At 68.5% G+C, this 450724-nt stretch carries 422 protein-coding genes, 10 pseudogenes and 2 riboswitches (2 of these 434 running past the window's edge); of the genes and pseudogenes, 227 read left to right on the top strand and 205 right to left on the bottom strand.

Translation table 11 applies throughout. From position 1 onward, the window contains the following. The 7 genes from QFZ27_RS11255 to QFZ27_RS11225 form a co-directional block, all read left to right on the top strand. Positions 1 to 153 carry the 3' end of a YnfA family protein gene (locus tag QFZ27_RS11255; RefSeq protein WP_429226445.1) on the top strand. It extends 177 nt beyond the left edge of the window, so the window shows 153 of its 330 coding nt (coding positions 178–330); its start codon lies off the left edge, out of view; the stop codon is at positions 151 to 153. 109 nt (positions 154 to 262) lie between these two features. Then, entirely contained in the window at positions 263 to 1132 is an 870-nt protein-coding gene (locus QFZ27_RS11250) for a lysozyme inhibitor LprI family protein (protein WP_429226443.1), read from the top strand. Between the two features lie 35 nt (positions 1133 to 1167). Beyond that, positions 1168 to 1776 (top strand): CDP-alcohol phosphatidyltransferase family protein, encoded by a 609-nt coding sequence (locus QFZ27_RS11245; protein WP_429226442.1) that lies wholly within the window; start codon positions 1168 to 1170, stop codon positions 1774 to 1776. Positions 1777 to 2101: 325 nt separating this feature from the next. Further along, positions 2102 to 2986, top strand: a complete 885-nt coding sequence (locus QFZ27_RS11240) for a phosphatidate cytidylyltransferase (RefSeq protein ID WP_429226441.1) — start codon at positions 2102 to 2104, stop codon at positions 2984 to 2986. Positions 2987 to 2996: 10 nt separating this feature from the next. Beyond that, positions 2997 to 3632, top strand: coding sequence for a lysophospholipid acyltransferase family protein (locus tag QFZ27_RS11235; protein WP_429226439.1), 636 nt, complete (start codon positions 2997 to 2999; stop codon positions 3630 to 3632). Beyond that, entirely contained in the window at positions 3623 to 4192 is a 570-nt protein-coding gene (locus tag QFZ27_RS11230; RefSeq protein ID WP_429226438.1) for a hypothetical protein, read from the top strand. Before QFZ27_RS11235 ends, QFZ27_RS11230 begins: the two co-directional genes overlap by 10 nt. A 96-nt stretch (positions 4193 to 4288) precedes the next feature. Beyond that, positions 4289 to 4531: a hypothetical protein gene (locus tag QFZ27_RS11225; RefSeq protein ID WP_429226437.1), complete on the top strand. Its 243-nt coding sequence runs from the start codon at positions 4289 to 4291 to the stop codon at positions 4529 to 4531. Positions 4532 to 4689: 158 nt separating this feature from the next. Here QFZ27_RS11225 and QFZ27_RS11220 read toward each other — a convergent pair whose 3' ends face one another. Continuing rightward, entirely contained in the window at positions 4690 to 5112 is a 423-nt protein-coding gene (locus QFZ27_RS11220; protein WP_429226436.1) for a group III truncated hemoglobin, read from the bottom strand. Between the two features lie 216 nt (positions 5113 to 5328). Here QFZ27_RS11220 and QFZ27_RS11215 point away from each other — a divergent pair, with 216 nt between their 5' ends. Then, on the top strand, positions 5329 to 5781 hold the full coding sequence (locus QFZ27_RS11215) for a hypothetical protein (RefSeq protein WP_429226435.1): 453 nt from the start codon (positions 5329 to 5331) through the stop codon (positions 5779 to 5781). 77 nt (positions 5782 to 5858) lie between these two features. Here the strand turns inward: QFZ27_RS11215 and QFZ27_RS11210 are convergent, their stop codons facing one another. After that, complete coding sequence (locus tag QFZ27_RS11210) at positions 5859 to 6866, bottom strand: aldo/keto reductase (protein WP_429226434.1); 1008 nt, start codon at positions 6864 to 6866, stop codon at positions 5859 to 5861. A gap of 103 nt (positions 6867 to 6969) precedes the next feature. Here QFZ27_RS11210 and QFZ27_RS11205 point away from each other — a divergent pair, with 103 nt between their 5' ends. Beyond that, entirely contained in the window at positions 6970 to 7866 is an 897-nt protein-coding gene (locus tag QFZ27_RS11205; protein WP_429226433.1) for a LysR family transcriptional regulator, read from the top strand. Between the two features lie 5 nt (positions 7867 to 7871). On the opposite strand, the gene QFZ27_RS11200 is transcribed toward QFZ27_RS11205, so the two are convergent. From QFZ27_RS11200 to QFZ27_RS11185, 4 genes are all read right to left on the bottom strand, one after another. Further along, entirely contained in the window at positions 7872 to 8759 is an 888-nt protein-coding gene (locus QFZ27_RS11200) for a fatty acid desaturase (RefSeq protein WP_429226431.1), read from the bottom strand. 158 nt (positions 8760 to 8917) lie between these two features. After that, positions 8918 to 9499 carry a DNA-3-methyladenine glycosylase I gene (locus tag QFZ27_RS11195; RefSeq protein ID WP_429226430.1) on the bottom strand — a complete coding sequence of 194 codons (582 nt, stop codon included), beginning with the start codon at positions 9497 to 9499 and terminating at the stop codon, positions 8918 to 8920. Then, on the bottom strand, positions 9496 to 10509 hold the full coding sequence (locus tag QFZ27_RS11190) for a D-cysteine desulfhydrase family protein (protein WP_429226429.1): 1014 nt from the start codon (positions 10507 to 10509) through the stop codon (positions 9496 to 9498). The genes QFZ27_RS11195 and QFZ27_RS11190 overlap by 4 nt, the downstream gene beginning before the upstream one ends. A gap of 96 nt (positions 10510 to 10605) precedes the next feature. Then, positions 10606 to 12393 carry an ABC transporter ATP-binding protein gene (locus QFZ27_RS11185; RefSeq protein ID WP_429226427.1) on the bottom strand — a complete coding sequence of 596 codons (1788 nt, stop codon included), beginning with the start codon at positions 12391 to 12393 and terminating at the stop codon, positions 10606 to 10608. Positions 12394 to 12693: 300 nt separating this feature from the next. On the opposite strand from QFZ27_RS11185, the gene QFZ27_RS11180 reads away from it, so the two are divergent. Continuing rightward, a complete protein-coding gene (locus tag QFZ27_RS11180) occupies positions 12694 to 13764 on the top strand; it encodes a glycosyltransferase family 4 protein (RefSeq protein WP_429226426.1) in 1071 nt (356 codons plus the stop codon). A 110-nt stretch (positions 13765 to 13874) separates the two neighbouring features. On the opposite strand, the gene QFZ27_RS11175 is transcribed toward QFZ27_RS11180, so the two are convergent. Then, positions 13875 to 14960 carry a LacI family DNA-binding transcriptional regulator gene (locus QFZ27_RS11175; protein ID WP_429226425.1) on the bottom strand — a complete coding sequence of 362 codons (1086 nt, stop codon included), beginning with the start codon at positions 14958 to 14960 and terminating at the stop codon, positions 13875 to 13877. Between the two features lie 130 nt (positions 14961 to 15090). Between QFZ27_RS11175 and QFZ27_RS11170 the strand changes: the two genes are divergently transcribed. From QFZ27_RS11170 to QFZ27_RS11155, 4 genes are all read left to right on the top strand, one after another. Next, on the top strand, positions 15091 to 16731 hold the full coding sequence (locus QFZ27_RS11170) for an alpha-glucosidase family protein (protein ID WP_429226423.1): 1641 nt from the start codon (positions 15091 to 15093) through the stop codon (positions 16729 to 16731). Between the two features lie 131 nt (positions 16732 to 16862). Beyond that, the gene (locus tag QFZ27_RS11165) at positions 16863 to 18230 is read left to right on the top strand and encodes an ABC transporter substrate-binding protein (protein WP_429226421.1); all 1368 of its coding nucleotides are present in this window, start codon (positions 16863 to 16865) and stop codon (positions 18228 to 18230) included. A gap of 150 nt (positions 18231 to 18380) precedes the next feature. Further along, positions 18381 to 19490, top strand: a complete 1110-nt coding sequence (locus tag QFZ27_RS11160) for a carbohydrate ABC transporter permease (RefSeq protein ID WP_429226419.1) — start codon at positions 18381 to 18383, stop codon at positions 19488 to 19490. A gap of 9 nt (positions 19491 to 19499) precedes the next feature. Beyond that, a complete protein-coding gene (locus QFZ27_RS11155) occupies positions 19500 to 20339 on the top strand; it encodes a carbohydrate ABC transporter permease (protein WP_429226417.1) in 840 nt (279 codons plus the stop codon). 42 nt (positions 20340 to 20381) lie between these two features. On the opposite strand, the gene QFZ27_RS11150 is transcribed toward QFZ27_RS11155, so the two are convergent. Beyond that, complete coding sequence (locus QFZ27_RS11150; protein ID WP_429226415.1) at positions 20382 to 21197, bottom strand: SDR family NAD(P)-dependent oxidoreductase; 816 nt, start codon at positions 21195 to 21197, stop codon at positions 20382 to 20384. 138 nt (positions 21198 to 21335) lie between these two features. On the opposite strand from QFZ27_RS11150, the gene QFZ27_RS11145 reads away from it, so the two are divergent. Beyond that, a complete protein-coding gene (locus QFZ27_RS11145; RefSeq protein WP_429226413.1) occupies positions 21336 to 21623 on the top strand; it encodes a winged helix-turn-helix transcriptional regulator in 288 nt (95 codons plus the stop codon). Positions 21624 to 21639: 16 nt separating this feature from the next. Here QFZ27_RS11145 and QFZ27_RS11140 read toward each other — a convergent pair whose 3' ends face one another. Then, positions 21640 to 23127: an MDR family MFS transporter gene (locus QFZ27_RS11140; protein ID WP_429226411.1), complete on the bottom strand. Its 1488-nt coding sequence runs from the start codon at positions 23125 to 23127 to the stop codon at positions 21640 to 21642. Positions 23128 to 23333: 206 nt separating this feature from the next. Between QFZ27_RS11140 and QFZ27_RS11135 the strand changes: the two genes are divergently transcribed. Both QFZ27_RS11135 and QFZ27_RS11130 read left to right on the top strand, forming a co-directional pair. After that, complete coding sequence (locus tag QFZ27_RS11135; RefSeq protein ID WP_429226409.1) at positions 23334 to 23921, top strand: septation protein A; 588 nt, start codon at positions 23334 to 23336, stop codon at positions 23919 to 23921. A gap of 2 nt (positions 23922 to 23923) precedes the next feature. Further along, complete coding sequence (locus QFZ27_RS11130; RefSeq protein WP_429226407.1) at positions 23924 to 24604, top strand: pyrimidine 5'-nucleotidase; 681 nt, start codon at positions 23924 to 23926, stop codon at positions 24602 to 24604. Positions 24605 to 24613: 9 nt separating this feature from the next. On the opposite strand, the gene QFZ27_RS11125 is transcribed toward QFZ27_RS11130, so the two are convergent. Beyond that, positions 24614 to 25060, bottom strand: coding sequence for a DUF2147 domain-containing protein (locus QFZ27_RS11125; RefSeq protein ID WP_429226405.1), 447 nt, complete (start codon positions 25058 to 25060; stop codon positions 24614 to 24616). Positions 25061 to 25262: 202 nt separating this feature from the next. Between QFZ27_RS11125 and leuC the strand changes: the two genes are divergently transcribed. The 3 genes from leuC (at position 25263) to QFZ27_RS11110 (ending at position 28097) form a co-directional block, all read left to right on the top strand. Further along, positions 25263 to 26669 carry a 3-isopropylmalate dehydratase large subunit gene (leuC, locus tag QFZ27_RS11120; RefSeq protein ID WP_429226403.1) on the top strand — a complete coding sequence of 469 codons (1407 nt, stop codon included), beginning with the start codon at positions 25263 to 25265 and terminating at the stop codon, positions 26667 to 26669. Positions 26670 to 26791: 122 nt separating this feature from the next. Beyond that, a complete protein-coding gene (locus QFZ27_RS11115) occupies positions 26792 to 27502 on the top strand; it encodes an SAM-dependent methyltransferase (RefSeq protein ID WP_429226402.1) in 711 nt (236 codons plus the stop codon). 34 nt (positions 27503 to 27536) lie between these two features. After that, positions 27537 to 28097, top strand: a complete 561-nt coding sequence (locus QFZ27_RS11110) for an RNA 2'-phosphotransferase (RefSeq protein ID WP_429226400.1) — start codon at positions 27537 to 27539, stop codon at positions 28095 to 28097. 112 nt (positions 28098 to 28209) lie between these two features. Here QFZ27_RS11110 and QFZ27_RS11105 read toward each other — a convergent pair whose 3' ends face one another. Further along, positions 28210 to 28806 carry a YqgE/AlgH family protein gene (locus QFZ27_RS11105; RefSeq protein ID WP_429226398.1) on the bottom strand — a complete coding sequence of 199 codons (597 nt, stop codon included), beginning with the start codon at positions 28804 to 28806 and terminating at the stop codon, positions 28210 to 28212. A gap of 115 nt (positions 28807 to 28921) precedes the next feature. On the opposite strand from QFZ27_RS11105, the gene QFZ27_RS11100 reads away from it, so the two are divergent. Next, positions 28922 to 31051 carry a protein-disulfide reductase DsbD family protein gene (locus QFZ27_RS11100; protein WP_429226397.1) on the top strand — a complete coding sequence of 710 codons (2130 nt, stop codon included), beginning with the start codon at positions 28922 to 28924 and terminating at the stop codon, positions 31049 to 31051. Between the two features lie 49 nt (positions 31052 to 31100). Next, on the top strand, positions 31101 to 31583 hold the full coding sequence (locus QFZ27_RS11095) for a peroxiredoxin (RefSeq protein ID WP_429226395.1): 483 nt from the start codon (positions 31101 to 31103) through the stop codon (positions 31581 to 31583). 125 nt (positions 31584 to 31708) lie between these two features. On the opposite strand, the gene QFZ27_RS11090 is transcribed toward QFZ27_RS11095, so the two are convergent. The 7 genes and pseudogenes from QFZ27_RS11090 to QFZ27_RS11060 form a co-directional block, all read right to left on the bottom strand. Further along, positions 31709 to 32707: a saccharopine dehydrogenase NADP-binding domain-containing protein gene (locus tag QFZ27_RS11090; RefSeq protein ID WP_429226393.1), complete on the bottom strand. Its 999-nt coding sequence runs from the start codon at positions 32705 to 32707 to the stop codon at positions 31709 to 31711. 438 nt (positions 32708 to 33145) lie between these two features. After that, positions 33146 to 34189, bottom strand: coding sequence for an IS110 family RNA-guided transposase (locus QFZ27_RS11085; protein ID WP_429226392.1), 1044 nt, complete (start codon positions 34187 to 34189; stop codon positions 33146 to 33148). Positions 34190 to 34372: 183 nt separating this feature from the next. Beyond that, a pseudogene (locus QFZ27_RS11080) lies at positions 34373 to 34594 on the bottom strand (RNase H family protein); the annotation flags it as partial. A gap of 113 nt (positions 34595 to 34707) precedes the next feature. After that, positions 34708 to 35172, bottom strand: a complete 465-nt coding sequence (gene rnhA, locus QFZ27_RS11075; RefSeq protein ID WP_429232442.1) for a ribonuclease HI — start codon at positions 35170 to 35172, stop codon at positions 34708 to 34710. A 29-nt stretch (positions 35173 to 35201) separates the two neighbouring features. Beyond that, positions 35202 to 36167 (bottom strand): homoserine kinase, encoded by a 966-nt coding sequence (locus tag QFZ27_RS11070; protein WP_429226391.1) that lies wholly within the window; start codon positions 36165 to 36167, stop codon positions 35202 to 35204. A gap of 182 nt (positions 36168 to 36349) precedes the next feature. Further along, positions 36350 to 36514: a hypothetical protein gene (locus QFZ27_RS11065; RefSeq protein ID WP_429226390.1), complete on the bottom strand. Its 165-nt coding sequence runs from the start codon at positions 36512 to 36514 to the stop codon at positions 36350 to 36352. An 88-nt stretch (positions 36515 to 36602) separates the two neighbouring features. Further along, positions 36603 to 36881, bottom strand: coding sequence for a hypothetical protein (locus tag QFZ27_RS11060; RefSeq protein ID WP_429226389.1), 279 nt, complete (start codon positions 36879 to 36881; stop codon positions 36603 to 36605). A 458-nt stretch (positions 36882 to 37339) separates the two neighbouring features. Between QFZ27_RS11060 and QFZ27_RS11055 the strand changes: the two genes are divergently transcribed. Together QFZ27_RS11055 and QFZ27_RS11050 are read left to right on the top strand one after the other, a co-directional pair. Beyond that, positions 37340 to 38494: an efflux RND transporter periplasmic adaptor subunit gene (locus tag QFZ27_RS11055; protein WP_429226388.1), complete on the top strand. Its 1155-nt coding sequence runs from the start codon at positions 37340 to 37342 to the stop codon at positions 38492 to 38494. A gap of 2 nt (positions 38495 to 38496) precedes the next feature. Further along, positions 38497 to 41631: a multidrug efflux RND transporter permease subunit gene (locus tag QFZ27_RS11050; RefSeq protein ID WP_429226387.1), complete on the top strand. Its 3135-nt coding sequence runs from the start codon at positions 38497 to 38499 to the stop codon at positions 41629 to 41631. Positions 41632 to 41788: 157 nt separating this feature from the next. Here the strand turns inward: QFZ27_RS11050 and QFZ27_RS11045 are convergent, their stop codons facing one another. The 3 genes from QFZ27_RS11045 to ispH all read right to left on the bottom strand — a co-directional run bounded on the left by QFZ27_RS11045 (position 41789) and on the right by ispH (position 47870). Beyond that, positions 41789 to 45559: a hypothetical protein gene (locus tag QFZ27_RS11045; RefSeq protein ID WP_429226385.1), complete on the bottom strand. Its 3771-nt coding sequence runs from the start codon at positions 45557 to 45559 to the stop codon at positions 41789 to 41791. Between the two features lie 257 nt (positions 45560 to 45816). Then, positions 45817 to 46881: a lysine-2,3-aminomutase-like protein gene (locus QFZ27_RS11040; RefSeq protein WP_429226384.1), complete on the bottom strand. Its 1065-nt coding sequence runs from the start codon at positions 46879 to 46881 to the stop codon at positions 45817 to 45819. Between the two features lie 2 nt (positions 46882 to 46883). Then, the gene (ispH, locus tag QFZ27_RS11035; RefSeq protein WP_429226382.1) at positions 46884 to 47870 is read right to left on the bottom strand and encodes a 4-hydroxy-3-methylbut-2-enyl diphosphate reductase; all 987 of its coding nucleotides are present in this window, start codon (positions 47868 to 47870) and stop codon (positions 46884 to 46886) included. A 152-nt stretch (positions 47871 to 48022) separates the two neighbouring features. On the opposite strand from ispH, the gene QFZ27_RS11030 reads away from it, so the two are divergent. From QFZ27_RS11030 to QFZ27_RS11005, 6 genes are all read left to right on the top strand, one after another. Further along, on the top strand, positions 48023 to 48622 hold the full coding sequence (locus QFZ27_RS11030) for a hypothetical protein (RefSeq protein WP_429226380.1): 600 nt from the start codon (positions 48023 to 48025) through the stop codon (positions 48620 to 48622). Positions 48623 to 48701: 79 nt separating this feature from the next. Next, positions 48702 to 48801, top strand: a riboswitch (glycine riboswitch). Positions 48802 to 48957: 156 nt separating this feature from the next. Further along, positions 48958 to 50076, top strand: coding sequence for a glycine cleavage system aminomethyltransferase GcvT (gene gcvT, locus QFZ27_RS11025; RefSeq protein WP_429226379.1), 1119 nt, complete (start codon positions 48958 to 48960; stop codon positions 50074 to 50076). A 20-nt stretch (positions 50077 to 50096) separates the two neighbouring features. Continuing rightward, positions 50097 to 50474, top strand: coding sequence for a glycine cleavage system protein GcvH (gene gcvH, locus QFZ27_RS11020; RefSeq protein ID WP_429226378.1), 378 nt, complete (start codon positions 50097 to 50099; stop codon positions 50472 to 50474). After that, complete coding sequence (gene gcvPA, locus QFZ27_RS11015; RefSeq protein WP_429226376.1) at positions 50474 to 51820, top strand: aminomethyl-transferring glycine dehydrogenase subunit GcvPA; 1347 nt, start codon at positions 50474 to 50476, stop codon at positions 51818 to 51820. Before gcvH ends, gcvPA begins: the two co-directional genes overlap by 1 nt. Then, positions 51820 to 53346 carry an aminomethyl-transferring glycine dehydrogenase subunit GcvPB gene (gene gcvPB, locus QFZ27_RS11010; RefSeq protein ID WP_429226375.1) on the top strand — a complete coding sequence of 509 codons (1527 nt, stop codon included), beginning with the start codon at positions 51820 to 51822 and terminating at the stop codon, positions 53344 to 53346. The genes gcvPA and gcvPB overlap by 1 nt, the downstream gene beginning before the upstream one ends. A gap of 198 nt (positions 53347 to 53544) precedes the next feature. Beyond that, the gene (locus QFZ27_RS11005; protein WP_429226374.1) at positions 53545 to 53934 is read left to right on the top strand and encodes a Rid family detoxifying hydrolase; all 390 of its coding nucleotides are present in this window, start codon (positions 53545 to 53547) and stop codon (positions 53932 to 53934) included. Between the two features lie 122 nt (positions 53935 to 54056). Here QFZ27_RS11005 and QFZ27_RS11000 read toward each other — a convergent pair whose 3' ends face one another. Continuing rightward, positions 54057 to 54530, bottom strand: a complete 474-nt coding sequence (locus QFZ27_RS11000) for a hypothetical protein (RefSeq protein ID WP_429226373.1) — start codon at positions 54528 to 54530, stop codon at positions 54057 to 54059. A gap of 32 nt (positions 54531 to 54562) precedes the next feature. Next, a complete protein-coding gene (locus QFZ27_RS10995; RefSeq protein ID WP_429226372.1) occupies positions 54563 to 55078 on the bottom strand; it encodes a hypothetical protein in 516 nt (171 codons plus the stop codon). A gap of 203 nt (positions 55079 to 55281) precedes the next feature. Between QFZ27_RS10995 and corA the strand changes: the two genes are divergently transcribed. After that, positions 55282 to 56241 (top strand): magnesium/cobalt transporter CorA, encoded by a 960-nt coding sequence (gene corA / locus QFZ27_RS10990; protein ID WP_429232441.1) that lies wholly within the window; start codon positions 55282 to 55284, stop codon positions 56239 to 56241. 59 nt (positions 56242 to 56300) lie between these two features. After that, complete coding sequence (locus tag QFZ27_RS10985; protein WP_429226371.1) at positions 56301 to 57047, top strand: tRNA-uridine aminocarboxypropyltransferase; 747 nt, start codon at positions 56301 to 56303, stop codon at positions 57045 to 57047. Here QFZ27_RS10985 and QFZ27_RS10980 read toward each other — a convergent pair. Continuing rightward, positions 57044 to 58462 (bottom strand): DHA2 family efflux MFS transporter permease subunit, encoded by a 1419-nt coding sequence (locus QFZ27_RS10980; protein ID WP_429226369.1) that lies wholly within the window; start codon positions 58460 to 58462, stop codon positions 57044 to 57046. The two genes, QFZ27_RS10985 and QFZ27_RS10980, sit on opposite strands and share 4 nt — an antisense overlap. Positions 58463 to 58700: 238 nt before the next feature. On the opposite strand from QFZ27_RS10980, the gene QFZ27_RS10975 reads away from it, so the two are divergent. Further along, positions 58701 to 59369, top strand: a complete 669-nt coding sequence (locus QFZ27_RS10975; protein WP_429226368.1) for a TetR/AcrR family transcriptional regulator C-terminal domain-containing protein — start codon at positions 58701 to 58703, stop codon at positions 59367 to 59369. A 20-nt stretch (positions 59370 to 59389) separates the two neighbouring features. On the opposite strand, the gene QFZ27_RS10970 is transcribed toward QFZ27_RS10975, so the two are convergent. From QFZ27_RS10970 to QFZ27_RS10960, 3 genes are all read right to left on the bottom strand, one after another. Next, positions 59390 to 59782: a hypothetical protein gene (locus tag QFZ27_RS10970; RefSeq protein ID WP_429226367.1), complete on the bottom strand. Its 393-nt coding sequence runs from the start codon at positions 59780 to 59782 to the stop codon at positions 59390 to 59392. A gap of 111 nt (positions 59783 to 59893) precedes the next feature. Further along, positions 59894 to 62086, bottom strand: a complete 2193-nt coding sequence (locus tag QFZ27_RS10965; RefSeq protein ID WP_429226366.1) for a hypothetical protein — start codon at positions 62084 to 62086, stop codon at positions 59894 to 59896. 341 nt (positions 62087 to 62427) lie between these two features. Then, a complete protein-coding gene (locus tag QFZ27_RS10960) occupies positions 62428 to 63474 on the bottom strand; it encodes an SDR family oxidoreductase (protein ID WP_429226365.1) in 1047 nt (348 codons plus the stop codon). Positions 63475 to 63583: 109 nt separating this feature from the next. Here QFZ27_RS10960 and QFZ27_RS10955 point away from each other — a divergent pair, with 109 nt between their 5' ends. Further along, positions 63584 to 64489 (top strand): LysR family transcriptional regulator, encoded by a 906-nt coding sequence (locus QFZ27_RS10955; RefSeq protein WP_429226363.1) that lies wholly within the window; start codon positions 63584 to 63586, stop codon positions 64487 to 64489. 81 nt (positions 64490 to 64570) lie between these two features. Next, positions 64571 to 65491: a DUF4436 family protein gene (locus QFZ27_RS10950; RefSeq protein ID WP_429226362.1), complete on the top strand. Its 921-nt coding sequence runs from the start codon at positions 64571 to 64573 to the stop codon at positions 65489 to 65491. Between the two features lie 27 nt (positions 65492 to 65518). Here the strand turns inward: QFZ27_RS10950 and QFZ27_RS10945 are convergent, their stop codons facing one another. After that, positions 65519 to 65866 carry a GFA family protein gene (locus QFZ27_RS10945; RefSeq protein WP_429226361.1) on the bottom strand — a complete coding sequence of 116 codons (348 nt, stop codon included), beginning with the start codon at positions 65864 to 65866 and terminating at the stop codon, positions 65519 to 65521. 188 nt (positions 65867 to 66054) lie between these two features. On the opposite strand from QFZ27_RS10945, the gene QFZ27_RS10940 reads away from it, so the two are divergent. The 4 genes from QFZ27_RS10940 to QFZ27_RS10925 are packed head-to-tail and all read left to right on the top strand — an operon-like array spanning position 66055 to position 69451. Next, positions 66055 to 67572, top strand: coding sequence for an MDR family MFS transporter (locus QFZ27_RS10940; protein WP_429226359.1), 1518 nt, complete (start codon positions 66055 to 66057; stop codon positions 67570 to 67572). Positions 67573 to 67628: 56 nt separating this feature from the next. Further along, positions 67629 to 68171 carry a methylated-DNA--[protein]-cysteine S-methyltransferase gene (locus QFZ27_RS10935; RefSeq protein ID WP_429226358.1) on the top strand — a complete coding sequence of 181 codons (543 nt, stop codon included), beginning with the start codon at positions 67629 to 67631 and terminating at the stop codon, positions 68169 to 68171. A gap of 41 nt (positions 68172 to 68212) precedes the next feature. Continuing rightward, positions 68213 to 69064 (top strand): helix-turn-helix domain-containing protein, encoded by an 852-nt coding sequence (locus QFZ27_RS10930; RefSeq protein ID WP_429226357.1) that lies wholly within the window; start codon positions 68213 to 68215, stop codon positions 69062 to 69064. A gap of 27 nt (positions 69065 to 69091) precedes the next feature. Next, positions 69092 to 69451, top strand: coding sequence for a VOC family protein (locus QFZ27_RS10925; RefSeq protein ID WP_429226356.1), 360 nt, complete (start codon positions 69092 to 69094; stop codon positions 69449 to 69451). A gap of 262 nt (positions 69452 to 69713) precedes the next feature. On the opposite strand, the gene QFZ27_RS10920 is transcribed toward QFZ27_RS10925, so the two are convergent. The 3 genes from QFZ27_RS10920 to QFZ27_RS10910 form a co-directional block, all read right to left on the bottom strand. Beyond that, positions 69714 to 70088, bottom strand: a complete 375-nt coding sequence (locus QFZ27_RS10920) for a c-type cytochrome (RefSeq protein WP_429226355.1) — start codon at positions 70086 to 70088, stop codon at positions 69714 to 69716. A gap of 82 nt (positions 70089 to 70170) precedes the next feature. Further along, entirely contained in the window at positions 70171 to 72342 is a 2172-nt protein-coding gene (locus tag QFZ27_RS10915) for a xanthine dehydrogenase family protein molybdopterin-binding subunit (protein ID WP_429226354.1), read from the bottom strand. Between the two features lie 14 nt (positions 72343 to 72356). Beyond that, positions 72357 to 72809, bottom strand: a complete 453-nt coding sequence (locus tag QFZ27_RS10910; protein WP_429226353.1) for a (2Fe-2S)-binding protein — start codon at positions 72807 to 72809, stop codon at positions 72357 to 72359. Positions 72810 to 73049: 240 nt separating this feature from the next. Between QFZ27_RS10910 and QFZ27_RS10905 the strand changes: the two genes are divergently transcribed. The 4 genes from QFZ27_RS10905 to QFZ27_RS10890 all read left to right on the top strand — a co-directional run bounded on the left by QFZ27_RS10905 (position 73050) and on the right by QFZ27_RS10890 (position 76396). Further along, complete coding sequence (locus QFZ27_RS10905) at positions 73050 to 73469, top strand: hypothetical protein (protein WP_429226352.1); 420 nt, start codon at positions 73050 to 73052, stop codon at positions 73467 to 73469. A 15-nt stretch (positions 73470 to 73484) separates the two neighbouring features. Beyond that, a complete protein-coding gene (locus tag QFZ27_RS10900) occupies positions 73485 to 74426 on the top strand; it encodes a diacylglycerol/lipid kinase family protein (RefSeq protein ID WP_429226351.1) in 942 nt (313 codons plus the stop codon). Beyond that, positions 74423 to 75247 carry a metallophosphoesterase family protein gene (locus tag QFZ27_RS10895; RefSeq protein ID WP_429226350.1) on the top strand — a complete coding sequence of 275 codons (825 nt, stop codon included), beginning with the start codon at positions 74423 to 74425 and terminating at the stop codon, positions 75245 to 75247. Before QFZ27_RS10900 ends, QFZ27_RS10895 begins: the two co-directional genes overlap by 4 nt. A gap of 288 nt (positions 75248 to 75535) precedes the next feature. Continuing rightward, positions 75536 to 76396: a M15 family metallopeptidase gene (locus QFZ27_RS10890; RefSeq protein ID WP_429226349.1), complete on the top strand. Its 861-nt coding sequence runs from the start codon at positions 75536 to 75538 to the stop codon at positions 76394 to 76396. 31 nt (positions 76397 to 76427) lie between these two features. Here the strand turns inward: QFZ27_RS10890 and QFZ27_RS10885 are convergent, their stop codons facing one another. After that, a complete protein-coding gene (locus tag QFZ27_RS10885; RefSeq protein WP_429226347.1) occupies positions 76428 to 77768 on the bottom strand; it encodes an aminotransferase-like domain-containing protein in 1341 nt (446 codons plus the stop codon). 122 nt (positions 77769 to 77890) lie between these two features. Here QFZ27_RS10885 and QFZ27_RS10880 point away from each other — a divergent pair, with 122 nt between their 5' ends. Next, positions 77891 to 78271 carry a DUF983 domain-containing protein gene (locus QFZ27_RS10880; RefSeq protein WP_429226346.1) on the top strand — a complete coding sequence of 127 codons (381 nt, stop codon included), beginning with the start codon at positions 77891 to 77893 and terminating at the stop codon, positions 78269 to 78271. Positions 78272 to 78394: 123 nt separating this feature from the next. Further along, a complete protein-coding gene (locus tag QFZ27_RS10875) occupies positions 78395 to 79108 on the top strand; it encodes a class I SAM-dependent methyltransferase (RefSeq protein WP_429226345.1) in 714 nt (237 codons plus the stop codon). Positions 79109 to 79131: 23 nt separating this feature from the next. Here QFZ27_RS10875 and QFZ27_RS10870 read toward each other — a convergent pair whose 3' ends face one another. The 4 genes from QFZ27_RS10870 to QFZ27_RS10855 all read right to left on the bottom strand — a co-directional run bounded on the left by QFZ27_RS10870 (position 79132) and on the right by QFZ27_RS10855 (position 83447). Continuing rightward, positions 79132 to 81870, bottom strand: a complete 2739-nt coding sequence (locus tag QFZ27_RS10870; protein ID WP_429226344.1) for a hypothetical protein — start codon at positions 81868 to 81870, stop codon at positions 79132 to 79134. Between the two features lie 249 nt (positions 81871 to 82119). After that, a complete protein-coding gene (locus QFZ27_RS10865; protein WP_429226343.1) occupies positions 82120 to 82446 on the bottom strand; it encodes a hypothetical protein in 327 nt (108 codons plus the stop codon). 65 nt (positions 82447 to 82511) lie between these two features. Continuing rightward, positions 82512 to 82961, bottom strand: a complete 450-nt coding sequence (locus tag QFZ27_RS10860; protein ID WP_429226342.1) for an SRPBCC family protein — start codon at positions 82959 to 82961, stop codon at positions 82512 to 82514. A gap of 33 nt (positions 82962 to 82994) precedes the next feature. After that, positions 82995 to 83447 carry an SRPBCC family protein gene (locus tag QFZ27_RS10855; RefSeq protein ID WP_429226341.1) on the bottom strand — a complete coding sequence of 151 codons (453 nt, stop codon included), beginning with the start codon at positions 83445 to 83447 and terminating at the stop codon, positions 82995 to 82997. Positions 83448 to 83558: 111 nt separating this feature from the next. Between QFZ27_RS10855 and QFZ27_RS10850 the strand changes: the two genes are divergently transcribed. Continuing rightward, on the top strand, positions 83559 to 84647 hold the full coding sequence (locus tag QFZ27_RS10850; RefSeq protein WP_429226340.1) for an adenylate/guanylate cyclase domain-containing protein: 1089 nt from the start codon (positions 83559 to 83561) through the stop codon (positions 84645 to 84647). Between the two features lie 48 nt (positions 84648 to 84695). On the opposite strand, the gene QFZ27_RS10845 is transcribed toward QFZ27_RS10850, so the two are convergent. Then, a complete protein-coding gene (locus tag QFZ27_RS10845) occupies positions 84696 to 85724 on the bottom strand; it encodes an aspartate-semialdehyde dehydrogenase (RefSeq protein WP_429226339.1) in 1029 nt (342 codons plus the stop codon). A gap of 146 nt (positions 85725 to 85870) precedes the next feature. Between QFZ27_RS10845 and QFZ27_RS10840 the strand changes: the two genes are divergently transcribed. Continuing rightward, positions 85871 to 86203 (top strand): Mpo1-like protein, encoded by a 333-nt coding sequence (locus QFZ27_RS10840; RefSeq protein WP_429226338.1) that lies wholly within the window; start codon positions 85871 to 85873, stop codon positions 86201 to 86203. Between the two features lie 69 nt (positions 86204 to 86272). Continuing rightward, complete coding sequence (locus QFZ27_RS10835) at positions 86273 to 86770, top strand: hypothetical protein (RefSeq protein ID WP_429226337.1); 498 nt, start codon at positions 86273 to 86275, stop codon at positions 86768 to 86770. Between the two features lie 127 nt (positions 86771 to 86897). Here QFZ27_RS10835 and QFZ27_RS10830 read toward each other — a convergent pair whose 3' ends face one another. From QFZ27_RS10830 to QFZ27_RS10815, 4 genes are all read right to left on the bottom strand, one after another. Further along, the gene (locus QFZ27_RS10830; protein ID WP_429226335.1) at positions 86898 to 88280 is read right to left on the bottom strand and encodes an OmpP1/FadL family transporter; all 1383 of its coding nucleotides are present in this window, start codon (positions 88278 to 88280) and stop codon (positions 86898 to 86900) included. A gap of 327 nt (positions 88281 to 88607) precedes the next feature. Then, complete coding sequence (leuB, locus tag QFZ27_RS10825) at positions 88608 to 89723, bottom strand: 3-isopropylmalate dehydrogenase (protein WP_429226334.1); 1116 nt, start codon at positions 89721 to 89723, stop codon at positions 88608 to 88610. 55 nt (positions 89724 to 89778) lie between these two features. After that, entirely contained in the window at positions 89779 to 90387 is a 609-nt protein-coding gene (leuD, locus tag QFZ27_RS10820) for a 3-isopropylmalate dehydratase small subunit (protein WP_429226333.1), read from the bottom strand. Between the two features lie 84 nt (positions 90388 to 90471). Beyond that, the gene (locus tag QFZ27_RS10815) at positions 90472 to 91932 is read right to left on the bottom strand and encodes an MFS transporter (RefSeq protein WP_429226332.1); all 1461 of its coding nucleotides are present in this window, start codon (positions 91930 to 91932) and stop codon (positions 90472 to 90474) included. 109 nt (positions 91933 to 92041) lie between these two features. Between QFZ27_RS10815 and QFZ27_RS10810 the strand changes: the two genes are divergently transcribed. Further along, positions 92042 to 92848 carry a helix-turn-helix transcriptional regulator gene (locus QFZ27_RS10810; RefSeq protein WP_429226331.1) on the top strand — a complete coding sequence of 269 codons (807 nt, stop codon included), beginning with the start codon at positions 92042 to 92044 and terminating at the stop codon, positions 92846 to 92848. Positions 92849 to 93213: 365 nt separating this feature from the next. Here the strand turns inward: QFZ27_RS10810 and QFZ27_RS10805 are convergent, their stop codons facing one another. Beyond that, positions 93214 to 94257 (bottom strand): IS110 family RNA-guided transposase, encoded by a 1044-nt coding sequence (locus QFZ27_RS10805; RefSeq protein ID WP_429226330.1) that lies wholly within the window; start codon positions 94255 to 94257, stop codon positions 93214 to 93216. Between the two features lie 171 nt (positions 94258 to 94428). Beyond that, positions 94429 to 95550, bottom strand: a complete 1122-nt coding sequence (locus QFZ27_RS10800; protein WP_429226329.1) for a vWA domain-containing protein — start codon at positions 95548 to 95550, stop codon at positions 94429 to 94431. A 223-nt stretch (positions 95551 to 95773) separates the two neighbouring features. Here QFZ27_RS10800 and QFZ27_RS10795 point away from each other — a divergent pair, with 223 nt between their 5' ends. From QFZ27_RS10795 to QFZ27_RS10785, 3 genes are all read left to right on the top strand, one after another. Next, a complete protein-coding gene (locus QFZ27_RS10795) occupies positions 95774 to 96505 on the top strand; it encodes a 2OG-Fe(II) oxygenase (protein WP_429226327.1) in 732 nt (243 codons plus the stop codon). A gap of 11 nt (positions 96506 to 96516) precedes the next feature. Beyond that, complete coding sequence (locus QFZ27_RS10790) at positions 96517 to 96750, top strand: hypothetical protein (protein WP_429226326.1); 234 nt, start codon at positions 96517 to 96519, stop codon at positions 96748 to 96750. Positions 96751 to 96836: 86 nt separating this feature from the next. Further along, entirely contained in the window at positions 96837 to 97430 is a 594-nt protein-coding gene (locus QFZ27_RS10785; RefSeq protein ID WP_429226325.1) for a HutD/Ves family protein, read from the top strand. A gap of 90 nt (positions 97431 to 97520) precedes the next feature. Here QFZ27_RS10785 and QFZ27_RS10780 read toward each other — a convergent pair. From QFZ27_RS10780 to QFZ27_RS10760, 5 genes and pseudogenes are all read right to left on the bottom strand, one after another. Continuing rightward, positions 97521 to 97937: pseudogene (locus QFZ27_RS10780) on the bottom strand (calcium-binding protein); the annotation flags it as partial. Between the two features lie 116 nt (positions 97938 to 98053). Continuing rightward, complete coding sequence (locus QFZ27_RS10775) at positions 98054 to 99091, bottom strand: calcium-binding protein (protein ID WP_429226324.1); 1038 nt, start codon at positions 99089 to 99091, stop codon at positions 98054 to 98056. 143 nt (positions 99092 to 99234) lie between these two features. Further along, positions 99235 to 101625, bottom strand: a complete 2391-nt coding sequence (locus QFZ27_RS10770; protein WP_429226323.1) for a beta strand repeat-containing protein — start codon at positions 101623 to 101625, stop codon at positions 99235 to 99237. Between the two features lie 149 nt (positions 101626 to 101774). Beyond that, a complete protein-coding gene (locus tag QFZ27_RS10765) occupies positions 101775 to 103565 on the bottom strand; it encodes a calcium-binding protein (RefSeq protein ID WP_429226322.1) in 1791 nt (596 codons plus the stop codon). A gap of 61 nt (positions 103566 to 103626) precedes the next feature. Next, positions 103627 to 103686 (bottom strand): annotated as a pseudogene (locus QFZ27_RS10760) (hypothetical protein); the annotation flags it as partial. A 772-nt stretch (positions 103687 to 104458) separates the two neighbouring features. On the opposite strand from QFZ27_RS10760, the gene QFZ27_RS10755 reads away from it, so the two are divergent. Both QFZ27_RS10755 and QFZ27_RS10750 read left to right on the top strand, forming a co-directional pair. Then, entirely contained in the window at positions 104459 to 105406 is a 948-nt protein-coding gene (locus tag QFZ27_RS10755) for an AraC family transcriptional regulator (RefSeq protein WP_429226321.1), read from the top strand. Between the two features lie 497 nt (positions 105407 to 105903). Then, a complete protein-coding gene (locus QFZ27_RS10750; RefSeq protein ID WP_429226320.1) occupies positions 105904 to 107889 on the top strand; it encodes a M10 family metallopeptidase C-terminal domain-containing protein in 1986 nt (661 codons plus the stop codon). A 119-nt stretch (positions 107890 to 108008) separates the two neighbouring features. On the opposite strand, the gene mepA is transcribed toward QFZ27_RS10750, so the two are convergent. Continuing rightward, on the bottom strand, positions 108009 to 108881 hold the full coding sequence (mepA, locus tag QFZ27_RS10745; protein WP_429226319.1) for a penicillin-insensitive murein endopeptidase: 873 nt from the start codon (positions 108879 to 108881) through the stop codon (positions 108009 to 108011). Positions 108882 to 109043: 162 nt separating this feature from the next. On the opposite strand from mepA, the gene QFZ27_RS10740 reads away from it, so the two are divergent. The 11 genes and pseudogenes from QFZ27_RS10740 (at position 109044) to lpxK (ending at position 122332) form a co-directional block, all read left to right on the top strand. After that, a complete protein-coding gene (locus QFZ27_RS10740) occupies positions 109044 to 110390 on the top strand; it encodes a TldD/PmbA family protein (RefSeq protein WP_429226318.1) in 1347 nt (448 codons plus the stop codon). Positions 110391 to 110657: 267 nt separating this feature from the next. Beyond that, a pseudogene (locus QFZ27_RS10735) lies at positions 110658 to 111479 on the top strand (calcium-binding protein); the annotation flags it as partial. A gap of 178 nt (positions 111480 to 111657) precedes the next feature. Then, positions 111658 to 111762, top strand: a pseudogene (locus QFZ27_RS39495) (hypothetical protein); the annotation flags it as partial. Positions 111763 to 111837: 75 nt separating this feature from the next. Then, entirely contained in the window at positions 111838 to 112350 is a 513-nt protein-coding gene (locus tag QFZ27_RS10725; protein WP_429232440.1) for a M10 family metallopeptidase C-terminal domain-containing protein, read from the top strand. 287 nt (positions 112351 to 112637) lie between these two features. Then, on the top strand, positions 112638 to 114128 hold the full coding sequence (locus QFZ27_RS10720; protein ID WP_429226317.1) for a calcium-binding protein: 1491 nt from the start codon (positions 112638 to 112640) through the stop codon (positions 114126 to 114128). A 324-nt stretch (positions 114129 to 114452) separates the two neighbouring features. Beyond that, positions 114453 to 115934, top strand: a complete 1482-nt coding sequence (locus QFZ27_RS10715; protein ID WP_429226316.1) for a calcium-binding protein — start codon at positions 114453 to 114455, stop codon at positions 115932 to 115934. Positions 115935 to 116187: 253 nt separating this feature from the next. After that, complete coding sequence (locus tag QFZ27_RS10710) at positions 116188 to 117693, top strand: calcium-binding protein (RefSeq protein WP_429226315.1); 1506 nt, start codon at positions 116188 to 116190, stop codon at positions 117691 to 117693. Positions 117694 to 117938: 245 nt separating this feature from the next. Then, complete coding sequence (locus tag QFZ27_RS10705; protein ID WP_429226314.1) at positions 117939 to 118742, top strand: UDP-2,3-diacylglucosamine diphosphatase; 804 nt, start codon at positions 117939 to 117941, stop codon at positions 118740 to 118742. Between the two features lie 57 nt (positions 118743 to 118799). Continuing rightward, positions 118800 to 119792 (top strand): glycosyltransferase family 4 protein, encoded by a 993-nt coding sequence (locus QFZ27_RS10700; RefSeq protein ID WP_429226313.1) that lies wholly within the window; start codon positions 118800 to 118802, stop codon positions 119790 to 119792. A 13-nt stretch (positions 119793 to 119805) separates the two neighbouring features. Next, positions 119806 to 121077 (top strand): 3-deoxy-D-manno-octulosonic acid transferase, encoded by a 1272-nt coding sequence (locus QFZ27_RS10695; protein WP_429226312.1) that lies wholly within the window; start codon positions 119806 to 119808, stop codon positions 121075 to 121077. 241 nt (positions 121078 to 121318) lie between these two features. Then, complete coding sequence (lpxK, locus tag QFZ27_RS10690) at positions 121319 to 122332, top strand: tetraacyldisaccharide 4'-kinase (protein ID WP_429226311.1); 1014 nt, start codon at positions 121319 to 121321, stop codon at positions 122330 to 122332. Between the two features lie 44 nt (positions 122333 to 122376). Here lpxK and QFZ27_RS10685 read toward each other — a convergent pair whose 3' ends face one another. The 4 genes from QFZ27_RS10685 to QFZ27_RS10670 form a co-directional block, all read right to left on the bottom strand. After that, a complete protein-coding gene (locus tag QFZ27_RS10685) occupies positions 122377 to 124863 on the bottom strand; it encodes a beta strand repeat-containing protein (protein ID WP_429226310.1) in 2487 nt (828 codons plus the stop codon). A gap of 192 nt (positions 124864 to 125055) precedes the next feature. Beyond that, a complete protein-coding gene (locus QFZ27_RS10680) occupies positions 125056 to 126027 on the bottom strand; it encodes an AraC family transcriptional regulator (RefSeq protein ID WP_429226308.1) in 972 nt (323 codons plus the stop codon). A 77-nt stretch (positions 126028 to 126104) separates the two neighbouring features. After that, a complete protein-coding gene (locus QFZ27_RS10675) occupies positions 126105 to 126932 on the bottom strand; it encodes a class I SAM-dependent methyltransferase (protein WP_429226307.1) in 828 nt (275 codons plus the stop codon). 36 nt (positions 126933 to 126968) lie between these two features. Then, complete coding sequence (locus QFZ27_RS10670; protein WP_429226306.1) at positions 126969 to 127769, bottom strand: class I SAM-dependent methyltransferase; 801 nt, start codon at positions 127767 to 127769, stop codon at positions 126969 to 126971. Between the two features lie 313 nt (positions 127770 to 128082). On the opposite strand from QFZ27_RS10670, the gene QFZ27_RS10665 reads away from it, so the two are divergent. Next, positions 128083 to 128916 (top strand): hypothetical protein, encoded by an 834-nt coding sequence (locus QFZ27_RS10665; RefSeq protein ID WP_429226305.1) that lies wholly within the window; start codon positions 128083 to 128085, stop codon positions 128914 to 128916. Positions 128917 to 129091: 175 nt separating this feature from the next. Here QFZ27_RS10665 and QFZ27_RS10660 read toward each other — a convergent pair whose 3' ends face one another. From QFZ27_RS10660 to QFZ27_RS10640, 5 genes are all read right to left on the bottom strand, one after another. Next, complete coding sequence (locus tag QFZ27_RS10660; RefSeq protein ID WP_429226304.1) at positions 129092 to 131056, bottom strand: S9 family peptidase; 1965 nt, start codon at positions 131054 to 131056, stop codon at positions 129092 to 129094. Between the two features lie 79 nt (positions 131057 to 131135). Continuing rightward, entirely contained in the window at positions 131136 to 131294 is a 159-nt protein-coding gene (locus tag QFZ27_RS10655; RefSeq protein WP_429226303.1) for a YqaE/Pmp3 family membrane protein, read from the bottom strand. A 75-nt stretch (positions 131295 to 131369) separates the two neighbouring features. Continuing rightward, entirely contained in the window at positions 131370 to 131525 is a 156-nt protein-coding gene (locus QFZ27_RS10650) for an entericidin A/B family lipoprotein (RefSeq protein WP_429226302.1), read from the bottom strand. Between the two features lie 10 nt (positions 131526 to 131535). After that, positions 131536 to 131718 (bottom strand): CsbD family protein, encoded by a 183-nt coding sequence (locus tag QFZ27_RS10645; protein ID WP_429226301.1) that lies wholly within the window; start codon positions 131716 to 131718, stop codon positions 131536 to 131538. An 89-nt stretch (positions 131719 to 131807) separates the two neighbouring features. After that, on the bottom strand, positions 131808 to 132065 hold the full coding sequence (locus QFZ27_RS10640; RefSeq protein WP_429226299.1) for a hypothetical protein: 258 nt from the start codon (positions 132063 to 132065) through the stop codon (positions 131808 to 131810). Between the two features lie 216 nt (positions 132066 to 132281). Between QFZ27_RS10640 and QFZ27_RS10635 the strand changes: the two genes are divergently transcribed. The 3 genes from QFZ27_RS10635 to QFZ27_RS10625 all read left to right on the top strand — a co-directional run bounded on the left by QFZ27_RS10635 (position 132282) and on the right by QFZ27_RS10625 (position 134593). Continuing rightward, entirely contained in the window at positions 132282 to 133160 is an 879-nt protein-coding gene (locus QFZ27_RS10635) for a hypothetical protein (RefSeq protein WP_429226298.1), read from the top strand. 55 nt (positions 133161 to 133215) lie between these two features. After that, complete coding sequence (locus tag QFZ27_RS10630; RefSeq protein WP_429226296.1) at positions 133216 to 134097, top strand: hypothetical protein; 882 nt, start codon at positions 133216 to 133218, stop codon at positions 134095 to 134097. 88 nt (positions 134098 to 134185) lie between these two features. After that, the gene (locus QFZ27_RS10625; protein ID WP_429226294.1) at positions 134186 to 134593 is read left to right on the top strand and encodes a hypothetical protein; all 408 of its coding nucleotides are present in this window, start codon (positions 134186 to 134188) and stop codon (positions 134591 to 134593) included. A 6-nt stretch (positions 134594 to 134599) separates the two neighbouring features. Here QFZ27_RS10625 and QFZ27_RS10620 read toward each other — a convergent pair whose 3' ends face one another. Both QFZ27_RS10620 and QFZ27_RS10615 read right to left on the bottom strand, forming a co-directional pair. Continuing rightward, the gene (locus QFZ27_RS10620) at positions 134600 to 134980 is read right to left on the bottom strand and encodes a VOC family protein (RefSeq protein ID WP_429226293.1); all 381 of its coding nucleotides are present in this window, start codon (positions 134978 to 134980) and stop codon (positions 134600 to 134602) included. Between the two features lie 69 nt (positions 134981 to 135049). Next, positions 135050 to 136471 (bottom strand): MFS transporter, encoded by a 1422-nt coding sequence (locus QFZ27_RS10615; protein WP_429226292.1) that lies wholly within the window; start codon positions 136469 to 136471, stop codon positions 135050 to 135052. Positions 136472 to 136636: 165 nt separating this feature from the next. Here QFZ27_RS10615 and QFZ27_RS10610 point away from each other — a divergent pair, with 165 nt between their 5' ends. Beyond that, positions 136637 to 136987: an ArsR/SmtB family transcription factor gene (locus QFZ27_RS10610; protein WP_429226291.1), complete on the top strand. Its 351-nt coding sequence runs from the start codon at positions 136637 to 136639 to the stop codon at positions 136985 to 136987. Here QFZ27_RS10610 and QFZ27_RS10605 read toward each other — a convergent pair. The 9 genes from QFZ27_RS10605 to QFZ27_RS10565 form a co-directional block, all read right to left on the bottom strand. Continuing rightward, positions 136984 to 137418, bottom strand: coding sequence for a YybH family protein (locus QFZ27_RS10605; RefSeq protein WP_429226289.1), 435 nt, complete (start codon positions 137416 to 137418; stop codon positions 136984 to 136986). The two genes, QFZ27_RS10610 and QFZ27_RS10605, sit on opposite strands and share 4 nt — an antisense overlap. Before the next feature lie 164 nt (positions 137419 to 137582). Beyond that, positions 137583 to 138026 carry a YybH family protein gene (locus QFZ27_RS10600; RefSeq protein ID WP_429226288.1) on the bottom strand — a complete coding sequence of 148 codons (444 nt, stop codon included), beginning with the start codon at positions 138024 to 138026 and terminating at the stop codon, positions 137583 to 137585. A gap of 56 nt (positions 138027 to 138082) precedes the next feature. Then, complete coding sequence (locus QFZ27_RS10595) at positions 138083 to 138499, bottom strand: VOC family protein (RefSeq protein WP_429226287.1); 417 nt, start codon at positions 138497 to 138499, stop codon at positions 138083 to 138085. Between the two features lie 255 nt (positions 138500 to 138754). Next, the gene (locus QFZ27_RS10590) at positions 138755 to 140017 is read right to left on the bottom strand and encodes an RNA polymerase sigma factor (RefSeq protein ID WP_429226285.1); all 1263 of its coding nucleotides are present in this window, start codon (positions 140015 to 140017) and stop codon (positions 138755 to 138757) included. Further along, positions 140014 to 140385 carry a YciI family protein gene (locus QFZ27_RS10585; protein ID WP_429226284.1) on the bottom strand — a complete coding sequence of 124 codons (372 nt, stop codon included), beginning with the start codon at positions 140383 to 140385 and terminating at the stop codon, positions 140014 to 140016. The genes QFZ27_RS10590 and QFZ27_RS10585 overlap by 4 nt, the downstream gene beginning before the upstream one ends. Positions 140386 to 140466: 81 nt before the next feature. Continuing rightward, positions 140467 to 141204, bottom strand: a complete 738-nt coding sequence (locus tag QFZ27_RS10580) for a hypothetical protein (protein ID WP_429226283.1) — start codon at positions 141202 to 141204, stop codon at positions 140467 to 140469. A gap of 18 nt (positions 141205 to 141222) precedes the next feature. Beyond that, complete coding sequence (locus QFZ27_RS10575; RefSeq protein WP_429226282.1) at positions 141223 to 141522, bottom strand: aminoglycoside phosphotransferase family protein; 300 nt, start codon at positions 141520 to 141522, stop codon at positions 141223 to 141225. Continuing rightward, positions 141431 to 142069, bottom strand: coding sequence for an aminoglycoside phosphotransferase family protein (locus QFZ27_RS10570; RefSeq protein ID WP_429226280.1), 639 nt, complete (start codon positions 142067 to 142069; stop codon positions 141431 to 141433). The genes QFZ27_RS10575 and QFZ27_RS10570 overlap by 92 nt, the downstream gene beginning before the upstream one ends. Before the next feature lie 43 nt (positions 142070 to 142112). After that, entirely contained in the window at positions 142113 to 142991 is an 879-nt protein-coding gene (locus tag QFZ27_RS10565; RefSeq protein WP_429226279.1) for an alanine--tRNA ligase-related protein, read from the bottom strand. Positions 142992 to 143109: 118 nt separating this feature from the next. Between QFZ27_RS10565 and QFZ27_RS10560 the strand changes: the two genes are divergently transcribed. Continuing rightward, positions 143110 to 143793 (top strand): class I SAM-dependent methyltransferase, encoded by a 684-nt coding sequence (locus QFZ27_RS10560; protein WP_429226278.1) that lies wholly within the window; start codon positions 143110 to 143112, stop codon positions 143791 to 143793. A gap of 3 nt (positions 143794 to 143796) precedes the next feature. Here the strand turns inward: QFZ27_RS10560 and xseA are convergent, their stop codons facing one another. Further along, complete coding sequence (xseA, locus tag QFZ27_RS10555) at positions 143797 to 145302, bottom strand: exodeoxyribonuclease VII large subunit (protein ID WP_429226277.1); 1506 nt, start codon at positions 145300 to 145302, stop codon at positions 143797 to 143799. Positions 145303 to 145541: 239 nt separating this feature from the next. On the opposite strand from xseA, the gene purD reads away from it, so the two are divergent. Then, positions 145542 to 146801: a phosphoribosylamine--glycine ligase gene (gene purD, locus QFZ27_RS10550; RefSeq protein WP_429226275.1), complete on the top strand. Its 1260-nt coding sequence runs from the start codon at positions 145542 to 145544 to the stop codon at positions 146799 to 146801. Between the two features lie 44 nt (positions 146802 to 146845). Then, positions 146846 to 147403, top strand: a complete 558-nt coding sequence (gene greB, locus QFZ27_RS10545) for a transcription elongation factor GreB (RefSeq protein WP_429226274.1) — start codon at positions 146846 to 146848, stop codon at positions 147401 to 147403. Positions 147404 to 147407: 4 nt separating this feature from the next. Here greB and QFZ27_RS10540 read toward each other — a convergent pair whose 3' ends face one another. Continuing rightward, the gene (locus QFZ27_RS10540) at positions 147408 to 147902 is read right to left on the bottom strand and encodes a GAF domain-containing protein (protein ID WP_429226272.1); all 495 of its coding nucleotides are present in this window, start codon (positions 147900 to 147902) and stop codon (positions 147408 to 147410) included. A gap of 56 nt (positions 147903 to 147958) precedes the next feature. Then, positions 147959 to 148258, bottom strand: a complete 300-nt coding sequence (locus QFZ27_RS10535; RefSeq protein WP_429226271.1) for an ArsR/SmtB family transcription factor — start codon at positions 148256 to 148258, stop codon at positions 147959 to 147961. Positions 148259 to 148327: 69 nt separating this feature from the next. Between QFZ27_RS10535 and QFZ27_RS10530 the strand changes: the two genes are divergently transcribed. After that, a complete protein-coding gene (locus QFZ27_RS10530; protein ID WP_429226269.1) occupies positions 148328 to 149245 on the top strand; it encodes a PhzF family phenazine biosynthesis protein in 918 nt (305 codons plus the stop codon). Here the strand turns inward: QFZ27_RS10530 and QFZ27_RS10525 are convergent. Continuing rightward, entirely contained in the window at positions 149242 to 150342 is a 1101-nt protein-coding gene (locus QFZ27_RS10525; RefSeq protein ID WP_429226268.1) for a DUF6438 domain-containing protein, read from the bottom strand. The two genes, QFZ27_RS10530 and QFZ27_RS10525, sit on opposite strands and share 4 nt — an antisense overlap. Positions 150343 to 150505: 163 nt before the next feature. Between QFZ27_RS10525 and QFZ27_RS10520 the strand changes: the two genes are divergently transcribed. Beyond that, the gene (locus QFZ27_RS10520; protein WP_429226267.1) at positions 150506 to 151333 is read left to right on the top strand and encodes a PhzF family phenazine biosynthesis protein; all 828 of its coding nucleotides are present in this window, start codon (positions 150506 to 150508) and stop codon (positions 151331 to 151333) included. Here QFZ27_RS10520 and QFZ27_RS10515 read toward each other — a convergent pair. Continuing rightward, entirely contained in the window at positions 151330 to 153303 is a 1974-nt protein-coding gene (locus QFZ27_RS10515) for a DUF6438 domain-containing protein (protein ID WP_429226266.1), read from the bottom strand. The two genes, QFZ27_RS10520 and QFZ27_RS10515, sit on opposite strands and share 4 nt — an antisense overlap. Positions 153304 to 153366: 63 nt before the next feature. Further along, complete coding sequence (locus tag QFZ27_RS10510) at positions 153367 to 153801, bottom strand: nucleoside deaminase (RefSeq protein ID WP_429232439.1); 435 nt, start codon at positions 153799 to 153801, stop codon at positions 153367 to 153369. Positions 153802 to 153900: 99 nt separating this feature from the next. On the opposite strand from QFZ27_RS10510, the gene QFZ27_RS10505 reads away from it, so the two are divergent. After that, positions 153901 to 154878: a pseudouridine synthase gene (locus QFZ27_RS10505; RefSeq protein ID WP_429226264.1), complete on the top strand. Its 978-nt coding sequence runs from the start codon at positions 153901 to 153903 to the stop codon at positions 154876 to 154878. Then, positions 154847 to 155410 (top strand): 16S rRNA (guanine(966)-N(2))-methyltransferase RsmD, encoded by a 564-nt coding sequence (gene rsmD / locus QFZ27_RS10500; RefSeq protein ID WP_429226263.1) that lies wholly within the window; start codon positions 154847 to 154849, stop codon positions 155408 to 155410. The genes QFZ27_RS10505 and rsmD overlap by 32 nt, the downstream gene beginning before the upstream one ends. A gap of 120 nt (positions 155411 to 155530) precedes the next feature. Here rsmD and QFZ27_RS10495 read toward each other — a convergent pair whose 3' ends face one another. Then, positions 155531 to 156046: a 6,7-dimethyl-8-ribityllumazine synthase gene (locus QFZ27_RS10495; RefSeq protein ID WP_429226262.1), complete on the bottom strand. Its 516-nt coding sequence runs from the start codon at positions 156044 to 156046 to the stop codon at positions 155531 to 155533. Positions 156047 to 156119: 73 nt separating this feature from the next. Then, positions 156120 to 156281: riboswitch (FMN riboswitch) on the bottom strand. 171 nt (positions 156282 to 156452) lie between these two features. Here QFZ27_RS10495 and QFZ27_RS10490 point away from each other — a divergent pair. The 10 genes from QFZ27_RS10490 (at position 156453) to QFZ27_RS10445 (ending at position 163291) form a co-directional block, all read left to right on the top strand. Beyond that, positions 156453 to 156869, top strand: a complete 417-nt coding sequence (locus QFZ27_RS10490; protein WP_429226261.1) for a GFA family protein — start codon at positions 156453 to 156455, stop codon at positions 156867 to 156869. 188 nt (positions 156870 to 157057) lie between these two features. Then, complete coding sequence (gene speD / locus QFZ27_RS10485; RefSeq protein WP_429226260.1) at positions 157058 to 157447, top strand: adenosylmethionine decarboxylase; 390 nt, start codon at positions 157058 to 157060, stop codon at positions 157445 to 157447. After that, positions 157440 to 158558, top strand: coding sequence for a Rossmann-fold NAD(P)-binding domain-containing protein (locus QFZ27_RS10480; RefSeq protein WP_429226259.1), 1119 nt, complete (start codon positions 157440 to 157442; stop codon positions 158556 to 158558). The genes speD and QFZ27_RS10480 overlap by 8 nt, the downstream gene beginning before the upstream one ends. After that, complete coding sequence (locus QFZ27_RS10475; RefSeq protein ID WP_429226258.1) at positions 158548 to 159327, top strand: SAM-dependent methyltransferase; 780 nt, start codon at positions 158548 to 158550, stop codon at positions 159325 to 159327. Before QFZ27_RS10480 ends, QFZ27_RS10475 begins: the two co-directional genes overlap by 11 nt. Before the next feature lie 10 nt (positions 159328 to 159337). After that, a complete protein-coding gene (locus tag QFZ27_RS10470; protein ID WP_429226257.1) occupies positions 159338 to 160567 on the top strand; it encodes an MFS transporter in 1230 nt (409 codons plus the stop codon). Further along, positions 160560 to 161357 (top strand): hypothetical protein, encoded by a 798-nt coding sequence (locus tag QFZ27_RS10465; protein WP_429226256.1) that lies wholly within the window; start codon positions 160560 to 160562, stop codon positions 161355 to 161357. Before QFZ27_RS10470 ends, QFZ27_RS10465 begins: the two co-directional genes overlap by 8 nt. Further along, on the top strand, positions 161347 to 162576 hold the full coding sequence (locus tag QFZ27_RS10460) for a trimethylamine methyltransferase family protein (RefSeq protein WP_429226255.1): 1230 nt from the start codon (positions 161347 to 161349) through the stop codon (positions 162574 to 162576). The genes QFZ27_RS10465 and QFZ27_RS10460 overlap by 11 nt, the downstream gene beginning before the upstream one ends. 70 nt (positions 162577 to 162646) lie before the next feature. Then, positions 162647 to 162901, top strand: coding sequence for a type II toxin-antitoxin system VapB family antitoxin (locus tag QFZ27_RS10455; RefSeq protein ID WP_429226254.1), 255 nt, complete (start codon positions 162647 to 162649; stop codon positions 162899 to 162901). After that, positions 162901 to 163053 carry a type II toxin-antitoxin system VapC family toxin gene (locus QFZ27_RS10450; protein WP_429226253.1) on the top strand — a complete coding sequence of 51 codons (153 nt, stop codon included), beginning with the start codon at positions 162901 to 162903 and terminating at the stop codon, positions 163051 to 163053. Before QFZ27_RS10455 ends, QFZ27_RS10450 begins: the two co-directional genes overlap by 1 nt. Beyond that, positions 163034 to 163291: a type II toxin-antitoxin system VapC family toxin gene (locus QFZ27_RS10445; protein WP_429226252.1), complete on the top strand. Its 258-nt coding sequence runs from the start codon at positions 163034 to 163036 to the stop codon at positions 163289 to 163291. The genes QFZ27_RS10450 and QFZ27_RS10445 overlap by 20 nt, the downstream gene beginning before the upstream one ends. On the opposite strand, the gene QFZ27_RS10440 is transcribed toward QFZ27_RS10445, so the two are convergent. The 4 genes from QFZ27_RS10440 to tldD form a co-directional block, all read right to left on the bottom strand. Then, on the bottom strand, positions 163288 to 163626 hold the full coding sequence (locus tag QFZ27_RS10440; RefSeq protein ID WP_429226251.1) for an antibiotic biosynthesis monooxygenase family protein: 339 nt from the start codon (positions 163624 to 163626) through the stop codon (positions 163288 to 163290). The two genes, QFZ27_RS10445 and QFZ27_RS10440, sit on opposite strands and share 4 nt — an antisense overlap. Beyond that, positions 163623 to 164078 (bottom strand): fimbrial biogenesis chaperone, encoded by a 456-nt coding sequence (locus QFZ27_RS10435; protein ID WP_429226250.1) that lies wholly within the window; start codon positions 164076 to 164078, stop codon positions 163623 to 163625. The genes QFZ27_RS10440 and QFZ27_RS10435 overlap by 4 nt, the downstream gene beginning before the upstream one ends. Positions 164079 to 164091: 13 nt before the next feature. Further along, positions 164092 to 164589, bottom strand: coding sequence for a Csu type fimbrial protein (locus tag QFZ27_RS10430; RefSeq protein WP_429226249.1), 498 nt, complete (start codon positions 164587 to 164589; stop codon positions 164092 to 164094). Between the two features lie 235 nt (positions 164590 to 164824). After that, positions 164825 to 166258, bottom strand: a complete 1434-nt coding sequence (tldD, locus tag QFZ27_RS10425; protein WP_429226248.1) for a metalloprotease TldD — start codon at positions 166256 to 166258, stop codon at positions 164825 to 164827. Between the two features lie 328 nt (positions 166259 to 166586). Between tldD and coxB the strand changes: the two genes are divergently transcribed. The 10 genes from coxB to QFZ27_RS10375 all read left to right on the top strand — a co-directional run bounded on the left by coxB (position 166587) and on the right by QFZ27_RS10375 (position 176099). Next, positions 166587 to 167456, top strand: a complete 870-nt coding sequence (gene coxB / locus QFZ27_RS10420; RefSeq protein ID WP_429226247.1) for a cytochrome c oxidase subunit II — start codon at positions 166587 to 166589, stop codon at positions 167454 to 167456. Positions 167457 to 167531: 75 nt separating this feature from the next. Beyond that, on the top strand, positions 167532 to 169127 hold the full coding sequence (gene ctaD, locus QFZ27_RS10415) for a cytochrome c oxidase subunit I (RefSeq protein WP_429226246.1): 1596 nt from the start codon (positions 167532 to 167534) through the stop codon (positions 169125 to 169127). Between the two features lie 77 nt (positions 169128 to 169204). After that, positions 169205 to 170137 (top strand): heme o synthase, encoded by a 933-nt coding sequence (locus tag QFZ27_RS10410; protein WP_429226245.1) that lies wholly within the window; start codon positions 169205 to 169207, stop codon positions 170135 to 170137. 1 nt (position 170138) lies between these two features. Next, positions 170139 to 170285, top strand: coding sequence for a hypothetical protein (locus tag QFZ27_RS10405; RefSeq protein WP_429226244.1), 147 nt, complete (start codon positions 170139 to 170141; stop codon positions 170283 to 170285). A gap of 1 nt (position 170286) precedes the next feature. Further along, positions 170287 to 170886 carry a cytochrome c oxidase assembly protein gene (locus QFZ27_RS10400; RefSeq protein ID WP_429226243.1) on the top strand — a complete coding sequence of 200 codons (600 nt, stop codon included), beginning with the start codon at positions 170287 to 170289 and terminating at the stop codon, positions 170884 to 170886. Positions 170887 to 170956: 70 nt separating this feature from the next. Next, positions 170957 to 171838, top strand: a complete 882-nt coding sequence (locus tag QFZ27_RS10395) for a cytochrome c oxidase subunit 3 (protein ID WP_429226242.1) — start codon at positions 170957 to 170959, stop codon at positions 171836 to 171838. A 6-nt stretch (positions 171839 to 171844) separates the two neighbouring features. Then, complete coding sequence (locus QFZ27_RS10390) at positions 171845 to 172192, top strand: DUF983 domain-containing protein (protein ID WP_429226241.1); 348 nt, start codon at positions 171845 to 171847, stop codon at positions 172190 to 172192. A 9-nt stretch (positions 172193 to 172201) separates the two neighbouring features. After that, positions 172202 to 172930 (top strand): SURF1 family protein, encoded by a 729-nt coding sequence (locus QFZ27_RS10385; RefSeq protein WP_429226240.1) that lies wholly within the window; start codon positions 172202 to 172204, stop codon positions 172928 to 172930. After that, positions 172927 to 174420 carry a carboxypeptidase M32 gene (locus QFZ27_RS10380; protein ID WP_429226238.1) on the top strand — a complete coding sequence of 498 codons (1494 nt, stop codon included), beginning with the start codon at positions 172927 to 172929 and terminating at the stop codon, positions 174418 to 174420. Before QFZ27_RS10385 ends, QFZ27_RS10380 begins: the two co-directional genes overlap by 4 nt. A 230-nt stretch (positions 174421 to 174650) precedes the next feature. After that, positions 174651 to 176099: a DHA2 family efflux MFS transporter permease subunit gene (locus QFZ27_RS10375; protein ID WP_429226237.1), complete on the top strand. Its 1449-nt coding sequence runs from the start codon at positions 174651 to 174653 to the stop codon at positions 176097 to 176099. Between the two features lie 3 nt (positions 176100 to 176102). Here the strand turns inward: QFZ27_RS10375 and QFZ27_RS10370 are convergent, their stop codons facing one another. From QFZ27_RS10370 to QFZ27_RS10360, 3 genes are all read right to left on the bottom strand, one after another. After that, positions 176103 to 176828: a J domain-containing protein gene (locus QFZ27_RS10370; protein WP_429226236.1), complete on the bottom strand. Its 726-nt coding sequence runs from the start codon at positions 176826 to 176828 to the stop codon at positions 176103 to 176105. A gap of 9 nt (positions 176829 to 176837) precedes the next feature. Continuing rightward, the gene (locus tag QFZ27_RS10365; RefSeq protein ID WP_429226234.1) at positions 176838 to 177548 is read right to left on the bottom strand and encodes a VWA domain-containing protein; all 711 of its coding nucleotides are present in this window, start codon (positions 177546 to 177548) and stop codon (positions 176838 to 176840) included. A gap of 72 nt (positions 177549 to 177620) precedes the next feature. Further along, entirely contained in the window at positions 177621 to 177758 is a 138-nt protein-coding gene (locus QFZ27_RS10360) for a hypothetical protein (protein WP_429226233.1), read from the bottom strand. Positions 177759 to 177892: 134 nt separating this feature from the next. Between QFZ27_RS10360 and QFZ27_RS10355 the strand changes: the two genes are divergently transcribed. Together QFZ27_RS10355 and QFZ27_RS10350 are read left to right on the top strand one after the other, a co-directional pair. Beyond that, complete coding sequence (locus tag QFZ27_RS10355) at positions 177893 to 178813, top strand: LysR substrate-binding domain-containing protein (protein WP_429226232.1); 921 nt, start codon at positions 177893 to 177895, stop codon at positions 178811 to 178813. A 32-nt stretch (positions 178814 to 178845) separates the two neighbouring features. Next, positions 178846 to 179877 (top strand): TAXI family TRAP transporter solute-binding subunit, encoded by a 1032-nt coding sequence (locus QFZ27_RS10350; protein WP_429226231.1) that lies wholly within the window; start codon positions 178846 to 178848, stop codon positions 179875 to 179877. 125 nt (positions 179878 to 180002) lie between these two features. Here the strand turns inward: QFZ27_RS10350 and QFZ27_RS10345 are convergent, their stop codons facing one another. Further along, the gene (locus QFZ27_RS10345; RefSeq protein WP_429226230.1) at positions 180003 to 181175 is read right to left on the bottom strand and encodes a M20 aminoacylase family protein; all 1173 of its coding nucleotides are present in this window, start codon (positions 181173 to 181175) and stop codon (positions 180003 to 180005) included. 196 nt (positions 181176 to 181371) lie between these two features. Here QFZ27_RS10345 and clpS point away from each other — a divergent pair, with 196 nt between their 5' ends. Beyond that, the gene (gene clpS, locus QFZ27_RS10340) at positions 181372 to 181680 is read left to right on the top strand and encodes an ATP-dependent Clp protease adapter ClpS (RefSeq protein ID WP_429226229.1); all 309 of its coding nucleotides are present in this window, start codon (positions 181372 to 181374) and stop codon (positions 181678 to 181680) included. 167 nt (positions 181681 to 181847) lie between these two features. Here clpS and QFZ27_RS10335 read toward each other — a convergent pair whose 3' ends face one another. Next, on the bottom strand, positions 181848 to 182771 hold the full coding sequence (locus tag QFZ27_RS10335) for a ribokinase (RefSeq protein ID WP_429226228.1): 924 nt from the start codon (positions 182769 to 182771) through the stop codon (positions 181848 to 181850). A 160-nt stretch (positions 182772 to 182931) separates the two neighbouring features. On the opposite strand from QFZ27_RS10335, the gene QFZ27_RS10330 reads away from it, so the two are divergent. Continuing rightward, positions 182932 to 184137: a M20 aminoacylase family protein gene (locus QFZ27_RS10330; protein ID WP_429226227.1), complete on the top strand. Its 1206-nt coding sequence runs from the start codon at positions 182932 to 182934 to the stop codon at positions 184135 to 184137. Here the strand turns inward: QFZ27_RS10330 and QFZ27_RS10325 are convergent, their stop codons facing one another. The 3 genes from QFZ27_RS10325 to QFZ27_RS10315 all read right to left on the bottom strand — a co-directional run bounded on the left by QFZ27_RS10325 (position 184138) and on the right by QFZ27_RS10315 (position 186043). Further along, positions 184138 to 184710, bottom strand: a complete 573-nt coding sequence (locus QFZ27_RS10325) for a hypothetical protein (protein ID WP_429226225.1) — start codon at positions 184708 to 184710, stop codon at positions 184138 to 184140. 75 nt (positions 184711 to 184785) lie between these two features. Beyond that, positions 184786 to 185406: a TetR/AcrR family transcriptional regulator gene (locus QFZ27_RS10320; protein ID WP_429226224.1), complete on the bottom strand. Its 621-nt coding sequence runs from the start codon at positions 185404 to 185406 to the stop codon at positions 184786 to 184788. A 142-nt stretch (positions 185407 to 185548) separates the two neighbouring features. Beyond that, positions 185549 to 186043: a VOC family protein gene (locus QFZ27_RS10315; protein ID WP_429226223.1), complete on the bottom strand. Its 495-nt coding sequence runs from the start codon at positions 186041 to 186043 to the stop codon at positions 185549 to 185551. 218 nt (positions 186044 to 186261) lie between these two features. Here QFZ27_RS10315 and hemA point away from each other — a divergent pair, with 218 nt between their 5' ends. Next, positions 186262 to 187482, top strand: coding sequence for a 5-aminolevulinate synthase (gene hemA / locus QFZ27_RS10310; protein ID WP_429226222.1), 1221 nt, complete (start codon positions 186262 to 186264; stop codon positions 187480 to 187482). A 114-nt stretch (positions 187483 to 187596) separates the two neighbouring features. On the opposite strand, the gene QFZ27_RS10305 is transcribed toward hemA, so the two are convergent. The 5 genes from QFZ27_RS10305 to QFZ27_RS10285 form a co-directional block, all read right to left on the bottom strand. Next, the gene (locus QFZ27_RS10305; protein ID WP_429226221.1) at positions 187597 to 189000 is read right to left on the bottom strand and encodes a DHA2 family efflux MFS transporter permease subunit; all 1404 of its coding nucleotides are present in this window, start codon (positions 188998 to 189000) and stop codon (positions 187597 to 187599) included. Positions 189001 to 189127: 127 nt separating this feature from the next. Beyond that, entirely contained in the window at positions 189128 to 190024 is an 897-nt protein-coding gene (locus QFZ27_RS10300) for a bifunctional 5,10-methylenetetrahydrofolate dehydrogenase/5,10-methenyltetrahydrofolate cyclohydrolase (protein ID WP_429226220.1), read from the bottom strand. 90 nt (positions 190025 to 190114) lie between these two features. Next, positions 190115 to 190927, bottom strand: coding sequence for a carbohydrate ABC transporter permease (locus tag QFZ27_RS10295; protein ID WP_429226218.1), 813 nt, complete (start codon positions 190925 to 190927; stop codon positions 190115 to 190117). Further along, the gene (locus tag QFZ27_RS10290) at positions 190924 to 191793 is read right to left on the bottom strand and encodes a carbohydrate ABC transporter permease (RefSeq protein ID WP_429226217.1); all 870 of its coding nucleotides are present in this window, start codon (positions 191791 to 191793) and stop codon (positions 190924 to 190926) included. The genes QFZ27_RS10295 and QFZ27_RS10290 overlap by 4 nt, the downstream gene beginning before the upstream one ends. 169 nt (positions 191794 to 191962) lie before the next feature. After that, positions 191963 to 193231, bottom strand: a complete 1269-nt coding sequence (locus QFZ27_RS10285; RefSeq protein ID WP_429226216.1) for an ABC transporter substrate-binding protein — start codon at positions 193229 to 193231, stop codon at positions 191963 to 191965. A 266-nt stretch (positions 193232 to 193497) separates the two neighbouring features. On the opposite strand from QFZ27_RS10285, the gene QFZ27_RS10280 reads away from it, so the two are divergent. Next, complete coding sequence (locus QFZ27_RS10280; protein ID WP_429226215.1) at positions 193498 to 194523, top strand: LacI family DNA-binding transcriptional regulator; 1026 nt, start codon at positions 193498 to 193500, stop codon at positions 194521 to 194523. On the opposite strand, the gene QFZ27_RS10275 is transcribed toward QFZ27_RS10280, so the two are convergent. The 3 genes from QFZ27_RS10275 to QFZ27_RS10265 all read right to left on the bottom strand — a co-directional run bounded on the left by QFZ27_RS10275 (position 194520) and on the right by QFZ27_RS10265 (position 196936). Continuing rightward, on the bottom strand, positions 194520 to 194945 hold the full coding sequence (locus QFZ27_RS10275) for a GNAT family N-acetyltransferase (protein ID WP_429226213.1): 426 nt from the start codon (positions 194943 to 194945) through the stop codon (positions 194520 to 194522). The genes QFZ27_RS10280 and QFZ27_RS10275 overlap by 4 nt on opposite strands. A gap of 19 nt (positions 194946 to 194964) precedes the next feature. Next, positions 194965 to 195753 (bottom strand): phosphodiesterase, encoded by a 789-nt coding sequence (locus QFZ27_RS10270; protein WP_429226212.1) that lies wholly within the window; start codon positions 195751 to 195753, stop codon positions 194965 to 194967. 121 nt (positions 195754 to 195874) lie between these two features. Further along, a complete protein-coding gene (locus QFZ27_RS10265) occupies positions 195875 to 196936 on the bottom strand; it encodes a trypsin-like peptidase domain-containing protein (RefSeq protein WP_429226211.1) in 1062 nt (353 codons plus the stop codon). A 269-nt stretch (positions 196937 to 197205) separates the two neighbouring features. On the opposite strand from QFZ27_RS10265, the gene QFZ27_RS10260 reads away from it, so the two are divergent. Then, the gene (locus QFZ27_RS10260) at positions 197206 to 197433 is read left to right on the top strand and encodes a hypothetical protein (RefSeq protein WP_429226209.1); all 228 of its coding nucleotides are present in this window, start codon (positions 197206 to 197208) and stop codon (positions 197431 to 197433) included. 42 nt (positions 197434 to 197475) lie between these two features. Here QFZ27_RS10260 and aroC read toward each other — a convergent pair whose 3' ends face one another. From aroC to fabI, 3 genes are read right to left on the bottom strand one after another with little or no spacing between them, the layout of a single operon-like run. Continuing rightward, positions 197476 to 198552, bottom strand: a complete 1077-nt coding sequence (gene aroC / locus QFZ27_RS10255) for a chorismate synthase (RefSeq protein ID WP_429226208.1) — start codon at positions 198550 to 198552, stop codon at positions 197476 to 197478. Between the two features lie 5 nt (positions 198553 to 198557). Further along, complete coding sequence (locus QFZ27_RS10250) at positions 198558 to 199052, bottom strand: GNAT family N-acetyltransferase (RefSeq protein WP_429226206.1); 495 nt, start codon at positions 199050 to 199052, stop codon at positions 198558 to 198560. Beyond that, a complete protein-coding gene (fabI, locus tag QFZ27_RS10245; RefSeq protein ID WP_429226205.1) occupies positions 199049 to 199888 on the bottom strand; it encodes an enoyl-ACP reductase FabI in 840 nt (279 codons plus the stop codon). Before fabI ends, QFZ27_RS10250 begins: the two co-directional genes overlap by 4 nt. A 112-nt stretch (positions 199889 to 200000) precedes the next feature. On the opposite strand from fabI, the gene QFZ27_RS10240 reads away from it, so the two are divergent. Further along, entirely contained in the window at positions 200001 to 201365 is a 1365-nt protein-coding gene (locus tag QFZ27_RS10240; protein WP_429226204.1) for a YihY family inner membrane protein, read from the top strand. A 37-nt stretch (positions 201366 to 201402) separates the two neighbouring features. Here QFZ27_RS10240 and QFZ27_RS10235 read toward each other — a convergent pair whose 3' ends face one another. Beyond that, complete coding sequence (locus tag QFZ27_RS10235; protein ID WP_429226202.1) at positions 201403 to 201867, bottom strand: RT0821/Lpp0805 family surface protein; 465 nt, start codon at positions 201865 to 201867, stop codon at positions 201403 to 201405. A gap of 176 nt (positions 201868 to 202043) precedes the next feature. Between QFZ27_RS10235 and pdxH the strand changes: the two genes are divergently transcribed. From pdxH to sppA, 6 genes are all read left to right on the top strand, one after another. Then, complete coding sequence (gene pdxH, locus QFZ27_RS10230; RefSeq protein WP_429232438.1) at positions 202044 to 202661, top strand: pyridoxamine 5'-phosphate oxidase; 618 nt, start codon at positions 202044 to 202046, stop codon at positions 202659 to 202661. After that, positions 202658 to 203605, top strand: a complete 948-nt coding sequence (locus tag QFZ27_RS10225; protein ID WP_429226200.1) for a cation diffusion facilitator family transporter — start codon at positions 202658 to 202660, stop codon at positions 203603 to 203605. The genes pdxH and QFZ27_RS10225 overlap by 4 nt, the downstream gene beginning before the upstream one ends. 67 nt (positions 203606 to 203672) lie before the next feature. Next, on the top strand, positions 203673 to 203933 hold the full coding sequence (locus QFZ27_RS10220; RefSeq protein WP_429226198.1) for a type II toxin-antitoxin system Phd/YefM family antitoxin: 261 nt from the start codon (positions 203673 to 203675) through the stop codon (positions 203931 to 203933). After that, a complete protein-coding gene (locus tag QFZ27_RS10215; RefSeq protein WP_429226196.1) occupies positions 203923 to 204282 on the top strand; it encodes a hypothetical protein in 360 nt (119 codons plus the stop codon). Before QFZ27_RS10220 ends, QFZ27_RS10215 begins: the two co-directional genes overlap by 11 nt. A gap of 159 nt (positions 204283 to 204441) precedes the next feature. Next, on the top strand, positions 204442 to 205014 hold the full coding sequence (locus QFZ27_RS10210) for a peroxidase-related enzyme (RefSeq protein WP_429226195.1): 573 nt from the start codon (positions 204442 to 204444) through the stop codon (positions 205012 to 205014). Between the two features lie 21 nt (positions 205015 to 205035). Further along, positions 205036 to 206790 (top strand): signal peptide peptidase SppA, encoded by a 1755-nt coding sequence (sppA, locus tag QFZ27_RS10205; RefSeq protein WP_429226193.1) that lies wholly within the window; start codon positions 205036 to 205038, stop codon positions 206788 to 206790. Between the two features lie 95 nt (positions 206791 to 206885). On the opposite strand, the gene QFZ27_RS10200 is transcribed toward sppA, so the two are convergent. Then, on the bottom strand, positions 206886 to 207629 hold the full coding sequence (locus QFZ27_RS10200; RefSeq protein WP_429226192.1) for a TlyA family RNA methyltransferase: 744 nt from the start codon (positions 207627 to 207629) through the stop codon (positions 206886 to 206888). Between the two features lie 98 nt (positions 207630 to 207727). Between QFZ27_RS10200 and QFZ27_RS10195 the strand changes: the two genes are divergently transcribed. Then, positions 207728 to 208801, top strand: coding sequence for a Gfo/Idh/MocA family protein (locus tag QFZ27_RS10195; RefSeq protein WP_429226191.1), 1074 nt, complete (start codon positions 207728 to 207730; stop codon positions 208799 to 208801). 295 nt (positions 208802 to 209096) lie between these two features. On the opposite strand, the gene QFZ27_RS10190 is transcribed toward QFZ27_RS10195, so the two are convergent. Beyond that, positions 209097 to 209513 (bottom strand): response regulator, encoded by a 417-nt coding sequence (locus QFZ27_RS10190; protein ID WP_429226190.1) that lies wholly within the window; start codon positions 209511 to 209513, stop codon positions 209097 to 209099. Between the two features lie 285 nt (positions 209514 to 209798). Between QFZ27_RS10190 and QFZ27_RS10185 the strand changes: the two genes are divergently transcribed. Then, a complete protein-coding gene (locus QFZ27_RS10185) occupies positions 209799 to 210851 on the top strand; it encodes an efflux RND transporter periplasmic adaptor subunit (RefSeq protein ID WP_429226189.1) in 1053 nt (350 codons plus the stop codon). Between the two features lies 1 nt (position 210852). Next, complete coding sequence (locus QFZ27_RS10180; protein ID WP_429226187.1) at positions 210853 to 213969, top strand: efflux RND transporter permease subunit; 3117 nt, start codon at positions 210853 to 210855, stop codon at positions 213967 to 213969. A gap of 295 nt (positions 213970 to 214264) precedes the next feature. Here QFZ27_RS10180 and QFZ27_RS10175 read toward each other — a convergent pair whose 3' ends face one another. Next, the gene (locus QFZ27_RS10175; protein WP_429224250.1) at positions 214265 to 215443 is read right to left on the bottom strand and encodes an IS481 family transposase; all 1179 of its coding nucleotides are present in this window, start codon (positions 215441 to 215443) and stop codon (positions 214265 to 214267) included. Between the two features lie 287 nt (positions 215444 to 215730). Here QFZ27_RS10175 and QFZ27_RS10170 point away from each other — a divergent pair, with 287 nt between their 5' ends. Then, positions 215731 to 217188: a S41 family peptidase gene (locus QFZ27_RS10170; RefSeq protein WP_429226186.1), complete on the top strand. Its 1458-nt coding sequence runs from the start codon at positions 215731 to 215733 to the stop codon at positions 217186 to 217188. Between the two features lie 121 nt (positions 217189 to 217309). After that, the gene (locus QFZ27_RS10165; protein WP_429226185.1) at positions 217310 to 218104 is read left to right on the top strand and encodes an undecaprenyl-diphosphate phosphatase; all 795 of its coding nucleotides are present in this window, start codon (positions 217310 to 217312) and stop codon (positions 218102 to 218104) included. Between the two features lie 39 nt (positions 218105 to 218143). Here QFZ27_RS10165 and QFZ27_RS10160 read toward each other — a convergent pair whose 3' ends face one another. Together QFZ27_RS10160 and QFZ27_RS10155 are read right to left on the bottom strand one after the other, a co-directional pair. Then, entirely contained in the window at positions 218144 to 218569 is a 426-nt protein-coding gene (locus QFZ27_RS10160; protein WP_429226184.1) for a hypothetical protein, read from the bottom strand. 76 nt (positions 218570 to 218645) lie between these two features. Further along, a complete protein-coding gene (locus QFZ27_RS10155; RefSeq protein ID WP_429226183.1) occupies positions 218646 to 218981 on the bottom strand; it encodes a hypothetical protein in 336 nt (111 codons plus the stop codon). A gap of 277 nt (positions 218982 to 219258) precedes the next feature. Between QFZ27_RS10155 and QFZ27_RS10150 the strand changes: the two genes are divergently transcribed. Then, complete coding sequence (locus tag QFZ27_RS10150; protein ID WP_429226182.1) at positions 219259 to 221733, top strand: beta strand repeat-containing protein; 2475 nt, start codon at positions 219259 to 219261, stop codon at positions 221731 to 221733. A gap of 47 nt (positions 221734 to 221780) precedes the next feature. Here the strand turns inward: QFZ27_RS10150 and QFZ27_RS10145 are convergent, their stop codons facing one another. Both QFZ27_RS10145 and QFZ27_RS10140 read right to left on the bottom strand, forming a co-directional pair. Further along, positions 221781 to 222995: a family 1 glycosylhydrolase gene (locus QFZ27_RS10145; RefSeq protein WP_429226181.1), complete on the bottom strand. Its 1215-nt coding sequence runs from the start codon at positions 222993 to 222995 to the stop codon at positions 221781 to 221783. Next, on the bottom strand, positions 222953 to 223294 hold the full coding sequence (locus QFZ27_RS10140) for a cupin domain-containing protein (protein WP_429226180.1): 342 nt from the start codon (positions 223292 to 223294) through the stop codon (positions 222953 to 222955). The genes QFZ27_RS10145 and QFZ27_RS10140 overlap by 43 nt, the downstream gene beginning before the upstream one ends. A 146-nt stretch (positions 223295 to 223440) precedes the next feature. On the opposite strand from QFZ27_RS10140, the gene QFZ27_RS10135 reads away from it, so the two are divergent. Next, a complete protein-coding gene (locus QFZ27_RS10135) occupies positions 223441 to 223860 on the top strand; it encodes an acyl-CoA thioesterase (RefSeq protein ID WP_429226179.1) in 420 nt (139 codons plus the stop codon). A gap of 14 nt (positions 223861 to 223874) precedes the next feature. Here QFZ27_RS10135 and QFZ27_RS10130 read toward each other — a convergent pair whose 3' ends face one another. Both QFZ27_RS10130 and QFZ27_RS10125 read right to left on the bottom strand, forming a co-directional pair. Continuing rightward, positions 223875 to 225146: an MFS transporter gene (locus QFZ27_RS10130; protein ID WP_429226177.1), complete on the bottom strand. Its 1272-nt coding sequence runs from the start codon at positions 225144 to 225146 to the stop codon at positions 223875 to 223877. Positions 225147 to 225154: 8 nt separating this feature from the next. Continuing rightward, positions 225155 to 225751 carry a PRC-barrel domain-containing protein gene (locus tag QFZ27_RS10125; protein WP_429226175.1) on the bottom strand — a complete coding sequence of 199 codons (597 nt, stop codon included), beginning with the start codon at positions 225749 to 225751 and terminating at the stop codon, positions 225155 to 225157. A 164-nt stretch (positions 225752 to 225915) separates the two neighbouring features. On the opposite strand from QFZ27_RS10125, the gene mdh reads away from it, so the two are divergent. After that, a complete protein-coding gene (gene mdh / locus QFZ27_RS10120; RefSeq protein ID WP_429226173.1) occupies positions 225916 to 226878 on the top strand; it encodes a malate dehydrogenase in 963 nt (320 codons plus the stop codon). Between the two features lie 226 nt (positions 226879 to 227104). Then, positions 227105 to 227323: a hypothetical protein gene (locus QFZ27_RS10115; RefSeq protein WP_429226171.1), complete on the top strand. Its 219-nt coding sequence runs from the start codon at positions 227105 to 227107 to the stop codon at positions 227321 to 227323. A gap of 3 nt (positions 227324 to 227326) precedes the next feature. On the opposite strand, the gene panC is transcribed toward QFZ27_RS10115, so the two are convergent. From panC to QFZ27_RS10075, 8 genes are all read right to left on the bottom strand, one after another. Next, positions 227327 to 228166 (bottom strand): pantoate--beta-alanine ligase, encoded by an 840-nt coding sequence (gene panC, locus QFZ27_RS10110; RefSeq protein ID WP_429226170.1) that lies wholly within the window; start codon positions 228164 to 228166, stop codon positions 227327 to 227329. Further along, the gene (panB, locus tag QFZ27_RS10105) at positions 228163 to 228987 is read right to left on the bottom strand and encodes a 3-methyl-2-oxobutanoate hydroxymethyltransferase (protein WP_429226169.1); all 825 of its coding nucleotides are present in this window, start codon (positions 228985 to 228987) and stop codon (positions 228163 to 228165) included. Before panB ends, panC begins: the two co-directional genes overlap by 4 nt. 144 nt (positions 228988 to 229131) lie before the next feature. Next, positions 229132 to 229608 carry a carboxymuconolactone decarboxylase family protein gene (locus QFZ27_RS10100; RefSeq protein WP_429226168.1) on the bottom strand — a complete coding sequence of 159 codons (477 nt, stop codon included), beginning with the start codon at positions 229606 to 229608 and terminating at the stop codon, positions 229132 to 229134. 140 nt (positions 229609 to 229748) lie between these two features. Further along, a complete protein-coding gene (locus QFZ27_RS10095) occupies positions 229749 to 230225 on the bottom strand; it encodes a carboxymuconolactone decarboxylase family protein (protein ID WP_429226166.1) in 477 nt (158 codons plus the stop codon). Between the two features lie 149 nt (positions 230226 to 230374). After that, positions 230375 to 231067 (bottom strand): DUF899 domain-containing protein, encoded by a 693-nt coding sequence (locus QFZ27_RS10090; RefSeq protein WP_429226165.1) that lies wholly within the window; start codon positions 231065 to 231067, stop codon positions 230375 to 230377. Between the two features lie 20 nt (positions 231068 to 231087). After that, the gene (locus QFZ27_RS10085; protein ID WP_429226163.1) at positions 231088 to 231921 is read right to left on the bottom strand and encodes a helix-turn-helix domain-containing protein; all 834 of its coding nucleotides are present in this window, start codon (positions 231919 to 231921) and stop codon (positions 231088 to 231090) included. 151 nt (positions 231922 to 232072) lie between these two features. Further along, positions 232073 to 233491 (bottom strand): amidase, encoded by a 1419-nt coding sequence (locus tag QFZ27_RS10080; RefSeq protein WP_429226161.1) that lies wholly within the window; start codon positions 233489 to 233491, stop codon positions 232073 to 232075. A 59-nt stretch (positions 233492 to 233550) separates the two neighbouring features. Next, on the bottom strand, positions 233551 to 233835 hold the full coding sequence (locus QFZ27_RS10075; protein WP_429226159.1) for a GNAT family N-acetyltransferase: 285 nt from the start codon (positions 233833 to 233835) through the stop codon (positions 233551 to 233553). Positions 233836 to 233932: 97 nt separating this feature from the next. On the opposite strand from QFZ27_RS10075, the gene QFZ27_RS10070 reads away from it, so the two are divergent. From QFZ27_RS10070 to QFZ27_RS10060, 3 genes are all read left to right on the top strand, one after another. Further along, a complete protein-coding gene (locus QFZ27_RS10070; protein WP_429226158.1) occupies positions 233933 to 235150 on the top strand; it encodes a putative DNA modification/repair radical SAM protein in 1218 nt (405 codons plus the stop codon). Beyond that, positions 235150 to 236577 (top strand): UdgX family uracil-DNA binding protein, encoded by a 1428-nt coding sequence (locus QFZ27_RS10065; protein WP_429226156.1) that lies wholly within the window; start codon positions 235150 to 235152, stop codon positions 236575 to 236577. The genes QFZ27_RS10070 and QFZ27_RS10065 overlap by 1 nt, the downstream gene beginning before the upstream one ends. A gap of 160 nt (positions 236578 to 236737) precedes the next feature. Beyond that, positions 236738 to 237997 (top strand): class I SAM-dependent methyltransferase, encoded by a 1260-nt coding sequence (locus QFZ27_RS10060; protein ID WP_429226154.1) that lies wholly within the window; start codon positions 236738 to 236740, stop codon positions 237995 to 237997. A gap of 223 nt (positions 237998 to 238220) precedes the next feature. On the opposite strand, the gene QFZ27_RS10055 is transcribed toward QFZ27_RS10060, so the two are convergent. Together QFZ27_RS10055 and QFZ27_RS10050 are read right to left on the bottom strand one after the other, a co-directional pair. Continuing rightward, a complete protein-coding gene (locus QFZ27_RS10055) occupies positions 238221 to 239405 on the bottom strand; it encodes an MFS transporter (protein ID WP_429226152.1) in 1185 nt (394 codons plus the stop codon). Between the two features lie 111 nt (positions 239406 to 239516). Beyond that, entirely contained in the window at positions 239517 to 240680 is a 1164-nt protein-coding gene (locus QFZ27_RS10050) for a GSCFA domain-containing protein (protein ID WP_429226150.1), read from the bottom strand. A 175-nt stretch (positions 240681 to 240855) separates the two neighbouring features. On the opposite strand from QFZ27_RS10050, the gene QFZ27_RS10045 reads away from it, so the two are divergent. After that, on the top strand, positions 240856 to 241749 hold the full coding sequence (locus tag QFZ27_RS10045; protein ID WP_429226148.1) for a LysR family transcriptional regulator: 894 nt from the start codon (positions 240856 to 240858) through the stop codon (positions 241747 to 241749). Positions 241750 to 241777: 28 nt separating this feature from the next. Beyond that, positions 241778 to 242530 (top strand): hypothetical protein, encoded by a 753-nt coding sequence (locus tag QFZ27_RS10040; protein ID WP_429226147.1) that lies wholly within the window; start codon positions 241778 to 241780, stop codon positions 242528 to 242530. A 5-nt stretch (positions 242531 to 242535) separates the two neighbouring features. On the opposite strand, the gene QFZ27_RS10035 is transcribed toward QFZ27_RS10040, so the two are convergent. From QFZ27_RS10035 to QFZ27_RS10015, 5 genes are all read right to left on the bottom strand, one after another. Beyond that, positions 242536 to 242973 (bottom strand): GNAT family N-acetyltransferase, encoded by a 438-nt coding sequence (locus QFZ27_RS10035; RefSeq protein WP_429232437.1) that lies wholly within the window; start codon positions 242971 to 242973, stop codon positions 242536 to 242538. A gap of 88 nt (positions 242974 to 243061) precedes the next feature. Continuing rightward, positions 243062 to 243406 carry a hypothetical protein gene (locus tag QFZ27_RS10030; protein WP_429226146.1) on the bottom strand — a complete coding sequence of 115 codons (345 nt, stop codon included), beginning with the start codon at positions 243404 to 243406 and terminating at the stop codon, positions 243062 to 243064. Beyond that, a complete protein-coding gene (locus tag QFZ27_RS10025; protein WP_429226144.1) occupies positions 243403 to 244053 on the bottom strand; it encodes a glutathione S-transferase family protein in 651 nt (216 codons plus the stop codon). The genes QFZ27_RS10030 and QFZ27_RS10025 overlap by 4 nt, the downstream gene beginning before the upstream one ends. A 69-nt stretch (positions 244054 to 244122) precedes the next feature. Beyond that, a complete protein-coding gene (locus tag QFZ27_RS10020; RefSeq protein WP_429226142.1) occupies positions 244123 to 244674 on the bottom strand; it encodes a methylated-DNA--[protein]-cysteine S-methyltransferase in 552 nt (183 codons plus the stop codon). A gap of 52 nt (positions 244675 to 244726) precedes the next feature. Further along, entirely contained in the window at positions 244727 to 247996 is a 3270-nt protein-coding gene (locus tag QFZ27_RS10015; RefSeq protein ID WP_429226140.1) for a hypothetical protein, read from the bottom strand. Between the two features lie 135 nt (positions 247997 to 248131). Between QFZ27_RS10015 and QFZ27_RS10010 the strand changes: the two genes are divergently transcribed. Further along, positions 248132 to 248863 (top strand): SIMPL domain-containing protein, encoded by a 732-nt coding sequence (locus QFZ27_RS10010; protein ID WP_429226139.1) that lies wholly within the window; start codon positions 248132 to 248134, stop codon positions 248861 to 248863. A 119-nt stretch (positions 248864 to 248982) separates the two neighbouring features. On the opposite strand, the gene QFZ27_RS10005 is transcribed toward QFZ27_RS10010, so the two are convergent. Further along, positions 248983 to 249471 (bottom strand): lytic transglycosylase domain-containing protein, encoded by a 489-nt coding sequence (locus tag QFZ27_RS10005; protein ID WP_429226137.1) that lies wholly within the window; start codon positions 249469 to 249471, stop codon positions 248983 to 248985. Between the two features lie 111 nt (positions 249472 to 249582). Here QFZ27_RS10005 and QFZ27_RS10000 point away from each other — a divergent pair, with 111 nt between their 5' ends. Beyond that, complete coding sequence (locus QFZ27_RS10000) at positions 249583 to 251664, top strand: 3-hydroxyacyl-CoA dehydrogenase NAD-binding domain-containing protein (RefSeq protein WP_429226135.1); 2082 nt, start codon at positions 249583 to 249585, stop codon at positions 251662 to 251664. Positions 251665 to 251894: 230 nt separating this feature from the next. Here QFZ27_RS10000 and QFZ27_RS09995 read toward each other — a convergent pair whose 3' ends face one another. Continuing rightward, the gene (locus tag QFZ27_RS09995; RefSeq protein WP_429226133.1) at positions 251895 to 252527 is read right to left on the bottom strand and encodes a hypothetical protein; all 633 of its coding nucleotides are present in this window, start codon (positions 252525 to 252527) and stop codon (positions 251895 to 251897) included. A 191-nt stretch (positions 252528 to 252718) separates the two neighbouring features. Between QFZ27_RS09995 and QFZ27_RS09990 the strand changes: the two genes are divergently transcribed. Together QFZ27_RS09990 and QFZ27_RS09985 are read left to right on the top strand one after the other, a co-directional pair. Next, positions 252719 to 253177, top strand: a complete 459-nt coding sequence (locus QFZ27_RS09990; RefSeq protein ID WP_429226131.1) for a MarR family winged helix-turn-helix transcriptional regulator — start codon at positions 252719 to 252721, stop codon at positions 253175 to 253177. A 136-nt stretch (positions 253178 to 253313) separates the two neighbouring features. After that, positions 253314 to 254171, top strand: a complete 858-nt coding sequence (locus QFZ27_RS09985; RefSeq protein WP_429226129.1) for an NmrA family NAD(P)-binding protein — start codon at positions 253314 to 253316, stop codon at positions 254169 to 254171. A 183-nt stretch (positions 254172 to 254354) separates the two neighbouring features. Here the strand turns inward: QFZ27_RS09985 and QFZ27_RS09980 are convergent, their stop codons facing one another. The 16 genes from QFZ27_RS09980 to QFZ27_RS09905 all read right to left on the bottom strand — a co-directional run bounded on the left by QFZ27_RS09980 (position 254355) and on the right by QFZ27_RS09905 (position 266469). After that, positions 254355 to 254900, bottom strand: a complete 546-nt coding sequence (locus QFZ27_RS09980; protein ID WP_429226128.1) for a carboxymuconolactone decarboxylase family protein — start codon at positions 254898 to 254900, stop codon at positions 254355 to 254357. Positions 254901 to 254934: 34 nt separating this feature from the next. Next, positions 254935 to 255570 (bottom strand): nitroreductase family protein, encoded by a 636-nt coding sequence (locus QFZ27_RS09975; RefSeq protein WP_429226126.1) that lies wholly within the window; start codon positions 255568 to 255570, stop codon positions 254935 to 254937. Positions 255571 to 255776: 206 nt separating this feature from the next. Then, positions 255777 to 256694: an NADP-dependent oxidoreductase gene (locus QFZ27_RS09970; protein ID WP_429226124.1), complete on the bottom strand. Its 918-nt coding sequence runs from the start codon at positions 256692 to 256694 to the stop codon at positions 255777 to 255779. A gap of 138 nt (positions 256695 to 256832) precedes the next feature. Continuing rightward, positions 256833 to 257852, bottom strand: coding sequence for a helix-turn-helix transcriptional regulator (locus tag QFZ27_RS09965; protein WP_429226122.1), 1020 nt, complete (start codon positions 257850 to 257852; stop codon positions 256833 to 256835). A 163-nt stretch (positions 257853 to 258015) separates the two neighbouring features. After that, positions 258016 to 258777, bottom strand: a complete 762-nt coding sequence (soxA, locus tag QFZ27_RS09960; protein ID WP_429226120.1) for a sulfur oxidation c-type cytochrome SoxA — start codon at positions 258775 to 258777, stop codon at positions 258016 to 258018. Next, on the bottom strand, positions 258777 to 259097 hold the full coding sequence (gene soxZ / locus QFZ27_RS09955; protein ID WP_429226118.1) for a thiosulfate oxidation carrier complex protein SoxZ: 321 nt from the start codon (positions 259095 to 259097) through the stop codon (positions 258777 to 258779). Before soxZ ends, soxA begins: the two co-directional genes overlap by 1 nt. Next, the gene (locus tag QFZ27_RS09950; protein ID WP_429226116.1) at positions 259094 to 259546 is read right to left on the bottom strand and encodes a SoxY-related AACIE arm protein; all 453 of its coding nucleotides are present in this window, start codon (positions 259544 to 259546) and stop codon (positions 259094 to 259096) included. The genes soxZ and QFZ27_RS09950 overlap by 4 nt, the downstream gene beginning before the upstream one ends. Positions 259547 to 259765: 219 nt before the next feature. Further along, positions 259766 to 260188 carry a sulfur oxidation c-type cytochrome SoxX gene (soxX, locus tag QFZ27_RS09945; protein WP_429226114.1) on the bottom strand — a complete coding sequence of 141 codons (423 nt, stop codon included), beginning with the start codon at positions 260186 to 260188 and terminating at the stop codon, positions 259766 to 259768. Positions 260189 to 260193: 5 nt separating this feature from the next. Then, positions 260194 to 261450, bottom strand: a complete 1257-nt coding sequence (locus tag QFZ27_RS09940; protein ID WP_429226112.1) for an FCSD flavin-binding domain-containing protein — start codon at positions 261448 to 261450, stop codon at positions 260194 to 260196. Further along, complete coding sequence (locus QFZ27_RS09935) at positions 261437 to 261727, bottom strand: c-type cytochrome (protein WP_429226111.1); 291 nt, start codon at positions 261725 to 261727, stop codon at positions 261437 to 261439. Before QFZ27_RS09935 ends, QFZ27_RS09940 begins: the two co-directional genes overlap by 14 nt. After that, positions 261724 to 263898 carry a xanthine dehydrogenase family protein molybdopterin-binding subunit gene (locus QFZ27_RS09930; protein ID WP_429226110.1) on the bottom strand — a complete coding sequence of 725 codons (2175 nt, stop codon included), beginning with the start codon at positions 263896 to 263898 and terminating at the stop codon, positions 261724 to 261726. The genes QFZ27_RS09935 and QFZ27_RS09930 overlap by 4 nt, the downstream gene beginning before the upstream one ends. An 11-nt stretch (positions 263899 to 263909) precedes the next feature. Continuing rightward, entirely contained in the window at positions 263910 to 264383 is a 474-nt protein-coding gene (locus QFZ27_RS09925; protein WP_429226109.1) for a (2Fe-2S)-binding protein, read from the bottom strand. Between the two features lie 226 nt (positions 264384 to 264609). Beyond that, entirely contained in the window at positions 264610 to 264780 is a 171-nt protein-coding gene (locus tag QFZ27_RS09920; protein WP_429226108.1) for a hypothetical protein, read from the bottom strand. A 139-nt stretch (positions 264781 to 264919) separates the two neighbouring features. Next, positions 264920 to 265291, bottom strand: a complete 372-nt coding sequence (locus QFZ27_RS09915; RefSeq protein WP_429226107.1) for a c-type cytochrome — start codon at positions 265289 to 265291, stop codon at positions 264920 to 264922. 29 nt (positions 265292 to 265320) lie between these two features. Beyond that, entirely contained in the window at positions 265321 to 265665 is a 345-nt protein-coding gene (locus QFZ27_RS09910) for a hypothetical protein (RefSeq protein WP_429226106.1), read from the bottom strand. Positions 265666 to 265803: 138 nt separating this feature from the next. Continuing rightward, positions 265804 to 266469, bottom strand: coding sequence for an adenylate/guanylate cyclase domain-containing protein (locus QFZ27_RS09905; protein ID WP_429226105.1), 666 nt, complete (start codon positions 266467 to 266469; stop codon positions 265804 to 265806). A gap of 181 nt (positions 266470 to 266650) precedes the next feature. On the opposite strand from QFZ27_RS09905, the gene QFZ27_RS09900 reads away from it, so the two are divergent. Together QFZ27_RS09900 and QFZ27_RS09895 are read left to right on the top strand one after the other, a co-directional pair. Continuing rightward, a complete protein-coding gene (locus QFZ27_RS09900) occupies positions 266651 to 267370 on the top strand; it encodes a response regulator (RefSeq protein WP_429226104.1) in 720 nt (239 codons plus the stop codon). Next, complete coding sequence (locus tag QFZ27_RS09895) at positions 267367 to 268806, top strand: sensor histidine kinase (protein WP_429226102.1); 1440 nt, start codon at positions 267367 to 267369, stop codon at positions 268804 to 268806. The genes QFZ27_RS09900 and QFZ27_RS09895 overlap by 4 nt, the downstream gene beginning before the upstream one ends. Positions 268807 to 268838: 32 nt before the next feature. Here the strand turns inward: QFZ27_RS09895 and QFZ27_RS09890 are convergent, their stop codons facing one another. Both QFZ27_RS09890 and QFZ27_RS09885 read right to left on the bottom strand, forming a co-directional pair. Continuing rightward, positions 268839 to 269576 carry a TerC family protein gene (locus QFZ27_RS09890; RefSeq protein ID WP_429226101.1) on the bottom strand — a complete coding sequence of 246 codons (738 nt, stop codon included), beginning with the start codon at positions 269574 to 269576 and terminating at the stop codon, positions 268839 to 268841. A 58-nt stretch (positions 269577 to 269634) separates the two neighbouring features. Next, the gene (locus QFZ27_RS09885) at positions 269635 to 269811 is read right to left on the bottom strand and encodes a hypothetical protein (RefSeq protein WP_429226100.1); all 177 of its coding nucleotides are present in this window, start codon (positions 269809 to 269811) and stop codon (positions 269635 to 269637) included. A gap of 186 nt (positions 269812 to 269997) precedes the next feature. Here QFZ27_RS09885 and QFZ27_RS09880 point away from each other — a divergent pair, with 186 nt between their 5' ends. Beyond that, positions 269998 to 270861 carry a shikimate dehydrogenase gene (locus QFZ27_RS09880; protein WP_429226099.1) on the top strand — a complete coding sequence of 288 codons (864 nt, stop codon included), beginning with the start codon at positions 269998 to 270000 and terminating at the stop codon, positions 270859 to 270861. Here QFZ27_RS09880 and QFZ27_RS09875 read toward each other — a convergent pair. Further along, entirely contained in the window at positions 270806 to 271540 is a 735-nt protein-coding gene (locus tag QFZ27_RS09875; RefSeq protein WP_429226097.1) for a TetR/AcrR family transcriptional regulator, read from the bottom strand. The genes QFZ27_RS09880 and QFZ27_RS09875 overlap by 56 nt on opposite strands. A 210-nt stretch (positions 271541 to 271750) precedes the next feature. Here QFZ27_RS09875 and QFZ27_RS09870 point away from each other — a divergent pair, with 210 nt between their 5' ends. Genes QFZ27_RS09870 through QFZ27_RS09855 form a run of 4 tightly spaced genes read left to right on the top strand, consistent with a single transcriptional unit; the run spans position 271751 to position 276558 of the window. Next, complete coding sequence (locus QFZ27_RS09870; RefSeq protein ID WP_429226096.1) at positions 271751 to 272305, top strand: TRAP transporter small permease; 555 nt, start codon at positions 271751 to 271753, stop codon at positions 272303 to 272305. 3 nt (positions 272306 to 272308) lie between these two features. Then, on the top strand, positions 272309 to 273589 hold the full coding sequence (locus QFZ27_RS09865; RefSeq protein WP_429226095.1) for a TRAP transporter large permease subunit: 1281 nt from the start codon (positions 272309 to 272311) through the stop codon (positions 273587 to 273589). A gap of 49 nt (positions 273590 to 273638) precedes the next feature. Next, entirely contained in the window at positions 273639 to 274649 is a 1011-nt protein-coding gene (locus tag QFZ27_RS09860; RefSeq protein WP_429226094.1) for a TRAP transporter substrate-binding protein, read from the top strand. Positions 274650 to 274671: 22 nt separating this feature from the next. After that, positions 274672 to 276558: a bifunctional sugar phosphate isomerase/epimerase/4-hydroxyphenylpyruvate dioxygenase family protein gene (locus tag QFZ27_RS09855; protein ID WP_429226093.1), complete on the top strand. Its 1887-nt coding sequence runs from the start codon at positions 274672 to 274674 to the stop codon at positions 276556 to 276558. A gap of 375 nt (positions 276559 to 276933) precedes the next feature. Here the strand turns inward: QFZ27_RS09855 and QFZ27_RS09850 are convergent, their stop codons facing one another. The 7 genes from QFZ27_RS09850 to QFZ27_RS09820 are packed head-to-tail and all read right to left on the bottom strand — an operon-like array spanning position 276934 to position 283214. Continuing rightward, positions 276934 to 277407: a YHS domain-containing (seleno)protein gene (locus tag QFZ27_RS09850; protein ID WP_429226092.1), complete on the bottom strand. Its 474-nt coding sequence runs from the start codon at positions 277405 to 277407 to the stop codon at positions 276934 to 276936. Between the two features lie 27 nt (positions 277408 to 277434). Further along, entirely contained in the window at positions 277435 to 277575 is a 141-nt protein-coding gene (locus tag QFZ27_RS09845) for a hypothetical protein (RefSeq protein WP_186002360.1), read from the bottom strand. Beyond that, positions 277572 to 278399 (bottom strand): CE1 family esterase, encoded by an 828-nt coding sequence (locus QFZ27_RS09840; RefSeq protein WP_429226091.1) that lies wholly within the window; start codon positions 278397 to 278399, stop codon positions 277572 to 277574. Before QFZ27_RS09840 ends, QFZ27_RS09845 begins: the two co-directional genes overlap by 4 nt. Continuing rightward, a complete protein-coding gene (locus tag QFZ27_RS09835; protein ID WP_429226090.1) occupies positions 278396 to 279565 on the bottom strand; it encodes an OpgC family protein in 1170 nt (389 codons plus the stop codon). Before QFZ27_RS09835 ends, QFZ27_RS09840 begins: the two co-directional genes overlap by 4 nt. Next, positions 279543 to 281357 carry a thiamine pyrophosphate-binding protein gene (locus QFZ27_RS09830; protein ID WP_429226089.1) on the bottom strand — a complete coding sequence of 605 codons (1815 nt, stop codon included), beginning with the start codon at positions 281355 to 281357 and terminating at the stop codon, positions 279543 to 279545. The genes QFZ27_RS09835 and QFZ27_RS09830 overlap by 23 nt, the downstream gene beginning before the upstream one ends. A gap of 13 nt (positions 281358 to 281370) precedes the next feature. After that, positions 281371 to 281862, bottom strand: coding sequence for a hypothetical protein (locus QFZ27_RS09825; RefSeq protein WP_429226088.1), 492 nt, complete (start codon positions 281860 to 281862; stop codon positions 281371 to 281373). A gap of 20 nt (positions 281863 to 281882) precedes the next feature. Continuing rightward, positions 281883 to 283214: a tetratricopeptide repeat protein gene (locus tag QFZ27_RS09820; protein ID WP_429226087.1), complete on the bottom strand. Its 1332-nt coding sequence runs from the start codon at positions 283212 to 283214 to the stop codon at positions 281883 to 281885. Between the two features lie 380 nt (positions 283215 to 283594). Between QFZ27_RS09820 and QFZ27_RS09815 the strand changes: the two genes are divergently transcribed. Both QFZ27_RS09815 and QFZ27_RS09810 read left to right on the top strand, forming a co-directional pair. Continuing rightward, complete coding sequence (locus QFZ27_RS09815; protein WP_429226086.1) at positions 283595 to 284152, top strand: sigma-70 family RNA polymerase sigma factor; 558 nt, start codon at positions 283595 to 283597, stop codon at positions 284150 to 284152. Then, the gene (locus tag QFZ27_RS09810; protein ID WP_429226085.1) at positions 284149 to 284784 is read left to right on the top strand and encodes an NrsF family protein; all 636 of its coding nucleotides are present in this window, start codon (positions 284149 to 284151) and stop codon (positions 284782 to 284784) included. Before QFZ27_RS09815 ends, QFZ27_RS09810 begins: the two co-directional genes overlap by 4 nt. Positions 284785 to 284802: 18 nt before the next feature. On the opposite strand, the gene QFZ27_RS09805 is transcribed toward QFZ27_RS09810, so the two are convergent. The 9 genes from QFZ27_RS09805 to QFZ27_RS09765 all read right to left on the bottom strand — a co-directional run bounded on the left by QFZ27_RS09805 (position 284803) and on the right by QFZ27_RS09765 (position 293488). Next, positions 284803 to 285549, bottom strand: coding sequence for a VOC family protein (locus QFZ27_RS09805; RefSeq protein WP_429226084.1), 747 nt, complete (start codon positions 285547 to 285549; stop codon positions 284803 to 284805). A gap of 27 nt (positions 285550 to 285576) precedes the next feature. Further along, positions 285577 to 286179, bottom strand: a complete 603-nt coding sequence (locus QFZ27_RS09800) for an alkylhydroperoxidase domain protein (RefSeq protein ID WP_429226083.1) — start codon at positions 286177 to 286179, stop codon at positions 285577 to 285579. 8 nt (positions 286180 to 286187) lie between these two features. Continuing rightward, the gene (locus QFZ27_RS09795) at positions 286188 to 286781 is read right to left on the bottom strand and encodes a CMD domain protein (protein WP_429226081.1); all 594 of its coding nucleotides are present in this window, start codon (positions 286779 to 286781) and stop codon (positions 286188 to 286190) included. Between the two features lie 32 nt (positions 286782 to 286813). After that, positions 286814 to 287854: a putative FMN-dependent luciferase-like monooxygenase gene (locus QFZ27_RS09790; protein WP_429226079.1), complete on the bottom strand. Its 1041-nt coding sequence runs from the start codon at positions 287852 to 287854 to the stop codon at positions 286814 to 286816. 13 nt (positions 287855 to 287867) lie between these two features. Beyond that, positions 287868 to 289481 (bottom strand): dipeptide ABC transporter ATP-binding protein, encoded by a 1614-nt coding sequence (locus QFZ27_RS09785; RefSeq protein WP_429226077.1) that lies wholly within the window; start codon positions 289479 to 289481, stop codon positions 287868 to 287870. After that, entirely contained in the window at positions 289478 to 290344 is an 867-nt protein-coding gene (locus tag QFZ27_RS09780; protein ID WP_429226075.1) for an ABC transporter permease, read from the bottom strand. The genes QFZ27_RS09785 and QFZ27_RS09780 overlap by 4 nt, the downstream gene beginning before the upstream one ends. After that, entirely contained in the window at positions 290341 to 291282 is a 942-nt protein-coding gene (locus QFZ27_RS09775) for an ABC transporter permease (protein ID WP_429226073.1), read from the bottom strand. Before QFZ27_RS09775 ends, QFZ27_RS09780 begins: the two co-directional genes overlap by 4 nt. A 260-nt stretch (positions 291283 to 291542) precedes the next feature. Continuing rightward, the gene (locus QFZ27_RS09770) at positions 291543 to 293174 is read right to left on the bottom strand and encodes a TIGR04028 family ABC transporter substrate-binding protein (RefSeq protein WP_429226072.1); all 1632 of its coding nucleotides are present in this window, start codon (positions 293172 to 293174) and stop codon (positions 291543 to 291545) included. A 107-nt stretch (positions 293175 to 293281) separates the two neighbouring features. Next, a complete protein-coding gene (locus QFZ27_RS09765; RefSeq protein ID WP_429226071.1) occupies positions 293282 to 293488 on the bottom strand; it encodes a hypothetical protein in 207 nt (68 codons plus the stop codon). Between the two features lie 488 nt (positions 293489 to 293976). On the opposite strand from QFZ27_RS09765, the gene QFZ27_RS09760 reads away from it, so the two are divergent. After that, positions 293977 to 295272: a tyrosine-type recombinase/integrase gene (locus QFZ27_RS09760; RefSeq protein WP_429226070.1), complete on the top strand. Its 1296-nt coding sequence runs from the start codon at positions 293977 to 293979 to the stop codon at positions 295270 to 295272. A gap of 303 nt (positions 295273 to 295575) precedes the next feature. Here the strand turns inward: QFZ27_RS09760 and QFZ27_RS09755 are convergent, their stop codons facing one another. Next, positions 295576 to 297279 carry a Na/Pi cotransporter family protein gene (locus QFZ27_RS09755; RefSeq protein WP_429226069.1) on the bottom strand — a complete coding sequence of 568 codons (1704 nt, stop codon included), beginning with the start codon at positions 297277 to 297279 and terminating at the stop codon, positions 295576 to 295578. A 333-nt stretch (positions 297280 to 297612) separates the two neighbouring features. Between QFZ27_RS09755 and QFZ27_RS09750 the strand changes: the two genes are divergently transcribed. The 17 genes from QFZ27_RS09750 (at position 297613) to QFZ27_RS09670 (ending at position 314799) form a co-directional block, all read left to right on the top strand. Then, a complete protein-coding gene (locus QFZ27_RS09750) occupies positions 297613 to 298593 on the top strand; it encodes an AraC family transcriptional regulator (RefSeq protein WP_429226068.1) in 981 nt (326 codons plus the stop codon). Beyond that, on the top strand, positions 298577 to 299236 hold the full coding sequence (locus QFZ27_RS09745) for a GntR family transcriptional regulator (RefSeq protein WP_429226067.1): 660 nt from the start codon (positions 298577 to 298579) through the stop codon (positions 299234 to 299236). The genes QFZ27_RS09750 and QFZ27_RS09745 overlap by 17 nt, the downstream gene beginning before the upstream one ends. Before the next feature lie 38 nt (positions 299237 to 299274). Beyond that, positions 299275 to 300114 carry a MurR/RpiR family transcriptional regulator gene (locus QFZ27_RS09740; RefSeq protein WP_429226066.1) on the top strand — a complete coding sequence of 280 codons (840 nt, stop codon included), beginning with the start codon at positions 299275 to 299277 and terminating at the stop codon, positions 300112 to 300114. A 478-nt stretch (positions 300115 to 300592) separates the two neighbouring features. Further along, on the top strand, positions 300593 to 301795 hold the full coding sequence (locus QFZ27_RS09735) for an ABC transporter ATP-binding protein (protein ID WP_429226064.1): 1203 nt from the start codon (positions 300593 to 300595) through the stop codon (positions 301793 to 301795). Next, a complete protein-coding gene (locus QFZ27_RS09730; RefSeq protein ID WP_429226062.1) occupies positions 301792 to 302727 on the top strand; it encodes a carbohydrate ABC transporter permease in 936 nt (311 codons plus the stop codon). The genes QFZ27_RS09735 and QFZ27_RS09730 overlap by 4 nt, the downstream gene beginning before the upstream one ends. After that, positions 302724 to 303560: a carbohydrate ABC transporter permease gene (locus QFZ27_RS09725; RefSeq protein WP_429226060.1), complete on the top strand. Its 837-nt coding sequence runs from the start codon at positions 302724 to 302726 to the stop codon at positions 303558 to 303560. Before QFZ27_RS09730 ends, QFZ27_RS09725 begins: the two co-directional genes overlap by 4 nt. A gap of 17 nt (positions 303561 to 303577) precedes the next feature. After that, on the top strand, positions 303578 to 304828 hold the full coding sequence (locus QFZ27_RS09720) for an ABC transporter substrate-binding protein (protein ID WP_429226058.1): 1251 nt from the start codon (positions 303578 to 303580) through the stop codon (positions 304826 to 304828). Positions 304829 to 304861: 33 nt separating this feature from the next. After that, on the top strand, positions 304862 to 305704 hold the full coding sequence (locus QFZ27_RS09715; RefSeq protein WP_429226056.1) for a phosphodiesterase: 843 nt from the start codon (positions 304862 to 304864) through the stop codon (positions 305702 to 305704). After that, positions 305701 to 306462, top strand: a complete 762-nt coding sequence (locus QFZ27_RS09710; protein ID WP_429226054.1) for an HAD family hydrolase — start codon at positions 305701 to 305703, stop codon at positions 306460 to 306462. The genes QFZ27_RS09715 and QFZ27_RS09710 overlap by 4 nt, the downstream gene beginning before the upstream one ends. Beyond that, positions 306462 to 307580 (top strand): C45 family autoproteolytic acyltransferase/hydrolase, encoded by a 1119-nt coding sequence (locus tag QFZ27_RS09705; RefSeq protein WP_429226052.1) that lies wholly within the window; start codon positions 306462 to 306464, stop codon positions 307578 to 307580. The genes QFZ27_RS09710 and QFZ27_RS09705 overlap by 1 nt, the downstream gene beginning before the upstream one ends. A 36-nt stretch (positions 307581 to 307616) precedes the next feature. Next, positions 307617 to 308666: an iron-containing alcohol dehydrogenase gene (locus tag QFZ27_RS09700; RefSeq protein ID WP_429226050.1), complete on the top strand. Its 1050-nt coding sequence runs from the start codon at positions 307617 to 307619 to the stop codon at positions 308664 to 308666. A 42-nt stretch (positions 308667 to 308708) separates the two neighbouring features. Further along, on the top strand, positions 308709 to 309431 hold the full coding sequence (locus QFZ27_RS09695) for a glucosamine-6-phosphate deaminase (protein WP_429226048.1): 723 nt from the start codon (positions 308709 to 308711) through the stop codon (positions 309429 to 309431). Positions 309432 to 309596: 165 nt separating this feature from the next. Next, positions 309597 to 310901 carry a DegT/DnrJ/EryC1/StrS family aminotransferase gene (locus QFZ27_RS09690; protein ID WP_429226047.1) on the top strand — a complete coding sequence of 435 codons (1305 nt, stop codon included), beginning with the start codon at positions 309597 to 309599 and terminating at the stop codon, positions 310899 to 310901. Position 310902: 1 nt separating this feature from the next. Beyond that, on the top strand, positions 310903 to 311628 hold the full coding sequence (locus QFZ27_RS09685; protein ID WP_429226045.1) for an amino acid kinase family protein: 726 nt from the start codon (positions 310903 to 310905) through the stop codon (positions 311626 to 311628). After that, on the top strand, positions 311625 to 312458 hold the full coding sequence (locus tag QFZ27_RS09680) for a nucleoside-diphosphate kinase (protein ID WP_429226043.1): 834 nt from the start codon (positions 311625 to 311627) through the stop codon (positions 312456 to 312458). The genes QFZ27_RS09685 and QFZ27_RS09680 overlap by 4 nt, the downstream gene beginning before the upstream one ends. Next, the gene (locus QFZ27_RS09675) at positions 312455 to 312991 is read left to right on the top strand and encodes a hypothetical protein (RefSeq protein ID WP_429226041.1); all 537 of its coding nucleotides are present in this window, start codon (positions 312455 to 312457) and stop codon (positions 312989 to 312991) included. The genes QFZ27_RS09680 and QFZ27_RS09675 overlap by 4 nt, the downstream gene beginning before the upstream one ends. Further along, complete coding sequence (locus tag QFZ27_RS09670) at positions 312988 to 314799, top strand: IucA/IucC family protein (RefSeq protein ID WP_429226040.1); 1812 nt, start codon at positions 312988 to 312990, stop codon at positions 314797 to 314799. Before QFZ27_RS09675 ends, QFZ27_RS09670 begins: the two co-directional genes overlap by 4 nt. 14 nt (positions 314800 to 314813) lie before the next feature. On the opposite strand, the gene QFZ27_RS09665 is transcribed toward QFZ27_RS09670, so the two are convergent. From QFZ27_RS09665 to QFZ27_RS09650, 4 genes are all read right to left on the bottom strand, one after another. Further along, positions 314814 to 315185: a helix-turn-helix domain-containing protein gene (locus QFZ27_RS09665; RefSeq protein WP_429226038.1), complete on the bottom strand. Its 372-nt coding sequence runs from the start codon at positions 315183 to 315185 to the stop codon at positions 314814 to 314816. 112 nt (positions 315186 to 315297) lie between these two features. Next, positions 315298 to 315531 (bottom strand): helix-turn-helix domain-containing protein, encoded by a 234-nt coding sequence (locus QFZ27_RS09660; protein ID WP_429226036.1) that lies wholly within the window; start codon positions 315529 to 315531, stop codon positions 315298 to 315300. A gap of 127 nt (positions 315532 to 315658) precedes the next feature. Then, the gene (locus tag QFZ27_RS09655) at positions 315659 to 316240 is read right to left on the bottom strand and encodes a hypothetical protein (protein ID WP_429226034.1); all 582 of its coding nucleotides are present in this window, start codon (positions 316238 to 316240) and stop codon (positions 315659 to 315661) included. Further along, entirely contained in the window at positions 316240 to 316428 is a 189-nt protein-coding gene (locus QFZ27_RS09650) for a hypothetical protein (protein ID WP_429226033.1), read from the bottom strand. Before QFZ27_RS09650 ends, QFZ27_RS09655 begins: the two co-directional genes overlap by 1 nt. Positions 316429 to 316679: 251 nt before the next feature. Here QFZ27_RS09650 and QFZ27_RS09645 point away from each other — a divergent pair, with 251 nt between their 5' ends. Further along, a complete protein-coding gene (locus QFZ27_RS09645) occupies positions 316680 to 316964 on the top strand; it encodes a helix-turn-helix transcriptional regulator (protein ID WP_429226031.1) in 285 nt (94 codons plus the stop codon). Continuing rightward, on the top strand, positions 316951 to 318282 hold the full coding sequence (locus QFZ27_RS09640) for a type II toxin-antitoxin system HipA family toxin (protein ID WP_429226030.1): 1332 nt from the start codon (positions 316951 to 316953) through the stop codon (positions 318280 to 318282). The genes QFZ27_RS09645 and QFZ27_RS09640 overlap by 14 nt, the downstream gene beginning before the upstream one ends. Positions 318283 to 318516: 234 nt before the next feature. Here the strand turns inward: QFZ27_RS09640 and QFZ27_RS09635 are convergent, their stop codons facing one another. The 3 genes from QFZ27_RS09635 to QFZ27_RS09625 form a co-directional block, all read right to left on the bottom strand. Next, positions 318517 to 320046: a recombinase family protein gene (locus tag QFZ27_RS09635; protein ID WP_429226028.1), complete on the bottom strand. Its 1530-nt coding sequence runs from the start codon at positions 320044 to 320046 to the stop codon at positions 318517 to 318519. A gap of 242 nt (positions 320047 to 320288) precedes the next feature. Next, the gene (locus QFZ27_RS09630) at positions 320289 to 320696 is read right to left on the bottom strand and encodes a hypothetical protein (protein ID WP_429226026.1); all 408 of its coding nucleotides are present in this window, start codon (positions 320694 to 320696) and stop codon (positions 320289 to 320291) included. Positions 320697 to 320926: 230 nt separating this feature from the next. Continuing rightward, positions 320927 to 321367 (bottom strand): helix-turn-helix domain-containing protein, encoded by a 441-nt coding sequence (locus QFZ27_RS09625; RefSeq protein ID WP_429226025.1) that lies wholly within the window; start codon positions 321365 to 321367, stop codon positions 320927 to 320929. Between QFZ27_RS09625 and QFZ27_RS09620 the strand changes: the two genes are divergently transcribed. Then, the gene (locus tag QFZ27_RS09620; protein WP_429226023.1) at positions 321367 to 322005 is read left to right on the top strand and encodes a hypothetical protein; all 639 of its coding nucleotides are present in this window, start codon (positions 321367 to 321369) and stop codon (positions 322003 to 322005) included. The genes QFZ27_RS09625 and QFZ27_RS09620 overlap by 1 nt on opposite strands. Before the next feature lie 36 nt (positions 322006 to 322041). Then, positions 322042 to 322611, top strand: coding sequence for a zinc finger domain-containing protein (locus QFZ27_RS09615; protein ID WP_429226021.1), 570 nt, complete (start codon positions 322042 to 322044; stop codon positions 322609 to 322611). Positions 322612 to 322663: 52 nt separating this feature from the next. Here the strand turns inward: QFZ27_RS09615 and QFZ27_RS09610 are convergent, their stop codons facing one another. The 3 genes and pseudogenes from QFZ27_RS09610 to QFZ27_RS09600 all read right to left on the bottom strand — a co-directional run. Beyond that, positions 322664 to 323911: a hypothetical protein gene (locus QFZ27_RS09610; protein ID WP_429226019.1), complete on the bottom strand. Its 1248-nt coding sequence runs from the start codon at positions 323909 to 323911 to the stop codon at positions 322664 to 322666. A gap of 216 nt (positions 323912 to 324127) precedes the next feature. Then, positions 324128 to 324658: a PD-(D/E)XK nuclease family protein gene (locus QFZ27_RS09605; protein ID WP_429226017.1), complete on the bottom strand. Its 531-nt coding sequence runs from the start codon at positions 324656 to 324658 to the stop codon at positions 324128 to 324130. 347 nt (positions 324659 to 325005) lie between these two features. Continuing rightward, positions 325006 to 325177: pseudogene (locus QFZ27_RS09600) on the bottom strand (IS110 family transposase); the annotation flags it as partial. A gap of 182 nt (positions 325178 to 325359) precedes the next feature. Between QFZ27_RS09600 and QFZ27_RS09595 the strand changes: the two are divergent. Continuing rightward, positions 325360 to 326430, top strand: a complete 1071-nt coding sequence (locus tag QFZ27_RS09595; RefSeq protein WP_429226015.1) for a hypothetical protein — start codon at positions 325360 to 325362, stop codon at positions 326428 to 326430. 65 nt (positions 326431 to 326495) lie between these two features. On the opposite strand, the pseudogene QFZ27_RS09590 reads toward QFZ27_RS09595, so the two are convergent. Next, positions 326496 to 327200 (bottom strand): annotated as a pseudogene (locus QFZ27_RS09590) (IS6 family transposase). 384 nt (positions 327201 to 327584) lie between these two features. Here QFZ27_RS09590 and QFZ27_RS09585 point away from each other — a divergent pair. The 25 genes from QFZ27_RS09585 to QFZ27_RS09465 all read left to right on the top strand — a co-directional run bounded on the left by QFZ27_RS09585 (position 327585) and on the right by QFZ27_RS09465 (position 360120). Further along, positions 327585 to 328046 carry an SLOG cluster 4 domain-containing protein gene (locus QFZ27_RS09585; RefSeq protein ID WP_429226013.1) on the top strand — a complete coding sequence of 154 codons (462 nt, stop codon included), beginning with the start codon at positions 327585 to 327587 and terminating at the stop codon, positions 328044 to 328046. Between the two features lie 276 nt (positions 328047 to 328322). Further along, entirely contained in the window at positions 328323 to 330662 is a 2340-nt protein-coding gene (locus tag QFZ27_RS09580; protein ID WP_429226011.1) for a phage tail sheath family protein, read from the top strand. A 15-nt stretch (positions 330663 to 330677) separates the two neighbouring features. Beyond that, entirely contained in the window at positions 330678 to 331202 is a 525-nt protein-coding gene (locus QFZ27_RS09575; RefSeq protein WP_429226010.1) for a phage tail protein, read from the top strand. Continuing rightward, a complete protein-coding gene (locus QFZ27_RS09570) occupies positions 331202 to 331936 on the top strand; it encodes a hypothetical protein (protein WP_429226008.1) in 735 nt (244 codons plus the stop codon). The genes QFZ27_RS09575 and QFZ27_RS09570 overlap by 1 nt, the downstream gene beginning before the upstream one ends. Further along, entirely contained in the window at positions 331933 to 332613 is a 681-nt protein-coding gene (locus QFZ27_RS09565) for a hypothetical protein (protein WP_429226006.1), read from the top strand. Before QFZ27_RS09570 ends, QFZ27_RS09565 begins: the two co-directional genes overlap by 4 nt. Next, on the top strand, positions 332610 to 333947 hold the full coding sequence (locus QFZ27_RS09560) for a Pvc16 family protein (RefSeq protein ID WP_429226004.1): 1338 nt from the start codon (positions 332610 to 332612) through the stop codon (positions 333945 to 333947). The genes QFZ27_RS09565 and QFZ27_RS09560 overlap by 4 nt, the downstream gene beginning before the upstream one ends. After that, complete coding sequence (locus QFZ27_RS09555; RefSeq protein WP_429226002.1) at positions 333944 to 335833, top strand: ATP-binding protein; 1890 nt, start codon at positions 333944 to 333946, stop codon at positions 335831 to 335833. The genes QFZ27_RS09560 and QFZ27_RS09555 overlap by 4 nt, the downstream gene beginning before the upstream one ends. Then, positions 335830 to 336078, top strand: a complete 249-nt coding sequence (locus QFZ27_RS09550) for a hypothetical protein (RefSeq protein WP_429226000.1) — start codon at positions 335830 to 335832, stop codon at positions 336076 to 336078. Before QFZ27_RS09555 ends, QFZ27_RS09550 begins: the two co-directional genes overlap by 4 nt. Further along, positions 336075 to 337598, top strand: a complete 1524-nt coding sequence (locus QFZ27_RS09545; RefSeq protein ID WP_429225999.1) for an eCIS core domain-containing protein — start codon at positions 336075 to 336077, stop codon at positions 337596 to 337598. The genes QFZ27_RS09550 and QFZ27_RS09545 overlap by 4 nt, the downstream gene beginning before the upstream one ends. Beyond that, entirely contained in the window at positions 337595 to 337891 is a 297-nt protein-coding gene (locus QFZ27_RS09540; RefSeq protein WP_429225997.1) for a hypothetical protein, read from the top strand. Before QFZ27_RS09545 ends, QFZ27_RS09540 begins: the two co-directional genes overlap by 4 nt. After that, positions 337888 to 341721, top strand: a complete 3834-nt coding sequence (locus QFZ27_RS09535) for an eCIS core domain-containing protein (protein WP_429225995.1) — start codon at positions 337888 to 337890, stop codon at positions 341719 to 341721. The genes QFZ27_RS09540 and QFZ27_RS09535 overlap by 4 nt, the downstream gene beginning before the upstream one ends. After that, complete coding sequence (locus QFZ27_RS09530) at positions 341718 to 342374, top strand: hypothetical protein (protein ID WP_429225993.1); 657 nt, start codon at positions 341718 to 341720, stop codon at positions 342372 to 342374. Before QFZ27_RS09535 ends, QFZ27_RS09530 begins: the two co-directional genes overlap by 4 nt. Then, on the top strand, positions 342371 to 342733 hold the full coding sequence (locus QFZ27_RS09525) for a hypothetical protein (protein ID WP_429225991.1): 363 nt from the start codon (positions 342371 to 342373) through the stop codon (positions 342731 to 342733). Before QFZ27_RS09530 ends, QFZ27_RS09525 begins: the two co-directional genes overlap by 4 nt. Continuing rightward, the gene (locus QFZ27_RS09520; RefSeq protein ID WP_429225989.1) at positions 342730 to 343857 is read left to right on the top strand and encodes a hypothetical protein; all 1128 of its coding nucleotides are present in this window, start codon (positions 342730 to 342732) and stop codon (positions 343855 to 343857) included. The genes QFZ27_RS09525 and QFZ27_RS09520 overlap by 4 nt, the downstream gene beginning before the upstream one ends. Then, positions 343854 to 344369 carry a phage baseplate assembly protein V gene (locus QFZ27_RS09515; protein WP_429225987.1) on the top strand — a complete coding sequence of 172 codons (516 nt, stop codon included), beginning with the start codon at positions 343854 to 343856 and terminating at the stop codon, positions 344367 to 344369. Before QFZ27_RS09520 ends, QFZ27_RS09515 begins: the two co-directional genes overlap by 4 nt. A 13-nt stretch (positions 344370 to 344382) precedes the next feature. Then, positions 344383 to 344703 (top strand): hypothetical protein, encoded by a 321-nt coding sequence (locus tag QFZ27_RS09510; RefSeq protein ID WP_429225986.1) that lies wholly within the window; start codon positions 344383 to 344385, stop codon positions 344701 to 344703. Between the two features lie 4 nt (positions 344704 to 344707). Beyond that, positions 344708 to 345070, top strand: a complete 363-nt coding sequence (locus QFZ27_RS09505; RefSeq protein ID WP_429225984.1) for a GPW/gp25 family protein — start codon at positions 344708 to 344710, stop codon at positions 345068 to 345070. Then, complete coding sequence (locus QFZ27_RS09500; RefSeq protein ID WP_429225982.1) at positions 345067 to 347583, top strand: putative baseplate assembly protein; 2517 nt, start codon at positions 345067 to 345069, stop codon at positions 347581 to 347583. The genes QFZ27_RS09505 and QFZ27_RS09500 overlap by 4 nt, the downstream gene beginning before the upstream one ends. Then, positions 347583 to 350348, top strand: coding sequence for a putative baseplate assembly protein (locus QFZ27_RS09495; protein ID WP_429225981.1), 2766 nt, complete (start codon positions 347583 to 347585; stop codon positions 350346 to 350348). The genes QFZ27_RS09500 and QFZ27_RS09495 overlap by 1 nt, the downstream gene beginning before the upstream one ends. Positions 350349 to 350395: 47 nt before the next feature. Then, positions 350396 to 352516 carry a hypothetical protein gene (locus QFZ27_RS09490; protein WP_429225979.1) on the top strand — a complete coding sequence of 707 codons (2121 nt, stop codon included), beginning with the start codon at positions 350396 to 350398 and terminating at the stop codon, positions 352514 to 352516. Between the two features lie 18 nt (positions 352517 to 352534). Further along, positions 352535 to 355855, top strand: a complete 3321-nt coding sequence (locus QFZ27_RS09485) for a DUF6519 domain-containing protein (protein ID WP_429225977.1) — start codon at positions 352535 to 352537, stop codon at positions 355853 to 355855. An 11-nt stretch (positions 355856 to 355866) separates the two neighbouring features. Next, positions 355867 to 356397 (top strand): hypothetical protein, encoded by a 531-nt coding sequence (locus tag QFZ27_RS09480; RefSeq protein ID WP_429225975.1) that lies wholly within the window; start codon positions 355867 to 355869, stop codon positions 356395 to 356397. A gap of 400 nt (positions 356398 to 356797) precedes the next feature. Beyond that, the gene (locus QFZ27_RS09475; RefSeq protein ID WP_429225973.1) at positions 356798 to 357769 is read left to right on the top strand and encodes an AAA family ATPase; all 972 of its coding nucleotides are present in this window, start codon (positions 356798 to 356800) and stop codon (positions 357767 to 357769) included. A 10-nt stretch (positions 357770 to 357779) separates the two neighbouring features. Next, a complete protein-coding gene (locus QFZ27_RS09470) occupies positions 357780 to 359633 on the top strand; it encodes a S8 family peptidase (RefSeq protein ID WP_429225971.1) in 1854 nt (617 codons plus the stop codon). Continuing rightward, positions 359614 to 360120 (top strand): hypothetical protein, encoded by a 507-nt coding sequence (locus QFZ27_RS09465; protein WP_429225970.1) that lies wholly within the window; start codon positions 359614 to 359616, stop codon positions 360118 to 360120. The genes QFZ27_RS09470 and QFZ27_RS09465 overlap by 20 nt, the downstream gene beginning before the upstream one ends. A gap of 421 nt (positions 360121 to 360541) precedes the next feature. Here the strand turns inward: QFZ27_RS09465 and QFZ27_RS09460 are convergent, their stop codons facing one another. From QFZ27_RS09460 to QFZ27_RS09400, 13 genes and pseudogenes are all read right to left on the bottom strand, one after another. Continuing rightward, positions 360542 to 361111 carry an ATP-binding protein gene (locus tag QFZ27_RS09460; RefSeq protein ID WP_429232436.1) on the bottom strand — a complete coding sequence of 190 codons (570 nt, stop codon included), beginning with the start codon at positions 361109 to 361111 and terminating at the stop codon, positions 360542 to 360544. Beyond that, a pseudogene (gene istA, locus QFZ27_RS09455) lies at positions 361088 to 361993 on the bottom strand (IS21 family transposase); the annotation flags it as partial. The pseudogene istA and the gene QFZ27_RS09460, both read right to left, overlap by 24 nt. 621 nt (positions 361994 to 362614) lie before the next feature. Further along, positions 362615 to 363337 (bottom strand): hypothetical protein, encoded by a 723-nt coding sequence (locus QFZ27_RS09450; protein ID WP_429225968.1) that lies wholly within the window; start codon positions 363335 to 363337, stop codon positions 362615 to 362617. Next, positions 363334 to 365334, bottom strand: a complete 2001-nt coding sequence (gene pglZ, locus QFZ27_RS09445) for a BREX-3 system phosphatase PglZ (protein WP_429225966.1) — start codon at positions 365332 to 365334, stop codon at positions 363334 to 363336. The genes QFZ27_RS09450 and pglZ overlap by 4 nt, the downstream gene beginning before the upstream one ends. Continuing rightward, positions 365331 to 368126 (bottom strand): DEAD/DEAH box helicase, encoded by a 2796-nt coding sequence (locus QFZ27_RS09440; protein WP_429225964.1) that lies wholly within the window; start codon positions 368124 to 368126, stop codon positions 365331 to 365333. The genes pglZ and QFZ27_RS09440 overlap by 4 nt, the downstream gene beginning before the upstream one ends. Positions 368127 to 368140: 14 nt before the next feature. After that, positions 368141 to 370948, bottom strand: coding sequence for a DNA methyltransferase (locus QFZ27_RS09435; protein WP_429225962.1), 2808 nt, complete (start codon positions 370946 to 370948; stop codon positions 368141 to 368143). 5 nt (positions 370949 to 370953) lie between these two features. Further along, positions 370954 to 374679 carry a DUF6079 family protein gene (locus QFZ27_RS09430; protein WP_429225960.1) on the bottom strand — a complete coding sequence of 1242 codons (3726 nt, stop codon included), beginning with the start codon at positions 374677 to 374679 and terminating at the stop codon, positions 370954 to 370956. 20 nt (positions 374680 to 374699) lie between these two features. Further along, positions 374700 to 375158 (bottom strand): BREX-3 system P-loop-containing protein BrxF, encoded by a 459-nt coding sequence (brxF, locus tag QFZ27_RS09425; protein ID WP_429225958.1) that lies wholly within the window; start codon positions 375156 to 375158, stop codon positions 374700 to 374702. Positions 375159 to 375774: 616 nt separating this feature from the next. Next, entirely contained in the window at positions 375775 to 376092 is a 318-nt protein-coding gene (locus QFZ27_RS09420) for a hypothetical protein (RefSeq protein ID WP_429225956.1), read from the bottom strand. Beyond that, positions 376089 to 376772 (bottom strand): AAA family ATPase, encoded by a 684-nt coding sequence (locus QFZ27_RS09415; RefSeq protein ID WP_429225954.1) that lies wholly within the window; start codon positions 376770 to 376772, stop codon positions 376089 to 376091. Before QFZ27_RS09415 ends, QFZ27_RS09420 begins: the two co-directional genes overlap by 4 nt. Before the next feature lie 494 nt (positions 376773 to 377266). Continuing rightward, entirely contained in the window at positions 377267 to 379141 is a 1875-nt protein-coding gene (locus QFZ27_RS09410) for a ParB/RepB/Spo0J family partition protein (protein ID WP_429225953.1), read from the bottom strand. Positions 379142 to 379260: 119 nt separating this feature from the next. Further along, positions 379261 to 380073: a DUF3560 domain-containing protein gene (locus QFZ27_RS09405; RefSeq protein ID WP_429225952.1), complete on the bottom strand. Its 813-nt coding sequence runs from the start codon at positions 380071 to 380073 to the stop codon at positions 379261 to 379263. 53 nt (positions 380074 to 380126) lie between these two features. Beyond that, the gene (locus QFZ27_RS09400) at positions 380127 to 380981 is read right to left on the bottom strand and encodes an LPD29 domain-containing protein (RefSeq protein ID WP_429225950.1); all 855 of its coding nucleotides are present in this window, start codon (positions 380979 to 380981) and stop codon (positions 380127 to 380129) included. Positions 380982 to 381388: 407 nt separating this feature from the next. Here QFZ27_RS09400 and QFZ27_RS09395 point away from each other — a divergent pair. Beyond that, a pseudogene (locus QFZ27_RS09395) lies at positions 381389 to 382509 on the top strand (IS110 family RNA-guided transposase). Positions 382510 to 382910: 401 nt separating this feature from the next. On the opposite strand, the gene QFZ27_RS09390 reads toward QFZ27_RS09395, so the two are convergent. Next, positions 382911 to 384602 (bottom strand): calcium-binding protein, encoded by a 1692-nt coding sequence (locus tag QFZ27_RS09390; protein ID WP_429225948.1) that lies wholly within the window; start codon positions 384600 to 384602, stop codon positions 382911 to 382913. A 659-nt stretch (positions 384603 to 385261) separates the two neighbouring features. Between QFZ27_RS09390 and QFZ27_RS09385 the strand changes: the two genes are divergently transcribed. Continuing rightward, a complete protein-coding gene (locus QFZ27_RS09385) occupies positions 385262 to 385588 on the top strand; it encodes a hypothetical protein (RefSeq protein WP_429225947.1) in 327 nt (108 codons plus the stop codon). A gap of 707 nt (positions 385589 to 386295) precedes the next feature. Here the strand turns inward: QFZ27_RS09385 and QFZ27_RS09380 are convergent. The 4 genes from QFZ27_RS09380 to QFZ27_RS09365 all read right to left on the bottom strand — a co-directional run bounded on the left by QFZ27_RS09380 (position 386296) and on the right by QFZ27_RS09365 (position 390693). Continuing rightward, on the bottom strand, positions 386296 to 386754 hold the full coding sequence (locus QFZ27_RS09380; RefSeq protein WP_429225946.1) for a thermonuclease family protein: 459 nt from the start codon (positions 386752 to 386754) through the stop codon (positions 386296 to 386298). Between the two features lie 41 nt (positions 386755 to 386795). Continuing rightward, positions 386796 to 389096, bottom strand: coding sequence for an ATP-dependent helicase (locus QFZ27_RS09375; RefSeq protein ID WP_429225945.1), 2301 nt, complete (start codon positions 389094 to 389096; stop codon positions 386796 to 386798). Between the two features lie 338 nt (positions 389097 to 389434). Continuing rightward, complete coding sequence (locus QFZ27_RS09370) at positions 389435 to 389773, bottom strand: DUF6422 family protein (protein WP_429225944.1); 339 nt, start codon at positions 389771 to 389773, stop codon at positions 389435 to 389437. 515 nt (positions 389774 to 390288) lie between these two features. Beyond that, positions 390289 to 390693, bottom strand: a complete 405-nt coding sequence (locus tag QFZ27_RS09365; protein ID WP_429225943.1) for a hypothetical protein — start codon at positions 390691 to 390693, stop codon at positions 390289 to 390291. Positions 390694 to 390967: 274 nt separating this feature from the next. On the opposite strand from QFZ27_RS09365, the gene QFZ27_RS09360 reads away from it, so the two are divergent. The 9 genes from QFZ27_RS09360 to QFZ27_RS09320 all read left to right on the top strand — a co-directional run bounded on the left by QFZ27_RS09360 (position 390968) and on the right by QFZ27_RS09320 (position 396155). Further along, complete coding sequence (locus tag QFZ27_RS09360; protein ID WP_429225942.1) at positions 390968 to 391381, top strand: hypothetical protein; 414 nt, start codon at positions 390968 to 390970, stop codon at positions 391379 to 391381. Positions 391382 to 391384: 3 nt separating this feature from the next. After that, complete coding sequence (locus tag QFZ27_RS09355; RefSeq protein ID WP_429225941.1) at positions 391385 to 391678, top strand: hypothetical protein; 294 nt, start codon at positions 391385 to 391387, stop codon at positions 391676 to 391678. A gap of 3 nt (positions 391679 to 391681) precedes the next feature. Then, entirely contained in the window at positions 391682 to 391861 is a 180-nt protein-coding gene (locus QFZ27_RS09350) for a hypothetical protein (RefSeq protein ID WP_429225940.1), read from the top strand. A 74-nt stretch (positions 391862 to 391935) separates the two neighbouring features. Then, complete coding sequence (locus QFZ27_RS09345) at positions 391936 to 392211, top strand: hypothetical protein (RefSeq protein WP_429225939.1); 276 nt, start codon at positions 391936 to 391938, stop codon at positions 392209 to 392211. A 57-nt stretch (positions 392212 to 392268) separates the two neighbouring features. Continuing rightward, a complete protein-coding gene (locus QFZ27_RS09340) occupies positions 392269 to 392847 on the top strand; it encodes an SOS response-associated peptidase (protein WP_429225938.1) in 579 nt (192 codons plus the stop codon). Between the two features lie 148 nt (positions 392848 to 392995). Beyond that, on the top strand, positions 392996 to 393712 hold the full coding sequence (locus QFZ27_RS09335) for an SOS response-associated peptidase (RefSeq protein WP_429225936.1): 717 nt from the start codon (positions 392996 to 392998) through the stop codon (positions 393710 to 393712). A 19-nt stretch (positions 393713 to 393731) separates the two neighbouring features. Then, positions 393732 to 394064: a hypothetical protein gene (locus QFZ27_RS09330; protein WP_429225935.1), complete on the top strand. Its 333-nt coding sequence runs from the start codon at positions 393732 to 393734 to the stop codon at positions 394062 to 394064. A gap of 51 nt (positions 394065 to 394115) precedes the next feature. Next, a complete protein-coding gene (locus tag QFZ27_RS09325; RefSeq protein ID WP_429225934.1) occupies positions 394116 to 394337 on the top strand; it encodes a hypothetical protein in 222 nt (73 codons plus the stop codon). Between the two features lie 1458 nt (positions 394338 to 395795). Continuing rightward, positions 395796 to 396155 carry a nuclear transport factor 2 family protein gene (locus tag QFZ27_RS09320; protein WP_429225933.1) on the top strand — a complete coding sequence of 120 codons (360 nt, stop codon included), beginning with the start codon at positions 395796 to 395798 and terminating at the stop codon, positions 396153 to 396155. A gap of 404 nt (positions 396156 to 396559) precedes the next feature. Here the strand turns inward: QFZ27_RS09320 and QFZ27_RS09315 are convergent, their stop codons facing one another. Beyond that, positions 396560 to 397117 (bottom strand): hypothetical protein, encoded by a 558-nt coding sequence (locus QFZ27_RS09315; protein WP_429225932.1) that lies wholly within the window; start codon positions 397115 to 397117, stop codon positions 396560 to 396562. A gap of 679 nt (positions 397118 to 397796) precedes the next feature. On the opposite strand from QFZ27_RS09315, the gene QFZ27_RS09310 reads away from it, so the two are divergent. The 3 genes from QFZ27_RS09310 (at position 397797) to QFZ27_RS09300 (ending at position 400546) form a co-directional block, all read left to right on the top strand. Continuing rightward, positions 397797 to 398702, top strand: coding sequence for a hypothetical protein (locus QFZ27_RS09310; RefSeq protein ID WP_429225931.1), 906 nt, complete (start codon positions 397797 to 397799; stop codon positions 398700 to 398702). 60 nt (positions 398703 to 398762) lie between these two features. Next, the gene (locus QFZ27_RS09305; RefSeq protein WP_429225930.1) at positions 398763 to 399155 is read left to right on the top strand and encodes a hypothetical protein; all 393 of its coding nucleotides are present in this window, start codon (positions 398763 to 398765) and stop codon (positions 399153 to 399155) included. Between the two features lie 680 nt (positions 399156 to 399835). Next, entirely contained in the window at positions 399836 to 400546 is a 711-nt protein-coding gene (locus tag QFZ27_RS09300; protein ID WP_429225929.1) for a glutathione S-transferase family protein, read from the top strand. A gap of 141 nt (positions 400547 to 400687) precedes the next feature. Here QFZ27_RS09300 and QFZ27_RS09295 read toward each other — a convergent pair whose 3' ends face one another. After that, on the bottom strand, positions 400688 to 402742 hold the full coding sequence (locus tag QFZ27_RS09295) for a hypothetical protein (RefSeq protein ID WP_429225927.1): 2055 nt from the start codon (positions 402740 to 402742) through the stop codon (positions 400688 to 400690). Positions 402743 to 402862: 120 nt separating this feature from the next. On the opposite strand from QFZ27_RS09295, the gene QFZ27_RS09290 reads away from it, so the two are divergent. The 8 genes from QFZ27_RS09290 to QFZ27_RS09255 all read left to right on the top strand — a co-directional run bounded on the left by QFZ27_RS09290 (position 402863) and on the right by QFZ27_RS09255 (position 409440). Then, positions 402863 to 403717 (top strand): alpha/beta fold hydrolase, encoded by an 855-nt coding sequence (locus QFZ27_RS09290; RefSeq protein ID WP_429225925.1) that lies wholly within the window; start codon positions 402863 to 402865, stop codon positions 403715 to 403717. Positions 403718 to 403739: 22 nt separating this feature from the next. Beyond that, on the top strand, positions 403740 to 404711 hold the full coding sequence (locus tag QFZ27_RS09285; protein ID WP_429225924.1) for a zinc-binding alcohol dehydrogenase family protein: 972 nt from the start codon (positions 403740 to 403742) through the stop codon (positions 404709 to 404711). 111 nt (positions 404712 to 404822) lie between these two features. Beyond that, on the top strand, positions 404823 to 405311 hold the full coding sequence (locus QFZ27_RS09280) for a DoxX family protein (protein ID WP_429225922.1): 489 nt from the start codon (positions 404823 to 404825) through the stop codon (positions 405309 to 405311). 188 nt (positions 405312 to 405499) lie between these two features. Then, entirely contained in the window at positions 405500 to 406141 is a 642-nt protein-coding gene (locus QFZ27_RS09275) for a DUF427 domain-containing protein (protein WP_429225921.1), read from the top strand. Continuing rightward, positions 406044 to 406379: a DUF427 domain-containing protein gene (locus QFZ27_RS09270; protein ID WP_429225920.1), complete on the top strand. Its 336-nt coding sequence runs from the start codon at positions 406044 to 406046 to the stop codon at positions 406377 to 406379. The genes QFZ27_RS09275 and QFZ27_RS09270 overlap by 98 nt, the downstream gene beginning before the upstream one ends. Before the next feature lie 47 nt (positions 406380 to 406426). After that, on the top strand, positions 406427 to 408190 hold the full coding sequence (locus QFZ27_RS09265; protein ID WP_429225919.1) for an MOSC domain-containing protein: 1764 nt from the start codon (positions 406427 to 406429) through the stop codon (positions 408188 to 408190). A 44-nt stretch (positions 408191 to 408234) separates the two neighbouring features. Beyond that, the gene (locus QFZ27_RS09260) at positions 408235 to 408690 is read left to right on the top strand and encodes a VOC family protein (protein WP_429225918.1); all 456 of its coding nucleotides are present in this window, start codon (positions 408235 to 408237) and stop codon (positions 408688 to 408690) included. A gap of 156 nt (positions 408691 to 408846) precedes the next feature. Next, on the top strand, positions 408847 to 409440 hold the full coding sequence (locus tag QFZ27_RS09255; RefSeq protein WP_429225917.1) for a TMEM175 family protein: 594 nt from the start codon (positions 408847 to 408849) through the stop codon (positions 409438 to 409440). A gap of 627 nt (positions 409441 to 410067) precedes the next feature. Here QFZ27_RS09255 and QFZ27_RS09250 read toward each other — a convergent pair. From QFZ27_RS09250 to QFZ27_RS09240, 3 genes are all read right to left on the bottom strand, one after another. Continuing rightward, on the bottom strand, positions 410068 to 411459 hold the full coding sequence (locus tag QFZ27_RS09250) for an FAD-dependent oxidoreductase (protein ID WP_429225916.1): 1392 nt from the start codon (positions 411457 to 411459) through the stop codon (positions 410068 to 410070). A 61-nt stretch (positions 411460 to 411520) separates the two neighbouring features. Further along, positions 411521 to 412258, bottom strand: a complete 738-nt coding sequence (locus tag QFZ27_RS09245) for an SDR family oxidoreductase (protein ID WP_429225570.1) — start codon at positions 412256 to 412258, stop codon at positions 411521 to 411523. Between the two features lie 111 nt (positions 412259 to 412369). Next, a complete protein-coding gene (locus QFZ27_RS09240; protein ID WP_429225915.1) occupies positions 412370 to 412882 on the bottom strand; it encodes a substrate binding domain-containing protein in 513 nt (170 codons plus the stop codon). Positions 412883 to 413226: 344 nt separating this feature from the next. Between QFZ27_RS09240 and QFZ27_RS09235 the strand changes: the two genes are divergently transcribed. Then, positions 413227 to 413739, top strand: a complete 513-nt coding sequence (locus tag QFZ27_RS09235; RefSeq protein WP_429232435.1) for a peroxiredoxin-like family protein — start codon at positions 413227 to 413229, stop codon at positions 413737 to 413739. A gap of 302 nt (positions 413740 to 414041) precedes the next feature. Here QFZ27_RS09235 and QFZ27_RS09230 read toward each other — a convergent pair whose 3' ends face one another. Further along, on the bottom strand, positions 414042 to 414962 hold the full coding sequence (locus QFZ27_RS09230; RefSeq protein ID WP_429225914.1) for a LysR family transcriptional regulator: 921 nt from the start codon (positions 414960 to 414962) through the stop codon (positions 414042 to 414044). Between the two features lie 123 nt (positions 414963 to 415085). On the opposite strand from QFZ27_RS09230, the gene QFZ27_RS09225 reads away from it, so the two are divergent. The 15 genes from QFZ27_RS09225 (at position 415086) to tnpA (ending at position 431070) form a co-directional block, all read left to right on the top strand. Further along, entirely contained in the window at positions 415086 to 416246 is a 1161-nt protein-coding gene (locus QFZ27_RS09225; RefSeq protein WP_429225913.1) for an FAD-dependent monooxygenase, read from the top strand. A 94-nt stretch (positions 416247 to 416340) separates the two neighbouring features. Beyond that, on the top strand, positions 416341 to 417789 hold the full coding sequence (locus QFZ27_RS09220; protein ID WP_429225912.1) for an MFS transporter: 1449 nt from the start codon (positions 416341 to 416343) through the stop codon (positions 417787 to 417789). Between the two features lie 199 nt (positions 417790 to 417988). Then, positions 417989 to 418912: an ABC transporter substrate-binding protein gene (locus QFZ27_RS09215; protein ID WP_429225911.1), complete on the top strand. Its 924-nt coding sequence runs from the start codon at positions 417989 to 417991 to the stop codon at positions 418910 to 418912. A gap of 75 nt (positions 418913 to 418987) precedes the next feature. Then, positions 418988 to 419794: an ABC transporter ATP-binding protein gene (locus QFZ27_RS09210; protein ID WP_429225910.1), complete on the top strand. Its 807-nt coding sequence runs from the start codon at positions 418988 to 418990 to the stop codon at positions 419792 to 419794. Beyond that, complete coding sequence (locus QFZ27_RS09205) at positions 419791 to 420624, top strand: ABC transporter permease (protein ID WP_429225908.1); 834 nt, start codon at positions 419791 to 419793, stop codon at positions 420622 to 420624. Before QFZ27_RS09210 ends, QFZ27_RS09205 begins: the two co-directional genes overlap by 4 nt. A 33-nt stretch (positions 420625 to 420657) precedes the next feature. Then, positions 420658 to 421479, top strand: a complete 822-nt coding sequence (locus tag QFZ27_RS09200) for an alpha/beta fold hydrolase (RefSeq protein WP_429225906.1) — start codon at positions 420658 to 420660, stop codon at positions 421477 to 421479. Then, positions 421466 to 422026, top strand: a complete 561-nt coding sequence (locus QFZ27_RS09195) for a TIGR02444 family protein (protein ID WP_429225905.1) — start codon at positions 421466 to 421468, stop codon at positions 422024 to 422026. The genes QFZ27_RS09200 and QFZ27_RS09195 overlap by 14 nt, the downstream gene beginning before the upstream one ends. Then, entirely contained in the window at positions 422014 to 422595 is a 582-nt protein-coding gene (locus QFZ27_RS09190; RefSeq protein ID WP_429225904.1) for a UbiX family flavin prenyltransferase, read from the top strand. Before QFZ27_RS09195 ends, QFZ27_RS09190 begins: the two co-directional genes overlap by 13 nt. A gap of 47 nt (positions 422596 to 422642) precedes the next feature. Beyond that, positions 422643 to 423566 carry an ABC transporter substrate-binding protein gene (locus QFZ27_RS09185; RefSeq protein ID WP_429225902.1) on the top strand — a complete coding sequence of 308 codons (924 nt, stop codon included), beginning with the start codon at positions 422643 to 422645 and terminating at the stop codon, positions 423564 to 423566. 95 nt (positions 423567 to 423661) lie between these two features. Beyond that, positions 423662 to 426040, top strand: a complete 2379-nt coding sequence (locus QFZ27_RS09180; RefSeq protein WP_429225900.1) for a xanthine dehydrogenase family protein molybdopterin-binding subunit — start codon at positions 423662 to 423664, stop codon at positions 426038 to 426040. 13 nt (positions 426041 to 426053) lie between these two features. Next, positions 426054 to 426545, top strand: coding sequence for a (2Fe-2S)-binding protein (locus QFZ27_RS09175; protein WP_429225898.1), 492 nt, complete (start codon positions 426054 to 426056; stop codon positions 426543 to 426545). 10 nt (positions 426546 to 426555) lie between these two features. Beyond that, the gene (locus QFZ27_RS09170; protein WP_429225896.1) at positions 426556 to 427371 is read left to right on the top strand and encodes an FAD binding domain-containing protein; all 816 of its coding nucleotides are present in this window, start codon (positions 426556 to 426558) and stop codon (positions 427369 to 427371) included. Between the two features lie 29 nt (positions 427372 to 427400). After that, on the top strand, positions 427401 to 429044 hold the full coding sequence (locus QFZ27_RS09165; protein WP_429225895.1) for a UbiD family decarboxylase: 1644 nt from the start codon (positions 427401 to 427403) through the stop codon (positions 429042 to 429044). Positions 429045 to 429180: 136 nt separating this feature from the next. Further along, on the top strand, positions 429181 to 429867 hold the full coding sequence (locus QFZ27_RS09160) for a GntR family transcriptional regulator (protein ID WP_429225893.1): 687 nt from the start codon (positions 429181 to 429183) through the stop codon (positions 429865 to 429867). A 255-nt stretch (positions 429868 to 430122) separates the two neighbouring features. Continuing rightward, on the top strand, positions 430123 to 431070 hold the full coding sequence (gene tnpA, locus QFZ27_RS09155) for an IS66-like element accessory protein TnpA (protein WP_429225891.1): 948 nt from the start codon (positions 430123 to 430125) through the stop codon (positions 431068 to 431070). Between the two features lie 197 nt (positions 431071 to 431267). Here tnpA and QFZ27_RS09150 read toward each other — a convergent pair whose 3' ends face one another. After that, positions 431268 to 431507: a hypothetical protein gene (locus tag QFZ27_RS09150; RefSeq protein ID WP_429225889.1), complete on the bottom strand. Its 240-nt coding sequence runs from the start codon at positions 431505 to 431507 to the stop codon at positions 431268 to 431270. A 266-nt stretch (positions 431508 to 431773) separates the two neighbouring features. Between QFZ27_RS09150 and QFZ27_RS09145 the strand changes: the two genes are divergently transcribed. Next, complete coding sequence (locus QFZ27_RS09145) at positions 431774 to 433279, top strand: calcium-binding protein (protein WP_429225888.1); 1506 nt, start codon at positions 431774 to 431776, stop codon at positions 433277 to 433279. Positions 433280 to 433821: 542 nt separating this feature from the next. Here QFZ27_RS09145 and QFZ27_RS09140 read toward each other — a convergent pair. Further along, positions 433822 to 434565, bottom strand: coding sequence for an HAD family acid phosphatase (locus QFZ27_RS09140; RefSeq protein WP_429225886.1), 744 nt, complete (start codon positions 434563 to 434565; stop codon positions 433822 to 433824). Positions 434566 to 434756: 191 nt separating this feature from the next. On the opposite strand from QFZ27_RS09140, the pseudogene QFZ27_RS09135 reads away from it, so the two are divergent. Further along, a pseudogene (locus QFZ27_RS09135) lies at positions 434757 to 435507 on the top strand (IS5 family transposase). 13 nt (positions 435508 to 435520) lie between these two features. Here the strand turns inward: QFZ27_RS09135 and QFZ27_RS09130 are convergent. The 6 genes from QFZ27_RS09130 to QFZ27_RS09105 all read right to left on the bottom strand — a co-directional run bounded on the left by QFZ27_RS09130 (position 435521) and on the right by QFZ27_RS09105 (position 449974). Next, on the bottom strand, positions 435521 to 436738 hold the full coding sequence (locus tag QFZ27_RS09130; RefSeq protein ID WP_429225884.1) for a serine hydrolase domain-containing protein: 1218 nt from the start codon (positions 436736 to 436738) through the stop codon (positions 435521 to 435523). Between the two features lie 63 nt (positions 436739 to 436801). After that, positions 436802 to 443032, bottom strand: a complete 6231-nt coding sequence (locus QFZ27_RS09125; protein ID WP_429225882.1) for a hypothetical protein — start codon at positions 443030 to 443032, stop codon at positions 436802 to 436804. Positions 443033 to 443065: 33 nt separating this feature from the next. After that, positions 443066 to 444679, bottom strand: a complete 1614-nt coding sequence (locus tag QFZ27_RS09120) for a D-alanyl-D-alanine carboxypeptidase/D-alanyl-D-alanine-endopeptidase (protein WP_429225880.1) — start codon at positions 444677 to 444679, stop codon at positions 443066 to 443068. 21 nt (positions 444680 to 444700) lie between these two features. Next, positions 444701 to 446269 (bottom strand): D-alanyl-D-alanine carboxypeptidase/D-alanyl-D-alanine endopeptidase, encoded by a 1569-nt coding sequence (gene dacB / locus QFZ27_RS09115; RefSeq protein ID WP_429225878.1) that lies wholly within the window; start codon positions 446267 to 446269, stop codon positions 444701 to 444703. Between the two features lie 96 nt (positions 446270 to 446365). Continuing rightward, positions 446366 to 448021 carry a ShlB/FhaC/HecB family hemolysin secretion/activation protein gene (locus tag QFZ27_RS09110; RefSeq protein ID WP_429225876.1) on the bottom strand — a complete coding sequence of 552 codons (1656 nt, stop codon included), beginning with the start codon at positions 448019 to 448021 and terminating at the stop codon, positions 446366 to 446368. Positions 448022 to 449116: 1095 nt separating this feature from the next. Then, positions 449117 to 449974, bottom strand: coding sequence for a MurR/RpiR family transcriptional regulator (locus tag QFZ27_RS09105; protein WP_429225874.1), 858 nt, complete (start codon positions 449972 to 449974; stop codon positions 449117 to 449119). A 101-nt stretch (positions 449975 to 450075) separates the two neighbouring features. On the opposite strand from QFZ27_RS09105, the gene QFZ27_RS09100 reads away from it, so the two are divergent. Then, positions 450076 to 450724 carry the 5' end (the start) of an ABC transporter substrate-binding protein gene (locus tag QFZ27_RS09100; RefSeq protein ID WP_429225872.1) on the top strand. Its footprint extends 971 nt past the window's final position, so the window shows 649 of its 1620 coding nt (coding positions 1–649); the start codon lies at positions 450076 to 450078; its stop codon lies off the right edge, out of view.

Genomic DNA, 450724 nt, shown 5'->3' with positions numbered 1-450724 from the left:
TATGCCGCCTATGGCGGGATCTACATCGCCGCCTCGCTGACTTGGCTGTGGGCGGTCGAGGGCAGCCGGCCGGACCGCTTCGACCTGATCGGCGCGGCCTTGTGCCTGGCCGGCGCTGCGGTGATCCTGCTCGGCCGGCGCCTCGCCGCGTGACCGTCCCGCTTCCGCCACGATCCCGCCCGGTTTCGGGGCTGAAATGGCGCGGATGTTCCCAGGACGGATGTCCTAGCCACCCCCCCCCGCCTCATGTCCAAGGTCCCGCATGATCCCGAGATCCCTGCTGCTCGCCGCGGCCGCCCTGCTCGCCCTCTCCTCCCCCGCCCTCGCGCTCGACTGCGGCAAGGCCTCGACCAAGCTCGAGCACGCGATCTGCGGCGACAAGCGGCTGAAGGCGGCAGACACGGCGATGGGCCAGGCCTATTCCCAGATCCTGAAGGCGGCCGCCGGCGATGCCGAGATCCGCGACATGCTGGTCGCCAGCCAGCGGCGTTGGCTGGCGGCGCGGGACCAGCGGCTCGCCGGCCCGGGGGAGGACGAGGACGACGCCGCCTGGCATGCCCGGCTGCTGAAGGCGATTCGTGACCGCTCCGACTCGCTCGGCCTGCGCTCCCGGACCGACCCCAAGCAGTTCGACCTCATCGCTGCGGCCGAGGCGCAGCGCCGCTTCGCCGCCCGGTTCACCGGCGGGCCCTTCGCCGGCTTCAGCACTGCGTGCGATTTCCTGCCGGCCGACGGCCGGTCAGCCTCGGCGGATGTCTATGGCTGCTTCGCCACACGCTTCTACCAGAACAAGGATCGGGTCTGCGGCGTCGCCGAGGACTGGGCGTCCGGCTCGGTGTCCGAGACCCATTCCGTCGCCGAGGTCGTTGGCGGCACGCTGAAGCCCGTCGCCGCCTGCTCCATCGGGGGCACGGGCGACCTGCCGCTCTGCCCGGATCATGACCAGGAGGCCGAAGCGGGCTGGGACCTGCAGCCGAATGCGGACGTCGTCGCCCCGGCCGGGTCCCTGCCCCGGATCGACGCCGAGGGGGGCGGGTTGGACGATGACGCGAAATGGCTGCGCGCCTGCCTGACCGATCCGAGCTATCCGCAGGCGGACCCCGCCGGCGACGGCACCACGAAAAAGCCATGACGCCCGCGATGGTATGATGGCTTCCGGGGGGATCCATGCCATCGCTCTACGACATCAAGCCGAAATTCCAGGCGCTGCTGCGCCCGACCGCCGTGTGGCTGGCGCAGAAGGGGATCAGCGCCAACGCCGTGACCCTGGCCGCCGCCGGCCTGTCGGTGCTGCTGGGCCTCGTCGTCGCCGCCACCGGCTGGCCCTGGCTGCTGCTGCTGTATCCGCCCTTCCTGCTGCTGCGGATGGCGCTGAACGCCATCGACGGCATGCAGGCGCGGGAGTTCTTCAAGCCGACGCCGCTGGGCGCCCTGCTGAACGAGGTCGGCGACATGGTGTCGGACGCGGCTTTGTATCTGCCGCTGGCCCTGCTGCTGCCGGCGCCGCCCTGGCTGGTGGTGCTGACCGTGCTGCTGGCGGTGATCGGCGAGGCCGCGGGCATCGCCGCCCGCACCATCGGCGCCGGCCGGCGCTATGACGGGCCCTTCGGCAAGTCCGACCGGGCGCTGGCCTTCTCGGTCCTGGCCGTCGCGGCGTTCTTCCAGATCCTGGCCCCGGCGCTGTGGATGCCGCTGGTGCTGGGGGCGCTGCTGCTGCTGTCGATCCTCACCATCCTGAACCGCGTCCGCGCGGCGTTGGCGGAGATCGGGGCATGATCGCCGGGCAAGCCCAGATATCTCACACCCCCTGTGCCCTGCGCCGGTTCAAAATGCAGGCGGGGCAGGAGAGCGGCGCAGCGCGATGCTTTTGCATCGGGCAAGCCGTTCGACGCACCCTGTCGGCATTTTCAACCGGCCCGAAGGGTCGTCTTGCGGCGGCCGCCTGCGGGGGCGGGCCGCTCAACCGTATGTCCCGATACGCTTTTCGCGTCCCGCCCCCGCATCCGACTCACCGCAAAACGACGCAGGGCGCAGGGGGTGTGAGATATCCGGGCTAAATGTCGATCCCACCGTCGCCTGGACGCTGGCCGCGCTGATCGTCGTGCTGCTGGTGGCCGAGGCCGCGGTGCTGTTCCTGCGCCGCAGCAAGCCCGACAAGGACTGGACCGAACTCAGGCTGCGCATCCATTCCTGGTGGGTGATCGTGATCGCCGGCGGCATCGCCCTGGTGCTGAACCCGATCGCCGTTCTGGTGGTGCTGGCGGTGGTCAGCTACCTGGCGCTGAAGGAATACCTGTCGGTGGTGCCGACAAGGCGGGCCGACCGGGCGGTGCTGCTGATCGCCTATCTGGCCATCCCGACGCAATGGTGGTGGATCGCGCAGGAGCAGTACGGCTTCTTCATCATCTGGGTGCCGGTCTACCTGTTCATGGTGGTGCCGGCGATGATGGTGCTGCGCGGCGAGGTCACCGGCTTCCTGCGCGCGCTGGGCACGCTGCATTGGGGCCTGATGCTGTGCGTCTTCGCCATCGGCCACGTCGCCTATCTGTTCGTGCTGCCGGAGGCGGGCGAGGCCGGGCCGGGCGGCGCCGGGCTTCTGTTGCTGCTGCTGATCCTGACCCAGGGCAACGACGTGGCGCAGTATGTCTGGGGCCGCATCTTCGGCCGGCACAAGATCGCGCCCTCGGTCAGCCCGAACAAGACGGTGGAGGGCTTCGTCGGCGGCCTGGTCACCACCACGATCGTCGCCGGGCTGATCGGGCCGCTGCTGGCGCCGCTGTCGCTGCCCATGGCGCTGGCGGCGGGAGCGCTGATGGCGGTCAGCGGCTTCTTCGGCGACCTGACGGTCTCCGCGGTCAAGCGCGACATCGGCATCAAGGACACCGGCACGCTGATCCCCGGCCATGGCGGCGTGCTGGACCGGATCGACAGCCTGATCTTCGCGGCACCGCTGTTCTTCCACTTCATGCGCTATTTCTACTATTGAGGCCCGGACCATGTGGCGGCTGCTGTTCCACTGGCTGGTGACCAAGCCCCTGATGCTGCTGTTCGTCGGCTTGCATGTGCGCAACCCGGAGCGGCTGCCGATGGCGGGGCCGGCGATCATCGTCGCCAATCACAACAGCCATGCCGACACCGTGGCCCTGACCTCGCTGTTCCCGAGCCGGATCCTGCACAAGGTACGGCCGGTGGCGGCGGCCGATTATTTCATGAGCAGCAAGGCGATGGCTTGGTTCTCGACCCGCTGCATGGGCATCCTGCCCTTCGACCGGCATGCGCGGGAGCGCGGCGAGGACCCGCTGACCGGCTGCATCGAGGCGCTGGACCGCGGCTCCATCCTGATCCTGTTCCCGGAGGGGTCGCGCGGCGAGCCGGAGCGGCTGCAGCGCTTCAAGAAAGGCATCTGCCACCTGGCCAAGCGGCGGCCGGACGTGCCGATCGTGCCGGTCTACCTGCATGGGCTGGGCAAGGTGCTGCCGCGCGGCGCCTTCCTGCCGGTGCCGTTCTTCTGCGACGCCTTCGTCGGATTGCCTCTGGCCGACCGGCCGGAGGACACCGACGCCTTTGTCGAGGGCCTGGAAGCGGCGATGGCCAAGCTCATTGAGGGCACGAGATTTTCCGAATGGGACTGACGTGGTTTGCCTTCCTGTGGGGCGTCGCCGAGGCCAGCCTGTTCTTCGTGGTGCCGGACGTGCCGGTGTCGCTGATCGCGCTGGCCTGCGGCTGGCGGGCGGGGCTGCGCGCCGCGGTCGCCGCGGCGGCCGGGGCGATGGTCGGCGGCACCGCGCTGGCGCTGTTCGCCAGCCACGCGCCGGAGGCGGCAATCGCCCTGGTCGACGCGGTGCCGGCGATCCCGACCGCCATGATCGCCCGGATGCAGGCGATGATGGCCGGCACCGAGTCCGCCACCGGCCTGGCCGGCGCGATGATCCTGGCGAGCCTGAGCGGCATTCCCTACAAGATCGCCGCCGCCAGCGCGCCCGGCCTGGGCATCCCGGTGTGGGAGTTGGCGCTGCTGACGCCGCTGGTGCGGCTGCCGCGGTTTGTCGCATTGGCCGGGGCCGGGGCGGTCCTGCACGCTCTGACGCCCGCCATGCCCGGCTGGTTGCAGCCGGTGCGGGTGCGGCTGTTGCTCGCGGCGCTGGGCTGGTCTGCGTTCTATGTGGCCTATTGGTCCAAGGTCGGGGGCTGACGCCAGGCCTCTGCCGCCCCATGTCTGGGACAACACGTCTGACATATGGAGACGGCAGCCGCGGGCTTGGCTCAGCCGGCCCGCCTGGAGAGAGCCATGGACCTGTCGCGCACCGAAGGCCGCGCCAAGAGCGTCGCCGTTTCGAAGGACCCGTCCGACCTGCAGTCGCTGCTGACCGTCGGCGGCATCTCGCTGGCTGGCCTCGGCGCCAGCCTGCTCGCCCTGTTCGGCCCGACGGGCAGCGACCTCTCGGTGGCGCTGACGATCGTCACCGTACTTTGCGGCTTGGCCGTGGTCGGCGCGGGGTTCGCTGTGGCGGCGTTCGCGGCGAAGCGCTGACCTGACTCAAGGTCAGTCCGAGAGGGACGGCCCATCCACCTTCAGAATCGTCATGGCGAGGCGCGCGTCGCCGTGGCCATCCAGCGGGCGGTGCCATTCTGGATGGCCACACCCCTTCGGGGCTCGCCATGACGATAGTTGTTCCAGCCGACGCCGGCTCAGCCCGCCCGCCGCGCCGAGGTATCCGGTAGAATCCCGCGCTGGAACATAACGCCGAGGCGCAGGCTTTCGGCGATCTTCTCCGCCCGGTCGATGAAGCGCGCGGCGGCGCGCGGCGGGCAGACCTCGCGCGCCGTGGCGCGGAACAGGTCCAGCCAATGGGCGAAATGCTCCGGCCGCAGTGCCGAAACGCCGGCATGGGCCTGCATCGGCCGGCCCTGGTAGCGGGCACTGCGCAGCATCACCGAGGACCAGAAATCGCACATCTTGGCGAGGTGCAGGCCCCAATCGGCGCCGATCACCCCGGCGAAGATCGGCCCCAGCACCGCGTCGTCGCGCACGCGGCCGTAGAAGGCGTGGACCAGCGTCCTGATCATCGCCTCGTCGATCGGCTCGATGGGATCGGCATCCGTCATATCCATGCGGATATATGGCCAGATCCGATGCCGGTCGCGCCAGGGCCGATCGCCGCAGGGCAGGGTTTCGCGTCCGGCGGAGCCGATGCCCTCACCGCATGTAGTGCAGCCGGGTGAAGGGCGGAGGCGGCGGGCCAGACCGAGACGCCGACGGACCAGGACATTGCAGGCACTCCGTCATTGCCTGCATGCTGAGGACGAGATTCCGGCTTCGAGCGCACCATGGACCTGTCCTCTCTGTTCAAGGCCTTGCCGATCGCGGCGGCCATCGCCCTGGCCCCGCTGGTGCTGCAGCTCCTGAAGAGCCTCTTTCCGCCTCGTCGGAGATCGAGCTTCGGCCCGGTCGATCCTCTCGACAGGCACAACGGGTGGATCAACGGCGTCGCGACCGTGCTTTGCATCGGGAGCTTCGTGCTGCCCTTCCTGCTGTTTGGGAACCTGGATCACGTGGGCCGGCCGGCCCTGGGCCTGGGGTTCGGTGCCGCGGCCGTGATCCCGTCTGTCTGGATCGCCCTCGCCACCCTTCCCTTCGGCAATGAACGATTCCGCACCTTCTGGCACGATTCCGTGCGGAGATACGGGATCGGCCTGCCGGGAATGGCGATCGTCTTCGGGCCGATGTTTCTGCTCGGTGCGGCGTCGGTGTTCGAACTCATGCGCCGCGGCGTCTGGTAATCGTGCTGTCGGCCATGGCCACCGGAGGCCGGGACGGGGATCGCAACGCCCCATCCCGTATCGCCCTCACCGCTCTCTCACCCGCGATGCGGCTTCTCGCTGTCGAGATGGGCCATCTGCACGGCCATGTAGCGGTCGCCGGCGGCGGCGCCCTTGGGCACGGCCTGCTCGATCCGGGCCAGGTCGTCCGGGGTCAGCGCGACATCCAGCGCGCCGAGCGCTTCGGCCAGGCGGTCGCGGCGGCGGGCGCCGACCAAGGGCACGATATCCCGGCCCTGTGCCGCCACCCAGGCGATGGCGATCTGGGCCACGGTCACGCCCTTGGCCTCCGCCACCGCCCGCAGCGCCTCGACCAGCGCCAGGTTGCGCTCGACATTGCCGTCCTGGAACCGCGGGCTGCGAGCGCGGAAATCGCCCGCCTCGGTGCCGCCCTTCTGCCAATGGCCGCTGATCAGGCCGCGCGACAGCACGCCATAGGCGGTGATGCCGACGCCGAGCTCGCGGCAGGTCGCCAGGATGCCGTCCTCGATGCCGCGCGAGACCAACGAATATTCGATCTGCAGGTCGACGATCGGGTGCACGGCGGCGGCCCGGCGGATCGTCTCCGACCCGACCTCGGACAGGCCGATGTGGCGGACATAGCCGGCCTTCACCATCTCGGCGATGGCGCCGACCGTGTCCTCGATCGGCACATCCGGGTCGAGCCGGGCCGGGCGATAGATGTCGATATGATCGACGCCGAGCCGCTGCAGCGAACAGGCCAGGAAATTCCTCACCGCCGCCGGCCGGGCGTCGTAGCCGGTCCAGCCGCCGGCCGGGTCGCGCAGGGCGCCGAACTTGACGCTGAGGATGGCTGAGTCGCGGTTGGACGTGTCCCGCAGTGCCTCGCCGATCAGCATCTCATTATGGCCGGAGCCATAGAAGTCGCCAGTGTCGATCAGGGTGATGCCGGCGTCGAGCGCGGCGTGCAGGGTGGCAATGCTCTCGGTCCGTTCGGACGGGCCGTACATGCCGGACATGCCCATGGCGCCGAGGCCGAGGGCCGAGACGCGCGGGCCGGTGGCGCCGAGTTGACGGTACTGCATGGTGGGCTCCAAAGCGGGAGTGGCTGCACAGGCCGAATATGGAAGGGCAAATTCCGTGCGATAATCCGGCCAGCGACGAACAAGCCGTGCGGAAAACCGAACGATGAGCAGCCCCGACCTGTCCGACCTGGACGCCTTCGTCGCCGTGGCCCGGGCCCGCAGCTTTCGCGGCGCGGCCGGGCTGCGCGGCGTCTCCGCCTCCTCGCTGAGCGACGCGCTGCGGCGGCTGGAGACGCGGCTGGGCGTGCGCCTGCTGAACCGCACCACCCGCAGCGTCACCCCGACCGAGGCGGGGGAGCGGCTGCTGGAGCGGCTGGGCCCGGCGCTGGGCGAGATCGCCGGCGCGCTCGACGCCGTGAGCAGCGCCCGCGACAGCCCGACCGGCACGCTGCGGCTGAACGTGCCGACGATCGTCGGCCGCCACATCCTGCCGCCGATCGCGGCCCGGTTCCTCGTGGCGCATCCCGGCATCCGGCTGGAGGTGACGGCGGAGGACAGCTTCGTCGACGTGCTGGCCGAGGGCTTCGACGCCGGCATCCGCTATGAGGAGCGGGTCGAGCGCGACATGATCGCGGTGCCGGTCGGCCCGCGGGTGCAGCGCTTCGTCATCGCCGCCGCACCGTCCTATCTGGCCGCGCGCGGCCGGCCGCTTCATCCGAAGGACCTGCTGGACCATTCCTGCATCCGCCACCGCTTCGCCAGCGGCCGGCTGGCCGGCCTGGAGTTCGAGCGCGACGGCCAGATCATCCGGATCAGCCCCGACGGCCCGCTGATCGCCAACGCGCTGGAGATGGAGGTGGCGGCGGCGGTCGCCGGGCTGGGGGTGATTAGCTCGTTCGAGGAGGTGCTGCGGCCGCATCTCGACAGCGCCGCGCTGGCGCCGGTGATGGAGGACTGGTGGCAGAGCTTCTCCGGCCCGTTCCTCTACTATCAGAGCCGCACCCACATGCCGGCGCCGCTGCGGGCGTTCGTCGATTTCATCAAGGCGGGTCGGGGCTGAGGGGGTCAGGCCAGCGTCCGGCGGATCTCGGCATGGGCGGCCGGATAGCCCGGCGCCAGCACGGCGAGCCGGCCGGAGACCAGCGCGTGCATGCGCGGCAAGGCGTGGAACGGCACGCCGGGCGCCAGATGGTGCTCGGTGTGGTAGCTGGCGTTCCAGAACAGCAGGCGCAGCACCAGCCCGGCCACGGTGGTGCGGGTGTTGGCCCAGCGGTCGTTGCCGAGGACGCAGCCGGAATGCTCGGCCAGCAGCACCCAGCGCAGCAGCGGCTGGGCCAGCACCACCGGCCCGACCCAGAGCAGCAAAGCCAGGGCGCTGCCGGTCGCGAGGCTGACGGCCAGGATCGCGGCGTAGAGCAGCAGGTAGAGCTGCGCCTCGGCCGCCACTCGGGGCCGGTCGGCCGCCGGAATCCAGGGCGACCGGTCGCGGCCGGCCGCGGTGCGCACCAGGCCGAGGATCTGGCTCGACCAATAGGGCAGGCCGGTCAGGATCAGCCAATAGCGGCCGCGGGTCAGCGGCCTGGCGCCGATCAGCTCCGGGTCGCGCTCGGGGTCCTGGGTGTGACGGTGATGCGCCAGGTGAAACAGGCGAAAGCCCTCCGGCGGCAGCACCAGCAGGAATCCCGCGACCCAGCCGACCAGCCGGTTCAGCCACAGCGAGCGGAACGGCGTGCGGTGGGTGGTCTCGTGCAGCGGGGCGAACAGCGAGATCTCGGCGGCGCCGAGCAGCGCCATGGCCGGCCACACCCAGAGGCTGCCACGCGCCGCTAGCACCAGGCCGACGCCGAGCGCGATCAGCCCGGCATGCCGGGCCAGCGCCCGCAGCCCATCGATATCCGATCGCCGGGACAGCGCCTTCAGCGCCTCCGGCGGCAATGCCCTGGTCTCCGCCATGCGCCATCCTGGTCCCGGGCGGCGGTGGGGATCAAGACCGTCCGTCTATAACTGCCATGCCTGGGCTTGACCCGGGCATCCAGAGATGTCGACGCCGCTCCGGATGGCCCCTGGATCGCCGGGTCAAGCCCGGCGATGACATAAATGGAACCTTTGAGCTACGGCCGCCCGAATTCCGGATGCCGGAAGCAGCCGAGCATGTGGTCATTCACCAGCCCGGCCGACTGCATCAGCGAGTAGCAGACGGTGGAGCCGACGAAGACGAAGCCGCGGCGCTTCATGTCGCGGCTCATGCGGTCGGAGATCTCGCTGGTGGCCGGCATCTCGGCATGGGTGGTCCAGCGGTTGACCAGGGGCTCGCCGCCGACGAAAGACCAGAGATAGCGGCCGAAGCCGCCCTCGGCCTCGATCACGGCGAGAACCGCCCGGGCGTTGCTGCGCACCGCGTTCAGCTTGGCCCGGTTGCGGATCAGCCCGGCATCGGTCAGCAGGGTCTCGATCTCCGCGTCGGACATCGCCGCGACGCGGGCGATGTCGAAGCCGTGAAAAGCGCGGCGGTAGCTCTCCCGCCGCTCCAGCACCAGCCGCCAGGACAGGCCGGCCTGGGTGCCCTGCAGGCTGAGATTCTCGAACAAGGCGCGGTCGTCGCGCTCCGGCGTGCCCCAGTCGCGGTCGTGATAGGTCAGCATCGTCGGGCCGCCCGCGGCCCAGCCGCAGCGCGGCAGGTCCGGATCGGTCATTCGCCCCAATGGATCGGGAAGGCGTCGGGATAGGTGAACAAGGCGGGCGCGCCGCCGGTGTGCAGGAATACCACGATGTCGTCGGAGCGGAAGCGGCCGGCGCGGATGCCGGCGATCAGCCCGGCCATCGCCTTGCCGGTGTAGACCGGGTCGAGCACGATCGCATCGCGGCTGGCGGCCAGCTGCAGCGCCTCCACCATGCCGTCCGTCGGCTGGCCGTAGCCGTCGCCGACCACGCCGTCCTCCAGCACCAGGTCCGCGGCCGAGAGTGGCGCCGGGACGCCGAGCAGATCGGCCCCGGCCTGGACCAGCCCGGCGACCTTCGGCCGCTGCTCCGCCGAGGACCGGCTGATGCAATAGCCGACCGCCGGGACCGTGCTGCCGCCGAGGGCGAGGCCGAGCGCCAGCCCGGCCTGGGTGCCGCCGCTGCCGCTGGCCAGCGCCACATGGGTGAAGCCGACGCCCTGGTCGCGGCCCTGCCGCAGCAGCTCCTGCGCCGCATCGACATAGCCGACCAGCCCGAGCGCGTTCGACCCGCCGATCGGGACGACATAGGGCGTGCCGCCCTCGGCCCGGCACTCCTCGGCGACGCGCGCCATCTCGGCATCCGGGTCGGCGGTGCCTGGGTGCAGTTCGATCCGCGCGCCGAACAGCTCATCCAGCAGCAGGTTGCCGCTGGCGTGATAGGACGGGTCGCGCCCGGCCACCGCATCGGTCAGCACCAGGACGCAATCGAGGCCGAGCTTGGCCGCGGCCGCCGCGGTCTGGCGGGCGTGGTTCGATTGCGGCCCGCCGGCGGTGATGATGGTGTCGGCGCCCTGCGCCAGCGCGTCGCCGAGCAGGAATTCCAGCTTGCGCACCTTGTTGCCGCCCAGCGCCAGGCCGGTGCAGTCGTCGCGCTTGATCCAGAGCTGCGGGCCACCGAGCGCTTCCGTGAGCCGCGGCAGCGGCTCAAGCGGCGTCGGCGCGTGTTGCAGGCGGAGGCGTGGCAGCTGGTCGAGCGATGGCATCGGATCCGTCCCTGAGGCGCGGCCCCCGGGCGGCCGCCATGGCGCTGGATAGCATGACGGGGCCGTGGTGCGAACGGTCGGGACCGCGTCCCAGCCTCACGCCGCATGCGCCTCCGTGTGGCCGAGCTGGCGTTGCAGCAGGGAGCGGTAGATGCCGGGGCGGGCGGCGAGGGCGGCCGGGGTGCCCGTGTCGATCACGTGACCCGCCTCCATCACCACGATCCGGTCGAAACGCTGCAGCGTCGACAGGCGGTGGGCGATGGCGATCACGGTGCGGCCCTGCATCAGGTCGTCCAGCGCCTCCTGCACCGCGCGCTCGGATTCGCTGTCCAGCGCCGAGGTCGCCTCGTCCAGCAGCAGCACAGGCGCGTTCTTGAGGAAGGCGCGGGCGATGGCGATGCGCTGGCGCTGGCCGCCCGAGAGCTTCACGCCGCGGTCGCCGACCACGGTGTCGAAGCCTTCCGGCAGCACCTCGATGAACTCCCGGCAATGGGCGGCCTCGGCCGCGGCCATCACCTCGGCGTCGGTCGCGTCCGGGCGGCCGTAGCGGATGTTCTCGCGCACGCTGCGGTGGAACAGCGAGATGTCCTGCGGCACCACGCCGATGATCTGGCGCAGGCTTTCCTGGGTCAGGTCGCGGATGTCGCGCCCGGCCACCTCGATCCGGCCCAGCCCGACATCGTAAAACCGCTGCACCAGGGTCAGCACGGTCGACTTGCCGGCGCCGGACAGGCCGACCAGCCCGACCCGCTCGCCGGGCTCGATGCGGAGGTCGAAGCCGTCCAGGATCGGCGCCCGCTTGGGATAGGCGAAGCGCACGCCCTCGAAGGCGATCGGCACGCCGCCGCCATGCTTGGGTGCCGGCAGCGGCTCGGCATGCGGCGCGTCGGGCAGGTCGTGCGGTACCAGCAGGCTCGCGATCGCTTCCGACAGCCGGGCGATGTGCTGGGTCAGGTCGACCAGCGCCACCGCAAGGTCGCGGGTGCCGTGCAGGATGGCGAAGCCGAGCGAGCAGACCAGCACGATGTCGCCGGGCGTGGCCCGCCCCGCCTGCCACAGCAGCAGCGCCCAGCCGAGCAGACCCGCGGTCAGCACGCCGGTGATCGCCGCATGGATCAGCCGCAGCCGCTCCATGTAGCGCAGGCTGCGCTGGCGGGCGGCGAGCTCGACCCCGATGCGGTCGGCCAGCCGCTCCTGCTCCCGGAACGTGGCGCCGAACAGGCGCACCAGGCCCATATTGCCGATCACGTCGACCAGCTCGCCGTCGACCTTCGCGGCCTCGGTGGCGTAGCTGCGGTGGATCGGCCCGCCGCGCTTGGCCAGGCGGTAGATGAAGATCGAGAGCGCCACGGCGGCCGTGACCAGGGCCGCCGCCATGATGAGGTCGACCGAGGCCAGGACGCAGATCGCGCCGACCAGGGAGAGCGCGGGCGGCAGCACATTCCAGGAGAACATGCTTTCGGTCGTGAAAATGGCGTTCGCCGTGGCGGAGACGCGGCCGGCGACCATGCCCGGCAGGCGGTCGGCGAAATAGCTGGGCGCGTGGCCGGTGAGATGCCGGAACAGGTCGCGGCGGACGGCGCCGGTGACCGCGACGAAGGCCCGGCTGGCGACCCAGCCGCCGACCCGCCACAGCATGTTGTCGGCCAGGATCAGCCCGACCAGCAGGCCATACGCCAGCCAGATCGCCCCTGAAGCGCCTTGGGCCAGCACGTCGATCAGATGCTTGATCGCATATTGCGACCCTATCGCGCAGGCGACCGCTGCCACCACCGAGGCGATCACCACCGCATGCGACGCGGCCTCCTGCCGCACATAGTACAGGATGAAGCCGATCGGCCGGTTTCGAAATCCCTCGAGAGTGCGAGTCTGCGTGGACGCCATGTCCATCAGCTCCCCTGCGTTGTCTTCATCCACCATGGACGGCGCGGTTCGGCCGCCTTGCGAGTCTTGGCACGCCGTGCCGACAGATGACGGCGCATCGCTGCACTGCACCTGATCTGCGCGCACCCCAGAGAACATTATCGGAGCCGAGTCGGAACCTTTTGCCGCCCCGATTGTCTGTGGTCATCGAGTGCCCGTTGCCGCGGAAGCACCTGAAAGAGAGCAGCGCCGCATTGCTGCACCGCAGCGCCGCCGGTGATGTCAGACAAAACCCCCATCTGCGGAGGGAGTTCCATCCACATGCGAATCGCGCAGGTCGCCCCGCTGTTCGAAGCGGTCCCCCCCAAGCTCTATGGCGGCACCGAACGCGTCGTGTCCTTCCTGACGGAAGAGCTCGTCGGCCTCGGTCACGACGTCACATTGTTCGCCAGCGGCGATTCCGTGACCTCCGCCAAGCTCGAGGCCTGCTGGCCGCGGGCGATGCGGCTCGATGCATCGGTGCGTGACTGGATCGCGCCGCATATGCACATGTTCGAGCAGGTGTACCGGCGGTCGGACGAGTTCGACATCATCCACTGCCATCTCGACTATTTCCCGTTCTCGCTGTTCAGCCGCGGTGACGTCCCGTTCGTCACCACGCTGCACGGCCGGCTCGACATGCCCGAGCTGCACCCGATGTTCGAGACCTTCTCGCATGTGCCGGTGGTGTCGATCTCGGACGCCCAGCGCCGGCCGATGCCGAAGGCCGGCTGGATCGCCACCGTGCATCACGGCCTGCCGGCGCAGCTGCTGGCGCCGGTGCCGGCGGAGCGCGGCTATCTCGCCTTCCTCGGCCGCATCGCGCCGGAGAAGCGGGTCGACCGGGCGATCGAGATCGCGGCCAAGAGCGGCCTGCCGCTCAAGATCGCGGCCAAGGTCGACAAGGCCGACCAGGAATACTACGACGCCGAGATCAAGCCGCTGCTGGCGCGGTCGCCGCATGTCGACTTCATCGGCGAGATCGACGATTCGCAGAAATCGGCCTTCCTGAGCGGCGCCATCGGCCTGCTGGTGCCGATCGACTGGCCGGAGCCGTTCGGCCTGGTGATGATCGAGGCGATGGCCTGCGGCACGCCGGTGGTGGCCTACAACCGCGGCTCGGTGCCGGAGGTGATCGACGAGGGCGTCACCGGCTTCATCGTCGAGGACGAGATCGGCGCGGTGGCCGCGGTGCAGCGCCTGACCGAGCTGTCGAACGCCCGCATCCGCGAGGTCTTCGATCAGCGCTTCACCGCCCGCCGCATGGCCCAGGACTACCTCGCGATCTATGAGGGCCTGCAGGCGGTCGAGGCGCCGAAGAAGCCGGCCGTGCTGCGCGCGGTGGCGAATTGAGGGGACGCCCCCTCATCCCCGCGAAAGCGGGGATCTCGCACCGCTTGAGCGGACAGAGATTCCCGCTTTCGCGGGAGTGACGGCAAAGGGTTGGGCCGCTGCCCCGCCCCTCAACCCGGCGCCCGGGTGGAGGCCCTGACGACCAGCTCGGTCGGCAGCAGATGCCGATCGGGCGGGATGGTGCCGCCGTCGGCCACGGCGTCGAGCAGCAGCCGGGCGGCGGTGGCGCCCTTGTCGAACAGCGGCTGGCGGATCGTGGTCAAGGCCGGGCGCACCAAAGCCGCGCGCGGAATGTCGTCGAAGCCGGCGACCGACACATCCTCCGGCACCCGCAGGCCCAGCGACCGCGCCGCCTCGATCGCGCCGATCGCCAGCCGGTCGGACATCGCCAGGATCGCGGTCGGCCGCTCCGACCGGCGCAGCAGCACCAGGGCGGCGTCGCGGCCATGCGCCTCGCTCGACGCCGGCCGCTCCTCCACCGGCACCGAGTCCGGGTCGATGCCGGCGGCGGCGATCGCCTCGAGATAGCCGTCCAGCCGGTCGACGCTGGTGCGGAAGGTCATCTTGGTCCGCCGCGCCGCGTCGAGCGGCCCGACATAGCCGTCGACCGCCGATTCCAGCGTGATGATGCCGAGCCGGCGATGGCCGAGCCCGACCACATGCTGCGCCACCCGGCGGGCAGCGCCGCGGTCGTCGATGCCGACGAAGGGCACGCCGTCCGGCACTTGGTTGTCGATCGCCACCACCGGCAGGCCGCGGCGCAGCAGCGGTGCCCAGGCCTCCGCCCCGTTCAGGAAGCCGTAGACCAGGAAGCCGTCGACCGCGGCGCGGTGGATGGCGCTGCGGCTGGCCGGGCTTTTCACCGCCGGCAGGATCAGGAGGCCGGAGCGCGCCTTCTCGCAGGCGGTGGCGACGCCGCGCAGCATGCCGACCGCCGCCGGGTCGTCGAAGGCGAAGGGCAGGATCTCGTGGAACAAGAGGCCGATCGCCTCTGCCTTGCCGGTGCGCAGCATCCGCGCCGCCGGGTTCGGCCCATGCACCCCCAGCGCCCGGGCCGCCGCCATGATCCTGTCGCGCAGTTCCTTCGACAGCTGGTCCGGCCGGTTGAAGGCGTTCGACACCGTGGTGCGCGACACGCCGACCGCCGCCGCGATGTCCAGCAGGGTGCCCCGCCGCTTCTCCGATCCGTCACTCATGCGGGCACCCTACGGACTCCCTCTTGATCGATCAAGAAAGTCTCTGATACTGTAAAAACTGAATGCATTCAGATGTTCGCGACGGATGGCGGATCGCGGCTCGGATGCGGGGGATATCGGGAGGGGTTGAATGCGCGAATGGTGGCGCGGCGCGGTGATGTACCAGATCTATCCGCGCAGCTTCCTGGACACCAATGGCGACGGCATCGGCGACCTGGCCGGCATCACCGCCAAGCTCGACCACATTGCCGATCTCGGCGTCGACGGGATCTGGATCTCGCCATTCTTCACCTCGCCGATGAAGGATTTCGGCTACGACGTCTCGGATTACTGCGACGTCGACCCGATGTTCGGCACGCTGGCCGATTTCGACCGGCTGGTCGAGAAGGCGCATGCGCTGGGGCTGAAGGTGATCATCGACCAGGTGATCAGCCACACCTCCGACCAGCACCCCTGGTTCGGCGAGAGCCGGGCCAGCCGCGACAACCTCAAGGCCGACTGGTTCGTCTGGGCCAACGCCAAGCCGGACGGCAACCCGCCGAACAACTGGCTGTCGATCTTCGGCGGCTCGGCGTGGCAGTGGGACACCCGCCGGCGCCAGTACTACATGCACAATTTCCTGACCACGCAGCCCGACCTGAACCTGCACAATCCGGAGGTGCAGGATGCGGTGCTGGCGGCGCTGGAATTCTGGCTGCAGCGCGGCGCCGACGGCTTCCGCCTGGACACCGCGAATTTCTACATGCACGACCGCTTGCTGCGCGACAATCCGGGCAAGCCGGCCGACCGAGCGCCGACCGGGGACGACCGGGCGGACAACCCCTACTACATGCAGCTGCATCTCTACGACAAGTCGCAGCCCGAGAACCTGATGTTCCTGCGCCGGCTGCGGGCGCTGATGGACCGCTATCCGGACAGGATGGCGGTGGCCGAGATCGGCGACGACGACCCGATCGGCCGGACCGCGGAATATGTCCAGGCCGACCTGCTGCACACCGCCTATAATTTCAGCCTGCTGAACGACACCTTCAACGCGGCGCATATCGCCACGGCGCTGATCGCCTTCGAGCAGGCGACCACCGATGGCTGGCCGTCCTGGGCCTTCTCCAACCACGACGTCAAACGGGTGCTGACCCGCTGGGGCGGCACCGAGGCCGACCCGCGGCTGGCGCGCCTGCTGATCGCCCTCCTGACCTCGCTGCGCGGCACCGCCTTCCTGTACCAGGGCGAGGAGCTGGGCCTGCCCGAGGCCGAGGTGCCCTACGAGAAGCTGCAGGACCCCTACGGCATCAATTTCTGGCCGGATTTCAAGGGCCGCGACGGCTGCCGCACCCCGATGCCGTGGGAGGCCGAGGCGCCACAGGCCGGCTTCTCCACCGCCGAGCCCTGGCTGCCGATCCCGGAGGCGCATCGCCGGCTGGCTGTGGCCGTCCAGGCGCACGATCCCGACTCGACCCTGGCCTTCACCCGGCAATTCCTGCGCTGGCGCCGCAGCCGCCCGGCCTTCGCCGCCGGCTCGTTGAAATTCCTCGACACCGCGGACGGCGTGCTGGCCTTCGAGCGGCGGCTGGAGGACGAGCGCATCCTCTGCGTCTTCAACCTGACCGGCGAGACCCGGATCTGGACAGCACCCCCGGCCGAGATCGCCCCGACCGACGCGCCGGGGCTGGGCGCGCGGCTGGACAATGGCCGGGTGGCGCTGCCGCCCTATGCCGCCTTCTTCGGCGCCATGGCGGCCGAGGCGGCGCAGGCGGAACGAAGCGCGGCCTGACGACGTTCGGTCCAAGACTGAAATCATTTCGACTCGCCAGAGGCCGGCCCGGCGAGTCACCCTTTGCCCCAAGACAAAGCACGCGGGGGCGCGCCGGTCTCCCCCGCGGCCAAAACCACAAGGAGGAGACCATGTCGAGGAGCGCAATCCTTCCCCTCACATTCGCTCTGGTCCTGGCCGGCACCGTCGCGCAGGCGGCAGGGGTCAAAGTCACCATCTCCTGCGGCTCGGCCGGCAGCGAGCAGCCGCAATGCCAGCAGGGCGCCAAGGCCTGGGCGGAGAAGACCGGCAACACGGTCGACGTCGTCGCCGCCCCGCAATCGACCTCCGACCAGCTCGCCCTGTACCAGCAGATCCTGAGCGCCCAGTCCGGCGACATCGACGTGTTCCAGATCGACATCATCTGGCCCGCCATCATCGGCAGCCATTTCATCGACCTGAAGCCCTATGCCGATCAGGCCACGATCGATCAGCACTTTCCCACCATCATCCAGGGCCTGACCCGCAACGACCAGCTGCTGGCCTTGCCTTGGTTCACCGATGCCGGGCTGCTGTATTACCGCCAGGACCTGCTGGACAAATACAAGCTCAAGGTGCCCGAGACCTGGGGTCAGCTGACCGAGACCGCCAAGACCATCCAGGAGGGCGAGCGCAAGGCCGGCAACGACCGCTTCTTCGGCTTCGTGTTCCAGGGCCGGGCCTATGAGGGGCTGACCTGCGACGCGCTGGAATGGGTCACCAGCTTCGGCGGCGGCACCATCGTCGGACCCGACGGCAAGATCACCGTCAACAATCCGCAGGCGGCCAAGGCGCTGGACACCGCTGCTTCCTGGATCGGCACCATCGCCCCGGACGGCGTGCTGAACTACATGGAGGAGGATGCCCGCGGCGTGTTCCAGTCCGGCAACGCCGCCTTCATGCGCAACTGGCCCTACGCCTATTCGCTGGTCAATTCCGGCGATAGCCCGGTCAAGGGCAAGATCGGCACCGCACCGCTGCCGAAGGGCGACGGTGACAGTGCCCGCCATGCCGCGACGCTCGGCGGCTGGAACCTGGCGGTGTCGAAATACTCGGCCCATCCGAAGGAAGCCGCCGACCTGGTCCTCTATCTGACCGGCAAGGACGAGCAGAAGCGCCGCGCCATCGAGGCTACCTTCCAGACCACCATCCCGGCGCTGTACGACGACCCGGACGTGCTGAAGGCCCAGCCCTTCTTCGCCAGCCTGAAGGCCGCCTTCGAAAGCGCGGTCGCCCGCCCCTCGGCGATCACCGGCGAGCGCTACAACGAGGTCTCCACCCTGTTCTGGAACGCGGGTCCACAACACCCTGTCGAAGCAGGGCGACGGCGCCACCAACCTGGCGCAGCTGCAGAAGGACCTGAACCGGTTGAGCCGCGGCGGCCGCTGGTAAAGCGGCTCTCGCGTGCGTCCCGCCGAGCCCGCTCCGATTGCCTCTCCCGCTTGCGGGAGAGGTCGGAGACGCGAAGCGGCTCCGGGTGAGGCTTTGTCGAGGCCCGGGCCAGCCCTCACCCGGTCGTCCTGCGGACGCCCGACCTCTCCCGCCAGGCGCGAGAGGCAATCAGCCACCGCGAGGACCAGCCCGGCCGACCTGAGTTGAGTGCCTCTGCCATTGACTTCGGGGAGGACCCCATGACCGTCGCCACCTCCACCCCCACTCCGGCTGGGCGCGCCGCCAAGCCGGCCGTGTCGCGGCTCAGCCGGCAGCGCGTCCGTGCCGCCTGGCTGTTCCTGATCCCGGTGCTGGTGGTGCTGGCGCTGGTCGCCGGCTGGCCGCTGGTGCGGACCATCGCGCTGAGCTTCACCGACGCGACGCTGAAGGCCGAGCGGCCGACCCGGCTGGTCGGCTTCGACAACTACCTGTTCTACGGCCCCAACCGCGCCGACTGGGACGACTCCCTTGGCGGCTACTATGTGTTCTACGACCCCAAGGGCGCCAACTTGGTGTGGAAGCCGGAGGAGGGCAAATTCTGGGACATCGACCAGAACAAGCCGGTCGATTACGACGTCGACACCAGCGGCATCTTCAGCTGGCAGGGGCTGCTGGTCGACCCGGTGTGGTGGCGGTCGGCCTGGAACACCATCCTGTTCACCGTGATCTCGGTGACGATCGAGACGGCTCTGGGCCTGCTCATCGCCATGACGCTGAACGCCCATATGCCGGGGCGAGGGCTGTTGCGGGCCGCCGTGCTGATCCCCTGGGCCATTCCCACCATCGTCTCGGCCAAGATGTGGGGCTGGATGCTGAACGACCAGTACGGCGTGATCAACGAGGTGCTGCTGTCGCTCGGCCTGATCTCGACCCGCATCGCCTGGACCGCCGACCCCAGCCTGTCGCTCGGCGCCGTGATCGCGGTCGACGTCTGGAAGACCACGCCGTTCATGACGCTGCTGATCCTGGCCGCGCTGCAGATGCTGCCGGGCGAGGTATATGAGGCGGCGAAGGTCGACGGCATCCGGCCCTGGAAGGTCTTCACCCGCATCACCCTGCCGCTGATCTGGCCGGCGCTGATGGTGGCGATCCTGTTCCGGGCCCTGGATTCGCTGCGTGTCTTCGACCTGATCTACGTGCTGACCTCGAACAGCATCAACACGATGAGCATGTCGGTCTTCGCCCGGCAGCAGAGCATCGATTTCGGCAATGTCGGCTTCGGCTCCGCCGCCTCGACCCTGCTGTTCCTGATCATCGCTGTGCTCGCCGCCCTGTGGATGGTGGCGGGCCGCGTGCGCTTCGACAAATAGGGGGCGGCCATGACCAGATCCTCCAGGCGCCGGATCGGCCGCAGCTTCTTCTATGTGCTGGTGGCGGCGATCATCGTCTACACGGTGTTCCCGTTCTACTGGGCGGTGATCTCGTCGCTGAAGAGCGGCCAGCAGCTGTTCGGCACCGACCTGGTGCCGCCCTCGCCGACGATCGACAACTATGTCAGCGTGTTCCGCGAGCAGCCCTTCCTGACCAACATCGTCAACTCGCTGATCGTCGCCGGGTCGACCGTGCTGATCTGCCTCCTGCTGTCGGTCAGCGCCGCCTATGCGCTGGGCCGGGTGCGGTTCCGTGGCCGCAGCACCATCCTGATGCTGACGCTGGCGGTGTCGATGTTCCCGCAGGTGGCGGTGCTGACCGGGCTGTTCGAGCTGGTGCGCTGGGCCGGCCTGTACAACCAGCTCGGCTCGCTGATCCTGAGCTACATGATCTTCACCCTGCCCTTCTCGGTCTGGGTGCTGACCACCTTCATCCGTGAGCTGCCGCGCGAGCTGGAGGAGGCGGCGATCGTCGACGGCGCCAAGCCGTGGCAGATCCTGGTGCGGGTGTTCCTGCCGCTGCTCGGCCCGGCCCTGGCGACCACCGGCCTGCTGGCCTTCATCGCCGCCTGGAACGAGTTCCTGTTCGCCCTGACCTTCACCCTGACCAACGAGGTGCGGACGGTGCCGGTGGCGATCGCCCTGATCTCCGGCGCCACCCAGTTCGACATCCCGTGGGGCAACATCATGGCGGCGTCGGTGGTGGTGACCGTGCCGCTGATCGTGCTGGTGATGATCTTCCAGCGCCGCATCGTCTCCGGCCTGACCGCCGGCGCGGTCAAGGGGTAGGGCGGGCTGTGCCGAAACGTCCAAAGCCCATCGGATTGATGCTTAAAGGCTGGGCAGAAGCCCGCCATCGATCCGGATGTTGGTGCCGGTAATGTATCCTGCGACCGGGCTGGCGAGGAAGGCGACGGCATCCGCAATCTCTTCCAGCCGGCCGACCCGACCGACAGGGACCTGGGCGAAGATCGGAAGAACGGCACGCTCGATCTCCTCCCACGGCGCGTCTTCATCCGCCATGCCGCCCTGCGCCGCAGCTTCACGGAAACGGGCATCGAGCGTGGAACTATGTATGGTGCCGGGAGAGATGGCATTGACCGTCACGCCGTCGGCCGCCACCGCCTTCGCCATGGAGACCGTCATGGCGTTCATGGCGGCCTTGCACGCCGAGTAGTCCGGCGCAGATGGTGGCGGCATCATTGCCGCCAAACTCGAAATATTGATGACGCGGCCCCACCTGGCTTGCTGCATCTTGGTCAACAACCGCGTGGTGACCCTGAGGGCCGCCAATACGTTGCGATCATAGGCGGTCGCCCATGAGGCGGGCTGAGTGTCTATCCAGCTCTCTCTTGAGCCACCCGACCCGCCGGCATTGTTGACCAGAATATCGATGGCGCCGGCCTGCTCTTCCGCCTCCTCTATCAGCCGTTGAACTTCGTCATCACGCGTGAGATCTCCGGCAACGGCGTGAGCGCGTCCGCCTTGCGCGATGACGGCATGGGCGACCCGCTCCGCCTGAGCCCGGTCGCGTCCATGAACGACGACGATCGCCTTCTCGCGCGCGAGTGCATGGGCAATAGCTTCGCCGATCCCTTTGCTGCTGCCCGTGACAAGCGCCTTCTTGCCGTCCAATTGCAAATCCATCGCCGAAAACCCACTCTATGCCGTTGATGGTTGCATAGGTCGATTGAGACGATGGGCGAGACAAGTACGCACTTTAAGGTGCCTGTCGCCACTGAGGACCGGACTGTCTGCCTCGGGCCGGAGGGCTCGGTAGCGCACGTGACGCGCGTGGTCCGGATGATCCAGGGGCGTTGGAAGCTGCCGATCCTCTTCCGCCTCTACGCCGATCCATCGATGCGCACCTCCCGGTTGAGGCGGGATTTGCCGGGCATCTCTCAGAAAATGCTAACGCAGCATCTTCGCGAACTGGAGAGCGACCGCCTTATCGAGAGGATCGACTTTGGCGAAAAGCCGCCACGGGTCGAATATCAATTGTCGGAGGCGGGTAAAGGCCTGCTGCCTGTGCTGATAGCGACGCGCAATTTTTCAGCCAGCCACCCCGCCTAGGCCCTGGGGCGCGCCCCTACTCCACCAGCGCTTCCTTGGCGTGCTGAGCCGCGCCGCTGCGCAGCGGCCGCTCCTCCATCAGCAGCAGCCAGACGAAGCCGAGGGCGAGGCCGGCGGCGGCGGCCAGGAACATCCAGTGGAAGGCGCCGACCAGCCCTTCGCGCATCGCCGGGGTCAGCGCACCGAGGGTCTCGGGCGACCGGCCGCCGCCGATCGCGCTCAGCACGATGGCGCCGAAGCCGGCGACGACGATGGCGCTGCCCAGCGAGCGGAAGAAGTTCATGCAACCCGTGGCGGTGCCGAGCTGATGCATCGCCACCGCATTCTGGATCGAGATGGTGGTGACCGGCAGCACCGTGCCGAGACCGAGGCCGACGGCGGCGAGCGCGACCTCGACCACCCACAACGGCAACCCGTCCGGATAGGCGGCCAGCCCGACCAGCGCCGCCGCGGCGATCACCAGCCCGACCAGCGGCGTGCGCTTGTAATGGGTCATGCGCGCCATGAAGCGGCCGGCGATGTTGGCGCCGGTCACGGTGCCGGCCATCAGCGGCATCAGCGCCAGGCCGGAGTTGCTGGCCGACAGGCCGACCACGCTTTCGAGATAGACCGGGACGTAGATCGACAGGCCGATGAAGCTGCCCATGACGCAGAAGGCGGCGGCGGTGCCGGTGCCGACCACCTGGTTCGACATCACCGCCAGCGGGATCAGCGGCTCGGCCGCGGTCAGCAGGCGCGCGGCGAACAGCACCCACAGCACCAGCGAACCGGCGAACAGGCCGAGGATCTCGGCCGAATCCCAGGGGTAGCGGGTGCCGCCCCAGGTGAGCGCCAGCATCGCCGCCACGGTGGCGCCGACCATCAGCACGGCGCCGAGCACGTCGAGCCTGTGTCGGCGGTCGTGCCGCGGCAGCCGGCGCAGTGCGCCCCAGACCATCCAGAAGGCGCCGAGGCCGAGCGGCAGGTTGATCCAGAAGATCACCGACCAGTGCAGATGGTCGGCGATCAGCCCGCCCAGCACCGGCCCGACCACGCTGGAGGTGACGAAGACGCTGGCGATGTAGCCCTGGTAGCGCCCGCGCTCCTTCGGCGAGACCACATCGGCGATGATGGTCTGGGCCAGCGAGATCAGCCCGCCGCCGCCGAGGCCCTGCAGCGCCCGGGCCAGGATCAGCGCCAGCATGGTCGGCGCCAGGGCGCAGGCGACCGAGCCGATGATGAACACGCTGATGCTGACCAGCAGCGTGATGCGCCGGCCGTGGATGTCGCTGAACTTGCCGTAGAGCGGGGTCACCGCGGTGGCGGCCAGGAGATAGGCGCTGACCACCCAGGATAGGTGCTCGACGTCGCCCAGCTCCTGTCCGATGGTCGGCAGCGCCGTGGCCACGATGGTCTGGTCGAGCGCGGCCAGCAGCATCGCCAGCATGATGCCGATGATGATCGAACGGACAGTGGCGTGGTCGAGCGGCGCCGGGACGGCGACCGCCGGACTGTGTGCGGACATGATGCAGCGTTCCGAAGCGGGGGCGGAATGCGAAGCGCCGGCGGCGGCGAAGCGCGCCCCGAGCCCCTCTAAACTTCGCCCAGCGAGGTTGTCGTACAAGAGCGCTGTCGGCAGTGCTGCCATCGTCGCGTGGCATGGGGTGGCCGCGGCATTCCTTCCCGCCGATCCCGGTTTCCCGGGCGCGGCACTTGGTCTAGGGTGCGGCCATGATCGACCAGACCGACACGCAGGCCGTCGCCAAGGCCGAGAAGGGCCCGTTCCTGCGCCTTGCGCTCGAGGCCGGGCCTCTTCTGATCTTCTTCGTCGCCAACCAGGTGGTCGGCGCCATGCCGGCGATCGCGGTCTTCATGGCCGCGCTGGTGGTGGCGGTCGCGCTGTCGGTCCGGCTCGAACGGCGCTGGCCGATCATGCCGATGGTCAGCTGCGTCTTCGTGCTGATCTTCGGCGGCCTGACGCTGTGGCTGAACGACGATCTGTTCTTCAAGCTGAAGCCGACGGTGGTGAACCTGCTGTTCGCCGCCATCCTGTTTGCGGGCCTCGCCACCGGCCGCAACTTCCTGAAGCTGATGATGGGCACCGTGTTTGAGCTGACCGAGCAGGGCTGGCGCATCCTGACCTGGCGCTGGGCGGTGTTCTTCGTGGTGCTGGCCGTGATCAACGAGATCGTCTGGCGCAACTTTTCGTTCAGCTTCTGGGCCGGTTTCAAGCTGTTCGGCATCCTGCCGCTGACGCTGGTCTTCGCCATGGCGCAGATGCCGGTGCTGATGCGGCACCAAGTCAAGCCGGCGGAGTGACGATGCAGCCGGCCGATCCCCTGCGTCATGTCGAGCACTGGGTGTTCGACCTCGACAACACGCTGTACCCCGCCCGCAGCAACCTGTTCGCCCAGATCGACCGGCGCATGGGCGAGTACATCCGGTCGCATTACGACCTGCCGGAGGCCGAGGCCAAGGCGCTGCAGAAGCGACTGTTCCGCGACTACGGCACCACCCTGCGCGGACTGATGAACGAACGTGAGATCGACCCCGGCCCGTTCCTGGAATTCGTCCACGACATCGACATCTCGGCGATCGGGCCGAGCCCGACCCTGGCCGCGGCGCTGGCCGACCTGCCGGGCCGCAAGATCGTGTTCACCAACGGCTCGGTCCGCCATGCCGAGCGGGTGCTGGGCCGGCTCGGAGTGGTGTCGCAGTTCGACGGCATCTTCGACATCGTCGCGGCCGGCTATGTGCCGAAGCCCGATCCCGGCCCCTACCGGGCGATGCTCGACCTGTACGGGCTGGCGCCGCAATCGACGGCAATGGTCGAGGACATGGCCCGCAACCTGCTGCCCGCGCATCAGCTGGGCATGACCACGGTGTGGGTGCGCACCCCGTCCGACTGGGGCCAGCCTTTGCCCGGCGACGGCCATATCGACATCGCCGTCGACGACACCGCCGAATGGCTGGCCGCGGTGGCAGCGGCGCGGCGCAGCTGACGGCTCAGCTCATCCGCACGCCTTGAAGCTGCCGGGCTGCTGGCGGGTCCAGGTGTCGGTGCGGCCGAGCAGGCTGATGCCGACATAGCCGCGCAGGTCCAGCGTGTCCGGCCCGGTCAGGTGCATCTTGGCGTCATAGGTCTTGCCGCTCTTCGGGTCGTAGATCGTGCCGTCCTCCCACTCCGTGTCGGAGGCCTGGGTGAAGCTGTGCAGCATGATCAGCCTGCACAGCGGCTTGCCGCGCTTGCTCTCGTCCGGGTTGTTCACGTCGGTGGCCGGAGCGTCCGGCGGCAGCGCCGCGATCAGGCCGCAGATGCCCGTATTGCAGTCGGTGATCTGGATCACCGAGCGGCCGTCCCCGGTCCGCCAGAAGCCCTTGATCCCCTCAGTGGCCGAGGCAGACGAGGCCAGGGCCAGGACGAAGCCCGTGGCGAGAACGGCGCTGCGGATGGTCATGGGCACCCCCATATCTGTCTTGTTGCTTCTCCGTCGAGGATGCGGCCGGGCCGGATTCCTGTCCATCGTCCCGATTTGCACCGCGGGGAGGGTGACAACTTTGAAAATTATTCCAGCTTTTGCCTCGGTTTGCCCTCGGCTATGGTCCAGCGTCGGCCGAGAGGGCCGCCGGCCGAAGAGCCGGATGACGGAGATGTGAGAGATGAGCGCGCCGCGGACACTGTTCGACAAGATCTGGGACAGCCATGTCGTCCACCGCCAGGATGACGGCACGTGCATCCTCTATATCGACCGCCACCTCGTGCATGAGGTGACCAGCCCCCAGGCCTTCGAGGGGCTGCGCCTGGCCGGCCGCAAGGTGCGCCAGCCGCAGGCCACCCTGGCGGTGCCGGACCACAACGTGCCGACCTCGGACCGCGCCGGTGGCATCGCCGATGAGGAGAGCCGGATCCAGGTCGAGACGCTGGAGAAGAACGCCGCCGATTTCGGCGTGCCGATCTTCACCATGAACGACATCCGCCAGGGCGTGGTCCACATCATCGGGCCGGAGCAGGGCTTCACCCTGCCGGGCACCACCATCGTCTGCGGCGACAGCCACACCTCGACCCATGGCGCCTTCGGCGCGCTGGCCTTCGGCATCGGCACCAGCGAGGTCGAGCATGTGCTGGCCACCCAGACGCTGCTGCAGAAGCCGGCCAAGAACATGCGCATCACGGTCGAGGGCGACCTGCCGCTCGGCGTGACCGCGAAGGACATGATCCTGGCGATCATCGGCACCATCGGCACCGCCGGCGGCACCGGCCATGTCATCGAATATGCCGGCGAGGCGGTGCGCGCCCTGTCGATGGAAGGCCGGATGACGGTCTGCAACATGTCGATCGAGGCCGGCGCCCGCGCCGGGCTGATCGCGCCGGACGACACCACCTTCGCCTATGTGAAGGGCCGGCCGATGGCGCCGAAGGGCGAGGCCTGGGACCAGGCGGTCGAGTACTGGCGCACCCTGCCGTCGGACGAGGGCGCCCGCTACGACCGCGAGGTCGTGCTGAAGGCCAGGGATATCGTGCCGATGGTCACCTGGGGCACCAGCCCCGAGGACGTGGCGCCCATCACCGGCATCGTGCCGGATCCGGACAAGGCGCCGGACGCCAACAAGGCCAGCGCCTGGCGCCGCAGCCTGGACTATATGGGCCTGAAGCCCGGCCAGCGCCTGAGCGAGGTGCCGGTCGACAAGGTCTTCATCGGCTCCTGCACCAACGGCCGGATCGAGGATCTGCGCGCCGCCGCCGCGGTGGCCCGCGGCCGGCACGTGGCCGACAGCGTCTACGCCATGATCGTCCCGGGCTCCGGCCTGGTGAAAGAGCAGGCCGAGGCCGAGGGGCTGGACCAGGTGTTCAAGGACGCCGGCTTCGACTGGCGCGAGCCCGGCTGCTCGATGTGCCTGGCGATGAACGCCGACAAGCTGTCGCCGGGCGAACGCTGCGCCTCGACCTCGAACCGCAACTTCGAGGGCCGGCAGGGCCGCGGCGGGCGCACCCACCTGGTCAGCCCGGCCATGGCCGCAGCCGCGGCGATCGCCGGCCACCTGACCGATGTGCGCGAGTTGAACTGATCCCCACCTGTCATTGCCGGGCCTGACCCAGCAATCCAAAGAGCGTCGACACCTCCTGGATGCCCGGGTCAAGCCCGGGCATGACAGGGAAGGTGCGCCCATCGCCCGCGGAGCCCCCCGCCATGTCCGCACCGGCCGAGGCCGCGCGCAAATTCGATCCGGCCCGCGCCGGCGAGTATGAGGTGCAGAGCCGCATCGCGCTCGCCGGCTACGACGCCTGCCACGAGCTGTCGGCCTGCATGCTGGCCGCCATCCTGGGCTCCGGCGGTGCGGCGGAGATCCTGGTCGCCGGCGCCGGCGGCGGGGCGCGCGAGATCGTCACCGCCGGGGCGCTGGAGCCGGGCTGGCGCTTCACCGCCGTCGACCCGTCGCAGCCGATGCTGGACCTGGCCGCCGCCCGGCTGCGCGAGGCGGGGCTGGACGGGCGGACCGAGATCGTGCTCGGCACCGTCGACGACCTGCCGGCCGAACGCCGCTTCGACGCGGCGACGCTGATCGGCGTGCTGCACCACCTGCCCGGCGACGACGCCAAGCGGGCGATCCTGCGGTCATTGGCCGACCGGCTGAAGCCGGGAGCGCCGCTGATCCTGGCCGGCAACCGCTTCGCCTATGCCAGCAAGCCGCTGCTGCTGCAGGCCTGGCGTCAGCGCTGGCGGATGCACGGCGCCGGTCCCGAGGAGGTACAGGCCAAGCTCGGCAAGATCCTGCAGGGCGCCGACCCGCCGGCCTCCGAGGAGGCCATCGCCGACCTGCTGGCCGAGACCGGCTTCGGCCCGCCGACCGGCTTCTTCTCCAGCCTGTTCTGGGGCGCCTGGTTGGCAAGGCGAGTGTGATAGGCTGGGGCCGCCGACCTTCGAGAACCCCGCCATGGCCGACCGGCTGACCGAGACCAGCAAGTTCCTGAGCTACGTCCTGCGGCACGAGCCGCAGGCGATCGGCTTGGCGCTCGACGGCGAGGGCTGGGCCGGGATCGACGCGCTGATCGCCGCCGCAGCCGCGAAGGGCCGGGTGCTGGACCGGGAATTGGTCCGGGCGGTGGTCGACACCAACGACAAGAAGCGCTTCGCGATCAGCCCGGACGGTGCGCGAATCCGCGCCGTGCAGGGACATTCGACCACAGAGGTGGCGATCGCCTATGCGCCGGTGGAGCCGCCGGAGCAATTGTTCCACGGCACGGCGACCCGGTTCCTGGCCTCGATCCGGGCGGAGGGGCTGGTCGCCGACTCCCGCCACCACGTGCATCTGTCGCCGGATGCCGAGACCGCGACGGCGGTCGGGCGCCGCCACGGCCAGCCCGTGGTGCTGACCGTCGCCGCCGGCACGATGCATCGGCAGGGCTTCGTCTTCCACCGGGCCGACAACGGCGTGTGGCTGACAAAGGCGGTGCCACCGGTGTTCCTGGGCGAGGACTCGGCCTCTCTCCCATGACCGTCATGGCGAGCCCCGCAGGGGCGTGGCCATCCAGAGATCGAGCCGCTGGATCGCCACGTCGCTTCGCTCCTCGCGATGACGCAATTAGATCGATCTCTGTGGGCGGCCTCTAAGCGTGGCCCGCTTCGCCCGACAGCATGGTCGGGTCGACGCCGAGCTTGGCGATGGCGCGCTCCCACTTCACCGACAGATCCTCGCTGAACAGGATGTCGGAATCGCAGGGCACGGTGAGCCAGCCATTGGCCTGGATCTCGGCGTCGAGCTGCCCGGCGCTCCAGCCGGCATAGCCGAGCGCCAGCAGGTGGCGGCTCGGCCCCTCGCCGCTGGCGATCGCCTGCAGCACCTCGAGCGTCGAGGTCACCGCGACATCGCCGACCACCACCGTCTTCTCGGCCCGGTAGTCGGTCGAGTGCAGCACGAAGCCGCGGCCCGATTCGACCGGGCCGCCGAACTGCACCCGGGTGCTGCCCAGCAGGTCGCCATGCGGGATGCCGAGCTGGTCAAGCAGGGTCGGGAAGTCGATGCTCGACAGCGGCTTGTTGACCACCAGCCCCATTGCCCCCTGGTCGTTGTGGGCGCAGAGATAGATCACCGTGCGGGCGAAGGGTGGCGCGACCAGGGTCGGCATAGCGATCAGCAGCTGCCCCGCGAGGTAGCTGCCATCCGCCGGCACCTTGTCGCCCTTGGAGGATTTCGCCCGTCTCATACCGACCACTGCTCCGTCTTTCTTTCCGGCTGCGACACTAGGCTAACCCGCGTCGATCTGGTTTCGAACGACTATATAGGCCAAAGAAAGGCAGTTTCATGGTGCCGGAGATTCGATGACTCCTAGGCTCGCAGTCCTTGTGGCCGCCGCCTTCGGCCTCGCCGCAATGGCCGGACCGGGCGCGGCCGGAGCCGCCGAGACGCCGTGGCAGAACGCCAAGGGCGCGTCGGCGCGGCTGGTCACGGCGGTCGACGGCACCGGCACCCTGGGCGAGATCCCGGCCGGGCTGCACATCCGGCTGGAGCCGCATTGGAAGACCTATTGGCGGTCCCCCGGCGATGCCGGGCTGCCGCCGGCGCTGGACTGGGCGGGCTCGACCAATCTCGGCACCGCGACCCTGGCCTATCCGGCGCCGCACCGGTTCCAGCTGTTCGGCCTGGAGACCTATGGCTACGAGACCGAGGTGGTGTTCCCGCTGACCCTGCCGGTGGCGCAACCAGGACAGCCGCAGCACCTGGCCCTGACCGCGACCGTGCTGGTGTGCAGCGACATCTGCATCCCCGCCAATTTCAGCTTCACGCTCGACCTTCCGGCCGGCGCGGCGACGCCCGACCCGGCCGCGGCCAACCTGATCGACCGCTACGCCAATGCCGTGCCGGGCGACGGCAGCGCCGCCGGCCTCGCCATCGGCCCGGTCGCCGCCACCGCCGCCGGCCCGAATGGGGGCTTGCGGATCGAGGCGACGGCGCGCGAGCCCTTCGAGGCGCCGGACCTGTTCGTGGAGGGCGCGCCGGGCGACGCCTTCGCCGCGCCGCGCATCACCACCAGCGAGGGCGGCCGCAGGCTGGTGGCCGAGATCGACCGCATCCAGGCGGTGACCGATCCGCCGGCCGCGCTGACCGGCTCCCCGCTGGTGCTGACCCTGGTCGACGGGCCGCGCAGCGTCGAGGCCGAGGCGACGGTCGGGGCGGCCGTGGCCGCGGCGCCCGAGGCCGCTGCCTGGTTGTCGATCCTGGGCGTGGCCCTGCTGGGCGGGCTGATCCTGAACCTGATGCCCTGCGTGCTGCCGGTGCTGTCGCTGAAACTCCTGTCGATCGTCAGGCTCGGCGGCGTCGAGGCCGGGACGCCGCGGCGGCAGCGGCTGGGCCTCTTGGCCACCGCCGCCGGCATCGTCGCCTCCTTCCTGGTGCTGGCGGCTGGCGCCGTCGGGCTGAAGGCGGCGGGCGCCTCGGTCGGCTGGGGCCTGCAGTTCCAGGAGCCGGTGTTCCTGGCGGCGATGGCGGTGATCGTCACCCTGTTCGGCGCCAACCTGCTGGGCCTGTTCGAGGTGGTTCTGCCCGGCCGCGCCATGGACGCCGCGGCGCGGGCCAGCGGCACCGGCCGGCCGGAGAAGGAGGGCCTGGTCGGCCCGTTCCTGACCGGCGCCTTCGCCACCCTGCTGGCCACCCCCTGTTCCGCCCCCTTCGTCGGCACCGCGCTGGGCTTCGCCCTGTCGCGCGGCCCGGCCGAGATCGGGACGATCTTCGCCGCGCTCGGCATCGGCATGGCCCTCCCCTATCTGCTGATCGCCGCGGTGCCTGGCCTGGCCCGGCTGCTGCCGCGACCGGGCCGCTGGATGATCTGGGTCAAAATGGTGCTGGGCCTCGCCTTGTTCGGCACGGCGACCTGGCTGCTCTCGGTCCTCGCCGTGCAGGTGCGGCCGGCGGCCGCCGCCCTGGTGGCGGCGGTGCTGGCGGCAATCGTCCTGGTGCTGTGGCTGCGCCGGCGCGGCGGGATCGCGATCCGGCGGCTGGGCGCCGCCGCCGCCGTGGTGCTGGCCCTGGCCGCGGTGCTGCTGCCGCTGCGCTTCGACCGGTCCGATGCGGCGACGCCGCAGGCCGCCTCGGCGATTCCCTGGGCGCGGTTCGACCGGTCCGCCATCCCCGGCCTGGTGCGCGAGGGCAAGGTGGTGTTCGTCGACGTCACCGCCGACTGGTGCCTGACCTGCAAGGTCAACAAGCTGCTGGTGATCGAGCGCGACCCAGTGGCCGCGGCCCTGGGCGAGGCTGGCGTGGCGCCGCTGCTGGCCGACTGGACCAATCCCGACCAGGCGATCGCCGATTACCTTGCGGCGCATGGCCGCTACGGCATACCGTTCAACGCCGTGTACGGGCCAGGGGCGCCGGACGGGATCCTGCTGCCGGAGCTGCTGAGCACCGAGGCGGTCCTGAGCGCCCTGAAGCAGGCCCGCGGCGCGAGTTCATGACATCCGGCCGGCACGGCCGGCCCCTCGGATTCTGGCGGAGAGAACACCCATGACGATCAAGGTTGGCGACCGCATCCCCTCGGTCACGCTGAAGTATCTCGGCAAGGAGGGCATGGCCGAGATCAAGACTGACGACCTGTTCAAGGACAAGACTGTGGCGCTGTTCGCAGTCCCGGGCGCCTTCACCCCGACTTGCTCGGCCAAGCACCTGCCCAGCTTCACCGGCAATGCCGAGGCGCTGAAGGCCAAGGGCGTCGACCAGATCGTCTGCCTGTCGGTCAACGACCCCTTCGTGATGAAGGCCTGGGCCGACAAGAACGAATGCGGCGACACGGTGTTCATGCTGCCGGACGGCAATGCCACCCTGACCAAGGCGCTGGGGCTGGAGATGGACGGGTCGGGCTACGGCCTGGGCACCCGGTCGCAGCGCTTTGCCCTGATCGCCAAGGACGGCGTCGTCACCCATCTCGCCGTCGAGAAGCCGGGCGCCTTCGAGGTGTCGAGCGGCGAAGCGATCCTCGCGGCGCTGTAATCCGTCCCCGTTCTGTCATCGCCGGGCTTGACCCGGCGATCCAGGGGCCACCGAGAGCGGCATCGAGATTTCCTGGATGCCCGGGTCAAGCCCGGGCATGACAGGATAAGGAAGCCGGCAAGCCTTTACGCCGGATCCGTCTCGGTCGTGATCCGCACCCCGAACTGCTCGAACCGCGCGATCGCCGCCTCGGGCGTGACCAGCGTCTCGGGCAGGGCCAGGCCGCCGGTCGGCAGCGGCAGCCCATCCAGGCCGAGCACGCGCTCGGCGACGACCAGGGCGCCCAGCGCCGTCATATGGTCCACCCCCTTCGGGTCCGACACCAGGACTCGCCGCCGCGCGGGCTGCCCCGACCGCAGCACCCCTGCGATCTCGATCAGCGCCTCATGCGAGGCCCTGCCGCCGTCCCGGGTGCCGATCGATTCGCCCATGCCGAAATCGAAGCGGATGTCGGGGGCGCCGGTGAGCGCCGCCAGGCTGGGCACATCCAGCGCGGCCAGGGGCCGCACCGTCGCTTCGAGCCCGTCGGCCAGGCGAAGGACGCGGCTGTGCTCGCCGCCATCGACCCAGGCCCATTGCCCGGTCCGGCGCAGCAGGGCACGGCCGGAGAAGGCCTCGGCATCGGCGGCGCTCATCGGCCCGACCGCGTCCTGCTCATCGTACAGCGCGGCCATGGCAGCGGAGTCGACCCGGGCAAACTCCGCGACCGCCCGCCGGGCCACCAGGATCGGCACCCCGGCCGCCCAGTGCCCCGCCAGCACGATCGGCCGCCGCGGCGGCGCATGCAGCGCCGCGAAGATCGCAGGCCCGGTCTCCTCCACCACCTTGGTGATGCCGATATGGGCGGCGCCCTGCGCCAGGGCGGCGTGGATCAGCGCGTCGCTTCGGTCCTGCAGCGCCGCCACGATCAGGTCGACCGGCCCGAGATCGGCCAGCGCCGCCGCCGGATCGGCGACGTCGAGCCGCAGCGTCTTCGCCCCGATCTCGCGGGCCAGCGCGGCGCCGGAGTCCGGCGACCGCCCGGCCAGGATGATGTCGAGATCCGGCGCCAACTGGCGCAGATATCGGGCGACGGTGCCGCCGACCGCCCCATAGCCGCCGGCGATCAGGACTCGCTGAACCATGACCTTCCCCTTCTCCAGGCCGCCGGCACAGGCGCGGCGGCATTATTACTAATAGTAACTTACTATTAGTAATATGGAGCGAGGGTGGTCGGGTTCAAGCGGTTTGGGTTCGCACTATCCCCTTTTGTCATTGCCGGGCTTGACCCGGCAATCCATATGTGGACGGCCCCCTGCCTGCAAGGCATTTGGGCATGGTCAGGGAGCGGATCGCTAGCATCCATATGTCCGGCCTGTTGAGTGCGGTCGCGATGACCGCTGGCCAAGATGATATCCACGGCGGGAGTTCCAGACAGGGGCGAGACGTTGAGGCGCCACTGGATTGCACGGAGTGTCTCCCGGCTTGGATCGATCGATCCCAATCATCTGCTCGTCAGCTTGCAGGTCCGGCCTCAGCGGGAGCGGGCGAGCCCGTGAGGGCTCCCGCTCGCCGCGGAGCTCTCAGGCGCCGAGGGTTGCGGCGGCGGGTTGGGGGCGATAACGCTCGCCGGAGACCATCAGCTTCCAGGCGATGCGGGCGATCTTGTTGGCCAGCGCCACGGCGGCGAGCTTGGCCGGCTTGCGGGCGACGAGATCGAGCAGCCAGGGCGGGGCCGAGCGGCTGGTGCCGCGGCTGACCTGCCGGATCACGGAGGTGGCGCCGACCACGAGCTGGCTGCGCAAGGCCTCGTCGCCGGCGCGGGTGATGCCGCCGAGCCGCTGCTTGCCGGCGGTGTTGTGGTTCTTGGGCGTGAGGCCGATCCAGGCGGCGAAGTCGCGGCCGGAGCCGAAGCGCTGGGGCTCGGGCGCCCTCAGCACCAGGATGGTCGCGCCGACCGGCCCGATGCCGGGGATCTCGGCCAGGCGACGGCTCGCCTCGCCCTGCCGGTGCCAGGCCATCAGCCGGGCGTCGGCGGCCTCGACCTGCACCTCGAGCCGGGCATGCTCGCAGGCCAGCTCGGCGAACAGGGCCCGCGCCGTCTCCGGCACCGTCGGATCTTCCTCGATCCGCCGCAACAGCGCCGTGATCTTGGCCGGGCCCTTGGCGGCGACCAGCCCGAACTCGGAGGCATAGCCGCGGATCGTGTTGATCAGCTGGGTCCGCTGCCGCACCAGCCGTTCGCGCAGCCCGGCCAGCATCAAAGCCGCCTGGGTCTCGGCGCTCTTCACCGGCACCAGGCGCTGCCGCACCTTCGGCCGGCTCATCGCCTCGCAGATCCCCTCGGCATCCGCCGCGTCGGTCTTGCCGCGCGGCACGTACGGCTTGACGTATTGCGGCGGGATCAACTCCACCTGATGGCCCAGCGCCTGCAGCTCCCGAGCCCAGTAGTGCGATCCACCACAGGCCTCCATCCCCACCCGGCACGGCGGCAGCTTGGCGAAGAACTTCAGCACGTCCTGACGCCGCAGCTTCTTCCGCAGCACCACCTGCTCCGCTGCATCCACCCCGTGCAGCTGGAAAACACTCTTCGACGTGTCCATCCCAATGCGCGTAATCTCGGTCACGGACGGCCTCCTTCGATGAGATCTTTGACAGCCTCATCCTGGCACACTGATGCCGTTCGGGGGCCGTCCACCTCATCAGGGGCCGGGGCCACCAGAGCGGCCTCGACATTTCCTGGATGCCCGGGTCAAGCCCGGGCATGACATGGTGTGAGAATGGGGAGAGCGGAAAGCCGGCCGTCCGGATCAACCCTCGACCGGCGTCAGGCCGCGGCCGTGCTCGCGCAAACCCTTCCGGGCCAGCTCGTCGACCCGCTCGTTCTCGGCATGGCCTGCATGGCCGCGGGTCCACTCCCAGCGGACCTTGTGCGGCACCGTGGCGGCGTCGAGCCGCTGCCACAGGTCGATGTTCTTCACCGGCTTGCGGTCGGCGGTCACCCAGCCGCGTGCCTTCCAGCCCTTCAGCCACTGCATCAGGGGCCGGGGCCACCAGAGCGGCCTCGACATTTCCTGGATGCCCGGGTCAAGCCCGGGCATGACATGGTGTGAGAATGGGGAGAGCGGAAAGCCGGCCGTCCGGATCAACCCTCGACCGGCGTCAGGCCGCGGCCGTGCTCGCGCAAACCCTTCCGGGCCAGCTCGTCGACCCGCTCGTTCTCGGCATGGCCTGCATGGCCGCGGGTCCACTCCCAGCGGACCTTGTGCGGCACCGTGGCGGCGTCGAGCCGCTGCCACAGGTCGATGTTCTTCACCGGCTTGCGGTCGGCGGTCACCCAGCCGCGTGCCTTCCAGCCCTTCAGCCACTGCATCACGCCGTTGCGGACATACTGGCTGTCGGTGGTCAGCACCGCGTCGACCGGGCGCTTCATCGCCTCCAGCGCCTGGATCGCCGCCATCAGCTCCATCCGGTTGTTGGTGGTCAGCGTCTCGCCGCCATAGAGCTCGCGCTCGGTCTCGCCCATGCGCAGCAGCACGCCCCAGCCGCCGGGGCCGGGATTGCCGCTGCAGGCGCCGTCGGTGAAGATCTCGACCCTCGGCAGCTTCATCGGCTTCTTCGTCGTCGCAGCGGTGTCGGTCACGGGTCGATCCCATAGGCGGCTACGCTGGTGACCTGCTGGTGGAAGCGCAGTTTGCGCCAGTATTCGAGCGGATCCTTCGGCCGCACGAAGGCGCCCGGCGGGTGGTTCAGCCAGTCATAGAGGCGGGTGAGGAGGAAACGCAGCGCGTTGCCGCGCGCCAGGACCGGCAGCGCCGCGACCTCGGCCGGCGACAGCGGCCGCTCGGCCCGATAGCCCGAGAGCAGCGCCCGCGCCTTGGTGACGTTGAAGGCACCGTCCGGTTCGAAGCACCAGGCGTTCAGGCAGATCGACAGGTCGTAGGCCAGCATGTCGGTGCAGGCGAAGTAGAAGTCGATCAGCCCGGACAGCCGGCCGTCGCGAAAGAACACGTTGTCGGGGAACAGGTCGGCATGGATCAGGCCCACCGGCAGGTCGGTCGGCCACTGCGCTTCGAGGAAGGCGAGCTCGCGGGTGATGCCCTCGGCCAGGCCCGGCGCCACGGTGTCGGCGCGATCGGCGCAATCCGCCACCAGCCGGCGCCAGCCATCGAGCGACAGGTTGTTCGGCCGGGTCATCGGAAAATCGGCCCCGGCGGCGTGCATCCGGGCCAAAGCCGGGCCGAGCGCCTGACAATGCCAGGGCTGGATCCGCTTCGGCCACAGCCCGTCGAGGAAGGTGACGATCACCGCCGGCCGCCCGGCGAGGCGGCGCAGCGCCTGGCCGTCGCGGGCGGCGACGGGCTGCGGGCATTCGATGCCGCGCGCCGCCAGATGCTGCATCAGGCCGAGGAAGAAGGGCAGGTCGGCCTCGGCCACCCGCTTCTCGTAGAGCGTGAGGATATGCGGCCCGGCCGTGGTCACCAGCAGGTAGTTGGAGTTCTCGACACCCTCGGCGATGCCCTTCAGGGACAGGACGGTGCCGATGTCGTACTCCGCCGCGAAGGCGGCGACATCCTCGTCGGTGACTTCGGTGTAGACGGCCATGGAGCGCTCGGATGAAAGCGGCTGAGCCAGACTTCATAGAGCGCAGGGGACGGCTTGTCGAAGGAAGAGAGTGGTGCGCGATACATCAGCAGGACCGGCAAAACGGAAAGGGCGGCGGCAGGCTCGCCGGCCGATGCCGGGAGACCTGCCGCCGCCCTTTCGCTGCTGTCGGCAGAGGCGGCTCAGCGGCGCGGGTTGGGATAGGTGGGACCGTGCGAGCTCTGGAGCGCGCTCGGGCCGTGCTCCGACTGCAGGCCGGTGCGGGCTTCGGCGGAGACGGAAGCCGCAACGCCCACGGCGATCAGGACCGCCAGGCCGACGGGACGTGCGATCTTCAGGACAGACATGATGGGCTCCTTTGGTGAATGAGATGGTGAATGGGTACAGCGGGATGCCGTGCTTCTGACGAGCGCCCGGAGGCTTCCTTGCGGAGGCTTACCGCCTCCCGTGACCGCCGCCATGGCCGTCGTGATCGTGGTCATGCCCCCCGAAATCGTGGCCGACCGTACCGCGGTCGGCGCCGTTCTCGCCGTGATCGAAGGAGGGAACGGACATGTCCGCGGTGTCGGCAGATTCGGCCTGCGCCATCTGCGGCGGGATCACATAATGCTCGGACTGCAACCCGGTGCGGGCGAAAGCCGGCCCGGCGACAGCCGTTCCGAGCAGGAGCAGGGCCACGAACCCCGCGGGGCGGGGATGCCTGAGCAGAACCATGATGGACCTCTTCAACCAGATCCGGAGCGGCCCTTCGGGCCGGCTTGCCGGTCGCGTCGTGTATTCTTTCTGAGTCCTGCGGAACGCCGGCGGTCCGGGCTGAGCCCGCTGCCGCGATCGCGGCAGCGTCGTGCGTTTCCGCACTGCAGCATATGGGCGGCAACGGCGGCGGCGGAATTACCCTTACGGGATTTTAACAAAGAGCTAATCCAGATCTAATATTCGCCATTCTTACCAAAAATAAAACTGCTGCGTCATCCTGTCCTCTGCTGAACTCCCCTCATTGACTCCCCAATTGGGCAAAGTCACCTTTCGTCGTTCGTTCAGCAGCGAGAGGCAGGCCCGAGACGCACCGGGCCAGCCGAAGACCGGGAGGAGACGTCGATCGCGGGCGCTGCGGCCGTCATGGCCGCGGCGCCCGTGTCTCTCTCGATTGCCTGCCCGCCGGAGAGATGCAGATGCCCCTTGTCGCCCGCCGGACGGTGCTGCGGATCGGCACCCCGATCGCCCTTGTTCTGGTCTGCGCCGCCGTGCTGGTCGGGCGCGAGCTGCGCGGCAGCGCCGCCTCGGCCGCGCCCGAGGCACCGCCCCCGACGGTGCCGGTCGAGGCGGCGGCGGCGCAGCGCCGCGACGTCCCGGTCTTCCTCACCGGCCTCGGCACCGTCCAGGCGCTGAACACGGTGACGGTGAAGAGTCGGGTCGACGGCGAGCTGCAGACTGTGTCCTTCCAGGAAGGCCAGCATGTGAATGCCGGCCAGGTGCTGGCGCAGATCGACCCGCGGCCGTTCCAGGCGGCGCTGGACCAGGCCAGGGCGACCAAGGCCAAGGACGAGGCGCAGCTCACCAACGCCCAGCTCGACCTGCAGCGCTTCCAGAACCTGCACCAATATGCGACGGCGCAGAGCGTCGACACCCAGAAGGCGCTGATTGCGCAGCTGCAGGCGCAGATCGAGGGCGACCAGGCGGCGATCGACAGCGCCGCCACCCAGCTCAGCTACACCACCGTCACCTCGCCGCTGAACGGCCGCACCGGCATCCGGCTGGTCGACCAGGGCAACATCGTCCACGCCACCGACACCGGCGGCCTGGTGGTGATCACCCAGCTGCACCCGATCACGGCGATCTTCACCCTGCCGGAGGAGCAGTTGCCGGAGATCTCGGCGGCGATGGCCAAGGGCCCGCTGACGGTCTTCGCCGACACCCGCGGCGACGACAAGCCGCTGGACCAGGGCACGCTGGAGCTGGTCGATAACCAGATCGACCAAGCCACCGGCACGATCCGCCTGAAGGCGACCTTCCCGAACAAGACCAACCAGCTGTGGCCCGGCCAGTTCGTCGATGTCCGGCTGCTGCTGCGCACCGAGCAGAACGTGGTCACCGTGCCCTCCACCGCGATCCAGCGCGGGCCTGACGGGCTCTATGTCTACGCCGTGAAGCCGGACGCCACGGTCGAGCTGCGCCCGGTCGGCATCGGCCAGATCACCGACGGCACCGCGGTGGTAGAGACCGGCCTCGATGCCGGCGCCAGCGTCGTCACCGCTGGCCAGTACCGGCTGCAGCCGGGCACCCGGGTGCAGACCCGCGAGGCCGCCGCCACCCGGCCGAGCGCCTGACCATGAGCATCTCGGCCCCCTTCATCCGCAAGCCGATTGCCACCTCGCTGATCATGGCCGGGGTGCTGCTGGTCGGCTTGGTCGCCTATCCGCTGCTGCCGGTGGCGCCGCTGCCGCAGGTCGACTTCCCGACCATCCAGGTCTCGGCCCAGCTGCCCGGGGCCGACCCCACCACCATGGCCTCGTCGGTGACGGCGCCCTTGGAGCGGCAGTTCGCAGAGATCCCCGGCGTGTCGCAGATGACGTCCAGCAGCACGCTCGGCAACAGCGCGATCACCCTGCAGTTCGACCTCGACCGCAACATCGACGCCGCGGCCGGCGACGTGCAGACCGCGATCAACGCCGCCGGCGGGCAGCTGCCGAAGAACCTGCCCTCGCCGCCGACCTACCGCAAGGTCAACCCGGCCGACTCGCCGATCCTGGTGTTCGCGGTCCATTCCGACACGCTGCCGCTGACCACGGTCGACGACTATGCCGAGAACGTGCTGAGCCAGAACATCAGCCAGGTGCCGGGCGTCGCCCAGGTCACCATCGGCGGCCAGCAGAAGCCGGCGGTGCGGGTGCAGGTCGACCCGCAGAAGCTGGCAGCGCTGGGCATCGGGCTGGAGGACGTGCGCGGCGTCATCGCCGACGCCACCGCCGACAGCCCGAAGGGCAGCATCGACGGCGCGACGCGGACCTTCACCATCTACGACAACGACCAGGAGCTGAAGGCCGAGCCCTGGAACAATGTCATCATCGCCTACAAGAACGGCGCGCCGGTGCGCATCCGCGACATCGGCCAGGCGGTGGAGGGGCCGGAGAACGACAAGCTCGCGGCCTGGTCCGGCGGCCAGCGCGCGGTGCTGCTGATCGTGTTCAAGCAGCCCGGCGCCAACGTCATTGACGTGGTCGACCACGTCAAGTCGCTGCTGCCGCAGCTGCAGGCGGCGATCCCGCCGGCAGTCAAGGTCGACATCCTCAGCGACCGCACCACCACCATCCGCGCCTCGGTCGCCGACGTCCAGTTCACCCTGCTGCTGACCATCTGCCTGGTGGTGATGGTGATCTTCGTGTTCCTGCGCAGCTTCTGGGCCACGGCGATCCCGAGCGTGACCGTGCCGCTGGCGCTGGTCGGCACCCTGGCGCTGATGTACGCCTTCGGCTACAGCCTCGATAACCTGTCGCTGATGGGCCTCAGCATCGCCGTCGGCTTCGTCGTCGACGACGCCATCGTCATGCTGGAGAACATCCACCGCCATATCGAGGAGGGGTTGTCGCCGGTGCAGGCGGCGCTGAAGGGCGCCGGCGAGATCGGCTTCACCATCTTCTCGATCAGCCTGTCGCTGGTCGCCGTGTTCATCCCGCTCTTGCTGATGGGCGGCATCGTCGGCCGGGTGTTCCGGGAATTTGCCGTCACCGTGACCATGACCATCCTGGTCTCGGCGATCGTGTCGCTGACCCTGACCCCGGTGATGTGCTCGAAGTTCATGAAGCACGACACTGGCAAGCACGGCCGCCTGTACCGGCTGTCGGAGCGCGGCTTCGACCTGATGCTGGCGGGCTACCGCCGGTCGCTCGACGCGGCGCTCAAGCACCACCGCGTCACCCTGGCGGTGTTCCTCGCGACCATCGCCACCACCGGCTACCTCTTCGTCGTCATCCCCAAGGGCTTCTTCCCGCAGCAGGACACCGGCCTGATCATGGGGACGTCGGAGGCGGCGCAGGACATCTCCTTCGCCGAGATGAGCCGCAAGCAGGTCGAGCTCGGCAAGATCGTCGCCGCCGATCCGGATGTCGACACCGTCGGCATGGCGCTCGGCTCCAGTGGTGGCCAGACGCTGAACAACGGCCGCCTGTTCATCACCCTGAAGCCGCGCGACGAGCGCCAGGCCTCGGCCGCACAGATCATCGACCGGTTGCGGCCGCAGCTGGCCAAGGTCGAGGGTGCAGCCCTGTTCCTGCAGCCGGCCCAGGACATCAACATCGGCGGCCGGGCCAGCCGCACGCTGTATCAGTACACCCTGCAGGACGCGAATATCGACGAGCTGAACCAGTGGGCGCCCAAGGTCTATGAGAAGCTGAAGACCCTGCCGCAGCTGCGCGACGTCGCCACCGATGAGCAGACCGGCGGCACCACACTGACGCTGGACATCGACCGCGACGCCGCCGCCCGCTACGGCATCCAGCCGCAGCTGATCGACGACACCCTCTACGACGCCTTCGGCCAGCGCCAGGTGGCGCAGTATTTCACCCAGGTGAACAGCTACCATGTGGTAATGGAGGTGCTGCCCCAGCTGCAGGACAAGCCCTCGGCGATCGACCGGATCTACATCAAGTCGCCACTGACCGGGGAGCAGGTGCCGATCAGTGCGCTGGCGCATTGGACCACGCGGCCGACGGCCTTCCTGTCGATCAACCACCAGGGCCAGTTCCCGGCGGTGACGCTGAGCTTCAACCTGGCGCCGGGCGTGGCGCTGGGCGACGCGGTGGCGGTGATCCAGCAGGCCGAGCAGGAGATGGGGGTGCCCGCCTCGCTGACCGGTGCCTTCCAGGGCAACGCCCAGGCCTTCCAGTCGTCGCTGGCCAGCGAGCCCTACCTGGTCGCGGCCGCCTTGATCGTCATCTACATCATCCTCGGCGTGCTCTACGAGAGCTACATCCACCCGCTGACGATCCTGTCGACCCTGCCCTCGGCCGGCGCCGGCGCGCTGGTGATGCTGATGCTGTTCGGCTTCGACTTCAGCGTCATCGCGCTGATCGGCGTCATCCTCTTGATCGGCATCGTCAAGAAGAACGGCATCATGATGGTCGACTTCGCCATCCAGGCGGAGCGCGACCAGGGGATGACGCCGTACGAGGCGATCCGCCAAGCCTGCCTGATGCGCTTCCGCCCGATCATGATGACGACCATGGCGGCGCTGCTGGGCGGCCTGCCGCTGATGCTGGGCTCCGGCACCGGGTCGGAGCTGCGCCAGCCGCTGGGCTACGCCATGGTCGGCGGCCTGATCCTGAGCCAGGCGCTGACCCTGTACACGACGCCGGTGATCTATCTGTATCTCGACAAGCTCCGGGTCTGGCTGGCGAGCCGCCGGCCGCAGGGCGGCGCAATGGCGCCGCACCTGGCCCCCGAGGCCGCGCCGTCTGCTGGGGAATGAGGCGGCGGGACTGCTACAGGTTCCCTCCGCCTTCCCCGCACTATCACCCAAATCCCCGGTCAGTGCGGAGAGATCGGTCGGAGGTGCAGACGCAACAGCCATTCGACGGATCTCCTGGCCGGCGCGATGGCGCCGGCCAGGATACCCGAACGGCTGATTACCCGATCTGCTTGAAGGCCACGAAGCTCTGCGGCGCTTCCGATGTGGTGCCGTTCGAGAGGTTGATACTCGAGTCTCGCCTGTTGAGCAGCCGCAGGCTCAGTCTGGTGTTGGGGTTGAACGGATCGAGGAATGGCTTGGGGGGCGAGCTGGTCACCAGCTGCCAGGTCGTTCCGCTCCAGCGCCAGCGCTGCTTGGTCGCGGGATTCCACCAGATCAAGCCGGCCAACCCGCCGCTCGGCTGCAGCGATGGCCGATTCTGGCCGATATACGGATTCGCGACCGTCACCGGGGTGTTGAAGGTGAACGGCATCGAGAACTCGTTGCCGCCGATGGCTGCCTGATACTCGATCCTCTCCAATTCGAGGATCTTGGTAACCACAGTGCCGGTCGTGCTGAGGTCGTCGAATTCCTGGATCAGCTGAAGCTCGAACCTGTCTCCAGCAGCGACGCTGCTGTCCACCGTCAGGCATCCGGCGACTTCGAATATTCCGGACGATTTCGGCAGGTACCGGCTGGAGCGGCCGCCATCAGGGACGAACCGGAGCTCGGGATCGCTCATGACAAACCAGGGAATCGGCGTCTCCTGACCCGCCGGAAGGGCAACGACCAATCCCTCCGCCACCTTCACATTGATCCGGCCGGCCGCCGCGCCGGTTCCGGGGCTGCCCGCCAACTGAGCGCCGTTCAGCTGATACCGGGTGCCGGTGCTCACCCCGTTGCGCCAGTTGGCGACCAGGGCGGCGTGCACCCCGGCCAGAGAGTTCAACGGGTCCGTTACCTCCGTGGCCAAGGTCAACGCGTTCGCCCCGAGGTCGACGCCGGTCACCCCCTCATCCTCGATCTTCGCGCTCATGAGGCCGTTGTTGACGCTGAGACGCGGCGCCAGCGCCAGGGTCATCGTGCCGCCGATCACCAGCGGCACGCGGCCCGGCGGCGTCGGTGTCGTTGCCGTTGCCGGCTTCGACATCGTGATGGTGCCGCTGGCGGCGTTGACGCCCAGGATACGCGTTCCGTCCGGGATGCCGGAACCGCTGATCGGCGCGGAAACGACAATGCCGGTCGTGTCGATGTTGGACACGGTGACCGACCCGTTGTCGGTGTGACCGAGGCGGTCTTTGATCGTCGGCACGATCGCCGTGATCCTGGTCTCGGTCACATTGCCGGGCCCAAACGTGACGAATGTCGCCCCGTTCAGGATCTCCACCGTGGCACCAATCTTGAACGCCGACGCGCCGAGCGGCGAATCGTTCGCGCCGGCGATGATGGGGTTTCCGACGAGGGTGGTGACGCTGGTCCGCGGCACGGTTCCCTGCGGCTGCGACCGGTGCCGGTTGCTGCGGACCAGGACGCCGGTGTTCTGGCACGCCGCGTTGCCCGGGTCGAACTTGATCTGCTCGGACGGAATCTGCGCGGTCCAGTCGGTGTTCCGGGTCCAGGCCGTGACCCAGGAATTGCAGCGATTCCAGGAGATCTCCGCCCCGTCGACGCCGTCGACCAACACGTGGCAGTAGGTGTTCGAGTCGAACTCGTTCTGCGACAACCGGATCATCTCGGCATTGGAATCGCCGCGGCGCAGCCACACGCCCGGATAGAATCCCGGGCCGCCCTCCTCGAAATGCATGCCGTTCACGCCGACGCTGGAGCAGCGCATGTCCAAGGCATTGCCGCCGAACAGGATGCCGCCTTCCTGGTTCGCCTGGAACGTGCAGTTCTCGATCGACAGCTGGCACGATGCGAAGTGCGGAAACACCAGGCCGACGCCGTCGCACTCGGAGATCTCGGTGCGGACGAGCCGGAGATGCGCCGTCGTGAAGGTGTCGGTGTTGTCGAAGATGTGATCGTCGGGCTCGTAATAGCCCGTGCCGGGAGTCGTGATCTGATATTCGACTACCCCGCCATCGGGCGAGATGAAGTTGAGGTCGATGGCATTGACGCTGGCCTCCCTGGGCAGCCGGGAGAGCGTGATGGAGTTGGCCGCGACGTTCACGGACTGGATGGTCGTGTCCGGATAGATTTTGCTGGAAGGGTTGCTGGGAACGCTGACCGGAGCACTGACGAGGTAGCCTACCTTCAGGTCCGCCACGCTGTCGAGGACGACGACCGGGTTGCCCAGCGCCAGGGTCCCCATCCGGGAGATGAACCCGCTGTCGGGTGAATGGAAGGTCAGCGGGCCGGTCGCGGCCTCCGTCGGTTGGGCAGACAGCGTCAGGCCGTTCTTGCCGTCGATCCCGACCACCGTCGTGCCGTCCGGAATGCCGATGCCGCGGACATAGTAGCCGACCTGAACCTTCCCGGTCGTCCTGCCGTCAGGGGCGTCGGGGTCGCCGGCGCCGGCGCCGAAGATCAGCGGGACGGCCGTGCCGGCCGCAGTGGCTGCGGCCGACATCACCAGGGTGTCGTAGTCGATCACCTTGGCGACCGTCGTGCCAGCCGGGATTCCAGTTCCGGAGATCGTACATCCGATCCTGATCCCGGTCGTGCCGGTTGTCACCGTGAGCAGCGTCGAGTCGGTCGCGCTGGTCGAGGTGTTGCCCAAACCGGACAGGGTGATGCCCGTCACCGTCCCCGGAGTCGCGATCGTGGCGGGGACCACATAGGTTCCGTTCAGGATAAACGACGTCTTCGCCACGCCCTGGAAGCCGCTGCCGATGCCGCGCACTGCGATCTGGGCGCCGTCGCGATAACCGCTGCCGACGCGATAGATCTTGAACCCGGTCACCGCGCCGTCGGTGCTGATCAGCAGGGTCGCAGACGGGAAATCGTCGAAGGCCTTGTTCGAGATGGTGATCTGGTCCGTGCCGATCACCGTGACTTTCGTCCCTGGCGGTATGCCGTTGCCGGAGATGGCCGCGCCGACGGCGATGCCGCTGGTGTCCTTCACCTTGGTGATGACGTTCGAATCCTTGCTGACCCAGCCGGTCGTCTGCTTGAAGGTCACCCTGGCCTGCAGATGGGCCGGGCGGCCGGCGGGGCGAAACCGATCCACGGTCACCCAGGGCTTGTCGTTCGGAAAGTCGTTGCCCACCCCATCATTGTTGTTGACCGAGACGAATTGCGCGGGTGCCCAGATGCCATGGCCGGCGACCCGCATGATCGCGCAGTCCTCGATCAGCATCTCGGCGCTGTTGCCCAGGTCGATGGCCGCCTGCTGGGACCAGTAGTTCTGTTGGGTGGGAGGGTTGCTGCGCGGGTTGGTGATCGCCAGCTCCCTGATGTGGCCGCCCCACATGAAGGTGGACGGCAGCGAGCCGCGGATCTTCAGGCAGGATGTACGGTTGGTGGTGTTGTAGAGCAGCCTGGACTTGTCCCGGCCGGCGCCCCGCATGCGCAGGGCGTTGGCCCGTCTCGTCATGAAATAGGTCAGCGTGGACGTGATGTTGTAGTCGCCTGGCGGCAGGACCACCTCGCCGCCGTTCTCACGCTGATAGTCGAGCGCCGCCTGAATGGCCGCGTTGTCGATGCCGGTGAGGTCGTTGAGGCCGTTGCCGACCGCGCCGAACCATTTGACGTTGATCTCGCTGCCGTCCCCGATCTGGCGCAGCCACCGGCCCGCGGGCGGAGGATTGCCAACAAGGCTGTCGGGTTTGATCGAGATGCCCGGATCGACGTCCGAAGCGGCCGGAGTCCATACGAACTCGCCACCGCCGCCGTCCCCGGCCTGTCGGTAGCCCTTGACGAAGACAGCCGTGGCGGCAGTGCCGGTCGGCGGCGGCAAAGCCATCAAACCACCAGCGCCCATGATCGTGTTCACGACGTCCAACGCCATATCGTCCTCCTGTTGCAATCATCGCATTTAATAATTTATGGAAATCGCAAATAAACAGCAATGGAACATTATGTTTATTCACATCTATTTACTTAATTACTTTTGTTGATTGCCGAAGACATCGGAAGATTTATTTTTAGTTGCTGACAATAATCAGCCGTCACCGGCACTGGAATTGCGGCGACGTCCGGCTTGGCCCGGCGGCGGCAGGCGATGCGATCAGGGAGAGGGGTCGCCCGGGGAATGGATTCCGGGGATCAGCCCTTCGGCGGGTAGGCGTGCCGGCCGCCGTTCGGGTCCTCGACGGTCCAACCTTCGGCGTCGGAGCCGGCGAGATAGCCGGGGCCGACCGGCACCTTGCCGCGGCCGCCCGGGATGTCGAGGACATAGGTCGGCTGCGCGAGGCCGGACAGCCGGCCGCGCAGGGCCTGCATGATCCGGCGCCCGTCCTCGATGCCGGTGCGGAACTGCGCCGTGCCGGGGGCCAGGTCGCCGTGATGCAGGTAGTAGGGCTTGATCCGCAGGCGGACGAAGTCGCGGAACAGTTGCTCCAGCACCGCCGGATCGTCGTTGACGCCACGCAGCAGCACGGTCTGCGACACCAGGGCAACACCGGCATCGGCCAGGCGACGGATCGCGTCCCGCGCCGCCGGCGTCAGCTCGCGCGGATGGTTGCTATGGATGGCGAGCCAGACGGCGCTGTCCCGCGCCTGCAGCGCCGCCACCAACTCGGGCGTCACCCGCTCCGGCTCCACCACCGGCACCCGGCTGTGCAGCCGGATCACGCCGAGATGCGGGATGGCGTCGAGCCGCGCCACTACGTCCGCCAAGCGGCGCGGCGCCAGCATCAGCGGGTCGCCGCCGGTCAGGATCGCCTCCCACACAAGCGGCCGGGCGCGGATGTAATCGATCGCGGCCGCGACCTCGGCCTCGCCCATCGCCTCGCCGCCCGGCCCGACCATCTCGCGCCGGAAGCAGAAGCGGCAATAGACCGGGCAGGCGTGCAGCAGCTTCAACAGCACCCGGTCCGGATAGCGGTGGACCAGCCCCGGGATCGGGCTGTGGGCACCGTCGCCGATCGGGTCGGCCAGCTCCTCCGGCCGGGTCTCCAGCTCGGCCGCGTCGGGCACGAACTGGCGCGCGATCGGGTCGTGGGGATCGGCGGGGTCGATCAGCTCCGCCATCGCCGGCGTCACCGCGATGGCGTAGCGTGCCGCCACATCGCGCAGCTCCGCCAGCCGTTCATGCCCCGCCAGGCCGGCTTCGACCAATGATTCGGGGCTCCGCAGACGCTGCGGAGGAAGATGTCCGTCCTTCGGCATGGTCAGACGGCGCTGAGTTCGCGCGGCAGCTTGAAGGTGATGGTCTCGACCGTGGTCGGCTCCGACTGGATGCTGACGGCGTAGCGCCTGTGCAGTTCGCTCATCACCTCCTCGACCAGCACCTCGGGCGCCGAGGCGCCGGCGGTGATGCCGAGGGTGGCGATGCCGTCGAACCAGGACCAGTCGAGATCGGCGGCGCGCTGCACCAGCATCGCCTTGTCGCAGCCGGCCCGGCGCGCCACCTCGACCAGCCGCACCGAGTTGGAGGAGTTCGGCGCGCCGATCACCAGCACCGCGTCGCAATGCGGGGCGATCACCTTGATCGCCTCCTGCCGGTTGGTGGTGGCGTAGCAGATATCCTGCTTGTTCGGCGCCGAGATGGTCGGGAACTTCGCCTTCAGCGCGTCGACGATCGCGACCGTGTCATCCAGCGACAGCGTGGTCTGGGTGGCGAAGGCCAGGTTCTCGGCATCGTCGACCTCCAGCGTCGCCACATCCTCGACCGATTCGACCAGCCGCACCGCGCCGGGCGGCAGCTGGCCCATGGTGCCGATCACCTCCGGGTGGCCGGCATGGCCGATCAGGATCACGGTGTGGCCGGTGCGGTAGTGCCGCTCGGCCTCGCGATGCACCTTGCTGACCAGCGGGCAGGTGGCATCGAGATACAGGAGCTTGCGCCGCTCCGCCTCCGCCGGCACCGATTTCGGCACGCCATGGGCCGAGAACACGACCGGCGCGTCGTTCGGCACCTCGTCCAGCTCCTCGACGAAGATCGCGCCCTTGGCCTCCAGCGTCTCGACCACGAAGCGGTTGTGCACGATCTCGTGCCGGACATAGACCGGGGCGCCGTATTTCTCGATCGCCCGCTCGACGATCTGGATGGCGCGGTCGACGCCGGCGCAGAACCCGCGCGGCGAGGCCAGCATCACCGTCAAGGACGGCCGCGCGTCCCGCGCATCCGCGCCTGCGCTTGTGCCAGCCTGTGCCATTTCCTATGGTCCTGAACCCGTTGTTGAAGGAGAGGGCGATGCCCGCCGAAGTCTCGCGCCGCGACCCTAATATAGGTGCTCTCTCAAGAAAAGCGCGGTACGGCGTCTCAGGGGGTCTCCAGTCGAGACGCCTCTGGGCCGGCAGCTCCCTCTTGCTGCTCGCAGGACTATCAGCCTGTGGTGGCGAGAATGCGGCGCAGCGCGCCGGGCTGCGCTGCCCGCAGATCGTGATTCCGCAGGAGGCCGCGGTCTACGACCTGGTGCGCAACAACAGCACCAACCCGAAGGATGTGCTGGTCGAGGCCCGGATCACCAACACCCGCGGCGACTGCACCTACGGCGACAACGCCGTGACCATGAACGTGAACGTCGAGTTCACCGCCTGGCGCGGCCCGGCCGCCTGGCTGGAGAAGGACGTCCCGGTGCAGTATTTCGTCGCGGTCACCGACGCCCAGGACCGGATCCTGAACAAGGCCACCTTCGACGTGAAGATCCCGGTGCCCCGGCTGCAGGTCACCCCGCGCGAAACCATCCAGGAGCCGCTGGAGCAGGTGATTCCCGTCTCCAGCCCCGCCGAGGGCGGCTCGTACAAGGTGATGATCGGTTTCCAGCTGACGCCGCAGCAGTTGGAGTTCAACAAGCACCGCAACGACCCGCGGACGCCCGGCGCCGCCGCCCAGGCGGCCGGCCGCCGCACCATCGCCCCGGTGGTGCCCGACCCGCGCGACCCGAACACGAACCTGTCGCAGTGACGGCGGCGGAACGATAAAGGTCGCGGATTGACTTTTTCGGCGCGCCGGACGAGTGTCCGGCAGCGCATTGATACGGCCTACGACCCTGGCGGGAGAGACTGGAACCGCGTTACCGCGGAACCGGCGCCGAAGGAGCAAACGCCCCGGAAACTCTCAGGCCAAAGGACCGCCAAGGGTAAGGCACTCTGGAGAGCAGGCAGCGGCGTCCGCCGTTGTCTCACCGATGGGGTAAGCCGGACAGGGTTCCCGGCGATTCTCTCAGGTCCCAGACAGAGGGGGTGGCGCGCGGGAATCGTCCCGCACGCCCACCTTTTGTCTGCAAGGACCCGGATACCGTGACCGATACCCCCCTGCTGCGCACGCCCCTCCACGACCTTCATGTGGAGCTCGGCGGCAAGATGGTCCCCTTCGCCGGCTATGAGATGCCGGTGCAGTACCCGGCCGGCGTCCTCAAGGAACATCTGCACACCCGGGCCGAGGCCGGGCTGTTCGACGTCAGCCATATGGGCCAGGCCTGGCTGGTGGCCGAGCCGGGTCAGGACGCGGCGGCCCTGATCGAGACTCTGCTGCCGGGCGACATCGCCGCCCTGGCGCCGGGCCGCATCCGCTATTCCCTGCTGCTGAACGACGACGGCGGCATCCTCGACGACCTGATGGTCACCCGCACGCCCGACCCGGCGCGGCTGTTCCTGGTGGTCAACGCCGCCTGCAAGGACGCCGATTTCGCCCATATCGCGGCGAAGCTGGCCGGCCGCGCCCGGCTGGTGCGGCTGGACGACCGCGCCCTGATCGCGCTGCAGGGGCCGAAGGCCGCCGCGGTGCTGGCTCGCCACGCCTTCGGCGCCGATGACCTGGCCTTCATGGAAACCGGCACCTTCGCCCTCGCCCGGGTCGAATGCATGGTCAGCCGGTCCGGCTACACCGGCGAGGACGGGTTCGAGATCTCGATCCCGGCCGAGGAGGCGGAGCGCATCGCCCGCCTGCTGCTCTTGGAGCCCGAGGTGGCGCCGATCGGCCTGGGCGCCCGCGATTCGCTGCGGCTCGAGGCGGGCTTGTGCCTCTACGGCCACGACATCGGCACCGCGACGACTCCGGTCGAGGCCGGCCTGTCCTGGACCATCGGCAAGCGCCGCCGCGCCGAGGCCAATTTCCCCGGCGCCGAGCGAATCCTGCAGCAGCTGGCCGAAGGGCCGGCGCGCAAGCGGATCGGCATCAGGCCCGAGGGCCGCGCCCCGGCGCGCGAGGGCACGCCGGTCCTGTCATCCGACGGCCGCGAGATCGGCCGCATCACCTCCGGCGGCTACGGCCCCTCGGTCGCCGGCCCGGTCGCCATGGCTTATGTCGAGGCGGGTTTCGCCGCGCCCGGCACCCCACTCACCCTCCTGATCCGCGACAAGGCGCATCCGGCGACGGTCGTCGCCCTGCCCTTCGTCGCCCCAAACTTCCACCGCTGAGCGAACAGGGAGCCAGCATCATGAGCACGCTTCGATTCACCCAGGACCATGAATGGATCCGCGCCGAGGGCGGCACCGCCACCATCGGCATCACCGACTTCGCCCAGAAGCAGCTGGGCGACGTCGTCTTCGTCGAGCTGCCCGAGGTCGGCCGGACGCTGGCGGCCGGCGACTCCTTCGGCACCGTCGAATCGGTCAAGGCGGCGAGCGAGGTCTTCGCCCCGGTGGCCGGCGAGGTCGCCGAGGTCAACGAGGCCCTGACCTCCGACCCCGAGCTGGTCAACCAGGACCCGACCGGCGAGGGCTGGTTCATCAAGCTGAAGCTGGCCGATGCCGGCGCGGTGGAGGGCCTGATGGACCAGGCCGCCTACGACGCGTTCATCAAGGACGAGCACTGATGCGTTACCTGCCCCTGACCGAAGTCGATCGCCGCGACATGATCGCGGCGATCGGCGCCGGCTCGGTCGACGATCTGTTCCGCGACGTGCCGCAGAGCGCGCGGCTGCCCGGCCCCCTGACCGAGCTGCCGCCGCACCAGGGCGAGCTGGAGGTGGAGCGCGCGCTGGGTGCCCTCGCGGCGAAGAACGTGCCGGCCGGGTCGGTGCCGTTCTTCTGCGGCGCCGGCGCCTATCGCCACCATGTCCCGGCCACGGTCGACTACCTGATCCAGCGCGGCGAGTTCTTGACCAGCTACACGCCGTACCAGCCCGAGGTCACCCAGGGCACGCTGCAGTATCTGTTCGAGTTCCAGACCCAGGTCGCCCTGCTGACCGGGATGGAGGTCGCCAACGCCTCGATGTATGACGGCTCCACCGCCTGCGCCGAGGCGATCATGATGGCGAACCGGGTGACCCGCCGGTCGCGCGCGGTGATCTCCGGCGGGCTGCACCCGCAGTATCGCGACGTCTGCCGCACCCATGCCGACTTCACCGGCTTCACCCTGGACGAGGCGGCGCCCTGCCCCGACGGGGTCGAGAGCCTGGCCGGCCGGATCGACGACACGACCTCCTGCGTCGTGGTCCAGAACCCGTCGGTGTTCGGCCATGTCCACGACCTGTCGGCCCTGGCCGAGGCTTGCCACGCCAAGGGCGCGCTGCTGGTCGTGGTGGTTACCGAGGTGGTGTCGCTGGGCCTGATGACCCCGCCGGGCGAGATGGGCGCAGACATCGTGGTCTGCGAAGGCCAGTCGATCGGCAACGCGCTGAACTTCGGCGGCCCCTATGTCGGCCTGTTCGCGACGCGCGAGAAGTTCCTGCGCCAGATGCCGGGCCGGCTGTGCGGCCAGACCGTCGATGCCGAGGGCAAGCGCGGCTACGTGCTGACCCTGTCGACCCGCGAGCAGCACATCCGCCGCGAGAAGGCGACCAGCAACATCTGCACCAACAGCGGCCTGTGCGCCCTGGCCTTCACCATCCACCTGTCGCTGCTGGGCGAGGCCGGGTTCACCAAGCTGGCGCGGATCAACCACGCCAAGGCCGTGACCCTGGCGGCCAAGCTGGCCAAGGTGCCGGGCGTGGCGGTGCTGAACGACAGCTTCTTCAACGAGATCACCATCCGCCTGCCGAAGCCGGCGGAGCCGGTGATCGACGCGCTGGCCAAGCGGCGCATCCTGGGCGGCGTGCCGGTCAGCCGGATCTATGCCAACCGCCCGGCGCTGGCCGACCTGCTGCTGGTGGCGGCGACCGAGACCAACACCGAGGCCGATATCGACGCGCTGTGCGCCGGCCTGTCGGAGGTGCTGTGATGACTGACGTCGGAACGTTCACCGGCAACCGCGGCCTGGACATCGAAGAGAAGCTGATCTTCGAGCAGGACAGCCCCGGCCATTGCGGCGTCGACCTGCCTGAGCCGGCGACCGCCGAGCTGCGGCTGGGCGGGGTGAAGCCGCGCGCCCGGGTCGGCCTGCCCGGCCTGGCCGAGCCGACGGTGATGCGCCACTACACCCGCCTGTCGCGGATGAACATGGCGATCGACACCGCGCTGTACCCGCTCGGCTCCTGCACCATGAAGCACAATCCGCGGCTGAACGAGCGGATGGCGCGGCTGCCCGGCTTCGCCGACATCCACCCGCTGCAGCCGGTTTCGACCGTGCAGGGCGCGCTGGAGCTGATCGACACCCTGGCGCATTGGCTGAAGACCCTGACCAACATGCCGGCCGTGGCCCTGTCCCCGGCCGCGGGCGCGCATGGCGAGCTGTGCGGCATGATGGCGATCCACGCCGCCCAGGAGGCCCGCGGCGAGGGCCATCGCCGGCGGGTGTTGGTGCCGGAATCGGCGCATGGCACCAACCCGGCGACGGCGGCGGCGATCGGCTACACCGTCGACGCCATCCCGGCGACGGCGGACGGCCATGTCGACCTCGCCGCGCTGAAGGCCAAGCTGGGGCCGGACGTGGCGGCGATCATGCTGACCAACCCGAACACCTGTGGCCTGTTCGAGCGCGACATCGTCGAGATCGCGCGGGTGGTGCATGAGGCCGGCGCCTTCTTCTACTGCGACGGCGCCAACTTCAACGCCATCGTCGGCCGGGTACGCCCGGGCGACCTCGGCGTCGACGCCATGCACATCAACCTGCACAAGACCTTCTCCACCCCGCATGGCGGCGGCGGCCCGGGCTCCGGCCCGGTGGTGCTGTCGGCGGCGCTGGCGCCCTACGCCCCGATCTCGGCCGTGGTGCACGATTCCGACGGCTTCCGCGTCGCCGAGCATGTCGGCCGCCCGGGCGCGCCGCAGCACAGCTTCGGCCGGCTGAAGGCGTTCCACGGCCAGATGGGCATGTTCGTCCGCGCGCTGGCCTACATGATGAGCCACGGCGCCGATGGGCTGTGGCAGGTGGCCAGCGACGCGGTGCTGAACGCCAACTATGTGCAGGCCCGCCTCAAGGACGTGCTGACCCCGGCCTTCGCCAACGGCTATTGCATGCATGAGGCGCTGTTCGACGACCGGGCGCTGAAGGACACGGGCGTGACCACGCTCGACATCGCCAAGGCGATGATCGACGAGGGCTTCCACCCGATGACCATGTATTTCCCGCTGGTGGTGCACGGCGCCATGCTGATCGAGCCGACCGAAACCGAGAGCAAGGCGACGCTGGACCAGTTCATCGGCATGATGCGGTCGCTGGTGGAGAAGGCCAAGTCCGGCCAGGCGGAGTGGTTCAAGGGCGCGCCCTACCACGCCCCGCGCCGGCGCCTGGACGAGACCGCCGCGGCCCGCAAGCCGGTGCTGCGCTGGACGCCCGAAGCGCCGCTGGCCCAGGCGGCGGAGTAGGAACGGAGCGGCCCCTTCGCTTCGGCGAGGGGCCGGACATCCGCGGTGACCGGCGGCCGGGACAAGGTTCCGACCGCCCCACCACCGTGAAATCTTGCCGATATCGCAAAACCGTCTTTCAACCACGCACCGGTCACGGCATCATCGCCTCGCGCCGCTTGGCGCGGCATACGCCTGAGGGGGCGAGATGGGGGTGCGATGGCACGCAAGGCTGTGACGAGTGCGCAGGCGCAGGCCATCGGCCCCTATTCGCACGGCGTGGTGGGTCGCAGCGACCTGCTCTTCCTCTCCGGCCAGACCCCGATCGACCCCGCAACCGGCCGCCTGATCGACGGCGACGCCGCCGTCCAGACCGAGCAGTGCCTGGCAAATCTGCGCCATGTGCTGGAAGCGGCGGACCTTACCTTCGATGCTGTGGTGAAGGTCAATGTGTTCCTGACCGACATGGCCGACTTCGCCGCCATGAACGCGGTCTATGAGCGCCACTTCCGGGCGCCCTACCCGGCCCGCTCGACCATCGGTGTCGCCGCCCTGCCGCTCGGCGCCAATGTCGAGATCGAGATGATCGCCGCCATGCCGCGGGAGTGAGGCGGCCCTTCAGGTCCGTCGTCATCGCGAGGAGCGAAGCGACGTGGCGATCCAGCGGCTCGATCTCTGGGATGGCCACGCCCGTCCGGGTTCGCCATGACGGGCTTTGCCTGGCCAGAGCTCTATTGCAGAGACCCCCAGCGCTCGACCGCGGGCTCGGCCGATGCCCAGAGCCAGGTTTTCCCCTGACGGCAGATCGACCCGACATAGATCCCCCGCGTCGCCTTGGCGCCCTCGCCCTCCTCGATCGTGACCAGGATCTCCTTGCAGCTGGCCAGAGGCGTCTCGATCAGGCGGGTGACCTGGACCGCGCCATTCTCGTCGGCATAGCCGAAGGGCAGGTCGTGCTCGACCCGCCACAGCCTGGTCTCGCCCTCCCGCATCCCGCCGGCGACGCCGGCGATCACGTCCTGCTCGTCCTTGTGCAGGTCGCGCATCACATATTTCACCCCCGCGGCGACCGCGGCCCGGGTGCCCATGCCGACGCTGTAGCCGACCACCGGGTTGGCGGTGATGGCGCCGACCGTGCCGCCGGTGGCGATGCCGCTGACATCCGCCACCATGCTGCAGCCGGCCAGCGGCAGCAGCGCGGGCATCAGGCCCCAGAGGAGACGGCGCCGCCGCCCCGTCACTGCAAAGATCCCCACCGCTCCGTGGCCGGCTCGGCCGAGGCCCATTTCCAGGTCTCGCCGTTCTGGCAGATGACGGCGACGTAGAAGGCGCGGTCCTTCCCGTCCTCGACCGAGAACACGATCTCCTTGCAGGCCAAAGGCGGCGCGCCGATCAAGCGGCTGACGGTGACCTCACCTTGCGCGTCCGCCTCGATCGGCACGTCGTGCGCAATGTCCCAGCGCGCCACCTGGCCGACCGTCAGCGGACCGGCGATTGCGGCGATCCGGTCCTGCTCGGCCTGATGGACCTTGCGCTCACCATATTGCAGCCCGGCGCTGGCAACGGAGCGGACGCCGAGGCCGATGCTGGTCGCCACCAGGGCGTTCTTGGTGACCGCCGTCGCCGCCGCCGCACCACCGACGCCGGCAAGATCCGCCGTGCCCTCATGCAGCAGAGAGCTGCAGCCGCCGAGCCCCAGCGCTGAAACCAGAAGGAGAATTGCAATGGAGGCTTTGCACGTTCCGACAGGCATCGCACCGTCTTGCGCCACGGTCTTCGGCAGATCGGGCCGAATTGCGAATCACCGTAACATCAACTTGTTACAGATGTCGACGAAAGTGGAATCTCAACTACTCCAGCATGCGGAAGCTCGGCCCGCCGCGGCCCACTGGCGGCGCCGCGGCGCCGTGCTATCGTGCGGCCGGCGCCGGACATCGGAGGAACGCCTTGGGTCGTGTGATTGCCGCCGTCGCCTATGCCGAAGGGCGACGGGTCGCCGAGATCGCCCTGTCGGAGGGCAAGAGCTGGTCGGACAAGCCCGGCCATGTCGTCTGGATCGGCATCCATGAGCCGGAGGAGGCGGAGCTGCGCGGCGTGGCGCAGCAGTTCGGGCTGCACCCGCTGGCGGTCGAGGACGCGCTGAAGGCGCATCAGCGGCCGAAGCTGGAGACCTATGGCGACGCCCTGTTCGTGGTGCTGCGCACCGCCCACCGGGTGAAGGACCATACCGAGTTCGGCGAGACCCATCTCTTCGTCGGCCCCGGCTACGTCATCGCGGTGCGGCATGGCCCCTCCTCCTATATCAAGGTACGGGAGCGGGCAGAGGCCAACCCCGCGCTGCTGAAGCACGGCGAGGATTTCATCCTCTATTCGATTCTGGACTTCGTGGTCGACAACTACACCCCGGTGGTGGAGGCGATCGAGGCTGAGGTGACGGCGCTGGAGCAGCGGGTGCTGAGGGTGCCGCTGACCGCGTCCGACATCGAGCGCATCCACGCGCTGCGCCGCGAGCTGATGGTGATCCGCCGCACCGTCACCCCGACCGCCGAGGTGTGCAAGCAGCTGGAGCATACCGGGTCGGAATGCATCGACGAGGCGATGCACCCCTATTTCCGCGACGTCGCCGACCATGTGAAGCGGGTCAGCGATCATATCGACGCGCTGCGCGAGATCGTCACCCACACCTTCGAGGCCGGCCTCTTGCTGGAATCCTCACGGCAGAACCAGGTGCAGCGGAAATTCGCCGCCTGGGCCGCGATCCTGGCGGTGCCGACCGCGATCGCCGGCATCTACGGCATGAATTTCGACAACATGCCGGAGCTGCGCCTGCCTTATGGTTATTACATCGTGCTGGGCGGGATCGTCTGCCTCTGCGGCTTCCTGTATTGGCGGTTCAAGCGCTGGGGCTGGCTGTAGCCGGTCCGGCGCGATCGATCCCCGCTTGCCAGCGCGCCGGGACTGCGGTTCAACACGGCATGACCGATCCCCTCGACACCGACGACCTCGCCCCCGAGCCCGTGGCGGCGGAGGATGACTGCCCGCGCTGCCTGAAGCCGGTGGCGCTGTGCGTCTGCGACACGGTGGTGCCGATCGAGAACCGGATCGGCCTGCTGATCCTGCAGCACCCGCAGGAGCAGGCGAAGGAGCTGGGCACCGCCCGGCTGACCGCGCTGCACCTGACCGACGCCGTGTTCAAGATCGGCCTGTCCTGGCCCAGCCTGGCCGCGGCGCTGGGCCGGCCGGCCGATCCGAAGCGCTGGGCGGTGCTGTATCTCGGCTCGATGCGGCCGGAGGATTTCCCGCCGGGGCGCGAGCTGGTGGTGCTGGACAGGAAGGGGACGCCGCTGCCCGAGCAGGACTCGGCGCTGGACGAGATCGAGGGCGTGGTGGTGCTGGACGGCACCTGGAGCCAGGCCAAGACGCTGTGGTGGCGCAACGCCTGGATGCTGAAGGGACGGCGCATCGCGCTGAAGCCGCAGCGCCCGTCGCTGTACGGCAAGCTGCGGCGCGAGCCGCGGCACGAGGCGCTGTCGACGCTGGAATCCTCGGCCTTCCTGCTGAGCCGGCTGGAGGGGCGGCCGGAGATCGAGACCGAACTCCTGGCCAGCTTCGCCCGGATGCTCGACCGCTACCGCGCCACCCAGCCGGCCCGGCCGCCCCGGGCGGATGGTCCGCGGCCCGACCGCCGCCGGCCGCAGCAGCGCCGCGGCCGGGCTCGTTAGCGCCGTTCCGCCCGCAACAGGGCCAGGGCAGGTAGAAGCGGCAGCGCCGCGACCAGCGCCAGGATGCCGTGCGTGACGTCGAAGGCCGCCAGCGCCCCCATCGGATAGGCCGGCCCCGGCGGCAGGAACAGGCCGAACAGCGCCACCGCCAGCGCCGCGCCGATCGAGGCGCTGGTGCGGTCGAGGATGTTCAGCAGCGGCACCCCGTCCGGCACCCGCTCCTTCGGCAGCGAGGCCAGGGCCGCGGTCATCGCCGGCATGCCCGACAGCACCATGCCGAAGCCGCGCAGCGCCAGCACGGCGGAGAGCCAGAGATAGCTGGTGTGGGCCCCCAGGAAGGCCAGCGGCACGGTGCCGAGCACGGTCAGGACGACGCCGGCCACCACCAGCCGGCCGCCGCCGAAGCGGTCGGCCAGCCGCCCGCTGAGCGGCATGGCCAGGGCGATGCCGAGATCCTGCGGCAGGATCAGGAGGCCGGTCATGAGCACCGTCTCGTGCCGCACCAGCAGGTAGTACAGCGGCAGCGCGATCTGCGCCCCGTAGACGGTGAAGCCGCCGCACAGCAGGATCAGCCCGGCCGAGCCGAAGATGCGCTCGCGCAGCAGGCCGATGCGGATCAGCGGCGCCTCCATCCGCCGCGCCCGCAGCACGAAGCCGGCGATCAGGGCGAGGCCCAGCAGCAACGCGCCGTCCGCCACCGCGGCGCCGAAGCCGCCGGCCTGGGCGATGGCGACGACGCCCCAGGTCATCAGTGGCAGGCCGACGGTCATCAGCACCAGGCCGGGAATGTCGAGCCGGCCGGCTTCGCCCGCGGCGCCTGCCTCCACGCGCGGCAGCCAGAGCCAGCCGGCCAACAGCGCCGCGAGGCCGAGCGGGACGTTGATCCAGAACAGCCAGGGCCAGCCCTGCCAGGCCAGGAGCGCGCTGCCGACGGTGGAGCCGATCGCTGGAGCCAGCACCACGACGATGCCCATCGTGCCCATCATCCGGCCCATCCGCCCAGGCCCGGCGGCCATGCCGAGCAGCATCTGCCCGACCGGCACCAGCAGGCCTCCGCACAGTCCCAGCAGCACCCGCGCCGCGATCAGTTGCCCGGCCGTGGCCGACACGGCGCAGGCGACCGAGGCCAGGATGAACAGGGCCAGGCTGGCGAACCACAGCCGGGCCGGCCCGACCCGCCGCGCCGCGCAGGCGCTGATCGGGATCGCGGCGGCCAGGGCCAGCAGATAGCCGGTCGCCACCCATTGCATGGTGTCGAGCGACACGCCGAAGCCCTCGCCCATCGGCGTCAGGCCGATGTTCACGATCGAGGTGGTAAGCCGCGACAGGAAGCCGCCGACGACCAGGACCCCGGCCTGGCGCCACAGCGCGGCCGGGATCCGCTCCAGCGATGCAGCCGGGGCAAGGGAGGTCATGGCGAGTCCTTATCGATGATAAATTTATCATCGATAAGGAACTGATCGAAGCTAGGCTGTCAAGCGGCGCGACCGCAGGACCGATTGATCAGGACCATCACCGCATGTCCCTCCCCGAACCGTCATTGCGAGCGCAGCGAAGCAATCCAGGGGCTCCACGTAGCGGCCCCTGGATTGCTTCGTCGGCTTCGCCTCCTCGCAATGACGCGGGGAGAGAGAGCTGTCCGGGGCCCGGACAATGAAACTGCAGCGGGACGTGGTGATCCGGACGGCGCTGGATCTGCTGGATGAGGTCGGCATCGACGGGTTGAGCACCCGCCGCCTGGCCGAGAAGCTGGGCGTGCAGTCCCCGGCCCTGTACTGGCACTTCAAGAACAAGCGCGCCCTCCTGGACGCCATGGCCAAGGCGATGATGGTGGAGGCCGGGATGGATCAGCCGGTCGAGCCCGGCGCCGATTGGCGGGACTGGATCGCCGAGGATGCGCGCCGGTTCCGCCGGGGGCTGCTGGCACGGCGCGACGGCGCCCGGCTGCACGCCGGAACCCGGCCGGAGCCGGAAGAGTTCGCCGCGGTCGAATCCGAGACGGCCCTGCTGTGCGCGGCGGGCCTCAGCCCGGCCGATGCGCTGCGCGCCGAGATCGCCATCGGCCGCTACGTGGTGGGCTGGGTGCTGGAGGAGCAGGCCGATGCCACCGACGCGGCGGAGCGCGAGGGTGAACGCATGACCGCCGCGGAGATGGCCGGCTATCCGCTGCTGGCCGAAGGCATGGCGGCGGTGCGCGACGCCGACCCGGATGCGGCGTTCGACTACGGCCTCGGCCTGCTGCTCGACGGCATCGCGGCGAAGATGAGGGGACAGGCCAGGCGGAGCGACGGTCTCAATCTTACCGGGCCAGGGCAAGTCTAGGCAAAGTCGTTCAGCCCGACTTAGCGGGCCGACCGGAAGAGCCGCCGCTGTGCTTCATTGATTGACCCTTCGTCCCAGTCCACCTCCCGTTTGGAGGTCGGCAGATGGATGCGCCTCCGGTCCCAATCGTAGAAGAGCGTTCCGTGAACGCCCATCGCGTCGCGCTTGAGAATCGGGCGATCCCAGATAGGTGTCATGACGGCGTGCGCACGCTCCTCACCGATGCGCTCGACGAGGTCCTCGGCCAATTCGATGTCCTGGCCGTCCGGAAAAATCACGGCGAATTCGGCATCCGTGGCCTGGAAAATGCTGAATGTCGCGTTGTCCGCGCCATCGATGATCTGGATATTCTTCATCATGCGATCTTGCCGGCGGCCGCGACCATCCGCAACGGGCCGGCTGTCGTCAAACATGCCGAATACCTCGAACCCGGCTTGCGGGCACCTGGAGCCAAAAGTGTTCAGCCACAGGCAGATGCGCCGAAAGGGCTCCCCGCTGAAGCGGAGAGCCCCTGTCCCCCGATCCTAGGCCACACCGCCCCGGCTCAGGGTGAAGGCCTCGAAGTCGGCGCTGTCGAGGTATTGCAGCCGGCTCCAGCCATCGGTCGCCATCGCCGCCACGTATTCGGCCGAGGCGAAGGCGGCGACGTTGCAGCCGCCGGGCAGGCAGCCGGGCGGCAGGTTGGAGTCCATCAGCCCCTGCGCGCCCTGCACCGTGCTGTGGCTGCCGACCAGCCCAACCGGTCCGGAGGTCGAGAACACCACCTCGTCGACCCGCTTGATGACGAGGCTGTAGCTGGCGAAGCCGTTCTTGTGCTTCGCCCGCCACGGCAGCGTGACCACGTCGCCCGGGGTGAAGCCGAGCACGCCGCAGCACGGGTCGGCCGAGGCCGCGCCGATGGTCGGGGCGTCGATCTCGGCATAGGTCGGGTTGTTGTCGACATGCACGGTGACGACCATGGCGTTGCCGTCGACCAGGCCCAGCGGCGCCGCGTCGACGGTGGTGATCGTGCCGGCCAGGTTGTCGACATCCGGCACGAAGTAGCGGATGCCGAGCGCCGTGATGTCGACCGGGTTGCCGGCGGTGTCGAACAGCTCGAGCCGGATCTCGAACTTGCCGGACTGATCGACGCCGACCTCCGCGCCAGTCGCATTGTAGCTGATGCCCGGCGCCGGCAGCGTGGTGTCGAACACGCCGTTCTGGTAGTCGACGGGCGCGATCACCGGACCCCAGACGCCCTGCGGCGGCAGGGAGGGCGGGATCTCGAACAGGTTCGCGACCGGCGCGTCCGGCGGTGACAACGGCCCCAGCTTGTACAGTGAGCTCACGGGCTGCCCGCCGCCGCCGTCATAGGTGTAGTGGCGGCCGACATCCCCGACCATCTGGATCCAGGGCACGGTGCCGGCGCGGCGCCAGAACAGGCGGTAGTACTTCACCCCCAGGGTCTCGCGCAGGCTGTTGTCGAACAGCAGCTGCGGCCTGAGCGTGCCGCCGAACGGCGCGCCGCCGCCGGTCAGGCCGCGATTGGCCGGCGTGGTGCCGCCCTGCAGCGCCTGCGAATTGCCGAAGATCGCGTTCATCGAGGTCTGGCCGATCGCGGTGAACAGCACCCAGTTGTCGCCGGCCACCACCGGTTCGCAGGGCGGGCAGGTGCGCGCCAGCGGATGGTGCGTGATCAGCGTGACCTCGCTGCCGCAGGCGTAGTTCCACCGCGTGTAGCAGGGCACCGGCGTCGGCCCGTAGATGACGATGTCCCACCACAGGAAGCGCTGCCTGACCTTGAAGTACAGGTCCGGCGTGTCGTGGTTGTGACAACCCTGGAAGAACAGGGTGCGGAAGTGGCCGCAATCATCGGTGTGCGCCGTGGCCACCAGCTGCTTGGTGAAAAAGCCGGGGAACAGGATGCAGAAGATCGGCCGCAGCAGCAGCTCGTGATCCAGGAGAACGCGCTGGAAGTCGAGGTCGCTGGCCGTCCGCGCGGCGAAGCGCAGGGCACTGGCCTGGTCCAGCCCGGCCAGGGCGGTGGCCGCCTCGGCATGGCTGTGGGCCATCTGCGGCGCGATCTCCGGGTTCAGCCGGCGCGGCACGGCCTGGAACGGTGCCGGGTCCGGGCCGGGCCCGGGCGGGAACGGCCCGGGGAACGGGCCCGGCAGCGGGTCCGGGATCGGGTCGGGCAGCGGCACCGGGTGCAGGATGATGTCGCGCAGCCGGTCGAACACCAGCTTCGGCAGCTTCGGCAGGATGATCGGGAAGCGGTCGACCTCATAGACCTCGACCGTGGCGTTGCAGACCGGCAGGTCGATGCTCTGCCCGCCCAGCGTGGTGCGCTTCAGCACTGTGCCGCGGACCACGCACAGGCCGCGCAGCCAGCACAGGATGGTGTCGAGGCCGACCGAAATGTCGATCGCCAGCCGCTCGGCGCCGCGGTCGACCCGCAGATGGCGCTCGACCGCGCCGCGGCGCATCAGCTCGGCGACCGAGCGGTCCTGGTCCTCCAGCCACGGGCCGACCAGCAGCCGGAGATTGGTGCCCTCGGCGCCGATCGGCACGCGCAGGGCGACCTCGCCCTTGGCGTCCAGCGGCTTCACATCCATCAGCTTGCCGCCCTGGGAGAAGGCGTAGACGGCGAGCGACGCCTTGCGGGCGCGATCGTCGTCCGGCAGGGCCACGCGGACGGTGACGCCCTGCTCCTTCGAGGGTTCGGGTCTCTTTGCCATCAAGGCCTCCTGGGTGCGGAGGGCCAGCCTCCGCGATTGGGGGAGGCAGGTGCGGGATGCGTCCGGCTGCGCCGCAGGACCGGTGCGCCCCGCCGCAGCGGCAGGGATAGCCGGCCCGCAATTCACCTCGCATTGCCCAGGAGTTGTCGCGGCACTGATGCTTTCACCGCCGCACGCCTTCTTGTGACGATCAGTCGATCGGCGCAGTCGGAGAGCCAAGACGCCCCTGCCGACTAAAAAGAAAAATCATATCGAGTTATGTATACCTGACTTCTGAACTCCACAAATGACGGGAGCCTTTCTTTTCTACTCCTCGATTGCGGCATTGTTGTGCCTGCCGGTCACGGGATGATCCGACGCCGGCGCAGATCGCGGAAGATGGCGAAGACCATGGCCTCGGTGTCGACCGTGTCATGGAAACCGAAGAGGCGCGACTTGGTGGTGTCGCCGAACATGTCGTAGTCGAGGCCGAAGATGAAATCGGCGAAGCGCCAGGACGACACGTCGCGATACGGGGTCGGCGCCAGCCCGTGCTTCGCGATCATCGACCGCCACAGCGGCTCCTTGTCCGCCATCATGGTGTCGAGCGGCATCGGCAGCGGCGGCGCCACCTCGAGATCGAAGAACCGGGCCAGGCGCGGCCACAGGTCGGTCCAGCGGAACAGGTCGCCATTGGCGATGTTGAAGGCCTGGCCGGCGGCGCGCGGGTCGGTCGCGGCCCAGACCGTGGCCCGGGCCAGCAGGCCGGAATCGGTCATCTGCAGCAGCTTGTCATAGGCGCCCGGCTTGCCCGGGAACCGGAACGGCACGCCCAGCTCCTTCGCCATCGAGGCATAGACGGCGATGGCGACGGCCAGGTTCATCGGGTTGCCCAGCGCGGTGCCGCCGACCACCGCCGGCCGGATCGCCGACCAGCCCCAGCCGCGCATAGCGGCGCGCTCCCGCAGCCAGGCCAGCTGGTCGATCATGAATTCCGGCGGTATCGGGCCAGGGTCGTCCTCCCGCGCCGGGGTCTTGAACGGGCCGAGATGGCCGCCATAGACCTTGTAGCCCTGCATCAGGCTGACGTGCTGCAGCCCCGGCGCCTCGGCCGCCTCGACCGCATTGACCAGCATGGCCAGGTTCGGCGGCACCAGCTCGGCCCAGCTCGGCCGGTCCTGGAAGGCGGCGTAGAAGATGTGGGTGACCTCGCCTAGGCTACCCAGCTTGTCGCGGGCATCGGCGGGGTCGAGCAGGTCGACCGCGATATGCCGAACGCGGCCCGTGGCCTCGCCGCCGCGGCGCGACAGGCCGATCACCTGCCAATCCTCCAGCGCCGCCAGATGCTCCACCAGGTTGCGGCCGATCACCCCCTGGGCCCCGACCACCAGCGCCGTCTTCCGGTCCATCGCTCTCTCCAAGCCACTGTCCTGGCCTAGAGATCATTCATTCCGGATGGGTTGAGTAGACTGCCAAATCCACTATCATCCATAAGCAGTGCTTTGAGATAATCATCCCATGGATCGCTTCACCACCATGGCCACCTTCGTCCGGGTGGCGCAGCTCGGCAGCCTGTCGGCGGCGGCGCGGGATCTCGGCCTGACCCAGCCGGCGGTCAGCCAGCAGGTGGCGGCGCTGGAGCGGCGGTTGGGCGTGCGCCTGCTGAACCGCAGCACCCGCCGCCTGGCCCTGACCGAGGCCGGCGAGCGTTACCACGCCCAGGCCCGGCGCATCCTGGAGGCCGTCGCCGAAGCCGAGGACGGGCTGGCCGAGACGTCCGACACCCTGACCGGCGGCCTGCGCGTGCATGTGCCGGCCGGGCTGGGCCAAGCGCATCTGGCGCCGATCCTGATCGGCTTCCAGCGGCGCCACCCGGAGCTGTCGGTCGAGCTGATCGCTGATGACCGTTATGCCGACCTGATCGGTGAGGGCGTCGACGTCGCCATCCGCCTCGGCGCCCTGGCTTCGCCCGGCCTGGTGGCGCGCCGGCTGGCGACGCTGCGGAGAATCCTGGTCGCTTCACCGGACTACGTCGCCGCCCATGGCAGCCCGGAGAGGCCGGAGGAACTGGCGCGCCACCCGCATGTCCGCTTCAGCTGGGCCGCGGCCGGCGACGCGGTGCCGCTGTTCGGCCCGGAGGGGCCGCTGGAGGTGCGAATACGCTCGCGCTTCCTGGCCAACAACGCCTTCGTGCTGATCGAGGCGATCCGCGCCGGCATCGGCATCGGCGGCGCCCAGTTGCCGCTGGTGCAGCCGCTGCTCGACCACGGCGCGCTGGTGCGGGTGATGCCGGACTACGCCTACGCTCCACTGGAGGTGCATGCGGTCTACCCCTCCGGCCGCTTCGTGCCGCGCCGGGTCCGCGCTTTCGTCGATCACCTGGTCGCCGCTCTGCCGGCCATTCCGGGGCTGGACCGGGACTAAGCTTAGGGTGTAGCCGGTCGATCTGGCCTTGCCGCCCCTGCCTCGGCTTTGAAATGATCCCGAAAAGCGCGGCGCGAGGCCATGGACGTCTCTGACAAATCGGCAGCCGATGCAGCCGGAGAACAAGCCTCACCGGGACGGCCCGCCTCGCTGCCGCGCCGGGCCATGGTGCTGGCCGCGCTGCTGGCCGGGTGTGTGATCGTCTACGCTCTCACGCTGGCCTGGATCGATGTGTCGACCGCGCCGGTTGAAACCGAATTCGGCGCCTCGGCCGACGGCGCCAGGGTCAGGCTCTACCTGCAGCCGGTTCAGGTCGATCCGGTCAACGATTCTCTCCAGATGCGGATCAGCATGACACCTGATTCGTCCCTGGTGGATGCGGCGTCGACGACTGCTGATCGCGATTTCCTGATCCGGATCACGCGTGGCAAGCAGACCGAGCATGTGCATATCGGGGCTGGTCAGCCTCTCCCCGAAGTCACCTTCGAATTCGATCTCGATGATGGAACCGTTCGCGATTATCCCCTCGACCGGTATGTATCGGCCATGACGCTGGCGGCAAGCGAACGAAGTCCGGACGGCACCGAGGCGCCGCTGCCGATCCGTGTCACGGTCTGGGAGGGTCTCCTCGGCTACACCGTAAAGGCGCAGCAGGCGGCGGCACAAACCGTCGACGAACTGCAGCTCCAATTCGCGGTCCGCCGCACGGGGGCGGTCGCGTTCTTCGGCATCGCGATCTATGGCGCCATCATTGTCATGGCGCTCTGCGCCCTGGTCATCGGCAGCCTGGTGTTCATCGGCGTGCGGAGGATCGAGGTCACGCTCGTCGGCGCGCTCGGCGCCGTGATCTTTGCGCTGCCGGCGCTGCGCATGGCGTTGCCGGGCGCGCCGCCGCTGGGTGTCCGGCTCGACGTCCTCGTCTTCTTCTGGGCCGAGCTCGGCGCCGTCATCGCGCTTTGCCTGTTCGTCGCGGCCTGGGCACGCCGCGGCGCCCGGCCCTGAACCGTCGATCTCGGCGACGCAGGGTCGCTACATCGACCGGCCGTCGAACTGATGCACCGGCACCGCCGCGAGGTCGATACCCTCGAGGCAGCGGATATTGATATAGGCCGACCGCTCGATCCCCGGCGCGACATCCTCGGCGAAGACATGGATGCCGCAGTTCCGGCAGAAGCGATGCTGGATGGCGTGCCGGTTGAACAGGTAGGTGCCGAGATCCACCGGCGCCGCCTGCACATGCAGGCCGAGATGCGGCACCGCCCAGAGCAGCGCGCCCTTGCGGGCACAGATCGAGCAGTTGCAGGCCACGGCGCCGTCCAGCTCGCCCTCGACCTCGAAGGCGACGCGGCCGCAATGGCAGCTTCCCTTGTACAGCATGATCCCTCCCCATTGATCGGGCCGACGCCAGCTCCGAGTCGAAGCCCCGAAGCGGTAAAACGGCATGGCAGCCGGCACCCGGCCAAGCTTGCCCGGCCAGGCATGGTGACAAATGTAGAACAGATCCCTTGCCCTGTCCGCCGCACCAGGCCCGCCCAGGGCTTGGAGGAATGTCCCGAGGAACGCCGATGTCCACCGCTGTCGACCGGTCGAAGCGACCGTTCATCATCGCCTCGATCATGCTGGCGACCTTCATGGTCGCGATCGAGGCGACGATCGTCGCCACCGCGATGCCCCGCATCGTCGGCGAGCTGGGCGGCTTCACCTATTACAGCTGGGTGTTCTCGGCCTTCCTGCTGGCGCAATCCACCACCACCGTCATCTACGGCAAGATGTCGGATGTGTTCGGCCGCAAGCCGGTCCTGGTCGGCGGCACGGCGCTGTTCCTGGTCGGGTCGGTGCTGTGCGGCTTCGCCTGGTCGATGGGGTCGCTGATCCTGTTCCGGCTGCTGCAGGGGCTGGGCGCCGGCGCGATCACGCCGGTGACCATGACCGTGATCGGCGACCTGTACAAGCTGGAGGAGCGCGGCCGGGCGCAGGGCATGATGGCCAGCGTCTGGGCCACCTCCGCCGTCATCGGCCCGCTGGCGGGCGGCGTCATCGTCGACACCCTGTCCTGGGCCTGGATCTTCTGGATCAACCTGCCCTTCGGCGTGCTGACCATCCTGGGCTTCGTGCTGTTCCTGAAGGAGCGGATCGAACCGCGCAAGGTGAAGATCGACTATACCGGCGCCGCGCTGTTCTCCATCGCCATCGTGTCGCTGCTGGTGATCCTGACCGAGACCGACGGCAATGGCTGGCTCCTGGGCGGGCTGGCGCTCCTGTTCCTGATCGCGGGCTGGCTGTTCCTGTGGCAGGAGCGGCGGGCGCCGGAGCCGATCATCTCGCTCGAGCTGTGGGGCCGCCGGCTGGTCGCGACCAGCAACATCGCCACCCTGCTGGCCGGCATGGCGCTGATCGGCCTGACCACCATCCTGCCGGTCTATGTCCAGGGCGTGCTGGGCCGGTCGCCGATCACCGCCGGCTTCACCCTGAGCATGCTGGTGTTCGGCTGGCCGCTGGCGGTGATGCTGTCGCAGCGGCTGTACCGCGCCTTCGGCGTGCGCCGCACCCTGCGGGTCGGCAGCCTGCTGTTCCCGGTCGGCGCCAGCTTCCTGCTGGTTCTGACGCCGCAGACCCACCCCGTGGTGGCCGGCGCCGGCGCCTTCATCATGGGCTTCGGCATGGGGCTGATCAGCCTGACCACCATCGCCGTGGTGCAGGACAGCGTCGAATGGTCGATGCGCGGCAGCGCCACGGCATCGATCATCTTCGCCCGCAACCTGGGCAGCACCATCGGCGCCACCGCGCTCGGCGCCATCCTGAACATCGGCATCGCTCATTTCGGCAGCGGCGCGCTGGCGGCGAGCGTGCATGACGTGCTGAACCAGCCGGCGGGCCTGGCCGAGCTGGCCGCCAACCCCTCGGTCCGCGGCGTCTTCGACCAGGCGTTGCACTGGACCTTTCTGGGCGTGGTGGCGATGGCGGTGCTGACCTTCGTCACCATCTGGCTGATCCCGATCGCGCCGCGGCCGGCCGGTGCGAGGCCGCAGGAGGTGGAGATCGAGGCGGCGGCGGAGCCCGGCCCGGCTGCCGCCGGCCACTGAGTTTGATCGCAAGAACCGGGCCGACTGCCCCCTGCTCGGGGAGTATGATCCGGCCCATGAGCGAGCATCTCTACACCCTGTTCGAGACCGCCATCGGCCCCTGCGGCATCGCCTGGGGACCGCGCGGCATCACCGGCGTGCAACTGCCGGGGTCCAGCCCGGAGAAGACGCGGATGCGCCTCCTCCGCCGCTGCCCCGGTGCCGAGGAAGGCGTGCCCCCACCCGAGATCGCCCGGGTGATCGAGCGCATCGGCGCCCTGCTGCGCGGCGAGCGCATCGACCTGTCCGACGTTCCGGTCGACCTCGGCCGCGTGCCGGAGTTCGAGCGCCGGGTCTATGCCGTGGCCCGCGCCATCCCGCCGGGGTCGACCATGACCTATGGCGAGATCGCCAGGCGTCTGGGCGACCCGCTGCTGGCCCGCGATGTCGGCCAGGCGATGGGGCACAACCCGTTCCCGATCGTGGTGCCCTGCCACCGGGTGCTGGCGGCCGGTGGCAAGCCCGGCGGCTTCTCCGCCCCCGGCGGGGTCGACACCAAGCTGCGCATGCTGCGGATCGAAGGCGCCGCGGCCGCCGCCCAGGCCTCGCTGTTCGACTGACGAGCCTTGCCCGGCGCGGCGGGCGCGCGCAGACTCGGCGCATGCCCGCCGACCAGATCCTGCAGCGCCCGTTGATGGCGGTCTATGACTACCGGTGCAGCGCCGGGCCGGGCGACCGCCCGTTCGCCGAGCTGCACACCGGCCATTCCCTCTCCTATGTCCGGCGCGGCAGCTTCGGCTGCCGCCAGCTGGGCCGGGCCGACGAGCTGGTGGCCGGGTCGGTTCTGGTCGGCCATCCGGGCGACGAGTTCACCTGCAGCCACGACCATCACCACGGCGGCGACGAGTGCCTGTCCTTCGAGCTGGCCCCGGCACTGGTCGAGGCGATCGGCGACGACCGTGCCGCCTGGCGTGCCGGGGCGATGCCGCCGCTGCCCGGGCTGATGGTGCTGGGCGAGCTGGCCCAGGCCACTGCCGAGGGGCGCAGTGACCTGGGGCTGGACGAGGTCGGCATCGCCTTCACCGCCCGCTTCGTGGCGCTGGTGACCGGGCGCGAGGTGCGGCCGGCCGAGCCGGCGGCGCGCGACCGCCGCCGGGCGGTGGAGGCGGCGCTGTGGATCGACGCCAACGCCGACCAGCCGGTCGACCTGGACGGGGCGGCGCGGACCGTCGGCCTGAGCCCGTTCCATTTCCTGCGGATCTTCGCCCGCAGCCTGGGCGTCACCCCGCACCAGTACCTGGTCCGCGCCCGGCTGCGCCGCGCCGCCCGCCTGCTGGCGGAGGACACGCGGCCGGTGACCGACATCGCTTATGATGTCGGCTTCGGCGACCTGTCGAACTTCGTGCGCAGCTTCCACCGTGCCGCCGGCGTCTCGCCGCAGCGGTTTCGGAAGGCGGCGAGGGGCGACCGCAAGATCTTCCAAGAAAGGCTGGCCCCGATCGCCGCAGCATGACCTCCGGCTCACGACGGAGGTTCTGCGATGTATGACCATGTCGGCCTGAAGGTCCGCGATCTCGACGTCAGTGTGCGCTTCTACGAGGCGGTTCTGGCCCCGCTCGGCCATGGGGTGTGCTCCCGCGGCGACGCCGATGCCGGCCTCGGCCCGGCCGGGGCGCCGGCGCTGTGGCTGTACCGCTCCAGGGCAGCAGGCGCGGGGACCCATGTCGCCTTCCGCGCACCGGACCGTGCGGCGGTCGACCGCTTCCATGCGCTCGGGCTGGCCGTCGGCGGCCGCGACAACGGCGCGCCGGGGCCGCGGGCCGATTACAGCCCGACCTACTACGCCGCCTTCCTGATCGACCCGGACGGCAACAATATCGAGGCGGTGTGGCTGGGGTGATGGGCGGATGGGCCGGGGCCGCCAAAAGCGGCATTCCTAAGGAGCCGCCTCGCCCCTTTTTATCCTCCCCCTCCCCTTGCGGGAGGGGGCTAGGGGGAGGGGTATGATGCCGCAGAGCCGAGGTCGAGGATCGCAGCGAACGGACGAGACTCCCGGCCCCCGATGCCCGATTCCGTCATCGACAGCCCCTCCCCCTACCCCCTCCCGCGAGGGGAGGGGGAGAGTAGAAGGGCGGAATCGTACAATCTGGTTGGCAGCCCTCCTACGACGCTCCCAGCGTCTTCAGATAGGCGATGATGTCGGCGCGGTCCTGCGGGTTGGCGATGGCGCCGGCCGCCATCTTGGTGCCCGGCACGGCCTTGTTAGGCGCCGTCAGGAAGGTGTCGAGCGTGGTCTCGTCCCAGGGCTTGGCGTAGGCGACCATGGCCTTGGAATAGGTGTAGCCGGCCACCGTGCCGGCGGTGCGGCCGAACACGCCGGACAGATGCGGGCCCATCTTGTTCTGCTCGGTCACCGTGTGACAGGCGCTGCAGCGCGAGAACAGCGTCTGGCCCCGCGCCGCATCGCCATCGGCCAGGGCCGGCGACACAACGCCAGCGGTCAGCAGGGCCGCGAGGGCCCACTGCATCAGCTTCATCTTTCTTCCTCTTCCTTCGGAGCCCGGACTTCGTCCGGAATTGTGCCGGCGGGAGCCATGGCCCCCGCCGGACATCAGCGTGTCACGACGACGACTTCAGCAGATCCGTGTCGAACGGCAGGCTGCGCAGGCGCTTGCCGGTGGCGGCGAAGATCGCGTTCGCCACTGCCGGGGAGACGGCAGCGGTCGCGGTCTCGCCGATGCCGCCGGGGGCCTCGGCGCTCTTGATCAGATGGGTCTCGACCAAGGGCACCTCGTCGATCCGCATCGGCAGGTAGGTGTCGAAATTGCCCTGCTCCACCCGTCCGTTCGCGAAGGTGATGTTGCCGTGCAGCGCCGCGGTCAGGCCGAAGAGCGACCCACCCTGGACCTGGGCCTCGATCGTGTCCGGGTTGATCGCCAGGCCGCAATCGACGGCGCAGACCAGGCGATGAACCTTGATCGAGCCGTCGCCGGCCACCTCGACCTCCGCCACCATCGCGACATAGCTGCCGAAGGCGAACTGCACCATGACGCCGCGGCCATGGCCCTTTGGCATCGGCGAGCCCCAGCCCGCCTTCTCCGCCGCCAGGGTCAGCGCCGCCAGGGCCCGCGGATTGTGGCCCAGCAGGGACTTGCGGTAGGCGACCGGGTCCTGCTTGGCCGCCGCCGCCAGCTCGTCGATGAAGCTTTCGACCACGAAGACGTTGTGGGTCGGCCCGACCCCGCGCCACCACGACGTCGGCACGCCCTGCGGCTCGACCCGGACATATTCGACGCGGATCGCCGGGAAAGCATAGGGTGGCTCGGCCGCGGCCTCGACCGCGTCGGCGTCGACCCCGTCCTTGAAGCCTGCCGGGAAGTAGCGCGCCATGATCGAGGAGCCGGCGATGCGGTGCGTCCAGGCCACCGGCCTGCCCTGCGCGTCCAGCCCCGCGGAGAACCGGTCGTAGTAATACGGTCGGTACATGTCGTGCTGGATGTCCTCCTCGCGGCTGTAGACCACTTTCACCGGGCCGTCGACCTGCTTCGCCACCGCCACAGCGCGGGCGATGCCGTCGACCTCGAGCCGCCGGCCGAAGCCGCCGCCGATCAGGTGGTTGTGGACCTGCACCTTCTCCTTCGGCAGGCCGGCGACCTCCGCGGCCACCGCCTGGGCCAGGGTCGGCACTTGGGTGCCGACCCAGATCTCGCAGCTGTCCTTCTGCACATGGACCGTGCAGTTCATCGGCTCCATCGCCGCATGCGCCAGGAACGGCACCTGGTAGATCGCCTCCAGCCGCTGCGCCGCGCCGGCCAGGGCCTTCTCGGTGTCGCCCTCGTTGCGGGCCACCGCCCCCGGCTTCTTCGACTCCTCCTCCAGCTGGCGGATCAGGTCGGCGCTGTTCACAGTGGCGTTCGGGCCGTCATCCCACTGGATCGCCGCGGCCTCGAGCCCCTTCTTGGCGGCGCCCATATGGTCGGCGACCACGGCCACGGATTCGTCGGTCTTGACCACCTGGCGGACGCCCTTGACCGCCATCGCCGCGGCTTCGTCCACCGATTTCGGCTTGCCACCGGTGACCGGCGAGATCGCAATCGCGGCAATCTTCATGCCCGGCAGCTTCGTGTCGATGCCGAACTCGGCCGTGCCGTTCACCTTGCCGGGCGAGTCCAGCCGCTTGGCCGGCTTGCCGATGATGGTGAAGTCCTTCGGGTCCTTCAGCGCCACGGTCTTCGGGTCCGGCGCCGGCAGCGCCGCGGCGGCGTCGGCCAGTTCGCCATAGCCGAGCGACCGCTTGCCGTCGGTGACCTTGCCGAGCTGCGCCTTGAGAGTCGACGGGTCGACGCCCCATTGCTTGGCCGCGGCGGCGATCAGCAGCGTGCGCGCCACCGCGCCGGCCTCGCGCAGCGGTGTCCAGAAGCCGCGGACCGAGGTCGAGCCGCCGGTGAGCTGGGCGCCAATCAGCGGATTGCCATACAGCGCGTCGCTGGGTGGCGAATGCTCGATCCGGACCTGGTCGAGCCCGACCTCCAGTTCCTCCGCCAGCAGCATGGCCTCAGCGGTGTAGATCCCCTGCCCCATCTCGGCCGACGGCATCACCAGCGTGACCAGCCCCTGGGGATCGATGCGGATGAAGGCGTTGGGCGCGAAGCCTGCCGCCTCGGCCGCTGCCAGGGCGGGCCGCAGCGCGGAGGGCAGGGCCACGGTGAGGGCCAGGCCGCCGCCGACAGCGGCGCCGACCTTGAGGAAGCCGCGGCGGTCGAGCCGGGAGTTCAGCGAACCATCAGGCATGATCTGTCCCTCCCTCAGGCCGCGGCTTTGTGAATCGCGGCGCGGATCCGCTGATAGGTGCCGCAGCGGCAGACATTGCCGGACATGGCGGCGTCGATGTCGTCATCGGTCGGCTTCGGCGTCTCGGCCAGCAGGGCGGCGGCCGACATGATCTGGCCGGACTGGCAGTAGCCGCACTGCACCACCTCAAGCTCCAGCCAGGCCGCCTGCAGGGCCTTGCCCTGCGGCGTCTCGCCGACCGCCTCGATGGTAGTGACGGCGCTGTCGCCGACGCTGTCGACCGGGGTCTGGCAGGAGCGGACGGCCTGGCCGTCGACATGCACGGTGCAGGCGCCGCACAGGGCCACGCCGCAGCCGAATTTGGTGCCGGTCATGCCGAGCACGTCACGCAGCACCCACAACAGCGGGGTGTCGCCGTCGACATCGACATCGTGGGGGGTGCCGTTGATCTTCAACGTGAAAGCCATGGCTGCCTCTCGGGTGGCTGGGGCTGACGCCGCCGCCGACCACGCCGGTCGGCTGGCGCTCTTCGATACGATCTGCGAGTTTTTCGAAGCTCGGCTGCGCGATCGGCCGGCCATGCATGGCCCGGCACCGCGCCCGACTCCTGATTCTCGCGCAGCTTAGAACGAAACGGGACGGAAACGCAGCGAAACATCGCGGCCTGCGACCATTGAAGTAGCCGGCGCCCCGCACATCTCATCAGCATGAGCCCGCTGATCCGCCTGGCGCTCGCCGCCGGCCTCGTCGTCGCGGCTGCCCCCGCCGCCACGGCGCCCACGATGGCGCAATGCATCGTCGACCCCGGCCAGATCGGCAGCCCCTGCACCGGCGGCGTCGGGTCGCCGGCGATCACCCGCGGCCAGCGACCGGCCCCCCTGGAGATCACGCCGCCCGGGCAGACCCGAGCACCGCAGCTGGCGCCGTTCCGGGCACAGCCGGTGCCGGCGCCGCGCCAGGCGGAGAGCCTGAGCCGCAAGGCGCCGAGCAACCCGCTGCTGCCGCTGCCCTCGGCCGGCACGGCCTATCGCTGCGTGACGATGGTCGGCAGCTGCCCGATCCCGGGCGGCTCCATCCCGAGCACCGCCTGCACCTGCGAGGGCGGCACCACCGGCACCGCCCGGTGACTTGAGGACGACCGGATGCGCGTGGCGCTGGTGCTGAACGGGTCCGCCGGCGCTTTGCTGGGCCGGACCCCAGAGGCCATCGCGGCGCGGCTGGAGCAGATCCTGGCCGAGACCGGGACCGAGGGCCGTGTGACCGTGGCCGAGGGCGACGAGCTGTGCCGGGCGCTGGACGCCGCCATCGCGTCGGACGCCGAGGCGATCCTGGTCGGCGGCGGCGACGGCACCATCATCGCCGCGGCCGAGCGGCTGCTGCCGGAAAGCCGGGCCGGCGCCGGCCGTCCCCTCGGCATCCTGCCGCTCGGCACCGCCAACCTGCTCGCCCGCGACCTTGGCATCCCGCTGTCGCCGGAGGCGGCGCTGCCGGTGCTGCTGGCCGGCGCCACCCGGCGGATCGACGTCGCCCTGGTCAACGACCGGATCTTCCTGAACAGCTCGCTGCCCGGCATCGCCCCCCGCATGGTGCAGCAACGCGAGCGGATGCGGCGCGACCCCGGGCCGCTGAAATGGCTGCGCCTGGTCCGCTTCTTCCTCCGCGGCTTCGACCGCGGGCCGCGGCTGCACGCCGTGCTGCAGGCCGACGGCCGGCCGGTGCGGCTGATCACCCGCACGCTCGCGGTCACCAACAACCCGCTGGCCGAGGGTTTCGCCGCGATCCACACCCGAACCGCGCTGGACGGCGGCACGCTGGGCATTTACGCCGCGCGGATCGACCGTCGGCTCGACCTGTGGCGGCTGATCGCCCGCATCGTCGCCGGCACCTGGCAGCACGACCCGGCCGCGGCGGCACTGGCGGCGCGCCGGGTCAACGTGATCTCGCGCCGCCCGCGGCTATGGGTCGCCAATGACGGGGAGAACCACCTCTTGGCGACACCGTTGCGCTATCGCATCCTGCCGCGTGCGCTGACCGTGCTGGTGCCGCGCGCCATTTCCGATACGCCCGACATGCCGGAGTTATGAAGAGCGTCGCCCACATCTCCGACCTGCATTTCGGCCGCACCGAGCCGGCGCTGGTCGAGGCCCTGCTGGCCGAGCTGAAGGCGCTCAAGCCCTCGGTCATCGCCGTGTCCGGCGACCTGACCCAGGATGCGCACAGCGCCGAATTCGCCGCCGCGCGGGATTTCCTGGACCGGCTGCCGGCGCCCTACATCGTGGTGCCGGGCAACCACGACATCCCGCGGCACAACCTGCTGTCGCGCTTCACCAAGCCGTTCTCGCGCTACCGCCGCTTCATCACCCCGGACACGGCACCGCTGCTGGTCCAGGACGGCATCGTGCTGATCGGCGTCAACACCGCCCGGCGGCTGGTGGCGCATTGGAACTGGTCGCATGGCTCGATCAGCCTGGAGCAGATCGAGCGGGTGCGCGAGACGCTGCGCGCCCTGCCGCGCGGCATGCTGAAGATCGTGGTGGCGCATCACCCGTTCCTGCCGCCGCCCGACGCGCCGGAGACCAAGCTGATCGGGCGGGCCGAGACGGCGCTGCGCTTCTTCGCCACCGCCGGGGTCGACCTGATCCTGACCGGGCATCTGCACCGGGGCTTCTACGGCGAGGTCACCACCCATCACGGCCGGGTGCGGCGGCCGATCCTGGTGGCGCAGGCAGCGACCGCGACCTCGAGCCGGCGGCGCAACGAGCCGAACGCCTATAACCGCATCCTGGTCGACGGCGACCGGCTGACGCTGGAGCCGCGGCGCTGGGACGGCGCCGGCTTCGTGCCGATGCCGGTGCACAGCTTCGAGAAGGTGAAGGGCCGCTGGGCGGCGGTGGCGACGGAGTGAGCGGGATTGAAGTCGGACGGTGGCCAGGGGAGACGCTGGATATCACCATCCTCGGCAGAAGGTGGCTTGCCCCACTGACAGATCCTGCGTTACTCTTCCCAAAAATCTGTATATATTTGAAGCACAGATAGCCAATATATCGGATTTTTCGACGCTGGAGCAATTGCGGCACCAGTACACGTCGTGAGGAATGATGCGACAACCTCGCGACATCGCGATCGGCAAATTTAGCCGCGCGCGATTTGTTTTCGACTTGAAAATTCTTCCGGCAGATAGAGAGGAAACATTATGGCATTTCTACTATCTCGCGGCGGCGACAACGTCGCTGCAGAAGTGCAGCGGTGGCAGTATTTCCTTTTGAGAAGAGGGATAACGCAGGTCGGGCGCGTCGATGCGGACTTCGGCTCGAAGACCGAGGAGGCGACTAAAATTTTTCAGCTCCAGGCACAACTGCCCATCAATGGAGAACTTGACAGCACTACTTTGGCGGTCGCCAAAAATTATGGATATACGATACTTAATTCTAGCTATTATTCTTCGAAGAATTCTCAATCCTGGCCACCCCCACCTACCGGTCTATCTTCGCCATCTTCAGCCTGGAGAAACACCAAGTTCGGCTGCTTCAAGTTTTCGCAGAAAGCGGTCCAGTTCCGGGATCGGGTCGAGCGGATCGTGATCCACGGGAACTGCGACGGCACCGTGAATGATTGGCCCCACGCCAACATCATCGATCTGCCGTCAACCGCCTTCTCGCACGCCGACGGATTCAGGGGGTATTTCCGCATCCACCGACAGGCCAAGGAGCCTTTGGAAGAGCTTCTTCTCCAATGGAAGAACGCGGATCTGCTTCACCTGGTCATCAGCTTCGCAGGCGCTTTCGACCCCCGGTACATCTTCGGCCACAATCCAGGCGACGGGCCCCAGCCCGTCAAGAAAAGCTCCAATGCTAGCAAACTCAGCAATCACGCCTTCGGCTCGGCCTTCGACGTGAATGCGACCCAGAACTGGATCGGCGATGTTCCGGCGATCTGCGGCGACAAAGGCGCGGTCAGGGAGTTGGTCGCCGCGGCGAATGCGGCCGGCTTCTATTGGGGCGGTCACTTTGGCGGCGGTCGTATCGACGGCATGCACTTCGAGTTGGCCCAGTAGACACTGAACGGCACGGAAGCGGCCGGGCGCCTCACACAATCGTAGCGCCCGGGGCGCCCGGCCAGGCCAGCAGGCCGGACAGGCGCAGCAGAGCCCGCTCCAGCCCCGCCCGGTCGGGCACGCCGCCTAGCGACAGCCGTACCGCCCGGGGCGGCGCACCGGCGACATCGAACGCGTCGGCCGGCACCACCAGGAGACCCGATTCCCGAGCGGCCGCGGTGAAGGCCACCGCCGTCCAGCCCTCCGGCAGGGCCAGCCAAAGGTGGTTGCCGTCCGGATCGGCGGCGACCGCACCCGCCGGCAGCGTCGCGGCCGCCAAGCGCTGCCGGCCCCGGTTCTCCGCCCTGATCGCCGCCGTCAGGTCGTCGAGCGTTCCGTCGCCGATCCAGCGCGTGGCCAGGCCGGCGGTCAGCGGCGAGGCCATCAGGCTGATCGCGCGCAGCCCCGCGGTCAGCGGCAGCGCCGCCCGGGCGTCGGGTGCCGCGACATAGGCGACGCGCAGCGCCGGCGTGGCGCATTTCGACAGCGAGGCGACGTGCCAGGCGATCTCCGGCGCCAGGGCGGCAAGGGGCGGCGGCGCAGCCTCCGGCAGCGCGCCATAGGCGTCGTCCTCGATGATCGCGATGCCGTGCCGGCGGGCGGTGGCCACGATCGCCTGCCGCCGCTCCAGGGGCAGCGTCGCCGTGGTCGGGCTGGCGACGGTCGGGATGATGTAGAGCGCCTTGGGCGGGCTGGTCCGGCACAGCGCGGCGAAGGCATCGGGGTCGAGGCCGTCGCCGTCCTGCGCCAGGCCGGCCAGGCGCAGCCCGAGATGGGCGGCGATCGCCCGCATGCCGGGATAGGTCAGGCCTGCGCAGGCCAGGGTGTCGCCGCGGTCGAGCAGCAGGTCGAGCAGGGCGAACAGCGCGCTCTGCGCCCCCGCCGCGACCACCACCCGGTCCTCCGCCATCGCGCCGAGGCGGCGGCCGAGCCAGCCGGCGGCAGCGGCGCGGTCGCCGGCCGTACCGCCGCTGGACTGGTAGCCGAGGCTGGCGGCGCCATCCGGCCCGGCCAGCAACGCCGCCAAGCCCTGAGCCACCCGGTCGCCCAGCCCCGGCGGCCGCGGCGGCACGTTCATGCTGAGGTCGAAGCCATCCGCGGTCGTCGCCGGCGCCGTGGCGGCGGGAACGCCGCGGACGAAGCTGCCGCTGCCGGTGCGCCCTTCGACCAGCCCCATACGCTTCAGCTCGGTGTAGGCGCGGGTCACCGTGGTCAGGTCGACCCCGAGCTGCGCCGCCAACTGTCGCTGCGCCGGCAGGCGGGTGCCGGGAAGCATCGCGCCGGAGCGGATCCCGTCGGCCAATTGGGCGACGATCGAGCGATATTTCGACATGGATCAGCGGCTGCGTCGGTTCATCGCATGACCATACACTTGACCATAATGTATGGCAATACTACGTTGATGCCCATACAATCGACCGCAGCCACCCCGCGGCCTGCCACAGGGGAATCACCATGGCCACCTACCCGACGCTGAAGCCCTTCCAGGTCGGCATCCGGGCACGCTGCCCGCGCTGCGGCAAGGGCCATCTGTTCCGGGGCTTCCTGACCCTGGCGCCGCGCTGCGACGTCTGCGGCCTGGATTACGGCTTCGCCGACCCGGCGGACGGCCCGGCCTTCTTCGTCATCTCGATCGTCAGCTTCCCGGTGATCGCCTTCGCCGCCTGGCTGGAGCTGGCCTATGAGCCGCCCATGTGGGTGCATCTCCTGACCTCAGTGCCGCTGCTGATCGGCGGCTGCCTGGCCCTGCTGCGGCCGCTGAAGGGCTGGCTGGTCGCCGCCCAGTACATCAACGATGCGCGGGAGGGCCGGCTGGCCGGCAAGGGCGAGGACTGACGGCCACGGTGCTCGCGCGAGCCCGGCCGCCTCCTGTACCGTGGCTCCGACCCGAAGGCGGAAGCACCGCTCGGCAGGAGTAGACGCGACGTGTTTTCGATGAACTCGTTCGAGGGGATGCGGGTGCTGTCGCTGGTGCGTGACGGCGACTACGCCCATGCTGGCGAAGAAGAGGCCATCGAGCTCGCCATGCGGCCGTTCGAGAAGAGGCCCGACCAGATCATCGTCGACGCCGGATGCGGGCGGGGCGGCACGGCGCATTACCTGCAGGCGAGGGGCTGGGGGAAGGTGGTCGGCTTCGACATCGAGCCCGCCTCGATCGCCACGGCCCGGAGGACCTATCCCGGCGTGGAATTCCATGTCTGCGATGTCGGTGAGGCCGACCGGACCGTTGGCACCAGGGCCGACATCCTGTGCATGTTCAACGCCTACTACTGCTTTCCGGACCAGGTCCGGGCACTCCGGACCTTGAGGCATATTGCAACGGATCGCACCCGGATGATGATCTTCGACCACGTCAACCGCGGCAGCTACGACCCGCATGCCTTGATGGACGCCGGACGACCGTTTCTGCCGAGCCCTCCCCTGCTGTCCCGGATTCCCGATGTGCTGGACTCCGCCGGATGGCGGGTCACCGACGTGGAGGAGGCGCACGACTCCTACGTCAGATGGTACGCCGCCCTGGTATCGAAGATCGAGGCGAAGCGATCCGACATCCTCGCTCTGGCGGGTGCGGCCGGCTACGGCCATGTCCTGTCGCTCTATCGCGGGCTGCTGCAGGCCGCGACCCAGAACAGCCTGGGCGCAGCCTTCATCCGCGCGGTGCCCAAAGGGTAGGATCCGGGCACCGGAGTCGCCCTTCATCCGCCCATGAAGCCCGCCGCGACGCGGGCGCCGCCGACGCCGCCGCCGATCACGATGGTGAGCACGACGCGGATCAGCGTGTCGACCTGGTGCCGCACGATCGCCTTCTTGCGCGACCGGTCGCCCTCGATCTTCTCGACCAGGCCCTCGAACATATCGGAGAGATTCTTCTTGAACGCCGGCTGGCTGTGCCGGCCCTGCACGAACAGGCGGATCTCCTCCTCCATCCTGGTCTTGACGAAGGGCAGCAGGTTGGCCAGATGGCCGCTCTTCTCGCCGTGGTAGCGCAGCTGGGTCAGGTCGCCGTCATGGTCGCGCGAGGTCAGCAGCCGGGCGACCTCGGCGAAGGCGGCGTCGGTCCTGGCCTTCAGGTCCTTGGTCCGCTGCTCGAACGACCCCCAGTCGCTGGTGATGCCGCTATAGGCGATCACGGTCTTGGCCTGCGCCGCCAGCCCATTGGCGGTGCCGGTCGGCTTGATCGGGATCTCGCCATACAGCTGGTTGGCGTTCGGCGACCAGTCGAAATCGGCCCAATACCGGCCCTTCGGCCCCATCACCTCGATGATGTAGGTGGTGGTGCTGGGCCCTGCGTCGCCGACCAGGCCGAGATCGGTGATCTGCCGGATCTTGGCGTGCTTCCATTCGTCGACGGCGACGGCCTTGGCGGGATCGAAGCGCGTCTCCACCGGCTCGTAATGCTTCGGGATCGCCGGCAGCACGGGCGCCGCCCCGCCGGAACCGGCGTCCGGGTCGGCCATGGAGAACACGGGCGGGTGGCGGATTCCGGCGGCCGGCGGCGGCACATCGGCGGCGGCGATGGCCGGGCCCATGGCTGCCGCCGCAGCGGGGCTGGGCGGGGCTCGGTCCAGCGCCGTGGTCGCCGCCGCGGCGGCCAGAAGCTGCCGATTCCGGTCGGCCACGTTGGCGGGCACGCCATCGATCACGACCTGGACGATGGCCGCCTGGGCGGCCTTGGCGTCGATCTCGTCGAGGCCGCCGCCGGCGGCATCGTGATGGGCCGTCATCAGGCGCCCCGCGACCTCGGCGTCGTCCTCATCCGCCCCGGCCAGGGCGGCGAGATGGGCGGCTTCGGCCGCGCGCTCCGCCCGCACCGGATCGTCGGCGCTGCGCATCGCCGCCGCAGCGGCCTTGGCCGCGGCGACCGCGGCATGCTGTCGGCCCGGCGCCGCCTTGTGGGCCGCCTCCAGCGCCTTGGCCGCCGCGGCGATGCGCGGCCCGGCATCGCCGGAAACCGCCGCCAGCTCGCGATCCGCAGCCTGGGCCTGCTGCCCCTGCCGGCGCAGGGCCGCGGCCAGCCCGCCCTGCTTCTGCCGCTCATATTCCAGCGACGCCTGGATCGCCGCCTGGTCCGGCCCGGGGGACGCCTTGGCCAGATCCGCCTCGAGCGCCGCGATCCTGACCTCGACGCGCCCCAACTCGTCCCGCGTCTTCGCCACCTGGGCAGACAGATCCTCGGCCTGTGTCCGGACCAGGGCGACCCGCTTCTCCGCTGCCCGCGCGGCGACCGCGGCCAGCCCCTCCGCCGGGACCTTCTTCTCGATCAGCAGCTCGCGGGCGGCGGCGTTGATCGCGCTCAGCTCCGGCCCCAGGGCTTGGCGATCCTGCGCCGCCACCTGGGCCTGCGCGGCCGCCAGCCCAGCGCCGGCCATGGCATGGGCCGCGACCGTGACCGCGGTCCGCCATTCCCTTGCCGTCGGCACGTCGGTGCCCGCCAGCAGCCCGTGCATCCAGGGATCCGGCAGCCCGCCAGCGGCCGCGCCGGCGTAGGTCGCAGCGATCGCCGCCGGCCGGTCGTCCAGATACTCGGCCATCCCGGCGAGGTTGCGAGCGGCATCGACGGCGGTCTCGACCGGCAGGCCGGCACGCTGGGCGGCTCCGGCGGCGGCGCCGGCCGCGGCATAGGTCGGGGCCGCGGCCGGGCCCAGATCCCTCTTCGCCTCCAGCGGCAGGCCGTTCGCCAGGGCGACCGCGGCCTCCACCGAGGCGCCGGCCTGCAGCGCGTTGACGGCCGCCGCCTCGGCGATCTGCCGCCCCGGTCCGGCGCCCCAAATCTGCCCGATCCGGCGCAGCACCTCGGTGGCGAAGGGGTCCGACCGCGCCGGCCCGTCGATCAGCTCGACCGCGTCGCCCCGGCCGAGATCGGCGTTGACCAGGCGATAGCGGTCGGCGGAAGGGTCCGGTCCGATGACGCGCTCGACCAGCACCGGCGCGGATGTCTCGCTGGCCTTGCCCCGGATCATGACCTTGCCGACGCAACATTCGCGCGACCCGATCTGGCGGAAGCCGGGCTGGAACGGCGCGACGTTCAGGGCGTCGAACCCATCGCCGGCCAGCCATGCGGCCGAGGCCGGGATCGCCCGGCCTCCGCCGACGCCCCAGCGGCCCTGCGGCTGCTTGTACAGCTCGACCGCGGTGTCCAGCGACAGGTCGGTCTTCACCGGGTGGAACGTCTCCTGCCCGTCGTCCTTGCCGTTGCCGCGGGACCGGCGCTCGGCGACCACCTCGACGGGCGCCGGCCCGCCGACATCGAGCGATCCAGCGAAGAAGGTCCGGGTCCCGACCGCGATCTCGGTCCGGCCGTTCCCGGTCGTCCGCTTCTGGACGAAGGGATCCAGCGGGTCGCCGGCCTTGGCGCTGGTCCGGACGATGGCCGTGGTCAGCCTGTTCACATACAGGGCCATCGCGGCCCCGGGAATTCGCGACTTCTTCTTCATGGGCTCCCCAATAGCGGGTCCGCTTCAGCGGACACGTTTCCGCACATCCGCCGTGATCGGCAGGGCTGCGAGGAATTGATCAAGATCCGGGAGGACGATCGGCCTCGGCCGAGACTGTCCTGCTTAGACATCGTCAAGCGATGTCAGCACCTGAAATCCTAGGTAATAGGACGAACTTCAGATGCCTAATGCGGTAACGGCATCATGGTATGCAGGCGAATACGATCCGGGCCGGGAACCAGCCTCCCGTCAGCGTTCCGCGGCCAGTTGTTCGCGGATGCGGTCCGGCCCGCCGGCCGTGCGCCGCGCGAAGGGCCGGTCGGGGTCGATCACGCGCCAGAACGGCGCGCTGCCGTTCTGGCTGATCCGCACCAGGTGGCGCTGCGTGGTGACCGGGCAGCAGGCATCGGCCCCATGCCGTGCCGCGAGCGCCCGCCGCAATTCGGCGAGATCCGACAGCCGGCCGGGCGGCGCCGCCCGCAGCGCGTCGGCGACCATCCCCTCGCTCGGGATCAGCATGCTCTGCGTCTGGCTTCGGCCCTTGCGGCGCGATTTGATGACCGGCTTCTCATCCATGGCTCACCTCCGGAACGGGTCTCTCCGAAGGACGAACAGGGGCGCCGGACTCCGACAGTGCGGGATCAGCCGGTCCGGCCGAGCCAGGGATCCGGCCCCGGATCGCGCCCGCCGCCGGCAACGGCCAAGCGGTCGAGGTAGTGGCCCCAGCCCTCGGCATGGCCGGCGCATTGCTCGGCATTGGGCAGGCCGGTGTGGGTCATCTTCAGCAGCGTGCCGTCCGGCTGCTCGACCAGATCGATCTCGACCAGGCTCGACCCCGGCGGCACCGCCTCGCTGCCGTCCCAGCCGAAGCTGTAGGACAGCCGATGCACCGGCACCACCTCGCGGAAGGCGCCGCGGGCGAAGCGGGCGCCGGTGACGTTGACCAGGTACAGGCCGCCGGGCTGCGGGTCGAGCTGCGCCTCGGTGCCCATCCAGCGCAGGATCTGCTCCGGGTCGGTCAGCAGCGCGAACACCGCGGCGGGCGGTGCCGGGACATGGGTTTCGCGGTGGACGACGAGGGCGTCTGGCATCGGTCTCTCCACGGTTGCCACTGGCCGCGGCGATCAGCCTTTCGGCGCGTCACAGGCCTGCACGTCGGGGCCGGGGTCGAGGTCCGCGACCACGGCCGCCAGCCGGTCGAGGTAGTGCGCCCAGCCCTTGGCATGGGCCGGCACGGCCGAAGGCGGCAGGCCGCTATGGGTCATCCGCATCAGCGTGCCGTCCGGCTGCTCGATCAGGTCGATTTCGATCTCGCTCGACTCCGGCGGGACCTCCTCATTGCCCTCCCAGCCGAAGCTGTAGACCAGGCGGTGCACCGGCACCACCTCGCGGAAGGCGCCCCGCACCTTGTCCTTGCCGTTGACGTCGAGCAGGTACAGGCCGCCGGGCTGCGGCTCCAGCGTCGCCGAGATGCCCATCCAGCGCAGCAGCTTCTGCGGGTCGGTCAGGAAGGCGAAGATGGTGGCGGGCGGCGCCGGGATCCGCATCTCGCGCCGGAAGACGGTCGGCTCGTCCATGGGCTTGCCCTGCCATCCAATCCTGGAAGGCCGGTAAAATAACACGGCCCGGACGGAGTTCGCCACCCAGGACGGGTGACAGCCCCGGGGCCGCGGCGGCATGATCGCGGCATGGATCTTCCCGCGCCCCTCGCCTGGCTGCTGGACGAAGCCGGCGCATCGCCCGGGCCCGACCGCTTCCTGGCCGAGCTCGGCGGCCGGCTGCTGGCCGACGGGCTGCCGCTGGCCGGCATCGCCCTGACCCTGGCGGTGCCGCACCCCATCGTCGCCCGCCGCACCTGGTTGTGGCGGGCCGGGACCGGGGCGGTGATCGAGGCGCTGGGCTTCGCCGGCATGCCGCTGGCGGCGGCCGGACCGCCCGGGCGGGGCGGCCGCGACTGGCTGTCGGGGCTGGGACCGGGACCGGTGCAGGAGCAGACCGCCGGGCCGGCGGTGCTGGCCTGGGCCGGGATCCGGCCGTTCGACCCCGACGAGGCCGGCCGGCTGCGCCAGGCCGCGCGCTTCGCCGCGGCGCCGCTCTCCGCCCTGGCCTCGCGGGCGGCGCTGGCGGCCCTGCTGGAGGCCTATCTCGGCCGGCGCAGCGCCGCCCGGGTCCAGGCCGGCGCGCTGCGCCGCGGCGGCGGGGAGACCATCCGCGCCGCCCTGCTGTGCGCCGATCTGCGCGACTTCACCGCCCTGTCCGAGACGATGGCGCCGGCCGAGGTGATCGCGACGCTCGATGCCTGGTTCGACCGCATCGCCGGGGCGGTGCACGCCTTCGGAGGCGAGGTGCTGAAATTCATGGGCGACGGGCTGCTGGCGATCTTCCCGGTCACCGGCGCCCCGGCCGAGGCCTACGAAGCCCGTGAAGCCTGCGAGGCGGCGCTGCGCGCGGTCGCCGCCGCCCGTGCCGGCATGGCCCATCTCGACGCCACGCGGCAGGCCCGGGGCCTGCCGCCGCTGCCCTTCGGGGCGGCGCTGCATGTGGGCGAGATGATGTGGGGCAATATCGGCGCCGCCGACCGGCTGGACTTCACCGCCATCGGCCCGGCGGTCAACCTGGTCAGCCGGCTGGAGGGGCTGTGCCGGCCGCTTGGCCGGGCCGTGCTGATCTCCGGTGCGCTCGCCGCCGAGACCAGGGCAGCGCTGGTGCCGCTGGGCGAGCATCCGCTGCGCGGCATCGCGGCGCCCTGCGCCGTCTTCACCCTGCCGGATGCGTGACGGCAGGCCGGGGTTGCGACCGCGAACCCGGCCTGCGTCCCGCCGGCCTTACGACGCCTTGCGCAGATGGCCGTCCTTGACCAGCATCTCGGCGATCTGAACCGCGTTCAGCGCCGCGCCCTTGCGAAGGTTGTCGGCGACCACCCAGAAGGACAGGCCGTTCTCGACCGTGGAATCCTCGCGGATGCGGCTGACGAAGACCTGGTCCTCGCCGGCGCATTCGACCGGGGTGACATAGCCCTCATCCTGCCGGTGGTCGACCACCGCGATGCCTGGCGACCGCTTCAGCGCGGCCCGCGCCTCGGCGGCCGAGATCGGGTTCTCGCACTCGATGTTGACCATCTCGGAATGGCCGATGAAGACCGGCACCCGCACGCAATGGGCGACGACCTTGATCGCGGGGTCGAGGATCTTCTTGGTCTCGACCATCATCTTCCACTCCTCCTTCGTCGACCCGTCATCCATGAAGCTGTCGATGTGCGGGATGACGTTGAAGGCGATCTGCTTGGTGAACTTCTCCTTCACGATCGGGTCGTTCACGTAGACGGCGCGGGTCTGGTTGAACAGCTCGTCCATCGCCTCCTTGCCGCCGCCGGAGACGGACTGGTAGGTCGAGACCACGACGCGGCGGATCTTGGCCAGCGCGTGCAGCGGCCGCAGCGCCACCACCAGCTGGATGGTGGAGCAGTTCGGGTTGGCGATGATGCCCTTGCGGCTGAACTGGGCGATCGCCTGCGGGTTCACCTCGGGCACCACCAGCGGCACGTCCGGGTCCATGCGGAAATGCGAGGTGTTGTCGATCACCACCGCCCCGGCCTTGGCCGCGCGCGGGCTGTGCACCGCCGAGATCTTGGCGCCCGGCGAGGACAGCACGATGTCGATGCCCTTGAAGTCGAACTTGGCGAGGTCCTGCACGTCGAGGACGTCGTCCTCGCCGAAGGAGACCTGGCGCCCGACCGAGCGCTCCGACGCCAGGGCGACGACCTTGTCGACCGGGAACTCCCGCTCGGCGAGGATGGAAAGCATCTCGCGACCGACATTGCCGGTGGCTCCGATGACCGCGACCCGATAGCCCATATCCGTAATCCGGCTGTTCGATTGCTGAAAGGGATGCACTCGGTAGAATGTATGCCGATCCGGGCGCAAGGACACAGCCATGCGAATCATGCGCGGCGATCATGCCGCCAGGGGACGGCTGGCGGCTGGACAAGGGAGGAACGGAGATGGCCGAGAGGCTGCCGAGCTATTCCGCCTTCTGGCCCTATTACCTGCGCGAGCACGCCAGGCCGCTGACCCGGGCGCTGCATTTCACCGGCACCAGCCTGGCGCTGCTGTGCCTGCTCCTGCTGATCGTCACCGGCAACTGGTGGTGGCTGCCGGCGGCGCTGGTCTCGGGCTACCTCTTCGCCTGGATCGGCCATTTCTTCGTCGAGCACAACCGCCCGGCCACCTTCACCCACCCGCTGTGGTCGCTGCTCAGCGACTTCCGCATGTACGGGCTGTGGGTGTCCGGCCGGCTGGGGGACGAGCTGCGCCGGGCGGGGGTGCAGCCTTAGGCGCATCGTTCGGAGATTGGATGGGACAGCCGCTCGCGAACCCTTTGCGACCATGGTCATAGGATTGTCATGACGAAAGTTAGCTTTTGGTTTGGGCCTTGCGTTGCCATTCTGATCGCGGCCAACCCCAGCCGGGGCGGCCCCCTAGCCGATCCACTAATAAAATCTCCAAGCGAATCGCTGGAGGTATACTTGCAGTTGGATAAGCCGGACTACGACGCGATCGCTGCCAAGCAACTGGCGATGAATGCTCAAACATGGAGAATATTGCTCGCGCAGGGCGTAACGGAGCAAACAAGTCTCAAGCTCGATTTCACTTTCACGGCGCCAACCAGGGAAGCCGCCGACGGATTGATTTCGCTATTGAAAGAAGAGACTGACTATGAGCTCCGGTCTCCACAGCCGGCGGGATCGTCACGGGAGGGAGATTGGCTCGTCTCCGGCTCTACTCAGGCGACCACAATTTCTCTTGAGATCCTTGATCAATGGGTAATCTGGATGATCGTTGCCGGCAACCGCGGCAACGGTTGCGTCTTTGACGGCTGGGGAGCAGAAATCCCAAATTAGGCCGGAGAGTTATGAAAGCAGAAAGACAGCTTCCCGCCCGAAGCCAACATTGCGGCGTGACTGCCACGCATGAAAAGCCCGCCGCCGGCCCCCCGGCGACGGGCTCGATCCGAAGGGTCGGAGGCTTTTAGAACCGATACCGCAGCCCCAAGGCCACGATATCGACGCTGCTGCTGTTGTCGGCGCTGTAGGACACATCCGTCTGCAGCGACGTGCCGGTGTAGAAGTCACGCTCGGCGTCCATCTTCCGCGCATCGATGAAGACATGGGTGTAGGCGAAGTCGACCGACATGTTCTCCATGACGTCGTAGCTGAGCCCGGCCGACAGCCAGTAGCGGTCGCCGTCCGGCGTGCGGCTGGAGCGGTAGCCGGCCTTGGTCGGCGTCGGGTCGTACTGGAAGCCGGCGCGCAGCGTCAGGTCGTCGTTCCAGTAATATTCCCCGCCGAGCGAGAACCCGACCGTGTCCTGATAGCGCTGCTCGTTCACCAGGTCGTCGCCGCCGTCGGCGCGCTTGACCCGGATCTCCTTGAACGACGACCAGCCGTACCAGGTGACGCCGCCCAGCAGCGCGATCTGCGGCGTGATCTCCTGGCGGACGCCGAAGCTGAGGATTGGCGGCAGGTTCAGCTTGGCCCGGCCGCCGGTGGCGAAATCGGCCGTCGCCGGCAGCCCCGGCAGTGGCGGGAAGTCGATGCCGTCGAGCTTCGCCCGCCCGTCCAGCATGTGGTCGACGCCGGAGCGGAAATGGACGCCGAGCCGGGTCCCCTCGACCGGCTGGACGATGGCGCCGATGTTGTAGCCCACAGCCCAGCTTTCGCCCTTGATCGACAGGTCGCCGTCGTCGGAGAAGGCCGGCAGCAGCGCGCCGACCGGGTTCGGCACCTTGCTCTCGAGCTTGGCAAAGGCATAGGAGATGTCGATGCCGCCGCCGATCGACAGCCAGTCGTTTACGCGATAGGCGACGGTGGGCGAGAAGTTGTAGACGAACAACTGCGTCTTGGTGGCGTCGTAGCGGCCGAACCAGTTGCCATTGTACTCGCTCTCCAGCCCGAAGGGAGCGCCGAGGCCGAAGCCGACCCACAGGCGGTTGTCGGTCGACGGCACCGGCAAAGCGACATAGCCGTGCGGCACCAGCGTCGGGTCGTAAGGGTTGTTGCTCCGGTTCTCGCCGGAGACGGCGCGCGGCCCCGGGTTGAAGACGCCGGCCGGCGTGCGCAGGGCCGGGTAGTCGATGGTCGAGCCGTCATCGGTCAGCTTGGAATCCGGGATCAGCAGGCTGCCGCCGAACTGGATCTCGCCCTGCTTCAGGAAGCCCATGCCGGCCGGGTTGAAATAGACGGTGCTGGCGTCGTCGGCCGCGGCGGCGGAGCCGGCGAAGGCGCGGCCGAGGCCGGTCACGCTCTGCTCCTGGATATAGAAGCCGGCAGCATTTGCCGCCCCGGCCCCGAGCCCAGCCCCGGCGGACATCGCCGCCACCCCCAACGCCAGACGCGAAATCCCCTGCTTCATCTCGGCATGTCCCCCCGGCCGTGACCGATTTGTTGCGCAATGTTGCGCTTGTAACGGTTACGTCACGCAAAGTCGGCGGCGCCGTCAAGCACTGTTCAAGATCTCGATGAGACTGGATACCTTCGAAGCGGCAAAACCCAGCCGGACGCTACGTCAACCGGCCACAAAAAGTGCTACGGGAAAGAACAGTCGGAACTATCCACAGCGGCGACCGGCGAGAATCGCGTAAAATTGATTCGGTTATGTGCCGGGACTGCCGAAATGCCAGACAAAAAGGGCGGAGCCAACGGCCCCGCCCTTTCGCACTGCACAATTACTGAGAAAGGGTCAGCGCGAGCGCGCGGCCATCGCCTCGAGAATGGCGGTGCCCATGTCGCCGGTCGACACCACCTGCACGGCACCGGTGCCGGCGATGTCGGCGGTGCGGATGCCGCGGTCGAGCACGTCGGACACCGCCTGCTCGATCAGGTCGGCCTCGGCGCCCAGGTCGAAGCTGTAGCGCAGCATCATGCCGAAGCTGAGCAGGGTGGCGATCGGGTTGGCCTTGCCCTGGCCGGCGATGTCCGGGGCCGAGCCGTGCACCGGCTCGTACAGCGCCTTGCGGCGTCCGGTGGCATCAGGCGCGCCGAGCGAGGCCGAGGGCAGCATGCCGAGCGAGCCCGTCAGCATCGCCGCCTCGTCCGACAGCATGTCGCCGAACAGGTTGTCGGTGACGATGACGTCGAACTGCTTGGGGTTGCGCACCAGCTGCATGGCGCAATTGTCGGCCAGCATGTGGCTGAGCTGGACATCCGAATACTGCTCCTGGTGCAGCTTCGTCACCTCCTCGCGCCACAGCCGGCCCGATTCCATGACGTTCATCTTCTCGACCGAGCACAGCCGGTTGCCGCGCTTGCGCGCCAGCTCGAAGGCCACGGCGGCGACGCGGCGGATCTCCGAGGTGGTGTAGACCTGGGTGTTGATGCCGCGGCGCTCGCCATTGCCGAGGTCGGTGATGCCGCGCGGCTCGCCGAAATAGACGCCGCCGGTCAGCTCGCGCACGATCAGGATGTCGAGGCCCTCGACCACCTCGCGCTTCAGGGTCGAAGCATCGGCCAGGGCCGGGTAGACCAGTGCCGGGCGGAGATTGGCGAACAGCTCCAGATCCTTGCGCAGGCGGAGAAGACCAGCTTCCGGTCGGATCGAGAAGTCGACCCCGTCCCATTTCGGCCCGCCGACCGCGCCCAGCAGCACGGCGTCGACCGCCAGCGCCTTTTCCATGGTGGCGTCGGTGACCGGCACGCCGTTGGCGTCGATCGAGCAGCCGCCGACCAGTTGCTCGTCGATGTCGAAGCCGACCGCGCGGTGGCTGCCGAGCCACTGCGCGGCGCGCTTGACCTCGCCCATCACCTCCGGGCCGATGCCGTCACCGGCCAGGACGAGGAGCTTCTTGTTGGCAGCCATGGGAAACGACCTTCAGCGGGTTGGAGGAACGGAACGGAGGAGGAAGCCCTGCGGCTCAGGCCGCCAGCCAGGGCTGGGCCGTCTTGCGCTTGGCCTCGAAGCTGTCGATCTCGCTCGTCTGCTGCAGCGTCAGGCCGATGTCGTCGAGGCCGTTGATCAGGCAATGCTTGCGGAACGGATCGAGGTCGAAGCGCAGCGTCTGGCCGTCCGGCCGGGTGATCTCCTGCTTCTCCAGGTCGATCGTCATGGTCGCGTTGGCGCCGTTCTCGGCGTCCTTCATCAGCTCCTCGATCTGCTCCTGCGGCAGGGCGATCGGCAGGATGCCGTTCTTGAAGCAGTTGTTGTAGAAGATGTCGGCGAAGCTGGGCGCCAGCACGCAGCGGATGCCGAAATCCAGCAGCGCCCAGGGCGCATGCTCGCGCGACGAGCCGCAGCCGAAATTGTCGCCCGCGACCAGGATCTGGGCCTTCTGATAGGCCGGCTGGTCGAGCACGAAATCCTTCGGGTTGCCCTGCTCGTCGGTGCGCAGCTCGTAGAACAGGCCGGCAGCGAGGCCAGTGCGCTTGATCGTCTTCAGGAACTGCTTCGGGATGATCATGTCGGTGTCGACATTGACGATCGGCAGCGGCGCTGCGACGGCGGTGAGCGTGGTGAAGGGCTGCATGGCGGCGGCTGTGCTCAATGGGCCAAGGGGAAAGTCAGGCGAAAGTCATGCCACAGCCGGCCGCCGGCCCAAAGCGCGGAATCGTCACCCTCCCCGCGGTGCAATTTTCGGCAGGGCGAACAACAACCCCAGGGTGACCAGGGTCGCCAGCCCGCCATAGCCGGCCGCCGCGGCGAAGGCGTGGGCATAGGCCGCAGCCTCGCCGACGCCCGCGGCGCGGGCGCCGTCCAGCACCGTCGCGAACAGGATCCCGGCCACGGCCACGCCGAAGGCGCCGCCGACCTGCTGCATGGTGCTGAGCATGCCCGAGGCCGAGCCGATGTCGCCGTCGCGGATGCCGCCGAGCACGGTGTTGAGCAGCGGCGTCATCAGCAGCCCCTGGCCGGTGCCGAGCAGCAGCAGCGCCGGGATCAGCGCCTCCGCCTGCAGCGGCGCGCCCACCAGCGCCGTGGCGGCGGCGACGAACTCGCCCAGCGCCGCGATCGCGGCCCCGGCCATCAGCACCGCGCGGCGGTGGTCGGGCGCGACCCGGCCGGCGGCGATCGAGGCGATCATGAAGGATACGGCCGCCGGCGAGAACACCAGCCCCGCCGCCAGCGCCGACCGGCCGAGGCCGAGCTGCGCCAGGAAGGCATAGGCCAGGTAGACAGAGTTCAGTGTCGAATAGAACACCAGCGCCAGCAGCACCCCGACGGCGAAGGCGCGGTCGCGGAACAGGGCAGTCTGCAGCAGCGGGAAGGCGCCGCGGCGCGACCGGGCGTGCTGGTGCAGGGCGAACCCGGCCAACACCGGCACCGCGGCCGCCAGCATGGCCAGCGACCAGCCCGGCCAGCCGGCCTCGCGCCCCTCGATCAGCGGATACAGCAGCAGGCCGAGGCCGAGCGCGCTCAAGGCGACGCCGGCGAGGTCCAGCCGCTGCCCCGGTTTCTCGACATCCGCCGGAATCAGCCGCGGCGCCGCCAGCGCGGCGGCGAGGCCGACGGGCACGTTGAGCAGGAAGATCGGCCGCCAGCTCAGGCCCCACAGGTCCGCGGCCACCAGGATGCCACCCAGCACCTGCCCGGCCACCGCGGCCAGACCCAGCACCACGCCGAGCGCGGCGAAGGCCTTGGCGCAGGCCTGCGGGTCGGGGAAGGTGACGCGGATCAGCGAGAACACCTGCGGGAACAGCATCGCCGCCGCCACGCCCTGCAGCAGCCGGGCCAGGATCAGCGTCTCGGCGCTCGGCGCCAGGCCGCACAGGGCCGAGGTCAGGGTGAATGCGAGCAGCCCGGCGACGAACATCCGCCGCCGCCCGCGCAGGTCGCCCAGCCGCCCGCCGGTGATCAGCGCCACGGCATAGGCCAGGCTGTAGCCGGCCACCACCAGCTCGGCCTCGGCATAGCTGGCGCCGAGCCCCAGCCGGATGCTCGGGATCGCCACATTGACGATCATCACATCCATCACGGTCATGAACGGCCCAAGCAGCATCACGGCCAGGCCGAGCCAGAGTCGCGCCGGGATCGCCGGGCGCGCGGCCGCGGCGGGATAGGTCACATCGGTCATGCGGGCTCTCTCCATCGGCGGACCGAAAGCCCGCCCGCGACAGAGACTGGGGTACGGTCTATAATAGGAAAAGATAAGTTCTTATCCTATTAGTGAAAGCAACAGGCTCATGGCCGTCACCAGCCTGCAGCGCACCGACGACCGCCGCGCCCTGTCCGACTTCGTGCGCGACCGCCGGGCCCGCACCAGCCCGGACGAGGTCGGCCTGCCCGCCGGATCCCGCCGCCGCACGCCGGGGCTGCGGCGCGAAGAGGTGGCGCAGCTCGCCGGGGTCGGGGTCACCTGGTACACCTGGTTCGAGCAGGGCCGCGCCATCCAGGTCTCGGCCGATTTCCTGGAGCGGGTGTGCCGGGCGCTGCAACTGGACCCGGCCGAGCGGCAGCACCTCTACGCCCTGGCGCAGCACCGGCCGCCGCCGCATGCGGCGGCCGGCCTGCCCACGGTCTCGCCGATCCTGCAGGGTCTGCTCGACAGCCTGCCGAACCCCGCCTACATCAAGACCGCCCGCTGGGACATCGTCGCCTGGAACGCCGCCAACACCGCGATCTTCGGCGACTACGCGCTGATCCCGCCGGACCAGCGCAACAGCCTGTGGATGATCTTCGCCGACCCGCGCTGGCGCCGGATGATCCCGGACTGGGAGACCGCCGCCCGCCGGGTCCTCGCCAAGTTCCGCCTGGACCACGGCCGGGCCGGCGGCGACCCCGCCTTCGCCGCCCTGGTCGAGGCGCTGCAGGCCGCCAGCCCGGAATTTCGCCGCTGGTGGCCGCAGCAGGACGTGGCCGAGCGCAGCGAGGGGCTGAAGCGGATCCGGCACGACACGCTCGGCCTGCTCGAATTCGCCCACGCCACCTTCACCGTCGAGGGCGCCCCGGACCTGCGCATGGTGACCTACACGCCGGTGCCGCGGGGATAGGAGGACATAGGTCGGGTTCGCTTGCGAGCTCGACGCCTCGATACCCCTCTCCTGTCATTGCCGGGCTTGACCCGGCAATCCATATGTGGACGGCCCCCTGCCTGCAAGGCATTTGGGCATGGTCAGGGAGCGGATCGCTAGCATCCATATGTCCGGCCTGTTGAGTGCGGTCGCGATGACCGCTGGCCAAGATGATATCCACGGCGGGAGTTCCAGACAGGGGCGAGACGTTGAGGCGCCACTGGATTGCACGGAGTGTCTCCCGGCTTGGATCGATCGATCCCAATCATCTGCTCGTCAGCTTGCAGGTCCGGCCTCAGCGGGAGCGGGCGAGCCCGTGAGGGCTCCCGCTCGCCGCGGAGCTCTCAGGCGCCGAGGGTTGCGGCGGCGGGTTGGGGGCGATAACGCTCGCCGGAGACCATCAGCTTCCAGGCGATGCGGGCGATCTTGTTGGCCAGCGCCACGGCGGCGAGCTTGGCCGGCTTGCGGGCGACGAGATCGAGCAGCCAGGGCGGGGCCGAGCGGCTGGTGCCGCGGCTGACCTGCCGGATCACGGAGGTGGCGCCGACCACGAGCTGGCTGCGCAAGGCCTCGTCGCCGGCGCGGGTGATGCCGCCGAGCCGCTGCTTGCCGGCGGTGTTGTGGTTCTTGGGCGTGAGGCCGATCCAGGCGGCGAAGTCGCGGCCGGAGCCGAAGCGCTGGGGCTCGGGCGCCCTCAGCACCAGGATGGTCGCGCCGACCGGCCCGATGCCGGGGATCTCGGCCAGGCGACGGCTCGCCTCGCCCTGCCGGTGCCAGGCCATCAGCCGGGCGTCGGCGGCCTCGACCTGCACCTCGAGCCGGGCATGCTCGCAGGCCAGCTCGGCGAACAGGGCCCGCGCCGTCTCCGGCACCGTCGGATCTTCCTCGATCCGCCGCAACAGCGCCGTGATCTTGGCCGGGCCCTTGGCGGCGACCAGCCCGAACTCGGAGGCATAGCCGCGGATCGTGTTGATCAGCTGGGTCCGCTGCCGCACCAGCCGTTCGCGCAGCCCGGCCAGCATCAAAGCCGCCTGGGTCTCGGCGCTCTTCACCGGCACCAGGCGCTGCCGCACCTTCGGCCGGCTCATCGCCTCGCAGATCCCCTCGGCATCCGCCGCGTCGGTCTTGCCGCGCGGCACGTACGGCTTGACGTATTGCGGCGGGATCAACTCCACCTGATGGCCCAGCGCCTGCAGCTCCCGAGCCCAGTAGTGCGATCCACCACAGGCCTCCATCCCCACCCGGCACGGCGGCAGCTTGGCGAAGAACTTCAGCACGTCCTGACGCCGCAGCTTCTTCCGCAGCACCACCTGCTCCGCTGCATCCACCCCGTGCAGCTGGAAAACACTCTTCGACGTGTTCATCCCAATGCGCGTAATCTCGGTCACGGACGGCCTCCTTCGATGAGATCTTTGACAGCCTCATCCTGGCACACTGATGCCGTTCGGGGGCCGTCCACCTCATCAGGGGCCACAGAGAGCCGCTCTGGCCGCCCCTGGATGCCCGGGTCAGGCCCGGGCATGACAGTGTGGGTGTGGAGGAAGGAGCCGAAGCCCTCCTTATCGCAGCTGGATCTGCAGCGTCTCCTCCACCGCCCGGTCGAAGCTGTCAGTCGAGGCCGTGCCCCCCTGCTTGGCCTGCTCGGCGGCGATATAGGTGTCGCGCTTCCCGACCAGCTCCGCCATCTGCGCCGTCAGCGCCGCGCGCTCGGCCCGCTGCTGCTCGACATAGGCCTGCCGCTCGGCTGCCGACTTGCCCTGCAGCACCTCCGGCAGCTCGCCCTCCGGCACCGCCTCGAGCGACTTGGCGCCGGCGGCGATGTCGGCCACTAGGTCGCCGGCGCCGGTGACCACCTCGCTGCGCCCGGCACGCTTGCTGTAGAAGCCGGAATTGTCGGCCTGCACCGAGGCCGGAGCCGCGGCGCGCTGCTCGATCTTGCCGAGCATGCTCTCCTGCTGCCGGGCCGAGCCGTAGGGGATCACCGTGGCGTCGATCCGGCGCTGCAGGATGATGATGTCGCCGTCATAGGGCGTCTCGATCATCACCACCTGGCCGCCATCCTGCGGGATCGGGATGTAGCGGCCGGCGCCGCGCTGGGCGATGTCCTGCCAGATCTGCCGGGTGTCGCCGGCATCGCCAGCCTGCACCGCGTTGACCACGATGCCGGCGCGGCGGGCGGCGGCCGTCACCTCGGGGTATTTCGGGGCATTGGCATAGTCCATGTGCGGCGGCGCATCGCCGACCAGGAAGACGATCTTCCGCACCGCCTGGTCCTGGCTCCAGCGCAGCTTGTTGACCGAGGCGTGCAGCGCCTCGTTCACCGATTCCGGCCAGTCGCCGCCGCCATCGGCGCGCAACTGCAGCAGGTCGCCGTACAGCCCCTGGATGTCCGCGGTCATGTCGTAGGTGCGGGCGACGTAGTCGTCGCCGCGGTCGCGGTAGATCACCAAGGCCATGCGGATCTCGGCATCCGGGTTGGTCTCGACGATGCTGGTGGCGATCGACCAGATCTTGCGCTTGGCGCCGTCGATCAGCCCGGCCATCGACCCGGTGGTGTCGAGCACGAAGGCGACCTCGACCCGCGGCCGGACCTGGCCCTGGGCGGCCCAGGCCGGCATGGCCATCGTCGCGGCCAGCGCGGTGCCCAGCAGCAGAGTGCGGGCGGTCAGACGCTTCAACATGGCACTCTCCCGTGAGGTAACCGGCCCTTCGGCCGGGTTCGTCGGGGTGGTATCGGCCCTGGGCAAGTCGTTTCCGGGGCGGAACGAAGCCGCATCCTCCGCAATCCGGCCATGGTGCTGTGCCAGGGGACGGGTCCTACCGCAATTTGACCGCAAGAGCCGGAGTGCCTGTCGGAACCGGAAGCCTCACCTTGCCGTCATGACAGCGACAAGGAGCCGACCAATGCCCCGCACCGCCCTTCGCCCTGACGACACCCTCGACCGCGTGTCCGGCATCGACTGGGACGACGCGGCGGCGGAGCTGGACCAGCACGGCGCGGCGGTGCTGCCGGCGCTGCTGACGCCGGAGGAATGCCGCGCCATCGCCGCGCTCTATCCGGAGGACAAGCCGTTCCGCAGCCGGGTGGTGATGGCCCGGCACGGTTTCGGCCGCGGCGAGTACAAGTACTTCGCCTATCCGCTGCCGGACCCGATCGCCGGGCTGCGCACGGCCCTCTATCCCCGGCTCGCGCCGGTGGCCAATGGCTGGAACGCGCGGATGGGCATCGCCACCCGCTATCCGGAGCGGCACGAGGCGTTCCTGAAGGCCTGCCACGCCGCCGGCCAGAGCCGGCCGACGCCGCTGCTGCTGCAATACGAGCCGGGCGACTTCAACTGCCTGCACCAGGACCTGTATGGCGATCTGGCCTTCCCGCTGCAGGTCGCGATCCTGCTGTCGGAGCCCGGCCGCGACTTCACCGGCGGCGAGTTCGTGCTGACCGAGCAGCGGCCGCGCATGCAGTCCCGGCCCGAGGTGGTACCGCTGCGCCAGGGCGACGGCGTCGCCTTCGCCGTGCACCACCGCCCGGTCGCCGGCAGCCGCGGCGACTATCGGGTCAATCTCCGCCACGGCGTCAGCCGGCTGCGCAGCGGCCGCCGGCACACGCTCGGCATCATCTTCCACGATGCCAAGTGAGGGAGGGGCAAGTGATCCTCCTCCGCGGCGCCGTCCTGGGCCTGGCGCTGGCCCTGGGCGCCGGCGGCGCCCAGGGCCAGAGCGCCCCGGCCGGCACGCCGGTGAAGACCGGCCCCGACAAGACCGGCAAGGAGCGGCTGGGCGACAAGGCCAGTGACGAGCAGCGGGTCGACAACTGCAAGGTGCCGCCCGACCGCCGCGGCCCCAGGCCCCGCCCCGACAGCTGCGCCCATGACGGCAAATGACGCAGCGGGGGTGATGCGATCCCGGGTGGACGCGGCTCATCCTATGGTATGATTTCCGGGTCCCGCTGCCCGAGGTCGCGCCGTCCATGCCCAACCGCATCATCCCGCCCGCCCAGCACCGACTGATGCCCTGGCGCAATGGCGGGGGACGGACGGCCGAGATCGCGTTCGAGCCGGCCGACAGCCCGGCCGGATTCCGCTGGCGGCTGAGCCTGGCCGAGGTCGAGTCGGACGGCCCCTTCTCCGCCTTCCCCGGCTGCTGCCGCACCATCATGCTGCTGTCCGGCCGAGGCATGGAGCTGACCATCGCGAAGCCCGGCGCCCCCCCGCGCACGGTCCGCATCGACCGGCCCTACCAGCCCTTCGACTTCGACGGCGAGGCCGCCACCGGCTGCAAGCTGATCGCCGGGCCGGTGCGCGACCTCAACGTCATCGCCGACCGCTCGCTGCAGATCGATTACCGGGTGGCGGCGCTGGACGACGCCGACGCGGTGCTGGAGCCGGCGCCGGTCTGGCTGTTCCATGTGCTGCGCGGCACCGCCGTGATCGACATCGGCCGCCACCTGGCGGTGACCGAGGGCGAGACCGCGGTGATCACCGACGAGGACGACCGCGCCCCGCATCTCCGCGGCGCCGAAGCCGACAGCCTGGTCTATGCGGTGGCGCTCAGGCCGCGATAAACGGCTGAGCCCGGCCACTTCGACCGCGGTGTAGTAGTGGTCGACGGTGTCGATGCCGGCGCCGCCGTCCAGCATGTCCGCACCGGCCCCGCCGCGGAGCACGTCGTTGCCGAGGCCGCCATAGAGCTCATCGCTGCCGTTGTACCCGACCAGGCCGTCACCGCCGGCGCCGCCGTCGAGCCGGGTGCCCGCCACCGAGCCGACCAGGCTGTCGGAGAAGTCGCTGCCAACAATGGCTTCGATATCGACGCCGATGGCATCGCCCTCGGCGTCGCCGCCAATCCCGGTTCCGCCGATTTCGGCAAAGATCCCGGCGGTGCTAGCCGAATAGTCGATGGTGTCAATCCCGGCGCCGCCGACCAGGGTGTCCGCCCCGGCCCCGCCGATCAGGACATCATCGCCGCCCATCCCGTTCAGCGTGTCGGCACCGCCCAGGCCGTGGATCGTATCGGCGGCCTGGGTGCCGTCGAGGTCGTTGGCGTTGTCGTCGCCATTGATGCTGGCCATGGAAGCTCCCCTTTTGAAATGTGGCTCTCGTCGGCCCCGCCGATCGAACGCCGCGTGGTTGCGCATCCGCGCCTCGGCGCCCCGATGCGCGCGGTCTGCCTTGCTGTCGGGCGCCGCTACAGGACGAAGTCGGAGGCCACCAGGTTGACGACCCCGGTCAGCTGGATGTGGAAGTCCGAGCTGCCGTCGCCGTTGACGTCGCCGGCGATGGTGGTGACGCCGGGGGCGGTGAAGGCATAGCGCAGCTGGCCGGCGACGCCGGTGTACAGCGCGGTGCCGATGAAGCTGAAGGCCTGGTCGCCGGCAACCGCGATGTCGGCGTCGGTCGCCGTCAGGTCGATCTTGTCGGCCTGGGCGTGGCTGAAGTCGGTGACGACGTCGGCATTGGCCCCGACCACGCTGTCGCCGACGGCGGTGAAGGCGAAGCGATCGGCCCCGGCCCCGCCGCTGAGTGCGTCCTTGCCGAGCCCGCCGGCGAGCGTGTCGGCGCCGCCCAGACCCTGCAGCGTGTTGGCGCCGGCATCCCCTTTCAGGCTGTCATTGCCCTGGCTGCCGAACAGGGTCTCGATGCCGCTCAGCGTGTCGCCCTGGGCCTCGCCGCCGCTGCCCGTGCCGGCGACGAGGTCGACGGTCACCCCGGCGACGCTGCCGGAATAGTCGGCCGTGTCCAGCCCGGTGCCGCCGGCCAGCGCATCCGCCCCGCTGCCGCCGATCAGGAGATCATCGCCCGAGCCGCCATTCAGCGTGTCGCTGCTGCCCAGGCCCTCGAGCCTGTCCTGGCCGCCATAGCCCTCGAGCACGTTGGCGAGCCCCGACCCGATGAGCCAGTCGCTGAAGCCGGCGGTGCCGCGGATGTTCTCGACATCGATGCTGACCAGGTCGCCCTCGGCATCGCCGCCCGAGCACACGGCACCGCCGATGATGACCTTGACGCCGGCCGCGCCGTTGTAGTCCGCCGTGTCGATGCCGGTGCCGCCGCTCAGCCTGTCGGCACCGGCACCGCCCTCCAGAAAATCCTTGCCGCTGCCGCCATAGAGATCGTCTGCGCCGCCCAGCCCGTGCAGTGCATCGTCGCCGCCCAGGCCGTTGATGATGTCGTCGGCCGCGGTGCCCTGGATCGCATTGGCGTTGTCGTTGCCATTGATGATGGCCATGAGAAGTCCCCTTTCGAAATGGGCAGCGTTCGTCGGCCCCCGCCGATCGAACGCCGCATGGTTGCGCCGCCGCGCCCTCGGCCCCCGATGCGCGAACTGCTCTGGAAATATCGCCGGCCCGCTGGCCGGGCCGGCACCGGCCGCTACAGCACGAAGTCGGAGACCATCAGGCTGACGGCCCCGGTCAGTTGGATGTGGAAGTCCGAGCTGCCGTCGCCGTTGACGTCGCCGGCGATGGTGGTGACGCCGCCGACCACGGAGGTCCGGAGCTGCCCGGCGACGCCGGTGTAGAGGCCGCTGCCGATGAAGCTGAACGCCTGGTCGCCGGCAACCGCTGTGTTGGCGTCGATCAGGAGCAGGTCGATCTTGTCCGTCTGGACGTGGCTGAAGTCGGTGATGACGTCGGCATTGACCCCGACCGCGCTATCGCCAACGGTGAAGAAGGTGAACTGGTCGGCGCCGGAGCCGCCGGTGAGCGTGTCCTTGCCGGCCCTGCCGATGAGGGCGTCGTTGCCGTTCCAGCCCTGCAGCATATTGGCGCCGGCATTCCCGGACAGGCCGTCACTGCCCTGGCTGCCGGAAAGGTTCTCGATCCCCGCCAGGGTGTCGCCCTCGGCGACGCCTCCGCTGCCGAGACCGGTGATGAGGCTGACCGAGACCCAACCCGCGCTTTCATAATAGCTGGCGGTGTCGATGCCGGCGCCGCCGTCGAGCGCGTCGGCCCCCGCCCCGCCGCGAAGCACGTCGTTGCCGTTCCAACCTTGCAGCGTGTTGGTCCCGGCGTCCCCGGTCAGGACGTCATGGCCCTGGCTGCCGGAGAGAGTCTCGATCTCGCTCAGGACATCGCCCTGAGCATCTCCGCCGCTGCCGGTGCCGGTGGCGAGGCTTACCGTGACCCCGACCGAGCTGTCGTAGTAGCTGGCGGTGTCGATACCGAGGCCGCCGGCCAGCGTGTCCGCCCCGGCCCCGCCGCGCAGCACATCGGCGCCGGCGTAGCCGTGCAGGAGATTGGCCGACGCAGTGCCGGTCAGCACGTCCAGCTGCTCGCTGCCCCAGACGTTCTCGATCCCGGTCAGCGTATCGTCCTGGGCGTCGCCGCCGCTGCCGGTTCCGGTGGTCAGGTTGACGGTCACGCCGGCGGCGCTGTTGGTGTAGCTGGCGGTGTCCGTCCCCTCATTGCCGGACAGCTTGTCCGCTCCCGCTTCGCCGCGGACCAGGTCGTCGCCGGCGCCGCCGATCAGCTCATCATCGCCGCCAAGACCGTACAGGTAGTCGTCGCCGGCCCTGCCATAGAGCTCGTTGTCCGCCGCCGAGCCGGTCAGGCCGTCGTGGAAGTCACTGCCGGCGAGGCCTTCGATATCGGCGCCGATCACATCGCCGTCAGCGTCGCCGCCGTTGCTGGAAAGCCCCGACAGACTGACCGCGACGGCGGCGCTGCTGCCCGAATAGTCGATGGTGTCGACCCCGGCGCCGCCGACCAGAGTATCCGCCCCGGCGCCGCCGATCAGGACATCATCGCCGCCCATCCCGTTCAGGGTGTCGGCGCCGCCCAGGCCGCTCAGTGTGTCATGCCCGCCGTAGCCGCCGAGGACATTGGCGGCCGCCGAGCCGGTCAGGACGTCGTCGAAGGTGCCGGTGCCGCGGATGTTCTCGATGCCGGCGCCGATCACGTCGCCCTGCGCGTCGCCGCCCGACGCCGTCAGCGCCGTCAGGTTCACCGTCACCGCCGCCGGGCCGTTGTGGTTGATGGTGTCGACCCCGGCGCCGCCGATCAACGTGTCCGCGCCGGCACCACCTTCCAGCAGGTCGTCGCCGGCACCGCCGTCGAGCGTGTCGTTGCCGGCTAGGCCGCTGAGCGTGTCGTTGCCGTTTTCTCCCTTCAGCTGGTTGGCGGCCGCCGACCCCTTGAGGGCGTCGCCGAGACCGCTGCCGATGATGTTCTCGACATCGGCACCGATCACGTCGCCCTGGGCGTCGCCGCCCGAGCTGGCGCCGCCGATGGTGACGCTCACCCCGACCGACGAACCGGTGTAGTGGATCCAGTCGATGCCGCTGCCGCCGTTCAGCGTGTCGGCCCCGGCGCCTCCGAACAGGTCGTCGTCGCCCTCACCGCCGTCAAGCGTGTCGTTGCCGGCCATGCCGTTCAGGAAATCATCCCCGCCGAAGCCGGTCAGCACATTGGCCGCGACCGCGCCGGTCAGATTGTCGTCGTCGTTGAGCGTGCCCTCGAGGTTCTCGACGCTGTCGCCGATCACATCGCCCTGGGCGTCGCCGCCGGCGCCGCCGGCGCCGAGGGTGGCGCTGACGCCGGACATACTGCCGAATTTGTAGCTGACCGTGTCAATGCCGGCGCCGCCGATCAGCGTGTCCGCGCCGGCGCCGCCGACGAGAAGGTCGTTGCCGGCATCCCCGTACAGCACGTCGTCGCCGCCTATCCCGTACAGCGAGTCGTCGCCGCCGGCGCCGTGGATCGTATCGGCGGCCTGGGTGCCGTCGAGGTCGTTGGCATTGTCGTCGCCATTGATGGTGGCCATGAGAAGTTCCCCCTTCGAAGATGAACGGCTCTCGTCGGCCCCACCGATCGAGCGCCGCGTGGTTGCGCATCCGCACCTCGGCTCCCCGATGCGCGGTCTGTGTGGAATGTCTGGAAGCTGCCGGCCCGGTCACCGGGCCGGCGCGGCCGCTAGAGCAGGAAGTCGGAGGCCACCAGGCCGATGGCGCCGGTCAGCTGGATGTGGAAGTCGCTGACCTTGTCGCCGTTGACGTCGCCGGCGATGGTGGTGACGCCGCCGGCCACGGCGAAGCGCAGCTGGCCGGCCACGCCCGTGTACAGCGCGGTGCCGATGAAGCCGAAGGCCTGGTCGCCGGCGGCAGTGGAGTTGGCGTCGATCCCCTTTACGTCGATGCGATCGGTCTGGGCATGGCTGAAATCGGTGATGACGTCGGCATCGGCCCCGACCGCGCTGTCGCCGATGGTGGTGAAATAGAACCGGTCCAGCCCGGCACCGCCGTTCAGGAAGTCCTTGCCGCCCCCGCCGACCAGGGAGTCGCCGCCGTTCCATCCCTGCAGGACATTGACGCCGGCATTGCCGAAGATGGCGTCATTGCCCTGGCTGCCCGAGACGCTCTCGATGCTGGTCAGGACGTCGCCCTGCGCCTCGCCGCCGCTGCAATTGCCGCTGACCAGGCTGACCACGACCCCGGTCGTGCCGCTGTAATAGCTGGCCATGTCGATACCGAAGCCGCCCTGCAGCGCGTCGGCCCCCGCCCCGCCGCGCAGCACATCGTCGCCCTGCAGGCCGTCCAGCACATTGGCCGCACCGTCGCCGGTCATGGTGTCGCCATAGACGCTGCCCTTCACGGCCTCGACTCCGGCCAGCGTGTCGCCTTCGGCATCGCCGCCCTTGCCGGTGCCGCCGGCGAGGTTGATGGTCACCCCGCCGATGCTGCCCGAGTAATCGGCCGTGTCCGTGCCGTCGCCGCCGTCCAGCCGATCCGCGCCGGCCCCACCGACAAGGAGATCATTGCCGGACATCCCGTTCAGCGTGTCGGCGCCGCCCAGGCCGTTCAGCGTATCGTGCCCGCCGAAGCCGCTGAGGACATTGGCGACGGCCGAGCCCGTCAGGATGTCATTGTAGATGCCGGTGCCCCGGATGTTCTCGATGCCGGCGCCGATCACGTCGCCCTGGGCGTCGCCGCCCGACGCCGTCAGCAGCGTGAGATTCACCGTCACCCCCGCCGCGCCGTCATAATCGATGGTGTCGACCCCGTCGCCGCCGACCAGCGTGTCTGCGCCGGCACCGCCGTCCAGGAAATCGTCGCCGCCGCCGCCTTCAAGCGTGTCCGCGCCGGCGGCGCCCTCCAGAAGATCGTGGTCGTCGCCACCGGAGAGCCCGTCGTCGCCGGCCAAGCCGTTCAGCTTGTCATCGCCGCTGCCGCCGCTCAACTGGTTGGCTGCCGCCGCCCCTTTCAAGACGTCTTTGAAGCCGCTGCCGACGATGTTCTCGATATCGGCGCCGACGGAGTCGCCCTGGGCGTCGCCGCCCGAGCCGGTGCCGCCCAGGGTGACGGTCACCCCCGACGCCGAGCCGTCGTAGGAGATCTCGTCGACGCCGTCGCCGCCGAGCAGCAGGTCGGCCCCGGCGCCGCCATAGAGCTTGTCGTTCCCGTTGCCGCCGACGAGCGCGTCGTTGCCGGCCATGCCTGCCAGAGCGTCATGGCCGCCAAGGCCGGTCAGCACATTGGCTGCGGCGGAGCCGACCAGATAGTCGGGATGTTCCGAACCCTCGATGTTCTCGATGGTGTCCATGACGAAATCGTCATGGGCGTCGCCGCTGGTGCCGATGCCGCCGATCATGACGGCCACGCCGGTGTTCCAGTTCCACTTGTAGCTGACCGTGTCGATGCCGTCGCCGCCGGCCAGGATGTCCGCGCCGGCGCCGCCGACGAGGAAGTCGTCGCCGTTCACCGCCACTCAGCAGGTCGTCGCCCTCCATCCCATGCAGGATGTCGGAGCCGCCGAGGCCTCTGATCGTATCGTCGTTCGCGGTGCCGGTGAGGTCGTTGCCGTTGCCGTCGCCTTCGATGATCGCCATGGATGGATCCCCCTTCGAAAATGAACGGCGTTCGTCGGCCCCACCGATCAAGCGCCGCATGGTTGCGCAGCCGCGCCTTCGGCCCCCGAAGCGCGGTCTAGCTGAAATCTCTGCTGGAAAATCGCCGGGCTCCTCGTCGATCGAGTGCTCCGGCCGCGGACGCGTGCCCGTCGTTGACGACGTCTCCAGCCGCCCTGTCCGCGGTCGCCGCGACCCGTCAGGGCCGCGTTTGCCGGCCGGCCTTGCGAAGACCGGTCGGCGCAGTATCCCCAAGGGCATGCAGGCTGCATGCGGTCCCAGGGGCGATGATCTTCGTCATCTCTTGTTCGAGTGCCGCCGGACTCCATCGCGGCGACATCCGCAATAAACGGCAAAACCAGGACCCACCGCTATCCCTTTTGCGCAATTCCTGGTCTGGAAACGCAGGAATGTTCGTTTGCAAACACCGCGGGACGGCCTTGCCTTCGCCATCTTCGTGCCCGAAATCTGGTCATCGGGCCCGCCGGGCTGCGGCGACTCGGGGTCCGGACCGCCGTCCGGCGAAACAGTATGGCGACCAGCCCGCCCCTCACCGCTATCCCTTTTGCGCAGCGATTGCTCCGGACCCGCGGCAATGTTAGCGTCGGCCTGCATATGGTCGTATTTTCAGTCGCGTTCGCACCGGCGGGTCACATGCCGGACGGCGCCAGGGGGGTGTCGATGCGGGGACGTGGTGTCCGCCGCGGCTGACCCGGCTGCGGCTCCGGGGGCATGGACGGTTGCGGCGCAGAGGGTGACCGAGCTCGACGAGATCCGGGCTGCGGTCTCCGGCTCCATCGAGCCGCACGGTATCGATCGCATCGGTGAGTCCAAGCCCTTCGACGCCCACAACAGGTTCGGCGAGATCGGCGGGCTGCGGCTTATCCAGCTGCGCTATGGCGTCGACGTCCTGATCGACCGGCACGAGACCCAGGACACCAACGGGGTGCTGGTCGAGACCGCGCTGTCCGGCCATTCGCCGACCACCAGCGGCCGCCAGTCGGTGGTCTCGACGCCGACGCTGGCGACGGTGCTGGCGCCGCATCTGCGCACCCGGATCCACTACAGCCACGATTGCGAGAAGTTCGTGCTGCGCATCGACCGCCACCGGCTGGCGCGGCATTGCGAGGCGCTGCTGGGCCGCGAGCTGCGCCGGCCGTTGGAATTCGAGCTCGGCTTCTCCCTGACCGGCGGCGCCGGCCGCGACTGGCTGCAGTTGATGCACCACATGCAGGCGGCGATCGACCAGGAGAACCTGCTGCTGCGCGCGCCGCTGGCCGCGGCGCAGTTCGAGCAGCTGGTGATGACCACCCTGCTGCTCGGCCAGCCGCACAATCACAGCGAGCTGTTCGGACGGCCGCAGGCTGCGCTGGCGCCGTTCTACGTCAAGCGCGCCGAGGCCTATATCGAGGCCAATCTCGACCAGCCGCTGTCGGTGGCCGAGCTGGCGGCGCAGGCCGGGGTCAGCGCCCGTAGCCTGCAGGCCGGCTTCCAGCAGTATCGCGGCACCACGCCGATGGCCTATCTGCGCGAGCTGCGGCTGCAGCGGGTGCGCGAGGCCCTGCTGTCGGCCGATCCGCAGCACAGCTCGGTGACCGACATCGCCCTGCAATGGGGCTTCAGCCATCTCGGCAAATTCTCGGTCGCCTACAAACAGCGCTTCGGCGAGAGCCCGAGCACCACCTTCCGCCGCTGGCGCTGAGCGGGGGCGTGGACCGCCAGGCCCTGCGCCGCCGCCTGACCTCGCGAGAACCACTCCGATCCGATCTCTTTGGAATTAAGTCCCATTCAGTCCGCAGGTCCTCGGTCCCGGGCTCCGTCGCGATTCGCAGCTCCGCAGGGAAAGGGCTGGGCTTTCCAATGCAGATAAATCGGTTATCCTCTATATAAGCATAATATTTTATATCAATTTGAATATTTTACACCGCCTGTGAAAAATTTATTGCACAGAATGAGATTCCGACTGGCCCTGTATTTTGTCATGAGACAATCTAATTTCTACATCGGACAAATGTTCATTATAAGAGCATTGTAACCGTCACTCCTATTTGATGTACTGCTGATACGAATCAGTTCCTGTAAGCAGCAGGAAGTCGGCATTCTTTCTTGGCATCGCAGGCCGATGCTCCGATCTGCCGCTGGCGTCCATTTCGACCCCAGCGGCCCCAGGACGCGTCGCACCACCTCGGGAGGGTTTTGATGGCAGTTGTGAACGGCACCGCAGGCGACGACTCGCTCTATGGCGGCGACGACGCCGACACCGTGAGTGGCCTGGCGGGCGATGACCAGTTGCAAGGCGGCGCCGGCAACGACACGCTGAACGGGGGCGATGGGAACGATCTCCTCACCGGCGAACAGGGGTCGGACAGGCTCAACGGCGGTGCCGGGAGCGATACGGCCGATTATCTGCGGCAGAACACCATCTCCACGGGCGTCGGCGTCAATCTGGCGACTGGCGCCACCAGCGGCGCAGCCGACGGCGATACCCTGGTCTCGATCGAGAGTGTCAGAGGCTCGAATTTCAACGACACCCTGACCGGTGACGACGGGGCGAACAACCTCGTCGGCGCGGACGGAAATGACACGCTGCGAGGCGGAGCTGGCAACGATGTTCTGTCGGGAGGCGCCGGCGGTGACACCATGACCGGCGGGGACGGGATCGACACGGTCAATTACGGCGGCGATGCCGCGCGGGTTTCGATCAATGTGCTGAACGACGAGTTCGGCGGCGCCGCCTCAGGCGATACGTGGACCGGCATCGAGAACATCTACGGCACCGATTTCGACGACTACATCTTCGCCGACAACGGCGCCAATGAGCTGAGGGGCGGCTTGGGCGACGATCAGCTCCGTGGGGCAGGCGGCAACGACACGCTCAGCGGGCAGGACGGCGCCGACGACCTGGTCGGCGGCGCGGGCGCGGACATGCTGAACGGCGGCGCCGGCAATGACATCCTCGAAGGCAACGACGGTGCCGACGCGCTGAACGGCGGCGCCGGGACCGACACCGCCTCCTACACCGTCTCGGCCGTCGGGGTGACCGTCGATCTGGGAGCCGGTACCGGCAGCGGCGGCGATGCCGAGGGCGACACCTACACCGCTGTCGAGAACCTGACCGGCTCGGCCTTCGCCGACACCCTGCGTGGCAGCGCGGGCGCGAACGCGCTGGCCGGCGACGCCGGCAATGACATGCTCTATGGCGGCACCGGCGCCGATGTGTTGAACGGCGGTGCCGGGATCGACGCGGCCGGCTACTACCAGTCCGATGTCGCGGTGACGGTGGACCTCGCGGCCGGCACCGGCACCGGCGGCCATGCCCAAGGCGACACCCTGAGCAACATCGAAAACCTGGGCGGCAGCAGGTTCAACGACACTCTGTCCGGCAATGCCGGCGCCAACGCGATCAATGGCGGCGGCGGCGACGACACCGTCGCCGGGGCGGGCGGCAACGACGACCTCTATGGCGGCAACGGCACCGACCAGGTCAACGGCGGCGACGGCTGGGACACCCTGCAGGGCGAGGCTGGTGACGACCGGCTGACCGGCGGCGCCGGCGGCGACATCCTGCGCGGCGGCGACGGCGCCGACCATCTGGCCGGCGGCGCCGATACCGACACCGCCAGCTACTGGGACAGCGCCGTGGGCGTTTCGATCAACCTCGAAACCCAGGTCAACACCGGCGGCATGGCCGAGGGCGACACGATCGATAACGACGTCGAGACGATCAACGGCAGCAACCACGACGATGTCATGGTCGGCAACGCCCTGGCCAACGCGCTGGTCGGGTTCGATGGGACCGACACCCTCAGCGGCGGCGGCGGCAACGACACCCTCCGGGGTGGCGCCGGCGCCGACGCGCTGAATGGCGGGACCGGCGCGGATTACTTCAGCTACACCGCCGTCTCCGACAGCACCGCCTCGGCCGCCGACACGATCCAGGGCTTCGAAGCCTGGGACACGATCTGGCTGCGGTCGATCGACGCCGACGGCGATGTCGCGAATGGCGACACGGCCTTCAGCTTCATCGGCACCAGCGCCTTCTCCGGCGCCGCCGGGCAGCTGCGGTTCGAGATCGCCGGCGACAGCACGACGGTCTCGGCCGATGTCGACGGCGACAGCACCGCCGACATCGTCATCCATCTCACCGGCGCGATCACGCTGAACGCCTCGGACTTCGTGCTCTGAGATCGCAGGTCGGGCGTCCGTCGCCGCAATGACCGACGCCCCGGCTGGCGAGCGAGCGGCCCCCACTCCCCTCGCTCGCCATTTTCTTGGCTGTCGCGGCCGTGCCCCCGAGCCGGCCCCTATTGCCCCGCGACCACCGGCGGCGCGTTCAGCACCGCGTGGCAGGCGGCCGGCAGCGGCGGCGGGACATAGGGCTTGGTCGATTTCGACGGCCGCGGCTGCCGCATCGGGAACCAGGACATCAGGTCGGCACCGCAGCCGTCGCCGGGCGGCGCCGGGTCCTGCTCGCGGCATTCCGGGCTGCCGGCCGGGCAGCCGATGCGGATGTGCAGATGCTCGTTATGGCCGGTCCAGGGCCGCACCCGGTTCAGCCACGACCGGTCGTCCCAGTTCATCGCGCACAGCTCGCGCTTGATCGCCGGGTGGATGAAGATGCGCTCGACCCGCGGCTCGGTCGCCGCCAGGCGGATCAGCTGCGCCTGCTGCGGCGACAGCGCGCCGCGCGGGATATAATCGGTCCAAGCCCCGGTGATGTATTCCGGCTTCAGCGTCTCGCGCTGATCGCGCGCCAGCAGCGGCAGGTCGAGCCGGAGCCAGATGTCGGCGTCCAGCCCGTTCTCATGCGCCGCATGGTCGGTGATCGGCCCACCACGCGGCTGGCCCATATCGGCGATCAGCAGCGGCGGCAGCCCGGCGGCCTGCGCCCTGCGGCCGAGATCCTGCAGCGTCGCCACCAGAGTCGGATGGCCCCAGTTGCGGTTGCGGCTGAGCCGGATGATCTGGTAGCCGGGGCCTTCCGGCGGCAACTGCTCGGCACCGGCGATGCAGCCGTTGGAATAGGTGCCGATCACCTGCGCCGGCCCCTGGGTGCCCAGCCGCACCTGGGCCCAGGCGGGATCCTCCCCGGCCGCCCCGGCCGGCGTCGCCGTCAGTAGCAGGGGGGCCAGCAGCCAGGCGGCGGCCAGCGCCGCCCCGATCCGTATCCCGATCACGCAACCCTCCATGCCCCGACTCGCCCCGCCAGGATGCGCCCGCCGGCGGCGGAGATGAAGCCCCGCCGCGCACTCTCCTGCGACCACCTGCCCCTAACACCTTGCGGCGGCGGGGGCGGCGTCGCTACATGACGGATGGCCCTGGAACCGACGGACCGGACGATGCCCTCTGCCCATGACGCGACCCTCGACCTGCTGTCCGGCCTGATCGACAAGGCCAGGCGGGCCGGCGCCGACGCCGCCGACGCCGTGCTGTTCGACAGCACCTCGATCTCGATCAGCCACCGGCTCGGCCAGCTCGAGCACGTCGAGCGCTCCGAGAGCGGCGACCTGGGCCTGCGCGTCTTCATCGGCAGGCGCATGGCGATCGTCTCCTCCTCCGACCGCCGCCAGGCGGCGCTGGACGAGATCGTCGAGCGCGCCGTCGCCATGGCGAAGGTGGTGCCGGAGGACCCCTATTGCGGTCTCGCCGACCCGGCCGAGCTGGCGACCGAGCTGCCGGAGCTCGACCTGGTCGATCCGGCCGAGCCGTCGACCGAGACCCTGGCGGAGCGCGCCCGTGCGGCCGAGGAGGCAGCGCTGGCGGTCGCGGGCGTGACCAATTCCGAGGGCGCCAGCGCCGGCTTCGGCCGCAGCATGGCGGCGATGGTGGCCAGCAACGGCTTCGCCCGCGTCACCGGGTCGACCGGCAGCAGCATCTCGGTCTCCGCCATCGCCGGCGAAGGCACCGGGATGGAGACCGATTACGACCACACCAGCGCCGTCCATGCCGAGGATCTGGACACGCCCGAGGCGGTCGGCCGCAGCGCCGGCGAGCGCGCCGTGGCCCGGCTGGGCGCGCGCAAGGCGTCGACCGCGCGGGTGCCGGTGGTCTTCGACCCGCGCGTCTCGCGCACCCTGCTGGGCCATCTGATCGGCGCCATCAACGGCGCTGCCATCACCCGCGGCACCAGCTTCCTGAAGGAGAGGATGGGCCAGGCGGTGTTCGCCCCGGGCATCGAGGTGGTCGACGACCCGCATATCCGCCGCGGCCTGCGCTCGCGCCCCTGCGACGCCGAGGGCGTGGCCAGCCGCCGCCGCGCCCTGATCGAGGACGGCCGCCTGACCACCTGGCTGCTCGACATCCGCTCGGCCCGCCAGCTCGGCCTGGCCCCGACCGGCCATGCCGTGCGCGGCACCAGCGGCCCGCCCGGCGCCTCCCCGGCCAACCTGTACCTGGCCCCCGGCAGCGCCACGCCGGAAGAGCTGATGGCGGACATCCAGGACGGTTTCTACGTCACCGGGCTGATGGGGTCGTCGGTCAACGGCGTCACCGGCGACTACAGCCGCGGCGCCCATGGCTATTGGATCGAGCGCGGTCGCATCGCCTATCCGGTGAACGAGGTCACCATCGCCGGCAATCTGAAGGACATGTATCCGGCGCTGGTGCCGGCGAACGATTTGGTCCTGCGCTACGGCATGGACGCGCCGACGGTGCGGATCGACGGCATGACGGTGGCCGGGCGGTAATCCACCCGGACCGCCCGGCAGGATAAGTTTATTTCAGACAAGAACAGGAAAAGTCGCGAATGCGTCTCGCGACGCAGAGTTCAATATTTTTAGAAAGGCATAGAGATATTTTCTTGCTCCATATGAGTAATTTCCTTTCATTTTTTATTGCGACACCCGAAGCATTCTCGAATTGCATCGAATTCAAACCACATTTTATCAATCCCGGTCCAAGCCGACCGCGGTGGCCGGATTTGTGAGACCGGGAGATCATGGGAGGCAAGTTCCATGGCGGTTTTCACGGTGCTCAACGGCACCGGCCTCAATGGCGCCGGCGTCCAATTCGGCACACTCTCGCAGATCGCGTCCTCTGGCATCGCCGGCAACCCGAACGTCACGTCGACCAACGGCACAATCAACTTCGTCAACGGCGGCAGGCTGACCTTCCTCGGCGTCGGCATGGACTTCGACCAGCCGCTCACCTTCTCCGGTACGGTGAGCAGCATGACCTACGCCAACCCGTCGAGCACGCCGGTCTTCTCGCTCACCGGCATGAACATCCCGCTGGCCACCCTGGCTGGGCTGGCCACGGGCGGCGACGAGAATGCGATCCTCGCCACCATCTTCGCCGGGGCCGATCAGATCTCCGGCTCGACGCAGAACGACATCCTCAAGGGCTATGACGGCAACGATACCGTGATCGGTGGCGCCGGCGCCGACTCCCTCGACGGCGGCAACGGCAACGATGCCCTGGCCGGCGGCGGCGGCGCCGACACCCTCGACGGCGGCAGCGGCGCGGACACGGCCGGCTACTCCGGCTCCGGCGCCTCGGTGACGGTGGACCTGGGGCTCGGCACCGCCACCGGCGGCGATGCCGCGGGCGACATCCTGACCAGCATCGAAAACCTGAGCGGCAGCGCCCTCGACGACACCCTGACCGGCAATGCGGGCGCCAACCAGATCGCCGGCGGCGGCGGCCAGGACACTCTGGCTGGTGCCGAAGGCAACGACGCCCTCCTGGGCGGCGCCGGCATCGATACGCTCACCGGCGGCACCGGCAATGATGGACTGAATGGTGGTGCGGACGCCGATGTGATCGATGGCGGCACCGGTGTCGACATCGCGGACTACAATGGCAGCGGAACCGGCGTGACGGTCAACCTGGCGACCAACACCAAACACCGGTGGCTATGCCGAGGGCGACACGCTGAGCAGCATCGAGATCGTGCAGGGCGGTGCCTTTGGCGACGCCCTGACCGGCAACGGCGCGTCCAACACGCTGCGGGGCATGGGCGGCAACGACGTTCTCGACGGCGGCGCCGGCTGGGACACCCTCGAGGGCGGCGCTGGCGACGATCAGCTGAATGGCGGCGCCGACGCCGATCTCCTGCGCGGCGGCCTCGGCGCCGACCAGCTGGCCGGCGGCGGCAGCTACGACACCGCCAGCTACTACGACAGCGCCGTGGGCGTGACGATCAACCTCCAGACCCAGGTGAACACCGGCGGCACGGCCGAGGGCGATACGATCGCCAATGATGTCGAGATCATCAATGGCAGCACCCACGCCGATACCATGACCGGCAACGGCCTGGCCAACTCGCTGGTCGGATTTGAAGGGGCCGACACCCTCAGCGGCGCTGGCGGCAGCGACGTTCTGCGGGGAGGCCACGGCGCCGACACGCTGAACGGCGGCGCCGGCGCAGACATCTTCAGCTATACTGCCTTTTTCGACAGCACGGCGGTGGCGGCAGACACGATCCAGGATTTCCAGGCCGGGATCGATGTCATTTCCCTGAAGACGGTCGATGCCTTCACCTTCATCGGCACCAGCGCCTTCTCCAACACCGTCGGGCAGCTCCGGTACGAGATCGCCGGCAGCATCACGACGGTCTCGGCCGACATCAACGGCGACAGCGTCGCCGACATGGTCATCCATCTCGATGGAGCGTTCGCGCTGCAGGCCTCGAACTTCCTGCTCTGACGCCTCCTGACCGGGGTGCCCGTCGGGGCGCCCCGGTCCCTTTTCCGGCCGGCGCTCTCTCCAACAACGTGCCGACGGCGCGGGGTCAACGGCATGACCGTGGCCGGGCGGCAGACCTCCCGGCTCAGAAAAGGAATTCCCTCCCCTCGTCTTCGCCACGGGCGCATACTATTCTATTACATGGAAATTTAACTATATCCGACGGATCGCCGTCCGGCGCCGATTCCGTCTGCACATCCGGCCGGCCTCCATGCCGCCCGGATCGGACTCAACAGGGAGGGATTCAGTTGGCGACATTCACCGTTCTCAATGGCACCGGCATCGACAGCAACAACGATTTCATCGGCGACGGCATCAAGTTCGGCCAGCTGTCGCAGATCGCGGCCGCGGGTGCCGTCCCCATCCCGATCGTCACGCCGACGACGGCGAGCATCCTCTTCCTCGATGCGGGGCTTCTCAGCATCACCGGGTCGGGGATGGGGTTCGACCTCGGGACGTCGACATTGAGCGGCACCGCCGAAGGCCTGACCTACAGCAAGTTCCTACCAGTCTTCTCCATCACCGGCATGAACATCCCGCTGGCGACCCTGGCCGGGCTGGCCAACGGCGGCAACGAGGAGACTATCCTCGGCGCCATCTTCGCCGGGACCGACCAGATCTACGGCTCCACCAAGAACGACATCCTCAAGGGCTATGACGGCAACGACACCATCCGGGGCGGTGCCGGCGGCGACACTATCGACGGCGGCAACGGCTCGGACTTCGCCAACTACCAGGGCTCGCTGGCCGGGGTCACGGTCGACCTGCTGAACCACATCACCTCTGGCGGCGACGCCCAGGGCGACACGCTGACCGGCATCGAGAACCTGTACGGCTCCAGCAACGCCGATACCCTGGCCGGCAACGACGCCCGCAACATCATCGGCGGCGAGCTGGGCGACGACACGATCGTCGGCAATGGCGGCGACGATGCCCTGTCCGGAGAAGGCGGGGCCGACAGCATCAATGGCGGCGACGGCGATGACCGCGTGGTCGGCGGCGCCGGAGCGGACAATCTGAGCGGCGGCATCGGCAATGATTCGATCGACGCCGGCACCGAGAACGACCAGGTCTTCGGGCAGGCCGGCAGCGATGTCCTTTATGGCGGCGCCGGCGACGACGTGCTCGACGGCGGCGACGGCAACGACGTGCTCGAAGGCGCGGCCGGCGCCGACAATCTGATCGGCGGCAATGGCATCGACACGGTCAGCTATGCCGGCTCCTCCGCCGGCGTGACCGTGGCGCCGGGCGGCATCTCCACCGGCGGCGACGCCACCGGCGACGTCATGTCCGGCATCGAGCAGGTGATCGGCTCCGGCTTCGCCGACGGCATCAGCGGCGACGCCAATGCCAACACCCTATGGGGCATGGCCGGCGACGACGTGCTGATCGGCGGCATCGGGGCCGATGTGCTGAAGGGCGGCGCCGGGAACGACAAACTCGCCTATGTCACGATCGGCGACAGCACCGTCGCGGCCGCCGGCAGGGACACGGTCCTCGACTTCACCACCGGCGACAAGATCGACCTGGTGGCGATCGACGCCAACAGCGCCGGTCCCGGCGACGCCGCCTTCACCTTCGGCACCGGCGCCTTCACCGCCGCCGGCCAGATCCGGGTCCTGGACTTCGGCGGCGGTCGCTACGGCGTCTATCTCGAAACCACCGGCAACAACATCGAGGACGCCCTCATCACCGTCTATTCCGACCACGTCCTGACCGCGGCGGATTTCGTGCTGTGACAGTGCGGCCGCCGCGCTCGTCGAGCGAGCGGCATCGCCGATTCCGCTGGTGGGATAGACGGCATGGCGTGGCCGGATCTTTTATTTCGCCACAGAAACAAGAAAAGGCGCGAATGCGTCTCATAATGCATTTATTTGATATTTTCGGAAAATTTGTGGGATATTTGCTTTCGCCGGCTGGACAGCTTCCTTGCGTTCTTCATCACGCCTCCGAAATATTCTCGATTTACCGCAAATTTAGCCCGATCTTTAGACAATCTCGATCCAAACCGGCCGCAATGGCCGGGTTTTACGACGGTCGAGAAGATAATGGGGAGTATTTCCATGGCGATTTTCACCGTGCTCAACGGCACCGGCATCGGCGGTGCCGGCGTCCAGTTCGGAACGATCGGATCGACGATCGCCGCGGGCGGCGTCGCCGGCAATCCGAACATGGCGGGGGCCACCGGCTTCTTCAATCTCGTCGGCGGCGGCAGGGTGAGCGTCACCGGCGCCGGCTTGAGCTTCAGCCCGCCGAACAACCTTGGCGGCACCGTCAACAGCCTGACCTATGAGAATCCGGTGGCCACGCCGATCTTCTCGATCACCGGCATGAGCATCGCGCTCGTGACTCTGGCCGGGCTGGTCTCGGGCGGCGACGAGAACGCCATCCTGACCGCCATCTTCTCGGGCAACGACCGGATCTTCGGCTCGACCCAGGCCGACACCCTCAAGGGCTATGACGGCGACGACATGCTGCGGGGCGGCGCCGGCGCCGACAACCTCGACGGCGGCAACGGGTTGGATACCGCCAACTACCAGGGGTCGAATGCCGAGGTGTTCGTCGACATCCAGAACAACCTGCTCTTCAGCGGCCACGCCGCCGGCGACGTGCTGACCAACATCGAGAACCTCTACGGCTCCAGCTTCGGCGACACCCTGTCCGGCAACGCCGACCGCAACATCATCGGCGGCGAGGGCGGTGCCGACCTGATCGACGGCCGCGGCGGCGACGATGCACTGGCGGGCGAGACCGGCGACGACATCCTCAACGGCAGGGACGGCGCCGACCGGCTGGTCGGCGGCGCCGGGGCCGACAACCTGATCGGCGACGCCGGCAACGACTCGATGGACGGTGGCGCCGACAACGACAGCGCCTTCGGCGGCGCCGGCAACGACAGCATCACCGGCGGGACCGGTGACGACCTGCTCGACGGCGGCGACGACAACGACTACCTCGAGGGCGGGGCCGGGGCGGACACGCTCACCGGCGGCAACGGCATCGACACGATCAGCTACGCCAGCGCTGGCGCCGGCGTGGTCGCGGTGCTGGGCGGCGTCTCCACCGGCGGCGACGCGGCCGGCGACACCATGTCCGGCATCGAGCAGGTGATGGGCTCGAGCTTCGCCGACACGATCACCGGCGACGCCAATGCCAACACGCTGTGGGGCCTCGGCGGCGACGACATCCTGATCGGTGGCACCGGCGCCGATCTCTTGAAGGGCGGCGCCGGCAACGACAGCTTCACCTATGTCGCGATCAGCGACAGCACGGTCGCGGCGGCCGGCAAGGACACGGTCGTCGACTTCACCACCGGCGACAAGATCGACCTGGCGGCGATCGACGCCGATGGCAATGGCGAGAACGGCGACACCGCCTTCACCTTCGGCACCGGCGCCTTCACCGGGGCGGGGCAGATCCGGGTCCTGGCCTTCGCCGGCGGCCGCTACGGCGTCTATCTCGAGACCACCGGCAACAACCTCGAGGATGCACTCATCAACGTCTATTCCGACCACGTGCTGACCGCGGCGGATTTCGTGCTGTAGCGGCTGGCGATCCCGCCCTCCCTCCAAAACCGGGAGGGCGGGATCCCGCCGCCACGCCGCTCGGGTCATTCTGGGAACATCGCCTGGAAGTTTAATTTCCGGGCACTCGCCGTTTCCTTGCGTTCTTTGCCGGGGCGCCGGAACGCGCTCGAACTGCCGAAGATTTTGCCCAATCTTTGATCAAACCGATCCAAACGACCATAAGCGTCGTGCTTTCGCATGATCGGGACACGCAGAGTTGGGGGAGGTTTCCATGGCGGTTTTCTCCGTGCTCAACGGCACAGGGCTGAACGGCGCCGGCATCCAGTTCGGTACCTTGTCGCAGATCGCATCTTCGGGCGTTGCCGGCTTTCCGATCATCACGCCGACCACCGGCACCATCTTCTTCAACGACACCGGCTCGCTGACCCTCGGCGGGGTCGGGATGTCGTTCACCTTTCCGAGCACCTTCGGCGGAACCGTCACCAGCCTGACCTACAGCAAGCCGGCGATCACGTCGGTGTTCTCGATCACCGGGATGAGCACGGCGCTGGCGGATGTGGCCAACGGATTTCTCACCCCCGGGGGTGAGATGACGGCGCTGGCCATCATCTTCTCGGGGGCCGACACGATCACCGGGTCGAGCCAGGCCGATTTCCTGATCGGCTTCGACGGCAACGACACCATCAACGGCGGCGACGGCAACGACACGCTCCGCGGCGGCGCCGGCGCCGACACCCTGACCGGCGGCAACGGCCTGGACTTCGCCAACTATCAGGGGTCGACCGACGTCTTCGTCAATCTCGAGGCGAACCTGATCTTCGGCGGCGACGCCACGGGCGACGTGCTGATCGGCATCGAGAACCTGTACGGGTCCAGCGGCAACGACTTCCTTGCCGGAAACGCCGTCCGCAACATCATCGGCGGCGAGAACGGCGGCGACAACATCGACGGCAACGGCGGCGACGACGCGCTCTCGGGCGAGGCCGGCGACGACGGCATCGACGGCGGCGACGGCAACGACCGGGTCGTCGGCGGCGCCGGGGCCGACACCCTGTCCGGCGACGCCGGCAAAGATTCGATCGACGGCGGGGCCGACAATGACGGCACCTTCGGCAATGCCGGCAACGACAGCATCACCGGCGGCGGCGGGGTCGACCAACTCGACGGCGGCGACGACAACGACATCCTCGAGGGCGGGGCCGGGGCCGATACGCTGACCGGCGGCAACGGTATCGACACGGCGAGCTATGCCAGCTCGGCCGCGGGGGTGTCGGTGAACCTGGCCACCGGTGCCGTCTCCGGCGGCGACGCCGTGGGCGACACCTTCACCACCGTCGAACAGCTGCTGGGCTCGGGCTTCGTCGACACGCTGACCGGCAACGCCAATGCCAACACCTTGTGGGGCATGGCCGGCGACGATGTCCTCACGGGCGGCGGCGGCGCCGATGTGCTGAAGGGCGGCGCCGGCAACGACGGCTTCCGCTACACCGCCACGGCCGACAGCACCGTCGCGGCCGCCGGCCGGGATACGATCACGGACTTCACCACCGGCGACAAGATCGACCTGGTGGCGATCGACGCCAACAGCGCCGGTCCCGGCGACGCCGCCTTCACCTTCGGCACCGGCGCCTTCACCGCCGCCGGCCAGATCCGGGTCCTGGACTTCGGCGGCGGTCGCTACGGCGTCTATCTCGAAACCACCGGCAACAACATCGAGGACGCCCTCATCACCGTCTATTCCGACCACGTCCTGACCGCGGCGGATTTCGTGCTGTAGCAGCGCAGCCGCCGCGCCCGCCCTCCCCCGTCCGCAACCGGGGGAGGGCGGGACCCATCGCAGAAAAGAGTCACACTTCGCCGCAACAGCACCCGAACAACCGCCATCAGTTCGGCGGTCCGGAAGCACTCGTGACCGTTTTATTAATTTTTGCACCTGCGAGATCGAAGACGATATCAAGATATTGTTTGCCGACGGCGCGTCGGTTATACGGACGGTATATGACCGCCGAAGGACCGCCGCCTATGGAACAGGTGACGCGCTATCGCACCATCTGGATCTCGGACGTCCATCTCGGCACCCGGGCCTGCAACGCCAACCTGCTCCTCGACTTCCTGAAGCACACCGAGTCCGACACGCTGTATTTGGTCGGCGACATCGTCGACGGCTGGCGGCTGAAGAAGAGCTGGTACTGGCCGCAGCCGCACAACGATGTGATCCAGAAGCTGCTGCGCAAGGCCCGCAAGGGCACCCGCGTGCTGTACATCCCCGGCAACCACGACGAGGCCGCCCGGCAGTTCGTCGGCCAGAGCTTCGGCGATGTCGACGTCGCCGACGACTGCATCCATCAGACCGCGGACGGCCGCCGCTTCCTGGTGATCCATGGCGATCAGTTCGACGTCGTGGTGCGCTACGCCAAATGGCTGGCCCATGTCGGCGACAAGGCCTATGAGCTGCTGCTGCACACCAACACCGCCCTCAACCTGGTCCGCCGCCGCCTCGGCTTCTCCTATTGGTCGCTCTCGGCCTATATGAAGCAGCGGGCGAAGCGCGCGGTCGAGTTCGTCGGCCGGTTCGAGCTCGCGCTGGTCGAGGAGGCCAGGCGGCGCGGCGTGGACGGGGTGATCTGCGGCCACATCCACACCGCCGAGCTGAAGGACATGCAGGGCATGACCTATGTCAACGACGGCGACTGGGTGGAGAGCTGCACCGCGCTGGTCGAGCATGACGACGGCCGGCTGGAGATCCTGCACTGGGCGGACATCGTGGCGATCCGCGATGCGGCGGCGATGCCGGAGCCCACGTTGAAGCCGCAGCGCGCCGCTTGAGCCGGGATCGGGTATAGTCTCCGTGGACATGGCAGTGACGGGGCAGACGTTCGGCTGATGCGGATCCTGAATATCAGCGACGCCTGGCTGCCCCAGGTCAACGGGGTGGTGCGCACCATCGAATCGACCCGCGACGAGCTGCGCCGCCGCGGCCATGTGGTCGAGGTGATCGGCCCGGACCGCTTCGCCTCGATTCCCTGCCCGACCTATCCCGAGATCCGCCTGGCGATCGGCCAGAGCCGGCGCATGGCCCGGCTGATCGACGAGTTCGACCCGGACGCCATCCACATCTCGACCGAAGGCCCGCTGGGCTGGGCGGCGCGGCGCTACTGCATCCGCCGGCGGCTCAGCTTCACCACCTCGTTCCACACCCAGTTCCCGGAATATGTCCAGCTGCGCACCGGCATGCCGCTGGCCTCGACCTACGCCCTGCTGCGGCATTTTCACCGTGCCGCCAGCGCCGTGATGGTGGCGACCGATACGCTGGAACGGAACCTGCAGCACCGCGGCTTCCGCCGCCTGGCGCGCTGGAGCCGCGGCGTCGACACCGACCGCTTCCGCCCAGCGCAGCGCAGTGAGCGCGAGCGGCCACGCCATCTCTATGTCGGCCGGGTGGCGGTGGAGAAGAACCTCGACGCCTTCCTGTCGCTGCCCTTGGACGGCGAGAAGGTGGTGGTCGGCGGCGGCCCGTCCCTGCCCGCTTTCCAGGCCCGCTACCCGGACGTCACCTTCACCGGGTCGAAGGAGGGGCAGGATCTGGTCGACGCTTATGCCGCCGCCGACGTCTTCGTCTTCCCGTCCCGCACCGACACCTTCGGCCTGGTGATGCTGGAGGCGCTGGCCTGCGGCGTGCCGGTCGCGGCCTATCCGGTGCAGGGCCCGGCCGACGTCATCGGCGACGCGCCGGTCGGCCGCCTGGACGAGGATCTCGGCCGCGCCATCCGCGAGGCCTTGAAGGTTCCGTCGGGGGAGTGCCGCAGTTTTGCGCTGCGCTATTCCTGGGAGGCATGTACAGATCAGTTCCTGACTCATCTGCACCCCTTCCGATGACCGCCCCGACCGGATGATTTATGCGCTGTATCGCGGCCTGACCGACGCCGCCGGCCCCTTCGTGCCCCTGCTGCTGGCCCGGCGCACCGCCGCTGGCCGCGAGGATCCCGCCCGCCGCGGCGAGCGGCTGGGCCATGCCAGCATCCCCCGCCCTGCGGGCCCGCTGATCTGGGTCCATGCCGCCAGCGTCGGCGAGGTGCTGTCGGTGCAGGTGCTGGTGCGCCGCCTGCTGGAGCGCGACCCGCGCCTCTCCGTCCTGGTCACCACCGGCACCGTCACCTCGGCCCGGCTGATCGCCGAGCGGCTGCCGGACCGGGCGATGCACCAGTTCGCGCCGCTCGACCGCATGGTCTATGTCCGCCGCTTCCTCGACCATTGGAAGCCGAACCTGGCGATCTGGGTCGAATCCGAGATCTGGCCGAACATGCTGATGGAGACCGAGCAGCGCGGCCTGCCGATCGCCCTGGTCAACGCCCGGATGTCGGAGCGGTCGTTCCGGCGCTGGCGCCGGCTGCCGCGACTGATCCGCCGGCTGGTCGGCATCTTCCGGGTGATCCTGCCCTGGGACGAGCGCTCGGCCCGCAACTTCCGCGCCCTCGGCGCCCGCGGCGTCGGCCAGGTCGGCAACCTGAAATTCTCCTCCGACCCGCCGGATGCCGAGCTCGAGGCGCTGGCGGCGATGCGTGCGGCGATCGGCCGCCGCCCGGTCTGGCTGGCCTCCAGCACCCATGCGGGGGAGGAGGAGCAGATCATCCAGGCGCACAAGGCGCTGGCGGCGAAGCGCCCCGGCCTGCTGACCGTGCTGGCGCCGCGCCACCCGGACCGCGGCGAGGAGATCGCCGGCCTGGCCCAGGCGGCGGGGCTGCGCGCCGTCCGCCGCAGCCAGGCGAAGCTGCCCTGGACCGACACCGACATGCTGGTCGCCGACACCATCGGCGAGATGGGGATCTGGCTGCGGGTCTGCCCGGTCGCCTTCATCGGCGGCTCGCTGGTGCCGTTCGGCGGCCACAACCCGATCGAGGCGGCGCAGCTCGGCGCCGCCCTGGTCTACGGCCCGCACATGACCAACTTCCCGGACATCACCGCCCAGCTAAGCCAGGCCCGCGGGGCGATGCCGGTGGGCGATGCCGCGGCCCTGACCGCCGCGGTCAACCGGCTGCTCGACGACCCGGTGGAGCGCCGCCGCATGGCCCGCGCCGCCGGTGCCGTGGCCCAGCGCAACCGCGGCGTGGTCTCCACCGTGATGGCGACGCTGGAGCCGCTGATCACGCCGATTCTGGCATGAGGGCGACTGCGTCCTCGACCGGCGATTGCTTTCTGAGTCCCCCCTCCCCTCGCGGGAGGGGGGTAGGGGGAGGGGGTTCTCTCCGCTCGTCCCGACACCAGTTCACTATTGCAGCGGCAACCGCGGCGTCCCTCCCCATTCGCGCGCGGACGCGCGCAGTCCCCTCCCCCTCTCCCCCTCCCGCAAAGGGAGGGGGGACTAGAAGAAAACCGGCCGCCGGAGCGACGAGGGCAATGCCCCGATGAAAACCCCCGGCTTCTGGTATCGCCCGGAGGCGACGCCGGCGGCCCGGCTGCTGGCCCCCGCCGGCGCGCTCTACGACCTCGCCTCGCGGCTGCGCCGGGCCGTCATCAAGCCGCAGCGGGCGCCGGTGCCGGTGGTCTGCGTCGGCAACCTGGTGGCGGGCGGCGCCGGCAAGACCCCGGTGGCGCTGGCCCTGGCCCGCCGCCTGGCCGAGATCGGCATCGCCGTCCATGTCCTCAGCCGCGGCCATGGCGGCTCGCTGGCCGGGCCGGTGCGGGTCGATCCCGACCGGCACACGGCCGCCGAGGTCGGCGACGAGCCGCTGCTGCTGGCCCGGGCCGCCCCCGCCTGGATCTCGCGCGACCGGCCGGCCGGGGCCCGCGCCGCCGCCTCCGCCGGCGCCGGGCTGATCCTGATGGATGACGGCTTCCAGAACCCGAGCCTGGCCAAGGACCTGTCCCTGCTGGTGGTCGACGGGAGCAGCGGTTTCGGCAACGGCCGGATCCTGCCCGCGGGTCCTTTGCGCGAACGGCCCGATGACGGGCTCGCCCGGGCCGACGCCCTGGTGATCATGGGCCCGGACCGCGCCGGGATCGCCGCCCTCGCCGCCCGCCACGGCCCGCCGGGCCGGCTCGGCCTGCCGGCGCTGGGCGCCCGGCTGGTGTCATCGCCCGAGGACGCCGCCCGGCTGCGCGGCCGCAAGGTCCTGGCCTTCGCCGGCATCGGCCGGCCGGAAAAATTCTTCGCCACTCTGGCCGAGCTGGGGGCTGAGATCGTCGGCGCCGTCCCCTACCCCGACCACCATGTCTACACGCCGGACGAGGTGATGCGCCTGGTCGAGACGGCGCAGGAGCGCGGTGCCGTGCCGGTGACCACCGAGAAGGACCTGGTCCGCCTGCCGCCCGAGGCCCGGCCGATGGTCGAGGCGCTGCGAGTCGACCTCGCCTGGGACGACCCCGCCGCCGTCGACGCGGTGCTGGAGCCAGTGGTGCGGCGGGCGCTGCGCGACTGACCCGGGGGTCGGCGCCGCGCCCCCGGAGTCAGGGTCGAGGCCCGCTACAGCACGAAGTCGACCGCCTGCAGCGTGATGGCCCCGGTCAGGACGATGCTGAAATCGGCGATGCCGTCGCCGCTCACATCGCCGCTCACCGTCGTCTGGCTGCCGGAAACGACCGCGCGCAGCTCACCCGCATGGTGGGTGAAGGCCGCCGCGCCGATGAAGCCGAACGCCTGGTCGTTCGCCACGCCGGTGTTGGCGTCGATCGACGCCAAGTCGATCCTGTCGGCCTGGGCATGGCTGAAATCGGCGATCACGTCGGCGGCGTTGCCGACCGTGCTGTCGGCGACCGCGGCATAGACGAAGTGGTCGGCGCCGGCGCCGCCGCCCAGGGTGTCCTTGCCGGCGGCACCCCGCAGCACGTCGTCGCCGGCATTGCCGACCAGCGTGTTCGCCGCGGCATTGCCGACCAGGATGTCGCCGATGTTGCTGCCATAGACCACTTCGACATCGGCCAGGGTGTCGCCCTGGGCATTGCCGCCGCTGCCGGTGCCGAGGGCCAGATCGACCGTCACGCCCACGGCACTCTCGCTGTACATCGCGGTGTCGATGCCGTCCCCGCCCTGCAGGATGTCGGCCCCGGCTCCACCGCGCAGCGTGTCGTTCCCGTCGCCTCCGACCAGCGTGTCGGTCCCGTTGCCGCCGCCGAGCGCATCGTTGCCGTAGCTGCCGACCATTCCGTTGTCGGCGTCGCTGCCGAGGATGAGATCGTCGACATGGCTGCCGTAGACGGTTTCGATGCTGCTCAGCACGTCGCCCTGGGCGTTGCCGCCGGTGCCGGTGCCGGCGACGAGATCGATCGTCACGCCGACGCTGCTCTCGGTGTAGATCACGGCATCGGTTCCGCCCTCACCGGCCAGCAGGTCGGCCCCGGCGCCCCCGCGCAGCACGTCACTGCCGTCGCCGCCAGTCAGCGTGTCGGCGCCGTCCATGCCTTGGAGGCTGTCGTTGCCGCCGAAGCCGGAGAGCACGTTGTCCACGGCCGAGCCGGTCAGCACGTCGCTAGAGCCCGTGCCCTGGATGTTCTCGATATCGGCGCCGATCAGGTCGCCCTCGGCCTCGCCGCCCATCACCAGTTGCACCGTCAGATTGACCGACACCCCGGCGGTGCCGTTGTAGTCGATCGTGTCGATGCCGCTGCCACCGCTCAAAATGTCCGCGCCGGCCCCACCCTGCAGGAAATCGGCGCCGGCGCCGCCGCTGAGCGTGTCGTTGCCCGCGAGACCGTAGAGACGATCGTCGCCGCCATAGCCCTCCAGAACATTGTCCACGGCCGACCCGGTCAGTGCGTCGCCGAAACCGGTTGTGCCCCGGAGGTTCTCGATATCGGCGCCGATCGCGTCGCCCTCGGCCTCGCCGCCCGAACCGGTGCCGCCGATCTTCACGGTCACGCCCGCCGTGCCGTTGTAGTCGACGGTGTCGATGCCGGCGCCGCCGGTCAGGACATCCGCTCCGGCCCCGCCATCCATGAAATCGTCGCCGCTGCCGCCATCCAGCGAATCCTGGCCGCCCAGCCCGTAGAGATGGTCGTTGCCGCCGAAGCCGGAGAGCCCATTATCCGCGGCCGAGCCGGTGAGGCTGTCGCCGAAGCCGTTCGTGCCGTGGATATTCTCGATGTCCGTGCCGATCACGTCGCCTTGGGCCTCGCTGCTGCCCGAGCCGATGCCGCCGATGGCGACGGTCACCCCGGCAGTGCCGCTGTAGTCGACGGTGTCGATGCCGGCGCCGCCATTCAGCGTGTCCGCCCCGGCGCCTCCTTGCAGGAAATCATTGCCGTCGCCGCCGCCGAGCACGTCGTCGCCGGCCTTGCCGTAGAGGACATCGTCGCCGCTGAAGCCCCAGAGTACATTGGCCGCGGTGGAGCCGGTCAAGCCGTCATTGCTGCCGGTGCCCTGGACATTCTCGATGTCGGCCCCGATCACATCGCCCTGGGCCTCGCCGCCGGACGCCGTCAGCGTCGTCAGATTGACGGTCACGCCGGTGCCGTTGTAGTCGATCGTGTCGATGCCGTCGCCGCCGATCAGCGTGTCCGCGCCGGCCCCGCCTTGCAGGAAATCGTCATCGTCGCCCCCATCCAGCAGGTCGTTGCCGGCAAGGCCATAGACAAAATCGTCGCCCCATAAACCGGCAAGATAGTTGTCCGCCGCCGATCCGGTCAGATGGTCGTTCGCGCTCGTGCCATGGATGTTCTCGACGTCGGCGCCGATCACGTCGCCCGCGGCGCCACCCGAGCCGATGCCGGCGCCGATCGTGACGATCACACCGACCACGCTGGTGTCGTAGGAGACCGAATCGATGCCGGCGCCGCCGTTCAGCGTGTCCGCCCCGGCGTCACCCTGCAGCAGGTCGTTGCCGTCGCCACCATTGAGGATGTCGTTGCCGTCCGCACCGAAGAGATAATCGTTGCCGGCCAGGCCGTTGATGGTATCGCCCGTCGCCGTGCCGGAGAGATTGTTGTTTCCGGCGTCGCCGTTAATCGTCGACATGAAATGTCCTCATCCCGTGATCGAGGCTGCCGAATGGGTTCGCCCCGGATATCGGGAAGGCGCCACGCGTCGCCGCTGCCGATGATTCGGCAGGGCTGGCCGTTGATCGCATGGCCGACCGGGACGCGTCTTGGACCGGACGGCACCGGAATTGACTCGCGGTGCAGTCCGCAGGCCGAGGCCCGGCGCCGCCTATCGCATGGCGGTCGGCGTGCAGCCGAAGCGGCGCCGGAAGCAGCGATTGAAGTAGGACACGTCGCTGAACCCGACCGCGAGGGCGAGATCGCCGATACGCAGGGCATCGGATCGCCGGTCGCCGAGCAGCATCGCGGCCCGCTGCAGGCGCAGTTCCAGCACGCGCTCCGCAAACCCCGCCCCGGTCTGCTGCAGCAAGTCGTGGATGTAGCGCACGGAGAGGCCGAGGCGGCGCGCCAGCGACTTCACCGAAAAGCCGGGCTCGGTGTAGCCGTCCCGGATGCCGGCGAGAACCGCATCGGTCCGCGCCGCCCGCAGGCCCCGCGACGCCGCCTGGCACGCCGTCTCTCCCTTGCCGCCGACGACGACGAGCGTGATCAGGTCCAGCAGGGTCGTCGAAATATGGGCGGCCAGGGCGGGATCGCCGTCGGCCGGGACCTCGCCCACGAGCTTGAGATAATTGCGAAGGAAGGCCAGCGCCGCGTTGGAGCGGCCGATGGCGAGAAGATCGTCCACGCCGCCGACCGTCCGCCGCATCAGCTCCCCCGGCACGATCAGGTTCTGCCAGATGTGAATTCCGTCCCGCGCCGGCTCGCCGCCGATCAACGAGCCGCATTCCTGCGCCGAGATCAGCGCGGCCGCGCCAGGCGTCAGCGCCATCTCGCGCCCGACATGCAGGCCGCCGACCATGCCGGCGCCCGCGTTGATCATCAGGCAGTAGACATCCTGGCCGTCGGCCTGGAGGTCATGCGGGGTCCGCGTGACGCTGTGGACCGTCCCGCTGAACCGGCCGAGCCCGACCGCGCCGTAGAACGCGATCTCGAGCTCCGCGTGGAAGGGGGCGTCGTCCGAGATCCTGATGTCGAAGGATCCGATGTTGGCGACGTAGAGATCGCGCCACAGCGAGAAGCGCGCCCGCTCGTCGAGATCATGCGGCAGGGCCTGGGACGAGAAACGGATGCCCTGCATCGTCGACGTCCCCGTAAAAACCGGAATATTTACACAAGCACGTTAGGCCTCTCGGCGGTGTCCGACAACGCTTGCGGCTACTGGCGTGGCTCCCGGCGCGGCGCGCCCCAGGTCAGGGTCGAGACCATGGCGAGATCCAGCTGCCCGTCGGTCGCGAAGGGCCGCAGCAGCGCTTCGAGCTCGCGGTCGAATTCGGCGGCCAGGGCCTCGCCCATCACGGCGCGGCTCCAGGTCGCGCGCGAATGCTGGCCGCGGATGAACTCGGCGAGGCTCTGCCGAACCGTGAACGGAAATTCCTTCCGGCCGGAGATGTCCATCCAGGCCTCATGGCGCCCGGCCTCCGCCGCGGCGCCGGCCGGATCGTAGCGGCCGCCGACCCGGGCGAGCCAGCGCGCCAGGAATCCCGTCCAGGCCTCGTCGCCGCAGGGCGCTACCGCCGGCTCGTCGCCGCCGATCACGGCCAGCGTTCCGGTCCAGCCCGCCAGCTTCGGGAACACCGCTTCGTGGTCGAGCCAGTGAATCGAGGTGCCGGCCGTGACCAGGTCGAAGCCGCGATCGGTGCGGTAGGCCTCGGCCGTGTCGCAAATCCACGCGATGCCGCCATGCCGGCCGGCATCCGGAGCGCGGCTCGCCGCCGCGCGGCCGGCCTCGATCATCGCCGCGGAGGGGTCGAGCGCCACCACCTCGGCGAAGTGATCGGCCAGGACGATGGCGACCTTGCCCGGCCCGCAGCCCAGATCCAGCGCCCGGCCGCGCCCCGCCACATGTCTGAGCAGGAATTCGAACAGCTCCGGCGCATAAGGCGGCCGGGCCGCATAGCAGCGGGCGACATCGGCATCGGCGAAGGCCGAGGCGACAGCCTTGCGCGCCGACGGGCTGGTAGCGATGCGCCCGGGACGATGCATGGGGGACCTCCGCTGATGGTCGGCAGCCATGGATCGTCATGCGGCCCGGCGGGCAATATACAGGCTGGTCGTCATGTTGCGGACGACGCGGCCGCCAAAGTTGTCGCGCGCGATGCGGCGCAGCCCGGCCAGCACCGCCTCGCGATCGGGGCGCAGGCTGACGGTCGAATACGTCGCGTAGAGCGCCGCCGCCTGGTCCTCGTCCAGCACCAGGGACCACGTGCTCATGGCCGTATCGACGATGTCGAAGGCGCCGGTCCGCGTCAGCGCCGCCAGCCGGGCCTCGGTGTCCAGGCCGAACGGTATGCCGCGCTCGCCGGCCGAGGGAGTGGACGGACCCTCCAGGAGTTCCAGGGTCGCGAGATGGAACGGGTCGGGCCGGCTGTCGTCGCCGAACACGTTCCAGAACGCCGCCCACCAGCCGCCGGGGCGCAGCAGGCGCGTGATCCTGGCCAGGGCCGCCTCTTCGTCCAGCCAATGGAAGGCGGTGCCGCAGACGCCGAGGTCGAAGGCCGCCTCTGCCAATGCCGCGTCCTCGAACGCGGACAGCAGCACCGTCAGGGCCGGGTCCGGATGCGCCGTCCGCAGGAATTCGGCGAGCCTGGAGTCCGGCTCGACGGCGACCAGCGGATCGGCGCCGGCCTCCAGCAGCCGCCCGGTCGCCTTGCCCGTCCCGGCGCCGATCTCGAAGGTCGCGGCCCCGGGTCCGAGGCCGCAGCGGGACCGCAGCGTCCGATAGACCCATTCCGGGTAGTCGGGACGGGCGCCGTGATAATTGGCCGGGTCGGCCCCGAAGGCCCGGCGCCCCGCGTCCCTGGCAAGTCTCGGCGGCGGCATGATCAGTCTCCGATGGCGGATGCTGCCTCGGCAGCAACCACTGCGCGGTCCGGGCGCCCCTCAGGTGACCTCGAACTCGAGGCGCCGCTGGAGCGCCGTCGCCTCATTATCGCTGTCTGGCAGCCGTCTCCACGGCCGGGCGAGTTCGACGTCCATGGCGTCAGGCTACGCCCGGGAGCGGGATTCCTGAAGAGGCACGGGGTCAGCATCCTGCCCTTTGCCGACCATCGGCGGCAACCGGGTAGCCGTCCAGAACGAGTGTTAACGCAATGTCCATTGCGCTAACCGCCGAATCTTGTTCATGATACGTTCCATGGAGACAGCACCAGCAGATCTCGACATCCAGGCCTACTGCCGCGACCTCGCGCTGCAGCAGGTCCAGATGCTCACGCGCCTGGCCGAGATCGCCATGCAGCTGGCGGAGGGCGAAGGCGTCCGCGCCATTGCAGCGCAGACCCGCGCCGCCCAGCCGAAGGCCGATGAAGCCGCAGTGCAGGCAGCCAGGGCCGAGGCGCAGGAGGCTGGGATGGCCTTCAGCCGCTTCTCCCGCTCGGTGCAGCGCTCGCTGGCGCTGCGCAGCCGCGCCGCCGCCGACCTCTGCGCCGGCGACAAGGCCGACCGCAAGGCCCGCCGCGCCCGCCAGCGCAACCATGTCGCCGACGCCCTCGAAGCCCTGGTCTGGGATCCGGAGCTGTCGCCCGGAGAGCGCATCCGGGCCGAGGAACACGATCTGGGGGAGCATCTCGACGCGCTGTATGAGGACGAGGACAGCCGGATCGAGGACCGGCCGGTCGGCGCGGTCATCGCCGGCCTGGCCTGCGGCCTCGGGCTCTCCGACGCATGGCGCCGCCGGGCCGCCGACTGGTCGGACCCGCCCTATCCGCCGCCGCTGACCGAGACCCCGGACGAGATCCGGGAGCGGCGCCGGGCCCGGGTACTCGAACTGCTGAGCCAGCCGCTCCGCACCATGGATCGCGACGAGATCCCCGCGCTGATGGCCGGGATCGAGACCCGGCTGCGGGAGCCCGATGTCCCGGCGCTGCTCGACGCCGAACCGCCGATGCGGGTCGCCGAACGCCTCTGCCGATCGCTCGGCATCGAGCCCCATCCCGATCTCGACCGGGCGGACAAACCCGATACCGGGTGACCGACCGGGCCGGTCGGATGAGCCGGAGCCGCCCCCTCACCCGAAATCGCTGCGCGATTTCGACTCTCCCCAAGGAGAGGTGAATGGAGCGCCGCACTTTTTTCCCTCTCCTCGGGGAGAGGGAGGGGCCCGTCGCGTTGGCGACGGGAGGGTGAGGGGGTGGGCCGCGCCGGCCTCAGAACGCCAGCCCGGTCTTGAAGATCTCCACGGCGTAGAACGCCAGCTCGCCGTCCAGCGCGCGCTGGATGTTGGCGGCCTTGCGGAAGCCGTGCTGCTCGCCGGCGAACAGGACGTAGCCGACCGGCTGGCCCTTGGCCCGCAGCGCGTCGACCATCGCCTCGGTCTGGTTCGGCGGCACCACCTCGTCTTCGTCACCCTGGAAGAAGATCACCGGCTTGGACAGCCTGTCGGCATGGAACAGCGGCGACCGCTCGCGGTAGCGCTCGGCCTCGGCCGGATACGGGCCGATCAGCCAGTCGAGATAGCGCGACTCGAACTTATGCGTGTCGCGCGCCAGGGCCGCCGCGTCGCTGACCCCGAAATGGCTGGCCCCGCCGGCGAAATAATCGTCGAAGGCCAGCGCCGCCAGCGCGGTGTAGCCGCCGGCGCTGCCGCCGGTGATCACCGACCGGGCGGCATCGGCCAGGCCCTGCGCCGCCAGGTATTTCGCCCCGGCGACCGCGTCCTGCACGTCGACCACGCCCCAGGACAGGTGCAGCCGGTCGCGATAGGCCCGGCCGTAGCCGGTGCTGCCGCCATAATTGACGTCGAGCACGGCGACGCCGCGGCTGGTCCAGTACTGGATGCCGAGATTGAGCGTCGAGGACGCCGCCGAGGTCGGGCCGCCATGGATCTTCACCACCAGCGGCGGCACGTCGCCGTCCGGCGCCGCATGGTCCGGGCTGGTCGGCGGATAGTACAGGCCGTGGGCGGTGCGGCCGCCCGCGGTCAGGAACTCGACCGGCTGCGCCGGCGCGAAGAAGCCGCGCAGCGCCGGATCCTCGCCGATCTCGGTCGCCCGCTTCAGCACCTCCCAGCGCCCGGTGGCGAGGTCGAGCCGGACGATCTGGGCGGGGTCGCGCGGCGAGCCGGCGCGGAACACCGCGATCCGCTCATCGGCGCGGACCGAGCTGATGTCGGTGAAGGGCAGGTCGATCGGCGTCAGCGCGCCGGTCAGCAGGTCGACCAGAGCGAGCTTGCCCAGCCCCCCCTCGATATAGCTGCACAACAGCCGACCGGGGCCGGAGAAGGCGTAGGTCGACAGGCCGAACACCCATTGCGGCTGGCCGAACTCCGCCGCCAGCGTCAGCACCGCCTCGGCCGGGCCGCCCCGCCCGTCGCAGCGATACAGGTTCCACCAGCCGGACCGGTCGGCGGCGAAGACCAGCCATTGCCCGTCCGGCGACCATTCCGGCTGGAACACCGATTCGCCCGACCCGCCGGCCAGCACCCGCGGCGCCCCGGCCGCCACCCCGTCGGCCGCCAGCTCGGCGACGTAGAGCGTGGTCTCGACCCAGGGCATATGCGGATGGTCCCAGGCCAGCCAGGCCAGGCGGCTGCCGTCCGGCGACAGCCGCGGCGAGGCGAAGAAATCGTGGCCCTGGGCCAGGATGCGGATGCTGCCGACGCCCTCGCCCTCCAGCGGCACGGCGACGATCATGTTGTCGGGATGGGCCCGGCCGGGGCGATGCCGCTCGCCGACGCCGATCCACAGCCGTCGGCGCGAATCGACCAGCCCGTCGGCGAAGCGCCATTCGGCCTCGCCGGTGGCGGCGGTGACCGGCTCGGGCGCGGCGCCCGGCACCTGACGGTACAGCCGGCGATCCGGCGGCGCGCCGGCAGGGCCGGGCCGGTCGTTGGCGAAATAGACGGTGCCGTCGGCCACGGTCCAGGCACCGCCACCATATTCATGCACCCGGGTGCGGACATTGACCGACGGCGGGCTGACCTCGGCGACCGGGCCGTCCGCCGCGCGCCGCATCAGCACGCTGCGCCCGCCCTCCTGCGGCCGGCTTTCCAGCCACCAGATCGAATCGCCGTCCAACCGCACCTCGGACAGCCCGATCGACTGCGCCACGATCAGGTCGGAGGTGATCGGCGACCTCCAGAAGCCATAAGGGGCGGTCCTGATGCCGGTCATCGCTGCTCTCCGATCCATGGGGACCGCCAGCCTGTCCGATCGGCCGCCCGGATTCCAGTGCCGGCGGCGCCGCACCGGATCACTTCTTCGCGATCACCCAGACCGCATGGACGATGCCGGGGATGTAGCCGAGCAGCGTCAGCAGGATGTTGAGCCAGAAATGCTTGCCGAAGCCGACCTGGAGGAACACCCCCAGCGGCGGCAGCAGGATGGCGATGATGATCCGGAGCAGGTCCATGCCGGTCCTTCAATGGTCAAGCGAAGAGTCGGGGCGCCCGGGCGGATGGTGGGCCCATCCGCCCGGGCCGGCCGGTCACTGCATCATCGGCGGATTCGGCTTGGTCGACTGCTCGATGTTCTCGCCAGCCTTCTGGGTGTCCTGGCCGACGCCGCGGACCGTGTTGTCACAGGCGGCCATGCCGAGGCCGGCGGCCAGCAGGCCGGCGATGAGAACGATGCGTGCGATCATGATCAACTCCTCACTTCTTGAGAACGTCACGAACGGCGTCCTTGACCTTGCCGGCGGCGGACTCGATTTTACCCGCAGCGGTCTGTGCCCGGCCCTCGGCCTCGAGCTCGCGGTCGCCGGTCACCTTGCCGACGGCCGTCTTGCCCTTGCCGACCGCCTTGTCGGCAGCGCCCTTGATGCGATCCTTGTCCATGGATGTCTTCCTCGGTTGCGAACCGATCCGAGACGGACCGGTCAGGTAACAGCGCCGCGCCGGCGGGAGTTCCGACGGCACCGCGGCGGTCAGCGGACCAGGAAGCGGCCGATCGCCAGCCCGGCGGCGAAGGCCAGGCCCAGGGCGGTCAGCGGCCGCTCGGCCACCCGGCCCTTGATCTCGCCGGCCGCCGCCTCCGCCGCTTCGCCGGCGCGGCGGGCGCCCCACCGGCCGGCATCCTGCGCCGCGCCGCCGGCACGGCCGGCCAGCGAGCCGATCTCCGACCGCAGTTCCGAGATCGTGCGGGTCAAGAGATCGACATCCTGTTCGAGGTTGCGGGTTGCCATGGTCTTTTTCTCCTCACAGTTGCATCGTCCGGCACGGGGCGCCCGTCGCGGCAACACCGCGCGACGCGCCCATACGACAGCAACAGCGGATTCCGGAATCCGTTACAGCGCCGCCGCCAGGGAACGGCTTCCGCCCCGGCCTCGTCGCTGCAGGCAAGGGGTTGGCCCGGCCGGCGCGGCGCGGCATGGTGGCCCCCGGGTCACAGCGGAGACAGCATGCGCCACCCCTCCATTACCCTTTGCCGCCTCGGGCGCGCCGCCCTGCTGCTGGCGGCGGTCGCCTTGCCGGCCGGCGAGGCTGCGGCCCAGCAGCAGCCTGCACCAGGCCAGGCCGCGCCCGGCCAGACGATCCCGCCCGCCGATGCGGCCGCGCCGTCCAAGGTGGTGCCGCAGACGGCACCGGAGTTCCGCCGGGCCGTGACCCTGGGCCGGCAGATCTATGCGGTCGACGGCGCCGCCGCCCTGGCGAGTGCGGCGCTGCGCCGCAACGGCATCGACCCGCAGGCCGGCGGCATCGTCGGCTGGGTGACCGAGCCGACGGAGAACGGCATCCTGGTCCGCTTCGTGCGCCGGGGCAGCCAGGGGCCGGAGGCGGCCTATGACGTCACGGTCGACGCCGGCGGCGGCGCCCCTGTCCTCGCCCGCCGGGACGGCGCGCCGCTGACGCCGGACCAGTCCGCCCAGTTCGCCGCGGCGCAGCTGGCGCTGGGGCGGCTGGACCAGCCCTGCTCCAAGACCTATCGGCCGGTGGCGTTCCGCGACCCCGGCACCTCGAACTGGCGGGTCTATGCCCTGGCCACGGCGACCGAGCCCGGCATGTTCATGGTCGGCGGCCATTACCGCTTCCTGGTCAGCCCGGATGGCGGCCGCATCCTGTCCGGCGGCCGGCTGCCGCCGCCCTCCTGCCTGGCCGGCGAGAAGGCCACCGAGGGGCACCGGGCCGTCGCCGTCATGGTCTCCGAGCCGGTCTCGGCGATCCCGACCGAGCTGCACGTCTTCCTCAGCCTGCGCCAGGACCTGCCGCTGATCGTGCTGACTGCGGACGGCAAGCGCTGGCTGGTGGCCAAGGGCACCATCGCCACGGTGAAGGAGTAGGCCGCCCTTGGCCGCCGCCGCCGGACACGGCATGCTGGCGGCACAGGGGGGCCAGATGATCGACACCACCACTTCGCCGCGCCGGTCCGGCATGGCCGAGGCGATGCGGCGCGCGGCGCTGCCGCTCGCCCTGCTGGCGATCCTGGCCGGCTGCAACAGCACGACTCCCCCGGCCACGACCAACCCGGTCAGGGCGGCGGAAAAGCCGGCGCTTCGCCGGATCCCTCAGACATCACCGGAGATTCGTCGGATCGAGATGCTGGGCCGCACGATCTACGTCCTCGACAACGCCGCGTCCCGGGCCACAGATCTCGTCCTCGCCGAGGGGGCACACCTGCGGGCCGACGGCATACGGGGCTGGGTGACCGACACGTCTGGGTCCGGCGTGCTGGTCCGCCTCATCCGCCAGTCGGGGGATCGATTCGAATCGGCCTACGACATTACCGTCAACCAACGAGGCGAGTCTGCCGCCATGACCATGGCGCGGCCCACCAACCCCAGACTGACGCCGGACCAATCAGCCCAGTTTGCCGCCCGGCAGCTGGTCCTTGCTCAGAGTGGGTCCCGGCGTTGCCCGGGACACTACAACACCGTGGCGTTTCGCGATCCCGGCTCGTCGAATTGGCGGATCTACCTTCTGGCCGCGACCACCACCCCCGATGTGATGATGTTCCTTGGCCATCTCCGTGCCTTGGTGAGTGCGGACGGCAGGCGGGTTGTGTCGATCGAGAACTTGTCGAAGACCTGCCAACCACCCCCCGGGGAAATCCCCGAAGGCGCAGAGATCATGGGTGGCATGGTCACAGAGATCCAATCTCCGACGCCGATCGAAACACATGTGTTCGCAAGCCTGCTGTACCAAAGGCCGTTGGGCGTCGGGACCAGGGATGGCAAGGTCTGGATCGTAGACCAGGGCCGGATCTCGGAACTGCAATAGCCCACTGGGCAAAGCTTGGCGGACGGCCAACTTCGCAGGATCTGTCAATCCGGCCGGGCTCCTGCCGCCGATTGGGAGTGAGGCAGTTATGGCGAAATCCTGGACCGAGAAGCTGGACGACCCGCGGCCGCATCAGGTGAAGCCGGCGCCGGTTGACATCGCCGGGATGAAGACCGGCGAGATCATGCTGGTGCCGACGCCCCGGCTGATCGACGCCTTCATCCGCGCCATCCCGAAGGGCAGCGGCATGGATGTGCCGACCCTGCGCCGTGAGCTGGCCAGCCAACACGGTGCCGAGGTGACCTGCCCGATCACCACCGGCTTCCACCTGCGCATCGTCGCCGAGGCGGCGTGGGAGGCGCATCGGCGCGGCACGCCCGCCAGCGAGATCACGCCGTTCTGGCGGGTGCTGGACGGCCGGGCGCCGACGACGGCGAAACTGTCCTTCGGCGACGCCTTCCTTCACCAGCAGCGGCGGCTGGAGGGGCTGGCCTGATCCCGGTCAGCCGGCGAAGGCGACCAGGTTGCCGTCCGGGTCGCGGATGATGAAGGTGCGGGCGCCCCAGGGCTCGGTGCGCAGCGTCTGGTGGAACGGCGCGCCGGCGGCCTGCAGCTCCAGGAACAGCGCCTTGGGATCGTCGATCGCGATCGTCGCCGACAGGACGTCGACCTCCCGCTCGCGGAAGCCGGGGGCGAAGACGGGTCCCCGGACCCATCGCAGGTTCAGCCGCGCCTCGTCGCGCCGGACCTGGGCGTAGAAGGGCGGCTCGCCATAGGTGAAGACGACCGCGAAGCCGAGCGTCCCGGCGTAGAAGTCGCAGGCCGCCCGGATGTCGGTGACGAGGAGTTGCGGCTCGGCCAGGCCGAGGACCGGCCGGCTCAAGGGCACGGGATCCGCCATGTGCCGACGATGAGAGGGCTGCGGCGCGCCTGTCAAGACGCGCCGCTTCCATCACGCCGCCTGCATCGCCGCGCCGCGGCTCCGGCGCGGCAGGACCAGCGCCACCAGCCCGCCGAGCACGATGCCCAGGACCGCGAGCATGAAGGCCAGGCGGGTGCCGTCGGCGATGACGAGACGCAGCGCCTCGCCTTCCTGCCCGGCGATGCCGGCATTGGCGATGGCGATCAGGACGGCGAGGCCGATGGCGTTGCCGATGTTCAGCGTGGTCGAGGCCATGCCGGAGGCGACGCCCTGCTCCTCCGCGGCGACGCCCGAGGCGGAGGCGATCCACATCGCAGTCCAGACAATCCCCTGGCCGATGCCGGAGACCACCAGGCCCGGCACCAGCGCGGCGTAGCCGGCGGTGGTCGCCAGGCCGATCGCGACGGTGCCGGCCACGCCGATCGCCGACCCGAGCAGCAACGTGCTGCGCGTGGTCAGCTTCGTCGCCAGCCTTTCGCCGAGCTGGGTTCCGGCGGCGATGGCGAGCGACGGCACGATGAAGGCGAGGCCGGTCTCGAGCGCGCTGAAGCCCATCACGGTCTGGAACAGCACGGTCAGGAAATAGGGCAGCGCGCCGAAGCTGCCCATGTAGATGAAGGTGATCGACATGCCCGCGACCAGGCTGCGGTTGCGGAACAGCCGCATCGGCATCAGCGGGTCGGCGCTGCGGGTCTCGATCAGCACGAAGACGGCCAGCAGCAGTGCGGAAAGCACGGCGGCGGCGACGATCGGCGTGGCGCCCCACCCCGTCTCCGGCCCCTGCACCAGGACATAGACCAGCAGGGTGACGCCGGCGGTGACGGTCAGCGCGCCGGGCAGGTCGAAGCTGCGGCGGGACAGGCGCGGCGGGTCGCGCGGGATCACGGCCAGGGCGGCGAGGGCGACGATCCCGGCCAGCGGGACATTGACGAAGAACACCGCGGACCAGCCGAAGCCGTCGGTCAGCACGCCGCCCAACAGCGAGCCCAGCGTCAGCCCGCTGGCGCCGGCGCCGCCCCAGACCGCCAGCGCCCGGTTGCGCCGCGGCCCTTCTTCGAACAGGCGGTTGACCAGCGACAGCGTGGCCGGGAACAGGATCGCGCCGCCGATGCCCTGCACCGCGCGGGCGACGATGATCACGCCCGGGCTCCAGGCCAGCCCGCCGACCAGCGAGGAGGCGGCGTAGAGGACGAGGCCGAGCACGAACATCCGGCGCTGCCCCAGCAGGTCGGCGGCCCGGCCGCCGAACAGCAGAAAGCCGCCGCAGAATACGGTGTAGGCGCTGACCACCCATTGCAGCGACTGCTCGGAGAAGCCGAGGCCGGTGCCGATCTCCGGCAGGGCCACGAACACGATGTTGAGATCGAGGGCGAAGATCAGCTGGGCGAAGGCCAGCAGCGCCAGGCTCCAGCCGAGCGAGCGATGCCCCGCGGCAGACACGGATGCGGACATGGAAGCTCCTTCCGTCGGATTCGACTCGTCCGACTGTACGCGTTTAATCGTACTGTTGAACAGTACTAGAATTTGCGTACTATCAGCATGAAGCGACCTCTGCGAACCCGTCCCGCAAGGGCCTGATGGTTTGACTGTACGCGTATCATTGCCTATCTATCGGGCATGATCACCCCGCAGCATCCCGACCGGCATCAGATTCGGCTGGAGAACGTCCTGTCCGCTTTGGGCCATCCGATGCGGCTGAGCGTGATCCGCGTCCTGTCGCAGGGCGGCGAGCACGCCTGCGGCACAGTGCTGAAGAACGTGTCGAAATCCACCCTCACCCATCATTGGCGGGTGCTGCGCGACAGTGGCGTGATCTGGCAGCGGCCGTCCGGCCGGGAGAACCTGCTGTCGCTGCGCCGCGACGACCTCGACGCCCGTTTTCCCGGCCTGCTCGACGCGCTGATCGGCGCTGTGCGCGCCGATGCTGAGGCGCCAGGGCGCCAAGCCCCTTCCGAAGCCGGGGTTTAGGGCTTCAGGTCCACCGCGGCCCGCAGGCTGCCGTCCATGTAGAACGGCACCGATTCGTGCTCGTGCACGATCACCCAGCCGTCGGCCGCCCGGCGCAAGCCGAGGGTGAGGCGGAACCATACGTCGGGCTTCTCGCCATCGGTCTTGGTGCCGGTCAGCCGGGCCAGGCCGTGGCAGAAGGCGACGTCGCCGCCGGCGGCGATGCCGAGATCGTGGATCTCGTAGCCGATCGGCCCCTGCCAGGTGGCGAACCAGGCGTCCAGCCCCTCGGGCCCGGATTCGGCGGTCCGCAGCGGCGGCGCCAGGGAGTAGAGGACGAAGTCGTCGGCTTGGCGGGCGATGACGCCCTTGGCATCCTTGCGGCGCAACGCCGCCGAACGCGTCGCGATCAGGGTGCGGATCTCGGCCTCGCTGTCATACTGGCTGGTCATTTCGCTTCCTCCATCCGCATCCGGACCATCCGGATGCCTGTCCCAAGGACGAAGCAGCGCCGGCCGATCCGACAGGTCGATGTCCGAAACAGGAGCCGGCGGAACGGCGCAAGCCCTTCCGCCGGCCGGCTGCTGGCGCCGGCGCTGAACCGGACCGCCTGACCTCAAGGCTTCAGGTCCACCGCGGCCTTCAGGCTGCCGTCCATGTAGAAGGGCACGGATTCGTGTTCATGCACGATCACCCAGCCCTCGGCGGTCCGGCGCAGGCCGAGGGTGAGGCGGAACCAGAGATCGACCGTCTCGCCGTCGGTCTTGGTGCCGCTCATCCGGGCGAAGCCGTGGCAGAAGGCGACGTCGCCGTCGGCCGCGATGTCGAGATCACGGACTTCGTAGCCGATCTGCCCCTGCCAGCTCGCGAACCAGGCCTCCACGTCCTCGACGTTCGCCTGGTCGGCGGCTAGCGGCGACCCCATGGAGTACAGGGAGTAGAGGCCATAATCGGCGGCCTGGCGGGCGACGAAACCTTTGGCGTCCTTGCGGCGCAGCGCCGCCGCGCGCTCCTCGATCACGGCGCGGACCTCGACCTTGCTGTCATGCTGGCTGGTCATCTCTTCCTCCATCGCGTCCGGATCCGGATGCCTTCCGGCGTCTCGCCGAACGGGCGTTACGGTTTGACCGGCGCGTTCATCGCCCAGGCGATGCCGAACGGGTCCTTCAGCCGGCCCCACCGGTCGCCCCAGAACATCACATCCAGCGGCACCTCGATCGTGCACCCGGCATCCACCGCCCGCTGCCACCAGGCGTCGATCTCGTCCGCCTTGAGGATGAGCTGCAGGGTGAAGGCCTGCGGCGGCTCGAACGCGAAGCCATGCTCCGGATAGAAGTCGGAGATCATCAGCGAGCTGCCGTTGACATGGGCATGGACATGCATGGTCCGGCCCTTCTCGTCGGGCGGCACCGAATAGACCGTCTTCGCGCCGAAGGCCTTTTCGTAGAACTCGGCGGCCTTCGACGCTCCCTCGACGTTCACATAGGCGACCAGGCCGCCGAGGACCGGGGGCGCTGCGTGATCTGTCGTCATGTCTTTCTCCTGGTTACTCATCCGCGCCGCGGCGGAAGCTGCGGGCCTGCCTCAAGGACGCGCGAACCGGAGCGACGCCGACACCAACTCCGGGAAATTTTTGCGGCCTCAGAGACCGTTTGGAAATGCGCTGGTGTGAGTCGGATGGCGGTGGTTTCGAGAACCGGCGCGCGGCGGACTTTTGGGTCCGTGAGCACCGGAAGCGCTCGAGCCCGCCGTCAGACGGCCGCACCAGTAGCATTTGCAGGCGGTCTCTCAACCGACCTCGGCGGTGCCGTCCTGCTGCAGCCGGTCGAGATGCATCCGGATATGGGCGGCCTCGGCCGCGGTGTTGGCCAGGGCGATGGCCTGGTTGAAGGCCTCGCGCGCCTCACTGACGTGGCCGAGCTGCTGCAGCAGTGCCCCGCGCACGCCGAAGAAGTAGAAATAGCCGGACAGGCGCGGCGCCAGCGGCTCGATCAGTTCCAGCGCCGCCTCGGCGCCGCGCAGCTTGGCCACGGCGACGGCGCGGTTCAGCGTCACCACCGGCGAGGGCTGCAGCCGCTCCAGCGTGGCGTAGAGCAGGTCGATCTGCGCCCAGTCGGTGTCCTGCGCCCGCGCCGCCCGGGCGTGCAGCGCCGCGATCGCCGCCTGCACCTGATAGGGGCCGGGGCTGCGGTGGCGGATCGCCTTGTCGATCAGGGCCAGCCCCTCGGCGATCATGGCGCGGTTCCACAGGGTCCGGTCCTGGTCCTCCAGCAGCACGATGCTGCCGTCTGCGTCGAATCTTGCCGGCGCCCGCGAATGCTGCAGCAGCAGCAGCGCGGTGAGGCCCATGATCTCCGGCTCGGCCGGGAACAGCCGCAGCAGCAGCCGGGCCAGGCGGATCGCCTCGTCGCACAGGGGCGCGCGCAGCGGCGCCTCCTCGCTGTTGGCGGCGGAGTAGCCCTCGTTGAAGACCAGGTAGATCATGGCGGCGACCATGGCCAGCCGCTGCGCCCGCTCCGGCGCGCCCGGAGTCTCGAACGGCACGCCGGCATTGGCGACCTTGGCCTTGGCCCGGGTGATGCGCTGCTCCATCGCGCTTTCGCCGACCAGGAAGGCGCGGGCGATCTGCCGGACCGAGAGGCCGGAGACGATGCGCAGGGCCAGCGCGATCTGCTGCGTCGCCGGCAGGTCGGGATGGCAGCAGATGAACAGCAGCCGCAGGATGTCGTCGCGGTATTCGGCGCCGTCCAGCCGCTCGGCCAGATCCGCTTCGGCGTCGCCCAGGTCGGACAGCAGCTCGTCCGGCGGCAGCGGCTCCTGCTTCCGGCCGCGGCGGACGCCGTCGAGCGCGGCGTTGCGGCCGACGAAGATCAGCCAGGCCGCCGGGTCGCGCGGCGGCCCCTTCTGCGGCCAGGTCTTCAGCGCCCGGAGACAGGCCTCCTGGAACGCCTCCTCCGCCGTGTCCAGGTCGCGGAAATAGCGCAGCAACGCGCCGAGCGCCTGGGGGCGGGCAGAGGCGAAGGCCGTGTCGATCCAGGCGAGGTCGGTCATTGTCCAGCTGTCCCGGGCTTGAAGCGGCGGATCGGGCGGACCTCATAGGTCGCCCCGGGGTTGGCGTCGGAGAGGTCGCGCACGATGGCGAGCACCTCTTCCAACGACTCGCATTCGAAGGTGTAGAAGCCCAGAAGCTGCTCCTTGGTCTCGGCGAAGGGGCCGTCGAGCACAAGCGGCTCGCCCCCGCTCTGGCGCACGATGGTGGCGGCGGTGGTCGGCATCAGCCGGGCGACGGGCCCGACCTTGCCCTGCTTCGCCACCGGTTCCAGCACCGCGGTCAGCCGGCCGATGACCGCGTCGTCTTCGGCCTGGGTCCAGGCCTCGGTCACGGCTTCGTTGTGATAGCAGAGGACGGCGTACAGCATCCGGGTATTTCCTTCTTCCTCCCGAGGACGAAGGAGTATGCCCGGCGCCGACACGGCCGGCAAAAAATGCGGCGAAGGTTCCTAGTTCGGCTGTTTCGGATCCGCCGGCAGCAGTACCTTCAGCGCCTGATCCACGAGCCAGCGATCCTTGTCGTCGGCAGGGAGATCGAGGTCCAGCAGCGCGTGCAGGACCGCTTCGCTCCGAAGCCAGGCCGCAACCGTTTGGCGGCTCGCGGGCCTCCAGTATCCTTCCTCGGCACCGCCCCCCTCGAATATTCGAACGGGAGCCAAGCTGATGAACGAGGCGAGTTGCAGGACAGCGTCCCGGGACGGTGGCGAAAGCCAGCCGGCCAGCGCCTGGGAAACGTCCATTCCCAGCGCTGCGACCCCGCAAATCCAGTTGTCTGCTTCAATGTCGTCCGGGTGCATCGCCCGGGCCTGGGCCCAGGCCGCAGCGAAGACATCCTTCACCGCGTCCTGCTCGGCCGCAGGCCAGCCCCGCCATTCCGCCATGTCGAGCTTGGAGGCCAGGGTCGGCGGGTCGGTGCCCACCCAAATCGGGCGGCGCACCGCCTGCTCCAAGATTCTGGGCAGGAAGTGCTTGTAGTCCCGGAGCGACCCGACGGTGGTCATCGCCCAGCCAGCATAGGGCCCGATCTGTTCCCCGGTGAGGTCGCGCAACGGCGCCGAGGTCAGCGTCCTCAGGATCTCGTCGGCGTCACGCAGCGGCGATGCCGTCAGCGTGGTCGGTCGAGGATAGGGCGCGAACACCCGATAGGCCGTATCGATGGCCTGCTGAACACGCTTGCCCGGCTGCATCGCTCTCCCCTCGCGGCACTATGGGCGGGACGGTCCCAGCTCCGCCAGCGCCGTCTCGGCCACCGCCAGGTCGATCGCCGGGTGGTCGCCGTCATCGAGGCCCCAGACGGCGGAGAGGGAGGACGAGGCCAGCACCCAGCGCAGCAGCCGGGCGCGATCCATGCCTGCCGCTTCGGCCACCACCGTCGCCCGCCGGGCCAGGCGGCCGGGCTGGGTCGCGACCGCTTCACCCGGGTCGGCCAGGGCCGGAGCGTCGGGGAAGCCCATGTCCGGGTTGGTGAAGATGCTGCCGAAGTCGTAGCCGCGGTCGCCGACCAAGTGCCGCGGGTCGATCGCCAGCCAGCGCGCGCGGGCCGAAATCCAGCACGTTGCCGTGGTGCAGGTCGCCATGCAGGGTGACGATCTCCCGCCGCTCCGCCACCAGCCCGCGGGCGATGGCGGCGGCGCGGGCCACCACGCCGCCGTAGCGGTCGCCGCCCAGGGTCAGCGGCTCGAACCACCGCTCCAGCGGCAGCAGCCCGTCCGGCAGCGGCCGGCCGCGCGGCGCGTGCAGCCGGGAAGCGGCCTCGCACAGGATGCGGCAGGCCTCGTCGTCCTGCCCCTGCATCGACATGGTCGTGAGCGAGGCCGGGCCGGTGGCCCGTTCCAGCAGCAGCGTGTCGCCGTGCTGGGCCAGGACCATCGCCGCGCCCTCCCCGGTCCAGTACTGCATCAGCAGGCAGCCGAGCTTCTCATCCGCGTTCACCGGCTGCTTGATCATCGCCGGCAGATCGCCGCAGCGCACCGCCAGCAGACGGCTGCCATGGGTGACGATCGGCTCGCCGTCCGGCACCGCGCCCCAGCGGGCCAGGTCTTCCTCGAACATCCTCGGTCCTCGGGTGTGTTGCGCAAGGCGGGCTGGGGCCGGCTTACGCCGGCCCCTCGACCTCGTCCAGATCGATGCCATGGGTGTCGAACCACCATTCCGGCGGCTTGTCCGGATGATGCGGCTTCAGCCGGGCGTAGCGGTCGCGCAGCCGCTGCTGCCGCGCCACCTCCGCCCGGAAGTACGGATGGTCGAACGATCCGCCGATCGACCACATCCGGCGCAACAGCTTGCGCAGGACATAGCCCTGCGCCTTGGGACCGGGTTTGTACCCGCTGGCGATGATTCGCTCGATGCCATCGACCAGGATCTGTGCCGGGCTCATCGGCGGGGTGCCGTTGACCAGCGCGTCCAGCCGGTCCAGCCCGAACCCCGCATCGATGCAGGTGCCGAGCGGGTTGACGATGTTCCCGATCTCGACCTCGTCCCGGTAGAACTCGGTGCAATGGCCGGTGATGCTGCCGTCGCTCCAGGTGCAGTCCGGGTCGGGCCGGATCGGCACCCGGCCGCGATACAGCGGCGACCACTCCGCCATGCGGTCGCGATGGATGGTGACATGGTCCGGCGAGGCCCCGATCTCCTCGAGGAAACCGAGCCAGAAGTCGATCGCCTGCCCGACAGTCATCTGGCGGAACGAGAACAGGCCGAGCATGTCAAAGCGGAGCAGATGCGTGCCGTCGCCGATCTCGTCGAGATCGCCCAGGCGCAGGCAGGACTGGAGATTGGCGAAGGTGGCGGTGACGGACGGGTCGATAAACAGCGGCTTGAACTGCTGCATGCCCGCCGTACAGAACAGCGTCGTGCTGTCGAAGGGCCGAACCGAAGGGTTCGTGTCGAAACCGATCCCCCTGTTCTCGCAGAACAGGCGGAATCGGCGGGTCAGGCGTCCCGCGGGGACATAGGCAACCTCCTGTGCGGTCACGGCCCGCCGGGAGGACGGGCCCTATTCCTATCTAATCACGCGCCGGACGCTTCTCAAACCCCTGGCGCCGGCCGGCCGCCATCGCCATCTCCGACGGGCAGCGAGGGAGGAACAGCGCGTGGGCTCCGCGATCCGTTTCACCGGCACCGGGCCGGGCGCGCACACCCAGGATGGCTGCGCCGTCGAGCTGTACCGGCGCCTGCCGGCCGATGGCGAGGCGGAGATGGTCGCCACGGTGGTCCCGGCCGGCGGCTCGATCCTGGAGCTGGGATCGGGGCCGGGCCGGGTCACTCACGCCCTGGCCGCCCTCGGCTACGCCGTGACCGCGGTCGACAATTCGGCCGATATGCTGGCCCATGTCCGGGGCGCGGAGACGGTGCAGGCGGATATCGAGGATCTCGACCTCGGCCGCAGCTTCGATGCGGCGCTGCTGGCCAGCACGCTGATCAACTTCCCCGATGCTCGGACCCGCGCCGCCCTGCTCGCCGCCTGCCGGCGCCATGTCCGGCCCGGCGGCGCGGCGCTGATCGAGCGGCGCAATCCCGACACCTTCGCCACGCTGCGGCCCGGTCCGGCCGGGGAGGAGGCCGGTATCCGCCACATCATCGAATCGGTCCGGCACGAGGGCCGCCTGGCCCATATCGTCCTGCGGTCCGAGGCGGCCGACGCCGTCTGGACGCAGAGCTTCACCTGTGAGCTGATCGATGACGAGCAACTGGCGGAGGCGCTGGCCACCGCCGGGCTGCGGCTGGTGCACTGGCTCGACCCGCCGCGCCGCTGGGCCCTGGCGGAACCGATGTAGCCCTTACAGCAATGATCCTTGTACCGGCTTCGCGTCCGGCGAACGGGCGGGACGGGGCGGCTTGCTGCCGCCGATCACGGCCGGGGCCTCGCCGTCATGGAAGCGGATCGACACGGCCCGGCCGGGCGTCGCCTCCTGGGCCGAGGCCAGAGCGTGGCCGGTGGCGGGGTCCAGCACCAGGGCGTAGCCGCGGCGCAGCACGTCGACATAGGAATAGCTCTCCAGCAGCCGGCCGGCGGCGGCCAGGCGCGCGGTACGATCGGCCAAGGCGCGCAGCACCGGTTCCGGCCCGAAGCGGCCGGACAGGGCATGGAAGCGCTCGGCCGGGCGATGGGTCAGGCGGGTGCCGCAGGCGGTCAGGCGGTCGCCGAGTTGGGCCAGGTGCCGCGCCGTCTCCGCCACCTGGCGGCGCGGATGCGGCAGCCGGGCGCCGAGCTCGGCCAGGCGGGCGCGGCGACGCTCGACGATGCCCAGCGCGGCCCGGTCCAGCCGCTCGCCGCGGTCGTCCAGCCGCTGCATCGCGGTCTCGATCAGCCGCGCCGGGTCGCCCAGGCCGCGGCGCAGCGCGTCGAGCCGGGTGCGGTGCTCGCCGAACAGCCGGGCGGTGCCGGCTTCGAGGCGGCGGGAGCAGTCCAGCACCCGGCCCAGCAGCTCGGCCCGGACCGGCACCGCCATCTCCGCCGCCGCGGTCGGGGTCGGGGCGCGGCGATCCGAGGCGAAGTCGATCAGGGTGGTGTCGGTCTCGTGCCCGACGGCGGAAATCAGCGGGATGGCGCTGGCCGCGGCCGCGCGCACCACGATCTCCTCGTTGAACGGCATCAGGTCTTCCAGGCTGCCGCCGCCGCGGGCGACGATCAGCAGGTCCGGCCGCGGCACCGGGCCACCGGGCAGCAGGGCGTTGAAGCCCTCGATCGCCGCCGCCACCTGGGCCGCCGCGCTGTCGCCCTGCACCGCCACCGGCCAGACCAGGACATGGCGCGGGAAGCGGTCGGACAGGCGGTGCAGGATGTCGCGGATCACCGCGCCGGTCGGCGAGGTGACGACGCCGATCACCCGCGGCAGGAAGGGCAGCGCCCGCTTGCGCGCGGCCTCGAACAGCCCTTCCGCGGCGAGGCGGCGGCGGCGCTCCTCCAGCATCTTGAGGATGGCGCCCTCGCCCGCCAGCTCCATCTGCTCGATCACCATCTGATACTGCGAGCGCGAGCCGTAGATGGTCAGCCGGCCGGTGCAGATCACCTCCATCCCCTGCTCCGGCCGCACCATCAGCCGCGCCAGCTGGCCCTTCCAGATCACCGATTCGAGGGTGCAGCTGTCGTCCTTGAGCGTCAGGTAGACATGGCCGGAGCGCGGCACCGTGACCTTGCCGATCTCGGCGCGCACGCGGACCAGGCCGAACTCGCCCTCGATCGTGCGCTTCAGCGCGCCGGTCAGCTCGGCGATGCTGAATTCCGGCAGGTTGGAGCCGGGGCGGCCCGCGGGGGGCGGAGGGGTGTCGTTTTGCTCGGTCATGCTGCGGCCACCATGCTAAACCCCTCCGCGCGATACAAGAGGCCCGGCTTGGTCGGGCGGTCTATGGGACAGGACATGGCTTCTCCTTTCCTGTCATTGCCGGGCTTGACCCGGCAATCCAGAGGGTGTCGACGCTCTCTGGATGCCCGGGTCAAGCCCGGGCATGACAAGTTTAGGAATCGCCCCCGGTCTCGCCGGCCGCCTCCCGGCCTGGATGGACAAGAGAAGAGACGAGTTCGATGCGCATCCTTCTGGTCGGCGGCGGCGGCCGCGAACATGCCCTGGCCTGGGCGATCGCCGCCTCCCCCCTGTGCACCACGCTGTTCTGCGCGCCCGGCAATGCCGGCATCGCCAGAGAGGCGACCTGCGTGCCGGTCGCGGCCGAGGACATCGACGGGCTGGTGCGCTTCGCCCAGGACGAGGCGATCGACTTCGTCGTGGTCGGGCCGGAGGCGCCGCTGGTGGCCGGGCTGGTCGACCGGCTGACCGAGGCCGGGATCAAGGCCTTCGGGCCGACCGCCGCGGCCGCGGCGCTGGAGGGGTCGAAGGGCTTCACCAAGGACCTCTGCGCCAAATACGACATCCCGACCGCGCGCTACCGCCGCTTCACCGACGCAACCGAGGCCAAGGCCTATGTCGCCATCGAGGGCGGGCCGATCGTGGTCAAGGCCGACGGGCTGGCCGCCGGCAAGGGCGTGGTGGTGGCCGCGACGATCGAGGAGGCCCAGGACGCGGTCGACACCATGCTGACCGAGGGCGGCTTCGGCGCCGCCGGCGCCTCGATCGTGGTCGAGGAATGCCTGGTCGGACCGGAGCTGAGCTTCTTCGCCCTGTGCGACGGCGAGACCGCGCTGCCGCTGGCCACCGCCCGCGACCACAAACGCGCCTTCGACAACGATGAGGGGCCGAACACCGGCGGCATGGGCGCGGTCTCGCCGCACCCGCTGGCGACGCCGGAGCTCGAGGCCCGGATCATGGCCGAGATCGTGCAGCCGACCTTGCGCGCCATGGAGGCCGAGGGCACGCCGTTCCGCGGCATCCTGTTCGCCGGGCTGATGCTGACCGAGCGCGGGCCGCAGCTGATCGAGCACAATGTCCGCTTCGGCGACCCGGAATGCGAGACGCTGCTGCCGCGGCTGAGCTCGGACCTCCTCACCGCCCTGATCGCGGCGGCCGACGGAAGCTTGCGCCACCTGACCCTGCGCTGGCGGCCGGAGGCGGCGGTGACGGTGGTGATGGCGGCGAACGGCTATCCCGGCAGCTACAGGAAAGGCAGCCCGATCCGGGCGCTGGAGCAGGCCGGGCAGGTGCCGGGCACCATCGTCTTCCACGCCGGCACAAAGGCCGAGGCCGACGGCACCGTGACCGCCCAGGGCGGCCGGGTGCTGGCGGTGACCGCCCTGGGCGCCGATATCGCCGAGGCCCGGTCCCGCGCCTACCAGGCGGTCGACCGCATCGATTGGCCCGAGGGCTTCTGCCGCCGCGACATCGCGGTGTGACCAGCGTTTTGAAACCGGCGGCCCGATCGGCGTACACTGCCCGGATGAGCAAGGCCTTCACCAAAGAGACCGACACCGAGGAGGAGCTGGACGATGCGCCGGCGCCCTTGCCCGCGGGGTCGAAGAACTACATCACGCCCGAGGGCTTCCAGCGGCTGCAGGACGAGCTGAAGCAGCTGTGGCGCGTGGAGCGGCCGAAGGTGGTCGAGGTGGTGTCCTGGGCCGCCGGCAACGGCGACCGGTCGGAGAACGGCGACTACATCTACGGCAAGAAGCGGCTGCGCGAGATCGACCGCCGGGTGCGGTTCCTGACCAAGCGGCTGGAGATCGCCGAGGTGGTCGATCCGGCGCGCCAGACCAACCGCGACCGGGTCTATTTCGGCGCCACCGTGACCTATGTCGACGGCCAGGAGCGCGAGCGCACCGTGCGCATCGTCGGCATCGACGAGACCGATGCGGATGCCGGCGACATCAGCTGGATCTCCCCCCTCGCCCGCGCCTTGATGCGGACGCAGGAGGGCGACGTGGTCGAGATCCGCACCCCGGGCGGGATCGAGACCGCCGAGATCATCGAGATCCGCTACGACAACGACAAGGGCTGAGGCGTCAGGCGGCGCTGGCGGCGACCCACAGCGCGGCCAGCGCCTCGATCCCGGCCTGGTCCTCGGCATCGAAGCGGTTGGGCAGCGGGCTGTCGAGGTCGAGCACCCCCAGCACCCGGCCATCGCGCAGCAGCGGCACCACCAGCTCGGACCGCGAGTCGGCGTCGCAGGCGATGTGGCCGGGGAAGGCGTGGACATCCGGCACGAGCACCGGTTCCCGGCGCTCCGCCGCCGTGCCGCAGACGCCGCGGCCGAGTGGGATGCGGATGCAGGCCGGCTTGCCCTGGAACGGGCCGAGCACCAGTTCGCCCTCACCCTTCAGCAGGTAGAAGCCGGCCCAGTTCAAATCCGGCAGCCCGTGATAGATCAGGGCCGAGAGGTTGGCGGCGTTGGCGGTGGCGTCAGTCTCGCCGTGGAACAGCCCCTCCGCCTGGGAGAGCAGGTCACGATAGGCCTCGGCCTTCGGCAAAGCGGGATCGGGGCGTGCGGTCTGGAACATCGGATCTTCCTGTCGGTCGGCTGGAAGATAGGCACGGGAACGCCCGGCGGAAAGCCTCACAGCGTCTCGACCAGCGCGCGGGCCGCGCGGATCTGCTCCTCGTCGCGCGTGTAGAAGGTCCATTGCCTGATCCGCTTCGGCACCACCAGACCGGACTGGACCAGCACGCGCATATGCTCGCTCAGCGTCGGCTGGCTGATGCCGAGCTTGTCGGCGATGAACAGGCCACAGACCCCGTCCTCGACCAGGTCGCCATCCGCCTGTGGCGGGAAATGCGCGCGCGGATCCTTCAGCCAGTCCAGGATCTGCAGGCGGCGCTCATTGGCCAAGGCGCGGAAGAGATTGGCTGGGTACATTTCGGCACTTTGCCAATGGGCAATGTCCTGTCAAGACTCGGGGCGATTTCGACTCGACTGGAGCCCGTGATGCGCCGCTTCGCCTTCGAGACCGTGGACGTGTTCACCGACCGCCGCTTCGGCGGCAACCAGTTGGGGGTGTTCCCGGATGCGCGCGGCCTGTCGGACGGCGAGATGCAGTCGCTGGCCGCCGAGTTCAACCTGAGCGAGACGACCTTCGTGCTGCCGCCGGAGGACCCGGCGCATTCGGCCCGGGTGCGGATCTTCAACCGGACCTATGAGATGCCGTTCGCCGGCCATCCCAATGTCGGCACCGGCTGCGTCCTCGCCCGCCACGGGCTGGACCGCGACGGCGTGCTGCTGTTCGAGGAGTTGTCCGGCCTGGTCGAGGTGCGGGTCGAGCGCGACCCGGCCGGGGCGGTGACCGGCGCAGTGATCGCAGCACCACAGCCGCTGTCGACCCTGATGGAGCTGCCGGCCGAGGCGATCGCCGCCTGCGCCGGCCTGTCTCCGTCCGACGTCATCACCAAGGCGCACCAGCCGGTGCTGGCCTCGGTCGGCATCCCCTTCGTGCTGGTCGAGGTGACCGGCGAGGCGTTGACCCGCGCCACCCCGGACATCGCCGCCTTCCGCCGCACCCAGGAGCAGTTCCCGAAGGTGGAGCGCCGCCTGTCGCTGCATCTCTATGCCCGCGACGCCGCCGCGCCCGACATTGCCGCGCCCGGCGGGGCCAGGATCCGCGCCCGGATGTTCGCACCCCTGTCCGGCACCTATGAGGACCCGGCGACCGGCAGCGCCAACGCCACGCTGGGTGCGCTGCTGCTGTCGCTGTCCGGCGCCGAGGCGGGACAGGCCGAGATCGTGCAGGGCGTGGAGATGGGCCGCCCGAGCCTGCTGCGCGTCGCCGCCCGCCGCACCGCGGACGGCATCCGCGCCACCGTCGGCGGCGGCTGCATCCCGGTGCTGAAGGGCGAGGCGGAGGTCTAAGAGCCGAGCTTGGCGAGGAGGCGAGTCCAGCCCTTCTCGCGGGCGCGAACGATCAGCGCGCTCCTAGTCTCGTCGCTCAGCCGCGCTCCGGCCAGCACCAGTGCCACGTCCTCAGACTCCGTCACCAGAACCGCCTTCCGGACCATCGGGCTCGAGACATCAGGGTCGATTCCCGCCTTCAGAAGAATTCGGGCGATCCTGGCCGAGGCTGCTGTGTGCAGTGCGGTGTAGGGTCCGACCCCGGATTCCTCGACCACCGGATTTATACCCAGGGCGATCAGCCTTCGAACAAGGTCTGCATCGTCCCGCCTGGCGGCGATCACGAGCGCCACGCTCCTATCCTGCAGGGTCCCTCGTTCGGCGGCAGCGCGGCTGAACAGCAATGAGGTTCTTTCGAGATCCGACCTCGACGAGGTTGCGAGAGGGAACAGCAGCTCGGATGCCGGCCGCTTCTGGAGCGAAGTGCGCCCGTTCAGAGGGACGCCGGCCAAGATCAGGTCGCTGGCATAGCCGTAGTTCTGGATTTCCAACGCATCGGCCAGGAAGGTCGCCGCCTTGCCCGACCTGAAGTCGAAACCAGTCCGCCGCAGCATCGGAATCGTCTCGGGCGTGCCCTTGACCCATTTCGCCGTCCCCGCGATCCGATCGATGGTGTCCTCGATCTCCGTGACCGCCGCGGGCATTCCGGCCAACTTGCCCACGTAGTCCGTGATTGACTTGGTCTTGTCGTCGACGGTCAGCGAGATCTTATGGAACGGGCTATCCGTGATCTCGGCGATGTATTCGTCCTTCAGCGAGAAGAAATCCGCCCGGTCGAACATCCCGACGAGGGCGGCAACTTCCGCCGGCGCGATCCGGTCCTGGAACCGGCCGCTCACGGCCACCGAGCTGAACCCCTCATAGGTCACCGCGCCGTCCCCGGCGATATCGACCGCATAAGCCGGACACCAGCCGAAGCAGACGCCCCGAGTCAATCGAATGTGGACGTTGCTCGCCTCCGACACCTTGGGCGATGGTGCTTGGCATGCCGACAGGACACCCAGGGCCGTCGCGACCACAGCCATCCGGCTCCATCGCCGGGCGCGCAATTCGAGCATGACAAGGCTTCTCTGAAATCACCCCTCCCCCAGGGGCCTCCCGATCTTGTCAGAACGCCGGGCCGGCAGCCAGCCCAGCCCTCTACCGCCTTGCCCTGAAGAACGCGCGCAGCAACTTGCCCGCCTCCTCCGCGCCCGGCGCCTGCTCCACCTGGGGGCGGTGGTGGCGGGTCTTCTGCTCGAAGAAGCGCGGGCCGTGCAGCACGGCGCCACCCTTCGGGTCCAGAGCGGCGAACACCACCCGGCGCATTCGGCGCGGGTGCGGATCTTCAACCGCAGCTACGAGATGTCCTTCGCCGGCCATCCCAATGTCGGCACGGGCTGCGTCCTGGCCCGGCACGGGCTGGACCGCGTCGGCGTGTTGCTGTTCGAGGAGCTGTCCGGCCTGGTCGAGGTACGGGTCGAGCGCGACGCGGCCGGGGCCGTGACCGGCGCCGTGATCGCAGCACCACAGCCGCTGTCGACGCTGCTGGAGCTGCCGGCTGAGGCGATCGCCGCCTGCGCCGGGCTGGCGCCATCCGAGGTGATCACCAAGGCGCACCAGCCGGTGCAGGCGTCGGTCGGCGTGCCCTTCGTGGTGGCCGAGATGACGGGCGAGGCGCTGAGCCGGGCCACCATGGACATCGCCGCCTTCCGCCGTACCCAGGAGCAGAACCTGGCGGTGGGCCGACGCCTGTCGCTGCATCTCTACGCCCGCGACCCGGCCGCACCGGACATTGCCGCGCCGGGCGGAGTCCGGATTCGCGCCCGGATGTTCGCGCCCCTCTCCGGCACCTATGAGGACCCGGCGACCGGCAGCGCCAACGCCACGCTGGGCGCGCTGCTGCTGTCGCTCTCCGGTGCCGAAGCCGGGCAGGCCGAGATCGTGCAGGGCGTGGAGATGGGCCGCCCGAGCCTGCTGCGCGTCGCCGCCCGCCGCACCGCGGACGGCATCCGCGCCACCGTCGGCGGCGGCTGCATCCCGGTGCTGAAGGGCGAGGCGGAGGTTTAGTCGCCGAGCTTGGCGAGGAGGCGAGTCCAGCCCTTCTCGCGGGCATAGGCGCGAACAGACACCCCTCTGTCGTCACGCAATGTCGGATCGGCACCGGCCGCGAAGAGGAGAAGGGCTTTATCCTCCGACCCCGTCATCATCGGCACCTGGCCGGTATCGTTTCGGGTATTCAGATCACCCCCCGTGGCGATCACGGCCAGGATGGCGCCGGCGTCATCGAGTTGATGCAATGGCGTGCCGCCGTGGTCATCCTGAGCGTTGATGTCGGCCCCTTGCGCGATCAGCGCCCGCGCCACCACGCCGTCTCCGGCAAGATGAAGTGCCGTCTTGCCGCCGCCCCCACGGGCCGACACAGTGGCGCCGGCGCGAATCAGCACCATCGCCACATCGACGGTGTATCTGGCACGCGCAATGAGAGGAGTGTTCCCGTCTTGATCCTTGGCGTCCGGATCGGCGCCGGCCGCAATAAGAGCCCGAGCCACGTCGGCCCGCTCCGCGCCGTGAAGCGGCCTCCGGCCGCTGCTGCTTTGCCGATTAGGATCGGCACCAGCGGTAACCAGCATTTCGACTACGGCCGCATTTCCAGCGCCATATAGCGGGCTGGTTCCGCTACGGTCGTCGCCGTTCGCGCCGGCCCCGGCCCCGAGCAACAACCGGATATTGTCGACCGCGCCGGCTTGAGCCGCTGCAACCAACGCGTCCTTAAGGTCCTGTCGTCCAGGACGACGCTTCAGCAACTCCGTCACGACCCTGGGGCCGCCATCACGAGCGGCTGAGACGAGCAGCACTCTACGGTCATCGGCCCCGCCGGGATAGGCGCCGCCTGCGATCAATCGCCGGACGATGCCAGGATCTTCCCCAATCACCGCGAAGGACAATGCCAGCGTCTTCTGCGACTGCGTACCGCGCGCCACGACAGCGTCGGCGACCACCCGCCCCTTCGCAGGATCTGCGAAGATCCAGAGGATCGCTCGTTCATTGGGGTCCATCAGCTGGTCGAAGGGTGCCCCCCTGGCCAGCAGCTCGCGCAGGAAATCAGCGTTGCAGCAAATCGCGGCACCCGCCAGCATCGCAGCTGCCTGTGGCGATCGGAAATCCACGCCTCGGGCCTGCAGGATTTCGATCACCTCCGCCGACCCTTCGACCCATCGGGACGTCGCCGCCGCGCGGTCGATTGCGTCCTCGATTCCCGCCACGCTCTCTGGCATTCCGTCCAACTGGCCGACATAGTCGGCTACGGTCCAGGTCAAGCCGTCGATGGTCAGCGATATTTTCTGCTCGGCCATGTCCGTCACCGGCCCGGTATATCGGTCCCGCAGTGAGAAGAAATCCGCTGCGCGAAACAGCTCGATCAGGCCTACGACGCGGTCCTGGGGGATGCGGGTGCGGTATTCCCCCTCCAGAGCCGTGAAGCCCTCGCCCTTGTAGCTGACGCTGCCGTCGCCGGAGATCTCGACCGTATAGGAGGGACATTGGCCGAAGCAGCCATCCCTCTCGAGACGGATGCGGACGGAAGACCAGTCCGTAACCTCCGGGAACGCTGCGGCCCCGGCTCGCCTGCGTTCGGGCGGATAGACCCGGAGATCCACGGAGAACGACGCCGATACGGGCTTGTCATCCAGAAAAAACGGCCGATAGCGCCAAGTCCTCACCACGGCTTCGGCTGCGGGCAGGACGGATTCCGGCCCTGCGACGGCTACGGCGGAACGGACGTGCCCAGCCTCATCGACCAACACCTCCAGCCGGACCGTGTCGTCGCCTACCGCCAATGGGAAAGCCGCACGGATGGCACGATGCTCCGCCAGGAGATGCTCGCCGGCCTCCCGGTCCGAAACATGGATTGAGGCAAGATCATCCGGAAGCGCGACGCGATCCTGGGCTCCCCAGACAACATCGGACGCAAACAATATTACCAAGCATCCGATCCAGCCGATCAGCCCGGATCGCTTAACGCGCGGCCCCCGCATCATGCCCCCCCGACACTGCTGCGCTGACTGAATGTGAGCGTGAATCGGCGGTCGGGCCAGTCCTTCCTACCGCCGCGCCCTAAAGAACGCCCGCAGCAGCTCGCCCGCCTCCTCCGCGCCCGGCGCCTGCTCCACCTGGGGGCGGTGGTGGCAGGTCTTCTGCTCGAAGAAGCGGGGGCCGTGCAGCACCGCGCCGCCCTTCGGGTCGAGGGCCGCGAACACCACCCGGCGGAGGCGGGCGAAGGAGATGGCGCCGGCGCACAGCGCGCAGGGCTCGAGCGTGACGTAGAGGTCGCAATCCGGCAGCCGCGGCCGGCCGCGCAGCCGCCCGGCCTCGCGGATCGCCAGCACCTCGGCATGGGCGGTCGGGTCCGCCAGCTCCTCCACCCGGTTGCCGGCCCGGGCCAGCACCGTGCCGGTCGTCGCCTCGACCAGCACCGCACCGACCGGTACTTCTCCGCGCGCGGCGGCGGCGGCGGCCTCGTCCAGCGCCAGGCGCATATAGCCGTCAGTCGAATCGGGGGCCGGGTCGGCAGGCACGGGTCAGATCCTTGCGTTTCGCGCTAACCCTGGCCGGGCGCTTCGCGCTAGACAAGGGCGATGAGCAAGACCGATCACAAGACCACCGTCGGGAAGACGGCGGGCGATCCGGCCGCGACAGGCGCCGCGACCCCGGCCGCGAAACCGAAAGCCACCTTCAAGGATGGCGGCGAGAAGGACGGCGAACGCGTTGCCAAGGTGCTGGCCCGGGCCGGGATGTGCTCGCGCCGCGAGGCCGAGCGCTGGATCGCCGAGGGCCGCGTGGCGCTGGACGGCAAGGTGCTGGACACCCCGGCCGTGGTGGTGCCGCCCGGCGCCGTGCTGAGCGTCGACGGCGTGCCGGTGCCGGAGCCCGAGCGCACCCGGCTGTGGCGCTATCACAAGCCGGCCGGGCTGGTCACCACCCGGTCCGACCCGCAGGGCCGCCGGACCGTGTTCGACAGCCTGCCGGAAGAGCTGCCGCGCGTGGTCTCGATCGGCCGGCTGGACCTGAACAGCGAAGGCCTGCTGCTGCTGACCAATGACGGCGAGCTGTCGCGCCGGCTGGAATTGCCATCGACCGGCTGGCCGCGGCGCTACCGCGTGCGGGTGCACGGCACGCCGGACCCGGCGAAGCTGGCGAGCCTGGCCAAGGGCATCACCGTCTCCGGCGTGCATTACGGCCCGATCGAGGCGGCGCTGGACAAGGTGCAGGGCGCCAATGCCTGGCTGACCATCACCCTGCGCGAGGGCAAGAACCGCGAGGTGCGCAAGGTGATGGAGGCGATCGGCCTGGATGTGAACCGGCTGATCCGCGTCGCCTACGGCCCGTTCCAGCTCGGCATCCTGGAGAAGGGCGAGGCCGAGGAGATCAAGGCCTCGGTGCTGCGCGACCAGCTGGGCCGCTGGCTGACGACCCATGAGGAGGAGCGGCCGACGCGCAAGCCGGCGCCTAAGCCGACAGCAGCCAAGCCGGCGCCCACCAAGCCGACAGGCTCGAAGCCCGCGACGGCCCCCGCCTCCCGCCATGCCCCTGCGCCTCGTCGCCGGCCGGCATAGGGGCCGCGCCCTCGCCGCGCCGCCGGACCGCGCCACCCGGCCGACCGGCGAACGGGTGCGCGAGGCGGTGTTCAACATCCTGGCCCATGCCGGCTACGGCCCCGATGACGGCGACGCCGTGACCGGTGCCGTGGTGCTGGACGCCTTCGCCGGCACCGGCGCGCTGGCCTTTGAGGCGCTGTCACGCGGCGCCGCCGAGGCCTGGCTGTTCGACAGCTCGGCCGCGGCGCTGGGCTTCGCCCGGAAGAATGCCGAAGCGCTGGGCGAGACGGCGCGCGCGCATCTGCTGCGCGCCGACGCGCTGAAGCCGCCGCCGGCGCGGGCGCAGGCGACGCTGCTGTTCCTCGACCCACCCTACCGCCAGGGGCTGGTCGGCCCGGCGGTCGAGGCGCTGTCCGCCGCCGGCTGGCTGGCCCCCGGCTGCCTGGTGGTGGCCGAGACCGCGGCCGACGAGCCGGCGGTGCCCGGCCTCGCCCTGCTGGACGAGCGCCGCTACGGCATCGCCCGCATCGGCTTCGGTCGGGTGGCCTAAAAGCCCCTATCCGTCATCCCCGCGAAAGCGGGGATCTCTTCGAAGTCCAGAAGAGGTCCCGGGTCTGCACGGCGGCACTGCGTGCCGCAGTGCGCCCGGGATGACGGGGTGGGGATGGGCTCAAGCCGCCGCGCGCAGGCCCTTGCCGCGCAGCTTCGCCACCGCGGCGATGGTCTTGAGCGCGGCTTCCGCCGCCTCCTTGCCCTTGACCAGGAAATGGTCGCGGAAGAAGGCGGTGTGGGCCTCGTGCTCGTGGAAGCGCTGCGGCGTCAGCACCGCGGACAGCACCGGCACCTCGGTGTCGAGTTGCACCCGCATCAGCGCGTCGATCACCGCGGTCGACACGAATTCGTGCCGGTAGATGCCGCCGTCGACGATGAAGCCGGTGGCGACGATGGCGTCGTAGCGGCCGCTCTTGGCCAGCAGCTGGGCGTGCAGCGGGATCTCGAACACGCCCGGCACCTCGAACAGGTCGACCTCCGGTGCCGCGGCGCCGGCGCCCGTTGCGCCACTTTGGGCGATCTCGGCCAGGAAGGCGGTCTTGCACTGGTCGACGATGTCGCGGTGCCAGCACGCCTGGATGAAGGCGATGCGGGGCGTGTCGGTGCGGGAAGCAGAAGACAGGGGCTGATTCATGGTCATCCTCATGCAACGGACCAGAATCAGGGCATACGGGACCGACCGCCAGGACTCGCGCCCGGCCTGCCGTCCCCGTTCTCTTTCATCCGGACTGTGACCGTCGGCTTCGGAATCGCACCGAATCTGCTGACCCTGCCGGTTGGCCCGGCAGGCGCTCGCGGGCTCGTGCACCGCCCCGAGGGGCCATGCCATCACCGCCGGTGGGGACTTTCACCCCGCCCTGAGAACGTCCGCCGCCCGGGGGATCCGGACGGCTCCGTCGAATATCGGGAGGCCGCGAAGGCTTGGCAAGGCCGGATGCGACAGGACTGTGGCGCGCTTGCGACATCTCGGGACGGCTCCGGTACAATGTCGAAGGCCCGATGGCCGCACCCTGGATTTCGGCGATCGGAGGAGGCGAGCGATGACGGACCAGACCGGTGGCTGCCTGTGCGGCGCGGTGCGCTATCGGGTGACGGGGCCGCTGCGCCCGGTCGTGGCCTGCCATTGCACCCAGTGCCGCCGCACCTCCGGCCATGTCGCCGCCTTCACCGCCTGCGCCGCCGGCGACCTGGCGCTGGAGAGCGACCGCGGCCTGCGCTGGTACCGTTCCTCGCCGGGGGCGGAGCGCGGCTTCTGCGGCGAATGCGGCAGCAACCTGTTCTGGCGGCGGGTGGCGGCCCGCACCGTCAGGATCAGTATTTGCGCCGGCACGCTGGACGGCGCCGCCGGCCTGGCCCTGGTCGCCCATGCCTTCACCGCCGACAAGGGCGGCTACTACGCCATCACCGACGACGTGCCGCACTGGCCGCAATCGCCGTCGAAGCTGCCGGCCGGCTGAAAGGCGACGCCGCGCCGGGGACAGCGCGGGGCGGGGCTAGGACAGTGGCCCCATCAGGGGGCCGCTACCGTCCATCAGGTTGACCCGGACCGCAGATTAACCAAGCGCAGCGACACCGCATCCGGGACGCCTCATTTCAGGCGCAAGACAATACAACCCGCGCAACAAGCGGGCCACGGAGGCATAGCATGCACGAGATCGCGGAGGTGACTGCCGTGACGAGCCGGAGTGCCGGCCTGGGGCGGCATGTGCTGGCTGAATTCTGGGGCTGCAGCCGGATCGACGATCCGGGCGAGGTCGAAACCGCGCTGATCGACGCCGCCCGCGCGGCCGGGGCGACGGTCCTCAACGCCAACCTGCATCATTTCGGCGAGGGCATGGGGGTCACCGGGATCCTGATGCTGGCCGAATCCCATATCAGCATCCATTCGTGGCCGGAGCTGAGCTACGCCGCCGTCGACGTCTTCGTCTGCGGCAAGGCCGACCCGCATCGCGCCATCGCGTCGCTGAAGCTGTCCTTCCTGCCGACCGACACGCATGTCACCGAACACGCCAGGGGAGTGCGCAGTCATGGCTGAACGGTCGGTCTCCATCCTCAAGGAGCGCCGGAGCGGCGAGAAGCGTGTGATCCTGCTGCCGGATGCGGTGGGCGAGTTCACCCGGCGCGGCTATCGCGTCCTGGTCGAGGCCGAGGCGGGCATCGCCGCCGGCTTCCCCGACCAGGCCTATGCGGCCGCTGGCGCGAGCATCGTCGACGGCGCCGCGGCCTGGTCGGGCTCGGACGTCGTGTTCAAGTACAAGGCCCCGGGACCGGAGGAATACCGCCACTTCCGGCCGGGCCTGCACCTGGCCAGCTTCATGCACGCCGAGGGCAACCTGGCGCTGGTAGAGGCGATGCGCGGCAGCGGCATGTCTGGCTATGCGCTGGAATTCTTCCGCACCGAACGCGGCGACTATCCGGTGCCGGTGTCGGACAACGAGATCTCCGGCAAGCTGGCGATCCTGTTGGCCGCGTATCACCTGCAGGCGCATATGGGCGGCAGCGGCGTGCTGCTGTCGGAGGTGCCGGGGGCGCCGCGACCCAAGGTCGTCGTCATCGGCTACGGCAATGCCGGCGGCGGCGCGGCGCGGCTGGCGGCGTCGATGGGGGCGGAGGTGACAGTGTTCGGCACCCGGTGGGAGGGGCTGCGCCGGTTCATGGCGGGGATGCCGGCCAATGTCCGCTGCCTGCTGAACGAGCGCGAGGCCTTCGAGCGCGCCGTGCTGGAGGCGGATGTCGTGGTTGGGGCGATCCTGATCTCGACCTACGACACCCCGCCGATGCTGGACGAGGAGCTGGTGCGGCGGATGAAGCCGGGATCGGTGATCGTCGACGTCACCTGCGGCTACGGCAGCGGCTACATGCCCAGCTTCAGCCACCTGACCACCTATGACGCCCCGTTCTACGTCCGGCACGGCGTCCTGCACTGCAAGATCGACGCGATGCCGGCCTCGGTGCCGATGACCGCGGCCCGGGCCACCAGCGCCAATGTCTGGCGCTCTCTGATGGACCTGGCGCGGGACGTCCATGACGGCGTGGCCGACCCGGTGTCGCGCAACGGCTGCGTCGTCGCCGGCGGCGCCGTCGTCCATCCGGAGGTGCGGCGGCACATCGCGATGGTCGAAGGCGGGCTGGCGGATGCCGTATAGCCGGCGCGCCGCGGTCTACGACCTTGAATACGCCGAGGAGCGCGACGTCGGCTTCATCCTCGGCCTGGTCGGCGAGGCCGCCCCGAGCATGCTCGAGGTGCCCTGCGGCGCCGGTCGCCTGTCGCTGCGGATCGCCCCGCGGGCCGGGCGGCTGACCGTGGTCGACCTCGAGCCGGAGATGGTGGCGCGGACCGTCGCGGCGCTGGAGCGCGAGGGCCATGGCCACCGGGTCCGCGGCCGGGTCGCCGACATGCGGGAGCTGCGGCTGGAGGAGCGCTTCGACCTGGCGCTGATCCCGCGCGAGGCACTGCAGCTGCTGCCGCCGGAGGAGGGCCGCCAGGCCCTGGCCGCGGTCGCGGCGCATGTCGCGCCCGGCGGCCGGCTGGCCGTGGATCTCGCCACCTTCCGCCCGGTCCCGGGCGGACCGTTGGACCCGGACTACTACGATCCGGCCCGGACCGACGGGGTCTGGGCCACCGACTGGATCCGGCCGCTGCCGGATGGGTCGCAGCTGGTCCGGCAATCGGCGCAGCACCATGAGGCGGCATCGATCCGGTTCGAGCTGCGGTACCGGGTGCTGGGCGGCGCCGCCGAGAACTGGACCTCCGGCATGCGCCTGCATCGCTACGGCCGCGGCTGGATCGATGACGCCCGGCCCGACGGCATGTCGGTCGAGGCCGTCCATGGCGACTATGACGGATCGGATTTCACCGGCGATTCGCCCCGGCTGATCGCCCTCTATCGACGCGGTCCGGCCGCCGGCCGGTAGGAGGAAGGCCATGTCTTCCGCGGGGCGGAATCGGAGCATCGAGGCGGTCGTCCTGTTCACCGCCTTCATCGCCTCGACCTACGGCTTCGGGATGTACCTGTTCCCGGCCATCGTCGAGGCCATCCGGCGCGACCTGCCGTTCACCTACGACGCGATGGGCGTGATCTCGGGCTGCGTCCAGGCCGGCTTCATGGTGTGTGCGCTGCTGAGCGGCCTCTTGACCGTCCGCTTCGGCGCCCTGCCGATGATCCTGGGGTCGATCGCCGTCTGCGCCGCCTGCCTGGGCGGGCTGGCGCTGGTGACCGACATCGTCGCCATGGGCGTGCTGCTGACCATCCTGGGCGGCTGCGCCGCGGCGATCTGGGTGCCGATGGTCGAGGTGTCGAGCGAGATCGTGCCCCGGTCGCACCAGGGCAAGGCGCTGGGGCTGATGTCGTCCGGCACCAGCTACGGCGTCTTCGTCAACGGCCTGCTGATCACCGGCTTCCTGGCGACCGAAGGCTGGCGCTTCCTGTGGGCGACCACCGGCGCGATCGTCGCCGTGCTGGCGCTGGCCGGGTTCCTGCGGCTGCGCCGGCCGGCCGGGACGAGGCCGGCGGCGGAGGCTCCCCGGGCCTCGATCGGCGCCCGGCTGCGGACGCTGCCCCCGGGGCTGACCGCGGCGGTGCTGCTGATGATGTTCCTGAACGGCCTGTCCTGCATGCCGTACCAGACCTATCTGGCGACCTTCCTGCAGGGCGAGGTCGGTCTGTCGCAGGACGTGGCGGCGATGGCATGGAGCGTGATCGGCGCCGTCGGCATGGTCGGCGGCTTCGCCATCGGCGCCCTGGCCGACCGCATCACCGTGCGCTGGGCGATGGTGCTGACCTACCTGATCCTGGCCGGATCCTGCGTGCTGCTGCTGCGGGCCGCGATCGGCGGCGGCAACCTGCCGGTGCTGTACCTGGCGGTGGTCGCCTTCGGCCTCGCCTTCTACGCCATCTTCGGCCTGGTGCCGGCCTATATCGGCCATGCTTTCGGCGCCGGCCGGTCGGCCCTGGTCTTCGCCTTCGGCAACATCGCGCTGGGCTTCGGCGGCATCGTCGGCAACATGGCCGGCGGCTGGCTGAAGGTCTCGACCGGATCGTTCCAGTCGATCTATCTGGCGATGCTGGCGGCGGCGCTGTGCTCGGCCCTGCTGGCCGCGATGATGCCGAGCGAGCGGCGCTTCGCCATGGCGGTCGGAGGCGCCGGTGTCTGAGATCGAAGCGATCGGCGGCTGGATCAAGGATGCCGATGCCGGCCTGGACCGGTCGTACCGGCGGCTGGAGCAGATCGGCCGGCTGGACCCGGAACGGCTGCGCTATTTCGAGGACTACCGCAGCCGCTACTTCAACGACCGGTTGATGCCCGGCCAGGGGGCGGAGGAGATCCTGGCCGCTCTGCGCGACCATGGCGGCCGTCCGGCGCATTGGATCGACCTGGGAGCCGGCGTGACCACGCTGTTCTGGTCGATCGGCCTGGCCGCTGCACCGGGCGAGGTGTCGGCCTGCGACCTGGTGCCGGAGGCCCTGCATGTGCTGGCGGCGTTCAAGAACGGCGATGAGACGCCGCCCTGCTATCGCGAGGCGATGGCGCTGGTCGGCCGGCCTGAGGCCGATTTCGAGGCCCTGCGCCGCCGCCCCTGGACCTATCACGTGTTCGACTGCCTGCAGCCCTGGCCGGCCGGGCCGGGGCGGGCCGGCGGCCATGGCCTGATCAGCGCGATCGGCTGCTTCGGCCTGTCGCCCGACGCCGGACGCTACGCCGGGGCGTTCGCAGCGGCGGCCGCGAACCTGGCGCCGGGCGGCCGCTTCATCGGCGCCGACTGGGTGCGCAGCAGCCTGCTGATCGACCGCGAGGGCCACGACAACCGCTATGTGTCGCCGGCGCTGACCGCCGCCTGCGCCGAACGGGCGGGGCTGTCGACCCTGGCCCTGGCCCGGGTTCCGATCGCCGGCGACCCCTACTACGACTCCGTCACCGTCTGGGCGTTCGGCCGTGCCGGTTGAGGACACCCTCTCCGGCCGCTTCACCGCTTTCGACGCGGCCGCGCTGGACCGGATCGAGGCCGCCGCCGACCGCGTCCTGGCCGAGACCGGCCTGCGCTTCGAGGACGATCCCGAGACCCTGGAGCTTTGGCGGCAGGCCGGGGCCGAGGTCGATGGCGAGCGGGTGCGCCTGGACGGCCCGCGGCTGCGCCAGATCATCCGCGCCACGGCGCCCGCGCATTTCGTGCTGCACGGCCGCAACCCGGCCCGCAGCACCCGGGTCGGGGCCGGCGAGCGCCCGGTCTTCGCGCCGGTCTACGGGCCGCCGAACGTGCTGCGGGAGGATGGCAGCGGCGGCTTCGGCACCCGCGCCGACTATCACCGGCTGATGGCCATGGCCCATGCCGCGCCGGGCCTGAGCAACACCGGGCACATGCTCTGCGTCATCGGCGACGTGCCGGACGCCGCCCGGCCGCTGGAGATGGCGATCGCCCATCTGACCCTATCGGACAAGCCGTTCATGGGCACGATCGCCTCCCCCGCCGCGATGCGGCGGGTGATCGACGCCGCGGCGGCGGCGATCGGCCCGCTGGACGGCAAGCCCGCCGGCTGCCACCTGCTGCACCTGATCAACGCGACCCCGCCTTTGTCCTACAAGGGCAATCCGCTGAAATGCCTGCGCCTGGCGGCCGAGAGCCGGCAGGGCTGCCTGGTCACCTCCTACATGATGATGGGCGCGACCGCGCCGGTCACCGCCGCCGGCGCCCTGATCCAGGGTTATGCCGAGGTGCTGGCCGGGCTGACGCTGGCGCAGTTGTGGGCCCCCGGCACGCCGATGATCATGGGCATCTTCGCCATGCCGTTCTCGATGAGCCGCATGGTGCCGGTGTTCGGCGACCCGGCCCTGCATCTGGTGCAGTACGGCGCCATGGCGCTGGCCCGGCGGCTCGGCATCCCCGGCCGCGGCGACGGCGGGGTGACCTCGTCGCGGCTCGACGACGCCCAGGCCGGCTCCGACGGCGGCCGCGCCACCGCCGCCGCCATGGCCTGCGGCGCCGATTTCATCCTGCACGCCACCGGCTGGCTCGACAGTGGCCGCTGCACCGGCATCGCCAAGTTCCGGCGCGAGGCGGAGGCCCTGGCCTTCGGCGCCGCGTCGGACAGCCTGGAGCCGCCCCTGCCGCTGGATTCGGCCCTGGCGGCGGAGCTGCGCCGTCAGGCCGACCTCGCCGCAGGGTGAGCAGGCAGCAGATGTGGCGTCAGGTGGCCGTCTAGGTATATTCTACCTAGACGGATACCTAGGAACCATCATGGCACTCAGCATCAAGGATCCCGAGACCGAGACGCTGGCCCGCGAATTGGCACGACGGACCGGCGAGTCCATCACCGAGGCGACCCGGCGCGCCCTGGAGGATCGGCTTCGGCGAGTGGTCGGCGCCAAGAAGGCACCGTTGCTGCTCGAGGAGATGGCCGCCATCCGCAAGCGGGTGGCAGCCCTGCCCGTCCTGGACCGCCGCAGCCCGGACGAGATCCTGGGCTATGACGAGGACGGGCTGCCGCGCTGATGGTGATCGACACCTCGGCGATCCTCACGATCTTGCTCAATGAGCCGGAAGCCATCGACTTCGAGCGGCGAATCGCGGCGAACCCGGTCCGGTTGATCTCGGCCGCGACCCTGGTCGAGGCCACCATCGTGATTGAAGCGCGGCTGGGGTGATGCGGGTGGCCGGGAACTCGACCTGTGGCTCCATCGGCTCGACGTCGAAACCGTGCCGGTCGACGCCGACCAGGCCCAGATGGCGCGGCGGGCGTGGCGCCGCTTCGGCAAGGGCCGACACCCGGCCGGGCTGAACTACGGCGACTGCTTCGCCTATGCCCTCGCGGCGACGAGGGGCGAGCCTCTCCTGTTCAAGGGCGACGATTTCAGCCGGACCGACCTGACGGCAGCCCCCTAGAACGGCGAATCGGCCGGCGCCTGTTCGCGCCGCTCGTCCATCTCGTAGTCGCGCAGCACCGCGGCGATGCGCAGGCGATAGCCCTGGAAGATGCCGGCGCGGCCGGCGGCCTGGGCGGCGCGGTGCTCGGCCCGGTTGCGCCAGCCGGCCACCGCTTCCTCGTTCTCCCAGAAGGACAGCGACAGCAGCTTGTCCGGATTGGTCAGGCTGCGGAAACGCTCGACCGAGATGAAGCCGGGCATCCGCTCCAACACCGGGCGCAGCCGGGCGGCATGGTCGAGATACTCCTCGAACCGGCCCTCCGCCGGCTCGACCTCGAAGATGACGGCGATCATGCGCTCCTCCCTGGCTGCGTCTTTCCGCCCAGATTAGCGGCGGCTAGAGGCAATGCCAGGTTGATCTGCCCCGGCACGGGCACCGGGATCTCGTCGATCATCAGCCGATAGCTCTTCTCCGCCGCGCCGGCGGCCGGCCGGCGCAGCAGCACGCGGATCACCTGCTCCCGCCCCGGCGGGATGGTGACGATCGGCGGGCTGGCGACCACCGCGCCGGTCGGGAACAGCCGGTCGATGCCGCCGGGTTGCGACCAGTCGAAGGTTCGCACCTGCACCGTCGCCGGCGCGGTGGCCCGGTTGGCCACGGTGATGGTCTGCGCCATCTGGCCCGCGGCGAAGTCGACGCCGATCGGCGCCACCTCGAGCCCCCCGGCCCGGGCTGCCGCGCTGCCGAGGCACAGCGCGGCCCAGGCCGCCGCGACCAGGGCGAGGCGTCGGCGCATCGCCGTCATCGCTCGATCCTGGTCAGTAGGTGACCGTGACGTTGATCGTATCCAGATATGCGTCGGGGGCAACGAACTGGCCGGCCGGGACACGGCCGTAGACGGTGGAGATGATGGGCACGGCGCCGGCGGTGAGATGGACCGTGTCGGTGCCCACCGTGTCGCCCCAGTTCACGGTGCGGCCGCTGTCGCTGTACAGGAAGTAGTCCAGCCGGGCGGTGGTGACGGTGGTGCCCGACATCTGGCGCGTGGTCACGGTGGCGCCGGCCGCCCCGCCGGCGTCGAGACCGATGTCGTAGGGGGTGCCGTTGGTGCAGGTCACGGTGATGGTGGAGGTGCTCAACGCCGCCGTCGAACTGGTGTAGTCGCCGAACGCCATCGGCGTCGCCACCACCGTGCAGAACTTCAGCACGGTCGCCGTGACCAGGAAGCTGGTGGTTGCCGTCGCCGCCTGAACAATACTGCCCGGCGCCAAGACCGCGATCGCTGCACCAATCAAAAGGCCAAATGAGATTCGCACGCTCGTCTCCAAAAACATCAATTATAAAAATCACGCCTCAGCAGAAGCGTCCACTCATAACGCCATAACCAGCAGGATCGATCAAGAAAAACAAGCCACTCAAATGGGTAATCGATGATTCATCCGACTTAAGCGAAGCGAGATGCCGTTGAACGACTACATAAAATAGCAATCGGTACTGTGCGATGCTTCTCGGACGAAACAGTGCCTCCGGAAAAAAGCGAAGCCGCGGCGGTCAGGCGCGGGTGCCGCCGACCGTCAGCCCGTCGATCCTGAGGGTCGGCTGCCCGACGCCGACCGGCACGCCCTGGCCTTCCTTGCCGCAGGTGCCGATGCCGGGGTCGAGCGCCATGTCGTTGCCGACCATCGACACCTTGGTCAGCGCGTCCGGCCCGTTGCCGATCAGGGTCGCGCCCTTCACCGCCGCACCGATCTTGCCGTCCTCGATCAGATAGGCCTCGGAGGCGGAGAACACGAACTTGCCGTTGGTGATGTCGACCTGGCCGCCGGCGAAGTTGACGGCGTAGAGGCCGCGCTTGACCGAGGCCAGGATCTCGGCCGCAGGCGTCTTGCCGCCGAGCATGATGGTGTTGGTCATCCGCGGCATCGGGTGGTGGGCGTAGCTCTGCCGCCTTCCGTTGCCGGTCGGCATCATGCCCATCAGCCGGGCGTTCATCCGGTCCTGCATGTAGCCGACCAGGATGCCGTCCTCGATCAGCGTGGTGCTGCGGGTGGGCGTACCCTCGTCGTCCACCGTCAGGCTGCCGCGCCGGTCCGGCAGGGTGCCGTCGTCGATCACGGTGACGCCGGGCGCCGCCACGCGCTGGCCCATCAGGCCGGAGAAGGCGGAGGTCTTCTTGCGGTTGAAGTCGCCCTCGAGGCCGTGGCCGATCGCCTCGTGCAGCAGGATGCCGGGCCAGCCGGAGCCGAGCACCACTGTCATCTCGCCGGCCGGCGCCTCGACCGCGTCGAGCCGTACCAGGGCCTGGCGCAGCGCCTCGTCGACCGCCGCCTGCCACTGCCCCGGCTCGAGGTAGAGATCGTAGCCGGTGCGGCCGCCGGCGCCGTGGCTGCCGCTCTCCATCCGGTCGCCGTCGCCGACCACGACCGAGACGTTGACCCGCACCAACGGCCGGATGTCGGCGGCGTGGCGGCCGTCGGCGCGGACGATCCGCACCGCCTGCCAGTTGCCGCTGATCGAGGCGCTGACCTGGCGCACCCGCGGATCCCTGGCCCGGGCATAGGCGTCGATCTCGGCCAGAACCTTGACCTTGGTCTCGAACGGCACGGCAGAGAGCGGGTTGGCGTCGGTGTAGAGCTGCCGGTTGGTGCCCTGCGGCGGCTCGGCCAGGCTGCCGCCATGGCCGGCGCGGACCGCGCGCACGGTCTCCACCGCCCGCTTGACCGCATCCTCACTCAGGATCGAGGCATGGCTGTAGCCGGTGGTCTCGCCCGCCACCGCGCGCAGGCCGAAGCCCTGCGACGTGTCGAAGCTGGCGCTCTTCAGCTTGCCATCGTCCCAGCTCAGCCCCTCGGACTGGACGTATTCCAGGAACAGCTCGCCGTCGTCGGCCCCTTGCAGGGCCTCGCCGACCAGCCGCTCGAGCCGGGCGCGGTCGAGCCCGGCCTGGGTGAAGAACAGGTCGTCGGTCTGATCGAGGGCGGTCATGGCGGGATTCCGGTCAGCGGATCTGGACTCCAGAGATAGTGCCCCGCGCCGGCCGGGGCCAGCCCCGATCGGCCGCGGCCGGCCGAATCGGCGCGCAAGGGGATGCGACCATTTGCGTGATGCCGCGACGGCACAGCCTGTTGTTGCCCCCGGGAACGCCCTGTATTTTCGCCCTGGCCAGGATTGGCCCGGCTTCGTGCGGCCGGCGATGTCGTAAGGGCTTCAACCCTTGCGGTTCCATCGCTATAAGGCCGGACGGAGTCCATTGCCGGCAACGGCCGGATGGGCCATGGGTGGGAACGACAACGATAACGAAAGAGCGCACGGCATGCGATCGGGCAGACTGCGTGAATTGGCGGCAGGGGTGTCGGCCCTGCTTCTCCTCGGCACAGGCGCGGCCTTCGCCGACGGACCGCCGCACAACTGGCAGCTCGGCTTCCAGGAAGCAGCTTCGCCGATCAAGGAGCAGATGGAGAGCTTCCACAACCTGCTCCTGGTCATCATCGTGGTGCTCACGGTGTTCGTGCTGGGGCTGCTGGTCTATGTCATGTGGCGCTTCAGTGCCGACCGCAACCCGGTGCCGTCGAAGACCGCGCACAACACGATCATCGAGGTGGTCTGGACGGTCGCGCCGGTCCTGATCCTGCTGGTCATCGTGGTGCCGTCCTTCCGGCTGCTCTACGCCGGCGACCGCACGCCGAACCCGGAGATGACCCTGATCGCCCATGGCTACCAGTGGTACTGGGGCTACGAATACCCGGACCAGAAGGTCGCCGAATACACCAGCTACGGGGTGAAGGACGAGGATCTGAAGCCGGATCAGGTGCGGATGCTGTCGGTCGACAACCCGGTGGTGCTGCCGGTCGACACCGACATCCAGATCCTGACCACCGCCGGCGACGTCATCCACTCCTGGGCGATACCCGCCTTCGGCGTGAAGAAGGACGCGATCCCGGGCCGGACCAACGAGACCTGGGTCCGCATCGACAAGCCGGGCGTCTATTACGGCCAGTGCTCGCAGCTGTGCGGCACCGACCACGCCTACATGCCGATCGAGGTGCATGCAGTCAGCCGGGCGGATTTCGACAAGTGGGTCGTCGAGAAGGTCGGGCCGAACCCGGCCGAAAAGCCGAAGCTTCTGACCATGACCTGGGACGAGGCGCAGGCGCGCACCAAGCTGGCCCAGGTAGGGCAGTGATCCCCATCGGGGAGTGATCCCACTCGGGGCCGGCGGCCCCGACAGGCAACCCCGGACGGGGAAGAGGTTAACACGATGGCTCACGCCGCAGCACATGGTCACGACGACCACCACCACGATCACAAGCCGGGCTTCTTCAAGCGCTGGCTGTTCTCGACCAACCACAAAGACATCGGCACGCTGTACCTGATCTTCGCGATCTGCGCGGGGCTGATCGGCGGCGTGTTCTCGCTGATCATGCGGCTCGAGCTGCAGAATCCAGGGATGCAGTTCCTGTCCGGCGGGCAGGAATGGAACGTCGTCGTCACCGCCCACGGCCTGATCATGATCTTCTTCACGGTCATGCCGGCGATGATCGGCGGCTTCGGCAACTGGTTCGTGCCGATCATGATCGGCGCCCCGGACATGGCCTTCCCGCGGCTGAACAACATCTCGTTCTGGCTGCTGGTCCCGGCCTTCGCGCTGCTGATCGGCTCCGCCTTCGTCGGCCAGGGCGCCGGCACCGGGTGGACCATCTACCCGCCGCTGTCCGAGGCCGGGCAGCCCGGGCCGTCGGTCGACATGGCGATCTTCGCCCTGCACCTGGCCGGCGCGTCCTCGATCCTCGGCGCGGTGAACTTCATCACCACCATCTTCAACATGCGCGCGCCGGGCATGACGCTGCACAAGATGCCGCTGTTCGTCTGGTCGATGCTGGTGACCGCGTTCCTGCTGCTGCTGGCGGTGCCGGTGCTGGGCGGCGCCATCACCATGCTGATCACCGACCGCAACTTCGGCACCAGCTTCTTCAAGCCCGAGGGCGGCGGCGACCCGATCCTGTTCCAGCACCTGTTCTGGTTCTTCGGGCACCCCGAGGTCTACATCATGATCCTGCCGGGCTTCGGCATGATCAGCCACATCGTGTCGACCTTCTCGAAGAAGCCGGTGTTCGGCTATCTCGGCATGGCCTACGCCATGGTCGCGATCGGCGTCGTCGGTTTCGTCGTGTGGGCGCACCACATGTTCACCACCGGCATCGACGTCGACACCCGCGCCTACTTCACCGCCGCCACCCTGATCATCGCGGTGCCGACCGGCATCAAGATCTTCTCGTGGATCGCGACGATGTGGGGCGGGTCGATCGAGTTCAAGACGCCGATGCTGTGGGCCGTCGGCTTCATCTTCCTGTTCACCATCGGCGGCGTCACCGGCGTCGTGCTGGCCAATGCCGGCATCGATACCGCCCTGCACGACACCTACTACGTCATCGCGCACTTCCACTACGTGCTTTCTCTGGGCGCGGTGTTCTCGATCTTCGGCGGCTTCTACTACTGGATCGGCAAGATGTCCGGCCGGCAGTACCCGGAGACCTGGGGCAAGATCCACTTCTGGATGACCTTCATCGGCGTCAACCTGACCTTCTTCCCGCAGCATTTCCTGGGTCTGGCCGGGATGCCGCGGCGCCAGCCGGACTATCCGGACGCGTTCCACGGCTGGAACATGGTGTCGTCGTTCGGCGCCTACATCTCGGTCGCGGCCGCCTTCCTGTTCGTCGGCATCGCCTTCTACACGATCCGCTACGGCCGCCGGGTGGAAAGCAACTACTGGGGCGAAGGCGCCACCACGCTGGAGTGGACGCTGCCGTCGCCGCCGCCCTTCCACCAGTTCGAGCAGTTGCCCCGGGTCAAGTGACCCGAGGCTGAGGAAAAGAGGAGACCGGGCCGGGCCGCGCGGATACTCCGTGCGGCCCGGTCTGCTTGAGGTTTATGATGGTTGACGTGACCCTGGACCGGACAGCCCGAACCGCCGCGGCCGAGGCCGAAGGCGGCGCCACCTGGCAGGACTATCTCGCGCTGTTGAAGCCGCGGGTGATGACGCTTGTCGTCTTCACCGGGATCGCCGGGCTGATCGCGGCGCCGGGCCATCTGCATCCGGTCCTGGCAGCCACCGCCGTGCTGTGCATCGCCGTCGGCGCCGGCGCGGCCGGGGCCATCAACATGTGGTACGACCGCGACATCGACGCGGTGATGAGCCGGACCTGCGGCCGGCCGATCGTGCGCGGCCGCATCGCACCGTCCGAGGCGCTGGCCTTCGGCGTGTTCCTGTCGGTCGCCGCCGTGCTGGTGATGGGGCTGGCGGTGAACTGGGTCGCCGCCCTGGTCCTGGCCTCGGCCTCGGCCTTCTACATCTTCGTCTACACCATCTGGCTGAAGCGGCGGACGCCGCAGAACATCGTCATCGGCGGCGCCGCCGGGTCGTTCCCGCCGATGATCGGCTGGGCTGCCGTGACCGGCGATGTCAGCGTGCCGTCGATGCTGCTGTTCGCCCTGATCTTCATGTGGACCCCGCCGCATTTCTGGGCGCTGGCGCTGTTCCGCAGCGAGGAATACGCCAAGGCCGGGGTGCCGATGCTGCCGGTGGTGTCCGGCGCGCGCGAAACCAAGCGCCAGATGCTGGCCTACACCCTGGCCCTGTTCCCGCTCGCCCTCGGCCCCTGGCTGGTCGGCACCGCCGGCCTGACCTACGGCATCGGCGCCGCGCTGCTGGGCGCGCTGTTCATCCTGTGCGCAGTGCGGGTGCTGCGCGAGGACGGCACGGCCACCAACCATCGCGCCGCCAAGCAGATGTTCGGCTTCTCCATCTTCTACCTGTTCGCGATCTTCGGCCTGCTGATCGTCGACCACACCGCGGTGCATTTCTGAGATGGCCGCCAGACCAATCCCGCCGGCAGCCCCGGCGCCCGATGCAAGGCGCCGCCTGCGCGGTCGCAACTTGGCGCTGGCCCTGGGCCTCGTCGCCTGGGTGGTGCTGATCTTCGTGATCACCATCGTCAAGATGAAGGGGGGGTGAGATGGCCGAACTGGATCCGAAGATCCGGCGCCGCAACCGCCTCATCCTGACCTCGCTGTGCGGCGTCGCCTTCTCGATGGGCGTGCTGGCCTTCGCCTCGTCGCCGCTGTACCGGCTGTTCTGCCAGGTCACCGGCTATGGCGGCACCACCCAGGTCGCCGATTCGGTGTCCGGCAAAGTGCTTGACCGCACCGTGCGGGTCCGCTTCGTCGCCAACACCGATGCCGGCCTGCCCTGGACCTTCAAGGCCGAGCAGAGCGAGGTCGAGGTCCGGCTGGGCGAGCCGGCGCTGATCTACTTCCAGGCCACCAGCACCGCCACGGAGCCGACCGCCGGCCAGGCGGTCTACAACGTGACGCCGGACAAGGTCGGGCTCTACTTCTCCAAGGTGCAGTGCTTCTGCTTCACCGAGCAGATCATCCAGCCGGGGGAAACGGTGGAGTTCCCGGTCTACTTCTATGTCGACGCGGCGATGGACGCGCAGCCGAATCTGAGCGACGTGCGCACCATCACCCTGTCCTACACCTTCTACGGCCAGCGCTCGAAGGCGCTGGAGAATGCGGTGGCCGCCTATTATCGTGCGGCCAAGAACGACGGCTGACGGCCTGCCGGCAGCACCAGGGCGGAACACCGAAGCGGATATCGGACGAGAGACCGAGAGGGGCACGAGGATGAGCACGACCGACGTCCATGCCGACAGGCACGAGACGAGCTACGAACTGAACGCGGTTCCGCATCCCTATCATCTGGTCGACCCCAGCCCATGGCCGCTGCTCGGGTCGCTCGCGGCGGGCTGCATGGCGATCGGCGGCGTCCTGTTCATGCATGACGAAGGGCCGGTCCTGCTGATCGCGGGCTTCCTCGGCGTGCTGGCCGTGATGTTCGGCTGGTGGCGCGACGTGATCAAGGAAGCCACCTTCCGCAAGCTGCACACCCCGGTGGTGAAGCTGGGCCTGCGCTACGGCATGATGCTGTTCATCGCCTCCGAGGTGATGTTCTTCGTCGCGTTCTTCTGGGCCTATTTCGACTCCAGCCTGTTCGTCAACGAGGCCTCGCAGTATGCCCGGGTCGCGGCCACCGGCGGCGTCTGGCCGCCCAAGGGCATCACCCCGGTCGACGCCTTCCACTTCCCGCTGCTGATGACCCTGGTGCTGCTGCTGTCGGGCTGCACCGTGACCTGGGCGCATCACGAGATCGTCGAAGGCCACATGAAGCAGGCGGCGAAGGCGCTCGGCATCACCGTGCTGCTCGGCGCGATCTTCACCTGCATCCAGGTCTGGGAATACACCCACTCCGAATTCGGCTTCAGCGACGGCGTCTTCGCCTCGACCTTCTACATGGCCACCGGCTTCCACGGCTTCCACGTGCTGGTCGGCACCATCTTCCTGGCGGTGTGCTGGTTCCGGACGGCGCGTGGCGACTTCACCAAGGACAGCCATTTCGGCTTCGAGGCCGCCGCCTGGTACTGGCACTTCGTCGACGCGGTCTGGCTGTTCCTGTTCGTCGCCATCTACTGGTGGGGCGGCCATGGCGGCGCCGTCGCGGCGCACTAGGCCTCGGTGGCTCCTGTCTCTCCCCTGGCCGCGGCGCTGGGCTGCAAATGCCCGCGCTGCGGCCGGGGCGCCCTGTTCAAGGGCTTCCTGACGGTCGCCGACCGCTGCGCGGCCTGCGACCTCGACCTCTCCGAGGTCGATTCCGGTGACGGCCCGGCCGTCTTCCTGATCTTCATCCTCGGCTTCACCGTGGTGCCGCTGACCCTCTGGCTCGGCTTCGCCTTCGACCTGCCCGACTGGGCGCCGGTCGCGATCGGCGCCACCCTCCTCGTCCTGCTCACCGCCCTCCTGATCCGCCCCGCCAAGGCTTATGTCGTGGCGCTGCAATACCGGCACCGCCGCACCGGCGGCTGAGAGCCCTCAATGGCATCGCGTTTCCGGCCGGACTTCTGGCCGACCGTCTTCCTGGTCCCCGCCCTCGCCCTGATGCTCGGGCTCGGCATCTGGCAGCTCGAGCGCCTGGCCTGGAAGACCGACCTGATCGACCGGATCGAGCACGGCCTGGCCGCCCCGCCGGCGCCGCTGCCCGCCCGGCTCGACGACCCCGTCTTCGACTACCGCCACGTCACCGTCACCGGCCGCTTCGACGACGTCCATGCCTTCCGGCTGCTGGCCCGCGTGAATGACGGCGCCGCCGGCATCCAGGTGGTGACGCCGCTGCTCCGCGACGATGGCGGCCCGGTGGTCATGGTCAATCGCGGCTGGGTGCCGCTGGGCGCCGACGGCAAGCCCGCCGCGTATGCCCCGCCGCCTGCGGGCACGGTGACGGTCGAGGGCGTGGCCCGCCGCCCGCTGCCCCAGGGCTGGATGCAGCCCGACAACAGCCCGGCCACCAATGAGTGGTTCTGGGCCGACCTGCCGGCCATGGCCGCCGCGGCCGGGCTGGGAGCGGCGGCGCCGGTGGTGGTCGAGCAGGCGGCCGGCCCCGATCGCGCGCGGTATCCGCTGGGCGGCCAGACCAACATCGACCTGCCGAACAATCATCTCGAATACGCGATCACCTGGTTCGGTTTCGCCGTCATCCTGGTCGCGATCTACCTGCTGCACCATCTGCGGCGCGGCCGCACCGCCCGGAAAGGACCCGACGCATGACCGCCTATTCCGAGATCGCCGCCCATTTCGGCCGCATCGCGGCGCTGTCCAACGCCATCGGCATCCTCGACTGGGACAACGCCACGATGATGCCGAAGGGCGCCACCGAGACCCGGGCCGAGAGCCTGGCGCTGCTGCAGGTGCTGCGCCATGGCATGGTGACCGACCCGCGCCTGTCCGACTGGCTGCCCGAGGCCGAGGCCGACAATGCGCTGGGCGAGTGGGAACGCGCCAATCTGCGCGAGATCCGGCGGCTGTGGACGGTGCAGACCGTGGTGCCGTCCGACCTGGTGGAGGCCTCGAGCAAGGCCATCTCGGCCTGCGAGATGGCGTGGCGCCAGGCCCGTGCCGATTCGGACTTCGCATCCCTCTTGCCGAAGCTGCAGCAGGTGCTGCGGCTGCAGCGCGAGATCGGCCGCGCCAAGGGCGAGGCGCTGGGCCTGTCGGCCTATGACGCCCTGTTGAACGACTACGAGCCCGGCGGGCGGTCGGAGCGGATCGACGCGCTGTTCGACGATCTGGCCGAATTCCTGCCCGGCTTCACCGAGGAGGTGCTGGCCGCCCAGGCGCGCCGGCCGGCGACGCCGCGGCCGGAAGGCCCCTTCCCGGTCGAGTCGCAGCGGGCGCTGGGCGTCGCCATGATGGGGGTGCTGGGCTACGACTTCGAGCGCGGGCGGCTGGACGTTTCCACCCATCCGTTCTGCGGCGGCGCCGACAACGATGTCCGCATCACCACCCGCTACGACGAGGCCGACTTCACCCGCGCCCTCATGGGCGTGCTGCACGAGACCGGCCACGCCCTCTACGAGCAGAGCCGGCCGCAGGCCTGGATGAGCCAGCCGGTCGGCCAGGCCCGCGGCATGAGCGTGCATGAGAGCCAGTCGCTGCTGATGGAGATGCAGGCCTGCCGCAGCCGCGAGTTCATCGCCTTCGCCGCGCCGCGGATGCGCGACGCCTTCGGCGGCAGCGGCCCGGCCTGGGAGGCGGAGGCGCTGTGGCGCCACTACACCCGGGTCGAGCGCGGCTTCATCCGGGTCGATGCCGACGAGGTGACCTACCCCGCCCATGTCATCCTGCGCTACCGGCTGGAGAAGGCGATGATCGCCGATGAGCTGCCGCTGGCCGACCTGCCCGCCGCCTGGAACGACGGCATGCAGGCGCTGCTGGGCGTGGTGCCGCCGAACGACCGGCTGGGCTGCCTGCAGGACATCCACTGGCCGAGCGGCGGCTGGGGCTATTTCCCGACCTACACGCTGGGCGCGATGACCGCGGCGCAGATCTTCGACGCCGCCACCCGCGCCGAGCCGGAGATTCTGCCCGCGATCGGCTGCGGCGACTTCGCGCCGCTGGTCGGCTGGCTGCGCGCCAACATCCACGGCCAGGGCTCGCGCTGGGAGACCGACGAGCTCCTGACCCGCGCCACCGGCCGGCCGCTCGACGCCGCCGTGTTCAAGGCGCATCTGCGCCGTCGCTACGGAGGTGAGGGCTGATCCGGCCCCGCACGTTGATGGGGCCAGTGCGATCATGCACAGTCTGACACCCGTTGTCGCTCTCAACATCGCAAATACGGCGCAATTCCCTTGAGTCAGCCTTTGGGGGCCTGACGCCCGAAACTTGCATGCCTCCAATGCGGGTTTGACGCGCAGGATTCCGTCTCATCAGACGAGTTGAGTCGGAATCCCGCACGCCCGAGGGGGCCGCGCCGCCGCGGCCTTGAGACATGACCACCCGCCTTCCGCGCCAAGTGCTGATCCCGCTGATCATCGCCTGCGCGCTGTTCATGGAGAATCTCGATTCGACGGTGATCGGGACCTCGCTGCCGCAGATCGCCCGTTCCTTCGGCACCGACCCGCTGCATCTCAGCCTCGCCATCACCTCCTACCTGCTCAGCCTCGCCGTCTTCATCCCGGCCAGCGGCTGGGTGGCGGACCGCTTTGGCGCCAAGAACGTGTTCCGCGCCGCCATCATCGTCTTCACCCTCGGCTCGATCCTCTGCGGCCTGTCCAATTCGACGGTCGAGCTGGTCGGCGCGCGAATCATCCAGGGCATGGGCGGCGCCATGATGGTACCGGTGGGCCGGCTGGTGCTGCTGCGCAGCGTGTCGAAGGCCGAGCTGGTGCGGGCCATGGCCTATCTGACCACTCCGGCACTGTTGGGCCCCGTGCTGGGCCCGCCGCTGGGCGGCTTCATCACCACCTATAGCTCCTGGCGCCTGATCTTCTTCATCAATGTCCCGATCGGGATCATCGGCGTGATCCTGGTGACGCTGTTCATCGACGATGTGCGGGAGGAGGAGCGCACCCCGTTCGACGTCCGGGGCCTGCTGATGTCCGGCGTCGCCCTGGGCTGCCTGGTGTTCGGCTTCGAGACGCTGGGCAGATCGATCGTGCCGCTGCCGGTCACGGGCGGGCTGTTCGTCATCGGCCTCGGCTCACTCTGGCTCTATATCAGGCACGCCCACCGGGTGCCGGCGCCGATCATCGACCTGACGCTGCTGCATGTCCGCACCTTCCGCATTTCGGTCGTCGCCGGCACCATCTTCCGGGTCGGCATAGGCGCCATCCCGTTCCTGCTGCCGCTGATGCTGCAGCTCGGCTTCGGCATGACCCCGTTCGAATCCGGCATGCTGACCTTCATCAGTGCTGCGGGGGCGCTGTGCATGAAGATGACGGCCACCCGGATCATCCGCCATTTCGGCTTCCGCCGGGTGCTGGTGTGGAACGCGGTGATCAGCGCCGTCTTCCTGATGAGCTACGCGCTGTTCCGGGCCGACACGCCGCATCTCTTGATCATGGCGCTGCTGCTGGCCGGCGGCTATTTCCGGTCGCTGCAGTTCACCAGCCTGAACACGCTGGCCTTCGCCGACATCCCGCCGCAGAAGATGAGCCGTGCCTCCAGCTTCTCGAGCACGGCGCAGCAGCTGTCGGCCAGCCTGGGCGTCGCCACCGGCGCAGTGCTGTTGAACCTGACGCTGATGCTGCATGGCGGCACCACGCTGCAGGCGACCGACTTCTCCTGGGCGTTCTTCGCGGTCGGCCTGCTGTCGCTGTGTTCGGTGCTGATGTTCATGCGCCTCGCCCCCGATGCCGGGGCCGAGGTCTCCGGCCACGCTGTCGCCCCGGTGCGGTCGGAGCCGCCGGGCTCTCCCCGCGTCGCGCCCGGGGAGTAGGCCTCAGGTTCCCAGAAGCCGATCGCGGGCGGCATTGAGCCTGGCCGCCAGGTCGGCGGAGCCGCCGCGGTCCGGGTGGTGCCGCTTCATCATCCGCCGATGCGCCGCCTTCACCGCCGCGGGCGAGGCGCCGGCGGGCAGGCCGAGCAGGGCATAGGCCTCGGCCTCCGACATCTCCCCCCCACGCGGGCCGACCCCGTCCTGCTTGGCCCAGTCCGGGCCGAAGCGGCGGTCGAGATAGGTCTCCAGCACCCGCGCCGAATCGGGGTCGTCGGCGCGGCATTCGAACAGCAGGCGCAGCAGCGCCGGCAGCGGCAGCGACGCCAGGCTGCGCCCCTCCGTCGGCCCTGGCCGCAGGACATAGCCGTCCATGCTGCCGCTGCCGTGGTCGAGCTGGATGTCGAGGCTGCGCGTCTTCAGCCGCGAGGCGCCGCCGGGCGTCGGCCCGGCTGCGGTCTGGCGCCCGCGGCGCCAGCGCAGGAACCAGGGCAGCCCCTGGATCAGGAGCGGCGACAGGCGCTGCAGCCACAGGATCGCGGCGCCAAGCACGGCGAGCAGGCCGGACAGGCGCCCGGTCAGCAGCAGGAACAGGCCGAGCCCTGCCAGCAGCACGATGCCGCCCCAGCGCGCGCCGCGGATCACCTGCTTCGGCTGGGTGTTGGCGAACCAACTGGCGAGCAGCGGCAGCCCGAGGCCGAGCGCCAGGACCAGGATGAGAAGCTGAAGCACGGTTGCGGCCTAACCTCCCATCCGCCCGATCAGCGCCGTGACCGCGGCGCCGCGGCGGCGGCCGAGATCCTCCAGCGCCGGGCGTCCGCCGGCGGCATAGACCGCGACGGCGGCCAGCAGGTCGCGCAGCTGGCCCGGGCTCGAAGCATCGAACGGGCAATAGGCGCCGCGGGTCAGTCGCGCGATCTCGCGGAAGGCGCGGGCGGCCAGCGGGTCGGGGCCTTCATGGAACAGGAACACCGGCACGCCGCGCAGCGCCAGCCGCCCGGCCTTGGCGCAGACCGGGTCGAGCGATTCCTCGAAGGCGTCGCCGACGAAGACCAGGGCATCGACCTTGCCGCGCCCGGCCTCCGCCTCGGCATGGCTCAGCACCCGGCCGAGCTGGGTCTCGCCCGCGCGGCAGCGCACCTTGCTCATCAGCCGGGCCAGCTCGACGCCGTCGGAGACCCAGGCGGTGGCCTTGCACTCGCCGAAGCCGCGGTAGAACACCAGCTGCAGGTCCAGCCCGCCCAGCGCCGCGGTCTCGGTGAACATCTCGCCCTGCAGGCGGCAGGCGCGGTCCCAGGTGTCCTCGCGGCTCTGCGTCGCGTCGAGCGCGAAGATCAGCCGGCCGCGCCGCCCGTCCTGGCGCTGCACCGGCGTTGCCGCCACCCGGCGCAGGAAGGCGTCGACCTCCGACCGGTTCTGGCCGGCAGGCAGCTTGTCGTCGGGGCCGGTCATGACTTCGTGTCCATCACCGATAATGATGGGGACCGGCGGGCGGAAATCCAATCGGAACGGGTCGCGAACCCGTCAGATCAGGCCGACATCCCGGCGCAGTGCGTCCGGCAAGGTCTCGACCGAGCGTAGAGCCGGGCGCAGCCGAAACAGCCAGCGCAGCCAGCCGCGGCGGAACGGGCGACTGGAGATCCATGTCAGGGCGAAGGTCATGGCCGTGCACTCCGAGGCTTGCCGGGACCACGGATCCATGAGACAGAATCATCATGACCCCGACGGATCGAAGCTTATGCAGCCTGGGGTGTCATAGCGAATGATGGCTTCTCGCTTTGCCATGAGCACAAATAATGAGTGACGTGAGTCCCCATCTGCCGCTGGCGGCGCTGCGCACCTTCGACAGCGTGGCCCGACACCTCAGCTTCACCCGGGCGGCGGCCGAGCTGGCGGTGACCCAGAGTGCCGTGAGCCATCAGATCCGTTCGCTCGAATCCGACATGTGCGTGCGGCTGTTCAAGCGGCTGAACCCCGGCATTGCCCTGACCGAGGCCGGGGCGCAGCTGGCGCCGGAGGTTCGGGCGGCGCTGGAGCGGCTGGGCGCGGCGGTCGCTTACACCAAGCGCTGCGGCCGCGGCGGTGTGCTGCGGGTCGGCGCCGGCGGCGCCTTCGCGACCGGCTGGCTGGTGCCGCGCCTCGGCCGCTTTGCCGCCGCGCATCCGGAGATCGAGGTGCGGCTGTCGATGGCGATGCGCAACCCGGACCTGGAGGAGGACGAGCTGGACCTCGCCGTGCTGGGGCAGGACGCGGACCGGCCGCCGCAGCCGGATAGCGAGGCGGTGCTGTTCGAGGAGCGGATCTACCCGGTGTGCAGCCCGACGCTGCTGCCCTTGCTCCGCACCCCGGCCGACCTGGTCCGGGTCACCCTGCTGCATGAAGAGTGTGACGAGGCGCCGTCGCCACGCTCGGCCCTGAGCTGGGAGACGTGGCTGGAGCGGCTGGCCGTGGCGGACCAGCCGCGGCGCAGCGGCATCCGCCTCAGCCATTTCACCCTGGTGCTGGCGGCGGCGCTGGACGGGGTCGGGGTAGCGCTCGGCCGCGAGCAGCTGATCCGGCCGGCGCTGGCCGAGGGCCGGCTGGTCCGCCCGTTCGGGCCGGAGCTGGAGCTGCGCAGCCGGCGCCAGGTGATCCGCTGGCGCAGCGCACCCGGGAACGAGGCCCGCATCGCGTCCTTCCGAAGCTGGCTTCTGGCGGAAAGCGCGGCCGACCGCTAGCCTCGTCACCGGAGCCTCACCAATCCGGATCGATGATGCCCTCTTCGCGCGCCCTCTTCCTCGCCGGCCTGGCCGCCGCCTGCCTCCTCGGCCTCGCCACCCCGGGCGCCCAGGCACAAGGCGCCACCGCCGCGCCGCGCGAGATCATCGTCGCCACGGCCCCGGTCAACTCGCCGCTCGGCCGCTGGGGCGGCGTCTTCGTCGAGCGATTGAAGGCGAACCAACCGGTGTCGGAGGCGATCACCGCCGGTCCCCTGCCGAATGTCGCGCTGCTGCAGAGCGGCCGGGTGGCGATCGGCCTGGTCTCGCTCGACGTCGCCGCCGCGGCGTGGGGCGGCACCAGCCCGATGGCGCCGGGCATGAAGTTCGACCATCTGCGCGCCCTGGCCCCGGTGGCGCCGGCCGCGGTGCTGCGCTTCGTGGTTCCGGCGGGCAGCGGCATCACCGGCGCCTCCGGCCTCGCAGGCAAACGGGTGGCGCTGACCACCGACGACACCCTGACCGAGCCGATGCTGAAGGCGCTGGACATCAAAGCGACGCTGCGGCGCCTGCCGCTGGCCGAGGTCGCCAAGCAGTTCGCCGACAAGAAGATCGACGCGGTCGCGGTCACCGGCCTGGAGCCTTTCGCCCTGCCGCCGGCGCAGCCTGCCGTGACCTTCGGCCTGACCGCGGCCGAGATCGCCACGGTCGCCGGCGCGCTTCCCGGCGTGGCCGCTGCCACGGTGCCCCTGCCGCCCACGCCGCCGGCTCCGGCCGCCGATCCGGCTGCCGCAACCGATCCTGCCGCTCCGCCTCCGGCAGCAGTCGCCCTGCCGCCGCAGCCGCTGCCGCCCAGCGCCGGCATGTGGACCTGGCTGGTCGCGACCGACGCGCTGCCGGAGGATGTCGCCCGCCGCGCCACCGAGATCGCGGTCGGCGAGGCGGCACCCCTGGCCGCGACCGCGGGCCTCGAAGCCTCGCCGGCGCTCGACCCGCTGACCAACCGCGCCCTGCCCTTCCACCGCGGCGCCGCCACAGCCTGGGCCGCGCATGGCGTCACGGTACCCGCGGATCAGGTGCGGTAGGACCGATCAACGAATTATAAATCGCCATCGCGAGAACCCCGGCCTTGAGCCGGGGCGTGGCGATCCAGCGGCGCCGGCCCCTGGATGGACACGTCCCTGCGGGGCTCGCCATTGACGGTTCTGGACTACCCCGCCTTCAACTGGCTCTCCACCAGGCCCGCCAGCAGCGAGGCGCCGAGCGGCAAGACCTCGTCGTTGAAGTCGTAATGCGGGTTGTGGATCATCGCCCCCGAGGCGCCGCCGGCCTGGCCGAGGAACAGATAGGCGCCCGGCCGGGCGTTCAGCAGATAGGCGAAGTCCTCGCCGCCCAGCGACGGCTCGACGTCGCGCTGGACATTGCCCGCGCCGACCACCGCCTCCGCCACCCGCGCCGCGGTCTCGGCCTGCTCGGCGTGGTTCACCGTCGCCGGGTAGCCGTACTGGTAGTCGATCTCGATCGCGACGTCGAAGGCGGCGGCGATGCCGTCGACGATCCGCCGGATGCCGGCGACCATCATCGCCTGCACCTCGGGCCGGAAGGTCCGCACCGTGCCGTTCAGATAGGCCTCATCCGGGATCACGTTGTGGGTGCTGCCGGTGTGGATCTGGGTGATCGACAGCACCGCCGAATCCATCGGGTTGGTGTTGCGGCTGACCAAAGTCTGCAGCGCGCCGACCAGCTGGGCCGCGATCACCACCGGGTCCTTCGCCGATTGCGGGATCGCGGCATGGCCGCCGACGCCGCGGATCCTGATGTCGAACATGTCGGCCGCCGCCATCATCGGGCCGGGCCGCACCCCGACCGTACCGGCCGGCAGCAGCGGCCAGTTGTGCAGGCCGTAGACCTCGTCGCAGGGGAAACGGTCGAACAGCCCCTCGCGGACCATCACATCGCCGCCGCCGCCGCCTTCCTCGGCCGGCTGGAAGATGAAGTGCACGGTGCCGTCGAAGTTCCGCGTCTCGGCCAGGTACTGGGCGGCGCCGAGCAGCATGGTGGTGTGGCCGTCATGGCCGCAGGCATGCATCCTGCCGGGCACGGTCGATCTGTGGGCGAAGTCGTTGACCTCGTCCATCGGCAGGCAGTCCATGTCGGCGCGCAGGCCGATGGTGCGGCCGCTGTCGGTTCGCCCCTTGAGCACACCGACGACCCCGGTCTTGGCCAGGCCGCGATGCACCTCGATGCCCCAGGAGGCCAGCTTCTCCGCCACGATGCCCGAGGTCCGCACCTCCTCGAAGCCGAGCTCGGGATGGGCGTGGAGGTCGCGCCGCCAGGCGGTCATCTCCTCCTTGCGGGCGGCGATCGAATTGATGACGGGCATCGGTCGGTCTCGTCTTGCGCTGGCTGGGATGGCGAAACCCCGATACTGGTCCGTCCGCGCCGCCGGGGCAACCCGGCGCAGGCGGCCCGACGCCATTCGCGCGGCAACCGGCCGCTGCTCCGGGCGGTGGACGGGCGGTGCCGAGCGTGACAAGCTGCCGCCGAATCTCCTCCGCGGCGCCAGCCAGGAGCAGGCGATGAGCGACTTCACGACCAAACCCCGCATCGACACCCGGCCGAAGACCCAGCGGCCACGGCTGCACAAGGTCATCCTGCTGAACGACGACTACACGCCGCGCGAATTCGTGGTCGTGGTGCTGAAGGGCGAGTTCCGGATGAGCGAGGAGCAGGCCCACCGGGTGATGATGACGGCGCATCGGCGCGGCGTCTGCGTCATCGCGGTCTATCCCAAGGAGGTCGCCGAGACCAAGGCGACGCGGGCGACCGATGCCGCCCGCAAGCTGGGCTATCCGCTGCTGTTCACGACCGAGCCGGAAGAGACATAGGCTTCCGCCGTGGCGGATCGGCCTGCTCTCGCCCCCTCACCCGAAATCGCTGCGCGATTTCGACCTCTCCCCAAGGAGAGGTGAAGGAGGACGTCGTTCCGGACCCCTCTCCTTGGGGAGAGGGAGGGGCCCGGCCCGCTTGGGCCGGGAGGGTGAGGGGGATTCTCTCAGCCGATCGCGGTGGTCGGGCCCAGCCGCGGCAGGGCGGCGTCGATCGCCGCTGCGGTCGGCATGCTTTCCTGCGCGCCGAGGGCGAGGCAGGCCAGGGCGGCGCCGGTCGAGGCCCGGCGCAGCGCCTGGTCGAGCGGCAGCCCGGCATCGAGCCCGGCGGCGAGCACGCCGGTGAAGGTGTCGCCGGCGCCGGTGGTGTCGACCGGCTGGATCGGCAGCGCCGGCACGGCGAAGCCCGCCCCCGGACCGACGGCGATCGCGCCTTCGCCGCCGAGGGTGACGACGCAGGTCAAGGCCATCCGGCCGCTGAGCGCCTGGGCCGCGGCCCGGGGGCTGGACGTGTCGAGGCCGAGCCCGCCGGCGATCGCCAGCGCCTCATGCTCGTTCACCACCAGCAGGTCGAGGTCGCGAAGCGCCGCCTCGGGCACCGCAGCGGCCGGGGCGACGTTGAGGATGGCGCGGCAGCCGCGGGCCCGGGCGCGCTGCAGCAACGCCCAGTTCTGCTCCGGCGGCAGCTCCATCTGCAGCACCAGGAGCGTTTCCGACGTCAGCCGGTCGTCCGGCACCTGGTCGGCCCGGACCGCGAGATTGGCACCGCTGCCGACGGCGATGAAGTTCTCGGCCCTGGCGTCGACACAGATATAGGCGACGCCGGTCGGCCGGTCGCTGGTGGCGATCAGGGCGGTGTCGATGCCTTCCTTGGCCAGGGTCGCGCGCATGACCTGGCCGAAGCCGTCGTCGCCGACCGCGCCGGCCATCGCCACCTTTGCCCCGGCCCGTGCCGCCGCCACCGCCTGGTTCGACCCCTTGCCGCCCGGCTTGGTGACGTAGCCGTCGCACAGCACGGTCTCGCCCGGCCGCGGCAGCGCCGTCACCGCCATCACCAAATCCATGTTGATCGAGCCGAAATCCAGGATCACGCGGCTTTCCTCCCCGACGAAGCGGGCGATCCTGGCGCGGCGCGGGCCGGAACGCAACCGATGTGCACATGAGTTGCCCGCCGACCCTGGGCGCAGGCCGAAAAACCTGCAAAGCTCAGCTCCTTCCCAATTGCCGCGACACCAACCGAGAGGGACGACCGTGACCGCCGAGCCGAAGGACATCCTGGCCGAGATCAAGGGCTATGAGGATGAGCTGATCGCCATCCGCCGCGACATCCACGCCCATCCGGAGACCGGCTTCGAGGAGGTGCGCACCGCGGCGCTGGTGGCGAAGACGCTGCGCGGCTTGGGCATCGAGACGCATGAGGGCATCGCCAAGACCGGCGTGGTCGGCACGCTGAAGGGCACCCGGCCCGGCAACCGCGCGGTGGCGCTGCGCGCCGACATGGACGCGCTGTTCATCGAGGAGAAGACCGGCCTGCCGTATGCGTCCACGGTGCCCGGCAAGATGCATGCCTGCGGCCATGACGGGCACACCGCCATGCTGCTGGGCGCCGCCCGCTATCTGTCGGAGAACCGGGACTTCGCCGGCACGGTGCATTTCATCTTCCAGCCGGCCGAGGAAGGCCAGGGCGGCGGCCGGCTGATGGTCGAGGAAGGGCTGTTCGACCGCTTCCCAGCCGACGCCGTCTACGGCATGCACAACAATCCCGGCCGCGCGGTCGGCGAATTCGGCATCCGCCCAGGCCCGATGATGGCGGCGGCCGACACCTGGGCTGTCACCTTCGGCGGCACCGGCGGCCATGGCGGCTCCGCCCCGCACCTGGCGACCGACCCGACCGTGGTGCTGGCACATTTCATCCTGGCGGTGCAGGCCATCGTCGGCCGCAACATCCCGTCGGTCGAGCCGGCGGTGATCAGCGTCGGCCACATCTCCGGCGGCTCGGCCGGATCGCCCAACATCATCCCGCCCGAGGTGGTGGTCAGCGGCACGGCCCGCAGCTATTCGCCCCAGGTGCGCGACACGATCGAGCGCCGGCTGCGCGAGACCGCCGAGGGGCTGGCCGCCACCTATGGCTGCACCGCGGCGGTGCATTACGACCGCCGCTACCCGACGCTGGTCAACCATCCGGAGCAGACCGACATCGCCGCCGGCGTGGCGGGCCGGATCGTCGGCGACGACAAGGTCGCGACCAGGATCCCGCTGATCACCGGCGCCGAGGACTTCTCCTTCATGCTGGAGAAGCGGCCCGGCGCCTTCATCATGATCGGCAACGGCGTCAACCCGGACGGCAGCTACCACTACGTCCACACGCCGCATTACGACTTCAACGACAAGATCCTGGCGCTCGGCTCGACCTACTGGGTCACGCTGGTGGGGCAGGAGCTGGGGGTGGAGGGGTAGCTACGCCAACACCGTCCCGTCCGGCGCTAGCCGGACGGTGAACGGGTCGGCGATCTCGCCGGCGATGCTGAGATGCGACACCCAGCCGCTGACCTCGATCGAGCCGTCGGGCAGGGTGCGGGCGGCGGCCGGGGCGACGGCCCCGTCCGGCATGGGTGGCACCAGGTCGGCGCCGCTCTTCAGCACCTCGCCCGCCAGCACGATCTCCTCGACCCAGCGCACGGCGATGGCCTCGCGCGTCGCCTCGTCCGCCGCCGCCCAGCCGGTGTCGGGCAGCAGCAGCGGGGCGAGGTCGTCCGGCGTCACCGCCGGCTGCCAGACGCCGTCGATGGCGACGCCGCGCCACAATGGCACCGCATCCGGCGCGACATGGCCGATGAAGGTGACCCGGGCAAAGCTGTCGGGGCGGTAGAAATAGAGCGGGGCCAGGACGGTGTCGTCATTGGCCGCGCGGGCCGAGCCGAGATAGGCGGCCAGGGCATCGTCGTAGGGCGGCCGCTCGGTCGCCACGGCGAGGTCGGCTTGGCCCAGGCTCAGGAGAACCGACACGCCCCAATAGCGGAACTTCGCCATCTGCTTCCTCCGTCGGTGCCCCTTGCCCCGGAGGTAAGCAGGAATTGCGGCGAAACAAGGGGCCGAAACAAGACCTTAACGTGTAGTATAGGCACGCAGAAAGATTGTTACCGCCCGTTCGGCCATGCCCCGCAGCTCGGACGATTCCGGCGCCGGCTCGACCCCGAACAGATGACGCTGCCGTCGGCCGCCCTGCAGCAGCCCGATCAGGTCCTCCGCCGCGGCCGCCGCATCGTCGGGACGCAGCGCCCCCGCCTCCATCCGGTTGCGCAGGAACGCCGCCAGCGTCGCGCGGACATGGCCCGGGCCGGCGGCGTAGAAGATCCGGGCCAGATCGGGAAAGGCGGCGGCCTGGGCGATCATCAGCCGCTGCACGCCGAGGATCTCGGGATCGAAGATCCGGCGCAGCAGGTCCTCGCCGAAGGCGGCGAGCTCTGTCGCCAGGTCGCCCGCCGGGTCGAACACCCGCAGCGTCTGCTGCTTGTAGCGGTCGAACAGGGCATGGAACAGGCCCTCCTTGCTGCCGAAATGGCTGTACAGGGTCTGTTTGGCGACACCGGCCTCTGCCGCCACCCGGTCCATGCTGGCGGCATAGCCCTCGGCCATGAACACCTTGACCCCGGCGTCGAGGATCGCTTCGCGCTTCTTCCGGCCGCGCGGCGTCATCGCCACCCGGGCCACGTCCTGCACCGTCATCGAGCCAACCCATCGCTGCGCCCCACGCCTTGGGATCATGCCGCCGAACCCGACGGGCGCAAAGCCCGCCGGGCACACTCTTCGTCGCATGAACAGGCCGGGTTTCCCCAACGGCGAATGGCTACGCCCGTAGCGATTTCGCTCAGGCCTCTCCGCGGTAGGCCCGCTCGATGGCGGCGATGTCGATCTTGGTCATCTGCAGCATCGCCTGGAACGCCCGGGCCGCCTTCACCGGATCGGCGTCGTGGGTCCGCTCGAGCAGGATCTTCGGAGTGATTTGCCAGGACAGGCCAAACCGGTCCTGCAGCCAGCCGCACTGGCTGTGCTTGCCGCCGCCCTCGACCAGGCGGGCCCAGTAGCGGTCGACCTCCTCCTGGGTCTCGCAGAGCACGACGAAGGAGACCGCCCAGGAGAACTTGAAGTCTCCGCCGCCGTTGATGGCGGTGAAGTCCTGGCCCTCGAGCTGGAAGCCGACAGTCATGGGGGTGCCGTTCGGCCCCGACATGGTGTCGCCGTTGCGCAGCACGGAGGTGATCCGCGAATTGTCGAAGACCGAGACATAGAATTCGGCCGCTTCTTCGGCCTTGCCGTCGAGGAACCACAGGAACGGCGAGATCTTCTGGGTGAGCTGGGCCAAGTCGGCCTCCTTCGTTGGCGATGCTCAGAGGACGGACGGTCCGGGGGCGTCCCGACAGGGTCCTGAAAATTCTTCGACTGATGCGGCGGATCGCCGCCGAAGCCGCCGGCGGGCTCGCCTCCCAGGATGGTTCGACTATGGTGCCATTTCACGCGGCGACGCCAGATGGGTTACACTTCCTGCACGGGTCCAGGCCCGCGGCACGGCGAGACGGTGGAATGGATTACGAGAACATCTTCAGGACGGCGATCGACACCCTGAAGGCCGAAGGCCGCTACCGGATCTTCGCCGAGCTCGAACGCCACGCCGGCGCCTTCCCGCGCGCCGCCCATCACGGCCTCGACGGCGCGCCGGACGTAACCGTCTGGTGCTCGAACGACTATCTCGGCATGGGCCAGCACCCGGCGGTTCTGGCGGCGATGCACGAGGCGCTGGACCGCTGCGGCGCCGGCGCCGGCGGCACCCGGAACATCTCCGGCACCCATATCTACCATCGGGCGCTGGAGGCCGAGCTGGCCGACCTGCATGGCAAGGAAGCGGCGCTTCTCTTCACCTCCGGCTTCGTCTCCAATGACGCCTCGCTGTCGACGCTGGCAAAGCTGATTCCCGGCTGCGTCGTGTTCTCCGACGCGCTGAACCACGCCTCGATGATCGCCGGCATCCGCCATTCCGGTTGCGAGAAGCGGATTTTCCGCCACAACGACCCGGCCGATCTGGACCGGCTGATGTCGGAATACCCGGCGACCCGGCCGAAGCTGGTGGCGTTCGAGAGCGTCTATTCGATGGACGGCGACATCTCGCCGATCGCCGAGATCTGCGACGTCGCCGACCGGCACGGCGCCATGACCTATCTCGACGAGGTTCACGCCGTCGGCATGTACGGCCCGCGCGGCGGCGGCATCGCCGAGCGCGACGGGCTGACCCGCCGCCTGACCGTGATCGAGGGCACGCTGGGCAAAGCCTTCGGCGTGATGGGCGGCTATGTCGCCGGCTCGGCCATGCTGGTCGACGCGCTGCGCAGCCACGCCCCCGGCTTCATCTTCACCACCTCGCTGCCGCCGGTGGTCGCCGCCGGGGCGCTGGCCGCGATCCGCCACCTCAAGGCCAGCACCGCCGAGCGCGAACGGCACCAGGAGCGGGCAGCAACGCTCAAGCGTCTTTTGCGCGCTGCCGGCCTGCCGGTGATGCCGTCGGCGAGCCACATCGTGCCGGTCTTCGTCGGCGACGCCCGGCTGTGCAAGGCGGCGAGCGACCTGCTGCTGGACCGGCACCGGATCTACGTCCAGCCGATCAACTTCCCGACCGTGCCGCGCGGCGCGGAGCGGCTGCGCATCACCCCGACGCCGCTGCATGACGACCTGCAGATGGCCCGGCTGGTCGAGGCGCTGCGTGATGTCTGGTCGACGCTCGCGATCCCCGTCGCCGCCGCGGCAGCCTGACCTGCCGCGCAAGCCGCCCGCCCCACCGCCGGCAAGGGACCGCCGGCCGGTGAAGACGGGGCCTCACGGCAAGCCTCCGTCGAAGTCGCCTAAGCGACCGAAAGGTGGCCCGGGCTAGCGCGGGCGACGCTGGTGCCCGCTGACCTGCACCCCGTCCTCCGGACGCAGATACAGGAAGCCCGGGATCGACAGCAGAGGGATCACCGCCATCAGCAGGAACGCCTCGTGGAAGCGTTCCGGCGTCAGCACGTGGCTTTCGAAGCTGACGAGGCCGAGCAGCATCGCGCCCGTCGACACGCCGAAGCTGACGCTGAGCTGCTGCAGCACGCCGCCCAGGCTGGTGGCGCGGCTGAGCCGCTCGGCCGGCATGTCGGCATAGGACAGGGTGTTCGAGGTCATGAACTGCATCGACCGCAGCAGGCCGAACAGGAAGATGTAGCCGAGCAGCATCCAATGCGGCGTGTCCGGCCGCATCAGGCTGAAGCCGGCGATGGCGACCGAGCCCAGCGCGGCGCTGATGATCAGCACCCGGTCGAAGCCGAGCCGGCGCAGCAGCGGCGACAGCGCCGGCCGGATCAGCAGCGCGCCCAGGCTGCTGACGAAGGTCAGCGATCCCGACACCACCGGGCTGAAGCCGAAGCCGACCTGCAGCATCAGCGGCAGCAGGAACGGCACGCCGTTCAGCCCGATCCGGCATAGCCCGCCGGCCAGCGTGCCGACCCAGAAGGAGCGCAGCCGGAACAGGGTCATGTCGACCGCCGGATTCGCCTTCCTGCGGGCGTAGCGGCCGAAGGCCAGCAGCAGCAGGACGGCCGCGGCCAGCACCGCCGCGATCGCCAGGGCCGGGATGGTCGGGCGGCCGATATTCTCCAGCCCGTATTGCAGCAGGGCGACGCCGAGCCCGACCATGATGAAGCCCGGATAGTCGAACGGCGTCACCGTCTCGCTCTTCACATCTTCGAAATAGTGCAGCGCCGCCAGGATGCCGACGCAGCCGAAGGGGACGTTGACGTAGAAGATCCAACGCCAGGACGTGTAGGTGGTGAGGACGCCGCCGAGCAGCGGCCCGATCACCGGCCCCAGGATCGCCGGCAGCGTCATGTAGGTCATCGCCGTGACCAGCTGTGCGCGGAGGAAGCTGCGCAGCAGGATCAGCCGCCCGACCGGCGTCATCATGGCGCCGCCCAGCCCCTGCAGCACCCGCATCGCCAGCAGCATGCCGAAGCTGTCGGCCATGCCGCACAGCGCCGAGCCGAGGGTGAAGATGCCGAGCGCCAGGGCGAAGATCCGGCGGGCGCCGAAGCGGTCGGCGAACCAGCCGCTGACCGGGATGAACACGGCCAGGGTCAGAACATAGGTGGTCACCGCCAGGTTCAGCCGCAGCGGCGTGGTGTCCAGGCTGGCCGCCATGTCCGGAATGGCGGTGGTGATGATGGTGGAGTCGAGCTGCTCCATCAGGAAGGCGATGGCGACGATCATCGGGATGATCACGCGCAGCCGCGGATCCCGCTCCGTCACGAATTGGGGCTGTGCTCGGTCCGATACCGTCATATGTCGGGTTTAAACCTGCAGACGGCCGCTGGTATCTTGTCTCCGTGCGCCGCTGGGTTGCGGCCGCGGCATGCACCGGCCGCCCGGCTGCGCCTTACGCGATCGACGCCCCCAGCCGGGCCTCGTAATGCGCCTTCTGACGGCGGGTGGCGACCACGGTGTTGCGCATCAGCACCGCCACCGTCACCGGCCCGACGCCGCCCGGCACCGGGGTGATCCAGCCAGCCACCGGGGCGACGCTGTCATAGTCGACATCGCCGACCACCCGACTCTTGCCCTCGTCGTCCGTCACCTCGTTGATGCCGATGTCGATCACCGCGGCGCCCGGCTTGATCATGTCGCCGGTGACCAGCTTCGGCTTGCCGACGGCGACGAACACCGCATCGGCCCGGCGCGAATGCATGGAGACCGAGCGGGTCATGTGATGGCAGACCGTGACCGTCGCGCCTTCCGACATCAGCAGGAAGGCGATCGGCTTGCCGACGATCTCGGAATGGCCGATCACCACGACCTCGAGCCCCGCCAGGGTCAGGCCGGTGCGCTTCAGCATCTCGACCGCCGCCAGCGCCGTGCAGGGCGCCAGCTCCAGCTCGTTGTAGACGATGTTGCCGATCGAGGCCGGATTCATGCCCTCGACGTCCTTCAGCGGATGGATCGCCGTCTGCATCGCCTTGATCGAGATGTGCTTCGGCACCGGGCGCTGCAGGATGATGCCGCTGACCTGCGGGTCGGCGTTCAGCGCGGCGATGGCGGCGCGCAGTTCCTCCTGCGTGATCCGCTCCGGCAGCCGCCGCGTCTCGAAGGCGATGCCGACGCTCTCGGCCGTGCGCCGCTGGTTGCGGACATAGACGTCGACCGCGCTCTCGTCGCCGACCGTGATCGACACCAGCTTCGGCGGCCAATGCGCCTCGCCCAGTGCCTGCACCTCCGCCGCCACCTCGGCCAGGATGGCATCCGCCACCGCCCGCCCGGTCAGGTCCCGCTCGCTCATCGCCCGCGCTCCGCCGCACCCGCAATGCGCGGCTTGTGGCCCGCCGGGGCGGCAGCGTCAACCCATGGCCGCGGATGGCACCGTTGTGCGCTATTTGGCCTGGTGGGCGAAGCCGCGCAGCAGGTGCTTCTGGATGTAGCCGGCGACCAGCAGCACCGGCAGCGAGGACAAGAGGCCGATCGCCATCAGCCGGCCCCACAGCGTCTCGTCCTCGGTGATGAAGGTGGCGACATAGAGCGGCAGGGTGAAGCGGCTGGGGCGCTGGAGGTAGAGCAGCGCGAACAGGAACTCGTTCCAGCACAGGATCAGGGCGAAGATCAGTGTCGCCACCAGCCCGGGCAGCGCCAGCGGCAGCACGATGTGCCATAGGCGGCGGCCCAGCCCGGCACCGTCGATCGCCGCCGCGGCCTCGATCTCGACCGGCACCTCGCGCACGAAGCCCAGCAGCATCCACAGGCAGAAGGGCAGCGTGTAGAGCTGATAGACCAGCACCAGCCCGGACAGGCTGCCGAGCAGGCCGAGATCGAGCAGCAGCGCATGCAGCGGCAGCGCCACCACGATCGGCGGCATCAGCTTGACCACCAGCACCAGCAGCAGGAACAGCACGTCGAGCCGCTTCGGGAAGCGGAACCGGGCCAGGGCATAGGCGGCCAGGAAGCCGGCGAACAGCGACAGCAGCGTGGCGCCGAAGGCGACGATGGCGGTGTTCTTCAGCCGCACCAGGAAGCCGTCGGCGAGCACGGCCCGGATGTTGTCCAGCGTCGGGGCTGTCGGCAGGAAGCCGCGGCCGGCCCGGGCCGGGTCCTCGAAGGCGGCGCCGATCATCCACACCACCGGCAGGGCGAAGACCAGCACGAACAGGGCGATGCCGAGATAGGGCAGGACGCGGCGCAGGCGCTTCACTTGGACGAGCCCCGCATCGCCTGGGCGGCATAGACGGCGCACAGGGCGCAGGCGATCGCCATCATCACCACCGAGGCGGCGGCGGCCAAGCCGACATCGAAGAACTTGAAGCCCTTCTGGTAGACATACATCGACATCGTCTCGGTGGCGTTGCCGGGGCCACCGCCGGTCAGGGCATAGACCTTGTCGAACAGCTTGAAGGTGTCGATCAGGCGCAGCAGCAGGGCCAGGAAGATCTGGCCGCGCACCAGCGGCAGCACGATCCGGGTCAGCAGCACCCAGGGGCGGGCGCCGTCGGTCCGCGCCGCCTCCACAATCTCGGGCGGGATCGACTGCAGCCCGGCCAGGACGATCAACGTCGTCATCGGCGTCCATTGCCAGGTGTCGACCAGCATCACCGACCACAGCGCCAGGCCGGGGTCGGACAGCCAGGCCACCGGCGGCAGGCCGAGCCAGCCGAGCGCGCCGTTCAGCACCCCGACATCGTAGTGGAACCAGGACCTCCAGATCGCCGAGCAGACCAGGGTGGACAGCATCATCGGATAGACCACGACCGACAGCACAGCGCCGCGGCCGCGGAATTCGCGATTTAGCAGCAGGGCCAGAGCGGTGCCGAGCGCGACCTGGACCAGCGAGGCGACGACGGCGAACCGGACCGTATTGCCGATGTCGACCCGGAAGAACCAGTCGCCGAACAGCGTGGCGTAGTTGGCGAGGCCGACCCAGCGCGAGGTGTCGGCCGCAAAGTCGATCTCCTGGAAGGAGTAGACCGCGACCTGCACCACGGGCGCGAGCGCGAACACGACCAGCAGTAGCGCGGCGGGAAGCAGGAGCAGGACGAGCTGCCGGCGGTCGGTGAAGAGCATGGGGGTCTGTACTAGCGCTTCTTTTGTATCCTCCCCCTCCCCTCGCGGGAGGGGTTGGGGGGAGGGGGTGTCGATCAAGCTCTCAGGCCGAGCGCGTTCAAAGCGGCACGCCCCCTCCCCTACTCCCTCCCGCAGGGGAAGGGGGAGAGTGAAACGGGGCGGGCTGCCGTTACTTCTTCGCCAGCGCCTTGTCGATGTCGGCCGAGGCCTTCTGCAGCGCCTCCTCCGGCGCCATCTGGCCGACCAGGGCCAGTTGCAGGTGGTCGCCGAGGATCGATTCGACCTGTGGCCATTGCTTGATCCGCGGCCGCGACACGCCGGCCTCGAGCGCCTTCAACTGGTCCGGGTACCAGCGATACTTGGCAACCAGGTCCTTGTCGGCATACAGCGCAGTCAGCGTCGGCGGCAGGCCGAAGCGCAGCGCCAGCTCCTTCTGCATGTCGGCGCCGTTCAGGAAGGCCAGGAACTTCTGCGCCCCTTCGGCATTCGGCGCACCCGACGGCACCGCCACCTGCCAGATGCCCAGCATCGGCGCCGGGCCCTTGGTCTCGCCCGGGGCCGGGCCGATCGCGACCTTGCCGACCACCTTCGACTTCTCAGCGTCGTCCAGCGACGGCACCCAGGCCGGCCAGACCTCGATCGCCATCGCGGCGCGGCCCTGCTGCAGCGCGTCGCGCACCTCGGTGGCGTTGTAGGTCTCGACCCCGGTCGGGGCGTAGGCCTTCAGCGCCAGGAACTGCTGCAGCGCCTTGACCCCGGCGGGCGACGCCAGCGCCGCCTTGCCCGAGCCGTCGATGATCTCGCCGCCATGGGCCCAGAAGATCGGCAGGAAGCCGGTGACGATCGGGTTGCCCTTGGTGCCGCGGAACACCACGCCGGCGACGTTCGGGTCCTTGGCCTTCAGCACCTCGGCCGCCTTGAGCACGTCGCTCCAGCTCTTCGGCGCTTCCAGGCCGGCCGCCTGGAACAGGTCGGTGCGGTAGGCGAACATCTCGACATTGCCGGCGAAGGGCAGCGCCACGACCTGCCCGTCCTTGCCCTTGGACAGGGCGGCCAAGCTGGGGATCACGCCCGACAGGTCGGCGGTCACCGGCTTCAGCCAGCCATTGGCGGTGAATTCCGGCATCCAGGTGTCGTCGGCGACGATCACGTCATAGGCGTCGGCGCCGCCGCGCAACGACACCACCAGCTTCTCGTATAGGCTGCCATAGGGCAGCTTCAGCAGCTCGACCTCGGTGTCCGGCGACACTTTCTTATAGGCGTCGATGGCATAGGCCAGGGCGTCGCCATAGACGCCGTCGCGGCCGGCGATCACCAGCTCATCCGCCTGCACAACCCCGGCGAGCAGCAGCGCCGCCAGCCCCGCCACGCCGGCGATGCCGGCGGTTTTGCGGTGCGCCGCGCGAAGCACGGCGTGGCCGATCAACTTCGTCTTCATCAATCCCTCCCAGTCCGCAGGATGGTCGGCGGCGCCCTTGACAGCAAATCATGAACACGTGTTCATCAGTCACTGCACCCGATCGTGGCCGCACCGCTCTCCGGCGGCGGTTCTATCATGGTCCTGGACACCGCACGCTTTCAAGGAAATGAATGTTTCGTGACGGTCCGGTGACATTCCTCTTGGCCTGCCGATTTCGGCTTTACGACGCCTCGTCATCGTGAACACGTGTGCGCTATCCTGGATCTTCGGCATGGGAGCGTCGGTTGGGGCAGCGGCAGCAGGACAGCGGCACAAGGTCGGTGACGGCCCAGGCGGTGGCGGATCGGGCCGGGGTGTCGCGCGCCACGGTCTCGCGCATCATGTCCGGCCAAGCCCGAGTGGCGGCCGAGACCCGCGAGCGGGTGCTGGAGGCCGCCTCCGCCCTGGGCTACCAGGTCAACATGCTGGGCCGCGGCATGAATCGCCAACGCTCCGACCTGGTCGGCATCGTCGTGCGCGGCGCCACCGACCCCTATCGCGCGGCGCTGTTCGAGGCGCTGCTGCGCGAGATCGACGGCCGCGGCCTGCAGTCGCTGGTCAGCGAGGTCGGCGACGAGGCGGCGCTGGACCGCACCATCGCCCGCTTCCTGCAGTACCGGGTCAGCGGCGTGCTGGTGACCTCCGGCGCGCCGCCGATCGCGCTGGCCGAGCAATGCGCCCGGCTGGGCATCCCGGTGGTGGCGCTGAACCGCGCCGTGTCGATCCCGGGGGTCGACGCGGTGTTGTCGGACAACGACACCGGCGGCCGGCTGGCGGCGCAGGCGCTGCTGCAAGCGGGCTGCCGGCATCTCGGCTTCCTCGGGGTCGAGGGCGGCACCTATAGCGGCCTGGCCCGCAGCGCCGCCTTCGTCGCCGCGCTGGCACCGGCCCTGGCCGCCGGCCGCGCCACCTTCCGCCCGATCACCGCCGCCGGGCCCGATCACGACGCCGGTGCCGCGGCCGCCACCCGGGCCTGGGACGCGCCGCTGGACGGGCTGTTCTGCGCCAGCGACGTGCTGGCCTGCGGCTTCCTGGACGGGGCAAAGACCGCCGGCCGCGCCGCCCCGCGCGATCTCTCGATCATCGGCTTCGACGATGTGACGCCGGCCGGCCTGGCCCCCTATCGCCTGACCACGATCCGCCAGGATGCCGGCCGCATCGCCGCCCGCGCCGTGGCGCTGATGCTGGAACGGGCCGAGGACCCCGCCCGGCCGGCGGTGGTGGAGGTGGTGCCGGTGAGCCTGGTGCGGCGGGCCACGGTCGCGGCCTAGAGATCTTTGGTCATGAACACTCGGCTGGTGCCCGGCGGGTCGCAGGGGATGTCGCCGAACACCCGCCAGCCGTGGCGGCGGTAGAACTCCGGCGCCTGGAAGCTGATGGTGAGGAGCACGGCGGAGCGGCAGCCGCGCCGCCGCCCCTCCTCCTCCATCATCCGCAGGATCCGGCTGCCAAGTCCCGAGCCGCGCAGGGCCTCCGGCAGCCAGAACAGCTCGACGAACAGCAGCCCCAGCGAGGTGCGCCCCTTGGCGCCGCCCAGGATCTCGCCGGTCGCGGGATCCTTGACCGTCACGGCGAGCGGCCGCCGGTCGCTGTAGCCGATGGCTGCGTCGTTGTAGGCGTTCAGCCCGCCATCGATGACGGCTTCGAGCCGGTCGTCAACGACATCGGTCAGCACGATCTCCGGCTCAGGCACGGCCGCCTCCGCTCCGTTGTCAGGACACCCGACGCTGCACCCCGTCGATCGGCGACAGGTGCGAGATCAGCCGCTTGCCGGTCCAGTAGAGCAACCGGACCAGCGGCGGCTCGATGCCGACCGTCAGCTCCGCCCCCTGCTCGAGGTTGAACCCCACGGCATGCGACGGGCTGGGCCCGATCGAGGCCGGGATGCCGGCGAAGGTGGTGTCGACCGCGCGATGGACATGGCCGCACAGCACATGCACCACCTGGCGGTGCCGAACCAGGACGCGGGCCAGGCCGTCGCCATTGCCGCAGCGCCAGCCGTCCATCCGGGTCATGCCGGTCTCGAAGGGCGGGTGGTGCATGAACACCAGCGCCGGCTGCTGCGGCGCCTCCGACAGCCGGGCGTCGAGCCACTCCAGGCGGTCGTCGCACAGCAGCCCCTCGATCCGGCCGGGAATGGTGGTGTCGAGCCCGATCAGGCGCAGGCCGCCGGTCTCGCCGGCGATGTTGAGGAACGCGCCATCGGTGCCGATGCCGGCATGGCCGGCGAAGGCCTCGCGCATCGCCTCGCGCGAATCATGGTTGCCGGGGATCGCCAGCATCGGCAGGCCCAGCGGCGCCAGCGCCTTCTGGAACAGCCGGTACGATTCGACGTCGCCGCGGTCGACCAGGTCGCCGGTGACCAGCAGCAGGTCCGGCCGCGGCGACAGCGCGGCGAGATGTTCGACGCAGCGGCGCAGCGCACCGAGCGCGTCGATCCCCGTCTCGACCGCGACATCCGGCGTGGTCACATGGGTATCGGTGATCTGGGCGATCAGCATGAACGTCCTCGGCGCCGCGGGAGACGGGATCGGCACAGTCGCGCGAGTGCCGCGCCGATCGGAATCCCAGACCGTTACAACGACGGCGAGGCCCGACGCCAGCGCCGGAATGTGAATACGGCTATTGCGCGCCGAGTGCGACCGGCAGGCTGAGCGTCTGCTTGCCGCGGACCACGGTCAGCATCACCGAGGTCTGGGGCCGCATCAGGCCGACGGCGTTGCGCAACGCGGTGGCACCGTCGATCGGGTGCCCGTCCAGCCCCGTCACCACGTCGCCGACCTTGAGGCCGGCCGAGGCCGCCACGGTGCCGGGGACGATGCCGGTGATCAGCGCGCCGCGGTTGACCGAGATGCCGCGCGACGCCGCCTTGGCCGCGGTCAGATCCTCGATGGCGACGCCGAGCCGCGCCCGCGACACCGAGCCGAACTGCTCGATCTGGTCGATCGAGTTCTTGACCATGTGCATCGGGATGGCGAAGCCGATGCCGGCATTGGCACCGGACGGGCTGAGGATGGCGGTGTTGATGCCGACCAGCCGGCCATCGAGGTCGATCAGCGCCCCGCCGGAGCTGCCGGGGTTGATCGCCGCGTCGGTCTGGATGAAGTCCTCATAGCCCTCGATGCCCAGGCCGCTGCGGCCGGTGGCGCTGACGATGCCGAGCGAGGCGGTCTGGCCCAGGCCGAACGGGTTGCCGATCGCGACCACGAAGTCGCCGATCTTGGGCATGTCGGTGTTGTCCACCGGCAGCTCGGTCTTCAGACCGTTGGCCGGGATGCGCAGCACCGCGATGTCGATGTCGGCGGCCGAGCCCACGACCTGGGCCGTCACCTCGTTGCCGTCGCCCAGGGTGACGCCGATCTCGGTGGCGTTCTCGACGACATGGGCACTGGTGACGACCAGGCCCTTGGCGGCGTCGACGATGACGCCGGAGCCGACGCTGCGGAACGACTTCTCCTTCTCGCCGCCGAAATAGCGGCGGATGTCGGGATCGCGCAGCATCTCGGCGCTGGGGCGCACGGTGCCCTTGACCTGGACATTAACCACCGCCGGCATGGCCTCGGTCAGCAACGGGTTGAGAGTGGGCAGGGAGCCGCGCGAGGCGGTTCCGGCCGAGCCCCCCGAATTGCAGGCAGCCAGCGCCAGCATCGCAGGCACGATCAACAGCGTCAGGATGCGGCGCATCACGTTTCTCCTTCCGGTCCGCTGGAAGATGTGCGCCGGTTTGCGCCAAGCGTCCAGGTTTGGGTGCCCCCACCGAACCCGCGAGGCCGGCGAAAGTTCACGGCCAGGGTGGCGGCACCTGGATCGCGGGAGCAAGGGTTTTGCGATCGCGGCGTCGCTGCCCCTCCCCTCCGGCCGCCAGCCGGGCTATATAGTCGGACATGACGACCGTGTGACATCGGCATCGTCGACAGGCGTCGGGGCTGCGCCCAGATCCGGAAAGGGACTTCATGACCGTCAGCGACCACGCCGACCGCGCGGATATCGAGGCTTTGGCGAAATTTTTGTCCGAATCCGACGGGGCTGCGGTGGCGCCTTACGCCCTGGTACGGCGCGGCAGGATCAAGTGCTTCTTCGACAACCCGACGACGGCGACCGAAAGCGGCATCCAGGCCTATGCCGACCGCGCCTTCTCAGTGATCGATGTCCGGGCGCAGAGGGTCGTCCGCCGGCGGTGAGTGGTCAGGCCCGGCAATGACAGGAAGGGGCGTCGCACCGCCTCAGCCGCGGTCCTCGATCGCCCTTTGCCGCAGCAGGTGGTCGGCCAGGACGCAGGCCATCATCGCCTCGCCCACCGGCACGGCGCGGATGCCGACGCAGGGGTCGTGCCGGCCCTTGGTCAGGATCTCGGTGTTGTGGCCCTCAATGTCGACCGTGCGCCGCGGCGTCAGGATCGAGCTGGTCGGCTTGACCGCGAACCGCACCACCACCGGCTGGCCGGTGGATATGCCGCCGAGGATGCCACCGGCATTGTTGGCGGTGAAGCGCACCGCGCCGTCATTGCCCATCAGCATCTCGTCGGCGTTCTCCTCGCCGGACAGGGACGCCGCGCCGAAGCCGGCGCCGATCTCGACCCCCTTGACCGCGTTGATCGTCATCATCGCCCGGGCCAGATCGCTGTCGAGCTTGTCGTAGATCGGCTCGCCCCAGCCGGCCGGCACGCCCTCGGCCATCACCTCGACCACGGCGCCGGTGGAGGACCCGGCCTTGCGCACGCCGTCGAGATAATCGGTCCAGCGCGCAGCAGTCTCGGCATCCGGGCAGAAGAACGGGTTGCGGTCGACCTCGTCCCAATCCCAGCGGTCGCGGTCGATCTTGTGCGGCCCGATCTGGACCAGCGCGCCGCGGATGGTGACGCCCGCCAGGATCTTGCGGGCGACCGCGCCGGCGGCCACCCGGCACGCGGTCTCGCGCGCGCTGGACCGGCCGCCGCCGCGCGGATCGCGGATGCCGTATTTCTTCCAGTAGGTGTAGTCGGCGTGGCCGGGCCGGAACTTGGCCGCGATCTCGGAATAGTCCTTGCTGCGCTGGTCGGTGTTCTCGATCAGCAGCGAGATCGGCGTGCCCGTCGTCTGGCCTTCATAGACGCCGGACAGGATCTTGACCTCATCGGCCTCGCGCCGCTGGGTGACGAAGCGCGACTGGCCGGGCTTGCGCTTGTCCATCCAGGGCTGGATGTCGGCCTCGGTCAGCGGGATGCGCGGCGGCGTGCCGTCGACCACGACGCCGATGGCAGGCCCGTGGCTTTCGCCCCAGGTGGTGAAGCGGAACAGAGTTCCAAAGCTGTTGCCGGCCATGACCCTCAGCCCTCTCGGGCGACGCGGTCGAGAGCGTCGCCCTCGAGCCGATAATAGATCTTCTGCGCCAGCCGCGCCGCGCCGATCCGGTCGTAGAGGCGCTGCGCCCCCTCGTTCCAGGTCTCGGTGGTCCAGTCCAGCCGGGTGCAGCCGCGGTCCTGCGCCAGCCGCGCCAGGAAGCGCAGCAACGCCTCGCCGGCACCGAGCCCGCGCGCCCCCTCGCGGACATACAGGTCTTTCAGCTGCAGATGCCCGGTCAGGGCCCGACCCGGGAACAGCATGCCGAAGCTGGCGGCGCCGACCGCCCGGCCGTCGATCTCGGCCAGGGCGATCTCGGTCGGATGCTCGCCATAGACATGGCGTTCGACCCGCTCGGCCGTCACCGCGTCGGGGTCGAGCGCGCGGCCGTCGGCATAGTGCCGGTCGAGGTCCTGGAACACCGCCGTCACCGCCGCGCGATCGGCATCCGTGGCCAGCCGGACCGTGACGGCCACGCTCATGGCTTCGGCGCCAGGCCCTGCAGCAGCTCGGCGGTCGCCGCGGCGGCATCGACCGAGACCATGCCGACCGTGTGATAGCCGCTGTCGACGTGGTGGACCTCGCCGGTCACGCCGGAGCCGAGCTCGGAGATCAGGTACAGCCCGGCGCCGCCGACCTGCTCGATGGTGACGTTGCGCTTCAGCGGCGCGTTCAGCTCGTTCCACTTCAGGATGTAGCGGAAGTCGCCGATGCCGCTGGCCGCCAGGGTCTTGATCGGGCCGGCCGAGATGGCGTTGACCCGGATGCCGCGGCCGCCGAGATCGACCGCGAGGTAGCGCACGCTGGCCTCCAGCGCCGCCTTGGCCACGCCCATCACATTGTAGTGCGGCATCACCCGCTCCGCCCCGTAATAGGTCAGGGTCAACAGGCTGCCGCCGTCGCCCATCAGCGGCACCGCCCGCTGCGCCACGGCGGTGAAGCTGTAGCAGGAGATGTCCATGGTGCGCAGGAAGTTGTCCCGCGTCGTATTCAGGTACAGGCCGTCGAGCTCGTTCTTGTCGGAGAAGGCGATGCCGTGCACCAGGAAGTCGAGGCGGCCCCACTCGCGCTCCAGCGTCTGGAAGACAGCGTCAATGCTGGCCTGGTCGGTAACGTCGCAGGGCAGCACAAGGGTCGAGCCGACGCTTTCGGCGAGCGGCTTGACACGCTTGTGCAGCGCGTCACCCTGGTAGGTGAAGGCGAGCTCCGCACCATGCGCCGCACAGGCCGACGCGATCCCCCAGGCGATCGACCGGTCATTGGCGACGCCCATGATCAAGCCGCGCTTGCCTTGAAGGAGCGGAGAGGGAACCGTCATTGCAGAGCCTCAGTTGGGGTCAGGACACCCGAACGGGGCGCGCCGCGGGTCCTTGGATTAGAGTGCGGGGATCGTACACGAACGCCCTGTCGGGTCAAATGTGGGCTTATCAATGGCATCGGGACCGGGTGATCGGCAAGAGCAGAGCCGGAGCGTTGGCCAGAAGGCCCGCCACTGGGCGCGGGCGCTCTACACCTTCGGCCGCTACGCCGTGCTGCGCTTCTGGAACGACCGCGGCGCGCAGGCGGCCTCGGCCCTGACCTATTCCTCGCTGCTGGCGCTGGTGCCGATCGCCACCATCGCCTTCTCGATCCTGTCCGCTTTCCCCGCCTTCGGCCTGATCAAGGGCGCGGCCCAGACCTGGCTGGTCGAGATGCTGGTGCCCGAGGTCGGGCACACCGTGCTGAACTACCTGGAGGGGTTCAGCCAGAACACCGGGCGGCTGACCGCCTTCTCGATCGTCGGCCTGGTGGTCAGCTCGGTGCTGCTCCTGGCCACCATCGAGGATGCCTTCAACGGCATCTGGCGGGTGAAGGAGCAGCGGGCCTGGGCGGTGCGGATCGTCACCTTCTGGGCGATCCTGACTCTGACCCCGATCCTGGTGGTCGCCAGCTTCTCGCTGACCATCAACTTCTTCACCAGCCATGGCGGCTTCGGCCAGCAGCTGTGGTCGCCGTTCATCGGCTTCGTGCCGCTGGTGCTGCAGTTCATCGGCTTCACGCTGCTGTACCAGCTGATCCCGAACCGCTCGGTGCGCTGGAACGACGCCGTGATCGGCGGGGCCATCGCGGCGGTGGCGTTCGACCTGTCCAAGCGCCTGTTCGCCTGGTACCTGCGCGAATTCCCGGCCTATGAGACGATCTACGGCGCCCTGGCCACGATCCCGATCTTTCTGCTGTGGCTGTATCTTGCCTGGTCGATCGTGCTGATCGGCGCGGTGATCGCCGCGGCGCTGCCGGACTGGCGCTCCGGCCGCCTCCTGGGCGGCGAGATCGACAAGATCCTGCCGGGGCCGCGGCTGACCATCGCCGTCGCCATCCTGCGCGAGCTGGCGGCAGCCAGCCGGCTCGGCATCGGCCTGCATCGCCCGACCCTGCTCGACCGGGTGCCGGTCGGGATCTCCGCCCTCGACGGCATGCTGGAGCAGCTGCGCCACGCCCGTTTCGTCGAGCGCTCCGCCTCCGACACATGGCTGATCTCGCGCGATCTCCGGATCACCACGCTGGCCGACCTGATGCGCGGCCTCGGCGTCGGCATGCGCGGCAAGATCGGCGAGGTGCCGGGGCTGGAGGGCGCCTGGCTGCAGGCGCTGGCCGACCGCATCCACGCCGCCGAGGAGGCGCATCACGACAGCCTGGGCGTGCCGCTGGCGGCGGTGCTGGTCGACGAGCCGCCGGCCGAGCGCCTGCCCGGCCGGGCCGAGAAGTCGGCGATTTCGCTGCACCGGGTGGCCCCGAATGCGGAAGGCCCGCCGTGAGCGGCGGGCCTTCGTCGGACAGTTCGGATCGTGCCTTTTAGCCGTTGACGATCCGCCAGGTGCCGTCGCCTTCGCGGCAGGCGGTGCCGGTCTGGGCTCGGCCCTCGACATAGATGGTCTGGGTGAAATCGCGGCAGTTGCGCCCGCTCTCCTGATAGGTCCGGGTCGGGGTGACCGTGCCGTAATTGCCGGAATCCGGGTTGCGCCAGGAGCTCTCGGTGCCGCTGTGGCTGTTCTCGAAAGCCTGGTTGTAGGTCCGCTCGGCATAGAGCTGGTCCGACCGGTCGAGCGAGGAGCCGACCGAGTTGCCGAGCCAGCCGCCGATCAGCACGCCCGCGGCCGTCGCGGCCAGCTTGCCGGTGCCGCTGCCGAACTGCGAGCCCAGCAGGCCACCGCCGGCCGCGCCGATCAGGGTGCCGGCACCCTGCTTCGGGCCGTAGTCCTGGCAACCGGCCAGGGCGACCGCACCGACGAGCACGGCGGCGATGGTGTACTTCCTCATGATAGCTCCGATCCTCCTGCGATGCCCGCAGCGGGCATCGGATCTGTCCTGGCCGCCATGGACTTCACGGCGTCGATGCCTAATGTAGCCGGACTTCGATCGAATGAAGGCCGTGCGCCATGACGACGCCCCCCTCCACCCCGAATCCCGGCAGTGCCGCAACCGAACCCGCCAACCTGGATTTCGTTCCGCCGGCGGACCCGTTCGCCCTGTTCGAAACCTGGTTTGGCCTGGCCGCGGCGCATGAGATCAACGATCCGAATGCCATGGCGCTGGCGACCGCGACCGCCGACGGTGCGCCGTCGCTCCGGATGGTGCTGCTGAAGGGCGTCGACGACGCCACGGCCGAGGCGCGCGGCTTCGTCTTTTTCACCAATCTCGAGAGCCGCAAGGGCGAGGAGCTGGCGCGCAACCCGCGGGCGGCGCTGTGCTTCTACTGGAAGAGCCTGCGCCGGCAGGTGCGGGTCGAGGGGCCGGTGACGCCGGTCGAGCCGGCCGAGGCCGATTCCTATTATGCTAGCCGGGCCCGCGGCAGCCGGATCGGCGCCTGGGCCTCGGCCCAGTCGCGGCCGCTGGCCGACCGGGCGACGCTGGAGCAGGCGGTCGACGAGGCCACCCGCCGCTTCGGCCCGGAGGAGTCGGACGGACCGGTGCCGCGGCCGCCGCATTGGTCCGGCTTCCGTCTGGTGCCGTGGCGGATCGAGTTCTGGCAGGAGCGGCCGTACCGCCTGCACGACCGGGTGGTGTATGAGCCGGGCCTCGACGGCTGGCGCCACCACCGGCTGTACCCGTGACCGACGAAGCCCGGACCGGGCAGCCCGGCGACCAGGCGCGGCGCGACCGGCTGCTGAAGCTGGCGACGACGGTCAGCGTCTCGGTCGCCTCGACCCTGGCCGTGCTCAAGCTGGCCGCCTGGCTGGTGACCGGGTCGGCGGCGATCCTGTCCTCGCTGCTCGACAGCCTGGTCGACGTCGCCGCCTCCGGCATCCTCCTGATCAGCGTGCGCCATGCGCTGCGGCCGCCCGACCGGTCGCACCGCTACGGCCACGGCAAGGCCGAGCCGCTGGGCGCCATCGCCCAGGCCGCCTTCGTCGGCGGCTCGGCCCTGCTGCTGATCTTCGAATCGGCCGGCCGCTTCATCACCCCGACGCCGATCGTCGAGGTGCCGCTCGGCATCGCCGTGATGTCGATCTCGCTGGTGGCGACGGTCCTGCTGGTGGTGTTCCAGCGCGGCATCGCCCGCCGCACCGGATCGACCGCGATCGAGGCCGACCGGCTGAACTATGTCGGCGACACCGCCACCAGCGTGGTGGTGCTGGCGGTGCTGGTGATCGGCCAGCGGCCGGGCTGGCAGTGGCTCGACCCGGCCGCCGCGATCGGCGTCGCGCTGTGGCTCTTGGTCAGCGCCGCCCGCATCGCCCGCCGCGCCGTCGACCACCTGATGGACCGCGAGCTTCCGCAGGAGGAGCGGGTGCGGATCGCCGCCATCGTCCAGGCCGACCCGGAGGTGGCGGGCCTGCACGACCTGCGCACCCGCAGCGCCGGCGGCACCCGTTTCATCGAGCTGCATGTCGAGATGGAGGGAAGCCTGACCCTGTGGCAGGCCCACACCGTCTGCGACCGGCTGGAGGCGGCGCTGTCCGCCGCCTTCCCCGACGCCGAGGTGATCCTGCACCAGGAGCCCGCCGGGCTGGACGACGAGCGACTGGACCACCGCATCTACAAGCGCCAGGGCTAGCTGCCGAGAAAAATATGGATATTCCATAAAATATTGATATTCTGGAGGCAGCAGCTGGAGGCTTGTCATGCGCAGCTTCACAACCTCGGATTTGAACAAGCAGGTGGGAGAGATCACCGATGCGGCCCGCAAGGCACCCGTCATCATCACCCACCATCGCAAGCCAAAATTCGTGCTGATGTCCGTGGAGCACTACGATCGGCTGCGCAGCGCAGACGATCCGCGCCGGGCATATGGCCCTGGGGAAACGCCGGAGGACATCTCGGCCCGGTTCGCCGCGGAGCTCGATAGGCTCGCTCGCGGCGAAGGGTATGACGATGAAGATTGACGACCTGAAGACCGGCGTCATCATCGACTATCCCTACCTTTGGCGCTGGCAGCACCAGCGAGGCGAGACCGAGGGACGGAAGAATCGTCCGGTTTGCGTCGCGATCGCGCTCCGCCAGCCCGATTCCGGCCAGACCTGGCTCGCCTTGCTGGCGATTTCCGCCACGCCACCGCAGACCGGCCGCCACACCCTGGAATTGACCGAGATCGAATGCCGCCGCGCCGGGCTGAAGACCTGGAAATCGGCCTGGATCAGCATCGACGAGTACAATTTCGACATCGCGGAATCATCCTACGTCCTCGACCTCGGACAGGAACCGCGCGGCAGAGATTCAGCAAAACCTTCATGATGAAGCTGGCCACCGAGTTCGGTCCGTTTTTCCGGATGCGGCACTCGCGCGTCGATCGCACGGACTGAGATCGTCGTCACCCTTCCCGCCGCGGGCCGGGTTCGACCCGGCCCCTGCCGCCTGCTAGGCTGCGGCCCGCGACCAGAGAGGATTCCCACCGTGCCGCAGCCCGATCACGTCATGGCCTTGCCGATCCCGGACGAGGCGGCGCTCGACGAGGACCTCAAGGCCTATTACGCCAAGTGCCTGGAGAAGCTGGGGCTGGTGCCGAACGTGATCCGCGCCTACAGCCTGCGGCCGAAGAAGCTGCGCAACTTCATCGCCACCTATAACGAGCTGATGCTCGGCGACAGCGGCCTGTCGAAGCTGGAGCGGGAGATGATCGCCGTCACCGTCTCCTCGGCCAACCGCTGCTTTTATTGCCTGGTCGCGCATGGCCAGGCGGTGCGGCGCCTGGCGGACGACCCGGAGCTCGGCGAGATGCTGGCCTTCAACCACCGCGTCGCCCGGCTGCCGCCGCGCCAGCGCGCCATGCTGGATTTCGCCTGGCTGCTGACCACCGAGCCGCACAAGGTCGGCGATTCCGAGCGCACGGCGCTGCGCGACCACGGCTTCTCCGACGAGGACATCTTCGACATCTGCGACGTGACCGGGTTCTTCAACATGTCGAACCGGGTCGCCTCGGGCGTCGACATGATGCCGAACCGCGACTATCACGCGATGAACCGCTGATCCCCCGGGCAGGATTCCTTCATGGGCCGCTTTATCCGCGCCATCCTCATCATCTTCGGCGTGCTGTTCCTGCTGCTGATCTTGGCCGCCGGGGGGCTGGTCTGGTACGCGACCGACCGGTCGCCGCAGCTGCCGAAGGGCGACCTCGCCCTGCTGCTCGACCTGCGGAAAGGCGCGCCGGACGGGGTCCCGGCCGGGGCCTTCAGCCTGAGCCGCAGCCCGCTGACCCTGCACCAGACGATCGACGCGATCGACCGCGCCGCCGCCGACCCGCGGGTCGGCGCCATCATCGCCCGGCTGTCGGCCGACGCGGTGCCGCTGGCCTCGGCGCAGGAGCTGCGCGACGCCATCGACCGGGCACGGCGGGCCGGCAAGCTGACCGTGGCCCATGCCGACGATCTGGGCGGCGGCGGGCCGGGCAATGTCGCGGTCTTCCTCGCGGCCGGCTTCGACCAGGCCCTGATGATGCCGCAGGGCGCCGTCGGCCTGACCGGCATCTCGGTCGAGGTGCCGTTCGTGCGCGACCTCCTGGACACCGTCGGCGTCCAGCCCGAGGTCAGCAAGCGCGGCCAGTACAAATCGGCGCCCGAGACCTTCACCGAGCGCGACTTCACCCCGGCCAGCCGGGCGATGAACGAGGCGATGGCCCAGGGCCTGTACGACCAGCTGGTCGCCGGAATCGCCCAGGGCCGCGCCCTGCCGCCGGACCAGGTCAAGCGGCTGATCGACGGCGGGCCCTATACCGCCAGGGAGGCGATCGACGCCAGGCTGGTCGACAGGCTGGCCTATTGGGACGAGGTCGACGGGCTGGTCGATGCTCGCGCCGGCCGCAAGCTGACCGAGGTCAAGGCCGACGCTTATCTCGAAGCGACCGAACCGGAGGTGAAGAAAGACCAGCCGCGGATCGCGGTGATCTACGCCACCGGCCCGATCGTCGACGAGCCGTCGGAGGGCAGCCTGCAGCGCCAGATCGTCGGCCGCGAGCTGGCCGCGACCATCGACGACGCGGTCGAGGACGACAAGGTCAAGGCGATCGTGCTGCGCATCGACAGCCCCGGCGGCTCGGTGATCGCCTCGGCCCTGGTCGGCCGGTCGGTCGGGCGGGCGCGCGACGCGGGCAAGCCGATCGTGGTGTCGATGGGCGAGACCGCGGCCTCCGGCGGCTACTGGATCGCCGCCCAGGCCAAGGCGATCGTGGCCGAGCCCTCGACCCTGACCGGCTCGATCGGCATCTTCGCCGGCAAGCCGGTGCTGCAGGCGCTGTGGAAGAAGGCCGGCGTCAACTGGGGCAGCGTGCAGCGCGGCCGCAACGCCGGCATCTGGACCGTGAACGAGCCGATGGATTCCGGCGAGAAGGGCCGCTTCGAGGCCGGCGTCGACGCCGGCTACGACGCCTTCCTGCAGCTGGTGGCCAAGGGCCGCGGCATGGACCCGAAGGCGGTCGACGCCGTTGCCCAGGGTCGGGTCTGGCTCGGCAGCGAGGCGGTGAAGAACGGCCTGGTGGACCGGCTGGGCGGCCTCGACGCCGCCATGGTCATCGCCCGCCAGGCGATCGGCCTGGGCCCCGACGCCAAGGTGGCGGTGGTGCGCCTGCCGCGACCGCGCTCGGCCCTGGACACGCTGCGCCGGCTGATCTCCGGCAGCCCCTTGGGCGGGGCGGCGCTGCTCGAAGCCGGGCTGGGTCCACTGAGCCCGATCGCGGAACGCTTCGGCGCCGTCGCCGCCGTCACCGACGGCCCGGTCGCGGCAATGCAGCCGCTGCTGCTGGGGCGATAACTTTCGTAGGTTGGGTTCGCCAGCGAACCCAACACTGGCTCCAACGGCGCGATGTTGGGTTCGCGAACCGCGAATCCGACCTACGGCGTTCGACCCTACCCCTCGAACCGCCCGCCGAGCAGGAACTCGACATTGCCCTCGGGGCCGGTGATCGGGCTTTCGGTGACGCCCAGCACCTGCCAGCCGGGACGGGCGGCGAGCCAGGCGGCGATGCGGTCGCAGACCTCGCGGTGCAGCGCCGGGTCGCGCACCACCCCGCCCTTGCCCACCCGGTCAGGCCCGACCTCGAATTGCGGCTTGATCAGCGCCACCGCCCAAGCCCCCGGCGCGGCCAGGGTAAGGGCGGCCGGCAGCACCGTCTCCAGCCCGATGAAGCTGGCGTCGCAGACGACGATGCCGACCGGGTCCGGGATCGCCGCTCGGTCCAGGTGCCGGGCATTGGTCCGCTCCAGCACCACGACGCGCGGATCCTGGCGCAGCGACCAGGCCAGCTGACCGTGCCCGACATCGACGGCATAGACCTTGGCGGCGCCGCGATGCAGCAGCACGTCGGTGAAGCCGCCGGTCGAGGCGCCGACATCCAGCCCCGTCAGGCCCGCCGGGTCGATGCCGAAATGGTCCAGCCCCTTGACCAGCTTCAGCCCGCCGCGGCTGACCCAGGGATGGTCGCGGCCGCGCACCGACAGCGCCTCGGGCTGGGCCACGCCGTCGCCCGGCTTCTCGACCCGCTTCGTCCCCTCATAGACCAACCCGGCCAGGATCAGCGCCTGGGCCCGCGCCCGGCTTTCCGCCAGGCCGCGCTCGACCAGCACCAGATCCGCCCGCGGCCGCTTCGCCATCGATCCTCTCCGACAATCCGTCGGATGCGGTTTACACCGTTTGCGGTTCTGGGGTGAGATTCCGATCCGCCTCCGAGTCCCGAAGGGAACGATCCCGCATGCCCCCCTGCAACTTCGCCATCGTCGGCCCAGGCTGGCGCACCGAGTTCTTCCTGCGCGTCGCCCGGGCGCTGCCGGAGCGCTTCCGCATCGACGGGGTGGTGGTGCGCGACGCCGCCCGCGGCGCCGCCTTCGAGGCGCAATGGGGGCTGCCGACCTTCCGTTCGACCGAGGCGCTGCTGCGACTGACCCGGCCGCGCTTCGCCGTGGTGTCGGTGCCGCAGCCGGCCGCGCCCGGGGTGATCGCCGAGCTAGCCGCCGCCGGCCTGCCGGTGCTGACCGAGACGCCGCCGGCACCCGATCTGGACGGGCTGCTGCGGCTGTGGGAGCTGGTCCGCGGCGGCGCCCGCATCCAGGTGGCCGAGCAGTATTTCCTGCAGCCGACCCATGCCGCCCGGCTGGCGCTGATTGCCGCCGGCCGGATCGGCACGCCGAGCCACGCCCATGTCGCGGTGGCGCATGGCTATCACGGCACCAGCCTGATCCGGCGGCATCTCGGCCTCGGCTTCGAGAACGCGATCATCCGGGCCCAGGGCTTCACCAGCCCGATCGTCGCCGGCCCGACCCGCGCCGGCCCGCCGGCCGAGCTCCGCATCGCCCAGTCCGAGCAGACCATCGCCACGCTCGATTTCGGCGGCCGCTCGGCGCTGTTCGACTTCACCAGCGACCAGTATCACCACTGGATCCGGTCGCCACGCGTGCTGGTGCGGGGCGAGCGCGGCGAGATCAAGGATGACGAGCTGCGCTTCCTGCTGGACCACCGCACCCCGGTGACGCTGCGCCTGCTGCGCCAGGATGCCGGGCAATATGCCGACATCCAGGGGCACCACCTGGTCGGCTTCCTGGCTGGGACGGAGTGGGTCTACCGCAACCCCTTCGCCGGCACCCGGCTGAACGACGACGAGATCGCCATCGGCGCCTCCCTGGCCGGCATGGTCCGTTACGTCGAGACGGGGGAGGACATCTACAGCTTCGCCGAGGCGGCGCAGGACCAGTATCTGGCGCTGTCGATCGCCGCGGCGAAGGCGTCGGGTGAGGCGGTGCGGACCGAGACGCAGCCCTGGGCGTCGTGACCCTCGGCCGGAATTCCTCTCGCCGTCATGGCGAGGAGGCGAAGGCGCCCCTTAGGCAATCCAGAGGCCGGTGCGAGCGGCCCTGGATGGCCACGCCCCTTCGGGGCTCGCCATGACGGGTCTTGAAGCCGCTGGCGGGGCCTGTTCCGGATTTGATCTGGGGAGCGGTCACCAGCCTCCCACACCGTCATGGCGAGCGAAGCGTGGCCATCCAGTCCCGCAACCGGAGCGATCCCACTCCAACTGGTCCTTCGGGGCGGGGCTCGCCTCGACTGGCCGATGGTACGGGCCAGTGTTAGTGGAGGCTGCCCTCGCGAGCGCTGGAGCTGAAGATCGACTGCACCAGCCCGGAGAAGCGGCGCGGGTCGTAGGGCTTCGACAGGATCGGCAGGTTGCGGTAGGCGGCCGGCAGGCTTTCCCGCGGATAGCTGGTGGCCAGGATCACCGGCACGCCACGCTGCAGCAGGATGTCGAGCGCCGGGAAGGCCGCGGCGCCGCACAGGTTGATGTCGACCATGGCACCGTCGATCGACTGGCTTCGCGCCATCTCGACCGCGCGAGAGACCGTCGTCGCCGGTCCGACCACGGTGCCGCCCCAGGTCCGGAGCGTCAGTTCGAGGTCGAGCGCTACGATCTGCTCGTCCTCGACGATCAGGATGCGGCGCCCGTGCAGGTCGACCGCGTCCTCTGCTTCGCTATAGAGCAGTCCCATTCCACCAGTCCCGGGCTCGGCCATGCGCAGGCCGTTCCTCCGGGTCCCTTCCAGTGCCGCTGCGGCGCGGCGGGCGAAATTGTCATATCATGGCCATAAACACGGGATTACGGTGCCTGTTCCCGATCGTCTCACGGTTGCGACGGAATCACGCCGCCAAGCCGTGAAGGACGCAGCCGGCTTTCATCAAGAAGAAACGGGCGGTTGGTACTAGAATGCGCCCGTGAGAACGGGTGCGCGTACGGAAGGGGGCTTCGCGGACGCATGCGCGCGTGGAAACAACTTGTGGTCATCGGCCTGCTCGCCGCCGCCGCGGCAGGGGTGTGGCGCTATGCGCCGTTCCGGGCCGATGGTGCGGTGGCGCCGCGCGGCGGCCCGATCGCGGTCCCGGTCATGCTGGCCGCGGTGCACACCGGCACAGTGATCGAAGCGATGGACGCCGTCGGCACCACCCGGGCGAACGAGGCGGTGACCATCACCGCCAAGACCACCGGCATCGTCGACCGGATCGAATTCGAGGACGGCCAGGTCGTGCCTGCCGGCGCCCCGATCCTCCGGCTGGACAGCGACGAGCTGGTGGCCACCGTCGCCTCGGCCGAGGCCGAGCTGCGCAACGCCCGCCTGTCGCTCGACCGGGGCGAGGCCCTGTCGAAGGCCCGCAACATCCCCCAGGCCCAGGTCGACACGCTGCGCTCCGATCTCGAGGTCAAGACCGCGGCGGTGGCGGCGCAGAAGGCCCGGCTGGCCGAGCGGGTGATCACCGCCCCCTTCGCCGGCACGCTGGGCATCCGCAGGGTCAGCCAGGGCGCGCTGGTGTCGCCCGGCACCGCGATCGTCACGCTGGACGACCTGAGCCGGGTCAAGGTCGACTTCAACCTGCCGGAGATGCTGCTGTCGCGCCTGGCCCCGGGCCTGACCCTCGAGGTCCACAGCGACGCCTATCCGGACCGCACCTTCACCGCCGTCGTCACCTCGGTCGACACCCGCATCGACCCGGCCACCCGATCGGTCACCACGGTGGCGGAGATCGACAACCGCGACGGGCTGCTGCGCCCCGGCATGTTCCTGACCGTGCGGGTACAGCTGTCGACCGACGCCTCCGCCCTGCTGGTGCCGGAGCAGGCGCTGGTGCCGCAGGGCACCCGCCAGTTCGTCTACCTCGTGGTGGATGGAAAGGCGGTGCGGCGCGAGGTGACGCTGGGCACCCGGCTGCGCGGCCAAGTGCAGATCCTGTCCGGCTTGGCCGCCGGGGAATCGGTGGTGGTCGAGGGCACGCAGCGGCTGCGCGACGGCGTGCCGGTCCAGGTGCAGGGAGCCGGCACGGCGCCGGCATCCTGACATGGTCCTGTCCGACACCGCCATCAAGCGCCCGGTCTTCGCCGTCGTCGTCAGCCTGCTGCTGGTGGTACTGGGCGTCTTCGCCTTCCAGCGGCTGACCGTCCGCGAATACCCCAACATCGACCCGCCGGTGGTGTCGATCAGCACCACCTATGAAGGCGCCTCGGCCCAGGTGATCGAGAGCCAGATCACGCAGGTGATCGAGGAGGGCGTGGCCGGCGTCGCCGGCATCCGCACCATGCGCTCGACCAGCCAGGAGGGGCGCTCCAGCGTCCGGCTGGAATTCGACATCGAGCGCGATGTCGAGAGCGCGACCAACGATGTGCGCGATTCGGTCGGCCGGGTGATCGCCAGGCTGCCGGACAATGCCGACACCCCGATCATCCGCAAGGTCGACGCCGACGCCAGCCCGATCATCTACGCCACCCTGACCAGCGACGGGCGGTCGGCGATCGAGCTGAGCGACATGGCCAAGCGCTATGTCGTCGACCCGCTCTCGGCCGTGGACGGCGTCGCCCAGGTGACGATCGGCGGCGAGCGCCAGCCGTCGATGCGGGTCTGGCTGGACCGCAACGCCATGGCGGCGCGGCTGGTCACGGCGCAGGACGTCAGCGACGCGCTGGAGGCCCAGAATGTCGAGCTGCCGTCGGGCCGGGTCGAATCGAACGACCGCGAGCTGACGGTGCGCACCAACACCCGGCTGTCGACGCCGGAGGAGTTCGCCCGCATCGTGCTGCGCCGCGAGGGCGAGACGCTGGTGCGGCTGGGCGACGTGGCCAAGGTCGAGGTCGGCGCCCGCGACGACCGCAGCGGCTTCCGCGCCGACGGCAAGCCCGCCGTCGGCATCGGCGTGGTCAAGCAGTCGACCGCCAACACGCTGGACGTGGCCGAGGGCGTGCGGCACGCGATGGACGCGCTGCGCCAATCGCTGCCGCCGGATGTGCGGATCGAGATCTCCTCCGACGACAGCGTCTTTATCGACAAGTCGATCGAGGAGGTGTTCCTGGCGCTGGCGATCGCGCTGGCGTTGGTGATCGGCATCGTCTTCGTGTTCCTGCGCAGCATCCGCGCCACGCTGATCCCGGCGGTCGCCGTGCCGGTCTCGATCACCGCCTCCTTCATCGTGCTGGCGGCGCTGGGCTATTCGATCAACGTCCTGACCCTGCTGGCCATGGTGCTGGCGATCGGCCTGGTGGTCGACGACGCCATCATCGTGCTGGAGAACATCAGCCGCCGGATCGAGCATGGCGAGCCGCCGCTGGTCGCCGCCTATCTCGGCTCGCGCCAGATCGGCTTCGCCGTGGTCGCCACCACCGCGGTGCTGACCGCGGTGTTCGTCCCGATCTCCTTCCTGCAGGGCAATGTCGGGCGGCTGTTCAGCGAATTCGGCATCACCGTCGCCTCCTCGGTGCTGTTCTCGGCGCTGATCGCCCTGACCCTGACGCCGGCGATGTGCAGCCGGCTGCTGCGCCCGGCCAATGAGGAGACCTGGCTGCACAAGGTGACCGAGCACGGCTTCGACCTGCTGAACCGCGGCTACAAGGCGACGCTGGGCTTCGCCCTCGCCGCGCCCCTGCTGGTCTGCGCCATCGCCGTGGCGCTCAGCCTCGGCGCCGTGGCGCTGCTGCAGGGCCTGCCGCAGGAATTCGTGCCGACCGAGGATCGCGGCCGGGTGGTGGTCAGCGCCACCGGCCCGGAAGGCTCCAGCCTGGAATACACCAGCACCCAGCTGACCCGGATCGAGACGGCGCTGGCGCCCTATGTCGAGGCGCAGGACGTCACCCGCATCCTCGCCATCCTGGCGCCGTCCTGGGGGCCGACCGGGGTGAACCGGCTCACCGTCATCGGCCAGATGAAGCCTTGGGACGAGCGCAGCCGGTCGCAGCAGGAGGTGGTGCGCGAGCTGTCGGCCAAGCTGGCCGGCATCCCCGGCATCCGCGCCGTCGCCATCAACCCGAGCGGCCTCTCCCGCGGCTCCGGCGCGCCGGTGCGCTTCGTCATCGGCGGCAACACCTATGAAGAGCTGATCGGCTGGCGCGACCGGCTGGAGGACCGGCTCCGCAACTCCCGCGTGCTGCGCAACCTGCAGGCCGACTACGACGAGACCAAGCCGGAGCTGCGCGTCGCCATCGACCGCAACCGCGCCGCCGATCTGGGCATCTCGATCCGCGCCATCGGCGAGACGCTCGAGACCATGTTCGGGTCGGTCGCCGTCACCCGCTACGAGGATGACGGCGAGGAATACGACGTGGTGCTGCAGGCCCGGGCCGAGGACCGGCAGACGCCGCGCGACCTGTCCAACATCTTCGTCCGCGCCTCCGGCGGCACGCTGGTGCCGCTGACCAGCCTGGTGAAGCTGCAGGACGTCGCCGGCCCGGCCAGCCTGGGCCGCTTCGACCGGGTCCGCGCCATCACCTTCACCGCCAGCCTGGCCGACGGCGCCACGCTGGGCGACGCGGTGGACGAGATCCGCGCCGCCGTCGCCGAGGTGCTGCCGACCGAAGCCCGCCTGTCCTGGGACGGCGACACCCGCGAATTCCTGGAGAGCAGCGCCTCACTCTACATCACCTTCGGCACCGCGCTGCTGATCGTGTTCCTGGTGCTGGCGGCGCAGTTCGAAAGCTTCGTCCACCCGGTCACCATCCTGCTGACCGTGCCGCTGGCGATCTTCGGCGCGCTCGGCTCGGTCGCGCTGCTCGGGATGACCGTGAACATCTACACCCAGATCGGCATGGTCATGCTGATCGGGCTGACGGCGAAGAACGCGATCCTGATCGTCGAATTCGCCAACCAGCTGCGCGACGAGGGGCTGGACGTGCTGCAGGCGGTGCACGAGGCTGCGGCGACCCGGCTGCGGCCGATCCTGATGACCTCGATCGCCACCGCGCTGGGCGCCCTGCCGCTGGCGATCGCCACCGGCGCCGGCGCCGAATCGCGCCAGGCGATCGGCGTCGTCATCTTCGGCGGCGTCATGGTCTCGACCGTCCTGTCGCTGTACCTGGTGCCGGTGTTGTACCGCGCCCTGGCCCGCTTCACCTCGCCGGCCAGCCGCACCACCAAGGAGCTGGAGCGCCAGCTGCTGATCCATCGCAGCGAGGGCTCGACCCCGGCAGAATAGGGAAATCCGCGCGCCTTCGGCGAATTTTTCGCCCCGGTTGGCGCAAGTTGGACGGCCGGATCACATTTGTTCGTTGCCTCTCCGCTTGCGAGAGCTTTTTAAGAATCCAACCGTTCGACTCGACCTATGCCTTTAATGCTCCCCCTCCCCTTGCGGGAGGGGGGCAGGGGGAGGGGTCTGCGCGCGTCCGCGCGCGAACAGGCAGTGGACAGAACTCGCCATTCGCGCCGTTTTGCGACCATCCAGCTCGGATCGAGCCGAGAGAAAACCCCCTCCCCCTACCCCCTCCCGCTGTTTAGACCGGGGAGATGGTGGACACCTGTTCGGGGACATGGTGGACAGGTTGGACCATGTTCTGGCGCAGGTCGACCTGCGCCAGAACATGGCTGCGATAGCACAGATCGAAGAGGCCGTCGGTGTCGGTGGCGCGCAGTGCGACGTGGCGGCCGGCGAAGGCCTTCGAGCAGTTGATCTTCTGCCCTTTGAAGCTGATCCAGCCGGTGTCCTGCACCTTGCGGATCTGGGCTTCGGGCTCGTAGTCGGGCGGGGTGATGGCCTCGGGCATTGTGCGCGGGCTCACTTGGTAGCGCTTGGAAGGCGTCTCGAGCTCGATCGCCTGGTGCGGCCGGTGGGTGTTGTAGACCTCGCGCCAGGCGTCGAAGGCGGCCTGGGCCTGGGTGAGGTTCCGGAACCGGTAGCCGTCGAGCACCTCGGACTTGAGCGTGCGGTGGAAGCGCTCGTCCTTGCCTTGGGTTTGGGGATGGTAGGGCCGGCCGTGGCTCACCGCGACGCCCAGGTCGAGCAGCCAGACGGTCAGCACCGTGTACTGCGCCGACCCGCCCGTGCCCCAGGGCGGGCCATTGTCCATCAGCATCCGCCAGGGCAGGCCGTAGCGTCGGAACACCCGGACCAGTCGCTCCTGCACGGTCTCGCTCGTCTCGTTGCCGCAGGCGCCGATCTCCAGCGAATAGCGGGAGTGGTCGTCCAGCACCGTCAGCGGATGGCAGCGCCCCGCCTCCAGCGCGAAGTGGCCCTTGAAGTCCATCTGCCACAGGTCGTTCGGCGCCGCATGCTCGAACCGCACCCAGTCGCGCCGCTCCCCCGCCCGCGGACCGTCCAGCTTCCCGTGCCGCCGCAGAATCTCGGTGATCGTCGAGACCGCCGGCGGCACAAGTCCCTCCCGCTCCAGCACTCGGCGGATCTTCCGGCCGCCCCAGGCCGGATGCGCCGCACGCTCCGCCAGCACCCGCGCCTCCAGCTCCGCCGGTGTCTTCCCCGGACTGCCTCGCGGCCGACGCGACCGCTCCGCCAAGCCCTCGGCTCCTTCCTCCCGATAGCGCTCCAGCCATTTGTACCCTGCTGTCCGACCGACACCGAACCGACGGCACAGCTCCGATATGTTCGCATCCGGCATCAGCGCCAGCCGGCAGAACTCTTCCCGTTGCGACATGCGCGAACACTCCCGAAACGGCATACGGCCTCCTTCGCCTCATGCCGTAAGTGTTCACCATGTCCCCGAACACCTGTTCACCATCTCCCCGGTCCATACACCCGCAAGGGGAGGGGGAGGATAAAAAGTCCATATCGGAAGGGCGGAAGCCATTCCGGAAAGGTTTCGCGAGCGGGAGAGGCAATGGGCTCACAAGCCCGCCGCCAGTGTCGCGATCGATGGTGGGAACCAGCCCCTCGACGCCCTGGCACAGCGATTGCAAAGCCCCTGACCGCCGCCCGAGCTGGGCGGCGTTGCGTCGGGGGACGCCCATGAAGAAGCGATGGAAACTTGCGGCCGGGATCGCCGCCGCCCTGCTGGCCGTGCCGGCCGCCGCCTATGTCGCCGCGGTGCGGCCCAACTATCCGCCCGTCCCGGTGCTGGAGGCCGCGCCGCCGCGGAATCAGGCTGAGGCCGACCGCCAGGATCTGGAACTGCTGCGCCGGCTGCCGGAGGTCGACCGCAGCTTTTCGGACGGCGCCCGTGAGCGGTTCGACCTGCGGATCGAGGGGCTGCTGGCGCAGGTGGCGGCGGCGGGGCCGGCGGGGATGGACCGGGCCCGCTTCGAGATGGCGATCACCTGCGCCGTCGCCCTGGCCGGCAACGGCCACACCTATGTCCGCGGCGCCGCCATGGGCCGGTCGCTGAACGCGCTGCCGCTGCGGCTGGTCTGGTTCGACGACGGCCTGCACGTGGTCGCCGCCCGGGCGGCGCTGGGCGACCTGCTCGGCGCGCGCGTGGCCGCGCTGGACGGCAGGACACCCGAGGATCTGGCCGGCGCGCTGCGGCCCTGCATCGGCGGCAACGAAATCCGCGCCCGGCTGCTGTCGGTCAGCCTCCTCTCCTCCCCCGCCGCGCTGCACGCTATGGGGCTGCTGCCCGCGGCCGATGCCGCGACCCTGGCCTTCGACCTGCCGGACGGCCGGCGCGTCGAGCGGCGGATCGAGGCCGATCCGCGGCCGGCGATCCGGGCCGAGGGCGAGGTGCGGTGGCCGGCCTCCGACCTGCTGCCGACCGCGCTGCCGGCGGATGACGGCCCCTGGCGGCACGTCCTGACCGGGGCGGACGCGCTGCCGCTGTATCTGCAGCACGCCGACCGCGCCTATTGGCACGATTATCCGGCGCCGGACACGTTGTTCGTCGAGCTGCGCCGCATCCGCGACACGCCCGGCGCTGGGCCAGGCGATGGCCTGGAGGCGTTCCTCGACCGGGTGCTGGCGGAGGCGGCGGAGCGCCGGCCGAAGACCGTAATCCTCGACCTGCGCGCCAACACCGGCGGCGACTACATGCTGACCGCCGCCTTCACCCGCCGGCTGCCGGACGTCCTGGCGCCGAAAGCCCAGATCCGCGTTCTGACCGGCCCCGACACCTTCTCCGCCGCGATCACCACCCTGGCCCGGCTGAAGCATTTCGGCGGCGACCGGGTCGCCATCGTCGGCCGGCCGGTCGGCGACTTCCCGTCCTTCTGGGCCGAGGGCGGGCGGCTGACCCTGCCGCATTCGGGCATTTCCCTCCGCTACTCCACCGCCTTTCACGACTGGGGCCGGGGCTGCGGGCTGGTGCAGATCGGCCGCTGCTTCTGGCTGAACTACCTGTACGGCGTAGCCGGCGGCGAATTGTCGCCGACCGTGAAGGTGCCCTTCACCTTCGCCGATTACCGCGCCGGCCGGGATCCCGACCTCGAGGCGGTCATGTCGCGGCCGGCCGCCTCCGTCGCCACCGAAGGCTGACTTGGCACCTTCTCCGGGGTGAATTCGCGTCAGGATCGGTCCCGCCGCCCCGGCGGGGCTTTCCAAACCCGTCCGCTTCGTTCACAAGCGGGGCGGCCTCGTTTCACCCCGGAGCACTGTCTTGGACTATCTGAGCGCGATCATCCTCGGGGTGATCGAAGGCATCACCGAGTTTCTGCCGATCTCCTCGACCGGCCACCTGATCATCGCCGAGCACTGGCTCGGCGAACGCTCGGACACCTTCAACATCGTCATCCAGGCCGGCGCCATCCTGGCCGTGACCATCATCTACTGGCGCCGCATCTTCGACCTGGTGCTGGGCTGGCGCCGGCCGGAGAACCGGCACTACGCGGTCCGGCTGCTGCTGGCCTTCGTGATCACCGGTGTGCTCGGTCTCGCCGCCAAGAAGCTGGGCTTCAACCTGCCGGAGAACCTGCTGCCGATCGCGATCGCGCTGGTCGTCGGCGGTTTCTGGATGATCTGGGCCGAGCAGCAGGCGGCCAAGCTGCCCGACAGCCACAAGATCACCTGGCTGGTGGCGATCGTGGTCGGCCTGGCCCAGTTCGTGGCCGGAATCTTCCCCGGCACGTCGCGCTCGGCCGCCGCCATCTTCGTCGCCATGCTGGCCGGTGCCAGCAACCGCGCGGCGGCGACCGAATTCGCCTTCCTGGTCGGCATCCCGACCATGTACGCGGCCAGCGCCTACGAGCTGTACGGCCAGTTCAAGGACGGCGGCGCGCATGAGGATTGGGGCGCGCTGGGCGTCGCCTTCGTGGTCTCGACCGTCACCGCCTTCATCGCGGTGAAGTGGCTGCTGGGCTACATCCAGACCCACCGCTTCACCGCCTTCGCGATCTACCGGATCATCTTCGGCGCGCTGCTGCTGGGCGCGGTGGCCCTGGGCTGGATCGCCTGACGAGCTGGCCCCTGACTTGCTAGACCGCCTGACGGCCGGTCAGCGGTCGTTCTCGTGTCCCGGCCGGTAGTAGTAGTACGGGTTCCGGGACGCGCCTCGGGACGAACCGCGATCGTACCGGCGGTTGTCGCCATCGTAGCGGCGGACATAGCGGCTCCGGTCGCCATCGCGCCAGCCGTCGTTGCGGCGGCTGTAGGAGCGCCGGTAGGAGCGCCGATCGTTGTCGTAGTAGGAGCGGCGGCTGCTGTAGTAGCGCGGAGAGCTGTAGCCCCGCGAGTAATAGCCGCTGGGATAGCCGTAGCTTGGCCGGGAATAGCCATAGCCGTAGCCATAGTCGTTGTAGGCGTAGCTGTCGCCGTATCCGTCGTATCCGTAGTCTCCCGGATAAGCGACGCAGGCACCCAGGCCGGCCGCAGCCGCCAGGGCACCCACCAGGAAAAACCGACGCAGACCGGTCGGGGACATGAGCTGATACTCCTTCAGGCCGCGGGCTGCTTCCCTCAACCCGCGGCTGGGTAAGACATGAGCGGCCGGCCGGCTGCTATCGCCGGTTGCCGCCCCGGCGGTCCTCGTCGTAATAGCCATAGCCGACGCCGTAGCCGTAGCGCGGATAGCCGTAGTAACGGGGATAGCCGGAATACCGAGGCGCGCCGTAGTAGCGCGGATAGGTGTAGGCCCGCGGATAGGTATAGGCTCGCGGGTAGCTGTAGTACCTCGGCGCGCTGTAGGTCGGCGCCGGGGCATAGGCGTAGTCGTCATAGCCATAGGTGCTGTAGCCGGCATAGCCCACCGGATAGGCGTAGCAGCCGCCGAGACCGACCGCGGCTGCGGCCAGGGCACCGGTCAGAACCAGCCGGCGCAGACGGGTCCGAGACATGACCTGACACTCCATCAGCCCGCGGGCTGGCGCCGCGACGGCGTCGCGGCGTCCCCCCCGCGGCGTGACGAATCAACGCAGCGCGGCCCATCTGGTTCCGCCAGGGGATGGCGGCCCGCATGCAGGCCGAGCCCGGGACCGTCGCAATCCGCTGGTCCAGAACAGCGGATACGTGCCCTAATTGATCGATATTCGAAGCATTCGATTTGCGCGTCGCCGGCCTCCGATCCGCGTTGAAGATCCAGGCCGAAGCGACCGCCAACGGAGAGGAACCACCATGGCCATCATCGACGGCACCCCGGGAGACGATGATTTCATCGGAACGGAGTCCGACGACACGATCACCGGCGTCGGAGGCAACGACACTCTTTCGGGCCTGGGCGGGGCCGATACCCTGAAAGGCGGGAGCGGCGACGACACGCTCGACGGCGGCAACGGCAACGACAAGCTCAGCGGGGAAACGGGCATCGACCACCTGATCGGCGGCGCCGGCAACGACGTGCTCGACGGCGACGGCAGTGGCGATGTGTTCGAGGGCGGTGCGGGCAGCGCCGACACCCTGATCTTCGACGGCACGGTCGACCTGGCCGCCGGCACGACATCCGGCGGAGGAACGGTGAGCGGTGTCGAGAACGTCACCGGCGGCTCCGGCGGCGACACGCTGACCGGGGACGCCGGCGACAACATCCTCATCGGCGACGTCTCCCTCTGGAATACGCCGGGTTCCTATGGCGACGATGTGCTGGCCGGTGGCGGCGGCAACGACACGCTCTATGGCCGCGGCGGCGCGGATGTGCTGGACGGCGGCAGCGGAGACGACCAGATCTACGGCGGTGACACAGATCAGGCTCAGGTCCAGGACATCCTGAGGGGTGGCGACGGCGACGACGCGCTGTGGGACTCCGGCGCCTGGAACGGCGGAGCACCGGATCGGCTGGACGGCGGCGCCGGCAACGATACTGCGGATTACAGTGGATCCTTCGGCCTCGTCGTCGTCGACCTGGCCGCAGGCACGGTCAACGGCCAGGTCCTGCTGACCGGCATCGAGAATGTTCGCGGGGCAAATCACGTCACCGGGGACGCCGGCGCCAACATCCTGACTGGCCGCGACGGCTACAGCACCATACTCCATGGTGGCGCGGGCGATGACAGGCTCGAAGCTTACAACGATTCCAGCAGCCTCTATGGCGAGGCCGGCGATGACGTCCTCTACCTTTCCCAAGGCGGAGTCATGGATGGCGGTGACGGCATCGACACTGCCGACTACAGCAGTTACTCCCAGAACGTCTACATCGACCTGCAACTGGGCATCGGCCCCGAAAACGACATCACGCTGGTGTCGATCGAGAACCTGATCGGCACCGGGTTCGACAACGACACCCTGGTCGGCGACGGCGGCAGCAACGTCATCGACGGCCTTGCCGGCAAGGATTCCCTGCAAGGCGGCGGCGGCGGCGACGTGCTCCGCGGCGGCGCCGGGGCCGACACGCTGAACGGCGGCGCCGGCAGCGACACCGCCAGCTATTACACCAGCGCGGCCGGCGTGACGGTCGATCTCGCCGCCGGCACCGGCACGGGTGAGGCCTCGGGCGACACCTTCATCGACATCGAGAACCTCACCGGCAGCGGCAAGGGCAACGACATGCTGAGCGGGACCGCCGGCGCGAACATCCTGGCCGGCTGGGGCGGGAACGACCTGCTCCGGGGCGGCACCGGGGCCGACACGCTGGACGGCGGCGTCGGCACCGACACCGCCACCTACTACGGCAGCGCGGCCGGCGTGACGGTCGATCTGACCGCCGGGACAGGCACCGGCGGCGACGCCCAGGGCGACACCCTGATCGATGTCGAGACCGTCACCGGCAGCAACCTGGGCAACGACACGCTGATCGGAACCGCCGGCGCCAATGTCCTGGCCGGCTGGGGCGGCAGCGACGTGCTCCGCGGCGGCGCCGGGGCCGACCGGCTCGACGGCGGTGCGGGCAGCGACACCGCCAGCTGGTACACCAGCACAGCCGGGGTGACGGTCAACCTCGCCGCCGGCACCGCCGGCGGCGGCGACGCCCAGGGTGACACCCTGATCGGCATCGAGAACCTCACCGGCAGCAACCAGGGCAATGACAGCCTCAACGGGAATGCCGGCGCCAACACCCTGGCCGGCTGGGGCGGCGCCGACGTGCTCCGCGGCGGGGCCGGTGCCGACCACCTGGACGGCGGCGCCGGCAGCGACACCGCCAGCTACTACAACGACGGCTCCGGAGTGACGGTCAACCTCTCGACCGGCATCGGATCAGGCGGCAACGCCCAGGGCGACACCTATGCCGGCATCGAGAACGTCACCGGCTCGGCCGGCGGCGACACCATCATCGGCAACGCACTGGCCAATGTGCTGAACGGCTGGGCCGGCCTGGATGCCCTGGTCGGCGGGGCGGGGGCCGACCGCTTCGTCTTCTCCGCCGCCTCCGACAGCGCGGTCGGCCCCAACGCCGACCGGATCACCGATTTCAGCCACGCCCAGGGCGACCGGGTCGACCTGTCGGCGATCGACGCCGACACTGGCTCCGCTGGCAACCAGGCCTTCACCTTCATCGGCAGCGCCCTCTACTCCGGCGTCGCCGGCCAGCTGCGCGCTGCCGTCACCGCGCCCGGCGTCACCACCATCGCCGGCGACGTCAACGGCGACGGCGTTTCCGATTTCCACCTCATGCTCTTCGGCAACCCGGCCCTCGTCGCCGCCGATTTCGTGCTGTAGCGCCGGCCGTCACGGCGGATGGCGCATCCACCCGCTGATCATCTTTCCTACCCCCGGATACGGGACTGCAGCCGGCGCCAGCTGTCCTTCGGCAGCGGCGCGTCGGCGCGCCGGTCCCAGGCGGCAAGCCCGGCGGGCGGCGCGGCGCCATCGTCCAGCACCGGGCCGAGGAACACAGTGGCGAGCGGCACGCCCGCGCCCCAGGCGGCCTCGGCCGCTTCGAGATGCGTCTCCAACTGCTCGATCCGGAGGCCGTCATCGATCCGGCCCTCGCGCAGCGGCGGGTCCGTGGCCGCGATCCGCAGCGTCAGATGGAGCGGCAGCTTCGGCCAGGCCGCGGCCAGCCGGTCGAGCGCCCGGCGCAGCGAGTCGGGGCCGGCGCTGTCCGGCACGGTGCCGCGCGGCCGGCCGATCAGATCGACCCCGCCAGGGGCCGCATCCTCCATCCGGGCCCAGAGCGGCCCGGCATGGTCGAGCAGCAGCAGGTCGACCGGGCCGCGGCAGCGCTTCTCGTCGTCCTCCTCGACCAGCCGGCCCAGCCGCTCGGCCGCCAGCTCCGGGTAGCGGCCGTCGCGCAGGGTGGTGACCGAGGCCTCCCAGCCCAACGCCTCCGCGATCACGACGGCGTCGGAGGAGGCCAGCGTGTCGTCCCAGGGCTCGGGCGGCGGGCCGGCCAGCGCCGCGCCCAGCCGCCAGCCGGTGCTCTCCTGCCGCAGTGCCGACAGCGCCAAGCCGCGGCCGAGCAGCAGGTGGTGCAGGATCGCGCGGTAGGCCGCGTCCTCCGGCATCCCGATCGGGCGGTCGCGCCAGGCGGCCTCGTCGCGGGCGAAGCCGGGGGCGCCGGCATCGACCGAAAGCGCCGCCATGCGGTCGCCGATCCGGCCGGCGACGCGGCAGGCGAATTCGGCGAAGCGCCAGGCCGTGTCGCGCGCGGTCCAGCCGCCGCGGATGCGGATGTCGCGCGGCAGCCGGGCCGGCGCCAGCACCGGCCAGGGGCTTAGCCCGGCCTCGCCCAGCGCATCGACCCGGCGGTCGAGCCCGGCCAGCGCCGCGGGGTCGAGCTTGCCGCGCCCCTCCGGCAGCAAGGCCGCCCAGTCGAGGACGAAGCGGCCGGCCACGGCCCCCATCTCGGCGGCAAGGCGCAGCGCCTCGGCCTCCTGCCGCGGCGTCGCCGGCGCGCCGAGATCGGCGCCCCAGATCAGCGCAGCAGGCGCCGGCTCTAGCTCTTCTCCCCGCCCTCCGGGCCCCAGAAGATTACCCATGCCGCAAAATCATCGCTGAACTCCTCGAACCGATGCTCCATATGCGCCGGAACGAAGATCACGTCACCCGGCCCGAAGGCTTTCCGCTCACCGTCGCGGAAGAAGGTGCCGCTGCCGAGCCAGACCACATAGAGCTCGTCGCGCGTGTGCGGCCCCTGCGGATCGGTGCCGCGCGGGGCGTACAGCCCGGCCTTCATGGTGCCGTGCCGCATCCGGTAGAGGAACTGTTCGGCCGGCAAAGCGGGAAAAAGAGCCTCGGTCCCGGCCACCGTGACCAGCCAATCCTGTTCGCCGCTCATGGCGCTCTCCGGTCTGTCCCTGGTCCGGGAACGGTAGGCCCGCGGGCCCCGGCCGGCGACCGGAACCTTGTCTCGCGACAACCCGCGGCTTTTCTCCGTCGCCGATTCGGGGCTATGTCGCAGCCGAGCCCAGACCGGAGAGCGCCATGACCGAGTTCGACCCGACCGACCCCGCCGCCTATCCGCATTGGGCGGAGGAGCGCGTGCGCTACTCCGATACCGACGCGCTGGGCCATGTGAACAACAATGCCTATGGCGTCTATTTCGAGACCGCCCGTCTGCACTTCTTCCGCGATGCCGGTATCCATCTGGGCAAGAGCCGCGGCGCCGTGGTGGTGCGCATCACCATGAACTTCCTGCGCGAGCTGACCTGGCCGAACGACGTGCGCGTCGGCACCCGGATGGTGAAGCTGGGCGGCAAGTCCTTCACCTACGCCCAGGCGCTGTTCGTCGGCGACCGCTGCCATGCGACGGCGGAGACGGTGAGCGCAATGTTCGACCTGGAGACGCGCCAGTCCTTCCCGATCCCGGAGGAGCTGCGCGCCCGCTTCGCGCCCGAACTGTAACACCAGGCTGTAGGTCAGGGCGCCTCCTCGGCCGGCCGCGTCTCCGGCATGGTCAGCGTGATCAGCACCAAGCCGGCGGCGGCGACGGCCGCGAGCGTGGTGAAGGCGGCGTAGCTGCCGAACGCGTCGGCCATGAAGCCGGCCAGGATGGTGCTGACCGCGGCGCCGATGCCCATGGCGCAGCCGACCAGCCCCTGGGCAAGGTTGAAATGGCCGCTGCCGCGGGCGAGATCGGCGATGGTCAGCGGCACCAGCACGCCGAGCACCGTCGCCGACACCCCGTCCAGGACCTGGAACAGCACCAGCAGCTTCGGGTCGCCGGTCAGCGAGAACAGGAAGGCGCGGACCGCCAGCGCCACGAAGCCGAGGATCAGGAACGGCCGCCGCCCCCAGCGCTGCGCCGCCCGGCCGATCCAGGGCGACAGGACCGTGACGGTCAGCTGCGGCACGATCACCGCGGCCGCGACCATCAGCGTCGCCGCCTGGCTCGACCGCAGGGTCACCATGCTGGCGGCGAGCGGCAGCATCGCCGCATTCGCCAGGTGGAACATGGCGATGCAGCCGGCGAAGATCACCAGCGTGCGGTTGCGCGCCAGCACGGCAAGGCCGGCGATCGAAGCCTGCAGCCCCTTCCCTTCCCGCCGCGGCGCGGCCGGGGCCGTCCGGATCTCGTCGGGCCGGATGCGGGTCAGGGCGAACAGGGCCGGCGCCACCAGCGCCGTGGCCAGGAAGAACACCGCCTGGCTCGACAGATATTGGCCGCACAGCCCCATCACCGCGGCCGCGATGCCGGTGCCGGCCGAGGCGAAGGCGGCGTTGCGGCCCAGCCGCTCGCTCATCCCGCCCGGTCCGGCCAGGCCGAGGCTGAGCGAGACGATGGCGAAGCTGACGATGCAGCTGGCCGCGGCATGCAGAACGCGCGAGGCCAGCACGACCGGGAAGATCGGCCAGGCGGCGAAGGCGAAGGCGGCAATGCCGATCGCGGTCAGCGCCACCGCCGCCGTCGCCCGCACCGACCGCACGCTGTCGACGAAGGCCCCGAGCGGCACCTGCCCGACCAGACCGACCAAGCCACTGACGGTGAGCACCAGGCCGATATCGACCTGGGTCCAGCGCTGCGTCGTCAGGAACACCGCGACGAAGGCGCCGAACCCGGTCTGCACATCCGCGACGAAGAACACGAACCAGTCGAGCCCGCGCCGGCCGCCGCGAGAGGGCTGCGGCACAGTCGCGTCGACCGGAGCCGTGGCCGCGTCCTTCCGGTCGAAACCGCCGTTTCCCGCCATCGGCCCGGCTAGGGCTTCGGCGCCGGTGCGTTGGCGTCCGGCGCCGCTGCGGGAGCGGGGGCGGCCTGGGCCGGGGCGGGAGCGGGGGACGGCGAGCCCGGCGCGTCCGGCGCGGCCGGGGCCGGCGCGGTGTCCGCCCGGCCGACCACGACCACCGGCTCGTCCCGCTTGTAGGCCGGCGCGCCGCGCAGCTGGGCCTCCGTCAGGTCGGTGACGATGGTGTCCATGCTGCCGTCCTTGGGGAAGTGCAGCACCCGCCAGTCGACCGCGATCTGGCGCGAGCCGACGCCGAGGAAGCCGCCGAAATCGACGATGGCGGCCCGCGTCATTCCGGCGCGGTCGACGACCACGTCGACCACCCGGCCGAGATCATCGCCCGAGGCACTGCGCACCGATTTGCCGAGCAGCGTGCCGGCCGCGCCGCCATCGATCACCACCGCCGGCGTTTCCGAGGCCTGCCGCTGGTCGGGCGCCGGGGCTGCGGGTGCGGCCGCCGGAGCCTCGGCGGCGGGCGGCGTGTCGGGCTTGGCCGGCTGAGCCTCCTGGGCGCGGGAGGTGCCGGCCACCGCGACGACGGCGAGCACGGCCGGGAGGAGAATGCGCATCGCGGAACCTGCCATTGTTGTGGACCTGATCTGGGGCGCTTGCCGTCGATGACAACCGCTTCGCCCGGATCAACCCGCGACGGGCCGGCCCGTTCTTGCCGCACCCGCGAAATCGCGCTAGGACGGGGCCCGACATTTCTGCCCCTCATCAAGGATGGCACGCCATGGCGCGCAACAAGATCGCCCTCGTCGGCGCCGGACAAATCGGCGGCACCCTCGCCCTGCTCGCCGGCCTCAAGGAGCTCGGCGACATCGTCCTGTTCGACGTGGTCGACGGCGTGCCGCAGGGCAAGGCGCTCGACATCGCCCAGGCTTCGACGGTCGAGGGCTTCGACGCCGTGCTCAAGGGCGGCAGCGACTATTCCGCGATCGAGGGCGCCGACGTCGTCATCGTCACCGCCGGCGTGCCGCGCAAGCCGGGCATGAGCCGGGACGACCTGATCGGCATCAACACCAAGGTGATGCAGGCGGTCGGCGCCGGCATCAAGCAGTATGCCCCGAACGCCTTCGTCATCTGCATCACCAACCCGCTGGATGCCATGGTCGGCGTGCTGCGCGAGGTCTCGGGCCTGAAGCCGGAGAAGGTGGTCGGCATGGCCGGCGTGCTCGACTCGGCACGCTTCCGCTATTTCCTGGCCGAGGAGTTCAACGTCTCGGTCGAGGACGTCACTGCCTTCGTGCTGGGCGGCCATGGCGACACCATGGTGCCGCTGGCCCGCTACTCCACCGTCGCCGGTATCCCGCTGCCGGACCTGGTGAAGATGGGCTGGACCACGCAGGAGAAGCTGGACCAGATCATCCAGCGCACCCGCGACGGCGGCGCCGAGATCGTCGGCCTGCTGAAGACCGGCAGCGCCTTCTACGCCCCCGCCTCCTCCGCCATCGCCATGGCCGAGAGCTATCTGCGCGACAAGAAGCGCGTGCTGCCCTGCGCCGCCTATCTGAGCGGGCAGTACGGCGTCAGCGACTTCTACATCGGCGTGCCGGTGGTGATCGGCGCCGGCGGCGTCGAGCGGATCGTCGAGGTCCAGTTCAACGCCGACGAGAAGGCCGCCTTCGACAAGTCGGTCGCCGCGGTGAAGGGCCTGGTCGAGACCACCAAGAAGCTGATGGAATCGGCCGCCTGAGCCATTCGTTCCACTTCACTCACTGTCATTGCCGGGCTTGACCCGGCAATCCAGAAGCTGTCGAAATTCTCTGGATGCCCGGGTCAAGCCCGGGCATGACAGTTTTTGAGGCCGGCCTGCCGATTTCTGCCGCAATCGCGCGCCAGCCTCCGGGGTGGCGCCGCCCCTCGCCTCCGACGCCTCGGATGGCTAGAGTGCGCACCCCATGGAACGACCGAGGATGCCCATGACCCGTCTGATCCTGGCCGCCGCCGGCCTGTCCGTCCTGGCCCTGGCCGCCTGCGGCGGCGACAACACCGTGCCGATCGACCGCCCGATCATGCAGGGCGAGCCGGCGCCGCCCGCGGTCCCGGTCGAGCCGATCCAGCGCCAGCGACTGTCGGCCCCGCCCCCTTCGCTGACCGGCCAGCAGGACCCGACGCCGGCGCCAGCACCGGCGCAGTAGGCGCTACGGCACCGGCAGGTTATCGAGCAGCCGCGTGGCGCCGAGCCGGACCGCGGCGATCAGCCGTCGCGGCCGGCCGGGCGCCGGCTCGGCCAGCGTCTCCGCATCGCGCAGCACCAGATAGTCGACCGCGTCGAAGCCGGCGTCGCGCAGCCGGTCCGGCCCCGCGGCCAGCAGCGTCGGGTCGGCGGCGATCTCCGCCATGATCCGGTTCAGCCGCCGGGCCACCGCCAGCTGCGCCTCGCCGAGATAGGCGTTGCGCGACGACAGGGCCAAGCCGTCACGGTCGCGCACCGTCGGCACCGGCAGAATCTCGCAGGGCAGGTCCAGGTCGCGCACCAGCCGGCGCACCAGCAGCAGCTGCTGGAAATCCTTCTCGCCGAAGGCGGCTAGGTCCGGCGCCGCCTGGATCAGCAGCTTCGCCACCACCGTCGCCACCCCGGCGAAATGGCCGGGCCGCACCGCCGCCTCGAGATCGGCGACGATCGGGCCGCTGGGCACGAACGAGAAGGCGAAGCCCTCCGGGTAAATGTCATCGACCGTCGGCAGATAGGCCAGATCGGCACCGGTCAACGCAAGCTTGGCCAGGTCCTCGGCCTCGCGCCGCGGATAGCGGCTGAAATCCTCTTTCGGGCCGAACTGGGCCGGGTTGACGAAGATGCTGAACAGCACCCGCTTCGCCCCGGCCTTCCGCAGGGCCGCGGCCAGCTCCAGATGGCCCTGGTGCAGCGCCCCCATGGTCGGCACCAGGCCGATGCGCTCGCCGGCCCGGCGCCAGCCGGCAACGGCGGCGCGCAGCTCGGCTGCGGTCCGGGCGACCACGAGATTGGCGGGATCGGTCATGACGGCTTCTTCTCGGCGAAGACATGCTCGGGGCCCGGGAAGCGCCGGGCGCGGACATCGGCGGCGAAGCCCGTCGCCGCCTCGGTGATCACGGCCTCGAGATCGGCGTAGCGGCGAACGAAGCGCGGCGTGGCGGCGCCGGTCAGGCCCAGCAGGTCGTCGGTGACCAGCACCTGGCCGTCGCAGGCCGCCGAGGCGCCGATGCCGATGGTCGGGATCGGCACCTCCTCCGTGATCCGGCGGGCCAGCGGCTCGACCGTGCCCTCGATCACCAGCGAGAAGGCGCCAGCCGCGGCCATCGCCTTGGCCGCCGTCAGGATGCGCGCCGCCTCCTCCGCCGATCGGCCGCGGGCGTTGTAGCCGCCCAGCACGTTGACCGATTGCGGCAGCAGGCCGACATGGCCCATCACCGGGATGCCGCGGGCGGTGAGGAAGGCCACCGTCTCCGCCATCTCCTCGCCGCCCTCCAGCTTCACCGCGGAGGCGCCCTCGGCCATCAGCCGGGCGGAGGCGGCGAAAGCGTCGCGCGGAGACGCCTGGTAGCTGCCGAAGGGCAGGTCGGTGACGATGGCGGCCCGGGCCGAGCCGCGGCGGACGGCGGCGGTGTGAAGCGCCATCATCTCGAGCGTGACGCCGACCGTGCTGTCCAGCCCGTGCACCACCATGCCCAGGCTGTCGCCGACCAGCAGCGCGTCGACATGCGGGTCCAGCAGCCGGGCCACCGGCGTGGTGTAGGCGGTCAGCACGACGATCGGCTCCTGCCCCTTGCGAGCACGGAGCTGCGGGATCGTGATGCGCCGGATCGCGGCGGAAACGCTCACCTCGGGCACTCTCAGTCTTCGGGATCTGTCGTCCCGACCGGGATGCTGCAGTGCAAAATCCGTTGAGGCAAGCCAGATGTCACGAGGTGGAAAAACGACGGGCGGCGGAAGCCGCCCGCCAGCACCCGCGGAACGCCTGGAGCGTCAGGCTGCGGCCGCCCGCTCGCTCTCCGCATCCGGCACCGGCGCCTTGCCGAAGCCCACGGCCAGGCGGTTCCAGCTGTTGATCGAGCACACGGCCAGCGTGAGGTCGACCAGCTCGCGGTCGCTGAACTGCGCCTTCACCGCCGCATAGATCGCATCCGGTACCTGCCGCGTGTCGGCGATGCGGGTCAGGGCCTCGGCCCAGGCCAGCGCCGCCTGCTCGCGGGCGCTGAACAGGCCGTGCGCCTCGCGCCAGCCGGCCAGGCAGTCGAGCCGCTGCTGGCTCTCTCCGGCCTCGCGCAGGCTCTTGGCATGCATGTCGAGGCAGAAGGCGCAGCCGTTGAGCTGCGACATGCGCAGGTCGATCAGCAGCAGCAGGGACTTCGGCAGGCCGCAGTTTTCCAGATAGAGGTGCACGCCGAACTGCGCCTTCAGGGCGCCGGGGGCCGTGGCGGCCCAGTCGAGACGCGTGGACATGATGAAGGACTCCCGTTTTCAGTCGTCATGGCGAGCCCCGAAGGGGCGTGGCCATCCAGAGGGTGGTGCCACTGGATCGCCACGTCCCCCGGCTTGAAGCCGGGGTCCTCGCGATGATGGATTGGCGAGGATCGTTGGCCTCAGGCCGCGGCGGCCTTCACGCTCTCGGCGTCCGGCTGCGGCGCCATGGCGAAGCCGACGGCCAGCCGGTTCCAGCTGTTGATCGAGCAGACGGCGAGGGTCAGGTCGACCAGTTCGCGGTCGTCGAACTGCGCTTTCACCGACTGGTAGATCGCATCCGGCACGTGGCGGGTGTCGGCGACCAGGGTCAGGGCCTCGGCCCAGGCCAGCGCCGCCTGCTCGCGGGCGCTGAACAGGCCGTGCGCCTCGCGCCAGCCGGCGACCGCGTCCAGCCGCTGCTGGCCTTCGCCGGCCTGGCGCAGCGCCTTGGCGTGCATGTCGAGGCAATAGGCGCAGCCGTTGAGCTGCGACACGCGCAGGAAGATCAGCTCCTGCAGGGTCTTCGATAGGCCGCAGCCCTCGAGATAAGTGTGCACACCCAGCTGGGCCTTGATGGCACCGGGGGCGATGGCGGCGTAGTTGAGACGAGCGGACATGGTCGAAAGGCTCCCATCATGAGATCGGAACCGCCCGTCGGGGCGGTCTCGACATCAAGACGAGATGGCGTTCACGGTTGTGACAGGCCCGATCGAAAAAATGCTCCGCCCGAAGCCGCTCCGCTCGGCCCGGGGCCTCGATCGCCGGATCATTCATCCCGCTCCGACCCCCATTCATGTGTTGGGCTCTGAGGCCATCCCGCAGGTGACACTTCCCATACCTCCTGACGGCCGTAAGGGGTGAGGTCCAGAAGGCTGCGGAAGCCGGCGGGCTCGACGCCCCGGCCATTGGTGAAATAGCTGCGATAGACAGCATCGGCGTCGTCCCGGAAAAAGACGCTCAGCCCGAACTCTTCGTCACCACCGACGCTGACACCCATATCCGAATTGAACGTGCTGCCACCGGACGAATAGAACGAAACGGTCCAGCCCTTTCGCTTGCGCAGAGCGGCGAGCCGCTCATACGGCGCCGACGCCACTGCGGCGAATGTCGTATCGCGCGCATGCAAATGCGCGAGGTGACCGACGTCATCGATGCGGCGACAGCAGCCAGGACAGGGCGTCTGCCAATCCGGTGCGAACATGAAATGGTAGATGACCAGCTGCCGCCTGCCGTCGAACAGCTTCGCCAGGCTGCGCGCGCCAGCCGCGCCATCGAACCGGTAGGAGCTGTCGATCCGCACCATCGGCAGCCGGCGCCGCTCGGCTGCCAGCCCGTCGAGCAATCGGGTGGCCTCCTTTTCCTTGGCCAGCAGACCCTGGCGTGCGGTTCTCCAGTCTTCAGCGGATGCGATCCGCGGCATCGCGACCGGTGCCGATGGGGCCGTTTCATCCCGCTTCATCGTCGACACTCCCCGCTGCCTCAGTCCGCCAATGGGATGCAGATCCGTAGTCCGCCCAGACCCGTGTCGGGATCGAAGGCATCGTTGTGGAACTCCAGGACGGGACCGTCGTCGACGGCACGCTCCAGCACGGGCAGCGCGTGATTCCAGATGGCCGAGTAGGTGTCGAAGATCGTCGACACGTGGTCGTTATGTGCGAAGACGGCGTAGGTCCGGGGCTCGGCCTCGCAGTAGGCGAGCTCCGGCGAGCGGCCTTCGAATGCCCGCACCTCCGCGGCGCACACATATCTGAAGCAGCCTTCGTCGTCGGGCGGCTCGCATACGCCGATCGGCATCCGCTCGACCTTGTTCGGTATGTCGTCGTAGTGGGACGACATGAAGCGCTGCCATTGGGCGGGAATGTGGATCGTCTCGTTGTAGGAGCACGGCGCGGCCAGGCCCACCAGCTTCAAACGCCCCAGCGATGTCAGCTGAGGCAGCAGCGACCGGGCCTGTCCGTCACGCAGGCGCAGCGGAGGCGTCGTCGCCAGACCCTCGACACTGCCCCGGCTGCGGACCTGCTCGGGCGTCCTGCCGAACTGGTCGCGGAACGCCCTGGTGAACGCCTCGTGCGACCCGTAGCCGAACTCCAGCGCCAGCGAAAGGATGTCCGGGGCACCTCCGGCGAGGCGGTCGGCAGCCCGGCTGAGGCGCCTGGCCTTGAGATACTTCATCACCGGCCAGCCGGTCGCCATGCCGAAAGCATTGGCGAGGTGCGAGCGGGAAACGCCGCAGGCCGTGGCGATGTCGATCAGACCGAGCGGCTGATCCGAGTTGCGCTCCATCACCCAAAGCGCTCGATCCGCGATATTCATGGAAGCCTCGCTTGGTGCCTTGCCAATCAATACCGGCTGGGATGCGAGGCCCGCTTGATGAAACGTCCAGAACGCGAAAATTCAACGAAGGCCAGTGGAGGCGCGCTTGTTCGCTTCGCGCCTCCGACGTGACGGCCTGGCCGGAAAATCGTCAGGCCGCTTTCGGCACCGCCCTGCCGAAGCCGTTCCGCCCGGCCCAGGCCTCGATCGCGCGGGCGGCGGACAACACCGCATGGTCGCCGCGGCGGCGGCCGACGATCTGCAGGCTGAAGGGCAGGCCGGCCTCGTCTCGGCCGAAGGGCAGCGCCACGGAGGGCAGCCCGGCCAGGGTCGGGCCATAGGCCAGCGCCAGCCAGTGGAAGTAGCTGGACAGGACTGCGCCGTCGATCGTGGCCGGGTACCAGTCCTGCCACGGGAAGGGCGGGTGCCCGGCCACCGGGCAAATCACCACATCGACCCCGGACAGGAAGGCGTCAGCGTCGCGCACCACCCGGGTCTGCACCGTCAGCGCGCTGGCCACGTCGGCGAGGCTGAGCTTCAGCCCGGCGGCGACATTGGCGGTGACGTTCGGCCCGACCTTGTCCGGCGTCGCCTCGACCTTCTCGCGATGGCCGGCGACGAAGCCGACGGCGCGCAGCGTGGCGAAAGCCTGGTCGACGCCGCCCATGTCGACGGCGAAATCGACGTTGCGGCCGACCGCCGGCTCCAGCGCCTGGCGGGCGGCGCGGAAGCTGCGGCGGACCCGGCTGTCGACCGGAGCGAAGCCGAGATCCTCGGTGAAGGCGACGGTCAGGCCGCCGAGATCGACCGTGTCGAGCGCGCGAAAGGGCTCGCCCTCGACGCCGAGCGACAGCGGGTCGCGCTGGTCGTGGCCGACCATGGCGGACAGCATCAGGGCGGCGTCAGCCACGGTGCGCGCCATCGGCCCATCAACCGACAGCGGCGACCAGCCATGGCCACGGGTCTCAGTCGGGATCAGGCCCGGCGTCGGGCGGAAGCCGACGATGCCGCAATAGGCGGCCGGGGTGCGCAGGCTGCCGGCGAGGTCCGAGCCGGTGGCGAGCGGAACCATGCCGCAGGCCAGAGCCACCGCCGAGCCGCCGGAGGAGCCTGCACAGGTCAGGTCGTGGTCGAACGGGTTGCGGGTCGGGCCGAACACCTCGTTGCGGGTGTTGGCGCCGGCGCCGAATTCCGGCGTGTTGGTCTTGGCCAGCACGATGGCGCCGGCCTGGCGCAGCACCGCCACCACCCGCTCATCGGCCGCCGGCACGTTGTCGGCGAACAACGGCGAGCCATAGGCGGTCAGCAGCCCCTCGGTGTCGCTGAGATCCTTGACCCCGATCGGCAGGCCGTGGAGAGGGCCGAGAGCGTCGCCGCGCTGCACTGCCGCCTCGGCCGCCCGCGCCTCGGCCCGGGCCCGATCATAGGCCTTGGCGGTGATGGCGTTGACCGCCGGGTCGGCCGCCTCGATCCGGGCGATGCAGCTCTCGACCAGGTCGACCGGCGAGACCTCCCCCGCCCCGATCAGACGCCGCAGCTCCACCGCCTCGAGATCGCACAGCTCCGCCATGACCGCCTCTTGCTCCGGGATTCTTGTCCAGCAAATCTGCGGGGCCGCGGCGGACAGCGTCAACCGCGATCGGCGGCCACCAGATCCGCGTAGTCCGGGTGCCGCTCGATGAAGGCGGCGATGAACGGGCACAACGGCCAGATGGTCAGCCCGGCGGCGCGGATCAGGTCCAGCGTGCCGCGCGCCAGGGCGGTGCCGACGCCACGGCCGGACAGAGCCTGCGGCACCTCGGTGTGGGTCAGCGCGACCACGTCGCCCTCACGCCGGTATTCGACGAAGGCAGTGACGCCGTCGACCACCATCTCGTAACGGCTCAGCGCCGGGTTGTCGGCCACCTCGGCCATGAGTCTCTCCTCCGGATTCGCGGTCCCCAGTCTAACGCGACAACACGGCCGTTGACTCTTTTGGCGATAAGAACAAATTAGCAACATGAGCCGAGCGATGACCACCGACGCCAAGCTGGAGATCCTGGCGGACGCCGCGAAATACGATGTGTCCTGCGCCTCCTCCGGCGCCACCACCCGCGATTCGCGGGACGGCAAGGGGCTGGGCTCCACCAACGGCCACGGCATCTGCCACTCCTACACGCCGGATGGGCGCTGCGTGTCGCTGCTGAAGATCCTGCTGACCAATTTCTGCCAGTACGACTGCGCCTACTGCATCAACCGGCGGACCAGCAATGTCCGCCGCGCCCGCTTCACGGTCGACGAGGTGGTGCGGCTGACCATCGGCTTCTACCGGCGCAACTACATCGAGGGGCTGTTCCTGTCCTCCGGCATCATCCGCTCGGCCGACCACACCATGGAGCAGCTGGTGGAGGTGGCGCGCCGGCTGCGGCAGGACCACGGATTCCGCGGCTACATCCATCTGAAGACGATCCCGGAGGCCAGCCCCGAGCTGCTGGCCGCGGCCGGCCGCTACGCCGACCGGCTGTCGATCAACATCGAGCTGCCGACCGAGGACGGGCTGACCCGGCTGGCGCCGGAGAAGCGCGGCCGCACCATCCGCGGCGCCATGGGCCGGCTGCGGCTGGGCATCGACGAGTCGGAGGCGGAGCCGAAGGCACCCCGCTTCTCCCCCGCCGGGCAGAGCACGCAGCTGATCGTCGGCGCCGATGGGGCCGATGACGGCGCCATCCTGGGCACTGTCGCCGGGCTCTATGCCGGCTACCGGCTGAAGCGCGTCTACTACTCCGCCTTCAGCCCGATCCCTGAGGCCAGCCAATCCCTGCCGGCCAAGGCACCGCCGCTGCAGCGCGAGCACCGGCTGTACCAGGCCGACTGGCTGATGCGGTTCTACGGCTTCGCGGCGGAGGAGATCCTGGCCGGCGCCCCGGACGGGATGCTGGACCTGGCGGTCGACCCCAAGCTGGCCTGGGCGCTGCGCCACCGCGACCGCTTCCCCCTCGACGTCAACCGGGCCGAGCGGGGCCTGCTGCTGCGCGTGCCCGGCCTGGGTGCGCGGACGGTGGACCGCATCATCGAGGCGCGCCGCATTCACACGCTGCGGCTGGCTGACCTGGCGCCGCTGACCGGCGGGCTGAAGCGCGCTTTGCCCTTCATCGTCACGGCCGACCACCGCCCCACCCGGCTGCTGGACCGGGCCGATCTGCGCGAGCGGCTGGCGCCGCCGCCGACCCAGCTGTCGCTGTTCGCCTGATGCGCACGGTCCGGATCGCGCGCCCCGACGATCTCGACGCCTTCCGCCGGGCGGCGCGCGGTCTGATCGCCATCGGCGCGGCGCCGGAGACCGTGTCCTGGCAGGAGGGGGAAGAGATCGCCCTGCTTTTCGGCGATCCCGTTCCGGACGACGCAGCGGCCCCGCCGTTGAGCGTGCCGAAGCGGTTCCACGCGCTGGCGGAGCCGGTGATCTGCCATCGCGACCCGGAGCGCTTCGCCCTGCTCTACACCACGTTGTGGCAGTTGGAGCACGGCCGGCGAACGCTGCTGCAGGATCCCACCCACCCGCTGGTCCGGCGGCTGGAGCGGATGGCCGGCGCGGTCGATCGCGACGAGCACCGGATGACCGCCTTCCTGCGCTTCCGCCGGATCGAGTCGGATGGAGCCGAGCGCTTCGTCGCCTGGTTCGAGCCGGAGCACCACATCCTGCGCCGGGCCGCCCCCTTCTTCATCGGCCGGTTCGCGGCGATGCGCTGGTCGATCCTGACGCCGGACGGATCGCTGCACTGGGACGCCGGGACGCTCGACATCGGCGCGGGCATGCGGCGCGATGATGCGCCGGACGAGGATGCGCTGGAGGAGGCCTGGCGCCGCTACTACGCCGCCACGTTCAACCCGGCGCGAGCCAACCCGGCGATGATGCGGGCGGAGATGCCGAAGCGCTATTGGCGCAACCTGCCGGAAGCCGTGCTGATTCCCGAGCTGCTGGACGGCGCGCCGGCCCGCACCCGGGCGATGATCGCGGCGTCGGCCGAAGCGCCGCGCAAGGCAATCCCGGCGCCGGGGCCGCACGAGCCCGGCCCCGCCGGCACCCTGGCCGGGCTGGCGTCGGACATCGCCGCCTGCCGACGCTGCCCGCTGCACGGCCCGGCGACCCAGCCGGTCCTCGGCGAAGGGCCGCCGGACGCGCCGGTCGTGTTCGTCGGCGAGCAGCCCGGGGACCAGGAAGACCTCGCCGGCCGGGTCTTCGTCGGCCCGGCCGGACAGCTGCTCGACCGGGCCCTGGCCGAGGCCGGGATCGACCGCGCCCGCATCTACGTCACCAATGCGGTGAAGCACTTCAAGTATCAGGTGCGCGGCAAGCGCCGCATCCACCAGCGCCCGGACAGCGGCGAGGTCGAGGCCTGCCGCTGGTGGGTGGAGCGGGAGCTGGCGCTGCTGCGGCCGCGCCTGGCAGTGGCGCTGGGGGCGACCGCGGCGCGGGCATTGTCCGGACATACGGGGTCGCTGTCGGCGCTGCGCGGCCGGCCGCTGCGCTTTCGCGACGACCTGCCCGGGCTGGTCACGATCCACCCGTCCTATCTGCTGCGCCTGCCCGACGAGATCGCCCGCGAGGTGGAGCACCGGCGCTTCGTGGCGGAGCTGAGCCAGGCGGCGGCGCTGGTGCCGGAGATCCGCCGCGGCTGATCGGCGGCGATTCGACAAAAAGGGTACACAAATGTTCCAAGGCATGATCCAACTTTGCGCTTGGACAGGGAATCGCCGCGGCGATCCGGATCGCCTGCCATGCCCGCACGGGCTGCGTCCGATCCGCGCCTGACGGCGGTCAGAGAGAGATTCGGACAGGATGTTCATCGCACTTCTGAAATCGATCGTCCGGGACGGCAGCCTGCGGGTGGTCGACGCCGCTGGTATCGCCCACAAGATCGGCGACGAGTCGCCGCCCCGCGCGGTGATCCGGCTGAAGTCCCCGCGCCTGGCCTACACGCTGATGCGCAATCCCGGGCTGGCGCTGGGCGAGGCCTATATGGATGGCCGGCTGACGGTGGAGGAGGGCTCGCTCTACGACTTCCTGGCGGTGGTGGCGAAGAACCTGAAGGTCGACCGCCATGGCTGGCTGGCGCTGATCGAGCGGGTGACCCGCGGGCTGAAGCAGTACAACCCGGTCGGCAAGGCGCAGCGGAACGTCGCCCATCACTACGACCTGTCGGCCGAGCTGTACGACCTGTTCCTGGACGCCGACCGCCAGTATTCCTGCGCCTATTTCGCCACCCCCGGCGACAGCCTGGAGACGGCTCAGCTGAACAAGAAGCGGCACATCGCCGCGAAGCTGCTGTTCGACAAGCCAGGGCTGAAGACGCTGGACATCGGCTCCGGCTGGGGCGGCCTCGGCCTGTATCTCGCCCGCGAGACCGGGGCCGACGTCACCGGCGTGACGCTGAGCACCGAGCAGCACAAGCTGAGCACCGCGCGGGCGGAAGCGGCCGGGCTGGCGGACCGGGCGAAGTTCCACCTGCGCGACTATCGCCAGGAGGCCGGGCCCTACCAGCGCATCGTCTCGGTCGGCATGTTCGAGCATGTCGGCAAGCGGAACTACGCCGAGTTCTTCGCCAAGCTGCACGGCTTGCTGGCCGATGACGGCGTCGCCCTGATCCACAGCATCGGCTATTCCGACACGCCGGGCCCGATCAACCCGTTCATCCGCAAATACATCTTTCCGGGCGCCGACCTGCCGACCCTGTCGGAGCTGGCGACGATGGCGGAACGCCACGGCCTGTTCGTCACCGATGTCGAGGTCCTGCGCATCCACTATGCCGAGACGCTGCGGCACTGGCGCGAGCGCTTCATGGCCCGCTGGGCCGATGCGGCGAAGCTGTATGACGAGCGCTTCTGCCGAATGTGGGAGTTCTACCTGGCGCTGTGCGAGGTCGGCTTCCGCTACCGCACCACAGTGGTCTTCCAGCTGCAATTCGCCAAGCGCATCGACACCGTGCCGATCACCCGCGACTACATGGTCGAGCGCGAACGGCAGATGGCCCAGACCGACATCGGCGACAGCGTCTTGCCCCAGAGCGTCACACCTCCGCCGACCCGGGCGACGGGCTGAGAGGCTAGTACCGCCACCCATATTCCAAGTCGTCATGGCGAGCCCCGAAGGGGCGTGGCCATCCAGGGCCGCTCGCACCGGCCCCTGGATGGCCACGTCGGCTTCGCCTCCTCGCCATGACGGCGAAGGGATCTCGAGAACGCCGCTTCGTCCGAATCTCCGAAACGAAAGCGGCCCGCCGGAGGACCGGCGGGCCGTTTCGCATCCTCGCGGCGACGCTGCCTCAGGAGGCGCAGTCCGCCGCGGGGACCAGGGCCGGGGCGCGGCGGTCGAGCCGCAGGCTGACCATGGCCACCGCGACGCCGACCAGGGGCACCAGCGCCGCCACCCAGGGCACCGCACCGAGGCCGGGCCCGTGCTCGATCACCTGGCCGCCGAGCCAGGCGCCCAGCGCGTTGCCGAGGTTGAAGGCGGCGATGTTGAAGCTGGAGGCCAAGCTCTGGCCGGCGCCCTCCGCCTTCTCCATCACCCACATCTGCAGCGGCGCGACGGTGGCGAAGCCGGCGGCGCCGAGCAGGCCGACGAAGACCACGGCCAGCACGGCGCTGTGCACGGCGAAGGTCATCAGCCCCAGCACTACGGCCAGGACCAGCATGCTGCCCAACACCGTCGGCACCAGCCAGCGATCGGCGAACCTGCCGCCAGCCAGGTTGCCGACCACCAGCCCGCCGCCGAACACCAGCAGGATCGGGGAGACCGCGCCTTCCGACACGCCGGTGATCTGGGTCAGGATCGGCGCGATATAGGTGAAGACGGCGAAAACCGCAGCGAAGCCCAGCACAGTGGTCAACAGGCCCAGCAGCACCGGGCGGCGCGCCAGCACCCTCAGGTCCTGCCGCCAGTCCGACTGCTCGGCCGGCACCTTGTCCTTCGGCACGGCGACGGCGATCACGGCCAGGGCGACGAGGCCGACCGCGGTCACCGCCCAGAAGGTGGAACGCCAGCCGAAGCCCTGGCCCAGCCAGGTGCCGAAGGGCACGCCCAGGATGTTGGCGACGGTCAGGCCGGTGAACATGATGGCGATGGCCGAGGCGCGCTTCTGCGCCGGCACCAGGCCGGTCGCGACCACCGAGCCGACGCCGAAGAAGGTGCCATGGGCGAAGGCGGTCAGCACCCGCGCCGCCATCAGCGTGGCGTAGTCGGGCGCCACCGCACAGGCCAGGTTGCCGATGGTGAAGATCACCATCAGCCCCAGCAGCACGGACTTGCGCGGCATCCGGCCGGTGAGCGCGGTGAGGATCGGCGCGCCGGCGACGACGCCGAGCGCATAGCCGCTGATCAGCAGGCCGGCGGTGGAGATCGAGACGCCGAGATCGGTCCCGACCTCCATCAGCAGGCCCATGATCACGAATTCGGTGATACCGATGCCGAAGGCACCGACCGCGAGGGCATAGAGGGCAATGGGCATGACGGCCACCTTGCGATGAGAGCTCACCGCTAGATGGCGGTCGCGCCTGGCTTGGACTATGGTTCGGGGAAGCTAATCAGTTGTGACGTGGCTTCCAAGATGCCGAACCCGCTACTCCGCCGCGATCGCCGCCCCCTGGGCCGCACGGCGCGCCGCGATTCGCTGCTGCCGCCGCTCCTCGCGGATCTTCGCCCGCTCCAGTTCGCGTTGTCTCTTGATCGCCGCCACCCGGGCGGCCTTGCGCTCATCCGCCGTCTCGGCCTCGTGCAGCGCCACCGCGGCATGGCCGAGCTGGCCGATCAGCCGGTCCTGGCGCTGGGCATAGCGGAACGAGGTCAGCAGCGCCTCGTCGTCCATGTCGGTCCGGCAGTAGTAGCGCTCGAACACCTTCATGTTGAAGTCCAGCACATGCGAATAGACGTGCCGCCGGTCGTCACGCCACTGGTGGCTGAAGCCGTGCATGACGATGTCGTAGCTCGGGAAATAGAACAGCCGCGGATCGTTCGGCGCGGTGCGGCGGAAGAACTCGTCCATCGCCGCGCGCAGGATCGCCTTCGACACCGCATTGGCCGACAGGCAGGTCACCGGCCGGAAGGTCGCGGTCAGCGGGATCGGCGACACCGTGAACAGCACCGCCGCATCCGGCCGGAAGGCGCGGATCAATGCATGGATCGCCTGCAGGTTCTCCAGGTTCTCGGCATGGCTGGTGACCCGGAACTTGTGCCGCGCCGGGTCGTATTTGTCCTTCGGCACCGCCCGCCAGAACACCTCGCCGGTCGGTTCGTCGTACCACACCTCGGACAGGCCGAGGGTGATCACGAACAGCTCCGCCTCGTCGAACAGCGCCTTGGTGCGCTGCCGCACCGCCTCGTCATAGCCGAACTGGGCGGCGTCGTAGCCGTGCCACAGCTCGGCCTGCGGCGTCTTGCCCAGCCAGGCCCATTCGAATTGCTGGCGGATGGCGAAGGTGTTGACCATGCCGTCGCCCATGCTCGAGACATAAGCGAGATTGTCGCGCTTGGTCAGGACATTGAAGCCGGCCTTGTGCAAGTAGCGGCTGATGTTCTCGGCGAAGCAGGAGCCGAAGGCGACGATCGGCGTGTCCTGGGTCACGAACCGCTCGGCCGGCATCCAGCCCTTGGCGAAATAATCGGAGACGACGCTGTTGCGCTCGAGCGACTTGTCGCTCGGGTAGAAGTTCGTCGTCTCGCCGCGGAAGAACGTCGCGCTGGCCTTGCGCTGCGCGCCGTCCTGCTCGATCAGGATTCTGGACATGGGAGATCCCTTCCGTCTGGCGGCCCAGTCCAGCTGGGCCGGCAACACCTCGAAACCAGTTTTGATGCACCGCAGCATGCCAGGACGTCGTTTCCGAATCCACCCTCGATAGTCCGAAACCTTGTTTTGAAGATTTCAGCGAACCGAACCGCAGCACTCCAGCCGAGAACCATCCATGGACATCAACCGTTCCGGTGAAATGGAAGTCTTCGTCCGGGTCGTGGAGGAAGGCAGCTTCTCCGCCGCCGCCCGGCGTCTCGGCCTGACGCCGTCGGCCGTCGCCAAGCTGATCGGCCGGCTGGAGGAGCGGCTGGGGGTGCGCCTGCTGGCCCGTTCGACCCGCAGCCTGAGGCCGACGCCCGAGGGCGACCTGTTCTACGACCAGGCCAGCCGCATCCTGGCCGACATCGCCGAGGCCGAGGCCGGCGTCGCCGGCGCCTCGGCGCCGCGCGGGCGGCTCCGGATCAGCGCCTCGATCCCATTCGGCACCCATTGCGTGATGCCGCTCTTGCCTGAGTTCCGCGCCCGCTTCCCGGCGGTGACGCTGGATGTCAGCCTGACCGACGAGGTCGTCGACATCCTGGCCGAGCGCACCGACGTCGCCATCCGCCACGGGCCGCTGCGCGACAGCAGCCTGCAGGCCCGCAAGCTGGGCGCCAGCCGGCGTGCCGTGATCGCGGCGCCGTCCTATCTCGAGCGCCGCGGCATGCCGCGGACCCCGGCCGACCTGGCCGGGCATGACTGCCTGACCTTCAACTACCGCCGCAGCTTCACCGACTGGGTCCTGGCCGGGCCGGACGGGCCGAAGCCGATGCAGGTGACCGGCCCGCTGGTGGTCAACAACGGCGAGACACTGCGCCAGGCGGTGCTGGCCGGCATGGGCATCGGCCGCACCGCCCTCTACCATATCAGGCCCGACCTTGAAGCCGGCCGGCTGATCGAGTTGCTGCCCGATTACGACCCGCGTGAGATGGAAGAGATCCACGCCGTGTTCCTGGGCCGCGGCACCATGCCGGCCCGGGTGCGCGCCTTCATCGACTTCCTGGTCGAACGGCTGCGGTTCGAGTAGGGAATCGGCCGGTCTCGGGAGAGGGGCGATGACGACAGGAACCGCACGGATCGAAGCAGCGCTGGCAACGGCTCAGGCGGTCATGACCGAGCGCTACCCGGATGCGGACTTCGCCTTCGTGGCAGGCTCCATCATCCGCGGCCAGGGTACGGCCCATTCCGACATCGACCTTGTGGTGGTGTACGGCCGCATCGACCGCGCCAGGCGGGAATCCTTCCGGTCGGGCGGCTTTCCGGTCGAAGCCTTCGTCCATGACCCGGCGACGCTGCGGTGGTTCATGGACCAGGATGTGACGCGGGGCCGCCCCAGCATCGTCACGATGATCGCGGATGGCCGCTTGGTCGGCCCGGTCACCGCCGGGGCCGAAGCCCTGCGCTCCGAGGCCCTCGGGCTCCTGGCACAGGGTCCTCCGCCGCTGGCGGCAGAACGCCGGGACGCGCTCAGATACGAGATCACCGACCTGATCGACGATCTAAGGGATCGGCGCACTCCGCAGGAGTTGCTGGCCATCGGCGCCGCCCTCCATCAGCGGCTCGCGGATCTGATGCTGCTGGGACGCGGCCATTGGACCGGAAGCGGGAAATGGATTCCCCGACTGCTGGCGGCGCTGGACGAATCGCTCAGCCAGGGCTTCGACGAGGCCTTTCGGCGCCTGCTCGCCGAGGGTAGAGCCGATCTCCTGATCGCCTTGGCCGGGGCCGAGCTGGGACGTCATGGCGGACCGCTTTTCGAGGGCGATCGCCGCGAGGCTCCGGTCGACGCCCGTCGCTCGTCCGACTGACCGCCCTATCCCCGCGACGCCAGCGCTGCGAGGTCGTCCCAGGCGTAAAGCAGGTTGTGCGAGCGCCAGAGCGGGCCGGGGTCGGTGTAGGCGCCGGCGCGGCGGCCGCCCTGGGCCTCGTAGAAGGCGATCGCCGGGTCGTTGCCGACCACGACGCCGAGGCCGAGCGCCGCGTAGCCGCGTTCGGTCAGCGCCGCGGCCATGGCGGTGAGCAGGCGGCGGCCGATGCCGCGGCGGGCGAAGTCGCGGCCGACATAGAGGTACTTGACCTCGCCCCGGTTGCCGAAAGCCGGGTCGCCGGGCGGCCCGGCCAGGCCGAAGCCGGCGAGCGTGCCGTCGATCTGGGCGACGAGGGCGATCTGCGCCGGATCGGCGAGGGTCGCCTCCCAGCGGGCCTGGCGGCGGGCAACGTCGAGCGCGGCCGCGGCCTCGGGCGGCGCCAGGTCGCGATAGGTGTCGCGCCAGACCGCGACATGCAGCGCGGCGATGGCCGGCGCATCGGCCGCGACGGCGGGGCGCAGCCGGACGGGCTCAGTAGGGATCGCTGGCCTCCAGGATTTCCTGCCCCATCAGGGCGCAGGTGCCGGGGATCTGGGCGTAGAGGAAATGCATGCGGTATTCGGCCTTGTAGATGAAGCCCCAGACTTCCAGCACGTCGAAACGCCCTTCGCCCCGCAGCGCCTTGACCGTGCCCACCGACTTGACGGCGTCGTCGACCGAGACGTCGGGCGTGTCCTCGTCGAAATGGAACGCCAGCAGTTTGCGGGCGTGCTCGACCGCGTCGCCGGCGCAGGGATGCGGAGTCTGCGCCTGGGCGGGGCCGGCGAGCAGCGCGGCGACGACTGCTGTGGCGGCGGCGATGGACCGGATCCTCATGCCGCGCTCTGTGCCGCGTCGCGGGCCTGGGCGCGCTGCACCGCCGGACGAGTGGCCAGCGTGGCGAGATAGGCGGCCAGTGTCGGCGTCTCCGGCAGCTTGCCCCAGCCCTGCAGCCATTGCAGCAAAGAGCCGATCAGCACGTCGGCGGCGCTGAACCGGGCGCCGAGCAGATAGGGTCCGCCGGCCTGCAGCGCCGTCTCGACCCGCCGCAGCGCCTCGGGGAAGGGGCACCAGCCGAGGGTGCTGGCCGGCGGCTCCTCCCGGCGCGGAAACACCGAATCGGACAGAGCGGGCTCAAGCACCGAGGGGCAGTAGCCGATCCAGATGGCATAGGCTGCGCGCTCGCGCGAGCCGACCGGCGGCGCCAGCCCGGCCTCGGGCAGGGCGTCGGCGACATAGGCGCAGATCGCGGCGCTCTCGGTCACCACCGCCGGCGGCGACCAGTCCCCGGCCGGGCCGAGGTCGATCAGCGCCGGCACCTTGCCGGCCGGGTTGATGGCGAGATAGGCGGGGTCCTTGTGCGTCGCCTTGGCGAAATCGTGCTGGGCGACCTCGAAGGGCACCCCCGTCTCCTCCAGCAGCCACAGGATGCGGCTGGAGCGGGAGCGCGGCGCATGGTGCAGGATGAAGCGCGGCGTGGTCATGGGTCCTCCCCCGAGGAATGTCGTCTTGGCCGCAGTGAACCACAGATGCGGAGTGTGAAGCGAGAGGGCTCAGACCGCTAGCACCAGCGCCGGAGGCCTCGCCCCCTCCAGCTCCAGCAGCGCCGCCTTGCGGTGCAGGCCGCCGCCATAGGCGGTCAGGGTGCCGTCGCTGCCAACCAAGCGGTGGCACGGCACCACCACCGAGATCGGGTTGGCGCCGTTGGCGGCACCGACGGCGCGGGCCGCTTGCGGCCGGTCGAGCCGCAGCGCCATGTCGCGATAGGTCAGGACGGTGCCGCAAGGGATGTCGCAGAGCGCCGCCCAGACCAGGCGCTGGAATGGCGTGCCGAAGGGCGCCATCGGCAGATCGAACACCCGGCGCCGGCCGGCGAAGTACTCTGCGAGCTGATCCGCGACCGGACGGAGCGCCACGGGGCCGGCCGGCCCCGTCTGCAGACCTTGGCGAGCCACGCGGCGCTGGCTGAAGGTCGGGGTGCCGTCGCCGTCCTCGAAATCGAGGCCGATCAGGGCGCCCGTGGCGTCGAGCAGCGCCAGCATCGGGCCGAGCGGTGTGTCGATCGTGCCAGCGGTGATCGGCGGAACGGGATCGGCGAGTCTCATGACAACATTCCAGCCGACGGCCGCACCACCGGCAACCCGGATCTTGCGACGCTCACGCCCCCGCGGGCCGGCCGTAGCGCCTCCGCTCACCGCCGCGCATCAGTTCCACCGCCAGATCCGGATGGCCGGAGGGCAGCAGCGGGTCGGTGATCCGCTCGCCGAAGCTGCGGCGCAGGCCGAAGACGTGCCGCAGCATCAGGTTGGTGGTCAGGCCCGGCCCGCTGGAATAGACCCGCCAGCCGCCATCGGCGGCGATCGCGCCCTGCTTCACCAAGGCCCAATCGGCGCCGGCGGCGTAGCGGTCGGCGAAGGCGGCGTCGCTGGAGCTGAAATAGGCGTTGCGCTGGCGCGGCGTCGCGTTCGGCACCACCTCGGTCGACGCCACCGGGCTGGCCTGCAAGAGGATCCGCCACACCGAATCGGCCTCGCCATGCGCCGCCATCGCCTCGCCGGCGCGGAGATGGGCGTGGGTGTACATCAGCCCGATCTCGCGGCCGAAGAAGGCGGCGGATTCGGCCCGGCGGAACAGGGTCTCGACCCCGCCGCGATAGGTCACCGGCCGGTCCATCAGCCGGATGCCGTCCGGGAAGGTCAGGTGCTCGCGGATCAGCCCGAGATGCCGCTCGACCGCCTCGCCCGCGAACAGCCCGGCGATCAGCGCCCGCTTCATCGGCAGCAGCGAATAGTGCAGCCCGGTGCGGGCGTCGTCCGGGTGCAGCAGCAGCTCGGCCACCGTGCCATCCGGGTCGAACACGGCGTAGCCGGCCAGCACGCCGTCGCGCACCAGATGGCGCTGCAGATCCCAATGCATCCCCCCGGCCAGCGCCTCGATCTCGCGCGCCTTGGCCGGCCGGCCGGCATGGTCCAGCACCCCGGCCCAACGGTTGAGCTGCTGGGTCAGCAGGGCGACGGTCCAGGCGCTGACCATCCAGTCGCGCAGATGCGGGTCGACCGGCTGCAGCGAATCGTTCCAGTCGCCCTCGCCGTAGCGCAGCAGCCGGGTGCCGGGGATGAACCGCTCCTGCACCACCGCGACGATGCGGTCGATATGGGCCGAGACCGGGTCCCGCCGCTCGGTGCGGGTGAAGTCCTGCTCGTTGCGCCAGGCCACCGGCTCATCGAGGAAGGTCATGTCGCCGGTGGCCTCGATATAGTCGCACAGCGCCTTCAGCGGCCAGACGATGACGTCGCCATGGGCATGCCGGTCCTGGATCGGCGCATAGGGCTCCAGCATGAACCATTGCGGCCAGTCGCCCCGGCCCTCGTATTGCTGGGCGAAGACCGTGCGCAGCACCTCCTTCGCCGCGCCGTCGTGCTCCAGCGCCAGCAGGAATTCCAGCGCGCCCTGGCAGACGTCGCGGGTACCCCAGGCGCCGCCGGTGTACTGCTCCAGCCCGTGCGGCACGGTCAGGTGGATCATCGCGTCATGCGCCAGCCACGGGAAAGCCGCGTCCAGCGCCGCGCCCCCCGACCCGCCGCCGGTGACCCGCAGGCCGCGGGTCACCTCGGCCCAATGGGCGTTGGCCGAGCCCAGCATCTCCTCGAAGGACACCCCGGCGGCGTAGCGGTCGGCCAGAGCGGCGGCCGCTGCCGGGTCGGTCAGCGATCCGGTGACGGCGAAGCCGAAGCCGGCGACCACCCCGGTGCGCAGCGCCACATACCCGCCACCCCGGCCCTGCCCGTCGGCGTAGAGCAGCTCGTCGCCGCCGATCGCGTCGATCGCGTCGGGGGTCGGCGTCACCAGGTGATAGACCGAGTCGGGATAGCGCTGGCCCCAGAGCCAGTCCGGATCGGGGCGGAAGGCGATGCGCCCGGCCGTCGCGTCGATCGACACCCGCCCGGCCTGCTCCAGCTCGCGCTCGCCGAGCACGAGATGGCCGAGGACGAGGAAGCGGCAGGGCGCTCCTTCGACCTCCACCCGCCACTGCATCGCCGTGTCGGCGCCGGAGACGGCGGCACGGACGGTCACAGTGCGACCGCCGAAACGGTAGATCCAGCGGGCCTCCGCCAGCCCCATCTCGAAGGCCGAGGGCACCGACAGCAGGCGCCAGCCTTCGCCCGCATCGACCAGGATGCGCAGGCCGGAGGCGCGGGTGATGTTGTAGGGGTCGCGCGAGACCGAGAACAGCTTGTGGAACGAGGTGTTGCCAATGGTCAGCTGGGCGGCGAAGACGCCATGCGCCCAGACCGTGGCGCAGAGCAGGTCATCGGTCGGCAGCAGCGCGGCGCCGGAGCGCAGCAGCGCGCCGTGGCGGCGGCGCAGGTCGTGCTCCTTGGCCCGCAGCACGACATGGCGGTTCAGGTCGCCCTCATCGATGAAGAAGGATTGCGGCGTGCCGTCCCGCGTCTCCTCCAGCCGCCGAGCCGGCCACAAGCGGTCGAGCGCCGCAGCGTCGAGATCCTCGGCCACGACTGGCGACGTGTCCTGCAACAGGCCGCGCACCGGGGTCTCCAGCGCCACCTCGGCCGTGTGGAAGGCCTCGGCAGCCTGCAGCGCCCGGTCGACCGCGGCCAGGTCTTCATCCGAAGACGCCGCCTTGTGGTCGGGCACGAACAGGCCGAAGAAGCTCCACGACGCCTTGGCGCCGGGCGCCAGCGTCGCGGTGGTCGAGGCGATGGCCGGACAGGCGACCTCATGCTGCAGCCGCTCGCTCGGCAGCTCGCCCGTCACCTCGGCGCGGTCGCGGAAGCCGGGGCCGAAGCTCTGCGCCGCATCGGTGGCGAAGCCCGAAGCACCCTCCAGGCAGCCATGCGCCACCCAGGGAAACCGGCCGCTCTGGGCCAGGGCCTGGCGGCTCATCACCACCAGGCCCAGCCTGGGATGCCGGGCGACATGGTGGTCGGTGTATTGCGAGCCGTAGGCTTCGTTGTTCATCAGGAAGCCGCGGCTGCCGAGGCCGAGATCCTGCAGCAGCACCGCCGAGACCTCGGCCGCCGCCGGGCCTTTGTTCTCGACCTCGACCCGCCACAGCCAGAGATCGGATTGCGGCGCCAGCCACAGGGTGACGCGATGCGCCAGCCCCTCGGCCTCTCCCGCCCAGACGAATCGGTCCTGCCCGACCCCGACCTGCAGCCGCGCCGCCGGCCCGACCGCCTCGACCACGCGCCCGCCGCCGAGCCGCAGCAGCAGCCTGCCGATGCCGCCGGCGACCGGCGATCCCAGCACCTGGTTGACCAGCACCGGGTCGCTCTTCTCGTCCGCCCGGTGCGACAGGGCGAACAGCGCGCCGTTCGGCAGCAGGGCGGCGGCGAGGCCGGTGCGGTTGGCGATCCGGCGCAGCCCGAGATCGGCGTCGCGCGGCAGGATGAAGTCGGCCGTCATTTGTTGTTCCCTCCGTCCGGGTTTCCCTTCTACCCCGGCCCGGAGCCGATGCCTATGGGACCCGATGCCTGCCTTGTCATCGTCGCAATTCGCCCCTCTACTCCGCGCCAACCACAACCCATCCGGGAACCGACCATGACCCGATTCCGCTCCAGCCTGCTCGCCGCCGCCCTGCTCGCCGCCGTGGCAATGCCGGCCACCATCGCCGCCACGACGCCGGCCCTGGCCGTCGAGGCCAGCGCCCAGACCCTGTCCCTGGCCGGCGAGGGCAGCGCCAGCGCGGCGCCCGACCAAGCCACCGTGACCAGCGGCGTCACCAGCGAGGGCCAGACCGCGAGCGAGGCGGTGGCCGCCAACAGCAAGGCGATGGCCGCGCTGATCGACGCCTTCAAGAAGGCCGGCATCCAGGCGGCCGACCTGCAGACCAGCGGTTTTTCGGTGCAGCCGCGCTACGCCCAGCCGAAGGAGGGCTCGGGCGAGGCGCCGAAGATCGACGGCTACGAAGTGCGCAACCAGGTGACGGTGCGGGTGCGCGACCTGACCAAGCTTGGCGCGGTGCTGGACACCGCGGTCGCCAGCGGCTCGAACCAGATCGACGGCGTGAATTTCGGCCTGGCCGATCCGGCGCCGGTGCTGGACAAGGCGCGCGAGGCCGCGGTGGCGGACGCCAAGCGCAAGGCCGAGCTGATCGCCAAGGCGGCCGGGGTGAAGCTGGGCCGCATCCTGGCGATCGCCGAGCCGGGCGCCGAACCGCCACGCCCGATGATGGCCGCCTATGCCAGGGAGAAGATGGCCGCCGTCCCGGTCGAGGCCGGCGAGAGCGAGTTCAAGGCGCGGGTCAACGTGACCTGGGAGATCGTGGAGTAAGCACGGCCCTCATCATCGTCATGGCGAGCCCCGCAGGGGCGTGGCCATCCAGCGGCACCGGCTTCTGGATGGCCACGGCGCTTCGCGCCTCGCCATGACGAATAAAGTGGCGGCCCGGATCATTGTCCCTGAATGACGTGGATCGCCTCATAGACCTTGCGGACCTGGTCGGCATAAGGCCGGCCGGCCGCCAGGTTCGCCGGCCCGGCATTGTAGGCGGCGACGGCGGACCAGATGTCGCTGCCGCCGGTGGCGGCGCGCATCTCGCGCAGGATCTCGCCGCCGACGAGCAGGCAGACGCAGCGATCGGCCAGCAGCGCCTCGCGGGTGACGCCGAGCGCGGCCAGGCGGGGATAGTGGATCGAGTTGATCTGCATCATGCAGATATCCTCGGTGCCGTTGCTGTTGGCCGCGTTCACCGCCTGCTGCCGCCAGCGCGTCTCGACATAGGACATCGCGAGGATCAGCTCGGTCGGCACCCCGGCCTGCAGCGCGGCACGGGCCATGCAGTCGCCGGCCGAGGCCGACCCGGGCAGCAGCAGGGCCAGCGCCGATAGGACCGCCGCGACCCGCCGCCCGCCCCTGGTTTTCCCGTCATGCCGAGCCATAGGCCCCGCCTGCTGCGCCGTCGGAAGGAACTGAAGCCTATACCATCCGGCTTGCGGATCAATGACATCGCCTATACCGAAGGCGTGTGATCCGCTGAACGGGGAAGACCGATGGAGAAGGTGCGCAGCACGGTCGAGGACGGCATCGCCGTCGTCACCATCGCCAACCCGCCGGTCAACGCCCTGGACGCCGGGGTGCGCGCCAGCCTGGCCGAGGCGGTGCGCCGTGCCGATGCCGACCCGGCGGTGCGGGCTATCGTCATCGCCGCTGAAGGCCGCACCTTCATCGCCGGCGCCGACATCAGCGAGTTCGGCAAGCCGCCGGCGCCGCCCTCCCTGCCCGAGGTGATCGACGGCTTCGATTCGGTCCGCAAGCCGCTGGTCGCCGCGATCGGCGGCGCTGCCCTGGGCGGCGGGCTGGAGGTGGCGCTGGGCTGCCACGCCCGCATCGCCGGCCCGGCCGCCAAGCTGGGCCTGCCCGAGGTCAAGCTGGGGCTGATCCCCGGCGCCGGCGGCACGCAAAGGCTGCCGCGGCTGATCGGCGCCGCCCCGGCCTTCAAGCTGATGGCGGATGGTGCCCCGGTCTCCGCCGCCGAGGCGCTCAAGCGCGGCATCGTCGACGCGGTGGCCGAGGGCGACCTGCTGGAAGCGGCCAAGGCCAAGGTGCTGGAGCTGGCCGCGGCCGGCACGACGCGGCGGACCCGCGACCTGGACCGGCAGCTGCAGCCGGGCGGCCGCGAGGCCTTCGAGCAGGCGGCGACCGAGGCGCTGAAGCGCAGCCCGGACCTGCCGAACATCGCCGCTTTGGCCGAATCGGTGCGCGCCAGCTTCACCGAGCCGTTCGAGGCCGGGCAGGCGCTGGAGCGCGCCCGCTTCGTCGCCCTGGTCGCCGACGACCGGTCCAAGGCCCTGCGCTACGCCTTCTTCGCCGAGCGCGAGACCGCCCGCGTGCCGGGGCTGACCAAGGACACGGCACGCCGGCCGATCCAGCGGGCCGCCGTAATCGGCGCCGGCACCATGGGCGCCGGCATCGCCGTGTGCTTCGCCAATGCCGGCATCCCGGTCACGGTGATCGAGACCGGGGAGGAGCTGCTGGCCCGCGGCCTGGACCGCATCGCCAAGACCTACGCCGCCTCGGTCCAGCGCGGCAGCCTGTCGGCGGAGGACGAGGCCCACCGCCTGGCGCTGGTGACCGGCAAGGTCGGGCTGGAGGCCGCTGCCGACGCCGACCTGGTGGTCGAGGCGGCCTTCGAGGACATGGACATCAAGCGGCAGATCTTCGGCACGCTGGACCGCGTCGCCAGGCCGGGCGCGATCCTGGCCACCAACACCTCCTATCTCGACGTCGACCAGATCGCCGCCACGACCGCCCGCCCCGGCGACGTGCTGGGGCTGCACTTCTTCAGCCCGGCCAATGTCATGCGCCTGCTGGAGGTGGTGCGCGGCCGCGCGACCGCGTCGGAGGTGCTGGCGACGGCGCTGGAGCTGGGTAAGCGGCTGGGCAAGGTGCCGGTGGTGGTCGGCGTCTGCCGCGGCTTCGTCGGCAACCGCATGCTGGCCCGCCGCACCCAGGAGGCCGAGCGCCTGCTGATCGAGGGCGCGCTGCCGCACGAGGTCGACGCCGCCCTGACCGGCTTCGGCTTCCGCATGGGGCCTTTTGCCGTGAGCGACCTGGCGGGGCTGGACATCGCCTGGCGCAACCGCAAGTCGCTGGGCCAGACCGCGCCGGTGGCTGATGCGCTGTGCGAGGCCGGGCGCCTGGGCCAGAAGGCCGGCCGCGGCTACTACCTGTACCCCGAAGGCGCCCGCGGCGGCGTGCGCGACCCGGAGGTCGAGGCGCTGCTGGAAGACGTCTCGGCCCGGCTCGGCGTCACCCGCCGCCCGATCCCGGCCGACGAGATCGTCGAGCGGCTGGTCTATCCGATGGTCAATGAAGGCGCCCGGATCCTGGAGGAGGGCATCGCCGCCCGCCCTGGCGACATCGACACGATCTGGCTGAACGGCTATGGCTGGCCGGCCTGGCGCGGCGGCCCGATGTATTACGCCGACCAGGTCGGGCTGAAGACCGTGGCGGCGCGGTTGGAGGCCTTTGCCGCCGCCCGCGGCGAGCCGGCTTTGGCCCCGGCGCCGCTGCTGCGCCGCCTGGCCGAGGCGGGCCAGGGCTTCGCCGATTGGACCGCGCCGGCACGTTGAGCGGGCATCATGGCTGGATGCTGCTTCGCTTTGGGGAAGGCAAGCGCATCCGCCCCCTCCCGCGGCGCGGGAGAGGCAAAACAATCCGGATCTTACAGACTGAGCAGACCAACTCCCCTTTCTGTCATGCCCGGGCTTGACCCGGGCATCCAGGAAATGCCGAAGCCGCTCTGGGGTGGCCCTGGATTGCCGGGTCAAGCCCGGCAATGACAGCAGGAGGAGATTGCGGCTTACCCCGTGTCCGGCGGCTTCGGCTTGCGGCGGCCGGGAGCCGCGGAGCGGGGCTCGGGCGGATCCTCGTCGTCCTCGCCGTCCTGCGATGGCAGGAAGCCCAGATGCTCCATGGCCACGTCGGCCATTTCGAGCCAGCGCTCCACATTCGGCGGGAAGTTCCAGCGCCGGCACAGGGCGGCCACCGCGACCTCGGCCCGGCTGGCCTCGATGAACTCGGCCACCTCCGGCTGCTCCACCCGCTCGCACACCTCGGTGGCGTGGCGCTGGACCTCAGCGGGGTCTTCGGACGACTCATAGGCGGCAGCCAGCATCGCCAGCTTCACCCGCAGGTCGTGCCAGTCCTCCTGGGCCGATTCGCGCTTCGCCGCGGCCTTGCGCCGCTCGTCGCGATGATTGGCGAACTTGTCCTCCAGCAGCAGGGTCAGCCGCAGCGACTTGGTGATGACGGCGATCCGCTGGCCATAGTCGACGCCGGGCTGCGGCGCCTCGACCGCCTCGGTGCGGGTCGCCTCCATGATCTCCATGTGAATCTCGGCCGCCCGGGCGAGCATGCGCAGATGCCGCGCCGCCCGCTCCTCCTGGGGAGTGGCCGGGGCTTCCGACATCCGATCGGTCTGCGCCTTGTCCATGGAACATAGCATGAACGTAGTCGCGTATTAATACAACACAACAATGTGTTAACTGACTCTGCCCCCGACGCCCGCAAAGGTGAACAGCGGCCATCGGACTCGCCGATTGGGGCCGTCTTGACGCCTAGAGCTGCCGGCCAGTGGGCTCGTGCTTCCTTGACGTAGTGTTGTATATGCACCATTTGGTCAGCATGAACACACGGACCCTCTCGCCCGAGCGGCAGGCGCTGCTGCGGGAAGTGGAAGACACCTGCATGATCGCGCGGACGAGGCTGATCTCGCGGGTGATCACCAACATCTTTGACGAGGAGCTGCGCCCGCTCGGGCTGCAGTCCTCGCAGCATACCCTGCTCGGCTCGATCATGCGGATGGGCTCGGCCACGCGCGCCGAAATCGGCCGCGCCAATCATCTTGACCGCTCGACACTGACACGGAACCTCCAGGTGATGATGGACGCGGGTTGGATCGAGGAAGTGGCCGATCAGGCCCATGGCCGCCAGCGTCCCCTGCGTCTCAGCCGGGCCGGCGAGGACCTGCTGTTCGCGTCGACCGCGGCCTGGCGGGCGGGTCAGGCCCGCGCGGCCAAGGTGCTTGGCCAGCCCGGCATGAGCGCAATCAAGCAGGTCGCGGACGATATTCTGCGCACCTAGCGGGAAAAGCCCCTCATGGATGTTGCATATGCAGCATTGCGCTTCATATGTTGCATATGCAACATGAAGGGCCGATCGAGAGACCGGCCGCCGGACGGCGCAACCGACAAAGGACGACATGATGACGACCATTCTGGTGACCGGCGCGACGGGTGACACCGGCCGCCCCACGGCGAAGGAACTGCTGAACAAGGGCTTCAGGGTCCGGGCCCTGGCTCGACGCGAGGACGCCCGTTCGCGAGAGCTGGCCGCCTTGGGCGCCGAGATCGTCTATGGCGACATGATGAGCCTGCGCGACATCCGCCTGGCCATGGAGGGCATCGAGCGCGCCTATTTCTGCTTCCCGCTCGCCGAGGGCCTGGTGGAAGCCGGCGTGATCTTCGCCCAGGCGGCCAAGGAGCAGAGCGTCGAGCACATCGTGAACCTGTCGCACAAGCAGTCGCGCCCCGATGCGCGCAGCAAGGCGACCCAGAACCATTGGCTGTCGGAGCAGGTCTTCGACTGGTCGGGCATCCCGACCACGCATCTGCGCGTCACCTTCTTTGCCGAGTGGCTGCTTTACATCTCCTCGCTGATCCGGCGCGGGCGCTACGTGATGCCGTACAACAGGGAAAGCCGCTTCGCGCCGCTGGCCGCGGCCGATACGGCCAAGATCGTCGCCAACATCCTGGAAAAGCCCGAAGGCCATGGCGGCCAAGCCTACCAACTGCACGGCCCGAAGGAATACAGCCACGAGGAGCTGGCCGCGGAGGTCAGCCGCGTGCTGGGCGTCAGCCTGCCCTACGAACACGTGACGGTGTCGGTTTTCCTCGAACTCCTAGGGCTCGAAAACGAAACCCTCATCCGTCGCCACTTCGAGGCGGTGGCCATAGACCAGCAGGAGGGTCGCCTGGCCGGCCGCGACGACATCGGCACGAAGATCATCGGCGGCCCGCTGATGACCGTCGAGGACTTCATAAACGCCAACCGGTCGCGCTTCGTCCGCGAGGCCTGAAAGCCCGGGCAGCCCGGCGAGCGGCGCGGCCGTCGTTGCCGTGCCGCCGCCAGGCAAAGCGACAAAAAAGCCCAGACGCGTTCCCAAGCCTCTTTCCTTGGGTGCATCTGGGCTTTGGCTTTACGCTCGCATCACATGAAATCCCCAAGGACCTCGAAGATAATCGATATGACTAGTTGGAATTCAGATCGATCCGACCGGGGTAACGGCGGGAAAATCCTTCTCGGGATCGAACACGTTATTGAAAAAGTTCGTCAGGGAGTACATCGCCACCAGCGCGACGATCTCCATGACATTCGCATCCGTGTGGCCGGCATCGCGGACGGCCTTCAGATCGGCGTCACCGACATGGCCCCGGGTCTCGATGACCTTGCGCGCAAACTGGACGGCGGCGTCCCGCTTCGGGTCGCTGGCATGGCCCTTCCGGGCGAGAATGATTTCACCGGCCGGCAGCTTGGCCATATGCTCGGCCGTGAAGCTGTGCACCGTCAGGCAGTAGTTGCAGCCATTCACTTCGGAGACGGCGAGGCCGATGCTGTCACGCGTCTTCACGTCGAGCGCCTTGCTCAAGGAACCGAGCAGATTGGCCCATGCGTTGAAGGCGATCGGGCTCTGCGCGAAGGTCGCCATCATGTTCGGGGTGAACCCGATATTCCTGGTGAACGTATCGAGAGTCGGCTTGGAATCGGCCGGCACCTGTTCGGGCTTGAGAGCCGCGGCTCTTGCCATCGTATTCTCCGCAAGTTGCTGATTTTATGAGGGATTATACGAGCTCCAGCACTTCGGCCACCGGACGGCGTGGCTTCTGCGGCCAGTTTCCCGGACGCTCCGCCCCGACGGACAGCAGCATGACCGGCACCTCGTCCTCGGCCAGTCCGAACTCGCGGGCCACCGCTTCGGCATCGAAGCCGATCATCGGCGTCGACCCCAGGCCCAGCGAGCGGGCCGCATAGATCATCGCCGTCGCGCCGATGGCGCCGGAGCGCACGGCCTCGTCACGCTGGCGCTGCGGGTAGTTCCGATACAGGCCGCGTGCCGGGATCTCCCATTCCGGCACCATCGCTGCCGGCATGATCCCCGCTTCCACCAGCGGCGCCAAGCGCTCCGGGATCACGCTGGAATCGGCGAGCTGGCCGCAGATGATGAAGGTGACGGCCGCCTCGGTGATGGGGGGCTGGTTCCAGGCGATCGGCTTCAGCCGGGCCTTGGCTTCGGGCGTGCGCACGGCGATGAAACGCCAGTTCTGCAGGTGGAAGGATGTCGGCGCGGTGGTGCCGATCCGCACCAGCTCGCGGATCTGGTCGTCGCTCAGGGTGGCGGAGGGGTCGTAGTACTTGGCGGCACTGCGGCTCAAAATGCAGTCGATGACGGCGTTGGTCATGGCGGTTCCGTTGGACATGGTGGTTTCGACGGGTCAGGGGTTGGGGTGAAGTCAAAGAGCGATCTCGCTCTCTCTTCCGGACATGCTGCTGGGAGAGGGCCTGTCCGGCATCTCACCCAGGAGCCATGGATCGCTGCCCAGGCTGTCCCGGGCGCGTCCAACTGGGCGCGGTTGGCCGTTCCGGCAGCGCCGGCCGGCCGCATGCTTCGATGGGTACGTGTCGCCTAGGGTCGGACGCGGATGATCGTCTTGCCCGGGCGTCGCTGCTTCGGGTTGAAGGCGGCGACGGCGTCGTCGAGGGTCGCGACGGTGCCGATATGCGGCCGCAGCCGTCCGTCCCGCACCCGCTGGACGATCTCACCCAGCTGGCCGCGGTCGGCCTCGACGACGAAATCGATCGCCAGGCCGTCGGCGGGCCGCGCCTCGACCGGCCCGGCGATGGACACCAGCGTTCCCCCGGCCCGGACCAGGCCTGCGGACCGCTTGCCGATGTCGCCGCCGATGACATCGAACACCAGATCGATGGCACCGACATCTTCCAGGACGTCGTTGTCGAGGTCGACGAACGCCTGCGCGCCGAAGTCGAGCGCCGCCTGGCGGTCGGCGGCGCGTCCGGTGCCGATGACATAGGCGCCGGCCTCCTTGGCGAGCTGGGTCACCATCGACCCGACCGCGCCGGCCGCGCCGTGCACGAGGACGCTCTGCCCCGCCTGAAGGCGGCCGTGCTGGAACAGTCCCTGCCACGCGGTCAGGCCCGAGATCGGCAGGCTCGCGCCCACCGTGAAGTCGACGTCGCCCGGCAGCGGCGCCAGGTTGCGGGCCTCGATCGCCACATACTCCGCCAAAGTGCCGTCGCGATACCAATCGGCGAGGCCGAACACCCGCTGCCTCACCGACAGTCCCGTCGTGCCGTAGCCGAGAGCGGTGACCACCCCGGCCAGCTCGTGCCCGGGGATCGATGGTGTCCGGTCCCGGTCGAGGCGATCGGTCCAGGTCGGGGGCCATGTCAGCTCATTCGGGACGAATCCCGACGCATGGATCTCGACCACGACGTCATTGATCGCCGCCTGCGGCACGGGCCGCTCGGCCAGCGTCATCCCGGCCGTTCCCGCCGCCTGGTCCGTCACAACGATTGCCTTCATCGTCCACCTGCCCCGTATGCGGTAGCTCGTGATCTGAAGGCTACGCTGCCACCGGTGCCGGCGCGATGAAAGCCGCGCCGGGCGTCCCTGGACGGACGGACACGCATTCTGGAATCCAGAGCCGGCCGGCGCCTCGGCTCAAGCGCCCTTGTCCGCCGCATCGGTCTTCGCGCCCTGCCGGTACTCGCTGGGATCGGCGTCGTAGGCTTTGCGGAAGGCTCGCACGAAACTCGAGCGGCTTTCGTAGCCGGCGTTGAAGGCCACGACCTCGATAGGGGCCGACGTGGTCGTGAGATCCAGCGCCGCCTGCCGCATCCTGAGATCGCGGAGGACGGCCATCGGCGAACGGCCGAAGATCTCCGAGAACCGCGCCATGAAGGCCGACCGGCTCAGGCCCGCGCTGTGCGCCAGGCTCTGAACCGTATGGGCGGCGCCCGGGCGCGCCACCATGTCGGCGAAGGCACGCGTGATCTGCCGGTCCGCGAGGATCGAGAACCGGTCCGTCCAGCTGTGCGAGGACTTCATCGACCGCCTCACCAGGGCGACGATGACCTGCTTCAGCAGGGACGCCGTCATGGCGCCCATGCCGAGTTCCTGCGCGCCAAGCTCCTCGACCGCTTCGCGAAGCTTCAAGCCGATCCTGTCCGTCGGCTCGAACTTCTCGACCACGGGCTCCCGCAATTCGCGGAACAAGCCGACGGATTGTCCGAAGGACGCGTTGAAGAAGCCGCAGATCTGGATGATTTCAGGCTGCGCGGCCGGCATGCCGATGCGCAACACGCCGTCACGCCGCGTCCAGCAATCGCGGGTGATGAGCGTCTTCGGGCCGCCTGCTCCGTCGACTTCGATCGCGAACGGGGTGTTCGGGGGCTTGATGATGAGCAGATGGGGCTCGAGCGGCATCGACGGCCCGTTGCCGATCGAGATCCGCCCCCTGCCGCTGACCGTGTAATGGATCGCCGGCGCGTCGATCGTCCCCATCTCGGCGCGATGGCCCGATGGGATCAACATCTCGGTAAGCGCGATGACATCGATCTCAAGCGCCCGCATGAGGCTGTTGAGGTCGGCGGTGGCGAGCTTCGAGGCAGAGTCGGCGATCAACGAATCGGTCCGCTCCCCCTGTCCGGTTCCGGCCCGCGATTTGGGCGTGTTTCGCATGGCGTCCCTGCTTTACAAGACCAGCCCGTGAATCCGCCAGCACTACGAAGGGGCAGGCGACCCAACGCAAGCGTCCGGTCCGATGAGCGCAGAGAGCCCCCGAATGTCGCCAAAGGGCGGCGGAGCAGACATCCGATAGCTTCGCGGGCGCGCGCCACCGGTGTCAGGGGCGCACCCCCGGCGTCTCGACCGGCAGGCCTTCGGCGCGGGAGCGCAGATAGAGCTCGAGCGCGGTGAATTCCGGCGCGCCGAAGGCGTAGGGTTCGGCGCGCACGCCGATCATGCAGTTGCGCATCCGCCGCTGCAGCGACCCGACCGACTGCCATTCCAGCCGGTAGATCGGATAGCCGGTCGGATGCGCCTGCGGGATCACGCTGCCGCCCAGCTTCTGGCCCCAGCGCTGGTCGTGGCAGGCGGCGCAGGACAGATCGAGCTGGCCGATCCGCCGCTCGAACAGGCGGCGCCCCTCCTCGACGAAGGGCGCCAGAGCCGGGTCCCTGACCGGTTCCACCGGCATGCCGCGCGACTGGTGGGCGACTGTGGTGGTCAGCGCCAGCAGCTCCTGGCTTTCCGCGGCGAAGGGCTCGGCGCCCTGCCGCGCCTGGCGGCACTGGTTGATCCGGCCCTGCAGGTCGATCGGCCGGCCGGTCGTCGAGTCGAAGGTGGGGTAGCGCGCCGCGACGCCGCGCATGCTGTCGGCCGCGTCGCCGTGGCAGCCGGCACAGCTGGCACCGGCGGGGCCTGCGGACTCCTGCCACAGCGCCTCGCCGTCCAGCACCCACAGCATGCCGGGATTGCTGGCGTCGTCCTGCTGCAGCGCCTGCGTCTCAGGCGCCATGAAGTCGAAGCCCGAGCGCCGGTCGGCATCCGGGGCCTGGCCACCGACCAGCAGCGCAGCGCCGAGCAGCGGCAGGATACGCCACATCAGGTGACGATGATCTCGACCGCGGCCCGCTCGACCGTGCCGTCGTCGGCGGTCCAGGCGAAGTCGATCGTCCCCGATTCCGTGGCCACGGTGGTGAAGGCGATGAAGGGGTTGGCCGACATGGCCGGGAACAGCTCGGCCGCGAACACCTCGACGCCGCCATAGGTGCAGGCGAAGCGGTGGATGATGTCGCGCGGGATCGGCTGGCCGTTGGGGCCGAGGCGGTAGCCGGTCTCCATCTTGTGCGCGATCATCGCCTTGATCTCGATGACCTCGCCGCGCCGGGCGGTCTTCGGCGCGTTGATCAAAGCGCGGGTCACGACAGGTCCTCGATGCAGGCGGCCAGCGTCACGATCACGTCGGCCTCGGCCGACCAGACGCTGCCGTCGCTCATCTCGGCCAGGGCGACGATGGTCTGCGAGGTGGCGAGACGGAGCCGGGTCGAGACGGCGGCCCGGCCGGAGCGGGGGCCGAGATGGAACACCACCATGTCGGCCTGCGGGTTCTTCTCGTTGAACAGGCCGATGCGGCGGACGTGGTCGGTCTCGGTCATCGGGCTGTCCACCGCCACCGTGACGCCGACGGCGTTGCCGTTCTCGACCAGAGGCGGGATGTCGAATTTGATCCGGCCCGGGCGGATCTCGGCTTCGCCGGCAAAGCCGCGGATCGCCTCCTGCAGCGACGGGCGGGCGCGGGCTGATGATGGGGCCAGCACCAGGGCGAGGAGCCCCGCCCCGGCGGCCAGGACGCCGCGGCGGGCCAAAACCAATGCGTCCCCCCTCCCCTCGCGGGAGGGGGTTAGGGGGAGGGGGTTTTGGAAGCCTGTCTCCGGCCCGGACTGCGGCCACTCCGCGCGGGCGGCGGGTTCTGTGCCCTGCGCATTCGCGCGCGGACGCGCGCAGCCCCCTCCCCCTGCCCCCCTCCCGCAAGGGGAGGGGGGACTTATTTTGTCTGGAGAAAGGGAGCCAGGATTACGCCGTGCCATCCCTCACTCCTTCAGCGTCGCGAGATAGGCGATCACGTCCTCGATCTCCGCCGCCGTCAGCACCGGCTTGCCCTGCCAGGCCGTGGCGCCGCGCTCGAAGCCCTCGGTCCGGGCGTAGGACGGCATGATCGAGTCCGGGACCAGGCGCTTGATGTCGACCACCCTGAGCCGCAGCTGTCCTTCGTTCAAACGCGCGCCGATCCCCCGCAGGTCCGGCGCCAGCGTGCCCTGCTGGTGCGGCGGGGCGAAGGGACCGGCATGGCACAGCGAGCACAGGCTGCGCTGCCGGTCGGCCATCAGCGCCAGGCCGCGGGCCGGGTCGCCGGGCCGCCCGGTCAGCGATTGCGGGATGGCGTCACCCTCGACCGCGGCGGGCTGGGCGGCCGCCGGCGCCGCGGCGAGCGCGGCCAGGACCAGAGGGGTCATCCCTCTCATCCGAACACCGACCCGGTGATGGTCTGGAACCAGGCCTCGGCATAGCGGGCCTCCAGCTCCCGGAATTCCGGCGGCGCGTCGAGCGGGCTGGTGCCGCCGGCGCCCTCGACCTCGCGCAGCAGCCCGTCGGCCGGCCGGTACACCCCGGCGACCGAGATGCCGTAGCCGGGCGCGACCAGGCTGTAGCAGGTGTTGACCAGCTTCTGCTCCGCCGGCGTCTCGCCGCGCAGCAGGCCGACGACGGCGGCGGCGCAAACTTGCGCCTGGGCGTTGGCGGCGAAGGCGGATTTCGGCATGGCGCCGGCGATGGCGGCGTCGCCGATGACATGGATGCCGGGCTGCAGCCGGGATTCGAAGGTGACCGGGTCGATCGGGCACCAGCCGGTCTGGTCGGCGACGCCGGCGGCCTGGGCGATGGCGCCGGCCCGCTGCGGCGGGATGACGTTGGCGACATCGGCGCGGTGGCTGCCGAATTCGGTGACCAGCATCCGGGTCGCGGCATCGACCTCGGTCACCCGCCCGCCGGAGGATAGCGGCACCCATTCCAGGAGCCCGGGATACAGCGCTTCCCAGGCCGCCTGGAACAGCCGCTGCTTGGAGAAGGCGTCCTTGGCGTCGAGCACGAGCAACTTCGACCGTGGCTTTTGGGTCTTCAGGTAATGCGCGATCAGGCTGGCCCGCTCATAGGGTCCTGGCGGGCAGCGGAACGGGTTGGGCGGGGCGGCGATCGCGACCACGCCGCCATCCGGCATCGCCTCCAGTTGCCGGCGCAGCAACAGCGTCTGCGCGCCCGCCTTCCAGGCATGCGGCATCGCCTCGGCGGCGGCCTGGTCGTAGCCGGGCAGGGCGTCGAAGCGCAGCTCGATGCCGGGTGCCAGCACCAGCCGGTCATAGGCGAGCTCCGTCCCATCGTCGAGCCGCACCCGCCGGTACCGGGCGTCGACCGCGGTGGCGCTGCGGTGAACGATCTCGACGCCCTCGCGCCGCAGCCCGTCATAGCCGAAGCGCTGGGCGTCGAGGTCGCGCAGGCCCGCGATCACCTCGTTGCTGAACGGGCAGGCGGTGAAGCGCTCCTCCCGCTCGACCAGCGTCACCGCCACGTCCCGGCGGCGCAAGGCGCGGGCGCAGCCGGCCCCGCCGAAGCCGCCGCCGACCACGACCACCTGCGGCCGGCCCTGCCCCAGCACGGAAGGGGCCCAGAGCGCTGCCCCGCCGGCCGCGAGGCCGCGCAGGACGGCCCTACGGCCGGGCATGGTCCTGCCTTCCGGCGAGCCAGTCCGCGATCGCACGCGTTTCCTCATCGGTGAACCCCTTGGCGATCCGATCCATCACCGTCGCCGGCCGCTCGCCGCTGCGGAACGCCGCCATGGCAGCGGCGATCTCCGCGGCCGGGCGGCCCTCCAGACCGGGCACCGGCCCCGCCCCGGCCGCCGCATGGCAGCCGGAGCAGGAGGCGGCGCCGGAGGGCTGGGCCGCGGCCGGAGCCGCGGCCAGCACCGCCAGAGCGACCAGGATCAGGCGCGTGGTCATGCGCTCTTCAGGTCGTGGTTCACCAGCGGCAGGGTGCGGATGCGCTTGCCGGTGGCGGCGAAGATCGCGTTCAGCACTGCCGGGGCGGCGACCGCGATGGTCGGTTCCCCGACCCCGCCCCAGAAGCCGCCGGAGGGGAGGATGATCGTCTCCACCGCCGGCATCTCGTCCATGCGCAGCACGGTGTAGGTGTCGAAGTTCTCCTGCTCCATGCGGCCGCCCTCGACCGTGCATTCGCCGTAGAGGCAGGCGGACAGTCCGTAGACGAAGGACCCCTCGACCTGGCGCTCGATCTGCGCCGGGTTGACGGCATGGCCGGGATCGGTCGCGGCGACGATGCGGTGGATCCGCAGGCGCCCGTCGGTGACCGAGACCTCGGCCGCGGCGGCGACATAGCTGCCGAAGCCCATGATCTGGGCCAGGCCGCGATGCCGGCCCTCCGGCGCCGGGCTGCCCCAGCCGATCCGCTCCGCCGCCGCCTCCAGCACCGCGAGGTGCTTCGGGTGGTTCGCCATCAGCTTGCGGCGGAAGGCCAGCGGGTCCTGGCCTGCGGCATGGGCCAGCTCGTCGATGAAGCACTCCAGATAGACCGCGTTCTGGTTCAGGTTGACGCCGCGCCAGAAGCCCGGCGGCACCGGCGGGTTGCGCATGGCGTGGTCGACCAGCAGGTTCGGAACGGTGTAGCCGATCACCCCTTCCGCGCCGCTGCCGACCAGGCCCTGGAACACCACCGGGTCCATGCCGTTCTGCATGCCCTCCGGCCGCACCGCCGCCAGGATCGACTGGCCGGAGATCCGCATGTGCAGCGCCGTCACGGTGCCGTCCGCATCGAGCACGCCGGTCATCTTGCACTGGGTGGTGGGATGGTATGCGCCGTGCAGCATGTCCTCTTCGCGCGACCACAGCAGCTTCACCGGCGTGCCGGGGATCTGCTTCGCGATCCGCACCGCCTGGCGGACATAGTCCTGGAAGTTGCCGCGCCGGCCGAAGCCGCCGCCGAGATGGATCTTGTACACCTCGCACTGTCGCACCGGCAGCTCCGCCGCCTCGGCCGCCGCCGCCAGGCTGGCCTCGCCGTTCTGGGTCGGCACCCAGACCTCGCAGCGCTCCGGCGTCCACACCGCGGTGGCGTTCATCGGCTCCATGGTGGCGTGGTTCTGGAACGGATAGGCGTACACCCCGGTCACCGTCTTCGCCGCGCCGGCGATGGCCTTGGGCGCATCGCCGATCTGGTTGCCGATGAAGGCATCGTCCGCATCGAGCCCGGCGGTCAGCATCTCGGCGATCGAGGCGCTGCTGACGCCGGTGTTCGGCCCTTCGTCCCAGACGACCGGCAGGGCGTCCAGCGCGGTCTTGGCCCGCCACCAGGTGTCGGCCACCACGGCCACGGCGGTGTCGTCGACCTGGACCACATGACGCACGCCGGGCATGCCGGTGACGGCGGCGGCGTCGAAGCTCTTCAGCTTGCCGCCGAACACCGGGCAAGCCCTGATCGCGGCGTTCAGCATGCCGGGCCGGACGAGGTCGGCGCCGTAGACCTGCTTGCCGGTCAGCTTGTCGGCCGTGTCCAGCCGCGGCAGCGGCTTGCCGGCGATGATCCAGTCCTTCGGGTCCTTCAGCTTGATGTCGGCCGGCGGCGTCAGCTGCGCCGCGGCGGTCGCCACCTTGCCGAAGGTGGTGCTGCGGCCGCTGGCGGCATGGCTGATCACACCCTTGTCGACCGCGCAATCCGCCGGCTGCACCTGCCATTCCGCCGCCGCGGCCGCGACCAGCATCTCGCGCGCCGCCGCCCCGCCCTTGCGGACATAGTCCTGGGATTCGCGGATGCCGCGGCTGCCGCCGGTGGAGAAATTGCCCCAGATCCGGTCGCGGGCGACGTTCTCGCCCGGGGTCGGGTATTCGGTGGTGACGCGGGACCAGTCGCAGCCCAGTTCCTCCGCCACCAGCTGGGCCAGCCCGGTCAGCGTGCCCTGCCCCATCTCGGAGCGGGCGATGCGGATCACCACGGTCTCGTCCGGCTGGATCAGGACCCAGGCGTTCACCTCGGGCACCGCCTCGGCCGCCAGCGCTTCGCCGGCGAAGGGGACGCGGAAGCCCAGCGACAGCCCGCCGATCGCGGCGGCGGCACTGACGATGAATCCGCGGCGCGATACGCTCTGCACGATCGTCATTCTCGCCTCCCTCAGCCGCTCTGGACCGAGCCGCCGTTCGCGGCGGCCTGCTTGATCGCCGCCCGCACCCGGTTGTAGGTGCCGCAGCGGCAGATGTTGGTGATCTCGGTGGAGATGTCGTCGTCGGTCGGGCTGCGGTTCTGCTGCAGCAGGGCCGCCGCGGCCATGATCATGCCGGCCTGGCAGTAGCCGCATTGCGGCACGTCGAGCGCTGCCCAAGCCTTCTGCACCGGGTGCGACCCGTCGGGCGACAGCCCCTCGATGGTGACGATCTGCTGGTCCGGCGTGATGCCGCTGACCGGCATCGCGCAGGACCGGGTGGCGACGCCGTCGATATGCACGGTGCAGGCGCCGCACTGGGCGATGCCGCAGCCGTATTTGGTGCCGGTCAGGCCGATCTGCTCCCGCAGCACCCACAACAGGGGCGTGTCGGGCTCGACGTCGACGCTGCGCTCGGTTCCATTGATCCTGAGGGTGAAGGCCATGGCTGCCTCGCGGTTGGGCTGGGTGGGGCCGGAACACCGTGGCTGGCGGGCACCGGGTGGACGCCGGTGCCCGCGCCGTCTCAGAGACCGTCTGGAAATGCTACTGGCGCGGCCGTCTGACGGCGGACCCGAAGCTTCCGGTGCTCACGGACCCAAACGTCCGCTGCGCTCCGGTTCTCGAAACCACCGCCATCCGACTCACGCCAGCGCATTTCCAAACGGTCTCTCAGCTCGGCTTGGCGTCCGATGCGGGGGCCGGGGCCGTCGTGGTCGTCGTTGGGGCGCTCTCGGCCTTGGCATTGCGCTCGATGCAGCCGTCACCCTGGGCCAGGGCGGTGCCGATGGTGGCCAGCAGGGCGAAGCCGGCCAGGACCGGAACGGGGAGTCTGGTGATCACGACACGTCTCCTGTGGTGGTTGCACGATCGAAGCCTGGGGGCCGGCTGTCGCAGAACCTTGTCCGGCGGCCCCGGGCTTTGTCGCGAGCCGTCTCGAAACGGCCCGCTGACACGGTTTGATACAAATTCCCGGGCCGGCTCAGCGGCCGGACAGGTAGGCGATGATGGCCGCACGCTGCGCGGCGTCGGCGAGGCGCACCGTCATGCTGGTGCCGGGCACCGCCTTGCGCGGATCGGCCAGGAAGCCGTCGAGCGACTGGGCGTCCCAGGTGATGCCGGAGTCGCGCAGGCCCTGGGAATAGCGGGCGCCCTCGACGCTGCCGGCCTTGCGGCCGATCACGCCGGCCAGGCTGGGGCCGGCCCGGTTCTGCCCGGGCTCGAGGCTGTGGCAGGTGGCGCAGCGGGTGCGGAAGGCGCGCTCCCCCGCCGCGGCATCCTGCGCAGCGGCGGGCAAGGGGGCGCCGAGCAGCGCCGCGAAGGCCAGCAACATGGCCGGACGGGCCAACGTCATCACGAAACAGCTCTCCGTTCTGTCGGGGATCAGGCGTGGCCCTGCGGCCGCGGCGCGAGGATGAAGGGGTTGGCGGTCTGGTCCGGGGTCACGGCCTGGCAGAGCTCGGTCCCGGCGGCCGGGCCGGACCCGGGCATCCCGACCGAGCGGTACACGGGATCGCCCATCGGCTCGTGGCCGATGATCGCGGCGACGCCGAGGACGGCCATCAGCCCGCAGGCGGCCAGCCAGCCGGCCGCGACCTCGTTCCAGCTGAGGACGAGCCGGTCGACCGGCGGGCTCCAGCCGGGCTCGATCCACTCGGGGTCGATCGCCGGGCCGGCGGCGAGGGCGGCGCCCGCCGCGGCGGGCCGGATCTGTGTCGCGTCATGCATGGGGTTATCCCTTTCGCTGATGCACACACCATGCCGGCCGCTTGTCGCAGAACTGTGCCGCTGGGCCGGCGGGTTTGTCGCGGAATGTCGCGGCCGGGACGGGCCGCACAGTTTGATACGATTTTCCCGGAGGCCGGCTCAGGCCAGGGCGGCGGCGCGGATCGCCAGGCCCTCCGCCCGGCCGGGGATCTCGGCGCTGTAGACGACGGGAAAACGGGCCAGCCGGCGCTCCGACGGGGCATGGTCGGCCACCGCCCGGAACAGCTCCTCCGAGACGATGATGTCGCTGTGCCGGGTCCGGGTCATCCGCTCCAGCCGATGGGCGACGTTCACCGTGTCGCCGAAGGCGCCGAGCTTGTCGTGCCCGGCGGCGCCGACCCGGCCGATCATCACCGCGCCGGCATGCAGGCCGACCCCGATCCGAAGGGGCAGGCCGTCGCGCTGCGCCTGGTTCCAGTCGTCGATCGCCTCCAGCATGGCGAAGCCGCAGCGCAGGGCCGCGCGGGCTGCGGCAGGGGCAGGCCCGCACCACACCGCCATGATGCCGTCGCCGATCGGGTCGCCGATCACCGCGCCATGCTCCGCCACCGCCACCGCCATGCGCTGGTGGAAGCCGGACAAGAGGGCGAAGGTGCCCGCCGGCTCCAGCGTCCGGCACAGCCGGGTGAAGCCGACGATGTCGGCGAACAGCACCGCGGCGAAGGCGGAGCGCGGTGCTTCGACCCGATCCGACACGCGGCCGGCCGGGCGCAGCGCCGGCAGGCGCCCGGGCCTGTCATGGCTGTTCTGTCCGATTGCCCACATGGCTGCGACCATCTCTGTTACGCTGATGGAGGCACTATGGCGGGCAACTGTCGCAGGGATCTGTCGCCGGACCGGGTTTTGAGTCACGGAGTGTCTCAAACCCGCGATTCGAGACAATCTGATACAATTTCCTGCGCGGGGTCCTGCGCCGTTTTCGGTATGTTCGACCGTGGAGCGCACCATGGAATCCATACCGCACATCGCCGTCGTCGACGACCATCGCGACATCCGCGACCTCGTCGGCAAATACCTGTCCCAGCACGGCTACAGGGTCAGCGTCGCCGAAAGCGCGGCGGCGCTGCGCCGCATGCTGGAGCGCAGCGCGCCCGACCTGATCGTGCTCGACGTCATGATGCCGGGCGAGGACGGGCTGTCGCTGTGCCGCTATCTGCGCGGCACCGGCGAGGTGCCGGTGATCCTCCTGACCGCGATGGCGGAGGACACCGACCGCATCATCGGGCTGGAGATCGGCGCCGACGACTACCTGACCAAGCCGTTCAACCCGCGCGAGCTGCTGGCCCGGATCAAGGCGGTGCTGCGCCGGGTGCACAGCCTGCCGCCGCAGCGCGGCCGGCTGAAGGCCAAGGCGCTGCGCTTCGACCGCTGGCTGCTGGATGTCGGCCGGCGCGAGCTGGTCGGAGAGGACGGCGTGGCGGTCGCGCTCAGCACCGCCGAGTTCCGGCTGCTGAACGCCTTCCTCGACCATGCCGGCCTCGTGCTCAGCCGCGACCAGCTGCTGGACCTGACCGTCGGCCGCGCCGCCGACAGCTTCGACCGCAGCATCGACAACCAGGTCAGCCGCCTGCGCAAGAAGATCGAGGCCGATCCCAAGGTGCCGGCCCTGATCAAGACCCATTGGGGCGGCGGCTACAGCTTCGTGGCGGAGGTCGAGCCGGCATGAGGCGGTGGTGGACGCACAGCCTGGCGGCCCAGTTCATCGGACTGATGCTGCTGGCCCTGGCCCTGTCGCAGGGCATCGGCTTCCTGATCTCCTGGGACGAGCGCGGCCAGGCGCTGAAGGCCGCCGCCAAGAGCGAGTTCTTCAGCCGCACCGCGTCGCTGGCCCGGCTGCTGGAGGCGACGCCGCCGGCGCTGCAGGACGACATCCTGAGCGCCAGCGGCACCTCCTACAGCCGCTTCTGGGTGTCGCCCGACGGCCCGGGCGACTCCACCGCCTGGCGGCGCGAGGCCTGGACCCAGCTGGCGAAGCCGCTGCCCAGCCTGACGCCCTGGGGGCCGAAGGCCCCGAAGCAGGACAAGGACAAGCCCGGGGCCCGGCAGGAGTCGGCGCAGATCCTAGGGATCGGCACGGCCACGGCGGCCGTCACCACGCCCTGGACGGACGTGCCGGCCCATGCCTGGCCGCTGTCGCGCCCGGCCAAGTTCCTGTATCTCGACGAGGCCTATGGCATGGGCCTGTCGGCCCAGCTGGACGGCGGCGGCTGGCTGAACAGCGCCTATGCCAAACCGACCGGCAATTCGTTCTGGACCAACCAGGCGGTGGTGTCGGTCGCGGTCACCGCGGTCATGCTGTCGGTGTTCGGCATCATCGTCGCCCGCGGCATCGCCCGGCCGATGCGGCGCCTGGCCGTCGCCGCCGAGGCGCTGGGCCGGGGCGAATCCGTGGCGCCGCTGCCGGAGGCCGGGCCGGACGATATCCGCAACACCGCCGAGGCCTTCAACCGGATGCAGGAGCGGCTGCAGCGCTTCGTCGAGGATCGCACCCGCATGCTGGCGGCGATCGGCCACGACCTTCGCACGCCGCTGACCACCCTGCGCCTGCGCGCCGAGTTCGTCGCCGATGCGGAGGAGCGGGAGAAGATGCTGGCGACCATCGCCGAGGTCCAGAAGATGACCGAGGCCACGTTGGCCTTCGCCCGCGAGGAGGCGACGGCCGAGGGCACCCGCGCCGTCGACCTGCCGGCGCTGGTCGAGAGCCTGTGCGACGACCTGGCCGAGCTTGGCCGGGACGTCACCTTCATCGAAGGGCCGAAGATCAGCTATCGCTGCCGGCCCGACGCGCTGCGCCGCGCCGTCCGCAACCTGGTCGAGAACGCGGTCCGCTACGGCGAGCGGGCTCGTGTCCGTGTGGCGCGGAGCGGCGACGGCGTCGAGATCGTGATCGAGGATGACGGGCCGGGGATCCCGGACGGCGCCGCCGAGCAGGTCTTCGCCCCGTTCTTCCGGATCGAGAACTCGCGCAACCCGGAGACCGGCGGCGTCGGCCTCGGCCTGTCGATCGCCCGCACCATCGTGCGCCATCATGGCGGCGACATCGCCCTGGCCAACCAGCCCAGGGGCCTGCGCGCCACCATCAGCCTGCCGCGGGTGGGATAGGGCCGCCTGGACGGCCCCATCCCACGCCACGATCAGTGCTTGGCTTTGCGGCTCGCGGCCCGGCGGGACAGCATGTTCAGCCCCTCGACCAGGGCCGAGAACGCCATCGCGGCGTAGATGTAGCCCTTCGGCACATGTGCGCCGAAGCCTTCCGCGATCAGCGTCATGCCGATCATCATCAGGAAGCCGAGCGCCAGCATCACCACGGTCGGGTTGGCGTGGATGAAGCGCGACAGCGGATCGGCGGCTGCCAGCATCACCGCCACGGCAAAGATCACCGCGATCACCATGATCGCCACATGATCGGTCATGCCGACCGCGGTGATGATGCTGTCGAGCGAGAACACCAGGTCGAGCAGCAGGATCTGCCCGATCGCCGCGCCGAAGCCCAGCGTCGCCTTGGCGCTGCCGAAGACGTCGTCGGCCGGGACCGGGTCGACGCTGTGGTGGATCTCCTTCGTCGCCTTCCACACCAGGAACAGGCCGCCGCCGATCAGGATCAGGTCGCGCCAGGAGAAGGGATGGCCGAGGACCTCGAACACCGGCTCGGTGAGCTGGACGATGATCGAGACCGTGCCCAGCAGGGCCAGGCGCAGGAACAGCGCCAGCCCGATGCCGATCCGGCGCGCCTTGCTGCGCTGGCTTTCGGGCAGCTTGTTGGTCAGGATCGAGATGAAGATCAGGTTGTCGATGCCGAGCACGACCTCCATGACGACGAGGGTCGCCAGGGCGATCAGGGCGGTCGGGTCGGAGATCCAGGAGAAGTCCACGAGAGGTCCCTCGGAGTGGTGGGGGATGGAGGATCCGGCGGCGCCGGGGCGTGCCGTCTCACTCGAACAGCGGCCGCTCGGTTTCCGGCCGCGCCAAGGCGTGCCGGGCGAGTTCGAGCGGCAGCAGCCGGGAAAAACCCTCGTGCTTCAGCAGCCGCTGTCGCGGCACAGCACTGGCCGGCTCGTCGTCGGCGATCGGGATCGTCGACCGGCGCGTCAGGTCAGTGGATGGCATTGCCCCCTCGTCAAGAGCCCCGACATGCGTCGGCGCCGTCGTCCAACTGGCCGTTCAGCCGCGACAATTCAAGATGGGCAGCATAGCGCAGCCCCCGATCCGTCGTCTTGAGCTCCTTTCGCGGCGATTGACATGAACGTACCAGTTAGTACATTTTCGCTGAAAGATGCACCGGCACAGCTGTCCATGACCCATATCCGCCCCACCACCCTTCGCGTCGGCCTGATCGGCGCCGGCATCCAGGCGTCGCGGACGCCGGCGATGCATATGCGCGAAGGCGCGGAGCAGGGGCTGCGCTATGAGTACGAGCTGATCGATCTCGAAGCGCTCGGCCGTGGGGTCGAGGCGCTGCCCGAGCTGGTCGCGGCGGCGGAGCGGCGCGGCTTCGCCGGGCTCAACGTCACCCATCCCTGCAAGCAGGCGGTGATCCCGCTGCTGCACGCGCTGTCCGACGACGCGCGGGCGCTGGGTGCCGTCAACACCGTGGTGTTCGAGGACGGCCGGCGCACCGGCCACAACACCGACTGGTGGGGCTTCGCCGAGAGTTTCCGGCGCGGCCTGCCGGATGTGCGCAAGGACCGCGCGATCCAGCTCGGCGCTGGCGGCGCGGGGGCGGCGGTGGCGCATGCCGCCCTCACCCTCGGGGTCGGCTCGCTGGCGATCTTCGATGTCGACCAGGGCCGGGCCGAGGCCACGGCCGCCGGCCTGTCCGCCCGGTTCGGGGCCGGGCGCGCGGTGGCCGGCACCGACCTTCCCGCCGCCATGGAAGCGGCGGACGGGCTGATCCACGCCACCCCGACCGGGATGGCGAACCATCCCGGCCTGCCCTTGCCGGCCGAGTTGCTGGCGCCGCGGCACTGGGTGGCCGAGATCGTCTACTTCCCACTCGAGACCGAGCTGCTGCGCATCGCCCGCGCCCGCGGCTGCCGCACCCTCGACGGCGGCGGCATGGCGGTGTTCCAGGCGGTCGAGGCGTTCCGGCTGTTCACCGGCATCACGCCGGATTCCGACCGGATGACCCGGCACTTCGCCTCGCTCGGGCCGGGGTAGCAGCGGGCGCGACCGCCGCCCCGCCCTGCAGCAGGCTGATGACGGCGTCGCCGATCATCCGCCGGTGCGTCTCGCGCAAGCCCGGCTCCGACAGGTCGCGGCGGAAGATGGTGCCGAAGGTGTGGCGGTTGGAGACGCGGAAGAAGCAGAAGGCGCTGATCAGCATGTGCAGGTCGACCGGGTCGATCCCGGCCCGGAACACGCCCGCCGCCTGCCCGCGCTCCAGGATCGCGGCGATGGTCTGGACGATGCCGAGATTGGTGCTGCGGATCGAGGCGGTGTGGGCCAGATGCTCGGCCCGGTGGATGTTCTCGATGCTGACCAGGCGGATGAAGTCGGGATGCGCCTCGTCATAGTCGAAGGTGAATTCGGCCAGCCGCCGCATCGCCTCCTCGGGCGGCAGATCCTCCAGATGCAGCTCGGCCTCGGCGGTGCGGATGTCGGCATAGGCCTTCTCCAGCACCGCGTGGTACAGCCCCTCCTTGCCGCCGAAATAATAGTAGATCATGCGCTTGGAGGTGCGGGTGCGCTCCGCGATCGCATCGACGCGCGCGCCGCTCAGCCCATGGGTCGCGAACTCCTCGGTCGCGACCTCGAGGATATCCTGCCTGGTGCGCTCGGGATCGTTCTTGCGGGCGGTCTTCCGCTCCGCCGCGCCCGACTTCGTCCTGCCCGCCATCTCCTGGCCCGCTCCCCGCACCGACGCCGCCACCGATCGGCGGACGGTCTACTTCTCCGGAACTTCGCGACCGCGAACAAGCGGTTTTCCATCCGATTGTTGCCGGACCGCGTCGAAGACTTGACTATACGTACCAGTTCGTACATTTCTGAGGAAGAAGAATTCGGAACCGGCGAAGCCGCGGCCGGCGGCCACCACAGGGAGAGCCCGATGCGTCTTGCCGTCGAGAGCTATTTCGCGCTGCTGAAGCTGCTGATGGCTCTGCTGCTCGCCGGCATGGTGGTGCTGGTCTTCGGCAACGTCGTGCTGCGCTACGCCTTCAACCAGGGGCTGACCGCGTCGGAGGAGCTGTCGCGGCTGTTCTTCGTCTGGCTGATCTTCCTCGGCGCCGTGGTGGCGCTGCGCGAGCGCGGCCATATCGGCGTCGACACGCTGCTGCGCCGCCTGCCCCGGCCGGCGGCCAAGGCCTGCCTCGCTTTGTCCGGCGCGCTGGCGCTGCTGGCGATCTGGCTGCTGCTGAAGGGCAGCGTCGAGCAGGCCGTGATCAATCTGGACGTCGCCTCGCCGGCCGTGGGCTATCCGATGGCGCTGATGTATGGCGCCGGCATCGCCTTCGCCGTGCCGGCCGCGATCATCATCCTGGCCGATCTCGCCCGCCTGCTGCTCGGCCGGGCCGGGCCGGAGGAGCTGATCCTGGTCCGCGACTCCGAGGAGCTCGCCGGCCTCGACGCGCCCGCGGCCCCCCGAACTGCCAGGAAGCGCTGAGCCGTGGTCGTCGCGGTCTTCCTGTCGTCGCTGCTCGGCACCATGGCGATCGGCATGCCGATCGCCTTCGCTCTGATCCTCAGCGGCGTCGCGCTGATGATCCATCTCGGCTTGTTCGATTCCCAGATCGTCGCCCAGAACGTGATCAACGGCGCCGACAGCTTCCCGCTGATGGCCGTGCCGTTCTTCATGCTGGCCGGCGAGGTGATGAACACGGGCGGCCTGTCGCGCCGCATCGTCGACCTCGCCATGGCGCTGGTCGGCCATATCCGCGGCGGGCTCGGCTTCGTCGTCATCCTGGCCGCCTGCCTGCTGTCCAGCCTGTCCGGTTCGGCCCTGGCCGACGCCGCGGCGCTGAGCGCCCTGCTGCTGCCGATGATGCTGAAATCGGGCCATGGCGCCGCCCGGTCCGGCGGGCTGATCGCCTCGGCCTCCATCATCGGGCCGATCATCCCGCCCAGCATCGGCTTCGTGCTGTTCGGCGTGGTCGGCGGCGTCTCGATCACCAAGCTGTTCCTGGCCGGCATCGCGCCCGGCCTGATGATCGCCCTGGCCCTCTGCGTCGCCTGGCTGCTGGTGGCCCGGCGCGAGCAGATCGACCTGCCGCCGCGCCGCAGCGGGGCCGAGCGCCTGCGCGCCCTGATCGACAGCCTGTGGGCGATGCTGCTGCCGGTGATCATCGTCGTCGGGCTGAAATTCGGCGTGTTCACCCCGACCGAGGCCGGCGTCGTCGCCGCGGTCTATTCCCTGTTCGTCGCCATGGTGGTCTATCGCGAGCTGGGGCCCGGGCAGCTGTTCGACGTGTTCGTCTCGGCCGCCAAGACCACCGCCGTGGTGATGTTCCTGGTGGCCGCCGCCGGCGTCTCCGCCTGGTTGATCACGGTCGCCGACCTGCCGGGCCAGCTGGCCGCCATGCTGGACCCATTCATGGACAGCCCGATCCTGCTGATGGCGGTGATCATGCTGCTGGTCATTGCCGTGGGCACCGCCATGGACATGACCCCGACCATCCTGATCCTGACGCCGGTGCTGATGCCGGTGATCAAGCAGGCGGGCATCGACCCGGTCTATTTCGGCGTGCTGTTCATCATCAACAATTCGATCGGCCTGATCACCCCGCCGGTCGGCACCGTGCTGAACGTCGTCTGCGGCGTGTCGAAGCTGTCCATGGAGGACCTGATGAAGGGCGTCTGGCCCTTCCTCCTGGCCGAGCTGGCGGTGCTGGCCCTGCTGATCCTGTTCCCGGAGCTGGTGATGGTTCCGGCCAAATGGCTGGCCCGATGACCGCGTCGGCCGACACCAACGAAGTCGAACAATCCTTGGGAGGATGACCATGTCCAGGACCCTGACCGGCCTGATCGCCGCGCTGGCGGCGGCGCTGCTGCTGGCCCCCGCGGCACAGGCCGAGATCCGCGAGCAGCACATCAAGTTCGCGGCGGCGAACAGCAAGGGCCATCCCCAGGTCATGGGCATGGAGAAGTTCACCGCCATCGTCGCCGAGAAGAGCGGCGGCAAGATCACGGTGCAGCTGTTCCCGGGCGGCACGCTGGGCGGCGACGTACAGACCCTGTCCGGCCTGCAGGGCGGCATCGTCGAGATGACCGTGATGAATGCCGGCATCCTGACCGGCAACGCCCCGGCCTTCGGCGCGGTCGACCTGCCCTTCCTGTTCGACACGCCGCAGGAGGCCGACGCGGTGATGGACGGGCCGTTCGGCGACCACCTGCTGAAACTGCTGCCCGAGAAGGGGCTGGTCGGCCTGGCCTATTGGGAGCTCGGGTTCCGCAACCTGACCAACAACCGCCACCCGGTGGCGAAGGTCGACGACATCAAGGGGCTGAAGATCCGCACCATCCAGTCGCCGATCCCGATCGCTGTGTTCAACGCGCTCGGCGCCAACGCCGTGCCGATGCCCTATCCCGAGCTGTACGGCGCGCTGGACACCGGCACCGTCGACGGCCAGGAGAACCCGTCGGCCAACATCCTCAACGCCAAGTTCTACGAGGTGCAGAAGTACCTGACCCTGACCCGGCACCAGTACAACCCGCAGATCGTCCTGGTCAGCAAGACCTTCTGGGACAAGCTGAACGACGAGGAGCGGGCGGTGCTGCAGTCGGCCGCCACCGAGGCGCGGGACTATCAGCGCCAGGTGTCGCGCGAGGCCGACGCCAAGGCGCTGGACGAGATCCGCGCCAACGGCATGGAGGTCACCGAGCTGCCGCCCGACGAGGTGGCCAAGCTGCGCGCCGCCACCGCGCCGGTGGTCGAGGAGTTCCGCCCCAAGATCGGCGCCGACACCATCGCGCTGCTGCAGGCCGAGCTGGACAAGCTGCGGAAGAAGTGATCAGTGCCGGGAGGTCGTTCCGATGAAGACGTCGATCGCCACCGTGTCCCTGAGCGGCGACCTGCGCGACAAGCTGGAGGCGATCGCTGCCGCCGGCTTCGACGGCGTCGAGATCTTCGAGAACGACTTCCTGTCCTTCGACGCGGCGCCGCGCGAGGTCGGGCGGATGGTGCGCGACGCCGGGCTGGTGGTCACCACCTTCCAGCCCTTCCGCGACTTCGAGGGCATGCCGGAGCCGCAGCGTACGCGCGTGTTCGATCGCGCCGAGCGGAAATTCGACCTGATGGCCGAGCTGGGCGCCGAGCTGCTGCTGGTCTGCTCCAACATCTCGCCGGCGGCGCTGGGCGGCATCGACCGCGCCGCCGCCGATTTCCATGAGCTGGGCGAGCGGGCGGCGAAGCGCGGGCTGAAGGTCGGCTTCGAGGCGCTGGCCTGGGGCCGCCACGTCAACGACCACCGCGACGCCTGGGAGATCGTGCGCCGCGCCGACCATCCGGCCATCGGGCTGATCCTGGACAGCTTCCACACCCTGTCGCGCGGCATCGACCCGGACAGCATCCGCGCCATCCCGGCCGACAGGATCTTCCTGGTCCAGCTGGCCGACGCGCCGCGTCTGGAGATGGACCTGCTGTCCTGGAGTCGGCATTTCCGCAACCTGCCGGGCCAGGGCGACCTGCCGGTGACTGCCTTCACCGAGGCGGTGGCCGCGACCGGCTATGACGGCGTCTATTCGCTGGAGATCTTCAACGATCATTTCCGGGCCGGATCGGCGCGGTCGGTCGCGATCGACGGACGGCGGTCGCTGCTGCAGCTGGCCGACACGCTGGAGCGGCGCAAGCCCGCCGCCGAGCGGGCCGGGCCGCTGCTGCCGGAGCGCGCCCGCTGCCTCGGCGTCGAGTTCGTCGAGTTCGCGGTCGACGAAGCCGGCGCGATCGAGCTGGAGGCGCTGTTCGCCGGCCTCGGCTTCGCCCGGCGCGGCCGGCACCGGTCGAAGGACGTGACCCTGTGGGCGCAGGGCGGCATCGCCCTTCTCGTCAACCGCGAGAAGGAAGGTTACGCCCATGCCGCCTACATCATGCACGGGCCGGCGGCCTGCGCGATCTGCCTCAAGGTCGACGACGCCCGGGCGGCGACGGCGCGGGCCGGCGCCTTGCTGGCGACCGGGTTCCGTCAGGAGATCGAGCCGGGCGAGCTGGAGATCCCGGCGATCCGCGGCGTCGGCGGCAGCCTGATCTATCTCGTCGATTCCGGCAGCGATCTGGCGCGATGGCGCGAGGTCGACTTCGTCCCGGTCGAGGACCCGGCGCCGGAGGCCGGGCTGGCGCGGATCGACCACCTGTCGCAGTCGATGCAGTATGACGAGATGCTGTCCTGGCTGCTGTTCTACGGCGCGATCTTCGATCTGGCGAAGACGCCGGAGCTGGAGATCCCGGACCCCGCCGGGCTGGTGCGCAGCCAGGTGGTGCAGAACGCCGAGGGCACGCTGCGCATCGTGCTGAACGCATCCCAGAGTCACCGCACTTTGTCGGCCCGGTTCCTGTCGGAGTTCTTCGGCTCCGGCATCCAGCATATCGCGCTGGAGACGGACGACATCTTCGCCGCCGCGGCCCGGATGCGGCAGGCCGGAGTCGAGTTCCTGCCGATCCCGGCCAATTATTACGACGACGTCGAGGCCCGCTTCGGGCTGGAGCCGGATCTGCTGGACCGGCTGCGCGAGGCCGGCATCCTGTATGACCGCGACGGCGGCGGCGGCGAGTTCTTCCAGCTCTACACCACCAGCTTCGCCGATCGCTTCTTCTTCGAGATCGTGCAGCGCCGGTTCTATGCCGGCTTCGGCGCCGCCAACGCCCCGATCCGCCTGGCGGCCCAGACGCGCCTGGCGCCGGACGTCACCATGCCGCGGATTTGAGGCATGATGTTGAGGTTGGATCGATCCAGCACGATCCGCAGGAACAACGGCCGTCCTCGCATTGCCTCTTCCGCAAGCGAGACCTTTTCAGAATTCGATCACCTGAACCTGCCCCATGCCTTCCACTCTCCCCCTCCCCTCGCGGGACGGGAGCCGGCGTGGAATTACCAGGATTTCTGCGGGGCCTGCGGTGACGCTCAACACCAATTCCATTGGCTGTGCCAAACCCCTCCCCCTACCCCCTCCCGCAAGGGAAGGGGGAGGATAAGGGGGATAGGCCGCCCCCGGCTTCAGCAATCAGAAAAGGTCCCGCAAGCGGGAGAGGCAACGTTGTTTCGGCGCAATGACCTGAGATGATCTGCCCTCAAGGCGGCACTACTTGATGTCGCTCTTGTCGAGCTTGGGCCAGTTCGCGTTGGCCTTGGCGATATAGCCCTTGGGATCCTTCGCCCAGGTGTCGCGGACGCCGAGGTCGTAGTTCAGGTACAGCCGCCCGTCGACGATCGACCAGGCCTCGGGCTCGATCTTCACCAGATAGCCGCGCGACGTGCCATAGGCGCAGAAGCCACCGAAGGCCGGCATGTACTTCTCCGGATCGGCCTCGAACAGCGCCTTGTCCTCGGCGCTGGCGAACCACCAGGTGGCGCCGGCGTGCTGCGCCGCGAATTCGGGCTTGCCCTGGCGCGGACCGCCTTCACGGAAATAGGCGACAGGGTCGTAGCCGCGGATCGCGACATGGTCGGCCGGCGCCCCCAGCGTGTTGACGGGTTTTTGGGCCTCCTGTGCGTGGCCGGACAGGGGGACGATGCAGGCCAGCGCGGCCAGCGCCAGCAAAGTGCGTCGGAACATAACGGGCTCCTTTCAGGGATTGCGGGGTCACTGGGCCAGCAGCGCGGCAGCGCGCAGCCGGGCCAGTTCCTGCTCCAGCTCGCGGATGCGCCGGTCCTTGCGGGCCAGCTCGCGGGCGACGGCTTCGTCGGACCGCTTCGGGTCCTCGGGTCGAGTGCTCGGGGTCATGGCAGAACCTCGCTGGTGATCGGGGTTGCGGGCAGGCCCAACGCGGCCAGGGCGCCGTCCAGCCAGCCGGCGCGCACCTCATGCCCGCCATCGTGCAGGCACAGGGTGATCTGGCCGCGCTCGCAGCCCTGCGCCTGGGCGCAGGCGATGCCGGCGATCGTCATCGGCGTGTCGGCACCGAGCCGGCAGCCGGCCCGCGCCTCCAGCACCGCCAGGCTGAGGAAGGTGTCGCCCTGGTGCCAGCGGTCGCCGATGGCGCGGCCGGCCAGCGGGAAGGTGCGGTCGGCGCGGCCGTGGAAATGCACCAGCGGCGGCGGCACGGCCCGGCAGTCCGACGGAAGCGGCAGCGGGTCCCAGAACACACCGGAGAAGGTGACGGCGCCTGCCACCCGGTCACCGAGATGGCAGGCCACATACCAGGCCATCGACGCACCCTGCGAGAAGCCGCCGACCACCACCCGGTCCGGGCCGAAGCCGAAGCGGCGCTGCAGGTCGTCCAGCACCTCGCCGGCGAAGCGGGTGTCGTCGCGGTCATGGCTGGGCGAGCCTGCGAAGGACCAGGTGTGGTTGATCCCGTCCGGGGCGGCGAAGGCCAGGCCATGGGTACGAGCGACCGCGATCAGCTCGGCGGCGCGCATCTGGTCGGCGGCCGACCCCTCATAGCCGTGGAAGAACAGATAGACCCCGGCCGGCGCCCCACCCGGCGGCAAGGCGATGCGGTATTCGCCGTCGGCGACGCGGCACGGCACGTCGCCGCCGCAGGCTGCTGCCGCCGCGCCTGGCAACAACAGCGCGGCCAAGGTGATCAGGGCAGGCCGCATCATGCCGGCACCGCCGCCGGCCGGGCCGGCACTGCCTTGAACCAGGCGACGGCATAGGCGACCGCGACCAGCACGCCGAAACCGGCCAGATTGGCGGCCGCCACGGTGAGCGGATCGCGGCCGGTGTGGTCGAGCGCCATGCCCAGCAGCTGGGCGGTGACCATGCCGCTGACGAACACCGCCAGCGTCTGCTGCCCGACCTTGGAGATGACGGTGACCGACGCTCCCTTCAGCCGCGCGCCGCCGGGACCGACCAACTGCACCGCGAGATAGGCCAGCGCCAGGAAATGCACCAGGCGCAGGATGCCGAAATGGGTCTTGTCGGTCAGCGGCGCCAGGGCCCGGGCCCAGCCGCCGAAGAAGGGCGAGGCCTCGATGATGCGGTACCAGGCGAAGGGCACGGTCGCCACGACGAAGATCACGGCCAGGCCGATCAGGGTCCAGCTGAAGCCCGGCGCCGGCAGGGTACGGCGCATCAGGAAGAAGCCGAGATAGAACAGCAGCTGCCAGCCGAACGGGTCGAAAAACCAGCTGCGGCCGGACCAGGGCTCCGCCGGCAGGTCCAGCAGATGCGCCTGGGTCATGCCCCAGATCGCGGCCATCAGCACGAAGGGCAGAACCTTGTGCAGCCGCTCGGCCAGGATCATCGCCGGCATCAGCGCCAGGATGACCAGGTACATCGGCAGGATGTCGAAGTAGTTCGGCACATAGGCCAGGGCCAGGAACCGCGGCAGCAGGCCGATCGGGTCGGCGAAGAAATGCGGCAGGTTCAGCTCGACGATGTAGCTCTCGCCGCCCGGCCGGGTGCCGGCCGCCGCCACCAGCGCGGCGATGACGACGAAGACCGCGACATGGATCCAGTAGATCTGCCAGACCCGGCGGGCGACGCGGCCGGTGCCGCGGGCGAAGCCGTCGCGGTCGAACACCCGGCCGAAGGCGATGGCCGAGGCCATGCCGGACAGGAACACGAACATCTCGGTCGCGTCGGAGAACCCGAACCGCGCCGGGATCCACAGGATCCACTGGTTGTCCGGGATATGCGCGGTCAGGATGATCAGCATCCCGAGGCCGCGGAAGACATCGAGGCGCGGGTCGCGCCGGGACTTGAGCCCGGCAGCGCTGGACAGCGCCTCGCGCGCCGGCGGCTCAGAAGGCCTGGTGATATGCATCGGCGTCGAACCTGCAGGCGATCAGGGTGAAGCGGTCGCGGTCCCGGGCGGCGGCCAGCTCGGCCGCCAGCTCAGGCGCGCCGGCGACGGTGCGGCCATGGCCGCCGAAGCCTTCGGCGATCGCGGCGAAATCGGTCAGGCCGAGGCCGACGCCATGCGGCGCCAGGCCGGCCGAGCTCTGCTTCAGGGCGATCAGGGCCAGGCTCCGGTCTTGGAACAGCACGATGGTGACCGGCAGGCCGAGGTCGCGCAGCGTCGCCAGCTCGCCGATCCCCATCTCCAGCCCGCCATCGCCCATCACGGCGACGATTCGGCGCGCCGGGTCGGCGACCTTGGCGCCGATCGCCAGCGGCAGGGCCGCGGCCATGGTGCAGAAACCGGCTGATTGCAGCAGCGACAGCGGCCGCCGCGCGAGCCATTTCTGCGACAGCAGGATGCGGTGGGCACCGGCATCGACAGTGACGAGGTCGCCCTCGCCCACCGAGCGGTTCAGCACCTCGATGATCGCATGCGGGCCCCAGTCGGCCGGGGCGGCGAAGCGCTCGACCAGCGCCGCCCGGGCCGCGGCGGGCTCGCCGCCGGTCCAGGTCTGCGTCGCCTTTCCGGCTTCCACATTGCCTCTCCCGCTTGCGGGAGAGGTCGGAGCCGCGCCAGCGGCTCCGGGTGAGGGCTCTTTGTCGAGGTCTGGGCCAGCCCTCACCCGGTCGTCCTGCGGACGCCCGACCTCTCCCGCCAGGCGGGAGAGGCCACGCGAGACATCGTCGCCTTCCTCGCGATCGTCGCCAGTCCAGGAGGCGTCTGTCTGGATCGCCTCAATCAGAGCGGCGACAGCGGCCGCGGGGGCGGCCAGCAGGCGGGTGCCGGCATGGTGCATGGCGTGGTCGGCCGGGGCGGCGGTGATCTCGACGACCCGGTCGGGATCCGAGACCGGATCGAGCCAGCCGAGCCGCATCTCGATCGGGTCGTAGCCGACAAACAGCAGCAGGTCGGCCCGCTCGAACAGCGGCAGCAGCACCGCATCCGCCAGCGGCGACAGCCCGGCGCCGCCCAACGCCAGGGGATGATCCTCCGGCACCAGCCCCTTGGCCTTGTAGGTGGTGACCACCGGCGCGCCGAGCCGCTCGGCCAGGCGCAGCAGCGCCGGGCCGGCGCCGCCCTGCGCCGCCTCGAGTCCGGCCAGGATCAGCGGCCGCCGCGCGTGGGACAGCCGGTCGGCCAGCGCCGCGATCGCCGGGTCCTGCGGTCCGATCGCCGGGCGCAGCACCGCCGGCGGTGTGACCACCTGCGGCGCAGGGTCGGTCATCGCCGCCACCGCCGGCGACAGGTCGAGATGCACCGGCCCCATCGGCTCGGCCAGCGCGGTCGCCAGGGCCCGGGCCACGGTCGGGCCGGCGCTCTCCGGCTCGATCTCGAAGCTGGCCTTGACCAGCGGCCGCAGCAGCGCGGCATGGTCGATCACCTGATGGGTGTAGCGGGCGCGGGTCGGCCGGTCGACGATGCCGGAGATCACCACCAGCGGCACATGCTCCTGCGCCGCGTCGGCGATGCCGTTGACCGCATTCGCCAGCCCCGGGCCGACGGTGGCGACGAGGAGACCGGGCGTCGCGGTGGTCACCGAAGCGCCGGCGGCCATGATCGCCGCAGCGGTCTCGTGCCGGGCCAGATGGAAGCGGATTCCCGCCGCCTCCAGCCCGTCGATCAGGGTCACGACCTCGCCGCCCGGCATGCCGAAGGCGTGACGGATGCCATGGGCATGCAGGGTGGCGGCGATCGTGTCGGCGATGCGGGTCATTTACCGGGCGCTTTCAGCGGGTTGGGACTCGCGGAAGCGTACGACGAAGGCGACGACCAGGCCGAACAGGATGTGGCCCACCAGCGAGGCCCAGGTCAGCGGGATGAAGCCGAGGAAGGCGGGCAGCCCGGCGATCAGATGCGCCATGACGTAGAGGGCGAAGATCCACAGCCCGATGCCGAAGCCGATGCCGGGTCAGAGCCAGCGGCAGCTGCGGCACGATCCGGCGCTGCAGCGGCCGGGCGATGAACAGATAACCGATCGGGTAGAACACGATGCCGGTGATGGCGTGGATCAGCTCACCCGCCGCCCAGCTCTGGAAGCCGAACACCGACTGCACCAAAGCTGCCGGCTCCAGCGGGCCGCCGACCAGGAAAGGCGTGATGCCGCGGGCCCAGACCTCCCAGGTCAGGTCGGCGGCGATGCCGGCGAGCAGGATGGTCGGGACGAGGCGGCCGGTGACCGCGGGAAACAGCGGCATATCGGATGTCTGGGTCATGGTCATGATGGGATCTCCAGGGGTGTTCAGCGTTGGGCCCAAAGGCGGGGGGATGAAGCGCGGCCGTCGACCGCCGCGATCAGGCGGTCCTCGGCCTTCAGCCGGTGACGGGCGCCGCGGATCGCCCGCAGCGCCGGGGCGTCGCCGCGCCGCGATGCGGTCTCGGCCAGGGCCAGGACGAAGAGGTCGCGCTGGGCGTTGCTGCCGCCGATCTGCGGCAGCGCGGCGGCGAGGCGGTCGAGCGAGCCGCGTTCACCGCCTATGCCGGTAATGGCGCGGGCCAGGGGCAGGCCGAGATCGGCCGCGACCCGGGCCTGGTCGCCGCGGCCTTGGGCGCGGACCTGCAGCGCCATCACCAGCTCCGCCGCCGCCGGCCGGTCGCCGAGGGCAACCAGCGCAATCAGGCTGTGCAGCGACGCGAAGACCAGGCTGGTGTCGGCCCGGCGCCTGCGGGCGATCTCCGCCAGCTCGGTCCAGCGGCCGCCGACATCGACGCCCAGCCGCTCCAGCCGCCACAGCAGCGACACGGCGTTGGCCATGTCGCGGAAATCATCGGTCGGCGTCGGCCGCACTTCCTGGTCGTACAGGCGCAGCACGCGCTCATGCTCGCCGCGATCGAGATGCAGCAGCGCCAGGTGCCAGGCCATGTGGAAGCTGAAATTGTTGCAGCGGGACCAACTGCCGCGGCTGCCCTCCAGCCAGGCGATGCCCGCGGCGGTCTCGCCTCGCATCTCATGGACGTGGGAGACGGCGTGCAGCCCCCAGGCGTCGTCCGGCTCCATCGCCACCGCCTGGCGGCCATAGGCCTCGGCGGCGGCATAGGCGCCGTGCTCCTCGATGGCGAAGGCGTGGCAGCCCAGCAGGAAGCCGGCGGCCGGGCGGTCGGGCGACCACACCGTCATCATCCGCTGCGACGCGGCCAGCATGCCGGCGGCGTCGCCGAGCATGAAGCGCAGCGCATGCGCGATCTTGAAGGGCAGGAAGGTCGTCGGCCGATGTGCGAAGCGCCGGTCCAGGCAGTCCGCGGCCTCGGTGAAGCGGTCTTCGGCAGCATAGGCAAGGGCCTCGACCAGGGCCCGCTCGTCGGCGGTGCCGTCCTCCTTCGCCGCCAGGGCCCGCCGGGCCGCCACCAGCGCCTCGCGCGCCGGAGCGGCCAACTCCTCGCGAGCCAGGATCAGGTTGGCGAAGCCCTTCAGCGCCAGGGCCGCGACGTGGTCGGGGTCGGCGGCCAGCGCCCGGCCGAGGGCGATGCCGGTGGAGGGCCGGTGGGCCGCGAGGCCGCGCACCGCCTCCTTGAAGGCGACGGTGGCATCGGCGCTGGCGGAGCTGGTCGAAAGATCGAAGGCGTCCAACGGCATGTCGGGGTCCTTTGGGCAAGGCTCGACCGTGGCGTCGATCGGGCGACGCGGCGGCACATCGGTTCAGAGGGATGGTCGGTGCAATGTCTGGCGGAGGCTCAGCCGTCCCGGGTTGCGACCCTCGACCGCAATGCAGAGGGGCCGGCCGGCCCGGCAGGATGCGTCGTCGCCGGATCAGCGGCCCTCGGGGGGAAGAGAAGCAGGAGACGATCCATCGGATGTTCCGCAGAAGAGGCACGCCGCAACGGGCTTGTGACGACTTCTTCGGCGGCCGGGTGGCTGGTATTACACCGCCTGGGAAAATTTTTCTGATGCCGCCTGCAGAACCATTCGGCCCTCTGTAACGAATCCGGAACCGGAGCCGTATGAGGTGATGACGCGTGAATGATCCGGTGCGGGAGGAGCAGTGGGCGACATGGATGCGGGCCGCGATCTCGGGCGACGCCGGTGCCTATCGCCTGTTCCTGCAGGCGGTGACGCCGCATCTCCGCGCCATGTCACGGCGGCGCGGCGCCCTGTTCGGCGGCTCGGCCAGCGATGCCGAGGACGTGGTGCAGGAGGTGCTGCTGGCGATCCATCTGAAGCGCGGGTCCTGGGACCCGTCGCGGCCGATCGGCCCGTGGATCTCGGTGATCGTGCGCAACAAGATGATCGACGCACTGCGCCGGCGCGGCCGGCATGTCGACGTGCCGATCGAGGATGTGATCGACACGCTGGAGGCGGACGCCCCGCCGGACGGGCTGGAGCAGCGGGACGTCGAGCGCCTGCTGGCGCAGCTGAAGGACCAGCAGCGCGACATCGTGCGCTCGATCTCGGTCGAGGGCAGCAGCGTGCGCGAGACCGCCACGCGCCTCAGCATGACCGAAGGCGCCGTGCGCGTGGCGCTGCACCGTGCCTTGAAGGCGCTGGCCGCCTTGTATCGGAGTGAACCCGGGTGAAGACCGACGACCTCATCACCGCCCTGGCGCAGGACGCGCCCATCCGCTGGCCGCTCGGCCGTGCGGTGGCGGCTGCCATGGCCGGCGGCGCGGTCGTGGCCGCGGCGATCTTCTTCGCCGGCATCGGCGTGCGGCCGGATGTGATGCAGGCGGTCGAGACCGTCCGCTACCTGTTCAAATTCGTCGTCACCCTGGCGCTCGCCGTCACCGCCACCGGGCTGATCCTGCACCTGGCGCGGCCGGGCGTGCCGCTGGGCGCCTGGCGCTGGGCGCTGCTGGCCGCGCCGGTGCTGCTGGTCGTCTCGGTCGCACTGGAGATGATGGCGATGCCGATGTCGAGCTGGGGCGCGCGGTGGATCGGCACCAACGCGCCCTGGTGCATGACCCTGATCCCGGTAATGGCGCTGGGCCCGCTGGCCCTGCTGCTGCTTGCTCTGCGCCAGGGCGCGCCGCGGCGACCGGGGCTGGCCGGCGCGGTCGCCGGGCTGGTGGCCAGCGGCATCGCCGCGACCTTCTATGCCGCGCATTGCCCGGACGACAGCCCGTTCTTCGTCGCCACCTGGTACACGCTGGCGACCGGCATCGTGGTGCTGATCGGCACCCTGGCCGGGCGGCGCTGGCTACGCTGGTAGGGACGCGCGGGTTGCGGCTTAACCAGCGACCCGGGTGATCCGGACGCCCTGAGTGCGGACCGGGTCGAAATCGCCCACAGCACTGCCGGGAGCGACGCGCAGCGTCAGTGACACCGGCCCTTCCCCGCGCGCCGCCAGCGCCGCCCCGGTGCGGTCCGGGCCGAGCAGGCTGACGGATTGGCCGTTGCCCAGATCGACCGGCGTGCCGGGCACGGCCGCGATGCCGAGCAGGGCGGCGTAGCGCCAGGCGCTGACCTCGGTGTTTTCCACCGCGACCTCGATGCCGGCGACGCCGAGCGCGCCGTTGGCATGGCGGCGGACATCGCCCTCCGGCACCCGCAGATGCCGCGGCGTGACATCGCCGCACAGGAAGGGCAGGTCCGAGGTCGCCGCCCGCGCCGTGCGCCATTCCAGCCGCTGCCCGTCGGGCCGCAGCCGGCCGCCATCGGTCGGCCCCTCGAGCTCGAGGCCGCGTGCCTTCGCCGACGCCACATCGGCCGCGATGTCGCCGGGCAGCAGGGCGAAGTCGACCAGCCCATCGCCGGCCTCGCTGAGCACCCGCCACCAGCGGAATTCCGGGTTCGGGCGCCGGAAGGCGATCAGCTCGATATAGGCGCCGTCGGCGAAGACGATCAGCGCGTTGTGGCTGGCGCCGTGGGTGTGCTCCCCGCCCGGCACCACGGTGAAGCCGAGCGCCTCGTAATCGGCGACCGCCCCCGCCAGGTCGCGGACGGCGATCACGACGTGATCCAGCGACAGGCTCATGGTCGTCTCCTTGTCGATGCGGCGCGGTCAGGCCTTCGCCTGCGGCTCGCCGAGCGACAGCATCAGGCGGTTGGCCCAGTTGAAGAAGGCGGCGCCCTGGATCACGTCGGCGACCGCCGCATCGTCCAGCCCGGCCGCGCGCAGCCGGCGGACGTGCTCCGTGCCGAACGACCCCGGCGTTTCCGTCAGCGCCACCGACGCGGCGACGATGGCGTTCCAGCGCTCACCGAGGTCGGCACCGACGCCTTCGTCCAGCAGCCGCTGGACGTCGTCGCCACGCTTGGAGTGCACGGTGGCGAAGCGGGAATGGACCGAGGCGCAGTAGATGCAGCCGTTGAGGCGCGAGGCCGCGGTCGCCGCCAGCTCGCGCTCCGCCCGCGGCAGGCCGCCCTCGGGGTTGTAGAAGATGTCCTTGTCGGTCCTGGTCCGCGCCTGCAGCACGTCCGGGTCGCGCACCAGCAGCCGGAAATAGTCGGATTTGGCGCGGGCCGCGTCGACCAGGCCGGCGAGGTGCCGTTCGGTCAGCTGATCGATGGGATACGGCTCCAGCCAGGGCAGCCAGTTCAGCTCATCCTGGGTGAAGACGGTCGGCTCGCGGTCGTCGGGATGGGTCAGGACGGTCTCGGTCATGGCGGGCCTCAGGCGGCGGCCAGGGCGCGCAGCCCGGCGACGACGCGGATCTGGAAGGACAGGAAGGCGACCAACTGCGACAGGGTGACGATGTCGGTGGTCGACCAGCCGGCATCGAGAAGCGCCTGCAGCGCCGCGGCGCTGGCATCGCGCGGGCGGAACACCAGGAGATGCGTGTGTTCCAGCGCCGCCGCGAGGCGCGGGCCGAGCACCGGACGGCTCTCGCCCGAGACGCGATAGACCGGGCCGGCCTTGTCCTCGGCGCTCAGCGGCCCTTCCGGGTAGCGGCCATAGGGGCCTTCCGTCCCTGCCCGTTCCGCCTCGGCGGCCACAGCGGCGGCGAGGCCGGCGTCGCGCCCGGCCAGGGCCTCGGCATAGAAGCGGGCGGTCTCCGGCTCGCGGTGCAGCGCCGCGACGAAGGCGGCGACGGCGTAGCGCTCCAGCGCCGATACGGTCCCCGGCTCCTCGGGCTCGAACAGCGCCGTCCAGCTCTTCTGCGCGTTCTCGCGGGCCACGGGCCGCTGGTCCCGGATCCGGTCGAGGGCGGAGCCGCGCTCGACCCCGGCCAGCAGGTCGATGATGTCGGCCGTCGGTTCACTCATGATCTGGTCCTTTTCCGAAGGGTCCGGCGGCGTCAGCAGGACGCGGCGGCGAGGCGGATGTCATCGCCCCGTTCCTGGCGGGCCCAGCCGAAGGCGGGCGCCACCTCCTGCGCCACCAGCTCGATCGAGCGCAGGATGAAGGGGTGCGGCGGGTCGACCGAATGCACCTGCACCACCAGGTCGGTGGCGCGGCGCAGCGTGTCGTCGGCGCGCAGCGAGGCGATCACCTCGTCCGGCGTGCCGAGATGCACGTCGAAGGCGGCGATCAGCTGGTCCAGCGTGTCGGCCGGAGCGCCGCGGCCGGCGGCGGCGAAGCGGTCGGCCTGGCGGCGCAGGCCGGGCTCGGCGAAGCGCCGCGCCGTCTCCCGATCATCGGCGACGAAGACGCTGCGCGAGGCCAGGATGCGCGGCTCTCTCCCCTTCGGCAGCGCCGCGAGATAGGCGTCGACGATCGGGTCCTGGATTTCGGCCAAAGTGGCGTCGGGCGCATCGGCCGGGCGCGGCTGGGTGCGCGACAGCATCAGCCCGTCGCCGGCCGCCCCGGCCCGGGCGCCACCGGCGACCGAGAAGGTGGCCTGCCAGATCCGGTCCAGCAGCTGCGGCGCCGCCGGATACAGCCTTGTGTCGCCGCCATCGAGCGGCCGGCCGCCCCAGGCGTCGAGCAGCACCTGCAGATGTTTGGCGAAGATCGCCGAGCGCTCGGCGCTGTCCAGGCCGAAGGCGGCGAAGGCCGACGGCGTGCCGCCGGTGCCGAGCCCGAGCTCGAGCCGCCCATCGGACAGCAGGTCCAGCACCGCCGCATCCTCCGCCACCCGCACCGGGTGCTCCAACGGCAGGGTGATGATGCCGGTGCCCAGGCGGATGCGCGAGGTCCGCGCCGCCACCTGGGCCAGGAACACCAGCGGCGCCGGCAGCCCGCCCTCGGGCTCATGGAAATGGTGCTGGGCGACCCAGGCGCTGTCGAAGCCGTGCCGCTCCGCCGTCGCGATCTGCTCCGTCGCCAGGCGGTAGCGCTCCTGCGCGCTCGCCTGGTCGAGAAGCCGGGTGAAGAAGCCGAGCCGCTGGATGGTCACGGGAGAACGCCTTTCATGCGGAGACGGCGAGCCGGCGCCCGGGGATGGCGTCGATCAGCTCGCGCGTATAGTCGCTGCTCGGGTTGCGGAATACCGCCTCCACCGGTCCGGCATCGACCTGCCGGCCATTGTGCAGCACCGAGACGGTGTCGGCGATCTGCCGGACCACGGCGAGATCGTGCGACACGAACAGATAGGTCAGGCCGAGGTCGCGCTGCAGCGTGTCGAGCAGGCCGAGGATCTGGGCCTGGACGGTGACGTCGAGCGCCGACACCGCCTCGTCCAGCACCAGCACCTGCGGGCCCAGCACCAGGGCGCGGGCGATGGCGACGCGCTGGCGCTGGCCGCCCGACAGGGCACGGGGCCGCCGGTCCAGCACCGCCTGCGGCAGGCCGACCCGGTCGAGCATGTCGCGCACCTTGCGGGCGCGGTCGGGCTTCGGCAGGCGCTCGAAGTTCAAGAGCGGCTCCTCGATGATCTCGAAGATGCTCTGCCGTGGGTCGAGCGACCCGAACGGGTTCTGGTAGACCAGCTGGATGGTGCGGCGGAACCGGCGCAGCGCCTCGCCCTTCAGCGCCGCCGGGTCGGCGCCGCCGATCCGGATGCGGCCGGCGGTGGGCTTCTGGAACCCGACCACGGCGCGGACGGTGGTGGTCTTGCCCGAGCCGGATTCGCCGACCAGGGCATGGGTGGTGCCGCGCCGCACGGCGAAGGACAGGCCATCGACCGCGCGGAAGCTGCCCCGGCCGGGCAGGTCGAAATCCTGCACCAGCCCGTCGACCACGATGGCGTCGTCGCCCTCCCCCGCCCGCCGCGGGGCGCGGCGCTCCGCCTTCGCCAGCGACGGCGCGTCGGACAGCAGCTGCCGTGTATAAGCGCTCTTGGGAGCCGCGAGGATCTCCGCGGCCGGCCCCTGCTCCTGGATCCGGCCGCCCTGCAGCACGATCAGCCGGTCGGCGCGGTCGGCGGCGATTCCGAGGTCGTGGGTCACCAGCAGCACGGCGGTGCCGAACTCGCGGCGCAGCTCGTCGATCAGGTCGAGGATCCGGCGCTGCACCGTGACGTCGAGCGCGCTGGTCGGCTCGTCGGCGATGATCAGCGACGGCTGCAGCGCGATGGCGATGGCGATCAGCACGCGCTGCTTCATGCCGCCCGACAGCTCATGCGGGTATTGCTGCGCCCGCAGCTCCGGCCGCGACAGGCCGACCCGGGCCAGCAGCTCGACCACCTTGGCCCGATTGGTCGCCTTGTTGCCGCGGCGGTGAATGGCCAGGATCTCCTCGACCTGGGCGCCGATGGTCTTGACCGGGTTCAGCGAGCTGCCGGGGTCCTGCGGGATCAGGCTGATGCGGGCGCCGCGAAGGGCGTCGAGCCGCTTCTGCGACCAGCCGGAGATGTCGGTGCCGGCGAGACGGATGGCGCCGCCATCGACCCGGCCGTTCTCGGCCAGCAGGCCGATCACCGCCTGGGCCGTGGTGGTCTTGCCGGAGCCGGATTCGCCGACCAGCGCCACGACCTCGCCCGGCTGGATGCGGAAGGACACGCCGTCGACCACGCGCTGCGCGCCGTCGCGGTCGCCTTTATACGAGACGCTGAGGGTCTCGACCTCCAGCACCGGCACGGTCATATCATCCTCCGCCCGATCGACCGGCCGATGCGGTTGGCGGCCAGCACCACCAGCACCACGACCAGGCCGGGCACGGTGGTCAGCCACCAGGATGTGGCGATGTAGTTGCGGCCCTCGGCGATCAGCAGACCCCATTCCGGCGTCGGCGGCGGCGCGCCGTAGCCGAGGAAGCCGAGGGTCGAGATCTGCAGGATCGCGGTGCCGAACTGCACGGCGGCCAGGGCGATCACCGTGGTCACGGAGTTCGGCAGGATGTGCCGCCACAGCACGGCGCCGAAGCGGCCGCCGCTGCCGAAGGCGGCTTCGACATAGTCCGACCGGCGCACCAGGATCACCTCGGAGCGGGACAGCCGGGCGAAGCGGCCGATCGAGGTGACGCCGACGGCGATCGCGGCATTCACCGTGCCGAAGCCGAGCAGGATGATGATCGCCAGCGACAGCAGCAGCGACGGCACCGACAGCAGCACGTCGACGATCCGCATCAGCACCGCGTCGGTCCGCCGGCCGGTCGACCCGGCGACCAAGCCGATGGCGGTGCCGACCAGGAGGCCGACGGCAACCGCGACGAAGGCGCCGGACAGCGAGTTCACCGCGCCATGGACGATGCGGGCGAACAGGTCGCGACCCAGCGCGTCGGTGCCGAGGATGTGCTCGGCGCTGGGCGCCCGCAGCTTCTCCCGCGGCACGCCGGCGATGGCGCTGTAGCCGGTGAACAGGCCGGGGGCCACGGCCCAGGCCGTGACGATCGCGATCACCGCCCAGGACAGGAGGAGGCTGGGCTGCACCCGGCCGAGCCAGGCGAGGGCGGGACGGCGGCGCGGTCGGGCCGGCACGGCCCGATCGGTGGTCTGCAGCAAGGTCATGCGGCGGCTCCCCGGGATCTCAGGCGCGGATCCAGCACCGGGGCCAGCAGGTCGACGACGAGGTTGACCAGGACGAAGCCGGCGGCGGAGAGCACGACCACGGCCTGGATCACGGCCGTGTCCTGGTTGCGCACCGCCCGCTCGGTCAGCGTGCCCAGGCCGTTCAGCCCGAACACGGTCTCGGTGATCACGGCGCCGGCCAGGATCTCACCGAACAGCACGCCGGCGATGGTGAGGGTCGGCAGCAGCGCATTGCGGGCCACGTGCCGCCACAGCACCCCGGCGCGCGAGGCGCCCTTGGCCCGGGCCACGGCGACGAAGGGATGGGTCGAGATCTCGTCGATGCTGCGCACCAGGATCTGCGCCAGCGGCGCCGAGATCGGCACCGCCAGGGTCAGCACCGGCAGGACCAGCCCCTCCCAGGGGCCGGGGTTGATCACCGGGATCAGCTTCAGCCGGAAGGAGAAGACCTGGATCAGCATGATGCCGAGCCAGAAGGTCGGCACCGAGACGAACAGCGACGGCAGCGACTGCACCGTGGAGCGCAGCCAGGCGAAGGCCGCGAGGCTGGACAGGGCGGCGATCGCCACCGCCAGCAGCACCGCCAGGGTGAAGCCGAAGCCGGCCAGCCAGACGGTCGGCGGCAGGTTGGCCAGCAGCGCCTGCCCGACCGGCACGCCGGCCTGGACCGAGGTGCCGAAATCCCCGGTCAGGGTGTTGCCCAGCGTGTGCAGATATTGCGACCACAGCGGGCTGTTGGCGCCGTAGGACTGGCGGATCTCGGCGATCTGGTCCGGGCTCAGCCCCAGCTCCGGGTTCTGGAACTTGATCAGGATCGCGTCGCCCGGCAGGGCCTGCAGCAGGATGAAGGCCGCCGTGAAGGTGGCCCACAGCACCACCACCGCCTGCCCGATCCGGCCGAGGAGATAGCGGGTCATGGGAAGGACCTCGCGATCCCGCCCGAGTCCCCCCTCCCCTTGCGGGAGGGGGATAGGGGGAGGGGGTTTTCTCGGCCCGAGCCGGACCTGGATTTCGACAGGTCAGCTCGGGCGGCAGCGTCACCTAAAGGCCATTCGCGCGCGAACGCGCGCAGCCCCCTCCCCCTGCCCCCCTCCCGCAAGGGGAGGGGGGACAAGAAGGGATGCATCGATGCAATGCAGCCCAGGAATCGGGCGGCGAAGTTGCTCATCCGTCCGCCTCAGTGCTCGGCCAGCCAGGTGTTGTAGAAATACGGCCGGCCCACCGCCTCGAAGGCGATGCCCTGGACATAGGGCGCACCGGCATAGGCCTGCGGCTCCTCGAAGATCGGGATCGCATAGGCCTGGTCGATGAGATAGGCCTGGACCTCGGCGACGATCTGCAGCCGCTTGGCCGCGTCCGGCTCCGACGACAGCCCCACCAGCAGGCCGTTCAGCTTGTCGTCGACGAAGCTCTTCACCTTGGTGCTGGCGCCGCCCTTCTGGCGCAGCACGTCGCGGTTCGACGGGTAGAACTGGCTCTTGATCACGTCGGGGTCGGCGCGGCCGACCATGGCCGGCGACACCGGCGTCTTTTCCGGATCGAGGTTGTCGACCGTGGCGCTGCCGGAATCGCCGGCCAGCACGTTCAGCTTGACGCCGACCCGGGCCCATTGCTGGGCCACCAGCTGCAGCGTTTCCTTGTTCTGCGGCTGCGGCAGAGATTCGTATGCCGTCAGCTCGAGCGTCTTGCCATCCTTGTGGCGCAGCCCGTCGGAACCCAGGGTCCAGCCGGCCTCGTCGAGCAGCCGCTTGGCCAGCGCCTCGTCATGGGTCAGCCTGGCCGACAGGTCGACATAGCCCAGCGCGGTCGAGGCGATGACCGAGGTCGCCTTCGGATAGTTCTCCGAGAACAGGGTGCCGACGATCTCGTCGGTATCGGTCGCGTGCAGCAGCGCCTGTCGCACGCGGACATCGGCCACCAGCGGGTTGTCGGGCCGGAACACGACGCTGTTGTTCACGCCGCGGGTCGGCCCGGCATAGACGGTGTAGCCCTGATCCTTCACCTGCGGCTCGTCATAGGCCTGGACCTGGCGGATGAAGTCGGCCTGGCCGGCCAGCAGGGCGCCGATGCGGACGCTGTCCTCCGGCGTCACGATGTAGTGAATGCCGTCGAGCCAGGCGCGGCCCTGATGCGCCAGCGGCGCCGGGCCCCAGGCGTAGTCGGCGCGCGCCTTCAGCACCAGCTCCTTGCCCAGCGTCTCGCTCTCCACTGTGAACGGACCGGAGCCGATGATCCTGGTGGCGTCGCCCAGCTCGTCGAACGGCCGCGCCAGGGTGGCGGGCGAGACCAGGCCGGAGCCGATCACCGAGGTGCCCTGCAGGAAGCCGGGCGACGGCTTCTTGAAGAAGAAGCGCACCGTCTGCGGGTCGACCACCTCGCTGCGGTCGTAGTTGTTGATGACCTCGGACACCGGGAGCTTCAGCGCCGGGTTGCCACGGCCATAGGTGTCGTAGTTCTTCGCCACCGCGGCGGCGTCGAGCGGCGTGCCGTCGGAAAAGGTGACGCCCTTGCGGAGCTTGAAGGTGTATTCGGTGGCGTCGGCGTTGACGGTCCAGGATTCGGCGATCCAGGGCTTGATCTCGAGCGTCTTCGGGTCCTGCCAGGTCAGCTTGTCGGTGATCTGGTTGAGGATCCCGCCATTCGGATAGAAGCCGCCGGCCGGGGGGTACAGGTTGGTGTGGGCCTGCTGCTCCAGATAGATCAGCGTGCCGCCGGTGACCGGGGTCTCGTCCGCCGCCAAGGAGGGGCTCGCGGCCAGCGCCGCGACCGCCAGGGCCAGAAGGCGGCCCAAATGAGTGTTGATCGACACGATTATCCCTTCCATCGACGCGCAAAATCCGCCATTTGCCGTTTCAGACTGTACTTTCCGCCCGCACGACCACGCCGAACGCCCGCACAACGGCTCTGCACGGTCGATCAGGATGTCCGACGTAATTCACCGTACATTGTGGATTTTTGATAAAAAATAACAAATTTTACTCGTCTATTTTCCTGCGAGACCCAAGCGTTGGTCGCGGCGACGGGATGGAGCGCGGGTGCCGCGCCGCCCTGCCCCGCCGACACCCAGCCGCGCTGCGGCAGGATGTGGCGCACCGCGTCGGCATCCGGGTGGATCGCACGCACGGCTCTTCGACTGGATTGATGGAGGAGAAATGGCGAGTCGGGCTCAAAGACGACGACGTCACAGCGGCATCGGAGTGCGCAGCAACGCGCTTCCGGTTGCTTCCCCGCTTCGTGAAGCGAGGACGGAAAAGCAGAAAACGCCCCCTGAGGGCGCCTGCTATATCTCTGGTTTTCCCGGAAGAAACTGGAGCGGGCGAAGGGATTCGAACCCTCGACCCCAACCTTGGCAACGGGTCCAGGCCGTTTTCGCCACTCCCTGTCTTTATACGCCAAAGCGCGAAAAACCACAACAGGTCAGTCACTTACGTTGACAGGCGGGCCGCCGAGGGTACGCTAGAAAAACCGCTGATTTCCGTTCATCTGCTTCCCCCCTGCTTCCCCGGCCATGCTGCACCTGCGTGGGGAAGCAAATCGGGCTTCGCACAACCTCCTCCCCTCATCTATCTGACTGATTTCAAACGCGGAATCCGAACGAAGGGTGAGCCGTGATGCCGAAACTGACCAAGCGAACTGTTGATGCACTGCAACATGACCCTCGGCGGGACGTTTTCCTCTGGGACACCGAGCTGAGAGGTTTCGGTGTCCGGGCGAAGCCGTCCGGCACCAAGACGTTTCTGATCCAGTACCGCAATGCGGAGCGGCGCACGCGCCGATTCGTCATCGGCCAGTACGGTGTGCTCACCGTCGAACTCGCCCGCGATCTGGCGAAAAAGCAGCTCGCCAGCGTGGTCGACGGCGGCGATCCGTCCGCCAAGCGCCGGGCCGCCCGCGAGGGAATGACCGTGGCGGAGGTCTGTGACTGGTACCTGGCGGAGGCAGAGTCCGGTCGGCTCCTCGGCCGAAACAGACGACCGATCAAGGTGTCCTCCATTGCCGGGGACCGGAGTCGCATTGAGCAGCACATCAAGCCCCTGATCGGGACGCGGGTCGTGAGCCATCTCCGACTCGCCGAGATCGAACGGCTGCAAGGCGACATCGCCGCCGGCAAGTCCGCCCGCTCCCGGCGCGCGGCCGGACGCGGGGGACGGACATCGGGCGGCGCCGGCGCCGCGGCACGCGCGATCAGCACGCTCAGAAGTCTGCTCAATCACGCGCGCCGACTCGGGTTGATCGAACAGAGCCCGGCCAACGGCGTGCGGGTGATCGCTTCGGTAAAGCTCAAGCGGCGCCTCAGCGCCGGCGAGGTCCGGCACCTCGGAAAGGTGATGCTGCAGATGGAGCGCGAGGGCGAGCACCCGACGGGCCTCGCGGCGATTCGGGGCCTTCTTCTGACCGGCTTCCGGCGGATGGAGGTGCTCGGCATGCGCAAGGCGTGGCTCGAGCAGGAGGGCAATTGCGTCGCCTTCCCCGACACAAAGTCCGGGCCGCAATTGCGGGCCGCCGGTGACGCGGCGATCGCCTGTCTCGTCGAACAGGCCGGCCGCAGCGGCTCGTCGTTCGTGTTTCCGGCCGATTGGGGCGATGGTCACTTCGTCGGGCTCGTGCGGGTGCTCGATCGGGTCTGCGCCCGGGCTGGTCTGACCGACGTCACGCCTCACACGCTGCGGCACACCTTCGCCAGCATCGCCGCCTCATTGGGCTTCAGCGAGCTGACGATCTCGGGGCTCCTGGGGCATGCGCCGCGCGGCGTCACCCAACGGTATGTGCATCTCGACACGGCACTCGTGATCGCGGCCGATCAGGTTTCCGCGGAGATCGCGCGGCTCCTCGATGGTGGGCAGGTGATGTCGACACAGGAAGCCAAATTGCTCCGGGCAAAGACGTTGATGCAGGTCCCTCTGTAGAAGGATGCGGAGCGACGAGGAGGGTTAGGAATGCCGCCGCGCCCTCCTCGTCACGCTTCGTCTGCGAATTAAGCGGAATGCCGCCAACGCACCTGATCCGGCCACAAGAATTGTCAACTTCGTGCTACAAATTTCGGCGATATGCAGCGCAAAGGTGACAATGCGGCATCGTTTCGAGGACAGTCAGCCAAACATCATCAGCTGGGCGAGCCAGTCCGACTATGAGGCAAGAGCATCTGGTTGGCACTGCCGCAGGCGACACGCCCGTCTGGCCCGCTACCCCGGAGCCATGTGCCAACCAAATCATCGCGTTACCGAAGGCAACTTCGCTGGAGTGTTGGACAAATCGCCCTGACGTGCTTGCTCGCCGAGCGAGCATCGCCCATCTGCGGCGTCAATGACGGAGTATCCGGCTGATACGATGAAGGAGTTGATGCGCCTCGCGTCGCGCAAAATGTCGAGATGAAGGGAACTCGTCTCGATGCTTTCTAGACGGTGCTCACGCAACCGCGCCAGATGCATTTCGGTGGCGTGCCGCTCTAGCTCCCGAAATCCGTCCTTCTCGGCAACCAGATTCGCTGCCGCGCCGACGTCACCGGTCACGAAAACAGCGGCAGCGAGCTTTAGATTCGCCAGGAGTCGCTCACAGATCTGGCGAATATCTTGCGTGCCCTCCTCGGAAAAGCTCAGTTGCAAACGGATCTTCTTGGCCGCGAGGTCCATCAGGTTCTTATCGATGACGTCCCCGATGTTCTCGAGATTAATCGCAAAGCTGAAAATGTCCGAGTATCGGCGACTCGCCTCGTCATCGAAACCGTCACGACTGATCCTAATCAGGTAGAGCTTGATGGAACGGTGCAGGGCGTCGACGCTATCGTCCATGCGACTGATTTCGCTCACAAGCTTTCTGTCGTCCAGTTGGAAGGCGTCGACCGTGCCGCGAAGCATGGTTTCGACGATATCTGCCATCCGAAGCGTCTCGCGCGAGGCGTTGGCGAGAGCCAGGTGTGCGTCCGACAAAGCGCTGTTATCGAGATGGACTGGCGCTCCAGGCTGGATGGGGACGATCGGCTTGTCCGGCAGAAGTCGCTCGAGCAACCGCTCGACGGCCGGCAGAGCGGCGAGAAACGGGAGTGCGAGCGCGAGGTTGAATGCGGTGTGGAAGTTGGCAGCGAGGCGCACCGGGTCGGGATCAAGGGCCACGAGTGCCTCTGTTACCCAGCCGAGCGTCGGCAACACGATAGCGATGCCGAGGGCGCGATTGAGCAGATTGCCGGTCGGCAGCCGACGGTGTGCCGGGCTACTGCCACTCGTGCCTTCCAGCACTGGGTTGATCGCACTTCCCAGATTTGCGCCAAGCACCAGCGCTACAGATGAAAAGGCATCAACCGCCCCTGTGGCGGCCAAGGACATGACGAGCAGGACGACTGCGACCGAGGAATGGGCTGCCCAAGCCAGCGCGGTCCCAATCACAATTCCAAACACCGGAGCTTCGGCGATCAGCCCGAACACAATGCGAGATGCGGGCCTGCCGGCCAACGGCTCGATTGTGGCCAGAAGGAGATGCAGCGCCAAGATGATTAGGCCGAGTCCGACCCCTACGCGCCCGAGGTCCCGAGTGCGCGTACGACCACCGCGCCGGAACGCGACGACTCCGCACAAGACCATAATAGGAGCGATCAGCGAGATGTCGAAGGACAGCACCTGCACGATCAACGTCGTGCCAACGTTAGCGCCGAGCATCACCCCGAGCGCCGGGCCGAGGCCGATCATGCCCGATGCAACGAACGATGTCGCCATCAACCCCGTGGCCGTGCTGCTCTGAAGTGCTGCCGTTATGCCGATTCCGACAAGGAATGCGCACAGACGATGCTTTAGGCTACGCGCCAGCACCCGCCGCAAGTCGGAACCGAAGGCGCGCGTCAAACCCGAGGAGGCCATGTGCACACCCCATAGAAGGAGTGCCACGTAGCCAGCCAGATTGAGTACGGTGAGCGTGCCACTCATGGTCGCGTTTGTTCCAAGTTCAGAGATTCGGCTTGAAGGGTCCGGACCCTAGTCAGGTGCTGCGCGAGAACTACGCTCGCGAACGTCATTCCAATGGCGGATTCGCGATATTGAACCAGAGTGCCCATGCCAGACCGCCGCGACCTGCGACCGCGATCTCCTGAGTGCCGAAGCCGAATTAATCACCCGTTTCTGGCTTTGGCTCAGTCGGCGTCACATTTTGGGCCAAGCATCCGGATCTTGGGAAAATCGACGCGCAGCCGTTTACACTTCGATGAATTTCTCCTCTGATGAGAAGTCGCTCTCATTCGCAGGGAAATCGCGCGCGGACCCATGCGCAAGCCGATGCCGATACCGGAGGAGCGGGCAGCGCAGGAACTCGTTCACCGGCGAGCCCGAGCTCAGATCGAGCAGATCAGCCCGGACAACTGGCGACAGGTCGCGGTCAGCCGCTATCGGATCCGAGAGGAGAGGATAGATCTTCCGCCGCTGCCTGTGCCATCGGTGTCGATCAGTCGCAGCCGGGGCCATCGGATCGAGCGAATTCTCCGTGGTCGACGCTCCTTCGGCTGGGCCGTCAAGGGGCACATCGCGCTCTTACCATCGGACGCCGGAACGGCGTGGACGTTGGACCGCGACCTTGAGATATCGCAGATCTATCTCGATCGAGCCCTCCTTCTTCGTGTCGTCGAGGAGGAGATGGATCGCGGCAGCGGAGGCCTGGAGATCAGGTCCGACTTCCTGATCCGCGATCAACGGATTGAGCGGATAGCAGCCGAACTCCTTACCGAGCTGGGCAGGCCTGGCGTTGGGACGAGCCTTCTGGTCGAGAGCCTCACCCTCGACCTCGCAGTCCACCTCGCGCGCGGCTACTCCAATCTGAAACAGCGTCGCGCGCCGCGATCATATAGCATCGCGCCTCGCAAGCTCGCCGATGCCCGGACCTATATCGAGGCGAATCTCGATCGCAAGATCACACTCGACGAAATGGCGGCGGCGGTGGGCATGAGCCGCTTCCATTTTGCGAAGTCCTTCAAGGCTGCCACTGGTCTGCCCCCATACAACTTCGTAATATCGCGGCGCCTGGAGCGGGCGAGCAGGCTCCTACTCGAAACCGGCGATCCGATCGCGAGCGTGGCCCAGGCCGTCGGGTTCAACAGCCTGGGTCGCTTCACACGGGCTTTCGCTCGTGACATGGGCGTGACCCCCGTGCAATTCCGCGCCCGAGGTCGCGGCGGAAATTCCTTACGGGACAAAATGCGGGAAGAAGGTAGTGGCAGCCAAAGGTCGAGTCGGGATGACAGCCGATCATGACCCAACACGCCGGAGCGCCTGCTACGGCCGGCTAAAGGAGATGGCTGTCCATTGCCGTTTCCGCCCCGGCGAACATCTCAAGATTGGGCAGCTTTGCGAACAGCTCAGGGCGAGCAGCACGCCGGTGCGTGAAGCCCTCATCCGACTTCATTGCGAAAAGCTCGTCACCAGCACCGTCCGCGAGGGATTCTTCGCCCGAATTCCCAACGCCGATGAGTTCGAAGATCTGTACCAGCTCTCCCGCACCCTCCTTCTTCAGGCAATGCAGTCATCGAGATTGAACGGCCGCGGCGCGCGAACTGGAATTGGACAATCACTCGACCTGTCGCCGAGCGCTCCGCCTTGGGCCGTAGCCGAGCACTTTACGATGAAGCTCGCGCAACGCGCCGGCAGCCGCGAGGTGGCGCGAATCGTCAGCAACATCAACGATCGGATCCGCTGCGTGCGGTTGATCGCCAGCTTGGACCCGGAGCTCGTTCAGGGCATGGTGCTTGATCGGCAGCAGATTGCCGAAGCAATCGCGGTCGGCGACACGCCATCGGCGAGGCTGATACTGGAGACGATGTTTGACCGCGATCTTCACCGAGTTCCCGAGCTTACCAAGGAACTACTCGCCCGCGCCCATGCCGGCAGCCTCGACTGATCCAAACAGGCGGACACCGGCCGCTCAGAGGCAAGCGCATGAGTGAGAACGCCTCAACTCCGTCGCGGCCGCGCGATGGCGAGGGGACAACGGGCGCCATCGGGATCGTGTTGCCGCGCCTTCGGATGTCGATGGACTCGATGCCTCGGGGATTGAAACGGATCGGCAAGTATCTCTTGGAGAACCCGGAGACAGCTGTTCATCTGTCGATGGCGGCGCTGAGCCGGAATACGCGGTGCGGCCAATCGACCATCATGCGCTTCTGCCGGGCTCTCGGCTTCGCAGGGTTCCAAGATCTCAAGCTCCACCTGGCGGCGGACTTGGCGCGGCATCCACGCCCAGATCGTGCTGCTGAGGGTAGAGACACCCTGCTCGACGGCATGCTCGAGGCCCACATCCGAGCATTGCGCGACACCCGCTCCCTAATCGAACCCGCGTGCCTTCGCGCCGCAGCCGCTAGGCTGGGGGCGGCTCGCCGCATCGACATCTTCGGCGCAGGTGTGTCGGGCTTGGTGGCAGAGCTCCTGGCCTATCATCTTCTTCTCTCCGGCCTCACCGCGCAGGCGCTGAGCGATCCGACCTACATGCTTGAGGTCGCCCACGGGCTCGACCGCGACTGCGTCGCCGTCGCGATCTCCGCCTCCGGAGCATCACAGGATACGGTCGACATGATGAAGCGCGCCAAGGCCGCAGGCGCTTTCACCATTGCCGTGACGAACCGCTCGTGCACCCCGCTCACCGCTTCCGCCGATTGCGTCCTTTCCGCGGTGACACAGGAATCGCCGGTCACCGGTGGCGCTTTCGCCATCGCGACCGGACAGATTCTCCTGATCGATGCTCTCATTTCGGAGATTGGCCAACTCCGGCAAACCCGCTGATAGCTTTCGCCGGACGGCGTTCCAAGGCGGAAGCCGCAGGCTAGCTCCAGTTTCAATGGACGATTGGCTGCCGATCTACAATCACTTTGGATATTGAATTACGGCACTCTACCCATTGCAGTGCGTTGAGCCGGCGCACTACTCGGCATTTCCCGCAGCGGCCGAGCACCTGGTGAAGCGGCCGAGCCGGCAGCGAGCTTCACGACGAACTCGCCCATCCGGGCGAAGAATTCCCGTTCCGCTTGCCAACACGAGATGTTGGTGATGTTGCTTCGCCGCGTACGATCGAACGCGTCCACAGACTAAGTATCGCCGCCCGGGACTTCTCGCGGGCGCGAACATTGTCGGATTTCGTCTTCAGCGAGAATCGAACCCTCCGCTTCTCGCCGCGTGAGCAAAATGGACGTACGGGCTCCCGGTAGATCGTTCACGCCTTGAGCAGGAGCAAAACTCCCATCACTATCAAATTCATGGAGTGATGCATTCAATCGCGAATGCGGAGCGCAACGGCAGCGGGGAGGCCATGTCAGAACCAGCCGGGATCACATTGAGCAGAATCGAGAAGCGCTTCGGCCCACTGGCCGTGTTGCGCGACGTGTCGTTGGACATTCGTCCGGGCGAGTTCCTGACGCTCGTCGGACCATCAGGGTGCGGGAAGTCAACCCTGCTTCGGATCATTGCCGGGCTCGAAGTCCAGACAATCGGGACCGTTGCTATTGGCGGCCGCCCAGCTGACGCGCTCGGCCCCGACCGGCGCGATATCGCCATGGTGTTCCAAAGCTATGCGCTGTACCCACACATGACGGTCGCCGAGAACATCGCAACACCCATGCGGCTCCGGCGCCTTTCCGGCTGGCAACGCTGGCCGCTGATCGGACGCTTCGGACGGGCCCGTGCAATTGGGACCGAGATCAACCGCGAGGTCGCGGCCGCGGCTGAGTTGCTCGGCATCGGCGCGCTCCTCGACCGCAAGCCAGGGCAGCTCTCGGGCGGACAGCGGCAGCGGGTCGCCCTCGGCCGCGCACTCGTCCGCCAGCCGCGCGTCTTCCTGATGGATGAGCCCCTCTCCAATCTGGACTCCAAGCTCCGCGTCCATATGCGAGCCGAGATCGCTCGGCTGCACCGCCGGCTCGGTGCGACCTTCGTCTACGTCACCCACGACCAAACCGAGGCGATGACAATGTCCGACCGCATCGCGGTGATGCTGGATGGGCAAGTTCGCCAGATCGACACGCCGACGGCAATCTACCGCGAGCCGGCCGATTACCAGGTCGCCGCCTTCATGGCCCAACCGCAGTTGAACGCAATCTCGGTCACGGGAGCGGGCCCCGGCGCCGTCGAAGCCTGCGGCACCCGCATCCTGGTCGGCGGGCTCGTGCCGGCCGGCACCAGAGCCGTCCTCACCTTCCGGCCGGAGGAGTGCGTCCTCCTCGACGGATCGGCGCCACAAGGCCTCGCCGGCACCATCAGCCACGTCGAGAGGCTCGGCGCCGAAGGCTACGCCCATCTCGCGGTCGACGGCGTTGCCGAGCTCATCGTCGCTCGGCTCGACGCCGAGCGGCTCGGCCGGGTCGAGCGCGGCCAAGCGGTCCGGTTTCTGCCCGATCCGGAACGAGCGTTCTGCTTCGACGATCGTGGCCGGCGACTCACAGCCACCGAGCGGAAGGCGGGTCTTCAATGACGACCGTCCTTCCCCTCTCCTCCGCCGGCTCCGATGGGCCCGCAGTCGCCGGCCAGATCCAGCGGCGCCGCGCCCGAGCAGGCCTCACGCTCGCGGGTCCTGCTGCGATCCTGCTGCTGGTGTTGCTGATCCTGCCGTCGGCGCTCGTGATCCTCTTCTCGATCACCGACTATGGCTTCGGCGCCGCGTCCTGGAGGTTCGTCGCCCTCGACAACTATGCTGAGCTTTTCGCCGATGCCGGTGTCCTCCGCGCGCTCGGCAATACCGCGCTCTATATCGCCGTTGTCGTCCCTGGATCGGTCGCGGTCGGCCTCGGCGCCGCCCTCCTCATCGAGGGACGGCAGGTGCTCCGGCCCTTTTACCGGGTCGCCTTCTTCCTTCCGGTGACGGCCACGCTGGTCGCGCTGGCGACCGCCTGGGAGGTCTTGCTTCACCCGGGCTTCGGCCTTGCCAACATCCTCCTTTCGGCGCTGGGCCAGCCGAAGCTGCGTTTCCTCGCCGACCCGGATATTGCGATGTTCACGCTATCCGGCATCGGGATCTGGCAGCTCGCCGGCTTCAACATGGTGCTGTTCCTATCCGGCCTCGCATCGATCCCACGCGAGCTCTATGACGCGGCCGCGGTCGACGGCGCCGCTCGGGGTATCGATCGATTTCGGCTCGTCACATGGCCGATGCTAGGCCCCACGACGATGTTCGTCGTCGTCGTCACCGCAATCCGTGGCCTGCAGGTTTTCGACACGGTCGCCGTGCTCACCCGCGGCGGTCCGGCCAAGACGACTGAGGTGCTGCTCTACACGATCTACGTCGAGGGTTTCCGCTATTTCCGGATCGGCTACGCGTCAGCGCTGACCGTCGTCTTCCTCGTGCTCGCCACCGCGCTGACGCTCGCCCAAACCCGCCTCATGGACAGAAAGGTGCACTACCAATGACCAGGCGCCTCCTGCCGTCAATCGGGGGGCTCTGCGCGCATGCCGTGCTGCTCACAGGCGCGCTTGCCATGCTCGCCCCCTTTCTCTGGATGGCGCTGACATCCGTCAAGCCCCCCGCCGAGATCTTCACGGGCGAGCTCACGCTCCTGCCGTCCCGCTTCACCCTCCAGAACTATGTCGAGGCGCTGTCGGCCTCGCCGCTTCTGCGCTTCCTTCTCAATGGCATGCTGGTCTGCGGCGGCATCCTCTTGCTCCAGCTCGCGGTCGCCGTCCCATGCGGCTATGCGCTTGCGAAGCTCGATTTCCGGGGGCGGGAGGCGCTCTTCGGTCTCGTCCTCCTCGGCCTGTTGATTCCGGTCCAGGTCCCGGCGCTCCCACTCTATCTCGGCCTCGCCCGCCTCGGGCTACTTGACAGCTATCCGGCACTGATCCTGCCCTGGGCAGTCTCGGCCTTCGCCATCTTCCTGTTCCGCCAGGTGTTCCTGCGCTTTCCCGACGAGATCGTGGACGCAGCCCGAATCGACGGCTTCGGCGAGATCGCGATCGCCTTCCGCATCGCGCTGCCGTCGGCCTGGCCGGCCGTCGCGGCCTTCTCGATCTTCTCGGTGGTCGCGCACTGGAACGATCTTTACTGGCCAATGGTCGTCGTGACCTCGACTGAGCTCATGACGCCGCCGCTCGGCATCGCCTATTTCCGCGAGGGCGGCGGCGTCGACGGCAATATCGGTGCCCTCATGGCCGGCGGCGTGATCATCACCGCTCCCCTCGTACTCGCCTTTCTCTTCGCCCAGCGCCGCTTCGTCCAGGGGCTGGCCTTCACCGGTATCCGGTAATCCTCAGGAGACACTCAATGAACAGGTTCCTGACCGTTGCCGCGGTCCTGGCGGCGCTCGCCGCGCCCCCGGCCGCCGCAGCCCCCATCGAGCTCACCGTCTTCTACGCCTGGCCGTCGCATCAGCGCTTCCACGAACCGATCGCCGCGGCCTTCATGGAGCGCCATCCGGAGATCCGGATCCGCTTCCAGGCGCCGGCCTCCAGCTACGACGAGGCCTTCCAGAGCCTGCTGCGGCAGGGCATGACCGGCTCGCTCCCGGACGTGACATTCGCGGGCTACCAGATGCTGCGCGCGTTGTCTGACCGCGGGCTCGCCCAGGAGCTAGGTCCCCTTATCGCGGCGACGCCGGACTGGGCCGGACGAGGCTTTACGGACCCAGTGCTTGCCCTGGGCCAGAGCGCAGGACGACAAATCGCGCTCCCCTTCGTGATGTCGACGCCCATCGTCTACGTCAACGCCGAGCTCGCTGCCCGAGCCAGCGGCGACGCTGCCTTTCCGTCCGACTGGGACGATCTCATCGGCCTCGCGCACAGGATCGACGGGCTCGGGCCCGACATCGATGGCATGTATTACGGGCTTGGGGTCGACGACTGGAGCACCCAGGCCCTGCTCCTGAGCCACGGCGCCTCTCTTCTCACCCCGGACGAAACCGACATCGCCTTCGACAGCCGCGAGGGGCTCGCGGCCCTGCGCCTGTTCCGCCGTTTCCGCGAGGAAGGCGGACAGCCCGCCATCGGTGACGAGTCCGCCCGGCAACAATTCGTCGCGGGGAAGCTTGGAATTCTCGTCGCCTCGACCTCGGGGGTTCGGGGCCTCGAGACGGATATAGGCGGCCGCTTCCCCTTAAAGACGGCGCGCCTGCCCCTCGCCGATCGCGAGCGCGCGCGGCTGCCGACCGGCGGAATGGCGGGCGTGATCCTGACAAGCGATCCCGACAGGCGGGAAGCGGCCTGGGCCTATTTGCAGTTCGCAAGCGGCCCCGAGGCGCAGACGCTCATGGTCCAGAAATCCGGCTACACGCCGGTCACCAGCCTCGCTCTCGGCCCGACCTATCTCGGCGATTTCTACCGCGAACACCCGAACTGGTCGACAAGCGTCGAGCAGATCCCGGTATCGCGCCCCTGGACCGCTTGGCCAGGCCCGAACGGCGTCGAGATCGCCCAAGCGCTTCTCGACGCGATGTCGGCCCTCGCCCAGGACCGGCTGACACCCGAAGAGGCGCTGTCCGAGATGGCGACGGCCGCCCGCCGACTCATGCGCCGCTGAACGCCGACCACATCCAGAGAGCCGACATCCATCATGAAGATCATCCAGATCACGGATCCGCATCTGGTTGCGCCCGGCGGGCGCCTCTACGACCTCGACCCCGCCGCTCGGCTCGCCCGCTGCATCGAGAGCATCGCGGCCGAGCACGGCGACGCAGCATTGTGCGTCGTGACGGGGGACCTTGCTGACCGCGGCACGCCGGAGGCCTATGCGCTCCTGCGAGAAATTCTTCGTCCTCTGCCGATGCCGGTCCGGTTGCTGCTCGGCAACCATGACGACAGGAGCGCCTTCCGCGCGGTGTTTCCTGAGGTGCAGGTCGATCCAGCCGGCTTCGTCCAGTCGGTCCTGGACGTCCCTGCGGCGCGCCTTCTCTTCCTCGACACCCTCGAGAGGGGAGCCCACGGGGCCGGCGTCCTTTGTCCCGCCCGTCTCGGCTGGATCGCCGCCCGGCTCGCCGAAGTCCCAGGCCGGCCGGTGTACGTCTTCATGCATCATCCGCCGCGCTCGATCGGGGTTCGGCATTTCAGACGAATGCTCCTGGCTGCCCCGGATGACTTCCTCGACCTCGTCCATCGGCATGGCAGTGTGCGCCACCTATTCTTCGGCCATGTCCATCTCCCGGTCTCCGGCCGATGGGGGCCCTTCTCCTTCTCAGCTATGCGCGGCACCTGCCAGCACATCGATCTCGAGCTCGATGACCCCGACGTTGCCTTCGCGGAGGGATCGCCGAGCTATGGGGTTATCCTTCTCGAAGGCGAGGATGTCATCGTGCACCTGCGCGACTTTCTCGCACCGGAACCGCGGTTCGACGCCATGACCGGCCGCCGCCTGAAGGCGCCCGCCGTTTCCAACCTTGCGAGAGCAATCCTGTCATGACCCGACCCAAATCGGAGCGCCGGCCCTCCTGGCCCCGCCTCGTCCTCTTCGATTGCGACGGCGTCCTCGTCGACAGCGAGCGCTTGATCGCATCGGCCGAGGCCGAGGCACTCGCCGCCGCGGGCTTCGAAGCCAGCCCCCGCGACCTGCTCGACCGCTTCACCGGCATCCCCGCCGCAGATATGTTCCGCACCATTGTCACCGAGCAGGGCCGCCCACTGCCAGCAGGCTTCGGCGCCGCAGTCGACCGCCGAATCGCCGATGCCTATCGCAGGCGACTCGAACCGATCCCGGACGCGGAGGAGACACTTCGCCGGCTCGATGTGCCCTGCTGTGTCGCCTCATCAAGTTCACTCGACCGGCTTCGGCTCGCACTGTTCGTGACCGGCCTCGACTGGCTGCTGATGGGCCGCATCTTCAGTACGGAGATGGTCGCGCGCGGCAAGCCGGCACCGGACCTCTTTCTCCACGCAGCCGACCGCATGGGAGCCGCCCCCGCCCACTGCCTCGTGGTGGAGGACAGCGTCGCGGGCGTGACCGCGGCCCGGGCCGCCGGCATGACCGCGTTCGGTTTCACCGGAGGCAGCCACGGCACACCCGATCTCGGCGAAGGTCTGCTCGCCGCCGGAGCAGACCTCGTCTTCAGCCGCATGGCCGCCCTTCCGCAGCTCATCCACGGGGCGGAGCTCGACCGCACGTCCCGCCTTGCTGCGGGACCGGGCCGAGGCTCCCCGGCTTCGACCGGAGGGCGGGCGTGATGACCGCCGAGCCCTTTCCCCTGATCGAGCTGTCAGGATCAACTGAGGCCCGCGGCCGCCGCTACGGCGTCGAGGCCGCGGAGCGCATCCGCCTCGGCCTCAGCCATTATCAGGAGCAGCTCGATCGCCTCGGGTTGCCAGCCGGCGCCGTCCGCCATGCCGCCCGCCGCCAGTTCGCGGCAATCGCTCGGTTCGACGACGCCCATGCCGCCGAGATCTGCGCGATCGCGGGCGGCGCTGGAGTGGAGACCGAAGACATCGTCCTCCTCAACGCGCGCACGGAGATCCTGCGCCAGGCTCGTCGTGGATCGGAGGACGCGGCGGACGGCTGCACCGGCTCGGTCCTGCTGCCCGCAGTCACGCGCGACGGCCGGCTTCTGCACGGGCAGAACTGGGACTGGAAGGTGGAATGCGCCGAGACGGCCGTGGTGCTCCGGGTCCGGCAGGAGAACGGGCCCGACTACCTGACCTTCACCGAAGCCGGAGGGCTCGCGCGCTCCGGCCTCAACGCCGCCGGGATTGGTCTCACGGCCAACAATCTCGAATGCGAGCGGGACGGCGCGACAGAAGGAGTTCCGCTCCCTCTCATCCGACGCCGGGTGCTCGAGAGCGCGGACCTGGCTCTTGCCATCCATGCCGTCCGTACGACGCCGAAGACCGCCTCCAACAACATGATGATCAGTCATGTGGGCGGCTTTGCGGTGAGCCTGGAATGCGCGCCCGACGAGAGCTTCGCGCTGCTCCCCGAAGGCGGCGTCCTCGTCCATGCCAACCACTGGCTCTCAGCTGCGGCGCTCGCCCGCCTCCGCGACACCGGGCTCGACGCCACGGCGGATAGTCTCTACCGCCAGGAGCGCGTCCGCTCCCACCTTGCAGCCCGCAGGTGCCTCGGCATCGCCGACCTGCGCGACGCCTTCCTCGATGACTTCGGCAGCCCATGGTCGGTCTGTCGCCCGCCCCGGCGCGGCCTTTCAGGAAACCTCACCGCCACAGTGGCGATGATCCTCCTCGACCCCGGCCGAGCCGAAATGTGGGTGGCACCTCTTCCCGCCATCAACCGCCGCTTCACCCGGTACCGGCTCGCGGACGGGCCCGCCGAGGCCGCGTCCTTCGGCTGATCGGCCACCCCGGCCCACCCTTTCATGGAGATCCCCATGCCCCAAACCCATGGCTTCCAAACCGTTCTCGGCCGCAACCTCGTCGGCGAGCTCAGGAACGTCGTCCACCGGCCCTTCCTCGTCGTCACCATGGAAGACCTCTGGCCCCGCTTTGCCGAAGCCTTCGACGGCGCCGAGTGCGAGCCGTATCTCGTCCATTCGGTCGACGAGGAGGAACTGCTGCGAGATCTCGCGGCGCTGCCTGACTTCGCCGCCGTGGTCGGGCTCGGTGGAGGCATGGCCATCGATGCCGCGAAATATTTTGCGTGGCGTCGCCGCCGGCCGCTCTTCCAGGTCCAGACCGCGCTCAGCATGAACGCGGCCTGGGGCCATCGCGCCGGGGTCCGCTCCAATGGTGTCGTCCGCTATGTCGGATGGGCCGTGCCCGAGGCGGTGTATATCGACCTCGACGTGATCCGCGCCGCCCCGCGGGCACTAAATCTGTCGGGCGTCGGCGACATTCTATGCTGCCACACGGGCGTGCTCGACTGGAAATACGCCACGGACCGCGGTCGCTGCGAGCCCAAATGGCCGTTCGAGCCTGACCTGGCGGCCGATGCACGTGCCGCGGTCGACCGTGTCCTCGCTGGTCTCGACGACATCCGGGACCTCACAGACACCGGGATCCGGATCCTCGTCGAGGGCCTAAGCCGTGGGACGAGCTACCACACGAACGGCTGGAATCCCCGGCCGATCGAAGGAATCGACCATTTTTTCTTCTACGCGCTCGAGTTCGGTACCGGCCGCAAATTCATCCACGGGCCGCCGGTTTGCCTCGGCATCTATATCGGCTCCCTCCTCCACGAGTGCCGAGCCGAGGAGATGCTTCGCGCATTTCATCATATCGGCCTCGACATCCGCCCCGAGGCTATGGGTGTCACGTGGGACGACGTCGCCCGCGCCCTCGCTGGGCTCCGCCGCTTCGTCCGGGACGCCGGGCTCTGGCACTCGATCGCCCATGACGTCGAGATCGGGCCCGAGTTCGTCGGCCGCGTCCGCCGCGGTATCGAGGCCCTCTACGGGCCCTGGGCTCCGGCGGCCCGGTGACGCCATGGTCCTTTCACCTCATCGCTGCCGGAGCTCGACTCCATGAAGGTCCAAATCCTGCCCGACGCGGAGGCGGTCGCAGCAGTCGCGGCCGCCGAGATCCTCGTGGAAGTCGCCGCCTGCCCCCGCCTCATCCTTGGCGTTGCCACCGGCCGAACGATGGAGCCGGTCTATGCCCGGCTGGCTCAGGCCGCAGCCGAGGGAGCCGAGTTCGGCGGCGTCGAGCTCTTCGCGCTCGACGAGTATGTCGGGCTCGCGCCCGGCCATGCGGGCTCCTTCCGCAGTTATCTCGAGCGGCATGTCGTCGGGCCACTCCGCATCTTGCCCGAGCGCCTTCATGTCCCTGACGGCACCAGCATCAATCCCATCGAGGAGGCGCGGCGCTACGAGGCAAGGATACGGGCGGCCGGCGGCATCGACCTGCAACTCCTGGGACTCGGCCGTAACGGACATATCGCCTTCAACGAGCCGGGCTCGTCCTTCGGCTCCCGGACGCGCATCGTGCGGCTGGCGCAATCGACCCGCGACGACAGCCGAGGAGCTCTGCCGCCGGGTATGGAGCCGCCGCGGGCCGGCATCACCATGGGAGTAGGCACGATCCTGGAAGCGAGACGCGTCCTATTGCTCGCAAGCGGCGCGGGCAAGCATCCCGCCGCCGAAGCCATGTGCTTCGGTCCCGTCTCTCCCGCGTGCCCCGGCTCGGCGTTGCGACTTCATCCGGACGCCACCGCGCTCCTCGATCGAGACGCGGCCGGGTCGGAATGAATAGCGAGAACTCTGAAAGTAAATCACGTATTATTCCGAATGCTTCTCCGAATATATTCGGAGAAGCTTTTTGACTCTTCTGTGACACGTTGGGACACTTGGGACCTCCGCTTCAATACCGACGCTTGGCCGCCATAGCGATGGCGCCGGCAGGGAGGTCTCACCGTGACCAGGCATGCTGCGCTGCGCCCGACGAAGCCCCGTATCCCGAGTCCTAAGGCGACGCTCGCCGCCTATGGCGGCCGTCCCGTCGTCGACCAGCGGCGCCTCGCCCGATGGCCAGCGCCCTCGCTCGACCATATCTCGGCGCTGATCGAGGCCGCCCGCAGCGGACGCTATCACCGCGTGAACCATCCGATCGTTTCGCGGCTCGAAGATGCCCTTGGGCAGTGGAGCGGAGGGCTTCAGGTGCGTGCGGTCGGCTCGGGCACGGCCGCGATCCACATCGCGCTCGATTATGTCCGCGAACGCGGCCCGAAAATCCTCACGCCGGCGCTGAACTGGCCCGGCGCCCTCGGACCGATCCACTTCGCGGGGCTGGAACCCGTGTTCGCCGACGTGTCGCTCGAGGACGGCTGCATCGACGAAAACGATGCGCTGGCGAGGCTCGAGCCCGAGATCGGCGTCCTGCTCCTTCCGCATCTTTTCGGCAATATCTCGGAGGTCCCTCGCCTCCGTCAGACCGCGCGCACCCTGGACATCGCAATCGTCGACGATTGCGCCCAGGCGATCGGGGCCGTGAGGCCGCAACCCGGAGCGGCCCGGATCGACAGCGACGCCTTTACACTGTCCGGCAATGGCGCCAAGCATCTCGGCGCGGGCGAGCTCGGATTCCTCTGCGGCACCGAGCCCGGGCTGATCGAACATGTCGACCGGGTTTCGCTCTCGAGCTCGGCGCGAGATGGCGGCCGCATCTTTTCTCCGATGAGCTACGGCCTCAACTACCGCCCGAACGTGCTGTCCAGTGCCGTCGCCCTCAGCCGCGTGCCGACGCTCGAGGAGCAACTTGAGTCCCGGGCCGAGAACGCAGCTGTCCTCCGCATCGGCCTTTCCGGCCTCCCGGGCCTTCGGATTCTCCATCGCTTCATGGAAGCCCGGAACTCCTTCTTAAATTTCGCGCTTCTCCTCGAGGCCGGCGAACTCGGGCTGCCTGCGGTCCCGGCCACCCGCGACTTCATCGTCGATCTCCTGCTGCAGGAAGGAGTTCCCGTCTGGATCTGGCTCCGCCGGCCAGCGTGGGCCTATCTCCCCTTCTGGCCCGACGAGGCTGAGCAGCCGCCGCTCCCAAATACCGAGAAGTTGCTCGCGGCCCTGTTCGACATCGTCGAGATCGCTCCGCCCAACGGAGTCGACGTGATGCGAGCCTATGTCGCTGCCTTTGAGAAAGTCTGGACAGCACTGCCCGAGCTCGCGCCCGAGATCCGGAAGGTCGCGGAAGGGGCGGGATCCCTCGCGACGGGGCGCGGCTGACATGCGCCCCTCGACGCCCGGCTTTGTCCATCCCGACATCGGCTGCGTCATCAAGATCGGCGGCAGCCTGACCCGCGACCTTACCGACGCCTCGCGTCTGGTCGGCGCGCTCGCCGGCCTCGCCCGCAAGGGGCTAAGGATCCTCGTCGTTCCCGGCGGCGGGCGGCCGGACAAGGAGATCGAGGCGATCGACCGGGAACGGCCACTCGCCCCCCTCACCGCTCATCGCGCCTGCGCGCTCGCACAGGACCAGACCGGGCTCATCCTCGCCGATCCCGGGCTCGCCAGCGGCACCGTGGCTTGTGCCACCGTCGGTGGATGCCTTGCGGCGCTCGCCGAAAGGACGCTTCCGATCCTGCTCCCGTCCGATCTGATTTTCACGGCCGATCCGGTCGAGCCCAGCTGGGACGTCACCTCCGATGCCATCGGCGCCTGGGTGGCCTGGCTCCTGAGGGCCGATCGCTACGCCGTCGTGACCGACGTCGACGGCGTCTATTCGGCGGGCGGCGTCGGAGACCCCGAGCATCTCATGACCGAGATCGCCGCCGAAGACCTGGCTGTCATGGGCCACACCTCGGTCGACGCCTGCGCCGCGGCCTTCATCGCCGCGAACGCATTGGAAGCTGCCGTTCTCAACGGGCGCCACCCCGACAGGGTTGTCGACTGGATCGAACGGCGGCCGTGTCGCGGAACAGTCATCCGGCCCTCGCGACGAGCGACAGCATGACCGCGCCCGATGTCTTCGCTGCCGGCCGCCCGTGGCTGGCGTCTTGCATCCAAACGCCGGACGCCCTGGCCTCCGGCCTCTGTCGCATGCTCGATCGTCACATCGCCGAGCAGACCGGGCTCGCACTGCAGGCGGCGGTGATCCGGGTGCATGACACGACATCGGTCCGCGCCTTTTACGGCGCGTCAGGTGGCACCGCGGGCGCGCATTGGCCCCTGGTCGAGGCGCTCTACGCCGGCCGCCCGGTTCGGATCACCTGGTGGGCGGGAGACCAGGCGCTCACACGGCTGCAGCGGATAAAGGGTCGGACACAGCCGGCCGAGAGCGCCTTCGAGACGATTCGCGGCCGATTCTGGTGCGACAACCCGGTCGCGAACCTGATCCACGTCAGCGACCATGAGGAGTCAATGGCGCGCGAGGGGCGGATCCTCGCCACTCTGCCGGCGGGGCGCCCTCCCGCCGGCACGGCACTCCGCAGGCCCTGGAGTTGGACCCGGCATTCCGCCCTGCCGACCCTGGTACGCCTCCTCGCCCCAGATTGCGGCCTCGACCCTCAACGCCTTCTTGTCCTGCCGCGCTCGGGCGATGCCGTCGAGACCGCACGGCGAGCCTCTCGCGCGCTCGGACGGCTCGCCGCTGCCACCCCCGCCGCCGGCCGGCTGATCGAGGGATATTTCGCGGGCAACGCTGGCCCGCTCGAGGAGTTCATCGGCGGCCGGGGCGTCGGGCGCTGGGAAGCGCTCATCCTGAGAGCCGGGCTTCATGCCGCGGCGGCCTGGCAGAACCGGCTCGCGCCGGAGGGATCGGCTGATAAGGAGCATGTCGCATGAGCCTCACCCCGCCACAGGATCTCGCGCTGACCCTTCTCAGAGGCCGCCGCTCCGCGCGCAGCTGGATCGCCGGCAGTGCGGTCCTCTCGCCATTCTTGGCACGGGATCCGGGCGATATCGACGTCCATCACCCGGACGCCAAGACCGCACGGGCAGCGATCAGGACGGACCTCGCCCTGCTGCTCGAACACGGCTTCGCGATCGACGGCAGCGACTGGCAGGAGGCCGAGCATTGGGCGCGATTCCGGCACGAGACCGGCTCGCTCGTCCTCAACTGGGTGGTCGTGGCGCATCCGGACCGAGCCCGGCCGCTTCAGCACCCCCTATTCGGTTTTGCAGTGCCGGTCGAGGATGCTGTCGCCGAGAAGCTCGGAATTGCTCAGGCGTTCGGACGTCGCAAGGATATCGAGGACCTCCGGGCGATCGCTCGCGCCCACCCTTCGCTACCGCGCGAACTCAGCAGCCGCGTCGAGGCCTTCCTCCGCGGCACGCTCTCCGAAAGCCGGGCCACCCCCGACTGGGGGCAACCGTGACTGCCGCTGTCCCGCTCTCAATCGAAGCGTCAGTTGCTCTGGCGCGACGACGCGCATTGGAGCGCCTCCTCAGATGTGCGCTTTCAGAGGGACTGCTCGACAGCGGGAACTCCGCTACCGAGGAGGACCTTGGCGTCGTCCGAGCATCACTCAGGACGGCCGCTGGGACTCTGCAGTTCCGGTGCCGCCCGCCCTTCATCGGATGGCGCCATGCCGAATTCGAGACTGTCGTTCTCTGTCCGCGCGGCTCGCTTCCGCGGCGGCTCGACAACCCTTTCGACCTCATTGCCTTCCTGGGATCGCTTCACCCGGACGGACGATGGGAACGGCTTCGGGACGAGGTCGAGGACAGCCTTCAGAACGAGGCCCTGTCGATCCACGTGCGATCGGAACGAGATCGCGCCATTGCCGAGGCCGCACGGAACCGCGGCTGCCCGACCCTCCTCGACTGGGTTCGCCGCTCACTTCCCGCGGCCGAATGGACAAGCTTCTTCGAACAATGGGGAGCCATTGGCCATCCGCACCACCCTTGTTCCAAGACGCGGATCGGCTTCACGATCGACGACAGTCGGCGCTATGCGCCAGAGTTCGGACAGCGCATCGGCGTCCCTTGGCTCGCCGTACGCCGTGGCCGGATCGCGACGGAGGTGGTCTCGTCCAACCTCGAGCCCCAGGCCTTCCTTAAAAAGCACTTCCCGACCGCGATGGACCGCTGGCGCAGCGCTATCACCGCGCATGGCGCCGATCCGGAGACCTATTTTCCAATCCCCGTCCACCCCTGGCAGTGGGGCGCGGTGGTCGAGCCGGGCTTCAGAGGGGAGATCGCGCGCGGCGACATTTTGAAGCCGGGCGACATTGAGACCGAGTGCCTGGCCATGCTCTCGCTGCGAACGCTCGAACCGGTCGACGCGCGGTCGAGCCCTCACCTCAAGCTCCCGCTCTCGATCCAGGTGACGAGCTCGCGGCGCGACCTCGGACCTGGCGTTATTTCAGCGGGCCCTTGGATGACTCGACGCCTCGACGCCGTCCTTCACCGAGACGAGCGCCTTCGGAGCTGCATGGCCGTCCTGGGAGAGCCGTTCGGCGCCTATTTGCGTCCGGCCTACTCCGGCGATGAACGGTCGGGGATGCTCTCTATGCTGCTGCGCCGGCCGGTGGCCGGGCTCCTGCGGCCGGGCGAGGCCGCGATTCCGGTTGCGGCGCTGTTTGTGCCTTCACCCGTCACCGGGAAGCCGCTGTTCCTCGAGCTCATCGCGGCCGCCGGCCAGGATCCCGCCGCGTTCTTCGGCGCGTATTGCCGGATCGCGCTCGGCGCCTTGTTGCGCCTTTCGCTTCTCCACGGGATTGCGCTCGAAGCCCATCAGCAGAACACTCTCGTCATCGTTGACGAGCGCCATCGCATCACCCGCATCGTCGCCCGAGACTTCGGGGCGCGGGTGCTCGCGGAAACGGTCGATCCCTCCGATCCGATCCCGGCCATTGCCCGCGACATCGCCGTCGCTGGCCGGGAGGCGCTCCGCGAGATGGTCTCCCATGCCGTTCTGGAAAGCCATGTCCGCGAACTGGTCGCTCTGCTGGCGCGCCACGGCGCGGCGGCGCCAGCCGCGAGCTGGCGACGAGCCGCGATCGCGGTTGAGGACGTCCTCGGCGGGATCGCCGGCGAGCTCGACACCGGGACGCTGGGGGAAGAGCGAACCGCTTTGTTCCGCCAGCCCTGGAGGGTCAAAAGCCTGCTCCGGATGCGGATCGCCGAGCATCATGGAGACAGCTTCATCGAGAGCCGGAATCCCTTCGCCCGAGTGCCCTGATACCGCCGAGCGCTTCATGAGTCGGACGAAGTCTCGCGCCCGGTGCGGGCGAGTGCCCGGAGGTGCAATTGCAGGCTCCGGCGCACCGTGGGATCCTGGATCGCAAGAAGATCACGGGCCAGCGCCAGCGCCACCCGGTGCTCTTCCGGGTCATAGGGGAGATCGCGATCGCCTGAAGCCTCGGTCGCGCCAGCGAGCAGTTGCCCTACGGGAACCTCGAGCACCTGCGCGATCCGGATCAGCATCGCGGCCGAGATACGGCTGGCTCCTGTCTCGTATTTTTGGAGCTGCTGAAAAGACAGGTCGAGCCGGCCTGCCATTCGCTCAAGGCCGATGCCGGCATTCTGCCGCCGCTGGCGAATGTTCCAGCCGACCGCAACGTCCACCGGATCCGGCCTTTTGTCTGTCCGCCTTACACGCGACATGACTCGTTCCCCTGCGGTCCATGACCGGCGCGAGGGCTCATCACATATGCAGCAAGCCAACTCGTAATGGGGCTCAACTGCCCTGGGTCCGCTTCGGAGGCGGCTCCAGGAACGCGGAAGGATCGACATTCAGTGCCTTGGCCAGCTTCGCAAGGATCTCGACCGAGGCGCTGTATTTTCCCTGCTCGAGGTCGCTGATGTAGCTGCGGTTGACCTCGGCCCGGAATCCCAACTCTTCCTGCGTCAGTGACCTCTCCCCGCGAATGCGCCGAAGGTTCCGGGCCACAGCCTGCCGCACGTTTTCCATGCGGGCAGATGAGGTTGTGATCCGTTGCCTGTCAGTCGGGTATACCCGACAAATTTTTCGCAGAAAAGGCCGGAGTTTGGCATTCCAGCAATCTCGGCGCCGTCAGCTGCACGTCGGTCGACGCGAATCAGCCCAATGCGTCCGAGCAGACGGGAGCACCGGCAGGCGTTGTCAGCGTCGTTTGCTCTTTCGAAAGCGGGACGGCGCCTGGCAATGTTCGCGTCCCGCCCACACTTCTCGGTTCTCGCGCTCGGCCTCGTCCTGTGCCGGCAGGTTGACGGACTTCCTGCGCCGCGGCCTTGAAGTCCCGGACGCTCTTGTCCTTGAACTTGCGGGACAGGCTTCCGACCAGGCTCTCGAAGGTCTTGGCATCTATCTGGCGGGGCTTCGAGCAGAAATACCCGTAGGACAGGCGGGGCTTGTACGCAATCGTATGGACCTTGTCGTCCGGCAGCGGGCCAATCTGCGCGGGAGAGAACAGGATAGAATGGCTCGCTACGCTCGCCGTGTTATAGGCGGCATTGAATGCCGGACAGTTGCACAGGCAAGGTGCGGCATAGAAAGCCTGGCCCGGATAGCGCCTCTCCCAGTCGATCAGCAGCCGATGCTGATGCGATACATCCCGGCGCATGAGCGCGATCCTGAAGAACGCCAATGTCAGGCCACGACACCGGCCGCTGGCGATCTCAAAGGCGCTGGCGCGGGTCATCAGCTCGGGAAGCTTGTACTGAAAAAAAGCGGCACCGCGGGGAAGTTGATCTGGACGTCATAGCCCAGCATCGCCTCCTGCACGAGGTTGGGAAATGCCGGCGCGCCGACGGAGGCCGAGGCCGATCCGCGGATGAGATTTTCCGTAAAGGCGTAGCCGAAAGAAGATTCCGTGCAGCCAACCTTCATAACCGCCGAAACCGCCCTTCCACCTTATTGCGTCAACCGCCGCGCCACACTGGCAACCACTACTGTGTCCACAATTATGGACATTGATGGCGCTCATGACCAATCAAGTGAACAAAACTTGACTAGATACCTGCTCTATGCACATTGTGCGAAATTCTGGACGCGACAAGCTCTCATGTCCACTCAAATGAACAGGAGGCGCTATGCCGCGCCAGAGAAGCTACTCCAGAGTCACACACCAAGCGCTCGCCATGCTCGGCAAGCTGATCCGAGTCGGCCGCGCCGAGCGCGGCCTAACCGCGCAGGAGCTGGCCGACCGCGCCGGCATCAGCCGCACAACGCTGTCCAGCATCGAAAAGGGCGCGCCGGGCCCTGAGATCGGCATCGTCTTCGAGGTAGCCTCACTCGTCGGCGTGCGCTTGTTCGATTATGACGAGCGCGCGCTCCAGCTGCACAATGCCCGCCTCGACGAAAAACTGACATTGCTGCCCAAGAGCGTCCGCCACACAGTGAAGGAGGTCGATGATGACTTCTAAGGCGGATGCTACCGAAGCCTTTGTATGGATGTGGCTGCCGGGGACAATGGAACCAGTGGTGGCCGGCCGCCTCGACCAGGAAGACGAGCGCCTGCTCTTTACCTACGGCGCCAGCTACCGCCGCCGGAAGAACGCAATTTCCATCTATGAACCCGAACTGCGCCTTCAGGAAGGCGTCATTGCGCCCCTCAACGGCCTGCTGATGGCGAATTGCATTCGCGACGGCTCACCCGACGCCTGGGGTCGCCGGGTCATCATCAACAGGTTGACGGGCAAGAAGCCCGACGCTGTCGGCGTGCCGGAGATCAGCGAGCTGACCTTTCTGCTCCAGTCAGGCTCCGACCGGATCGGTGCCCTGGATTTTCAGGCATCAGCAACAGAGTACGTCCCCCGCCTAGCCGCCCAGGCTTCCATTGACGAACTCATGGAAGCGGCCGAACTCATCGAAAAGGGCGTCCCCCTGCCCCCGGCGCTCGACCAAGCCCTCAATCATGGCACCTCGATCGGAGGCGCGCGCCCCAAGGCGCTGATCGATGACGGCGCGAAGAAGTTCATCGCCAAATTCTCGGCAAGCAATGACACGTACAGCGTTGTGAAGGCCGAATTCATCGCGATGAAACTCGCAGCCGCATGCGGCCTGAACGCCGCAAAGGTCTCGATGACCCGCGCCGTCTACAAAGACGTGCTTCTGATCGAACGCTTCGACCGCACGCACACAAAGGATGGCTGGGCGAGGCGCGCCATGGTCTCGGCTCTGACCATGCTGGGCCTTGACGAGATGATGGCCCGCTACGCTTCCTATGAAGACCTCGCCGAGCTGATCCGTCACCGTTTCACCGATCCCAAGGAGACACTGAAGGAGCTCTACGGGCGGATATGCTTCAACGTGCTGTGCGGCAACACAGACGACCATGCCCGCAACCATGCCGCCTTCTGGGACGGCAGGATGCTGACGCTCACCCCCGCCTATGACATCTGTCCGCAAGGCCGCACAGGCAACGAAGCCACGCAGGCGATGCTCATCAAGGGCAAAAGCCGCGCCAGCACGATTGCCACCTGCCTTGCCGCCGCGCCTGACTACCACCTGAAAGAAGCCGAAGCCGCCACTCTGATCGAACACCAGATCAAGACGATCGCCGAATACTGGCCCGCGGTCTGCGACGAAGCAGAGCTGAGCCTCGTCGATCGAACACTGTTCGCCGGACGCCAGTTTCTCAATAGCTACGCCTTTGACGGGCTCGGTGGTCAAAAGGCGCTGCAAGACGCTTCCCTTGCCGCACGCGAAACCCTGATCGCCAGCGGAGGCTCCCAACGATGACGGCGCCAAGATAGCTCAAGAGGCGCGCACGACGGGGAGCTTTTCTCCGCTCCCTTGGCGATGCCTTATGGGTTGCCGAGCAACCGCCTCCGGCATGACCTTCCTTGAGGGCTGCCATCAGGCGCCGCGTTCGTCCTAGGCGGGCCCAGCCCAGATCACCAGCGCACTGGATTTCAGGGGTCTGACCGATGCGACAGACTGCTATTCCACGCTGCCGGTGGTCGCTTCTCCAAGCTATGCCCGCGATTTCACCGTCGCTCTCGCAGGTTCAAATCGGGGACCCGCAACCGCGGTTGTTATCACTTCGGGTCGGGGCGCCGGCCGGCGGCCGGCTGCGAAGTCGAGGATGGCCATCAGCTCGCCGCTTAGGCGGGCCTTGACCATTCCCCTGCCCTCGCCCGGCGTCAGCACCACCTGCCCCACCAGCGATCGGATCGCCTCCGCCGCCTCGTCCCGGGTCTCCGGGTGCACTAGCGTCTCGGTGAGCTGCCGCACCTTCCGCCGGTAGATCTCAGCCACGTTCGGATGCACATCCGGGATGTCGGCCGGCGCCTCGCTGAGCCGGGTCTCGATCTCGGCCTTTTGCCGCTCCAACTCGTCCATACGTGCCTTCATCGACGGCTGGTACATACCGTCCTCGATTGCCTGCATGATGCCGCGGATGCCGCGCTCTATCCGGACCAGGGCGGCGCGGTCTGCCTCTCCTCGCGCCCGCCGTTCATGGTTCTCATGGTTGGTGCGCTCGACGCAGGACCGCACCGCCTCTGCCACCGCTTCGGGCGAGACCAGTGTCTCGGTCAGCCCGGCCAGTACGCGCTTCTCAATCTTCTCCCGCGTGATCGTCCGAGAGTTGTCGCAGCGCCCGCGCCGGAAATGCGCAAGGCAACCATAGCGGCCCGCGGCCATGATACCGTACTTGCCGCCGCAGCAGCCGCAGATGAGCAGACCCGACAGCAGGAAGGCCGGACGGCGCAGGCTGTGCATCGTCTTCGCCCGCGCCTTGCGCACCGCGATCGTGGTCGCCTCGAACTGTTTCGCCAGGACTGTCTGCCGCGCCTTCACCGCCTGCCACAGCTCATCGTCGACGATGCGCAGCGCCGGCACTTCGTTGCGGATCCACTTCGCCTCAGGGTTTGGCCGCGACACCCGCCGGCCAGTGGCCGGGTCCTTGACGAAGTGAAGCCGATTCCAGACCAGCACCCCCGCATATAGCTCGTTGTTGAGGATGCCGGTTCCGCGGGAGGCATGGCCCCGGATGGTGGTGTCGGCCCACTCCCGGCCGAGTGGCCCGGGAATGCCGTCGGCGTTCAGCCCGGTCGCAATCGCATGCGGCGAGCGGCCGGCGGCGAACTCCCGGAAGATCCGCGGGACCACAGGGGCCTCGGCCTCGTTGATCCGCCGCTCGCCACGGAGCGGGTCGCCCTCGGCATCGGTGCGCTTGACCACGTCATAGCCATAGCAGAGCCCGCTGCCGGACCGGCCTTTCTCCACCCGGCCGCGGATGGCGCCGGAGATGGCGGGGTCCTGGTAGGTATGTCGTCGGAATAGCGGGCGTAAAGGGCAACCTGGATCATTTTCCTCTCTCCCCTGGTCTGCTGCTTCCGGCCGGTTGTCATTGACGGCCTCGGGCCGGAGCAGTTCCCGCGCGATGTGCCGGCCGATGGCCCTGGCGATCACAAGCAGGCGTGGATCAATCCTGCCGGCCTGGCCGGCATTGTCGTTGGCGGGCGGTGCGCGGCCGGCCCGTTTCCAGTCCGATTCCATCGCCGATCTCCTGCCGCAGCTCGGCATCAGGCGAACATCGAACCGGGACAACAACCGGTCAATACGGCTGGCGGCCTGCACGGATACTCAACTCCGCGACCATGCATGATGATAGCAGAAGATCGCAGGTCGACGCGCAATCGGCTGAATACATTACAGAATATATCCGAAAGTGCATCGGTGAATGCATCCGCCCTTCTACCTGCCGGGCCGCGTCGAGCGCGACCCGGCAGTATCGAACGTCACCACGGCGCTTCGGCATAGCCCGGAAACTTTGCAATCAGCGCCCGGGTCATCTGGGAGCCGAAGTCGTAGGCCAAGCTCTCTTCCCAATCATCGCACTCGCAGGCCTGATACTCGAAGCAGGCCAGGCGCTTGGCGGCCCGGCCGAGCGGCACAGTGCGCCAGGCAAAGCGGTAGGCCTCGACCGCAGACTCGTATTCTGCAGCCTCCTCGGTGCCGGACAGTCGATAGCGGTGGATGACGGAGCGGACGTTCTCGGCCCAGAGCATCCGGCCGAAGTCGCCGGCGTTCTCGTGGTTCACCTGCTGACGGGATCGGTCGGTCGCGAGGCGGGCGCGGATCTCCAGATCGATGGCAGCCGAGACCAGCTCGTCGATATGCTCCTGGTCGACGACGAAGGCGGACATTGGCAGTCTCCCCCTTGCTTCGCGGCAGCGGGTTGATGCCGCTGCATCAACCCCTGCCCGTCCGGCGAGGACCGGGGAGTGGGGGCAAGGGCGGCCGTCAGGCCGGGACCGGAGCCACGCGCAGCCGCAGGCACTGCGGCGAGCATGGCGAGGACCCGCCCCTTGCGGGGCGATGGGCAGAGCCCTTCGCCCCTCCTGCGCTCTGGGAAACTGAGTTGCTGGATCCGCCGCTACGGCTGGTTCGGCTTCTTCAGGCGAACGCCGGGAACGTCGCCATTGGTGAACTCGATACCAGCTTGTTCCAGCGCCGCTCGGATCCGGGCTCGCATTTCGCCGCTGACCTTGAGCGCCTGGTCACTGTCACTTTCGCTACGCTTGATCGTGGGAACGGACACGCCAGCGGCACGGGCCAATTCGGCCTGCGAGAGCCCAAGGAAACCACGCGCCGCACGGATCTGACCAGGTGTCGTCAATTTTCTCTTGATCCCAAAAGGATCAACGGGCATGATCCCGTTGGTATCAATCCCGTCATATGGCAGAAGCGCCGTGTGAGCAACTGCTTGCGCGTGCTCGTCGGGCGGATTGACCAGCAAGACTTGAGAGGCGGCCGAACGAGGTGCGGGAACACCTCGCCCGGCCTGACCACCATCCAGCTTCTGGGAGCCGGACAATGGCTGACTCGGACGATACCACGACTTTGCCTGCGCTCAGCCGCCGTGACCTGCTCGGCGGCGCCACCGTCATACCAATCGGCGCCGCCGATGCCCGGCACCGCGGCGCCAACTCCGATCCCGTCCTCGACCTCTTCCGTGAATGGCGCGCGCTCGATGCTGAACTGGATGCTTGGCAGGACGACTGGCAGAAAAAGGAAGGCGTCCTGCTCCGCACCGTCGGCATGCCGCGGGTGCTAGTCCCGGTGCCGGGCAAAGCCGAACCAGTCTCGGCTTGCGAACCCGCCGAGATCGATGAACTGCTTGAAGACTTGCCGGGAACGGAGGAGCTTCGGCAAAGGCTGCACCGCGAGTTCGCGGCGCACCGGCGCCGCTGGGAAATGGCCGCGGCGGCGATCGGGCTCGGTCCGGTGGAGGAGCGCGTCAATCAAGCCTGGGACCGCTGGGACTCTCTGACAGAGACGGTATGGCAGGTGCCGGCCGGCACTGTGGCCGGTGCCGTCGCCAAGCTCGCCATGGTGCTCTCGATGGGCCAATCGCGCTCGGATGACGACGAATTCCCGTGGCCGCCTCTCCGATCCGTCCTTGTCGACCTACAGCGGCTCGTCAATGTGACGGTGAGTCTGGACCCGGCGTGACCACAATGGAGTGCGGCGCCGCACCGGAGAAAACTGATGTCCGATCCGCTCGAACATCCATGCCGGCGTTGCGGTGCCGCTTCGTACCAGCCCTGCACTGATCGCGCAGGGCTTATCAGACACGAAATCCATACCCGCCGAAGGCCCACCGCCCAATCAGCCGCGATCGAGTGGCTTCGCCACGTGGACAACGCGCACCTGTGGCGCGCTGAGAAGTTGGCAGCCGGGCTCTACGTGACCTACGGGATCCTCGATCCGCGGACCGGCGGGTTCGTCTATGTCGGCCAGAGCGGGAGTTTCGCAAGGCGAATAGCAGCCCACCTGAAGACACGAACGGAACGGCCACATTATCGCTTCCGTCCAATCCGGGCGTGGATTTGGGACTCGCTCGCGGCAGGGAACGCACCCAGCTTCAGAGTGCTCGACGTCTGCGAAACCGAAGAGCAATCACTCGCTTCAGAAGCGCTCTGGGTCGAACGGTTGGCCGCGCAGGGCAACGAACTCCTGAACCGCTGGCTGGAACATCAGTCGCTGATTCAGAAAACGCGCAGTGTGGGCGATCACCGCGAACCCGGAGCAATCCGCTCGAGCCTCCGTCGGTCATGAGCCGCCGTTTCACCACCTCGCGGAATTGACGGGCCACGACACATCGAGCGTCCTACAGCGTTGGCTCATGCAGATGAGTCATGAACTGGCCGGAACTCACCGGATCGATCCTGTCTGCCTCGGCAAGCGCCCATTGCTCCCAAGCGGCAAGCGCCGAGGCGTCGATCTCAGCAGCCCCCTGAACGATCGCCTGCCGGACCCGTTGAACGAGTGCCCGGATGTCCTGCGCCTGGCGCAAAAGTTCGCCACTCGCGCGCAAGTGCTCCAAACGCTTCCGATTGAGTTCAGCAAGCTGCTCCTGGCGTCGCCTCTCCTGTTCGATCCGCTCTTGCTCCGCACGCTCCTCTTGTTCCCGCAGACTTCTCCGGAACCCGGCCTCCCCCGCCACGATGATGGCGGCCGTGATAGGCGCGATCTTTGCCTCCAGCTTCCCGTCAGCATCATCCTGCCAAACTCGGTCGGCTTTGCGATCGAGACCTGGATCGAATCGAAGCATCAGCGGCGTCGACGCGGGGAGATCGGGCGCCGGACGGAGATAGCCATGCTGGCGGACTGTCTGGTGCTTGCCGGCGATGCTGATGTCCAAACGCAGGACGGTGTCGCCGATGACCGCTCTCGCATGGATTTCTCCGTCATACTCATTGGCGTGGCCGCTATGACCGCGCTTGCTGAGCGTCAGGAAAATGCCGTTGAGGATCCTCAAGCGACGTTGGGCAAGAGGTGTGTCGAACTTGGGCTGGTCCCAGTGCCAGCTACTCGCAGCAGACTTCTCCCGTCGGCGCTGCTCCTGCTTGAGCAACTGCACCAGCCCTTTGTGAGGCTTGTAGAGCGTCTTCACCGAGGCCGAGCCGATCGCCTTCAACTCCAACGAGTAGAGCTCATCGAGATCTTCCGGGACTAGCGCGGAAGCGAATGGCCCCTCGGATGGAAGCAGAGGTATCGGGGATAGGACATTCGCAAAGCGGGCATCGACCCTCAGCCGCCCTAGCCCGCCCGGCCGTCGGGGCGGCGCCTCAGGACGCTTCGGCACAGGCTTTCCAGCATGCACCTTGTTCCAGTACCCCTGGGGCGGCGGGATCACACCGTGGCTCGCGAGAAGCTTCTTCAGCCCGACGTCGGACAGACCAAGTTTGGCCGCCAGATCGCGCATCGGAGCAGACCATGCGAAGGCGTGCAGATCGTCGGGCATCACAAGGATGTCGTTCCAGCCGTATGATCGCCTCACGGCACCCCCCAGATCGAAGCCCACCTCAAAGATCGACTCCGTTGCCAGGCGCATCAAGCCAAACGTCGTGGCCATCCTGCGACGGACCAATACGTGGTACGTCGGATAGCTATGCAGGCCGCCTTGTCCCCTCTGCGGACATTCGGAGGCCTCCAGGGCTCCTCCGAACCGGACATTCCTATCGACCTGGCCGACACCCGGTCTTCTTTGGTAGGGAAGATAAGTCGCATTCCCCAGGCTTCTGGGAGCAGACGTCAAGGCTGCGCTAGTCCTCAGGCGATGACACAGGCGTTACTCCGCCTCCACGCCGGCAAGCTCAACCCTGACCATTAGGCCCGCTACCGGCCGGTGAACCCAATACTCCCGGCAGCCTCGCCCTGTCCCACGATGCAGCGCCCGCGAATATAGCTCAACCTGCCCGCCGAATGCCCGGAGCCGTCCGGCATCAAGCTCCATCGACCCGGGGAAGCTCTTGTGGTCGACAACCGCGAAGTCACCGCCGTCATCAAGCAGGAGGTCGATGCGCCCAGAGATAACCTGAAGTTCCTCGGCCGCATGGACAGGCCACTCCGGGAGACGCGCAGCACCGTCGAAGCGCTCGCTGACAAAGTCGCGCAGTCTGTCAGAGGCAGAAATGAGGTCGACAGGATTTACCTCTGGCACGCCCCAGCGGTGGAGCATGTCACGGGCAACTTCAAGGCGCGCGTCCAGTGAGGCCAGCGGATCGTCGCAGGCAAAGAAGCGGTGGAACGCCTCGCCGATCGACTGAAGGTCGGGATCGCCGACGAGGGCGATCCGCGACCCGAGCTGGACCGTTTCCACGACGCGGACCTCGCCCTGAAATGCGTGTTCGCTTGGCCTAAGGCGCAGCGGCGGATGTTTGCACCGCGCCACGGCCGGCCGGGCGAATTCCAGCTCCGGCTCCGCGAATTCCGGATCGAACCGGTTCGGGGCGGGTCGAAGGGCAATCCGTACGTCTCCGACTGCGAGCGCGTCGCCCCGATCGAGATCAGCGGAAGCAGGTGGAAAGCAATTTAATAGGCAGCCGCCCAAATGACTACGCTTCGAGAATAGGTATGTTCGCTTATCTGTAAATCAGAACGGAGTCTCTAATACCAATTCTCTGAAGGGTAACTCTCGGTGAGAATTGTACAAACGTGACAAGCCCCTCGCACCGAGTGACGGGCTGTCGCGCAGGCTTCCATGCCAATCAGGCAAGGATCAAGCGTCAAGCGTCTCGAAGAATGGCTGCATCTGCCCTCGTCGCTGCGATGTGCGCAAGACGACCTGCCGATCTGCATCAACCCCATGAAGTTGGAAACATTCTTTGCGGATCAAAATCGATTGTCGTCATCTTTCCCATGGTCGATGGTTCCTCTCAAGGTACTGCAACAAGCTATTCTGGCACGCTCGATGCCGTTGGATGGCGCCATCCACCACATCACATTATGGTATGACCCCGCAGGGCCGAGGGAATTTGAACTCCAGGTAGAAGGGGCGCATGGTTTATTGGATCTCTACGAATGGGAGCGGTTAAAGCGTCGATGGCAAATTCTGGAAAGGCGCTGTGGTCGTACAGCACGCCAGCGGCACTGGGCGCCGCAGTTGCAGGGTTTATCGTAGGGCTCCTCGTCCTCTTTGGAGTGAGGCGGGCCAGCGGATGGCCGAGTGAAGCGGCTATCGATTGGGTCGTACTCATCCTTCTCATCATTAGCTTCGCGCCTGTCGGACTCAGGCTGCTCGATTTTCTCGCGGAGCGCCGAGCGGTGCTCGGGTCCAAATGGTTCAATCTTGACCTGAGCCGGATGGATCTCACGCGGGCAGCCGCGGCCGGAACGGAGGTGCTTCCCGCCAATCTCGGGATCACGGGACCCGTCGTGTCGGACACCGCGCCGATGGACATCATGGAGGCGCTTCGCACAGCGTCGCGTCAGCCGTTTGTCGTCGTCGACATTCGTGACGGGGATGCCTGGTGGGTCACGCGGCTCATCGCGCTCAGCGCGGGCGCGGTCCGCCGTCTGGCTCCCGAGGCGATCGTATTCATGGGGCGCCGTGAGAACCGCCCGGACCAGTTTCTGGGCTGGGCAACGCCCGCCGTCGTGCTTGAGGCCATACTACAGGACCGAGACGAGTATCGTGCACGTTACGAGAAGGCAGTGGCTTTGGCGCGTCATCTTGTATTCTTCCGGGGGACCGAGTTGCTGCCTCCGGGAGCAATCCTGCATCCTGACGTGCTCCGCTATACAGATCCGCCCCACAACTACAAGGAGCTCGGCGACGCGGCCTTAGAGCAGATCGTGATGGACCAGCTTGCGCGGCATGGGGGGCCCGGGGGCCCGCTTGAGGCGCAGCCCGACCGGCTGACGCTCGCCCGGTTGAATACGCTATTCGCCGCGGTACTAGTCACCGAGAGCGTTAATATCACCTGGACGGCTGCGCGCCAAGTCGCGGCGGTGCTCGCGGTGCGAGCGCCGTTCGTGGCCTCAGTGCGGGATGGCGCCTTTGTTTCTATGATTCGCTGCGCGGATGCGGAACGGGCGATCCTAGCCCAACTCGTGGAACAGGCGCGAGACCGGCACGACGCGCGGGACTGAGCGCTCTCAGCGGGGCTTTGTCACGTTGTCGAGCGTGGCCGCGATTAGGTCGGCATCTGCCAGGCTCATGCCGCGACGCCAGCCGCATCGCGCCATGCCGCGAACGCCTCTGCACGAAAGCGGCGGTGCGTACTGGCGGTGGTGAGGTGACGGCAGAGATTGAAAGTGTTGTAGGTCGCGGCATACATCGACAGGAACCGCTGCGCCGATGCGGCGGATCTGAACCGTTGCAGCTTGCGTTCGCGTCGGCGAACTGGGACATGCGAGCTCTCGGCCCGGTTGTTCAGCCGCTTGGCCCGCAGATGGGGTATCCCGTTCAGCCGCAGGTCACGAAGCGCCGCGCCGTAGGCCGGACACTTGTCGGTCACCCAGGTGGTTAGAGCGATGCCCTGCTTGCGGAGGAGCTTGCGCATCAGCTTGCGGGCTGCAGCCGCATCTCGCCTGGCCTAAACCAACACCTCGAGCACCTCACCCTCGGCATCGACGGCGCGCCAGAGGTACATCTGCTTGCCACCGATCCGGACAAACATTTCGTCGAGGTGCCATCGCCGATGCGGCGCTGGCCATTGCGCCCGGAGGCGCCGGGCGATCATCGGGCCGAACGCACTCACCCATCGACGGATCGTCTCGTACGACACCTCGATGCCGCGCTCGGCGAGCAAGTCCTCGACGTCGCGGTAGCTCAGGGCGAAGCGGAGATACATCCAGACGGCGCGCTGGATCACGTCGGATGGAAAGCGATAACCAAAAAAATAGTCAGGCGGGGTCATGACGACCGCTACGCTCCTCACGGGCGCGATGCAAGGCCGCGAACGTGACGATCCCCTCCGGAGAGCGGTCTCAACCAGGCCGGGTTGGTTTGGCTCAAGGAGACGCGCCGTCTTCAAGGGGAGCGCTACAGTAGAACTGCCGCTGCCGCGAGCCGGCAGATGTCGCAGACGTAGCGTCTCCGCTTCCGGAGTTCGGGCCACATGACCAGGCGCAGAGCCATTGTCGGTGCGATCGGGGGCGAGGGGCAGCTCGAGGCCGCTGCCACTCTCGGCGCCATCGTCGCCCAGCGCAGTTGATCCTAATGACGGGGGGAATGCTCCTGTCTAGGGATGAGGTCGCCTTAAACGGGGGCCAGGCTAAAGAGGCGACCTTGCTCGGCGCCCATGAAGAAGCGGGGGACGAGGCCCGGCTCATCGGCATCCCGCCATCGCAGAGGGTCCTCTGGGATCACCAGGCCGGTGCCCGCCGCCTATTGGCCTCACAACGTTCGCAACGTGATCAACGGCTGGACGCCGGGCATCGTCGTGGCGTTTACCGGCACCCGCGGTACGCTGGCGGAAATCGCCTTCGCGCGCGCCGCCCGAAAGCCGGTGATCTCTGCCGCCGGGAGCGTGGCCCGACTGCCTGGCGGATGCCGACCTGATTGCAGCCACACTCGACAACGTGACAAAGCCTTCCAGCCTGTGGCAGGGGGACTTCACGGGCAAACTGCTTGGCGAGGAATAGCCATTCCTTCGTCCTGGAGGTTGCGTGCCACTTGCCATTGGCTGCGAGCCTGGAGGTGCCTGAACGATGACCCGCAGCGGCTGGCGGGATCGCAGCTTGCAATAATCAAACTCTCTTGACGCCGATTATTGCTCGATCTATCCTCTGAGCGCAATATAATTGAAAAAAATCCCATCTGGATGACTCGTCTTCCACCCCAGCCCGCCGCTCGCAACGAATGCAACGGGCACAGAGTCCGATTTACAGCGTGCGGAAGCAGGGCGTTCTATGGCTTCAACTCACAGTCTCCGAATGGTAACGGCTAGATAATTTTTCTGCTCGCTCAGACGGGAGCACGGTTCTCAATCGTCTGACGATGCATCTTCGTGCCCGATGGTAGAAAACAGGAGAGCTCAATGGCGACGGCTGTTTCCTATCCGGGCGTTTACATCGAGGAAGTTCCAAGCGCTGTTCGCGCGATTGCTGGCGTTCCCACGTCCGTCGCCGCTTTTGTCGGCTACACGGCCCGGGGGCCGACCAGCGAACCCATACAGATATTCAGTTATGCGGATTTCGAGCGGCGTTTCGGCGGCTTGGATTCCGACAGCGCGCTTTCCTACGCGGTTTCGCACTTCTTCCTGAACGGCGGAGCGACGGGCTGGATCGTGCGCGTCGCCGCGGGGGCCGCGCCGGCGGCGGTCGATCTGGAGACCGCCGCGGACGGCGCCGGCGACGTGGTGCTGACGGCGACGGCGCAGTCGGCCGGGCTGTGGGGCAACAACATCCGGCTGGTGGTCGACTACGACGCCGCCAACCCGAATAGCCTCTTCAACCTGACCATCGCCGAGGTGGCCGAACGCAATGGCCGCATGACGACGGTGCGCAGCGAGAGCCACCGCAATCTCAGCATGAACAGCTTCGCGCCGAACTATGTGGCCTCGGTGGTGAACTCCTCCTCCAACCTGGTGACGCTGGTGCGTCCCGGCGGCCTCGCCTTCCCGGACGCGGCGACCTCGCTGAGCGGCGTGCTCGCGCAGGCCGACATCGACCGGCTGGGCGACAACGCTCGGCGGTTGGCGGTCTCGATCGACGGAGGCCGGGTGCAGGAGTTCGACATCTTCGGCGAGGGCGAGGGCTTGGCCCCCGGGAATTTCCAGGTGCAGATGGACGACCTCGCCGCGCGGATCCAGGCGCGCGTGCGCGCCCTCGATCCGGGCGACGACGCCTACGTCGACTTCACGTGCGACGCCAATGTGAACGGCGCCGAGGCGGTGCTCGAGGCTACCTCCGGCACGCCGGCGGCCGATCGCGAGGAGTCCAGCGTCGCCTTCACGACCGCTTCACGGGCCAGCGCCACCGGCATCCTGTGCCTGGGCGTCGTCAACGGTGGACGCGAAGTCAACGGTTCGGCGGCCCTGCGGCCGGCGCAATCCGGGACCGCCTGGGTGCGGCAGGACCCGCCCCTCGACTTCGCCGACCTCATCAGCCCGGCTTCCATGGACGTCGACATCCTAGACTCCGCGGGCACGGTGGTCGCCAACGAGGTGCTGGCGCTCTGGCCGGACGATCCCAGCCGGCCGACCAACCTCGATCAACTGGCCACCCAACTGCAGGCGGCGTTCTCCGGCTCGGCGCGGCCGGAACTGGCCGGCGCCCGCCTGTCGCTTGTCGGGGACCGTGTTGTGGTGACGCCGGCCGGGAGCGACCCGAGCGTGCGGCTGCGCTTCAACAGCGGGCCGACGTTCGGGGCCGGTCCCGACGACCTCACCGACAACGCCGAGCCGAACATCGCCGCTTATCAGCTGGGCGTGGGCCCGGTGGTCGGCGCGCAGATCAACCCCGTGCCGGGCGCGGATGGCGCGCCGCCGGGCGTCGTGGACCTGCAGGGCAATCAGGCGGCGAAGACCGGCCTCTACGCGCTCGAGGATGTGGACCTGTTCAACATCCTGCTGCTGCCCGGCCAGTCGGACGCGGGCCTCTGGGCCGCCGCCCTGACCTACGCGGAGCAGCGCCGCGCCTTTGCGATCATCGACCTGCCGGCCGCCACTGACACTCTGGACGAGGCGCGCGCCTGGCTGAACGCCAACGGCGCCCTGCGCCACCGCAACGCCGCCGCCTATTTCCCGCGGGTGCGGATGGCGGACTCCCTCGAGAACAACCGCGTCCGCTCCTTCCCCAACTCAGGCGCCATGGCGGGGCTCTACGCCCGCACCGACGCGACCCGCGGGGTGTGGAAGGCGCCGGCCGGCACCGAGGCCAGCGTCCGAGGCGCCCAGGGGCTCGATTACGTGCTGACAGACGCCGAGAACGGCGTCCTGAATCCCATGGGCCTGAACTCGCTCAGAGCCTTCCCCGCCTTTGGACCGATCTCCTGGGGCGCGCGAACCCTGGTCGGCTCCGACGCAATGGCCTCGGAGTGGAAGTACGTGCCCGTGCGCCGCCTGGCGCTGTTCCTGGAGGAGAGCCTCTACCGTGGCACCCAGTGGGTGGTGTTCGAGCCCAACGACGAGCCGCTGTGGGCGCAGATCCGGCTGAACGTCGGCTCCTTCATGCACAACCTGTTCCGGCAGGGCGCCTTCCAGGGGAAGACCCCGAGAGAGGCCTACCTCGTGCAGTGCGACAGCAGCACCACGACCCAGGACGACATCAATCTCGGCATCGTCAACATCGTGGTCGGCTTCGCCCCGCTCAAGCCCGCCGAGTTCGTGATCATCAAGCTGCAGCAGCTGGCCGGCCAAGCCGGTGCGGGCGCTTAAGAGGAGGGGTGTCCGATGGCCCAGTTCAGCGTCAATCCGCAGCGCTTCGACCCCTACAAGAACTTCAAGTTCCGCGTGAAGTGGGACGGCCGCTTCGTGGCCGGCCTCTCCAAGGTCGGCGCGCTGAAGCGCACCACCGAGCTCGTCGAGCACCGGGAGGGCGGCGATCCTTCCACGACGCGCAAGTCGCCCGGCCGGACCAAGTTCGAGGCCATCAGCCTGGAGCGCGGGGTCACTCACGACGTGGAATTCGAGCGCTGGGCCAACAAGGTCTGGAACTACGGCTCGGGGCTCGGGGCGGAAGCCTCGCTGAAGGACTTCCGGAAAGACATCATCGTCGAGCTCTACAACGAGGCGGGGCAGCTGGCGAAGGCGTGGAAAGTCTATCGCTGCTGGGTCTCGGAGTTCCAGGCCCTGCCCGAGCTCGACGCCAACGCCAACGCCGTGGCGATCGAGTCCATCAAGCTCGAGAACGAAGGCTGGGAGCGCGACACGGACGTCGTCGAGCCCGCGGAGCCGAGCTTCACTGAACCGGCCTGATGCTGAACGCCCTGACCCCTCCGGCGCGGCTTGCGGCGCACGAGCAGGGCGCGCGGCTTCACCCGATCGATCGGGCCATCGTCTTGCTTCGCCTGGCGACAGATGACCCAAGCGAGGATCTGGCGAGCTTGCCGATCGGGGTACGCGACCGCCGCCTGCTCGATCACCGTCGTGCGACGTTCGGCGACCGGATTCCCTGCCTGATCGACTGTCCGGCCTGTGCGGCCACGCAGGAGTTCGAGCTCTCGGCGGCCGCGCTGGCCGACGGCCTCGCGGAGGCGCCTGAGGGGGAAGCGACGCTGGAGCTCGACGGCTGGCGGGTTTCGCTGCGTCCGTTGGCCAGCCGCGATCTCGCCTGGGCCAGTCAGGCTCGCGACGCGAATGACGCCGCCTCGGTCCTGTTGGAGCGTGCGGTGGCGACGGTGCAGGGTCCGGGCGGTCAGGACAAAGGCGACCTCCCCCCGCCCCTGTGGAACGCGATCGAGGCCGAGGTGTCGGCGCGCGAGGCCGCCGCCGAAATCAGCCTGGATTTCACCTGCGCCGACTGCGCCGCGTCCTGGATGGCGGCGTTCGACATCGCCGCCTGTTTCTGGAGCGAGGTGGACGCCGACGCGCGCCGCCTGCTGGCGGAAGTCGCCGCCCTCGCCGAGCGGTTCGGCTGGTCGGAGACGGAGATCCTGGGTCTCAGCTCGGCCCGGCGCCGCGCCTACCTCGAACTGGCGGGGGCGGGATGAGCGGGGTCCTGACACGCCTTGCCGAACGGGCGCTCGGGGTCGCCATGGTGCGGCCGAGGCTCGGCGGCCTGTTCGAAGCCGCGCCAGTCCGCCTGGAACTCAGCGAGACGGAGGCGGAGAGCCCGGCCGCTCCCCTCGCGGCCACGCCACCGCCCACGGGCGCGGCGGCCCCGCTGCGGGCGGCCCTGCGCGAGCGACCTGCCTCGACGCGGCGCGAGTCGCCAAACGCGCTCGACGTGACCGCATTCGAGCCGCCGGAGCCGACCGCGCGCGCCAGGGCGCCTGGATCGGAGATCTTCGCCGCCGCGCCGACGCCGTCCGAGGCCCCGGCGCGCATCGAGCGGCCGCCTTCTCCGCCGCGCGCCGACCGCATCGCAACACCCCCTGCGCGCAGCCGTCGGGGCACGGTTTCGTCCGAGTCCCCTGATCCGCCCGCCCAGGCCGCCTCCTACCGTCCGCTCCTGCCGGAGCGCGCGCCGCTTGCGACAGCTGGCCCTGCGAGGTCCCCGCGGCCCGAGCGTGCGCCGCAAGGCGAGCCGGACATCAACATCACCATAGGCCGCATCGAGGTCCGGGGCGAGCCGGAGCGCCGCGCACCCAAGGCACCGGCCCGGCCGCCGCCCAAGCTAATGCCACTGGAGGAATATCTGGCCAAGGGCCGTGGGAGGCGCGGTTGAGCAACGCCCTCGCCATCGCCTCGGTCACGCGCCTGCTCAAGGACCTGCTCAACGACGCCGTCATCAACGGCGACGTGGGGGGTCAGATCGGCGTCGACGTGGTCGTGTCGGCCCTGCCGCCGGACCGGGTGCAGGCCGAGCTGGGCGACAACCAGCCCAGCCGGTTGAACCTCTTCCTGCATCGGGTGACGCCGAACACCGCGCTGGCCAACACCGACCTGCCGACCCGGGACAGCCGCCACCAGCTGGTCAACCGGCCCCGGCTGGCGCTCGACCTGCACTACCTGCTGACCGCCTACGGCGTGCAGGAGCTGCAGGCCGAGATCCTCCTCGGCTACGCCATGTCCATGTTGCACGAGACCTCGATGTGGCCGCGGGCGATGATCCGCGAGGCGCTCGAGGGCGGGGTCAACGGCGCCATCCTGCCGCCTGTGTTCCAGCAGACCGACCCAGCCAAGCTCGCCGACCAGCTCGAGCTGATCAAGGTCACGCCGCAGAACCTCTCCCTGGACGACATGTCCAAGATCTGGACGGCGCTGCAGACCAACTACCGCACGACGGTGGCCTATCTGGTCTCGGTGGTGCTGATCGAGCGCGATCTGCCGAAGCGCACAGCGCTGCCGGTGCTCTCCCGCGGCCCCCTGGACCCGGGAACCGGTCGCGACGCGGGCGTCTTCGTACAGCCCGAGCTCACCCCTGCGACGCCCGTCCTGACGCGCATCTCGCCGCCGGGCGATCGGCCGGCGATGCGGCTCGGCGACACGGTCGCCTTCCTCGGCCACCATCTCAACCATGGAGAAGCGACCGTGCGGTTCACGGACACCGAGACCGGCGCGACTCTGGACCTTTCCCCCGCCACCGCGCCGACGCCAGGCCGGCTGGAGGTGGTGCTGCCGCAGGGCGCGCCGCTGGCAGCGGGCGCCCCGCTGGAGGACACCGGCGCGGACCCCGGGGCGTGGCGCGTAGGCTCCTATCTGGCCGATGTGGTGCTGGTCGAAGCCGGTCGCGTGCGGACCACCAACCGACTGCCGATCACCCTGGCGCCGCGCGCCGCGCCGGTGGCCGCCCCCGAGGCCGGCGGAACGCGGATCACCGTTGGGTGTCAGCCGCGGATCCTGGAGACGCAGTCGGTGGCGATCGTCGCGGGCGTCTCCGAGCAGGTCTTGCCGCCGCTCGGCGGCGACGTCGACGAAGTCGACGCGCTGTTCGCGGACCTGCCGCCCTCGGCCGGCCTGCCGGTGCGCCTGCGGGTGGCGGGCGTCGACTCCCTGCTCATCGACACCGCGGCCAAGCCGCCGCGCTACGACCCCACGCAGCTGGTGGCCGTGCCATGAACCAGATGCCGCAGGGCGGCTGGGCCGCCGACAACCGCCGCCGCCTCAATCAGGAGATCGAAGCCATCGCGGCGGCTCTGGCCGGCCGCGAGCCGCAGGGCGAAATCGAAGCCGGGCTCTCACCGCCGGCCCGCGTCGACACCATGGCCGCGGTGTTCGGCTTGGGACCGGTGGACACTCTGCTGTTGCTGCTGGCCGCCGCCGCCGAACTCGAGCCGGCGCAGCTCCACGGCCGGCGGCCGACGCTCGGCATGGCGCTGCAGCTGGCGGGCGACGAGGTCCGGGCCGCCATCACCCCGCAGTCGCCCCTGCGGCGCTGGCGGATGATCGACCTGGAAGGCGGCGGCGCGCAGGCGGAGCGCGTCCTGAAGCTAGACGAGCGGGTGCTGAATCATCTGCTGGGCGTCGACTATCTGGATCCCCGCCTCGATGGCCTGGTGGCGCCTGTGGAAAGCCTCGCCGATCCGGCTCTGGCTGAAGCCGAGATGGCGGTCCGCCTCGAACGTCACTGGGTCGCCGACGATAGCGGCTGGCCGATCCTCCAGCTCTGCGGGGCAGGCGTCGAGACCAAGCAGATGGTGGCCGGCGCCCTATGCCTGAAGCGCGGCCAGCGCCTGTTCCGGCTGTCGCGGCCGGACATCCCCAGATCCGCCTTCGAGCGTCACGCGCTGGCCAGGCTTTGCGACCGGGAGATGGCCTTCAGCGACGGCGTCCTCCTGATCGACGGCGAGGGCTCCGGCGACGACGAGGACCGGATCGCCGCCGGGTTTGTCGACCAGCTGCTGGGCCCGGTGATCCTCGCCGGTCGCGACGCCCTGACCCTGCAGCGGCCGCGCCGGCTGCGCATGGACATGCCCACCCCCTCCGTCGACGAGCGCCGGGACCTTTGGCGCCAGGCCCTCGGCCGCGACGCTGACGCTCTGGGCGATCGCCTGGACCAGCTGGCCGAGCAATTCGTGCTCGATGCGGCCGGCGTGCGGGCGGTCGTCGAGTTGGCCGACCAGCCCCTCCAGCAGAATCCGGAAGCGCTGTCCCACCGCCTCTGGGACGCGGCCCGCGCCCAGGCGCGTCGCAAGCTCGACGACCTCGCGGAACGCATCGAATCCCAGATGTCCTGGGACGACTTGGTGCTACCGGCCGACCGGCTGTCGCAGCTCCGCGACATCACGGTGCACGTCCGCCGCGCCCACCAGGTGCACGGCCGCTGGGGCTGGGCCGACCGCGGAGCGCGCGGCCTCGGCGTCACCGCGCTGTTCGCCGGCCCGAGCGGCACCGGCAAGACCATGGCCGCCGAGGTGCTGGCGCAGGAGCTTCGGCTCGACCTCTATCGCATTGACCTCAGCCAGGTTGTCAGCAAGTACATCGGCGAGACCGAGAAGAACCTGCGCCGGATCTTCGACGCCGCCGAGGCCAGCGGCGCGATCCTGCTGTTCGACGAGGCCGACGCCCTGTTCGGCAAGCGCTCAGAGGTGAAGGACAGCCACGACCGCTACGCCAATGTCGAGGTGAGCTACCTCCTGCAGCGGATGGAGGCCTACAAAGGCCTGGCGATCCTGACCACCAACCTGAAGGGCTCGCTCGACATCGCCTTCATGCGGCGCCTGCGGTTCGTGGTCGATTTCCCCTTCCCCGATGCGGCGTTGCGCTCTGAAATCTGGCGGCGCATCTTCCCGGCCGAAACCCCAATGGCGGGCGACGATCCGGCGCGGATGGCGCGGCTGTCGGTCTCCGGCGGGACGATCCGCACCATCGCCATCAACGGCGCCTTCCTTGCCGCTGAGGCCGGCGAGCCGGTCTCCACCCGCCACCTCGCTGCGGCCGCCCGACGCGAATACGCCAAGCTAGAGAAGCCGATCACCGCCGCCGAATTCGGGGGGCTGGGATGAGCCGGCGCGTAGGCGTGACCATCGACCGGCTGGTGCTGGACGGCGTGTCGCCCCGGGACAGAGTGGCCTTCGAACGCGCTCTGCGGGCCGAGTTCGCGCGGGCGCTGACCGGTGCGACCAGGAGCGGCGAGCTGAAGGACGTAGCCTCGACCTCGCGGCTCGACGCCGGGACCACCGCGTCTCCAGGCGACGGCGGCGCCGTCGGCCGCCAGATCGCCGGCCGGCTGACCGGGGGGCGCCGATGAGGACGTCTGCGAGAACCCGGCGCCCGAAGCGGGCCGAGACTGCGTCTAGCCTGCGGATCAGCGCGCCGACCGACCTGCACGAGCGCGAGGCCGATCGCGCCGCCGATGCAGTGCTGTCGAACACCTCCGAGGCTCCCACGATCACGGTCCTGCGGTCCGGCGTGACGGCGTTGAAGCCGGCCGCTGGCGGCTCGTCCGCGCCGAACGGCGGGCGGTTCGGCGGCGCGCTGGCGTCGGAATCAAGCCGCGGCGCGCCCTTGGGGCATGGCGAGCGCCGCTTCTTCGAGCCGCGGTTCGGGCGCGACCTCAACCAGGTCCGCATCCACCAGGGCGCGGCGCCCGACCAGCTCGCCCGCACCGTGGGCGCGCGTGCGTTCACCCGCGGCCAGCACATCTTCCTCCGCTCCGGCGAGCCGGTCGCGGCGTCGCCGGGCGGCCGTCGGCTGCTCGCCCACGAGATCGCCCACACCCTGCAGCAAGGGGCCGGCGGCGGCTTGATCCAACGCGCTGCGGCGCCCAGCGCGGGGGGCGGCCAGCCTTCCAGCGGCGGCACCGTCGGCGGATTCTTCGCCAACATCGGCCGCGGCATCGCCGACATATTCGGCGACGAGCCCGACTACTCCGACGACGACCTCGCCCAGTACCTGAAGGACCTGAAGGCGCGCGACGCCATCGAGGACGACTTCGATTCCGACAACAAGGCCCGCGCGGTCGTCCGCAAGAAGCTGAACCAGAAGGAGAACCTGCGCACCAACATCCTGCTGGTCGAAGAGCTGCTTTCAGGCGCGGCGCTAGACGACGATGAAGCCGCGGTGCTGTCGGTCCTGCAGTTCCTCTCGCCGGCCGGCCGCGAAACCCTGGGCGAGGCCATCGGCCTGGAGCGGCTCTACGACAAGTTCGACGGTTCTGAGCTGGACCAGCTCTACGTCTTCTTCCCGGTGCTGGATTCCCTGCACCCGCGCCGCGGCGACAAGTCCACGGTCCAGACCCTCGCCGAGTACATCAAACGCTGGAACAAAGAGCACAGGCTGACCATGAGCTCGGCGGAGACGTTGACGCTGGCGCGCGGCTGCATCGGCATCACGGCGCTGGAGATCGGCACCCTCGGCAACCCGGATCTCAGCAATTGCTACGAAGGCTTCGCGGCGGCGCTGGCCGCGCAGAAGAAGATGGACGCCTATCTGGCGGCCAATCAGGCCGACCGCAAGGCGATCATCTTCTCGAAGCGGTTCTGGACGGAGGAAAAGCCTCCCGCCGACAAGAAGACCGGCAAGGTGGACATGAGCGGCTACGACTACTCTCCGCGCCCCGAGCCGAACATGACCAACTTCGACTATGGTCTCTACGACGAGAAGTCCGGCAACTGGTGGCACGCCAACCACTGCGACACAGCTACACTCGCCAAGCCGAAATGCGGCGGCGCGATGGAGGTCTACGAGAGCACGCTGGAGCACTATTCGCGCCCGCTGCAGGACTTCAACCGGCAGATCTTCTGCGTCGGCGTGGCGGTGAAGCGATGAGCCCGCAGCGCATCCAGGAGCTGCGGCCGGAGATGTCCGGCGAGCAGGTGACGCTGGAAGGCGTCGCCAGCGACTTCAAGGCCGCGGCCGGGGTGGTGCTCGACGGCGGCGGTTCGGTGCTGCTGGAGGGCAAGCGCTGGTGGGAGCCCAAGCGGCGCGGCCAGCGGGTGACGGTGGCCGGCGTGCTGCGCTTCATGCCCCCGGGCCCTGATGAGCCGGGCGCGGCGCAGCGCCAGCAGACGCCCCATGGCCGATGGACGCTGGAGAACCCGCAGGTCGAGGACGAGCCGTGAGCACGCTCGTCCTGCGCAATCCCGCTGCGCCGGCGATAACACCGGCCCCCTCGCCGCTCCTGCAGCGCAAGTGCGCCTGCGGAGCTTCGGCGGGGGTGATGGGCAAGTGCGCCGGCTGCGACAGCGATGAGCGCGTGGGTGTCCAGACCAAGCTCAAAGTCAGCCAACCCGGCGATCCCTACGAGCTCGAAGCCGATCAGATCGCGGAAGGCGTGGTGAGCGGCGCGGGTGCGGCGAGCGCCCTTCCGGCGATCACGCCATTGGTCCAGCGAGAAGAGGCCCAACCCGAGGACGATGACCGCCTCGCAACGCTTCAGCGGCAGGCCGCCGAAGATCTCGACCAAGACGTCCAGGCCAAGGTGGCGGTCGGGGCGGCGCCCGCGGGCGGCGCGCTTTCCCGCTCGGACCTCGGCGGCGCCGGCGGCGCGCCTCTGCCTGGTGAAGCGCGCAACTTCTTCGAGCCGCGGTTCGGCCGCGACCTGGGCCATGTGCGAATCCACGACGGCGGAACGGCCGCGAGCCTCGCCAGGGACGTCCGGGCCCGGGCCTTCACCTACGGCGCAGACATCTATTTCGGGCAGGGCCAGTACGACCCGGTCTCCACCGAGGGACGGCGGCTGCTCGCCCACGAGCTCACCCACACCGTGCAGCAGGGCGCCGGCCGGGGCCTCGTCCAGCGCAAGGCGACGCCGGAGCCGGGCTCCGCGCCCGCGACGGTGCGCGTGCCCATGGACAGCGCGCAAAATCCCAACGAGGCCGCGGCCGAGGCGGTGGTGGCCGACCTAGGCGCCGAGCACGCCGGTGCCGGCGAGGCACCGCCCCCGGCCGTAGGCGGCGCGGCCCCCAGCGACGGGTCCGCCAAGCTTCCGGCGTCCCTTGGGCGGGCGATTCTCGCGGCGAGCGGCGGAGCACCCTTGCCCGCGCATGTGCGCCAGCAGCACGAGCCGCGCCTGGGCACGCGGCTCGATCACGTCCGGGTGCACCAGGGCGGCGACGCCGCGGCGGCGGCTGAAGCCCTGGACGCACGCGCCTTCACTTTCGGCTCGGACATCTGGCTGGGGGCCGGCGAGAGCCTCGCCGATGGCGCACTCCTGGCGCACGAGCTGACCCACGTCGCCCAACAGGCCCCGCGCGGCCTCGAGGGCGGCGAAGAGCGGGTGCAGGCGGTCCGCCGCCACTACTATTCGCTGCCGCCGCTCGGCAAGGGCATCAGGGGTCCCGGCGACCGCTCCCACGACTACGTGCAGGAGATCCTCGGCAAGCACCCGCCGAACGCCGGCCTCTTCTCCGAGACGCCGATTCCCGGCGGCGCGGCGACCGGCAACGACGGCCGGGCCGACTTCGTGAAGACCGACACAGGGGTCTACTTCGGCGTCACCTTCTCGGGCAAGCAGCCGCAGTTCCTGCCGGTGCTGGCCAAGAAGTCCATGAAGAGCGGCGTGGTGATGACCGCCACGGAGCACAAGGCCACCGCCACGCCGATCGGCGACGCCGGCTCCAACGCATGCGGCGCGAAGCTACCTGGCCCGTCGGCGGCCAACGGCATCTGCCGGATGGGGGCCGGCCCGAACACCATCTCCATCGCCGATCTGAAGCCGAACTACGAAGCCGAGACTCTGCTCGGGACCGGGCAGGTCGGCCGCTACATCACCGCGATGGACGCCCTCAAGGCCAAGGTTGACACCTTTGCCACCGGCCCGTCGGCGCCGATCAACCCCGCGGGCGCGGAGTGGAAGCCGAAGACCGAGCGGATGAAGACCGTTGGCATCCCCGGCAAGTTCGAAATCCCAACCACGGCGTCGCCCAAGTTGGAGGTGAAGCTTTTCGTCGACGGAGTGCAGACCCGGGTGTCGGAAATGGCGGTCCTGAAGATCGCAATGCCGAGCGACGGCATCATCACCTACGACTTCATCCCGGTGCACATGCTAGGCGCGGGAACCGCCACGACCGGCGCGGCGGCGACGACCAGCACCATCGTGGATGCGAAGACAAAGCTCACGCCGGTCAAGGAGAAGCTCAAGGAAGAACCGAAGCGCGTGGCCACCCTGCGGCGGCCACGCCGCGCCGAGCCGCGCCCCCGGCTGGCGCTGAAGCGCGACAAGCTCGAAGCCAAGGATCCCTACAACTTCAACACCTGGAAGACCGAGAGCTTCAAGCCCTGGCATGCGGCCGCCGTCACGGCGACCGGCGGTGAGGATAAGAAGGCGCTGACCGAGCCCTCGACCGAAGCCGAGAAGCGGATGAAGGACGAGGCCGTCCGCCAGATCAACGAACGGCAGAAGACGGGCTTCAAGACGGCCCCCACCGGCACGCTGGAGCGTACGCGCGAGCTGGAGGTCGTTCAGCACTGGGTCAACCACGGCGAGAAGTACGGGCGCCTGCGACAGGTCTTCGGCTCCACCTACGTGAAGGTGGTCAAGACCTACGACAGCGTCAAAGAGAGGATCGAGCAGAAGGTGGCCGCTGCCAAGGCGCGGATGGGCAAGAAGGCCGGCGGCTCCGGCGGCATCAAGGGCGCCGTCCTGGCCGCGCTGCGCGGGATCGCCGGCACCCTGCTCGGCCTCTTCATCCGCGACGTCGGCCACCGGCTCTATATCGCCGTCCAGAAGGGCGGCGCGGTGCTGCTCAACAAATACTTCGGCGAGGAGATCGAGGAACTCGAGGCGCAGATCAAGCAGATCGAGGAGGCGGAAGCCGCCTTCAAGAAGATGATCCAGGAAGCTCTGGAGGAGAAGTTCGGCGAGCAGATCAAAGTCCTGGAAGACAAGATCAAGCAGGTCGAAGAGCTCGCCGAGACGGTCAAGGACATCGGCACGATCGTGAACGTCGTAAAGTGGGCCTACCGCATCGCACAGTGCGGCGCCCCGCCCCTGCTCGGCTGCATCCTGGGCCTGGTCGGCAGCGCCCTGGCGGAGGCGATCATCGCCGCCATTGTCGCCTCCTGCTGGTTCCAGCGCGAAATCGCCTATCCGATCGTCAGCGCCATGGGTCCGATCCGGGCCCTTCCCGGGGTGGTGGCCGACATCATCGCCACCCGGGTGCGGGGACTGCTGCCGGACTCGATCAAGCCGCTGATGGGCGAGGTCGATAAGACCGACATGGCCTCCAAGCCTAGCGACGTCGATTGCGACGCCGCCAGCAAGTACAACCTCGACCCCGGCCAGCGCGCCATGGCCGAGATGCTTCAGAATTACGACACGGAGCACGTCGAGGCGCTGATGGCGGCGCTGAAGCACCTGGGCGTCGATTCCGACAGCCCCGACCCCGGAGCCACGGTCACCGAGGCCGACGTCGCCCGGATCAAGGCGCTGCTCGACAAGTACTCGAAGGAGAAGCTGGAGGAGATCGTCAAGACCACGCCCGCGCGCCCTCCGCGCTCCGGGACGACGAAGGAGTTCACCGACGACCTCGACGCCGCCGGTGCGCCCGCGCCGCAGGCCGGCGGGCAGGCCGCGCCGGCCGGACAGGGACCGAGCGCCGAGGAGCTGAAGCGGGAAGGCGCCCAGGTCGCGCGGCTGCTCAAGGCTTCTAGCCTGCCGCCAAACTCCGAAGCCTTCGCCCCCAGGGACCACCAGCCGGGCGAGACGTTCCACGTCTTCTACGCGCGCAACCTGAAGATCCTCACCGGCGGCTACCAGAAGGTCACCGTGGTCTCGCGCAACGGCGATAAGAGCATGGTGGTCACCATCCATGCCGGCACGCGATTCTACGACGTCGACGGCACACTGGTCGAAACCACCACCGCCACCTTCAACGACACCTACAAGATCATGGGCGAGGGGCCCGGCCCGGCGCCCGCAAAGGCGCCCAGCGGGAGCAAGACGCCATGATCGGCTATTCCCGCTCGCCGCGGCTGACCAAGGCCGGCCTGGTACTGATCGATCCTGACAGCGGGGCGATCGTTAGGCTGATCAGCCTGCAATACAACGCCGAGACCCTGACCCGCAGCCTGCAGATTCAGTCGATCGGTGAAGACGGCGACCGCAGCCAGGCGCTGCGGCTCAAGGGCCCGCCGATCGAGACCTTCACCCTGGAGGCGGTGCTCGACGCGACCGACCAGCTGGAGTTCCCCGACGCCAACGCCGCCGCCGCGGAGTTCGGCCTCTTTCCGCAGATCGCCGCCCTCGAGACCCTGATCTATCCGACCAGTGCCCAGCTGAAGAACCAGGACGCCCTGGCCTCGGCCGGCACGCTGGAGATCGCCCCCATGGAGACACCCTTGGCGCTCTTCATCTGGAGCCGCAGCCGCATCGTACCGGTGCGGGTGACCGAGCTCTCGATCACGGAAGAGGCGTTCGATCCGGCGCTCAATCCGATCCTGGCGAAGGTGAACCTGTCGCTCCGAGCGCTTTCCGTCGACGACCTCGGCTTCAAGCACCGCGGCGGCGGCCTGTTCATGGCCTACCTGACGGCCAAGGAGCAGCTCGCCCGGCGCGGCCCGACCGCCACCCTTTCCACCTTCGGCGTCGCGAGCCTCACATGACCAATCCCATCGAACTGCTGTTCGGCGCGGGCCTGCTGCCCAAGACCGATTTCCCGGCGGAGAGCCGCTATCACGGGATCGGCGTGCGGGCGATCACCGCCGCCGACGGGACCACGACCGCCTATCTGGCGCGGCGCGTCTGCCCCTCGCCCGAGCGATTCGCCACGCTCTCGGTGCATCGCGTGCAACAGGGCGAGCGCCTCGACCAGACGACGGTCAAGCTGGTCGGCGATCCGGAGCAGTTTTGGCGGCTCTGCGACGCCAACGGCGCGATCTGGCCGCAGGAGCTGGAAGTCGAGGACGCCCGGGTGCGGCGGACCCTTCCCATCGACGTGCCCGCTCCGGAGGAGAACCGTTGATCAAAGGGCTGACCCTCTCGCTGATGATGGGCCCGGGCGTGCCGCTGACGGCGCCGCGCGCAGTGCTGGACGCCCTGCAGAGCGTCAAGGTCACCAACGAATCCACCGACATCCAGAGCGGGTTCGAGCTCAGCTTCCTGGTGGAGAAGAACTCCCCGCTGATCAGCCTGTTCATGCTCACCGGCGCGGCTGCGATCCCGTTCTTCCGGGTGCTGCTGACCGTCGGCCTGTCGGGCCGTTCCGAGATCCTGATCGACGGGGTCGCCACCCAGACCCAGCTCGCGCCGGGCTCCGGCGGGCGTCCCGCGACCCTGACCATCCAGGGCAAGGACCTCTCCGCGGCGATGGACATCCTGCCGTTCGACGGCCTGCCCTATCCGGCGATGCCGCCGATCGTGCGCGTGCTGCTGATCCTGGCCAAGTACGCCTTCCTGGGGGTGATCCCGAAGGTTATCCCGACCCTCGACGAGCCGCCGCTGCCCACCGACCGGATCCCCCGCCACGCCGGGTCGGACCTGGAGTACCTGCGCGCGATGGCCGAGGAGGCCGGTTACATCTTCAAGATGGAGCCTGGGCCGACGCCAGGGACCTCCTTCGCCTACTGGGGCCCGCAGATCCACATCGGCACGCCACAGCCGGCGCTGACCACCGACAGTGGCCATGCCGACAACGTCGAGAGCCTCTCCTTCCGCTACGACAAGGAAGGGACCGAGATCCCGATCGTCTTCATCCACAACCAGCTGACCAAGGTCCCAATCCCGATCCCAATCCCGGGCGAGATCCCGTTCATGCCGCCGCTGGGGCTGGTGCCGCCGCTGCCGCCCAAGATCACGCCGCTGAACGACACCGCCCGGCTGTCGCCGATCGGCGCCCTGGTGCGCGGCTTCGCCTACGCCGCGAAGCATTCCCAGGCGGTGCAGGGCTCCGGCACGCTCGACGTGCTGCGCTACGGGCGGGTGCTGAAGGCCGGCGCGACCGTCGGTGTGCGCGGCGCCGGATACGCCTTTGACGGCGACCATCTCGTAGAGCGGGTCACCTCCACCCTCAACCGCGGCAGCTTCAAGCAGGACTTCTCCCTGCGTCGCAGCGGCTTGTTGCCCACGCAGGAGCGCGTCGTCGTATGACCTCCCCCAGCAAGTTCTACGGCAAGTATCGCGGCACGGTCGTCAACAACATCGACCCGATGATGACCGGCCGCATCCAGGCCATCGTACCGGATGTCTCCAACATCATGCTGACCAGTTGGTGCATGCCCTGCTTCCCGGTCGCAGGCATCCAGACCGGCGTCTACACGGTGCCGATGATTGGCTCGGGCGTCTGGATCGAGTTCGAGAAGGGCGATCCGGACTATCCGATCTGGACCGGTTGCTTCTACGGCTCGGCCGCCGAGGTGCCCGCGTTGGCACTGACGGTGCCGCCGGTGATCCCGGGCTTCACCATCCAGACCCCGCTGCAGAACGGGGTCACCATCAACGACGTCCCCGGCCCGCTCGGCGGCATCATGCTGAAGAGCATGACCGGCGCGACACTGATCGTGAACGACACCGGCATCTACATCCAGAACGGCAAGGGCGCTTCAATCGTCATGGTCGGCCCGGCCGTCACCATCAACAACGGCGCCCTGAGCGTCATCTAGCGGGAGACGAGCCATGCCCGGACCCGTGCTGCATCTCGGCGCCACCGTCCTCTGTTCCCATGGCGGCATGGCGACGCCGACGACGCCGTTCCCGCGCGTGCTGGTCGCGGGCCAGCCGGTGGTGACCATCGCCAGCCCCTACGTCGTCGCCGGCTGCGCCTTCGTGCCGCCCGGCGGCAACGGCCCGTGCGTCACGGCGCAGTACGTGACCTCGGCCGCGCGCGTCCTCGCCGGCGGCATGCCGGTGCTCCTGCAGGACAGCATGGCGGTCTGCGCCCCCACCGGCACGCCGACGATCAACGCCGTCGTCCAGCCGCGCGTGATCGGGAGCTGAGGCCGTGCAGCTCGATTACCCCTTCCACTTCGACGCACGGGAACGGACGGCCGAGACGGACCTGAACGATCACGTCCGCGACCTCATCGAGCAGCTGCTGTTCACCCAGGCGGGCGAGAGGGTGAACCGGCCGGACTTCGGCTCCGGTGTCATGCAGCTGGTCTTCAGCGCCGCGTCGCCGGAAGTGGCCGCCGCCGCCGAGTTCCTGATCCGCGGCGGGTTGCAGCAGTGGCTCGCCGACCGTCTGCGGGTCTCCGAGGTCAAGGTCGAGGCGGTCGAGGCCGAGCTGAACATCCGCATCGACTATGTGGTACTGGCCACCGGCGAGACGGTCAGCTCCGAGTTCCAGCGGGGGCTCGCGCCATGATCTACCACTGCTGCGACGAGCGCCGCCGCCGGGGCGTCCGCGAGCACCCGGTGCTGAACGGGATCGACTACCTCGAGGTGCTCGACACCGAGGCGCCGGCGGGATCGCCGCGCCAGCGCACCCTGCTCGTGCGGTTCGTGAAGCCTGCGCCGGCGCTCGCGGCGGAGAACTTCGAGATCACCGGCGGCGAGCGGATCTCCGACGTCGAGGTGCTGTGGGTCACGCCCGCCGACGCCCCCGACGCCGCGCTGGTCACGGCGGCCGAGGCGGCCTATCTGACCGGCCTGTCCGAGCCGGAGCAGGTGGTCGCGATACGGACAAGCTCCAATGGCGACTACTCGACCTACACCCTGCACCTGGTCGCCGCCGCTGCCGCTCTGGCGCCGCCGGCGGACATCGACCCGCTGCTCGCCCGGGTCACCTTCTCGTTCAAGGTCGAGTGCCCGAGCGACTTCGATTGTGCGCCGCAGGATCTCTGCCCAACGGAGGCCCGTGAGGCGCCGCCGATCAACTACCTGGCCAAGGACTTCAAGAGCTTCCGCCGGCTGATGCTGGACCGCATGGCCCAGACCCTGCCGGAATGGCGCGAGCGGAACGTCGCCGACCTGGGCGTCGCCTTGGTGGAGGTCCTGGCCTATGTCGGAGACCAGCTCTCCTATGCCCAGGACGCGGTGACGACCGAGGCCTATCTCGGGACCGCCCGGCGGCGGGTGTCGGTGAGGCGGCACGTGCGGCTGGTCGACTACGCCATGCACGACGGCGCCAACGCCAGGGCCTGGGTGCAGGTGCGGGTGGCCGCCTCGGTCGACCTGGTCGCCGCCGACACCAAGTTCCTCACCCGGCTGACCGGCCAGGAGGTGCGTGTGGCGCCGGCCGGCGATCCGCTCTTCGACCGGTTGCTGCTACAGCGCCCGCTGGTCTTCGAGCCCCGCGAAGACAAACGACTGCTGCCGCAGCACAACGAGATCTACTTCCACGAGTGGGGCGAGCAGGAGTGCTGCCTGCAGAAGGGTGCCACCCGCGCGACCCTGGCCGGCGACTTCCCCCACCTGCGGGCGGGCGACGTCCTGGTCTTCGAAGAGATCCTCGGACCGCGCACCGGCGACGCCGCCGACGCCGATCCGGAGAAGCGCTGGGCGGTGCGGCTGGTGCAGGTGGCCGCCGGCCTGGTGGATCCCCTGAACGCGGTCGGCGAGGACCCGGCCCCGATCACCGAGATTCGCTGGCACGAAGATGACGCCCTGCCCTTCACCCTGTGTCTCAGCACGCGGGTGGACCAGGCGATCGTCAGGCCGGTGAGCCGGGTCCTGGGGAACGTCCTGCTCGCCGACCATGGCCTCAGTTACGAAGGCCAGCCGCTGGGCACGGTTCCGCAGCCCCATCTCCATATCGCCGCCTCCGGAGAGCGCTGCGAGCCGCCGACGCAGACCGCCGTGCCGCCGCGGTTTCGGCCGCTGGTTCCACGGGCGCCGCTGACCCAGGCCGCACCGACGCCGGGCGCCGGCGTTGCAGCCTCCGCGGTCCTGGTCCCGCCGCTGGGCGACGTGCGGCCGCAGATCATCTTGCACAGAGCCTTGGACGGGGCCCCGCCCGAGGTCTGGGGCGCCCAGCGCGACCTCCTCGGCAGCACGCCCGCCGATCCAGATTTCGTCGTGGAGGTGGAGGCCGACGGGGTCGCCCAGATCCGCTTCGGCGACGGACGGCGCGGCGATCGGCCGGCCTCCGGCAGCGTCTTCACCGCCGACTTTCGGATCGGCAACGGTGCGACCGGCAACATCGGCGCCGACTCCCTCGCCCATGTCGCGACCGGAATCGGCGACATCATCGGCGTGCGCAATCCCCTGCCGGCGCGCGGCGGTCGCACGCCGGAGACCATGGCCGAGACCCGGGTCGCAGCACCCCAGGCGTTCCGCATCCAGGAGCGGGCGGTCACCCCCGAGGACTACGCCGCCATCGCGCTGCGCCATCCGGGGGTGCAGCGGGCGGCGGCGACGTTCCGCTGGAACGGCCACGGCCACACGGTCTTCGTGACCGTCGACCGCTACGGCGGGCGGCCGATAACGCCGGAGTTCGAGGCCGAGCTGATCGCCTTCTTCGAGCCGTTCCGGATGGCCGGCTACGACTTGGAGATCGACGATCCGCAGCGGGTGGCCCTCGAGCTCGAGCTGCTGGTCTGCGTCGAGCCCGGCTACTTCCGCTCCGAGGTGAAGCAGGCGGTGCTGCAGGTACTGAGCGACCGCACCCTGCCGAACGGCGAGCGGGCCCTGTTCCACGAGGACAACCTGACCTTCGACCAGGACGTCCATCTCAGCGCCATCATCGCCCGTGTGCAGGCGCTGGACGGGGTGGAGAGCGTCACGCCGCTGCTGTTCCAGCAGCTGGACCAGCCGGATCCGCTGCCGCTGCAGACCGGCGTCCTGCCTATCGGCCGGCTGGAGATCGCGCGGCTCGCCAACGACCCCAGCTTCCCGGAACGCGGCAAGCTCAAGCTGAAGATGGGAGGCGGCAAGTAATGGCCCTTCCACCGCTGATCGCCGGCGTCCCCGACCGCGACCTGCAGCCGAACGACGATTGCGGCTGCTGCGACGGCATCGTCGTCGAGACGCCCACGGCGCTGGAGAACCGCCAGGGCCTTTCCGCCATCAACTACCGGCCGGGCGCCTGGGCCCAGTTCCAGGCCAGCCAACTCGCCCGGCTCTCGGCCGCCTCCAACCCCGCCCTGCGTCGGCTGAAGAGCCGTGAGAGCGACGACTTCTCGATCGCCCTGATCGACGCCTGGTCGTGCGTCCTGGACGTCCTCAGCTTCTATCAGGAGCGCAACGCCAACGAAGCCTTCCTGCCGACGGCGCTGGAGCGGCGCTCGTTGATCGAGCTCGGCCGGTTGATCGGCTATCGGCTCGATCCCGGCGTGGCGGCGAGCACCGACCTCGTCTTCTTGATGGACGCCCCGCCGGTGGTGGCCGCGGCGAACATCCGCGGGCAGATCCCCTCGCCTACGCTCGCCGTCGCGGCCGTCTCCATTCCGCAGGGCAGCCGCGTTCAGAGCGTGCCCGGGCCCGGCGACACCCCGCAGACTTTCGAGACGATCGAGCCCCTGTCCGCGCGCGTGGAGTGGAACGCGATCCGGGCGCGGCAGACCGAGGTGCGCCCGCCCGCGAACGGCGACACCGGGGTCTGGCTCGAGGGAGTCGCCACCAATCTGAAGGTGGGCGACGCGATCGTCATCGTCGGAAACGAGCGCCTCAAAGACGACCCCGGCGCCGAACGCTGGGATTTCCGCAAGCTCACCGCCGTGGCGACGGACCCCGAGCTCTATCGCACCTGGGTGGAGTTCACCCACGCCCTCGGCTCGGTCGATCCCCTGGCGCTGACGGCTCAGGCCGGTCACCGCATCTTCGCCCTGCGGGCCCGGGCTTCGCTGTTCGGTTGGAACGCCCCGCATCCCATCCTGCTCTCCGACGGCGCACGGACCCGCTACGGATTCACCGACAACTCGGACTGGGCGTTCGAGATCGACGACAGCGAACTGATCCTCGACGGCATCCAGGACGGCTGGGGGCCCGGCTCACTCGTGGTCCTCACGACGCCTGGCTATACCGAGCTCTACGTCGTCGAGGAGTCGGGGGACGACGGCGTCGCCAAGTACGCCATGAGCGCCCGGACGACGCGCGTCAGCCTCGACAGCAACGAGCACCTTACCTTCTTCGAGAGCGCCTACCGAAGGGTCTCGGCCTACGGCAAGAGCGAGGAGCTCGCCTTCGCCGAGACCCCCATCATCGATCCGGTCATGGGCGAGTCCATCGAGCTTTCCGGGCTGGTCGACGGCCTGGAGGAAGGTCGGGGGGTCGTCGTCCGGGGCCGCCGCGCCCAGGCGATCGTCGCCGTCGAGGATCTGGACCTCGTGGAAGCGGGCGACGAACGCCCCCTGGAGCTAGACGAGCGGGTCACGCTGCTGGCCGAGCCGCAGCCGGTCTCCGGATCCGACGACTATAACTGGCGGCTGCGCGCGCCCGGCGGCTTCGAAGGCTCGCTGACCGCGCCGCTGAGCAGCCTGGCGTACGTCGAGGCCGAGACCAGCGCTGAGATCACAGCCGAGCCGGCGACGGTCGCTGCGATCACCCTGACCGATGAGACCCACGCCGAGCTGAAGCTGGATGAGCCGCTCGCCGCCGCCTACGACCGGCCCACCGTCCGGATTCACGGCAACATCGCGGCCGCCACCCACGGCGAGACCACCCAGGAGATCCTCGGCGACGCAGACGCTGGCAAGCGGTTCCAGGCCTTCCAGTTGAAGCAGACCCCGGTGACCTATGTGTCGGCGGCCACGGAGACCGGCTCCGCATCGAGCCTGGAGGTGCGGGTCAACGACGTGCTCTGGGCCGAGGTCCCGACCCTCTACGGCCGCACGGGTCGCGAGCGGGTCTACGAGACCCGCGCCGGAGACGACGGGGCCACCGTGGTGCAGTTCGGCGACGGGACCACGGGCGCCCGGCCGCCCTCGGGCCGCAACAACATCGTCGCCACCTACCGCAAGGGGATAGGCAAGGCCGGATCGGTGGCCGCCGGGACGCTGACCACCGCGCTGGATCGCCCGCTCGGGATGAAGGAGGTGTTCAACCCGATCGCCGCCGCCGGTGGGGCCAATGCGGAGCTGGACGTCGACGCCCGGGAGAACGCCCCGGTGACCACGTTGACGCTCGGGCGGCTGGTCTCGCTCCGCAACTACGAGGACTTCGCCCGCGGCTTCGCCGGCGTCTCCAAGGCCAAGGCGGACTGGGCCTGGGACGGCGAGGCCCGGCGAATCCTGGTCACAGTCGCGGGCGTGGACGGCGCGGCGGTCGATCCGGCCACTGGCGACCTGTTCGACAATTTGGTGAAGGCGCTGCGGACCTTGGGCGATCCCCTGGTCCGGATCGCCGTCGCCACCTATCGGCCGGCGTACTTCAAGCTCGCGCTCAAGGTGCTGGTCCACGCCGACTACCTGTCGGACCTGGTCCTGGCGAAGGTGGAGGCGGCGCTGCGGGACGCCTACAGCTTCGACAGCCGCGGCTTCGCGCCCCTGGTTTCAGGCAGCGAGATCATCGCCACGGTGCACGGGGTGGCCGGCGTCGAGGCGGTCGATCTCGATCTCTTCCATCGCACCACGGCACCCAACGCCGCGCCGATCCTTCACCAGCGGCTGGTCGCGCAACCCGCCAGTCTCGTCGGCGGCGAACTGCTCGCCGCCGAGATCCTCACCCTCGACCCGGGCCCCCTGACGCTGACGGTGATGTCATGAGGATGACGGGGGAGGCCCTCTACCAGCTGCTGCCGGCGATCTACCGGGTGCGCGACGCCGCCGAGGGCTATCCGCTGCGCGAGCTGGTGGGCGTCATCGCCGAACAGGCGGCGGTGGTCGAAGAGAACATCGAGCAGCTCTACGACGACCAGTTCATCGAGACCTGCAGCGACTGGGTCGCGCCCTACATCGGCGCCCTGATCGGCTACCGGCCGCTGCATGGCGTCACCGCCCAGATCGCCAGTCCCAGGGCCGAGGTCGCCAACACCATCGGCTATCGCCGCCGGCTGGGCACGGCCTCGGTGCTGGAGCAGTTGGCGCGCGACGTCACCGGCTGGCCGGCCCGCGTGGTCGAGTACTTCCTGCTCACCGCCACGACTCAGCGGATGAACCACATCCGGCCACAGCACCATTTCGCGCCCGACCTTCGCGACTGGCGAGGGCTGGAGAGCCTGGGCACGGCCTTCGATCCGTTCACCCGCACTGCCGACGTCCGCGCCATCGGCCGGGCCGACGGGCGCTACAACCTCCCCAACATCGGCATTCACCTGTGGCGCCTCGAAGCGCAGCCGCGCGGCGCGGCCCAACCCGCGCCCGCTACTCAGCTCGACGCCGCCCGCCATCTGTTCAGCCCGCTGGGCGCGCCCCTGCCGATGTTCACCAACCCGACGGTCGAAGCCATGATCACCCAACTCGCCACGCCTCTGAACGTGCCGGGCCCGATCAGCCGCCGCGTGCTGCACGCCGACCTGCTGACGCCGGACGGTTTGCCAGGACCTGCCGATCTCTACGGCCCCAACAAGGCCGGCGCCCTGCAGAGCCTTCGCGTCCTGCTGGACGGGGCGCTGCTCAGCGCCGCCGAGATGGAGTCCTGCAATCTCAGCGACGAAGGCAGCGGCTGGGCCAACATGCCGGCCGCGGGCGAGCGCATCGCCATCGACCCTGAGCTCGGTCGGATCGCCCTGCCGCCCGACCGTCAGGGCGAGGTCACCGTCAGCTATCATCAGGGCTTCAGCGCCGAGATCGGCGGCGGCGAGTACGAGCGAGCCTGGGCGTTCGCCGCCGCGACGGCCGAACGCCCATTGCTCCGGGTGCCCGCCGATCACGCCACCATCCAGGACGCGCTGGACGCCCTGCCGGCGACCGGCGGCATCGTCGAGATCGGCGACAACGGCCGCTACGCCGAGGCCCTCGCCATCAACGCCGGCGCCGCGGCGGCGATCGAGCTGCGGGCCGCCGACGAGTGCTTCCCGCACCTGGTGCTTGCCGGCGACCTCACCGTCAGCGGCGGCGCCGAGGCGGCCGTCACCGTCGACGGCCTGCTGATCTCAGTGGGTGCCATCCGCGTCCCGGCCGGCGGCGGCAACGCGCTCTCCCGGCTCTTCGTCCGTCACGCCACTCTTGTTCCTGGCCGGACCCTTGACGCCGCCGGGGCACCCGCCCAGTCGGGCCAGCCTTCCATCATCGTCGAACTGCCCGGCGTCGAAGTCGAGATTTCGCGCAGCATCCTTGGCCCCCTGCAGATCGCGCCTGAAGCTACGGTGACCATGCGGGACGGGATCATCGATGCGGCGGCGGCCACAGCCTACGACAGCGCGTCAGGGGTGGCTTATTCCGCACCTGGCGGCGCAGGCTTTGGCGGCCCCTTGACCCTTGAGCAGGTCACCGTCTTCGGCAAGCTGGCCGCCGAACGCTTCGACCTGGTCTCCAACAGTCTGTTGATCGCCCGGACTGTCGCCGGCGACGGCTGGGCGGCGCCGGTGCATGCCGAACGCCGGCAGGTCGGCTGCATGCGCTTCTCCTTCGTGCCAAACGGCTCCCGCGTCCCGCGCCGCTTCCGTTGCCAGCCGCAGTTGGCCATCGACGAGGCGCTGGCCACCCGCGAAGCCGAGCTCGGCGGGCCGGTTCCGAACCCGGAGCGCGCGGCCATCATCAATCGCCAGGTCCGGCGGATCGTCCCGTCCTTCACCTCGCGAAGGTTCGGCCGCCCCGCCTACGCCCAGAACCGCGCCAGCGCGCCGTCCGAGATCCTCACCGGTGCCGACGATGAGTCGGAGATGGGCGGCTTCCATCTCAACTACGCGCCCCAGCGCGAGATCAACCTGCGAATCCGCCTCGAGGAATACCTGCGCTTCTCCCTTGAAGCCGGGTCGTTCTTCGAAACCTGATCGAGGAAGGGCGAAACCATGAGCGGCGACTACAGCCGAAAGAGCTTCGATGCTCTCCGCGACTTCTCCGGCGTATTCATGCAGCAGGGGCACCCGACCCTGGACGCCGATTGGAACGAGTTCGTCTCGATCGTCGAACGGCGGTTCAGGACCGAGACCGTCGACATCATTGGCCGCGCGGTCGTGCCGGTGGAGACGCCGACCGGGTTCGAGATCCAGGCGGAAGCCGGTCCGCAGCTGACGGTCGGCCGAGGGCGGATGTACGTGGACGGCCTGTTGGCCGAAAACCACGGCCGGATCGGCCCGGGCGCCCCGCCGGTGTTCGACCGCACGCGGCTCACCAACGGCGTCGCCACAGGCGTGCTCGACGAGCTGATCAGCGGAGCGGCCGGCGACTTCATCAACTATGCCACCCAGCCCTATCTGCCGGTCCCGCCGGCCCTGCCGCAAACGGCGGGACCGCACCTCGTCTACCTTGACGTCTGGAACCGAGAGGTCACGCCGCTCCAGGATCCGCGCCTGCTTGAGCCGGCCCTGGCCGGCATCGACACCGCCACCCGCCGGCAGACCGTCTGGCAGGTTCGCGTGCTCGCCAACGTCGGCGCAGGCGCCACCTGCGGCGCCGACCTGGCCGCCTGGGACGCACTCGTCGCGCCCTCGGCCGCCCGGCTGACCAACGCCACCATCGAGTTCGAGGATCCGGACGAGCCTTGCTTGATCCCCCCCGGAGGCGGCTATCGGGGGCTGGAGAACCAGCTCTACCGCGTGGAGATCCACACCGGCGGCGGCTTGGCGAACGCCCGATTCAAATGGTCTCGCGAGAACGCCTCGGTCGGCGCCACGGTCGAGACGATCACCGGCGGCGACCGGCTGCAGGTTCGCCGCATCGGCCGTGACTCCGTCCTGCGGTTCCGGACTGGCGACTGGGTCGAGGTGACCGACGACCGGCGCGAGCTCGCCGGCCTTCCCGGCGACGTCCGAAGGATCGAGGTGGACGAGGACGCCTACGAGCTGCGCCTCGAAGCCGGGCTCAGCGCCGACCTGATCCCCGGGGGCGGAGCCGACAGCACGACGACCCGCCACACGCGCGTGATCCGCTGGGACCAGCATGGCCTGGTGCAGCTCGCCGACAGCACGGACTGGGTGGACCTCGACGACGCGGCCTCCGACGGGCTGATCCCAGTGCCGCCGGCCGGCCAGGCCGTGGTTCTGGAAGCTGGAATCACCGTCATCTTCTCGCTGGCTCCGGCGGCCGGCCAGGCCAAGCCGATGGACTACTGGTGCTTCGCCGCCCGCACCGCGGACGCCTCCATCGAGCCCCTGACCAATGCGCCGCCGAAAGGCGTCCACCACCATTACGCCCGCCTGGCGATGGTCACCTTCCCCAGCACGGTCGTCGACTGCCGCACCTTCTGGCCGCCGGAGTTCGTCGAGGGCGACGACTGCGCCTGCACCGTCTGCGTCACCGCCGAGCAGCACAACAACGGAACCTTGACCATCCAGGACGCAATCGCTGAGCTCCCGGAGGAAGGCGGGACCATCTGCCTGGGTCTGGGGACCTTCACGCTGGGCGGTGAACCGGTCGTGATCGAAAGGCGGCGCTCGGTCCACCTGACCGGCCACGGGTCGGGTACCGTCCTTGCCTATGGCGGCGCCGGCGCGGCCGTCCGGGTAATCGATTGCGAGGACATCGAGATCGACGATCTCGGCGTCTTCGTAGGCACCACCGGCGAAGGTGCGATCGAGCCACCCGCCTGTTTCCACCTGCGCAACTGTCGAAACGTTGGCCTCTCGCGCACCACGAGCTTGATCATCCCGCGGGCGATCGAGTTGGCGTACGGCGTCGCGCTGGACGGCAATCAGGAAGACATCCTCATCGCGGATAACCGCATCCTCGTCCACACGGGGATCGGCGCCTTGGCCGACCCGGAGCGCAACGGCTACTGCGCCCTGGGAGAGATCCGGATCCAGAACAATGAGATAGCTGCCTTCCGGGGGATCGCCCTCGACGGCCTAGTGATGCACTTGGCGAACACCCGGATCAACTTCAACGCCATCGGAGCCTTCGAGGTCGGCCTTCTGCTGACCGGGACGGGCGCTCCCGGGGGAGACGAAGGTGAATTCGGCGCCGTGTTCCGCGACCCCGCGCGAACCTGGACGCGCGGCGGCGTCGCCGTGGAGAGCAACACAATCCTGGTCGGCGCCGCCGGGGATGGCGTGGTCAGCGGCGCGCCCAATCTCCACCTGACGGACAATGAGATCGCCGCCGTCGAAGAGGGCGAGGCCGATCCTCAGGCGGCCATGGTCCGGCTGGTGGATGGGTTCATCCGCAAGTTCGTCGGAGACGCCCAGATCGTCGGCAACCGGATGGGCAACACCCGCGGCGCCGGGATTAGCATCGAGTCCCGCATGGCGACGCTGATCATCAAGCAGAACCTGATCCGCGACTGTGGGGCCGGCGGCGTCCGGATGAGCCCCGACGCCATCGTCGCGTCCCTGGCGTTCGACAACAACATCATCGAGCGGGTCGGCGGCATGGTCGGTGATGCGCCGGCCATCGGCGTGCACCTCTCCGCGATCGTCGACGGCAAGGTGATCGGCAACACCATTCGCGGCATCGGCATCGGCCTCGACGCCGAGGGCATCACCTACTACGCCGGGCTGCAGGTGCGCGGGGCGATGCTGCTCGACATCTCCGACAACACTGTCGGCGAGGTGGGGCCAGGCGACACGGACAAGCCTGTCTGGGCGATCCGCCTGGAGGCGCCGATCATAACCCTGGGCGTCACCTCCAACCGTCTGATCGGCATCGAAGAGGGTCAGAGCGACAACACCGCGTGGGGCGGCATCGTCCTGGCCGCGGACTTCGGCGGGAAGGAGCTCGTGGGCGCGGGCGGCTATCCAGGCTACCTCGCGATCGGCGAGCGCGTGATGCATCTGTCGCAGCGGGGCGTCTCTAACTTCGCCCGCAGCTCCGAGGCGCAGATCCGGATCGAGGGCAATCTGATCCGCGATGGCCACCAGTTCAGCCAGCTACCGCTGGTGAGCGTATTCGCCGAGGTGGAAAAGGACATGTCCGCCCTCACCTTCACCGCCAACCAGTGCCGCCGCACCGCCCCGGAGGGCCAGCCGAGCGTTCAGCTGGCTGCGAGCCGCATCGCTGTCGCGAACAACATGGTGCGCGGCCCTGGGGAACTGGACTCGATGGCTCTCCTCTGCCTCTTCGTCGGCGATCGGCGCGCGCTTGGGACTGTGACCGGAAACATCACCTCGGGCCGTATAATGCTGAACAACAATTCGCTGCTCCCGCCTTGGGCGGCGCTGAACGTGCAAGCCTAGAGGAGCCTGTCATGCCGATCCGCATCGCTACCGTTCGGAAGCAGAAGACCCTCGCAGGCCTCGCCAAGAGCCTCTACGCCGTGGGTCGCTCCGCCGAGCGTCAGCAACAGGCCGAAGACGCCCTGCTGCGGGCCAATCCGCATCTCGCAGGCGACCGGCCGCCGCCGGCCGGCGCCACGCTGGTCGTCCCGGAGGTGCGTGGCCTGGCGTTCGAGGAAGGCGCGTCGCCGCAGCCCAAGGACGTGATTGTGTCCGGCCTCGGGACTGCCGACGCGCTCGCGCGGTTCGCCCGTGTGGCGGAAAAGCTGGTCGATCTCGCCAAGGAGGCCGGGAAGAGCGACCTGGCCGAGCTGAAGTCCCGCGACTTCACCTCGGGACTGGCGCGCCAACGGCCGGAGCTGGCCGTTCAGCTGCCCCAGATCATAGAGGCCGCCAAGCAGGACGCCGAGACGCTGGTGCGCCGTAGCGAGCAGCTGCTAGAGGCGCTGCGGCGGGCGGTCCAGGATCGTAAGCGCGTGGCCGACCGCAGCCCGTTGGGCTAATGCCGGCGCAGCCCTGGAGCCGCTTGTCGGGTTCATCGCCAACCAGCTGCAGTTGCTCACCACAGCCCTGGCCGACTACGCGACCAGGTTCTCGGATAACGAATCACGCCGCGGCACAGTCACGTCCGATTGGCTCGGACCCGCTTGGTTCTTTTGAGTATACCCTATTGGTCCTACTCTACAGGCTTGGCTCATAACTGGGAAGACCGACTCTATTTGGCCTAGCCAAACAGTCCGACCCGTTGCGCCATCCTCCCGGAAGAAGGCGATCTCTGCGCATCGGGGCAGCCCTAACGATGGCGAAACCCGCATCGACGAACACATGGTGAATTTGTCCGGATGCGGCTATGATTCAGCGGCCCATGAGAATTGCAGGCGGATTATGGCGCGCGGCGAGTTGATGAAGAAACTGCTGGCAAGTTACGGTCGGGACGATGAGTTCCGGGCGGTTGCCGAGCTGATCATAGACGAAGAAGAGAAGAAGAATAACCGCGTACTTGCTCGTTCGCTTCGTAAGACACTTGAAGCCGGTCCCTCACGTCCACCCCGCCCCAAGGCGCTTGCACCGCTCATTCCCTTCCCAGAAGCGGCTGGCGATTTCATCGAGCTTGTCGAGCCCACTCACAACAAGCAGGATATCGTCCTCAGCGCGGAAAATGTCCGCGTGCTCCTCGGCCTGATGAAGGAATTTCGTCGGGCAGACGAAGTTCGACGCCGCGGGCTGTCAGTTCGCTCAAAGTTGCTATTTTGTGGGCCGCCCGGCTGCGGTAAGACTCTCTGTGCCGAGATATTTGCGGCGGAACTGGGGCTGCCACTCTATATCGTCAAGCTGGATCGGTTGATCTCATCCTACTTGGGCGAGACGGCAGCAAATGTCCGAAAGATATTCGAGTTTGCGCGCAAGCAACCGTGCGTGCTGTTTTTTGACGAGTTCGATGCGCTGGCGCGTGCACGCGACGATGGAGGCGAACACAACGAGCTGCGGCGCGTGGTCAACAGTCTGCTTATTTTCATTGATCGGATTACGCCTAAGGGCTTCTTGATTGCAGCGACCAATCTAGACAAGGCGCTGGACACAGCTGTATGGCGCCGGTTCGACGAAGTTATTTGGTTCGACCGTCCTGACCGCCGGATGATCGAGCGCTTCCTACGGATGAAATTCAAGAATGTCGCGATCGCTGTTGATCCGACCAGTCACGTGGCAGAGTTAGACGGTTATTCATATGCCGAGATTGACCGAGTCAGCGTGCAGGCCATCAAGGCCGCTGTCATCAACAAGCGCAAAGAGGTCAGGGAGAGCGATTTGCGCGAGGCAATCGCCGATGAGCGTCGCCGCAAGCATGGCAGCGCCCGCCTGACCCAGCCGACCTAGTCACTCCTGCATGGCTCGTTACGAGCACTTGCAGCTTCTGCGGCTGCCCGAGAGCTTCGAACGGCGCAAGAGCCGCGGTGGCGGTGCACCGCCCCAACGCGACCCCGCCGGACACAGCCGGCGCATTGGGTCTGAATTGAACCGGGCTATCGAAACCCAGCAGCGCCGACGGCACCCCGAGTTCGTTGACCCGTCACTGATTCTTCGGGTCCAAATGACAGGTGCATTGCTCGAGGACGACTGGGACCGCCTAGGTCTCACTGTGCTGTCGAGCGACGAGGATCGCACGCTGGTACTGTTCGCCTCGACAGATGACATGGTGGCCTTCCGCCAGCGCCTGGCCGCCTATAGCCGCGGCACGCCCATAGGTCAGCAGAGCCCATCGTATGCGGCCTTCATCGGCGGCATCGAGGCGATCACTGCAATTGAGCCGCGCGATCGGATCGGCATTCGGGCACGCGAAGAGGGACTTACTGAGCCCGAGAACTTCCAAGGAGGCATCAGCTACGTCATCGATATCGAGCTATGGGATCTTGGCCGTCGCGACCTGCGGATCCGGAAAGTCGACGACATCGCTACCTACGTCGATGCGCGCGGCGGCGAGGAGTTGGACCGTTATATTGGTCCTTCTATTTCACTGATTCGCATCCGCTGCGATGGTGCGGTTATACAGACCCTCCTTGGGATCGATGAAATCGCAGAAATCGATCTGCCAGCGGTTCCGGACACAGCGACTGGCGAATTCGTCGATCTAGAGTTGGCCGAACTGCCGCCGCTCGGCGAAGTCGATGATGACGCGCCATTGATTGGCATCATTGACAGCGGCGTGAACGAACACCCGTTGATTGAGGACATTCTTTTCGGCGCCATCGGCGTGCCTGAGACACTTGGCACGGCGGACGAATACGGGCATGGCACATTTGTCGCTGGAATTGCAGCCTTTGGTGACCTGCGCGGCCAGCTTGCGCGAGGCACTCTCAATCGTGGTGCTCGGCTGTGCTCGGCAAAAGTACTCGACCGCACGGGCAACTTTCCCGACAGCCGCCTAACGCCGGGCCAAATGCGCGAGGCGATCACGCGACTGAATCAAGATTTCGGATGCCGGATCTTCGTCATTGCCCTTGGCGACCGGAAAAGAGTCTTCGACGGCGGTAAGGTAGGACCCTGGGCGGCTACGCTCGATGAAATCGTGAGCGAGCTGGATATCGTCGTCATCGTGGCCGCGGGCAATAGAGCCCCTCGGACCGGCAACCGCATTGAGCAGGCGGTGACGGAATATCCGGGTTACCTTCTTGAGCCGACGAACCGACTCTGCGAGCCTGCGGGGGCGATGAACGTCGTTACCGTGGGTTCTTTGGCGCATGGCGATGGGGTTGGCCCGCGCAGCGCTGACAATGTGGGCGTGCGGGCGATCACGGCTGGTCTCGAACCGTCGCCATTTTCGAGGGCTGGTCCTGGCCTTCGTGGCGCGATCAAGCCTGATCTAGTCGATGTCGGTGGCACGCTGATTTATGACCCTATCGTCGCGCGCCTGCGCGGCGGCGAAGATTTGCCCGAAGCCGGCGTCGTCTCGCTTCACAATATATTCGTTGATCGGCTGTTCGCCGGAAGGTCCGGCACTTCCTATTCGGCGCCGCTCGTGGCATTCAAGGCGAGCCAAATACTCGCCCGCTTCCCGGGTTCGTCAGCGAACCTCGTCCGGGCGCTGCTCGCCGGCAGCGCCAGCGTGCCCCCGGCCGCGCGCGCAAAGCTGCAACTGCTCGGACCGGAAGGCGAGCGGGGCAATCTGTGGCCACGGCCAGGTCGATGTGGAGCGTGCTGCCTTCTCCGACGATGCGCGGGTCGTGCTGTACGCCGAAGATGAGCTGCCGATCGATCACTTTGCGGTCTATCAGATCCCCATTCCCGAGGTATTCCAGACGGAGCGAGGGCGGCGCACGATCCGCGTCAGTCTGGCGTATGATCCACCCGTCCGACACAGTCGGCGAGACTATGCTGGGGTAACGATAGGCTTCCGATTGATCCGCGGCTGTAACCCTGAACTCATATTCGAGCATTTCCGTCGACGTTCAGCCGAGGAAGACCACTTCCCGGAGATGGAAGGCCGCTTCAACTGTTCACTCGACCCCAGCCCGACGCTGAGGGAGAAATCGAGCCTTCAGACCGCGACCGCTAGTTTCTCGCGCGACATCAGTCGATATGGCGACACCTATCATCTCGTCGTGCGGTGCGCTGGTGGCTGGGCTGCGGACATTGGTCGACAGGCTTTTGCCGTTGTGGTCGAGATCGCCCATGAAGCGGAGGTGCAGCTTTACGAACGCCTGCGCCAGCGTGTGCGTATTCAGGCCTAGGGCATGGCGCTGTAGGGTGGCCGGAGGTTTTAGAACTGTCCGACGCCGGGACAGTGAGTCCTTTTCGGTCGACTGACACGCGGTCACCGCTCCTAACGGTCTGGAGTCATAATCGCGAGCCGAGGACATTGACCATTCCCCTCCCGATGCGGCCTAATCCGGTCTGGCGTGACCGCGCCAGGGCGGCCGCCACTCCAGCGTTTGCATATCGGATGTTTGTCAATTCGCATCCAACCGCGACCCCCATTTCGCTTCCAATCACGACCCCACTGAGGGGCTTGGATTTGGGCTTATCCATGTAGTGCATAGGAGGGCCCCGCGGCCGGCGCCGCGCGTTCCGCAGCGCTGGCGGTGACGGCCGTGGGAGGAACCTGTGCGCCCACGTGGGTAAGCCCGGGTGGGGGTCTGGGGGAGGGTTTTGTCAGCTGCGGTTTTTGAATCGCCAGCTGGTATTGCCGGTTTCGATGATGTCGCAGTGGTGGGTCAGGCGATCGAGCATGGCGGTGGTCATCTTGGCGTCGCCGAAGATCTGGGGCCAATCGGCGAAGGCGAGATTGGTGGTGATCAGCAGCGAGGTGTTTTCGTAGAGCTTGCTGATCAGATGGAACAGCAACTGGCCGCCGGGCTGGCTGAACGGCAGGTAACCGAGTTCGTCGATGACGATGAGATCGTAGCGCAGCAGGTTCTCGGCGAGGCGGCCGCTGCGGCCCGCGGCTTTCTCCTGCTCGAGCTGATTGACCAGATTGACCAGATTGAAGAAGCGCCCCCTGGCCCGGGTGCGGATGGCCACCACCGCGTCGTCGAACAGAACGACGATGCGCTCGGCGTGGGAGCGCACCAGCACCATCCGGCCGGCGGCCCGCGCGTCGACGCTGTAACGATTGTGATCGGCCATGATCAGGCAAGTGGTCGTGGCGCGCACGGCCTTCTCGACGAAGCCGTCGAACGGCCCGCGCAGCGCGATCAGGCTCGCCCGTTCCTCCTGGAACACCTCCCAGATCGACCGCTCCTTGAACTCCGGATGCTTGATGCGCTTGGCGTAGGCAATGCACTGATCTTCCAGCCAGGCATTCAACTCGGCCAGGCTCTTCACCCGCGGCTTGGGGCGGAACATCTGATCGCGCAGATTGCCGACCTGGTTCTCCACTTGCCCCTTCTCCCAGCCGGATGCCGGCGTGCAGGCCACGGGTTCGATCAGGTGATGCGAGCACATCCGCAGAAAACGCTGGTTGTACTGGCGCGCCTTGCCGACGAAGATCGCCTCCACCGCCGTCTTCATGTTGTCGTAGATGCCGCGCCGGCAGACTCCGCCATAGAAGACGAACGCCTTGTCATGCGCATCGAACACCAGCTCCTGGGTCTCCCGGAAGTAGGCGCGCACGAACGGCATCCGGCTGTGCGACAGCTTCATATGCGCCGCCTTGATCGTCAGCGGCAGACCCTGCAGCGTGATCGTCTCGTGGCTCCAGTCGAACTGGTACGCCTCGCCGGGCGCGAAGCTCATCGGCACATACGCCTGGGCCGGAACCCGCGCCCGTTCCTCCAGCCAAGCCTTAACGAAGCGGTGCACGCTGTCATGGGCGCCGTCATAACCGCGCCCGCGCAACTCCTCGAACAGCCGCTGGGTCGAGCGCCGCTCCCGCTTCGGCAGCGTCGCTTCCGTCTCCAGGATCTCCGTCAGAACCGCGATCCACTCGCCGAGCTTCGGCGTCGGCTGCACGCCACGCGCGTACTTGAACTCGGTCTCCTGACCGCGGATGACTTTGCGCACCGTCGCCCGCGACACCGACAGCGTCCGCACGATCTCCTTGATCGGCCGGCGCTGCTCAAAATAGGCGCGACGTATCTGGCCGATCAGGTCCACGCCAATCATCCCCCAAACGCCCTTCCCGGCCATCAAAGGCCAAAGGAGAGGACACTGACACGCAACGTCAAAAGGGGGTCACGATTGGACGCGAAAACCACCCCTCAGGGGGGCACTATTGTCCGCGATTTTACATCGGATGTTTTCCCGAACCGGCCGTCTCACTGAATTTTGGCTGGTTTGGCCCGCCGAGGCGCGCCATTAGCGGTCAGCGTACCGGCGGTCCGAAACCGGACGCTGGCCGAATCGGCCGGATCCGGGCCTTCCCGGCGAGCCCGGCCCGACGAGGGTGACCCGAAACCGGCCGTCGCTCTCGGCTCCCCAAAGCGGAGGCTTCGAAGCTTCCGGAAGGGCGATTGACCGTCCACAATCGCGCGGGATGATCGGAGCCGGCTCTCGCCGGCTGTAAATAGGTGCCAGGCCGGGACCCCTCAGTATCGCGCAAAATCAGACACTTACCGCGCCGATCGGCGTCCAGACCCATGCCGATTTACAGCTTGCGCGAGCGGAACAGCTGGCTCGGGGCTCCGGGCGCCCCGTGCCACCTCGGGTGCCGTCGCGCCAGGCTTTTATCCCAGGCATCGAGGTCAGCAATCCCCTGCGACATGGCGGGCGGTTGTCGAAGGAGACTCACACCCTCCTCTTAACGTCGACAACCTGACTGCTTACGCCGTCTGCTCGAAGTTCGACAGCGCGAGAACTCGACAATACGTAGGAAAGCGGCTTCCCCATTTCGAAAGGAAAGATAAGCGGATAAGAATCGAGTGTCGTGACGGATAGTGAACGCTTCGAATATCGGACGCACGCCTCGACAAGCCAAGCGATGAGCTTGGGTTCGCTCACCTTTATTTTAGGCATTCGCGCCAAGCGTTTGCCGTTCATTGTGCGATCGATCGCTCCCCAGTTTGCCTGAGACTGGAGCACCATGTTCGTCATGCGGCGGGTGCCCTCACGCTCGCCGTAGATCTCGGCCATGCGCCTTTGGACTTCGGCGGACGCGCAATCTCCCTGCAGCGACGTGAGGCGCCCGACAATCTCCGCGACCTTCCCAAAGAATGGATAGGTCGTGATGGCCATGCCCCAGGTCAGCACGGAAATCGGGGTGCCCGGGAAATTCCGGTAGATGCGAACGCCGCGATCGGCGAAGTCCACGAGGTCGAGCCTGGGCTCCAGCCATAAGCGGTTGAGCACGGTGCGGGTCTTTTTCTTTGCCGCCTCACCCGAATGGGCTGCGTCGATCAATTCTGTCAGCTGCTCGACGTCCGATGTGCCGGCGCGAACGCGAAGCGCGGCAGCCGCCCAATCGAGCTGGATGAAGCGATCAAATCCGATCTGTGCGGCTGCCGAACTCATTTACTCGAACTCGCATGGGTTACCTTGAGGAACGGAACAACGAGCTCCTCGACGGAGATGCCTCCGTGGGCGACGATCGGTTCCCCTTTCTGAACGAAAGCGCCCCGACCGCTGGCGAATAGCGGCAAGAAGTCTGCCGGCAGACCGGCGATATCAAGACGGAATGCAGCGATGTCCCCAGGCGTTGACGCGGCCAGGGTTTCGTTCCGGTAGGTTCGCACACGCTCGCCGCGGTGCTCGGTTGCGACGCCCTGATTGAGCCGACCGATGCCGACGGCATCGACGTTGCCGTGGTCCGCGGTCAGGTAGATGTGAAAGTCCTGGACGAGGAGCATGCCGAGCAGACGCTCGACGAAACCCGACTCGCACCAGGACGCGATCTGGCTTGCGATGCCGCGCTTTCCAAGGACCGCTCCATGCACGATCTCGTCGACAGTATCGACAACGATCCCTGCCGCCTTGATCCTCGGGTCTGCGATCGCCGTCTCGATCTCTGTGAGCTGCTCCGTCCGCTTGATGCCCTTCCGATAGAGCACCTCGTTCGCGCGCAGCCCGTGATCCTGCCAGAACCGCGACCAGAGCGTCGGCTCCTGCGCTGTCGTTTCGATCGAGTTGGCGAATTCGCGGGGCTTCAGCCCCGAAAACAACGCCTGGCGCGAAACCGACGTGAGAGTCGGCGCCCAGGCGAAGCAGGCATTCTCCTCGAAAGCCAGTTCAGGCGCCTGCTGCGTCAGGCACTCCCGGATCTGGACCCATTGGTTCATCGCCAAGCCATCGAACACGAGCAAGGCCACGCGGGCTTCTCCGGCGTCGCGGCGAAGCGAAAGGAAGCGCGGCACGTGATGCACCATCACCGGTCCCTTGGCCGCAGGAAGGGACGGCAAGTCCGCATAGTGGGCAGTCATCCATTCGCGAAAGCGCTCGTCGGCCGCCTTCTGTAGGTCGAGCACCTTGTCAGCTATGGGCTCGGCCTGAGCCGGCGCCAGACTGTGGAAGCGTGAGATCACCTCGCCAAGACGGCGCGACAGTTGGGCCCAATCGCGATGGGAAGCGTCGGCGCCTGGCAATGAACCGGCGAGACGCGAGGCACCTTCCGCAACGAGTTTCGCCAGGGCGCCAGGGTCCTCAACGATACCGACCTTCGCCCAATCCGGCATATTCAGCGGCCGTCCCTCGATCGCCACCGGATGAAGCGTGCCGTCGAGGAACATCGAGTCGACCAGGCCCCTGACGTCGGGGTGTACGAAGGGGATCTCCGGCGCGGCTTCGCGATCGCTTCGGGCGGAATCGACCGCTCGCGAGCCCTTCACGCCGTTCGGAGCCAGAAATTGCTCCCAGGCGTCCTGCACCACCCGGAGGAAATAGACCTTCGACGAAAACAGCTTGTCGAGCAACAAGTCCGTGAAGGCGCCTTGCCCCTCGAGAACGCTCGCGACGTGGATTGCCAGAACCGGCGGCAACACCCTGTCGCTGAGATGCAGGCGCAGCAGCTCGCGCCAGAGAGCCTCGGGCCGCGAAATCAGGTACGGACTGACGCCGAAGATGTGGGTGAGGATGAAATCCTTCGTCCCTGCATCTCCGAGCGTCTGGGCTGCATGCTTCGACTGGGCATCGAACAGCACCTCGAGGTGCTCCGTTCCGATCTGGCGCACGACGCCATAGCTGAGCTTCGGAAAGAGGTCTGCGAGGCTCAGGCTGATCCGCCGGCCCTCGCGTAGGTAGTCCCATGGCAGCTCGTCGACGACGCCATTGCGCAGATGAAGCACCAACGCCTCGGACGGACCGGACTCGCCACGATCCCAGGCCGCGCGATACCGCTCCTCATAGTCCGTCCGGAATGCCACCGAATCCTCGAACGGCAGCACTTCGAAGCCGCGACCGCGCAGGCTCGCGAGGATCTGCTCGTCGAGGAGGACGTCGTTGGGGTCGTGCACGATCCATAACCGCGAAAGTTCCGAGGGAAACTCCTTCACTATGCGCTCAATCCAACGGCTCATGACGTAGCCGCCTTTTCCCGGCCGATCCGGAGCATCAGCACCGCGTTCAAGTCCGGCGTGTAGGCCTCGGCGATGTCTAGCATCGCCATGCGGGTCTCGTGCTCCGCCAGCAGCCGCTTGCGCCGATGCTCGCGCACTGTCGGAAGACCGATGCGACCGATCGCTTGGTGGCGGGCTTCATAAGCATATCGCGCTCTCTCCCGCTCTTCGCGGAGGCGCGTATTGTGTTCTTCCACCATGTCGGAGAACTGCCGTTCCCCCTGTGCGCGCGCTGCGTCATGGGACGCCTCGAACCTGCGGGCGGAGCTATCAACTAGCGGAGCGGCCGCGAGATCGATCTGTTCGGTCAGTAGTAGGTCCCAGATCCGCTTGGCGGTCGGCATGAAGGTCCGGCCGTCATCGGTGACGAAGACGCTCAGAAACCGCCTACGCCTGAAACCCTCCGCCGAGAGGTTGATCTCCCAGAGCGACCAGACGCCATTGACTGTATCGGGCAGTCCGCCGATCCGAACCAACGGGAGCGGTTGCCCCGCGACGCAGCGCGGGAGCTCACGGATGACGGCGCGGGCGCGTGGATCTTCCAACGTGATCCATTCGAGTTCGGGATGCTCCACGGCCGTGCGCGAATCGAAGCAGACCCGGGCGGATTCGCTGCCGTCGACCCAGCGCACGCGCCAGGCCGCGCCATCCTTCACGGCCGCGCCGCCGCGCGAGGGCAATCCCGTGGTGATTGACCGTTCCAGCCAGAACTGGGCGGGGTGATCGCGCCACTTCCGGGCGTCGCCGGCATCCAACTCATGGGCGTCGGCGATCAGATCGCTGCTCTTCCGGCCTTCCGCGAGCGTTGATCGAAGCTGTGAGACGACCGCATCGCATTCCTGCTCGATCGCGTCCGGGTTCTGGAGTCCCTGGACGAACAGCTCGTCGAACAGCGGTTCGGTCTCGACCGAGTCCATCACATCCGCCGCCTTGTCGACGCCAAACTCCTCGGCGATCACAGCGAGCTTGGTCTCCAGAACCTCCCGGACGCGGTGCTCGACGGTGTCTTCGAGCACGAAGTTGAACGCGCGGACGACGTGTGGCTGGCCGATACGGTCGACGCGGCCGATGCGCTGTTCGACGCGCATGGGATTCCACGGCATGTCGAAGTTGACGATCACGTGACAGAATTGGAGGTTTAGCCCCTCGCCGCCCGCGTCCGTCGAGACCATGATGCGCACGTCGCGCGCGAAGGCTTGCTGCGCCTTTGTGCGCGCATCCAGGTCCATGCCGCCGTTCAGAGTGGCGACGGAGAAGCCGCGGCTTTCCAGGAATTCTGCCAGCATCGCCTGCGTCGGCACGAATTCGGTGAACACCAGCAGCTTCAGCGTTGCGTCGCTCTCTTCCTGCTGCAACTTGTAGATCAGCTCCAGGAGAGCCTCGGCCTTAGCGTCGGTGCCTTGCGCTTCGGTCGCACGCGCGAGCTCCAGCAGCGTGTCGACCTCGGCCTTCTCCATCTCCCAGCCCTTCGCCTGCAAGGCGATATCCGCCTGGGCCTGGCCGTCGAGTTCGGCCCATTCCTCGACGTCGGGCGCGTCGAACAGCGACGGCTGAAGCTGCGGCTGATCGAGCAGAGCCTGGCGCTTCTCGAGCGTCGTGCGGATCGACGCCGTGCTCGACGTCACCAGCCGCTGCATCAAGATCATCAGAAAGCCGACGTGGCGCTGCTTGGCCGCCACGGCCTGGTTATAGCCATGGCGCACATAGTCGGTGACCGCCTCATAGAGGCGCTGCTGCGCCGCGTGGCGATCCTGCCAGGCGACGGCGTGCAGTCGCGTCATGCGCGGCTTGAAGAGCGGTTGCCCTTCCGCATCGATCGCTGTGCGCTTTTCCGTGCGGATCACGAACGAACGGACGCGATCGCGGTTGACGCTGCTCTCGTCGGGGAAGGAATCTCGGTCCACGAGCTGCATCAACCGCATGAACTGGTCGGTTTTGCCCTGGTGCGGGGTGGCGGACAGCAGCAGCAGATAGGGCGTGGCCTCCGCGAGCGCCGCGCCCAACTTGTAGCGGGCGACCTGCTCGGTGCTGCCGCCCATGCGGTGCGCCTCGTCGATGATGACTAGGTCCCATGACGCCGTGACCAGATCCTCGAACCGCTCGCGGTTGTAAGTACTGAGCTGTTCCAGGCTCCAACCGCGACGACCTTCCAGCGGCTTCACCGAATCCAGCGAGCAAATCACCTGGTCATGCAGACGCCAGAGGTTTTCCTCATTATTCCGCCACTGACGGAACGCCGACAGCTCTGCCGGCTCGATGAATTGCAGCGTCTCGCCGAAGTGCAGCCGCATCTCCGCCTGCCACTGACGCACCAGCCCCTTCGGCGCGACGACCAGCACGCGGCGGGCCATGCCGCGCAGTTTGAGCTCGCGCAGGATGAGCCCGGCCTCGATCGTCTTGCCTAGCCCGACCTCGTCCGCCAGCAGATAGCGGATCCGGTCGCGGCTCATCGCCCGGTTCAGGGCGTAGAGCTGGTGGGGCAGCGGAATGACGCTCGATTGAATCGGCGCCAGAAGGAGCTTGTCCTCCAGCGCGTCGAGCAGCTTGGCCGTCGCCGCCGTATGCAGAATGTGATCTACGGTCGGCTGGACCGAGTCCAGCGCGCGCAAATCGCGGGCGCGGGCGCGAACGACAGCGTCCTTGGCCGGAAGCCAGACGCGGTAGGCAGTCTCGCCCCACACATCCTGTCGTTCGACCACGCGGCACGGCGCGGCATGACGCTCATGCCAACACCAGTCGCCGACGTTTTGCACGCCCCCCCCATGCGTCACGCATCAACCTCCATGCGAGTAAGCGCCTGGTCGTACCAAAGCAATAGCTTCTCGTCCTCCTGGAGCGCCTCCTCGGGGATCCTTTGGGCGACGGCGATGATCGTCTTGTAATCCTTCGCCGCCCACGCCGTTTTGAAGCCTGCGCGCAGAGCCTCGAGCCGGAATTCCTTCAACCGCCGCACGGGTGCCGTCCGATAGGCTTCGAACTCCTTCAGCAGCGACCGTTCGCGCTTCTGCTCCAGGTCCTTGGCCTTGCTGGGATCCGGCAAAAACCAGCGGTCCTTCGCCTTTGCCTTCAACCGCGGGGCGTCCTTCTCCAGACCACGGAGATCTTTGAAATTGGTGGACAGGTAGCTGTGAATCTGGCTCGGCACGTTGCCGTTGCCGTCGTAGCGCAGGAAGTTGTCCTCCAACAGCGCGGAGAGCTCGGGCTTCTCCTCATGCTTTTTCCAACCGGCACCAAGCTGAGTGGTGAACTCCGGATGGACCTCCTGGTAGGTCGATGGCCGTTTGCGCAGAAAGTCCGTCAGCCAGTCGATGGCCGAACGCTCGTCGGACACAAACAACTCCATCTGCGGGGCCTGTGCAGCTTGTGCACGCTTGCGATCATACTCGGCAACCTGCTCGGGCAGGAAAACCATCCCGTCGCGCTGCTCGGGGAAGCGACTGCGAAGGCCCTCCAGAAACTCCTCGGTCGAAAGCGGAACCGGGAAGTCGTGGCGAACGAACCATGCGACCATCCGGTCGTAGATGCGGCGAGGATCGCGTTCGACCACGATTTCAAGGACGCCATTCTTCGACTTTGATACGGGAAGCTGGCGGAGATGCGTCTGCACGAAGTCCCACGCGGACTCCGGCGCCGCGCCGCGCTCGGCGAGCCGTTGTTCCAGGCCGCCATTCGGCTTGTAGACCGAGATGACGAGGTCCTGCTTGACGGCAGTAGTCGAGGTAACCTGCCGATAGCTTCCCTGGACCTTGTCGAGCGCGCTCACCTCGGCAACCACAAACCCGGCCTGTTGAAGCGCAACCTGGATTGCATTCCAAACGGATGCCTTGCTGTTCGAGAACACAACCGTCATCCAGCGGCCGGGCTTCAAAACGCGATGGTATTCGGCAAAGCAACGCTGCATCAGGTGCTGGTACTCGGGCAGGGCCTTCCTTTTGAAACGGTCAATGATTGCCTCAGGTTGGGCATCGGTCGTCACGCCATGCCAAGCTTCGACAAGGAAATTGAGGTCCGCATAATAGATGTTCTCGCCGAAGGGCGGGTCGGTGAACACGTAATCGACGCTCGCATCAGATAGCGGGAGACGCGCTGCAGTTCCCGTGTTGACCACGGCATTCGAGGACCTAACCCGATAGCCTTGGAAGGCCTTGGTGAGACGGTCCAGTTTTCCGCCGAGATTGTACCGAGGGCTGCACTCCGCATGCTGCGACGCGACGTAATAAACGCCGTTCAGTGCGCGATTCACCTGCGAAAAGTGAGATGGGCTGTAGCGGTTTAGTACTGAAAAACCCCAAATCGCTTGTTCGACCATGAAGATCAGGAATGCGCGAAGTCGCGGATCTGGATCCGCTTTGGCCTTAGCCCACAACAGCCCCATCGCTTGGGCCGCTCGTGGGAGGAAGAAATGATGGACATTAGTGATTCCCTTCGGCGCAATCCGAGAGCCATGATACATGTCCTCGATCGGAAAGCGCTTCGTCGGGAGCGTTGGCGGCAGAGACATCGCCTGGATTTGGGCGATAGTCGCCAGATCCGCATCGTCCGGCTGCTTCTCGTACCGGTACTTGCCGACCAGGTAGGAGATCAGCGCAGGTCTGAACTTCACGCGCTGCCAAGGCGTCCCCGTTGCGGGGTCGTTTTGGGTTTCAAAAGCCCGCTCCAATCGGTCCTTGTTGAGCTCAACACAACAATGCGGGCATGGAAAAACGTCCCGAACACGCTTGCTATCGTCCTCAAGCGCCTCCTCGAGGAAATTTATCTCGCCTGCGCATTCCGGGCAGGTGAAGATTTCGCTCCAGACGGTAAACTCTATTCTCCCCCTAGTCCGGCCGTCCGAGTGCAAGGTCTCATACATCCAGCCGATTTCGTGCTCGACTTCTTTCAAAAGTTGCTTTCCGGCCTTGCTAAAGGCGTCGACGTCGAATGGCAGGCTATAATTGGCACTGATGAATGTTGCTGCAGGGGACAGGTCATTGAGGATCACCCTCCGGGTGCCCCACTTTGGCGCCGGGACACCCTGCTGCTTCCACTCGCTTTCCAGCTTGTGGCGATAAGCGGCTGGCGCCGAGCCGCACCATTGCGCGGCGACGCCTGTCATCCCTGATCCGGCAAAGCCATCGAGCACGATGTCGCCTGGATCGGTGTAATGCAGAATCGACGGGACGATCGCGAGGTGCGGGACCTTGGTATGGTAGGAATGCGCTTTATAGAGCGGGTCGGTCTTGCCAACCGACACGTCGACGACCATGGGCTCGCGCGAGTAACCTCTGTCTGGATCGTATGGCTTGCCATAGTGGGTGACGAACTCCGCCAGCCAAGGGTTGGGGCACGCCGTGTAATACGGCGGATCCGACATCGCCAGGATCGCCTCGTCGGTGCCCAACGGGAAACCTTCCTGCGAACGGAACGCCGTGTCTTTCAGCTTTTCTGCCAGCAGCTTCAGGAAATGTTCCCTCCGCGCTTCTTCGCTCGGGAACGACAAACCGAGGCATTCCACACAGCCAGTGTTTCGTTTTGCTTGTGTTTGAAGGAGATCGTTCATCGACTTCGTCTCATTATCTTGGCTGCGGGCGATCACGGCCGTCAATCCACCACGAAGCGGAGCTTGCTGATCTCCCGGCCCTTGCAGCGATCGTTGAGGAATGTCTCGAAGCGCCTGCGCAGGTCGTCCGGCGTCGCCGGTGAGCCGCCCTGAAGGAGGGCTGTCCTGATCTCCTCGCCGGTTACGCTGATCCTCTCGAGGCCTGACAGCGCTTCCTGAACAGCAGCGACGAACTCGGGCGTCACGATCTCCGGAAGAGTCTTCTTCTCCGCAAAGCCGGTCACGATCTCGCGCGATGACGCCCTCAAGAGCTCTAGGTTCGACTGGATGATTGGGTCTTCGAGGTTCTCGACCAGCGTCTGCACCCAGTTTTCAAGAAGCTTGTCGAGCTCCTTGTCGAGCTGCCTGAGGACGTTGGCGGCGGGCAGCAGGTCGCCCTGCTCGCTGGAAGGCCGGAACTGGCAGTGCGGGCAGACCGAACTGGCGGAAAGCTCCGACTCCACCAGAGAGGCACAGCTCTTCAGCTTGTCCAGCTTGTCGTCGAAGCTGGTCAGCTGGCTGGTCGGCATCAGCGAGATACCGGCCAGCGCACGCATCGCCACGAGCCGCGGATCCTTCCGCAGTGCCGCCTTCGTCTTGTCCTCGGCTACACCCAGGCGCGCCACGCTGTGCTGGCCGATATAGGCGGTGACGTAATCCTTCTTCAGCTGGGCGAGCGTCTGCCGATATTTGGCGCCGTGCTGAGCGGTCCGGTCCTTCGACAGCTTGTCGAAGACCTCTTTTCGCGCCGCCCCCGCTTGCTTCACCCACGGGTGGTCGGCTGAAAGCACCATCTCGGCTTGCGACAGGTAGCCCGCGGTGCCGCCCAGTTCGGCGACCAGGTCCAACAGCCGCTCGATGGCGACGAGTGTCTCGAGGTTCTTCTTCTGCGCCTCGATATCGTCCGGGCCGATGCGGAGATTCTTGAGCTTACCCACCGTGTTGTAGGGCGACAGGCTCTCGGTGAAAGTCTTCAAGCCATCCAGGCGACCGCGCCACTCACGGATCTCATCCTCGCGCAGCAGCGGCTGCCCCCAGAAGCTCAGCCGGTTCTGCATGTCCGTGGTGGCATGGAGCACACGCTTCACCAGCCCGCTCACAGCTTCGATCAGCTGCTTCACGGGCTCCTCGGAACCCTGGGTCGCCAGTTGCGCCAGCCCTGGCGAAAGCCCCAAGAGTTCGAACAGCGAGCGCAGGACGGCGACGTTGATCTCCTTGGGCGCCTCGACGTGCTTGAACTGCTTCAGCTCGTCCAGCGGCCGCTCGGCGAGCAACGTGACCTTGCCGGAGTCGATCTTGTCGCCCGTGATCGCCAAAACGATGTCGCCGGAATAGATGAGCCCGCCCAGCACGGTGACGAGCAGGTCCGGTTCCAGGTGAAACTTCGTGGGATGAAAGTACTCCACGTCTGTCGCGCCGCTCAGCAACTCGCTGCGGTTCAGGACCTGGCCGTGGCCCTTGGCCTTGAGACGGGACAGAACTTCCTGGGCGTAGCGCGAGCGGGAGGTATCGATACGATCGCCGTCCAGCATCTCCAGGGCGTCGAGGATGGCCACCGCGTCTTTGGTCCGCGTGCCGCCGGCCAGCGCCTTGAGCGCATTGCCCACGAGCTGCTTGCGGTTGGATTCGGTCACCAGCACCGAGAAGGTCGGATACTCCCGCGAGACATCGGCGAACTGGTTGTTGAGCGCCAGGCCGGAGATGACGTTCACGACATCGCGGAAATTGATCCGTTCCTCCGGCCCGAGACGGGCTTTATCGCGCAAGGAGATCCCCTTGGTCCATTCCTGCAGGGTCTTGGTCTTGCCCTGGTAGGTGACCTCATAAGCGCTCATCTGCTTTTCTTGCAGCCACTTGCTCATGTCGCGCAAAGCGTCCTTGGCTTTGTCCAGGTAAATGGACTTGGCGCCGCCGCTGGCGGTCGAAGCCAGATCCTGGGCGGCCGCATAGAAGGACAGGTGACGCTTGATGGCGTCGTCTAGACCCTTCAGCCGGAAGAATACTTCGTCAGGTTTGGACTCGTCGCGGAAGCGCGGCGGCTCGAACGGTTGGATGAAGTAGATGTAGAAATCACGCTCGGGCTGGGCCGTCGGCCGGTCGTTCGGAGCGCCGAAGAACAGGTAGCCGTTACGCTCGACACGACGGTCCTGCCACTCGACTTGATACTGCCAGATCTGGTGGCCGGTGACGTAGGCGGCCTCGTCCGTCTGCTCCATCAGCTGTCGGATTGCGCCGTAATAGGCGCGATCGAGCGCGTCGTCCGATAGGGCCTCGGCGCGCTTCTCGATCTGGGCGTCATAATCGACGTCCTTCTTCAGGTCGAGATAGTATTGCTCGGTATCCGGCGCCTTCGAAATGAACTGACCGTTCACGGTCTTGATCGTCTCGCGCAGGACGGTCTGCACGAGCGAGAGAAGATCAGTCGCGGGCTCGCCACCCATTTCCTCGATACCCGGCTGATAGAGGCACAACGCGTCGCGCAGTTCCTCCGCGGTCGGGCCGATCGGCACATAGATGTCGCCGCCCGTCGTCAACCGGTGGACAGACAGCCCGTTGATGATGCGTAGCGCCATCGGCCGGTACGCCGGACGCGTGAACGCCTTCTGCACGCGTTCGGCCAGGACGTCCGACACTTTTAGGACCGGGCCGATGTTCGGATCGGCGCGCAACACCGAGTTCGATGTCACTGTGTCCCAGAACTTGTCATAGCCGATCAGGCCAGGCCGGTCGGTCGGCACCTCATCATTGAGAATGGCCTGGATCTGGTCCCGCAGTGTCACTAGTGCGCCGCGCTTTTCGGTGAAGACCAGGCGCTCGAACGTGCCGATATAGTCGGGATGGACCGGGAAGAGCCGGACGTATTCGTCCATCCGCTCATTCATAGAGTCATAGAACTTGGCGAACGGTATGAGGTAGCTCCGGATCCTATGCTGCTGATCGGCAGACTTCTTGAGCAGCCTCTCGGCGACCACGAAGCTGACGTCCTGCCGCGCCAGCAGCACCTGGGTGAAGCGATCCTTCACCCGACGCAAGCTGTCGGCCACGTGCTGGAAACGGCTGCTGTCGAAGACCGCTTCCTGAACGCCGGCGACGAAACGGAAGCGAAGATGCTTCGATACTTCGCCGATTTCGCGCAGGAACGAGAGATCCGAAACCAGCTCAAGATCCCTGCGCGACCGGAGATAGTCCAGGAACTCATCGACGACGAGCAAGATGCCCTCGTTCGGGTGAACCTCGGCGAATGCGGCCATCATTCCCTCGAAAGCGGCCTTGTTGTTGACCACCTTGTCGGCCTGCGGGAAGCTGAAGGTGACACCGTGCTTCTCGAGGAAGTGTTCCAGTTCCTGCGTGACGATGTCTCGTAGCGACATCTGGCTTGAGATCTCGACGCGGTGGACTTTGAACTTGCCGGCGATCGCCGCTGCGGCTTCTGCGACCTTGGGATGGCGGATCATCGATGCGTAGGCGGCGTCCTCGGCCACCAGCGAGAGCACCGACATCAAGTGTGATTTACCGGTTCCGTAGTTGCCGACGATCAGCACGCCCTTGTGGTCGACCGACTCGTCGAAGGACAGCTGCGGGATGATCTGCTTACCGATCCGCTCGGCCATATCGTCGGAGATGACGTAGGTCCCGACGAACTTCTTGGCCTCCTCCGGACGGTTCGCGTCCAAAAGCTGGATTACCGATTCGATCGGCTCAAACTGAATGAGATCGCTGTAACGCATCGAAAGCTCACCTTGCCCCATCAATTGGTTTTGAACGGGACCAGGCCGTCAATGCCGTAGTCCTGATATTCTGGATGCCCCATGGTCGCGTACGTGAGCCGATTATCGCTGAATCCCCCGGGCCAAACCGCCACGACCCTGCGCACGTGCGCCTGGCGCTTCAGCAAATCGAGCGGGTTGAGCAGCAGGGACCGATCGAATAGCAGCTCGATATTGTCGAGCAAGACGATCCCTTCGGCGGCGTGAACGTCCGCCACCTCCTTGAACAGACGGCTCGCCCCGGCGTGACGGCGTGGGCCCGGAACCTCCAGCAGAAGACGCCCCAGGACTGCGCCGACGTTGACCACGCCCATGTGCCGCCCCTTTGCCAGCGCATTCAGCAACCGGGTCTTTCCTGATCGAGGTTGGCCCACCACCAGCACGAGCTTGCTGTTCAGGTCGCCGACTTCATCAACCAGGAAGTTAAGTCTTTCAAGCACGCACCACCCCCTGCCCGCTCGCGTCAACGCGAATCGAGACGCACTCAATGCGTCTAGAGACTAGTGGCGCAACTTTGCCAATTGCACACGCATCTGGGCCTATAAAATTCGTGGTCAGCATCAAAGGGCTTTACGACAAGGCCTCCCCTCCGTAGCCACGAAGGGGCTCTGGGACGTATACAGCCTGCCATCAATACCATGCGGTTAGAGCAAAGTCCTCGACATCGGCAGCCCGCCATCGCCGAGTGGGGCTTGGTCAGACTGAATTGGCGTTAGGTCGTCGCGACCCCACAAAATCGTGGGAGAATCCGCCGCTTGCCGTGCCGATTAGCGTGGAGACCCATACCGATTCACATGCAAGATTCGTGAGAGGCTAGGCTCGCAGGGGGCGTCCGCCGGTCGCTGATGGGGCGAACCCGTCCGATCATGGAAGGTCCGCTTTCGAGGCTCACTGGGTCGACGCAAAAGTCCGGTCCAGAGCGGTCTGGAGGGACGCGAAGGTCGGCAATGGGGACGGACCTGCCCTTACGCGAAGATCGGCTTTAGGGCCGGGGATCGACGGGTGTATCCGGCTCAAGGGCGCCATGATAGCCAGGGTTTCTCCCTGGGGGCTCGCTCAGTATGTCCGACGCCGGTCCACCAGATCGTCCTCGTCCACCGGCGCACCCTTGTCCTTCAACGCTTTCAAGATGACAGCTCTGACCGTCACGTCGCGACGGTGAGCCTCTTCCCTCAGCCAGGCGCGCAGTTCCTCCGTGATGTCGATAGGCTGCCGCACCAGCCTTCGCCCTCGACGGGATACCGACGCCGACGAGCGCGACACGAACCCCTCTTCGCGTGCGATCGCCGCGGCCAGCGCCGGTTTCGCCGCCCCAACCGGTGCCTTCGGCTCAAACTGGTCGAGGTCGAGGCCCGCCCGTTTGCGGTCGGTCATGCGATTTGCTCATGCTGAACCTTCAGGTGCTCGACGACCGCCGCGGCCACGGCCTCGGCATTCTCGATCGCTGCGTCGGGATTCGACACGTCCGACGGCTCGAGGTCATAGATCGTGCCGCCGATCTGCATGATCGCGCGGAAGGCTGCTCGCTCGACCATCTCGGCTCGCAGGACGGGGATTTCCGCACCCCGCAACGTGTTGGCGATGTGTTTGAAGTCCCGGCCGCGCAGAACCGTCGTGCAGGTGAAAAGCACTGCATAGGGAATGTTTCGGCGGTAAGCCTGCGCCTGACGATTGATGATCTTAATGACGCGGGCGCCCTGGTCGGCATCGAGCTGAGAGCCGCGCATCGGGATGAGAACCAGGTCGGCCCGCCCAATGGCATAGGAGACGGCCACATTGGCCGTGCCCTCAAGGTCGACAATCACGAATGGGTCTCGAGCCGCGGCTGTGTCGATATGGTCGAGGATGGTCTCCTCCGTGACGCCCGGCACGACCCGGAGGTTTGCCGGCACCCGATCCGGATCGCGATCAGCCCAGCTCGCGAGAGGCTGGTTAGGGTCGGCATCCATCAGCGTGACGTTCGCGCCCTGGGCAGCGAACACCTGGGCGAGGACGAGGGCGGACGTGGACTTACCTACGCCGCCCTTCGAATTCGCGAAGACGATTACGGGCATCCTATTCTCCCCCCGTGTGTATCCATGGCTGATATCCTCCTGGACGCACGCGACCCCGTGTGAGCGGCGCCTCACGGCGCGCCACACCTCCCTCTTCAGAACTTCAGACTTGCACATGTCCATCTATCCATGTGGACATAAGAACATGTCCATTTCATCATGTCCATATAGACAAGTCCACTCCAGTATCTACTCAGATGATTGGAGCGCCGCTATCGGCTCCGCGCGGCGCTCGCTCCAAGCCCTGCCCTCGCCTGCGAAAGGGGATCCTGATCGACCAGCCGCCGCAGGATCTCCTCAGGGCCGCTGCAGAGCGCAGGCTATAGGTTGCGCGCCGCGGGAGCGGGTGATAGCCGCACGTCTTCCCTCTGACTGGCTCGGTCGACGATGGCGGCCGAGCCAAGCCACCGCGGGCCGGCGAACCGCGTGATCTGCTCGCATTCAGGCAACTGGTGGAGGTGGCCGGCCGCACCGGCCACTCCCAGCAGCTACGGTCAGGCAGCGCTGGCGGACTTCGGCCGCAGGTAGGCTGGCAGCCAGCGCATGCCGGCGACTAACCTTTCCGCCTCGACTGCCGCGGAGCCCTTCTTCAGAGGGCCAAGGGCCTGCACCTCCAGGTCCTGCGCGCCGCGCGCGTCCCGGGCCGCCTCCACGATCAACGCCTTGCTGACCCGCCCGAAATACCCTCCAGCTGTCGCCGTCCACCAATCGCCCATGTCGAGGCCGAGTGCAGCGCCCAGCTTGTCGCCGTGGCGGTGAGTTCCGCTCGGCTTCGCGCCGCCAGCCTTCACGATCACGTCAACGGTCGAAGCGGCGCAGAAGGCGAGGAGGGAGAGGAGAGTATCGCTGTCCTGCTCCTGGATCCAGCCCCACAGGTCCGCGGTGCTCGCCGGCAGCCGCTTGCGCCATTCCTCCCGACGCTGGACGAAAGCCGTCCAGGCCCTGGCGTTCTCCATGCCGGCGGCGCTGGACTTGATCGCCCAGTGGGAGTCGGTGCCACTGATGTGGCACGCCGATACGTCATGGCCTCCGAAGTCGTAGACCACCCGGGCGGTGAGCGCATGAACGACGGCGCGCAGGCCGATGTCGGGCCGGTCCATCAGCATAGTGCGCAGGGCAGCCGAACGATGAGCCGACAGGTCCTCGACCAGCTTCGCGGATAGGCCCTGCGTCTCCTGGTCGACCTCGTCCTCGGTCGAGGGGCCGAGTCGCGGGTTGTCCTGAATGGTGGCGAGCTTCCGCTTGTCCTCGGGCCTGACGTAGCCCTTTTCCAGGCGCAAGCCGCCATTGTGGTCGATGCCGACGAAGACGCCGGCGATTGCCATTTCCTCGGGCTTGAAGGATCGGGTCGTGCCGCTCAGGGCCTCGACGCGACCATCGATCTCCTGGAGCCGCGCAGCGATGTCGTCCGGCGGCTCGTCGCCGTGGTCAAGCTCGATCTGCTCCGCCTCCTGCTGCAGCGCCTCCAATTTGGCGCTTTCCTCACCCGATCGAGCAACCGGAACTAGATAGATGCGCCCGTAGCGCGACATCCCCCCATAGTCGAAATGATCGACCGGTTCGACCCAGCACCAGCCCTCAGCGCGCACGGCATCCACGGCCTCGTCCAGCTTTGCGCGGGCAAGTTGCTGCAGCAGCTCGGCATCGGTCAGGTACTGGTCGTCACCGAACAGGTCGCGCACAATGGCACCGCCGGCCTTCTTGTACGCCTTGACGCCGACGAACTGCGCGATGCGGTCATGCTTCACATGCGCCTGCCCCTTGGTGATCGACACCCTGAGATGCTGGGGATTGCGGTCCCACTCGTGCCGGGCCGCCTTCCACACCTCTTCCTGCAGCGCATGGTCGTCGGTGATCGCCAGCGCGATCAGCTGCTCTTGAGTCGCCTGCCCGTTGCGTGCCGCCTCGATCAGGACCGGCGACACGTTCGCCAGCTTCATCCGTCGGGCGACAACGGTCGGGGACACGCCGAACCGTGCAGCGACATCCTCGATACTGTCGCCAGCCTCGACCAGAAGCCTGAAGGCTTCGAACTGGTCCAGCCAGTGCATCGCCTCGCGAAGCGCGTTCTCCGCGAGCGACAGGCGCTCCGCTTCCTCGGGCGATCGCACCCGGCACGGCAGGGGGGCGGTGGCGGCCTTACGGCCGGTCTCGACCAGCTTGCCGAAGGCGAGCCGGCGGCGTTCGCCGGCGATCACCTCGAACCTGCCTTTCTTGGCGGGGATGACCAGCAGGTTTTGCAGCACCCCCTCGACCGCGATGTTCTCGGCCAGGTCGTCCACGTTCTTCCCGCCCGTCTTGCGGACGTTGCGGGCGGAGGGGATTAGCTTGTTGAAGGGAATGAGCACTTCATCGGTTGTGTCGATCATGGCTTCGCCTTTGGGTGATGAGAGTGTTGGCTTTGCTTGGCTTTATGACTTCGTCTGCGACATGTTCATTTGGACATGTCCATTTACCCGCACGGCGCGAGACGCCTTATCCGCCTGGATCACTGCTCCTGGTTGATCGGCTCCAACAGGCTGGCCGGCGGAGGGAAAGGCACGCCGAACACCCGACACGCATCCCAAAGGGCATTAACTGAAAGGTGCCGCTGCCATGCGCCCTCGGACGGCGCCCAACGGAAGCCGCAGCCCTTCAACGCCCGGCGCATGCCCTCGTCTGGTTTGCCGGGCGTCAGGATCTGAACCCGGTTCGCCTCGACGTTCCAGATCATCCGCGTCCCGTCTTCAAGGGCGTAGGTTCGGCTCGTCTGCTGGTGCTGACGCTCCAGCCGCTCGATGCGCGCTCGGATGCGCCGGATCTCGGCACCGGTATTCGTGAAGACGTAGCGCGGGAAGCCGATGCGGCCCGCAAAATCGGGTTCCCGAAGCTTGATGATCTGCGCTTCTGTGAAGCCCAGCGCTACCAGCGCATCGTGATCGTCGCGCCGGATGGCCGCATTGGCGCTCTTCATCCGCGCAACATCCCCCTCCAGCTTCGCCAGCTTGGCTTTCAGCTTGGCGATCGCCTCCGGATCGTCCGAAGAAACTCCCGCCGTCCCCACGGCGGCCGCTCGCTGCTGCAGGGTCTCGGCTTGCTTCGTGGCCTCCACTCCCTTCCCGATGCCATTGCGGATCCGTTTCAGGTCCGCGCGGTGCCGCCCCTCGGAGTGGTGCCCAATGAGGATGGGCTGGCCGAAGGGGATCATCGACGCGATGGCGTCGGCCCGCTTGAAATGACTCCCAGCCTCGGCCTGGGCCTTCTCGGCGCGTTCCATCAGGCGCGCGCGCCGAGCCTCAAGCTTCGCTTCATAGCGATTCATGATGTCCTCTCTCGATCGATGGGAAGGGAGAGGCCGCGCCTCTCCCCTGGACGTCAGCCGGTCAGGCCGGCGGCGTGCTTGCGGATCAGGCTCTCGAGGTTGTGGGCGCCGGGCGCGTCCACGTCCCAGAGTTTGCCGGCTGCGAAGTCCTCGGCGGTCGGCATGCCGATGCCAATGTCGCCGAGCTGCGCCATCACCTCGGCGATCGCGCGGGCGATGAGTGTTGCGCTTTGATAGCGGGTGAGATTGAGCCACTTCGTGCCGCCGAACACGACGTGCCACGGGGTCTTTTCTGACACGTAGAGGTCCTGCATCCCGTCAAAGCTGCCGGCACGGAAGCAGTCGATCTGCGCGCGCACCTGGTCCTCGGTCGGTCCGTCCTCCCACTGGACCGAAACCGATCCCCACGACCGCTTTTGAACCGAGAACCGGACCCCCGGAAACTCGCGCTTCAGGATGACCCGAATGTTCTTGCCGGCGAGAAGCCCGCTCGACTCGTCCTCTCCCTGGGTCAGGTGCCCATTCGCAGGGTCAGCCTTCAGCCGGTCTCGCTCGGTCTCGAAGGCGATCCTGGCGCGCTCGGCCTCGGCCTCCTTCTCCGCCCGGTGCCGCTGGTGAGCGTCGAGCAGACGGGAAATCTCCTCCTCGTCCGCCAGCCCCTCCAGGATGTGCCACTGAACGCCATCGACGATGGTTTCCGGCACCCCCTGGGAGAAGTGGCCATTGAGGAACACCACGTCGTAGAGGTGCCGGCCCGTCGACCGCACCCGCTCCAAGCCGGGCAGGCCGATCACATAGGTGTTGCCCACATTGGGATCTTCCCGAACCGCAGTCACCACGCCTTCGCCGGCATGGGCCAGGATGCAGTGAACCCGCGTTCCGCGCTGGATTTTCGCCGTCTCGTCCATGTCCTTTTTCCTCGTCGTTTGCGCTTCGGTCCGCGCATGCGGCCGAAGGACGCCGCCGGCGAGGCGGGTATCAGGTTGGCAAGCGGGATCGGGGGGAGGGGGATCACCCGGGATTTCTGGCTGGCGAAGCGCCAGAAATTTTGGGGACACCCCCCGATCGCGCTTACCGACCGAAACCGGAACAGGTTTCTCGGCCCGCGTCCGCGGGCTTGTGGGTCTCGGCTCGGTCGCCAACGGCGGCCGAGCTGACATGAGGATCCCGGCCCGGGTGAGTATAGCGACGGCGCAGCCGGCACCCGGGACGAGCGCCGCGCGAGACCGGTCGGAAAGAGGCCTCTCTGGGCGGTTGAGGATGCCGACGGCGAAGCCGGCAACCGACCAGTGTGGCCCCGTCCGGGCCGCTCCGCATGAACACGAGAGATGGGGCAATCGGCCGTTCGCCAATCGCCAGTAGGCTCTGCGGACGTCACCTTCAAAGGGAGCGAGACATGTCCAAGGTCGTCGGCCTCGATATCTCTCTGCAAAAGACCGCTATTTGCGTGCTCGAGCGCAACGGTGAGTTGGTCTGGCAAGGCAAGGTAGACAGTGATCCTGGGTCGTTGATCGAGCGACTTCGACCGTGGCAGGGGGAGATCGATCTGGTCGGTCTCGAGGCCTGCCCACTCTCGGAATGGCTGCATCGCGAGTTGGTCGCCGCCGGGTTCGAAGCCATCTGCATCGAGACCCGCCATGCCCAGCGCTTCCTGTCGACAAGGTCGGTCAAGACCGATCGCAACGACGCCCGCGGAATCGCGGAGATGATGCGCATCGGGCACTACCGCCCGGTGCACGTGAAGTCGCCAGACGCACAGCTGACGCGCACCATCCTGCAGGCGCGCCGCCAGATCGTAGCAAGCCTTCTCCAGGTCCAGGGCACCATCCGCGGGCTGTTGAAGACCCACGGCATCAAGATGGGACGAACTCAGCGGCAGCAGTTCAGTAAGCGGGTTCGAGACCTGGTTTCCGAGATGCCGTCCCTGGCAATCGCGTTCGGGCCCCTCCTGCGGGTATTGGAGCGGCTGCTAGAGGAGCGCCACGAACTCGACCTGCTATTGGCCAGGGCAGCTCGCCAGGATGATGTCTGCCTGCGGCTCATGACCATCCCCGGCGTCGGTCCGATCACCAGCCTGGCCTATCGAGCAACGTTGGACGATCCGGCGCGCTTCGCTTCGTCCAAGGCTGTCGGCGCCCACATCGGCCTGACACCAGGGTTTATCAATCCGGAGAGATCGATCGATCCGGACAGATCAGCAAAGCCGGCGACAAGATCCTGCGGCACTTGCTCTATGAAGCGGCGTCGGCACTGATGAAGCGCACGGCCCAGCATTCAACCCTCCGGGCATGGGGTATCGCGATCGCACGTCGCCGCGGCGCCAAGCGAGCCCGGGTCGCAGTGGCCCGCAAGCTTGCCGTGATCATGCACCGCATCTGGGTCTCCGGGGGACGGTTCGAGCCGGAGGTGGGAAGCAAGGTGCCGGCCAGCGCATAGCTAGGCCGACACTCCCTCCCGCCTCACCGACCGCATCCTGGACGACGGGAGCGGCCAGTCCGCCACGATCTTTGCGAGCTTCCCTCCGAGGCACTCGCGCGCAGAGAGCTTGGACGGCCGAACCCTCGAATCCCCATCCTGGGGCGGCGATGCCGACCCCGTACAGAAGCGCGATTCAGGCGGTGGTCCAGCGATGCTTCCAACCGACAGTCTCGTCGGACCGCATTGCCATGCCTGAAGCGTCAGCGGTGAACACAGGCCGTCGCGCATGCGCCGGAGAGCGGACATGACCGGACGCGACCCGAAGCCGACTTTCGACCATCAGGCAGCCGAACGAGCACTTTGTCGCCATACCTGCCACGAACTGCAGATCCCGGTGCTTTCTCCGTACGGTGGGCGCCTCATACGAAAAATATGTCCACACCCACGGTTAGGGACTGTACGCCAGAAATTATGAGCGTGTTGCCTCCTCCGAAATCGAGAAGCAAGCCGGCGGGGGTCAGCTTCACGTTGGTGTCGGCGTCGGTGATGAGGTTGTCATCGGGCGAATTGTCGACCCACGCCTCCGTGGCGGCCGGGTTCACACTGGATATGTAGATGCTGTCAGTCCCAGAGTTAAAATCGAGGATAAAATCGTTGTTGCCACCGATGCCAGGCTCGATAGCGAACAAGAACTGATCAGCGCCATTACCGCCTTGGAGCCGATCGTTACCGCCCCCTCCGCGGATATCATCACTGCCCTCGCCGCCGCTGAGAACATCATTGCCGGAATCGCCGGACAGAAAGTCGTCGCCGCTTTCGCCGCGAAGTTCGTCATTGTCGGCGCCGCCGACGAGAATATCCTCGTCGCCGCCGCCATAAAGTTGATCATCGCCGACATCACCGACAATGCTATCGTTGCCGTTGCCGCCCCCGAGTAGATCCTCGTTGAGACCTCCATCTATCGCATCATTTCCGTCGCCGCCGAAAATCTGGTCGTCGCCGCCTTCGCCGAACATAAATGTGTCGTCTCCATCGCCTCCAAGGAGCTGATCATTGCCGGCGCCTCCAAAGATCTGAATGTCGTTGCCACTGCCGCATAAGATCAGATCGTCGCCGTCACCGCCGGATAGCCGATCCTCGCCATTGTCGCCGAAAAGACGATCATTGCCGGTATCGCCGAACAGCCTGTCGTTGTCATCGCCACCGCTGAGCTCATCGTTCCCGGCGCCGCCCAAGAGGCGATCATCGCGGGCTTCGCCGCGAAGTTCATCGTCGCCCTCATCACCGAACAGATCATCGTTACCGTCGCCGCCGCCAAGTTCATCGTCGCCCTCGTTACCGAGCAGGTCATCGTCACCATCGCCGCCGGTAAGTTCATCGGTTCCGGCGTGACCGAACAGGACATCGTTGCCGGCTTCGCCGTGAAGGACGTCATTGCCGTCTTCACCGAACAGCGCGTCGTCGCCCTCCTCACCGAACAGCCGGTCGTCGCCAGCCCCTCCAAACATGCGGTCGCCGGCAGTGCCACCGCTGAGCACATCATTGCCGGAACCGCCGTCGAGGAAGTCGTCGCGGTCTCCGCCGCGGAGATCATCGTTGCCATCGCCGCCGAAGAGCCTGTCGCTGCCGTTGCCGCCACTGAGCTCATCGTTGCCGGAATCCCCCGAAACCTCATCGTTGCCATCGCCACCGTCAAGCAAATCGTTCTCGCGTCCCCCACTGATGAGATCCCCATCGGCGCCGCCGAAAACCAGATCGTTGCCGTCCCCGCCGTTTAGCGTGTCGAAGCCATTGTCACCGAATAGCCGATCATTGCCGGAATCGCCGTCAATAACGTCATTTCCATCGCCACCGCTGAGCCGATCGTTGCCTGCACCGCCGTGGAGTTCGTCATTCTCAGCCTCGCCAGAGAGGTCGTCATTGCCGGCTTCGCCGAGAAGATTATCGGTGCCATCGCCGCCGGCGATTTCGTCGTCGCCAGAACCCCCCAGGACGGCGTCGTCCCCAGCGCCGCCAAGGACGATATCGTTCCCAGCCAGCGCAAAGATGAGGTCGCCGTCTGGCGTGCCTGTAAGGATATCAGCACCGTTGGTCCCAGTAATAATGGGCATGACTTCCTCCCTTGGTAAATGAGAGCGCGTTAACAGTCTTCGTGCGGCGTTTCGCTGAGCTTCAGCCGATGAACCTCTGTCCAGGACTACAAGTGATACCGCTCACACAACACACGGGAATACGTCCTCTCAGGCGTCCATCATGCGCGCCGTTGGACGGGTCATCGCACGATCCGCACTTCGACGCGTGCGTTTGGTTTCAGAGGAGCTGCGGGCTCTAAGAATGATCCACGGAAACGCCGCCTATTCTTGCGGCAAAAGTCCACCTCATCGAATGCATCCGAACGCCTTACTATAGCTGTATTCAGCAGACTCGCAACCGAACCCGGCTTTTTCCTGCACCATCAATTCGGAGGTCATCTGAATGGATGATCTGAACTGGTATGCGAGGCACAGACAGCCCCGCGAACACGCTCGCTGGCGCTGCTGGTCCCAGTCTGCGGTTGCTGCTCCATCGGCGATGGCGGCACAAGTGAATTGCGACCGCGTGGCGACTACCCGTTTCCAGCTATGGGCTGAAGGTCCGCAATCCGCCCTTCCCGGTCGGCCAGGCCGATTGGCGCTCGCCCGAAACCGGCCACGGCGCTCGACTCCGTGGAGCGGACCTGACTGGACGCGACCCATTGCCGACACCGCCGCTTTTGATAGGCTAGGCATGCATGATCGTCAAAGCCCCAGCACCCTTCAGCATCGTTATGATCGGCCCAGAAGGTCCGTACGAGCTGAAGTTCCGCCCCTATGCGACCGACCCCTGGGAGGGCGAAATCGACGTCGTGATCGCCGGAGAGGCCACGACTTGGTCGGTTGAGAAGGTCTTCCGAGAGGATGAGGGGCTGGCACTGGGGGGAATGGCCGGCGCAAACGTTTGGAAGACTTCCTATTGGTTCATGCTGTGGCCGGATGCCCGTCCTCCAAGGATCGAGTACTGGGGAGAGGGTGTCATCTGGCGTACCGACATCGCCGTTGAAGCCGACAAGTCGAGCTGACGCCGAGCCGGGCTGCTGGTCCGCTAACAGCCCCTTCTCGGCCGGCCAGGCGACTGAGGGGTGCCCGGAAGCGGCCGTCGTCCTCGGTGCAATGAAGGGGATCTGACCCGGTTCGACCCAAGGGGCCCTGTCCGCTTTCGGGCAAGGATGGATCGCCGGAAATGTCCGCTTCGGGGGGGCAGAAGGGCCAGCGATCGTCCGCCACGAGCCGAATTCCGCCCGTCGGCGTTCGCCCAGGCGAATGCCGCGACTCCATCGTCGACGCCCCCTTGACGGTGCTCATCCGATTACAGAAGGGATCGTCACCCGCAGGGCCGAGACGCCGATCGGCGGCTCGGTGCAGCTCGGCGCCCCAGGCGCCTAGCGCAATAGAGCCCGGTCGACGGCTCCGCCGGCGGCTCGCCCATCCACGGTTTCCGCGGTCCGGCCAGCGGCTGCGGTGTCGGCGAGCTTGGCGCCGAACCGCCGTTTCATGTGCGCGAGCCGCAGCATGCAGCGGCCTTCTGAATTTCGGTTGTCGTTGGCGGGGTGCCCAATCGGAATCATGGCATTACTAAAAAATGGGGGCGAGATGTACCGCCAGATTGGCATCCGAACCGAAAATCCTCCAGCGAAAAGCCCGGCTACCGAGGCGGCAACCAAGGCGTGCGGCCGCGACGCACAAGAAGCCGGCCCGGGCAGGCGGCTCGAAGAATTGCCGCGAAGGATCAGCGCGGGTGGTCCCGGCGGAATCGGGCCGGCGCCTCGCACGTCCGGCGACCGGACGACACGCCTCGCCCCGCCTGCTCGGCCTCCTGCTGCGCCGGCAGATAGGCGTCCTGGCTGTACCGCGGCAGAGCCCAGGCCCAGCCGGACCGCACCATCGCATCTGCAATGCTCTGCGATCCGGCCCAGCACTCCGCGACCGTCCGGCCGTACCGGTCGGTGTCCCGCTTCCGGCACCGGAGTTCGCCCTCCGCCAAAATCGAATGCAGCTGCTCGATCGCTTCCTTCCCGATCGGACGTTCGACGCCGTCAATCCGGCAGGTCTGGCGCCGTTCCGGAGCATCGATGCCCCATATGCGAACGCGCGCACCATCGATGCGGATGGTGTCGCCGTCGATCTCCTGCACAGCCGCGAGCGCGGGCGAAGCCACCAGGAGCATGAACGCGAAGAGAAGTCGCATGGCAGAGCGTCCGAGTTCCGACATCCGGGAGATTCCGCCAGCTAGCCCCACATCGCGCGGAGCTTCGCGCCGACGTCGACACGCGTCCGGACGGCGGTCGCGCCGGCTCCGGACGCAGCGGTCGCGCTCGACCAGGTCGTCGCCTCGAAATGCCGGAGCAGCGCGTTCGGGATGAACCGGGTCCGCGGCGCGTAGACATGGCGGTCCCCAGCCCGCGCCTGCTGGTGGGTGTAGAAGCGGTGCGGCACGATCAGGTGGAGGTCGTTCTTGGCCCGCGTCATGGCGACGTAGAGCAGCCGGCGCTCCTCCTCGATCTCCTCGGTCGTGCCGGTGCCGAGGTCGGAGGGGATGCAGCCGTCGACCGCGTTGAGGAGGTGGACCGACCGCCACTCCTGCCCCTTGGCAGAATGAATGGTGGAAAGGATCACGTAGTCGTCGTCGCGCAGCGGCGGCCCGGACAGGTCGCCAGTCGCCTCCGGCGGATCGAGGGTGAGATCCGTCAGGAAGTCCGAGCGGCTGGCGCTGCCGGCGGCGATCTGCGCGAGCTGGACCAGATCGGCCATGCGGATCTCGGCGTCCTCGTGCCGTCGCTCGAGGTGGGGCGCGTACCAGCGCTGCACCGCCTCGATCTCGGCCGGCCAGGGAGTCTCGCGCCTGCGCAGATCGCTCATCAGCGTTACGAGGTCCAGCCAAGCCGCTGCCGCGGCGGCCGGCGGCTTCACGTCGGCCAGGGCATCGAACGGCACCGCCGCCTCCGCCATGCGATCGAGAACCCGCCCCGAATGTGCCGGCCCGATCCCCGGCAGCAGCTGCAGCACCCTGAAGCCGGCGATGCGGTCGCGCGGATTCTCGGCCCAGCGCAAGGTCGACAGCACATCCTTGATATGCGCCGCGTCCAGGAACTTGAGGCCGCCGAACTTGATGTAGGGGATGTTCCGCCGAACCAGTTCGACTTCGAGATGGCTCGAATGATGCGAGGTGCGGAAGAGAATGGCTTGCTGCTTCAGCGGCGTGCCGGTTTCCCGCTCCTCCAGCACGCGATCGGCGACATAGCGGGCCTGCTCCACCTCGTCTCTGACGCTGACCAGCCGCGGTCGCTGCTCTGACGGCCGGTCCGACCAGAGCTCCTTGGCGTAGCGCTCCGGCGCGAGGGCGATCACCGCGTTGGCGGCGGCGAGGATCGGTTTGCTGGAACGGTAGTTGCGCGCCAGGGTCAGGATCTTGGCCGGCGGCGAAAAGCAGCTGGGAAAGTCGAGAATGTTGCGCACCGTTGCCGCCCGAAAGCCGTAGATCGCCTGGGCGTCGTCGCCGACCACGGTCAGGCCGCGGCCGTCCGGCTTCAGCGCCAGGAGGATCGAGGCCTGCAGGCGGTTGGTGTCCTGGTATTCATCGATCAGCACATGGCCGAAGCGCGACGCGATATCGGCGGCGATCTCGGGCTCGAGCATGGCCTGGTGCCAGTAGAGCAGCAGGTCGTCATAGTCCAAGGTCATCTGCCGCTGCTTCGCCTCGACGTAGGTTGCGAATAGCCGGCGCAGCTCGTCTGCCCAATCGGCGCACCACGGGAAGGTCTCCTTCAACACGTCGGCCAGCGGCTGCTGCGCGTTGACGATCCGGGAATAGATCGCGAAGCAGGTCGCCTTGGTCGGGAACCGGTTCCTCGTCGCCGAAAGGCCGAGCTCGTGCCGGGCCAGATTCATGAGGTCCGCCGCGTCCTCCCGGTCCAGGATGGAGAACGACGCGTCGAGCCCGATCTGGTCGGCGTACTCGCGCAGCAGCCGGGCGCCGACGGCGTGGAAGGTGCCAGCCCAGTCCAGGGCCGCGGCTGCACTGTCGGGCGCAAGGCCGAGCGCGCGGGCGCCGATCCGCTGCACGCGCCTGGTCAGCTCGGCGGCGGCGCGACGGGAGAACGTCAGGAGCAGGATTCGCCGCGGATCGGCACCGGTCTCGATCAGCCGCACGACCCGGTGCGCGAGGGTATTGGTCTTGCCGGATCCGGCGCCGGCGATCACCAGCAGCGGGCCGCCCTCCTCGCTCTTCCCAATGCCGAACTCGGTCGCTGAGCGCTGCTCCGGGTTCAGCGCGTCCAGATACGATGATTCAGGGATCGACTCGGCGGAGTTCATGCGGAGAGTCAGCATCATTCCCGGTTCGTTCGCAACGTCACGATTGAGTGAGCTGGACTGAACGACGGGAGCGGCGACGCGGATCGACCTGGCCTGCCGGGGCAGCCATCCGGTCATCAGGGTTGGATCAGGGATGAGCATGCCAGCAACTGCCCCGATCACCGGAGACTGGCGGCCAGCACACAAAACGTCATGACCTCGGCAGCCCGGATCCATTGCTGGCGGCCGTGGTGGGGACGTTGTACTCGGGTCGGGGCGGCAGCCGCAGTCTACTATGGGAGCGACACAGGAGGTTGCAGCTGGGGGAACCTTCCGTAGAAGATGGGTTGTCGCAATCCCAAACCCACGAACATCCGCGCGTCCTATTTGCGCGGAAGTCTTCCTCTCGCGGGTGCTCCTTTAGCGTTTTCACGAGACCAGCCACGATATCCGCGTACTCTTCTGGAATTTCCATCTCTACAACTCGTGCTTTCGACTCCTGCGCCAGAGATTCTCCGGCGCCCAAGGTCATGGCCAGGGCGAGCATCCAGAATGTGGCGTGCTTCCGAATTGTCTCATGTCTCCACGTGTTCCGAAGGCAGGTGACCGCAACGTGCCGTTGGCCATCCTGAGCCCGTGCCTGTGTCAGGACCTGTGGCGTCCGCGTACCTCGTCCTGCAGGGCCCGCCATCGCCCGTATAATTGCGACACCCGCAACGATGGTCCTGCGGGGGAGGCGGAAGCGTCACCCCGCACGGACTTCCCCACCAACCACTGTCCGGCGGTTGCATCCCTGCTCGAGCCAGCAGGGCAGCTGCCTCGTTCCGTGCGTTGATGATCAACATGGCAGCTTGCTCGATGGCGTCCGCCTGCTCTGCGGTGCGTTCGTCCTTCGATGGCAGATCGACTGACATTTCGCATACTCCATTAAATACTTCATTCAAAACAACCAAAGACTACCATATCTCAGTGTCTGTGCGGAATCGTCTTGGATCATTTGAATCGGATGTGATTCGAAGTGGTGGCTGACATCCATAGCCGAGGAAGCGTGTGATGAACACACCACGCCCACTGCGATAGGAGTATAGCCGTCCGCGCGGTGTGCCATGGTTGAGTGGGCGCATTGGCTGACGCCCTATCTGGTTGCGGATATCCGGTTCAGGGCTGCGAGATCGGAGCGAGGCGGCAGATTGCCTAGGAACTGGTTACCCTTGACCAGTTCGTCCACCTCGGTATCGACGCTCTGAGCACTGTCTTCAATTGCGGTTTCGGGAAGAAACTCACCGAGAGCTTCGCGGATCCCCCCAGCAGGCTCCAGACTTCTTCCTCGCCGAATGTCGCACCAACCATATCTCTCCCCTTTGTCACAAATTGTATCTTGTTAAGGGACTCTGTCTCGGTCCGTGAAATGACACAACAGGGGGGAGATTCAGCCGGTGCCGCAATAGCTGGAGCCGCTGAGCGATTCCACAAAGGCCCAGAGCTGCGCTGGCCAGTCACCGGGAGCGAGCGCTGTGACCTGGTCAACGTGGATCTGCTGATAACCGTCGGCCGCGGCCCGATAGAGGTTCATGCTCAGCACGAAATCCTTGTCGATGTAGAGCGACAGATATCCCTCGGCATTCTCACCGGGCGGGTGAACCCCGTCGACGATAAGATACAGCCCGAAGGTCCGGTCCGCCCACCACCAAGCAAATCGGGAATGCTCCATGCCGTCGGTATCTTCGGAGGCCGGCTCAAGTTCGAACGTCAGCCCGGCTTCCGCCGCAGCCTCCGGGGATGTCTCCGCAAGCGCCTTGAGCTTGTAGGCCGCTTCGCAAGCGGCCAGTCCCACGCAACTCTCCGCCGTCGGCCTTTCCAGGCACCGGATCTGCTCAAGCTCCTCGCGAGTGACCCAAGTTGGACTCGGCATGGATGCAGGCTCCGCCGGCTATTGGCCATCGTCCAGATCACATGGTGTGGGTCGCCTGACCTGTCCACATGCGGCCATATCTTGTGGCTGTGCCCCAGTCCGTACCCCAACCCATAGAACCTTTTGAATCGACTCGACTCTTCGGCCACCCGGTTTTAGAACATTTAGGGAACATTGACGCGACCGAGGAACGGAAATGGACGTGCTCCCACTGGTGATCGCCAACGCGATGCGAGGCAGGGCACTCGACCCGACGAGTCGAAGCGTGGGGCTCGAATGCCTGAAGCTGATGGGCGATCGGCTGCTCCTGGCGAAGGGACAGGATCCGGAAGGCGATATCGATCCAAGCTGCACCGTGCCGCTCGGCGCCAATGAGCGTGCCACGCTCTGGCAGGCGGCCCGCTGGATCAATGAGGGGATCGACAGCCGGGAGCCCGGCAAGCTGCAGGACGCCCTGGCCACCCTTCACGGGATGGCGCGTGCCGGTAGCCTCCCGATCGACGCCGCTGCGGTCCCAGCGGAGGCGCTGAGGTGCACCGACGAGGAGCTACGGGACGAGGTGCGCTCGTTCTGCGAGGTGTTCGGCCCGCGCCTTCGAGCGGAGGCCTGAGCAATGCCCTATCAAGATCTGATCAAGAGCATCGAATGGTCGATCGCGCTGGCATTCCGCGGCTTGGGGGTCGGTCATCCGAGCCGGCGAACGCGCGGTGTCGACGAAGCGAAGGCGACGCTGCTCGCCTCTAAGGCGGTCGAACAGCTCAAGGTGAGCGGCTATGTGCCCGGCCATCGCGAGCACCCGGTCGCGAGCTGGGTCAACGGTGGCCCTGACATCGCCGTAGTGCTCCGCGAGGAGCGCCCACAACCATCGACCGACTGGATGCTACCCACCAGCGCGAAGAAGGAATGAGCCATGCCGCGCGATCTGGACACCAAGATTGTCGATGTCGAGATCGAGGACGATATCCGCCGCCACGAACTGCGCTGGTGCGCTCTGGAGCTGGGGATGCGCGAGGACGAGATCCGGGCTCTCCTGGCACAGGGGATCGCGGTCGCCGAGCGCCACATAGAGGCCCTTAGCGTTGACCCATGAGACACGACCCGTTCCGGGAGCATGCGCGGCTGAACATCATCAGGCGTCGCGCGCGGTCCAGGGGACTTTCCCACATGCAGGTTGCCGACCTGGTGATGCGTGGGCCCGACGAGGCCGAGCGCCGGCTATCCGACGCTCCGCGGCTGCTCCGTCTGAAAGACCTGACGCGCGCGGAGCGGCTGCGCGCCACCTGCACCGGCGTGAAGTGCCGACACTGGGGTTGGGTGGACATCAACCGGCAGCGCTGGGGTCACCTGACGCTGCAGGAGATCGCCGCCAGGCTGCGGTGCCAAGAGTGCGGAGCCCGCAAGCCGAAGCTCGAGGTCGGACCGGGATGGCCGAGAGACTGATGCTGGACGGCGCAGCGGCCGCAGATCACCGTAGAGCAAAATCGCAGGGAGGCTGAAATGTGCGGACGAACGACCCACGATCTGAGTTGGCCAGAGCTGCACGCGCTCTTCTCGGTGGTCGGGTCAGCCGAAGATGGAACCTCAGGACCACCGCCGAACGACTTTCGATCGAGCTGGAACGTCGCGCCCACGACCCGCAATCCGATCTGCAGGCTGAGCAAGGACGGCGCGCGCGAGATCGTCATGCTCCGCTGGGGCCTGGTGCCGAGCTGGGCGAAAGATCTCAAGATCGGCACACAATGTATCAACGCCATGGGCGAGACCGTCGCCGGGAAGCCGGCGTTCCGTTCGGCCTTTAGGTCGCGACGCTGTCTGGTCCCAGCCCGGCTGTTCTATGAGTGGCAGGCGCAGGCGGACCCGAACGTGAAGAAGAAGCCGTATGCGATCGGCCTGCACAGCGGACAGCCGATGGTCTTCGCCGGGTTGTGGGAATGGTGGAAAGACCCGGCGAGCGCGGAGGAGTTCCAGACCTATGCGATCGTGACGACCACGCCCAACGAGCTGATGGCCAAGCTCCACAACAGGATGCCCGTCATTCTGGCGCCGGGGACTGGCAGGCGTGGCTCGGCGAGGTAGAGACGACGCCGGAGCAGCGCCAGGCACTCATCCGCCCCTACCCGGCTGATCAGATGACGGCCTGGCCGGTCGATACGCGGGTCGGGAACGTCCGAGACAACGATGCCGATCTGGTCGTGCCAATCGGCGAGCCGCTGGCGGCCTGACCATGGCTGGTGAAGGCATGAGCGTCGAGCGGCTGCAGCGCTTAGCCGATCTTCGGGACCAGCGGAACCATGCGCACGGCGACCGCTGGGGCACCACCGGCCAGGGCGAATGGTGCATCGTCATCCGACGCCATCCCGACACAGGCGAACGATGGGCCGACTTGCTGCAATGGGGCCTGGTCCCGAATTGGGCGCAGGACCGCGCCAGCCCGCATATGCACGCCCGCTCGGAAACGGCGCATGAATTGCCATCCTTCCGCGACGCCTTCGCCAAGCGGCGCTGTCTGGTTGTGGCGAGCGAGTTTGTCGAGCGTCGAACCATTGGCAAGCCGCGCGGCCAAGAGGTCGCCTTCGGATTGGCCACCGGAAGAGGCTTCGCAGTCGCGGGCATCTGGGACGCTTGGCGCGACGCTGAGACCAGCGAATTGGTGCGTGGCTTTGCGGAGCTAACCGTCGAGGCCAACTCCATGGTGGCGGAGATGCACGACCGGATGCCCGCGCTGCTGCCGCCGGAGGCATTCTCGGCCTGGCTGGGCGAGGTGCCGGCGACAGAGATCGAGCTGCGAGCCCTGCTGCGGCCCTACCCGCCCGAGCTCATGGCGTGCTGGTCGGCCAGGGGCAAGCGGCCGCCGCCCGGAGAGCAGAGGACACCGAACCAGACCCAGGGGCAGCGGCGCACGCCGGCGGCGGAACCGCCGCGGCAAGGCTCGCTGCTGTGAATATCAGGAGGTGACGCCCATGACGACGCCGAACACCACTGACCCAATCCCGGCCGACCTGCTCGAATTCGAGGCCGCCACTCGGAACGCTCTCAAGGCGATGCGGAGCGGTGACCCGCAGAGGATGAGCGCCGCTTTCGTTCGCTATATGGACATCTCCATCAAGATGGCGGAGAAACCCCATGACCAGATCGTGGCCGACGCCAGGCTCATCGAGCAGCGCGGCCGCATCGACCTTGATGACTGGAAGCGGATCGACGCGGCGCTGAGAGCGTTCTGCGACGAGCCCGGGCCTGAAGCCCGGTTGAAGGGTTTCCCGACCGCGACCGGGGGCCTAGCTTCGCTGCAGTGATCGCGGCTTGGCCGCAGGAAACCCAATGGCCGCTGATGCCGTTGATGGGACATGGCGAAGGGACGCGATGCATCGGATTGGACCATCAAGTTTGCCGGCGACGAAGGCACCATCCAGTGCGAAGAGTACCACGGCCGCTTCAGGGTGCGCTCGAACGGGGTGATCCAGATCATCTGGCAGGACGGTGGGGCCGGCCCAGGCGAGGACCGGCCGGTCAACATGGCTGCCAAGGAAGCGATCGACGCGGCAATCCGGCCGCAGAGCGGGTCCTAAAGGACGGCCAGCGCTTACCCGGCATCGCTCAAGAGGCGGTCGACAAGGCGATTAGTCCTCGATCGCCTATGCCTGATTCGAGGCTCTGTGGCACGCATCCGTCGCGGCCCGCTCGATTTCCACGTAATCCGGCCCTGGTTCCGGCCCATCGATCCACATGATCTGGATCACGCCGATGCGGTTGGTCTTGTAGCGCGCGCGGTAGGATCCGCAGATGACGGACCCTCCGCCATAGCCAGCCGGCTCGACGGTCCAGCTTTCGGGTTCGCGGCAATCAGGCATGTCGATGCAACAAAACTTGGGTCACTCCCGGTTCCGTCCGACAGATACCCCATTACGACAGGCGCGGGCGTCTGCGGGAAGTGAGATGCAGAAGAGGGAGCCCGACCCGGAACATGGTGAGGGGGGATCCGGGCCGGGCCTGAGCGCTGGGTGTCGAGAACGGCGCTCGCGGATAGAGGAACTCTATCGTAGGTAGAAGAACAGGGGTGTCGGTATCCCTTTTTGAAAGGATGCCCCGGGGTGCGGCTTCAAGGACTATTGGCGTCCAAGCGGGCCGGACCGTCGCAATCCAGCCCCTTCCGAACCCCTCCCGCCATTCGGATCATGCGCCTGGCAATGCCAGACGGTGGTGCCGCCCTTCCCAGGGCTGCCGAAGCGCCCCAGGCGGTGCAGCCGGGGTGCTCGCAGTAGTGCGTCCAGTGGACGTCGCTGGGCTTGGACGGAAAGGGGATGTCGCTCATGTGCGATGGATACCCCAGCTCGACCAAGTCCGCCAGGCGGCTCGTCCTCCCGCCCCTCGCACGATCCTCTTCATAGATTCTACACGCATCGCTGTTCGGCGCTTTGGCAGACAGATACCGCGGCTATAACAAAGCTAAAAAGGCGACCCAGACATACGATTTGCGCCTACATTTTTTTGCGACAAATATCCATTAACATTGCGGAGTTGCACCAAAAATGACGTTTAAGTATATTTCAGCCCCTTATACAGAGAGGTTTTGTTATGACATATGATCAATGGTCGCAAATGGTCAACTCAGCTGCCGCTTCGGCGAATGGAAATCAACCTGCGTTCATCGAAAATTTGACGGGTCAGCTAAACGGCGCCGTCAAGTGCTATTATCTCTTGTGGTTCGAGAATTCGGGTGACTCTACATCGTCGGCTTCCGGCGGCGGCAATTTATTCGGTGGCTCAGCCAACGTTGGTGGAAATACCTACAATTTAACACTGTTTTTCTCGAATTGAACTATAGGGCCTTCCGCCTTGCAAAGCCCGCGATGTAGGGGTCACAACACGAAAGTGCTCAGATCGTCCGGTTTGTAGGAACGGGCGATCCGGGAATGGCCCGCTCGCGTGATGAGAGCCAAGCCCGCGTCCCGGCCCCCGGGATGCGGGGCTTTTCGAGGCGCTGCGCCACGCGGCTTGAAGGGGCCAGCCGAAACGAATGGGAAGCTATGACCGACGCCACCGACATCGTGAAGCGGTATATAGCCTGCGCGGGCAGGCTCGACGTGGATGGGCTTGCGGACTGCTTCACAGCGGACGCCAGCTTGAACGGCTTTCTGGGTCCAAACGAGGTCACCGGCACAATAGAGCTGTTCTTCACGGACGTGAAACGGATGGCTGCGGCTGGGGTCGATATGAGTTCCTATCGGGGAACGATCGCCTCGTGTGAGGCGACGGGTGAGGTCGCGCGGGCAACGGTTCTCATGGAGGGGTTCGCCGGCGCCGTCTTCACAGATTATCTGCTGCTGATGCGAGGGAGTGACGGCCGCTGGAAGATTGTCGCCAAGGCGTTCACGACCAACTCCTGACGCCTCCTCCCGTCGGGGGTGTAGGGGGCGGAGCCCCCTACGGCTGCAGCGGCGAAGCCGCCGGTGCTGTGGCGACACCTGGGCCGGCGTCAACTCCCGCGAGGCTCGGTCCCACGGCCATCTCCCACGCCGCTCGCGCCCTGTTGGCGCGATCGTGAGCCGGCCCGAAGTGGCCGGCGAGCGGCTACGCTGGTTATCGGCCCGGCAGGGCCGATTCCGCATCTGGTCATCGTTGGGACGAGCAGACGACGACAATAGCGAGGGGTGTCCGGCCCGCGACATGCGGGCCGGAACGCCGCAGGGCTGCGTTAGCAGCCCGACTCAGCGGCGGCAATATGCTTCGATCATAGGTAAAAAACTGATGAGGGCGGTTTCAGTCCGGCAGCCGGACTCCGGGCAAATCCTCAGGATTCGGCCCTCTTCGCGAGACGTCGCCCGAGGTTGAGCAACGCCCGGTCCAGGCTGTCGGCCGGTTCGAGGTCGAGCAGCCTGAGTAGGGGGGCGTCGCTGGCGCCGGCACGGATTACCTCCGCAGCCTGGCTGGCAACGTCCGGCAAGGGCGGGTGGTCGCCCCAGGTGCCTGGCGAAGGCGTGGGCGCCTCCGGAGCAAGGATGCCGGCGTGACGCCAGAGCGACGGCGGTAGCACGGCATAGGCGTTGCTGACCTGCCGCAGGACGTAGCGACCGTCCTCGTAACTCTCCTCGCAGCGCCGAAGCCAATGGAGGATACCGGAGGCGCGCAGGCGCTTCAGCGCCTCGGCGACCGTCGACCGCGCCAGGTTGGCCTTGGCCGCGATCGCCTCATAGGAGGGATCGAGCCGCCCCGTCGTGAAGGACAGGAAGTCGAAGATGAGGCAATGCAGAACCTGGAGGGCTACGTGCCCGAGTCGACCACCATGACGGCCGGCCACATGCGTGCGGCGATCCCACTCGCGGGCTTGATGGAAGGCCTTGGTGGCCATCCTGCGATCAACGCGCGTCCAGCGCACCTCGAGCCGAGTCGATCCAGTATGGACGGGGTAGCGATGTGGCCTGAGGGCCGCGTGCTTGACGAGGCCGAAACCGGGCAAAAGGCGGGGGCTCGCAGAATTGCGCGCTGCGTTCACTGGGAAAGTCTCCGAGATCGGGGTGAGCTTTCCCGCGCCGAGAATTCGGCTTGGTGCTTGACCGGCGATGCAGGGAGCGCATATCCTCAGGGTTGCGAGTACTGAGTTTATGCGGGCCCCGGCCGGGTTATCTCGGGCGGGGTTTCTGCTGTTTGGAGCTGCTACGTCATCGCTGCCCTCCTGCGGATACGGGCATGCGAATTCGTTGCGATGGCGCCTCCAGGCGCTCGCCCCCACCCACTTCCGTCAAAAGCGCGAGTCGATGCTTCAGCTTGGCGAGCTGGAAGCCGAACAGCCGCTTGTGCGGTGGTGCCGTTCTCGGCTGATTGGCGCCGCCTCATGGAGACTGGCGCGCAAGTGGTGCGCAACATCCGTTAACGCCATGATGTTGCGTGCCCTAAGCTGCATACCTTTGCTAGCGTATGCGCCTGTTTTTGCTCGAAGAACCCTGCGTTCGGGACGTAGAGGCCGGAGATCGGACTCTCTACAATCCACATGGGGCTGAGCGTATCAGTGGAGTCGACAGGGGCGGAGTGTGCATACGGTCTCTCGCGAGGAGCTCTATATTCAGGTCTGGTCGACGCCGATGATGCGGCTGGCCTCCGAGTACGGGATCACCGGCACGGCGCTGAAAAAGACGTGCACGCGGCACCAGATCCCAACGCCGCCCCTGGGCTACTGGGCAAAGCTGGAGCACGGCAAATCGGTTACGAAGCCGGACCTCCCGAAGTCGGCCGATCCGCGACTTGATCAGGTGCGAATCGCCGGGTGCCTAACGCAGCGGCTGCCGAAGAGCGTGCAGTCAGCGAGAGACAAGGCCCGTCGATCGCTCGACGAACGGACCGCGCCAGCAGCCAGGGCCCAAAGCGGATCCGCTGCAGCAGCCGAACTGGCATTACCAGAGCCGAAAATCCTCGCTGCCACTCGACGCGCCATCTCGAAGGCTCGTGCTGATGAAGACGGCTTCGCATCAGCGCGGGGTCACGGTATCGTGCCGCTGAGGATCGCCCCGGTCTCGATTGAACGGGCGCTCTCGATTCTATGCCGATTCCTCGCCCTTGCCGATACGCAAGGGCACGAGCCGCGAGCGACCGCGAAGGGCTTCGAGCTCGTCGTCGACGGCGAGGGCATTGCCTTCGGCCTTGAGGAGCAGCCGCAAAAGACCCTGCACCAACCCACTGCCGCCGAACTGAATCGGAGAGAGGAACGCGCACGATGGGGCTCCTCGACCAATCCTTGGCCAAAGTACGACCAGGCGCCTTCCGGACGCTTGGCCATCGTCATCGATGCCAATGCCTATTCCGGCATCCGGCGCACCTATTCAGACCGCAAGGCTCAGACGCTTGAGCGGATGTTACCGGACGTCTTGGCTGGGTTCGCCGAGCATGCTGCATTCGCAAAGGAGCGCCGGCGCGAGCATGAGGAGCGGGCCCGCGCCTGAAAAGAGGCGGAAGACCGTCGCCAGCGTCAGGAGGCATTCGAGGCTCGGGAAGAGCGACGGATGGAGTTCATGGACGCCGTCCACGAACAGCTGGTCGAGCGTGCCAAGTTGTCGGCCGTTCTTTCGCATCTGGAGAGCGCGGCAGCAGACGACGCCAATCTGGTGGAAGTCATGGTTGCCTGGATTCGGCGGCGCCTTCTGCGGATCGATGCACTCATCAGCCCAAGCTTCCTTGAGATCTCTTCGCGATCCGCCAAGGTCTCCTTCGAGGAGCCCCGCACCGGGCCTGAGACTGAAGGCCGCGGATATCCCAGCTATTTGCCGATCAAGCTTGAGCTATGGTCGATGGACCATGAGAAGGGTCTGGCCAGGGCGGTGACCGCGCTCGAATGGGCCGTCGAGGCAGGGCTCGCTCCCGACTTTGACAAAGAAACTGCGGATCGCTCTGACTGAGGCGCCGACCGGCTGGATCGGGATAGGGGAGGCTCTGAGGCCTCGCCCCTCCCACACAACCCGGCATTCGGGTCCGCACCGGCGGTTGAGAAGTTGAGGTCAGGCGAGTCAGGGGATTCCGAGAGCGAGCTGACGCTCAACTGTTACCCTGGAAGCGTCGCAACCAGCCGTGTGCGCCCATAGCGAGTCGGGCAGCGTCTACCATCGAGGCGTCAGCCGATCTGGCCCGACGTTTGGAAGGTGAAGGCGCGGGAGAGCGTGTGAAGTGCCCTAGTCGCGTGCTGGCCTCGGTGATCCGACAGGCGTAGCCTTCCCGTTGACAGCTCCGCAGAACGCAGAAAGCCCCGCCTTTTTGGGACGGGGCTCTGGATCAGATGTCGATCTGGATCGAGTTATAACAAAGGTGGTTGCGGGGACACGCAACGAACTACGCTCTCGCACGCCCACGTACGATCATCAGACCGATGGACCAGCCCCAATGCGCGATAATCTTCGTTATCGCGCATTCGGGGTCGCAAGTGACTGAACTTGACTGAAAAGCGAGAGCCGGCGGGGAGGTTCTGGATGACACAGACGCGACCAGCTCGATCGGTCTGGACTCGCAGGCCAGCAAGTCTCAGACACTGAGAACCCTCAAAGATCCCGAAGGGCTCGCGAGCCCCACAACTGGAGGACAAGCCATGATCACGCTCTACAGCTTCGGTCCGGGCTTTGGTCTGCCGGATCCCAGCCCGTTTGTTACCAAGGTTGAGGTGCTCTTGAAGATGGCAGGGCTTTCGTACCAAGCGGACACGACGGGCTTCGGCCGGGCACCGAAGGGGAAACTTCCATTTATTGACGATGATGGAGAGGTAGTTTCGGATTCGACTTTCATTCGCTGGCACATCGAGGAGAAATATGGAATCGACTTCGACAAGGACCTCGACGCGAGCCAAAGGGCAACGGCTTGGGCGTTTGAAAAAATGGTCGAGGACCAGCTCTACTGGGTCGTCATCTATGATCGCTGGATGGACGATGCCAATTTCCGGAAAGGACCGGCTGGGTTCTTCGGAAAGGCCTCGGCAGCTGGCCTGCGCCGCCAGCTGCGTGCCACATTGCATGGGCAGGGGTTAGGCCGGCATTCTGCTGCTGAAATCCTTGCTCTCGCGACGCGATCGATCGATGCGATTGCCAATTTCCTTGGTGACAAGCCGTTCTTTAAGGGCAGCGAACCGAGTGGCGTAGACGCCACCATGTTCGCCTTCTCGTGCGCACTATTTTGCCCCCTCTTTGAAACGCGAATGCGCGCGATAACTGAGCGACACGAAAATTTGCGGCGCTACGTGGGACGGGTGACCGCGCAATTCTACCCCGACGTCCGGGAAATCGCAGGCTGCAGAGCCACGGCGTGAGGTTCTCCGATCTCGCGCAACTCGGGCGCCCCTTTCTGCATCGTCATCTCGGTCCAGCGCCGGTATAGCTTTCCCACGGCAGACTCACGGACGGCGCAATGGCGTGGCTTGCGATGAGCTATGCACAATTCAAATTCACATTCAGTCTGCGAACGCCAGTAATTTGGCAGACCTCCGGTAGATCTCGGTGAGATCGTCCTGCATATGGAATGCGTCGCGAAACTGCTGAAAGTTATAGCCCGGCCGCATGGAGTAGATCCGCCTCTGTTCCGCGAGAGCCTCCCTGACACGTCCGGCGGCGGCGAGCGTGAATGCCGCGATGGCGTGCGCGTGAACATGGGCGTTCGGCCGCTGCACGCCGCGCAGCGCAAAATTGGCAGCCTCCTGGACCCTGCCTAGCCGCACCAACGCGAATGTCCGCGTACCGTCCATAGCAAACAGCATCGGATCGAGCGGACTGAGGTGATTTGCGGTGTCAGCCGCCTCGATCGCAAGGATAGGATCTCCGGTCTGGCAGTGCACAAAGGACAGCGTGTAGTGCGCCAGCGCAAAGTTGGGACTTAGGCGGACCGACTGCCCCAATTCGCGGACAGAACCGTCGTGCTCGCGCCGAAGCCACAGGGCTCGCCCCATCGCGCAATGGGCTGACGGATCGCTGGGATCGGCTTCCAGTGCCTTACCGGCAGTGTCGAAGGCCAGGTCAACCTCCCGCTCACGCTCGCGGGATTGTAACAGGAACGCATTTTGGAAATGAGTGAACGACAGGCCGGCAAAGCTTCGCGAGAAAGTCGGATCTAGCTCAATAGCTCTTTTAAAGAAATCCTGTGCCTTTCGGTTGTCTGCACCTGTGAAGCGATACATATGAGCAAGCCCAAGGTGGTAGGCCTGCCAAGAATCGAGCGAAGCAGGTGGAGTGAACAGCGCCCGATTACGCTCAATGATGTGAATCTCAGCCTCAAGCCCCACTACGATGCGTGCAGCGAGCAGCGGTGGGACGGAAAAGGAATCGAAGGCATTGCAGCTGAACTCATCCGCCCAAAGGACGCGGTGGCTATTCGGGTCGATGAGTTCGATTGAAACGACATATCTCGCACCGCAGCGCCGTAGATCGCCGGACACGACATACTCTGCATTCACCAGGGAAGCTGCCGTCGCGGGCGTTCGGCCGCGCAAGGCGAATGCCGTACCTCGGGCGATGATGCTGATGCTTCTGAGTTTCGCGATGCCAAAGATTACGTCGCACGTCAGACTGTCGGCATCTGCGACATCCTCCGGCATCGCTGCTGCAAGTGGCATGACCAGAATGGTCGGCCTGGTTGTGTGCGCCGGCTGGTCACAAGCTGGAGTTTCAGGAGCCGCGACGTGGACAAGGCTCTGTCCGGCTGGTTTGCTGACGGACTGCAGAGCCGTCACGAAAGCAGCCTTGAGCGACGTTGGATTAATGCCCTCGGTTTGAAAACCCTTGAGCGCTACGTCGATCTGGTGGTCGGCCTCGGCATAGAGCGAGCGGCGCAGAAGAGTGCGAATAAGCTCAACGTGAGAGGCTTCCTCAAACGGCGCAACGTCGATGCACTCCCGCAAGACATCGATCCGCTCATCACTGTCGTGTGGCATGAGGCCGCTGAGCCGCTCGAGGATCTGTTGCCGCAGTTGGCCAAATCGATGCCGTTGGCCTGCGAGCCAGTTGTCGAACAGCGGAGCGCGGTCCAGGGACAGACCCTCGAGGAAATCGCCGCGGAACAGTGCTCTGAGCGCCTGAAGGTCGCTAGCCGTTCCGCCGGCCAGCATCATCTGCGCGCTGCGCGAGACTGACATAGCATCGATGTAGAGCGAACCAGTGTCGACGCCGACCTGCTCGCGGTTTGCGACCAACCGGCTCTCTGCTGGCGTGTCCACGAGCGGCCGCAGCTTGGAAAGACACCATCGCAGCTCGCTCCTTGGGTCATCGGCGACGTCCCAAAACACTTCGCAGAGCTTTTCGCGAGCGAGCGGCCGCTGCGCCATTACGAGATAGGCGAGAAGCGCCCTCGCCTTGCGTGAGGGCGGCAGCAGCAACTGGGCTCCATTTCGGATGACCTGCAAGGGCCCCAACAACAGCACGCGGTCTGCCGACAGGCTCGCCATTTCCATGATCGCTCCAACGCTCGCTTCAACGGCGGCGGAGTAGCTTTCAGCCAGATATCCGGACGCGGACATCAGGGGACGCTCTCCGGCCACAATATGTCAATGAGGGGCATCCGAGGAAGCGCCGGTCGTGAAGCGCTGAGCACGCACATCCGCATCCGAGCTCCGGGCCACCCGGAAAGGATCAGGACCATGACGACGATCTTGTATCTGCAGATCCCCATCGACGGCCTCAAGATCTTCTACCGGGAGGCCGGCTCGCCCCGCTCGCCGAAGCTGCTGCTCCTGCACGGCTTTCCCAGCTCCGGCCACATGTTCCGCGACCTGATCCCGCTGCTGGCCGACCGCTTCCATGTCGTGGCCCCGGACCTGCCGGGCTTCGGCCAGTCCGACATGCCGGACCGTTCGGTCTTCCGCTATACCTTCGACACCATCGCCCGGGTGATCGACCGGTTCACCGAGGTCATCGGCTTCAACCGCTATGCCGTGTATGTCTTCGACTACGGCGCGCCCACCGGCTTCCGGCTGGCGCTGCGGCATCCAGAGCGGATCGCCGCGATCATCTCGCAGAACGGCAACGCCTATGTCGAGGGGCTGAGCGACGGCTGGAACCCGATCCGCACCTATTGGCAGGACCCGTCCGCCGCCAACCGCGAGGCTTTGCGCGCCATCCTGACGCCCGAGACCACCCGCTGGCAGTATGTACACGGCGTGGCCGATGAGTCCCTCGTCTCGCCGGACGGCTATACGCTCGACAGCCATTACCTGGCCCGGCCGGGGGCCGACGAGGTGCAACTCGACCTGTTCCTCGACTACGCCAGCAACGTCGCGCTGTACCCGGAGTTCCAGGCCTATTTCCGCAAGCACCGGCCGCCCTTCCTGGCGGTCTGGGGCAGGAACGACCCGTTCTTCCTGCCGCCCGGCGCCGAGGCCTTCCGCCGCGACCTGCCGGACGCCGAGATCCGCTTCTTCGACACCGGCCATTTCGCCCTGGAGACCCATGCCCGCGAGATCGCGGACGCCATCCGCGTCTTTCTCGCCCCGTAACCCTGCGCCACAGGAGAGTCCGATGCGCGCCATCGTGCTGGAGAAATTCGGCGGGCTGGACGGCCTGGTCTACCGGGACATCCCGGAGCCTGAGCCCGCTCCGGGCCAGGTCGTGATCGCGATCAAGGCCTTCGGCATCAACCACGCCGAGATGCATATGCGCCGAGGCGAATGGGCCGAGGCCGCCGAGGTGATCGGCATCGAATGCGTCGGCCTGGTCAAGGCCTGCCCCGGCGGCGAGTTCCCGGTCGGCGCCAAGGTGGCGGCGCTGATGGGCGGGTTGGGCCGCACCATCAACGGCAGCTATGCGGAGGTCACCCGCGTCTCGGCCGCAAATGTCGCCCTGATCGACGCCGACCTGTCCTGGGCCGAGCTGGCGGCCATCCCGGAGACGTACGCCACAGCCTGGACCTGCCTGTTCCGCAACCTGGAGATCACCAAGGGCCAGCTGCTGGTGATCCGCGGCGCCACCTCCTCCTTCGGCCAGGCGGCCGTGAAGATGGCGGTCAATGCCGAGGCCCGGGTGATCGCCACCACCCGCAACCCCGACCGCTTCGCCCTGCTGACCGGCCTCGGCGCCGAGCGGGTGGAGCGGGAGGGTCCAGACCTGTCCAAACGGATCGCCGAGGCGAAGCGGATCGACGCCGTGCTCGATCTGGTCGGCAACAGCACCATCCTCGACTCCCTCGCCATGCTCCGCCGCGGCGGCCGGGCCTGCCTGGCCGGCTGGCTGGGCGGCCTGGCCCCGATCGCCGACTTCAACCCGCTGTTGCAGATGGCGAGCGGCGTGTACCTGACCTTCTTCGGCAGCTTCGTGTTCGGCACGCCGGGCTTCCCGCTGTCCGACGTGCCGCTGCAGGAGATCGCCCGCGACGTGGCGGTGGGCCGGCTGCAGGTCAAGCCGGCGCGGGTCTTCGGCTTCGACCAGATCCATGAGGCCCACCGCGTGATGGAGGCCAACGAAGCCGGCGGGAAGATGGTCGTCGTCCTCTGACCGACACGGCCAATCCCACTATCGAAGCCCTTCGTAGGATCGTCGACGGGGTTTCCGCGGAAAATGAAGGCGCGGCTGTAACGCTTCAGGTCCCTCATCGTAGTGCAGTATATGAACACGCTCATCGCTCGCTCCGCCCGGCTCGTTCCTGAGTTCTGCCAGCACTGGTATGCGATCCCTCTTCGCCTGATCGTCGGCTACGGGTTCCTCGAACATGGCTATGCGAAGCTGCTCCGTGGCCCCGATGCGTTCCCACAAATCCTGGCCGCTATGCATATGCCAGCGCCTCACCTGCTCGGTTGGATGACGATTGCCGTCGAGATGATTGGCGGCTTAGCAGTGATCTTCGGCTTCTTCATTCCTCTGGCCAGCGTGCCGATGCTCGCTGTCCTACTTGTAGCCATCATCACGGTTCATCTGCCCAATGGCTTCAGTTCTATCAAACTCGAATCCGTCACCAGCAGCGGCGCTCATTTCGGCCAGCCGGGCTACGAGACTGATCTTCTGTATATCGCCGGTTTGATAGCGCTGGTCATCGGTGGATCGGGACCTTGGGCTCTCGACCGATTCGTACTTCGTCGTCTGCGCGATTGGCGATAGCGGCGGTGGACTGCAAAGCTAGGAGGCCTGGCCGCCCTCTTGTCTGGCCGGACCCGCTCGGATGCGCCAAAGCCGAACCGAAGGTCGTATCGTCTTTCGGAACCCTGCGACCGGATCCGGCTTCGTGAGTAACGGATGCGTGCGTGGATTCTACCCGTTCCCGACCATCAAAACATGTGGAGGAGAACATGGGGCTGTCCTGGCAACAAGGTCCGCTCTCAACGGGAGCAATCGGCCAATTCCTCGTGCCCGATCCACTGCCCAAGAGATTGTTGTACGTCGAGCGGCTGCGCCGGCGCATGCGCGTGCGCTTCGGGGGAACCTGGATCGCCGATAGCGAACATGTCCTCCTGCTCTTCGAACCAGGCCGCTATCCGGTAGCGTATTTTCCGGAGACCGATATTTCTCCGCACGTCCTGGAACGCATCGAGCACACGACCCAACACCCTGATCTCGGACTCACGTCCTGGTACAGCATCCGGGCGGATGAGCAGCACGTCGCCGCGCGAGGGGCGTGGCAGCACACCAACCTGCCCGCCCACGCGAGCGAGCTGCAGGCACACTTCGCGTTCGCCTGGCGGGCCATGGATGCCTTCTACGAAGAAAATGAACGAATCCTGGGCCATGCCGCTGACCCCTACCACCGCATTGACATCCGGCAGTCCTCCCGTCACCTCGTGGTCCGCCACAATGACCGGATCATCGCCGATTCCAAGCAGCCCCTGGTTCTCTATGAGTCCCGGCTTCGCGCCGCGCTGGTACGTTCCACGCGCCGACATCGACGAGTCCGCCGTTGCTCCGGAGAAGCTTCGGACCTTTTGCCCCTATAAAGGGCTCTGCAGCTACTACTCCATTGGTGATGCACGTCAGGCGGCATGGTCGTATCCTGACGCCTATCCAGAGGTTCGCCGAATCTCCAATCTGGTGTCGTTCGAACCAGATGTCGTCTCGGTTCATCTCGATGGCGTTCAGCTCCATCGAGAGCCGGGCCAGACGGTGGTTGCGCACGGTCCCGATCGCAACCTTGATGTCGCCGAGCTGGAGCGAGCACCCGGTGCGGGCTCGTAGCGGTTCCAAACCGCTAGCTTCCGGTTCCCGTCAAAGCGGAGCGAGACATGGCGCGGCTGCTGTCAGTGAACGTCGGACTTCCACGCGACATCGCCTGGAAGGGCCGCACGGTACGAACCGGGATCTGGAAAAATCCGGTGCGCGGCCGCTGCCGGGCCGGCCGATTGAATCTGGACGGAGACGGTCAAGGCGACCTGGCCGGCCACGGAGGCGAGCAGCGGGCTGCATTTGTCTACCAGATCGAATCGTATCGCTATTGGCAGGAGCGGCTGAAGCGGACGGACTTCGTCCACGGACAGTTCGGCGAGAACTTCACGGTCAAAGGATTGTCGGACGATACCGTCTGCATCGGCGATCGCTATGAAATCGGCAGCGCCCTGTTCGAGGTCACTCAACCTCGCGTGACCTGCTACCGCGTCGGCATTCGGACGAACGAGCCACAAATGCCGGCATTGCTGACATCCAGCGGACGGCCGGGGTTCTACTTCCGCGTCCTGAGGGAAGGCGAGGTCGGTGAGGACGACGACATCGTAAAGGTGGGAGAGGCGAAGGAACGAATGACCGTCGCCGAGATCAACGCGCTTCTCTATTCACCCGATCATCCGCGCGATCGATTGGAGCACGCCTTGAGGATCGACGCGCTTTCGCCGGGATGGCGCTGGTCGTTTGAGGCATTGCTGCAGAGCCGGTCGACGGCCGCGGGAGGTGGCAACGCAGGGCTCGCGCCGGCAACAGCTTTGCATCCGGTCGCACCGGGATTTCAACCCCTCGTGGTGGCTGAGATCGATCAGGAGTCCGCGGACGTCGTCTCTCTGTCGATGCGGCATCCGGATGGTCAGCCCCTTCCGGCGTCTCTGCCTGGTCAATACGTCGTGTTGCGTCTTCAACCGACCGGCTCTGGCCAGCCCCTCTTCCGCAGCTATTCGCTCTCGGGTCCCCTCTCTAGGGAGCGCTATAGGATCAGCGTGAAGGTCGAGCCGAATGGGGCGGCTGGAACCTACCTGCGGGAGCATGTCCGGGTGGGCGATGTTCTCGACGTCAGCTCGCCGCGCGGGAGCTTCGTTCTGCAGTCCGGGGAGAGGCCTGTGGTGTTGCTCAGCGCCGGAATCGGGGCAACGCCTGTTCTGGCGATGCTGCACGCGCTGGCGGAAGCCCGCGCGACCCGGCAAGTCTTGTGGCTGCACGCGGCTCGCAACCGGCAGCATCATCCATTTGCCGCCGAAGTCCGCCGCCTCACGCTCGCGCTAACCCACGGCCGCAGCTACGTTTGCTACAGCAGGCCGGGCCCGCGCGACAGGATGGGCGAGGATTTCGACGAGACCGGCCACCTGTCGCGAACGGTCTTCGACGAGGTCGGTATCCCGCGAGAAGCGGATATCTACCTCTGCGGGCCGACTCGCTTCATGGCAGACATGAAGGAGGCGCTCGCCACCTTGGGTGTGGCGCCCGAGCGAATTCACGTCGAGATCTTCAACGGCAGCGAGTCGATGACGCCTGGTGTCGTCGGCGCAGCGACCCGCACTCCGCATCTGCCCAAGGACGACGCCAACACCGGTCCGCTGGTCTCGTTCGCACGAAGCGGCATCGCCGCACACTGGAAGGCATCGGCCTACCAGAGCATTTTGGAGTTGGCCGAGGTGTGCGACGTGCCGGTCCGTTGGTCGTGCCGGACCGGTGTTTGTCACAACTGTGAGAGCGGTTTGGTCTCGGGTGCGGTCGCCTATGAGCCTGAGCCACTCGAGAAGCCTGCCGGCGGCAACCTTCTCATTTGCTGCTCACAACCAGTTCGCGACGTCGTCATCGATTTGTGAACCCCGGGGGCGGCGCATATCTGACCGAAGGCGAGGAGAGCGCGATGAGCACAAGCAGCGCGGCGGCCGTAAAGTTCTCACTCGAGGTGATCACGTTGCCGGTGAGCGATGTCGAGCGAGCGCTGCGGTTCTATATCGACCAGGTCGGCTTCGCGCTTGACGTCGATTACGCCCCGAACGATGCATTCCGCGTCGTGCAGCTCACGCCGCCGGGTTCCTCGTGCTGGATACAGATCGGTAACGGCCTCGCCGATGCGCCTGCAGGATCACTTCGCAATGTCTATCTCGTCGTCACCGATCTTGCGGCTGCGCGAAGCCGCCTGCTCGAACGCGGGGTCCCGGTCGGCGAGATCAGGCACAAGGTCCCCACCGATGCCTGGGGCGGAGGTTTCGCACCCGGGCTCGATCCCGGACGCAGGGACTACGCCAGCTTAGCCGCCTTCTCGGACCCGGATGGCAACGGTTGGGTGCTGCAGGAACGGGGATACCGCAGTGCGTGACGTAACGCTCATCGACGCGGCGTCCCCACGCCAGATCCAGGCGGCGGGCGGAGCGGACCCTCGAGCCGATCGGCATGCCGGAGGCCTGGAGGGCAAAGTCCAGGTTGGTCAGCGCTGGAGCAGCGATCCATCGGGCGGGACCGCTGGCAGGTTCTGATGGCACAGCACCGAACCGGCAAGGAACGGCTCACCCTCTTCTCGGACGGGGTGTTCGCCGTGATCATCACGATCTTGGTTCTGGAGATGAAGCCGCCGGACGAGGCCACATTCGGAGCCCTGCTGGAGCTTTGGCCGACCGGCCTGAGCTATGGCGTCAGCTATCTTTTCATTGCCATCGTCTGGATCAACCACCATCACCTATTTAACTTCACTGAAAGTGCGACTCAGCGCGTGGTCTGGTACAACTTCGCACATCTGTTTTCGGTGTCGCTGATTCCGTTCACGACCGAGTGGTTGGCGGAATCCCGCCTGGCTGCGGCGCCCTCGTCGATTTACGCGGTGATCTTCGTGTTCGTGAACATCACGTATCTGGCGCTGTGCTGGGAATCGGTCGACCGCACCTCTCAGACCAATATCTCGCAGCGTGTCCGCCGGCTGTTCCGGATGCGCTCCTTCATAACGATAGGTCTGTTCACCGCGGCGGCGGTGCTGGCACTTTGGTGGCCCGTCGCCGGCATCGCGCTGATCTGCCTATGCCTCGTGCTCTATGTCCGGCCGGACGTCCTGCAGGCCACGTCGGCCGATGGCTAAGTCGACCGGACCGAGAGCACCGGAGCGCCTGAGGCCTGATGCCGACACTCAAAGCGGATTTCGCCTCCGCTGACCGCGTTCATCGACAATGGCGGGTTGGCCTCTCGCTTCCTCTGCCGGCAAGGACCAACATGCGACGATATCGTTGAAAAAGTCCGAACGACTACTTGGGACGCAGAATCGAGGAAGTTTGCTGCCGATCTGGGCGGCCTAGAGCATCTTTCTATTCTCCAGACGCGCTCTTCCTGGTTCTTTGTTACGACTGGAAATGGCGCTCCGACTTTTTCAACGGAATCCGCCAATAGCGGTCATGGCGGTGGCGTCCCGATACTGGACACGTGCCGGACCCGCCGCAGTCTATCGAGAAATGACGATCGGGGCTGGTCGGGCCTCGCTCAAACCGGACATCGCTCCGGCGGCTCGGAAGCGGACATGCGGCTGGCCAGGCGGTGCCGTCTCCGGACTGCCGGCCAAGGTAACTTATCGCCTCGAGGTTGACCTGGCCCGCCATATGCGGGTGGCGGGCCAGACCCATGCTGTCGATACGAGGTATGAACCGGCCGCCCGTTTCCGGGCGGCCGGCCAGTCGTCTGGATCTCGTCGATGTCGTGCCGCCAAGCCGTTCTTTCATTGTGCCGGCGGCACATTCGACAGGAGCGGCCCGAGTCCTTCTGCGATGGTCAGGTGCGAAATCACGGCGTCGCGGAGCTTCTGGTAGGGCAGCCCGGCCAACATCGCCGTCTGGATGGCGGCCAGGACCTCACCGGCCTCAGAGCCGATCATGGTGAAACCGACGATGCGGTCGTCCCCACCGATGAGCACCTTCATGAAGCCCTGTGTCTCGTCCGTCGCCTCCGTGCGCAGCACGTTGGCCATCGGCAGCATCGCGACGCGGACCGCGATCCCTTGACGCTGCGCTTCGCCCTCGCTGAGCCCGATGCGGGCCAGCTGCGGGTCGGTGAACATGACATAGGGAACCAGCCGGTCACGCGTGCTGCGGCTGCCGCCCGCCATGTTGTCCCGGACGATCCGATGATCGTCGACCGAGACATGGGTGAATTGCGGGCTACCGGCCGCCTCGCCGATCGCCCAGACGCCGGGCGCGCTGGCCTGCAGCCGGTCGTTGACGCGGATGAAGCCGCGGGCGTCCAGCTCGATTCCGGCCCTGTCAAGACCGATCCCTTCGGTGTTCGGGACGCGCCCGACCGCGACCAGCAGATGGCTGCCCTCGACCGCCCGCTGACCGGACGCCATGCGGACCGTGATGATGATCTTGTCGCCGGACAGGCCCTGCACCGCCGCCGGCTCGGCACCCGTCAGCACCTCGATGCCATCGCCTTCGAGAATCCGCTGGATCTCCTCAGCCACGTCGGGATCCTCCCGGCCCATCAGGCGGGGGCCGGGCTCGACGATCGTCACCCGGCTGCCGAAGCGGCGATAGGCCTGGGCCATCTCGATGCCGACATAGCCGCCGCCGAGCACCATCAGATGCTCCGGCAGGATATCCAGCTCCAGCGCGCCGATATGGGTCAGCGGGCGGGCGGCCTCGATCCCGGGAATGGCCGGAATGGCCGCATGCGTGCCGACATTGACCACCACCTGGTCGCCCGTCAGCAGGCGCGTCCCGCCCCCATTCAGGGCGACCTCGATGGTCTTCGGCGCCACGAAGCGCCCGGTGCCCATGATCAGCTCGGCCCCGCTCTCCTTGTAGGCGTTGAGGTGGAAGGCGATCTCGCGGTCGACCATGCCCTGCTTGCGGCTGCGGACCGCCGCCATGTCGGTGTGGACGGGGCCGGTCACGCTGCCGAATTGCGTCGCGTGCTGCGCCAGCTGGGCGACCCGCGCGCTCCAGATCTCGTTCTTGCTGGGCAGGCAGGCCACCGCCGGGCAGGAGCCGCCGACCCATTGGCGCTCCACCACGGCGATCTTCTGTCCCGAACGGGCCAGGGTCCAGGCGAGCAGCTTGCCGCCCTGGCCGCTGCCGAGGATCAGGGTGTCGAAACGTTCCGGTTCGGTCATCTGCGTTCTCCGGTTCGATGGATGTGCCGAGGCGGGACGCTCGCGGTCCCGCCCTTCGGGCTCAGTACTGGGCGACGCCGCCGTCGACGAAGATCTCGGCGCCGGTGACGTAGGCGCTGTCGTCCGAGGCCAGGAAGACGGCGGCCTTGGCGATGTCGTCGGATGTCCCCAGCCGGTCCAGCGGGATGTGAGGCACCAGCGACGATTTCACATCCTCGCTCATCAGCACCCCGAGGCCAGGGGTCTCGATGTGGCCGGGGCTCAGCACGTTGATGCGGATGTCGCGGCCCTTGAGATCGAGCATCCAGCCGCGGGCGAAGGAGCGCACGGCCGCCTTGGTCGCATCGTAGACCGAGAAGGATGGATAGCCCTTGATCGACGCGATCGAGCCGGTGAGGATCACCGACGATCCCTTGGACAGCAGGGGCAGGGCCTTCTGCACGGTGAAGAGCAGGCCGCGGACATTGGTGTTGAAGGTCTTGTCGAAATGCTCCTCGGTGATCTCGCCGAAGGTGCCGAGCTCGTAGACGCCGGCATTGGCGAAGAGGATGTCGATGCGGCCGGCCTGCGCCTTCACGACCTCGTAGACGTGGTCGATGTCGGACAGGCTGGCGGCGTCCGCCTGGATGGCGGTGACGTTGCGGCCGATCTCGGCAACTGCCTTGTCCAGCTCCGACCGGCGCCGGCCGGTGATAAACACCCGGGCGCCTTCCTCGACGAACCGCTTGGCGGTCCCGAGGCCAATGCCGGCGCTGCCGCCGGTGACCACCGCGATCTTGCCTTCGAGTTTTCCTGCCATGGCTCCGTTCCTTCTGCTGCGGCCCGCTGATGGGCCGCGGAAGCCCTCGTTTCGGGATGACGCGACAGAAGGTACGGCCGGCTGGATGCGGCAGGTAGGAAGGGTGCCGGACTAGGATCTATTCTCGCCGGGAATGAGCGCGTCGGGCGACACCGCCAATTGTTCCTCGACGAAGGCGGCGAAGGCCCGGGCCTTGGCGCTGGCGATGCGGCCGGCGGGGAAGACGGCCCAGAGATCGATCGGCGCGATGGTCCAATCCGTCAGGACCGCCTTGACCTGGCCGGACGCCAATTCCCGCGAGAACATCCATTCCGACGCCACCGCAAGCCCCATTCCGGCGAGGACGGCCGAGCGGACGCCCTCCGCGGCCGACATCCGAAGGCGCCCCCTCACGGTCACCGAGATCTCCGACGATTCCTTCCGAAACATCCAGGCGTCCCGTCCCGGTCCTTTGGCGTAGACGATGCATTCATGCGCAATCAGTTCGCCCGGGATGCGCGGCTCGCCGGCCCGCTGGAAATAGGTGGGCGTGCCGATAACCAATCGGGGCGCCTGGGCGATCCTTCGCGCCGTGAGGCTCAACCCGGACAAAGGCTTCCATCGCCGCCAGCCTGTCCATGCCATGCTCCTTCGGAATAGGGCGATGCCTCATGCCTGACAGAGGACAGATCATAAGCATCGTCATTCCATTCGGGAATGAATCTTATTCGGACCGGCCGGCTACCTTGGTTGCCCGACCACCGTCACCTTGAGAGCGGGCCGGCCGCGGATATCGCGGCCGGCACCCTCTCAACGGAGACCGACCATGTCACTGCAAGCCAAGCTCGACGCCTTCAAAGCCGATTTCGAGGCTGGGAAGCCGCCCTACAACGTCCCACCCTCCGTCATCGAAACCATGCATCGCGCGACCGCGGAGCTCATCGTCTCGGGCGCAGCCGACAAGGCCCTGAAGGCCGGCGACAAGGCGCCTGCTTCATGCTCAACGACCCCGAGGGCCGACCCGTCAGCTCCGCCGACCTGCTGCGAAAGGGCCCCTGGTCGTCAGCTTCTACCGTGGCGTCTGGTGCCCGTACTGCAACATGGAACTGCAGGCGCTGGAAGCGGCCAAGCCGGAGTTCGAGAAGCTCGGCGCGACCCTGGTCGCGATCTCGCCCCAGACGGCGCCGAACAGCGGGAAGTCGATGCGCCAGAACAGCCTGACTTTTCCGATCCTCTCGGACGCCAAGGGTGCGGTCGGCGCCGCCTTCGGCCTGCGGTTCCAACTCCCGGGCTATCTGGTCGAGCTTTACAAGGGCCTGAAGAACGACCTGCCGGTGTTCAGCGACGATCCGAGCTGGACGCTACCGATGCCGGCCCGCTACGTCATCGCCCAGGACGCGACGATCCTCTACGCGGAGGTCAACCCCGACTACACGCGCCGCCCGGATCCGGAGGACATGCTGCCGGCCTTGCGTCAGGCATCTGCGAGCCGCGCCGCCTGACGTTCTGTTTGAGAAGGCGCAGGCAACTTCGCAAATGCCGCATCGACCGCCCGGGTCATCTCGGCCCGGGTGGCTTGCGGCGCTCGAGTGCACAGGCCTGCCAGGCACAGAGTTCCGCCCAGTTCCACGCTAGGCTGGCCGGGTGCACCATAAGCGGCCTGTGCGATCGGGTCTCCAAAGCGGACATGGCCGCTATCGATCCAAAAGGTGACCTTCGCAGCACAGATTCCTCACCTGACAGGCGAATTGCTGGAACCAATGCCCTCAGCCGCTTCGCGTAGTAGCCACACGGGCGACTCGTCTCAGTCTCGCGTGGACGTCCGGCCCACGGCTTGGCCGGTGACGACGATGAAGTTGCGGACGAGCGCGAGCCCCTCGTCCCGGCGATAGGCCAGGTACAATGGCAGCGGCGGCAGCGCGCCCGGAGCGAGGGCACGATAGGTCACGGCCTGCCGGTGCAGCACCTGGATCGATGCCGGCACCAGCGTCACACCCCGGCCCGCTGCGACCAGATTGATCGCGGCGATCAGCCGGTGCACCACATCGGTCACCCGGGGGGTGACGCCGGCGGCCGCGAAGGCCCGCATGATGCCGTCGAACATGCCGGGCCCGTCCGGCCGGCGGTAGACCACGAGGTCCTGGCCCGACAGCATCGGCAATGTCAGCGGCCGCGCCACCGCCTGCGCCGACGCCAGCGGATGGTCCGACGGAATCGCCACCACCATGTCCTCCTGCGCCAGCACCGTGCTGGCCAGGCTGGCGAAGCCTTCCGTGCCGATATGCAGGAAGGCGGCGTCGATGCGCCGCTGCTCCAGCGCCAGGATCAGGCCGTAGGTCTCGCTCTCCTCCACCTCGAGCTGGACCAGCGGATAGGCCTGCCGGAAGGCCCGCATCAGATGCGGCGTCAGGTGGTGCAGCGAGGCCGAGCTGGTGAAGCCGACGGTTAGGCGGCCACGCTCGCCCCGGTCGAAGCGGCGGATATGCGCCACCGCCTCCTCCGCGCCGGCCAGCACCTGCCGCGCCCGCTCCAGGAACACCACGCCAGCGGCGTTGAGCGACAGCCGCTTCGGCTGGCGGTCGAACAACTGCACGCCGAGCTCAACCTCCAGCGCCCGGATCTGCTGGCCGAGCGGCGGCTGCTGGATGCCCAGCCGCTCGGCCGCCCGGGTGACGCTGCCCTCTTCCGCCACCGCGACGAAATAGCGGAGGTGCCGCAGTTCCATGGCCCTTTCCTTGCCTCTGATAGATCTTAAAAGTTTCTATATGGAACAAAATAGATATTTTACATACCCATTAGACGCAAGAACAATGGCGGCGGAAGCAACAACCTCATAGGGAGCAGGCCCATGGCCGCCGCCAAGCCAAAGATCGCCATCGTCGGAGCCGGGATGGGCGGGCTCGCCGCCGCCGCGACGCTTCGCCAGGTCGGAATCGACGTGACCGTCTACGAGCAGGCGCGGCAGTTCGCCCGCATCGGCGCCGGCATCCAGATGCTGCCGAACTCATCCCGCGTGCTGCGCGGCATCGGGGTCGAGGAGGGGCTGCGAAAGACGGCGTTCGAGCCCTATTCACATCTGAACCGGGTGTGGGACACCGGCGAGATCAAGCGCGAGCTGCCGATGCCGGAAAGCCTGTTCGGCGCGCCGTTCCTGTGCATGCACCGGGCGGACCTGCACGACGCGCTGCTGTCGGTGCTGCCGCCCGGGATCATTCACCTGGACAAGAAGCTGGTCGGGCTGGACCAGGCGGGCAGCGGCGTCACCCTGTCCTTCGCCGACGGCACCACCGCCCGGGCCGATGCGGTGATCGGCGCCGACGGCGTGCACTCGCTGGTGCGCGACCTGATCGTCGGGCCCGACGCGCCGCTGCACAAGGGCCGCATCGCCTATCGCGCCGTGTTCGACGCCAAGCTGATGAAGGGCGGCGAGATCCGGCCGTCGCGCACCAAATGGTGGGGGCCGGACCGGCATATCGTCATCTATTACACGGCGCAGGACCGCAGTCAGCTGTACTTCGTCACAAGCGTCCCCGAGCCGGCCGACTGGGTGACCCGGGAATCCTGGTCGGCCAAGGGCGATGTCCACGAGTTGCGCGCCGCCTATGAGGGCTTCCATCCGGAGGTCCGCATGGTGCTGGAGGCCTGCCCGGACTGCCACAAATGGGCGATCCTGGAGCGCGAGCCGCTGCCGCATTGGAGCGACGGCCGGATCGTGCTGCTGGGCGACGCCTGCCACCCGATGACGCCCTACATGGCCCAGGGTGCCGCGACCTCGATCGAGGACGCCGCGGTGCTGGCGCGCTGCCTGACCGCGGTGGGCAATGACGACATCGAAGGCGCGTTCCGCCGCTACGAGGCCAGCCGCAAGCCGCGAACCTCGCGCATCCAGGCGATCTCGAGCGCTAACACCTGGATGTCCGGCGGCAACGAGGACACCAGCTGGCTGTACGGCTATGACGCCTGGACCGCGCCGCTGGCCGAGACGGGCGACCTGGCGCTGGCCGGCTGAGGCCGGACCATAAGAAGGCCCCGGGGGCCGGGCGGCATCCGCGCCGTCCGGCTGCGGCGGCACAACAACAAGAGTTCGGGGGAGGAGAACGATCGTGCAGGACGACGTTTCACTATTGCCAGGCGCATCCGGCGCCGCCATCGCCCGGTCCCGGGCGGCCATCGTCGACGACCCGCAGCGGGCCGCGCTGCTGATCGCGCGGATGGAGCACATCCCGTTCTGCCGCTGGCACATGCGCGCCCGCATCGTCATGGGCAGCGCCACCTTCCTGGACGCCTTCGACGCCCTATCGCTGGCCTTCGTGCTGCCCATCCTGGTGCGGCTGTGGGGGCTGTCGCCGCTAGACATCGGCTGGCTGATCGCCGCCAGCTATATCGGCCAGCTGGCCGGCGCCCTGCTGTTCAGCGCGCTGGCCGAGGCGCGCGGCCGGGTGCCCAGCGCGGCGCTGGCGACCGCCATCATGTCGATCATGAGTCTGGGCTGCGCCCTGGCCGGAAACCTGCCGATGCTGTTCGCCTGCCGGCTGGTGCAAGGCATCGGCGTGGGCGGCGAGATGCCGGTGGCCGCCACCTATATCAGCGAGTTCTCGCGGGCGCAGGGGCGCGGCCGCTTCTTCATGCTGTACGAGATGATCTTCCCGATCGGGCTGATGGCCGCCGGGCAGATCGGCACGGTGCTGGTGCCGCTGCTGGGCTGGAAGACGATGTTCCTGATCGGCGGCATTCCCGGCCTGATCATCGCCGTGCTGGTGGCCCGCCTGCCGGAATCGCCGCGCTGGCTGATCGCCCGGGGACGGCTGGACGAGGCGCAGGCGATCATCGAGGCCGGCGAGGCCAGCGCGCGGCGCAAGCACCCGGAGTTCCGGCCGCTGGCCGTCGCCCCTCCGGCCGCCGCGCCCTTGCCGCCCGGGGCCGGGAGCCCGCGGCAGCGCAGCCGCTGGGCCGAGCTGCTGCGGCGGCCCTATCGCAGCCGCACGCTGGTCGCCTGGACCCTGTGGGCCTGCGCCTTCTTCGTCGCCAACAGCCTGAACAACTGGATGCCGACGCTGTACCACACGGTCTACGGGCTGGAGCTGGGCGACGCCCTGCGCGCCGCGTCGATGACCAATGTTGCGCAGGTCGCCCTGCTGCTGGTCTGCGCCTTCTGCGTCGACCGGGTCGGCCGGCGCAACTGGACCCTGGCATCCTTCCTGGTCGGCGCCGCGCTGCTGGCCGCGCTGGCCTTCGGCGGCACCGGCAGCCTGGCCGAGGTCATCGTCCTGGCGACGCTGTCCTACGGCGTGGTCGGGTCGGTCAATGCGGTGCTGTACCTGTACACGCCCGAGATCTATCCGACCCGGATGCGGGCGATCGGCACCGGGCTGGCGACATCCTGGCTGCGCCTGGCCTCGGCGGTCGGGCCGGCGCTGGTCGGGCTGATGGTCGGCAAGCACGGCATCGCCTCGGTCTTCGCCATGTTCGCCGGCGTCGCCGTGGTCGGGGCGCTGGCCGCGACGCTGATGATCGAGACTCGCGGCCGGCAGCTGGAGGACATCGCACGGTAGGCCGCGAGGGGCGCTTGACTCCCCCAAGATTGTCATACAATATGACGGTCATTCAAAGTACGCACACCAAGATGCGGCCTTGAACAAACAAGAAGAGATGCGCTGCGCATCCACCTCTGGGATTGGGACGCACAAGATGAAACAGCTGCATTCGGTTTGCAGAGCGATTGGCCTTCATGCCTCGTTCGGCATCGCTCTGATGGCACCCGTGATCGCGCATGCCGCCGACGCCTGGCGCTATGGCGTGGTCGAGGCAAAGGGCGATGCCGGGCTGATCTTTATGCCCGCCCGCTTCGGCGAGAAATACGGCCTCGACATCGAGATGGTCGAGTTCACCAGCAGCACGACGCCGGTGAAGGCCCTGATCTCCGGCGACATCGACGCCTTCACCACCTCGCCCGGGGTGGCGCTGGTGGCGATGTCGCGCAACGCCGCGCTGAAGTTCGTCGGCTGCAACTGGCAGGGCGCGACCTACACGCTCTACGGCGCCGCCGACATCAAGACCATGGCCGACCTGAAGGGCCAGAGCATCGGCGTCTCTGGCCCCGGCTCGATGCCTGACCTGTTCGCCCGCGAGGTGCTGATGTCGGGCGGCGTCGATGACGGCGACGTCACCTTTGCCAATGCCGGCGGCGGCTCCGACCGGTTCCGCGCGCTGATCGCCGGGGTGGTCAAGGCCACCGCGACCACCAGCGAGTTCGAGCCCGAGGCGGAGAAGCGCGGCTTCACCATCCTGGCGCGGGCGCATGAGGCGATGCCGATGTTCTCCCGCAACTGCATCGTCACCACCGCCAGGACGGTGGCCGAGCGGCGGGACCAGCTGGTGCGCTTCCTGGCCGCGAACATGGACGGCTACGATTACGCCCTGACCCACCGCGACGAGACCAACGCGCTGGCCCGCGAGATCGCCAAGCTGCCGGATGGCGACACCAGCGCCGCCTACATCTATGACGAGGCGGTGCGCCAGAAGAGCATCGATCCGCTGCTGACCATCCCGGTGGACCGGCTGCAATGGATCGAGGACATGCTGGCCCGCCACGGCGTGGTCGACGAGAAGAAGGACGTGTTCGCCTTCGTCGATGACGGCCCGCGCGCCGACGCCCTGAAGATCCGGAAGCCCTAAGATCCGGAAGCCCTGACGCGCCTCGGCCCGTCCGGCAACCCTCCCCCTGAAACCGTCGAGGAATGGCGCAGAGCGATGCCTCACGTCCAGATCCAGAACGTATCGAAGACCTTCGGCCTCAAGGTCAACGGCCAGACCCTGACGGCCCGGGCGCTCGACGGCGTGTCGTTCGAGGTCGAGCAGGGCGAGGTCGTCGCCCTGGCCGGTCCCAGCGGCTGCGGCAAGACCACGGCGCTGCGCATCATCATGGGGCTGGAGGCCGCGAGCTCCGGCGCCGTTACGGTCGGCAACCGCGCCATCGCCGGCTGCGGTCATGACCGCGGCATGGTCTTCCAGCACGCCGAGCTGCTGCCGTGGAAGACCGTGCTGGAGAACGTCAAGTTCGGGCTGGCGATGAAGGGCATGCCGAAATCCGACATCGACGGCATGGCGGCCCGTTATATCGAGCTGGTCGGCCTGTCGCACGCCAAGGACCGCCGGCCGCACCAGCTGTCCGGCGGCATGAAGCAGCGGGTCGGCATCGCCCGCGCCCTGGCGATCGATCCGGAGGTGCTGCTGATGGACGAGCCCTTCGGCGCGCTGGATTCGCAGACCCGTGAGACGCTGCAGATGGAGCTGCTGACCATCCATGAGCGGACGCGGAAGACCATCATCTTCGTCACCCACGACCTGGACGAGGCCGTGCTGCTGGCCGACCGCGTGGTCGTGCTGAACGCCGGCCGGGTGCAGGAAATCATCCCGATCGATCTCGGCCGGCCGCGGCGCGACATCCGGGCGGTCCAGACCAATCCGGAGTTCATGAGGAAGCGGACAATGATCTGGGAGGCCCTGCACGACTCCAGTCCCGCCGAGGACCGGGTGACGGTCCGGAGGTCGGCATGACGATGACGACGCAGGCCGGTGGCCATGCCGGCGCGGCTGCCCTCGCTGCCGCGAAGCCGCGCTGGCGGATGCCGAGCTGGGCCATCACCACCGTGTCGCTGATCGTGGTCATCGGCATCTGGCAGGCGTGCGGGCCGTTCATCAACCCGCTCTTCGCCTCCTACCCGAGCGAGATCCTGCGCGCGGCCTGGAAGATGACGGCCTCCGGCGAGCTGCCGAAGGCCTTCCTCTCCAGCATGCAGCCCTTCCTGGCGGGATACGCGCTGGCGGCGATCCTCGGCGTCCCGGCCGGGCTGCTGCTGGGCCGGTTCCGCGTGCTCGACGCCGCTTTCGGCATCTACATCATCGCCGGCTATTCGACGCCGCTGATCGCCCTGGTGCCGCTCTTGATGATCTGGTTCGGCCTGGGTTTCGTGGTGAAGACGGTCATCATCTTCCTGCTCACCTTCTTCCCGGTCTGCATCAACACCTGGATCGGGGTGAAGGCGGTGCCGCGGACGCTGCTCGAGGTCGGCACCGCGTTCTGCGCCCCGCAATCGGCGGTGATGCGGCAGATCGTGCTGCCGGCGGTGCTGCCCTACATCATGGCCGGGCTGCGGCTGGGCATCGGCAAGGCGGTGATCGCCATGGTCATCGCCGAGTTCCTGACCGCCATCTCCGGCCTCGGCGGCGTCATCATCGGCGCGGCGAACAGCTTCAAGACCGCCGATATGTTCGTGCCGATCATCATCATCATGGTGCTCGCCGTGCTGCTGACCGCCCTGGTCGGCTTCATCGAGCGCCGGGTCGCCCCCTGGCACAGCGAGCTGACCGGGCGCGAAGGCGTCTGATTTCTCCATCGACCAAACGCAGCGGATTTCGTCATGACCCATGCTGATGCTTTGTCCTGGACCAGCGCCCGCATGCGCGACGGCGCGAAGATCGCCTACCGCCTGACCCGGGGCGGCGGCCGCCGGCGCTTCGCCCTGGTGCATTCCCTGGCCATGGACGGGACCTTCTGGGACCGGACGGCCGCGCAGCTCGGCGACGACGCCGACATCCTGGTCCATGACTGCCGCGGCCATGGCCGCTCGGACAAGCCGGCCGGCCCCTACACCGTGGCGCAGTTCGCCGACGATCTCGCCGAGCTGTTCGCCGCCGTCGGCTGGGACAAGGCCGTGGTCGCCGGCGCGTCGATGGGCGGCTGCGTCTCGCTCGCCTTCGCCGCGGCCCATCCGGGCAAGGTCGCCGGCCTCGGCCTGGTCGACACCACCGCCTGGTACGGCGCGGCCGCCCCGCAGCAATGGGAGGAGCGCGCCCAGAAGGGCCTGCAGGAGGGCCTGGCGGCCCTGGTCCCGTTCCAGGTGTCGCGCTGGGTCACCGAGGCGTTCCGCGAGGCCAACCGCGCGCTGGTCGATGCGGCGGTCGCGACCTTCCTGGCCAACGACCCGGCCGCCTATGTCGAGACCTGCCGGATGCTCGGCGCGGCGGACCTGCGCGCCGCCCTGCCCGGCTTCGCCTGGCCGACCCGGATCCTGGTCGGCGAGGAGGACTATGCCACCCCGATGGCAATGGCCGAGGCGATGCGCGACGCCATCCCCGGCGCCCGGCTGCGCATCATCCCCGGCGCCCGGCACCTGACGCCGCTGGAATGCCCCGAGGTGATCGCCGGGGAATTGCGGGAGCTGGCCGATGCCTGCGCCTGACCCTGAGCTTCCGCTGGACGGCCCGCTCTGGCGCTTCGCCACGCGCGTCTATGGCCGGCCCGGCGTGGCCCAGGCCTGCCTGGCGCTGCAGCAGCGCTTCGACGCCGACGTCAACCTGCTGCTGTTCGCCGCCTGGCTCGGGGCGGAGCGGGACACGGCCCTGTCGGTTCCGCTGTCGCGGCAGGCGCAGCGCCGCATCGATGCCTGGCATGAAGACATCGTCCGGCCGCTGCGCGCCGTCCGCCAGCGTATGAAGGCGGGGCCGGCGCCGGCCCCATGCGCCGCGACCGAGGCGCTGCGCGACGCGCTGAAGGCGGTCGAGATTGGCAGCGAGCGGATCGAGCTCGCAGTGCTGGAGACCCTGGCCCCCGAGGCGGCGCCGGACCGCCCCGGCCCCGACCTCGATGCGATCGTCCGCAGCAATCTGCGGACCGTCCTGGCGCTGTCCGCCCGCGAGGATCTGTTCGCCGAGGCGGGCCGGCCGGTCCGCGCCATCGCCCGCGCGGCGCTCGACGTCACCGAGGAGGCCGTGCCATGCGCCGGCTGATCGTGGCCCTGACCGGCGCCTCCGGCATCGTCTACGGCGTCCGCGCGCTGCAGCTGCTGCGCGAGGTCGAGGATGTCGAGACCCATCTGATCCTGTCGCCATCCGCCATCCGCACCGCGGCCGAGGAGCTGGATATCGGCGCCGACGAGATCCGCGGCCTGGCCGACAAGGTGCACAGCTTCCGCGACGTCGGCGCCTCGATCTCCTCCGGTTCCTACAAGACGATCGGCATGCTGGTCGCCCCCTGCTCGGTGAAGACGCTGAGCGGCATCGCCCATTGCTACAATGACGAGCTGGTGGTGCGCGCCGCCGATGTCTGCCTGAAGGAGCGGCGCCGGGTGGTGCTGCTGTTCCGGGAGACGCCGCTGCATGCCGGCCACATCGCGCTGATGCAGCAGGCGACGCTGAACGGCGCCGTGATCATGCCGCCGGTGCCGGCCTTCTACCACCGGCCGAAGACGATCGACGACATCGTGACCCAGACGGTCGGGCGCGCCCTGGACCTGTTCGGCATCGTCCTGCCGCTGGTCAAGCGCTGGACCGAGGAGCCCGGCGACGGCGAAGGCTGACCGCCGCGCCCGTCCCACCGCCAACACCGCGTTCAGAGAGACAGACCATGGCCCACGAGCTCAAGATCATCGCCTTCCCGGGGGCGCCCAACCTGCCGGTCTTCGCCGCCCTGAAACACGGGTATTTCGCGGCCGAGGGGCTGGAGGTCGCCTTCACCGCCACCCCGAGCTCGACCTACCAGTTCGAGGCGTTCGGCGCGGGCCAGTTCGACATCGCCTTCACCGCCTTCGACAACATCGTCGCCTATCAGGAGGGCCAGGTCGCCGTGGCCCTGGCGAGCCCGCCGGATTTCCGCGTCATCATGGGCGCCACCCAGGTGGAGCTGAGCGCGGTGGTGGCCCCCACGATCGAGCGCGCCGCGGATCTGCGCGGCAAGAGCCTGGCGCTGGACGCGGTCGGCACCGGCTTCGCCTTCGTGCTCTACGCCATGCTCGAGGAGCTGGGGTTGTCGATGGCGGATTACGAGCGCGTTCCCGTCGGCGCCACGCCGGACCGCTGGCAGTCGGTCAAGGACGGCACCCATGCCGGCACCATCACGATCGAGCCGTTCACCAGCATCGCCCGCGCCGCCGGCTTCCGCGTGCTGCGGCAGAGCACCGAGACCTTCCCGGCCTATCAGGGTGGCATCGTCGCCGTCCGGCAGGGCTGGGCCGAGCAGAATGCCGACCGGGTGAAGGCCTTCATCCGCGGCTACCTCAAGGGCCTGGACTGGACGCTGGCGCCGGAGAACCGGGAGCAGGCCGCAGCCCTGCTGCTGGCGAAGATGCCGGAGATCAAGCCGGGCGTCGTCGACAAGGTCCTGGCCAGCGTGCTGTCCCCCCGCTCCGGCCTGACGCCGCGCGGGGAGGTGCTGCGCGACGGCATGAAGACGGTGCTGGAGCTGCGGTCGCGCTACGGCCGCCCGGAGAAGAGCCTAACCGATGTCGACATGTACCTTTCGCTGTCCTTCTACCAGGACGCCGTCGCCTGAGGCCCGGAGCGCCGCGAAAGGATTGATCTGTTTTGTATGATTGTCATACAATCATACAATATTATGGAACGAGGTTGGTGCTGGGAGGCCCCTCTGTGCTGAGCGAGCGGACATTCAAGGCGGTCGGCAAGCCGCTGGAACGGAAGGAGGATCGGCGGCTGATCACCGGCAAGGGCCGGTTCAGCGACGATTTCAGCCTGCCCGGCCAGGTCTGGGCGGCGATGGTGCGGTCGCCCTACCCGCATGCCCGCATCGTCGTGATCGACGCCGCGGAGGCCCTGGCCCTGCCCGGCGCGCTGGGCGTCTTCACCGGGGCCGACTGCCTGCGGGATGGGCTTAAGCCGATACCGCACAACCCCGTGCCGTCGACCCAGTACGACGTCAAGCTGACCGGCCGCGGCGGCACCCCCGTCTTCATCGGCCCGCACATGCTGCTGCCGGCCGACAAGGCCCGCCATGTCGGCGAGGCCGTCGCCATGGTCGTCGCCGAGACCCGCGACCAGGCCCGGGCGGCGGCCGAGGCGGTGATGGTCGATTACGAGGAGCTGCCCTGGGTCGCCGACACCTCGGCCGCGGCCGAGCCCGACGCGCCGTCGGTGTGGGACGAGCTGCCGGACAACGTCCTGGTTGACAGCAGCTTCGGCGATGTCGAGGGGACGGCGGCCGCCTTCGCCCGGGCGCGGCACGTGGTCAGCATGAAGGTGCATATCGGCCGCGTCACCGGCGTGCCGCTGGAGCCGCGGGCCGCGCTGGGCTCCTACGATGTCGAGACCGGGCGCTACACGCTGTATGCCGGCAGCGGCGGCGCGGTGCGGCAGAAGCGGGAGCTGGCCGAGGTGCTGGGCGAGGCGCCGGAGGCGCTGCGCGTCCTGTCCTTCGATGTCGGCGGCAATTTCGGCACCCGCAACCGCGCCTACGTCGAATTCGGCCTCGTCCTGTGGGCCTCGAAAAAGCTCGGACGGCCGGTCAAGTTCCGGGCCGAGCGGTCGGAATCCTTCCTGACCGACTACCAGGGCCGGGACCTCGTCACCGAGGTGTCGCTGGCCATCGACGAGACCGGCAAGTTCCTGGCGATGCGGGCCTCGAACCTCAGCAATGTAGGCGCCCGCTGCGTGTCGCTGTCGCCGCTGAGCAAGGGGTCGGGTCTGATCACCGGGTCCTACGACATCCCGTTCGCCACGCTGCGCTCCTGGGCGGTGTTCTCGAACACCATGCCGACCCAGGCCTATCGCAGCTCGGGCCGGCCGGAGGTGACCTTCGCGATCGAGCGGCTGATCGACAAGGCGGCGCGCGAGCTGGGCTTCGATCGGCTGGAGCTGCGCCGCCGCAATCTGGTGGCGCCGGAGCGGTTCCCGTATCGCAACGCGGTCGGGTCGACCTATGACAGCGGCGAGTACGAGGCCAATATGGACCGCATCCTGGCGTTGGCCGACTGGCAGGGCGCGGAGCAGCGCCGCGCCGAGGCTCGCGCCCGCGGCAAGCTGATGGGGCTGGGCTTCGCCAACTATGTCGAATCCTCGATCGGCACGCCGAAGGAGCGGGCCGACATCATCGTCACGCCGGACCACAAGGTCGAGGTGGTGATCGGCACCCAGCCGGCCGGCCAGGGCCACGAGACCAGCTTCGCCCAGGTGACGGCCGACCTGCTGGGCGTGCCGTTCGAGGCGGTCACCATCACCCTGGGCGACACCGATGTGGTCAGCGCCGGCGGCGGGACCCATTCCGGCCGCTCGATGCGGCATGCCGCCACCGTGCTCGCCCTGGCATCCGAGGACCTGATCGCCAAGGCGCAGCGCTTCGCTGCGCATATGTCAGGCACCCCGGCGGAGTCCATCCATTTCGAGGACGGGCTGTTCCGGCTGGAGGGCAGCAACCGCAGCCTGTCCTGGTTCGACCTGGCCCGGCACGCCGAGGACCCCGGCCTGCCGGAGGATCTGCGCGGCGGGCTGCGGGTGCGCCGCGACAACGAGATGCACACCCCGGTCTTCCCGAACGGCGCCTGCGTCTGCGAGATCGAGATCGACCCGGACACCGGCGGGCTGGAGATCACGCGCTATTCCACGGTCGACGATGTCGGGCGCTGCATCAACCCGCTGATCGTGCACGGCCAGACCCATGGCGGCATCGCCCAGGGCGTCGGCCAGGCGCTGTGGGAGCATTGCACCATCGACGAGACTTCGGGGCAGCCGATCAGCGGCTCGTTCATGGATTACGGCATGCCGCGCTTCGACAACATGCCGTCCTTCCAGACGCAGATCGTCGAGGTGCTGTCGCCGACCAACCCGTTCGGGGTGAAAGCCGGCGGCGAAGGCGGCACCACGCCGGCCCCGGCGGTGATCATGAGCGCCATCGAGGACGCGCTGTCGTCCTTCGGCGCGCCGCATATCGACATGCCGGCGACGCCGGTGAAGATCTGGACCGCCATCCAGGCGGGCCGAGCCGGCCTGGCGGGCCGGGCCAGCGCGGCTGGCTGAGGAGGGCCACCCCATGGCATTCGTGTCCATGACCATCAACGGAGAGCCCGTCGCCCGCGAGGTCGAGGACCATCAGGTCCTGGCCACTTTCCTGCGCGAGACGCTGGGCCTGACCGGCACCCATGTCGGCTGCGACACCACGCAGTGCGGCTGCTGCGTCGTGCGCCTGGACGGGGTGTCGGTGAAATCCTGCACCGTGCTGGCCGCCCAGGCCGATGGCGGCACCATCACCACCGTCGAGGGGCTGGCCGAGGGCGAGGTGCTGCATCCCGTGCAGCGGGCCTTCCAGACGCATCACGCGCTGCAATGCGGCTTCTGCACGCCCGGCATGATCATGGCCGCGGTCGACCTGATCGACCGTCACCCGGGCGACCTGACGGCCGAGATCGTGCGCGAGGAGATGGAAGGCAACCTGTGCCGCTGCACCGGCTACCACAACATCGTCAAAGCCATTCTGGCGGCCGCGGAGGAGATCCGCGGCCCCTCCTCCCTGGCCGCGGAATAGGAGGAAGGTGATGCACCCGACCCGATACCATCGCGTGGCGACCGTCGCCGAGGCGGCCCGGCTGTTCGCCGGGCAGGAGGACCCGTCATACCTCTCCGGCGGGCACACGCTGCTGCCGACCATGAAGCTTGGCCTGCGGCAGCCCTCGGACCTGATCGACCTCGGCCGAATCGAGGAGATGCGGGGGATCGAGGTCGAAGGCGGCATCCTGTCGATCGGCGCCGCCACCCGCCATGCCGAGACCGCGGCGTCGCCCCTCGTCCGCCGGCACATCCCGGCCCTGGCCGGGATGGCCGGATCGATCGGCGACCGCCATGTCCGGCATCGCGGCACGATGGGCGGATCGGTCGCCAACAACGACCCGGCCGCGGACTACCCGGCCGCGGTGCTGGGCCTGGGCGCCACGGTGGTCACCGACCGCCGGCGGATCCCGGCCGACGACTTCTTCACCGGCCTGTACGAGACGGCGCTGGAGCCCGGCGAGATCATCACCCGGATCGACTACCCGATCCCGGATTCGGCCGGTTATGCCAAGTTCCGCAGCCCCGCCTCGCGCTTCGCCATCGCCGCGGCCTTCGTGGTGCGGACCGGCGGCGCGGTGCGGGTGGCCGTGACCGGGGCCGGCTCCGGCGGCGTGTTCCGCGCCTGCGAGCTGGAGGATGCACTGTCGCGCGATTTCAGCAGCGCGGCGCTGGCCGCCTGCCGCATCGACCCCGACCTGATGCTGGCCGACCAGAACGGCACCCCGGAGTACCGTGCCAACCTCGCGATGGTGATGGCGCGCCGCGCCGTCGACGCCATGGGCGAGGCGAGATCCTACAAATGACGGATGCATCGCTTTCCAGGAGACCGGCCGTGAGTAGTTCGATTCCGCAGGGTGCGCCGTCGGATCTGCAGGAGCATCTGGCCCGGCTGGAGCAGCTGGGCCTGCTGACCCGGATCGACCGCCCGATCGACAAGGATTCGGAGCTGCACCCCCTGGCCCGCTGGCAGTTCCAAGGCGGGCTGCACGAGACCGAGCGGCGCGCCTTCCTGTTCACCAACGTGCTCGGCGCCAAGGGCGAGGCCTATGACATCCCGGTCGTGGTCGGCGGCCTGGCGGCTTCGCCCGCCATCTACGCCGCCGGGCTGGGCGTGCCGGTGGACCAGATCGGCGAGGTCTGGGTCAAGGCCATGGCGGCGCCGGTCGCCCCGGTGCTGGTGACCGACGCGCCGTGCCAGGAGGTGGTGCTGACCGGGGCCGATCTGGCGACGCCGGGCGGCGGCCTGGGCCATCTGCCGGTGCCGATCTCGACCCCCGGCTTCGACGCCGCCCCCTATCTGACCGCCACGCTCTGCGTCACCCGTGACCCGGAGAACGGCGTCCAGAACATGGGCACCTACCGGGCGCAGTTGAAGGCCGACGACCGGCTGGGCGTGCGCATGGCGACGCGGCTAAGCGGCGCCGGCGGCTATCTGCACTGGCAGAAATATAAGGCGCTGGGCCAGCCGATGCCCTGCGCCATCGTCATCGGCTGCGCCCCGGCGGTGCTGTTCACCGGCCCGCAGAAGCTGCCGATCGACCAGGACGAGATGGCGGTGGCCGGCGGCCTGATGGGCCGGCCCGTCCGCACGGTGCGCTGCAAGACCATCGACCTAGTGGTGCCGGCCGATTCCGAGATCGTCATCGAAGGGCTGATCGACACCGACCTGCTGGAGCCGGAAGGCCCGTTCGGCGAGAGCCACGGCCATGTCGCCCTGGAGGATTTCAACATGTCGATGCGGGTGACGGCGATCACCCGCAAGCACAAGCCGGTCTTCGTCTCGATCGTCAGCCAGGTGACGCCGAGCGAATCCTCGGTGCTGAAGAAGGTCGCCTATGAGCCGATGTTCCTGCAGCACCTGAAGCAGGTGCTGGGCATCCGCGGCATCAAGCGAGTTGTCATGCACGAGCCGCTGACCAACCTGCGCAAGGTGATCTTCCTGCAATTCGCGAAGGGCACGCCGAAGCCGGAGGTGTGGCGCGGCCTGCAAGGCGCCGCCACCCTGCAGGCGCAGTGCGGCAAGCTGGTGATCGCGGTGTCGGAGGACATTAATCCCGAGAACGCCGACGCCATCTTCTGGTCCCTGGCTTACCGGTCGGATTTCAGCGAGGACCTGCTGGTCACCCCATACCGGTCGAGCGGCCATGGCCCGAAATCCGGGCGCGGCGCGCTGGAGGGCACGCTGCTGATCGATGCCACGCTGAAGCACGAAATGCCGCCGCTGGCCTTGCCGGCGGAGCAATATATGACCAAAGCCAAGGCGATCTGGGAAGAGCTGGACCTGCCCCGGATCGCACCGCAATCGCCCTGGCACGGCTACGAGCTGGGCGACTGGGCGCCGGAATGGACCGGCTTCGCCGACGCCGCCGTCGCCGGGGATTGGCGGGCGACCGGTGACCAGACCTTCGCCCGGCGGCGCGGCGGGCTGAAGCCGGAGACGCCGGTCCGGGCCGCCGAAGCGCCGAAGAAGACCTGACGGCGGAGACCTCGCGATGGGCACAAAACCCGCATCACCGGAGCCGAATTCCAAACCGCCGGCCGCCGATATAGTCTCTCCGCGGGTCGCCGGAGTCCGGCCGGCCGGGACGAGAGCGAAGAGCAGCGAAAGCGGAATGGCGGACAAGGTCCTCGACAGGCGGCTGGCGCCGGTGCAGCAGCAATCAGCGCCCCTGCGCAACAAGATCATCGCCGCCTTGCGCAGCGCGATCGAGACGGGGGTGCTGGAGCCCGGGGCGCGGCTGGTCGAGAAGGATCTGTGCGAGCAGCTTTCCGTCAGCCGTACCTCGCTACGCGAGGCGCTGCGCGAGCTGCAGGCCGAAGGGATCCTGGGCTACATCGCCAATCGCGGCCTGTCGGTCAGCGCCGTCTCGACCGACGATGCCCGGAACATCTACCGCCTGCGCTCCGTGCTGGAGGCGCTGGTGGTCGAGCAGTTCATCGAGAAGGCCAGTGACGCCCAGATCGACGCCCTGGAGCGTGACGCCGAGGCCCTGAAGAAGGCCTATCGCGGCGGCATCCTGGAACAGATGCTGAGCGCAAAGCGGGCCTTCTACGACCGGATCTGCTCCGGCGCCGAGAACCCGATCGCCTTCGACATGATTACCCGGCTGGTGCTACGCACCTCCAGCCTGCGGGCGCGCTCGCTGGTGCGCAAGCAGCGCCAGCAGCAGAGCATCAAGGAGATCGACGTGCTGGTGCAGGCGATCCGTCGCCGTAACACCGAGGAGGCGCGCCGGGCGGCGATCGAGCATGTCGAGCATGCCGCACGTTCGGCCCTCGGCGACGCTGTAGCGGACTGACGCGGCTGGCGGTCAGCTCCCAGAGCTTCCGCGATCAAAATTGGTTCTGCTTTCGCGCCGATGGCTCTTCGGGCATGCCCGCTCCGGGAAATCTGGAGAGCCTCCGAACATCGGCAAAGGGCCGACTTGTAGCCTTCCTTTGAGAGTAAGCGTGATCCGACGGCCGCCTCTGTTGGCATTGGCGGAAAGGCTGCAGAATAGGTGTCCACTTATTTTAAGTGGACACTTGTTCGGGGGTGAGTGGTGCCATCGGGAATGACACGCCGGCGCTGGAGCCGGGCCGAGAAGCAGGCGATCATGGCGGAGGCGCATGCGCCTGGCGCTTCGGTGTCGGAGGTGGCGCGGCGGCAGGGGGTGAACGCGAACCTGCTGTTCAAGTGGCTGCAGATGGCGGGCCGGAGGCGCCCCAGCGAGATGCCGGAGGCGCCGCCGGCGGAAGGTGCGGTTCCCTCCGCGATGAAGTTCGTGCCGCTGGGGGTGTTCTCGCGGGACGACGGGACGGGCGAGGCGGCGGTGAAGCTGCCGGTGGTGCCCCCGGCGCCGGCGCCGAAGCCATCGCGGCCGCCGGTGCCGGCAACGCCGAAGCTGGGGGAGCGGGCCGGGGTGATCGAGATCGATCTTCCCGACGGCACCCGGGTCCGGGTCGACGCTTTCGTCAATCTATACGAAGTCTTCGACCACACCGGCTCGGCCGCAGCAAAGGCGGCGCTGGACCGGATCGGCGACCTCTTCGCCGTCGAGCGCGAGATCAAGGGACGCGGCCCGGCAGAGCGCCTGGCCACCCGGCAGGAGCGCTCGGTGCCGATCCTCGCAGACCTCCGGCGACTGTTCGACGACGCCCTGGCCAGGACCAGCACCAAGGGCAAGCTCGCCGTGGCGATCCGCTACTCCACCACCCGCTGGCCGGCACTGACCCGATACACCACCGACGGCCGGCTGGAGATGAGCAACAATGCCGCCGAGCGCGCCATCAGGCCCCTGGCCCTGGGGCGGAAGAACTATCTGTTCGCCGGCAGCGACGCCGGAGGCCAGAGAGCCGCCGCCATGTACACCATCATCGAGACCGCCAAGATGTCTGGCCTCGACGTCGAGGCCTATCTCGCCGACATCATCGCCCGCATCGCCGACCACCCGATCAACCGCATTGACCAGTTGCTGCCCTGGAACCGGCAGCCCCTCCGCCGCCTCGATCAAGCCGCCTGACACCCGGCCGTCGGATCACGACTACCCCTGCGAAGCCGCTTCTCCCCTTCCATCCCACCACTCTCGCGCTTCCGAGAAGCATGTCCATGGGATGATGCTTCGCCGTCGTAGGAGAACGAAGGATGGGCGTCCGTCCCCGCTCGTTGGCAAAGTAAACTTCGATCTGTTGCAGCCCTAGTGCACGAAGTCCGACGCCGTCAGGGATGGTCGGAATAGACGTCGATGTTCGAGTCCGGGCTCTTGTCGCCGTCGGTGTCGATTGCCGAACAGGTTGATCCGATCGCCGGCGGCGAAGACCGCGATCGTGTCCTTGCCGCTACCTCTTCGTCGCTCTGCACAACAACGCAGTTCTCGCTGCCCTGGGCGGCGTCGGGCCTGGCTTGCTGACCAGCAAGACCCTGGTCGACTGCAACAATACCGTCGATGCGGATGGCCATCGCGGCGCTCCGCGAAGTTCGGTTCTGACGATCCTCGGAGAAGCTGGACCTGAGAATCGCCGATCGTCCTCTTCGGCGTCGCGCGACTCCGGCGACGCGATTTTCCGAGCATCCACCGGAATTTAGTTCCATCGATCTCGTGTTTTGTTGCGTTCTTGCCGGCGGCGCTGGAGCCTGCTCGAATCAGGCCCGTCCTGGCCCATGATGGTCGCAAATGGTCGCGAATTCCGAAGATCGGGCCTTGTATCGTTACGAAAGGGCATTTCATGGCGGTTTTCACCGTGCCCAACGGCACCGGCTTGAACGGCAACGGCATCCAGTTCGGCACGCTGTCGCAGATCGCGGCCCCGGGCGTCGCCGGCATCCCGTTCATCAACCAGACCTTCAGCATCTTCTTCTTCAACGACCCCGGGCAGCTGGAGGTCACCGGCACCGGAATGTCGTTCACCCTTCCGAACACCTTTGGCGGCACCGTCGACAGCCTGACCTACTACAATCCGGCGGCCACCCCGATCTTCACCATCACTGGCATGAGCACGCCGCTGGCGGATGTCGCCTCGGGCTTCCTCACCCCCGGCGGTGAGCTGGCGGCGCTGGCCATCATCTTCTCCGGCAACGACACCATCACCGGGTCGACCCAGGCCGACCGGCTGTACGGCTTCGACGGCATCGACACCATCAATGGCGGCGCCGGCGACGACACCCTCCGCGGCGGCGCCGGCGGCGACACTCTCAACGGCGGCGCCGGCTCGGACTTCGCCAACTACCAGGGATCGAGCGCCGAGGTCTTCGTCGACATACAGAGTAATTTGCTCTTTAGCGGCGACGCCACAGGCGATGTGCTGAACAGCATCGAGAACCTCTACGGCTCGAGCTTCAGCGACACCCTGTCCGGCGACGCCGGCCGCAACATCATCGGCGGCGAGGGCGGTGCCGACCTGATCGACGGCCGCGCCGGCGACGACGCGCTGTCGGGCGAGGCGGGTGACGACATCCTGAACGGCCGGGACGGCGCCGACCGGCTGGTCGGCGGCGATGGGACCGACAGGCTCTCCGGCGGCACCGGCAACGACTCCATCGATGGCGGGACCGGCAACGACAGCGCTTTCGGCGAAGAGGGCAACGACAGCATCGCCGGCGGCGCCGGGACCGACAACCTCGACGGCGGCGACGGCAACGATATTCTCGAAGGCGGGGCCGGGGCCGACACCCTCACCGGCGGCAACGGCATCGACACCGCCAGCTATGCCAGCTCGGCGGCCGGCGTGACCGTGGTGCTCGGCGGCGCCTCCAGCGGCGGCGATGCCCAGGGCGACACCCTGACCGGCATCGAGCAGGTGATGGGCTCTGGCTTCGCCGACAGCATCACCGGCGATGCCGGCGCCAACACGCTGTGGGGCCTGGCGGGCGACGACGTGCTCACCGGCGGCGGCGGCGCCGACACGCTGAAGGGCGGCGCCGGCAACGACCGCTTCGTCTATCTGGCCATCGGCGACAGCACGGTCGCGGCGGCGGGCAGGGACACGATCACCGACTTCAGCACCGGCGACAAGATCGACCTGTCGGCGATCGACGCCAACGGCGCCGGCCCGGGCGACGCCGCCTTCACCTTCGGCAACGGCGCCTTCACCGCCGCCGGCCAGGTCCGGGTGCTGGATTTCGGCGGCGGCCGCTACGGCGTCTATCTCGAGACCACCGGCAACAACGTGGAGGATTCGGTCATCACCGTCTATTCCGACCACGCCCTGACCGCGGCGGACTTCGTGCTGTAAAGCGCAGCCGCCGCGCCCGCCCTCCTCCGTCCGCAACCGGGGGAGGGCGGAATTCCATCGTCCGATCGCGATCGGTCCGCTCAGTAAAGCTCGCCCTGCCCTGGAGCTGGCCTCCTGACCCGCGGCCTTCTGATCACGCTACCCTTTGAGAGCTCGGCAGAAAGCAGAAAGCCCCGCCTTTTTGGGGCGGGGCTCTGGATCAGATCTCGATGTGTATCGAGTTATAACAAAGGTGGTTGCGGGGACACGCAACTACCTACGCCCACGCACGACGACGTACGATCATCGGACCGCCCGCCGAGCCTCGGCGGCACTGTCTCCTCGGTGCAAGCGCCCAGTGCCAGCCGGCAGGTTCGGCGCCGACACCAACGTCGCCTTCGCTCCTCACCTCGGGGAATCGGCGGCGGGTGGGAGCACGATTGACCACGGCGTCCTGCCCCTCGCTGACCGCAAAGGGTGAGACGCGGATATCGCTGTGGTCGCTGACGCTCGTTCGAGATGGTGATCGGCCGGCGCTGGATTTTAGATGATGGGAAGAGCGATCAGGGCACGCGGTAAAACGGGTTCGGCAGCAGGAACGCACGCTGTGCATGGCCGCCCTCGAGATCCGAGGGCCGGTCGCCGACATTGGCGACGATCGTATAGCCCTCGCCCTCGATTGCGGCACGCACCGGCGCCTTGAACTCCGCGGCCGAGGTGAAATGCGCACCATCAGGCACCATCGCCAACCTGACATAGCCGCCATAGCCCGCTGCAGCGAGGTTCCGCTCCGTGGCCGCCCGCTGGCTCTCCGGCCGCCCGGTGATGAAGAAGACCGCCACGTCCGCGGCCCGGGCCTGCCGGAACAGGGCCTGGGTCGGCCTGATGGCCGGATCGCGCCCGAGCTGGTCCCAGGCCGCCCAGCCGCACGGCCCTTCCCCCGCCGGGTCGCACGAGCCGACGATCGGCCGTCCGAAATCGTCGCGCTGGATGATCTCCCAGTTCGACAGGGCAGTCTCGTCGATGTCGAGCACCAGCGCCGGGCGGGCCACGCCGGCCCGGCCGGCGAGCCAGCGCCCGGCCTGCGCGGCGATGTCGGCGACATCGCGGTCATAGGCGCCCGAGTTGCGATAGGCGAGCGCCGCAGTCCGCGCGTCGCCGACATTGGCCGGCTGACTCGCGACGGAAACGAAGGGCGATGCCGTCGGCGCCGCGTGCCGATCGGCAGCGCAGGCCGAGAGGCCCAGGCAAATCACGACGGCAAGAATGCCGGGCATCGGGTTGGGACGGCGGCAAAGCGGCAGCACGGACGACCTCCCAGTGGTGGACGCGTTTCGGACCAGTCGGATCCGACCTGTTCGGACTGGATGAACATGAGCTTGATCTCGCCCGTTGCCTTGCAAACTCCCGTTAGAGCCGAGGCCTTCCATTCGCGGCGTCCTAAGGTCTGTTGATATTCCGGATTCCCATCCGGGCCCGATTGTGATTCAAACTTCGGATGGAACGCTTCGTACTGACTGACGCCCAATGGGCGAAGATGGAACCGCATTGCCTGGGCAAGCCGACGGACCCTGGACGAAGCGGTAAGGACAACCGGCTGTTCGTCGAAGCCGTGCTTTGGATCGTTCGCACAGGAAGTCCGTGGCGGGACCTGCCGGCCTTCTTCGGCAAGTGGAACAGTGTCTTCACCCGATATCGCAGCTGGGTCGAAGCCGATGTTTCGTTCGGCTTTTCGAAGCCTGTTCGGACCAGCCCGACATGGAGTACGCCATGGTCGACGCCACCATCGTCAAGGTCCACCGCCACGGCCAGGGCGCAAAAGGGGGACTCAGAGCCAGGCCATAGGCCGCTCCAAGGGCGGCATGACGACCAAGATCCTCGCCCTCTGCGACGCGCTCGGCAACCTTGTGCGCTTCGGCCTGCTGCCCGGTCAGCGATTCGACACGGTTGGCCTCGAACCGCTCATCGACGGCGTCTGCTTCGACGCTCTGATCGCCGACAAGGCCTTCGACAGCAACGCCATTGTCGCCGACCTCAACCAACGCGGGGCCAAGATCGTCATCTCCCAGCACCCACGCCGAAAACAGCCGCTGTCCATCGACACCGAGATGTACAAACGGCGGCACCTGATCGAGAATTTCTTCTGCAAACTCAAAGAGTTCAAACGCATCGCCATGCGCGCCGACAAAACCGATCAGAGCTTCTCCGCCTTCATCTATCTCGCCGCTGCCGTCATCCATTCCAGATGAATATCAACAATCCCTAGTCGGCTTTCGATGTCTTGACGATCTGGTAAAGGGTGGCGACGGCCTCGTTGAGCCTGCTGGTGCCCTCCGGCGGCTGACTGTTGGTTTGGACCGTGATCATCAGGTCCTCGGCGGCGATCCAGACATAAAGCGTCCGATAGCCGAGGGTCTCGCCTTGGTAGAACCATTGCGCGCCCATGGGCCCCAGGATGCGGTTGCCCAATCCCAGAGAGAAGCCGGCCGGATCATCCGCGGAGACGGCGGCGATCGGTTCGCCCGTCTTCATCGAAACCAGCTGCATCCACTCCTGCTGCTGCTTCGGCGGCACCACCTTCCCGTGGAATACGGCGCGCATCCAGCGATCGACGTCGCGGGCGCTGGAAATCGCGCCGCCGGCGGCTTGCGCCCAGGAGGTGCTGGCCTCTCGCATGTCCCGTCCCATGATCGACAGGTTCCACGATTCCTTGCAGCCGGGCTGGTAGTCGGCACACGCCTGGTTCTCGAAGTAGCCATGCGACAGCCGGTTGATCACCGATTCCGGGTAGGTTCCGGCCTCATAGAATGTCGAGTACAGACCATGCGGCTCGATGATGAGATCATGGACGAGGTCGCGATAGCTTTTACCGGCGGCTTTTTCGGCGATCTCGCCGGCGAGGACGTAGTTGGTATTGGAATAGAAATAACCACTGTTTTTTGGAAGCCTGCTGGTCGTGCTCGGATACGCGGCCGCGACCAGCTCTTTCATCGTGAAGTCCCGCTTGGGCTGGTCCGCCCAGGCGCGGGACATCCATTCGGTCTCGGAGTAATTGGGAATGCCGCTCGTCATGTTGAGGAGACGGCGGATAGTAACATCCTTCCACGCCGGATACTCCGGTAGCCACTTGCCGAGCGGGTCGTCGATCGAGAGTTTTCCCGCCGCTTCGAGCTTGAGGATCACCGCGACGACGAATGACTTCGACGTGCTTCCCATCTGATAGAGGGTGTCCTGGCCAACCGGACCGGCGCCCGGGTCGCGGCCCACTTTCCCGGCGAAGGCTTCGATTGCCGGTCCGGCATCGCCGAAGCTGATATACGCGGCGATGCCGGTAACCTCTTCGATCGGCGCTCGCGCCGCCAGCCAGGCGGTGAGCGCAGCCTGGACCTTCTCAACCTGAGTCGACTCGGCCGCCAGAGAGACATTGGCAGCCAGAGCGATGCCGGCTCCCAAGAGGACCGAAAGCATTCCATTCTTCATCTCGCGCTCCCGACTGTCGTTGCGACGATGCTTCCGAAGGCCGTTATGTGCCGGTGCAGGGGTTCAGAACCGATAGCCCAGCCGACCCAGGCCGGCATGTGAGGCATAGCCGTCGCCGACCTCGGCGCTGTACTGCATTCGAAAATCCCAGTTCGTGCTGTTCAGCACCTCGGCACCGAGGGTGAACTTGCCCAGCACGTCCGGAATGGGTGTCGTGGCGCGGAAACCCCGGCTGCCCGGCTGGCCGGCAAAGCGCGCCGTCGCCGCCCAGTCGCCATTGGCGTTGAGCTCGATGCCGGCGCTGGCGAACGGGCGCAGCACCGCGGTCCCGCCGATCGGGATGCGCCGGCCCACCTCCATCGCGGGAATCGCCGTGAAGGCCGTCGCGCCCTCGGATTCGACGGCAAGGTCGAATGCGCCTGCCCCTGTCTCGGTGTAGCTGTTGCCGTGCACATAGGTCAGGTGCAGGTCGAGGCGCGGCTGCACGTACCAGTCCGCGATCGGCGCCTGATAGGCAAGGCGCGCATTGGCACCGACATGCCAGATGTTCGGCGAGGCGTCCGCGGTCCCCCGGAAGCTGCCGGCTTCGACCGAGCGCTGGCTGTCATACCAGCCATAGCCGAAGTCGAGCGCACCCGAGGCCTGCCACGGCCCGGTCTGGTAGCGCAGCGTCGCGCCGAGCAGCAGGCTGTCGCCGCTGACCCGCGAGCCGCCGTCATCGCCGCGCAAGCTGCTGCTCTCGTACCCGATGGATCCGCCGAGGAACCAGGCGGGTGCGATCTCGCGCTGGCCACCGGCCTGCAGGGTCCAGGCGCTCGTATGGTAGCCCAGCGCGTCGCGGTTGCTGTCCTGGTCGGCCACGCCGCCGTAGGCGCGCGCCCAGGTGCAGCTGGCCTCGTCCTGCGTCCGGCCGGCGCCCTCGAAGGTCGCGCATTCGTCCAGCATGTTGGTGACGAAGCCGTGGCTCGAGCTGTAGCGGAGGGCCGCGACCGCCCCGACCGTCTGCCCGGAGAGGCTGTTCAGCGCCCGCGCATAGCTGCTTCCGTCCCCGACCCCGGCGAGCGCGGTGAAGCCTTCGTCGAACCCGGCGCCGCTGTCCCAGAGCTGCTGCAGATGCGCCGCCACGCGCCGCTGGTTCCGGCCCAGCGGGCCCGCCGCCGCGCTGAACTCCGCCACCGGCTGCACCTGCAGGCTATTGCCGGCTTGCTGCGTGTCGAAGCGGTAGAGATAGGGTCCGCTCGCCGTCAGGCCCGGATCGACCGCCAGCCCCCCGGTTGCGTTCAGCACCGTCACGGCGCGGTTGGCGAGTGACACCGGATGCACCTCCACCATGCCGCCCAGCCGCGCATCGCCCTGAACGTCGAGGAGATCCGCCGTGCCGATGCTGTGGTTCGTCTCCACCACCAGGCGGCCCGTGGCGCTTTGAACGAGGTCGCCCGTCACGGTCGTCCGGCCGATCGCGCCGGCGCCGCCGACCTGCAAGCTGCCGGCGTTGCGGAGCTGGCCACCGTTCAGGTCGATGGCCGTGAAGGCCTCGATCACGCCGCCGGGACGGTTGTCCACGACATTGCCGGCCCCGCTGTTGAAGATGATGTCGCCCGAGATCGTTCCCGTGTTCGTGACCTGGGTGTTGCCCGCCGGCGTATCGGTCAGAATCGCCAGGCGATTGAGCGAGAAGATGATCCCCGCATTTCTGATGTAGTTCCCGCTACCGCCCATCAGCCGGATGCCCGCCACGTCGCGCTCCGATATGGGTTGACCGCCGGGGAAGGCAGTGTCGGTCAGGCCGCCCTGAACGCTCGATTTGCCATCGATCAAAATCTGGATCCCGCCTGAAGATAATGTTCCATCGCTCTGGGCGAAGATGCCGGGCGACCCTGCCCCCGACGCCGAGACCATGCTGCCGATGAGGTCGATAAAAATATCACCGCCGCTGCCGGCGCCGCCGGCCGTGCCCCGCGCCTGGATCTTGTTCTGGGAGCCGTCGGCGTTGTTGTAGTTCACAAGGCCGCCGCCGCCGCCGATGCTTTGCGCGAAGATGGCCGGGGCATAGTCGCCCGTGGTCTGGATGCGGGCGAGATCCGCAAAGATCGAGACCTCCCCGCCAAAGCCGGCATTGGACTTCACGGCCGGCGCCGTACCCGTCTGGTAGTCGCGGACCGAGGACGGATCGCCGGCGAAGCCGCCGCCGCCGCCGATGCTCTGGGCAATGATGCCGTAGGCGCCTTTGCCGGCTGTGAGAATCGCCGTGCCCGTTTCGAGATCAACGTTGACGTTGCCGCCGTTGCCGCTGGCGCCGCCGGGGCCGCCAGGCCCGGCCGCGCCGCCCGGCAGGACGACCTGCCCCCCGACGGCTATCCCGCCGCCGCCCCCGATCGACTGCGCCAGGATGCCATGCGCGTCCAGGCCGGATGTGGTGATCGGGCCGCCCGTGGTGACTGAGACGGCCCCGCCGTTGCCGTCGACGCCTTTCTGGCCGCCGAACGTCAACGTCAGCCCATGGACGTCGGCAACGCGTCCTTGCGGGTTGATGACGATCTTGGAGGGATCGAAGGTCTGGTCGGTGGTCATCGTCCGGACCAGCCCGCCGCCGCCCCCGACACTCTGGGCAAGGATGGCGATGCCGTGCTTGCCGGTGGTGGTGATCGCGCCGTCCGTCGTGACGCCGACGGTGCCGCCATCCCCGCCGGTGCCGCCATTGCCGCCGATCCCGACGGAGAGGCTCTTCAGCGAGCCGCTGACGGTGCCGGCCAGCGATCCTTCGCCGCCGCCGCCGCCCACGCTGTGCGCCAGGATGCCGAAGGCGGCCACGCCCTGCGTCAGGATGTGGCCGCCCGTCTGGTTGGCCACCGTCACGGCACCGCCGTTGCCGCCGCCACCACCCGTGCCGCCCACCCCGATCGCGGTCTGGATCGGGTTGTCGTCGGCGGCGCCGCTGGTCGACGTTGCGGCACCGCCGCTGCCGCCGCCGCCGCCGACGCTCTGCGCATAGATGCCGTCCGATTGGGCGCCATAGGTCGCGATCCCCCCGGTGTTGGTCGCATTGGCCGCGCCGCCGTCGCCCGCGGCCCCACCGCTGCCGCCGACCGACACCGAGACGTTCATCTGCTTCGCCGTGCCGTTCTCCGGATCACCCGCCTGCGGCTGCGAGAAGATGCCGTTCAACTCGTCATAGGTCGCCTGGATCTCCTGACCGATCTGCCCGATCCGCAGGATGCCGTCGCCGAGCTTGGTGACCGTCTGATTGAGGCCCAGACCGCCTGCCAGGATGTCGAACAAGGCCTTCGCATTCGAGAAGTCGGGTGATCCGCCGGCGGTTGCACCGCCTTTGCCGCCCTTGCCGCCGCCGCCGCCGATGCTCTGCACCGACAGGCCGATCGCATCGGTGCCGCGGGTCACGATGCTGCCGCCATTCGTCACCGTGGCCGTGTTGCCGTTGCCGCCCGCGCCGCCGCTCCCGCCGACACCGACGGCAAGGCTGAGATTGCCGCCGCCGGCCGTGGCGACTCCACCCCCGCCGGCGCCACCGCCCCCGCCGACGCTTTGGGCAAACACGCCATCGGCCCCGTCGCCCACCGTCGTCACCGCACCGGTGTTTTTCAGATCGACGGTGTCGGCGTGGCCGCCGGTGCCGCCGGTCCCGCCCACGCCGACCGAGGCGGCGAAGCTGCCCTTTGCCTTGCTCGCCGATGCAGAGGCATCGCCGGCGCCGCCGGATCCGCCGCCGCCGCCGACGCTCTGGGCAAAGACACCGTAGGCATCCTGGCCCCGTGTGGCCACCAGCCCTTCATTGGTCACCGTCACCGCGCCGCCGGTCCCGCCGGTACCCCCGGAGCCGCCGACCGCCACCGCGACCGAGATCTGAACGCCGCCCTGGCTGCCGCCGGAATAGGACGCCGCCGTGCTGTCGCCACCCGTGCCGCCGCCGCCGCCGATCGATTGCGCCATCACCCCGATGGCTCCGTCACCGGCCGTGGTGATCAGCCCCGAATTGTCGAGTGCGACCTGGCCGCCGGTGTTGCCCGCCCCGCCCTGGCCGCCCATCGCCACCGAGATCGAGATGGCGGGGACCTCCTTGCTCGGCGAGAGATCCACCGCGCGCGCGGCCGCGGCCCCTCCCGTTCCGCCCCCGCCGCCGATGCTCTGGATGAGGATTCCGGTGGCATCCGCGCCGTAGGTCGTGACCTGGCCGGTGTTGCTGACGGAAACGTTCCCCGCCGGGCCGCCGCTGCCGCCGCGGCCGCCGACCGCGACCGCCGCAGTCGGAAGGGCGTTGGCGGCAAAGGTGAACGCCGAGCCCCCCTTCCCGCCGCCACCGCCGATGCTTTGCGCCTGGATGCCGGCCGCATGATCGCCATAGCTGGTGATCAGCGACTTGTTGGTGACGTTCACCAGGCCACCGGCGCCGCCGCCGCCGGCGTCGCCGCCGATCGTCATCGAAAAGAAGCCGACGCCTGTCGAGGCCGCGCTGCCGCCGGCCCCGCCGGCCCCGCCGATGCTCTGGGCCAGGAGGCCCGCGCCGCCGAGCGTGCTGGTGGAGGCGAACACACCGTTCGTCAGGTCGACATTGACCATTCCGCCATTGCCGCCGAGACCGCCATTGCCGCCGATGGCAATCTGGGTGCCGATCGAGATGTCGTTGGTGTCGCCGCCCACGCCGCCGCCGCCGCCCACGCTTTGCGCCACCACCGCGATGGCGCTCTTGCCGATGGCGATCACCGAGCCGTCGGGCGCCTGGACCACGACCGGGCCGCCATCCCCGCCTGCGGCCCCGGCGCCGCCTTGGGCGAAGAAACTCGCATTGCCGCCAGTGCCGCCGGCACCGCCGACACTCTGCACCACGGCGCCATGGGCGAGCGTCCCCGAGGTTCGGACGGTGCCCGTGCTGGCAGCGTTGCCCAGGATCAGGGTGACACCACCGCCGGCGCCCGCGAACCCGCCGCCGCCGGCCTCGCCGACGCCACCCGCCCCCTTGCCGGCCCCGCCGGCGCCGCCGTTGGACTGAATCAGGACGCCCTGACCGCCACTCTGGCTGGTGGAATAGGCGACCGAGCCGAGAATGGTGGCGTTGGCAGTCCCGCCATTCCCGCCATTCCCGCCGCTGCCGCCTCGCTGCCCAAGCCCGTCGCTCGAGGGCCCGCCATCGCCGCCAGCGCCGCCGATCGCCGAGACATAGAGTCCGGCGCCGTTCGAATTGAACGGACCCAGGTCGACGGTGACCCCGCCGCGGCTGAAGGACAGAATGGCTGTGCCGCCATTGCCGCCCGCACCGCCATCGCCACCTTCGACGGTGAGGCCATAATCTCCTATGCCGCCGGTGCCTCCGGTCCCGCCAGCTGCGGTGGCAAGCAAACCGAATTGCCGGGTCGTGACAGTGCCGCCCAGCCAATTCAGCGACACCGAGCCCGCCTGTCCGCCATCGCCGCCATCGCCGCCGTATGAGTCCGCCAAAGCGTCATAGTTGACGGAGTTGCCCCCGTTTCCGCCCGCACCGCCGCTGGACAGCGCCGAAACGCCGACATTGTATGCCTGGATCGATCCGCTTGCCGAGAGCACGACCGATCCGCCGGAACCGCCTTGCCCGCCAGCGCCCGAGAACTTGTCCCCGGTTCCGTCTTCGCTGGAATCTCCCCCCCTGCCGCCCTCGTTGCCTATGGACGACACGTAGAGTCCGTAACCCGCCAGACCGGTCTTCGGATCCGGAACGAAGGTGCCGTCGAACCCGACGGTAATATTGCCGCCCGCCCCGCCGGCACCGCCATTGCCGCCCCGGTTTTCGTCCAGGCCGGTGCGGCCGCCTTGACCGCCGGCGCCTCCAGCTCCACCAATGCTGGTGATGATTGCGCCGAACGTCTCGAGGTTAGAGTCAGGGTTGCCTCCGCCGATGATGGTCAGAGCCTTGTTGACGCCGGTGATCTGCGCACCGGGCTGTCCCGGGCTGCCATCGCCGCCGTTTTCTTCGTAGTCTCCGTCGGCCCCGACACAGCCAGCGAAACCCAGCGACGCCACGCCATAAGGCTTCAGCGGCGGATTTTGGCCGAAGGTCTGGTTCGAGAAGTTCGCCGTGACCGCAGGCGGCGGAGACGGATTGCTGCTCGAGTTGCACTGCGCCTGCGCCTGCGCCGCGCTGGGGACCGTGATCTGGGCGACGGCGATGCCGCCGAGCGCCAGGGCGATCCATGACCCCGAGAGGCGTCCTGGACCCGGGTCGGCTTCTCCGGCACCGCTCTGGCGGTCCGCGAGGCCGCCTTCCGTTGTTGTGCAGGACCCGTCTGCTTTCCACCACCCGGTCATTGTGTTCCCCCCGTCTCGACACCGGCGAACCGGTCAGTTGAGGTCGTAAAGGATCGCCGATATCTCACCCTCGTCGCCGAAGACCTCGATGACGTCGGCGATGCTGCTGATCGGCGTGACGTTGTTCACGTAGACGACATAGGCGAGCAGTTTCCCCGCCCTGGATTTCAGGTATCCCGCGAAGACCTGGGCCTTGAGCGTATCGCCCGCGACCGTCGTACCGGTCTTCGCGAAGACCCGTCCGATGGCCGGCGCAATGACCGGATTCGGCGGATCGACGCCGACCGTCGCCAGAGACCCGTCGACACCAAGAACCGGAAAGGCGTCGAAATACACTCCGGCCCCCTTCGTCCTCCGCATCGCCGCGAGGAGATCCGTCACGGCGGTGGGCCTCGCACGGCTGTCGGGGCTGCCGCTGCCGTTGGTCGGGAAGTCGAAGCCGTCGGGACGAAGCCCGTATTCGGCCACGAGCGCGGTCCGCTCGGCCGCAAGCGCGGTCCCGATCGTCCTCGCCCCCTTGGTCAGGCCGAACAGGACCAGGCTCAGATTGGCGCCGAGATTGTGGCTGACCTTGAGGATCAGCCTGGCGTACTCCGAGTACGGAGGCGACGTGAGCCGGGCGACCTGCGCGGTCCGCCGATACGCGTTGTCCGGCGGCAGCTTCGCACTCGGATTCGGGCCGGTGGCCGCCGCCTTGACGGGTACGCCCGCCCGGCCCAGCGCTTCGATCAGCGCCGTGCGCGCAAAGGCCGACGGATCGGGGATCGGAAACGTCCGGACCAAGCTTGGCACGCCGGGCAGGGCAGGTTTGTACCCGACCGGTATCTGGCCCTTGACGATCCCCCGTCCGGGGTCGCCGGGCGAGGTCTCCAGGGAGATGTCGAGCGGTTCGCCGGCGGCGACGGTCCGCACCTCCGACGTGACCGCGAAGGCCGCGGTCTTCGGGCGCCAGTCGACATTTGCCGGGCGTCCGGCTTCGGTTGGCAGGATCGTGACGTCGATCAGGTTGTCGTTCACGATGATCGGTGTGATCAGGACATTTCCGTTCGGCACCCGAAACTGGTCGAAGAGGCGATCGTCCACGACGACATCGCCGGCGACGGCCTTGATGCCGGACGCGGCGACCTGCCCGGCGAGGAGGTCGAGGCCGGCAAGCGGATCGGGCTTGGTCAGGATCGCGCTGCCGAGCGAATTGGCCTCGGTGTGGTCGAAATTGGTGAAGGCGACCTTGCCGTCGGCGGTGGTCCGGCCGCCGAGGGTCAGGTCGCCGCTGGCGACGAGGACGAGGTCGCCGTGCAGGGTTCCGTCAGGCGCTACTTCGCCGACACGATAGACCGGCGTTTCGAAACGATGGTCGATGCCGAGCGCATTCAGCGCGAGACCGACCGAGAACAGCTTCCGCACCGAGCCCGTGAAGAATAGGGCGTCTGTGCCATAGGACGTCGTCGTCGCCCCCGAGGAGAGGTCGATCGCACGCAGCCCCCAGACCGCCCCGGAATAGCGCGGCGCATCCATGATCGCACGGATCGCCGGGGGCAGATCGGTCTGGGCCGCGGCCGAGCCGGTCGCGGTGCAGCCGAGCAGCGCCGCGGCGGTCGAAGCGGAGATCAGGGCGCGTCGCACTCTGTTGACACCGGGTCGGTCCATCTCGTCCTCCTGGATCGCGGCCTAATAGGCCTGCTGAATCGCAGCAGCGATCGCGGCGATGTCGTGATCGGCGGCAATGAAATCCCCGATCGAGGCAAAGGGCGCCGTGTTCAGGAAGATCGCGAACGCGAGATCACGACCACTTTTCGCCTCGATATAGCCGACCTGCGTCTTGGCGATGATCACGCCCTGATAGTCTCCGGGCGCCATCGTGATCCGGGTGCCGTCCTTGATCTGGATATGCCCGGCCGCCGGGGTTCCGACCCCGTTCGCGGCCTGTGTCCCATCCACGCCCAGGATAGCCATCCCGTGCCGTATCGACCCTCCCCAGGGCTCCTTGACGATCCGCGTCAGCACCGTCGTCTGATCGGCGGGGGCGGTCTTGGCGTGGTCGTCGGAACCGGCGCCGTCGAAGACATAGGTGCTCTGTCGCGACACGCCGAGGCGGTCGAGCAGCTCCAACTCCTTGCCGATTCCCGCCTCGCAGTCGCGGCTTCCGGCTTTCACGGCGGCAAGGCACAGCAGCAGGTGGGCGCCGCGATTGTAGCTGACCTTGAGAACCACCTTGACGTATTCGGAAAGCGGCGGTGAGACGTGCTCCGCCACCTTGGTCCCGGCAGACAATGCCGCCGAATCGGGCAGCTTGTCGGCGGGGTTCCGGCCGAGCGGGTTTGCCTCGACCTTCACATCGGCGCGCCGGAGGGCTTCGATGAAGGCGGTCCGGGCGAAGGCAGCCGGGTCGGGCACGTGCCAGATGTTCAAGGTGGGCGGAGATCCGGCGGCGATCTCGCCCGTGACGCGGACCTCTCCCGGGGCGGGCGTTTCGATCCTGATGGGCTTCGGATTTTCCGCGACCGTCATCACCTCGGCCACCACCTTGGTCGCAGCGGTCTTCGGACGCCAATCGATCGTCGCCGGCTGACCCGCACTGGCCGCCGTCGTCACGATGTCGATGACATTCTCGTTGAGCCAGATCGGCGAGATGATCCCGTCGGTCGGGTCGCGGTAGGTGTCGAACAATCGTGTATCGATGATGACGTCGCCTCTGACTTCGGCGATGCCGGACGCATGGACTGCCTTCGCCAGGTCGTCCAGGGCGGCCAGCGGGTCGCTCCCCTTGACCAGGGCGCCTCCGGCAAAGCCCGTATCGGCATAGTTGTGGTCGATCTCCGGGAAATTGTTGAAGCCGAGCGTGCCGTCCGGCTGTTCGCGCAGGCCAAAGCTGAAATCGCCTGACGCGACCAGGACCAGATCTCCGTCAAGCACGCCGCCCGACACCGCCCCGGCCCGGTAGACCAGAGTGTGAAACCGGTAGTCCGGTCCATACAGGTCGAGCACGGTGGCCGAGCTGTAGACCTTCATGATCGATCCGGGCGTCAGTGACCGATCGCCCCCCTGATCGATGAGCACGGCACCCGTGGCGAGATCAGCCACGCGCATCCCCCAGCTCGTATGCGCGTAGGCTGGTTTCGACTGGATTGTCTCGATTTGGGCCGAAACGCTTGCGGGCACGTCGCCCGTGACCGGAGCCAGAGTATCGGCCTGCGCCTCGCCGTAAGCAACGGCAAGGCTGACGAAGGTGACGGCCATTGCCACGGGCATCATTGGGATTCTGAGCATCAGGCTACCCCCTTCGGGTCGATGTGATCATCCGCAGGCCGGGCTCGCGGACAGCAGGCTGTACGGCTAGAACCGCGCCCCGACGGCAAAGCGGAACAGGGCGCCATCGACGTCGAGCTTCGGCTCGTCCTTGTAGGCCGTCGCGACATAGGCCATGGCGTTGAAGCGCTCGCCGATCACGGTCTGGATGCCGCCCCCGACCGAACCGAGCGAGGCGACGTCGTAGTCTCTGTCGGGCGGATTCCAGACCGCGCCATAGTCGACGAATCCGAACAGGCTGAGATCGGTCAGCCATGCGATGCCGGTGTCGATCCTTTGCCGAAGCTGGAACGCCGCGGCAATGCCGTTATCCCCGGTGATGGAGGCGCTGTCGAAGGCGCGGCTATAGGGCTCGCCTCCCAGGTCGAAGCGGACCGCCGAGGGAAGCTCGGTGAAGGCGTGCTGCCACGCGAACTGCAGTTGCGCCGAGAGGGACTCCGTGATGTCGCGCGAGAGCGTGCCTTGCCCGAACACATAGGTGAAATCGTCGTTGTCGGTGTCCGAGCCGAGGCCACTGAAGCCCTGGCCCAAGCCGGCCTCGGTGACGATGGCGATGCCGGCGACGGTCGTGTCGTAGGTGGCTGTCGCCGTCAGCCACCGGTTGCTCTCCCGCACCGCCGGATCGCCGTTGACGTCGACCGCGATATCCTTGCCGTTGATCGCGACATCGGCGACCAGGCTGTGATCGATCGCGCGGACGATCGCGTATCTCAGGAAGGCCTTGCCGAACGTGGTCTCGGCGTGGATGTCGTCGTCATCGTCCTCCGGATTCGACCAGACCTGGCCGAACTCGTACCCGGCGAAGAATCCCGACGGCCCGAGCGGGAACAACTGCCCGAACCGCAGGAAGACGAGCTCGTCCGGGTCGGCGGGATTCGTCACCGCCAGCGCTTCGGTGCCCTCGAACAATCCGAGAGCGTCGTTGAGGCGCGCGATGCCGGAAAGCTGCAGCGGCCCCGTGGCCGGCGTACCGAGATTGTCGAGACGGGCATCGAGCCCGAACCGTGTGGCGTCGACCTTCAGCACCAGCCGTCCGGCGGCCGGGTCATCCTCGACTTTGGAGATGTCGGCTTGCACCGTGACGCCGGGGATATCGGCGATGAGCAGCAGGGTGCGCTCCAGGCTGGAGATGCGGACCGGTCGCATCGCCACCATGCGGTCGATATAGGGCCTCAGCCTCTCCTTCAGATCCTGTCGATCCGACTCGACGACAACGTCGCGGATATAGGATTCATAGACGACGATGCGGATGCGGCCAGTGGCGAAATCCTGTTGTGGAACCAGGGCCGCTCCGTAGTAATCGTTCTCGCGATAGACACGTTCGATCCCGTCGACCACCGCTTTCAGATCGGCCAGCGAAATCTCTCGTCCGATCAGGTCTTTCCAGAGCGAAGAAAAGGCGGCTGGACCGAGCGTCCTTGCGCCTTCGAGATCGATGTTGCGGAGCGTGAAGCGGACGGTTCCGAGCTGCTCGACAGGCAAGCCGGCAACCGGGGCGGCGTGCGTCACGGAGACGCTCGGAGGGCGTCGCGGCGGCGGCTCGAACCGGTCGATGACGGTCGTCTGCTCTCTGACGATGCGATCGGCGTCCTGCGCCTCTGCACGAGCGACCAGTACCCCGAACAGGTTCATGGCGGTAAGACCCAACGTGACCGTGAGACGAGGCCGGCCAGTCCGTTTCATCCTCCATCTCCAAAATGATCTATCCAAGCATTAAACTGTCCGCACCCTGATCGAGCACTTTACTGTAATAATTCTTAATTTGTCCCAAATTAACGAAAATAGACTAATGCTTCAATCCTTATGTCCGACCAAACTCCCTCAGACTCCGTCAATGATGTCGATTTTCGCTCCCAGATTGCTGATCGATCGTGACCGGTAAAGGCCTCATGCCTATCAATACTGCAACGGTGTAGAGCGTCATCGTCCCTTGTGTTCACCGAGATCGAAAGCGATCGTTCCAGATAATCGATTCCAGGTGTATAGAATTTTATGTCTTTTCCTGGCAAACGACCCTGGAAATCGGCAGGATCAGCGGGCAAGACCAGAGGCGGATGGGAGAAGGCGTGGCGCGCGACATCGATCGGAAGCTGCGGGTAACGGCGACGCTCCTGGAGCGCACTCTGCCGGGGTCAGGCTGGCATGCACCGTGAATTTGGGCGCACCCACGTCCAGTTCCAAGCGCCCGTCCCAAATTCCGCTTTGAGCCGGATGCGTTCATGGCGCGTCTCGTGGGCCAGAGTCGAATTGCGAAATGAGCAGCGCCTACCGTCACGGCGCCAACCGCGTTGGCCCGCCGTCCGATGGTGAAGGCATAGTCGGGGGTGCGACGTGCGCTACTCCCTTCTGGCCACGGTACTCGAGGCCGGCTTAGTCTTCTGTTTGTGAGTGCCGCGGGATGCAGAAAGCCCCGCCTTATGGGGCGGGGCTCTGGATCAGATCTCGATGTGTATCGAGTTATAACAAAGGTGGTTGCGGGGACACGCAACGAACTGCGCTCTTGCACGCCCACGCGCGATCATCTGAGCAGTGTCCAAGATCCAAGCTTCTGGCGGCCCTGCGTGCTTGCCCGGCCCGGCTACCAAATAGTGCCAAGGCTAGGCATGGATCGGTCACCCGAAAGTGCCTTCTCATCAGGTTGCATTCCATGCCCCCACTTCGGCGAACGCGAAGGCGCCTTCGCGTTCGCCGCCGGGTGGGCACGCGTGCGGCAACCGTCCGTGGTTGTCGCGACACGAAAACTGTCTGGTTCGACGCGATCTACCGAATGCTGGAGCGTCACTCCGGCCGATAGCTCTCGGCCAACTTCGTATGCACGTCGATCCCTTCGGAGCGGCGATTGGAAACCGCGGCGATGATGCCTTCCGCGATCGCCACAGCCGCCGTGGCCGAGTTCGGCAGCAGCGCCCGCTCTGCATGGGCGTAGAAGACCACGTCGGCGTATTTCGTCAGGGGGCTCGTCGGCCGGTCCGTCAGGCAGATGATCGTGGTCCCGTTGTCGCGGCCAGCCTTCGCGATCTCCAGCGTCTCGACGGAGTAGCGCGGGAAGGAGGCCAGGATCAGCAGGTCCTTCTTGCCGCAATGCACCACCCGCCGCATGGCGGAATTCGCCCCGCCGCCGGCGCCCATTTCCGTCGCGTTGCCCCGGCAGAACGGCTCCAGCCCGTGGATCAGCAGCCCCACCACATGCCGGCTCAGGCCCGCGCCGAAGGCGAAGATCCGGTCCGCGGTCAGGATCAGCTCGATGGCGCGGGCGCAGCTCTCCTCGTCGATGCCGGCCAACGTCTGGTTCAGGTTCGTCAGATCCTGCCGAAGCCCGTTCCGGATGACGTCGAAAGGACCGGCGGTCTCGTCGATCTCGTCCCGCAGCTTGGTCGCCGGCGACAGATCGGTGCGCAGCGCGTCGCGTTGCGAGCTGCGGAAGTCGGCGAAGCCGGAGAAGCCGATCGCCTTCGGAAACCGGTTGGCCGTCGCGTTCGAGACCTCGCAGCGGGTTGCCAGCTCGACATTGTTCAGCGTCGCGGCCTCGGTCGGGTTCTTGAGGATGAAATCCGCGATGCGACGATGGCCCGGGCTGAGCCGCTCATAGGCCTTCGCCACCAGCTGCGCGACTTCCGAATAATAAACCCTGCCCATGTCGCGCTCCCTCTTGACTCGTAGCTTTTTTCACGTTTTTCATTGCGACGAAAAAATTTGTTCGTCAACACAAGACGCACACAGCTAAAGGGGGCCTTCACGTGGATATCCGGCATTGGACGAGTTGCGCTGCGGCGCTTCTCCTGCTCGGGTCGAACGCGGCTTCGGCCAAGGATCTGACCATCGGCCAGGCCGCCGAACCATCGGCCGCCGACCCGCACTACCACGATGTCTCGTCGAACAATGCTTTGGCGATGCACATCTTTTCCGCGCTCGGAGTCTCCGACGAAAACAACGCCGTCAAGCCAGGTCTCGCCAAATCCTGGAAGGCCGAGGACGATCACAGCTGGGTCTTCGATCTGCGCAATGACGTGAAATTCTCGGACGGCTCGGATTTCAACGCCGACGACGTGATCTTCACCTTCTGCCGGGTGATGAACAACGAGGGCAGCGTCAACGCATCGTTCTCGGACGAGGTCAGGAACTTCGCCTCGGTCGAGGCGCCGGATCCCTACACGCTGCGCATCACCACCAAGGCGGTGGAACCGCTACTGCCGGAGCTCGTGTCCGAGATCGCGATCCTGAGTGACGGGATCGTCGCGCACGGCAAGATCAGCTTCGACCTGGCCAACAAATGCGGCGTCACCGGCCCCTGGCCCACAGTCGACGACTTCAATTCCGGCAAGGACGCGATCGGCACCGGGCCGTTCCTCCTGGACAAGTACGAGCACGGCAGCGGCATCACTCTCA

Origin of the sequence: Inquilinus ginsengisoli (assembly GCF_050434925.1) — a bacterium.
GTDB classification, from domain to species: Bacteria; Pseudomonadota; Alphaproteobacteria; order DSM-16000; family Inquilinaceae; genus Inquilinus; species Inquilinus ginsengisoli_B.
This window is presented reverse-complemented; position numbering and strand designations above follow the sequence as displayed.

Excerpts from the sequence above, each read along its gene's own strand:
- QFZ27_RS10700 (WP_429226313.1), top strand. The coding sequence starts at position 118,800 with ATGCGGATCCTGAATATCAGCGACGCCTGGCTGCCCCAGGTCAACGGG.
- QFZ27_RS09850 (WP_429226092.1), bottom strand. The coding sequence starts at position 277,407 with ATGTTCCGACGCACTTTGCTGGCGCTGGCCGCGCTGGCCTGCATCGTC.
- QFZ27_RS09795 (WP_429226081.1), bottom strand. The coding sequence starts at position 286,781 with ATGAGTGAACCGACGGCCGACATCATCGACCTGCTGGCCGGGGTCGAG.
- QFZ27_RS11140 (WP_429226411.1), bottom strand. The coding sequence starts at position 23,127 with ATGTCCGCACACAGTCCGGCGGTCGCCGTCCCGGCGCCGCTCGACCAC.
- QFZ27_RS09480 (WP_429225975.1), top strand. The coding sequence starts at position 355,867 with ATGCCGATCCGCATCGCTACCGTTCGGAAGCAGAAGACCCTCGCAGGC.
- QFZ27_RS11135 (WP_429226409.1), top strand. The coding sequence starts at position 23,334 with ATGATCGACCAGACCGACACGCAGGCCGTCGCCAAGGCCGAGAAGGGC.
- QFZ27_RS11165 (WP_429226421.1), top strand. The coding sequence starts at position 16,863 with ATGTCGAGGAGCGCAATCCTTCCCCTCACATTCGCTCTGGTCCTGGCC.
- QFZ27_RS10860 (WP_429226342.1), bottom strand. The coding sequence starts at position 82,961 with ATGCCAGACGCCCTCGTCGTCCACCGCGAAACCCATGTCCCGGCACCG.
- QFZ27_RS10615 (WP_429226292.1), bottom strand. The coding sequence starts at position 136,471 with ATGTCCGCATCCGTGTCTGCCGCGGGGCATCGCTCGCTCGGCTGGAGC.
- QFZ27_RS09225 (WP_429225913.1), top strand. The coding sequence starts at position 415,086 with ATGGCCGCCGCCAAGCCAAAGATCGCCATCGTCGGAGCCGGGATGGGC.
- QFZ27_RS10655 (WP_429226303.1), bottom strand. The coding sequence starts at position 131,294 with ATGGACCTGCTCCGGATCATCATCGCCATCCTGCTGCCGCCGCTGGGG.
- QFZ27_RS11205 (WP_429226433.1), top strand. The coding sequence starts at position 6,970 with ATGAGCAGCCCCGACCTGTCCGACCTGGACGCCTTCGTCGCCGTGGCC.
- gcvPB (WP_429226375.1), top strand. The coding sequence starts at position 51,820 with ATGACTGACGTCGGAACGTTCACCGGCAACCGCGGCCTGGACATCGAA.
- QFZ27_RS11040 (WP_429226384.1), bottom strand. The coding sequence starts at position 46,881 with ATGCCGAAGGACGGACATCTTCCTCCGCAGCGTCTGCGGAGCCCCGAA.
- QFZ27_RS09740 (WP_429226066.1), top strand. The coding sequence starts at position 299,275 with ATGAGTGAGAACGCCTCAACTCCGTCGCGGCCGCGCGATGGCGAGGGG.
- QFZ27_RS09190 (WP_429225904.1), top strand. The coding sequence starts at position 422,014 with ATGCGCCGGCTGATCGTGGCCCTGACCGGCGCCTCCGGCATCGTCTAC.
- QFZ27_RS10995 (WP_429226372.1), bottom strand. The coding sequence starts at position 55,078 with ATGCCTGTCGGAACGTGCAAAGCCTCCATTGCAATTCTCCTTCTGGTT.
- QFZ27_RS09340 (WP_429225938.1), top strand. The coding sequence starts at position 392,269 with ATGTGCGGACGAACGACCCACGATCTGAGTTGGCCAGAGCTGCACGCG.
- QFZ27_RS10200 (WP_429226192.1), bottom strand. The coding sequence starts at position 207,629 with ATGGCGAAGCGGCCGCGGGCGGATCTGGTGCTGGTCGAGCGCGGCCTG.
- QFZ27_RS09275 (WP_429225921.1), top strand. The coding sequence starts at position 405,500 with ATGGGGCTGTCCTGGCAACAAGGTCCGCTCTCAACGGGAGCAATCGGC.
- QFZ27_RS09885 (WP_429226100.1), bottom strand. The coding sequence starts at position 269,811 with ATGCCATCCACTGACCTGACGCGCCGGTCGACGATCCCGATCGCCGAC.
- QFZ27_RS11175 (WP_429226425.1), bottom strand. The coding sequence starts at position 14,960 with ATGAGTGACGGATCGGAGAAGCGGCGGGGCACCCTGCTGGACATCGCG.
- QFZ27_RS09500 (WP_429225982.1), top strand. The coding sequence starts at position 345,067 with ATGATCTACCACTGCTGCGACGAGCGCCGCCGCCGGGGCGTCCGCGAG.
- QFZ27_RS10695 (WP_429226312.1), top strand. The coding sequence starts at position 119,806 with ATGATTTATGCGCTGTATCGCGGCCTGACCGACGCCGCCGGCCCCTTC.
- QFZ27_RS10740 (WP_429226318.1), top strand. The coding sequence starts at position 109,044 with ATGCCCTCTGCCCATGACGCGACCCTCGACCTGCTGTCCGGCCTGATC.
- QFZ27_RS10355 (WP_429226232.1), top strand. The coding sequence starts at position 177,893 with ATGAGTGACGTGAGTCCCCATCTGCCGCTGGCGGCGCTGCGCACCTTC.
- QFZ27_RS09905 (WP_429226105.1), bottom strand. The coding sequence starts at position 266,469 with ATGTGGGCAATCGGACAGAACAGCCATGACAGGCCCGGGCGCCTGCCG.
- QFZ27_RS09495 (WP_429225981.1), top strand. The coding sequence starts at position 347,583 with ATGGCCCTTCCACCGCTGATCGCCGGCGTCCCCGACCGCGACCTGCAG.
- QFZ27_RS10290 (WP_429226217.1), bottom strand. The coding sequence starts at position 191,793 with ATGCTCTTCACCGACCGCCGGCAGCTCGTCCTGCTCCTGCTTCCCGCC.
- QFZ27_RS10900 (WP_429226351.1), top strand. The coding sequence starts at position 73,485 with ATGCGCGTGGCGCTGGTGCTGAACGGGTCCGCCGGCGCTTTGCTGGGC.
- QFZ27_RS10160 (WP_429226184.1), bottom strand. The coding sequence starts at position 218,569 with ATGTCCCCGACCGGTCTGCGTCGGTTTTTCCTGGTGGGTGCCCTGGCG.
- QFZ27_RS10910 (WP_429226353.1), bottom strand. The coding sequence starts at position 72,809 with ATGGCTTTCACGTTGAAGATCAACGGCACCCCCCACGATGTCGATGTC.
- QFZ27_RS09380 (WP_429225946.1), bottom strand. The coding sequence starts at position 386,754 with ATGCGACTTCTCTTCGCGTTCATGCTCCTGGTGGCTTCGCCCGCGCTC.
- QFZ27_RS11125 (WP_429226405.1), bottom strand. The coding sequence starts at position 25,060 with ATGACCATCCGCAGCGCCGTTCTCGCCACGGGCTTCGTCCTGGCCCTG.
- QFZ27_RS09915 (WP_429226107.1), bottom strand. The coding sequence starts at position 265,291 with ATGACGTTGGCCCGTCCGGCCATGTTGCTGGCCTTCGCGGCGCTGCTC.
- QFZ27_RS10840 (WP_429226338.1), top strand. The coding sequence starts at position 85,871 with ATGGCCGAGAGGCTGCCGAGCTATTCCGCCTTCTGGCCCTATTACCTG.
- QFZ27_RS10845 (WP_429226339.1), bottom strand. The coding sequence starts at position 85,724 with ATGGGCTATCGGGTCGCGGTCATCGGAGCCACCGGCAATGTCGGTCGC.
- QFZ27_RS09250 (WP_429225916.1), bottom strand. The coding sequence starts at position 411,459 with ATGACCGAACCGGAACGTTTCGACACCCTGATCCTCGGCAGCGGCCAG.
- QFZ27_RS09775 (WP_429226073.1), bottom strand. The coding sequence starts at position 291,282 with ATGACCCGCTATCTCCTCGGCCGGATCGGGCAGGCGGTGGTGGTGCTG.
- QFZ27_RS09285 (WP_429225924.1), top strand. The coding sequence starts at position 403,740 with ATGCGCGCCATCGTGCTGGAGAAATTCGGCGGGCTGGACGGCCTGGTC.
- QFZ27_RS10865 (WP_429226343.1), bottom strand. The coding sequence starts at position 82,446 with ATGGATGAGAAGCCGGTCATCAAATCGCGCCGCAAGGGCCGAAGCCAG.
- QFZ27_RS10835 (WP_429226337.1), top strand. The coding sequence starts at position 86,273 with ATGACGAAAGTTAGCTTTTGGTTTGGGCCTTGCGTTGCCATTCTGATC.
- QFZ27_RS10605 (WP_429226289.1), bottom strand. The coding sequence starts at position 137,418 with ATGACCAGCCAGTATGACAGCGAGGCCGAGATCCGCACCCTGATCGCG.
- QFZ27_RS09675 (WP_429226041.1), top strand. The coding sequence starts at position 312,455 with ATGAGCCTCACCCCGCCACAGGATCTCGCGCTGACCCTTCTCAGAGGC.
- xseA (WP_429226277.1), bottom strand. The coding sequence starts at position 145,302 with ATGACCGAGCAAAACGACACCCCTCCGCCCCCCGCGGGCCGCCCCGGC.
- QFZ27_RS09325 (WP_429225934.1), top strand. The coding sequence starts at position 394,116 with ATGGCGAAGGGACGCGATGCATCGGATTGGACCATCAAGTTTGCCGGC.
- QFZ27_RS10800 (WP_429226329.1), bottom strand. The coding sequence starts at position 95,550 with ATGTTGAAGCGTCTGACCGCCCGCACTCTGCTGCTGGGCACCGCGCTG.
- QFZ27_RS10640 (WP_429226299.1), bottom strand. The coding sequence starts at position 132,065 with ATGGCAACCCGCAACCTCGAACAGGATGTCGATCTCTTGACCCGCACG.
- QFZ27_RS11210 (WP_429226434.1), bottom strand. The coding sequence starts at position 6,866 with ATGCAGTACCGTCAACTCGGCGCCACCGGCCCGCGCGTCTCGGCCCTC.
- mdh (WP_429226173.1), top strand. The coding sequence starts at position 225,916 with ATGGCGCGCAACAAGATCGCCCTCGTCGGCGCCGGACAAATCGGCGGC.
- QFZ27_RS10610 (WP_429226291.1), top strand. The coding sequence starts at position 136,637 with ATGATCACCCCGCAGCATCCCGACCGGCATCAGATTCGGCTGGAGAAC.
- QFZ27_RS10320 (WP_429226224.1), bottom strand. The coding sequence starts at position 185,406 with ATGACGGTGCAGGACGTGGCCCGGGTGGCGATGACGCCGCGCGGCCGG.
- QFZ27_RS09910 (WP_429226106.1), bottom strand. The coding sequence starts at position 265,665 with ATGCATGACGCGACACAGATCCGGCCCGCCGCGGCGGGCGCCGCCCTC.
- QFZ27_RS10400 (WP_429226243.1), top strand. The coding sequence starts at position 170,287 with ATGGCCGAACTGGATCCGAAGATCCGGCGCCGCAACCGCCTCATCCTG.
- QFZ27_RS09840 (WP_429226091.1), bottom strand. The coding sequence starts at position 278,399 with ATGATGCGGCCTGCCCTGATCACCTTGGCCGCGCTGTTGTTGCCAGGC.
- gcvPA (WP_429226376.1), top strand. The coding sequence starts at position 50,474 with ATGCGTTACCTGCCCCTGACCGAAGTCGATCGCCGCGACATGATCGCG.
- lpxK (WP_429226311.1), top strand. The coding sequence starts at position 121,319 with ATGAAAACCCCCGGCTTCTGGTATCGCCCGGAGGCGACGCCGGCGGCC.
- QFZ27_RS11220 (WP_429226436.1), bottom strand. The coding sequence starts at position 5,112 with ATGGATATGACGGATGCCGATCCCATCGAGCCGATCGACGAGGCGATG.
- QFZ27_RS09880 (WP_429226099.1), top strand. The coding sequence starts at position 269,998 with ATGACCCATATCCGCCCCACCACCCTTCGCGTCGGCCTGATCGGCGCC.
- QFZ27_RS09705 (WP_429226052.1), top strand. The coding sequence starts at position 306,462 with ATGACCGCCGAGCCCTTTCCCCTGATCGAGCTGTCAGGATCAACTGAG.
- QFZ27_RS09975 (WP_429226126.1), bottom strand. The coding sequence starts at position 255,570 with ATGTCCAACGGAACCGCCATGACCAACGCCGTCATCGACTGCATTTTG.
- QFZ27_RS11090 (WP_429226393.1), bottom strand. The coding sequence starts at position 32,707 with ATGGTTCAGCGAGTCCTGATCGCCGGCGGCTATGGGGCGGTCGGCGGC.
- QFZ27_RS09375 (WP_429225945.1), bottom strand. The coding sequence starts at position 389,096 with ATGGATCCGGGCTGCCGAGGTCATGACGTTTTGTGTGCTGGCCGCCAG.
- QFZ27_RS09420 (WP_429225956.1), bottom strand. The coding sequence starts at position 376,092 with ATGACCGACCGCAAACGGGCGGGCCTCGACCTCGACCAGTTTGAGCCG.
- leuC (WP_429226403.1), top strand. The coding sequence starts at position 25,263 with ATGAGCGCGCCGCGGACACTGTTCGACAAGATCTGGGACAGCCATGTC.
- soxX (WP_429226114.1), bottom strand. The coding sequence starts at position 260,188 with ATGACCCCTCTGGTCCTGGCCGCGCTCGCCGCGGCGCCGGCGGCCGCC.
- QFZ27_RS10525 (WP_429226268.1), bottom strand. The coding sequence starts at position 150,342 with ATGCTCGAATTGCGCGCCCGGCGATGGAGCCGGATGGCTGTGGTCGCG.
- QFZ27_RS10940 (WP_429226359.1), top strand. The coding sequence starts at position 66,055 with ATGTCCACCGCTGTCGACCGGTCGAAGCGACCGTTCATCATCGCCTCG.
- QFZ27_RS10660 (WP_429226304.1), bottom strand. The coding sequence starts at position 131,056 with ATGACCGGCATCAGGACCGCCCCTTATGGCTTCTGGAGGTCGCCGATC.
- QFZ27_RS09355 (WP_429225941.1), top strand. The coding sequence starts at position 391,385 with ATGCCCTATCAAGATCTGATCAAGAGCATCGAATGGTCGATCGCGCTG.
- QFZ27_RS09595 (WP_429226015.1), top strand. The coding sequence starts at position 325,360 with ATGGGAGCGGTTAAAGCGTCGATGGCAAATTCTGGAAAGGCGCTGTGG.
- gcvH (WP_429226378.1), top strand. The coding sequence starts at position 50,097 with ATGAGCACGCTTCGATTCACCCAGGACCATGAATGGATCCGCGCCGAG.
- QFZ27_RS10350 (WP_429226231.1), top strand. The coding sequence starts at position 178,846 with ATGATGCCCTCTTCGCGCGCCCTCTTCCTCGCCGGCCTGGCCGCCGCC.
- QFZ27_RS10930 (WP_429226357.1), top strand. The coding sequence starts at position 68,213 with ATGCCCGCCGACCAGATCCTGCAGCGCCCGTTGATGGCGGTCTATGAC.
- QFZ27_RS10530 (WP_429226269.1), top strand. The coding sequence starts at position 148,328 with ATGCGCCGCTTCGCCTTCGAGACCGTGGACGTGTTCACCGACCGCCGC.
- QFZ27_RS09735 (WP_429226064.1), top strand. The coding sequence starts at position 300,593 with ATGCATTCAATCGCGAATGCGGAGCGCAACGGCAGCGGGGAGGCCATG.
- QFZ27_RS11045 (WP_429226385.1), bottom strand. The coding sequence starts at position 45,559 with ATGGCGTTGGACGTCGTGAACACGATCATGGGCGCTGGTGGTTTGATG.
- QFZ27_RS09280 (WP_429225922.1), top strand. The coding sequence starts at position 404,823 with ATGAACACGCTCATCGCTCGCTCCGCCCGGCTCGTTCCTGAGTTCTGC.
- hemA (WP_429226222.1), top strand. The coding sequence starts at position 186,262 with ATGGATTACGAGAACATCTTCAGGACGGCGATCGACACCCTGAAGGCC.
- QFZ27_RS09855 (WP_429226093.1), top strand. The coding sequence starts at position 274,672 with ATGAAGACGTCGATCGCCACCGTGTCCCTGAGCGGCGACCTGCGCGAC.
- QFZ27_RS10810 (WP_429226331.1), top strand. The coding sequence starts at position 92,042 with ATGGCCGTCACCAGCCTGCAGCGCACCGACGACCGCCGCGCCCTGTCC.
- QFZ27_RS09785 (WP_429226077.1), bottom strand. The coding sequence starts at position 289,481 with ATGACCGTGCCGGTGCTGGAGGTCGAGACCCTCAGCGTCTCGTATAAA.
- QFZ27_RS11000 (WP_429226373.1), bottom strand. The coding sequence starts at position 54,530 with ATGCCCGCGCTGCTGCCGCTGGCCGGCTGCAGCATGGTGGCGGATGTC.
- QFZ27_RS09270 (WP_429225920.1), top strand. The coding sequence starts at position 406,044 with ATGAGTCCCGGCTTCGCGCCGCGCTGGTACGTTCCACGCGCCGACATC.
- QFZ27_RS10060 (WP_429226154.1), top strand. The coding sequence starts at position 236,738 with ATGTTCATCGCACTTCTGAAATCGATCGTCCGGGACGGCAGCCTGCGG.
- speD (WP_429226260.1), top strand. The coding sequence starts at position 157,058 with ATGCACGAGATCGCGGAGGTGACTGCCGTGACGAGCCGGAGTGCCGGC.
- QFZ27_RS09470 (WP_429225971.1), top strand. The coding sequence starts at position 357,780 with ATGGCTCGTTACGAGCACTTGCAGCTTCTGCGGCTGCCCGAGAGCTTC.
- QFZ27_RS11060 (WP_429226389.1), bottom strand. The coding sequence starts at position 36,881 with ATGGTTCTGCTCAGGCATCCCCGCCCCGCGGGGTTCGTGGCCCTGCTC.
- QFZ27_RS11155 (WP_429226417.1), top strand. The coding sequence starts at position 19,500 with ATGACCAGATCCTCCAGGCGCCGGATCGGCCGCAGCTTCTTCTATGTG.
- QFZ27_RS11215 (WP_429226435.1), top strand. The coding sequence starts at position 5,329 with ATGGACCTGTCCTCTCTGTTCAAGGCCTTGCCGATCGCGGCGGCCATC.
- QFZ27_RS09540 (WP_429225997.1), top strand. The coding sequence starts at position 337,595 with ATGAGCCCGCAGCGCATCCAGGAGCTGCGGCCGGAGATGTCCGGCGAG.
- QFZ27_RS11225 (WP_429226437.1), top strand. The coding sequence starts at position 4,289 with ATGGACCTGTCGCGCACCGAAGGCCGCGCCAAGAGCGTCGCCGTTTCG.
- QFZ27_RS09645 (WP_429226031.1), top strand. The coding sequence starts at position 316,680 with ATGCTCGGCAAGCTGATCCGAGTCGGCCGCGCCGAGCGCGGCCTAACC.
- QFZ27_RS09655 (WP_429226034.1), bottom strand. The coding sequence starts at position 316,240 with ATGACCCGCGCCAGCGCCTTTGAGATCGCCAGCGGCCGGTGTCGTGGC.
- QFZ27_RS11055 (WP_429226388.1), top strand. The coding sequence starts at position 37,340 with ATGCCCCTTGTCGCCCGCCGGACGGTGCTGCGGATCGGCACCCCGATC.
- QFZ27_RS10705 (WP_429226314.1), top strand. The coding sequence starts at position 117,939 with ATGGAACAGGTGACGCGCTATCGCACCATCTGGATCTCGGACGTCCAT.
- QFZ27_RS09980 (WP_429226128.1), bottom strand. The coding sequence starts at position 254,900 with ATGGCAAGAGCCGCGGCTCTCAAGCCCGAACAGGTGCCGGCCGATTCC.
- QFZ27_RS11005 (WP_429226374.1), top strand. The coding sequence starts at position 53,545 with ATGGCACGCAAGGCTGTGACGAGTGCGCAGGCGCAGGCCATCGGCCCC.
- QFZ27_RS10040 (WP_429226147.1), top strand. The coding sequence starts at position 241,778 with ATGACGACAGGAACCGCACGGATCGAAGCAGCGCTGGCAACGGCTCAG.
- QFZ27_RS11200 (WP_429226431.1), bottom strand. The coding sequence starts at position 8,759 with ATGGCGGAGACCAGGGCATTGCCGCCGGAGGCGCTGAAGGCGCTGTCC.
- QFZ27_RS10025 (WP_429226144.1), bottom strand. The coding sequence starts at position 244,053 with ATGACCACGCCGCGCTTCATCCTGCACCATGCGCCGCGCTCCCGCTCC.
- QFZ27_RS10005 (WP_429226137.1), bottom strand. The coding sequence starts at position 249,471 with ATGGCTCGGCATGACGGGAAAACCAGGGGCGGGCGGCGGGTCGCGGCG.
- QFZ27_RS10100 (WP_429226168.1), bottom strand. The coding sequence starts at position 229,608 with ATGTCCACGCGTCTCGACTGGGCCGCCACGGCCCCCGGCGCCCTGAAG.
- rsmD (WP_429226263.1), top strand. The coding sequence starts at position 154,847 with ATGCCCCTGCGCCTCGTCGCCGGCCGGCATAGGGGCCGCGCCCTCGCC.
- QFZ27_RS11100 (WP_429226397.1), top strand. The coding sequence starts at position 28,922 with ATGACTCCTAGGCTCGCAGTCCTTGTGGCCGCCGCCTTCGGCCTCGCC.
- QFZ27_RS09170 (WP_429225896.1), top strand. The coding sequence starts at position 426,556 with ATGCACCCGACCCGATACCATCGCGTGGCGACCGTCGCCGAGGCGGCC.
- QFZ27_RS09255 (WP_429225917.1), top strand. The coding sequence starts at position 408,847 with ATGGCACAGCACCGAACCGGCAAGGAACGGCTCACCCTCTTCTCGGAC.
- QFZ27_RS10150 (WP_429226182.1), top strand. The coding sequence starts at position 219,259 with ATGGCCATCATCGACGGCACCCCGGGAGACGATGATTTCATCGGAACG.
- QFZ27_RS10010 (WP_429226139.1), top strand. The coding sequence starts at position 248,132 with ATGACCCGATTCCGCTCCAGCCTGCTCGCCGCCGCCCTGCTCGCCGCC.
- QFZ27_RS09580 (WP_429226011.1), top strand. The coding sequence starts at position 328,323 with ATGGCGACGGCTGTTTCCTATCCGGGCGTTTACATCGAGGAAGTTCCA.
- QFZ27_RS09845 (WP_186002360.1), bottom strand. The coding sequence starts at position 277,575 with ATGACCCCGAGCACTCGACCCGAGGACCCGAAGCGGTCCGACGAAGCC.
- QFZ27_RS09295 (WP_429225927.1), bottom strand. The coding sequence starts at position 402,742 with ATGTCCGCGTCCGGATATCTGGCTGAAAGCTACTCCGCCGCCGTTGAA.
- QFZ27_RS10065 (WP_429226156.1), top strand. The coding sequence starts at position 235,150 with ATGCGCACGGTCCGGATCGCGCGCCCCGACGATCTCGACGCCTTCCGC.
- QFZ27_RS10145 (WP_429226181.1), bottom strand. The coding sequence starts at position 222,995 with ATGGGTAATCTTCTGGGGCCCGGAGGGCGGGGAGAAGAGCTAGAGCCG.
- QFZ27_RS09925 (WP_429226109.1), bottom strand. The coding sequence starts at position 264,383 with ATGGCCTTCACCCTCAGGATCAATGGAACCGAGCGCAGCGTCGACGTC.
- QFZ27_RS09290 (WP_429225925.1), top strand. The coding sequence starts at position 402,863 with ATGACGACGATCTTGTATCTGCAGATCCCCATCGACGGCCTCAAGATC.
- QFZ27_RS09565 (WP_429226006.1), top strand. The coding sequence starts at position 331,933 with ATGAGCGGGGTCCTGACACGCCTTGCCGAACGGGCGCTCGGGGTCGCC.
- QFZ27_RS10885 (WP_429226347.1), bottom strand. The coding sequence starts at position 77,768 with ATGTCGAAATATCGCTCGATCGTCGCCCAATTGGCCGACGGGATCCGC.
- QFZ27_RS11250 (WP_429226443.1), top strand. The coding sequence starts at position 263 with ATGATCCCGAGATCCCTGCTGCTCGCCGCGGCCGCCCTGCTCGCCCTC.
- QFZ27_RS10715 (WP_429226316.1), top strand. The coding sequence starts at position 114,453 with ATGGCGATTTTCACCGTGCTCAACGGCACCGGCATCGGCGGTGCCGGC.
- QFZ27_RS10585 (WP_429226284.1), bottom strand. The coding sequence starts at position 140,385 with ATGCTGTACGCCGTCCTCTGCTATCACAACGAAGCCGTGACCGAGGCC.
- QFZ27_RS09640 (WP_429226030.1), top strand. The coding sequence starts at position 316,951 with ATGATGACTTCTAAGGCGGATGCTACCGAAGCCTTTGTATGGATGTGG.
- QFZ27_RS09610 (WP_429226019.1), bottom strand. The coding sequence starts at position 323,911 with ATGGCCACGACGTTTGGCTTGATGCGCCTGGCAACGGAGTCGATCTTT.
- QFZ27_RS10440 (WP_429226251.1), bottom strand. The coding sequence starts at position 163,626 with ATGATCGCCGTCATCTTCGAGGTCGAGCCGGCGGAGGGCCGGTTCGAG.
- leuD (WP_429226333.1), bottom strand. The coding sequence starts at position 90,387 with ATGCAGCCCTTCACCACGCTCACCGCCGTCGCAGCGCCGCTGCCGATC.
- QFZ27_RS09230 (WP_429225914.1), bottom strand. The coding sequence starts at position 414,962 with ATGGAACTGCGGCACCTCCGCTATTTCGTCGCGGTGGCGGAAGAGGGC.
- QFZ27_RS09695 (WP_429226048.1), top strand. The coding sequence starts at position 308,709 with ATGAAGGTCCAAATCCTGCCCGACGCGGAGGCGGTCGCAGCAGTCGCG.
- QFZ27_RS09685 (WP_429226045.1), top strand. The coding sequence starts at position 310,903 with ATGCGCCCCTCGACGCCCGGCTTTGTCCATCCCGACATCGGCTGCGTC.
- QFZ27_RS10265 (WP_429226211.1), bottom strand. The coding sequence starts at position 196,936 with ATGCGCCGCATCCTGACGCTGTTGATCGTGCCTGCGATGCTGGCGCTG.
- QFZ27_RS09400 (WP_429225950.1), bottom strand. The coding sequence starts at position 380,981 with ATGGACGAGACGGCGAAAATCCAGCGCGGAACGCGGGTTCACTGCATC.
- QFZ27_RS09835 (WP_429226090.1), bottom strand. The coding sequence starts at position 279,565 with ATGCATATCACCAGGCCTTCTGAGCCGCCGGCGCGCGAGGCGCTGTCC.
- QFZ27_RS09570 (WP_429226008.1), top strand. The coding sequence starts at position 331,202 with ATGCTGAACGCCCTGACCCCTCCGGCGCGGCTTGCGGCGCACGAGCAG.
- QFZ27_RS10880 (WP_429226346.1), top strand. The coding sequence starts at position 77,891 with ATGGCCACCTACCCGACGCTGAAGCCCTTCCAGGTCGGCATCCGGGCA.
- QFZ27_RS09125 (WP_429225882.1), bottom strand. The coding sequence starts at position 443,032 with ATGACCGGGTGGTGGAAAGCAGACGGGTCCTGCACAACAACGGAAGGC.
- QFZ27_RS10140 (WP_429226180.1), bottom strand. The coding sequence starts at position 223,294 with ATGAGCGGCGAACAGGATTGGCTGGTCACGGTGGCCGGGACCGAGGCT.
- QFZ27_RS10050 (WP_429226150.1), bottom strand. The coding sequence starts at position 240,680 with ATGTCCAGAATCCTGATCGAGCAGGACGGCGCGCAGCGCAAGGCCAGC.
- QFZ27_RS10455 (WP_429226254.1), top strand. The coding sequence starts at position 162,647 with ATGGCACTCAGCATCAAGGATCCCGAGACCGAGACGCTGGCCCGCGAA.
- QFZ27_RS10380 (WP_429226238.1), top strand. The coding sequence starts at position 172,927 with ATGACCGCCTATTCCGAGATCGCCGCCCATTTCGGCCGCATCGCGGCG.
- QFZ27_RS09530 (WP_429225993.1), top strand. The coding sequence starts at position 341,718 with ATGATCGGCTATTCCCGCTCGCCGCGGCTGACCAAGGCCGGCCTGGTA.
- coxB (WP_429226247.1), top strand. The coding sequence starts at position 166,587 with ATGCGATCGGGCAGACTGCGTGAATTGGCGGCAGGGGTGTCGGCCCTG.
- QFZ27_RS10360 (WP_429226233.1), bottom strand. The coding sequence starts at position 177,758 with ATGACCTTCGCCCTGACATGGATCTCCAGTCGCCCGTTCCGCCGCGGC.
- QFZ27_RS10365 (WP_429226234.1), bottom strand. The coding sequence starts at position 177,548 with ATGACCGGCCCCGACGACAAGCTGCCTGCCGGCCAGAACCGGTCGGAG.
- QFZ27_RS10095 (WP_429226166.1), bottom strand. The coding sequence starts at position 230,225 with ATGTCCGCTCGTCTCAACTACGCCGCCATCGCCCCCGGTGCCATCAAG.
- QFZ27_RS10975 (WP_429226368.1), top strand. The coding sequence starts at position 58,701 with ATGAAACTGCAGCGGGACGTGGTGATCCGGACGGCGCTGGATCTGCTG.
- QFZ27_RS10510 (WP_429232439.1), bottom strand. The coding sequence starts at position 153,801 with ATGCGCCTGGCGCTGGACGAGGCCGCCGCCGCCGCCGCGCGCGGAGAA.
- clpS (WP_429226229.1), top strand. The coding sequence starts at position 181,372 with ATGAGCGACTTCACGACCAAACCCCGCATCGACACCCGGCCGAAGACC.
- QFZ27_RS10595 (WP_429226287.1), bottom strand. The coding sequence starts at position 138,499 with ATGACGACAGATCACGCAGCGCCCCCGGTCCTCGGCGGCCTGGTCGCC.
- QFZ27_RS09725 (WP_429226060.1), top strand. The coding sequence starts at position 302,724 with ATGACCAGGCGCCTCCTGCCGTCAATCGGGGGGCTCTGCGCGCATGCC.
- QFZ27_RS11185 (WP_429226427.1), bottom strand. The coding sequence starts at position 12,393 with ATGGCGTCCACGCAGACTCGCACTCTCGAGGGATTTCGAAACCGGCCG.
- ctaD (WP_429226246.1), top strand. The coding sequence starts at position 167,532 with ATGGCTCACGCCGCAGCACATGGTCACGACGACCACCACCACGATCAC.
- QFZ27_RS10195 (WP_429226191.1), top strand. The coding sequence starts at position 207,728 with ATGCCCCCCTGCAACTTCGCCATCGTCGGCCCAGGCTGGCGCACCGAG.
- QFZ27_RS09150 (WP_429225889.1), bottom strand. The coding sequence starts at position 431,507 with ATGGCCATCCGCATCGACGGTATTGTTGCAGTCGACCAGGGTCTTGCT.
- QFZ27_RS10000 (WP_429226135.1), top strand. The coding sequence starts at position 249,583 with ATGGAGAAGGTGCGCAGCACGGTCGAGGACGGCATCGCCGTCGTCACC.
- QFZ27_RS10895 (WP_429226350.1), top strand. The coding sequence starts at position 74,423 with ATGAAGAGCGTCGCCCACATCTCCGACCTGCATTTCGGCCGCACCGAG.
- QFZ27_RS09105 (WP_429225874.1), bottom strand. The coding sequence starts at position 449,974 with ATGGGCAGGGTTTATTATTCGGAAGTCGCGCAGCTGGTGGCGAAGGCC.
- QFZ27_RS10985 (WP_429226371.1), top strand. The coding sequence starts at position 56,301 with ATGACCGATCCCCTCGACACCGACGACCTCGCCCCCGAGCCCGTGGCG.
- QFZ27_RS09550 (WP_429226000.1), top strand. The coding sequence starts at position 335,830 with ATGAGCCGGCGCGTAGGCGTGACCATCGACCGGCTGGTGCTGGACGGC.
- QFZ27_RS10260 (WP_429226209.1), top strand. The coding sequence starts at position 197,206 with ATGACCGTCAGCGACCACGCCGACCGCGCGGATATCGAGGCTTTGGCG.
- QFZ27_RS10075 (WP_429226159.1), bottom strand. The coding sequence starts at position 233,835 with ATGGCCGAGGTGGCCGACAACCCGGCGCTGAGCCGTTACGAGATGGTG.
- QFZ27_RS09345 (WP_429225939.1), top strand. The coding sequence starts at position 391,936 with ATGCAGGTTGCCGACCTGGTGATGCGTGGGCCCGACGAGGCCGAGCGC.
- QFZ27_RS10450 (WP_429226253.1), top strand. The coding sequence starts at position 162,901 with ATGGTGATCGACACCTCGGCGATCCTCACGATCTTGCTCAATGAGCCG.
- QFZ27_RS10890 (WP_429226349.1), top strand. The coding sequence starts at position 75,536 with ATGGCATTTCTACTATCTCGCGGCGGCGACAACGTCGCTGCAGAAGTG.
- rnhA (WP_429232442.1), bottom strand. The coding sequence starts at position 35,172 with ATGAAGCTGCCGAGGGTCGAGATCTTCACCGACGGCGCCTGCAGCGGC.
- QFZ27_RS09370 (WP_429225944.1), bottom strand. The coding sequence starts at position 389,773 with ATGTCAGTCGATCTGCCATCGAAGGACGAACGCACCGCAGAGCAGGCG.
- QFZ27_RS09210 (WP_429225910.1), top strand. The coding sequence starts at position 418,988 with ATGCCTCACGTCCAGATCCAGAACGTATCGAAGACCTTCGGCCTCAAG.
- QFZ27_RS10980 (WP_429226369.1), bottom strand. The coding sequence starts at position 58,462 with ATGACCTCCCTTGCCCCGGCTGCATCGCTGGAGCGGATCCCGGCCGCG.
- QFZ27_RS10920 (WP_429226355.1), bottom strand. The coding sequence starts at position 70,088 with ATGAAGCTGATGCAGTGGGCCCTCGCGGCCCTGCTGACCGCTGGCGTT.
- QFZ27_RS09615 (WP_429226021.1), top strand. The coding sequence starts at position 322,042 with ATGTCCGATCCGCTCGAACATCCATGCCGGCGTTGCGGTGCCGCTTCG.
- QFZ27_RS11160 (WP_429226419.1), top strand. The coding sequence starts at position 18,381 with ATGACCGTCGCCACCTCCACCCCCACTCCGGCTGGGCGCGCCGCCAAG.
- tldD (WP_429226248.1), bottom strand. The coding sequence starts at position 166,258 with ATGACCGCCCTCGATCAGACCGACGACCTGTTCTTCACCCAGGCCGGG.
- QFZ27_RS09350 (WP_429225940.1), top strand. The coding sequence starts at position 391,682 with ATGCCGCGCGATCTGGACACCAAGATTGTCGATGTCGAGATCGAGGAC.
- QFZ27_RS11230 (WP_429226438.1), top strand. The coding sequence starts at position 3,623 with ATGGGACTGACGTGGTTTGCCTTCCTGTGGGGCGTCGCCGAGGCCAGC.
- QFZ27_RS10410 (WP_429226245.1), top strand. The coding sequence starts at position 169,205 with ATGGTTGACGTGACCCTGGACCGGACAGCCCGAACCGCCGCGGCCGAG.
- QFZ27_RS10045 (WP_429226148.1), top strand. The coding sequence starts at position 240,856 with ATGGACATCAACCGTTCCGGTGAAATGGAAGTCTTCGTCCGGGTCGTG.
- QFZ27_RS10670 (WP_429226306.1), bottom strand. The coding sequence starts at position 127,769 with ATGCCGCCGCCGAGACTTGCCAGGGACGCGGGGCGCCGGGCCTTCGGG.
- QFZ27_RS11130 (WP_429226407.1), top strand. The coding sequence starts at position 23,924 with ATGCAGCCGGCCGATCCCCTGCGTCATGTCGAGCACTGGGTGTTCGAC.
- QFZ27_RS09825 (WP_429226088.1), bottom strand. The coding sequence starts at position 281,862 with ATGACCATGACCCAGACATCCGATATGCCGCTGTTTCCCGCGGTCACC.
- QFZ27_RS09200 (WP_429225906.1), top strand. The coding sequence starts at position 420,658 with ATGACCCATGCTGATGCTTTGTCCTGGACCAGCGCCCGCATGCGCGAC.
- QFZ27_RS09620 (WP_429226023.1), top strand. The coding sequence starts at position 321,367 with ATGGCTGACTCGGACGATACCACGACTTTGCCTGCGCTCAGCCGCCGT.
- QFZ27_RS09410 (WP_429225953.1), bottom strand. The coding sequence starts at position 379,141 with ATGATCGACACAACCGATGAAGTGCTCATTCCCTTCAACAAGCTAATC.
- QFZ27_RS11065 (WP_429226390.1), bottom strand. The coding sequence starts at position 36,514 with ATGTCTGTCCTGAAGATCGCACGTCCCGTCGGCCTGGCGGTCCTGATC.
- QFZ27_RS10470 (WP_429226257.1), top strand. The coding sequence starts at position 159,338 with ATGTCTTCCGCGGGGCGGAATCGGAGCATCGAGGCGGTCGTCCTGTTC.
- QFZ27_RS11105 (WP_429226398.1), bottom strand. The coding sequence starts at position 28,806 with ATGAGACGGGCGAAATCCTCCAAGGGCGACAAGGTGCCGGCGGATGGC.
- QFZ27_RS09175 (WP_429225898.1), top strand. The coding sequence starts at position 426,054 with ATGGCATTCGTGTCCATGACCATCAACGGAGAGCCCGTCGCCCGCGAG.
- QFZ27_RS11095 (WP_429226395.1), top strand. The coding sequence starts at position 31,101 with ATGACGATCAAGGTTGGCGACCGCATCCCCTCGGTCACGCTGAAGTAT.
- QFZ27_RS10680 (WP_429226308.1), bottom strand. The coding sequence starts at position 126,027 with ATGCAGGGCATCCGTTTCTCGTCCCAGGCCCTGCCGCATGATCTCGAC.
- QFZ27_RS10495 (WP_429226262.1), bottom strand. The coding sequence starts at position 156,046 with ATGAATCAGCCCCTGTCTTCTGCTTCCCGCACCGACACGCCCCGCATC.
- QFZ27_RS10070 (WP_429226158.1), top strand. The coding sequence starts at position 233,933 with ATGACCACCGACGCCAAGCTGGAGATCCTGGCGGACGCCGCGAAATAC.
- QFZ27_RS10540 (WP_429226272.1), bottom strand. The coding sequence starts at position 147,902 with ATGTTCCAGACCGCACGCCCCGATCCCGCTTTGCCGAAGGCCGAGGCC.
- QFZ27_RS09680 (WP_429226043.1), top strand. The coding sequence starts at position 311,625 with ATGACCGCGCCCGATGTCTTCGCTGCCGGCCGCCCGTGGCTGGCGTCT.
- QFZ27_RS09660 (WP_429226036.1), bottom strand. The coding sequence starts at position 315,531 with ATGGAAAACGTGCGGCAGGCTGTGGCCCGGAACCTTCGGCGCATTCGC.
- QFZ27_RS09755 (WP_429226069.1), bottom strand. The coding sequence starts at position 297,279 with ATGAGTGGCACGCTCACCGTACTCAATCTGGCTGGCTACGTGGCACTC.
- QFZ27_RS10830 (WP_429226335.1), bottom strand. The coding sequence starts at position 88,280 with ATGAAGCAGGGGATTTCGCGTCTGGCGTTGGGGGTGGCGGCGATGTCC.
- QFZ27_RS10475 (WP_429226258.1), top strand. The coding sequence starts at position 158,548 with ATGCCGTATAGCCGGCGCGCCGCGGTCTACGACCTTGAATACGCCGAG.
- QFZ27_RS10630 (WP_429226296.1), top strand. The coding sequence starts at position 133,216 with ATGATCGACACCACCACTTCGCCGCGCCGGTCCGGCATGGCCGAGGCG.
- QFZ27_RS10180 (WP_429226187.1), top strand. The coding sequence starts at position 210,853 with ATGGTCCTGTCCGACACCGCCATCAAGCGCCCGGTCTTCGCCGTCGTC.
- QFZ27_RS09195 (WP_429225905.1), top strand. The coding sequence starts at position 421,466 with ATGCCTGCGCCTGACCCTGAGCTTCCGCTGGACGGCCCGCTCTGGCGC.
- QFZ27_RS10645 (WP_429226301.1), bottom strand. The coding sequence starts at position 131,718 with ATGGACAAGGATCGCATCAAGGGCGCTGCCGACAAGGCGGTCGGCAAG.
- QFZ27_RS10775 (WP_429226324.1), bottom strand. The coding sequence starts at position 99,091 with ATGGCCATCATCAATGGCAACGACAACGCCAATGCGATCCAGGGCACC.
- pglZ (WP_429225966.1), bottom strand. The coding sequence starts at position 365,334 with ATGAGCCGTTGGATTGAGCGCATAGTGAAGGAGTTTCCCTCGGAACTT.
- QFZ27_RS09130 (WP_429225884.1), bottom strand. The coding sequence starts at position 436,738 with ATGAAGAATGGAATGCTTTCGGTCCTCTTGGGAGCCGGCATCGCTCTG.
- QFZ27_RS09475 (WP_429225973.1), top strand. The coding sequence starts at position 356,798 with ATGAAGAAACTGCTGGCAAGTTACGGTCGGGACGATGAGTTCCGGGCG.
- QFZ27_RS10015 (WP_429226140.1), bottom strand. The coding sequence starts at position 247,996 with ATGACGGCCGACTTCATCCTGCCGCGCGACGCCGATCTCGGGCTGCGC.
- QFZ27_RS09750 (WP_429226068.1), top strand. The coding sequence starts at position 297,613 with ATGCGCAAGCCGATGCCGATACCGGAGGAGCGGGCAGCGCAGGAACTC.
- QFZ27_RS10650 (WP_429226302.1), bottom strand. The coding sequence starts at position 131,525 with ATGATCGCACGCATCGTTCTCATCGCCGGCCTGCTGGCCGCCGGCCTC.
- aroC (WP_429226208.1), bottom strand. The coding sequence starts at position 198,552 with ATGGCCGGCAACAGCTTTGGAACTCTGTTCCGCTTCACCACCTGGGGC.
- QFZ27_RS10505 (WP_429226264.1), top strand. The coding sequence starts at position 153,901 with ATGAGCAAGACCGATCACAAGACCACCGTCGGGAAGACGGCGGGCGAT.
- QFZ27_RS10945 (WP_429226361.1), bottom strand. The coding sequence starts at position 65,866 with ATGCTGTACAAGGGAAGCTGCCATTGCGGCCGCGTCGCCTTCGAGGTC.
- QFZ27_RS10815 (WP_429226332.1), bottom strand. The coding sequence starts at position 91,932 with ATGACCGATGTGACCTATCCCGCCGCGGCCGCGCGCCCGGCGATCCCG.
- QFZ27_RS09545 (WP_429225999.1), top strand. The coding sequence starts at position 336,075 with ATGAGGACGTCTGCGAGAACCCGGCGCCCGAAGCGGGCCGAGACTGCG.
- QFZ27_RS10750 (WP_429226320.1), top strand. The coding sequence starts at position 105,904 with ATGGCAGTTGTGAACGGCACCGCAGGCGACGACTCGCTCTATGGCGGC.
- QFZ27_RS10490 (WP_429226261.1), top strand. The coding sequence starts at position 156,453 with ATGACGGACCAGACCGGTGGCTGCCTGTGCGGCGCGGTGCGCTATCGG.
- QFZ27_RS09240 (WP_429225915.1), bottom strand. The coding sequence starts at position 412,882 with ATGGCATGGACAGGCTGGCGGCGATGGAAGCCTTTGTCCGGGTTGAGC.
- QFZ27_RS10175 (WP_429224250.1), bottom strand. The coding sequence starts at position 215,443 with ATGCCGTTTCGGGAGTGTTCGCGCATGTCGCAACGGGAAGAGTTCTGC.
- QFZ27_RS09930 (WP_429226110.1), bottom strand. The coding sequence starts at position 263,898 with ATGACGATCGTGCAGAGCGTATCGCGCCGCGGATTCATCGTCAGTGCC.
- QFZ27_RS09935 (WP_429226111.1), bottom strand. The coding sequence starts at position 261,727 with ATGACCACGCGCCTGATCCTGGTCGCTCTGGCGGTGCTGGCCGCGGCT.
- QFZ27_RS09995 (WP_429226133.1), bottom strand. The coding sequence starts at position 252,527 with ATGGACAAGGCGCAGACCGATCGGATGTCGGAAGCCCCGGCCACTCCC.
- QFZ27_RS09300 (WP_429225929.1), top strand. The coding sequence starts at position 399,836 with ATGATCACGCTCTACAGCTTCGGTCCGGGCTTTGGTCTGCCGGATCCC.
- QFZ27_RS09585 (WP_429226013.1), top strand. The coding sequence starts at position 327,585 with ATGAAGAAGCGGGGGACGAGGCCCGGCTCATCGGCATCCCGCCATCGC.
- QFZ27_RS10435 (WP_429226250.1), bottom strand. The coding sequence starts at position 164,078 with ATGACGGCGATGCGCCGACGCCTCGCCCTGGTCGCGGCGGCCTGGGCC.
- QFZ27_RS09805 (WP_429226084.1), bottom strand. The coding sequence starts at position 285,549 with ATGAGCCTGTCGCTGGATCACGTCGTGATCGCCGTCCGCGACCTGGCG.
- QFZ27_RS09700 (WP_429226050.1), top strand. The coding sequence starts at position 307,617 with ATGCCCCAAACCCATGGCTTCCAAACCGTTCTCGGCCGCAACCTCGTC.
- QFZ27_RS11050 (WP_429226387.1), top strand. The coding sequence starts at position 38,497 with ATGAGCATCTCGGCCCCCTTCATCCGCAAGCCGATTGCCACCTCGCTG.
- QFZ27_RS09390 (WP_429225948.1), bottom strand. The coding sequence starts at position 384,602 with ATGCCCATTATTACTGGGACCAACGGTGCTGATATCCTTACAGGCACG.
- QFZ27_RS11070 (WP_429226391.1), bottom strand. The coding sequence starts at position 36,167 with ATGGCCGTCTACACCGAAGTCACCGACGAGGATGTCGCCGCCTTCGCG.
- QFZ27_RS11235 (WP_429226439.1), top strand. The coding sequence starts at position 2,997 with ATGTGGCGGCTGCTGTTCCACTGGCTGGTGACCAAGCCCCTGATGCTG.
- QFZ27_RS10190 (WP_429226190.1), bottom strand. The coding sequence starts at position 209,513 with ATGGGACTGCTCTATAGCGAAGCAGAGGACGCGGTCGACCTGCACGGG.
- QFZ27_RS09260 (WP_429225918.1), top strand. The coding sequence starts at position 408,235 with ATGAGCACAAGCAGCGCGGCGGCCGTAAAGTTCTCACTCGAGGTGATC.
- QFZ27_RS09900 (WP_429226104.1), top strand. The coding sequence starts at position 266,651 with ATGGAATCCATACCGCACATCGCCGTCGTCGACGACCATCGCGACATC.
- QFZ27_RS10925 (WP_429226356.1), top strand. The coding sequence starts at position 69,092 with ATGTATGACCATGTCGGCCTGAAGGTCCGCGATCTCGACGTCAGTGTG.
- QFZ27_RS10020 (WP_429226142.1), bottom strand. The coding sequence starts at position 244,674 with ATGAGACTCGCCGATCCCGTTCCGCCGATCACCGCTGGCACGATCGAC.
- QFZ27_RS09145 (WP_429225888.1), top strand. The coding sequence starts at position 431,774 with ATGGCGGTTTTCACCGTGCCCAACGGCACCGGCTTGAACGGCAACGGC.
- QFZ27_RS10685 (WP_429226310.1), bottom strand. The coding sequence starts at position 124,863 with ATGTCGACGATTAACGGCGACGCCGGAAACAACAATCTCTCCGGCACG.
- QFZ27_RS10625 (WP_429226294.1), top strand. The coding sequence starts at position 134,186 with ATGGCGAAATCCTGGACCGAGAAGCTGGACGACCCGCGGCCGCATCAG.
- QFZ27_RS10130 (WP_429226177.1), bottom strand. The coding sequence starts at position 225,146 with ATGGCGGGAAACGGCGGTTTCGACCGGAAGGACGCGGCCACGGCTCCG.
- QFZ27_RS09635 (WP_429226028.1), bottom strand. The coding sequence starts at position 320,046 with ATGGAATCGGACTGGAAACGGGCCGGCCGCGCACCGCCCGCCAACGAC.
- QFZ27_RS10955 (WP_429226363.1), top strand. The coding sequence starts at position 63,584 with ATGGATCGCTTCACCACCATGGCCACCTTCGTCCGGGTGGCGCAGCTC.
- QFZ27_RS09515 (WP_429225987.1), top strand. The coding sequence starts at position 343,854 with ATGACCTCCCCCAGCAAGTTCTACGGCAAGTATCGCGGCACGGTCGTC.
- QFZ27_RS11150 (WP_429226415.1), bottom strand. The coding sequence starts at position 21,197 with ATGGATTTGCAATTGGACGGCAAGAAGGCGCTTGTCACGGGCAGCAGC.
- QFZ27_RS10915 (WP_429226354.1), bottom strand. The coding sequence starts at position 72,342 with ATGCCTGATGGTTCGCTGAACTCCCGGCTCGACCGCCGCGGCTTCCTC.
- QFZ27_RS10580 (WP_429226283.1), bottom strand. The coding sequence starts at position 141,204 with ATGCAGCCGGGCAAGCGTGTTCAGCAGGCCATCGATACGGCCTATCGG.
- QFZ27_RS09360 (WP_429225942.1), top strand. The coding sequence starts at position 390,968 with ATGGACGTGCTCCCACTGGTGATCGCCAACGCGATGCGAGGCAGGGCA.
- QFZ27_RS10325 (WP_429226225.1), bottom strand. The coding sequence starts at position 184,710 with ATGGCGAAGTTCCGCTATTGGGGCGTGTCGGTTCTCCTGAGCCTGGGC.
- QFZ27_RS10240 (WP_429226204.1), top strand. The coding sequence starts at position 200,001 with ATGGCATCGGGACCGGGTGATCGGCAAGAGCAGAGCCGGAGCGTTGGC.
- QFZ27_RS10950 (WP_429226362.1), top strand. The coding sequence starts at position 64,571 with ATGGACGTCTCTGACAAATCGGCAGCCGATGCAGCCGGAGAACAAGCC.
- QFZ27_RS10125 (WP_429226175.1), bottom strand. The coding sequence starts at position 225,751 with ATGCGCATTCTCCTCCCGGCCGTGCTCGCCGTCGTCGCGGTGGCCGGC.
- QFZ27_RS09110 (WP_429225876.1), bottom strand. The coding sequence starts at position 448,021 with ATGAAACGGACTGGCCGGCCTCGTCTCACGGTCACGTTGGGTCTTACC.
- QFZ27_RS10850 (WP_429226340.1), top strand. The coding sequence starts at position 83,559 with ATGGATCTTCCCGCGCCCCTCGCCTGGCTGCTGGACGAAGCCGGCGCA.
- QFZ27_RS10405 (WP_429226244.1), top strand. The coding sequence starts at position 170,139 with ATGGCCGCCAGACCAATCCCGCCGGCAGCCCCGGCGCCCGATGCAAGG.
- QFZ27_RS10235 (WP_429226202.1), bottom strand. The coding sequence starts at position 201,867 with ATGAGGAAGTACACCATCGCCGCCGTGCTCGTCGGTGCGGTCGCCCTG.
- QFZ27_RS09120 (WP_429225880.1), bottom strand. The coding sequence starts at position 444,679 with ATGGACCGACCCGGTGTCAACAGAGTGCGACGCGCCCTGATCTCCGCT.
- QFZ27_RS09970 (WP_429226124.1), bottom strand. The coding sequence starts at position 256,694 with ATGAAGGCAATCGTTGTGACGGACCAGGCGGCGGGAACGGCCGGGATG.
- QFZ27_RS09630 (WP_429226026.1), bottom strand. The coding sequence starts at position 320,696 with ATGTCCGCCTTCGTCGTCGACCAGGAGCATATCGACGAGCTGGTCTCG.
- QFZ27_RS11190 (WP_429226429.1), bottom strand. The coding sequence starts at position 10,509 with ATGCCATCGCTCGACCAGCTGCCACGCCTCCGCCTGCAACACGCGCCG.
- QFZ27_RS09320 (WP_429225933.1), top strand. The coding sequence starts at position 395,796 with ATGACCGACGCCACCGACATCGTGAAGCGGTATATAGCCTGCGCGGGC.
- QFZ27_RS09160 (WP_429225893.1), top strand. The coding sequence starts at position 429,181 with ATGGCGGACAAGGTCCTCGACAGGCGGCTGGCGCCGGTGCAGCAGCAA.
- QFZ27_RS10250 (WP_429226206.1), bottom strand. The coding sequence starts at position 199,052 with ATGAGCGTGGCCGTCACGGTCCGGCTGGCCACGGATGCCGATCGCGCG.
- QFZ27_RS11110 (WP_429226400.1), top strand. The coding sequence starts at position 27,537 with ATGGCCGACCGGCTGACCGAGACCAGCAAGTTCCTGAGCTACGTCCTG.
- QFZ27_RS10285 (WP_429226216.1), bottom strand. The coding sequence starts at position 193,231 with ATGAAGACGAAGTTGATCGGCCACGCCGTGCTTCGCGCGGCGCACCGC.
- QFZ27_RS09385 (WP_429225947.1), top strand. The coding sequence starts at position 385,262 with ATGATCGTCAAAGCCCCAGCACCCTTCAGCATCGTTATGATCGGCCCA.
- QFZ27_RS10905 (WP_429226352.1), top strand. The coding sequence starts at position 73,050 with ATGAGCCCGCTGATCCGCCTGGCGCTCGCCGCCGGCCTCGTCGTCGCG.
- QFZ27_RS11180 (WP_429226426.1), top strand. The coding sequence starts at position 12,694 with ATGCGAATCGCGCAGGTCGCCCCGCTGTTCGAAGCGGTCCCCCCCAAG.
- QFZ27_RS10795 (WP_429226327.1), top strand. The coding sequence starts at position 95,774 with ATGCCCCGCACCGCCCTTCGCCCTGACGACACCCTCGACCGCGTGTCC.
- QFZ27_RS11245 (WP_429226442.1), top strand. The coding sequence starts at position 1,168 with ATGCCATCGCTCTACGACATCAAGCCGAAATTCCAGGCGCTGCTGCGC.
- QFZ27_RS09215 (WP_429225911.1), top strand. The coding sequence starts at position 417,989 with ATGGCACCCGTGATCGCGCATGCCGCCGACGCCTGGCGCTATGGCGTG.
- QFZ27_RS09990 (WP_429226131.1), top strand. The coding sequence starts at position 252,719 with ATGAACACACGGACCCTCTCGCCCGAGCGGCAGGCGCTGCTGCGGGAA.
- QFZ27_RS10215 (WP_429226196.1), top strand. The coding sequence starts at position 203,923 with ATGAAGATTGACGACCTGAAGACCGGCGTCATCATCGACTATCCCTAC.
- QFZ27_RS10220 (WP_429226198.1), top strand. The coding sequence starts at position 203,673 with ATGCGCAGCTTCACAACCTCGGATTTGAACAAGCAGGTGGGAGAGATC.
- QFZ27_RS11195 (WP_429226430.1), bottom strand. The coding sequence starts at position 9,499 with ATGACCGATCCGGACCTGCCGCGCTGCGGCTGGGCCGCGGGCGGCCCG.
- QFZ27_RS10935 (WP_429226358.1), top strand. The coding sequence starts at position 67,629 with ATGAGCGAGCATCTCTACACCCTGTTCGAGACCGCCATCGGCCCCTGC.
- QFZ27_RS10115 (WP_429226171.1), top strand. The coding sequence starts at position 227,105 with ATGACCCGTCTGATCCTGGCCGCCGCCGGCCTGTCCGTCCTGGCCCTG.
- fabI (WP_429226205.1), bottom strand. The coding sequence starts at position 199,888 with ATGACGGTTCCCTCTCCGCTCCTTCAAGGCAAGCGCGGCTTGATCATG.
- purD (WP_429226275.1), top strand. The coding sequence starts at position 145,542 with ATGCGCATCCTTCTGGTCGGCGGCGGCGGCCGCGAACATGCCCTGGCC.
- QFZ27_RS10535 (WP_429226271.1), bottom strand. The coding sequence starts at position 148,258 with ATGTACCCAGCCAATCTCTTCCGCGCCTTGGCCAATGAGCGCCGCCTG.
- QFZ27_RS10770 (WP_429226323.1), bottom strand. The coding sequence starts at position 101,625 with ATGGCCACCATCAATGGCGACGACAATGCCAACGACCTCGACGGCACC.
- QFZ27_RS09575 (WP_429226010.1), top strand. The coding sequence starts at position 330,678 with ATGGCCCAGTTCAGCGTCAATCCGCAGCGCTTCGACCCCTACAAGAAC.
- sppA (WP_429226193.1), top strand. The coding sequence starts at position 205,036 with ATGGGCCGCTTTATCCGCGCCATCCTCATCATCTTCGGCGTGCTGTTC.
- QFZ27_RS09745 (WP_429226067.1), top strand. The coding sequence starts at position 298,577 with ATGACAGCCGATCATGACCCAACACGCCGGAGCGCCTGCTACGGCCGG.
- panC (WP_429226170.1), bottom strand. The coding sequence starts at position 228,166 with ATGACCGATCCCGCCAATCTCGTGGTCGCCCGGACCGCAGCCGAGCTG.
- QFZ27_RS09485 (WP_429225977.1), top strand. The coding sequence starts at position 352,535 with ATGAGCGGCGACTACAGCCGAAAGAGCTTCGATGCTCTCCGCGACTTC.
- QFZ27_RS10710 (WP_429226315.1), top strand. The coding sequence starts at position 116,188 with ATGGCGGTTTTCTCCGTGCTCAACGGCACAGGGCTGAACGGCGCCGGC.
- QFZ27_RS09895 (WP_429226102.1), top strand. The coding sequence starts at position 267,367 with ATGAGGCGGTGGTGGACGCACAGCCTGGCGGCCCAGTTCATCGGACTG.
- QFZ27_RS10665 (WP_429226305.1), top strand. The coding sequence starts at position 128,083 with ATGGAGACAGCACCAGCAGATCTCGACATCCAGGCCTACTGCCGCGAC.
- QFZ27_RS10395 (WP_429226242.1), top strand. The coding sequence starts at position 170,957 with ATGAGCACGACCGACGTCCATGCCGACAGGCACGAGACGAGCTACGAA.
- QFZ27_RS09760 (WP_429226070.1), top strand. The coding sequence starts at position 293,977 with ATGCCGAAACTGACCAAGCGAACTGTTGATGCACTGCAACATGACCCT.
- greB (WP_429226274.1), top strand. The coding sequence starts at position 146,846 with ATGAGCAAGGCCTTCACCAAAGAGACCGACACCGAGGAGGAGCTGGAC.
- QFZ27_RS09780 (WP_429226075.1), bottom strand. The coding sequence starts at position 290,344 with ATGACCTTGCTGCAGACCACCGATCGGGCCGTGCCGGCCCGACCGCGC.
- QFZ27_RS09710 (WP_429226054.1), top strand. The coding sequence starts at position 305,701 with ATGACCCGACCCAAATCGGAGCGCCGGCCCTCCTGGCCCCGCCTCGTC.
- soxA (WP_429226120.1), bottom strand. The coding sequence starts at position 258,777 with ATGTGGCGTATCCTGCCGCTGCTCGGCGCTGCGCTGCTGGTCGGTGGC.
- QFZ27_RS09330 (WP_429225935.1), top strand. The coding sequence starts at position 393,732 with ATGACGACGCCGAACACCACTGACCCAATCCCGGCCGACCTGCTCGAA.
- QFZ27_RS10480 (WP_429226259.1), top strand. The coding sequence starts at position 157,440 with ATGGCTGAACGGTCGGTCTCCATCCTCAAGGAGCGCCGGAGCGGCGAG.
- QFZ27_RS09875 (WP_429226097.1), bottom strand. The coding sequence starts at position 271,540 with ATGGCGGGCAGGACGAAGTCGGGCGCGGCGGAGCGGAAGACCGCCCGC.
- QFZ27_RS09185 (WP_429225902.1), top strand. The coding sequence starts at position 422,643 with ATGGCCCACGAGCTCAAGATCATCGCCTTCCCGGGGGCGCCCAACCTG.
- QFZ27_RS09525 (WP_429225991.1), top strand. The coding sequence starts at position 342,371 with ATGACCAATCCCATCGAACTGCTGTTCGGCGCGGGCCTGCTGCCCAAG.
- QFZ27_RS10960 (WP_429226365.1), bottom strand. The coding sequence starts at position 63,474 with ATGGACCGGAAGACGGCGCTGGTGGTCGGGGCCCAGGGGGTGATCGGC.
- tnpA (WP_429225891.1), top strand. The coding sequence starts at position 430,123 with ATGACACGCCGGCGCTGGAGCCGGGCCGAGAAGCAGGCGATCATGGCG.
- QFZ27_RS09555 (WP_429226002.1), top strand. The coding sequence starts at position 333,944 with ATGAACCAGATGCCGCAGGGCGGCTGGGCCGCCGACAACCGCCGCCGC.
- QFZ27_RS09965 (WP_429226122.1), bottom strand. The coding sequence starts at position 257,852 with ATGCGAAACACGCCCAAATCGCGGGCCGGAACCGGACAGGGGGAGCGG.
- QFZ27_RS09820 (WP_429226087.1), bottom strand. The coding sequence starts at position 283,214 with ATGCCGTTGGACGCCTTCGATCTTTCGACCAGCTCCGCCAGCGCCGAT.
- ispH (WP_429226382.1), bottom strand. The coding sequence starts at position 47,870 with ATGGCACAGGCTGGCACAAGCGCAGGCGCGGATGCGCGGGACGCGCGG.
- QFZ27_RS09720 (WP_429226058.1), top strand. The coding sequence starts at position 303,578 with ATGAACAGGTTCCTGACCGTTGCCGCGGTCCTGGCGGCGCTCGCCGCG.
- QFZ27_RS09830 (WP_429226089.1), bottom strand. The coding sequence starts at position 281,357 with ATGACCCGCATCGCCGACACGATCGCCGCCACCCTGCATGCCCATGGC.
- QFZ27_RS10870 (WP_429226344.1), bottom strand. The coding sequence starts at position 81,870 with ATGAAGAAGAAGTCGCGAATTCCCGGGGCCGCGATGGCCCTGTATGTG.
- QFZ27_RS10270 (WP_429226212.1), bottom strand. The coding sequence starts at position 195,753 with ATGCTGATCGCCCAGATCACCGATACCCATGTGACCACGCCGGATGTC.
- QFZ27_RS09510 (WP_429225986.1), top strand. The coding sequence starts at position 344,383 with ATGCCCGGACCCGTGCTGCATCTCGGCGCCACCGTCCTCTGTTCCCAT.
- QFZ27_RS10090 (WP_429226165.1), bottom strand. The coding sequence starts at position 231,067 with ATGAAGCGGGATGAAACGGCCCCATCGGCACCGGTCGCGATGCCGCGG.
- QFZ27_RS10080 (WP_429226161.1), bottom strand. The coding sequence starts at position 233,491 with ATGGCGGAGCTGTGCGATCTCGAGGCGGTGGAGCTGCGGCGTCTGATC.
- QFZ27_RS11170 (WP_429226423.1), top strand. The coding sequence starts at position 15,091 with ATGCGCGAATGGTGGCGCGGCGCGGTGATGTACCAGATCTATCCGCGC.
- QFZ27_RS09800 (WP_429226083.1), bottom strand. The coding sequence starts at position 286,179 with ATGACCGAGACCGTCCTGACCCATCCCGACGACCGCGAGCCGACCGTC.
- QFZ27_RS09265 (WP_429225919.1), top strand. The coding sequence starts at position 406,427 with ATGGCGCGGCTGCTGTCAGTGAACGTCGGACTTCCACGCGACATCGCC.
- QFZ27_RS10675 (WP_429226307.1), bottom strand. The coding sequence starts at position 126,932 with ATGCATCGTCCCGGGCGCATCGCTACCAGCCCGTCGGCGCGCAAGGCT.
- QFZ27_RS10855 (WP_429226341.1), bottom strand. The coding sequence starts at position 83,447 with ATGGACGAGCCGACCGTCTTCCGGCGCGAGATGCGGATCCCGGCGCCG.
- QFZ27_RS09940 (WP_429226112.1), bottom strand. The coding sequence starts at position 261,450 with ATGCCCGGCCGTAGGGCCGTCCTGCGCGGCCTCGCGGCCGGCGGGGCA.
- QFZ27_RS09245 (WP_429225570.1), bottom strand. The coding sequence starts at position 412,258 with ATGGCAGGAAAACTCGAAGGCAAGATCGCGGTGGTCACCGGCGGCAGC.
- QFZ27_RS09315 (WP_429225932.1), bottom strand. The coding sequence starts at position 397,117 with ATGGCCACCAAGGCCTTCCATCAAGCCCGCGAGTGGGATCGCCGCACG.
- leuB (WP_429226334.1), bottom strand. The coding sequence starts at position 89,723 with ATGGCTGCCAACAAGAAGCTCCTCGTCCTGGCCGGTGACGGCATCGGC.
- QFZ27_RS09650 (WP_429226033.1), bottom strand. The coding sequence starts at position 316,428 with ATGAAGGTTGGCTGCACGGAATCTTCTTTCGGCTACGCCTTTACGGAA.
- QFZ27_RS10085 (WP_429226163.1), bottom strand. The coding sequence starts at position 231,921 with ATGAATATCGCGGATCGAGCGCTTTGGGTGATGGAGCGCAACTCGGAT.
- QFZ27_RS10135 (WP_429226179.1), top strand. The coding sequence starts at position 223,441 with ATGACCGAGTTCGACCCGACCGACCCCGCCGCCTATCCGCATTGGGCG.
- QFZ27_RS10570 (WP_429226280.1), bottom strand. The coding sequence starts at position 142,069 with ATGTTCGAGGAAGACCTGGCCCGCTGGGGCGCGGTGCCGGACGGCGAG.
- QFZ27_RS10600 (WP_429226288.1), bottom strand. The coding sequence starts at position 138,026 with ATGACCAGCCAGCATGACAGCAAGGTCGAGGTCCGCGCCGTGATCGAG.
- QFZ27_RS10155 (WP_429226183.1), bottom strand. The coding sequence starts at position 218,981 with ATGTCTCGGACCCGTCTGCGCCGGCTGGTTCTGACCGGTGCCCTGGCC.
- QFZ27_RS10635 (WP_429226298.1), top strand. The coding sequence starts at position 132,282 with ATGCGCCACCCCTCCATTACCCTTTGCCGCCTCGGGCGCGCCGCCCTG.
- QFZ27_RS10785 (WP_429226325.1), top strand. The coding sequence starts at position 96,837 with ATGCCCAACCGCATCATCCCGCCCGCCCAGCACCGACTGATGCCCTGG.
- QFZ27_RS09730 (WP_429226062.1), top strand. The coding sequence starts at position 301,792 with ATGACGACCGTCCTTCCCCTCTCCTCCGCCGGCTCCGATGGGCCCGCA.
- QFZ27_RS10055 (WP_429226152.1), bottom strand. The coding sequence starts at position 239,405 with ATGCCCATTGCCCTCTATGCCCTCGCGGTCGGTGCCTTCGGCATCGGT.
- QFZ27_RS09860 (WP_429226094.1), top strand. The coding sequence starts at position 273,639 with ATGTCCAGGACCCTGACCGGCCTGATCGCCGCGCTGGCGGCGGCGCTG.
- QFZ27_RS09430 (WP_429225960.1), bottom strand. The coding sequence starts at position 374,679 with ATGCGTTACAGCGATCTCATTCAGTTTGAGCCGATCGAATCGGTAATC.
- QFZ27_RS10170 (WP_429226186.1), top strand. The coding sequence starts at position 215,731 with ATGAAGAAGCGATGGAAACTTGCGGCCGGGATCGCCGCCGCCCTGCTG.
- QFZ27_RS10970 (WP_429226367.1), bottom strand. The coding sequence starts at position 59,782 with ATGTTTGACGACAGCCGGCCCGTTGCGGATGGTCGCGGCCGCCGGCAA.
- QFZ27_RS10515 (WP_429226266.1), bottom strand. The coding sequence starts at position 153,303 with ATGATGCGGGGGCCGCGCGTTAAGCGATCCGGGCTGATCGGCTGGATC.
- QFZ27_RS10030 (WP_429226146.1), bottom strand. The coding sequence starts at position 243,406 with ATGAGGATCCGGTCCATCGCCGCCGCCACAGCAGTCGTCGCCGCGCTG.
- QFZ27_RS10345 (WP_429226230.1), bottom strand. The coding sequence starts at position 181,175 with ATGCCCGTCATCAATTCGATCGCCGCCCGCAAGGAGGAGATGACCGCC.
- QFZ27_RS10375 (WP_429226237.1), top strand. The coding sequence starts at position 174,651 with ATGACCACCCGCCTTCCGCGCCAAGTGCTGATCCCGCTGATCATCGCC.
- dacB (WP_429225878.1), bottom strand. The coding sequence starts at position 446,269 with ATGGCCGTCACCTTCGTCAGCCTTGCCGTTGCTTACGGCGAGGCGCAG.
- QFZ27_RS10385 (WP_429226240.1), top strand. The coding sequence starts at position 172,202 with ATGGCATCGCGTTTCCGGCCGGACTTCTGGCCGACCGTCTTCCTGGTC.
- QFZ27_RS09415 (WP_429225954.1), bottom strand. The coding sequence starts at position 376,772 with ATGCCCGTAATCGTCTTCGCGAATTCGAAGGGCGGCGTAGGTAAGTCC.
- QFZ27_RS09450 (WP_429225968.1), bottom strand. The coding sequence starts at position 363,337 with ATGAGTTCGGCAGCCGCACAGATCGGATTTGATCGCTTCATCCAGCTC.
- QFZ27_RS10590 (WP_429226285.1), bottom strand. The coding sequence starts at position 140,017 with ATGACCGACCTCGCCTGGATCGACACGGCCTTCGCCTCTGCCCGCCCC.
- QFZ27_RS09870 (WP_429226096.1), top strand. The coding sequence starts at position 271,751 with ATGCGTCTTGCCGTCGAGAGCTATTTCGCGCTGCTGAAGCTGCTGATG.
- QFZ27_RS11115 (WP_429226402.1), top strand. The coding sequence starts at position 26,792 with ATGTCCGCACCGGCCGAGGCCGCGCGCAAATTCGATCCGGCCCGCGCC.
- QFZ27_RS09715 (WP_429226056.1), top strand. The coding sequence starts at position 304,862 with ATGAAGATCATCCAGATCACGGATCCGCATCTGGTTGCGCCCGGCGGG.
- QFZ27_RS09205 (WP_429225908.1), top strand. The coding sequence starts at position 419,791 with ATGACGATGACGACGCAGGCCGGTGGCCATGCCGGCGCGGCTGCCCTC.
- QFZ27_RS09305 (WP_429225930.1), top strand. The coding sequence starts at position 398,763 with ATGGAGTTCATGGACGCCGTCCACGAACAGCTGGTCGAGCGTGCCAAG.
- QFZ27_RS10965 (WP_429226366.1), bottom strand. The coding sequence starts at position 62,086 with ATGGCAAAGAGACCCGAACCCTCGAAGGAGCAGGGCGTCACCGTCCGC.
- QFZ27_RS09405 (WP_429225952.1), bottom strand. The coding sequence starts at position 380,073 with ATGAATCGCTATGAAGCGAAGCTTGAGGCTCGGCGCGCGCGCCTGATG.
- QFZ27_RS09335 (WP_429225936.1), top strand. The coding sequence starts at position 392,996 with ATGGCTGGTGAAGGCATGAGCGTCGAGCGGCTGCAGCGCTTAGCCGAT.
- QFZ27_RS10300 (WP_429226220.1), bottom strand. The coding sequence starts at position 190,024 with ATGAGCGAGCGGGACCTGACCGGGCGGGCGGTGGCGGATGCCATCCTG.